This window comes from Rhodococcus sp. PvR099 (genome assembly GCF_017833315.1).
GTDB lineage: Bacteria > Actinomycetota > Actinomycetes > Mycobacteriales > Mycobacteriaceae > Rhodococcus_G > Rhodococcus_G oryzae.
In genome coordinates this window covers 3,740,288-4,196,032 of record NZ_JAFIBV010000001.1, presented here as the reverse complement: position 1 = coordinate 4,196,032, position 455,745 = coordinate 3,740,288, and the positions used below count along the sequence as shown (strand labels likewise).

Annotated in this window: 427 protein-coding genes, 3 tRNA genes, 5 pseudogenes and 2 riboswitches (2 of these 437 only partly in view); of the genes and pseudogenes, 210 read left to right on the top strand and 225 right to left on the bottom strand. The window is 68.4% G+C overall.

Features of this window, described 5'->3' with window-relative positions:
* Positions 1-400: the 5' portion of a TetR/AcrR family transcriptional regulator gene (locus JOE46_RS19310; RefSeq protein ID WP_209928138.1), read on the bottom strand. Its footprint begins 278 nt before the window's first position; the window shows 400 of its 678 coding nt (coding positions 1-400); the start codon lies at positions 398-400; the stop codon falls past the left edge of the window.
* Positions 401-491: 91 nt separating this feature from the next.
* On the opposite strand from JOE46_RS19310, the gene JOE46_RS19305 reads away from it, so the two are divergent.
* Complete coding sequence (locus tag JOE46_RS19305) at positions 492-2,066, top strand: MFS transporter (protein WP_097213532.1); 1,575 nt, start codon at positions 492-494, stop codon at positions 2,064-2,066.
* A 42-nt stretch (positions 2,067-2,108) separates the two neighbouring features.
* Here JOE46_RS19305 and JOE46_RS19300 read toward each other — a convergent pair whose 3' ends face one another.
* Complete coding sequence (locus tag JOE46_RS19300) at positions 2,109-3,374, bottom strand: Nramp family divalent metal transporter (protein ID WP_280923550.1); 1,266 nt, start codon at positions 3,372-3,374, stop codon at positions 2,109-2,111.
* Between the two features lie 179 nt (positions 3,375-3,553).
* Here JOE46_RS19300 and JOE46_RS19295 point away from each other — a divergent pair, with 179 nt between their 5' ends.
* On the top strand, positions 3,554-4,465 hold the full coding sequence (locus JOE46_RS19295; protein ID WP_097213446.1) for a diiron oxygenase: 912 nt from the start codon (positions 3,554-3,556) through the stop codon (positions 4,463-4,465).
* 69 nt (positions 4,466-4,534) lie between these two features.
* Complete coding sequence (locus tag JOE46_RS19290) at positions 4,535-6,238, top strand: FAD-dependent oxidoreductase (RefSeq protein ID WP_097213447.1); 1,704 nt, start codon at positions 4,535-4,537, stop codon at positions 6,236-6,238.
* Positions 6,239-6,262: 24 nt separating this feature from the next.
* Here JOE46_RS19290 and JOE46_RS19285 read toward each other — a convergent pair whose 3' ends face one another.
* From JOE46_RS19285 to JOE46_RS19255, 7 genes are all read right to left on the bottom strand, one after another.
* Positions 6,263-6,982, bottom strand: a complete 720-nt coding sequence (locus JOE46_RS19285) for a phosphatase PAP2 family protein (RefSeq protein ID WP_097213448.1) — start codon at positions 6,980-6,982, stop codon at positions 6,263-6,265.
* Positions 6,983-7,096: 114 nt separating this feature from the next.
* Positions 7,097-7,858, bottom strand: a complete 762-nt coding sequence (locus tag JOE46_RS19280; RefSeq protein ID WP_097213449.1) for an SDR family NAD(P)-dependent oxidoreductase — start codon at positions 7,856-7,858, stop codon at positions 7,097-7,099.
* 34 nt (positions 7,859-7,892) lie between these two features.
* Complete coding sequence (locus tag JOE46_RS19275) at positions 7,893-8,675, bottom strand: SDR family oxidoreductase (protein WP_097213450.1); 783 nt, start codon at positions 8,673-8,675, stop codon at positions 7,893-7,895.
* Between the two features lie 5 nt (positions 8,676-8,680).
* Positions 8,681-9,499: a MaoC/PaaZ C-terminal domain-containing protein gene (locus JOE46_RS19270; RefSeq protein ID WP_097213451.1), complete on the bottom strand. Its 819-nt coding sequence runs from the start codon at positions 9,497-9,499 to the stop codon at positions 8,681-8,683.
* 145 nt (positions 9,500-9,644) lie between these two features.
* Entirely contained in the window at positions 9,645-10,760 is a 1,116-nt protein-coding gene (locus JOE46_RS19265; protein ID WP_097213452.1) for an acyl-CoA dehydrogenase family protein, read from the bottom strand.
* A 13-nt stretch (positions 10,761-10,773) separates the two neighbouring features.
* On the bottom strand, positions 10,774-11,940 hold the full coding sequence (locus JOE46_RS19260; RefSeq protein WP_209928137.1) for an acyl-CoA dehydrogenase family protein: 1,167 nt from the start codon (positions 11,938-11,940) through the stop codon (positions 10,774-10,776).
* A 60-nt stretch (positions 11,941-12,000) separates the two neighbouring features.
* Entirely contained in the window at positions 12,001-13,428 is a 1,428-nt protein-coding gene (locus JOE46_RS19255) for an MFS transporter (protein WP_307861309.1), read from the bottom strand.
* A gap of 169 nt (positions 13,429-13,597) precedes the next feature.
* Between JOE46_RS19255 and JOE46_RS19250 the strand changes: the two genes are divergently transcribed.
* Positions 13,598-14,056 carry a nuclear transport factor 2 family protein gene (locus JOE46_RS19250; RefSeq protein ID WP_097213455.1) on the top strand — a complete coding sequence of 153 codons (459 nt, stop codon included), beginning with the start codon at positions 13,598-13,600 and terminating at the stop codon, positions 14,054-14,056.
* 19 nt (positions 14,057-14,075) lie between these two features.
* Here the strand turns inward: JOE46_RS19250 and JOE46_RS19245 are convergent, their stop codons facing one another.
* Both JOE46_RS19245 and JOE46_RS19240 read right to left on the bottom strand, forming a co-directional pair.
* Complete coding sequence (locus tag JOE46_RS19245; RefSeq protein WP_179800673.1) at positions 14,076-14,399, bottom strand: AzlD domain-containing protein; 324 nt, start codon at positions 14,397-14,399, stop codon at positions 14,076-14,078.
* Positions 14,396-15,073, bottom strand: coding sequence for an AzlC family ABC transporter permease (locus JOE46_RS19240; protein ID WP_097213456.1), 678 nt, complete (start codon positions 15,071-15,073; stop codon positions 14,396-14,398). The genes JOE46_RS19245 and JOE46_RS19240 overlap by 4 nt, the downstream gene beginning before the upstream one ends.
* A 66-nt stretch (positions 15,074-15,139) precedes the next feature.
* Between JOE46_RS19240 and JOE46_RS19235 the strand changes: the two genes are divergently transcribed.
* From JOE46_RS19235 to JOE46_RS19225, 3 genes are read left to right on the top strand one after another with little or no spacing between them, the layout of a single operon-like run.
* On the top strand, positions 15,140-15,700 hold the full coding sequence (locus JOE46_RS19235) for a helix-turn-helix domain-containing protein (RefSeq protein WP_097213457.1): 561 nt from the start codon (positions 15,140-15,142) through the stop codon (positions 15,698-15,700).
* 59 nt (positions 15,701-15,759) lie between these two features.
* Positions 15,760-16,167, top strand: a complete 408-nt coding sequence (locus JOE46_RS19230; RefSeq protein WP_097213458.1) for a DUF2628 domain-containing protein — start codon at positions 15,760-15,762, stop codon at positions 16,165-16,167.
* Positions 16,168-16,199: 32 nt separating this feature from the next.
* The gene (locus JOE46_RS19225) at positions 16,200-16,613 is read left to right on the top strand and encodes a DUF1992 domain-containing protein (RefSeq protein ID WP_209928135.1); all 414 of its coding nucleotides are present in this window, start codon (positions 16,200-16,202) and stop codon (positions 16,611-16,613) included.
* A gap of 32 nt (positions 16,614-16,645) precedes the next feature.
* Here JOE46_RS19225 and JOE46_RS19220 read toward each other — a convergent pair whose 3' ends face one another.
* Positions 16,646-17,527 carry an LLM class F420-dependent oxidoreductase gene (locus JOE46_RS19220; RefSeq protein WP_209928134.1) on the bottom strand — a complete coding sequence of 294 codons (882 nt, stop codon included), beginning with the start codon at positions 17,525-17,527 and terminating at the stop codon, positions 16,646-16,648.
* An 85-nt stretch (positions 17,528-17,612) separates the two neighbouring features.
* A complete protein-coding gene (locus JOE46_RS19215) occupies positions 17,613-19,244 on the bottom strand; it encodes an AMP-binding protein (RefSeq protein ID WP_209929197.1) in 1,632 nt (543 codons plus the stop codon).
* A 235-nt stretch (positions 19,245-19,479) separates the two neighbouring features.
* Between JOE46_RS19215 and JOE46_RS19210 the strand changes: the two genes are divergently transcribed.
* The gene (locus JOE46_RS19210) at positions 19,480-19,983 is read left to right on the top strand and encodes a nuclear transport factor 2 family protein (protein WP_257017706.1); all 504 of its coding nucleotides are present in this window, start codon (positions 19,480-19,482) and stop codon (positions 19,981-19,983) included.
* A gap of 21 nt (positions 19,984-20,004) precedes the next feature.
* Here the strand turns inward: JOE46_RS19210 and JOE46_RS19205 are convergent, their stop codons facing one another.
* A complete protein-coding gene (locus tag JOE46_RS19205; protein WP_097213462.1) occupies positions 20,005-20,439 on the bottom strand; it encodes a hypothetical protein in 435 nt (144 codons plus the stop codon).
* A gap of 231 nt (positions 20,440-20,670) precedes the next feature.
* Between JOE46_RS19205 and JOE46_RS19200 the strand changes: the two genes are divergently transcribed.
* Positions 20,671-23,523 (top strand): FAD-binding and (Fe-S)-binding domain-containing protein, encoded by a 2,853-nt coding sequence (locus tag JOE46_RS19200; RefSeq protein WP_209929196.1) that lies wholly within the window; start codon positions 20,671-20,673, stop codon positions 23,521-23,523.
* A 25-nt stretch (positions 23,524-23,548) separates the two neighbouring features.
* Here JOE46_RS19200 and JOE46_RS19195 read toward each other — a convergent pair whose 3' ends face one another.
* The 4 genes from JOE46_RS19195 to JOE46_RS19180 all read right to left on the bottom strand — a co-directional run bounded on the left by JOE46_RS19195 (position 23,549) and on the right by JOE46_RS19180 (position 27,127).
* Positions 23,549-24,199 (bottom strand): PaaI family thioesterase, encoded by a 651-nt coding sequence (locus tag JOE46_RS19195; RefSeq protein ID WP_209928133.1) that lies wholly within the window; start codon positions 24,197-24,199, stop codon positions 23,549-23,551.
* Positions 24,199-25,401 carry a lipid-transfer protein gene (locus JOE46_RS19190; RefSeq protein WP_097213464.1) on the bottom strand — a complete coding sequence of 401 codons (1,203 nt, stop codon included), beginning with the start codon at positions 25,399-25,401 and terminating at the stop codon, positions 24,199-24,201. Before JOE46_RS19190 ends, JOE46_RS19195 begins: the two co-directional genes overlap by 1 nt.
* Positions 25,402-25,608: 207 nt before the next feature.
* Positions 25,609-26,496, bottom strand: a complete 888-nt coding sequence (locus JOE46_RS19185; RefSeq protein WP_097213465.1) for a GNAT family N-acetyltransferase — start codon at positions 26,494-26,496, stop codon at positions 25,609-25,611.
* 13 nt (positions 26,497-26,509) lie between these two features.
* On the bottom strand, positions 26,510-27,127 hold the full coding sequence (locus tag JOE46_RS19180; RefSeq protein ID WP_097213466.1) for a TetR family transcriptional regulator: 618 nt from the start codon (positions 27,125-27,127) through the stop codon (positions 26,510-26,512).
* A 182-nt stretch (positions 27,128-27,309) separates the two neighbouring features.
* Between JOE46_RS19180 and JOE46_RS19175 the strand changes: the two genes are divergently transcribed.
* Entirely contained in the window at positions 27,310-29,253 is a 1,944-nt protein-coding gene (locus JOE46_RS19175; RefSeq protein ID WP_209928132.1) for an acetyl-CoA hydrolase/transferase C-terminal domain-containing protein, read from the top strand.
* A 99-nt stretch (positions 29,254-29,352) separates the two neighbouring features.
* On the top strand, positions 29,353-31,338 hold the full coding sequence (locus tag JOE46_RS19170; protein ID WP_209928131.1) for an acyl-CoA dehydrogenase family protein: 1,986 nt from the start codon (positions 29,353-29,355) through the stop codon (positions 31,336-31,338).
* Between the two features lie 73 nt (positions 31,339-31,411).
* On the opposite strand, the gene JOE46_RS19165 is transcribed toward JOE46_RS19170, so the two are convergent.
* The 7 genes from JOE46_RS19165 to JOE46_RS19135 all read right to left on the bottom strand — a co-directional run bounded on the left by JOE46_RS19165 (position 31,412) and on the right by JOE46_RS19135 (position 37,124).
* Positions 31,412-31,798, bottom strand: coding sequence for a VOC family protein (locus tag JOE46_RS19165; RefSeq protein ID WP_209928130.1), 387 nt, complete (start codon positions 31,796-31,798; stop codon positions 31,412-31,414).
* Positions 31,799-31,935: 137 nt separating this feature from the next.
* Positions 31,936-32,337, bottom strand: a complete 402-nt coding sequence (locus JOE46_RS19160) for a hypothetical protein (RefSeq protein WP_307861308.1) — start codon at positions 32,335-32,337, stop codon at positions 31,936-31,938.
* Positions 32,334-32,912 carry a hypothetical protein gene (locus JOE46_RS19155; RefSeq protein ID WP_209928129.1) on the bottom strand — a complete coding sequence of 193 codons (579 nt, stop codon included), beginning with the start codon at positions 32,910-32,912 and terminating at the stop codon, positions 32,334-32,336. The genes JOE46_RS19160 and JOE46_RS19155 overlap by 4 nt, the downstream gene beginning before the upstream one ends.
* A 44-nt stretch (positions 32,913-32,956) precedes the next feature.
* A complete protein-coding gene (locus JOE46_RS19150; RefSeq protein ID WP_097213469.1) occupies positions 32,957-33,688 on the bottom strand; it encodes a flavodoxin family protein in 732 nt (243 codons plus the stop codon).
* Positions 33,689-33,759: 71 nt separating this feature from the next.
* Positions 33,760-34,680 carry a biphenyl-2,3-diol 1,2-dioxygenase gene (bphC, locus tag JOE46_RS19145; protein ID WP_209928128.1) on the bottom strand — a complete coding sequence of 307 codons (921 nt, stop codon included), beginning with the start codon at positions 34,678-34,680 and terminating at the stop codon, positions 33,760-33,762.
* An 87-nt stretch (positions 34,681-34,767) separates the two neighbouring features.
* The gene (locus tag JOE46_RS19140; RefSeq protein ID WP_097213470.1) at positions 34,768-36,090 is read right to left on the bottom strand and encodes a hypothetical protein; all 1,323 of its coding nucleotides are present in this window, start codon (positions 36,088-36,090) and stop codon (positions 34,768-34,770) included.
* Positions 36,091-36,326: 236 nt separating this feature from the next.
* Entirely contained in the window at positions 36,327-37,124 is a 798-nt protein-coding gene (locus JOE46_RS19135) for an IclR family transcriptional regulator (RefSeq protein WP_209928126.1), read from the bottom strand.
* A gap of 102 nt (positions 37,125-37,226) precedes the next feature.
* Between JOE46_RS19135 and JOE46_RS19130 the strand changes: the two genes are divergently transcribed.
* On the top strand, positions 37,227-37,715 hold the full coding sequence (locus tag JOE46_RS19130; protein ID WP_097213472.1) for a nuclear transport factor 2 family protein: 489 nt from the start codon (positions 37,227-37,229) through the stop codon (positions 37,713-37,715).
* A gap of 144 nt (positions 37,716-37,859) precedes the next feature.
* On the top strand, positions 37,860-38,264 hold the full coding sequence (locus JOE46_RS19125; RefSeq protein WP_209928125.1) for a plastocyanin: 405 nt from the start codon (positions 37,860-37,862) through the stop codon (positions 38,262-38,264).
* A gap of 70 nt (positions 38,265-38,334) precedes the next feature.
* Here the strand turns inward: JOE46_RS19125 and JOE46_RS19120 are convergent, their stop codons facing one another.
* The 4 genes from JOE46_RS19120 to JOE46_RS19105 all read right to left on the bottom strand — a co-directional run bounded on the left by JOE46_RS19120 (position 38,335) and on the right by JOE46_RS19105 (position 41,625).
* Positions 38,335-39,513 carry a hydroxylase gene (locus JOE46_RS19120; protein WP_097213473.1) on the bottom strand — a complete coding sequence of 393 codons (1,179 nt, stop codon included), beginning with the start codon at positions 39,511-39,513 and terminating at the stop codon, positions 38,335-38,337.
* Positions 39,514-39,640: 127 nt separating this feature from the next.
* Positions 39,641-40,576 carry a DNA-3-methyladenine glycosylase gene (locus JOE46_RS19115; protein ID WP_097213474.1) on the bottom strand — a complete coding sequence of 312 codons (936 nt, stop codon included), beginning with the start codon at positions 40,574-40,576 and terminating at the stop codon, positions 39,641-39,643.
* 59 nt (positions 40,577-40,635) lie between these two features.
* On the bottom strand, positions 40,636-41,010 hold the full coding sequence (locus JOE46_RS19110) for a nuclear transport factor 2 family protein (RefSeq protein ID WP_097213475.1): 375 nt from the start codon (positions 41,008-41,010) through the stop codon (positions 40,636-40,638).
* A 102-nt stretch (positions 41,011-41,112) separates the two neighbouring features.
* Positions 41,113-41,625, bottom strand: coding sequence for an Lrp/AsnC family transcriptional regulator (locus JOE46_RS19105; RefSeq protein WP_077040068.1), 513 nt, complete (start codon positions 41,623-41,625; stop codon positions 41,113-41,115).
* A 162-nt stretch (positions 41,626-41,787) separates the two neighbouring features.
* Here JOE46_RS19105 and JOE46_RS19100 point away from each other — a divergent pair, with 162 nt between their 5' ends.
* The 3 genes from JOE46_RS19100 (at position 41,788) to JOE46_RS19090 (ending at position 47,922) form a co-directional block, all read left to right on the top strand.
* Positions 41,788-45,255, top strand: a complete 3,468-nt coding sequence (locus JOE46_RS19100) for an indolepyruvate ferredoxin oxidoreductase family protein (protein ID WP_209928124.1) — start codon at positions 41,788-41,790, stop codon at positions 45,253-45,255.
* Positions 45,256-45,666: 411 nt separating this feature from the next.
* Positions 45,667-46,170 carry a DinB family protein gene (locus JOE46_RS19095; RefSeq protein ID WP_209928123.1) on the top strand — a complete coding sequence of 168 codons (504 nt, stop codon included), beginning with the start codon at positions 45,667-45,669 and terminating at the stop codon, positions 46,168-46,170.
* 66 nt (positions 46,171-46,236) lie between these two features.
* On the top strand, positions 46,237-47,922 hold the full coding sequence (locus JOE46_RS19090; RefSeq protein ID WP_097213478.1) for an HNH endonuclease signature motif containing protein: 1,686 nt from the start codon (positions 46,237-46,239) through the stop codon (positions 47,920-47,922).
* A gap of 28 nt (positions 47,923-47,950) precedes the next feature.
* On the opposite strand, the gene JOE46_RS19085 is transcribed toward JOE46_RS19090, so the two are convergent.
* The 6 genes from JOE46_RS19085 to JOE46_RS19060 all read right to left on the bottom strand — a co-directional run bounded on the left by JOE46_RS19085 (position 47,951) and on the right by JOE46_RS19060 (position 53,224).
* Positions 47,951-48,184, bottom strand: a complete 234-nt coding sequence (locus JOE46_RS19085) for a PaaI family thioesterase (protein ID WP_097213479.1) — start codon at positions 48,182-48,184, stop codon at positions 47,951-47,953.
* Between the two features lie 85 nt (positions 48,185-48,269).
* Positions 48,270-49,253: an NADPH:quinone oxidoreductase family protein gene (locus JOE46_RS19080; RefSeq protein ID WP_209928121.1), complete on the bottom strand. Its 984-nt coding sequence runs from the start codon at positions 49,251-49,253 to the stop codon at positions 48,270-48,272.
* A gap of 47 nt (positions 49,254-49,300) precedes the next feature.
* Positions 49,301-50,329, bottom strand: a complete 1,029-nt coding sequence (locus JOE46_RS19075) for a phosphotransferase family protein (RefSeq protein WP_257017709.1) — start codon at positions 50,327-50,329, stop codon at positions 49,301-49,303.
* Between the two features lies 1 nt (position 50,330).
* Positions 50,331-51,557 carry an acyl-CoA dehydrogenase family protein gene (locus tag JOE46_RS19070; protein ID WP_209928120.1) on the bottom strand — a complete coding sequence of 409 codons (1,227 nt, stop codon included), beginning with the start codon at positions 51,555-51,557 and terminating at the stop codon, positions 50,331-50,333.
* A gap of 44 nt (positions 51,558-51,601) precedes the next feature.
* Positions 51,602-52,420, bottom strand: a complete 819-nt coding sequence (locus tag JOE46_RS19065) for an SDR family oxidoreductase (RefSeq protein ID WP_097213482.1) — start codon at positions 52,418-52,420, stop codon at positions 51,602-51,604.
* A 126-nt stretch (positions 52,421-52,546) separates the two neighbouring features.
* Complete coding sequence (locus JOE46_RS19060) at positions 52,547-53,224, bottom strand: TetR/AcrR family transcriptional regulator (protein WP_245221111.1); 678 nt, start codon at positions 53,222-53,224, stop codon at positions 52,547-52,549.
* A 109-nt stretch (positions 53,225-53,333) separates the two neighbouring features.
* Between JOE46_RS19060 and JOE46_RS19055 the strand changes: the two genes are divergently transcribed.
* The 3 genes from JOE46_RS19055 to JOE46_RS19045 all read left to right on the top strand — a co-directional run bounded on the left by JOE46_RS19055 (position 53,334) and on the right by JOE46_RS19045 (position 55,784).
* Complete coding sequence (locus JOE46_RS19055; RefSeq protein WP_097213484.1) at positions 53,334-53,858, top strand: MaoC family dehydratase; 525 nt, start codon at positions 53,334-53,336, stop codon at positions 53,856-53,858.
* On the top strand, positions 53,855-54,856 hold the full coding sequence (locus tag JOE46_RS19050) for an oxidoreductase (RefSeq protein ID WP_097213485.1): 1,002 nt from the start codon (positions 53,855-53,857) through the stop codon (positions 54,854-54,856). The genes JOE46_RS19055 and JOE46_RS19050 overlap by 4 nt, the downstream gene beginning before the upstream one ends.
* A gap of 64 nt (positions 54,857-54,920) precedes the next feature.
* Positions 54,921-55,784, top strand: a complete 864-nt coding sequence (locus JOE46_RS19045; protein ID WP_257017714.1) for an amidohydrolase family protein — start codon at positions 54,921-54,923, stop codon at positions 55,782-55,784.
* Here JOE46_RS19045 and JOE46_RS19040 read toward each other — a convergent pair whose 3' ends face one another.
* From JOE46_RS19040 to ald, 3 genes are all read right to left on the bottom strand, one after another.
* Positions 55,785-56,396: a ribonuclease H gene (locus JOE46_RS19040; protein WP_097213542.1), complete on the bottom strand. Its 612-nt coding sequence runs from the start codon at positions 56,394-56,396 to the stop codon at positions 55,785-55,787.
* Positions 56,397-56,476: 80 nt separating this feature from the next.
* Entirely contained in the window at positions 56,477-57,277 is an 801-nt protein-coding gene (locus JOE46_RS19035; RefSeq protein WP_097213486.1) for a crotonase/enoyl-CoA hydratase family protein, read from the bottom strand.
* Positions 57,278-57,333: 56 nt separating this feature from the next.
* Positions 57,334-58,461 carry an alanine dehydrogenase gene (gene ald, locus JOE46_RS19030; protein ID WP_097213487.1) on the bottom strand — a complete coding sequence of 376 codons (1,128 nt, stop codon included), beginning with the start codon at positions 58,459-58,461 and terminating at the stop codon, positions 57,334-57,336.
* Positions 58,462-58,582: 121 nt separating this feature from the next.
* Here ald and JOE46_RS19025 point away from each other — a divergent pair, with 121 nt between their 5' ends.
* Positions 58,583-59,098 carry an Lrp/AsnC family transcriptional regulator gene (locus JOE46_RS19025; protein WP_097213488.1) on the top strand — a complete coding sequence of 172 codons (516 nt, stop codon included), beginning with the start codon at positions 58,583-58,585 and terminating at the stop codon, positions 59,096-59,098.
* Position 59,099: 1 nt separating this feature from the next.
* Here the strand turns inward: JOE46_RS19025 and JOE46_RS19020 are convergent, their stop codons facing one another.
* On the bottom strand, positions 59,100-60,866 hold the full coding sequence (locus tag JOE46_RS19020; protein WP_097213489.1) for a cholesterol oxidase substrate-binding domain-containing protein: 1,767 nt from the start codon (positions 60,864-60,866) through the stop codon (positions 59,100-59,102).
* Between the two features lie 188 nt (positions 60,867-61,054).
* Here JOE46_RS19020 and JOE46_RS19015 point away from each other — a divergent pair, with 188 nt between their 5' ends.
* The 3 genes from JOE46_RS19015 (at position 61,055) to JOE46_RS19005 (ending at position 65,187) form a co-directional block, all read left to right on the top strand.
* Entirely contained in the window at positions 61,055-63,277 is a 2,223-nt protein-coding gene (locus JOE46_RS19015) for an MMPL family transporter (protein ID WP_097213490.1), read from the top strand.
* Between the two features lie 164 nt (positions 63,278-63,441).
* Positions 63,442-64,080, top strand: a complete 639-nt coding sequence (locus JOE46_RS19010; protein ID WP_077040051.1) for a YdcF family protein — start codon at positions 63,442-63,444, stop codon at positions 64,078-64,080.
* A 99-nt stretch (positions 64,081-64,179) separates the two neighbouring features.
* A complete protein-coding gene (locus tag JOE46_RS19005) occupies positions 64,180-65,187 on the top strand; it encodes an NAD(P)H-dependent glycerol-3-phosphate dehydrogenase (protein WP_136907685.1) in 1,008 nt (335 codons plus the stop codon).
* 46 nt (positions 65,188-65,233) lie between these two features.
* Here JOE46_RS19005 and JOE46_RS19000 read toward each other — a convergent pair whose 3' ends face one another.
* Both JOE46_RS19000 and JOE46_RS18995 read right to left on the bottom strand, forming a co-directional pair.
* Complete coding sequence (locus JOE46_RS19000) at positions 65,234-65,869, bottom strand: hypothetical protein (protein WP_209928119.1); 636 nt, start codon at positions 65,867-65,869, stop codon at positions 65,234-65,236.
* 219 nt (positions 65,870-66,088) lie between these two features.
* Positions 66,089-66,808 (bottom strand): hypothetical protein, encoded by a 720-nt coding sequence (locus tag JOE46_RS18995; protein ID WP_245221109.1) that lies wholly within the window; start codon positions 66,806-66,808, stop codon positions 66,089-66,091.
* A 325-nt stretch (positions 66,809-67,133) separates the two neighbouring features.
* On the opposite strand from JOE46_RS18995, the gene JOE46_RS18990 reads away from it, so the two are divergent.
* Positions 67,134-67,619, top strand: a complete 486-nt coding sequence (locus JOE46_RS18990) for an alpha-isopropylmalate synthase regulatory domain-containing protein (protein WP_097213493.1) — start codon at positions 67,134-67,136, stop codon at positions 67,617-67,619.
* Positions 67,620-67,623: 4 nt separating this feature from the next.
* On the opposite strand, the gene JOE46_RS18985 is transcribed toward JOE46_RS18990, so the two are convergent.
* On the bottom strand, positions 67,624-68,103 hold the full coding sequence (locus JOE46_RS18985) for a hypothetical protein (RefSeq protein WP_097213494.1): 480 nt from the start codon (positions 68,101-68,103) through the stop codon (positions 67,624-67,626).
* 83 nt (positions 68,104-68,186) lie between these two features.
* A complete protein-coding gene (locus JOE46_RS18980; RefSeq protein ID WP_209928118.1) occupies positions 68,187-69,665 on the bottom strand; it encodes a DUF4185 domain-containing protein in 1,479 nt (492 codons plus the stop codon).
* Between the two features lie 244 nt (positions 69,666-69,909).
* On the opposite strand from JOE46_RS18980, the gene JOE46_RS18975 reads away from it, so the two are divergent.
* Positions 69,910-71,244, top strand: coding sequence for an AarF/ABC1/UbiB kinase family protein (locus tag JOE46_RS18975; RefSeq protein WP_097213545.1), 1,335 nt, complete (start codon positions 69,910-69,912; stop codon positions 71,242-71,244).
* Positions 71,245-71,278: 34 nt separating this feature from the next.
* On the opposite strand, the gene JOE46_RS18970 is transcribed toward JOE46_RS18975, so the two are convergent.
* Positions 71,279-72,100, bottom strand: coding sequence for a DUF72 domain-containing protein (locus JOE46_RS18970; protein ID WP_097213495.1), 822 nt, complete (start codon positions 72,098-72,100; stop codon positions 71,279-71,281).
* 103 nt (positions 72,101-72,203) lie between these two features.
* Between JOE46_RS18970 and JOE46_RS18965 the strand changes: the two genes are divergently transcribed.
* Both JOE46_RS18965 and JOE46_RS18960 read left to right on the top strand, forming a co-directional pair.
* Positions 72,204-72,524 carry a GYD domain-containing protein gene (locus JOE46_RS18965; RefSeq protein WP_097213496.1) on the top strand — a complete coding sequence of 107 codons (321 nt, stop codon included), beginning with the start codon at positions 72,204-72,206 and terminating at the stop codon, positions 72,522-72,524.
* Positions 72,521-73,186 carry a rhomboid-like protein gene (locus JOE46_RS18960; protein WP_097213546.1) on the top strand — a complete coding sequence of 222 codons (666 nt, stop codon included), beginning with the start codon at positions 72,521-72,523 and terminating at the stop codon, positions 73,184-73,186. The genes JOE46_RS18965 and JOE46_RS18960 overlap by 4 nt, the downstream gene beginning before the upstream one ends.
* Before the next feature lie 16 nt (positions 73,187-73,202).
* Here the strand turns inward: JOE46_RS18960 and JOE46_RS18955 are convergent, their stop codons facing one another.
* A complete protein-coding gene (locus tag JOE46_RS18955; RefSeq protein WP_097213497.1) occupies positions 73,203-73,757 on the bottom strand; it encodes a TetR/AcrR family transcriptional regulator in 555 nt (184 codons plus the stop codon).
* 95 nt (positions 73,758-73,852) lie between these two features.
* Here JOE46_RS18955 and JOE46_RS18950 point away from each other — a divergent pair, with 95 nt between their 5' ends.
* From JOE46_RS18950 to JOE46_RS18940, 3 genes are read left to right on the top strand one after another with little or no spacing between them, the layout of a single operon-like run.
* A complete protein-coding gene (locus tag JOE46_RS18950; RefSeq protein ID WP_097213498.1) occupies positions 73,853-74,722 on the top strand; it encodes an alpha/beta fold hydrolase in 870 nt (289 codons plus the stop codon).
* A gap of 28 nt (positions 74,723-74,750) precedes the next feature.
* A complete protein-coding gene (locus JOE46_RS18945) occupies positions 74,751-75,248 on the top strand; it encodes an HPP family protein (RefSeq protein ID WP_097213499.1) in 498 nt (165 codons plus the stop codon).
* A 30-nt stretch (positions 75,249-75,278) separates the two neighbouring features.
* Positions 75,279-75,944, top strand: coding sequence for a cyclase family protein (locus tag JOE46_RS18940; RefSeq protein ID WP_097213500.1), 666 nt, complete (start codon positions 75,279-75,281; stop codon positions 75,942-75,944).
* Positions 75,945-75,947: 3 nt separating this feature from the next.
* Here the strand turns inward: JOE46_RS18940 and JOE46_RS18935 are convergent, their stop codons facing one another.
* Positions 75,948-78,179: a thiamine pyrophosphate-dependent enzyme gene (locus JOE46_RS18935; RefSeq protein WP_097213501.1), complete on the bottom strand. Its 2,232-nt coding sequence runs from the start codon at positions 78,177-78,179 to the stop codon at positions 75,948-75,950.
* Positions 78,180-78,229: 50 nt separating this feature from the next.
* The gene (locus JOE46_RS18930) at positions 78,230-78,631 is read right to left on the bottom strand and encodes a VOC family protein (RefSeq protein WP_136907663.1); all 402 of its coding nucleotides are present in this window, start codon (positions 78,629-78,631) and stop codon (positions 78,230-78,232) included.
* 207 nt (positions 78,632-78,838) lie between these two features.
* On the opposite strand from JOE46_RS18930, the gene JOE46_RS18925 reads away from it, so the two are divergent.
* Both JOE46_RS18925 and JOE46_RS18920 read left to right on the top strand, forming a co-directional pair.
* Positions 78,839-79,927 carry an S-(hydroxymethyl)mycothiol dehydrogenase gene (locus JOE46_RS18925; protein WP_097213547.1) on the top strand — a complete coding sequence of 363 codons (1,089 nt, stop codon included), beginning with the start codon at positions 78,839-78,841 and terminating at the stop codon, positions 79,925-79,927.
* A complete protein-coding gene (locus JOE46_RS18920) occupies positions 79,924-80,556 on the top strand; it encodes an MBL fold metallo-hydrolase (RefSeq protein ID WP_097213503.1) in 633 nt (210 codons plus the stop codon). The genes JOE46_RS18925 and JOE46_RS18920 overlap by 4 nt, the downstream gene beginning before the upstream one ends.
* A gap of 54 nt (positions 80,557-80,610) precedes the next feature.
* On the opposite strand, the gene JOE46_RS26850 is transcribed toward JOE46_RS18920, so the two are convergent.
* A complete protein-coding gene (locus tag JOE46_RS26850; protein WP_257017716.1) occupies positions 80,611-80,745 on the bottom strand; it encodes a hypothetical protein in 135 nt (44 codons plus the stop codon).
* On the opposite strand from JOE46_RS26850, the gene JOE46_RS18915 reads away from it, so the two are divergent.
* Together JOE46_RS18915 and JOE46_RS18910 are read left to right on the top strand one after the other, a co-directional pair.
* Entirely contained in the window at positions 80,738-81,652 is a 915-nt protein-coding gene (locus JOE46_RS18915; protein ID WP_097213504.1) for a phosphodiesterase, read from the top strand. The two genes, JOE46_RS26850 and JOE46_RS18915, sit on opposite strands and share 8 nt — an antisense overlap.
* A 49-nt stretch (positions 81,653-81,701) precedes the next feature.
* A complete protein-coding gene (locus tag JOE46_RS18910) occupies positions 81,702-82,826 on the top strand; it encodes a hypothetical protein (RefSeq protein ID WP_097213505.1) in 1,125 nt (374 codons plus the stop codon).
* Positions 82,827-82,849: 23 nt separating this feature from the next.
* Here JOE46_RS18910 and JOE46_RS18905 read toward each other — a convergent pair whose 3' ends face one another.
* From JOE46_RS18905 to JOE46_RS18885, 5 genes are all read right to left on the bottom strand, one after another.
* A complete protein-coding gene (locus JOE46_RS18905) occupies positions 82,850-84,343 on the bottom strand; it encodes a stealth family protein (protein ID WP_245222095.1) in 1,494 nt (497 codons plus the stop codon).
* Positions 84,344-84,544: 201 nt separating this feature from the next.
* Positions 84,545-85,348, bottom strand: a complete 804-nt coding sequence (locus JOE46_RS18900) for an SDR family oxidoreductase (RefSeq protein WP_097213507.1) — start codon at positions 85,346-85,348, stop codon at positions 84,545-84,547.
* A 207-nt stretch (positions 85,349-85,555) separates the two neighbouring features.
* Positions 85,556-87,244 carry a DEAD/DEAH box helicase family protein gene (locus tag JOE46_RS18895; protein WP_209928117.1) on the bottom strand — a complete coding sequence of 563 codons (1,689 nt, stop codon included), beginning with the start codon at positions 87,242-87,244 and terminating at the stop codon, positions 85,556-85,558.
* Between the two features lie 56 nt (positions 87,245-87,300).
* Positions 87,301-88,266, bottom strand: coding sequence for a nitronate monooxygenase family protein (locus JOE46_RS18890; RefSeq protein WP_097213509.1), 966 nt, complete (start codon positions 88,264-88,266; stop codon positions 87,301-87,303).
* Between the two features lie 46 nt (positions 88,267-88,312).
* Positions 88,313-89,872, bottom strand: coding sequence for a class I adenylate-forming enzyme family protein (locus tag JOE46_RS18885; protein WP_209928115.1), 1,560 nt, complete (start codon positions 89,870-89,872; stop codon positions 88,313-88,315).
* Positions 89,873-89,965: 93 nt separating this feature from the next.
* On the opposite strand from JOE46_RS18885, the gene JOE46_RS18880 reads away from it, so the two are divergent.
* The 7 genes from JOE46_RS18880 (at position 89,966) to JOE46_RS18850 (ending at position 98,992) form a co-directional block, all read left to right on the top strand.
* Positions 89,966-91,159 (top strand): thiolase family protein, encoded by a 1,194-nt coding sequence (locus tag JOE46_RS18880; RefSeq protein ID WP_097213511.1) that lies wholly within the window; start codon positions 89,966-89,968, stop codon positions 91,157-91,159.
* A 53-nt stretch (positions 91,160-91,212) separates the two neighbouring features.
* Positions 91,213-92,154, top strand: a complete 942-nt coding sequence (locus JOE46_RS18875) for a helix-turn-helix domain-containing protein (protein WP_097213512.1) — start codon at positions 91,213-91,215, stop codon at positions 92,152-92,154.
* 189 nt (positions 92,155-92,343) lie between these two features.
* Positions 92,344-94,005: an aldehyde dehydrogenase family protein gene (locus tag JOE46_RS18870; RefSeq protein ID WP_097213513.1), complete on the top strand. Its 1,662-nt coding sequence runs from the start codon at positions 92,344-92,346 to the stop codon at positions 94,003-94,005.
* 2 nt (positions 94,006-94,007) lie between these two features.
* Positions 94,008-95,204, top strand: a complete 1,197-nt coding sequence (locus JOE46_RS18865; RefSeq protein ID WP_209928114.1) for a thiolase family protein — start codon at positions 94,008-94,010, stop codon at positions 95,202-95,204.
* Positions 95,205-95,239: 35 nt separating this feature from the next.
* A complete protein-coding gene (locus tag JOE46_RS18860; protein WP_097213515.1) occupies positions 95,240-96,979 on the top strand; it encodes a class I adenylate-forming enzyme family protein in 1,740 nt (579 codons plus the stop codon).
* A gap of 1 nt (position 96,980) precedes the next feature.
* Complete coding sequence (locus JOE46_RS18855) at positions 96,981-97,514, top strand: PaaI family thioesterase (RefSeq protein ID WP_097213516.1); 534 nt, start codon at positions 96,981-96,983, stop codon at positions 97,512-97,514.
* The gene (locus tag JOE46_RS18850) at positions 97,511-98,992 is read left to right on the top strand and encodes a carotenoid oxygenase family protein (RefSeq protein WP_097213517.1); all 1,482 of its coding nucleotides are present in this window, start codon (positions 97,511-97,513) and stop codon (positions 98,990-98,992) included. Before JOE46_RS18855 ends, JOE46_RS18850 begins: the two co-directional genes overlap by 4 nt.
* Positions 98,993-99,064: 72 nt before the next feature.
* Here the strand turns inward: JOE46_RS18850 and JOE46_RS18845 are convergent, their stop codons facing one another.
* Positions 99,065-100,306 carry an acetyl-CoA acetyltransferase gene (locus tag JOE46_RS18845; protein ID WP_097213518.1) on the bottom strand — a complete coding sequence of 414 codons (1,242 nt, stop codon included), beginning with the start codon at positions 100,304-100,306 and terminating at the stop codon, positions 99,065-99,067.
* A gap of 251 nt (positions 100,307-100,557) precedes the next feature.
* Here JOE46_RS18845 and JOE46_RS18840 point away from each other — a divergent pair, with 251 nt between their 5' ends.
* A complete protein-coding gene (locus JOE46_RS18840) occupies positions 100,558-101,484 on the top strand; it encodes a helix-turn-helix domain-containing protein (RefSeq protein WP_097213548.1) in 927 nt (308 codons plus the stop codon).
* A gap of 30 nt (positions 101,485-101,514) precedes the next feature.
* Here the strand turns inward: JOE46_RS18840 and JOE46_RS18835 are convergent, their stop codons facing one another.
* The 4 genes from JOE46_RS18835 to pepN form a co-directional block, all read right to left on the bottom strand.
* Positions 101,515-102,885 (bottom strand): FAD-dependent oxidoreductase, encoded by a 1,371-nt coding sequence (locus JOE46_RS18835; RefSeq protein WP_097213519.1) that lies wholly within the window; start codon positions 102,883-102,885, stop codon positions 101,515-101,517.
* 180 nt (positions 102,886-103,065) lie between these two features.
* Positions 103,066-103,662 (bottom strand): DUF1109 family protein, encoded by a 597-nt coding sequence (locus tag JOE46_RS18830; protein ID WP_097213549.1) that lies wholly within the window; start codon positions 103,660-103,662, stop codon positions 103,066-103,068.
* 114 nt (positions 103,663-103,776) lie between these two features.
* The gene (locus JOE46_RS18825; protein WP_209928113.1) at positions 103,777-104,973 is read right to left on the bottom strand and encodes a winged helix DNA-binding domain-containing protein; all 1,197 of its coding nucleotides are present in this window, start codon (positions 104,971-104,973) and stop codon (positions 103,777-103,779) included.
* A gap of 28 nt (positions 104,974-105,001) precedes the next feature.
* A complete protein-coding gene (gene pepN / locus JOE46_RS18820) occupies positions 105,002-107,491 on the bottom strand; it encodes an aminopeptidase N (RefSeq protein WP_209928112.1) in 2,490 nt (829 codons plus the stop codon).
* Positions 107,492-107,594: 103 nt separating this feature from the next.
* Between pepN and JOE46_RS18815 the strand changes: the two genes are divergently transcribed.
* On the top strand, positions 107,595-108,416 hold the full coding sequence (locus JOE46_RS18815) for an acyl-CoA thioesterase II (RefSeq protein ID WP_209928110.1): 822 nt from the start codon (positions 107,595-107,597) through the stop codon (positions 108,414-108,416).
* A 47-nt stretch (positions 108,417-108,463) separates the two neighbouring features.
* Here the strand turns inward: JOE46_RS18815 and JOE46_RS18810 are convergent, their stop codons facing one another.
* Both JOE46_RS18810 and JOE46_RS18805 read right to left on the bottom strand, forming a co-directional pair.
* Positions 108,464-108,958, bottom strand: coding sequence for a hypothetical protein (locus tag JOE46_RS18810; RefSeq protein ID WP_209928109.1), 495 nt, complete (start codon positions 108,956-108,958; stop codon positions 108,464-108,466).
* On the bottom strand, positions 108,955-109,320 hold the full coding sequence (locus tag JOE46_RS18805) for a hypothetical protein (protein ID WP_209928108.1): 366 nt from the start codon (positions 109,318-109,320) through the stop codon (positions 108,955-108,957). The genes JOE46_RS18810 and JOE46_RS18805 overlap by 4 nt, the downstream gene beginning before the upstream one ends.
* A gap of 20 nt (positions 109,321-109,340) precedes the next feature.
* Between JOE46_RS18805 and JOE46_RS18800 the strand changes: the two genes are divergently transcribed.
* Both JOE46_RS18800 and JOE46_RS18795 read left to right on the top strand, forming a co-directional pair.
* The gene (locus tag JOE46_RS18800) at positions 109,341-109,934 is read left to right on the top strand and encodes a TetR/AcrR family transcriptional regulator (RefSeq protein ID WP_209928106.1); all 594 of its coding nucleotides are present in this window, start codon (positions 109,341-109,343) and stop codon (positions 109,932-109,934) included.
* Between the two features lie 47 nt (positions 109,935-109,981).
* Positions 109,982-110,656 (top strand): PaaI family thioesterase, encoded by a 675-nt coding sequence (locus JOE46_RS18795; RefSeq protein ID WP_209928105.1) that lies wholly within the window; start codon positions 109,982-109,984, stop codon positions 110,654-110,656.
* 42 nt (positions 110,657-110,698) lie between these two features.
* Here the strand turns inward: JOE46_RS18795 and JOE46_RS18790 are convergent, their stop codons facing one another.
* Entirely contained in the window at positions 110,699-111,334 is a 636-nt protein-coding gene (locus JOE46_RS18790; RefSeq protein WP_209929191.1) for an SUMF1/EgtB/PvdO family nonheme iron enzyme, read from the bottom strand.
* A gap of 110 nt (positions 111,335-111,444) precedes the next feature.
* Here JOE46_RS18790 and JOE46_RS18785 point away from each other — a divergent pair, with 110 nt between their 5' ends.
* Positions 111,445-111,795 carry a DoxX family protein gene (locus JOE46_RS18785; protein WP_209928104.1) on the top strand — a complete coding sequence of 117 codons (351 nt, stop codon included), beginning with the start codon at positions 111,445-111,447 and terminating at the stop codon, positions 111,793-111,795.
* Positions 111,796-111,847: 52 nt separating this feature from the next.
* On the opposite strand, the gene JOE46_RS18780 is transcribed toward JOE46_RS18785, so the two are convergent.
* From JOE46_RS18780 to mgtA, 4 genes are all read right to left on the bottom strand, one after another.
* Positions 111,848-112,516: an AIM24 family protein gene (locus JOE46_RS18780; protein WP_077040034.1), complete on the bottom strand. Its 669-nt coding sequence runs from the start codon at positions 112,514-112,516 to the stop codon at positions 111,848-111,850.
* Between the two features lie 170 nt (positions 112,517-112,686).
* Positions 112,687-113,364, bottom strand: coding sequence for an MspA family porin (locus JOE46_RS18775; protein WP_209928103.1), 678 nt, complete (start codon positions 113,362-113,364; stop codon positions 112,687-112,689).
* Positions 113,365-113,411: 47 nt separating this feature from the next.
* Positions 113,412-114,080, bottom strand: a complete 669-nt coding sequence (locus JOE46_RS18770) for an MspA family porin (RefSeq protein ID WP_209928102.1) — start codon at positions 114,078-114,080, stop codon at positions 113,412-113,414.
* 79 nt (positions 114,081-114,159) lie between these two features.
* Positions 114,160-116,775, bottom strand: coding sequence for a magnesium-translocating P-type ATPase (mgtA, locus tag JOE46_RS18765; RefSeq protein WP_245221108.1), 2,616 nt, complete (start codon positions 116,773-116,775; stop codon positions 114,160-114,162).
* Positions 116,776-117,205: 430 nt separating this feature from the next.
* Positions 117,206-117,379, bottom strand: a riboswitch (M-box (ykoK) riboswitch).
* Between the two features lie 245 nt (positions 117,380-117,624).
* Positions 117,625-117,798, top strand: a riboswitch (M-box (ykoK) riboswitch).
* Positions 117,799-118,101: 303 nt separating this feature from the next.
* Between mgtA and JOE46_RS18760 the strand changes: the two genes are divergently transcribed.
* The 3 genes from JOE46_RS18760 (at position 118,102) to JOE46_RS18750 (ending at position 120,895) form a co-directional block, all read left to right on the top strand.
* Entirely contained in the window at positions 118,102-118,308 is a 207-nt protein-coding gene (locus JOE46_RS18760; protein ID WP_209929273.1) for a hypothetical protein, read from the top strand.
* Positions 118,309-118,516: 208 nt separating this feature from the next.
* Positions 118,517-119,404 carry a hypothetical protein gene (locus JOE46_RS18755; RefSeq protein WP_209928099.1) on the top strand — a complete coding sequence of 296 codons (888 nt, stop codon included), beginning with the start codon at positions 118,517-118,519 and terminating at the stop codon, positions 119,402-119,404.
* A 99-nt stretch (positions 119,405-119,503) separates the two neighbouring features.
* The gene (locus tag JOE46_RS18750; RefSeq protein ID WP_245221107.1) at positions 119,504-120,895 is read left to right on the top strand and encodes an MFS transporter; all 1,392 of its coding nucleotides are present in this window, start codon (positions 119,504-119,506) and stop codon (positions 120,893-120,895) included.
* On the opposite strand, the gene JOE46_RS18745 is transcribed toward JOE46_RS18750, so the two are convergent.
* The 5 genes from JOE46_RS18745 to JOE46_RS18725 form a co-directional block, all read right to left on the bottom strand.
* Positions 120,859-121,479 carry a DUF4304 domain-containing protein gene (locus tag JOE46_RS18745; protein WP_209928098.1) on the bottom strand — a complete coding sequence of 207 codons (621 nt, stop codon included), beginning with the start codon at positions 121,477-121,479 and terminating at the stop codon, positions 120,859-120,861. The genes JOE46_RS18750 and JOE46_RS18745 overlap by 37 nt on opposite strands.
* A gap of 59 nt (positions 121,480-121,538) precedes the next feature.
* On the bottom strand, positions 121,539-123,152 hold the full coding sequence (locus tag JOE46_RS18740) for a long-chain fatty acid--CoA ligase (RefSeq protein ID WP_257017216.1): 1,614 nt from the start codon (positions 123,150-123,152) through the stop codon (positions 121,539-121,541).
* 47 nt (positions 123,153-123,199) lie between these two features.
* Positions 123,200-124,252: a 3-keto-5-aminohexanoate cleavage protein gene (locus tag JOE46_RS18735; RefSeq protein ID WP_097210893.1), complete on the bottom strand. Its 1,053-nt coding sequence runs from the start codon at positions 124,250-124,252 to the stop codon at positions 123,200-123,202.
* Between the two features lie 74 nt (positions 124,253-124,326).
* Entirely contained in the window at positions 124,327-125,154 is an 828-nt protein-coding gene (locus JOE46_RS18730) for an SDR family NAD(P)-dependent oxidoreductase (protein ID WP_209928097.1), read from the bottom strand.
* 81 nt (positions 125,155-125,235) lie between these two features.
* Complete coding sequence (locus JOE46_RS18725; protein ID WP_209928096.1) at positions 125,236-126,594, bottom strand: MFS transporter; 1,359 nt, start codon at positions 126,592-126,594, stop codon at positions 125,236-125,238.
* Between the two features lie 221 nt (positions 126,595-126,815).
* Here JOE46_RS18725 and JOE46_RS18720 point away from each other — a divergent pair, with 221 nt between their 5' ends.
* Entirely contained in the window at positions 126,816-127,835 is a 1,020-nt protein-coding gene (locus JOE46_RS18720) for an AraC family transcriptional regulator (protein ID WP_209928094.1), read from the top strand.
* 51 nt (positions 127,836-127,886) lie between these two features.
* Here JOE46_RS18720 and JOE46_RS18715 read toward each other — a convergent pair whose 3' ends face one another.
* Complete coding sequence (locus tag JOE46_RS18715) at positions 127,887-128,330, bottom strand: hypothetical protein (RefSeq protein WP_307861306.1); 444 nt, start codon at positions 128,328-128,330, stop codon at positions 127,887-127,889.
* Positions 128,331-128,444: 114 nt separating this feature from the next.
* On the opposite strand from JOE46_RS18715, the gene JOE46_RS18710 reads away from it, so the two are divergent.
* Positions 128,445-129,986 carry an FAD-dependent monooxygenase gene (locus tag JOE46_RS18710; protein WP_245221106.1) on the top strand — a complete coding sequence of 514 codons (1,542 nt, stop codon included), beginning with the start codon at positions 128,445-128,447 and terminating at the stop codon, positions 129,984-129,986.
* Between the two features lie 11 nt (positions 129,987-129,997).
* Here the strand turns inward: JOE46_RS18710 and JOE46_RS18705 are convergent, their stop codons facing one another.
* The gene (locus JOE46_RS18705) at positions 129,998-130,966 is read right to left on the bottom strand and encodes a YafY family protein (protein ID WP_209928093.1); all 969 of its coding nucleotides are present in this window, start codon (positions 130,964-130,966) and stop codon (positions 129,998-130,000) included.
* A gap of 88 nt (positions 130,967-131,054) precedes the next feature.
* Here JOE46_RS18705 and JOE46_RS18700 point away from each other — a divergent pair, with 88 nt between their 5' ends.
* On the top strand, positions 131,055-131,708 hold the full coding sequence (locus JOE46_RS18700) for a TIGR03086 family metal-binding protein (protein WP_097210887.1): 654 nt from the start codon (positions 131,055-131,057) through the stop codon (positions 131,706-131,708).
* A 94-nt stretch (positions 131,709-131,802) separates the two neighbouring features.
* Here the strand turns inward: JOE46_RS18700 and JOE46_RS18695 are convergent, their stop codons facing one another.
* Positions 131,803-131,946 carry a hypothetical protein gene (locus JOE46_RS18695; RefSeq protein WP_179800479.1) on the bottom strand — a complete coding sequence of 48 codons (144 nt, stop codon included), beginning with the start codon at positions 131,944-131,946 and terminating at the stop codon, positions 131,803-131,805.
* Positions 131,947-132,204: 258 nt separating this feature from the next.
* Between JOE46_RS18695 and helR the strand changes: the two genes are divergently transcribed.
* Entirely contained in the window at positions 132,205-134,484 is a 2,280-nt protein-coding gene (gene helR, locus JOE46_RS18690; protein ID WP_209928092.1) for an RNA polymerase recycling motor ATPase HelR, read from the top strand.
* Here helR and JOE46_RS18685 read toward each other — a convergent pair.
* Together JOE46_RS18685 and JOE46_RS18680 are read right to left on the bottom strand one after the other, a co-directional pair.
* Positions 134,419-135,639 (bottom strand): hypothetical protein, encoded by a 1,221-nt coding sequence (locus JOE46_RS18685; protein ID WP_209928091.1) that lies wholly within the window; start codon positions 135,637-135,639, stop codon positions 134,419-134,421. The genes helR and JOE46_RS18685 overlap by 66 nt on opposite strands.
* A 395-nt stretch (positions 135,640-136,034) precedes the next feature.
* The gene (locus JOE46_RS18680) at positions 136,035-136,904 is read right to left on the bottom strand and encodes a hypothetical protein (RefSeq protein ID WP_209928090.1); all 870 of its coding nucleotides are present in this window, start codon (positions 136,902-136,904) and stop codon (positions 136,035-136,037) included.
* Between the two features lie 350 nt (positions 136,905-137,254).
* Between JOE46_RS18680 and JOE46_RS18675 the strand changes: the two genes are divergently transcribed.
* The 3 genes from JOE46_RS18675 to JOE46_RS18665 all read left to right on the top strand — a co-directional run bounded on the left by JOE46_RS18675 (position 137,255) and on the right by JOE46_RS18665 (position 139,809).
* Positions 137,255-138,340, top strand: a complete 1,086-nt coding sequence (locus tag JOE46_RS18675; RefSeq protein ID WP_209928089.1) for an RICIN domain-containing protein — start codon at positions 137,255-137,257, stop codon at positions 138,338-138,340.
* 118 nt (positions 138,341-138,458) lie between these two features.
* Positions 138,459-139,397, top strand: a complete 939-nt coding sequence (locus tag JOE46_RS18670; RefSeq protein ID WP_245221105.1) for a hypothetical protein — start codon at positions 138,459-138,461, stop codon at positions 139,395-139,397.
* A 52-nt stretch (positions 139,398-139,449) separates the two neighbouring features.
* Positions 139,450-139,809, top strand: coding sequence for a hypothetical protein (locus JOE46_RS18665; protein WP_209929271.1), 360 nt, complete (start codon positions 139,450-139,452; stop codon positions 139,807-139,809).
* Positions 139,810-140,050: 241 nt separating this feature from the next.
* On the opposite strand, the gene JOE46_RS18660 is transcribed toward JOE46_RS18665, so the two are convergent.
* Both JOE46_RS18660 and JOE46_RS18655 read right to left on the bottom strand, forming a co-directional pair.
* Positions 140,051-140,530 (bottom strand): hypothetical protein, encoded by a 480-nt coding sequence (locus JOE46_RS18660; protein WP_209928088.1) that lies wholly within the window; start codon positions 140,528-140,530, stop codon positions 140,051-140,053.
* Positions 140,531-140,663: 133 nt separating this feature from the next.
* Positions 140,664-141,116, bottom strand: coding sequence for a MarR family winged helix-turn-helix transcriptional regulator (locus JOE46_RS18655; RefSeq protein ID WP_097210882.1), 453 nt, complete (start codon positions 141,114-141,116; stop codon positions 140,664-140,666).
* Positions 141,117-141,222: 106 nt separating this feature from the next.
* On the opposite strand from JOE46_RS18655, the gene JOE46_RS18650 reads away from it, so the two are divergent.
* On the top strand, positions 141,223-142,071 hold the full coding sequence (locus JOE46_RS18650; protein ID WP_209928086.1) for an alpha/beta fold hydrolase: 849 nt from the start codon (positions 141,223-141,225) through the stop codon (positions 142,069-142,071).
* Positions 142,072-142,162: 91 nt separating this feature from the next.
* Here the strand turns inward: JOE46_RS18650 and JOE46_RS18645 are convergent, their stop codons facing one another.
* The 4 genes from JOE46_RS18645 to JOE46_RS26845 all read right to left on the bottom strand — a co-directional run bounded on the left by JOE46_RS18645 (position 142,163) and on the right by JOE46_RS26845 (position 148,108).
* A complete protein-coding gene (locus tag JOE46_RS18645; protein WP_209928084.1) occupies positions 142,163-142,642 on the bottom strand; it encodes a hypothetical protein in 480 nt (159 codons plus the stop codon).
* Between the two features lie 255 nt (positions 142,643-142,897).
* Positions 142,898-145,252 (bottom strand): hypothetical protein, encoded by a 2,355-nt coding sequence (locus JOE46_RS18640; protein WP_209928083.1) that lies wholly within the window; start codon positions 145,250-145,252, stop codon positions 142,898-142,900.
* Positions 145,242-147,101, bottom strand: coding sequence for an HSP90 family protein (locus tag JOE46_RS18635; protein WP_209928082.1), 1,860 nt, complete (start codon positions 147,099-147,101; stop codon positions 145,242-145,244). The genes JOE46_RS18640 and JOE46_RS18635 overlap by 11 nt, the downstream gene beginning before the upstream one ends.
* An 878-nt stretch (positions 147,102-147,979) precedes the next feature.
* Positions 147,980-148,108, bottom strand: a complete 129-nt coding sequence (locus tag JOE46_RS26845) for a hypothetical protein (RefSeq protein ID WP_269588807.1) — start codon at positions 148,106-148,108, stop codon at positions 147,980-147,982.
* A gap of 424 nt (positions 148,109-148,532) precedes the next feature.
* Between JOE46_RS26845 and JOE46_RS18630 the strand changes: the two genes are divergently transcribed.
* The 3 genes and pseudogenes from JOE46_RS18630 to JOE46_RS18625 all read left to right on the top strand — a co-directional run.
* Positions 148,533-149,186: a hypothetical protein gene (locus tag JOE46_RS18630; protein ID WP_143548401.1), complete on the top strand. Its 654-nt coding sequence runs from the start codon at positions 148,533-148,535 to the stop codon at positions 149,184-149,186.
* Positions 149,187-149,627: 441 nt separating this feature from the next.
* A complete protein-coding gene (locus tag JOE46_RS26840; RefSeq protein WP_280923549.1) occupies positions 149,628-149,762 on the top strand; it encodes a hypothetical protein in 135 nt (44 codons plus the stop codon).
* A 57-nt stretch (positions 149,763-149,819) separates the two neighbouring features.
* Positions 149,820-149,969: pseudogene (locus JOE46_RS18625) on the top strand (zinc finger domain-containing protein); the annotation flags it as partial.
* 229 nt (positions 149,970-150,198) lie between these two features.
* Here the strand turns inward: JOE46_RS18625 and JOE46_RS18620 are convergent.
* Positions 150,199-150,708: a hypothetical protein gene (locus JOE46_RS18620; protein ID WP_097210873.1), complete on the bottom strand. Its 510-nt coding sequence runs from the start codon at positions 150,706-150,708 to the stop codon at positions 150,199-150,201.
* A gap of 381 nt (positions 150,709-151,089) precedes the next feature.
* On the opposite strand from JOE46_RS18620, the gene JOE46_RS18615 reads away from it, so the two are divergent.
* On the top strand, positions 151,090-152,079 hold the full coding sequence (locus JOE46_RS18615; RefSeq protein WP_209928081.1) for an RNA polymerase sigma factor: 990 nt from the start codon (positions 151,090-151,092) through the stop codon (positions 152,077-152,079).
* 130 nt (positions 152,080-152,209) lie between these two features.
* Here JOE46_RS18615 and JOE46_RS18610 read toward each other — a convergent pair whose 3' ends face one another.
* On the bottom strand, positions 152,210-152,530 hold the full coding sequence (locus tag JOE46_RS18610) for a hypothetical protein (RefSeq protein WP_097210871.1): 321 nt from the start codon (positions 152,528-152,530) through the stop codon (positions 152,210-152,212).
* A gap of 211 nt (positions 152,531-152,741) precedes the next feature.
* Positions 152,742-152,870, bottom strand: coding sequence for a hypothetical protein (locus JOE46_RS26835; protein WP_269588810.1), 129 nt, complete (start codon positions 152,868-152,870; stop codon positions 152,742-152,744).
* A gap of 84 nt (positions 152,871-152,954) precedes the next feature.
* Between JOE46_RS26835 and JOE46_RS18605 the strand changes: the two genes are divergently transcribed.
* Positions 152,955-153,530, top strand: a complete 576-nt coding sequence (locus JOE46_RS18605) for a dihydrofolate reductase family protein (RefSeq protein WP_209928080.1) — start codon at positions 152,955-152,957, stop codon at positions 153,528-153,530.
* On the opposite strand, the gene JOE46_RS18600 is transcribed toward JOE46_RS18605, so the two are convergent.
* Positions 153,477-154,136 (bottom strand): helix-turn-helix domain-containing protein, encoded by a 660-nt coding sequence (locus JOE46_RS18600; protein ID WP_209928078.1) that lies wholly within the window; start codon positions 154,134-154,136, stop codon positions 153,477-153,479. The genes JOE46_RS18605 and JOE46_RS18600 overlap by 54 nt on opposite strands.
* A 424-nt stretch (positions 154,137-154,560) precedes the next feature.
* Here JOE46_RS18600 and trpS point away from each other — a divergent pair, with 424 nt between their 5' ends.
* The gene (gene trpS / locus JOE46_RS18595) at positions 154,561-155,622 is read left to right on the top strand and encodes a tryptophan--tRNA ligase (protein WP_209929181.1); all 1,062 of its coding nucleotides are present in this window, start codon (positions 154,561-154,563) and stop codon (positions 155,620-155,622) included.
* 649 nt (positions 155,623-156,271) lie between these two features.
* A complete protein-coding gene (locus JOE46_RS18590) occupies positions 156,272-156,688 on the top strand; it encodes a hypothetical protein (protein ID WP_097210867.1) in 417 nt (138 codons plus the stop codon).
* Positions 156,689-156,853: 165 nt separating this feature from the next.
* On the opposite strand, the gene JOE46_RS18585 is transcribed toward JOE46_RS18590, so the two are convergent.
* The 4 genes and pseudogenes from JOE46_RS18585 to JOE46_RS26830 all read right to left on the bottom strand — a co-directional run bounded on the left by JOE46_RS18585 (position 156,854) and on the right by JOE46_RS26830 (position 158,411).
* Complete coding sequence (locus JOE46_RS18585) at positions 156,854-157,117, bottom strand: DUF6221 family protein (protein WP_097210866.1); 264 nt, start codon at positions 157,115-157,117, stop codon at positions 156,854-156,856.
* 205 nt (positions 157,118-157,322) lie between these two features.
* On the bottom strand, positions 157,323-157,910 hold the full coding sequence (locus tag JOE46_RS18580) for an SMI1/KNR4 family protein (RefSeq protein ID WP_209928077.1): 588 nt from the start codon (positions 157,908-157,910) through the stop codon (positions 157,323-157,325).
* A 159-nt stretch (positions 157,911-158,069) separates the two neighbouring features.
* Positions 158,070-158,219 (bottom strand): annotated as a pseudogene (locus JOE46_RS18575) (zinc finger domain-containing protein); the annotation flags it as partial.
* Positions 158,220-158,276: 57 nt separating this feature from the next.
* A complete protein-coding gene (locus JOE46_RS26830) occupies positions 158,277-158,411 on the bottom strand; it encodes a hypothetical protein (protein WP_257017210.1) in 135 nt (44 codons plus the stop codon).
* A 512-nt stretch (positions 158,412-158,923) separates the two neighbouring features.
* Here JOE46_RS26830 and JOE46_RS18570 point away from each other — a divergent pair.
* Entirely contained in the window at positions 158,924-159,442 is a 519-nt protein-coding gene (locus JOE46_RS18570; RefSeq protein ID WP_245221104.1) for a hypothetical protein, read from the top strand.
* A gap of 305 nt (positions 159,443-159,747) precedes the next feature.
* On the opposite strand, the gene JOE46_RS18565 is transcribed toward JOE46_RS18570, so the two are convergent.
* Positions 159,748-161,298, bottom strand: a complete 1,551-nt coding sequence (locus JOE46_RS18565) for an alpha/beta fold hydrolase (protein WP_307861305.1) — start codon at positions 161,296-161,298, stop codon at positions 159,748-159,750.
* 1,374 nt (positions 161,299-162,672) lie between these two features.
* Between JOE46_RS18565 and vanH the strand changes: the two genes are divergently transcribed.
* Genes vanH through JOE46_RS18540 form a run of 5 tightly spaced genes read left to right on the top strand, consistent with a single transcriptional unit; the run spans position 162,673 to position 167,159 of the window.
* The gene (gene vanH / locus JOE46_RS18560) at positions 162,673-163,725 is read left to right on the top strand and encodes a D-lactate dehydrogenase VanH (protein ID WP_097210862.1); all 1,053 of its coding nucleotides are present in this window, start codon (positions 162,673-162,675) and stop codon (positions 163,723-163,725) included.
* Positions 163,722-164,762 (top strand): D-alanine--(R)-lactate ligase VanO, encoded by a 1,041-nt coding sequence (gene vanO, locus JOE46_RS18555; RefSeq protein ID WP_209928075.1) that lies wholly within the window; start codon positions 163,722-163,724, stop codon positions 164,760-164,762. Before vanH ends, vanO begins: the two co-directional genes overlap by 4 nt.
* Complete coding sequence (vanX, locus tag JOE46_RS18550) at positions 164,759-165,367, top strand: D-Ala-D-Ala dipeptidase VanX (protein WP_097210860.1); 609 nt, start codon at positions 164,759-164,761, stop codon at positions 165,365-165,367. The genes vanO and vanX overlap by 4 nt, the downstream gene beginning before the upstream one ends.
* 32 nt (positions 165,368-165,399) lie before the next feature.
* On the top strand, positions 165,400-166,008 hold the full coding sequence (locus tag JOE46_RS18545; RefSeq protein ID WP_209928073.1) for a hypothetical protein: 609 nt from the start codon (positions 165,400-165,402) through the stop codon (positions 166,006-166,008).
* On the top strand, positions 166,008-167,159 hold the full coding sequence (locus JOE46_RS18540; RefSeq protein ID WP_209928072.1) for a glycosyltransferase: 1,152 nt from the start codon (positions 166,008-166,010) through the stop codon (positions 167,157-167,159). The genes JOE46_RS18545 and JOE46_RS18540 overlap by 1 nt, the downstream gene beginning before the upstream one ends.
* Here JOE46_RS18540 and vanS-O read toward each other — a convergent pair.
* Complete coding sequence (gene vanS-O, locus JOE46_RS18535; RefSeq protein WP_097210857.1) at positions 167,092-168,192, bottom strand: vancomycin resistance histidine kinase VanS-O; 1,101 nt, start codon at positions 168,190-168,192, stop codon at positions 167,092-167,094. The two genes, JOE46_RS18540 and vanS-O, sit on opposite strands and share 68 nt — an antisense overlap.
* A complete protein-coding gene (gene vanR-O / locus JOE46_RS18530) occupies positions 168,185-168,877 on the bottom strand; it encodes a vancomycin resistance response regulator transcription factor VanR-O (RefSeq protein WP_077043363.1) in 693 nt (230 codons plus the stop codon). Before vanR-O ends, vanS-O begins: the two co-directional genes overlap by 8 nt.
* A gap of 512 nt (positions 168,878-169,389) precedes the next feature.
* Between vanR-O and JOE46_RS18525 the strand changes: the two genes are divergently transcribed.
* Together JOE46_RS18525 and JOE46_RS18520 are read left to right on the top strand one after the other, a co-directional pair.
* Positions 169,390-169,698 carry a hypothetical protein gene (locus JOE46_RS18525; RefSeq protein WP_097210856.1) on the top strand — a complete coding sequence of 103 codons (309 nt, stop codon included), beginning with the start codon at positions 169,390-169,392 and terminating at the stop codon, positions 169,696-169,698.
* 273 nt (positions 169,699-169,971) lie between these two features.
* Positions 169,972-170,628, top strand: coding sequence for a hypothetical protein (locus JOE46_RS18520; protein WP_209928071.1), 657 nt, complete (start codon positions 169,972-169,974; stop codon positions 170,626-170,628).
* 324 nt (positions 170,629-170,952) lie between these two features.
* Here JOE46_RS18520 and JOE46_RS18515 read toward each other — a convergent pair whose 3' ends face one another.
* Entirely contained in the window at positions 170,953-171,312 is a 360-nt protein-coding gene (locus JOE46_RS18515; protein WP_097210854.1) for a hypothetical protein, read from the bottom strand.
* 300 nt (positions 171,313-171,612) lie between these two features.
* On the opposite strand from JOE46_RS18515, the gene JOE46_RS18510 reads away from it, so the two are divergent.
* Entirely contained in the window at positions 171,613-172,281 is a 669-nt protein-coding gene (locus JOE46_RS18510) for a polymer-forming cytoskeletal protein (RefSeq protein ID WP_209928070.1), read from the top strand.
* 1,204 nt (positions 172,282-173,485) lie between these two features.
* Here the strand turns inward: JOE46_RS18510 and JOE46_RS18505 are convergent.
* On the bottom strand, positions 173,486-174,214 hold the full coding sequence (locus tag JOE46_RS18505) for a MerR family transcriptional regulator (protein ID WP_245221102.1): 729 nt from the start codon (positions 174,212-174,214) through the stop codon (positions 173,486-173,488).
* On the opposite strand from JOE46_RS18505, the gene JOE46_RS18500 reads away from it, so the two are divergent.
* The gene (locus JOE46_RS18500) at positions 174,201-174,446 is read left to right on the top strand and encodes a hypothetical protein (RefSeq protein ID WP_209928067.1); all 246 of its coding nucleotides are present in this window, start codon (positions 174,201-174,203) and stop codon (positions 174,444-174,446) included. The genes JOE46_RS18505 and JOE46_RS18500 overlap by 14 nt on opposite strands.
* A 3-nt stretch (positions 174,447-174,449) precedes the next feature.
* Here the strand turns inward: JOE46_RS18500 and JOE46_RS18495 are convergent, their stop codons facing one another.
* Together JOE46_RS18495 and JOE46_RS18490 are read right to left on the bottom strand one after the other, a co-directional pair.
* Positions 174,450-174,938: a hypothetical protein gene (locus JOE46_RS18495; RefSeq protein ID WP_209928066.1), complete on the bottom strand. Its 489-nt coding sequence runs from the start codon at positions 174,936-174,938 to the stop codon at positions 174,450-174,452.
* A 75-nt stretch (positions 174,939-175,013) separates the two neighbouring features.
* Positions 175,014-175,514: a hypothetical protein gene (locus JOE46_RS18490; RefSeq protein ID WP_209928065.1), complete on the bottom strand. Its 501-nt coding sequence runs from the start codon at positions 175,512-175,514 to the stop codon at positions 175,014-175,016.
* 904 nt (positions 175,515-176,418) lie between these two features.
* Here JOE46_RS18490 and JOE46_RS18485 point away from each other — a divergent pair.
* From JOE46_RS18485 to JOE46_RS18470, 4 genes and pseudogenes are all read left to right on the top strand, one after another.
* Positions 176,419-176,736, top strand: coding sequence for a hypothetical protein (locus JOE46_RS18485; RefSeq protein ID WP_209928064.1), 318 nt, complete (start codon positions 176,419-176,421; stop codon positions 176,734-176,736).
* 112 nt (positions 176,737-176,848) lie between these two features.
* Positions 176,849-177,430, top strand: a pseudogene (locus JOE46_RS18480) (response regulator transcription factor); the annotation flags it as partial.
* Positions 177,426-178,355: a HAMP domain-containing sensor histidine kinase gene (locus JOE46_RS18475; RefSeq protein WP_209928063.1), complete on the top strand. Its 930-nt coding sequence runs from the start codon at positions 177,426-177,428 to the stop codon at positions 178,353-178,355. The pseudogene JOE46_RS18480 and the gene JOE46_RS18475, both read left to right, overlap by 5 nt.
* Entirely contained in the window at positions 178,243-178,563 is a 321-nt protein-coding gene (locus JOE46_RS18470) for an ATP-binding protein (RefSeq protein ID WP_209928062.1), read from the top strand. Before JOE46_RS18475 ends, JOE46_RS18470 begins: the two co-directional genes overlap by 113 nt.
* Before the next feature lie 764 nt (positions 178,564-179,327).
* Here the strand turns inward: JOE46_RS18470 and JOE46_RS18465 are convergent.
* A complete protein-coding gene (locus JOE46_RS18465; protein ID WP_209928060.1) occupies positions 179,328-179,909 on the bottom strand; it encodes a TetR/AcrR family transcriptional regulator in 582 nt (193 codons plus the stop codon).
* A gap of 81 nt (positions 179,910-179,990) precedes the next feature.
* Between JOE46_RS18465 and JOE46_RS18460 the strand changes: the two genes are divergently transcribed.
* Positions 179,991-181,412, top strand: coding sequence for an MFS transporter (locus JOE46_RS18460; protein WP_209928059.1), 1,422 nt, complete (start codon positions 179,991-179,993; stop codon positions 181,410-181,412).
* Between the two features lie 29 nt (positions 181,413-181,441).
* On the opposite strand, the gene JOE46_RS26570 is transcribed toward JOE46_RS18460, so the two are convergent.
* The 6 genes and pseudogenes from JOE46_RS26570 to JOE46_RS18430 all read right to left on the bottom strand — a co-directional run bounded on the left by JOE46_RS26570 (position 181,442) and on the right by JOE46_RS18430 (position 186,979).
* Positions 181,442-182,398 carry a PDR/VanB family oxidoreductase gene (locus JOE46_RS26570; RefSeq protein ID WP_209928058.1) on the bottom strand — a complete coding sequence of 319 codons (957 nt, stop codon included), beginning with the start codon at positions 182,396-182,398 and terminating at the stop codon, positions 181,442-181,444.
* Positions 182,391-182,609: a hypothetical protein gene (locus tag JOE46_RS27145; RefSeq protein WP_374102904.1), complete on the bottom strand. Its 219-nt coding sequence runs from the start codon at positions 182,607-182,609 to the stop codon at positions 182,391-182,393. Before JOE46_RS27145 ends, JOE46_RS26570 begins: the two co-directional genes overlap by 8 nt.
* A gap of 243 nt (positions 182,610-182,852) precedes the next feature.
* Positions 182,853-184,204: pseudogene (locus tag JOE46_RS26565) on the bottom strand (hypothetical protein).
* A 65-nt stretch (positions 184,205-184,269) separates the two neighbouring features.
* Positions 184,270-184,713 carry a cobalamin-dependent protein gene (locus tag JOE46_RS18440; RefSeq protein WP_209928054.1) on the bottom strand — a complete coding sequence of 148 codons (444 nt, stop codon included), beginning with the start codon at positions 184,711-184,713 and terminating at the stop codon, positions 184,270-184,272.
* 37 nt (positions 184,714-184,750) lie between these two features.
* Positions 184,751-185,968, bottom strand: coding sequence for a fatty acid desaturase (locus tag JOE46_RS18435; protein ID WP_209928053.1), 1,218 nt, complete (start codon positions 185,966-185,968; stop codon positions 184,751-184,753).
* 255 nt (positions 185,969-186,223) lie between these two features.
* On the bottom strand, positions 186,224-186,979 hold the full coding sequence (locus JOE46_RS18430) for a hypothetical protein (RefSeq protein ID WP_374102903.1): 756 nt from the start codon (positions 186,977-186,979) through the stop codon (positions 186,224-186,226).
* A 576-nt stretch (positions 186,980-187,555) separates the two neighbouring features.
* Between JOE46_RS18430 and JOE46_RS18425 the strand changes: the two genes are divergently transcribed.
* Both JOE46_RS18425 and JOE46_RS18420 read left to right on the top strand, forming a co-directional pair.
* The gene (locus JOE46_RS18425) at positions 187,556-189,490 is read left to right on the top strand and encodes an FAD/NAD(P)-binding domain-containing protein (RefSeq protein WP_209928051.1); all 1,935 of its coding nucleotides are present in this window, start codon (positions 187,556-187,558) and stop codon (positions 189,488-189,490) included.
* A gap of 36 nt (positions 189,491-189,526) precedes the next feature.
* Positions 189,527-189,832, top strand: coding sequence for a YciI family protein (locus tag JOE46_RS18420; protein WP_209928049.1), 306 nt, complete (start codon positions 189,527-189,529; stop codon positions 189,830-189,832).
* A gap of 545 nt (positions 189,833-190,377) precedes the next feature.
* Here the strand turns inward: JOE46_RS18420 and dnaB are convergent.
* From dnaB to rpsF, 5 genes are all read right to left on the bottom strand, one after another.
* Complete coding sequence (gene dnaB / locus JOE46_RS18415) at positions 190,378-191,766, bottom strand: replicative DNA helicase (protein WP_077043362.1); 1,389 nt, start codon at positions 191,764-191,766, stop codon at positions 190,378-190,380.
* Between the two features lie 538 nt (positions 191,767-192,304).
* Entirely contained in the window at positions 192,305-192,760 is a 456-nt protein-coding gene (gene rplI, locus JOE46_RS18410; protein ID WP_097210829.1) for a 50S ribosomal protein L9, read from the bottom strand.
* A 13-nt stretch (positions 192,761-192,773) separates the two neighbouring features.
* Positions 192,774-193,016 carry a 30S ribosomal protein S18 gene (gene rpsR, locus JOE46_RS18405; protein WP_027502095.1) on the bottom strand — a complete coding sequence of 81 codons (243 nt, stop codon included), beginning with the start codon at positions 193,014-193,016 and terminating at the stop codon, positions 192,774-192,776.
* A gap of 64 nt (positions 193,017-193,080) precedes the next feature.
* On the bottom strand, positions 193,081-193,605 hold the full coding sequence (locus JOE46_RS18400; RefSeq protein WP_097210828.1) for a single-stranded DNA-binding protein: 525 nt from the start codon (positions 193,603-193,605) through the stop codon (positions 193,081-193,083).
* 65 nt (positions 193,606-193,670) lie between these two features.
* On the bottom strand, positions 193,671-193,958 hold the full coding sequence (rpsF, locus tag JOE46_RS18395; protein ID WP_027502097.1) for a 30S ribosomal protein S6: 288 nt from the start codon (positions 193,956-193,958) through the stop codon (positions 193,671-193,673).
* 187 nt (positions 193,959-194,145) lie between these two features.
* Between rpsF and JOE46_RS18390 the strand changes: the two genes are divergently transcribed.
* Positions 194,146-195,528: a glycosyltransferase family 87 protein gene (locus JOE46_RS18390; RefSeq protein ID WP_245221100.1), complete on the top strand. Its 1,383-nt coding sequence runs from the start codon at positions 194,146-194,148 to the stop codon at positions 195,526-195,528.
* The gene (locus tag JOE46_RS18385; RefSeq protein WP_209928048.1) at positions 195,525-196,109 is read left to right on the top strand and encodes a GNAT family N-acetyltransferase; all 585 of its coding nucleotides are present in this window, start codon (positions 195,525-195,527) and stop codon (positions 196,107-196,109) included. Before JOE46_RS18390 ends, JOE46_RS18385 begins: the two co-directional genes overlap by 4 nt.
* Here the strand turns inward: JOE46_RS18385 and JOE46_RS18380 are convergent.
* The 3 genes from JOE46_RS18380 to JOE46_RS18370 form a co-directional block, all read right to left on the bottom strand.
* The gene (locus JOE46_RS18380; protein ID WP_245222074.1) at positions 196,099-197,589 is read right to left on the bottom strand and encodes a glycosyltransferase family 87 protein; all 1,491 of its coding nucleotides are present in this window, start codon (positions 197,587-197,589) and stop codon (positions 196,099-196,101) included. The two genes, JOE46_RS18385 and JOE46_RS18380, sit on opposite strands and share 11 nt — an antisense overlap.
* Before the next feature lie 174 nt (positions 197,590-197,763).
* Positions 197,764-200,373 carry a transglycosylase domain-containing protein gene (locus JOE46_RS18375; protein ID WP_245222072.1) on the bottom strand — a complete coding sequence of 870 codons (2,610 nt, stop codon included), beginning with the start codon at positions 200,371-200,373 and terminating at the stop codon, positions 197,764-197,766.
* A gap of 88 nt (positions 200,374-200,461) precedes the next feature.
* Complete coding sequence (locus JOE46_RS18370; protein WP_027502101.1) at positions 200,462-200,890, bottom strand: DUF5318 domain-containing protein; 429 nt, start codon at positions 200,888-200,890, stop codon at positions 200,462-200,464.
* 201 nt (positions 200,891-201,091) lie between these two features.
* Between JOE46_RS18370 and JOE46_RS18365 the strand changes: the two genes are divergently transcribed.
* The 4 genes from JOE46_RS18365 (at position 201,092) to JOE46_RS18350 (ending at position 204,553) form a co-directional block, all read left to right on the top strand.
* Positions 201,092-201,949, top strand: coding sequence for a DUF1707 domain-containing protein (locus tag JOE46_RS18365; RefSeq protein ID WP_143548395.1), 858 nt, complete (start codon positions 201,092-201,094; stop codon positions 201,947-201,949).
* 27 nt (positions 201,950-201,976) lie between these two features.
* Complete coding sequence (locus JOE46_RS18360) at positions 201,977-202,771, top strand: DUF1707 domain-containing protein (protein ID WP_097210825.1); 795 nt, start codon at positions 201,977-201,979, stop codon at positions 202,769-202,771.
* Between the two features lie 128 nt (positions 202,772-202,899).
* Positions 202,900-203,460, top strand: a complete 561-nt coding sequence (locus tag JOE46_RS18355; RefSeq protein ID WP_027502104.1) for a PadR family transcriptional regulator — start codon at positions 202,900-202,902, stop codon at positions 203,458-203,460.
* Positions 203,453-204,553, top strand: a complete 1,101-nt coding sequence (locus JOE46_RS18350) for an inositol-3-phosphate synthase (RefSeq protein ID WP_097210824.1) — start codon at positions 203,453-203,455, stop codon at positions 204,551-204,553. Before JOE46_RS18355 ends, JOE46_RS18350 begins: the two co-directional genes overlap by 8 nt.
* A 79-nt stretch (positions 204,554-204,632) precedes the next feature.
* On the opposite strand, the gene JOE46_RS18345 is transcribed toward JOE46_RS18350, so the two are convergent.
* The 6 genes from JOE46_RS18345 to JOE46_RS18320 form a co-directional block, all read right to left on the bottom strand.
* Positions 204,633-206,909, bottom strand: a complete 2,277-nt coding sequence (locus JOE46_RS18345) for a transglycosylase domain-containing protein (protein ID WP_209928047.1) — start codon at positions 206,907-206,909, stop codon at positions 204,633-204,635.
* Between the two features lie 86 nt (positions 206,910-206,995).
* The gene (locus JOE46_RS18340; RefSeq protein WP_097210822.1) at positions 206,996-207,190 is read right to left on the bottom strand and encodes a hypothetical protein; all 195 of its coding nucleotides are present in this window, start codon (positions 207,188-207,190) and stop codon (positions 206,996-206,998) included.
* Positions 207,191-207,200: 10 nt separating this feature from the next.
* Positions 207,201-208,001, bottom strand: coding sequence for a carbohydrate ABC transporter permease (locus tag JOE46_RS18335; RefSeq protein ID WP_209929173.1), 801 nt, complete (start codon positions 207,999-208,001; stop codon positions 207,201-207,203).
* Positions 208,002-208,153: 152 nt separating this feature from the next.
* Positions 208,154-209,239 carry a carbohydrate ABC transporter permease gene (locus tag JOE46_RS18330; RefSeq protein ID WP_097210821.1) on the bottom strand — a complete coding sequence of 362 codons (1,086 nt, stop codon included), beginning with the start codon at positions 209,237-209,239 and terminating at the stop codon, positions 208,154-208,156.
* A gap of 68 nt (positions 209,240-209,307) precedes the next feature.
* Positions 209,308-210,585 (bottom strand): ABC transporter substrate-binding protein, encoded by a 1,278-nt coding sequence (locus tag JOE46_RS18325; RefSeq protein ID WP_097210820.1) that lies wholly within the window; start codon positions 210,583-210,585, stop codon positions 209,308-209,310.
* 146 nt (positions 210,586-210,731) lie between these two features.
* The gene (locus JOE46_RS18320) at positions 210,732-211,805 is read right to left on the bottom strand and encodes an ABC transporter ATP-binding protein (protein WP_209928045.1); all 1,074 of its coding nucleotides are present in this window, start codon (positions 211,803-211,805) and stop codon (positions 210,732-210,734) included.
* Positions 211,806-211,962: 157 nt separating this feature from the next.
* On the opposite strand from JOE46_RS18320, the gene JOE46_RS18315 reads away from it, so the two are divergent.
* Positions 211,963-212,619, top strand: a complete 657-nt coding sequence (locus tag JOE46_RS18315) for a maleylpyruvate isomerase family mycothiol-dependent enzyme (RefSeq protein ID WP_245221099.1) — start codon at positions 211,963-211,965, stop codon at positions 212,617-212,619.
* Positions 212,620-212,722: 103 nt separating this feature from the next.
* Here JOE46_RS18315 and JOE46_RS18310 read toward each other — a convergent pair whose 3' ends face one another.
* Positions 212,723-213,595, bottom strand: a complete 873-nt coding sequence (locus JOE46_RS18310; protein ID WP_209928044.1) for an alpha/beta hydrolase — start codon at positions 213,593-213,595, stop codon at positions 212,723-212,725.
* Positions 213,596-213,746: 151 nt separating this feature from the next.
* On the opposite strand from JOE46_RS18310, the gene JOE46_RS18305 reads away from it, so the two are divergent.
* The 4 genes from JOE46_RS18305 (at position 213,747) to JOE46_RS18290 (ending at position 218,458) form a co-directional block, all read left to right on the top strand.
* Positions 213,747-214,958, top strand: coding sequence for a low temperature requirement protein A (locus JOE46_RS18305; protein WP_209928043.1), 1,212 nt, complete (start codon positions 213,747-213,749; stop codon positions 214,956-214,958).
* 92 nt (positions 214,959-215,050) lie between these two features.
* Positions 215,051-215,845, top strand: coding sequence for an LLM class F420-dependent oxidoreductase (locus JOE46_RS18300; protein ID WP_209928042.1), 795 nt, complete (start codon positions 215,051-215,053; stop codon positions 215,843-215,845).
* Between the two features lie 66 nt (positions 215,846-215,911).
* On the top strand, positions 215,912-217,714 hold the full coding sequence (locus tag JOE46_RS18295) for an ABC transporter substrate-binding protein/permease (RefSeq protein WP_209928040.1): 1,803 nt from the start codon (positions 215,912-215,914) through the stop codon (positions 217,712-217,714).
* A gap of 3 nt (positions 217,715-217,717) precedes the next feature.
* Complete coding sequence (locus JOE46_RS18290) at positions 217,718-218,458, top strand: amino acid ABC transporter ATP-binding protein (protein WP_209928039.1); 741 nt, start codon at positions 217,718-217,720, stop codon at positions 218,456-218,458.
* Positions 218,459-218,530: 72 nt separating this feature from the next.
* Here the strand turns inward: JOE46_RS18290 and JOE46_RS18285 are convergent, their stop codons facing one another.
* Complete coding sequence (locus tag JOE46_RS18285; protein ID WP_280923548.1) at positions 218,531-219,670, bottom strand: Rieske 2Fe-2S domain-containing protein; 1,140 nt, start codon at positions 219,668-219,670, stop codon at positions 218,531-218,533.
* Between the two features lie 203 nt (positions 219,671-219,873).
* Between JOE46_RS18285 and JOE46_RS18280 the strand changes: the two genes are divergently transcribed.
* Together JOE46_RS18280 and JOE46_RS18275 are read left to right on the top strand one after the other, a co-directional pair.
* Positions 219,874-221,955 (top strand): PhoX family phosphatase, encoded by a 2,082-nt coding sequence (locus JOE46_RS18280; RefSeq protein ID WP_209928038.1) that lies wholly within the window; start codon positions 219,874-219,876, stop codon positions 221,953-221,955.
* 168 nt (positions 221,956-222,123) lie between these two features.
* On the top strand, positions 222,124-223,236 hold the full coding sequence (locus JOE46_RS18275) for a serine hydrolase (RefSeq protein ID WP_209928037.1): 1,113 nt from the start codon (positions 222,124-222,126) through the stop codon (positions 223,234-223,236).
* 11 nt (positions 223,237-223,247) lie between these two features.
* On the opposite strand, the gene JOE46_RS18270 is transcribed toward JOE46_RS18275, so the two are convergent.
* The 4 genes from JOE46_RS18270 to JOE46_RS18255 form a co-directional block, all read right to left on the bottom strand.
* A complete protein-coding gene (locus tag JOE46_RS18270) occupies positions 223,248-224,552 on the bottom strand; it encodes a DUF2254 domain-containing protein (RefSeq protein WP_097210811.1) in 1,305 nt (434 codons plus the stop codon).
* A gap of 90 nt (positions 224,553-224,642) precedes the next feature.
* Positions 224,643-225,386 (bottom strand): glycoside hydrolase family 25 protein, encoded by a 744-nt coding sequence (locus JOE46_RS18265; RefSeq protein ID WP_245221097.1) that lies wholly within the window; start codon positions 225,384-225,386, stop codon positions 224,643-224,645.
* 74 nt (positions 225,387-225,460) lie between these two features.
* Entirely contained in the window at positions 225,461-226,336 is an 876-nt protein-coding gene (locus tag JOE46_RS18260) for a TIGR03619 family F420-dependent LLM class oxidoreductase (RefSeq protein ID WP_209928036.1), read from the bottom strand.
* A 106-nt stretch (positions 226,337-226,442) separates the two neighbouring features.
* On the bottom strand, positions 226,443-227,783 hold the full coding sequence (locus tag JOE46_RS18255; RefSeq protein WP_209928034.1) for a glycogen debranching protein: 1,341 nt from the start codon (positions 227,781-227,783) through the stop codon (positions 226,443-226,445).
* 209 nt (positions 227,784-227,992) lie between these two features.
* Between JOE46_RS18255 and JOE46_RS18250 the strand changes: the two genes are divergently transcribed.
* From JOE46_RS18250 to JOE46_RS18230, 5 genes are all read left to right on the top strand, one after another.
* Positions 227,993-229,729, top strand: a complete 1,737-nt coding sequence (locus tag JOE46_RS18250) for a fatty acyl-AMP ligase (protein ID WP_209928033.1) — start codon at positions 227,993-227,995, stop codon at positions 229,727-229,729.
* Positions 229,730-229,774: 45 nt separating this feature from the next.
* Entirely contained in the window at positions 229,775-230,062 is a 288-nt protein-coding gene (locus tag JOE46_RS18245) for an acyl carrier protein (RefSeq protein ID WP_209928032.1), read from the top strand.
* The gene (locus tag JOE46_RS18240) at positions 230,059-234,435 is read left to right on the top strand and encodes a type I polyketide synthase (RefSeq protein WP_209928031.1); all 4,377 of its coding nucleotides are present in this window, start codon (positions 230,059-230,061) and stop codon (positions 234,433-234,435) included. The genes JOE46_RS18245 and JOE46_RS18240 overlap by 4 nt, the downstream gene beginning before the upstream one ends.
* Positions 234,436-234,437: 2 nt before the next feature.
* Positions 234,438-235,217, top strand: a complete 780-nt coding sequence (locus tag JOE46_RS18235; protein WP_209928029.1) for a thioesterase II family protein — start codon at positions 234,438-234,440, stop codon at positions 235,215-235,217.
* 135 nt (positions 235,218-235,352) lie between these two features.
* Positions 235,353-236,867, top strand: coding sequence for an MDR family MFS transporter (locus JOE46_RS18230; RefSeq protein WP_209928028.1), 1,515 nt, complete (start codon positions 235,353-235,355; stop codon positions 236,865-236,867).
* Positions 236,868-236,906: 39 nt separating this feature from the next.
* Here the strand turns inward: JOE46_RS18230 and JOE46_RS18225 are convergent, their stop codons facing one another.
* Both JOE46_RS18225 and JOE46_RS18220 read right to left on the bottom strand, forming a co-directional pair.
* Positions 236,907-238,406 (bottom strand): aldehyde dehydrogenase family protein, encoded by a 1,500-nt coding sequence (locus JOE46_RS18225; RefSeq protein ID WP_209928027.1) that lies wholly within the window; start codon positions 238,404-238,406, stop codon positions 236,907-236,909.
* A gap of 34 nt (positions 238,407-238,440) precedes the next feature.
* Positions 238,441-240,078, bottom strand: coding sequence for a GMC family oxidoreductase N-terminal domain-containing protein (locus JOE46_RS18220; protein ID WP_307861302.1), 1,638 nt, complete (start codon positions 240,076-240,078; stop codon positions 238,441-238,443).
* 231 nt (positions 240,079-240,309) lie between these two features.
* On the opposite strand from JOE46_RS18220, the gene JOE46_RS18215 reads away from it, so the two are divergent.
* From JOE46_RS18215 to JOE46_RS18180, 8 genes are all read left to right on the top strand, one after another.
* On the top strand, positions 240,310-240,714 hold the full coding sequence (locus tag JOE46_RS18215; protein WP_097210918.1) for a molybdopterin-binding protein: 405 nt from the start codon (positions 240,310-240,312) through the stop codon (positions 240,712-240,714).
* Positions 240,715-240,731: 17 nt separating this feature from the next.
* Positions 240,732-241,532: a molybdate ABC transporter substrate-binding protein gene (modA, locus tag JOE46_RS18210; RefSeq protein ID WP_209929168.1), complete on the top strand. Its 801-nt coding sequence runs from the start codon at positions 240,732-240,734 to the stop codon at positions 241,530-241,532.
* A gap of 23 nt (positions 241,533-241,555) precedes the next feature.
* On the top strand, positions 241,556-242,368 hold the full coding sequence (locus tag JOE46_RS18205; protein WP_097210916.1) for an ABC transporter permease: 813 nt from the start codon (positions 241,556-241,558) through the stop codon (positions 242,366-242,368).
* The gene (locus JOE46_RS18200; RefSeq protein WP_209928026.1) at positions 242,365-243,513 is read left to right on the top strand and encodes a sulfate/molybdate ABC transporter ATP-binding protein; all 1,149 of its coding nucleotides are present in this window, start codon (positions 242,365-242,367) and stop codon (positions 243,511-243,513) included. Before JOE46_RS18205 ends, JOE46_RS18200 begins: the two co-directional genes overlap by 4 nt.
* A 39-nt stretch (positions 243,514-243,552) precedes the next feature.
* Positions 243,553-244,521 carry an ATP-binding cassette domain-containing protein gene (locus JOE46_RS18195; protein ID WP_245221096.1) on the top strand — a complete coding sequence of 323 codons (969 nt, stop codon included), beginning with the start codon at positions 243,553-243,555 and terminating at the stop codon, positions 244,519-244,521.
* A complete protein-coding gene (locus JOE46_RS18190) occupies positions 244,518-245,279 on the top strand; it encodes an ABC transporter permease (protein WP_097210800.1) in 762 nt (253 codons plus the stop codon). The genes JOE46_RS18195 and JOE46_RS18190 overlap by 4 nt, the downstream gene beginning before the upstream one ends.
* A 31-nt stretch (positions 245,280-245,310) precedes the next feature.
* Positions 245,311-245,988, top strand: a complete 678-nt coding sequence (locus tag JOE46_RS18185) for an SDR family oxidoreductase (protein WP_097210799.1) — start codon at positions 245,311-245,313, stop codon at positions 245,986-245,988.
* 117 nt (positions 245,989-246,105) lie between these two features.
* Positions 246,106-247,593, top strand: a complete 1,488-nt coding sequence (locus JOE46_RS18180) for an HNH endonuclease signature motif containing protein (protein WP_245221095.1) — start codon at positions 246,106-246,108, stop codon at positions 247,591-247,593.
* 69 nt (positions 247,594-247,662) lie between these two features.
* Here JOE46_RS18180 and JOE46_RS18175 read toward each other — a convergent pair whose 3' ends face one another.
* Together JOE46_RS18175 and JOE46_RS18170 are read right to left on the bottom strand one after the other, a co-directional pair.
* A complete protein-coding gene (locus JOE46_RS18175; RefSeq protein ID WP_097210798.1) occupies positions 247,663-248,340 on the bottom strand; it encodes a PaaI family thioesterase in 678 nt (225 codons plus the stop codon).
* 128 nt (positions 248,341-248,468) lie between these two features.
* A complete protein-coding gene (locus JOE46_RS18170; RefSeq protein ID WP_097210914.1) occupies positions 248,469-249,230 on the bottom strand; it encodes an IclR family transcriptional regulator in 762 nt (253 codons plus the stop codon).
* A 69-nt stretch (positions 249,231-249,299) separates the two neighbouring features.
* Here JOE46_RS18170 and JOE46_RS18165 point away from each other — a divergent pair, with 69 nt between their 5' ends.
* From JOE46_RS18165 to dmpG, 3 genes are read left to right on the top strand one after another with little or no spacing between them, the layout of a single operon-like run.
* Positions 249,300-250,124, top strand: coding sequence for a 2-keto-4-pentenoate hydratase (locus JOE46_RS18165; RefSeq protein ID WP_097210797.1), 825 nt, complete (start codon positions 249,300-249,302; stop codon positions 250,122-250,124).
* Entirely contained in the window at positions 250,121-251,065 is a 945-nt protein-coding gene (locus JOE46_RS18160) for an acetaldehyde dehydrogenase (acetylating) (RefSeq protein ID WP_097210796.1), read from the top strand. The genes JOE46_RS18165 and JOE46_RS18160 overlap by 4 nt, the downstream gene beginning before the upstream one ends.
* Positions 251,062-252,096: a 4-hydroxy-2-oxovalerate aldolase gene (gene dmpG, locus JOE46_RS18155; protein ID WP_077039973.1), complete on the top strand. Its 1,035-nt coding sequence runs from the start codon at positions 251,062-251,064 to the stop codon at positions 252,094-252,096. Before JOE46_RS18160 ends, dmpG begins: the two co-directional genes overlap by 4 nt.
* Positions 252,097-252,166: 70 nt before the next feature.
* Here the strand turns inward: dmpG and JOE46_RS18150 are convergent, their stop codons facing one another.
* Together JOE46_RS18150 and JOE46_RS18145 are read right to left on the bottom strand one after the other, a co-directional pair.
* On the bottom strand, positions 252,167-253,045 hold the full coding sequence (locus tag JOE46_RS18150) for an alpha/beta fold hydrolase (protein WP_097210795.1): 879 nt from the start codon (positions 253,043-253,045) through the stop codon (positions 252,167-252,169).
* A 191-nt stretch (positions 253,046-253,236) separates the two neighbouring features.
* Positions 253,237-254,757 (bottom strand): MFS transporter, encoded by a 1,521-nt coding sequence (locus JOE46_RS18145; protein ID WP_209928025.1) that lies wholly within the window; start codon positions 254,755-254,757, stop codon positions 253,237-253,239.
* Between the two features lie 426 nt (positions 254,758-255,183).
* Between JOE46_RS18145 and JOE46_RS18140 the strand changes: the two genes are divergently transcribed.
* Positions 255,184-256,032 carry an alpha/beta fold hydrolase gene (locus tag JOE46_RS18140; RefSeq protein WP_209928024.1) on the top strand — a complete coding sequence of 283 codons (849 nt, stop codon included), beginning with the start codon at positions 255,184-255,186 and terminating at the stop codon, positions 256,030-256,032.
* A gap of 85 nt (positions 256,033-256,117) precedes the next feature.
* Here the strand turns inward: JOE46_RS18140 and JOE46_RS18135 are convergent, their stop codons facing one another.
* From JOE46_RS18135 to JOE46_RS18125, 3 genes are read right to left on the bottom strand one after another with little or no spacing between them, the layout of a single operon-like run.
* On the bottom strand, positions 256,118-256,375 hold the full coding sequence (locus tag JOE46_RS18135; RefSeq protein WP_097210793.1) for a hypothetical protein: 258 nt from the start codon (positions 256,373-256,375) through the stop codon (positions 256,118-256,120).
* A 14-nt stretch (positions 256,376-256,389) separates the two neighbouring features.
* Positions 256,390-258,054 (bottom strand): FAD-binding protein, encoded by a 1,665-nt coding sequence (locus tag JOE46_RS18130; RefSeq protein WP_097210792.1) that lies wholly within the window; start codon positions 258,052-258,054, stop codon positions 256,390-256,392.
* 20 nt (positions 258,055-258,074) lie between these two features.
* Positions 258,075-258,446 (bottom strand): nuclear transport factor 2 family protein, encoded by a 372-nt coding sequence (locus tag JOE46_RS18125; RefSeq protein ID WP_077039968.1) that lies wholly within the window; start codon positions 258,444-258,446, stop codon positions 258,075-258,077.
* A gap of 183 nt (positions 258,447-258,629) precedes the next feature.
* On the opposite strand from JOE46_RS18125, the gene JOE46_RS18120 reads away from it, so the two are divergent.
* Positions 258,630-260,225 carry an AMP-binding protein gene (locus tag JOE46_RS18120; protein WP_209928022.1) on the top strand — a complete coding sequence of 532 codons (1,596 nt, stop codon included), beginning with the start codon at positions 258,630-258,632 and terminating at the stop codon, positions 260,223-260,225.
* A gap of 9 nt (positions 260,226-260,234) precedes the next feature.
* Here the strand turns inward: JOE46_RS18120 and JOE46_RS18115 are convergent, their stop codons facing one another.
* Complete coding sequence (locus JOE46_RS18115) at positions 260,235-260,732, bottom strand: flavin reductase family protein (RefSeq protein ID WP_097210790.1); 498 nt, start codon at positions 260,730-260,732, stop codon at positions 260,235-260,237.
* 250 nt (positions 260,733-260,982) lie between these two features.
* Between JOE46_RS18115 and JOE46_RS18110 the strand changes: the two genes are divergently transcribed.
* The gene (locus JOE46_RS18110; protein WP_209929166.1) at positions 260,983-261,600 is read left to right on the top strand and encodes a PadR family transcriptional regulator; all 618 of its coding nucleotides are present in this window, start codon (positions 260,983-260,985) and stop codon (positions 261,598-261,600) included.
* A gap of 4 nt (positions 261,601-261,604) precedes the next feature.
* On the opposite strand, the gene JOE46_RS18105 is transcribed toward JOE46_RS18110, so the two are convergent.
* The 6 genes from JOE46_RS18105 to JOE46_RS18080 form a co-directional block, all read right to left on the bottom strand.
* Positions 261,605-262,537, bottom strand: a complete 933-nt coding sequence (locus JOE46_RS18105; RefSeq protein ID WP_097210789.1) for an alpha/beta hydrolase — start codon at positions 262,535-262,537, stop codon at positions 261,605-261,607.
* Complete coding sequence (locus JOE46_RS18100) at positions 262,534-263,397, bottom strand: IclR family transcriptional regulator (protein WP_097210788.1); 864 nt, start codon at positions 263,395-263,397, stop codon at positions 262,534-262,536. Before JOE46_RS18100 ends, JOE46_RS18105 begins: the two co-directional genes overlap by 4 nt.
* A 235-nt stretch (positions 263,398-263,632) precedes the next feature.
* Complete coding sequence (locus JOE46_RS18095; protein ID WP_097210787.1) at positions 263,633-265,141, bottom strand: FAD-dependent oxidoreductase; 1,509 nt, start codon at positions 265,139-265,141, stop codon at positions 263,633-263,635.
* A 110-nt stretch (positions 265,142-265,251) separates the two neighbouring features.
* Positions 265,252-266,157, bottom strand: coding sequence for a biphenyl-2,3-diol 1,2-dioxygenase (gene bphC, locus JOE46_RS18090; RefSeq protein WP_209928021.1), 906 nt, complete (start codon positions 266,155-266,157; stop codon positions 265,252-265,254).
* A gap of 42 nt (positions 266,158-266,199) precedes the next feature.
* A complete protein-coding gene (locus tag JOE46_RS18085; RefSeq protein ID WP_097210785.1) occupies positions 266,200-267,381 on the bottom strand; it encodes an acyl-CoA dehydrogenase family protein in 1,182 nt (393 codons plus the stop codon).
* A gap of 48 nt (positions 267,382-267,429) precedes the next feature.
* On the bottom strand, positions 267,430-268,593 hold the full coding sequence (locus tag JOE46_RS18080; protein WP_209928020.1) for a Rieske 2Fe-2S domain-containing protein: 1,164 nt from the start codon (positions 268,591-268,593) through the stop codon (positions 267,430-267,432).
* 241 nt (positions 268,594-268,834) lie between these two features.
* Here JOE46_RS18080 and JOE46_RS26560 point away from each other — a divergent pair, with 241 nt between their 5' ends.
* Positions 268,835-269,446: a MaoC family dehydratase N-terminal domain-containing protein gene (locus tag JOE46_RS26560; RefSeq protein WP_245221094.1), complete on the top strand. Its 612-nt coding sequence runs from the start codon at positions 268,835-268,837 to the stop codon at positions 269,444-269,446.
* On the opposite strand, the gene JOE46_RS18070 is transcribed toward JOE46_RS26560, so the two are convergent.
* Both JOE46_RS18070 and JOE46_RS18065 read right to left on the bottom strand, forming a co-directional pair.
* Complete coding sequence (locus JOE46_RS18070; RefSeq protein ID WP_209928019.1) at positions 269,439-270,590, bottom strand: heparan-alpha-glucosaminide N-acetyltransferase domain-containing protein; 1,152 nt, start codon at positions 270,588-270,590, stop codon at positions 269,439-269,441. The genes JOE46_RS26560 and JOE46_RS18070 overlap by 8 nt on opposite strands.
* Positions 270,591-270,788: 198 nt before the next feature.
* Positions 270,789-271,163 carry a nuclear transport factor 2 family protein gene (locus JOE46_RS18065; protein WP_077039956.1) on the bottom strand — a complete coding sequence of 125 codons (375 nt, stop codon included), beginning with the start codon at positions 271,161-271,163 and terminating at the stop codon, positions 270,789-270,791.
* Between the two features lie 202 nt (positions 271,164-271,365).
* Between JOE46_RS18065 and JOE46_RS18060 the strand changes: the two genes are divergently transcribed.
* Complete coding sequence (locus JOE46_RS18060) at positions 271,366-272,835, top strand: lipase family protein (RefSeq protein WP_245221093.1); 1,470 nt, start codon at positions 271,366-271,368, stop codon at positions 272,833-272,835.
* A gap of 70 nt (positions 272,836-272,905) precedes the next feature.
* Here JOE46_RS18060 and leuS read toward each other — a convergent pair whose 3' ends face one another.
* Positions 272,906-275,752: a leucine--tRNA ligase gene (leuS, locus tag JOE46_RS18055; RefSeq protein WP_097210781.1), complete on the bottom strand. Its 2,847-nt coding sequence runs from the start codon at positions 275,750-275,752 to the stop codon at positions 272,906-272,908.
* Between the two features lie 129 nt (positions 275,753-275,881).
* Between leuS and JOE46_RS18050 the strand changes: the two genes are divergently transcribed.
* Genes JOE46_RS18050 through JOE46_RS18040 form a run of 3 tightly spaced genes read left to right on the top strand, consistent with a single transcriptional unit; the run spans position 275,882 to position 278,395 of the window.
* Entirely contained in the window at positions 275,882-276,361 is a 480-nt protein-coding gene (locus JOE46_RS18050) for an SdpI family protein (RefSeq protein ID WP_097210780.1), read from the top strand.
* A 38-nt stretch (positions 276,362-276,399) separates the two neighbouring features.
* Positions 276,400-277,368 (top strand): DUF1648 domain-containing protein, encoded by a 969-nt coding sequence (locus JOE46_RS18045; RefSeq protein WP_209928018.1) that lies wholly within the window; start codon positions 276,400-276,402, stop codon positions 277,366-277,368.
* Between the two features lie 28 nt (positions 277,369-277,396).
* Positions 277,397-278,395, top strand: coding sequence for a bile acid:sodium symporter family protein (locus tag JOE46_RS18040; RefSeq protein WP_097210778.1), 999 nt, complete (start codon positions 277,397-277,399; stop codon positions 278,393-278,395).
* A 19-nt stretch (positions 278,396-278,414) separates the two neighbouring features.
* Here the strand turns inward: JOE46_RS18040 and JOE46_RS18035 are convergent, their stop codons facing one another.
* Together JOE46_RS18035 and JOE46_RS18030 are read right to left on the bottom strand one after the other, a co-directional pair.
* Positions 278,415-279,020, bottom strand: a complete 606-nt coding sequence (locus tag JOE46_RS18035) for a YqgE/AlgH family protein (protein ID WP_097210777.1) — start codon at positions 279,018-279,020, stop codon at positions 278,415-278,417.
* A gap of 63 nt (positions 279,021-279,083) precedes the next feature.
* A complete protein-coding gene (locus JOE46_RS18030) occupies positions 279,084-279,788 on the bottom strand; it encodes a TetR/AcrR family transcriptional regulator (protein WP_209928016.1) in 705 nt (234 codons plus the stop codon).
* 136 nt (positions 279,789-279,924) lie between these two features.
* Between JOE46_RS18030 and JOE46_RS18025 the strand changes: the two genes are divergently transcribed.
* Positions 279,925-280,872 carry an NAD-dependent epimerase/dehydratase family protein gene (locus JOE46_RS18025; protein WP_209928014.1) on the top strand — a complete coding sequence of 316 codons (948 nt, stop codon included), beginning with the start codon at positions 279,925-279,927 and terminating at the stop codon, positions 280,870-280,872.
* 108 nt (positions 280,873-280,980) lie between these two features.
* Entirely contained in the window at positions 280,981-282,243 is a 1,263-nt protein-coding gene (locus JOE46_RS18020; protein ID WP_209929163.1) for a hypothetical protein, read from the top strand.
* 10 nt (positions 282,244-282,253) lie between these two features.
* On the opposite strand, the gene JOE46_RS18015 is transcribed toward JOE46_RS18020, so the two are convergent.
* Positions 282,254-282,817 (bottom strand): hypothetical protein, encoded by a 564-nt coding sequence (locus JOE46_RS18015; protein WP_097210773.1) that lies wholly within the window; start codon positions 282,815-282,817, stop codon positions 282,254-282,256.
* A gap of 53 nt (positions 282,818-282,870) precedes the next feature.
* Positions 282,871-283,530 carry a TetR/AcrR family transcriptional regulator gene (locus tag JOE46_RS18010; RefSeq protein ID WP_257017167.1) on the bottom strand — a complete coding sequence of 220 codons (660 nt, stop codon included), beginning with the start codon at positions 283,528-283,530 and terminating at the stop codon, positions 282,871-282,873.
* 111 nt (positions 283,531-283,641) lie between these two features.
* Here JOE46_RS18010 and JOE46_RS18005 point away from each other — a divergent pair, with 111 nt between their 5' ends.
* A complete protein-coding gene (locus JOE46_RS18005; RefSeq protein WP_209928012.1) occupies positions 283,642-284,016 on the top strand; it encodes a nitroreductase family deazaflavin-dependent oxidoreductase in 375 nt (124 codons plus the stop codon).
* 20 nt (positions 284,017-284,036) lie between these two features.
* Here the strand turns inward: JOE46_RS18005 and JOE46_RS18000 are convergent, their stop codons facing one another.
* The 3 genes from JOE46_RS18000 to JOE46_RS17990 are packed head-to-tail and all read right to left on the bottom strand — an operon-like array spanning position 284,037 to position 286,877.
* Positions 284,037-285,083: a S9 family peptidase gene (locus tag JOE46_RS18000; protein ID WP_209928009.1), complete on the bottom strand. Its 1,047-nt coding sequence runs from the start codon at positions 285,081-285,083 to the stop codon at positions 284,037-284,039.
* Positions 285,076-286,278, bottom strand: a complete 1,203-nt coding sequence (locus JOE46_RS27005) for a DUF418 domain-containing protein (protein ID WP_209928007.1) — start codon at positions 286,276-286,278, stop codon at positions 285,076-285,078. Before JOE46_RS27005 ends, JOE46_RS18000 begins: the two co-directional genes overlap by 8 nt.
* Positions 286,275-286,877, bottom strand: a complete 603-nt coding sequence (locus tag JOE46_RS17990; RefSeq protein ID WP_209928004.1) for a TetR/AcrR family transcriptional regulator — start codon at positions 286,875-286,877, stop codon at positions 286,275-286,277. The genes JOE46_RS27005 and JOE46_RS17990 overlap by 4 nt, the downstream gene beginning before the upstream one ends.
* 152 nt (positions 286,878-287,029) lie before the next feature.
* On the opposite strand from JOE46_RS17990, the gene JOE46_RS17985 reads away from it, so the two are divergent.
* Together JOE46_RS17985 and JOE46_RS17980 are read left to right on the top strand one after the other, a co-directional pair.
* A complete protein-coding gene (locus tag JOE46_RS17985; protein WP_209928003.1) occupies positions 287,030-288,529 on the top strand; it encodes a DUF4185 domain-containing protein in 1,500 nt (499 codons plus the stop codon).
* Between the two features lie 18 nt (positions 288,530-288,547).
* A complete protein-coding gene (locus tag JOE46_RS17980; RefSeq protein WP_097210767.1) occupies positions 288,548-289,270 on the top strand; it encodes a hypothetical protein in 723 nt (240 codons plus the stop codon).
* Positions 289,271-289,273: 3 nt separating this feature from the next.
* On the opposite strand, the gene JOE46_RS17975 is transcribed toward JOE46_RS17980, so the two are convergent.
* Positions 289,274-290,722, bottom strand: a complete 1,449-nt coding sequence (locus tag JOE46_RS17975) for a CCA tRNA nucleotidyltransferase (RefSeq protein WP_209928001.1) — start codon at positions 290,720-290,722, stop codon at positions 289,274-289,276.
* A 93-nt stretch (positions 290,723-290,815) separates the two neighbouring features.
* On the opposite strand from JOE46_RS17975, the gene JOE46_RS17970 reads away from it, so the two are divergent.
* The 5 genes from JOE46_RS17970 to JOE46_RS17950 all read left to right on the top strand — a co-directional run bounded on the left by JOE46_RS17970 (position 290,816) and on the right by JOE46_RS17950 (position 299,333).
* On the top strand, positions 290,816-291,373 hold the full coding sequence (locus JOE46_RS17970; RefSeq protein ID WP_097210765.1) for an NUDIX hydrolase: 558 nt from the start codon (positions 290,816-290,818) through the stop codon (positions 291,371-291,373).
* Complete coding sequence (locus JOE46_RS17965) at positions 291,370-293,760, top strand: glycoprotein (protein ID WP_209928000.1); 2,391 nt, start codon at positions 291,370-291,372, stop codon at positions 293,758-293,760. The genes JOE46_RS17970 and JOE46_RS17965 overlap by 4 nt, the downstream gene beginning before the upstream one ends.
* A gap of 206 nt (positions 293,761-293,966) precedes the next feature.
* On the top strand, positions 293,967-297,887 hold the full coding sequence (murJ, locus tag JOE46_RS17960; RefSeq protein ID WP_209927999.1) for a murein biosynthesis integral membrane protein MurJ: 3,921 nt from the start codon (positions 293,967-293,969) through the stop codon (positions 297,885-297,887).
* Positions 297,888-297,942: 55 nt separating this feature from the next.
* Positions 297,943-298,527: an RNA polymerase sigma factor SigM gene (gene sigM / locus JOE46_RS17955; protein ID WP_097210762.1), complete on the top strand. Its 585-nt coding sequence runs from the start codon at positions 297,943-297,945 to the stop codon at positions 298,525-298,527.
* A 56-nt stretch (positions 298,528-298,583) separates the two neighbouring features.
* Positions 298,584-299,333 (top strand): hypothetical protein, encoded by a 750-nt coding sequence (locus JOE46_RS17950; protein WP_209927997.1) that lies wholly within the window; start codon positions 298,584-298,586, stop codon positions 299,331-299,333.
* A 12-nt stretch (positions 299,334-299,345) separates the two neighbouring features.
* On the opposite strand, the gene JOE46_RS17945 is transcribed toward JOE46_RS17950, so the two are convergent.
* Positions 299,346-299,912, bottom strand: a complete 567-nt coding sequence (locus JOE46_RS17945) for a TetR/AcrR family transcriptional regulator (RefSeq protein ID WP_097210760.1) — start codon at positions 299,910-299,912, stop codon at positions 299,346-299,348.
* Positions 299,913-300,006: 94 nt separating this feature from the next.
* Between JOE46_RS17945 and nox the strand changes: the two genes are divergently transcribed.
* Entirely contained in the window at positions 300,007-301,212 is a 1,206-nt protein-coding gene (gene nox, locus JOE46_RS17940) for a 4,4'-dithiodibutanoate disulfide reductase (RefSeq protein WP_097210759.1), read from the top strand.
* A gap of 8 nt (positions 301,213-301,220) precedes the next feature.
* Here the strand turns inward: nox and JOE46_RS17935 are convergent, their stop codons facing one another.
* Entirely contained in the window at positions 301,221-301,511 is a 291-nt protein-coding gene (locus JOE46_RS17935; RefSeq protein WP_097210758.1) for a hypothetical protein, read from the bottom strand.
* Positions 301,512-301,791: 280 nt separating this feature from the next.
* Between JOE46_RS17935 and JOE46_RS17930 the strand changes: the two genes are divergently transcribed.
* From JOE46_RS17930 to JOE46_RS17915, 4 genes are all read left to right on the top strand, one after another.
* Positions 301,792-302,412: a TetR/AcrR family transcriptional regulator gene (locus JOE46_RS17930; protein ID WP_097210910.1), complete on the top strand. Its 621-nt coding sequence runs from the start codon at positions 301,792-301,794 to the stop codon at positions 302,410-302,412.
* 44 nt (positions 302,413-302,456) lie between these two features.
* Complete coding sequence (trxB, locus tag JOE46_RS17925) at positions 302,457-303,446, top strand: thioredoxin-disulfide reductase (protein WP_209927996.1); 990 nt, start codon at positions 302,457-302,459, stop codon at positions 303,444-303,446.
* Positions 303,447-303,513: 67 nt separating this feature from the next.
* Positions 303,514-303,837 carry a thioredoxin gene (trxA, locus tag JOE46_RS17920; protein WP_072753054.1) on the top strand — a complete coding sequence of 108 codons (324 nt, stop codon included), beginning with the start codon at positions 303,514-303,516 and terminating at the stop codon, positions 303,835-303,837.
* Between the two features lie 118 nt (positions 303,838-303,955).
* Positions 303,956-305,155 carry an N-acetylmuramoyl-L-alanine amidase gene (locus JOE46_RS17915; protein ID WP_097210756.1) on the top strand — a complete coding sequence of 400 codons (1,200 nt, stop codon included), beginning with the start codon at positions 303,956-303,958 and terminating at the stop codon, positions 305,153-305,155.
* Positions 305,156-305,188: 33 nt separating this feature from the next.
* Here JOE46_RS17915 and JOE46_RS17910 read toward each other — a convergent pair whose 3' ends face one another.
* The 4 genes from JOE46_RS17910 to rsmG form a co-directional block, all read right to left on the bottom strand.
* The gene (locus JOE46_RS17910) at positions 305,189-305,866 is read right to left on the bottom strand and encodes a hypothetical protein (protein ID WP_097210755.1); all 678 of its coding nucleotides are present in this window, start codon (positions 305,864-305,866) and stop codon (positions 305,189-305,191) included.
* 235 nt (positions 305,867-306,101) lie between these two features.
* Entirely contained in the window at positions 306,102-307,220 is a 1,119-nt protein-coding gene (locus JOE46_RS17905) for a ParB/RepB/Spo0J family partition protein (RefSeq protein WP_209927995.1), read from the bottom strand.
* Positions 307,217-308,221, bottom strand: coding sequence for a ParA family protein (locus tag JOE46_RS17900; protein ID WP_097210753.1), 1,005 nt, complete (start codon positions 308,219-308,221; stop codon positions 307,217-307,219). The genes JOE46_RS17905 and JOE46_RS17900 overlap by 4 nt, the downstream gene beginning before the upstream one ends.
* A 67-nt stretch (positions 308,222-308,288) precedes the next feature.
* On the bottom strand, positions 308,289-308,960 hold the full coding sequence (rsmG, locus tag JOE46_RS17895; protein WP_209927994.1) for a 16S rRNA (guanine(527)-N(7))-methyltransferase RsmG: 672 nt from the start codon (positions 308,958-308,960) through the stop codon (positions 308,289-308,291).
* A 2,815-nt stretch (positions 308,961-311,775) separates the two neighbouring features.
* Here rsmG and JOE46_RS17890 point away from each other — a divergent pair.
* On the top strand, positions 311,776-312,189 hold the full coding sequence (locus tag JOE46_RS17890; RefSeq protein WP_209927993.1) for a hypothetical protein: 414 nt from the start codon (positions 311,776-311,778) through the stop codon (positions 312,187-312,189).
* 107 nt (positions 312,190-312,296) lie between these two features.
* On the opposite strand, the gene JOE46_RS17885 is transcribed toward JOE46_RS17890, so the two are convergent.
* From JOE46_RS17885 to rpmH, 5 genes are read right to left on the bottom strand one after another with little or no spacing between them, the layout of a single operon-like run.
* Positions 312,297-312,878, bottom strand: coding sequence for a protein jag (locus JOE46_RS17885; protein WP_097210751.1), 582 nt, complete (start codon positions 312,876-312,878; stop codon positions 312,297-312,299).
* A 20-nt stretch (positions 312,879-312,898) separates the two neighbouring features.
* Positions 312,899-313,981 carry a membrane protein insertase YidC gene (yidC, locus tag JOE46_RS17880; protein WP_097210750.1) on the bottom strand — a complete coding sequence of 361 codons (1,083 nt, stop codon included), beginning with the start codon at positions 313,979-313,981 and terminating at the stop codon, positions 312,899-312,901.
* A 4-nt stretch (positions 313,982-313,985) separates the two neighbouring features.
* Positions 313,986-314,363 (bottom strand): membrane protein insertion efficiency factor YidD, encoded by a 378-nt coding sequence (yidD, locus tag JOE46_RS17875; protein WP_097210749.1) that lies wholly within the window; start codon positions 314,361-314,363, stop codon positions 313,986-313,988.
* Complete coding sequence (gene rnpA / locus JOE46_RS17870; protein WP_077039933.1) at positions 314,360-314,737, bottom strand: ribonuclease P protein component; 378 nt, start codon at positions 314,735-314,737, stop codon at positions 314,360-314,362. The genes yidD and rnpA overlap by 4 nt, the downstream gene beginning before the upstream one ends.
* A gap of 21 nt (positions 314,738-314,758) precedes the next feature.
* Positions 314,759-314,902 carry a 50S ribosomal protein L34 gene (rpmH, locus tag JOE46_RS17865; RefSeq protein ID WP_077043345.1) on the bottom strand — a complete coding sequence of 48 codons (144 nt, stop codon included), beginning with the start codon at positions 314,900-314,902 and terminating at the stop codon, positions 314,759-314,761.
* 593 nt (positions 314,903-315,495) lie between these two features.
* Here rpmH and dnaA point away from each other — a divergent pair.
* The 21 genes from dnaA (at position 315,496) to JOE46_RS17760 (ending at position 339,572) form a co-directional block, all read left to right on the top strand.
* Positions 315,496-317,076: a chromosomal replication initiator protein DnaA gene (dnaA, locus tag JOE46_RS17860; RefSeq protein ID WP_245221089.1), complete on the top strand. Its 1,581-nt coding sequence runs from the start codon at positions 315,496-315,498 to the stop codon at positions 317,074-317,076.
* A 746-nt stretch (positions 317,077-317,822) separates the two neighbouring features.
* On the top strand, positions 317,823-319,007 hold the full coding sequence (dnaN, locus tag JOE46_RS17855) for a DNA polymerase III subunit beta (RefSeq protein ID WP_077043344.1): 1,185 nt from the start codon (positions 317,823-317,825) through the stop codon (positions 319,005-319,007).
* A gap of 34 nt (positions 319,008-319,041) precedes the next feature.
* On the top strand, positions 319,042-319,953 hold the full coding sequence (gnd, locus tag JOE46_RS17850) for a phosphogluconate dehydrogenase (NAD(+)-dependent, decarboxylating) (protein WP_374102902.1): 912 nt from the start codon (positions 319,042-319,044) through the stop codon (positions 319,951-319,953).
* On the top strand, positions 319,954-321,144 hold the full coding sequence (gene recF, locus JOE46_RS17845) for a DNA replication/repair protein RecF (protein ID WP_209927989.1): 1,191 nt from the start codon (positions 319,954-319,956) through the stop codon (positions 321,142-321,144).
* A 37-nt stretch (positions 321,145-321,181) separates the two neighbouring features.
* Positions 321,182-321,769: a DUF721 family protein gene (locus JOE46_RS17840; protein WP_209927988.1), complete on the top strand. Its 588-nt coding sequence runs from the start codon at positions 321,182-321,184 to the stop codon at positions 321,767-321,769.
* 104 nt (positions 321,770-321,873) lie between these two features.
* Positions 321,874-322,782, top strand: a complete 909-nt coding sequence (locus JOE46_RS17835; RefSeq protein WP_209927987.1) for a metal-dependent hydrolase — start codon at positions 321,874-321,876, stop codon at positions 322,780-322,782.
* Between the two features lie 7 nt (positions 322,783-322,789).
* The gene (locus JOE46_RS17830; protein ID WP_374102901.1) at positions 322,790-323,896 is read left to right on the top strand and encodes a 2Fe-2S iron-sulfur cluster-binding protein; all 1,107 of its coding nucleotides are present in this window, start codon (positions 322,790-322,792) and stop codon (positions 323,894-323,896) included.
* Positions 323,897-323,912: 16 nt separating this feature from the next.
* Positions 323,913-324,866, top strand: coding sequence for an alpha/beta fold hydrolase (locus tag JOE46_RS17825; protein ID WP_209927985.1), 954 nt, complete (start codon positions 323,913-323,915; stop codon positions 324,864-324,866).
* A gap of 175 nt (positions 324,867-325,041) precedes the next feature.
* Positions 325,042-327,051 (top strand): DNA topoisomerase (ATP-hydrolyzing) subunit B, encoded by a 2,010-nt coding sequence (gene gyrB / locus JOE46_RS17820; protein WP_097210743.1) that lies wholly within the window; start codon positions 325,042-325,044, stop codon positions 327,049-327,051.
* 313 nt (positions 327,052-327,364) lie between these two features.
* Positions 327,365-330,232, top strand: a complete 2,868-nt coding sequence (locus JOE46_RS17815) for an ATP-binding protein (RefSeq protein ID WP_209927984.1) — start codon at positions 327,365-327,367, stop codon at positions 330,230-330,232.
* A 38-nt stretch (positions 330,233-330,270) separates the two neighbouring features.
* Positions 330,271-330,681: a roadblock/LC7 domain-containing protein gene (locus JOE46_RS17810; protein ID WP_077044018.1), complete on the top strand. Its 411-nt coding sequence runs from the start codon at positions 330,271-330,273 to the stop codon at positions 330,679-330,681.
* A 13-nt stretch (positions 330,682-330,694) separates the two neighbouring features.
* Positions 330,695-331,069, top strand: a complete 375-nt coding sequence (locus JOE46_RS17805) for a DUF742 domain-containing protein (RefSeq protein ID WP_077044017.1) — start codon at positions 330,695-330,697, stop codon at positions 331,067-331,069.
* Complete coding sequence (locus JOE46_RS17800; RefSeq protein WP_097210741.1) at positions 331,050-331,637, top strand: ATP/GTP-binding protein; 588 nt, start codon at positions 331,050-331,052, stop codon at positions 331,635-331,637. The genes JOE46_RS17805 and JOE46_RS17800 overlap by 20 nt, the downstream gene beginning before the upstream one ends.
* A 275-nt stretch (positions 331,638-331,912) precedes the next feature.
* Positions 331,913-334,426, top strand: a complete 2,514-nt coding sequence (gene gyrA / locus JOE46_RS17795) for a DNA gyrase subunit A (protein ID WP_097210740.1) — start codon at positions 331,913-331,915, stop codon at positions 334,424-334,426.
* Entirely contained in the window at positions 334,426-335,820 is a 1,395-nt protein-coding gene (locus JOE46_RS27000; RefSeq protein WP_209927983.1) for a DUF3566 domain-containing protein, read from the top strand. Before gyrA ends, JOE46_RS27000 begins: the two co-directional genes overlap by 1 nt.
* Positions 335,821-335,932: 112 nt before the next feature.
* Positions 335,933-336,006, top strand: a tRNA-Ile gene (locus JOE46_RS17785).
* A gap of 27 nt (positions 336,007-336,033) precedes the next feature.
* Positions 336,034-336,144: a DLW-39 family protein gene (locus tag JOE46_RS17780; protein ID WP_209927981.1), complete on the top strand. Its 111-nt coding sequence runs from the start codon at positions 336,034-336,036 to the stop codon at positions 336,142-336,144.
* 7 nt (positions 336,145-336,151) lie between these two features.
* Positions 336,152-336,224 (top strand) — tRNA-Ala (locus tag JOE46_RS17775).
* Between the two features lie 192 nt (positions 336,225-336,416).
* Positions 336,417-337,073 (top strand): hypothetical protein, encoded by a 657-nt coding sequence (locus JOE46_RS17770; RefSeq protein WP_209927980.1) that lies wholly within the window; start codon positions 336,417-336,419, stop codon positions 337,071-337,073.
* Positions 337,074-337,382: 309 nt separating this feature from the next.
* On the top strand, positions 337,383-338,681 hold the full coding sequence (locus JOE46_RS17765) for a lipase family protein (protein ID WP_307861301.1): 1,299 nt from the start codon (positions 337,383-337,385) through the stop codon (positions 338,679-338,681).
* Positions 338,682-338,762: 81 nt separating this feature from the next.
* Positions 338,763-339,572: a CPBP family intramembrane glutamic endopeptidase gene (locus tag JOE46_RS17760; protein WP_209927977.1), complete on the top strand. Its 810-nt coding sequence runs from the start codon at positions 338,763-338,765 to the stop codon at positions 339,570-339,572.
* Here the strand turns inward: JOE46_RS17760 and JOE46_RS17755 are convergent.
* A complete protein-coding gene (locus JOE46_RS17755) occupies positions 339,499-339,987 on the bottom strand; it encodes a hypothetical protein (RefSeq protein ID WP_143548392.1) in 489 nt (162 codons plus the stop codon). The genes JOE46_RS17760 and JOE46_RS17755 overlap by 74 nt on opposite strands.
* Positions 339,988-340,003: 16 nt before the next feature.
* Between JOE46_RS17755 and JOE46_RS17750 the strand changes: the two genes are divergently transcribed.
* Both JOE46_RS17750 and JOE46_RS17745 read left to right on the top strand, forming a co-directional pair.
* A complete protein-coding gene (locus tag JOE46_RS17750) occupies positions 340,004-340,564 on the top strand; it encodes a peptidylprolyl isomerase (RefSeq protein WP_179800473.1) in 561 nt (186 codons plus the stop codon).
* Positions 340,565-340,577: 13 nt separating this feature from the next.
* Positions 340,578-341,498 (top strand): rhomboid family intramembrane serine protease, encoded by a 921-nt coding sequence (locus JOE46_RS17745; RefSeq protein ID WP_097210734.1) that lies wholly within the window; start codon positions 340,578-340,580, stop codon positions 341,496-341,498.
* Positions 341,499-341,510: 12 nt separating this feature from the next.
* Here JOE46_RS17745 and JOE46_RS17740 read toward each other — a convergent pair whose 3' ends face one another.
* Together JOE46_RS17740 and crgA are read right to left on the bottom strand one after the other, a co-directional pair.
* Positions 341,511-341,990 carry a PH domain-containing protein gene (locus JOE46_RS17740; RefSeq protein WP_307861300.1) on the bottom strand — a complete coding sequence of 160 codons (480 nt, stop codon included), beginning with the start codon at positions 341,988-341,990 and terminating at the stop codon, positions 341,511-341,513.
* 91 nt (positions 341,991-342,081) lie between these two features.
* On the bottom strand, positions 342,082-342,345 hold the full coding sequence (gene crgA / locus JOE46_RS17735; RefSeq protein ID WP_027502149.1) for a cell division protein CrgA: 264 nt from the start codon (positions 342,343-342,345) through the stop codon (positions 342,082-342,084).
* A gap of 265 nt (positions 342,346-342,610) precedes the next feature.
* On the opposite strand from crgA, the gene JOE46_RS17730 reads away from it, so the two are divergent.
* Positions 342,611-343,309, top strand: coding sequence for a DUF881 domain-containing protein (locus JOE46_RS17730; RefSeq protein ID WP_209929158.1), 699 nt, complete (start codon positions 342,611-342,613; stop codon positions 343,307-343,309).
* Between the two features lie 83 nt (positions 343,310-343,392).
* Positions 343,393-344,052, top strand: a complete 660-nt coding sequence (locus JOE46_RS17725; protein ID WP_209927975.1) for an aminodeoxychorismate/anthranilate synthase component II — start codon at positions 343,393-343,395, stop codon at positions 344,050-344,052.
* 14 nt (positions 344,053-344,066) lie between these two features.
* On the opposite strand, the gene JOE46_RS17720 is transcribed toward JOE46_RS17725, so the two are convergent.
* Positions 344,067-344,444 (bottom strand): limonene-1,2-epoxide hydrolase family protein, encoded by a 378-nt coding sequence (locus JOE46_RS17720; protein ID WP_209929157.1) that lies wholly within the window; start codon positions 344,442-344,444, stop codon positions 344,067-344,069.
* 40 nt (positions 344,445-344,484) lie between these two features.
* Positions 344,485-345,699: a cytochrome P450 gene (locus JOE46_RS17715; protein ID WP_209927974.1), complete on the bottom strand. Its 1,215-nt coding sequence runs from the start codon at positions 345,697-345,699 to the stop codon at positions 344,485-344,487.
* A 248-nt stretch (positions 345,700-345,947) separates the two neighbouring features.
* Between JOE46_RS17715 and JOE46_RS17710 the strand changes: the two genes are divergently transcribed.
* Entirely contained in the window at positions 345,948-346,505 is a 558-nt protein-coding gene (locus JOE46_RS17710) for a TetR/AcrR family transcriptional regulator (protein WP_209927973.1), read from the top strand.
* A 92-nt stretch (positions 346,506-346,597) separates the two neighbouring features.
* Here JOE46_RS17710 and pknB read toward each other — a convergent pair whose 3' ends face one another.
* The 7 genes from pknB to JOE46_RS17675 all read right to left on the bottom strand — a co-directional run bounded on the left by pknB (position 346,598) and on the right by JOE46_RS17675 (position 356,218).
* Entirely contained in the window at positions 346,598-348,523 is a 1,926-nt protein-coding gene (pknB, locus tag JOE46_RS17705) for a Stk1 family PASTA domain-containing Ser/Thr kinase (protein ID WP_097210729.1), read from the bottom strand.
* Positions 348,520-349,881 carry a serine/threonine-protein kinase gene (locus JOE46_RS17700; RefSeq protein ID WP_097210728.1) on the bottom strand — a complete coding sequence of 454 codons (1,362 nt, stop codon included), beginning with the start codon at positions 349,879-349,881 and terminating at the stop codon, positions 348,520-348,522. Before JOE46_RS17700 ends, pknB begins: the two co-directional genes overlap by 4 nt.
* A 3-nt stretch (positions 349,882-349,884) precedes the next feature.
* Positions 349,885-351,375, bottom strand: coding sequence for a penicillin-binding protein 2 (locus tag JOE46_RS17695; RefSeq protein WP_209927972.1), 1,491 nt, complete (start codon positions 351,373-351,375; stop codon positions 349,885-349,887).
* Positions 351,372-352,826, bottom strand: coding sequence for an FtsW/RodA/SpoVE family cell cycle protein (locus tag JOE46_RS17690; RefSeq protein WP_097210726.1), 1,455 nt, complete (start codon positions 352,824-352,826; stop codon positions 351,372-351,374). Before JOE46_RS17690 ends, JOE46_RS17695 begins: the two co-directional genes overlap by 4 nt.
* Positions 352,826-354,292: a PP2C family serine/threonine-protein phosphatase gene (locus tag JOE46_RS17685; protein ID WP_097210725.1), complete on the bottom strand. Its 1,467-nt coding sequence runs from the start codon at positions 354,290-354,292 to the stop codon at positions 352,826-352,828. The genes JOE46_RS17690 and JOE46_RS17685 overlap by 1 nt, the downstream gene beginning before the upstream one ends.
* Positions 354,289-354,753: an FHA domain-containing protein gene (locus JOE46_RS17680; protein WP_077044015.1), complete on the bottom strand. Its 465-nt coding sequence runs from the start codon at positions 354,751-354,753 to the stop codon at positions 354,289-354,291. Before JOE46_RS17680 ends, JOE46_RS17685 begins: the two co-directional genes overlap by 4 nt.
* Before the next feature lie 166 nt (positions 354,754-354,919).
* Positions 354,920-356,218, bottom strand: a complete 1,299-nt coding sequence (locus JOE46_RS17675) for an FhaA domain-containing protein (RefSeq protein WP_209927970.1) — start codon at positions 356,216-356,218, stop codon at positions 354,920-354,922.
* Positions 356,219-356,380: 162 nt separating this feature from the next.
* On the opposite strand from JOE46_RS17675, the gene JOE46_RS17670 reads away from it, so the two are divergent.
* Positions 356,381-356,466, top strand: a tRNA-Leu gene (locus tag JOE46_RS17670).
* 514 nt (positions 356,467-356,980) lie between these two features.
* On the opposite strand, the gene JOE46_RS17665 is transcribed toward JOE46_RS17670, so the two are convergent.
* On the bottom strand, positions 356,981-358,033 hold the full coding sequence (locus JOE46_RS17665; protein ID WP_209927969.1) for an FAD-dependent monooxygenase: 1,053 nt from the start codon (positions 358,031-358,033) through the stop codon (positions 356,981-356,983).
* Between the two features lie 54 nt (positions 358,034-358,087).
* Here JOE46_RS17665 and JOE46_RS17660 point away from each other — a divergent pair, with 54 nt between their 5' ends.
* The 5 genes from JOE46_RS17660 to JOE46_RS17640 all read left to right on the top strand — a co-directional run bounded on the left by JOE46_RS17660 (position 358,088) and on the right by JOE46_RS17640 (position 368,806).
* The gene (locus tag JOE46_RS17660) at positions 358,088-358,660 is read left to right on the top strand and encodes a TetR/AcrR family transcriptional regulator (RefSeq protein WP_209927968.1); all 573 of its coding nucleotides are present in this window, start codon (positions 358,088-358,090) and stop codon (positions 358,658-358,660) included.
* Positions 358,661-358,946: 286 nt separating this feature from the next.
* Positions 358,947-363,548, top strand: coding sequence for a glutamate synthase large subunit (gene gltB / locus JOE46_RS17655; RefSeq protein ID WP_209927967.1), 4,602 nt, complete (start codon positions 358,947-358,949; stop codon positions 363,546-363,548).
* Complete coding sequence (locus JOE46_RS17650) at positions 363,541-364,992, top strand: glutamate synthase subunit beta (protein ID WP_097210720.1); 1,452 nt, start codon at positions 363,541-363,543, stop codon at positions 364,990-364,992. Before gltB ends, JOE46_RS17650 begins: the two co-directional genes overlap by 8 nt.
* 226 nt (positions 364,993-365,218) lie before the next feature.
* Entirely contained in the window at positions 365,219-367,000 is a 1,782-nt protein-coding gene (locus tag JOE46_RS17645; protein ID WP_307861299.1) for an Ig-like domain-containing protein, read from the top strand.
* Between the two features lie 93 nt (positions 367,001-367,093).
* On the top strand, positions 367,094-368,806 hold the full coding sequence (locus JOE46_RS17640; RefSeq protein WP_209927966.1) for an Ig-like domain-containing protein: 1,713 nt from the start codon (positions 367,094-367,096) through the stop codon (positions 368,804-368,806).
* Positions 368,807-368,882: 76 nt separating this feature from the next.
* On the opposite strand, the gene JOE46_RS17635 is transcribed toward JOE46_RS17640, so the two are convergent.
* Complete coding sequence (locus tag JOE46_RS17635) at positions 368,883-369,065, bottom strand: hypothetical protein (protein ID WP_097210717.1); 183 nt, start codon at positions 369,063-369,065, stop codon at positions 368,883-368,885.
* Positions 369,066-369,260: 195 nt separating this feature from the next.
* Between JOE46_RS17635 and JOE46_RS17630 the strand changes: the two genes are divergently transcribed.
* Positions 369,261-370,181, top strand: coding sequence for a cutinase family protein (locus tag JOE46_RS17630; protein ID WP_097210716.1), 921 nt, complete (start codon positions 369,261-369,263; stop codon positions 370,179-370,181).
* A 191-nt stretch (positions 370,182-370,372) separates the two neighbouring features.
* Positions 370,373-371,662 (top strand): CdaR family transcriptional regulator, encoded by a 1,290-nt coding sequence (locus JOE46_RS17625; RefSeq protein WP_097210715.1) that lies wholly within the window; start codon positions 370,373-370,375, stop codon positions 371,660-371,662.
* On the opposite strand, the gene JOE46_RS17620 is transcribed toward JOE46_RS17625, so the two are convergent.
* Complete coding sequence (locus tag JOE46_RS17620; RefSeq protein ID WP_257017148.1) at positions 371,659-372,744, bottom strand: alpha/beta hydrolase; 1,086 nt, start codon at positions 372,742-372,744, stop codon at positions 371,659-371,661. The genes JOE46_RS17625 and JOE46_RS17620 overlap by 4 nt on opposite strands.
* A 296-nt stretch (positions 372,745-373,040) precedes the next feature.
* Here JOE46_RS17620 and JOE46_RS17615 point away from each other — a divergent pair, with 296 nt between their 5' ends.
* Positions 373,041-373,337: a putative quinol monooxygenase gene (locus JOE46_RS17615; protein ID WP_097210714.1), complete on the top strand. Its 297-nt coding sequence runs from the start codon at positions 373,041-373,043 to the stop codon at positions 373,335-373,337.
* 22 nt (positions 373,338-373,359) lie between these two features.
* Here the strand turns inward: JOE46_RS17615 and JOE46_RS17610 are convergent, their stop codons facing one another.
* The 4 genes from JOE46_RS17610 to lysX are packed head-to-tail and all read right to left on the bottom strand — an operon-like array spanning position 373,360 to position 378,854.
* Entirely contained in the window at positions 373,360-373,974 is a 615-nt protein-coding gene (locus JOE46_RS17610) for a histidine phosphatase family protein (RefSeq protein WP_097210713.1), read from the bottom strand.
* Between the two features lie 4 nt (positions 373,975-373,978).
* The gene (locus tag JOE46_RS17605) at positions 373,979-374,797 is read right to left on the bottom strand and encodes an alpha/beta fold hydrolase (protein WP_269588872.1); all 819 of its coding nucleotides are present in this window, start codon (positions 374,795-374,797) and stop codon (positions 373,979-373,981) included.
* A complete protein-coding gene (locus JOE46_RS17600) occupies positions 374,794-375,501 on the bottom strand; it encodes a DUF998 domain-containing protein (RefSeq protein ID WP_257017145.1) in 708 nt (235 codons plus the stop codon). The genes JOE46_RS17605 and JOE46_RS17600 overlap by 4 nt, the downstream gene beginning before the upstream one ends.
* Positions 375,498-378,854 carry a bifunctional lysylphosphatidylglycerol synthetase/lysine--tRNA ligase LysX gene (gene lysX / locus JOE46_RS17595; protein WP_097210712.1) on the bottom strand — a complete coding sequence of 1,119 codons (3,357 nt, stop codon included), beginning with the start codon at positions 378,852-378,854 and terminating at the stop codon, positions 375,498-375,500. The genes JOE46_RS17600 and lysX overlap by 4 nt, the downstream gene beginning before the upstream one ends.
* Positions 378,855-378,901: 47 nt before the next feature.
* Here lysX and JOE46_RS17590 point away from each other — a divergent pair, with 47 nt between their 5' ends.
* Positions 378,902-379,120 (top strand): RNA-binding S4 domain-containing protein, encoded by a 219-nt coding sequence (locus tag JOE46_RS17590; RefSeq protein ID WP_097210711.1) that lies wholly within the window; start codon positions 378,902-378,904, stop codon positions 379,118-379,120.
* Here the strand turns inward: JOE46_RS17590 and JOE46_RS17585 are convergent.
* From JOE46_RS17585 to JOE46_RS17575, 3 genes are all read right to left on the bottom strand, one after another.
* On the bottom strand, positions 379,117-379,728 hold the full coding sequence (locus JOE46_RS17585) for a hypothetical protein (protein ID WP_143548391.1): 612 nt from the start codon (positions 379,726-379,728) through the stop codon (positions 379,117-379,119). The genes JOE46_RS17590 and JOE46_RS17585 overlap by 4 nt on opposite strands.
* A gap of 86 nt (positions 379,729-379,814) precedes the next feature.
* Complete coding sequence (locus JOE46_RS17580; protein ID WP_097210709.1) at positions 379,815-380,606, bottom strand: methyltransferase; 792 nt, start codon at positions 380,604-380,606, stop codon at positions 379,815-379,817.
* Between the two features lie 245 nt (positions 380,607-380,851).
* A complete protein-coding gene (locus tag JOE46_RS17575; RefSeq protein WP_097210708.1) occupies positions 380,852-381,259 on the bottom strand; it encodes a VOC family protein in 408 nt (135 codons plus the stop codon).
* Positions 381,260-381,354: 95 nt separating this feature from the next.
* Between JOE46_RS17575 and JOE46_RS17570 the strand changes: the two genes are divergently transcribed.
* The 3 genes and pseudogenes from JOE46_RS17570 to JOE46_RS26545 form a co-directional block, all read left to right on the top strand.
* Positions 381,355-381,945, top strand: coding sequence for a TetR/AcrR family transcriptional regulator (locus tag JOE46_RS17570; protein ID WP_097210901.1), 591 nt, complete (start codon positions 381,355-381,357; stop codon positions 381,943-381,945).
* A 261-nt stretch (positions 381,946-382,206) separates the two neighbouring features.
* A complete protein-coding gene (locus JOE46_RS17565; protein ID WP_209927964.1) occupies positions 382,207-383,634 on the top strand; it encodes an alkaline phosphatase PhoX in 1,428 nt (475 codons plus the stop codon).
* A gap of 256 nt (positions 383,635-383,890) precedes the next feature.
* Positions 383,891-384,319: pseudogene (locus tag JOE46_RS26545) on the top strand (L,D-transpeptidase); the annotation flags it as partial.
* Between the two features lie 60 nt (positions 384,320-384,379).
* On the opposite strand, the gene rraA reads toward JOE46_RS26545, so the two are convergent.
* Both rraA and JOE46_RS17550 read right to left on the bottom strand, forming a co-directional pair.
* Positions 384,380-384,859 (bottom strand): ribonuclease E activity regulator RraA, encoded by a 480-nt coding sequence (gene rraA, locus JOE46_RS17555; protein ID WP_097210705.1) that lies wholly within the window; start codon positions 384,857-384,859, stop codon positions 384,380-384,382.
* A 34-nt stretch (positions 384,860-384,893) separates the two neighbouring features.
* Positions 384,894-385,292 carry a DUF5313 family protein gene (locus tag JOE46_RS17550; RefSeq protein WP_077044011.1) on the bottom strand — a complete coding sequence of 133 codons (399 nt, stop codon included), beginning with the start codon at positions 385,290-385,292 and terminating at the stop codon, positions 384,894-384,896.
* Between the two features lie 496 nt (positions 385,293-385,788).
* On the opposite strand from JOE46_RS17550, the gene JOE46_RS17545 reads away from it, so the two are divergent.
* From JOE46_RS17545 to JOE46_RS17535, 3 genes are read left to right on the top strand one after another with little or no spacing between them, the layout of a single operon-like run.
* Complete coding sequence (locus JOE46_RS17545; protein WP_209927962.1) at positions 385,789-386,946, top strand: insoluble domain protein; 1,158 nt, start codon at positions 385,789-385,791, stop codon at positions 386,944-386,946.
* 36 nt (positions 386,947-386,982) lie between these two features.
* The gene (locus tag JOE46_RS17540; protein ID WP_209927960.1) at positions 386,983-387,729 is read left to right on the top strand and encodes a hypothetical protein; all 747 of its coding nucleotides are present in this window, start codon (positions 386,983-386,985) and stop codon (positions 387,727-387,729) included.
* 6 nt (positions 387,730-387,735) lie between these two features.
* Positions 387,736-388,017: a transposase gene (locus JOE46_RS17535; RefSeq protein ID WP_097210702.1), complete on the top strand. Its 282-nt coding sequence runs from the start codon at positions 387,736-387,738 to the stop codon at positions 388,015-388,017.
* 11 nt (positions 388,018-388,028) lie between these two features.
* Here JOE46_RS17535 and JOE46_RS17530 read toward each other — a convergent pair whose 3' ends face one another.
* From JOE46_RS17530 to JOE46_RS17500, 7 genes are all read right to left on the bottom strand, one after another.
* Entirely contained in the window at positions 388,029-389,525 is a 1,497-nt protein-coding gene (locus JOE46_RS17530) for an adenylate/guanylate cyclase domain-containing protein (RefSeq protein WP_209927959.1), read from the bottom strand.
* Positions 389,526-389,543: 18 nt separating this feature from the next.
* Positions 389,544-391,052 carry an adenylate/guanylate cyclase domain-containing protein gene (locus JOE46_RS17525; RefSeq protein WP_209927958.1) on the bottom strand — a complete coding sequence of 503 codons (1,509 nt, stop codon included), beginning with the start codon at positions 391,050-391,052 and terminating at the stop codon, positions 389,544-389,546.
* 81 nt (positions 391,053-391,133) lie between these two features.
* Entirely contained in the window at positions 391,134-392,528 is a 1,395-nt protein-coding gene (locus JOE46_RS17520; RefSeq protein ID WP_097210699.1) for a cell wall metabolism sensor histidine kinase WalK, read from the bottom strand.
* Positions 392,525-393,223: a response regulator transcription factor gene (locus JOE46_RS17515; protein ID WP_097210698.1), complete on the bottom strand. Its 699-nt coding sequence runs from the start codon at positions 393,221-393,223 to the stop codon at positions 392,525-392,527. Before JOE46_RS17515 ends, JOE46_RS17520 begins: the two co-directional genes overlap by 4 nt.
* Before the next feature lie 55 nt (positions 393,224-393,278).
* Positions 393,279-394,010, bottom strand: a complete 732-nt coding sequence (locus JOE46_RS17510) for a phosphatase PAP2 family protein (protein WP_307861298.1) — start codon at positions 394,008-394,010, stop codon at positions 393,279-393,281.
* Complete coding sequence (locus JOE46_RS17505) at positions 393,926-394,495, bottom strand: M15 family metallopeptidase (protein ID WP_209927957.1); 570 nt, start codon at positions 394,493-394,495, stop codon at positions 393,926-393,928. The genes JOE46_RS17510 and JOE46_RS17505 overlap by 85 nt, the downstream gene beginning before the upstream one ends.
* A 122-nt stretch (positions 394,496-394,617) precedes the next feature.
* On the bottom strand, positions 394,618-395,205 hold the full coding sequence (locus tag JOE46_RS17500) for a helix-turn-helix domain-containing protein (RefSeq protein WP_097210695.1): 588 nt from the start codon (positions 395,203-395,205) through the stop codon (positions 394,618-394,620).
* A 47-nt stretch (positions 395,206-395,252) separates the two neighbouring features.
* On the opposite strand from JOE46_RS17500, the gene JOE46_RS17495 reads away from it, so the two are divergent.
* From JOE46_RS17495 to JOE46_RS17475, 5 genes are all read left to right on the top strand, one after another.
* Complete coding sequence (locus tag JOE46_RS17495; RefSeq protein WP_209927956.1) at positions 395,253-396,134, top strand: trans-aconitate 2-methyltransferase; 882 nt, start codon at positions 395,253-395,255, stop codon at positions 396,132-396,134.
* Positions 396,135-396,234: 100 nt separating this feature from the next.
* Positions 396,235-397,824, top strand: coding sequence for an acyl-CoA synthetase (locus tag JOE46_RS17490; RefSeq protein ID WP_209927955.1), 1,590 nt, complete (start codon positions 396,235-396,237; stop codon positions 397,822-397,824).
* Between the two features lie 81 nt (positions 397,825-397,905).
* Positions 397,906-399,459: a succinic semialdehyde dehydrogenase gene (locus tag JOE46_RS17485; protein WP_209927953.1), complete on the top strand. Its 1,554-nt coding sequence runs from the start codon at positions 397,906-397,908 to the stop codon at positions 399,457-399,459.
* Between the two features lie 4 nt (positions 399,460-399,463).
* Positions 399,464-399,919: an SRPBCC family protein gene (locus JOE46_RS17480; RefSeq protein WP_097210691.1), complete on the top strand. Its 456-nt coding sequence runs from the start codon at positions 399,464-399,466 to the stop codon at positions 399,917-399,919.
* Between the two features lie 157 nt (positions 399,920-400,076).
* Positions 400,077-401,714 (top strand): DHA2 family efflux MFS transporter permease subunit, encoded by a 1,638-nt coding sequence (locus tag JOE46_RS17475; RefSeq protein ID WP_097210690.1) that lies wholly within the window; start codon positions 400,077-400,079, stop codon positions 401,712-401,714.
* Here the strand turns inward: JOE46_RS17475 and JOE46_RS17470 are convergent.
* From JOE46_RS17470 to JOE46_RS17445, 6 genes are read right to left on the bottom strand one after another with little or no spacing between them, the layout of a single operon-like run.
* Positions 401,711-402,070 carry an MmcQ/YjbR family DNA-binding protein gene (locus tag JOE46_RS17470; protein ID WP_097210689.1) on the bottom strand — a complete coding sequence of 120 codons (360 nt, stop codon included), beginning with the start codon at positions 402,068-402,070 and terminating at the stop codon, positions 401,711-401,713. The two genes, JOE46_RS17475 and JOE46_RS17470, sit on opposite strands and share 4 nt — an antisense overlap.
* A 38-nt stretch (positions 402,071-402,108) precedes the next feature.
* The gene (locus tag JOE46_RS17465; protein ID WP_373560234.1) at positions 402,109-403,071 is read right to left on the bottom strand and encodes a CopD family protein; all 963 of its coding nucleotides are present in this window, start codon (positions 403,069-403,071) and stop codon (positions 402,109-402,111) included.
* 5 nt (positions 403,072-403,076) lie between these two features.
* Entirely contained in the window at positions 403,077-403,607 is a 531-nt protein-coding gene (locus JOE46_RS17460; protein WP_097210688.1) for a copper resistance CopC family protein, read from the bottom strand.
* Positions 403,604-404,263 carry a YcnI family protein gene (locus JOE46_RS17455; protein WP_097210687.1) on the bottom strand — a complete coding sequence of 220 codons (660 nt, stop codon included), beginning with the start codon at positions 404,261-404,263 and terminating at the stop codon, positions 403,604-403,606. Before JOE46_RS17455 ends, JOE46_RS17460 begins: the two co-directional genes overlap by 4 nt.
* Before the next feature lie 47 nt (positions 404,264-404,310).
* Positions 404,311-404,844 carry a hypothetical protein gene (locus tag JOE46_RS17450; RefSeq protein ID WP_143548390.1) on the bottom strand — a complete coding sequence of 178 codons (534 nt, stop codon included), beginning with the start codon at positions 404,842-404,844 and terminating at the stop codon, positions 404,311-404,313.
* Between the two features lie 22 nt (positions 404,845-404,866).
* Positions 404,867-405,484 (bottom strand): DUF6474 family protein, encoded by a 618-nt coding sequence (locus JOE46_RS17445; RefSeq protein ID WP_097210685.1) that lies wholly within the window; start codon positions 405,482-405,484, stop codon positions 404,867-404,869.
* 236 nt (positions 405,485-405,720) lie between these two features.
* Here JOE46_RS17445 and JOE46_RS17440 point away from each other — a divergent pair, with 236 nt between their 5' ends.
* Positions 405,721-407,283 (top strand): TM0106 family RecB-like putative nuclease, encoded by a 1,563-nt coding sequence (locus JOE46_RS17440; RefSeq protein ID WP_209929152.1) that lies wholly within the window; start codon positions 405,721-405,723, stop codon positions 407,281-407,283.
* A gap of 70 nt (positions 407,284-407,353) precedes the next feature.
* On the opposite strand, the gene JOE46_RS17435 is transcribed toward JOE46_RS17440, so the two are convergent.
* Positions 407,354-408,121, bottom strand: coding sequence for an SDR family NAD(P)-dependent oxidoreductase (locus JOE46_RS17435; protein ID WP_077043292.1), 768 nt, complete (start codon positions 408,119-408,121; stop codon positions 407,354-407,356).
* 309 nt (positions 408,122-408,430) lie between these two features.
* Between JOE46_RS17435 and JOE46_RS17430 the strand changes: the two genes are divergently transcribed.
* Complete coding sequence (locus JOE46_RS17430; protein WP_097210684.1) at positions 408,431-409,063, top strand: hypothetical protein; 633 nt, start codon at positions 408,431-408,433, stop codon at positions 409,061-409,063.
* Positions 409,064-409,201: 138 nt separating this feature from the next.
* Here JOE46_RS17430 and JOE46_RS17425 read toward each other — a convergent pair whose 3' ends face one another.
* The gene (locus JOE46_RS17425) at positions 409,202-409,549 is read right to left on the bottom strand and encodes a TraR/DksA C4-type zinc finger protein (RefSeq protein ID WP_097210683.1); all 348 of its coding nucleotides are present in this window, start codon (positions 409,547-409,549) and stop codon (positions 409,202-409,204) included.
* Positions 409,550-409,607: 58 nt separating this feature from the next.
* Positions 409,608-410,000, bottom strand: a complete 393-nt coding sequence (locus JOE46_RS17420) for a PPOX class F420-dependent oxidoreductase (RefSeq protein ID WP_209927952.1) — start codon at positions 409,998-410,000, stop codon at positions 409,608-409,610.
* A 270-nt stretch (positions 410,001-410,270) separates the two neighbouring features.
* Between JOE46_RS17420 and JOE46_RS17415 the strand changes: the two genes are divergently transcribed.
* Together JOE46_RS17415 and JOE46_RS17410 are read left to right on the top strand one after the other, a co-directional pair.
* The gene (locus JOE46_RS17415; protein ID WP_097210681.1) at positions 410,271-410,915 is read left to right on the top strand and encodes a hypothetical protein; all 645 of its coding nucleotides are present in this window, start codon (positions 410,271-410,273) and stop codon (positions 410,913-410,915) included.
* Positions 410,916-411,069: 154 nt separating this feature from the next.
* Entirely contained in the window at positions 411,070-411,795 is a 726-nt protein-coding gene (locus JOE46_RS17410) for a hypothetical protein (protein ID WP_097210680.1), read from the top strand.
* 13 nt (positions 411,796-411,808) lie between these two features.
* Here JOE46_RS17410 and JOE46_RS17405 read toward each other — a convergent pair whose 3' ends face one another.
* The 4 genes from JOE46_RS17405 to JOE46_RS17390 form a co-directional block, all read right to left on the bottom strand.
* The gene (locus JOE46_RS17405) at positions 411,809-412,507 is read right to left on the bottom strand and encodes a TMEM165/GDT1 family protein (protein WP_097210679.1); all 699 of its coding nucleotides are present in this window, start codon (positions 412,505-412,507) and stop codon (positions 411,809-411,811) included.
* Positions 412,508-412,792: 285 nt separating this feature from the next.
* Positions 412,793-413,320: a peptidase gene (locus JOE46_RS17400; RefSeq protein WP_209927951.1), complete on the bottom strand. Its 528-nt coding sequence runs from the start codon at positions 413,318-413,320 to the stop codon at positions 412,793-412,795.
* Positions 413,321-413,435: 115 nt separating this feature from the next.
* On the bottom strand, positions 413,436-414,278 hold the full coding sequence (locus JOE46_RS17395) for an SMP-30/gluconolactonase/LRE family protein (RefSeq protein WP_097210678.1): 843 nt from the start codon (positions 414,276-414,278) through the stop codon (positions 413,436-413,438).
* An 86-nt stretch (positions 414,279-414,364) separates the two neighbouring features.
* Positions 414,365-414,988, bottom strand: coding sequence for a superoxide dismutase (locus JOE46_RS17390; RefSeq protein WP_209927950.1), 624 nt, complete (start codon positions 414,986-414,988; stop codon positions 414,365-414,367).
* 266 nt (positions 414,989-415,254) lie between these two features.
* Between JOE46_RS17390 and JOE46_RS17385 the strand changes: the two genes are divergently transcribed.
* Positions 415,255-416,391 (top strand): acyltransferase, encoded by a 1,137-nt coding sequence (locus JOE46_RS17385; protein WP_097214405.1) that lies wholly within the window; start codon positions 415,255-415,257, stop codon positions 416,389-416,391.
* Here JOE46_RS17385 and JOE46_RS17380 read toward each other — a convergent pair.
* Positions 416,313-416,783, bottom strand: a complete 471-nt coding sequence (locus tag JOE46_RS17380) for a hypothetical protein (protein WP_143548539.1) — start codon at positions 416,781-416,783, stop codon at positions 416,313-416,315. The genes JOE46_RS17385 and JOE46_RS17380 overlap by 79 nt on opposite strands.
* 125 nt (positions 416,784-416,908) lie before the next feature.
* Between JOE46_RS17380 and msrA the strand changes: the two genes are divergently transcribed.
* The gene (gene msrA, locus JOE46_RS17375) at positions 416,909-417,619 is read left to right on the top strand and encodes a peptide-methionine (S)-S-oxide reductase MsrA (RefSeq protein ID WP_097214396.1); all 711 of its coding nucleotides are present in this window, start codon (positions 416,909-416,911) and stop codon (positions 417,617-417,619) included.
* Positions 417,620-417,629: 10 nt separating this feature from the next.
* Here the strand turns inward: msrA and JOE46_RS17370 are convergent, their stop codons facing one another.
* The gene (locus JOE46_RS17370; RefSeq protein ID WP_097214404.1) at positions 417,630-418,559 is read right to left on the bottom strand and encodes an LLM class F420-dependent oxidoreductase; all 930 of its coding nucleotides are present in this window, start codon (positions 418,557-418,559) and stop codon (positions 417,630-417,632) included.
* 123 nt (positions 418,560-418,682) lie between these two features.
* Here JOE46_RS17370 and JOE46_RS17365 point away from each other — a divergent pair, with 123 nt between their 5' ends.
* The 3 genes from JOE46_RS17365 to JOE46_RS17355 are packed head-to-tail and all read left to right on the top strand — an operon-like array spanning position 418,683 to position 420,814.
* A complete protein-coding gene (locus JOE46_RS17365; RefSeq protein WP_179800726.1) occupies positions 418,683-419,027 on the top strand; it encodes a rhodanese-like domain-containing protein in 345 nt (114 codons plus the stop codon).
* Positions 419,028-420,068: a DUF4328 domain-containing protein gene (locus tag JOE46_RS17360; RefSeq protein WP_245221085.1), complete on the top strand. Its 1,041-nt coding sequence runs from the start codon at positions 419,028-419,030 to the stop codon at positions 420,066-420,068. It begins immediately after the preceding gene.
* Positions 420,065-420,814 (top strand): glycerophosphodiester phosphodiesterase, encoded by a 750-nt coding sequence (locus tag JOE46_RS17355; protein ID WP_209927949.1) that lies wholly within the window; start codon positions 420,065-420,067, stop codon positions 420,812-420,814. The genes JOE46_RS17360 and JOE46_RS17355 overlap by 4 nt, the downstream gene beginning before the upstream one ends.
* A gap of 97 nt (positions 420,815-420,911) precedes the next feature.
* On the opposite strand, the gene JOE46_RS17350 is transcribed toward JOE46_RS17355, so the two are convergent.
* Entirely contained in the window at positions 420,912-422,210 is a 1,299-nt protein-coding gene (locus JOE46_RS17350) for an MFS transporter (RefSeq protein ID WP_245221084.1), read from the bottom strand.
* A gap of 521 nt (positions 422,211-422,731) precedes the next feature.
* On the opposite strand from JOE46_RS17350, the gene JOE46_RS17345 reads away from it, so the two are divergent.
* The 12 genes from JOE46_RS17345 (at position 422,732) to JOE46_RS17290 (ending at position 432,767) form a co-directional block, all read left to right on the top strand.
* Positions 422,732-424,159, top strand: a complete 1,428-nt coding sequence (locus JOE46_RS17345) for an aromatic ring-hydroxylating dioxygenase subunit alpha (protein WP_097214392.1) — start codon at positions 422,732-422,734, stop codon at positions 424,157-424,159.
* A 2-nt stretch (positions 424,160-424,161) separates the two neighbouring features.
* Complete coding sequence (locus JOE46_RS17340; protein ID WP_097214391.1) at positions 424,162-424,749, top strand: 3-phenylpropionate/cinnamic acid dioxygenase subunit beta; 588 nt, start codon at positions 424,162-424,164, stop codon at positions 424,747-424,749.
* Positions 424,746-425,057 carry a hypothetical protein gene (locus JOE46_RS17335; protein WP_072844410.1) on the top strand — a complete coding sequence of 104 codons (312 nt, stop codon included), beginning with the start codon at positions 424,746-424,748 and terminating at the stop codon, positions 425,055-425,057. Before JOE46_RS17340 ends, JOE46_RS17335 begins: the two co-directional genes overlap by 4 nt.
* Entirely contained in the window at positions 425,054-425,836 is a 783-nt protein-coding gene (gene hcaB, locus JOE46_RS17330) for a 3-(cis-5,6-dihydroxycyclohexa-1,3-dien-1-yl)propanoate dehydrogenase (protein ID WP_209927947.1), read from the top strand. The genes JOE46_RS17335 and hcaB overlap by 4 nt, the downstream gene beginning before the upstream one ends.
* Positions 425,837-425,876: 40 nt before the next feature.
* The gene (locus JOE46_RS17325) at positions 425,877-426,074 is read left to right on the top strand and encodes a ferredoxin (protein ID WP_031940479.1); all 198 of its coding nucleotides are present in this window, start codon (positions 425,877-425,879) and stop codon (positions 426,072-426,074) included.
* A complete protein-coding gene (locus tag JOE46_RS17320; RefSeq protein ID WP_097214389.1) occupies positions 426,071-427,273 on the top strand; it encodes an NAD(P)/FAD-dependent oxidoreductase in 1,203 nt (400 codons plus the stop codon). Before JOE46_RS17325 ends, JOE46_RS17320 begins: the two co-directional genes overlap by 4 nt.
* Positions 427,270-427,995 carry a class II aldolase/adducin family protein gene (locus JOE46_RS17315; RefSeq protein ID WP_097214388.1) on the top strand — a complete coding sequence of 242 codons (726 nt, stop codon included), beginning with the start codon at positions 427,270-427,272 and terminating at the stop codon, positions 427,993-427,995. Before JOE46_RS17320 ends, JOE46_RS17315 begins: the two co-directional genes overlap by 4 nt.
* A 162-nt stretch (positions 427,996-428,157) precedes the next feature.
* On the top strand, positions 428,158-428,682 hold the full coding sequence (locus tag JOE46_RS17310) for an ATP-binding cassette domain-containing protein (protein WP_307861297.1): 525 nt from the start codon (positions 428,158-428,160) through the stop codon (positions 428,680-428,682).
* Entirely contained in the window at positions 428,682-429,254 is a 573-nt protein-coding gene (locus tag JOE46_RS17305) for an NADPH-dependent FMN reductase (RefSeq protein WP_209927945.1), read from the top strand. The genes JOE46_RS17310 and JOE46_RS17305 overlap by 1 nt, the downstream gene beginning before the upstream one ends.
* 2 nt (positions 429,255-429,256) lie before the next feature.
* Positions 429,257-430,408 carry an alpha/beta hydrolase gene (locus JOE46_RS17300; RefSeq protein WP_097214385.1) on the top strand — a complete coding sequence of 384 codons (1,152 nt, stop codon included), beginning with the start codon at positions 429,257-429,259 and terminating at the stop codon, positions 430,406-430,408.
* The gene (locus JOE46_RS17295) at positions 430,405-431,991 is read left to right on the top strand and encodes a long-chain-fatty-acid--CoA ligase (RefSeq protein WP_209927944.1); all 1,587 of its coding nucleotides are present in this window, start codon (positions 430,405-430,407) and stop codon (positions 431,989-431,991) included. Before JOE46_RS17300 ends, JOE46_RS17295 begins: the two co-directional genes overlap by 4 nt.
* On the top strand, positions 431,988-432,767 hold the full coding sequence (locus JOE46_RS17290) for an IclR family transcriptional regulator (RefSeq protein ID WP_097214383.1): 780 nt from the start codon (positions 431,988-431,990) through the stop codon (positions 432,765-432,767). The genes JOE46_RS17295 and JOE46_RS17290 overlap by 4 nt, the downstream gene beginning before the upstream one ends.
* Before the next feature lie 99 nt (positions 432,768-432,866).
* Here the strand turns inward: JOE46_RS17290 and JOE46_RS17285 are convergent, their stop codons facing one another.
* The 3 genes from JOE46_RS17285 to JOE46_RS17275 all read right to left on the bottom strand — a co-directional run bounded on the left by JOE46_RS17285 (position 432,867) and on the right by JOE46_RS17275 (position 434,413).
* The gene (locus JOE46_RS17285) at positions 432,867-433,235 is read right to left on the bottom strand and encodes a nuclear transport factor 2 family protein (protein WP_143548538.1); all 369 of its coding nucleotides are present in this window, start codon (positions 433,233-433,235) and stop codon (positions 432,867-432,869) included.
* A complete protein-coding gene (locus tag JOE46_RS17280) occupies positions 433,232-433,801 on the bottom strand; it encodes a VOC family protein (RefSeq protein ID WP_097214381.1) in 570 nt (189 codons plus the stop codon). Before JOE46_RS17280 ends, JOE46_RS17285 begins: the two co-directional genes overlap by 4 nt.
* A gap of 243 nt (positions 433,802-434,044) precedes the next feature.
* Positions 434,045-434,413, bottom strand: a complete 369-nt coding sequence (locus JOE46_RS17275; protein WP_209927942.1) for a nuclear transport factor 2 family protein — start codon at positions 434,411-434,413, stop codon at positions 434,045-434,047.
* A gap of 345 nt (positions 434,414-434,758) precedes the next feature.
* Between JOE46_RS17275 and JOE46_RS17270 the strand changes: the two genes are divergently transcribed.
* From JOE46_RS17270 to JOE46_RS17260, 3 genes are all read left to right on the top strand, one after another.
* Positions 434,759-435,610, top strand: a complete 852-nt coding sequence (locus JOE46_RS17270; RefSeq protein WP_143548537.1) for a TetR family transcriptional regulator — start codon at positions 434,759-434,761, stop codon at positions 435,608-435,610.
* A gap of 224 nt (positions 435,611-435,834) precedes the next feature.
* The gene (locus JOE46_RS17265) at positions 435,835-437,499 is read left to right on the top strand and encodes a long-chain-fatty-acid--CoA ligase (RefSeq protein ID WP_097214378.1); all 1,665 of its coding nucleotides are present in this window, start codon (positions 435,835-435,837) and stop codon (positions 437,497-437,499) included.
* Positions 437,500-437,776: 277 nt separating this feature from the next.
* Entirely contained in the window at positions 437,777-438,682 is a 906-nt protein-coding gene (locus tag JOE46_RS17260) for an aspartate/glutamate racemase family protein (protein WP_097214377.1), read from the top strand.
* 154 nt (positions 438,683-438,836) lie between these two features.
* Here the strand turns inward: JOE46_RS17260 and JOE46_RS17255 are convergent, their stop codons facing one another.
* The 6 genes from JOE46_RS17255 to JOE46_RS17230 all read right to left on the bottom strand — a co-directional run bounded on the left by JOE46_RS17255 (position 438,837) and on the right by JOE46_RS17230 (position 443,977).
* Positions 438,837-439,133 (bottom strand): putative quinol monooxygenase, encoded by a 297-nt coding sequence (locus tag JOE46_RS17255; RefSeq protein ID WP_097214376.1) that lies wholly within the window; start codon positions 439,131-439,133, stop codon positions 438,837-438,839.
* A gap of 91 nt (positions 439,134-439,224) precedes the next feature.
* Positions 439,225-440,382 (bottom strand): acyl-CoA dehydrogenase family protein, encoded by a 1,158-nt coding sequence (locus JOE46_RS17250; RefSeq protein ID WP_209927941.1) that lies wholly within the window; start codon positions 440,380-440,382, stop codon positions 439,225-439,227.
* A 69-nt stretch (positions 440,383-440,451) separates the two neighbouring features.
* Complete coding sequence (locus tag JOE46_RS17245) at positions 440,452-441,072, bottom strand: TetR/AcrR family transcriptional regulator (protein WP_097214402.1); 621 nt, start codon at positions 441,070-441,072, stop codon at positions 440,452-440,454.
* Positions 441,073-441,097: 25 nt separating this feature from the next.
* The gene (locus JOE46_RS17240; RefSeq protein WP_097214374.1) at positions 441,098-441,859 is read right to left on the bottom strand and encodes a 3-hydroxyacyl-CoA dehydrogenase; all 762 of its coding nucleotides are present in this window, start codon (positions 441,857-441,859) and stop codon (positions 441,098-441,100) included.
* 29 nt (positions 441,860-441,888) lie between these two features.
* On the bottom strand, positions 441,889-443,082 hold the full coding sequence (locus JOE46_RS17235) for an acetyl-CoA C-acyltransferase (protein WP_097214373.1): 1,194 nt from the start codon (positions 443,080-443,082) through the stop codon (positions 441,889-441,891).
* Positions 443,083-443,173: 91 nt separating this feature from the next.
* Positions 443,174-443,977 carry a crotonase/enoyl-CoA hydratase family protein gene (locus tag JOE46_RS17230; RefSeq protein ID WP_097214372.1) on the bottom strand — a complete coding sequence of 268 codons (804 nt, stop codon included), beginning with the start codon at positions 443,975-443,977 and terminating at the stop codon, positions 443,174-443,176.
* Between the two features lie 189 nt (positions 443,978-444,166).
* Here JOE46_RS17230 and JOE46_RS17225 point away from each other — a divergent pair, with 189 nt between their 5' ends.
* Entirely contained in the window at positions 444,167-444,949 is a 783-nt protein-coding gene (locus tag JOE46_RS17225) for an enoyl-CoA hydratase (RefSeq protein WP_097214371.1), read from the top strand.
* Between the two features lie 59 nt (positions 444,950-445,008).
* Here the strand turns inward: JOE46_RS17225 and JOE46_RS17220 are convergent, their stop codons facing one another.
* The gene (locus JOE46_RS17220; RefSeq protein ID WP_097214370.1) at positions 445,009-445,638 is read right to left on the bottom strand and encodes a TetR/AcrR family transcriptional regulator; all 630 of its coding nucleotides are present in this window, start codon (positions 445,636-445,638) and stop codon (positions 445,009-445,011) included.
* Positions 445,639-445,776: 138 nt separating this feature from the next.
* Here JOE46_RS17220 and JOE46_RS17215 point away from each other — a divergent pair, with 138 nt between their 5' ends.
* On the top strand, positions 445,777-446,715 hold the full coding sequence (locus tag JOE46_RS17215) for a DUF5926 family protein (protein WP_097214369.1): 939 nt from the start codon (positions 445,777-445,779) through the stop codon (positions 446,713-446,715).
* A gap of 81 nt (positions 446,716-446,796) precedes the next feature.
* On the opposite strand, the gene JOE46_RS17210 is transcribed toward JOE46_RS17215, so the two are convergent.
* The gene (locus tag JOE46_RS17210; RefSeq protein ID WP_179800725.1) at positions 446,797-447,735 is read right to left on the bottom strand and encodes an NADP-dependent oxidoreductase; all 939 of its coding nucleotides are present in this window, start codon (positions 447,733-447,735) and stop codon (positions 446,797-446,799) included.
* Positions 447,736-447,762: 27 nt separating this feature from the next.
* Entirely contained in the window at positions 447,763-448,221 is a 459-nt protein-coding gene (locus JOE46_RS17205) for a carboxymuconolactone decarboxylase family protein (protein ID WP_097214368.1), read from the bottom strand.
* Positions 448,222-448,271: 50 nt separating this feature from the next.
* Here JOE46_RS17205 and JOE46_RS17200 point away from each other — a divergent pair, with 50 nt between their 5' ends.
* On the top strand, positions 448,272-449,672 hold the full coding sequence (locus JOE46_RS17200; protein ID WP_209927940.1) for a PLP-dependent aminotransferase family protein: 1,401 nt from the start codon (positions 448,272-448,274) through the stop codon (positions 449,670-449,672).
* A gap of 70 nt (positions 449,673-449,742) precedes the next feature.
* On the opposite strand, the gene JOE46_RS17195 is transcribed toward JOE46_RS17200, so the two are convergent.
* The 5 genes from JOE46_RS17195 to JOE46_RS17175 form a co-directional block, all read right to left on the bottom strand.
* On the bottom strand, positions 449,743-450,291 hold the full coding sequence (locus JOE46_RS17195) for a ferritin (protein WP_097214366.1): 549 nt from the start codon (positions 450,289-450,291) through the stop codon (positions 449,743-449,745).
* Between the two features lie 98 nt (positions 450,292-450,389).
* On the bottom strand, positions 450,390-450,947 hold the full coding sequence (locus JOE46_RS17190; RefSeq protein ID WP_306455759.1) for a ferritin: 558 nt from the start codon (positions 450,945-450,947) through the stop codon (positions 450,390-450,392).
* A gap of 64 nt (positions 450,948-451,011) precedes the next feature.
* The gene (locus JOE46_RS17185) at positions 451,012-452,241 is read right to left on the bottom strand and encodes an LCP family protein (protein WP_307861351.1); all 1,230 of its coding nucleotides are present in this window, start codon (positions 452,239-452,241) and stop codon (positions 451,012-451,014) included.
* A gap of 286 nt (positions 452,242-452,527) precedes the next feature.
* Positions 452,528-453,337: a CPBP family intramembrane glutamic endopeptidase gene (locus JOE46_RS17180; protein ID WP_209927939.1), complete on the bottom strand. Its 810-nt coding sequence runs from the start codon at positions 453,335-453,337 to the stop codon at positions 452,528-452,530.
* 22 nt (positions 453,338-453,359) lie between these two features.
* The gene (locus tag JOE46_RS17175) at positions 453,360-454,130 is read right to left on the bottom strand and encodes a DUF2470 domain-containing protein (protein WP_209927938.1); all 771 of its coding nucleotides are present in this window, start codon (positions 454,128-454,130) and stop codon (positions 453,360-453,362) included.
* Positions 454,131-454,254: 124 nt separating this feature from the next.
* On the opposite strand from JOE46_RS17175, the gene JOE46_RS17170 reads away from it, so the two are divergent.
* Complete coding sequence (locus JOE46_RS17170; RefSeq protein ID WP_269590459.1) at positions 454,255-454,995, top strand: hypothetical protein; 741 nt, start codon at positions 454,255-454,257, stop codon at positions 454,993-454,995.
* 39 nt (positions 454,996-455,034) lie between these two features.
* Positions 455,035-455,745 carry the 5' portion of a prephenate dehydratase gene (pheA, locus tag JOE46_RS17165; RefSeq protein WP_097214362.1) on the top strand. It continues 207 nt past the right edge of the window, so the window shows 711 of its 918 coding nt (coding positions 1-711); it begins with the start codon at positions 455,035-455,037; its stop codon lies off the right edge, out of view.

Here is a 455,745-nt window from a genome sequence, read left to right as displayed (position 1 = left end):
CGCCCGCGCCCTCCCTGGCGGCACGTTCGTCGAGGCCGGGCCCCATCCCCAGCCAGCACAGCGCGGTCAGCTGCATCGGCGCGGCCTCGATCAGCCTCGCCTGGTCGGTGAGCAGTACGATGAGCTGCCCCCGGAGGTCACCGTCCTCCGGCACCGTCGCGGCCGGTGGGATCAGCCGCCCGAACGCGGCCGCGACCAGTTCGGTCCCGCTGTCGAAATGCCGGTACAGCGTCGCGCGGGCCACCCTCGCCGCCCTGGTCACCGCGTCGATGGTGACGGCCTCGGTGCCACCCTTGGCCAACAACGCGGTTGCCGCGTCGAGCAGTCGCGCCCGCGAGCGGACCTTGCGCGGGTCCTCGCGGGAATCGGTTTCGGCCGCCTCGGCGGGCTCGTCGACCATGTCACCTCCATTGACTGCGGGTATGCGGGGTTGTGGAACCGTCGGTCTTCAAACGATACTGACAGTCTTGTTTTCTCCCCCGGAGGTGCTGATGAACCGTCCGACCGAGTCCGCCGAAGCCAGGATGTCCTTACGAGAAGTATGGACGCTGACGGTGGTGTGCTCGGCGGTGGCGATGGTCATCGCCGCGGCCGCCGGACTGAACTCGGCGCTGCCCGCCCTCGCGCTGGACACCGGCGCCACCCAGAGCGAACTGACCTGGATCGTCGACGGCTACACCCTGACGCTGGCCGCGCTGCTGCTGCCCGCCGGGGCGCTCGGCGACAGGTACGGCCGTCGCGGGGTGCTGCTGGTCGGGCTGCTGATCTTCGCGGCGGCCTCCGCGCTGCCGATCTGGCTCGACTCCCCGCAATGGCTGATCGGCTCGCGGGCGATCGCAGGCATCGGCGCAGCACTGGTGATGCCCGCGACCCTGTCGCTGCTGACCGCGAGCTTCCCGCCCGAGCAGCGTTCCCGCGGCGTCGCGATCTGGGCGGGCGTCGCGGCGTCGGGGGGGATCGCCGGACTGTTGGTGTCCGGCCTGCTGCTCGAGAAATGGCAGTGGCAGTCGATCTTCGTCGGCTTCGCCGCGGCCGCGGTCGCCCTGTTCGCGATCGCCTGGACGGTGCCGTCGTCGCGGGAAGAGGACTCGCCGCAGTTCGACCTCCTCGGCGCGGTGCTCGCCGTCGCGGCCGTCGGACTGGTCGTGCTCGGCCTGCTCGAGGGTCCGGCCCGCGGCTGGCTCGACCCCCTGGTGCTGCTCGCCGTGGTCGGCGGAATGCTCGCGGCGGTCGCGTTCGCGGTCGTCGAGATGCGGCGCGCGCATCCGCTGCTCGACGTCCGACTGTTCGGCGTGCGCGGGTTCGGTGCGGGTGCGGCCTCGCTGACGCTGCAGTTCCTGGCCTCCTTCGGATTGTTCTTCCTGGTCATCCAGTACATGCAGCTCGTGCTCGGCTACAGCCCGCTGCAGGCCGGAATCGCCTTGGCCCCCATGGTCGTCCCGATGGTCGCGGTCTCCGCGATCACGCCGTGGCTGATCCCGAGGGTGGGCCAGCGCGTGCTGGCCCTGTGCGGACTGGGGCTGGCAGGGGTTGGCCTGATCCTGCTCGGCGGACTGGATATCGACGGCGGGTACGGCCAGGCGGTGGTGGCGTTGCTGATGTTCAGCACCGGCCTCGGTCTGTGCTCGGCGCCGGCCACCACCTCGATCATGGAGAACACCCCCGACGACAAGCAGGGCGTCGCGTCCGCGGTCAACGACACCGCGCGCGAGGTCGGCGCGGCGATCGGCATCGCGGTGGCGGGCAGCCTGCTCGCCGCCACCTACACCCGCGAGATCGCGCCCGCCGTCGCCGCGGTGCCGGAGGTCGCCAAGGATCCGGTCGGGGCGTCGCTCGCGTCGGCGCTCGAGGTCGCGAAACATGCAGGCCCGCAAGGCGAGCAGCTCGCCGAGTTCGCTCGCGACGCCTTCATGGCGGGGATGTCGCACTCGTCGTATGTGCTGGCCGCGGTGATGCTGGTGTCGGCCGTACTCGTCGGCATCTGGGCGCCGGGGCGCGAGCGGCCCGCCGGAACCGATGCCGAGGTAGCCGCCCCCAGCCTGGTCGCGGCGACCGAACCCGAGTGATCAAGGGGGCAGTGCTGGAACCACTTTCGGGGCGGGTGGGCGTCAGGCGCCGGTGACGGTGAGGACCAGCAGTGCGAGGTTCAGGGCGACGATGACGGCCGTGGCCGCCCAGGCCGCGACGGTGGTCCCTCGCCGGTTGAGATGCTCGCCCATCAGCCCGCGCTCGGATGTCATCCGCACCAACGGCACGAGCGCGAACGGGATGCAGAAGCTCAGCACCACCTGACTGATCACCAGCGACAGCGTCGGATCGGCGCCCATCGCGAGCACGACCAGCGCCGGGATGAGCACCAGGGTCCGGCGCAGCAGCATCGGGATCCGGAAGTGCAGCAGGCCCGACATGATCTCGGCACCCGCGGCGCAGCCGACCGAGGTGGACGCGAGGCCCGAGGCGAGCAGACCGATCGCGAAGATCACCGCGACCGCGGGGCCGAGGGCGCTGGATATGGCCGCGTGCGCTCCCGCGATCGTGTCGGTGCCCTCGATCCCGCGCAGCGCGGACGCGGCCAGCAACAGCATCGCGATGTTGACCGAGCCTGCGACGATCAGTGCGCCCACGACGTCGATCTTGGTGGCCTTGAGCAACCGGGGCAGCCTGCCCGGCTCGATGTCCCGTCCGTGCCGATCGCGCGCGAGCGCCGAGTGCAGGTAGATCGCGTGCGGCATCACGGTGGCGCCGAGCATGCTCGCCGCCAGCAGCACGGTCTCGGTGCCCTCGAAGCGCGGCACCAGCCCGGCCAGCGCCTCGCCGCCCGACACGTCGGTGAACGCCAGCCCGCTGACGAAGCCGAGCGTGATGATCGCGAGCATGCTGATCACGACGAACTCGAAGGTCCGCTGGCCGCGACTCTGGGTGGCGAGGATCGCCATCGACACGACGCCGGTGATGAGGCCGCCGAGCGGCAGCGGCACCCCGAACAGCAGGTTGAGGGCGATGGCGCCGCCGATCACCTCGGCGAGGTCGGTGGCGACCGCGGCCAGTTCGGCCTGGACCCAGAATGCCTTGCGCTGGGCAGGGCGGAGTCGGTCGCCGAGCAGCTCCGGGAGCGAGCGCCCTGTGACCAAGCCCAGTTTCGCGGAGAGGTACTGCACCAGTACGGCCATCGCGTTGGCCAGCACCAGTACCCACACCAGCAGGTAGCCGTACTTGGCGCCCGCGGTCAGGTTCGAGGCGACATTGCCCGGATCGACGTACGCGATCGCGGCGACGAATGCCGGCCCGGCCAGCGCGATGAAGCGGCCCTTGGCAGAGCCGGTGGCCCTTGGCGCGCTCTCCGGCGTCGTGACGCCGAGCTCCTCCACTGACAACGCCGTCCCCCTGTCTATCCGCGCATCCACCACTCTAGTTCGCTAGACCATATCAGGAAGTTTGGCGAGCCAAACTCTGATCTAACTGGACAGCTGTCCGGTGACAGTTGTCACACCACGGGGGTAGATGTAAAGTCGCAGTACCTGTTACCCGGTGTCACATAAATGGAGGACTGCCAATGACAACCGCGATGCCGCTGCAGCGCCCCGCGATCTCCGACCGCGAAGAGACGGCGAAGCGGTTGCTGGCGTCCTCGGCCCGCAAGTCCTACGACCCGATGATCGAGGTCGACTGGGAGGCTCCTGTACCGGACGACAAGTACGGCCTCACCCCCGAGTGGAGCACCCTCTACGGCACCGCGCTGTGGGAGGAGATGACCCTCGAGCAGCAGGTCGAGCTCACCAAGCACGAGTGCGCCAGCGTCGCAGGCGTCGGGTTGTGGTTCGAGATCCTGCTCATGCAGATGCTGCTGCGCGACGTGTACGGCCGCGACAAGCACTCCCGGCACGTCCAGTTCGCCCTCACCGAGGTCGCCGACGAATGCAGGCATTCGGTGATGTTCGGCCGCGCGGGCGAGCGGCTCGGCATGCCGAGCTACGGCCCGCACCCCGTCATCCACAAGCTGGGCCGGATCTGGGGCGGTTTCTTCAAGGGGGCCAACGCGTACGCCAGCGTGATGGCCGCCGAGGAGATCCTGGACATGATGCAGCGCGACTTCATGAAGGACGAGCGCGTGCAGCCGATCACCCGCACGGTCAGCAAGATCCATGTCCTCGAGGAGGCCCGGCACATCCGCTTCGCCCGCGAGGAGGTCGGTCGCCGCCTGCAGGGCGCGAGCCGGGCGCGGCTGGCGGTGGAGCGGGTGAACACCGCGGTCGTCGTCTACTTCGTGATGAAGTCGATGATCAACAAGGACGTCTACGCGAACGCCGGTCTCGATCCGGAGCGCGCCATCGCCGAGGCCAAGGCGAATCCGCACTACAAGGACAAGGTCCGCACGTCGGGCACCAAGCTCATGCAGTTCCTCGACAGTTCCGGCCTCGTCGGCGGCCCGTCCAAGCGCCTCTACAAGAGGGTGAACCTGCTCTGATCGCCGGTCGGGCCGCCCCCGACCGTCATCCGCCCCGCAGCCCAGCTCCCGCACCTAGGAACGACTCTCATGGCATACGTGATCACCCAGGCGTGCTGCAACGACGCCTCCTGCGTTGCGACCTGTCCGGTGAACTGCATTCACCCGACGCCGGACGAGGCGCAGTTCAGGACCACCGAGATGCTGTACATCGAGCCGGACACCTGCATCGACTGCGGGGCCTGCGTGGACGCCTGCCCGGTCGCCGCGATCTTCCCCGCGGACCAGCTGTCCCAGGCGGATGCGCGATACGCGGAGATCAACGCGAACTACTACGAAAAATACCCGCTCCAGGAGGGCTGGAGGCCCCTCAAGGCGACCGAGGCCAAGCGCGTGGACCTGGGCACCCTGCGCGTCGCCATCGTCGGTGCCGGGCCTGCCGCGTCGTATGCCGCCGAGCAACTCCTGGTGCACTCGGACGTCGAGGTCGAGGTGTTCGAGAAGCTGCCGACCCCGTGGGGGCTGATCCGCGCGGGTGTCGCGCCCGACCACCCCGGCACCAAGGTCATCACCGACGCGTTCGAGTGGACGGCGGCCAAGGACGGCTTCCAGTTCCACCTCAACGTCGAGGTGGGCAAGCACCTCAGCCACGACGAGCTGCTGGCCAACCACCATGCGGTGATCTACGCGGTGGGCGCCTCCAGCGACCGCAGACTCGACATCCCGGGCGAGGACCTGCCCGGCAGCCACGCCGCCACCGAGTTCGTGGCCTGGTACAACGGCCACCCGGACTACGCCGATCGCGAGTTCGACCTGTCCGGCGAGCGCGCGGTCATCGTCGGCAACGGCAACGTCGCGATCGACGTGGCCCGCGTGCTCACCATGGACATCGCCGAGCTCGCCACGACCGATATCGCCGATCACGCGCTGGAGGCCCTGCGCCACAGCAATATCCGCGAGGTGGTGCTGCTCGGGCGTCGCGGGCCCGCCCAGGCCGCGTATTCCACCCCCGAGTTCCTCGCCCTCGGTGAGCTCGAGAACGTCGACGTGGTGATCGACCCTGCCGAGCTCGAGCTCGACGAGCTCAGCGCCCGTCTGCTCGAGAGCGGCGAGTACGAACCGTCCGCCGAGTTCAAGGTGCAGCTCGCCCGCGAGTTCGCCGAACGCGCGAGCACCCCCGGCCGCAAGCGGATCGTCTTCCGCTATCTGGCCTCGCCGACGGCGCTGCTCGGCACCGACCGCGTCGAGGCCGTCACCGTCGCGCGCAACGAGCTGGTCGCCGGGACCGACGGTTCGCCGAGCGCCCGGCCGACCGCGGACTCCGAGACGCTGGGGGCATCCCTGGTCCTGCGCTCGATCGGCTACCGCGGGCGGCCACTCGCGGGCGTCCCGTTCGACGAGCGTCGCGGGACGATCCCCAACGACAACGGCCGGGTGCTCGAGTCCGCGGGCGGTGCGCCGGTCGACGGCGTCTACGTCACCGGCTGGATCAAGCGTGGACCGTCGGGGGTGATCGGGACCAACAAGGCCTGCGCCAAGGAGACCGTCCGCGGGCTGCTCGAGGACTTCCAGTCCGGCAGCCTCAGCAGGCCAGTCGGCAGCCGCAAGGACCTGACCAAGCTGGTTACGCAGCGCCAGCCCGCCCGGATCGACTACCGCGGCTGGCAGGCGATCGATGCCGCCGAGCGTGCAGGTGGCGCCGCATCCGGTCGGCCGCGCGTCAAGATCACCGATGTCGACGAGATGCTCGGTGTGGCCAGGGTCCGCCGCCGCCTCCCGCTGATCCGGCGCTGACCCGGAGGGGCGCGCACGCGCCCCTCAGTACCGGGGCTCGCCCGCCGGTACCCGGCCGCCGAGGCCGACCCTCCGCAACAGGTGCGCGGTCACCGGGGTCAACACGATCGCGACCGCCACCGCGATCGACGCGCCGAACACCAGACCCGCCGCCACGTCGTGCGGGTAGTGCACCCCGCTGACGACGCGCAGCATCGCGACCACGACCGCCGACGCGGCCGCGAGCACGCACAGCCATATCCGGCGCGCGGCGTAGCTCGCGAGCACCACCGCGGTCGCCAGCGCGGCGGCGATGCCCGAGTGGTTGCTCGGGAACGACCAGTCCCCCATCGGCGGACACTCGGCGAGGGCGTGCACCCCGGGGACCGCCGTGCACGGCCGCTCCTCGGTGACGACCGACTTCACCGCGAGCGTCGCGAGCGCCGACGCCGCCGCGCCCGCGCCGCCCGCGAGCCCGACCGCGAGGGTGTTGGCATCGCCGCGACCCCACCACAGCGCCGCCGCGAGCATGGCCGCGAGCGCGAACAGCAGCGCCTCCGCCGCCAGCTCGGTCAGGGTGCCCATCTCGCTCGGCCACGTGCTGGTGACGGCGTCGACCTGTCGGTACAGCGAGGTCGAGGCGCCGAACACCGGGTTGGTGGCGACCTCGGACGGGCCGAACACCGCGAGGATCCCCGCGGCGAGGATCAGGGCGGCAACGGCGAGCGGCCAGTGCCGCGGTGGGGAGGGAAGGCGATCACGCATCCGCGGGAATTTACCCAGAGAAACTGGCAGGAAACTGAGAGTGAACAACTCCGCCGCCCGTGGGTCCTTCTGGCCCCTATCCGGGCCGAAAGGACTCACGGGCGCCGAAGGCGCCTATCCCCAGCGGGACTGACCGCCGTCGAGCGGGATGGTGGCGCCGGTGAGGTAGCGGGCGTCCTCGCCTACCAGGAACACCACGGCCCGGCCGATGTCGGCCTCCGGCTCGCCGACGCGGCCGAGCGGGATGCCTGCGACGAACTCGGCGGCCTCCTCCGGGTTCTTGTTCATCCACCACTTCAGCGCGGGCGTGAGCGCATGCGGGGCAACGTTGTTCACCCGGATGCCGTCGCGGCCCCATTCGGACGCGGCGGCGCGGGTCAGCACCCGCATGCCCTCCTTGATGGAGCCGTACACGCCGTAACCGCCCGCGTCCCACCGAACCGCCGCCGAGGTCACCAGGTTGATGATCGAGCCACCGCCGCGCGCGACCATGTGCGGATGACAGGCCTGCATCAGCCGCAGCGTCGCGAGCGGTCCGGAGGCGAACGCCCGCTCGAACTCCCCGTCCTTGACGTCGAGCAGCTTGCCGGGCATGGCGTCGTTGGCGTTGTTGACCAGGATGTCGACGCCGCCGAGTTCGGTGACGGTCCTGTCCACCGCCGCCGCGATGTCGTCGCTGTCGGAGACGTCGCAGCGCACGGGGATCGCGGTGCCGCCGAACTCACGGATCGCCGCGACCGTGGTGTCGAGCTTGGATTCGGTCCGTCCGGCCACCGCGATGGCCACGCCCTCCTTGGCGAGGGCGAACGAGATGCCCTGACCGATCCCCTGACCCGCACCCGTGATCAGCGCGACCTTTCCGTCGAGAGTCCCCATGTGCAGTGCTCCGATCCTTGAGAATGCGTGTGGCTCAGCCGAGCTCGGGATGGGTTGCAATGTAGCGCGCCGGGTACTCGCCGCCACCGTGAACGGCGATGTCGGCGCCGTTCACATAGGAGGACAGCGGACCACCGAGGAACAGGCAGGCGCCTGCGATGTCCGCAGGCACCGCCATCCGGCCGATCGGCAGCGTCCGGGTGACCGCCGCTCCCCCGTCCGCGCCGTACACCGACGCGGCGGCCTCCGTGCGGATCAGCCCGGTGGTGATGTGGTTGACCCGGACCTTCGGCGCCCACTCGAGCGCCAGGGCCCTGGTCAGCACCAGCAGGCCGCCCTTGGCGGCCGAGTACGCGGCGGTGCCGGGCTGCGGGTCGTGCGCGGAGACCGAGCCGATGTTGATGATCGACCCGCCGTCCTCCTGCGCCTGCATCAGCCGGTTCGCGGCCTGCGCAACGTAGAAGGGCGCCAACAGGTTCAGCGCGACGATCTTCTCCACGAACCGGGGCGAGACCTCGGCTGCGCCCGCATCGGGCGAGCCGCCGGCATTGTTGACCAGCACGTCCAGCCGGCCCATCGCCCGATGCGCGTCCTCGACCATCGCCCGGACCGCATCCGGGTCGCGCACATCGACAGACCGGAACTCGGCCCGGCGACCGTCCGCCTCCGGTAGCGCGTCCGGTTCCGTGCGGGCGCACACCAGCACCCGCGCGCCAGCGGCCAGGAAGGTCTCGGCGACCACGCGCCCGATGCCCTTGGTCCCGCCGGTCACCAGGACGGCACGGCCGGCGAAGTCGGCGGGATTGGCGACACCCATCGCGGTCAGCCCGCGAATCGGGCGCGGGCGCCCGCGATCGCCACCGTGTCCGCGCCGACCTCGAACTCGACCGCGTCCCCGTCTCGCCAGCCCCGCACGGGCAGGACCTGCCCGGGGAACACCGGTGCGGAGAACCGCCCCGACAGCTCGACCAGGTCGGCGGGGTGCGCGCCGAGCGCGCGCGCCAGCGGCAGCGTGCTCGCGGCCAGGGTGCACAGCCCCTGCAGGATCGGACGCGGCTGGCCGATGCGCTCGGCGGCGGCCGGGTCGATGTGGATGTGGTGGAGATCGCCGGTCAGCCGGTAGAGCGCGGCCTGGTTCTCGAAGGTCGCCAGCTCCGTCGACAGATTCGGCTCGCCCTCCGGTGCCGGGGGCTTGGACGGGCCCCGCTCGCCACCGAAGCCGCCGTACCCGGGCGCGAACAGCGACCAGGTCGCCACGAAGTACTCGCACTCGACGCGCACCTCGAACACCGCCGCGGCGCCCTTGTCCCAGACCTCGCCAACGGAGGCCGTCAGGGTCAGCTCACCGCTGCGCGGCAGCGGCATGAGCACCTTCAAGTCCTGCGACCCGTGCAGCGCGGTCTTGGTGTCGAAGGCGCCGCGGGAGCCCAGCTCGTCGGGGGCCCACTGTGCAAGGGTCAGCGCGAAGGTCGGCAGCACGCGCAGCCGGTCCTCGAACACCAGGTCCAGCTCGCTCGCGGCGGCACCGACCGCGAGCGCGTAGACGATCGCGTCCCGCTCGGTGTAGCTGACGGTTCTGGTGCCCAGGTCCGCGCCGCGCCAGCGGCCCGCGTTCGAGGTGTTGGTCTCGGTGGTGCTCATCAGGCTGCTCCCAGTATCAGTCCGCTGGTCGGCACGGCTGTTCCAGCCGTCACCAGCACGTTGTCCACTCTCGTCGCACCCTACTGATGGATGTGGTGCCGGGCGACCATCGCGACCCACTGGGCGGGAACCACCCTCGCCGCGGTCATGCCCCCACCTCGATGCCCGATGCGAGAAGTGCGCCCAGACGAGCAAGGTCCGAGCTCGCGCCGCCGAGGGTGGCCGCGATCTGTTTGCCCCACAACAGGTGCCGGTGCACCGGGTAATCGGTGTCCACCCCCATGCCGCCGTGTACGTGGGTGGTCCGGTGCACCACGCGCTGACCGCCGTCGGTCGCCCACCACTTCGCGACCAGCACCGAGGTACCGGGTTCCGCGCCCGCGGCGAGCAGCACCGCCGCCTGCCACAGAGTGACCCGCATGGCCTCGAGGTCGATATAGCAGTCCGCTAGCTGGTGGCTCACGGCCTGAAAGGTCGCCAGCGGGCGCCCGAACTGCTTGCGCTCGTTGAGGTAGGCGACGGCCTGGGACACCGCGCCGGAGCCGACACCGAGCTGGATCGCGGCCAGCGCGAGCTCGGTGCGGTCCAGCAGCCAGGAGACCGCGGATCCGTCGGCCGGGCCGAGCAACTCCGCCGTGGCACCCGAGAACTCGATGTTGGCGCAGATCTCGTGGGTGGTGGACTGCGTCCGCACGACGCTCACGCCGTCGCCGGAGAGGTCGACGAGGAACAGGGCGGCGCCCGACCCGGTCGTCGCCGACACGACCGCCCGGTGCGCGAGGTGCGCCACCGGCACGGCGGCCTTCGCGCCGTCCAGACGCCACACACCGTCGGCGGACGACGCGGCGGTGGTCTCGGGGTCACCCGCGACGTAGGGCCCGAACTCCTCGAGACCGACGGTGAGGAAGGTGCTGCCCTCGGCGACGCCCGGCACGAGCGCGCTGCGCTGATCCGCGGTCCCGAACTCGGAAACAGCCAGCGCCGCAATGGCGGTCGGCCAGATCGGCACGGGCGCGACGTGGCGACCCTGCTGTTCGAGCAGGACGTACAGCTCGGCGACGCCCAGTCCCCCACCGCCGAGATCCTCGGGCAGGGCGATGCCGAGCAGTCCGGTGACCGCCAGCTCACGCCAGAGGTCGCGGTCCACGCGGTCCTCGGTGGCCTCCACCTCCTTGACCCGGTCGATGCCCGCCTTGCTCGTGAAAACCTCATCGGCGAGGGCGCGGATCGCCTCTTGCTCTTCGCTGAAGTCGAAGTCCATCAGTGCTCCTCGCTCATCTGACCCTCTTCTCCCGGACCAGGCCCAAACCGATGGTGCCGACCATGTCGCGCAGCACCTCGTTGACTCCGCCGCCGAAGGTGTTCACCACGCCCTGGCGGGAGATCTGTTCGATCTGGCCGGCCAGGATCGCGCCCGGCGACTCCGGCCGGATCCGGCCCGCGGCGCCGAGGATGCCGAGCAGGGTGCGGTACACGTCGACGTGCGTCTCGGTGCCGTACGCCTTGGTCGCCCCGGCGTCGGCGCCGGAGAGGGCGTCCCGAGCGACCGCCGAGGTCATCTTCCAGTTCAGCATCCGCATCGCCTCGAGCTTGGCGTGGGTGCGCGCGAAATCCTGCTGTACCCAGGGAATCTCGATGGTCCCGTTCGCGCGCGACCACTCCAGCACCTGGTTCCACAGCCCGTAGGTCCGGCCACCGAGGGCCGCCAGACCGATCCGTTCGTGGTTGAGCTGCGCGGTGATCAGCTGCCAGCCGCCGTTGACCTCGCCGACGACTTCCTGGTCCGTGACGCGGATACCGGTGTAGTAGGTGGAGGTGACCATGAGACCGCCCACCGTGTTGATCGGCGACCAGGAGAAGCCCGGGTCGTCGGTCGGGACGATCAGGATGGAGATGCCCCTGTGCTTGGGCGCCTCGGGATCGGTACGGCAGGCCAGCCACACGTAGTCGGCGGTGTTCGCGCCGGAGGTGAAGATCTTGTTGCCGTCGATCACCCAGCCGTCGGCGTCGCGGACCGCACGGGTCGTCAGCGAGGCGAGGTCGGTGCCGGCCTCGGGTTCGGTGTACCCGATCGCGAAGACGATGTCCCCGGCGAGGATACCGGGGAGGAACCTCTCCTTCTGCTCCTGCGTGCCGTACTTCATCAGGGTCGGGCCGACGGTGTTCACCGTGACGAACGGGAAGGGCAGACCGGCCCGCTGGACCTCGTCGAAGAACACGAACTGCTCCTCGATGGAGCGGCCCTGGCCGCCGTACTCGACCGGCCAGCCGATGCCGAGCCAGCCGTCGCGGCCGAGCAGCCTGACGATCTCGCGGAAGTACTCGCCGCCGACGCCCTGCTCACCGGCGGTGCGGCGCTTCTGCTCCGGCAGCAGCGTGGCGAAATACGCGCGCAGCTCGCGGCGCAGCTCGGTCTGCGCGGCCGACTCCCTCAGGTCCATCGATGGTCTCCCTATCTCGCGGCACTCGAGCAGGTCACGTGCGCTCGCGCCAACGGGACGCTACTGAGCGGCGCGGATCCGGTCCGGTTCAGTCTCACTCAGCGGCAGATCCTGCGGGCGGACTTCGTCGCCTGGGATGAACACCGCGACCAGCAGCGCGACAAGCGCCGCGGCCGATCCGATCCCGAACACCAGCGCGTACGCGCCCGCCGTCGGGAACTGCACGCCCGCGACCTGCATAATCGACGCCGTGGTGACCGCCGCGACGACCGCGCTGCATGCGGAGGTACCGATGGAACGCGCCAACGAGTTGAGGCTGTTCGCGGCCGCGGTCTCGGATACAGGAACGGCGCGCATGATCATCGCCGGGACCGCCCCGTAGGCGAAGGCGGCGCCGATCGCGGTCACCGCGATGCACGCGACGATCACGCCCAGCCGGTGCGGCACCAGCGCGCGCGTGAGATTGGCGACCAGCAGGATGACGGCGCCGAGCATGAACGTCGTCCGCGGCCCCCTGCGCCGTGAGATGTGCGCGGACACCGGCGAGAAGGCGATCATCATCAGGCCGCCGGGCAGCAGCGCGATCCCGCTGAGCGTCAGCGACATCCCGTATCCGTACCCCGTCGCGGCAGGCGCCTGGAAGATCTGCGCGCTCACCATGAATGAGGTGAACATGGCGAAGCCGATCAGGATCGAGGCGATGTTCGTCAGCAGCACCTGCCGTCGGGCGGAGACACGCAGGTCCACCAGCGGGCGCTTGACGCCGGTCGAGGCCAGCCGCAGCTCGTAGACGCCCCAGAGCAGGAACAATGCGGTCGACCCCGCGAACAGCCCGAGGACCACCGCGCTGGACCAGCCCCAGTTGTTGCCCTGCGTCACCGCGAGCAGCAGGCAGACCAGCGCCGCGGACAGCCCCACAGCCCCCACCAGGTCGAACCTCCCGCCGGTCCGCACCGGCGACTCGGGTACCAGCGCCCAGACGGTGACGATCTCGATGATCCCGAGCACGGCCGCGCCACCGAAGAGCCAATGCCAGCTCAGGTGCTCCGCGACCACGCCGGTCAGCGGCAGCCCGATGGCGCCGCCCGCGCCTAGGGTCGAGCTCATCAACGCGATGCCCGAGCCGACCCGATCCTCGGGCAGCTCGTCGCGCATGATGCTGATGCCAAGCGGGATGACGCCCATCGCGGTGCCCTGCAGCGCCCGGGCGACGAGCACCACCGCGAACTCGTCGGAGACCGCACCGAGGGCACTGCCCAGCACCATCACTGCCAGCGCGATCAGCAGCATCCGGCGCTTGCCGAACATGTCGCCGAGCCTGCCCAGCACGGGAGCGCAGACCGCGCCCGCGATCAGGGTCGCGGTCACCAGCCAGGCCGCGTTCGAGGCGGAGGTGTTCAGCAGCCGCGGGAACTCGGGCAGCAGCGGCATCACGATCGTCTGCATCAGCGAGACCGCGATGCCGCAGGAGGCCAGGGCGATGACCACGAGTCGGGCGGAAGTCGGCCTCCCGACAATCGGTTGTGCGGCCAACATTCCTCCAGACAGAGTTCTCGACCCCGATCATGCGCCCGCGCAGCCGGATCCCGGAGCACTTTTCCCGCTCAGCGGGCGCGGGCGCGGCCCGCACCCGCAGCAGGCGTCGCATACTCGGGGCATGAGCACTCAAAACCACGCCGACCGGCTCGATCTCGCCGATCTGGCCGGACGATACGCGTCGGCGGTGGACGGCCGTGACACCGCCGCCCTGGCCGCGCTGTTCACCACGGACGCCGAGTTCGTGCAGCCCGCCGCGCTCGTCCGGCGCGGTCAGAGCCCCACCGTCGCGGGTCCCGAGCAGATCGCCGCGACGGTGCTCGGGGCAGTCGGGCACCTGCACTCGACGCATCACGCGGTCGGGCAGCAGATGCTCTCCGTGGACGGCGACGCCGCGGACGGCCTGGTCTATTGCCAGGCGCACCACATCTACCGGGTCGAGGACGGATTCCGCGACAACAGCCTCGCCATCCGCTACCGGGACAGCTACCGGCGCGTGGACGGTCGATGGCTGGTCGCGCGCCGCGAGCTGACGGTCGACTTCGCGGAGGACCGACCGGTGACGGTGCCCGGCGCCTGACCGCCCTTCCCGGGACCGATCAGGGGACGCCGAGGAGGCGCAGTCCGGCCGCCGTGGCCGCGGCGGCGAGCACGGCCACGAGGAAGGGCGCCTTGCGCCAGGCGAGCACCCCGCCGACCAGCACGCCCAGCGGTCGTGCGATGCCGGCCGCGCCCTGGTCCTGGGTCAGCGCCGTGGTGGCGGCGACCGCGACCAGTAACACCACTGCCGCCGTGCCCATCAGCTTCTCCACCCGATCCGGCACGACCACCCGGGTCCGCAGCGCGGGGCCCGCGAATCGGAAGGCGAACGTTCCCGCCGCCAACACGAGTATCGAAATCATCAGTACCGCAGACACGTTCACCGAACCGCCACCTTTCGCACGCCGCCGGCGCAGAGCCCCACGAGCGCAAGCAACACCGGGATGCCCGCGGGCAGGAAGGGTGTCGCGGCGAGCGCCACGCCCGCGCCGACCAGTGCCGCCCGGGCGGTGGCCAGATCCCGCAGCGCCGGAATCACCAGCGCCAGTAGCACCGTGGGGAACATCGCGTCGAGCCCGAGAACGTCCGTGTCGCCGATGACGCTGCCCGCGGTCGCGCCGATCAGCGCCCCGGCGGGCCAGCAGACCAGGATCCCGATTCCGCACAGCCAGTAGGCGGCGCGCCTGCGGACCGCGTCGTCCTGACCGAGCGCGAAGACCGCGCTCTCGTCGTTGAGGACGTGGCTGCCCAGCATCCGTCGCCAGCCGCCGCCGGTCACGTCGCCGACCGCCAGGCCGAACGGCAGGTGCCGCGCGTTGACGAGCAGGCCCGCGGCGAGCGCAGCGAGCGGGCTGCCGCCTGCCGCGACGATGCCGACGAACAGGAACTCCGAGGCGCCCGCGAGGACGAGCCCCGCCATCAGCACGGGCAGCCACGGCGCGAACCCGAGACCGACCGCGATGGCGCCGTAGGACACGCCGACGATCCCGTCGGCGAGGCACACGAGGGCGATGTCTGCCCGGAGCCCGCGATCAAGTGTTCGCCATGTCGAACGCATGACTTTTATAATGAACAGGTGGCAAGTGTTCGTCAAGTCGAACAATACGACCGATACAGTGAACACATGGCACCGGAGGGGAAGGCCCCGCTGGACGCGATCGCGTCGGCGCTGCGGCAGGAACGCGAACGGGCCGGGCTCTCGCTCACCGAGGTCGCCCGGCGCGCAGGCGTGGCCAAGTCGACACTGTCCCAGCTCGAGGCGGGCACCGGCAATCCCAGCGTGGAGACGCTCTGGGCGCTGTGCACCGCGCTCGACATCCAGATCTCGCGACTGCTGGATCCGCCGCGACCGCGGGTCCAGGTGATCCGCGCCGACGAGGGCCCGGCGCTGCACTCGGATCGGGCCGACTACCAGGCGACGCTGGTCGCCTCCTGCCCGCCGAACGCGCGCCGCGACGTCTACCGGATCGCGGCCGAACCCGGTCCCGCCCGTGAGTCGCAGCCGCACCCGCCCGGTGTCATCGAGCACGTCGTGCTCAGCGCGGGCCGGGCCCTGGTGGGGGTGACCCCGGATCCCGTCGAACTCGGCCCCGGCGACTACATCGCGTACCCAGGCGATGTCGCGCACGTGTTCCAGGCACTCGAACCCGGCACCCGCGCTGTGATGATCTCCGAGCACACCTGAGCTCCACCACCCCAGCGCTCGACCGGAACCGAATCTCGTCGGCGTGCGTCCAACTGGTCATGACGCCGACTCACCTGAACCCGACCGCCCCCGCTTCCGGACTGGGCGAGAGGTGGATGTTCCGGTTCGATTTCTTCGCCCAGCACGGACTGCCCGGGTTATGGAAGAACAGCCCCGAGTGGGTCGCCGCGTTCAAGGCACTGCCCTTCGGTCGACGCATGATCCTCCAGTTCAACTGGCTGGCAGCATTTTTCGGCTTCGTCTACCTGTTCGCCAAGGGCCTGTGGCGAAAGGCCGTGGCATTCATCGCGCTCGGCGTCGCTTACGGCGTCGTCGCGACGTTCGCCGACACCCCCGTGTGGCTGGACCGGGGCGCCGCAATCGGCCTCACCGTCTTCTGCGCGACGCGGGCGAACGTGTACGTCTACGAGAAGAAGGTCCTCGGCAAGCACACCTGGTCGCTGTAGCAGGGCCTACTGGGTCGGTGCATCCTTGAGGCATGACCGAGCGCAAGCCGTGGGACGTCCCGTTCGAGTCGTGGGTCGAGCGTCAGATCCGGGTCGCCCAGGAACGCGGCGACTTCGACGACCTGCCCGGCGCGGGCAAGCCGATCCCGCACCTCGCCGACGACGACGAGCTGTGGTGGGTGAAGAACAAGCTGCGGGCCGAGGGCCTGTCCACCGAGGCACTGCTGCCGCCGTCGCTGCAGCTGCGGCGCAAGGTCGCGCGACTGCCCGAGACGGTCGCGGACCTGCCGACGGAGGCCGACGTGCGGGAGGCTGTCGCGGAACTGAACCGTCGCATCGCCGACTACCTGCGCGCCCCGAGCGCGCCGCGGGTGCCGGTGCACCGGGTGGACGCAGAGGCGGCGGTGGCCGGGTGGCGGACCGGCCGCCGCCCCCGAACCCGGTGACGGCTGCCGTCCCCGCGGCTCCGTACGACCGGTCAGGCCAGGCCCAGCCGCTTCGAGCACTCGGCCATCTCGTCGAGCACCGCCTCGAAGGTGGTCGCGTGGCGGGACGCGGACAGCAGGATCCGATCGGACCCGAGCGAGGTCGCCCAGTCGATCTTCGACCCGTCCACCCTCGTCAGCAGGTGGCCGAGCACCAGCGCGACCTCGGACGGGTCACGCCCCGCCTCGACGGCGGACGAGCGCATCAGCGCCACCGCCGCGTCGAGGTCCTCGCCGCCGAGCCCGAGCGGCTGAAAACCGTTGCCCAACCGCCCCGCTCGCCGCGCCGCCGCCTTGCTGTGGCCGCCGATGTACAGCGGCACGCCGGACGGGTGCGCCGGCTTCGGGAACGAATACGCCCGCTCGAACCGATAGTGCTCGCCCGCGTGGCCGACGCCCTCGGACCCACCGGCCCACAGCGCGCGCATCACCGCGATGGCCTCGTCGGCGACCTTCCCACGGCGGTCGAACCGGCCGCCGCAGGCCTCGATCTCCTCCCGCATCCAGCCGACGCCGAGACAGATCCGCAGGCGCCCGCCGGAGAGCCGGTCAAGGGTCGCGAGCCGCTTCGCCAGCACCACCGGGTTGTGGTTCGGCAGCACCAGCACCCCGGTCGCGAGGCCGAGTGTGGTGGTGGCCCCCGCCACGAAGGACAGCAGCTCCAGCGGGTCCGGGATGTCGCAGTCGTCGGGCAGGTGGGACTTGCCCGTCGGCGAGTACGGGTACGCGCTGTCGGTGTCCCCGATGACCACGGAATGCTCCACCGCCGAGATCTCGTCGAACCCGAGAGACTCGGCGGCCCTGGCGAACTCGAGGATCTTGTCGGGCTCTCCGGTGACACCGAGCTCGACCGGGATCACGACTCCCAGCTTCATGGAACATCCTTTCGACAGAGGCGGCTGCGCCGCCCGTGCGCGGTTGGCGAGTCCACACACTCGTCAACCACGCACAGGCAGCTGCCTATACATAGCGCTGGCGCCCATGCGAGGCGAACTCCGCCTCCAGTGCGACCTTGTCATCCTCGGACATCACCTGGTACTCCGGTTCGCCGCGTCCCTCCCAGCGGAACACCGGGTCGACACACCGCCAGAGCTCGGACTGCAGCTCGCGTTTGAGCACCTTGTTCGACCCGGTCACCGGCAGGTTCCTCGATACCCGGACGAAACGCGGGGCCGCCTTGGTGCCCAGGTCGTCCTGGGCCGCGAGGAAGGCGGCGAACTCGACCGGATCGAAGTCCGAGGTGTCGGCCACCTCGATTGCCGCCATCACCTGGTCGCCCGAGCGCGGATCCGGCACCGCGTACACCCCGGTCGCGATGACCTTCGGGTGCCTGCGCACGATCCGCTCGATCATCAGCGCCGAGGTGTTCTCGCCGTCGACGCGGATCCAGTCGCCCTTGCGCCCGGCGAAGTAGATGAACCCGGCTTCGTCCACGTAGCCGAGATCGCCTGTCCAGTACCAACCGTGCCTGATCCGGTCCGCCACGGCCTGTTCGTTCTTGTAGTACCCCTCGAACCGCTTGGCGCCGCCCTTGTCGACCATCTCCCCGATCGCCGCGTCCGGGTTCAGCACCCGGCCGTGCTCGTCGAGGCGGGCCCGCTCGCACTCCACCAGGCTGTCCGGATTCACCACCGCGATTTCCACGTGCGCCGGACGCCCGAGCGCGCCGTCGGGCGCGGCCGGGTCGAGGCGAACCGAGCCCGCGCCCTCGCTCGACCCGTAGCCCTCGAACAGTTCGGCGCCGAACCGGCGGACGAACTCCGCCCTGTCCTCCGTGGAGGCTTCCGTGCCGAAGCCGCGGACCAGCGTGTTGTCGTGGTCGTCCGGCCGCTCCGGCGTGGCCATCAGGTACGCCAGCGCCTTGCCCACGTAGGTGAAGTAGGTGGCGCCGAAGAACCGCACGTCCGGCAGGAACCTGGACGCGGAGAACTTACGCGTCAGGCAGACCGTCGCGCCGTTGGCCAGGGCAGGCGCCCAGAGAGCCATCAGGGCGTTGCCGTGGAACAGCGGCATGCAGCAGTAGTCCACGTCCTCGCGGACGTGACCGTACTTAGTGGTGTTCGCGTGCGCGAGGCGCGCGAGCCTGCCCTGGCTGCATCGCACGGCCTTGGACATGCCGGTGGTGCCGGAGGTGAACAGCAACAGGAACAGCGTCGACTCGGAGACCTCCGGATCTGCGGCGGGGTCCGCGACCCGATGCGCCGCAACGCGTTCCGCGTACGCGGGGTCGTCGACGAGGAGGAACCGGTCCTCGGTCAGCCCTAGATCGAGCCCGCGCAGCTGTGCCATGCCCGCCGCGTCGGTGACGATGAGCTGGCAGTCGACATAGCGAACCTCGGCCTCGAGCTCGGCGCCGCGCCGCGTCGGGTTGATCCCGACGATCGCGGCCCCGCTCAGCGCGGCGCCGCCGAGCCAGAAAAGGAACTCCGGGGTGTTCTCGAGCAGCACGCCGATGTGGAACGGACCGTCGACGCGCAGCGCGGCGGCCAGGGCGCCGCGGGCCGCGCTCTCGCGGACGGTCTCGTCCCAGGTCCAGTCCCGCTCGCGGGTGCGCACGCCCAGGTGCTCGTCATCGACGCGGTCCAGCAGCATCTCGGCGATCGTGGCGCGTTCCAACTCGACTCCTGTAACTGGGTGTCTTGGTGTTCACAGCTTCGGCGGCTTCGACACTAGCCACCCCGCCGCTGCTCGGCGTCCGAAGTCCCGGTCAGCGGTGCGACCACCGGTTTCCCTTCTCCCGGTGACCGGGAAGGTCATGACCCACGGACTGGCCCTGCGGTAGAACTCGTGAGCGCAAACGTGACGGGGCGACAGGAAGGGGACGGCGGTGACGGCGCTCGATGAACTCCTCGACAAACAGGCCATCTACGAGGTGGTGATGCGCTACTGCCGCGGCATCGACCGACTCGACTTCGACCTGGTACGCGGCGCCTATCACCCGGACGGCATCGATCACCACACGGGATTCGACGGCGGCGTCGAGGAGTACATCGCCTGGGTACGCCCCAAGCTGGAGCTTCTCGGCGGCACCATGCACCACATCGGGAACCACCTCGTCGAGTTGCACGGCGACCTCGCGATCAGCGAGTCATATTCCACGGCAACACATTGGGGCCACCCCACCGGGGGCGACTTCACCAGCGGCGCGCGCTATGTCGACCTGATGGAGCGCCGCGCGGGCCGGTGGGCGATCGCGGAACGCTGGGCGGTGCGCGAGTGGACCCGTTCCGACGAGGGTCGGATGATCACCCCAGAGGCCGACGGACCGCGCGGCCGTCGCGACGGCGCCGACCTGCTGGTCGAGCTGCGGTCGCGACTGACCGCGCGGTAGCGCGCTCGGGAGCCCCGTGGGTCAGCTTCCGGTCGGGGAGTCCGCGCTGCCCGAGGAGCTGCCGCTGCTGCCCGAGCCGCCGCCGACGACGACCCGCTCACCGCCGAAGGGGGTGAGGAACGTCAGGCCGTCGCCATCGGCGCAGAGCACCTCGATCCGGTACGTCCCGTCTCTGAGCGCCTGCGACCGATACGTGCCCGCGCCCGGCGTTCCGGTCAGTGAGACCGGATTGCCTTCCAACAGATCCCCCATGGGGTTCTTCACCTGAACCAAGCACATCAGCAGGCTCGGCGAGCCGACACCGGTGACGTCCACGATGACGCGCTGACCCTCGGTGTGTACGGCGGCGCTACCGGCGACCGCGGCGGAACCGAGCGCGGGGTTCGCGAGCAGGGCGATGGCGGCGAGTCCGGTGACGGCGCCGGCACGGGCGATGCTCTTACGGGATGTCCTCACTGCATGACCTTTCATATCGGTTTGTCCGGGATCTCCGACCTGGACAAACGGGGTTAGTCGAACTGCGGCTGCCATCATGCATGGGCTCTCGGGGCCACATCCGGACTTCCCGCATTTTCATCACCTGCGGTGATCCATCGAATTAATGTGCCTACCTCGATCATTCGGCGGCGAGCGCCCGACGCTGGCAGGAGCCTCTGCGGGAGCCGTAGTATCGGCAGGGTGTCGCAGATCAGCGGTACCGACGATCTGACCTCGGCGATCGCCGCGCTGCACGCGCGGGTCGCGGGCGAGGTGGACGACAGCACCCGGCGCCGGGCCGAGTACAGCACCGACGCCTCCAACTACCGTGTCGTGCCCGATGTGGTGGTGTTCCCGCGCTCCGACGAGGACGTGGCGGCGGTCCTGGAGGTCGGCCGCACCCACAACCTTCCGGTGACCGCCCGTGGGGCCGGAACCTCCGTGGCGGGCAACGCGATCGGGTCCGGATTGGTCCTCGACTTCAGCAGACACCTCGACCGCATCGTGGCGCTCGATCCTGACCTCCGGACCGCCGTCGTTCAGCCCGGCGTGGTGCTGAGCACCCTCCAGCGGGCGGCCGCGGCGCACGGGTTGCGGTTCGGCCCGGATCCGTCCACACAGGACCGCTGCACCCTCGGCGGGATGATCGGCAACAACGCCTGCGGACCCAGGGCCGTCGCCTGGGGCCGCACCGCCGACAACGTCCATGCCCTGCGGATCCTCGACGGCACCGGGGTCGAGCGGCGCCTGGCCGACGACCTCTCGGCCGCGCCCGGACTCGACCGTCTGGTGACCGACAACCTCGCGCTGATCCGCACCGAACTGGGCCGCTTCGAACGGCAGGGGTCGGGGTACGGGCTCGAGCACCTGCTCCCCGAGCGCGGGCACCACGTGGCCCGTGCCCTCGTCGGCTCCGAGGGCACCTGCGGCCTGATCCTCGATGCGACGGTGGGGCTGGTGCCGGTCCCGGCCGCCACCGCGCTCGCGGTCCTCGGCTACCCCGACATGCCTGCCGCGGCGGACGGTGCCGCCATGGTGCTGACCGGTCGCCCCCTGGCGATCGAGGGCATCGATGCCCGGTTGGTCGACGTGGTTCGCAGGCACAAGGGTGCCGGCGCGGTCCCGGACCTGCCTCGCGGCGCCGGCTGGCTGTTCGTCGAGGTCGACGGCTCGACGCCGGCCGAGGCACTGGCGAGGGCCGCCGAGATCTGTCGCGACGCGGGAGCACTGGACAGCCGCGTAGTGCCGACCGGCCCGGAATCGGCCGCGCTGTGGCGGATCCGAGCGGACGGCGTCGGTTTGGCCGGCCGCACCGTCGACGGGCAGCCCGCCTGGCCGGGCTGGGAGGACGCCGCGGTCCCCCGGCAGCGCCTCGGCGCCTACCTGCGCGATTTCGCGGAGCTGACCGGCAGGCACGGGGTGGACGGCCTGCTGTACGGGCATTTCGGCGACGGCTGCGTACACGTTCGACTCGACCTGCCCATCGCCGATGCCCCACAACGCTTCCGGGCATTCCTGGTCGATGCCGCCGCGCTGGTCGCGGGGCACGGCGGATCGCTGTCCGGCGAGCACGGCGACGGTCGTGCCCGCTCCGAACTGCTCCCGCTGATGTACACCGAGTCGGCCCTGGCCGCGTTCGCCGGCTTCAAGGCGGTCTTCGACCCGAGCAATGTCCTGAACCCGGGCGTGCTGGTGGACCCGGCGCCCGTGGACGCCGGTCTGCGGGTGGCGCAGGCGCCGCCGGTCCCCTTCGCGGGTGGCCTGTCGCTGACCGCGGACCGCGGCGACCTGAGCATGGCGGCGCACCGCTGCGTCGGCATCGGCAAGTGCCGCGCGGACACCTCGGGCGCGGGCGGCTTCATGTGCCCGTCGTACCTCGCGACCGGCGACGAGAAGGACAGCACCCGCGGCCGTGCCCGGGTACTCCAGGAGACCATCAACGGGTCACTGGTGACGGGCGGCTTCGGCTCGCCGGAACTGGAGGAATCGCTCGACCTGTGCCTGTCCTGCAAGGCGTGCGGCTCGGACTGCCCGGCCGGGGTTGACATGGCCGCCTACAAGTCCGAGGTGCTGTATCGGCGGTATCGACGGCGGCCGCGTCCGCGGACCCACTACGCGCTCGGGATGCTGCCGCGGTGGTCGCGGATCGGCGGACGGCTGCCGTCGATCGTCAATGCGGCGAGCGCAATCGGGCCGCTGCGCCGCACGGGACTGCGAGTGGCCGGACTCGACCCGCGACGCGGGGTCCCCCGCTTCGCCGACCAGACCTTCCGCCGATGGTGGCGGCGCAGGCCCGCCCCCGCGGGGCCCGGCCGCGAGGTGTTGCTGTGGATCGACACCTTCACCAATTCCTTCTCCCCCGCGGTGGGCCGTGCGGCGGTCGCCCTGCTCGAGGACGTCGGCTATCAGGTCCTGATCACGCGACGGTCGGCCTGCTGTGGACTCACATGGATCAGCACCGGTCAATTGGACGGCGCGCGAAGGCAATTGCTCGGTACCCTGGATCAGTTGCAGCCCCACCTCGAGGCTGGCCGCCCCATCATCGGCCTCGAGCCGTCCTGCACCGCGGTGCTGCGGTCCGACCTGCCCGAGCTGCTCCCGGACGATCCCCGGTCTGCCCTCGTCGCCGCGTCCACCCGCACGTTGGCCGAATTCCTGACCACCGCAACCGATGCCGACGGCAGGCCGTGGTCGCCACCTCGGCTCGACGGGGTCCGGGTCGTCGTGCAGCCACACTGCCACCAGCACGCGGTGATGGGCTTCGCCCCCGATCGGGCGCTGCTGGCGCGGGCGGGCGCCGAGGTCCGGGAGATCGCCGGGTGCTGCGGTCTGGCCGGGAACTTCGGGATGGAACGCGGCCACTACGACGTCTCGACCGCGGTGGCCGAGAACGGGATCCTGCCCGCGCTCAGGGAAGAGGGACCCGATGCCGTGCTGCTGGCGGACGGCTTCTCCTGCCGGACCCAGGCCGATCAGCTCGCCGGACGCGAGGGCGTCCACCTGGCGCAACTGCTTGAGGCGGCTGCGCCGCCCGTGAGTCCTTCTGGTCCGCCAGAGGGCTAGAAGGACTCACGGGTGGCGCGGCGGCCTACCGGGGGCGTGGCACCGCGGCGTCGATGAACAGTCCCTCCACCGAGACGCACACCTCGCCGTCCGCGGTGGTGATGCTGCCGACGGTGTTGATCTTGCGACCCTCCACGGACATCTGCTTCCCGGTGACGGTGAGCGGCTCGAACAGCGGGGTCGGGCGGTGGTACCGCACGTTCAGCTGCGCGGTCATGCCCGCCTGGCCGCCCCATGCGTTCGCGACGCCGAGCACGTGGTCCAGGATCAGCGCCGAGACGCCGCCGTGCACACACCCCGGCGGCCCCTGGTAGGGCATGGTCAGGGTGACCTCGCCCCGCACCGAGCCATCACTCAGACCCTCGAGCACGATCGGCGGCGCGATGGCGTTCTCTGGGCCGGTGACGGGGTCGTGCCGGGTCACGCCCTCGCCGTTCCACATGTCGATCAGACGTTCCGCCACGGCGGGAGCGTGCTCCTCGAGGTGATCGGCGATGCTGTTCAGCTCCTCGGCAACCCGGTCGAGGTTCGCGTTCGCGCGGTCGGTGCGCAGCATCGCGTCGACGACCCGGCGGGCCGCGGCGGTGGCCCGGTCCACCGGAGCGTCCTGCGGGGCGGAGGTGAGAACCGTTCCGTCGTCATGACTGTCGAAGGTGGGGTGGCTGCCGAGGTCCATCAGCTGAGCTCCAGGGTTCCGGCCCGGTACAGCGTGACCACGCACGCGCCGCCGAGGCCGAGGTTGTGCTGCAGACCCACACGGGCACCGTCGACCTGACGGGCGTCCGCCTTGCCGCGCAGTTGCCAGGTCAGCTCGGCACACTGCGCAAGGCCGGTGGCGCCGAGCGGGTGGCCCTTCGAGATCAGGCCGCCGGAGGGGTTGACCACCCACTGACCGCCATAGGTCGTGGCACCGGACTCGACCAGCTTGCCGCCCTCGCCCGCCTCGCACAGGCCGAGGCCCTCGTACGTGATGATCTCGTTGATCGCGAAGCAGTCGTGCAGTTCGATCACGTCCACGTCCTCGATCGTGAGCCCGGACTCGGCGAACACCTGCGCGGCTGCCGCACGCGTCATCGGGGCACCGACCACGTCGATCATCGACTGGTCGGCGAAGGCCTCCGCGGTGTCCGTGGTGAGCGCCTGCGCGACGATCTCGATCGCCTGGTCCTCGAGTCCGTGCTCGCGGACGAAGCGCTCGCTGACGACGATCGCTGCGCCCGCACCGTCCGAGGTCGGCGAGCACTGCGAGCGGGTGAGCGGCGCGTGGATCATCTTGTCGTCCAACACCTGCTGCAGCGTGTACTCGTCACGGAACTGCGCGTACGGGTTGTTCACCGAGTGCTTGTGGTTCTTCACCGCGACGGATGCGATCTGCTCGGCGGTGGTGCCGTAGCGCTCCATGTGCTCGAGCGCGGCGTTGCCGAACAGCTGCGCCGTCATGGGGCCGCGACCCCAGTCGTGCTTCGCCTTCATGACCTTCAGGTGATCGTCGAGCGTGGAGACCTTGGGCATCTCCCCGGTGCCGGAGAGGGCGGTCTTGGTCATCTTCTCGAAGCCCACTGCCAGCGCGACGTCGACGATGCCGCCCTGCACCCACTCGCGGGCCATCATCAGCGCCGACGAACCGGTGGCGCAGTTGTTGTTGACGTTGACGATCGGGATGCCGGTCAGGCCCGTCTCGTAGAGCGCGCGCTGGCCTGCGGCCGACGGCTGGAACACGTAGCCAACCGCTGCGCGCTGCACCTGGTCGTACGAGATGCCTGCGTCCGCGAGCGCGGCGCCGACCGCCTCGGACACCATGTCCGGGTACTCCCAGTCGCGGCTCTCGATCTTCTCGAACTTGGTCATGCCGACGCCGACAACGAAGGTGCGATTCATAACAGTTGCTACTTTCCGGGCTGGGGGTCTCGGGGAGACCCGGGATGCGCTCGCCGATGGTGTTCAGCTGCACATTGGTGGTATCACCCGCAACGGACACGCACTGCGAGTTCACGAACATCAGGGAGGGTTACCGGCACCCGGGGGTGGCAGGACCACTTTTTGGAATGTATTCCATTTCCTCGGGCCTGGCAACGGCATGCCCGGCTACGGCCGCGACGTACGTTCCCACCCGCGCCGGACGGTCGCCAGTCGCCGCCACCCGAGGTCCTCGAGGTACTCCATCTGCTCGACGTCCCCCCGCCCGAGAGCGATGAAGAGGTTCGCGACGCCGCCAGTTCGGAGCCAGTCCGCGACGATCCCCATGAGCGCACCCCTTGCCCCGGGATCCGGGGGCAGCTTCAGGTCTGCCAGCTCCGCCCATCCGGCGAGCCGCAACAGTGTTCCGCCCCTGGTGCAGTCGTCGATCGTCTCGACGCGACCCTGCCCCGTCCCGCCGTCGCCGAGCGTGAATCGAACCCCGCGTTCCCCCACCGATCGCCGAATCTGTTCGGACGCAGAATCATCCGACACCGGGAGGGTCTCGATCCCGCCCGCGAGGAGTATCTCGACGGCGCCCTCGGCGGGCAGGAACCCCGCGCCGAGCAGCAACTCCTCGAGGTGCGGCCAGCAGTCCGGGATTCCGAAGGTGACGGGCGTCGGAAGGTCGCCGTCAGCGAATATTCGTCGTGCGCCCCATGACTCGAACACGCGCAGCGCGGCGCCCAACAGCTCGGCTGCGGCGTCGGCCTGATTCGGCCAGCAGACCATCCAGGCGACCTCGCCCGAGCCGCGGTGGTCGGGCGCCACGTGCGGGGAATCCCGATAGCACCGCAGGTGCGCCGCGCCGACCACCCGGGAGTCGACCACGGCCACCAGGGTTTCGCGGGTCCGCACCAAGGGGTCGGTCACGCATTGACCGGGATCGGCCTCGAGCTGGGAGATCAGGGTGTCGGTCGAGATGGCCCATCCCGGCACGACGGCCGAGATGTGGGCGTTCACCACGTCGGTGACCTGCCGGCGGTCGGAGCGGCGGAACGGACGTATGTGCGGCATGCGGAGTGGTCCGCTAGTGGACGGTGCCGGTGAGGTCCGCGAGCAGCAGGTCGCACGCGATCCGCAGGTCGGATTCGATCTCGGGGATCGACGCCCGTCCGTTGAGGCTGGACTGGATCAGCCCGAACCACAGGGACACGATCAACCGGATCACCGTGGTGTCGCGGACGGAGGGGTTCGCGATGCCCGCGGCGTCGAGCAGCTGCGCGTCGAAATGCTGGTCGATCTTGGCGACGTCGGGAATCGTGGCCGCGTTGGAGGTGGCCGCGGACTGGATCATCGCCGTCGCCAGCATGGGCCTGCGCAGCAGCGCCCTGGTCGCGCGCAGCAGGATCTCGTAGACCGCGTCCGCGGGCGAGCCGGTGCCCTTCGGGCGCTTGGTCAGGCCGACGCCCATCTGGTCGATCTGGTCGACCATCACCGCGACGAACAGGTGGGTCTTCGACGGGAAGTAGCGGTAGAGGGTGCCGATGGCCACGCCTGCCGACTTGGCGACCTCGTGCATCTGGACGCGCTCGAGCTCCTTCTCGGAGGCCAGCACGGCGGCCGCGTCCAGGATGCGGCCGTACCGCGCCCGCTGTTCGACCGAACTGGGCTCGGCCGCGTCGCGCGCCTCCGCAAGCCTGGGCATGTCTCCCCGCCTTCTGTCCGCATTCCGTCCCCGCAGGATAGATCCTGACATCAAGCGCGGACCACCGTCCGGGTGACTCCGCTCAGTGGGACAAGTAGGCGGCTGCGCCGCCTGTGTGCGGTTGACGAGGGCAGGGACTCGTCAACCGCGCACAGGCGCGGAGCGCCTCCTAGGGTGTGCCCATGCCGACACGCCGGGAGCCTGTGCAGTTCGATTCGCTCGATGACGCCACGGAATGGCTGCTGACCAGCACCGACGGCCCGCTGCACGTGGCGGGTCCGCTCGGGCTCGGCAAGCCGCACCGCCTGCTGAACGCACTGTACGAGCGGGTCGAAGCCGACCCGTCGCAACGCCTGCACCTCTACACCGCGCTGTCGCTGGACCCGCCCGCCGCGGGCGAGGGCCTGCAGGCGCGCTTCCTCGGGCCATTCCTGCAGCGGCACTTCGGCGACGACTTCCCGCGGCTGGCGTACGTGCGGGCACTCAAGCGCAACGCGCTGCCTGCGCACATCGAGGTCGAGGAGTTCTACCTGCAATCGGGCGCGCTGCTGGGCTCGCCCCAGGCGCAGCAGCGCTACGCGAGCCTCAACTACACGCATGTCGCACGGGCACTCGCCGACCGCGGCGTGAACGCGGTGCTGCAGAAGGTCGCCCGCGAGCCGGGCGGGACCCGACTCTCGCTGTCCTGCAACACCGACCTGACCTTCGACACCCTCGACGAGATCGCGGCGCGCGGCCTGCCGCGGCCGGTGCTGATCGCCGAGGTGGACCCCGAACTGCCGTGGCTCGGCGGCACCGCGGCCGTCGATCCCGACTTCTTCGACGCAGTGCTGACCCCGCCGGGCCCGCACCCGAAGCTGTTCGGCCTGCCCCGCGAACCGGTCACCGACGCCGACTACGCGATCGGCTTCCACGCCAGCACCCTGGTGCTGGACGGCGGCACCCTGCAGATCGGCATCGGCGCCCTGGCCGACGCGCTGTGCCACGCGCTCGCGTTGCGGCACACCGACAATGCCACCTACCGGAGGGTGCTGCACGCCCTCGGGTCACCCCACGCGGACGACACCGCGCTGGCACCGTTCACCGACGGCCTGTACGGGTGCACCGAGATGATCAACGAGGGCTTCAAGCGACTGGTCGAGGTCGGTGTCGTCAAGCGCAGGGTGGTCGACGACGCCGAGGTGATGTCCCGCATCAACGCGGGCACCGCCACCGAGGACGACCACACGATCGTGGCGCGTGACGGCGAATTCCTCCACGGCGCTTTCTATCTCGGCTCACCGGAGTTCTACGGCTGGCTGCGCGATCTCCCGTACCCGGACCGCGACGGCATCGGCATGAAGCGCGTCAGCGAGGTCAACGAGCTGTACGGCGGCAACGAAACGCTCGAACGGCTGCAGCGCCGCCACGCGCGGTTCTTCAACACCTGCATGATGGCCACCGCGCTCGGAGCCGCCGTGTCCGACGCGCTGGACGACGGCCGGCTGGTATCGGGCGTCGGCGGCCAGTACAACTTCGTCGCGATGGCGCACGCGCTGCCGCAGGCGCACTCGGTACTGATGCTGCGCTCGACCCGAGGGGCGGGAGACAAGGCCGGCTCGAACGTGCTCTGGAACTACGGCCACACCACCGTCCCCCGGCACCTGCGCGACGTGTACGTCACCGAGTACGGGGTCGCCGACGTGCGTGGCCGCACCGACGAGGACTGCATCGCGGCGATGACCGCGATCACCGACACCCGGTTCCAGGCAGCGCTGATCGAGGCGGCCACCCGCGCAGGCAAACTGCCGCGGGACTTCGCCCTGCCCGCAGGCACCGCGGGGAACACCCCCGCGCGACTGCGATCCGCGCTGGCGTCCCTGCGCCGGGAGGGCACCCTGCCGGAGTACCCGCTCGGCAGCGACTTCACCCCCGTCGAGCAGCGCCTGGCGCGGGCCCTCGGCTGGCTCAAGGGCAGGACCGCCGACCGATCCGGACAGCTACGAACGGTGCTACGCGCATTGCCCGGCGGGGCCACGAACGACCACGAGGCGGCCGAGCGGATGTCGCTGCAGAACCCGAGCGGCCCGGGCGAGATCATCGAGTCGCGCCTGCTCGCATTGGCTTTGCGCGAGACGCGGGGTTGACCGCACTCGTGATTCTCGCCCGGTCGTAGGGTTCCCAAACCGGCGTCGCCGGAGGATACTCGCCAGTAACAACTGGCACGTCCTTCCAGGAGGCGGATCATGGTTGCACCGGCCGAGGTCACCGAGGAACAGGCGAGAGCGGTCGCCGAGGAAGCCAGGGAGAGCGGGTGGGACAAGCCCTCGTTCGCGAAGGAGCTCTTCCTCGGGCGGCTGCGGCTCGACCTCGTGCACCCCTTCCCCCAGCCGCCGCCCGCGGAGGCCGCCAAGACCGACCGGTTCCTCGCCGAGCTCGAGAAGTACTGCGCCACCCTGGACGGGGCGGTGATCGAGCGCGAATCCCGGATCCCCGACGACTACGTCAAGGGATTCGCCGAGCTCGGCTGCTTCGGCCTCAAGGTCTCCGAGGAGTACGGCGGGCTCGGTCTGTCGCAGGTCGCCTACAACCGGGCCTTGATGCTCGTCGCGACGGTGCACCCGAGCATCGCAGCGCTCCTGTCGGCGCATCAGTCCATCGGCGTGCCCGAGCCGCTCAAGCTCGCGGGCACCCCGGAGCAGAAGCGGGAGTTCCTGCCCCGCTGCGCGAAGGGCGCGGTGTCCGCGTTCCTGCTGACCGAGCCCGACGTCGGATCGGACCCGGCCCGGATGGCCTCCACCGCGACCCCGACCGAGGACGGCTCCGCCTATCTCCTCGACGGCGTGAAGCTGTGGACCACCAACGGCGTGGTCGCCGAGCTGCTCGTGGTGATGGCGCGAGTGCCCCGCAGCGAGGGGCGCCCCGGCGAGCCGGGCAGTGAGCACCGCGGCGGGATCACGGCGTTCGTGGTCGAAGCGGATTCACCCGGCATCACCGTCGAGCGACGCAACTCGTTCATGGGCCTGCGCGGGATCGAGAACGGTGTCACCCGTCTGCACCAGGTGCGGGTGCCGGCCGCGAATCTGATCGGGCGCGAGGGCGACGGGCTCAAGATCGCGCTGACCACCCTCAATGCCGGTCGGCTCGCCCTCCCAGCGATGTGCGCGGGCGCGGGCAAGTGGTCGCTGCTCATCGCGCGCAAGTGGTCCGCGGAACGGGTGCAGTGGGGCAGACAGGTCGGCAAGCACGGGGCGGTCGCCGCCAAGCTGTCGTTCATCGCCGCCACCACGTTCGCGCTGGAGGCGGTGCTGGAGCTGTCCGGACAGATGGCCGACGAGGGCCGCAACGACATCCGGATCGAGGCCGCGCTCGCCAAGCTGTGGTCGAGCGAGATGGCCTGCCTGATCGCCGACGACCTGATCCAGATCCGCGGTGGTCGTGGCTACGAGACCGCCGAGTCGCTGGCCGCGCGGGGTGAGCGGGCGGTGCCCGCCGAGCAGCAGCTTCGCGACCTGCGGATCAACCGGATCTTCGAGGGGTCCAGCGAGATCATGCGGCTGCTGGTGGCCCGCGAGGCCGTCGACGCCCACCTGGCCGCGGCGGGGGACCTCGCGGACCCCAAGGCGGACCTGCAGCACAAGGCCAAGGCTGCGCTCGGCGCCAGCGGCTTCTATGCCAAGTGGCTGCCGCACCTGGTCTCCGGCAAGGGCCAGCTCCCGACGTCGTACGGCGAATTCGGTGGGAACGCAACGCATCTGCGCTTCGTGGAGCGCAACGCACGCAAATTGGCCCGCTCCACCTTCTACGGCATGGCCCGCTGGCAGGCCGGGATGGAGAAGCACCAGGCGTTCCTCGGCCGGGTCGTGGACATCGGCGCCGAACTGTTCGCGATGTCGGCGAGCTGCGTGCGAGCCGAGATGCTGCGCGGGCAGGACCCCGGCCAGGGCGACGCCGCCTACGAGCTGGCAGACGCGTTCTGCCAGCAGTCCCGGATCCGGATCGATCGGCTGTTCGCGGCCCTGTGGGACAACAGCGACGAGGTGGACCACCGGCTCGCCGACGGCATCCTCGACGGCCGGTACACCTGGCTGGAGGCCGGGGTGCTCGACCCGAGCGAGGGCACCGGCCCCTGGATCTCGCAGTGGTCGCCGGGCGCGTCCACCGAGGAGAACGTCGCGCGCAGGTTCCTGCCGCCGACCCGAAGCGGTGGCTCTCCGACGACGAGCGGCTGAGAAGCCCGATCCTCTGGCCGGTGGCGGCCACACCCCGCGATCGGGGGTGCCGCCACCACCGTGTCAGCGGACCTTATCTGCCCGAACCATATGGCCGGGTGATGATCTCGAGAAAGTGCCCGGCAGGGTCGAGGAAGTAGGTCCCACGACCGCCGTCATTCTTGTTGATTCCCGTGGCCGATTGCCGGGGATCGGCCCAGTGCTCCATTTTCCGCTCGAGGATTCGACCGTAGATGCTGTCGAAGTCGTCCTCCGAGACCAGGAACGCGTAGTGCTGTGGGGTCACGTCGAGGTGGGGCGGTGGTTCGGCGAAGTCCAGGGTGACTCCGTTGTCGAGCTGAACCGCGAGAAAGAAGCCGGCCGGAACCGGATCCGGGAGGCCGAACAGCGTGGTGAAGAAGTACGCCGAGAGCTGCTTGTCTTTCGCGGCGACGATGGTGTGGTTGAACGAGATGGTCAAGGAAACCCCTTGCGGTCCGACGCCTCCATGCCTGACGCAGTCCGTCATCGACACGCGACGCTGTATCCAGAAATACCTCGACCGCGGCGCCCGCGCAAGTCCGCCACCGCTGCCACACCGAATGCGTGGACGGTCTGCTACAGCGAGTGTTGCTCCGGTGTAGTCGGTTTCCGCGAGATGATCGCCACCACAACCACCAACACGACGATCGCGACGGCATAGCAACCCCAGAGCATCAGAAAGGGCCGCAGCCAGCCCTCATCGATCGTCTGACCGCGATCTCCGATGCAGTAGAGCGTGAAGTCCGTCGAGGTGCCATCCCCCGAGGCGTAGGTGTCCGAGACGATGACGGCCTCAGCGGTGGGTTGTTCGCAGAACAACGGGGCGAGGTAGAGCGCCTGCCCCGGCCAGATCACCGAGGAGGTCAACGTGAGGAAGCCTGCGCCGAAGACGATCACCATTCCCCAGATCAACGCCCGCGCGACAACCGGTCGCCGCGCGCGCTCGGCGTTCACGCCGAGTTCCACGGGTTCGGTCACAGCGGATGTACCCCCGAGATCGCCCCGTCGGCATCGAACACGACAAGTGCCCGGGACCGCGGCGACTCGACCATGACCGTCGGCCGTATCGCCTCGGTTCTGTTGACCGAGATGCCGGTGACCTGGCCGTCGTCAAAGGCGGTGTCCGCAAGGGCGTCGTCGACCAGGCTCTCGACGCGGTCGAGCGCGGGAACCTCTCCGAGACTGAAGGATTGCGCGTCGAGATCGTCGTGGGCACTGACCGGTACCGGGGTCGGTTCACTCAGATATCGGCCGTCGAAGGTGAAACTGTCCAGCTGATCGGGACGCGCAGGGTTCCGTACGGTCACCTCGACCGTCTCGACCGGTCCGATGTTCACCGAGGTGACCTGCAACTCGGTGACGCCGTACTCGAGCGCGAGGGCGGCCATCGCGTCCCGGACCACGGCCGTGGTCATCCCGCCGCCGCGCGCTCGCATCGCCGCATCGAAGTCGGCCCGGTCCACGGCTCCGATACAGGCCGTGGCGCCGAAGGTCATCGCGATGGCCATAGCGGTCCACGCGGCCGATCGCCCCACCGAGGCCGCTGACGCCATGGCGAGAGGTTATCCCAGCGACACCCCCGCCGCAGCGGACGCTGTCAGCGGTAGTCGGGGTTCGCGAAGTCCGGCCGGCAACCGGCGTCCCACTCGGACCGCTGGTTCCCGTAGGCGGGGAACCCGCCGGCCTCCTTCAGCATCGCCGCCGCGTGCATCAGGTTGTAGGTCATGAAGGTGGTGTTGCGGTTGGTGAAGTCGTTCTCCGGCCCGCCAGACCCCTCGTCCAGGTAGGACGGACCCGGGCCCGCCTCGCCGATCCAGCCGGCGTCCGCCTGCGGCGGGATCACATAGCCCAGGTGCTGAAGGCTGTAGAGGATGTTCATCGCGCAGTGCTTGACGCCGTCCTCGTTGCCGGTGATCAGGCAGCCGCCGACCCGCCCGTAGAAGGCGTACTGCCCCCGGTCGTTGAGGATCGACGAGCAGCCGTACAGGCGCTCGATGACCTTCTTCATCACCGAGCTGTTGTCGCCGAGCCAGATCGGGCCCGCCAGCACCAGGATGTCCGCTGCGATGATCCGCCCGTACAGCTGCGGCCACTCGTCGCTCGGCCAGCCGTGTTCGGTCATGTCGGGGTACACGCCGGTGGCGATGTCGTGATCGACCGCGCGGATCTCGTCGACCGCGACGCCCGCGTCGCGCATCAGCCCGACGCTCCGGTCGATCAGCCCCTGAGTGTTACTGACCTCCGGCGACCGCTTCAGCGTGCAGTTGACGACGGCGGCCAGCAGGCCGTCGAACCTGGGCGCGATGCCCTGTGCCGATGGAATTGTCATCCCGGACTCCTCCGCGAGTGGCCCCCGGCAATCCACGATATGCGTCCGCCCGGCCCCCGGGGCGCCGAACGCTACGACTCGGGAGTGAACGCCGCGAGGGGCTCCGAGCCGGACCAGTCGTGACCCCAGTAGCTGTCCGCGGTGATCTCCTCCGCGGTGTAGTGGGTCTCGTCCACCAGCATGCCCTCGGTGCCGAACTCGAGGTCCCAGCCGCCGGGCGCGCGAACGTAGAAGGAGACCATCTTGTCGTTGGTGTGCCGACCGAGGGTGGACGAGATCGAGAACCCGAGCTTGCCGACCCGGTCCAGCGCCTGGCCCACCGCGTCGAGGGTGTCGACCTCCATCATCAGGTGCACCATCCCGGGGGCCTCCGACGGCGGCGCCGGACAGATCGCCAGGCTGTGGTGCCGCTGGTTGACGCCCAGGAACCGCACCCGCAGGGCCGGGCCGGGTGCGCCCGGCCCACCGAGGCGCATGGCACCGCGGGGCAGGAAGCCGAGGACCTCCGTATAGAAGTCGTAGGTCTCCTGGAAGTGCGGCGTCGGCAGCACGACGTGGCCGAGGCCCGCGGGCCCGGTCACGAACCGGCCGCCGTGCGGGGTAACCACCGGGCTGTGGTCGAGCACCGGACCGAAGAACACCTCGACGGTGGTTCCTGCCGGATCGGCAAAGGTGATCACGCGCTCCACGTCGCGCTGGTCCGCCTCCCCCTGCGACAGCTCGCGGACCTCCACGCCCGCCTTCTCCAACTCATCGTGCACGGCTCGCAGCGCGAACTGGTCACGCACCTCCCAGCCGACCGCGAGCACCTTGTCCACCTCGCCCGGCAACACCTGCAGCCGTGACCGGCGCTCGTCGATCCGCAGGTACAGCCCGTCCTCGTCGGGGCCGGAACCGACGGCCATGCCGAGGCCGTCGACCACGAGTCCGCGCCAACGATCGACGTCCTGCGTCTGCACCTTGAGATAGCCGAGCGAACGGATGTCAGACATGTTCTCCACCAATCCCTCTGCTGCGCGGGTGAGTGTGGTCTCGATCATCGTCCGATCGCCGCGATTGGGGAACACATGCTGCTGGGACTACTTGTCGGCCTCCGAGGCGATGCAGACCGAGTTCAGGACGTGGTGGTACGTCACCAGCCCATAGACGTTCGGCGCATTGATCAGAGGGAACGGCGAGGGAATCCACTCGAAGGGGTTGACGAGCGCGCCGACACCGCCGGAGGCACCGGTCCAGGCGGCAGACATCGCGTTCATGGATTCGTCGAAGACGAGTTCCATCACCTGGCTGGTCAGTGCGTACGAGAAGTAGGCGGCGGTCAGCGAATCCCCGACCGTGAGAGTGCCGAGCGGCACCAGCTTGCTGAAGTCCTTCCCGGCAAAGACATTGTGGCCCAACCCGATCAGTGCATCCGTCGCCGCGCCGCCGACCTTCGGGACCAATCCGAGGCCCATGGACAGGAACTTCTCGATCGACGAGAAGTCGTCCGGGTGCGCGGGGATGAGGCTCGCAGGCACCATCGCGTTGGCCATGATCCACTCCAGCCGCGAGCGCTGATCCTCGATCTGCGCACGACGGGCGGGATCGGCTTCGACGGAGGTCAGGTGGCTCGTGGTCCGCGACAGCACCCGAGACAGCGGCATGCCGGACACCGCCAGGCAGTCGGGACCGGCGATGTCCAGCTCGCTCGCCAGTGCCTCGACGAAGGCGGGGGCCCGGAACCCGTAGTCGAGTGCCGGGTCCGGCTCGCCTGCCCGGTCGGCGACGGCCTTGGTCGTCCAGACCACGCAGCTCGTCTCGAGCTGCTCGCGGGCCGCCTCGTAGATGGCGGTGAAGCCCTTGGTCCCCAGCTTCAGCGGGAGGCTGATGAGCGTCCCGGCGCTGACCGGCCCGACCGCGAACATCGACGGGATCATGCCGGCGACGATGTTCGCCGGGATGACGGCGGTGGTGTAGATGACGGCGTAGGCCGTCTCGATCGCCTGACCGAGGGTGAGGTTCTCGGCGCGGATGACCGCGCCTTCGCGCCCGGCCTTCACGTTCATGAGCTGCGTGACGATGTACTGGGTGATCGGATCGCCGTACTTGTTGATCCCCGCCTCGTCGTCGGTCGAGTAAACGGAAGCGGGATTCGACACGCTGAGGGTGCTGATGCCAACCGATTTGAGCCGCGCCTGCCCCTCCGCGCGGATGCCCTCGTAGTTGTCGAGGTACGGCTGGGGCAGGATCGGCTTCGACGCCTGCAGGACCGCGTCGAAGACCGCGCTCATCGTGGCCTGCTTGGATCCCACGCAGACCGGCTCGTCCTGGCGAACGGTCTCGGCGGCCTGCGCGGGCGAGGCGAGGGCGAGCTGCGAGAGCGGTCCACCGACCAGCGCCACCGCGACAACCCCCGCGGCCACCGCGGACCGAAACCCTCTATGACGTGAAACCCGGCTCATGCTCGTTCCCGACTGATCGAAGTGGAGGACTGCGGGCGATTGCGTCGGCAGCCTGCTGCCAGCGACGATGCCGCTCGGCCGGGGTAATCACACCCCTTCATGAACGATCGTTCAACTCAAGGACGGGGTGCTTCGCAACATTAACGAAGGGTTCACTCACCGGACATTCGACGCCGCCCCAAGCGATGCCGGACCCGCTAGCTCCAGCCGCGACCGAGCTCGGGGAACAGCGTTCGGGTGATCTCTCGGGCGGCCTCGGCCACCAGCGGCGCGACCCGCTCCAGCGGCGCCGTGCGCGCATCCCCACACAGCGAGAGCCCGGCCACGGGGCCATCGTGACCGCGGATGCCGACGCCGACGCAGGCCATCCCCCGCGCGGACTCGCCTCGTTCGAACGCCAGCCCCCTGCGCTGCCTGATCCGGCTGAGCTCCTGATGCAGGACCCCGAGATCCGAGATGGTCTGGTCGGTGCACCCGGTCATCCCGCTTCCGAACAGCGCATCGACCCGTTCGGGTGCGAGCCAGGCGAGCATCGCCTTCCCGCCCGCGGTGGAGTGCGCAGGCACCCGTCCGCCCACCCGGGAGGGAACGGACGAGGCGAGCGGGCCGCCGATCTTGTCGAGGTACACGGCCTCGTGCCCGTCCAGGACAGACAGGTGCACCACCATCCTGGTCTGCAGGTGCAGCTCGTGCAGCAGCGGCGCTGCCGCCTCCCGGACCTCCGCCTGCCCGCCGTCCCCGCCGCCGATCGCGAGCGCGCGGCGACCCAACCGGTACCCGAACGACGCGTGCTCCACCCAGTTCAGCTTCACCAGCGAATCGAGAATCCGATGCACCGTCGATCGGGGCAGCCGAGCCCGGCTGGCCACCTCCGCCAACGTCAACCGCGCCGACCGCCCGTCGAACGCATCGAGGATCAGGGTCATGCGTTCGATCATCGAGGGCGGCGCCTCACCGGCGTCGTTGCGCACCGCGTACTCGGTGACGACCGTCATGGGGATTCTCCTCCGGCCCTGATCGGGGGGCCGCCCGATCGCCACAACTGAAATCAATTCTGACTCTAGCAACCGACCTCCATCGTGAGGAAGGATTCATCCATGACCGATACCGAAACCCTGCTCATCGCCCTCGCCGCCCGGGTCCAGCTCCTCGAGGACCAGCTCGACCTGATGCGCATCATCAGCGCGTACGGGCCCGCGGTGGACAGCGGCGAGAGCGCGGCCGTCGCCGGGATGTGGACCGAGGACGGCGTCTACGACGTGGACACCGGTTCCCTGCGAGGACACGTCGAGATCGAGGCCATGGTGTTGTCCAAGCCTCACCAGTCCTACATCCAGGCGGGCAGCGGCCACCTGATCGGCCCGCCGCACATCGAGATCGACGGCGACATCGCGGTCGCCACCTGCCACTCACAACTGGTCCTGCACGAGCCGGAAACCGGGACCTACCGGGTCGCCCGGATCACCGCGAACCGCTGGGAGTTCGCCCGCGTCGACGGGCAGTGGAAGGTCACGCTGCGCACCAGCCGGCTCCTCGACGGGCGGGCGGAGGCGCGGGAGATCCTGGCCGCGGGCGTCAAGAACTGAAATCCGCTCTACCCTCGTGTTCGCCGGACCGGCGACCGCGGGGCCTCGCGGCGGTACCGCGGACGTGGGGTCGGGCCTAGGCTGAACCCACTCCAGCAACGTTGCTCAGTGCGTCGTCACGCGATCGACCGACGGAGGCCCGACATGCCCGGATCCACACCCCCGTTCACCCCAAGGCGGGCGGCACATCGGCGGGCTGGACTCGCCGCGCTCGCCATCGCGACCGGGCTCGCGGCCGCGTGTTCCTCCGACGGCGGATCCGAGCATCACCCGGACACCACGGCCGTCGCGCCCGACTCCGGGGCGCCGGTGATCGCCATCGAGAACTCCACCTTCACACCCCCGCCGTCGGTCCGTCCTGGCGAGGAGATCGTGGTGAGGAACGGTGCCGGACCGGAGCACTCGGTCACCTCCGACACCGAGGGCTTGTTCGACGTCCACGTCGACGGCAACGAGTCCGCCACCTTCACGGCCCCCACCACCGCAGGCGGGTACACCTTCCACTGCGTCTATCACCCCGAGATGCACAGCATCCTGATCGTCGAGTGAAGGCGCTGCGCGCCCGTGCGCGGTTGAGGAGTCCTGGGACTCGTCAACCACGCACGGGCGGCGGAGCCGCCTAGATCATCGCGCGGTGGATCCCCTGCGGCTCGCCGCCGAGCTGGGTGAGCGCCGACGAATGGAAGATCGAGCCCGGCACGTGAATCGCGTGGGCGATGCCCGCGTGCGCGTCCCGGAAGAAGCGCTGCATCGGGAACTTGTAGTGCAGGGCGCCTCCGCCCGAGCGCGCGAAGATCTCGTCCACCGCGCGCACCGCGCGCCAGGCCGCCGCGGTCTGGGTGCGACGCCCGATGGCACGCGCCTCGAAGTCGACCTCCTTGCCCGCCTCGGTCATGTCCCAGAACCGGTCGACGGTCTCGAGCAGCGCGGCGCGCGACGCGGCGATCTCGGCCGCGGCCTCGCCGATCGCGTAGAGGACGTAGGGATCCTCCTTGATCCTGGTGCCGGTGATCGCGACGCGATCCTTCTGCGCGGCGATGTGGCAGGCCAGCGCGCCCTCGGCGATGCCGACGACCGCCGAGGTGATGCCGAGCGGGAACATGCAGGAGAACGGCATGTTGTACAGCGTCTCCGTGCGGCCCGCCTTCTTCACCGCGGTGCCGTCCATCACCTCCGAGGCCAGCATCGTGCGGTAGCTCGGGATGAACGCGTCCTTGACGATCAGGTCCTTGGACCCGGTGCCGCGGAGTCCTATGACATCCCACGAGTCGGCAACGATCTGGTAGTCCGACCGCGGCAGGATCACGTGCAGCGGGACCGGCGGCATCACCGGCGCGCCGTTCTCGTCGCCGAGCAGGGCGCCGAGGAAAGCCCACTGACAGTGATCGGTGCCCGAGGAGAACGACCAGCGACCGTTGAGGACGTAGCCCCCGTCGACCGCCTTGGCGACGCCCATCGGCGCGTACGGCGACGCCACCCAGGTGTCCTGATCCGCGCCCCAGATCTCTTCCTGCACCTTCGGGTCGGCGAACGCCAGCTCCCACGGATGGACGCCGACGATGCCGGTGACCCATCCGGCGGCGCCGTCCATCGCGGCGATGCTCATGACCGTCTCGGCGAACTCGCGCGGGTGGACCTCGAGCCCACCGTGCTGCTTCGGCTGCAGCATGCGGATCGCGCCCGATTCACGCAGCCGCTTCGCGGAGGTGTCGGTGAGCCGCATGAGCCGGTCGCCCTCCACACCCTCGGCGCGGATCTCCTCCGCGAACTGCTCGATGCGTTCCTGGACCTGACCCATTGATTGCCTCCCACTGCCGTGGCGTCGGTAGCGCGCCGTCGTCAATCGAACACCATCGTGCACCCGGCCGTGCCGGTTCGGCGAGACGAAACCGCCCCATGGGAAAGAATCTCCCCGCTCCGCGAACTCAGCGCCCGCGGTGATCGGTGATCGGGGTGCGCGGCCCGAACTTGGGCTTGACCGCCTGGCCGCTCACCTGGAGCAGCCGGACCACCCGATGCCGGTGTGGCCGCACCGATTCGAGGTACTCGACCATCCCCGCGTCGTCCAGCGGGCGCCCGAGCAGCGACCACCCGACGATCGCGGACAGATGGAAGTCCCCCACCGAGAGCGCGTCGGCGTCGCCGAGGGCCCGCTGGGCGACCTCCGCCGCCGTCCACTCCCCGATCCCCTGGACCACCCGGAGCCGGGCCGCGGCGTCCGGTGCCGACATCGCTGCGGTCTCCTCCAGCCGGTTCGCCACGGCCGCCGCCGTGACGATCGCGCGGGAGCGGCGCGGATCCACCCCAGCCCGATGGAACTCCCAGGACGGGATCCGGCGCCACACCTCGGCCGGGGGCGGCACCCGCATTCCCTCCGGCGCGGGGCCAGGCGCGGGCGCGCCGTAGTGGGCGACCAGCCGCCGCCAGGACGCGCGGGCCGCGACGGTGTGCACCCGCTGTTCCAGGATCGCGGGCACCAAGGCCTCGAAGACCCGGCCGGTTCGGGGGATCCGGAGCCCGGGGAAGCGCCGATGGGCCTCGGCCACCTTGGGGTGCTCGGGCGCGAAGTCGGCGGTGTCGTCCGACTCCCCCAGCAGGCCGGCCAGGGTGGTCTCGAACTCCGCCGCACCCGGGCCCCAGGCGCGGCACGACACCGACGTCGCGCCTGCCTGGATCAGCCGATAGGTCACCGCGCCGGTCGGCATCAGCGAGGTCCGCCAGAGCGCGCCGTCGGCGGTGGTCCGGTGACAGGGGTCGTACCGGCCGCGGCCGAGCGGGGCGAGAGTGCCGGCCAGCGCCAGCGGTCGAGCGCTGACCAGCGTCGTCTCCACCACATCGGGATGCGCGGCGGGGATGGTCATCCTCTGACCATAGGTCGCCGTCAGCCGGCTGACGCGCGTGACCTCACGACCCGAGCCCGCTAGCGGGAACCGAACACCTTCTCGTACTTGACCGTGTCGCCCGCGGTCTGGATCTTGACGGCCTTCCCGTCCCTGAACGTGAGGGCATCGGCGGCGTCCCAGCTCTCCCCGCCCGCGGTCACCTGGGTCAGCACCACGACCCTCTCGTCATCGCCGAAGAAGTGCTGGGGCTTGGTCGCCAGGGCCTTCTCGGCCAATTTCATCCACAGTCCGCCGACCTCGGCCTTGCCGTGGTAGGTGCCACTGACCGCGCTGTCACCGGGCACTATCCACTCGATGTCGTCCGCGAGGGCTTCCATCGCCGCCTCAGCGTCCCCGGCCGAAAAGGCCGCGTATCCCTTCTTCGTGATCTCGATGTTCTGTTCAGCTGACATGAGACACCTCCCGTGTCCTGTCGTCCTCATATGAGACCGACAGGTCCAGTCAAACAACGGGCATCCAGCATGTACATGTCATCCACCGATTGGTCGTATCCGTCAGCCGTCGCCTCGGTACGACGCAGCCGACCGACCGTGGCCCGCCTCGCGGGTGATGTGATCGACCAGCGGCTGCGTCCGGTATTTCACCGGCGTCGTCAGCGCGAGCGTGGTGGTGGTGTGCGCGACGCCGTCGAGGCCGAGGATGCTCTCGAGCACGTGCAGCAACTCCTCGTGCGAGGGCGCCGCGATCCGGATCAGCAGGTCTTCTCGACCGGTCGTGGTGTGCACCTCCAGCACCTCCGGGACCCCGCGCAGGTCCTCGATGACGTCCTTGATGCGGCCCTGTTCCAGCTCGGCACCGACGAAGGCCTGCACCGGCAGCCCGAGGGTGGGCAGGTCGACGTCCGGGCGGTACCCGGTGACCACTCCGGTCTCCTCAAGGCGCCGCATCCGAGAGGCGATGGTGTTCCTGGCGACGCCGAGGCGGGCGGCCAGCTCCATCACCCCGGCGCGCGGATCGTCGGTGAGCAGTTTGAGCAGCGACGCGTCGAGTCGATCGATGCTGATCACAATGTCGACCTCATTCCAGTGTTGTGGGTCACAACTGATCATATCTTTCAGCTCAATTAGCGGGTGTTGACGGTCACACCACCTGGGCAAATCATTGCTACACCTGATGCCCGATTTATGCGCGCAACGTGATCCGATGCGGCGAAGAAACGGTGGACCGCGATGACTGAACTGGCCGATCGTCCCGTCACCCCGACGGCGGCGCTGCCCGCTCCCTACGACCTCGACGACCGTTACCGGTCCGGGTCGGGCCCGGTGCTGCTGACCGGCGTCCAGGCGATTGCGCGCCAGTTCGTCGAGCAGCACGTCCACGACATCCGCGCGGGCCGACGGGTCGCGACCTTCGTCTCCGGCTACCAGGGCAGCCCGCTCGGCGGCGTCGACAAGATGCTGCACGGGATGCCTCAGGTGCTCGCCGAGCACGACATCACCTTTGTGCCCGGCTTCAACGAGGAGCTCGCCGCCACCGCCGTCTGGGGCAGCCAGGCTGACCTTCCCGCTGGGCAGGCGACGCACGACGGCGTCATCGGTGTCTGGTACGGCAAGGGCCCCGGCGTCGATCGCGCGACCGATGCCCTGCGGCACGCGAACATGTACGGGGTCAACCCCAAGGGCGGCGTGCTGCTGCTCGTCGGCGACGACCCCGCCTCCAAGTCGTCCACCGTCCCCGCGGTCAGCGAACGGTCCCTCGCCGCGCTTGGGATTCCGGTGTTGTTCCCCCGCAACGCCGAAGAGATGATCACGATGGGCATGCACGGCGTCGCGCTGTCGCGCGCCTCCGGCTGCCTTGTCGCCCTCAAGGTCGTCGCGGACGTCGCGGACGGCGCCTGGACGGTCGACGGCCGGGTGTCGAACATCGACATCACCGTCCCCGAGATCGAATGGGACGGTAAGCCGTTCGTCTACAAGCAGCGCCCGATGGCGGTGCCGACGGACAGTGTCATCGCCGAGGCCGACCTGTACGGGCCCCGCTGGGAGGTGGTGCGCGCGTACGGCGAGGCCAACGATCTCGATGTGATCGAGGTCGACCCCACCGGCGCGACGATCGGCTTCGCGGCCACCGGCACCACCTTCGACTCGCTGCGCCAGGGCCTGCTCGACCTCGGCGTCGACGAGGCCGCGCTGCACCACGCCGGGATCCGGCTGCTGCGCATCGGCATGCCAACCCCGCTCGGCGCGAAGAAGGTCCGCGAGTTCGCCGCGGGACTCGAGCAGCTGATCGTGGTCGAGGACAAGACGGCCTTCATCGAGACGCAGATCCGCGAGATCCTCTACGGCAGCGAGCACACCCCGCAGATCCTCGGAAAGCGCGATGCCGCGGGCAGGCCGCTGATGCCCGTCGACGGCGAGCTGACCGCCGGTCGGCTGCTCGGCCCCCTCCGCCGGGTGCTCAAGAACCGGGTGGAACTGAAGAAGGCTCTGCCCCCGCAACTCTCGCTCGAGGTGCTCTCCGCCACCCGCACCCCCTACTTCTGCAGCGGGTGCCCACACAACCGATCCACGGCTCTGCCCGAGGGATCGATCGGCGGCGGCGGCATCGGCTGCCACACCATGGTCACCATCTCCAATCGCGAGGACAGCGCCGTCACCGGGCTGACCCAGATGGGCGGCGAGGGCAGCCAGTGGATCGGCCAGGCGCCGTTCACCGACGTCAAGCACCTGTTCCAGAACGTCGGCGACGGCACCTTCTTCCACTCCGGCCAGCTCGCCGTGCAGGCCTGCGTCGCGGCCGGGGTGAACATCACCTACAAGCTGCTCTACAACGACGTCGTCGCGATGACCGGCGCCCAGGACGCCGAGGGCGCGCTGTCCGTCGCGAAGCTCACCCACAAGCTCACCACCGAGGGCGTCAAGCGGATCATCATCTGTGCCGACGACCCCAAGCGGCACAACAAGAGACAGCTCGCCAAGGGCGTCAAGCTGTGGCACCGCGACCGCCTCGACGAGGCGCAGAAGGAGCTTCGCGAGGTCGAGGGCGTCACCGTGCTGATCTACGACCAGCATTGCGCCGCCGACGCACGCCGTCAGCGCAAGCGCGGCACCCTGCCGACCCGCAACACCCGCGTGATCATCAACGAGGCCGTCTGCGAGGGCTGCGGCGACTGCGGGACCAAGAGCAACTGCCTGTCCGTGCAGCCGGTGGACACCGAGTTCGGCCGTAAGACCCGAATCGACCAGACCTCGTGCAACACAGACTATTCCTGCCTGGACGGCGACTGCCCGTCGTTCGTCACGGTCGAGGTGGTGCCGGGCAAGAAGAAGTCCGCCCGGGTCGAGCGCCCCGTGCCGCCGCTCGTGGCCGAGCCGGATCTCGCCGAGCTGACCTCGACCCAGAACGTCTTCCTCGCCGGCATCGGCGGCACCGGCATCGTCACCGTCAACCAGGTGCTCGCCACCGCCGCCCTGCGCGCCGGCTACGAGGTGGAGTCCCTGGACCAGATCGGTCTCAGCCAGAAGGCCGGACCGGTGGTCTCGCACCTGCGATTCTCCCCGGGTGCGCTCGAGCCCTCGAACCGGCTGACGCCGGGCAGCGCCGACTGCATCGTCGCCTTCGACCTCCTCACCGCCACCGACAACAAGAACCTGGGCTACGGCAGCGCGGACACCACGGTCGCGGTCGCGTCGACCAGCCAGACCCCCACCGGCGACATGGTCTACGACAAGTCCGTCCGGTACCCGGACGAGCAGGGTTTGCTCGACCGCCTCGGCTCGGCATCCAAGTCGCTCAGTGCTTTCGATGCGTTGGCTGCCGCGCAGGAGTTGTTCGGCAACACCGCCGCCGCGAACTTCCTGCTGATCGGCGCGGCCTTCCAGAGCGGTGGCCTGCGGCTGCCCGCCGAGGCCATCGAGGAGGCCATCGGCATCAACGGCATCGCGGTCTCCGCGAACATCGACGCCTTCCGCTGGGGTCGAGTCGCGCTCGCCGATCCGGATGCGTTCGCCGCGGTCACCTCGCGGGTCGCCCGCACCCCCGCCGTCGCACCGGCACACCTGCTCGCCGACTCCACCTTCGACGGTGAGGTCCGCAGGCTCGTGGAGCTTCGCGCAGGCGAGCTGGTCGAGTTCCAGAACGCGAAGGTCGCGCGCCGGTACATCGATGCGGTGCAGTCCATCTGGACCGCAGAGCGTACGGTCACCGACCGGACGGAGTTCAGCGAGGCCGTCGCCCGCGGACTGTTCAAGTTCACCGCGTACAAGGACGAGTACGAGGTCGCACGGATGCTTGTCGATCCCGCCTTCCTCGAGGACGTCGCGTCCCAGGTCCCCGGCGGCGAGAACCTCACCTACAAGCTGCACCCGCCCGCCCTGCGGGCACTGGGCCGCAAGAAGAAGATCGGTCTCCGCCCGAAGTCGCATGTGGCACTGAAGATGCTGGCCAAGGGCAAGGTGCTCCGCGGGACCAAGCTCGACCCGTTCGGCTACGCCCACGTCCGCAAGGTCGAGCGCGAACTGCTGACGCACTACACCGCAATGGTGCTGCGGCTCGCGGACGAACTGGACTCGGCCAACTACGACAGGGCCACCACGATCGCCGCACTGCCCGACGTCGTCCGCGGCTATGAGGACGTCAAGCTCGGCAACGTGGAGCTCTACTGGGAGCAGCTGCGAGAGCTGGGAATCGAGCGGTAAACAACGGAGTTCCGCTCCAACAGAGGGCATCCGGTGGTCGACTTCCCCGACCGACCACCGGATGCCCTCTTTTGCGGTCCGGGTAGCAATCGGTGCGAACAACAACGAAGATGGTCCGAGCTGCCGATCGACATGCAGCACGGAATGAAACTCTGCGATATGCTGACCCCGGGCAGCAGCCCTCCTGACAGGCCTGAGCCACGGCGTTGACGCCGGCCCTGCCTCCTCTCCACGCTCCGCGCGCAATTCTCGCGACGAGCGGATCGATTGCCCTCCTTCTTCCCGGCCGTTTCCTGACACCGGACGCTTCGTGACTCTCCCGACACCAATCGGCGCTGCACCACCTTTGTGTCATTCAGCCCGACCGACACCCACCGCGACCTCAACCCACAACTAGATGGAGTGAAAACTATGACCACCGACCAGATTACCGACGACACCGAGCGAGCGATCATCGAGAACATGCTCGACAGCAACCGCGAAGCACTCATCGAGACCGCACGCGGCCTGTCTGACGCCGATGCCCGCCGACGACTCGTCACGTCGCTGACGACGCCGATCTCATTGATCAAGCATGCCGCTGCCGCGGAACGGATCTGGTTCCAACGGTTCTGGGCGGGACTCGAAGAATCCGAATGCGATGGATACTCGCGCCGCGACGAGGGCACCTTTGCCGTCGCCGACGACGAGTCGCTGGCAGACGTCATCGCCGAGTTCGAGCGCGCAAGCCAACGATCACGTGCAATCGTGTCCCGCTTCGACCTCGACGACACCAAGGACAATCCCCGCGAGGGAAAGGTCAGCATGCGATGGACGCTGCTCGCAATGATCCAAGAGTTCGCCAGGCACGCAGGTCACGGCGACATCCTCCGCGAACAGATCGACAAGCCCGTACTGCGTCAGCCGAACTTGTGACATTCGGCAGGATCCTTCGCCGGCAATCCCTGGATTCCGTAGGCAACCTTCGCTAGACTCGTACATATGTTCGATAGCGGGTCGGCATCGGGACTACTCGACGGCGTGCCGGATCATGAGCAACCGGCAACGCTGCAGGAACACCACGCCCACATCGCCCGCGAACAGTTCCGCGAGATCCATGCCCTCACCGCCCTCTACCTCACCCGCTGCGAGGAAGACGCCCGCCGCGGCAAGAACGAGGCCCACCATGGCGAATTCGCCCACGTCGAGATCGCCGCGATCCTGCACGTCACCGAAGGCGCCGCCGCCCGAATGATCGACCTCGGCTGCGAGCTTCGCTTGCGCCTGCACCGGGTCTCGGCCGCGTTCGCCGCGGGCACGATCGACCTCACCCAGACCCGCGCCATCGTCGACGCCCTGGCGAACGTCTCCGACGACAAACTCGACGACATCGAGAACCGACTGCTGTCCGACGGCGATCACCTGACCTCGACCAAGCTCAAGCAACGCGCACGGCGGTTGATCGCCCGATACGACCCCGACGGGGTCCACCGACGCCGCGAACGCGCCGAAGAGGATCGCGACGTCCGCACGCACGCCTCCGACGACGGCATGTCCACCTTGGAAGGACTGCTCCCCACCGTCGGTGCCCAACGCCTGTCCATGCGGCTACGCGAGATGTCGCTGCAGGTGTGCGCCGACGACCCCCGCACCCACGCCCAGCGCCGCGCCGACGCACTCATCTCCCTCACCGACGGCGCAGACCACCTGCCCTGCCACTGCCGACGCGAGCACTGCACCGCCACGAAGGTGACGGGACGACTAGGGACCGAGGACGTCACCACACGCGCACCACGGGAGAAGGCCACGATCATGGTCGGTGTCTCCGCCACCACCCTGCTCGGCCTCGACGACCTCCCGGGATACCTCCACGGCTACGGCGCCATCGACGCAGACCTCGCCCGCGACATCGCCGCCGACGGCACCTGGAAGCAGGTCCTGACGCTGGCCGACAAGGATCGCGCGCGCCTCATCGAGAATCTCCTCGATGAACTCCGTGCTGCCGCACCCGAACTGTTCGACGGCACAACAGAAACCGACGGACCATGCGTCTCCGGGCGCAGGGTCGCCACCGCCCCACACGGACCGATCCTCGGGGTCGGCAAAGCTCTCATGGCCGCAGGCATCACCCCGTCCAGCATCCGCAACCGGAGCAAGATCTCCCGCGAGGCCCGCACCTACCAACCCAGCAAACGCCTCGCCGAGATCATCCGCACCCGCGACGGCACCTGCCGCTTCCCGAACTGCACCGCCCGTGCGCAGGACTGCGACCTCGACCACACAATCCCCTTCGACCACACCAACCCGGCGAACGGCGGGCTGACCGTCGAACAAAACCTGGCCTGCCTCTGCCGAAAACACCACCGCCTCAAGACCGAGGGCTATTGGACCGTCACACAACTCGGATCCGGCCTACTCCGGTGGACCGACCCATACGGCTCCATCACCGTCACCGAACCGAACGGCCCCTTCACCGACCCGGACGACGAGCACAACCACGACCATCACGACACTGCGGACGACTTCACGCTCCGCGACCTCGCCTATAGCAACAGCGGCCGCACCGTCGAGAACGACCTCGCCTACTTACTCGACAGCCACGTGCCACCAGGCACACGGCACCCCGAACCCCGCAACCCGGCAGGACCGATCCTCGTCATCGACCTGGACGAACCACCGCCGTTCTGAACGCGAATCCCGTTGCACTACAGAGAATTCAGGCAGGTACCGCCAATATTGTTGTGCCCGTCGCGACGAGCTTGCTCGCTCCGTCGCGCTCCGCATACAACTCGGCCGTGGTGAACACCTGCCGCTTGCCTGCTTTCACCACCACAGCGCGCGCGACGAACTCGTCGCCGACGGCCGGGGACAGAAAGTTCACCGAACACTGCGCGGCGAGCACCTGCCCGACTACTGTCGCCGCCGCGAAACCACAAGCGGTGTCGATCATCCCGCGGTCTCGTTGACGCCGCGCAGCAGCGTCAACGAGTCGATCGATTCGGGGTCACCGTCGGCCATCAGTCGTTCCTTCCGATTCAGGGCTGGAACACGATCCGTCCCACGGTGGTGCCATCGCCGAGCCTGCCGATGCCGTCCGCCACCTCGGTGAGCGAGAGCCGCTCGCTGATCAGCGGCTTGATCACCCCCTCGTCGGCGAGCCGGGTCAGCTCGATGTGGCAGTCGTCGATCGCCTGCTGGTTGTACGCCTTGTACAGGCCCCAGTGCAGCCCGATGATCGAGTAGTTCTTGATCAGCGCATGATTGAGGGCCGGCTGTGGGATGGTGCCGCCCGCGAACCCGATCACGATGATCCGGCCCTCGAAGGCGATGCACTTCGTGGACTTCGTGTACGCATCGCCGCCGACCGGGTCGAACACCACGTCCGCGCCGCGGCCGCCGGTGAAGTCCTTGACCGCCGCCACGATGTCCTCGGTGTGTCGGTCGATCACCAGATCCGCCCCGAGTCGACGACAGTACTCGGCCTTGTCGGGCCCGCCGACCACACCGATCACCTTCGCGCCTGCGGCCTTCCCCAACTGCACGGCCGCACTTCCCACCCCGCCCGCGGCGGCGTGGACCAGCAGGGTCTCGCCCGGCAGCAGCTGGGTGCGGCGGTGCAGCGCGAACCAGCCCGTCTGGTAGCCGATGCTCAGCGCGGACGCCTCGGCATCATCCAGAGCGGCGGGTGCGGGGAAGGTGTTCGACTCCTCCATGACCGCCAGCTCCGCGAACCCGCCACCCGGCAGGCTCGGGTTGCCGATCACCCGGTCCCCGACCGCGAACCGGGTGACACCCTCACCCACCGCGACCACCTCACCGCACAACTCGACGCCGGGGGTGAACGGCAGCGGCGGCTTGATCTGGTACTCGCCGCGGCACAGCAGCACGTCGGGGAAGTTCGCGGGCGCAGCCAACACCCGGACCATGAGCTGGCCGGGGCCGGGCGCGAGGTCGGCGACCTCCTCGAGCCTCAGTACGTCGCGGGGTTCGCCGAGTTCGTTGACGCGCCAAGCCTTCATGATGCCTCTCCTGAGAACTACGTCGATGGATGGTGGGTGAGAATCGATCAGATCCCGGCGTCCGTCGCGACGTCGCGGGCCTTGCGGACGAGCGCTTCGATCTGTTCGGCGGTGGGTGTGCCCGCGGCCGCCCTGTTCTGCGGGTTCTCCATGGCCCGGCGCATGACACCCTCGGCGATGACGGCGATCTTCCACAGGCCCAGCACATGCCAGAACTTCAACGCCTCGGCGTCTCGGCCGGTCTCCTCCAGGTAGAGCCCGGCGAGCTCCGCTCGGGTGGGGAAACCCGTCACCGTGGATGCCGGGAAGTCGCCGATCGCGTCCTCCCCGGGCTCCGGCCAGTAGGCGAGCATGCTGCCCATGTCGGCAAGGGGCTCGCCGAGCGTGGACAGCTCCCAGTCCAGTGCCCCGATCACCTCGCCGGTCTCGTGCGAGACGATCACGTTGCGCAGGTGGAAGTCTCCGTGCACCAGCGCGACCTCGCGCTGTTCCGGGACTGCCGCGGCCAGCCGTCTGGTCAGGTCGTCGAGCTCGGGCAGTTCGCGGGTCTTGGTGACCTCCCACTGGCCGGCCCACCGCTTGAGCTGGCGCTGGGCGTACGGCTTGTGGCTGGCGAGGTCGGTCAGGCCGGTCGCCTCGAGGTCCACGGCGTGGATCTTGGCCAGGGCCCGCGGCAGCGAGACCCCGATGTCCCTGCGACGCTGCGGGGCAAGCGATTCCACGATCGGCATGGTGTCGACGACCTGGCCGTCGAGGAACTCCATCAACACCAGCGGCACCTCGGATATCGATGGGTCCTGGGCAACCCCGAAGATCCGGGGCGTGGGCACCTCGGTCTCGGCGAGCGCGGCCATGATCCGCGCCTCCCGTGCCACGTCGTGTGCCGAGGCGAGCAGGTGCCCCAGCGGCGGGCGCCGCAGGACCCACCTGCGGTCCTCGGCATCCCGGACCAGGAAGGTCAGGTTCGACTGGCCCAGCCCGATCCGGTCGAAGCGCAGCGGGGCGGTGAATCCCACCCCGAGCGAGCCGAACCACCGCGTCACCGCGGCCGGGTCGAGTCCGACGGTCTCGCCCACCTCAGGCCCCGGCGGGCCGGTGGGCCCGGTACTTGCGCAGTTCCTGCTTCGCGATGGCCCGCTTGTGCACCTCGTCGGGCCCGTCGGCGAGGCGCAGGGTCCGCAGGTGCGCGTACGCCATCGCCAGCGGGAAGTCGTCGGTGACGCCCGCCCCGCCGTGCACCTGGATGGCCCGGTCGACGATCTTCAGGGCCATCTGCGGGGCGGCGACCTTGATCGCGGCGATCTCGGTGCGCGCCTCCTTGTTGCCCACCGTGTCCATCAGGTACGCGGCCTTGAGCGTGAGCAGGCGGGTCATCTCGATCTCGATGCGCGCCTCCGCAATCCAGTCCTGGATGTTGGAGCGGTCCGCGATCGGACGGCCGAAGGTGACCCGGGACTGCGCGCGCTTGCACATCAGTTCCAGCGCCCGTTCGGCCATCCCGATCGCCCGCATGCAGTGATGGATGCGGCCGGGGCCGAGGCGGGCCTGGCTGATCGCGAAGCCCTCGCCCTCACCCTTGAGCACGTCCTTGACCGGGACCCGCACGTTCTCGAAGGTGATCTCCGCGTGGCCCTCCCGATCGTGGTAGCCGAAAACCGGCAGGTTGCGCACGACGGTGACACCGGGTGCATCGATCGGCACCACGAGCATCGACTGCTGGCGGTGGATCTCGGCCGTCGGATCGGTCTTGCCCATCACGATCAGCACCCGGCAGTTCTGGTGCATTGCGTTGGAAGCGAACCACTTACGGCCATTGAGGACGAACTCGTCGCCGTCGCGCTCCATCCGCATCTCGACGTTGGTGGCATCGGAGCTGGCGACGTCGGGCTCGGTCATCGCGAAGGCGGAGCGGATCTTCCCGTCCAGCAGCGGCTTCAGATACTTCTCGCGGTGCTCATCGCTACCGAAGATCTCGAAGACCTCCATATTGCCGGTGTCGGGTGCGTTGCAGTTGCATGCCTCGGAGGCGAGGTGACTGCGACCCATGATCTCGGCCAGCGGCGCGTACTCCAGGTTTGTCAGGCCGGCCCCGGTCCCGGGATGCGGATGGAAGAGATTCCACAGTCCCCGCTTTCGCGCCTCGACCTTCAACTCCTCGATGATCGGCGGCTGGAAGTGGGGGTCTCCCACGGCCCGCATCTGCTCCTCGTAGACGGCTTCCGCCGGGTAGATATGCGAGTCCATGAACTCGAGCAGGTCGGCCCGGATCTTCTCGGCGCGGTCCGAGACATCGAACAGGGACATGTGAACTCCTGACAGGTGGGGAGGAAGGAATCGTGGAGGGGCGATCAGGCGCCCGGCAGCAGTCCGGCCTGGAAGCGCCGCATCCCACGCAACCACCGGTCGTAGTCGGCCCCCTTGCGGCGGTACATCTCGAGCACCTCCGCGTGCGGGAGGATCAGGAAGCGCTCCTCGTCCATCGCGGCGAGCACGTCGTCGGCGACCTGCGCCGGTTCGAGCACGTCGCCCGCGGAGGTCACGGCCCGCGTCGCCGCGACGCCTCGGGCGTCCCCGGATTCCTCCCCCTCGTAGAGCAGCTTCGTGTTCACGCCCATCGGGCACAGGCAGCTGACCCGGATCCCGCGATCGCCGTAGGTCACGTTGAGCCACTCCGCGAAGCCGACCGCGGCGTGCTTGGTCACCGAGTAGGTGGCGGAACCGATCTGGGTCAGCAGGCCTGCCGCCGACGCGGTGCTGACGAAGTAGCCCCCGCCCCGTTCGAGCCACTGCGGGACCAACAACTGCGCGGCCCGGATGTGGGCCCGCAAATTGACGTCGATCGACAGGTCCCAGTCACTCTCGGTCGCCTCCAGCCCAGGCGCGCCGCTGATCCCTGCGTTCGCGAAATACAGGTCCACCGGCCCGAATTCGGACTCGGCGAGCGAGATCAGTCGCTGGATGGCGGACGTGTCGGAGACGTCCGCGCCCGAGCCGACCGCGGAACCTGGGTGCTCGGCGTTGACACTCGCGGCGACGGCGAGCGCGGCGGCCTCGTCGAGGTCCGCGACGACGACCCTCGCACCCTCGGCGGCGAGCCGTGCGGCGAGCGCGCCACCGATACCGCCCCCGCCGCCCGTCACGATGGCGACCCTCTGCGCAACCTTCACAACGATTCCTCTTCCTCGCGGTGCGACCTGATCCGAGCGTTGTCGAACTGTATAGTTGAATTCGGACTCAGATTCAACTATGCGGCCCGTTTCACCCCTTGACCAGCAGAGAAGCGTGGTGCGGCGTCAGCCGCGGGGGGCGATGCGGAGCGCGTTCACCCACAGGCGGTTGGCGGTGTCGACTATGTCATCGAGGGACGCCACCTCGCCGCCGGTCACGAAATACCCGAACGCGAGGCGGCTGATCATGCCCGAGAGCGCCGACGACGCCAGCAACGGATCGAGATCCCGGTCCGCGAGTCCGCGTTGCTGCAGATTCGCGATGCTGCGGGCGTTGCGGCGGATGAACGCGTCGGCCCGCTGCTGCCGCAGCACCCGGAACTCTGGATCGATGCTGGCGACCTGTTCGAGCAGGCCCATCAGCTTCGCGTTGCGTTTGTAGGCCTCGAAGTACGCCCGATTGCTGGCCGCGATGATCGCGGCGGGATCGTCCTCGGCCGCCACGTGCGGCATGCCAGGGTGCATCATGTCCTCTTGCGCCAGCTCGAGAACCGCGGCGAAGATCTCTTCCTTGCTCGCAAAGTAGGTGTAGAACGTCCCGGCCGAGCACTTGGCCGCCTTGGTGATGTCTATCAGGCGGGTGTCGAGGTAGCCCGAGCGCTCGAACACCCTTCTTGCGGCCGCGATCAACGCCGCCCGGGTCCGCAGCCCGCGCTCGGTGACGGGTAGCTCACGAAGCAGACCCGACCGCGCCATCGACGGTGGCGCATCGTCGCGATCATCCCCGGAAACCGATCCTGACATGCCGTATTTATACGGCAACGCGGGTCGTCGCCGTGCGTGGCCTGCTCCCCTCCGGCGGCCCATACTGAGAGGAAGGCGTGATGCCACGCGGAGCATGGGAGCGACAGACATGACGAACTCGAGCGTCGACCCGGTCCGGCCGAGCACCCTCGCCCAGCTCACCGCGCTGATCGGGACCGTGCTCGGCCCCACCGACTGGCACGAGGTGACGCAGCAGCGAATCGACGCCTTCGCCGACGCCACCGGAGACCACCAGTGGATCCACGTCGACCCCGAGCGGGCCGCCGACGGCCCCTTCGGCACCACCATCGCGCACGGGAACTACAGCCTCTCGCTCGGCCCGTTCTTCACCGGGCAGCTGATCGCCTTCGACGGCTTCGCGCACGCGCTCAACTACGGCTACAACAAGGTCAGGTTCACCGCGCCGCTACCGGTCGGGTCCCGAATTCGCATGCGCGCCACCATCACCGCGGTACACGAGATCGCCGGGGGCGCGCAGGTCCTGAACAAGCTGACCTTCGAGCGGGAGGGCGCGGCAAAACCGGTCCTGGTCGTCGAGGCGGTGGGATTCCTCGCGGAGCGCAAGGAGAAGCCTGGCCCCGTGGTGGCGGACGCCCTAGGCTCGGAACGGTGACGACGACGTTCTCGGCCTACATCGCACGCGACCAGGACGGGGAGATCACGCTCGCCCCCGGCACCCTCGACACCGGTGCGCTGCCGCCCGGCGAGGTCACCATCAAGGTGCACTTCTCGAGCGTGAACTACAAGGATGCCCTCGCCGTGACGCCGCGGGGCGGGGTGGTGCGCGAGTACCCGATCGTCCCCGGCATCGACCTCGCAGGCGAGGTCGTCGCCTCCGACGACGACTCGTTCACACCCGGCGACCTGGTCCTCGCGCACGGATACGAGATCGGTACCGGGCGTCACGGTGGATATGCCGAGTTCGCCCGGGTCCCCGCCGACTGGGTGGTCCGGCTCTCGGACCTCTCCCCCCGCGATGCGGCGACCATCGGCACCGCGGGCTTCACCGCGGCGATGAGCGTGCAGGCCGTCCTCGACCGCGGCATCACCCCGGCCGACGGGCCCGTCCTGGTCACCGGCGCAAGCGGCGGCGTCGGCACCGTGAGCGTCGACCTGCTCGCCGCTGCCGGGTTCGAGGTGGTCGCGTCGACCGGCAAGCCCACGGCCGCGGACCTGCTGTCCTCGCTCGGCGCGGCGTCCGTCATCGGTCGGCTGCCCGAGGACCCGGACGCGAAGCCCCGCCCGCTCGGCAAGGCGGAATGGGCGGCCGCAGTCGACTGCGTTGGTGGCACGACGCTCGCGCACGTGCTCAGCACCGTCCGCTACGGCGGCGTGGTCGCGGCGAGCGGGCTGACCGGCGGATCTGCACTGCCGACCACCGTGCTGCCGTTCATCCTGCGCGGCGTCTCCCTGCTGGGCATCGACTCCGTGCAGCTGCCGATCGACAAGCGCCGTGCGCTGTGGGCTCGCCTCGCGAGCGATCTGCGTCCACGGCATCTGACCTCGATCGCGCACGAGGTGCCGATCCGGGACGTCTCCCAGGTGCTGGACCGGGTACGTGCCGGGACCTACACCGGCCGTGCCGTGGTCCGGGTCGACGGCGGATTCTGAGTGCCGAACCGGGCATGACAGGGTGGGTCACGTGATCGACGAACCCGAATCCCGGCAGGCCGACATCGACGCGGTGACCGCGTTCCGCGAGCAGTGGAACCTGCCCGGAATCGTCGACGTGCACACGCATTTCATGCCCAAGAACGTGATGGACAAGGTGTGGAGGTACTTCGACTCGGCCGGACCGTTGACCGGCATGGAATGGCCCATCGCCTACCGGCACGAGGAGGACGTCCGGCTCGACCGGCTGCGCTCCTACGGGGTCAGGGCGTTCACGTCGATGATCTATCCGCACAAGCCGCACATGGCGGCGTGGCTCAACGAATGGGCGGTCGAGTTCGCGGCCCGCAACCCCGACTGTCTGCACACCTCCACCTTCTATCCCGAGCCCGGTGCCGCCGAGTACGTCACCGCGGCGCTCGAGAACGGCACCCGGGTGTTCAAGTCGCACATCCAGGTTGGCGACTACGCCCCGAACGATCCGCTGCTCGATGGCGTGTGGGGCGTCCTCGAGGACGCAGGCACCCCCATCGTGATCCACTGCGGGTCAGGGCCCGCGCCCGGACGCTTCACGGGCCCTGGACCGATCGCGGAGCTGCTGACCCGATATCCCCGGCTGCGTCTGGTCATCGCGCACATGGGCATGCCCGAGTACGCGGAGTTCCTCGAACTCGCCGAGCGCCACGACCGGGTGCTGCTCGACACCACGATGGCGTTCACCGACTTCATCAACGATGCCGCGCCGCTGCTGCCTGCCGACCTTCCGCGACTGCTCGACCTGCAGGAGCGGATCCTGTTCGGCAGCGATTTCCCGAACATCCCCTACCCGTATGCCCATGCCCTGGAGGCGGTTTCTCGGCTCGACCTGGGTGCGGCGTGGGTCAGCGCCGTGTGCCACGGCAACGGTGCGCGGCTGTTCGACCTCTGATCAGAAGAGGGTGAGCGACTCGTCCGATTCGGAGACCTCGAACAGCGTCGGCTCCTTCTCGTTCGGGACGACGGTGTGCGCCGCCACCGACTTGGCTCGCGAGACCTTCTTCGCCGGCGACACCGGCGCGGAGTGCGTCGTGGCCTTCGCCCGCGGGGCGGGCGCAGGGGCGGAAGCGACGGTGGCCGCGACGGCACGAGCGGCCTCCCCGGCCAGCTTGTCCGCCTCCTCGTTGTAGTGGTTGCCGACGTGACCGCGGACCCAACGGAAGCGCACCGGGCCGGTCCGCTCGGCGATCGCCTCGTCGATGGAGCGCACGAGGTCCAGGTTCTTCACCGGTTCGCCGGAGGCGGTACGCCAGCCCTTGCGCTTCCAACCGGACACCCACTCCGAGGCACACTTGATCGCGTACTGGGAATCGGACTCGATCAGCATCGGCTCGTCACCCGGATGGGCCCGGATGGCCTCCAAAAGCGCACGCAGCTCGGCAATTTGGTTGGTGCCCGACCGTTCGCCGCCGGAGCGGCTCGGCCCCATGTGGTTGACCCACGCCCAGCCGATCGCGCCGCCGGGGTTGCGAAGGCAGGAGCCGTCCGTGCTGACGATGATCACGTCCGACACCTTACGGTGGCCCCCCGACATTGCGAAGGGCCCGCGCCGGGTCCGCGGCGGGCACCCGGCCCCTGGCCCGGCTACGCCCCGGTGAACCGCGGCGGCCTGCGCTCGAGCATCGCGGCCACCGCTTCCTGATGATCGTGCGTGTGGTGCGCCAGCGCCTGCATCGAGGCGGACAGCTCGAGCAGGCTCTCCAGGCTCTGGTGCTGCCCCTCGCGGAGCAGCTTCTTGGTCATCCGCAGGGCCTGCGGCGGGTTCGCCGCGACCCGTTCTGCCAGCGCACGGGCGGTCGACAGCAGCTCATGCGGCTCCACCACCCGGGAGACCAGGCCCCACTCGAGGGCGGTCGCGGCGTCGATCGCGTCGCCGGTGAAGGCCATCTCGGCGGCCCGCGCCTGCCCGACCGCGCGCGGCAGGAACCAGGCACCGCCGTCGCCCGGGATGATGCCGAGCTTGACGAAGCTCTCCGCGAAGGTGGCCGTGGTCGCCGCGATCCGCATGTCGCACATGAGTGCAAGGTCACAGCCCGCCCCGATGGCCGGGCCGTTCACCGCGGCGATCACCGGCGCCTCGCAGTGATAGAGCGCCCGGGGGATCCGCTGGATGCCGTGCCGGTAGCCGCCGCGCAGTTCCACGGGTGAGCCGCCGAACATGCCCTCGCGGTCGCGCATGTGCTTGACGTTGCCCCCAGAGGAGAACGACGGCCCGGCCGCGGTCAACACCACCGCGCGCACTGTCACGTCCCGATTGACGTCCGCGATCGCCGCCTCGAAGGCCTCGATCATGTCGGGCTCGGAGATGACGTTGCGGGTCTCCGGACGGTTCAGCGTCCACGTGACGATGTCCCCGTCCCGCGCCACCACGATTGCCTCGGTCACTGCGCACTCCTTCCGGTCGCGGCCAAGGGTAGGCGGTGCGCGACCGTGCGCGTGTCCTACCCCAGGTCGGGTGTGACCCGCGCGCCGTTGGCGAAGCCGCGATAGCCGTGCGCGTCCGCCACCGCGGTGGAGAGCACCTCGCCGTCGTGGGTACTCAGCCCGGCGGCCAGCGCCCGGTCGGCGGCGGTTGCCCGGCGCCAGCCCAGTTCCGCGATCTCGAGGACGTACGGGAGGGTGGCATTGGTCAGCCCGAAGGTGGAGGTACGGGGCACCGCGCCCGGCATGTTCGCGACGCAGTAGAAGACGGAGTTGTGTACCCGGTAGGTGGGGTCGGCGTGGGTGGTCGGACGCGAGTCCTCGAAGCACCCGCCCTGGTCGATCGCGACGTCGACCAGCACCGAACCCGGCTTCATCCGGGACACCAGTTCGTTGGACACCAGCTTCGGCGCCCTCGCCCCCGGCACCAGCACCGCGCCGATCACCAGGTCCGCGCCGAGCACCGCCTGCTCCACCTCGAAGGCGTTGGACACCACGGTCCGCAGCCGTCCGTTGTACCGGTCGTCGAGCTCGCGCAGCCGCGCGACGTTCAGGTCCAGGACGGTGACATCGGCGTGCATCCCGACGGCCATCGCCGCCGCGTTCTGGCCGGCCACCCCGCCACCCAGGATCACCACGTTGGCCGGGCGCACCCCGGGCACGCCGCCCATCAGGACGCCGCGGCCGCCGGAGCTGGCCATCAGGTGGTAGGCGCCTGCCTGGGGCGCGAGCCGCCCGGCGACCTCGCTCATCGGCGCGAGCAGGGGCAGGGAACCGTCGGGGGCCTGCACGGTCTCGTAGGCGATCGCGGTCGTCTTCGCCGCGATCAGCGCGTCCGTGCACTCCCTCGAGGCCGCCAGATGCAGGTAGGTGAACAGCACCAGGTCAGGACGCAACCGCGAATACTCTTCCGCGATGGGCTCTTTCACCTTCAAGAGCAGCTCCGCGGACGCCCAGACATCGTCGGCGTCGGCCAAGATCTGCGCGCCGGCCGCGCGGTAATCGGCGTCGGCGAAGGAAGAACCGGCACCGGCCTCCTGCTCGACGAACACCTGGTGGCCGCGGGAGACGAGTTCGTGGACGCCTGCGGGTGTGATGGCGACCCGGTACTCGTGGTTCTTGACCTCGCGGGGGATTCCGATCCTCATGACACTTCCTCGGGTTTCGGGGGCGGTTCGGTGTGGGTGAGCGTGATCGACGCTGGGTCAAGTATGAATTTTCCTCGATTCCATGCACAGATTTGTGCTGATAATTCTTTAGAATCGGCACATGGTTGCGGAATCTTCGACTCAAGGCACCTCACGGGGTGCCCGCCCGAACGATGTTCGGGCGGTCAGGCTCGACGAGATCGATCACGTCCTGCTCGCCCAGCTCACCCGCGATGCCCGCACCCCGAACAACGCGCTCGCCGACCTGGCCGGGATCGCGCCCTCCACCTGCCTGGCCCGGGTGCGCGCGCTGGTCGAGAAGGGCGTCATCCGGGGCTTCCACGCCGACATCGACCCGGCGGCCCTCGGACGGGACCTCGAGGCGATGATCTCCGTCCGGCTGCGCGCCGACGCACGCCCACACATGGCGCAGTTCGCGGAACGGATGTCCGCGACGCCCGAGGTGCTCGACGTCTACTTCATCGCGGGAGCCGACGACTACCTGCTCCACGTCGCGATGCGCGACACCGGCGCGTTGCGCGACTTCGTGCTCGACCACCTGTCCGCGCGCCCGGAGGTCGCGGCGACCGAGACGATCCTGATCTTCGAGCACATCCGGCCCAGGTCGGGCCGGTAGCTCATGGCAGCAGTCTGTCCAGGAAGCCGTTGCTGAAGATCCGGTGCGGGTCATGCGCGTTGTATGCGGCGCGTGCCGTGTCCCAGTTGTCGCCGGAGGGCACCCCGTCCCGGTAGGTGTCGGGGATGACGGAGTCGATGGACGGCCCGTCGGAGTGCCCGGCCCGGTCGGTGAACGCCCAGCCCTTGGCCCATTCCGGCCGGAACGTGGCGTAGTCGCCGCTGTAGTTCTCCCTCATGAACAGTTCCATCTCGCGGAAGTACGCGGCCTGGCCCGGCGTGCCGGGCACGCCGACCACGTTCATCCAGATGGCGGTGTCCCACTCGGGGTGGTCGGGTCGGGGACGCAGCGCCGAGATGGTCGGCGCACCAGCGCTTTCCACCGTCACCTCGCCTTGGTCGTCGAGCCCACACAGTCGCACCTCGAAGGGCCCGTTGATCGGATACCGGCCTTCGGCCCGCAGTTCCTGCTGACGCCGGTGATGCCAGCCGGTGAACTCGTTGATCACCCGGGCGATGTTGGACCTGCGGGTGATCACCACACCGCCGCCCGCGTTCATCCGCAGGGTCGTCGCGCGGAGGTAGAACAGCACGTCCTTGGACCAGCCCCACAGGTCGGCGGTCCCGGTGGTGCCGAGACCGGACGCGATGGTCGCGAACTGCGCCTGCCCGAACAACGGTGTGGCGCTGCCGATCCCCCTGGTGATCAGCCCGAGTGGATCGGTGACCGCCTGTGGGAGGTTGTCCGAGTACCAGTAGTTGTAGGGCCCCGTGACCTCCCGGGACTGCGGCGGCTTGACCGGGGTTGGCGTCCACACCTTGAGCCACGGCGTCTCGGTGAAGGGGAACCAGATCGCCTCGACACGACCCGAGCGGGCCACGTAGCTCTCGAAGGTCCGGCCCGGTGACCCTGCCGGGGCGAACAGTTCGCGCCACGGGATGTCGGTGACGGACTCGCAGCGGAGCCGGTAATTGGGTCCGGCCTGCAGCGTCACCGAGGTGACGAAGGACCGGCCGAGGTGGGTGAGCAGCGGCCGGATGGCCGCGTCGGCCCTGCTGAACTCCCGCAGCTCGTACCGACCGGCAGCCTCGTCCCAGACCACCGCGGTCATCGCGGTCACCAGGTTGCTCAGCGACCCGAACGATGCCCCCGGGAGCGCGGATTCGCCGTCCGCGGGCAGCGTGGCCCCGTGCGCGTCGATCGCGAGCACCCCCGCGATGGTGAGCCCACCGATCGCGGGTGCGTTGGCCCAGCCGAGTCCGTGCGCCTGCAGCTCGGTGAGGATCGTCTCGACGGTGGCGCCCGCGCCCGCGGTGACCGTGGCACGACCCTCGGCGGCGCCGACGGCGTCGACCGCGATGGCGTTCAGTCTCGCCATGGTGTCCACCAGCAGCACCCGGTCGACGTTCTGGCCGGCCTCCAGGGTCAGCGGGCTCCACCCGTGCATGGTCCCTCGCGGCCGCAGTCGGTAGCCGTTGGCGTGTGCCCAGTTCGCGAGCCGGACCACGTCCTGCGCGTCCCGGGGCGTACAGGTCCAGACCTGGTCGAAGCGGATCTCCTGTGCCCAGTTCTCGTAGCCCTGCTGAACGAGGGCGATGCCGTCGGGGAAGTCGGGAGGTGTGGGCAGCGTCGCCCTGGCGTCGCCGAACGGGATCGCCTGCGCGGGCGTCCAGCCGAGTCCGGCGAGGGCGGCTGACCCCGCCACGGCGGTCAAGAAGCCTCTGCGCGAGACGCCCCCCGTCTGTTGATCCGAACGACCTGCGGTCATCGACTCTGTCCCCTCTCTCTGTGGTGGCGCGGTCGGCGCGCCGGAGCGAGGACCAAGTTAGAACATGTTCCCGTCACTGTGTCGGGAAACGTGAATCGGTCCGGGGAATCCCGGATCCCCCGACCCACCCCGTGGTCTACTTGAACCCGTTGGAGACCTGCGATGACGGGCATTCTCGAGGAGAACCGATGGCCGAACTCGACATCAGCGACGAGCCTTCGACGGTGACGCCCCGGAAGCCCCGGCGCGGCTGGCCGGTGTTCACCGTCATCGCGATCGCGCTCATCGCCTTCCTGGCCGGCGGCGTCGGCGGCTCATTCCAGGGCAAGCTCGCCGAGGTCCAGAAGAACGACAACGCCAGCTATCTGTCCGCCTCCGCCGAATCGACCATCGTCGCCGACGAATCCGCGAAGTTCGTCACGGTCGAGACCATCCCGGGATTCGTCGTGTTCCACCGCGACGGGCCGTTGACCGAGCAGGACAAGGAGTCGATCGCCGACGCCGCGACGGCGGTGACGCAGGTTCCTGGTGTCGACAAGACCGGCATGGCCCCGGTCCAGTACTCCGAGGACGGCACCACCGCGGCCCTGTTCGTGCCGCTGGTGGCCAAGTCCGACGGCACGCAGGTCCAGGGCGATGTCCTCGCCGAGACCGAACAGCATGTGATGGACGCGGCCCGCTCGGCCGCCGCCGCCGAACTCGAGGTGCTGCCAGCGGGCCCAGGCGGGCTACTCGTGGCGTTCATCGACGCCTTCCAGGGACTCGACGGCGCGCTGCTCGGCGCGGCCCTCCTCGTGGTGATCCTGATCCTGCTGGTCGTCTACCGCTCCCCGGTCCTCTGGATCTTCCCGCTGCTGTCCGCGATGCTGGCGCTCGGCCTCTCCTCGATGGTCATCTACTTCCTCGCCAAGCAGGACATCCTGACGCTGACCGGCCAGAGCCAAGGCATCCTGATGGTCCTCGTGCTGGGCGCTGGTACCGACTACGCGCTGCTGCTGATCGCGCGGTACCGGGAAGAACTTCACGCGTACCCCAACCGGTTCGACGCGATGATCCGGGCCTGGCGCGAATCGGCTCCCGCGATCACCGCTTCCGCGGTGACCGTCATCCTCGGACTGCTGTGCCTGACCTTCTCCGAACTGAACTCGAACAAGAGCCTCGGTCCGGTCACCGCCATCGGCATCGCCTGCACCTACCTGGTGATGATGACGTTCCTCCCCGTGGCGCTGGCGACCGCGGGCCGGTGGGTGTTCTGGCCGCGCGTGCCGCACGTCGACCACGCCGCCGATCTCACCGCGCACGGCATGTGGGGCCGGATCTCCACCGCTGTCGGCAACCGGGCCCGGCCCGCGTGGATCGGCACCACCGTGCTGTTGATCGCGCTGTGCGCCATCGGGATCGGCAGCCTACAGACGGATGGGCTCACCTCAACCGAGAACTTCACCAACAACCCCGAGGCCGCCCAGGGTCAGGCGATCTACGATGCCAAGTTCCCTCAGGGCACCGGCGCGCCGGCCGTCATCATGACCGACGCCGACGCCGCCGAGCAGGTGATCGCCGTCGCGGGCGGGGTCGAAGGTGTCGCAACGGCCCCGGGTTCGGTGTGCCTGCAGATCGACTACGCCAAGGTTGCGGGGCTGAACCTGGGCACCGGCGCCCCCGCGGCCGCGCCGACCGGCTGCCCGCCGCCACAGCTGACCGTGCAGCCGATCGACGGCCGCACCGTTGTCACCGCCACGCTCGCAGACTCCTACGACTCACCGGAGGCGTTGGAGACCATCGAGCGGCTGCGCACCGCGGTGCACGCCGTCCCCGGCGCCGACGCCCTGGTGGGCGGGAACTCCGCGGCCACCCTGGACGTGCAGACCGCCTCGGTGCACGACAGGAACCTGATCATCCCGATCGTGCTCGTGGTGATCTTCCTGGTGCTCGCCATCCTGCTCCGGGCGCTGCTCGCGCCGCTGATCCTGATCGCCACCGTGGTGCTCTCGTTCGCAGCCACACTCGGCGTGTGCGGGTTCTTCTTCACCCACGTGTTCCATTTCGCAGGCGCCGACCAGGCCTTCCCGCTGTTCGCCTTCGTATTCCTTGTCGCGCTCGGCATCGACTACAACATCTTCCTGATGACCAGGGTGCGGGAGGAGTCGCTCACCCATGGAACCCGCTCCGGGGTGCTGCGCGGGCTGGCCGTCACCGGTGGCGTGATCACCTCCGCTGGTGTGGTTCTCGCCGCGACGTTCGCGGTGCTGGGTGTGCTGCCGCTGGTGTTCCTCGCGGAGATCGGGTTCGCGGTGGCCTTCGGCGTTCTGCTCGACACCATCATCGTGCGCAGCGTCCTGGTTCCCGCCCTCTCCTATGACATCGGCAAACGAATCTGGTGGCCGTCGGCGCTGGCGAAGGCCGAGGACTGAAACGCCGAGGACGTCCTAACCGACATCTTGCGGTATCGCGTGTTTGAATGGCGGTCGGAGAGTGCAGATTTCCGAAAGCCCCAACACGGATACGGGTCCTAGTCCAGACTGAACCCCGTTCGTCACCTCCTGCGGGGGAGGAGCCGTTCGTCCAAAGGAGTGTCATGTCGTTTCGTTCGCCGTCTCTGCTCGCCCGCAGGATCCTCGCCGCCACCGCCATCGCCGCGGCGGCGGGCGCCGTCCTGCCCGCCACGGCGAATGCCGACGTGACACCGACCACGCTGGTGAACGGCGTGCTCTCGACCGTCGGCGGCTGCCAGACACCCTCTCGCGATGCGATCCTCGCCTGCACCCGGTTCGAGACCCTGACCACCCAGTTCCCGGTGGTCCTCGACCTGAATCCGTTCGGCACCAACATCGTGGCGCTCGGCGCGGGACTGTTCCCCAACGGCACGATGCGGCCGGTGCTCGAGTCCCGGATGCAGGCGACCCTGCAGGTCGCCCACCGCTACCCGCTGTCCCCGATCATCGTCAGCGGCGGCGTACCGCAGAACGGGATCACCGAGTCCCGCGCGATGCGCGACTGGCTGATCGGGCACGGCATCCCCGCATTCCGGATCACCGAGGAATACACCTCGCGCTCCACGGTCGAGAACGCGCGGAACACCAACGCGATCCTCGCTCAGCGCGGCGCCACCAGCGCCGTCGTGGTCACCTCGCCGGACCATCTGCAGCGCGCCATGGTCGACTTCCGAGTCGCAGTCGGCGGACGCATCCCGATCGCGGGCGTCGTCGCTCCCTGACCGTCAAACGAGTTTCCAGGATTCCGCACCGCGCCCTCGGCGCGGGTGGGAACCTGAATCGATGATCGCAATTGTCGATGGCGGACTGGGTGATCGGTGATGGCGCGGCCGGTACGGGTGGTGGTGCTGGGGGCCGGCTCGTGGGGAACCACTGTCGCCGGCCTCGCCGCGCGGAACACCCCGACGCTGCTGTGGGCCCGCGATCCGAACACCGCCGATGAGGTCAATTCCGAGCATCGCAATTCCCGCTACCTCGGCGACCGGGCCCTTTCGCCTGACCTGCGCGCGACCTCCGATATCGCCGAGGCCGCCAACGAGGCCGACGTCCTGGTGGTCGGGGTGCCCTCGCACGCGGTGCGCTCGACGCTGAGCGAGATCTCCAACGGGGTTCGCGCATGGGTGCCGGTGCTGTCGCTGGCCAAGGGGCTCGAGCCCGGGACCAGGCAGCGGCCCACCGAGGTGATCGCCGAGTGTCTGCCCGGTCATCCGGTCGGGCTGCTGGCCGGACCGAACATCGCAAGGGAGATCGTCGACGGCCTGGCCGCAGCCTCGGTGGTCGCGACCCAGGACGACCGGGTGGCCACCGCGCTGCAGCCGCTGTTCGCCTCGCCGGTGTTCCGCGTCTACCGCAACACCGACGTGCTCGGCTGCGAGCTCGGCGGCATCCTCAAGAACATCGTGGCGATCGCCGCGGGCATGGCCGACGGCCTCGGGGTCGGGGACAACACCCGGGCGATGGTGCTCGCCCGCGGGCTCGCCGAGATGACCCGGCTCGGCGAGGCGATGGGGGCCAACCCGCGCACGTTCGCCGGACTCACCGGCGTCGGCGACCTGATCGCGACCTGCATCAGCCCGGCCTCCCGCAACCGCCGCGTCGGCGAGGCGCTCGCCCGCGGGCTCACGATCGAGCAGACCCTCGCCGAGCTCGGTCAGGTCGCCGAGGGCGTCAAGACGGCCCCGACCGTGATGGAGCTGGCCCGCGACTACGACGTCGAGATGCCGATCGCCGCTGAGGTCGAGGCGGTGGTCGCAGGCCGCCGCACCCCCGCGGAGGCCTACCGCGGGTTGCGGCGGGTGACCCCCGGCGACGAGGACGACATGGCCTGAGCGGCAATGGCTCCGGATGGACCCATTGCCGACCGGCCGCGATCGGCTAGGAGCCGCTCGGTCCGAGCAGCCCGATCTTCACACCCATATCGGGCCATTCCTGGGCAGCCTGGCCACTGACCTCGATCGCGGTGCCGCTGTCGAAGACGTCGATGTCGAACGAGATGTCGGTGCGCACGCGGTAGGTCACCTCGAAGGTGACGGTCTTGTTGCCCGTCGCCGAGACGACCCAGCCGACATCCTCGGACACGGCGAGGCGCCCGTTGGCCTCGGCGGGGACGACACCCTCGGTCTTCATCTGGCCGTCCTGCCACGAGGTGACGGTCGCGCTCCCCGACACGTAGCTGAGGGCGAACGGGAAGATGTCGGCGATCTTGTTGATGAGCCGGTCCGGTCCGCCGGTGGCCGCGATGGTGGTCCGATAGGTGACCTGACCGGTGGTCGCGATCTTGTTGCTGCCGACGACGGCCTTGGTCACCGCGAGATTGTCGGTGGTCACAGTGGCGGAGGCGGGCAGCTCCTGACCGTTCGAGCTGGAGCCCAGATCCAGCTGAGCCGGTCCCCCCGCCGTGGAGCCGAAGTCGAACAGGCTCGGTGCGGCCGAGGCGGCGCCCGCGCCGAGGGCCAGGCCGCCGCTTGCGAGGAGGGCCGAGACAGCGACTGCGGATACGAGGCGGCTCATCGTGGGACGGGACATGCGGGATCTCCATTCGTCGGGGACAGACTCACGACACCTCGGTACCGCTGAGACCCAGGACCCGAACGTGCGTCGCGCCATCGTATGGACCGACACCCGCGTTCGCGCAGGATTTCGAAAACTCCTGTCGCACTTGATAAATCGTTAGACAAAACAAGGGGCAGTCCGGAGTATCCGGACGGCCCCTTGCTCAGGCACGTGCGACTAGCTGCCGACGACCCCGCGCAGCACATCCACGACGAAGCCCGTCGGGTTCTCGACGATCGCGGATCCCGCGGAGCCGGTGGTGCCACCCTCGCCGTCGGACGATCCGAGGCCCAGCTCCGAAGAACCGGTGGCGGCCGCCTCACCCGGGTTGAGACCACGGATGGTGGCGCTCACACCCATCGGGTTGAAGGTCTGGGTGGTCGTGAAGCCCGACACGTCGAAGGACACGCCACTGTCGGGCGCGGTGCCGATCTGCGCATTCTCCGGCACCAGGTAGGTCACCTCGAAAGTGACGGTCTTGCTGTCGGTCTGGGAGATCGCCATCCCGGTGCTGGGCACCGAGACCGTGTTGTTGTTGACGTCGACCTCGGGCGTCACGTTTTCGGTCTTCACGCCGCCGACGAGGTGCCAGGCGGTGAGCTTCGCGCTCCCGTTGACGTACTTGAAGCCGGCCGGGTGGAAGTCGGTGACCCGGTTGATGAACCGATCGGGATGGGCGGTGGTAGCGATGGTGGTCCGGTAGGTCACCTTCTGCCCCGGCGCGACCGTGCCGTCACCGACGACGCTCTTGGTCACCTTGATGTTGCTCGTGGTCTTGGTGGCCGAGTAGGGCGCCTGGGCAGCCGCAGCGGTACCCGCGCCGATCGCGAGACCACCGGCGATCAGTGCCGTGGCGGCAACCACAGACGCGATGCGACGCATCATGGGACGGGACATTGAGATCCTCCGATCGAGTGGAACAGGGGACACGAGGGGCGACGCCGAAGGGCTGTCGCCCGGGCCCGGCACAGGGCCGGTTCGCGCGTAGATACTTATATGAACAAACGTCCAACTATTTAACTACATATGGACAAGCGTTCAATTTCGCGGGGCGATTCTCTGCCACAGTTGCGTCATCGCGGTTTCGCCTCTACATTCGGACCCCATGAAGCGCATCAAGCTCGTATTCCGCCCGTAGCGGGGTCTGATTCGGACCGACCCCTCGCTGCGGGTCGTCGAGCTATCTGTTGGTCCTTCCTCTCCATCCAGGAAGACCGCTTCAATGAACTCTCTTCAGGCATTCGCCTCGCACGCCGCCACCACCCCTGCGTCTGACCCGTTCGCGCTGCGTTTCGGTCTCCCGCTCCCCCGCGCCCTGCGCACCGAGGCCGCCGGCATGAGCTGGCGCACCTTCCTCGCCACCTACTCGCCGACCGGCGGTCCGATCCGCTTCGGCCGATGGTCCGCACATGCCCTCGGCGCCGGCCGCTCCGAGTTCCGGGCCACCCTCGCCCTCGGCGACACCATCCACCAGGCAGAGGCCACCGCGGCCGGGCCGATCGCGGCGCTCACCTCGATGCTCTACGACGCAGGCCTGCCGATGGAGATCCTGTCCTTCCACCAGCTGAAGGTCGGAGGCGGCCGCACCGCGACCTTCCTGCTGTGCGAGCACGACGGGCGCAGGCATTGGGCGGCAGGCCTCGCGGACACCGCGACGGAGTCGTCCGTCGAGACGATGATCGCGGCCGCGAACATCCTGCACGGCTAGCGGTTCAGGGCATCTCCACGGTCTGCGCGCGGGCGACCTCGCCGATCGCCCGCCGGATGTAGCCCGACCCCGGCGCGTCCGCGGCCGCGAGCAGGTCCGCGATCACCAGGGTCGCGTACCGGGGCAGGTCCGCGCGGGCGAGCGGGCGCGGGTCCTCGTCTGGGTCGGTCAGTCCCAGCGCACCGGTCAGCACCACGACGAGCACCGACACGTCCAGATCGGTCACCCACGACGCGGCGGACCGGGCGCAGCGCTCGAGCACGGCCTGCACGTCGTCACCGGTCAGACCGTCGGGATGCAACTCCTCGAGCAACTCGCGCACGATCGACGCGTGCACCACGGTGACCTGCTCCTGATCGAGGGCGGCGAGCCGGGCGGATGCCTCCGCGAACGGCTCGGGTTCGGCGGTGCGGGCCGCGGCGACGGCAACGTCGGTCGCATCGGCGATCTCACGGGCGGCGGACGGCCATTCGGTGGGCCACATCGGGTGGTTCTGCTCCTTCGAATTCGTTGTGGCGGCACCATGTTCCGGTACCGCCACACTCCTGGAGTCCAGAGTGATCCGACTCAGTTCAGCTCGGCGCGCATGAGGAAGACGTTGTAGTCGGACCACGTCGAGATGGTGAAGTACAGGTCGTCACCTGTCGACCAGGGGTGGATGAAGCCACCGTACAGCTCGGGGTACTCGGTGACGCTGACCAGCGGCGCCTGCTCCGACCACTCCCCCTGCGGCGAGTCGGATTCACGCAGCACGATCGCGGTCCTGGCGGTGTCCAGATAGACCATCTGCCAGACCCGCCGGACCTCGTCGTACCGGACCGACACCTCGGCCACCGGGCCGCGCACCACCGGCGTCGCGGCCGCCTGTCCACCGACCGGCGTCCAGACCCCGTTCTGCCAGTACTGGTACGCCGACGTGTTGAGCACCTCCCCGACCGGCACCCGGGCCAGCCCCAGGTCGCCGAGCCGGGTGTTGGGGGTGCCGAACATGTAGACGTACTCGCCCTGCGGGACCATCGCACTCACCTGGAAGTTGGAGAGCCCGAATATGTTGTCCCACCGCGCATACGGATCCTTGGCCCAGGTCTGGCCGTGGTCGTCGGAGTAGGCGATGCCGCCGTGATTGGTGAACCAGGTGCCGGGGATGCTGTTCCACGTGCGGATGGACATATAGCTCATGTACTGCCGCTCACCGATCGCGAAGCCCGAGGTGGGAATGGTGGTGATCTCCACGTTGTCCAGCTTCCTGCTGCTGAGCAGCTCCGCCGCGTGACAGCGATCGTCCTGCACCATGGAGTCGAAACTCATACCGTCAGAAAGGTTCCCGTCGCTGCTGAAGGCAAGCACATTGCTGCGCCAGTCGCCGCCCTGGCCGCCAGGCGGGTGGAAGCCCCGGCCGACGGTGTCGCCGAACGCGACGGCGACCTCGCCGGGCGCGCTCTCCCACATGATGCCCAGATCGGTTCCGTTCACCTGCCAGCGCTTGTCCGTGCGGTTGATCGAGCCGGCACCCGTCAACTTCGCGACCCGGGTGACCGCGCCGACCTCTGGGATGGGGCGCGGGGCCGCGTGCGTCGCCGCCTCCGTCGGCGGGAACACCGGAACCGGCGCGACCGCCTGCTGCCCTTGATCCGGCCCGGGGACCGGAATGCCCAGGTGAAAAGGCTGGAACTTGAAACCGATCTCGGGGATCCGCAGCGCCTTCAGCAGCGTGTCCGGGCCGGCGGGCGCCTCGTCGGTCAGGTCCGGGCAGGGATCCGCACAGGGGTCCGACGGCAGCGCCTGCGCGGGAATCCGGGTCGGGGTGGTCGTCGGCGCCGGAAACGGCACCGCGGTGACCACCGGCAACGGCACCGGGATCTCGAGCTTATCCGGCAGCAGCGCCGCCGTGGTGGTCACCAGGTCGGCGGCACAGGATCCGCTGCCCTTCGCCCCCGCTCGGTCCGAACCCAGCGGAGCCGCGACGGCATCCGGTTTCTCCGCATAGACCACCGCACAGGAACCGATCACCACGGCCGCGACCAGAACGGCAAGCCTGCGTGTCAAAGGCACCTCCGCGTTGAGCTCTGCTCGGGCCCGCAGACCCGCCACCCGGGCTGACCACGTTGTGGTCGGAATCTAACATCGACGTGCGGGAACTCCGTGTCTCCCGGGCCGGGTGTCGACGGAATAGGCCGCCACCCCTACGCTGGCTGGACCCGAATCGAGGTGAACGGTGTCACAGTCCAACCATTCGAGTCCCGTCGGTCCCTACGCGTCGGGACCGCCCCCGGCCGCGCTGTCGGTCCACATGCCCGACCTCAACAAGTTCGGCCCCGCCCAGCTGTGGCGCGCCCTTGTGGTCGGGGTGGTGATCATCGCCTGCGCGGGGTACGCGGTGCTCACCAAGCCGTTCCTGCGGCGCGGCGAGACCTGGGCCGACGCCGCGTCGGAGGGTGTGGTCAACGCCTTCGAGGCGCTGGGCCCGACCTTCGTCAAACTCGGGCAGCTGATGGCTTCCTCCTCCGGGGTGTTCCCTGCCCCACTCGCCAACGCCTGCCTGCGCTGTCTCGACGACGTGCCGCCGGTGTCCGCGCAGAAGGCGAGGGAGGTCATCGAGGGCGACCTCGGCGGGCGCGTCGACGAGATCTTCGCGAGCTTCGACGACGAGCCCCTGGCCGCGGCGTCCGTCGCGCAGGTGCATGCCTGTGTACTCCACGACGGCCGCGAGGCCGTGATCAAGGTGCAGAGGCCTGGCATCTATCACCGCATGCTCGTCGACCTGCGCACCGCGTACGGCGGCGCCAAACTGCTCGAGCGACTCTTCGAGTTCTTCCGGATCGCGAACGCGACCGCCATCATCAGGGACCTGCACGCCGCCACCATGACGGAACTCAACAGCGCCGTCGAGGCCGACCGGCAGACCCGGTTTCGAGACGCCATCTGGTCATTCGGCGACAACAAGGGAGTGACGGCGCCGGAGGTGTACTGGGACTACTGCGGCCCGCACGTGATCTGCATGGAACGGCTGCACGGCGTCCCCCTCGACCGGTTCGTCCCCGACGCCGATCACGACACCACGATGCTGATCCGGCGCGGCGTCAAGGCGTGGATCGAGTCGATCACCGTCCACGGCCCTTTCCACGGCGATGTGCACGCGGGGAACCTCTGGGCGCTCGACGACGGCCGCATCGCCTTCCTCGACTTCGGCATCGTCGGCGAGCTGCCCGAGGTCTGGCGGTCGATCCTGCGGGACATGTTCTACGCCAACCTCATCGACGGCGATTTCGCACGGGTGGCGCGCGGCATCCGCGACCTCGGCTACACCGCGGACATCGAGGCAGGCGACGCCGAGATCGGCATGCAGGTGGCCGCCGTCCTGGCCCCGGTGTTCACCAATGACCTGGCCGAACTGAACCTCGGCACGCTCATCATGGCGCTGGTCCAGCTCGGCAAGCAGTGGGGAGTCGCCAGCCCGGAGGAGCTGGTCCTGTTCGGCAAGCAGCTCGGCTACTTCGAGCGGTACGCCACCAGGCTCGCCCCCGGATGGGTGATCGGCAAGGACCCCTACCTGTTCCGGAACGTCTTCCCCGAGGCGGTGGCCGAGCGGGCCGCGGCACTGGGCGTCGAGCTGCCCGAGGAATGAGCCACCGGGCCGCGAGGAACCCGTCGCCGGCCCGTCAGACCCCACCGAGGCGCCGCCGGAGCGCGATCGCGTCGAACGGTGCGCGACCGCGCGCGTCGTTGTCGAGATAGACGTACACGTCGAGCCCGTCGGCGCACCAACCCCCGATCCGCGTCGCCCATGTGTCGAGGACGTGGTCGCCGTAGCCGCTCGCATAGAGCTCGGTGTCACCGTGCAGCCGTACATACATGAAATCGCTTGTGCACCTGTCGAATATCGGGTACCGGCCCGCTGAGTCCGCGACCACCAGGGCCACCCCGTTCTGCTCGATCAGCGCTACCGCCTCCGGGTCACCGAAGCTGCTGTGGCGCGCCTCGAGGGCATGCCGGACCGGCCTCGGCGCATCGGCGACGGTGAGCACACCCCCCTCGGGCACCTTGTCGTCGTGGCGCCCGGCGAGCTCCGCTGCCGCCATCGTGGTCCGCGGCAGCGCGGCGAGGAACGGGGCGAGGCGGTCGGCGTCGAATGCGAGCGTGGGCGGAAGCTGCCACAGGATCGGGCCGAGCTTGGCGTGCAGCGCGAGCGGGCCGGACGCGAAGAAGTTGGCCAATGCGGTGTCGACGTCGCGCAGGCGCTTCATGTGCGTGATGTAGCGGCCGCCCTTGACCGCGAACACGAATCCGTCGGGCGTCGCGTCCCGCCACCGGGCGAAGGAATCGGGCGTTTGCAGCGCGTAGAAGGATCCGTTGATCTCGATCGACGCCATTCGGGACGCGGCGTACGCCAGCTCCCGCCGGTGCTCCAGGCCGGCGGGATAGAAATCGCCGCGCCAGCCGGGATACGCCCATCCGGAGATCCCGATGCGGACTTCCGCCATGAGCCGAGCGTAGATCCGTCGTCGTTTCCGCGATACCGCACCGGTCCCCGGCCGGGAGGAGGACGATGGATACGCCCCAGAAACCGAGCCGAGGGACATCATCATGCCCAAGTACCTGTGGCAGGTCGGCTACACGCACGATGGCGCACAAGGCCTACTCACCGAAGGCGGATCGCGACGCCGCGACGCGATCGTGCAGGCGGTCGAGAGCGTCGGCGGGACCGTCGAGAGCTGCCACTTCGCGTTCGGCGGCCACGACCTCTACGTCATCGGCGAGGTGCCCGACGAGGTTGCCGCGGCGGCGCTGAGCATCCGCACCGCCGCGAGCGGCGCGGCCCGCACCGTGACCGTCGCCCTGCTCACCCCCGAGCAGATCGACGACGCGGCCAAGCGCCCCGCGACCTACCGACCCCCCGGGAGCTGACCTCCGTGCCGCGTGCCGTGTGGGCCTACATCCGGCGCGCACCGGGCACGTTCATCTGGCTGGCAATCCTGCTCGCGACGACCGTGGTGAGCCGCCACCTGGCGCCGGACCTCCTGACCGACGTGCTCGGCAATCGGTCGACCAACCTGCACCACCTGGCCGAGGACCCGATACGGGTGCTGATCACCAGCGCGTTCTGGCTCGCGGGCGGCGGCTGGATCACCTACTTCGTCGTCTACAACGTCTTCCATGTGCCGGCCGAACGCTGGCTCGGCACGCTTCGGTGGCTCGTCGTCGTGGTGATCGCGCACGTCGGCGCCACCTACATCAGCGAGGGCGTCCTGTACTGGGCGATCCAGCACGGTCGCGCCCCGGAGTCCGCGGTCGATACCCTCGACTACGGAGTCAGCTATGCCCTCGCGGGCGTGGTCGCTGTACTGACGTATCGGATCGCCCCGCCATGGCGGTACGTCTACCTGGCCGGCGTGCTCGTCTTCTATGCGGTGCCGCTGCTCGGCGGCGTCACCTTCACCGACGTCGGCCACCTCACCGCCGCACTCCTCGGACTCGCTTGCTACCCCCTCGTACGGGCCCGCCAAGAGGTATGGGACCCGATCGCGACCGCGCGGGCGGTCGACCGGCGGATCCGCCGGCGAGGGTGACGCCCCCGCGTGGTCGTCAGCTCACCGCGTCCAGTAGCACGCGTGCGGCATCGCGGGCCTGCCGGGCGGGCAGCGGTGAGCGGGCGATCGCGGCGGTCGCCATCGCGCCGTTCGCGAGGATCGCGAGCTGGTCGGCCAGCGGCGCCGGTAGGCCCGCGGCGGAGACCAGCTCGCGCAGGCACTCGAGCAGTGCGGCCTTGTTCGCCTTGGCGATGTCGGCGACGGCCTGGTTCCCCCCGCCCAGCTCGCCGAAGGTGTTGATGAAGGTGCAGCCCCGGAAGTCCTCCCGCCGAAACCAGTCGTCCAGGTAGTCGAAAACGCCGAGGACCCGGTCACGGGGATCGTCGATCGGCTCCAGGAACCGGGCCAGCTCCTCCCGCACGACGAGGTCGCGCCTGCGCAGCACCGCCTCGACCAGCCGGTCCTTCGCCGGATACAGCCGGTAGAGGCGCTTGAGGGAGACCCCGGACCTCGTGCGGATCTCGTCCATCCCGACGGCCTGCACGCCGCGCTCGTTGAACAGTGCCTCGGCTGCGTCGAGCAGCTGGGTGTCAGCGGTATCCGGATCCACTCTCTCACCTCGACACTTGCGCGGAGAACCATCGTTCTCTACTGTACACGCCATGAGGGAGAACGCTCGTTCTCCCTAGAGAGTCAGGAGCCACCATGTCCAGCTTCGACACCCGCCACCGCACCGCGACCATCGACGGACTCGAGGTCTTCTATCGGGAGTCCGGCCACCCGGACAACCCGACCCTCGTTCTCCTGCACGGGTTTCCGAGCAGCTCACACATGTTCCGGAACCTGATCTCCGAACTCGCGGACGAGTTCCACGTTGTCGCGCCCGACCACATCGGCTTCGGGCGCTCCTCGATGCCCGCGGTCGACGAGTTCGACTACAGCTTCGACCGCCTCGCCGAGATCACCGATCAGCTGCTCGGCCGCCTCGGCATCGACCGCTTCGCGCTCTACATCCAGGACTACGGCGCACCGATCGGGCTGCGGATCGCCGCCAAGCACCCGGAGCGTGTCACCGCGCTGATCACTCAGAGCGGCAATGCCTACCGGGAGGGATTCACCCCGTTCTGGGACGTGCTGTTCGCGCACGCGCAGAACCGCGCGGAGCACGAGCCCGCGGTCCGCGAACTCCTCGAGCTCGACGCGACGCGATGGCAGTACACCCACGGCGTCCCCGCCGACCGGCTGGACCGGATCGCGCCCGAGACCTGGTTGACGGACCAGGCGGGCCTGGACCGGCCGGGCAACAAGGAGATTCAGCTCCAGTTGTTCTTGGACTACCAGTTCAACCTCGACGGGTACCCCGCCTTCCAGGAGTACTTCCGGACCCATCGGCCGCCCACGCTGGTCGCATGGGGCCGCGGCGACGAGATCTTCGGCCCCGCAGGCGCCGAGGCGTTCGCGACCGATCTCCCCGACGCGGAGATCCACCTGCTCGACGCGGGCCACTTCGCGCTGGAGACCCACGGACAGGAGATCGCCGAGCTGATCCGGGACTTCCTCCGTCGAAACCTCTGATCCCGCAACGCCTGCAAGAAGGAGCCCCATGTCCGTCCTCACCAACGCCTCCGCCACGATCGCCCGCCGCGGCACCACCGCCTCGGCCCTCAGCGCGGCCGCGGCGGCACTGACCATCATCGCGTCCCTGGCCACGGCCGAACACCTGCTCGGCCTCGCGGTCTTCGCGCTGCCGTTCGTGGCATCGGCAGCCCTGATCGCGCTCGCCCCCTCCGGACCGCCCGCGAGGCCGGGAGCGATCCTGCGGGCCTACCCGGCCGCTGCGGCGACGGCGCTCCCCACCACCGCGATCCTCGGACCGTCGGAGGCCGCCGTCGCGGCCTCGGTGGTCGCCGCGGTCGCGCTGATGGCCATCCTGCGCGCGCCGCACATCCCCGCGGCGCTGTGCGCGGGCAGCATCGGGCTCACCGGCCCCGGCCTGGGCTACCTCCCGCACACCCTGATACCCGCGGTGGCGATCGTGCTGGTGGCCGCCTGGGTCGCCGGGCGGCTCGTTCCTGGCTTCGAGTACCCGTTGCGCGGGTGATACTGGTCGACACACGATGGAGGTGAGGCCGTGAGCGTGGTGCGCAGGATCGTGGACCTCTCACACCCGATCGACACCGGCATGCCGGTGTACCCCGGCGACCCGGCAGCGAGGCTGACACCGCACTGCACCGTGGCCCGCGACGGCTACAACGTCCTGCGTGTGGAGATGGGATCGCAGTCCGGCACCCACGTGGACGCGCCGGTACACCTGCGGGACGGCGACACCCCGATCGACCGAATGGACCTGTCGCTCTTCGTCGGTCGCGGTGTCGTCTTCGACCTGCGCGGACTGGCCCCTCGGCAGCCGATCACCGCGGCGATGATCGCCGGGCCCGCCGAATCGGTGCGGACCGGCGACATCGCGCTCGTCCACACCGGGTGGGACCGGCACTACGGCACCGACGTCTACTACGACCACCCGTTCCTCGGCGCCGACGCCTGCGCGCTGCTGCTCGAGCGCGGGGTGCGGGCGTTCTGCCTCGACGCGCCGAGCGTCGACCCGTCCGGCGATGAGGACACGGACTATCCGGCGCACCACCTGATCGCGAAAGCGGGCGGCGTGATCGCCGAGAACCTCTGCAACCTCGAACTCGTCGACTTCCCGGACCCGCTGATCAGCATCCTGCCGCTGAAGCTGGCTGGCGGCGACGGTGCGCCGGTGCGGGCGGTCGCGATGGAGCTCGACCGGCCCTGACCATCACCGGCTGCGGCCGACCAGACCCACCGCCGCCGCCTCGATCTGCTCCTCGGAGACCAGCACCAGGCGCGCGGCCTCGCCGAGCGGGACGAAGCTGTCCTCGCTCGTGACCCGCGCGATCGCGCCCTCGAAACCCGAGTCGACGAGCGCCGCGATCACCCCCTCCGAGACACCGCCCGACCGGCGGGTCTCGTCGACCACCAGCACCCGCCCGGTGACCCGCGCCTCGCGGAGCAGGTCCGCCACGGGCAGCGGTGCCAGCCAGCGCAGGTCGAACACGCGCGCGTCGAGGCCGCGCGTGCGCAGCCGCCGGGCGACCCGCAGGCTCATCCGGAGTCCGTTGCCGAACGTCACGATGGTCAGGTCCGCTCCGTCCCCGTGGGTGCGTCCACTCCCGATCGGTACGTGCGCCGCAGCCCAACCGCCCGGCCCCTCGTACGGCGCCAGCCAGCCCTCGTCCCCGGGCTCGTGCAGGTCCCGCTCGTGGTACAGCGCGATCGGTTCGAGGAAAACGCACACCGCGCCTTCGGTTTTCGCGGCCGCGACACAGGTGCGGAGCATCGGGGCGGCGTCCTCGGGCCGGGCGGGGGAGGCCAGCACCAAGCCCGGGATGTCACGCAGCACGGCGACCGCGTCGTCGTTGTGGAAGTGACCCCCGAAGCCCTTCTGGTAGCCGTAGCCTGCGACCCGCACCACCATCGGGTTTCGGTAGCGGCCGGACGAGAAGAAGCCCAATGTCGCTGCCTCGCCCCGGATCTGATCCTCCGCGTTGTGCAGATAGGCGAGATATTGGATCTCCGGGATGGGCAGCAGCCCGGAGACACCCGCGCCGAGCGCGAGCCCGAGCACGGTCTGTTCGTCGAGCGGGGTGTCGAATACCCGAGCCGTACCCGCCCGGTTCGCGAGCCCCCTTGTGACGCCGTAGACGCCACCCTTGCGGGCAACGTCCTCACCGAAGACCATCGCCTCTTGGTACGCAGCGAGGGTGTCGAGCAGGGCACGGTTGATCGACTGCGCCAGGGTGAGACGACCCGCATACTCCGGCAGTGCACCGTCGAAAACCTGTGCTCGAGAACGTGTCTCGGCCGGTTTGTCGACCCCGGCGGACACCGAACCGGGGTCCGGTCCGCGCAGCGGCGACATCACAGCGTCCGCGGTCGTCAGCCGGGGGAGCAGGGCGACCTCGCGAGCGAGCGCCAGCACGTCGTCGCGCTTGCGCCGGTACCGGGCAAGCACCTCGGCAGGCGCAAGGGCCCCCGACTCGACGAGCAGCCGGGCGGTGCCGAGCAGCGGGTCACGGCGCTGTTCGGCGGCGATCACCGCGGGAGATCGGTAGGCCGATTCCACGTCCGAGCCCGCGTGCCCCATCAGCCGGACCGTGCGCAGGTGCAGGAACGCCGGGCGCCGGTGCTCGCGCACCCAGTGTGCGGCGCGCGTTGCCGCGTCGACGGCGGCGGCGAGGTCGCAGCCGTCCGCAGCGAAGTACTCGAGCCCCACCCGGCCCGAGTAGGCGGACTCGATCCAGCCCCCGGGGGTGGGCACGCTGACGCCGATGCCGTTGTCCTCGCACACCAACAGCAAGGGCAGCGGTAGACCCTCGTACGCACCCAGCGCCGCCGCGTTGATCGCGCCGACCGCCGTCGAGTGATTGGCGGAGGCGTCCCCGAAGCTGCACACGGCCACCGCATCCGCGGGCCAGGGCGTATCGACACCCAGCCTGCGGGCCCTGCCGATCGCGAACGCGACGCCCACCGCGCGCGGCAGGTGTGAGGCGATCGTGGAGGTCTGCGGGATCACCGCGAGGTCGTGGCGGCCGAACACCTTGTGCCGCCCGCCGGAGATCGGGTCGGCGGCGGCCGCGACCACCCCGAGCAGCACGTCCCGCAGCGGATCGCCGCCGCCCACCTGGCGCGCGCGTTCGAGGAAGAAGCCGCCGGACCGGTAGTGCAACAGCGCCGGGTCGGTCGGCCGCAGCGCGCCCGCCACCGCCGCGTTGCCCTCGTGACCCGACGAACCGATCGTGTAGAAGCCCGCGCCACCGGCCTGCAGCACGCGGGCGGCGAGATCGAGGTGTCTGCTCCCGAGCTGGGCATCGAAGAGCTCCAGGCAGCGGGCCACGGTGAGCACCGAACCCTCGCGGACGGGTTCCGTCGGGGCGGGCGAGCGCCAGGGGGTCGGGCTCGCCATCGCCCCGACGGACTCGATGAACTGCTCGTCGATCGGTTCGGCCATGCGGACCGTCCTGCCCGTGCGGGGTCTACGCGCAGTTCGACAATATCCGGTCAGCCGATGGCGGCGGGGTCCATCCACATGACCTCCCAGACGTGCCCGTCCAGGTCACGGAACGCGCGGCCGTACATGAAGCCCTGGTCCTGCGCCTCCATCCAGGCCGAGCCGCCCGCGCCGATGGCGGTGTCGACCAGCGAGTCGACCTCCTCCCGGCTGTCCGCGGAAATGCACAGCAGGGCCTCACGAGACTTCGAGGTGTCGCAGATGTCGTCGGAGATGAAGTCGCGGAACCGCGCCTCCTGCAGCAGCATCACCGTGGTCAGGTCGTTGATCACCATCGAGGCACAGTTCTCGTCGCTGAAGGTCTCGTTGAACCCGAATCCGAGTCCGTCGAAGAACTTCCGGGTCGCCTCGATGTTCTTCACTGCCAGGTTCACGAAAAGCATGCGGGACATTGTCTGCTCCTGTCATCGGTTGCGTCGCTGCGTCCTCGGCTTCCGAGGTCGTCGAACGGTTAGACCGCCGCCGATCGGAAAACTCATCGGTCCACGCAAACTATCTCCGTTGGACGCGGTCCGGGCACTGCGGACGCCGGTTGGACTACCGTCGAACCCGGCGCTCGTACCGCCATGAATCCACACGAGTTCGAAGGAGACAACGCCATGTCGCAGCAGGTTCGGGGTGTCATCGCCCGCTCCAAGGGAGCGCCGGTCGAGATCGCGACGATCATCATCCCCGACCCCGGGCCCGGTGAGGTCGTCGTCGCCGTCTCGACCTGCGGGGTCTGCCACACGGACCTCACCTACCGCGACGGGGGCATCAACGACGAGTACCCGTTCCTGCTCGGACACGAGGCGGCCGGCATCGTCGAGAGCATCGGCGCGGGTGTCGATTCGGTCGAGGTGGGCGATTTCGTGGTGCTGAACTGGCGGGCGGTCTGCGGTCAGTGCCGCGCCTGCAAGCGCGGACGCCCCCAGTACTGTTTCGACACCTTCAACGCGACGCAGAAGATGACCCTCCAGGACGGCACCGAGCTCAGTCCCGCCCTCGGCATCGGCGCGTTCGCAGACAAGACCCTGGTACACGCCGGTCAGTGCACGAAGGTGGACCCGTCCGCGGATCCCGCGGTGGTGGGTCTGCTCGGCTGCGGCGTCATGGCGGGCATGGGTGCGGCCATGAACACCGGCAACGTCGGCCGCGGCGACTCCGTCGCGGTCATCGGCTGCGGCGGCGTCGGTGACGCCGCGATCATGGGGTCCCGGCTGGCGGGCGCGGGCACGATCATCGCGATCGACCGCGACCCCCGCAAGCTCGAGTGGGCTACCGAACTCGGCGCCACCCACACGATCAACGCCGCCGAGGTCGACGACGTGGTCGAGGCCGTACAGGAACTGACCGGTGGCTTCGGCGCCGACGTGGTGGTGGACGCAGTCGGGCGGCCGGAGACCTGGAAGCAGGCGTTCTACGCGCGCGACCTGGCCGGCACGGTGGTCCTGGTCGGCGTGCCCACCCCGGACATGACGCTGGAGATGCCGCTCATCGACTTCTTCTCCCGTGGCGGGGCACTGAAGTCGTCCTGGTACGGCGACTGCCTGCCCGAGCGCGACTTCCCGATGCTCGTGGACCTGTACCAGCAGGGTCGGCTGCCGCTGGAGAAGTTCGTCACCGAGCGGATCGCGCTCGACGAGGTGGAGCAGGCCTTCGAGTCCATGCACCGCGGCGAGGTGCTGCGTTCGGTGGTCGTGCTGTGAGCGGCGCGCTGAGGGTCGACCGGGTCGTCACGTCGGGGACGTTCAGCCTCGACGGTGGCACCTGGGACGTCGACAACAACATCTGGCTGATCGGCGACGACTCCGAGGTGGTGATCGTCGACGCCGCACACACCGCGCAGCCGATCATCGATGCGGTCGCAGGCAGGCGGGTGAAGGCGATCGTGCTCACCCACGGGCACAACGACCACGTGACTGTCGCGCCGGAGCTGTCGGAACGTCTGGATGCCCCGATCCTGCTGCACCCCGCCGACGACGTGCTGTGGCGGATGACCCACCCCGAGGTCGCGCACCTGCCGCTCGAGGACGGTCAGCGTATCGCGGTGGCGGGCACGGAGATCCAGGCCATCCACACGCCCGGCCACTCTCCGGGCTCGACCTGCCTGTACCTGCCCGAGGCGGGCGAGCTGTTCAGCGGCGACACCCTGTTCTCCGGTGGACCGGGGGCGACCGGGCGCTCGTTCTCCGATTTCCCGACGATCATCGGGTCGATCCGCGACCGACTGTTCGCGCTACCGGCGGAGACCCGGGTGCACACCGGGCACGGCGACGGCACCACGATCGGCACCGAGTCGCCGCACCTGGAGGAATGGATCCGGACGGGATCCTAGCCCCGGACGGCGGGTCGGCCCGGTTCCCGGGTCCGACCCGCCGTGCCGCGAGGCTCAGGCGTCGATCTGCCACACCTTCGGCCTCCGGGCGTCCACCTGGCTAGTGTGGAGTCCGGGTAGGTGCCCCCAGCCGGGCACCTGCACGTCGGGGGCGAGCGGAAGCGAGAGACCGATCAGCACCATGCGCACGGCCGAGTATCCGCGCCCATCACACGTCCTACTCCACCTGAGCGATACCCACCTGCTCGATCGCCCCGGCGCGCTCTACGGCGGGGTCGACAGCGAGGCCCGACTACGGCAGATCTTCGCCGAGATCGAGGCGTCACAGGCGAGGCCCGATGCGCTGGTGTTCACCGGCGACCTCGCCGACAAGGGCGAACCCGGCGCCTATGCGAAGCTTCGCGCCCTCGTCGACCCCGTCGCGGACTCTCTCGGTGCGCAGGTCATCTGGGCCATGGGCAATCACGACGACCGCGCCCACTTCCGCGCCGTGCTCTTCGACGAGGATCCGCAAACCGGGCCGGTCGATCGCACCTACGATGTCGACGGCCTGCGCATCATCACCCTCGACTCGACGGTGCCCGGACACCACTACGGCGAGATCGGTGAGGCCCAACTACGTTGGCTTGCAGCCGAACTCGAGACGCCTGCACCACACGGCACCATCCTGGCGCTGCACCACCCGCCGGTTCCGTGCGTGCAGGATCTCGCGGTGCTCGTGGAGTTGCGCGACCAGACGCGGCTCGCCGAGGTACTGCGCGGCAGCGATGTGCGGGCCATCCTGGCAGGCCATCTTCACTACTCGACGACCGCGACGTTCGCCGGCATCCCCGTCTCTGTCGCCTCCGCCACCTGCTACACGCAGGATCTCACCGTGCCGCCAGGAGCCCAGCGCGGACGCGACGGCGCCCAGGGCCACAACATGGTGCACGTCTACCCAGGCACCATCGTTCATTCCGTCGTCCCGATGGGCGGCCATGACATCGTCGGCGAGTACGTCACCGCAGGGGAGACCGCGCGGCGACTCGCCTCGGCTCGGGTTCGGATCGCAGACAGCGAACTCCCGGTGGTGCCGGTGAGTGCCGACCGGGTGTAGCCGGCGCGCGACCAGCTACTTTCACGGCGACGTTCACTAGAGTCGGGGCATGGCTACCGTCTGGACAGTTCCGATCGACATCACACCGCGCTGGCTTGCCTCGCCAGAGGTCCAGACCTTTCTCGCATCCAACGACCTGGCCGACGCATCGCCGGATCCGCGGGTGCGGCTGGCGCAGTTCGCCGATGTGGCCACGGCCCTCGGGCGAAATGTGGGGCGGACGTTCACGTCGGTGCAGGCGGCATCGGCAGCGCTGTTCGATCGGATCGACGGTGACGGCCACGGTGTCCCGGTGGCCCTCAGGCTCGCGGCGCTGCGCCTGATCGTGACGACGGTTCATCAGACTCGTCCCGCCCCGAAACCACTGCCCGCGCGGGTGGCCGAACAGTTGGGCGTGTACGTGTACGCGCTGTTGGATCCACGCAACCGGTCGGTTTTCTACGTGGGGAGTGGACGCGGCAACCGCGTATTCGGCCACGTGTGGGCGGCGCTGGAGGAGACCGAGAGTCGTCAGTTGCTCGAGGGCCAGGAGACGGACCGCCCCGAGGTCACCACCGCGAGCATCAGGCGTATTCGCAGCATCTACGACGCCGGCCACGAGGTGGAGCACTACATTGTGCAGCATCAGATCACGGCCACCGACGACGATCGGGCCGCGGACGGGGTTCGCATGGCGCTCGCAGGCGTGCTCGGCCTGCTCGAGCAGGAGACCGAAACTCCCGGCCTCACCAACCTCGCAGGCGAAACTCTCGAGCTCACGGCTGCACCGGTAGATGATCTGGTGCTGCAGTATGCGGCGGAACCGGTGCCGGACCTACCCACGCCGTGCTTCCTGGTCGAGGTGAAGGGAGCGGCGAAACGGGGGGCGACTCAGGATGAGATCTACGCGATGGCACGTCAGTCGTGGGCGGCCGGGAACGCTGTTCGCGAGACCGTCAACATTCCGGTGATCGTGTTTGCGGACAACATTGTTCGGGCGGTGTACCGCGCCGAGTCGTGGGCGATGGCGCCACGCACGACCGACACCACGCTGTGGCGGTTCACTGGCGCCGCCGACCCGGAACTCGAGGCCCAGTTCGTGAAGAAGCGGGTCACGCCCGATCGCGTTGGGCTCAAGAAGTGGCCGGGGTCCGGATCGGTGTCCCACCTGACGCACGCGCGTCCGGGACGGTGAGACAGCCAAGGGTATAGAGCGCTTCAGGACTCCCAGGGTGCGGGGATGGGGAAGTAGTTCTCCAGGAACTGCGTCACCTTCGCGGTGCGCAGCTCGAGATCGATCTCGGGCGCGCTGCCGTCGTTGAGGCAGAAAAAGTCCATCGATCTTTTGGCGAGCAGCGAATCCATTTCCTTGAGACCGGATTTCATGGTGGTGTCCACGTACTTCACCCGGGCCGCGGTCTGTGCCACCGCGCGTCCGCTCATCAACGCGTAGTAGTGATACAGCGAGTTGGTGACCGAAATGTTGGAGCTCGCCCGGAAAGTACTTGCGGCCGTGGCCGCGAACTCGTCGGGGAACTCCTTCTCCATCTCGGCCATCACGCTCTTGCGCAGCGGAGTGGCCGCATGCTCGAGGTGCCGGGTGGTCATCAGACCGAAGCGCTCCTGCAGCAACCGACGGTTGACCCGCGCCGCGTTCTCGAACCCACTGCGCTCCCCGTCGTTGTGGCCCAATCCGATTCGCGTTGTCGCCTCGATGAACATGCTGACGCCGCCGGGGGAGAAGAACATCTGGGGTCCGACCGGCCGGCCGAAGAACATGTCGTCGTTGGAGTACAGGAAGTGCTCGGCAAGGCCGGGGATGTGGTGCAGCTGGCATTCCACGGCCTGCGAGTTGTGGGTGGGCAGCACCGACGTGTCGGCGAAGAACTCCTCGCTCGGCATGAATGTGACCCGGGAGTCGTTGGCCAGCCACGCGGGCCGGGCGGAATCGGTGGCCACGAAGATGCGCCGGATCCACGGCGCATACATGTGGACGGACCGCAGCGCATACTTCAACTCGTCGATCTGACGGAAGCGGGCCTCGGAGTCGTCGCCCTCCCCGACCACGTGGTTCTGCATGCGCTTGGCGCGCTGCGCCTGCCATTCCTTGGATGAGCCGTCCACCCACGAGAACACCAGGTCCACATCGAAGTTGATGTCCGACGCGTGGTCGGCAAACATGTTCTCGATGGTCGGCCACACCTTGCCGAACCGTTCGACCGTGCCCCGCACGGCCTCTTCGGGGCGCACTGTTCGTCGGGTCAGCGAGTTCTCGATGGGCAACACGATCTCGTCGTCCGATATCGACCACAGCTCGATCTGCACGCCCGTCGACGCCCCGTAGTTCAGTCCGCTCGCCAGCTCGACCCGCGGCCGGAACAACCGGAAGATGCGGGCCTTCGACGTGGTCGACAGCGTGCCGTCGGCCACAAGGACCGCCGGGCTGCGTTTGGCATCGACGGTCTTCGAGTAGAACGGGAGGTCCTCGCACGCCGCGACGAGAGCCGCGCGCAGGATCTTGCGGTCGGCCCAGTTGACGGCGATCACCGGGCGCTCGTCGTTGCCCCGCACCAGCAGGTATTCGATGCCGGCGGCGTCAAGGGTGTCGCGGATGAACAGCAGGTCCTCCACCACGGCCTCGTGTGGGGTCGTCGTGGTGATCGAGAGCGCGAAGCGGCCCTTGAACCGGACGACCTCGGGGCGATCGCGCAGCCGCGCCTCGGCTGCCGCGGACGCGTCCCGCACGGCGTCGCTCGTCTCCTGCTCCGGGGGAACGAAGTAGATGTCATTCGGGGCAGCAGAGTGTGTGATTGTGGTCCTTCCGGTGGTGACCGCGACAGGGCGGCCACCCGCCAGTCTAGTTCTCGCGGGCGCCGCCGCCGACCTGCGCCTTTTCCGGCCCTCGAGGACCGGTTAGCTCAGGTCCCACACCTTCGGCCAGTCCTTGCCGCGGGCCGCGGCATCGGTGCCACCGTCGACGAACACGACGGACCCGACGAAGTAGCTGGCCTCGGGGCCGAGCAGGAACGCCACCAGAGCGGCCACCTCCTCGGGCTTGCCGCCGCGCCCGGCGGGGATGGTGGACAGGAAATGCTCCATGCCCGCGCCGACCAGCGGGTCCTTGCGCCCCTCCTGGGTCATCGGGGTGTCGATCAGGCCGGGCGCGATCGCGTTGAGTCGGATGCCCTGCGCGATGTACTCGGCGGACTTCGTCCGGGCATAGTAGGCCAACGCGGCCTTGGTGGCCGGGTACGCCTGGATGGCGGCCCACTCCCCGAATGTCGCGGCGACAGCGTTGGCGCCCGATTCGTCGCCTGCCAGGCAGGCGTCGGCGAGATCGGTCGGCCAGTTCGGTTGGCTGGTGGTGGAGTTGGAGCTGACCAGCACCACGGACGGGTTCTTGCCCGCGGCCAACAGCGGGCGCAGGCCCTCGAGGAGTTCGATGGCGCCGAAGTAGTTGACCGCGATCAGCAGATTCGCGGGGCGGCCCGCGGCGGCGGCCAGGCCGGCGAACGGGACGTATCCGTCGATGCTGCCGTCGGCCAGCGCTGCCACCTGCGCGATCGCGTCGCGGCGCCCGTCGGCCGTGCTCAGGTCGACGTTGACGTCCGCGTTGTGCAGATCGACGCCGATGACGCGGTGGCCGTCGGATTCCAGCCGCGCCTTGGTGGCCGCGCCGATGCCGGAGGCACAGCCGGTGATGACGTAGGTCGCCATGAAATTCCCTTCGAACAGAAGATCCGATGCGATGCGGCCAGATGCCGAATCGGTCAATGGGCATGCACCGAGCGACACCCAGTTGCCGAAGATATCCCCCGAGCCGATGGCTGCGTCCAGGTTCGTCCGAATCGGAGGCTAGGTGCCGTGCCCCGACCACCGAACCGATTTGTCCCGCTGAGCGGGACCCGGATCGCGCACGTCAACTCAATCGAAGGCTCGCTCGTCGATCCAGTCGGCGTTGAACATCCGGGCGATCGACGCCAACGCACTGGTGTCGCCGTCGACACTGGCCGAGGTGACCATCAGCCGGTCGACCATCGTGGTGGCCGCGGACTCCTCGACCGTGTCGGTGGCGTAGAGCAGCGACCACGGGCAGACCTGATAGTCGCGGTGCCCGCGACCGATGGTCTGCCGGGCGGCGATGCCGGAATACCGGGGCTGGTGAAAGAACCCGATCCGCGGGGTGGCGGTGGCGCGACTCCCGTCGGCGAGGTGTTCGGCGGCGTGCAGGCTGATCGCGGAGGTCGTGTTGAACACGACCACCCTGGTCTCACCGCGCTGGAACCGCAGCCGCTCGTTCTCGGCGTCGCGGCGGCCGCCGAAGATCCGGGACACCGCGATGCCGCGATCCTCGAGCAGGTCGGCCACCGGCTCCGCGCCGGTGCTCACCATCTCCGTCGCGACCAGGCACTGGTAACCGCGTTCCACGGTCGCCGCCACCAGGTCCCCGGTGTGCGGCGCACGGATCATCCCGGCCTTCTGCCGGAACCGGATCAGCGCCGCCCGCCCGCGAGCGGTGTCGGAACCGGTTCGTGCGAGCTGCATCTCGCGCCGGTAGTCGCCCCACTCCATCTCGTACTGCCGCCGCTGCTCGAAGGTCAGGTCGACGCCGAGCCCGTCGATCGGGGCCTGGCCCCATGGCGCGTCGCGGTGCAGCATCACCGGCGGTTCGGCGGAGGTCATCGCGTCGCGCACCAGGGCGACGGCATCGGCCTGGACCCGACCGGACGCCTTCGCCTCCGCCGTCCACCCCCAGCGGCCCATGTACCGCTCCAGCGGCACCCCGAGCTCGACCAGCCGGGCGCCGAGCTCGTCCCACCGTTGCGGCGGCTCGCGGTGCACCTGCGCCAGCAGCGACGACAGGTAGCGCCACTCGCCGGGGTGGTGCCCGAGGGTCGCGGTCAGCGAGATCACGAACGGCGCCTTCTCGGGCGGGTCGAGGTGCCGGGTCACCCGACGCTGGTAGTCGGTGCGCTGCGAGTCGTGTCGGAAATTGTGCGCCTCGTCGTTGACGACGACATCGAACCGGTACCTCGGCCTGCCGTTGCGGGCGATGAGCTTCTTGAGTTGGTCGGGGGAGATGATCAGCCACCGGTATCCGCCGTCCCCGACGGCCGCGATCGACGCACGCCAGTGTGGGATGGTGATCGAAGTGGGACGGTCCACGGTGACGAGAATCGCCTCGCCACCGCGCTGTTGAGCAACTGCCTTCGCGCCGGCGATCGCGCTGAGCGTCTTGCCAAGGCCAGGGTCGTCCGAGAGGCAGAAGCCCCGGGAGTTCGCCTCGGCCGCCCGGGCGATCGCGGCGGCCCCCTCGATCTGTTCGGGTCGCAACTCCTTCCTGGCGGCCTCCGCGGACAGGCCCCTGGTGCCGTTCAGCTCGTCCTCGACCCACTGCTGGTACGAGTACGGCTTCGCCGCGTAGGGACGGAGCTCCTCGGGCAGGCTCGACCCGACGTAGGCGTGGGCTTTGATTCCGCCGTAGTACTTCGCGCCGGGGGCGTGCGCCCGGAACGGCACCTCGAGCACCCAGATACGTTCCCCCGCACCGGCGGCGGGGGAGTCGGACTTCGTCGACTGGCGGCTGGTCTTGCGGCGGGCCTTGGCGGTCACCGGTCAACCGTAGCCACAGCGTGCGACATGTCGGCGGCGCGGGCGCGGCGCGGGCCTCAACGCACCGCGGTCGCGATCAACCGACTAGACCGCTGCAACGCTTCGACGTACTCCTTTTCGATGCTCTCGACGATCGTGCTCACCGGTTCGATCGCCCGGATGGGCTGGAGCCCCTGGCCGGCAGCCCAGACGTCCTTCCATCGCTTCATCGATTCCGTACCGGCGGTGTAGTTCTTCTCCCCGGTCGGCGGCGTCAGATTGTCGGGATCGAGCCCGCAGGCGACGAGGCTGGGCTTGAGCCAGGAAGCCGGGGTGCCGGTGATCGCGGAGCTGACCACGAGGTCGTCGGGACCGTGGTCGACGACCATCTGCTTGTACCCGTCCGCGGCCATGCTCTCCGCGGCCGCCAGGAACCGGGTACCCATGTAGACCAGGTCGGCGCCTGCGGTGATCGCACCCGCGACACCGTGACCGTCGCTGATGCCGCCCCCGATGATGATCATCCCGTCGAAGAACTCGCGCACGGCAGAGGTGAACGCGAAAGGCGACAGGTGACCCGTGTGTCCGCCTGCGCCCGCCGACACGCAGGCCATGCCGTCCACGCCCGCGTCTGCGGCCTTGTGTGCGAGGCGAAGGTTCACGACGTCGGCGATCACCGTGCCGCCGTACCCCTTGACGGTGTCCATCACGGGCTTCGGGGACCCCAGGGCGGTGATGACGATCTGCGGCTTGTATTCGGCGATGAGGCGCAGGTCGTCTTCGAGGCGGGCGTTGCTGCTGTGCGTGATCACGTTTGCCGCCCACGGGGCGACGGGGACCGAGGCGGCCTCGGCCGCGCGGAGCTGATCGGTGATCGACCCCATCCACGTGTCGAGGTCCGCCGCGGTGCGGCAGTTCTGCGTCGGGAAGGAGCCGACGATGCCTGCGGTGCAGGCTGCGGTGACGAGCTCCGGGCCGGACACCAGGAACATCGGTGCCGCGACGACCGGCAGGCGCAGGGTGGACAGGAAAGAGTCGGTCATGATGTTTCCTCTATCGGGAGCTGTCGGTGTAAGTGTTTGCGTGAGTTCACGATGCGGCACGGACGAGGGCACCGAGAAGCTCGGCGGCCGCCGCCCGGTCCACCTTGCCCAGCGCGGTCAACGGAAGACGGTCGACGCAGTGCGCGGCCTTGGGGCGTTTGTAGTCGGGCAGTCGGCTGCGGCTCTCCGCCAGGACGATGTCGTCGTCGACCCCCGCGTCGGCCGCCGATGTGTACGCGGCGACGATGCGTTGCCCCCACACCTCGTCGGGCAGCCCGACGACCACGACATCGTCGACCCCGGGGATCGCGGAGATCGCCTCCTCCACCTCGCGGGGATAGACGTTGTATCCGCCGGTGATGATCATGTCCTTGCTGCGGCCGGTCAGGTGGATGTAGCCGTCTTGGTCGCGGTAACCGAGGTCGCCCGAGTAGAGCTCGCCGTCGACATGACTCTTGCCCAGATCTGTTCGCGTGCCCGCATTGTGATATCCCGGGCTGACCGCGGGGCCTGCGACCACGAGCTCGCCGACCTCCCCGTCGGGGACGGCATCACCGAGATCGCGGATGACAATGTCCGCCTCCGGGCAGGCCCGCCCCACCGATCCGAGCAGGTCGGGGTTCTCGAGTACGCCGCGCCGGTGGTCCGCCGCGGTCAGCACGGTCAGCGGCGGGATCGCCTCGACCATCCCGTAGTACTGAACGAGATTGGGCGTGATGCGGTGGTATGCCTGCCGGAGGTGCTCGACCGGCATCGGTGCGCCCGCATACGCGAGCATGCGCATGCGCCGCATCACCGACAGTCGGTCGTCGTCGAAGTCCAGCAGCCGGGCGATGACCGTGGGCACCAGCGCGGTGTGCGTCGCGGCGTGGGCCTCGACGGCGTCGATCAGACCCGCCGGACCGATGTGATCGAGCAGCACCTGGCGTCCGCCGGCCTCGAGGAACGGCAACACGAAGAGCCCGCTGGTGTGAATGACGGGGCCCGCATGCAGGAACACCGCCGGCTCGGCGCCGTCGAGGGTGCCTGCGAGCACGTGATCGCGCATCGCGCCCAGCGAAGCCAGCCGGTTCGCGTGGGTCCGTTGGGCGCCCTTCGGGACCCCGGTTGTCCCGGACGAATAGTGCAGCGCGCACAGCGAATCCAGCTCGGGCGTAGGCATCGCAGCGTGGCGTGCGGCACCCGTCGCCAACTCGTCGAGCGACGGCCCGGTCGACGTGGTCCCGTCGACGGTGATCACTGTCGGGGTGAGCGTCCGGGCGGCGAACTCGGCCGCGCCCTCGATCCGAGGGTCGACGATCAGCGCAGCCGGCGCGCAGTCGTGCACGACGCGTTCCCAATCCATCGGCCCGACACGCGGATTGAGCGCGACCCGGACGAAGCCGCCGATCGACAGCGCGAGATCGACCTCGACCGCCTCTACGACGTTGCCGAGCAGGACGACGACCCGGCCCCCCATGGCGAGCCCGAGGTCATCGAGGGCTCCGGCCAGCGCGTGCGCCCGGTCGGACAGTTCGGTGAACGTTCGAGACTTGCAGCTGTCCTCGATCGCGATCGCGGGCCCGTACCGATCGGCCGCGGTACGAAGCACGTCGGCTATCGACATGAGGCTCCTTCCATTCGCTACAGTTATTGAAGTAGACAACAGGCGGGCGAGTTTCCGCAAGGGCCGCACCCCGACCGCACAGGAGGAGTCCCCATGACCCAGAGCCTTTCCCCGTCGGACCGTCGCGCGCCGTGGGTGATCGATGCCGTCCGAACCCCGTTCGGGGCGGCCCGCGGGGCGCTCTCGCGCGTCAGGGCCGACGACCTGGCCGCCCTTCCGATCGCCGACCTGGTCCGCAGGCACCCCGCGCTCGATCCAGGCCGCATCGACGACGTCGTCTGGGGAAATTCCAACGGCGCGGGCGAGGACAACCGCAACGTGGCCCGGATGGCGCTGCTGCTGGCGGGGCTTCCGCACACGATTCCCGGGGTGTCGGTCAACCGTCTGTGTGGCTCCGGCGCCGAGGCGGTGTTGTCCGCGGTCAGGCGCGTCGCGGTCGGCGACGCCGAGATCACGATTGCGGGCGGCTCGGAGAGCATGAGCCGCGCGCCCTACGTGCTCCCGCCCGTGGACTCCGCGTTCCCCCGATCGATGGAGCTGATCCCCACCACGGTCGGGTGGCGGATGCCGAACCCCCGATTCCCCGCGGCCTGGGTCGAGACGCTCGGCAGATCGGCGGAACTGGTGGCGGAGCAGCTGGGCGTCGGCCGCCTCGAGCAGGACGAATGGGCGCTGCGGTCCCACGAACTGGCCGCCAGGGCGTGGACCGACGGCGTGCACGACGGCTTCGTCACGCCGCACCCGACCCTCGACCGCGACGAACCGATCCGCGAGACCGACGCGGCCACCCTGGCCGCCCTGCGGCCGGCCTTCTCGAGCGGCGGCAGCGTCACCGCCGGGAACTCGTCCCCGATCAGCGACGGAGCGGTCGCGGCGCTGGTCGGCACCGGAGCCGTCGCCGACGAACTCGGTGTCGAACCGCTCGGCCGGGTGCTGGCCTCGGCGGTCGTCGGCGCCGAACCCGACAAGTTCGCGCTGGCGCCCGTCGCCGCGATCGCAAAGGCCCTTGACCGCGCGGGTCTCGAGCTCGCCGACGTTCGAGTGCTCGAGCTCAACGAGGCGTTCGCCGCGATGGTCCTGTCCTGCCTGCGTGAGCTCCCTGGCATCCCGGCCGATCGCGTCAACCCCTTCGGCGGCGCCATCGCCCTCGGTCATCCGATCGGTGCGTCGGCGGCTCGGATGGTGGTCGACTGCCTGCGCCATCTCCGCCGACTCGGCGGGGGCATCGGGGTCGCGGCTGCGTGCATCGGCGTGGGACAGGGCATCGCTATTGTGTTGGAGGCCTGAACAAGCGATCTGCGGGACGCGATCGTCGCAGGCAGTACGGGAAGGTGGGTGACGTGGCCGAACCCGGCGCCGCCGCACCTCCTAGTCCGGTCGCCCAGACGATCGACCTGCTCGGCGACCGGCTGACACTTGCCATCCTGCGCGAGGTCTTCGTCGATCACGTGCGCCGCTTCAGCCAGTGGATCGACCGAACCGGCGCTCCGCCCGCCATGCTGACTGCACGACTGAACGCGCTGGTCGAGGCGGGATTGATGGAACGCAGGCCGCAGTCGAACGGCGGCGACCGCCACGACTACCTGCTGACCGAGCTCGGCCTGGCGACCTGGGAGATCCTGGCCAGTGTGTGGGCATGGCAGCGCGAATGGTCCCCGGAAGGGCTGCTGCAACCCGAGTTGGTGCACATCGACTGCGGCCACCGGGGGCCACCGGCGATGATGTGCAGGCAGTGCGACGGCGCCATCGGCGCGCGGGATGCACAGCTCGAACTGGACCGCGAATCGCTGGTCCTCGTGGCACGGGGCGGGCGAAGGCGGTCGACGCGCACTGCCCCCTCGGTGAGCCGGGCCGACCTGCAGTTCACCGAGGTCATGGAGGCGATCGGCGACCGCTGGAGCGCCATGGTCACGGGCTTGGCGCTGTCGGGGGTTCGCCGCTTCGGCGAGTTCCAGTCGATCCTGAGCATCTCGCCGACGACCCTCACCGAGCGGCTGGGACGGCTGTCCGAGGTGCAGATACTCACCCGGAGCGAACACGGCGGCGGCCGCGAGTACCTGCTGACCCCGCGCGGCAGGGGATTGTTCCCGATTTTCGCCTTCCTGTTGTCGTGGACAGAGGTCGCGCATCCCGGCGCCCTCCCGCTCGGTCCGAAGATCCGCCACCCCGAGTGTGGCTCCTGGTTGCTCCCGGCGCTGCGCTGCCGCGGCTGCGAGGCCAGGCTGGAACGCACCTCCGTGCGCTTCGAGCCGTTTCCGTTCGGCGCTCGGCTCCCGCGCTAGCCCGACGCACTCTCACCCTCGAACGGCCCGACATCGTCGACCGTTGACAACCCGCTGTGTGTCCTGGTTCACTTCAATAACAGTAGTTATATCGGTCAAAGCGGACGACCGCCCCTCGTCCGCACACCCCACCCACCCCGATGACTGACTGATCTCGCCACAAATCTGTTGACACAGGAACGAGCGCCCATGTTCTTCGAAACCCACCTCGAACTGCTGCAGGCAGCGGCAGAGGCCAACCGCACCCGCACCGCGTGGACCGGGTATGCGCCCATCACCCCGCCCGACGCCGCGCAGGCCGACGCCATCCTCGGCGCCTACGACGGTGCCACCCTGACGCTTTCGTCTCCCACAGGCTCGGTGATCACCGCCGACGAGGTCTCGCCGTACACCGCGAAGGCGCTCAACGTCAGCTACAGCGCACCCTCCGTGGACGAGGCGCTCGTGGGTGCGGCCGCCGCGGCCACCGCCCTCCGCGACGCCGACGTCGAACGCCGGATCGGTGTGTGCCTGGAGGCACTGCACCGGATCCACCAGCGCGGCCAGGAGTTCGCGGCCGTCACCTCCCACACCACCGGACAGAGCCTCAACATGGCCTGCAGCGGAAGCGGGACCAATGCACTCGACCGCGGCCTCGAGGCCGTGGCGATGGCCTGGTCGGCCATGACCCGGGTACCCGGACACGTGACGTGGCAGCAGCGATTCGGCAAGTCGGACGTGACCCTGCGGAAGCGATTCCGCGCCCGCCCGCTCGGCACCGCACTCGTCGTCGCCTGCGCCTCGTTCCCCGCCTGGAACGCCTACCCGGCGATCCTCGCGAACCTGGCGACGGGAAATCCGGTTCTCGTCAAGCCGCACCCGCGCTCGGTGCTCGCGACCGCGCTCGCGGTGGGCGTGATGCGTGAGGTGCTGACCGAGGCACAGCTGCCTGCCGACGCCGTTCAGTTGGTCGTCGACACCGTGGACGCCCCGGTCGCGGGGCAGCTGGCGACCAGCCCCGAGGTGCGGATCGTCGACTTCACCGGCAGCCCAACGTTCGGGTCGTGGCTGGAACGAAACCTCCCGAACACCCTGGTGTTCACCGAGACCGCGGGCGTCAACACCGTTGTCCTGGACTCCGTTTCCGACTTGTCAGCAGCCATGCGCACGCTCGCCGGGGGTCTCTCGCTCTTCAGTGGTCAGATGTGCACCACTCCGCAGAACATCTACATCCCGGACGCCGGTGTGCGCACGGACCAGGGTGTGATCGCACGAGACGACGTCATCACCGCACTCCTCGCGGCGATCGACGATCTGGCAGGCGCACCTCGCCGCGCCGGTGCCGTCTGCGGCGCGCTGCAGTCCGACGCGACGCTGCACTCGATCACCGCGCTCGCCGACGCGGCCGAGGCGAGCGGGACCCTGGTCCGCAGGCCGCTGCCGTACGCGCACCCGGACTACCCCCAGGCCCGGGCGGCGACCCCGCTGGTCATCCGGGTCGACCCACGCCGGGGAGACACCCTTCCCGAGGGCGAACAGTTCGGTCCGGTCGCGTTCCTCGTCGACGCCGCCGACACCGCCTCCGCGGTGGAGCACGCGACCGCGAGCGTCCGCAGTCACGGCGCTATCAGCTCGTACCTCTACTGCACCGACGACGCCATCATCGACGAGGTGGCCGACGCATACGCCGACGCCGGGGCCTCCCTCTCGGCGAACCTGGTGTCCTCGATGCCCATGCAGTTCGCGGCCGCCTACAGCGACTACCACGTCACCGGCCTCAACCCTGCCGGCAATGCGACCCTCACCGACGAGTCCTTCATCGCCGGGCGATTCCGCATCGTCCAGGATCGTCGCCAGATCGAAGGGGAGTAACCATGTCCCAGTTCACATCCGGCGTCTACATCTACGACGCGGTTCGTACCCCGAAGGCGCGGGTCCGGCGCCAGGGCGGCACGTTCGCCGACGTACCCTCACACGAACTCCTCGCCCAACTGCTGTCCGCCCTGCAGGAACGCGGACTCCCCGCCGACACGGTCGACGATGTCATCGTCGGCACCAGTACGGCTGTCGGCGACCAGGGCGGCGATGTTGCGCGTGCCGCTGTGCTCTGGGCGGGCTGGCCGGACCAGGTCGGCGCCGGGGTGGTCTCCCGACTGTGCTGCTCGGGGCTCGACGCGATCGAGTCCGCCTCGGCCAAGGTGGCCTCCGGCATCGCCGATGTCGTCGTCGCCGGCGGCGTCGAGTCGATGTCGCGGGTACCGATGCTCTCGGACAGGCCGGCCTTCGTCTCCGACGAGGAGCTCGGCGACCGCACGGGCTACGTGACCATCGGGGTCTCCGCCGACCTCACCGCAGCCGAATACGGTTTGACACGAAAGGATCTCGACGCCTACGCGGTGACCTCGCATCGCCGCGCCGCCGCGGCCCCGGCGTCCCGGTCCGTGATTCCGGTCCGCTCGGGCGCCACCACGATCCTCGAGTCGGACGAGGGACCCCGACCGGACATCAGTCTCGAGTCACTCGCCGAACTCGCCACCCTCTTCGGGGAGGATCCGTCGTGGAGCAGGGTGGCGATGCGTCTGCCCGCCGTCCGGCGTCCGGATGGCGGGCTGCACACCGCCGCCACCGCCCCGCAGATGGCGGACGGTGCGGCGATGGCGGTCTTCGGTTCCTCCGCCGCGCGCGATCGGATCGGCCGCGAACCGATCGCGGAGGTGGTTGGCGTCGCCCAGGCCGCCGTGCGCTCACCGCTGCTGACGGCATCCGTCGTCGCCTCCAGGCGTGCCCTCGAGAACGCGGGGATCACCGCCGGGCAGCTCGACGTGATCGAGGCGAACGAATCCTTTGCCGCATCCGCCCTGGTGATGACCCGCGAGCTGGGGCTCGATCCGACCAGGGTCAACCCGCTCGGCGGATCGCTCGCCACCGGCCACCCACTGGGCGCGGGTGGTGGAGCCCTCCTCGTCAACGCCCTGGATCAGCTCACCCGCATCGACGGCGAGTACGCCCTGGTCACCATCCCGGCAGCGCTCGGGCTCGGTGCCGCCGTCGTCGTTCGCCGACTCCGCTGACCCACTGCCCCCAGACCACTGCACGAAAGGACGCCATGAACGCCATCTCGGCAGGCCACACCGCCAACCGCTTACGCCCGTGCCATCCCGACAGCCGTGTCGACGACTACCTCGAACACCAGTGGTGGTCGCCGCTGACCGTGCTGGACCTCCTCGACGGCCAGGTGCGAAGCCGCGGAGACGCCCCGGCGGTGACCGATCCGACGAATCTGCCCGCGCTGTGCGGGATCGAGCCGGAGTCACTGACATGGCAGGAGTTGGACGCACGCGTCGACGACCTGGCCGCGAAGCTGCACGAGTCGGGAATCGGTCCAGGCGATGTCGTTGCCGTGCTGATGCCCAACTCCGTCGCCCTGACCGCGACCTACTTCGCCCTGTGGCGCCTCGGAGCGATCGCGGCCCCGATGCCGGCCTCGTACCGACGGTACGAACTGACGCGGATCGTCGAATCCGCTGCGGCCGTTGCGGTTGTCACCGTCAACAGCTTCGGCGACCGGTCGCCGTCCGAGGAGGCGCTCGGCCTGATCGGCGAGTTGCCCTCCCTGCGCACCGTGTTCACCTTCGGCCCGCCCGCATCGGATGGAGGACGGCCGCTGGACGCGGCCCCCGCCACCGACGGATCGCTCGATGCCGTGCGTCGCGCCTATACGGCGCTGCCCCGATCGGTGAACGACTGCATCACGATCTGCTGGACCAGCGGCACCGAGGCGGCGCCCAAGGGCGTACCCCGGTGTCACGGTGACTGGATCGCGGTCGGGCAGGCGGTTCAGGACGGACTGGAAACGGACGAGGCAACGGTCATGCTCAACCCGTTCCCGATGGTCAACATGGCCGGGTTCGCGACCTCGCTGCTGCCGTGGCTGCTCGGCGGCGGTCACGTGGTCCACCACCACCCACTGGACCTGGCCGTCTATCTCGATCAGCTCCAGCGCTACCGCGTCACCCACACGAGCATGCCGCCCGCGATTCTCACCATGCTGCTGCAGCGGGAGGACCTTCGGACCGCATACGACCTGTCCGCGCTCCGCCGGGTGGGTTCGGGTGGCGCCCCGCTGCCCCCCGGCGTGGTGCGCGACTGGCAGTACTCGCTCGGTGTCGAGGTGCTCAACTTCTTCGGCTCGAACGAGGGAGTATGCCTGCTCGGCGCTCCGTCGGACACGCCCGACCCGCTGATCCGCGCGGAGTACCTGCCGAACTACGGCGCACCGGACAGGTCGTGGGCCACCGGGGTGGCCGAGCGCACCTCGGTGCGCCTGGTGAACCTGGCGACGGGCGAGGAGGTGACTACGGTCGGCGGACGCGGCGAGCTCAGGCTGAAGGGACCGACGATCTTCGCCGGCTACCTGGAGGGAACCGCAGCATCGAGCCCGTTCGACGAGGACGGATACCTCTGCAGTGGAGACATTTTCGAGCTGTGCGGAGACAACGGCGAGTACCTCAAGTTCGTCGACCGCAGCAAGGAGATCATCATCCGCGGAGGCATGAACATCGCTCCTGCCGAGATCGAGGGGATTCTCATCGACCACCCCGCCGTCGCCGATGTGGCCATCGTCGGGTATCCCGATGACGTCCTCGGCGAGAAGTGCTGTGCGGTAGTTGTTCCCGCCAACAGTGACGGGGTCGCACTCGAGGACCTCGTGGACTTCCTGCGCGCGAAGGAGGTGGCGTCGTTCAAGCTGCCGGAACGGATCGTGACGGTCGACGAGCTTCCCAGGAACCCGATCGGAAAGCTGCAGCGGCGCGACATTCGCGGCGCGGTCGAGAAGGTCGGCTGACATGGCATCACCGGATGGCGACGGTGCACCGGTCGGCAGGCCACGCGAGACACCGACCGGGTCCGGCCGACCCATCGCCGACGAGATGACGGCGATGCTGGACGGGCGGTTCCCTGGCCTGGTCGGCATGCGCATCCTCGAGGCGTCGGCGTCGGAGGTCACCGGCGAACTGCAGGTTCGCGAGGAGCTGCTGGCACCGAACGGATATCTGCACGCGGCCACCGTCGTGGCACTGGCCGACACGGTGTGCGGTGTCGGCGCACGGCTGGCGCTGCCCGCCGAGGCATCTGGATTCACCACACTCGAACTCAAGACGAACTATCTCGGCACCGCGCGGTCCGGGACGGTCAGCGTGGACGCGACGCTCGTCCACAGTGGGCGGCGAACCCAGCTGTGGGACGCCACCGTCCGCGACGGCGCCGGGAGGGCGATCGCCCTCTTCCGCTGCACCCAGATGGTGCTGTACCCCTCAGCATCGCAACAACATTCAACTTCGCGATCAGAACACAGCAACACCGAAACGGAGCAGGCATGACTTCCACCCAGCCCCGCGCGAACGGCGACCCCATCGCCGTCGCTCGCCCGGTCGACGCCACCGACGACAATCCGTACACCCTCGGGGTGTTCGCGCCGGTCCACGACGAACTCACCCTCGACGATCTCACCGTCATCGGTGAGATCCCCAAGGACCTCAACGGTGTGTACCTCCGCAACGGCCCGAACCGGCAGTTCGAGGCACCGGGCCGCTATCACATGTTCGACGGCGACGGCATGATCCATGCCGCACATTTCGAGAACGGCAAGGTGCGGTACCGCAATCGGTACGTCCAGACCAAGGCCTTCCAGGACGAGTCCGAGGCGGGCCGTGCCCTGTGGACCGGTCTGATGGAGAACCCGCAGGACAATCCGTGGGGGAACGGACACGGCCTCGGGATCAAGGATTCCGCCAATACCGACGTCATCTACCACCGCGGCCAGGTCCTGGCGACCTGGTACCTCTGCGGAACACCCTACGCCGTGGACCCACTGTCCCTGGAAACGCTTGGTGCACAGGACTTCCTGGGCACCTTTGCCGGCGACATGATGGCCCACCCCAAGGTCGACGAGGCCACCGGCGAACTGATCTGGTTCGACTACGGCCCCGACCAGGACTTCCTCCGTTACGGCATCATCGGCGCCGACGGTCGTCAGACGCACCTCACGCAGATCGATCTGCCGGGTCCACGACTCCCGCACGACATCGGGATCACCGAGAACTACTCGATCCTCATGGACCTGCCGCTGGTGCAGGATCACGATGCGCGCCGGGCAGGCAAGTACCGGATCTTCTACGATCAGGAGCTTCCCGCTCGATTCGCGGTCATTCCCCGGCACGGCAACGGCAGCGAGGTGCGCTGGTTCGAGGTGAAGCCCTGCTACATCTACCACGTCGTGAATTCGTGGGAAGAGGGCGACGAGATCATCATGGACGTGTGCCGGGTGAAGAACCCTCAGCACCAGACGACTTTCGCTTCGCCGCTGTCCAACATGCTCGCGTACATGCGGCTCGACGCCCAGCTCTACCGGTACCGCTTCAACCTTCGCACCGGCACCACCATCGAGACCGAGCTCGACAATGCCAACATCGAATTCCCCAGCGTGGATTCGCGTGTCATGGGCCGCTCGCATCGGTACTCGTACAGCATGAGCCTCGGCAACGAGCCGACGCTGCTCTTCGACGGGCTCGTGCGGTTCGACTCACAGACTGGCATCAAGGAAGAGCACAAATTCGGTTCCGGGCGTTGGGGTTCGGAGGCACCATTCGCCCCGCGCGACGGATCGACGGGTGAGACCGACGGCTACCTGGTCTGCTTCGTCAACGACGAGGCCGAGGACAAGGGCGAGATCAACATCTTCGATGCCGAGGACGTCGCGGCGGGACCGATCGCGCGGGTGCTGCTGCCGCGCCGGGTTCCCTCCGGCTTCCATGCCACCTGGGTGCGCGCCGATCAGCTCATCGAGGCCCGCGCGTAGAAGAACGGAGGTCTCCCGGTGCGGGGCGGTCCGAGAGCCGCTCCGCCCGGGAGACCTTCGTCGTCTGCGTGGCTACGCTCCGCTTCCCCGGACCACGACCGTGGCCACCGCGGTCGTGAACGAACCACCGATGTTGACGGTGAGGGCGCGCCTGGCGTTGTCGACCTGATGGTCCCCCGCCCGGCCGGTGACCTGGCGAGCGGAATCGAGCACCATGCGGACGCCAGTGGCACCCACCGGGTGCCCCTGCGACATCAGCCCACCGCTGGGGTTCACCGGCAGCCGGCCGCCGCGCTCGATCGAACCGTCCATCACCACCTCGCCGCCCTTGCCCGGGTCCGCCAGTCCGATGTGCTCGAGCGTGACCAGCCCGTTGATGGTGAAGCAGTCGTGGATCTCGGCGACATCCAGGTCGGCGACCCCATCCAGTCCCGCGCGCCGGTACGCATCCTCGACGGCTCCGCGCAGGTGTGGGAAGAGGTAGTCTCGGTCGGCGCTCTGGGCGAGCTTGTCCGCGAGCAGCAGGGTCGCCGTACGGTGGCCGAATCCGGCGATGGTGGCCTCCTGGTCCAGGTCGGCTCCGGTCCGTTGCGCCCACGCCTGCGCAAACTTCGGCCCGGCCAGCACCACGGCTGCACCTCCGTCGGTGATGCGCCCGCAGTCGGTCTTGCGGAGCATCCCCTCCACAATCGGGTTCACCTCGCCGTTCTCGTCGAACGACCCCGCCGGGAAGTCCCAGTCCCTGGTCTGCGCAAGACCATTGCGCGATCCATTGCCGAAAGCGATCTCGGCGAAACGACCGAGATGTGCGTGGTCGAGGCCATAGCGCCGTGCGTACTCCTGTGCGATGTCGGCGAAGAGCGCGGGCCACGGGTACTTCACGCCCAGCGCCTCCCGCCCCGCCCACGCCGCGGTACCCAGGTACTCGGCGGCAGTCTGCGCGGACACGTTGCGCATCAGCTCGACCCCGACCACGAGCGCCACGTCGTACCGACCCGACTCGATATCCGCGCTCGCGGCGAGGATCGCGGTGCTCCCCGAGGCACACGCCGCCTCGTGCCGTGTGCTCGGCAGGCCGTCGAGGCCCGGGACGGCCGCAACCACCATGCCGCCGAGCTGCGCCTGGCCCGCGAAGAGCTCTCCAGCGAGGTTGCTCACGTGAATGACACCGACCTCACGGTCGTCGACTCGAGCGTCGGCCAGGGCGGCAGGCACGGTCTCGGCAAACATGTCGACCAGGCCGAGGCCCTCCTTCGACCAGTTCCTGGCGAAGTCGGTCTGAGCTCCTCCGAGCACGTAAACGGGGTTCGTCATCTTTCCTCCTTGTTGTCACATCTCAGGTTAGCCACGGCCTACCGTTACTACAAGATCCATAGTTGCTCCCACGACTGGGCTCAACAGTGAATCAACCAGCGGTACAACAGTTGGACGTAGGGAACGCGGACATACCCCTATGAAATGGGTGCTGTATGCCGATATCACTTCTCAATGAGAAGCCGAAGGTCCGGGAATGGAACCGGAGCGCCGCGGTTCCCGGCCACATGCTGTTTGCGATGATTGACGGCATGTCCCCAGTCCCGACGCACCCGGCATCGTCCGCGCTGGGGCACGCCCTGCTGATCGCGGGTGACCGATGGAATCTGCAGATCATCCGGGCGGTCTTCGACGGCGCCGAGCGCTTTTCGCAACTACGTGACGAACTGGGAATCTCGGACGCAGTCCTCTCGCATCGTCTGGGTCGCCTGATCGAGGACGGAATCCTCGATGCGCACCCGTACTCGACCGCGCCGCCGCGCAACGAGTACCGCCTCACCGACCTCGGTGACGACCTGTGGCTGGTCTTCGTCGCGTTGTGGAGTTGGGACCGCCACTGGGCACCGTGGGCACCCGACCGGCCGACCACTCACCTTCGTCACCTGCCGTGCGGGCACCTCATCACGCCGATTTTCGGGTGCGCCGCCTGCGCGGCGATCGGCGTGACCGCCCGCGACGTGCGGACCGAGGTCGACGCGCCGCTCCTCGTCGACATCGCCGACCGCCGATCTCGGCGCACTGCGAAGGGTGACGCGCCGGGGATGGACTCCACCAGCGTGCTCGCCGATCGCTGGTCGACCTTCCTGCTCGCCGCCGCACTCGAGGGCAACCGCCGGTTCGGCGACTTCCAGAACCGGCTCGGGTCGATCTCGCCGGTCACCCTGACCGACCGCCTCGCCTACTTCGTCGACAACGGAATGCTGGTCCGTACGCCGATCACGGATGGCGCACGGCGGCACGAATACCGCACCACGCCAAAAAGCCTCGACTTCTTTCCCGTGTTCGCCGCGCTCAACGCGTGGGCGGCGCGGCATCTGTCCGAAGACGGGCGATCCGGCCTGACCATCGTGCACAACGCAGGCGAGCACCTGCTCGAACCCCAGTACACGTGCAACGCCTGCAATGCCGTCTTGCGTCGGGCCGACACCGAGTTCAGGCGGGCGACCGCCGGTCACTGATGGGCCGACCGCGCGGGCAAGAGGACATCGTCAGCCCCGGATCAGCCCGTCGTGCTCGGTCACCTCGCGCGCGGCCCGTTCACCGGAGCGGACGGCCCCGTCCACCCAGCCGCACATCTGCGCCGAGCTCTCCGTGCCCGCCCAGTGGATGCGACCGCAGGGCTCGCGGAGCGCGTGGCCGAACTCCGTCAGCACCCCGGTCGGCGCGTGGCTGAGCATGGCACCGCCGGAGTATCGCTCCACGGACCAGTTCTGCTCGATGTAGTCGATCGGTGTGCCGGCCTTGTCGCCGAAACGCCCGGCGAGCTCGCCGAGGACCGACTTGCGGCGTTCGGCCTCGCCGAGGCGCCCGATCTCGCGGGCAATCGGGCCCTCGACGATGACGCACAGCACCCCTGGCGTGGCCGCGTCCGTGCAGGCGTCGATGGTGATGGTGGCGGGGGAGCCCGGTGCCGCCGACTGACCTGACAGCCCATCGGCCCGCCAGAACGGCTCCTCGTACACGACCGCGATCTTGAAGATCGCGCCGCTCGGCATCCGCTGGTGCAGGAAGGAGCGGTCGACGGGCAGCATCGGCTCGTAGAGGATCTGGCTCGCGATCGCGAGCGGCACCGCGACGATCGCCCGCCGGGCACGCACGGTCATGTTCTGGGAGCGAACGGTCACGCCGTTCCCGTCCTGCTCGATATCGCGAACAGGCTGCGCGAGATGGAGGGCGTCCCCGATCTCGGCCGCCATCGGCCGGTAGACGGCGCCCATGCCGCCGACCGGTCGCTCGTCCTCGGCCGCGTCCTTGACCCCCAGGACGAAGCTCGGACCTCCACCCGTCGCCATCTGGTACAGAACGAAGAGCAGCGAGACCTCCGAGGCTGCCGAGGTGTAGCAGCCGGCGATCGCCGTCTCGAGGAGATCGTGGGCCGGCCTTGAGTGGACGTTGTCGTCCAGCCATTTGGCCAGGCTGATCCGGTCCCACTCGGCGGCCTTCTTCGCCTCCCACGGGGCGTTGAGCGGGATCGTCTTACACATCGAACCCAGTTCCAGGAAGACCGCACCGAGATTCGCCGTCACCCACGGGCTCATCGTCAACGGAATGGTGCCCTCGTAGCGGTGCTGCTTGCCGCCGACCACCATCATGGCCTCGCCGTCGGTGTACTGCTTATAGCTCGGCACACCGAACTCGTCCATCAATGCGTAGATCCGGTCCTGACCTGGCCCTACCCAGGCACCGCCACGGTCGATCCACGACCCGTCCTCGCGCACTTCTGTGAAGGTTCGCCCGCCGACCCGGTCCCTCGCCTCGAGCAGCGCCACCGATTGGCCGCCTTGTTTGAGCCGCAGCGCCGCCGTCAGCCCCGCGAATCCCGCACCGACAACGCAATAGTCGACGTCGACGTCAGCCATGACAGCACCCTGCGTTCACCAGATCTGCGCGCACACCCCTCGCCGGGTGCACCACTCGGCTGCACTCGCGTAGCGGGGGTCGAAAACGCCTCGCATCTATGCGTACTCGCAGTGCACGTGCAGGTCAAGGGCGACGGAATGGCACCCGAAAGCCGTTGTCGCAGATATGAACCCGCGACATCACCAGGTATAGGTGAACTCGTACCAGGGGCCGCCGAGATGAGTCGAGGAGAACTCCCTGCTGTCGGATCCGTTGGGCGTCCGGTTCGGCGCGTATACCCACCCACTGGAGGCCCCGAACCCGTCGGCATCGGTGAACTGGACCTCATCCGCAGCGATCTTCCGAACGTAGCTGATCTCGAAGCCGTCGATCTCGATGTCCGCGAGCCGGGTATCGGGTTCGGCGAGTACCTGACGTGCGATGCGTTCGAACTCGGGGCGCGCCTCGTCGAACGTCGGTGGTGGCCAGGTCATCCCGACGGCGACGGCCGCGACCACTACGCTCGGCGCCGCCACGATCCACCAAGACCACCGCCGGTCCTCCCCGACGACGTACAGGCTGCGGATCGCCCAGATCAGCCCCGTCAGCGCGAGGACCAGCAGCGCCGGGACGCCGTATAGGAAGGCGTCAGCACCGGTCAGATTCCCGTAGCGGGCGGGCTGCCAGTCGTATTGGATGCAGAGCAGCACCGCAATCGGGAGAACCGTCATGGCCAGCACGATCGGGCCCGGCGGCTTGTTCCGCTGATCCCGCTCGACGTCGTCGGCTCTCGTCACCCAGTCACCGTAGCGGCCGGCGGGCTCCACGCCGGGGCACGAACCGGCGGTTCTCGGGCGACCCGCTCGGCCGATGATCCGATAACCGCCCGTTCGCGCCATCAGGGCGAACGGTCAGGCGCGCAGCTTCGCCAGTGGCGAGGGAAAGCGGGGGAGCACCTTCTCACCCTCGAGCCAGGCCGTCAGCTTCGCCGCCTCGTCGTCGAACGCGCATCGCGCCTCGGCACCGACGTCCTCGAGCAGGTGTACCACCACCTGCCCGGCCTCGTCCTGCCACCAGCCCCCGACTATCCGTCCGTCCCACCACGCCGTCGGGCCTGCGTTCCCGCTGGTGTCGAACAGCAGGTCCTTGTGCGGCCCGAGGTACCAGTCCCGGTCCCGCCAGCCCATCGTGGTGGGGTCGAGGGCGGGCAGCAGTGCCGCCCACGGTTCGACGGGATCGTCGTGTTCCTGGTCGTCGGCCATCAGGTAGCCGGTCTGGCCCTCCAGGTCGACCGCGACGACGTCCAACTCCGACAACGCCTTCCGCACGATGGACACCGTCGACCCGAGCCACCACTTGAGGTCGGCCTCGGTGCCGGGGCCGAACGCACGCAACCACGCCTCGATCAGCCAGGACGCGCCTTCCGTCTCGGTGCGGCGATCGATCGGCATGCCCAGCCAGGATTCGCTTGTCGCCCAGCGGTTCCGCGACGCCCTCCAGGGTCCGTCATTGGTCGCCCGCACGATCCGGCCCTCCGCCGACAGCACCGTCAGCACCCGGGGACCGACCGACACCTGTCCGCCCCAGCTCCGGCCCTCGCCGTAGGTCATCGAACCCTTCAACAGCGGGATCTGATCACGCAGCGACGTGTACGCCATCGGCGCGCTGCCCTCCAGCGCGTCGAGGACCGCATCCTCGGCCGCCCCGAGCCAGCCCGCCCCGTCCTCGAACAGGCCTGCCTTCTCCACCTCCCGGATCAGGCGCCGCCGCTCTGTGTCGGCGACCCGGTTACTGGCACCGGCCTGGACGAACGGCAGCGACTCGCTGGGGAACACGAACAGGGTGCGCCGCATCGCGAGGTGCTTGACCAGCGAACGCTCCTCGTACAGAGCACGTTCCAGGTCCGCCACCATCATGTCGTCGACCCTGGCCCTTGCGGAGAGGAAGATCGTCGCGGGGTCGGTGCCGTGCAGGCACACCAGGCTCGTCGCCGCCTCGGTCACGCTCTCGGCGCGGGCCTCGGGCGCGAGCCGGTGTCGGCGGGCAAGCCGGGCGCGGCGCTGCGCCTGGTCGAAGGGTGTGGCGTGATCGGTGGGCACGGGTGTCATTGTGCCCGCTCGCGGCAGGCGTGCACGGCTACCCCAACGCGGCCCGCACCCGCAGGTCCCGTGCCAGGTGGTCGCGCTGCTCGATCACCAGCCGGCACAGCGCGTTCGGTGCGTGCGGATTCGCGGCCAGCCAGGCGTCGACGGGGCCGAGTGAGTCGGCCGCAGGAAAGAGTCCCAGCACGATGCGCCGCGCGATCTCGATGCTTCGCCCTGCCCATACCTCGCCGATCGCCGCGAAGTACTCGTCGTCGTAGCGGGCGATGAGGTCGCGGCGGTCCCCGGTACGGAACCCGGCGATGACGGCGTCGAGGTGCTCGTTCGTCAATGACGTGTCACTGAGCGCGGACTCCCAGGCGCTCACCTTCACCTCCGCCTCCGGCCGCGCCGCCAGCGCCCGCAGGTGGGCGGTTCGGCCGGAGGCGGTGTCGTCGCCGCCGAGCTCGGCGTCCAGCTCCGCCGCGTCGGCGTGGCCGGTGGCGGCCAACGCGGTCCACAGCGCCCAGCGCAGGTCGGGGTCGAGCGCCAACCCGTCGGGCGCGGGCGCCCGCCCGTCGAGGATCGCCCCGATGTCGGCGGCCATGCGATCGTCGACGGCGGCCGCGGTCGCAGCCGCGCGCGCCCAGGCGAGCTGGGCGCCGGAGCCGGGCGCGGCGGATTGCATTGCGGCCCAGGTCGCCTCGAGCCAGTCACCGCGCCACCGATCCCGCTCCACGATCGGCAGGTAGTGGCCGATGACATAAGACGCATTCGACAGCACCGCGGCCAGCAGCGCCGTGTTCGACTCCGCCGGCGCGAACGCTCGGGCCATCGCGAGATAGCGGTCGGCGGCCAGTTCGCCGTCTCGGGTCGCGTTCCACAGCGCGGACCAGATCAGCCCGCGCGCGAGCGGATCGATGACGCGGTCGAGTGAACGCTCCACGGTGCCAATCGATCCGGGATCCAGGCGCACCTTCGCGTAGGTGAGGTCCCCGTCGTTCAACAGACGAAGGGGAGCGGGGTCGAGCACGATCGGCGTGCGTTCGGCGACGAGGTCCACCTCCACCCGCCCGCGACGGACCAGGTCGCCGGCATCGTCGAAGTCGTACAGCCCGACCGCGAGACGGTGCGGACGCGGGTCCGTCTGGACGATCACGTGAACGCCATCGGTCTCCTCGAGCGTCAGCGTCGACATCCCCGAGGTCTGTAGCCAGGCACGCGCCCACTCCGTGAGGTCACGACCCGACGCCGCCGACAGCTCCGCCAGGAGGTCCGCGAGGGTGGTGTTCCCGAAGGCGTGCGCGCGGAAGTAGCGGCGGGAGCCCTCGAAGAAGGCATCGCGCCCGACGTACGCGACCAACTGCTTGAGCACGCTCGCGCCCTTCGCGTACGTGATGCCGTCGAAGTTGAGCTTGGCCGCCTCCAGGTCGACGATGTCCGCGACGATCGGGTGCGTGGTGGGCAGCTGGTCCTGCGAGTACGCCCAGGCCTTGCGACGGCTCGCGAACGCGACCCATGCGTCGGTCCACTGCGTGGCCTCGGCGCTGGCGAGCGCGCCCATGTAGTCGGCGAACGACTCCTTGAGCCACAGGTCGTCCCACCACACCATCGTGACGAGGTCCCCGAACCACATGTGGGCCATCTCGTGCAGGACGGTGTTGGCTCGACCCTCGTACTGCGCGGCCGTCGCCGCGCCCCGGAAGACGTAGGCCTCGGTGAACGTCACGCAGCCGGGATTCTCCATCGCGCCGAGGTTGTATTCCGGCACGAACACCTGGTCGTACTTGCCCCACGGATAGGGGTAGCCGAAGTGCTCGGCGAAGAAGTCGAGGCCCTGCCCGGTCACCTCGAAGAGAGTGTCCGCGTCGAGGTACTGTGCGAGCGAGGCGCGGCACAGCAGACCGAGCGGAACCGTGAGATCTCCACGGCTCCAGATTGATTCGACCCGGGCATAGGGCCCGGCCACCACGGCGGTGAGGTAGGTGGAGATCGGCAGGGTGGGGGAGAACTCCACCGTCTGCCGGGAGCCGTCGTCCTCGCGGGTGGCGACCGGGCAATTGGACACCAGCTCCCACCCGACCGGGGCTGTGACGGTAAAGGTGAACGGCGCCTTCATGTCCGGCTGCTCGAAGCAGGCGAACACGCGGCGCGCGTCCGACGGCTCGTATTGGGTGTAGAGGTAGGTCTGGCCGTCGACGGGGTCGAGGAATCGGTGCAGACCCTCGCCGGAACGGCTGTACTCGCCGGTCGCCTCGACCACGACCCGGTTCGTCGCCCGCAGATCCCGGACCCGGATGCGGGCACCGTCGTACTCGACGGGGGCTGCCGTCCCGTTGACGGTCACCGACTCGACCGACTGCCCGATGAAGTCGATCCACGTCTCGGCGGTGGTGGCGTCGAACTCGAGGGTCGTGGTCGTCGGGAAGCCCGGCCGGGAGTGGTCGGGCGCGGCCAGGAGGTCGAGTTCGACGCGATAACCGTGGACGGTGACCACCGCCGATCGGGCGGCGGTTTCGGTGCGGGTCAGGTTCGCGATGGTCACGGATCGATCCTGCCAGGCGGGCCGCGCGCCAGGGCGGTACCGACGGCTTCTATGCCAAGCGTCATACTTGGGGTCGATCCGTCATCGCCTACGAGGAGCCACCGTGACCCGGACCATCGCCCCGCCGCACCCCTTCGACTCCGCCGTCGAGCTCACTCCCGCAGGCGAGGGACGTTTCAGCGGTCACACCTCCCCGGCCTACGCCAACATGGTCGGCCCGTTCGGTGGGATCACCGCCGCGACCCTGCTGCGGGCGGTGCAGCAGCACCCGGACCGGCTCGGCGACCCGCTCTCGCTGACCGTCAACTACGCCGGCCCCATCGCCGAGGGCGCATTCGAGATCTCCGCCCGGCCGGTCCGGACCAACCGCAGCACCCAGCACTGGGCCCTCGAGCTGTCCCAGGACGGGGTCGTCGCGACGACCGCGACAGCGGTGTTCGGCACCCGCCGCGAGACCTGGTCGTCCACCGAGATCGCCCGCCCGGACGTTCCTGCCGTCGATGACGTCGAGGCAGGCGCCTTCCCCGAGTTCATCGCCTGGTCCCGCAACTACGAGATGCGGTTCGTCGAGGGCGGAATTCCGACGGCCGAGGCCGCCCCGCACCCCGACACGGTCTCGACGCTCTGGGTGCGCGACACCCCCGCCCGTCCGCTCGACTTCGCGGCCCTGACCGCCCTGAGCGACGTGTTCTTCCCCCGGATCTTCCTGCGCCGCGGTCAGTTCATGCCTGCTGGCACCGTCTCGATGACCGTGTACTTCCACGCCGACGCCGAGGTGCTCGCCGAGCAGGCGGAGGACGCCCTGCTCGGTACCGCCCGCGCCCAGCAGATCCGCAGGGGCTATTTCGATCAGAGCGCGGAGCTCTGGGGACGCGACGGCACGCTGCTGGCGACGACCCATCAGCTGGTCTACTTCAAGGACTGAGGCGGCGGACGCCGGACCCGGTCCGGCGTCCCTCCGACACCCGCGCCTCACGCCAGGGTGCGCTGCTCCGCTTCGGCCAGCTCCTTCAGCGTCAGTAACTGCTTTCGCATCATGACCAGGTCGCCGAGCGCCAGCACCCGCGCGACGACCCACGGTGCACCGCAGTGCATCCGGACCACGAGGCGGGTTCCGCCTCCCTCGGGCCGGACCGCGTAGGTGACGCATATCTTGCCGGTGACAAGCGTGATGTGCCGATCGGGAACGAAGGACACCAGATCGAACTGGGACATGAAGCGTTGCCCCACTTCGAGTTCGGCCAGCTCCGGGTCGCGACGGCGCGGGCCGCGGCGGCCGAATCGGTCGAGCAGGTCGTAGCTGTAGGGCGCGACGCGCAGCTGACACAACCAGGCGTAGACCACCTGCGGTGATGCGTCGATGCTGATGGCCCGGTCCGCCTGCACCCCGCCGAAGGCCAGCTCGTCACACGGCAGGGGTTGCCCGCGCTCGACCTCGGTGGCGCCCCAGACGAGCCCGGGGATCATGCCGCGACCGCTATCTGGCGCAGCAACCGACGCACGACCACCTTGTGACCGCCGCTGCCGATCACCAGCGCCCGGTAGATCTTGCCGTGCAGGCCGGGGAACTCCGCCCACGACTGCGCCCGGACCCGAGTACGGCCGGGGCCCTCTTCGTCGAGTTCGAAGATCAGCGCGTAACGCGAGAACCAGTGCCTGCCCGACAGCGCCAACCGGGCAGGTGCTTCGGCCGATTCGAGCCGGAAGCCCCTCGGCGCGGACGGGTCGTCCGGGTCCTTGCACATGACCTCGAGCAACGCCGTCCATGCCCGATCCCGATTCGCGTCGATCGTTCTGGCATGCTGGTCGATGTAGGGCAATCGCTCCATATAGAAGGAACGTACTAGTAGTGGCACCACCCCGCAAGCACGACACCGATGCGATCCTCGACGCTGCACGCGCACTCGTGCTCGCCGACGGCCCCCGCGCGGCAGGCGTCGCGGCGATCGCCGCGGCGAGTGGCGCACCCGTCGGCACGCTGTACCACCGCTTCGGCAGTCGCAACGGCGTCCTCACCGAGGCGTGGTTGCGCGCGCTCGCCCGCTTCCAGGAGCGCGTGATGGGTGTCGCGGGCGACCAGGACCCGGTCGAGGCGGGCGTCGCGATGGCGGTGGCAGCCGTCCGGTTCGGTCGCGAGTTGCCCGACGATGCAAAGCTTCTGCTCAACCTGCGTCCGAGCGATCTGCTCGACGGCGGCCCCGATGCGGAGTTCCGCAGTCGCCTCGACCGGATGAACGCGCCGTTGTTCGAGCACCTGCGGCGCCTGGCGCGTGACCTCCTCGGCACGGACGGCGACCGGGAGATCGACGCCGTCAGCCGTGCCGTTGTCGACCTCCCGTACGCCGCGCTGCGCCGCCACGCCAACGCCGCCGAGCTGCCCCAGTGGCTCGACGCCGACCTGGCCGCGACGGCACGCACGCTGCTGACCTCGTACCGACGCTGACGCACCCGCTGGGCCGGCATTCCGCCGGCAACCGATAACGTGTTCTCATGAACGAACAGCAGGTCGGCGACTCGCTACCCGATCAAGAGCATCACGAGGGCGGGTTCCGGCCGATGTCCGAGCTGATCAACGCCCGCGAGGAACAGGGTGCCGACATCACCCGGGGTGGACCGCACTACGGCGAGTTCATCGAGCAGGTGCGCGGCCTGATGGATCGCGCGCGGCTGGCCAGCCCCTCCGACGAGCTGGCGCTGGAGACGATCGGCGCGCTCAAGCAACTCAACGACAAGCTGGACGCCGCCGTTGTGAACGAGTGGTCCGCGCCGACATGGACCAGGTTCGATCTGCCCGGTCGCGGGAACATCACCCTCCCGCCCTTCATGATCGATCACGCCGACGCGAGCGGCGTCGACGCCCGCATCACCTTCCGCACGTACCACCTCGGCGGCAACAATGCCGCGCACGGCGGGCAGGTGGCCGTCGGTTTCGACGACCTGCTCGGCATGGCCGCCGCGATGCACGCGGGGTCGGTGACCAGGACCGCGTCCCTCACCGTGGACTACCGATCCGTCACCCCGCTCGACACCGAGTTGACGGTCCGCGCCTGGGCCGAGCGCCAGGACGGTCGCAAGGTCTACGTGCGCGCCACCATGCACGACGGCGACCGGCTCTGCGCCGAGGCACACGGCCTGTTCATCGTGCTCAAGCCCGGGCAGGCCTGAGTCGATAGTTCCGTCGAGGATGCTCTCGGTGGGCCGTCGCGGCTATCCGCGAGCGACGCGAAACCCGACATCGTCGATCCGGTAGGTGGGGTGACTCCGCCGCCGGGCTGACGCCCGGCAGCTCCAGTGCTCGTCGAACCAGCCGCCTCCGCGCAGCACCCGATAGGTTCCGTACACCTCGGCGTCGTAGAGGTCCCAGCACCATTCCCAGACATTGCCCAGGGTGTCGTGCAGGCCCCACGCGTTCGGCTGCTTCCCACCCACCTCGTGCGGCGCGCCGTCGGAATTCTGTCGATACCAGGCGATCTCGTCGAGGGGTCCGTGCCGCGGACCGGTCGTCCCGGCCCGGCAGGCGCGTTCCCACTCGGCCTCGGTCGGCAGCCGGTACCCGTCGGCCCTTGTGTCCCAGGTGACGTCGTCATCGACTACGCGGTAGGTGGCGGCGAGGCCGGCCTGCTCGGACATGGTGTTGCAGAACGTGATCGCGTCCCACCACGACACGCCCTCGACCGGCAGTCGCGCACCCCGGGTCGCCCCGGGCCACTCGCCGGTCATCTCGGCGTACTCGCCCTGGGTCACGGGAGTGGCGGCGATCTCGAAGGCACCGACATCGACGCGCCAGCTGCGGCTGGTCCGCCGATCCGAGAGGGTGACGTCCCCCGCGGGGACGGCGATCATCTTCATGGCCGGTCGGCTCCTTGCAATTCGTTCATCGGGCGCTGTCACATTCTCGGCGTGGGGGCCGTCATGGAGGTGAGTCCATTCGAACCCGATGAGGAGACAATCCGATGAACACCGCCTTTGTCATCGTCACCATCCTGGCCGCAGCGTGGGTCGGCTACTCGGCCGCCGCCGTCTTCTTCCGCGCCGGATGGGTCGTGGAAGCCCTGACCGACTACGGCGTCCCCGAGTCGTGGTGGCCGTGGCTCGGCGCCGCCAAGGCCGCCGGGGCGGCGGGGCTGCTGGTCGGCCTGTTCGTGCCGGTGATCGGGGTCCTGGCCACGATCGGCCTGTTCCTCTACTTCGCGGGGGCGGTCATCGCCGTGATCCGGGCGCGCTCGCACGCCCACATCCCGTTCCCACTGCTGTACCTGGCGCCGGTGCTCGTCGCCGCTGCGCTGGGATATGCAGCCGCCTGAGCACGATCTCCCGGTCGGCACGGCGGGGCCGCGGCCGACCGGGAGGTCCGGGTCAGTGCTGCGGGATGGGGTGGCCCTCGGAGGCCTGCACGACGACGAATCCGTTGCCGGTGAGACACAACTGGTACGCCTCACCCGAACCGCGACCGATCGCGGCGGACATCTTCGCGGTCTTGCGGATGGTCGACTGCAGCCCGGTCGACCACACCACCGCGCTCTGCATGTCGACAAACGTGGGGGTGTCCACGTTCAGCACCACGGGCGTGCCGTAGACGTTGATCGCGAGCACACCGCGCCCGCTGAAGGTGGTGTTGAACAACCCACCGCTGAGCATCGACGCACCCTCGACCCGATTGATGTCCCAGCTCAGCGAGCTCTCGAAGGCGAGAACATTCGTCCCGTTGACGGTCACCGACTCGTCCTCGAGTTCCAGCAGGAAGATCTCGTCGGCGTCGCGGGCGAGGAAGACGTCGCCGCTGCCGGACACCTTCATCAGCGACATGCCCTCGCCGGTGAGTGCCTTCTTGAACAGTTTGCCGAGGCCGCCGCTGCCCTGATAGGCGAAATCGACGTCACCCTGGTAGGCGACCATCGACCCCTGGCGGGCGAGGAAGTGCCCACCCGTTCCGGCCAGGTCCACCTTGAGCATTCGGGAGTTCTGGAGCACGAAAGTCCCCGGCTCACCACTACGTTCCGCGTTCTTCATCAGGTCGCTACGCATGCTCCCGATGCTAGCCGAATACGATTCCGTCCGGGGCGGGCCAACTCGTCGCGACGACCGCCTGAACTCCAGAATCATTGGAGCACCACCTGTTTGGTTGAGCGCACGACTCCGGGGTAGAAGCTGCATCGCCTCCCACCCCGGGGTCGTGTTCGTAACCCGCCGTTCGGTCAGCCGATGCTGAAGGGCTGTCCCCAGAGGGTGACGGTGCCCTTGACGTTCTCCGTGTCGACGGTGACGTTGACGTAGGAGCGGGCCTGCGCGTAGCCGGCGCAGCCCTCGACGCCCATGGTGGAGTCGGCCCAGGTGACGCTGCCGGTGGCGCCCTCGAAGGAGTGCTCGCCGGAGTGCGACTCGCCGCCGAAGTCGTCGGCGGACTCGAGGTCGAGGATCGGGAAGCTCGCGGCCTCGCCGGGTCCGATCGAAACGGTGCCCGCGCCGCCTGCGGTGGGTTCGGCTGCGCCCGTCCACTCGGCCCCGATACCGGCGTCCGCTCCGGCCTCGCCGCCGAGGGTGAGCTGGCAGGCCACGACGTAGCCGGGCTCGATGTAACCGCCCTCGGCGCCGGAGCCGCCGGAGATCTCGACCTTCGCCGAGCCCGAGACCCACACGTTGCGGTGCAGGGGAGTCGACCCCATCGACGGCGACACCGTCGCCGACTCATCGGTCATGGTGACGGTCACCTCGGTGCCGTCCGCGAGAGTCTTGGTGATCGTGCCGCCGGGCAACGGGACGAAGGTGTCGGCATTCGCCGCACCCGCCGAGAAGAAGCCGACCGCAATCGCGGCGGCCGCGCCGACGGCGGAGATCCGCAGCCCGCGACGCAGGCCGTTCTTGCTGGAGTTCATGAATTTTCCTCTGAGGGTTCAGGTATCGAGTTCAGGCGGGGACTGGGTCAGCCGATGCTGAAGGGCTGGCCGTACAGGGTGGTCTTGGAGTAGTCGTTGCCGACGATCTCGACCACCGTGTAGGAGCGGGCCTGCGCGTAGCCGCCGCAGTTCTGGATCTCGATCTGGGTGTCCTGGTACTGCACGGCGTACTTGCCGTTCTTCTTGATGTCCTTGCCCGCGACACCGACGAACTTGACCTGGCCTGCGGACACCGGCACGGTCAGCGACCCCGAGACCGACGGTCCCGAGAGGTCGATGCCTGCGCCGATGGAGCCGCCGAGGCCGGTGATGTCGACCTGGCACCCGACGATGTAGCCGGTGCTGACACGGGAGACCCCGTGCGTGGACGAGTTGTTGGTTCCTTTCCCGTTGGTCGCACCGTTCGAGGGTCCGGCCTCGCCGTCATCCGGGGCGCCGGTGACATCGGCGGTGACCGTGCCCGAGACCCACGCGGTGCGGCCGGCACCGTTGGCGGCCAGCGACGGGGAGATCAGGGCGCTCTCCTCGGTCCGGGTGATGACCGCACCCGGACCTGCCTTCTGCCCGTCGGGCAGCGGCACGAAGGTGTCGGCATGGGCGGCACCGGTGGACATCAGTCCGATCGCGATGGCTGCGGCGGCACCGACGCCTGCCCGGTGGGCGAGACGGCGCGCACGAGAGTTGTTCGTGTTCATGAATTTCCTCTTGACGGTCCGCAGAACGGACATTGATGGGACATCGTGGGCGTCGGGTTGGCACGACGGCCGTTGCGGCTCACAGCCAGCCGCCGAAGCGGCGGATGAACCAGACCTTGACGCCCTGGGTGAGCACGCAGTACGCGGTCAGCGTCAGAATCAGCCACGGGAAGTAGGACCACGGCAGCGGAACCAGGCCCAGCGCCTGACCCCATCCGATGAACGGGAACACCAATCCGAAGACGCAGACGAGCCCGGTGGAGATCAGGACCGGCAGAGACGCCCTCGACTGGATGAACGGAATACGTCCCGTCCGGATGATGTGCACGATCAGCGTCTGCGAGATGATGGATTCGATGAACCACCCGGACTGGAACAGCGCGGCCTGCTCGGGGGTGTTCGCGGCGAAGACGAACCACATCAGCGCGAACGTGGTGATGTCGAAGATCGAACTGATGGGACCGATGAAGACCATGAACCGGGTCAGGCTGCGGGTCTCCCACTTGCGCGGCTTCTCGACGAACTCGCGGTCCACCTTGTCCCACGGGATCGTCAGCATCGCCATGTCGTAGACGAGGTTCTGCACCAGCAGCACGGCCGGGATCATCGGGATGAACGGAAGCAGTGCGCTCGCGACGAGGACCGAGAACATGTTGCCGAAGTTCGAGCTGGCGGTCATCTTGATGTACTTGAGGATGTTGCCGAAGGTGCGGCGCCCCTCGACTACGCCCCGCTCGAGCACACCGAGGTCCTTCTCGAGCAGGATGATGTCGGCGGACTCGCGGGCGATGTCGGCGGCGGTGTCCACCGAGATGCCGACGTCCGCGGTGCGCAGGGCCGGTGCGTCATTGACCCCGTCGCCGAGGAATCCGACGGTGTGTCCATTCCGCTTGAGCGCGTCCACGATCCGTGCCTTCTGAAGCGGGTTGGTCTTCGCGAAGACCGTGGTCTCTCCGACGATCGCATCGAGGCCGTCATCATCCAATCGGTCGATCTCGTCGCCGGTGATGATGGACCCGACATCGAGACCCACCTTCCCGCAGACGGTCTCGGCGACCAGCTCGTTGTCGCCGGTGACAACCTTCACCGCGGTCCCGTGGGCCCGAAGCGCTTCGATCGCGGCGGCGGCCGAGTCCTTCGGCGGGTCGAGGAACGTCAGGAAGCCGACGATCGTCATCTCGGTCTCGTCCGCCGTCGAGTAGTCGCGCATGGCACCGCCCGGGGCAGCCGGCAGACGCCGGGTGGCGAGGGCCAGGACCCGCTTGCCAAGCCCGTTCTGCTCGGCGACGAGCCGGTCGAGGGCCGAGAGCAGGCCCGGCGTCAGCTCGTGGGTTGCGCCGTTCATCTCGACCGAGGTGCACACGGAGAGCACCTCCTCGACGGCGCCCTTCATGATGATCAGGTCGGCGTCGCCGTCGTTGACGACCACAGACATCCGCCGGCGAGCGAAGTCGAACGGGATCTCGTCGACCAGGCCGTGCTCGCGGCGGATCCGCTCGACCAGGTCCGGGCCCGCGGCCTCGACGACGGCGCCATCGAGGAGATTGCGCAGCCCGGTCTGGAACACCGAATTCATCGTGGCCAGACGCAGCGTGTCGGCACTGAGCCTGCCGGCCGTGTCCAGGTGCTCCTCCAGCACGATTCGGTCCTCGGTGAGAGTTCCCGTCTTGTCCGTGCACAGCACGTCCATCGCACCGAAGTTCTGAATGGCATTGAGCTGCTTGATGATCACCTTGTGCCGCGACATGTACAGCGCGCCCTTGGCAAGGTTGGCGGTGACGATCAGCGGAAGCATCTCCGGCGTCAGCCCGACCGCGGTCGCGACACCGAACAGCAGCGCCTGGCTCCAGTCCTTGGTGAGCCCGTTGATGATGAAGACCGCAGGCACCATGATGACCATGAAGCGGATCAGCAAGAAGCTGACCTTCTTCACCCCGATGTCGAAGCTGGTCTCGGGACGGCTGGTGCCCAGCCCCTCGGTCATCGCGCCGAAGTAGGTGTCGTCCCCGGTGTGGACGACGACCGCGGTCCCCGAGCCGGACACCACCGAGGTGCCCATGAACGCGAGGTTCCCGGCCTCGAGGATCCGATCGGGTTCGAGTCCGGCCACCGGATCGCCCGTCTTCTCCGCGGACCTCGACTCGCCGGTGAGCATCGCGTGGTTGACCTGCAGATCCTTGGCGCGCACGACCCGCATGTCCGCGGGGATCATGTCGCCGGCAGCCAGCTGGACGACGTCCCCTGGCACCAACTGCTCGATGGGGATCTCGGCGGTCACCACCGTGTCGCCCATCTGGCGGGTGGTGGAGACCGTGGTGCTCACCATCGCCTTGAGCGCCTCAGAGGCCCGCCCCGACCGGTACTCCTGCCAGAACCGCAACGACACGCTGACCAGGATCATCACGCCGACCGTGCTGATCCCCATGTAGTCGGGGCCCTCTTCGGGGTCGGCCAGGTAGACCTCGGTGATGTACATGATCACGCCTATGAACAGCAGGATCAGGATGAACGGATTCTTGAAGGTGGCGAGGAATTGCACAATTGCCGGCGCAGGTCGGTCGTGGCGAACCTCGTTGCTGCCATGCCTGCGGCGCAGCGGGTCGATCTGGTCCGCTCTCAATCCCTTTGGAGTGGTGTGCAGTTCGGCATACACGCCCGGCTGACGCAGGCGGGTGATCCCGGCGAGTGCCGCCATCTGACGGTCGGGGAGAACAGCTTGACTATTTCGTTTGGCAGCATTGCCCGGACGCCTCGGTGGCGCCGAGACACTGGTTTCTGACATGACAGATCTCTCGGTCGTGCACGAACTCGCTAGTGTTCGGGCACGACGAAATAGGCTCTGCGACTATGACTGTCGCGAGCATGATCGCGGCAAGGTGCCGCGCGTGGAGGTCCGGCGATGTCCGCGACTAGCGGGCGCGATGGACACCGGCGGTGAGGAATCCGGGCGGGGCCGGATATCGACTCGGCGGTTCGTCCACGGTGGTCACCTCCCGGGTTCGGAATGCGGGCACGTCCAGGGGGACGAAGCTCCGCGATGGTGTTTCCACAGCACAGAAGGGCAGGATCGAGGTCGCGACGCGACCGCGTGTGAATACCGACACGAACGAGTCGCGCTGCCGAATTCGACACCCCCACGTACGAGTTTTGGCACTGCACGACGTGTCCCACCCCACTGCGGGAAGCCACTTTGGGTCACCCCTTAAGCCGGGGAGACCTGTCCTGACCTTGGGCGTCTCTCGACGTCGTGAGATCAGTGGCCTGTGTTCGTGCAGACGCCTCACCTAACGAGGTGCTGCGCCGACAGGCAATCATTGCGGGCGGAGGATGTCAACCTGCGTGCCACAGATCACCGCTCTGCACGACGCACCGGCGCACGCTTCAGGCGCTGTGTTGATCCAAATATTGTTGTGCAACTGTAGAATTGAACAAGCAAGAATCGAAATACATTTCGCAGCAATATTTTCCGCAATCGGAATGATCTTGGTGCACCGTCGCGCTTGCGGTTTGACATATATCGCGGGTGTCGGCACCATGGTCGGCGTAAGCACCTCGCTAGGCGAGGCTCCTGCATGAACACAGGCCACTGATCTGACGACGTCGACAGACGCCCAAGGTTAGGACAGGTATTCCCGGATTAAGGGTCTATCCCAAGTGGCTTCTCGATCGTATCGGGACACGTCATGCAGTGCCGAAGCTCTGACGAGAGGGGTGCCCGACCGGGACAGTTGTCGTCCCGGCGCCCTCCCCGTGTGCGAGTCGACGCCCGCGTGCGTCCTGTCTGCGAGGAGGTGAGGAACGCAGTGAGTATCAGCGATAGTCCGTATCCGTGTAGGACTTTCATTTCGTTCCGAACCGGCCCCGGCGCAGCATCAGCCTTCTGCGACCTGACGCCTCGGTAGCCCGATCCCGGCCTCGTCGTGAGCACTCCAGTTGCCTCGGCCGAGTTCCGGCACGGCGTCAACTCGACGGACCTGCATCGCCTCTGCCGTGGGACCGACTCCTCCGACAGGAGAAGACCGTGGCTTTTGTTATCACGCAACCTATTTCGTCGGCACGCGAGTCCGCGATGCTGCACACGATTCGACGCGCGGCAACCCGACTGTGGGGCCGGCGCAACCTGACCCCGCAGGAACGCGCAAACCTGTACGCGTCGCGAACACCGGTGGCGGTGATCACCGCCTCGATGGGCGGGCACCCGCACCCGGGCGAGGCACGTAGCTGGTGACGCCGCCGATCCCACCCGAAGGCTCCGCTCCGCCCCGATTCAGGGCGGACCGGAGTCAGCGTCAGGCGGGCTGACCTCGTCCGGCCGGCTCCGATCCGCGATCCGCGATAGCTTCCCATATGACCTGCGCCACACTTTGCCTCCTTGCGCATACCCCCGGGGGGTACTAACTTGGTCGACGGAACACCACACGACGAGAGGCCGAGACATGAGCACCAACACGCATGGCGACCACCAGGCTGCGCACGCCGATCACACTGCTCACCACCACCACGGGCATCCGGCGGCCGCGGCGCACGCCGGCCACGGCGAGGGCGACCACACCGCCCACGCACACCACACCCCGGCCGACCACCACGGTCACGGCGCGAGCGGGCCCGGAGGTCTCCAGATCACACAGGACGGATACACACTCGACCTCGCCGAGACCATCGTCGGCCGGGGCGACGTCGACTTCCGGTTCCGCGTCCTCGGCCCGGACGGCCGACCGGTCACCGATTACACCCCGATCCATGACCGTGACCTGCACCTGATCGTGGTGCAGCGCGAGCTGACCGGGTTCTGGCACGTGCACCCCGAACTCGCGGCCGACGGCACCTGGTCGGTTCGACTGAACCTGCCGGAGGCTGGGTCCTACCGCGTGTTCACCGACATCTCGCCCACGCTGCTCGGGCGGACGATCACGCTGGGCGCGGATCTCGCCGTCGCGGGCACCTATGATCCGCAACCGACCCCGAGCGAGACTCGTACCGCGGTCGTCGACGGCTACGAGGTCACCCTCGACGGGGATCTCGCTCCCGGAGACGGCGAACTGCTGACGCTCACCGTGCGCAAGGACGGCCGGCCGGTCACCGATCTGCAGCCCTACCTGGCCACCTTTGGCCACCTGGTGGTGCTCCGAGCCGGTGACCTGGCCTACATCCACGTTCACCCGAACGGCGAACCCGGCGATGGGGTCACTGCTCCCGGACCCGACATCACCTTCCACACCGCGGTACCCGGCCCCGGCACCTACCGACTCTTCCTCGATTTCAAGCACGGCGACACCGTCCGCACCGCGGCGTTCACCCTCGTGGCCACCGCCCACCAGCACTGAAGCACCATCCCCCGGAGGAGGACCCATGTGCACCTGCCGTTGTCGACGAACCCGTGACCCACCCCCGCCCATTTCAGACATTCGAAGAAAGTGTTCGCGATGCGAAAGCCGTTGATCACATCTCTGTTCACCAACCGCGACTACCTGCGACTGTTCATCGCCCAGGTGTCGGCACTGTTCGGTACGGGTTTGACCACCGTCGCACTGGGACTGCTCTCCTATGAGCTCGCCGGTGCGGACGCGGCCGCCGTGCTGGGCACCGCGCTGACAATCAAGATGTTCGTGTACGTCACGGTCGCGCCGATAGTCGCCGCCTACGCCGACCGCTTTCCCCGCCGGCTCTTCCTGGTCGAGCTCAACCTTATTCGCGCCGCGGTCGTGCTGGCACTGCCGTTCATCGACCAGATCTGGCAGATCTATGTGCTGATCGCGGTGCTGCAAACCGCCTCGGCCGCGTACACCCCCACCTACCAGGCGATCATCCCCGACATCCTGCCGGACGAGCGCGAGTACACCAGAGCGCTCTCGGCCGCACAGCTCGCCGCGACGATGGAGACCCTGCTGAGCCCGATGCTGGCCGCCGCGGTCCTGACCCTCATCAGCTTCCACTGGTTGTTCGTCGGCACCGCAATCGGATTCGCGGTATCGGCCGTCCTGGTGATCGCGACCCGCATCCCGAACGCCCGTTCCGCCACCGCGGACACCTTCCGGGACCGGATCGCGGTGGGCATGCGGATCTTCGCCGCCACGCCACGGCTACACGGTCTACTCGGCCTGAACCTGGTGGTCGCCGCCGCGGGTTCGGTGATCATGGTCAACACGGTCAACTACGTCCGCGACACGCTCGGCGGTACCCAGTCTGGAGTCGCAATGCTCCTGGCCGCCAATGGGTTCGGCACGATGCTCGTCGCGTTGTCGCTACCGCGATTCCTCGACCGCCTCGGCGCCCGGCCGGTGATGTTGACCGGTGCCGCCACCCTGATCGCGGGACTCGGAGCAGCTGTCGCCCTGTCGGTCGCCGATGCGGGCGACTGGCGCTGGGGCGCGGCGATCGCGGTGTGGGCCGTGGTCGGCGCGGGTACCGCGGCGGTGCTCACCCCGACCGGGCAGGTACTGCGGCGCTCGTCGCAACCCGCCGACCGGCCCGCGCTCTTCGCCGCCCAGTTCTCGCTGTCGCACCTGGCCTGGCTGCTCACCTACCCGATCGCAGGGTGGCTGACCGCCGCCGGTCTCACCACCACCTGGATGACGCTGGCCGTGATCGCAGGCATCGGGATCACCGTGGCCGCTCGGATGTGGCCGCGTCATGACCCGGCGGAGATCACCCACCTGCACGAGGCCGGGACCATCGACGACGCCCGGCTGGCCGACGCCGTCCGCGTGGGGGAGCGTCTCTACCGGCACACCCACGTGTACGTCATGGACGCCGAGCACAGGCGCTGGCCTACCGCTCCCTACCCTCGTTCGCGGTCGAGGATGGCCACGTCGTAGGAGTCCGCCGCTTTTCGGAACTGCTCCTCGAGGCGCGGCCAGCGGTCCTCCGCACCGAAACGGGACCGCGCTCTGATGTACTGCTCGCGCGCACCGGACTCGTCGCGGGTGGCGAGTCGATAGCGGAGGACGTCGAAGTCGATGTCAGACCCCACGGACTGGGCGATATCGTCGGGGCCGCGAAGCTGACCCATCACAGCCAACGCACTGGTGAGTGCCGCGCGGAGCTCGTCGGCGGCCGCGGGAACGTCGGTGTCGGCGTGTACGGTCACGTGCGGCCCGATCCCGGTCGCGATGCTCTCGATCCGGCGCCGGTACTGGCAGTCGACCTCGGACGGTCGCTGCTGGGGTGTCCGTCCGATGACCCGGTCGAACTCCACCGAGTAGACACCGCAGTTGACGTAGAACCGGATCGACTCGTGGCTGTTCCCCGCCGACCGCTGCAGGTTGACGACGTCGACAAGACCATCCCGCTCCCGCGTGAAAGTCAGCTTTCGCTTCCGGAACCCCTGCTCCTTCAGTAGCGGAACAGCACTCTCACCGAGAAGAGTGGCAAAGGCATGTTCAGCGGACGGTTGCTCCATTCGACCATGCTCGCAGACCCGGCGGCCGGCGGTCAGTCGACCACCGGCCGCAGACACCGTCAGAGTCCGTCGGCCGTGACAAACTGCTCGCGCAGAGTGAGCTTCTTGAACTTGCCGGTGGCCGTTCTCGGAATGGTCGAGACGAACTCGAACCGTTCGGGGAGCTGCCATCGCGCAAACTCGGTCGACAGATGCTCGCGCAGCAGCGCCGGATCCGCCGTCATACCGTCCCTGAGCACGAGCACCGCAAGGGGACGCTCGCCCCAACGCGGGTCGGGCACCGCGATCACCGCGGCCTCCGCCACCGACGGGTGCGCCATGAGATGGTTCTCGAGATCGACCGACGAGATCCACTCGCCCCCGGATTTGACCAGGTCCTTGGAGCGGTCGCAGATCCGGATGCAGCCGCGATGGTCGATGCGGACGATGTCGCCCGTGCGGAACCAGCCATCATCGGTGAAACTGTCTGCGCCCTTGCCGTTGTGGTAGCCGGCCGTCACCCACGGCCCGCGCACCTCGAGCTCACCCATGGCACGGTCATCCCACTCGATGAACCCGTCGTCCTCGCTGCGGGCTCGGATGTCGACGAACGGCATCGCGACACCCTGCCTGGCTCGGAACGCGTACTGGTCGTCTTTCTCGCTCTCGTCAAGGTCCGCGGGGAGCCGGCTGACGGTGCCCAGCGGTGCGGTCTCTGTCATTCCCCAGGCCTGGACCACCGTCAGACCGTGGCGGTCGTATCCCTCGAGCAGGCTGCGCGGCACCGCCGCCCCTCCGACGATCAGCCGGTCGAGGTGACGTAGGTCCCAGCGCTGCGGCTGCGCGTCGAGAGCGTCGAGCATCGCCATCCACACCGTCGGCACCCCCGCGGTCATGGTGACCTTCTCGTCCGCGATCAGGTCGAGCACGCTGACCGGGTCCAACTTCGACCCGGGCAGGACCAGCCGCGCGCCGAGCAGCGCGGCCGCGTACGGGAGACCCCAGGCGTTGGCGTGGAACATGGGCACGACCGGAAGCAGGGTGTCCTGCGTCGACACCCCCAACGCGTCGGGCAGTGCCGCGGTCAGCGAATGGAGCACCAGCGCCCGGTGCGAGTACACCACGCCCTTCGGGCGCCCCGTGGTGCCGGACGTGTAACACATTGCGCCGGCGCGTCGTTCGTCGAGAACCGGCCACTCCATCGACTCGGCCCCGTCGATCAGCGCCTCGTAGTCGAGCATCCCCTCCGGCGCCGACTCGCCGTGCGCGACGACGATGACGTGCTCGAAACGGTGAGCATCGCGGAAGCCTTCGAACGCATCGAGCAGCGATTCGTCGACCACGATCACCCGGTCCTGTGCGTCGCCGACGATGAACGCGAGCTCGTCGGAGTGCAGGCGCGGGTTCAGCGTGTGCACGACCGCCCCCATCGCCGGGACCGCGAAGTACAGCTCGAGGTGCTCGGCCTGGTTCCACAGCAGCGTGGCGACCCGGTCGCCGTCGCCGACGCCGAGTTCGGCCAGCGCGGTGGCGAGCCGGCGCGCCCGCCGGGCACACGCCCCGAGAGTGGTCCGGGCGATGCTGCCGTCGGGGCGGCGTGAGACGACATCCTTTCCGCTGTGGAATCGCTCGGCTCGCTCGACCACCGCGGTCAGCGAGAGCGGATAGTCATCCATGGTCAGGCCGTTGATCACGTAACACTCCTAGATGGGGGCAGAATTCGGCGAGGCGCTGTCGCTGATCAGGCGTGGTGGGTGAACCCGACCTGGCCCGGGCGGCGGTTCGGCGCGTAGCCGAGCTTGGCGAGGGTCTCGTCGGCGTCCGCATAGGTGGTGCCGATCTTGTAGATGTCGCGGGCGTCCTTGCCGGTGGCGACCTCGCGTCCGAGTTCACCGGCGATGCGGACCAACTGTTGGATCTGCTGAACCGAGGTCATCTTCTCGCCCTTGCGGCCCCAGATGGTGTCCTCGTTGCCGCAGCGGGTGTGCAGGCCCATCGCGATCGCCATCGTGTTGACAGGCAGCACGCTCCGCATGAGGGACTCCAGGGTAAGGGCCGCTCCGTCCGGGACACGCTGGATGAAGTTCATGATGTTGTACGGGTTCGGGCCCTCCATGCCGCCACCGATGCCGGTCCAGGTCACATTCAGCGGGCCGGTGTAGACCCCGCGACGGATGAGCCGCTCGACGCTCTCGAGGCCGGTGATGCCGGTCAGCGCGAACAGGGGCTGGATACCGGCGGCCTGTAGGCGGCGCAGATGCTCCTCGACCCAACCCGGGCCGGCCGGGATCGTCATCTCCCGGTACGTCTCCTGCAGCTCCGGACGCGCCAGGGATGTGCCCGCGATATCGTCCGCGGTCAACAGCTCTGCGATGTTCATCTGGCTGGTGTTGATCGCGATCGTGACCTGGTCCGGCTTGGGGTCGAGCTCGGCGAGCATGTGCCGGGTGTCATCGGAGAGCCACTTGGCCTCGGCGCCCTCACCTTCCGGAGCGAACGAGATCGAGCCGCCGACCTGCAGGACCATCTCCGGGACGGCCTCGCGCAGCCGACCGAGGAGCTCGTTGAACTTCGAGAGACGCTTGCTGCCCTTACCGTCGAGCTCACGGACGTGGATGTGCAGCACCGACGCGCCGGCCTCGTAGCAGTCGACGGCCTGCTGGACGTGCTCGTCCATGGTCAGCGGAAGGTCCTCACGGAAGTCGTTGGGCTCCCACTCGGGCCCGTACGGCGCAGCCGTGATGACCAGCTTCTCCTGGTTCTCCGGGAAGAGGGCGTCGTCGTGGAAGTGCATGTGTTGCTCCTGTCGGTGACTCTGGAAAGAGTTGGTGGGATGTGGTTTTCGATGGAACCGCGGGGCGGCGGCGGTCAGATGACGGTGCCACCATTGGGGCTGATGACCTGGCCGACGAGGTAGTGGGTTTCGCCGGCGAGGTAGACGGCGAGGGAGGCGTACTCCTCGGGAGTACCGAGTCGGCCAACGGGAACGATCTGGTAGAGGCTGCGCTTCTGCTCCTCGGTGGCCCCGTCGAGGTACTCCTGGAAGGGAGGCGTCAAGACGCCTCCGCAGGCGATGGCGTTGACGTAGATGCCTGCGCCTGCGACGTCGAGCGCAACAGTCTTGGTCAGGCTCACCACAGCGGCCTTGCTGGCGGAGTAGCCGGGACTGTGGGTGCTGGCCGCGGAGGTACCGGCGATCGATGCGATGTTGATGATGCGCCCGTAGCCCTGGGGCTCCATGAACTTCAATGCTTCACGGATGCAATAGAAGACGCCGTGCACGTTGACGCCCCACCACTTGAGCCAGTCGTCGTCGGTGAGGCTGCTGGTAATGCCGAGGGACTGGCGTTCCATCGGCGTGGTGATGTAGGCGTAGTGCTTGTTGCGACGCACCTCGTCGGCCGGGGAGTTCGGCACGCGGGCGGCGTTGTTGACGAGGATGTGGACGGTCCCGAACTGCTCGCCTGCGCGGGCGAACATCGCCGAGACCTCCTCCCGCGAGGAGACGTCGCACCGGATGGGCAGACTCTTGCGGCCGAGGGCCTCGATCTCCGCGGAGACCTCGTTCAGCCTGTCCTCCTGCACGTCGCAGAGCACCAGATCTGCGCCTTCCTGCGCCAGGGCCAGGGCAATCGACCTGCCGAGGCCCTGTGCTGCCCCGGTGACGACGGCAACCTTGTCGAGTAGCTGCTGCAACTTTCTGCTCTCCTTCAGTGGGTGGATAGACGAGCCGTCTCGACGCCCCTGGCGACGACAGGCTCCGATGAGCGTGGTGATCTAGGCCGGGGACACGAGCGCGTCTGCAGGGGCTTCCAATGTCTCGCCGGAGGTCTTCAGCGCCACCGAAGCAAGCTTGCGGAGACCGGCGGGGTAGAGCCTCACGCCGAGGACCAAGACCACGATCGACAGGACGGAGGCGAGCGGAACCCACTGCAACGCGCCGAGCAGACCCAGTCGATCGGACATCATCCCGACGACGAGCGGGCCGAGCGCCAGTCCGAAGACGTTGTTCGCGAGGGTGCCCACGCCGAAGGCCGAGGCCTGGATCGACGGGTGGCTCAGGCTGGCGACGACCGCCGTTGTGGCACCGGTGAATCCGGAGCAGAAGAATGCCCCGATTCCGATCAACGTCAGCTGCGCCGGCCCGTTGTCGAGTTGGAAGCCGATCATCAGGCACACCATCGAGATGGCGCCGTACGCGATCGCGGCACTCCACCTGCGTTCGGGTCGCCGTCGCCCGATCCGGTCGGCAGCGATACCACAGAGGACCGTTCCCGCACCGATCAAGAGCACGAAGACCGAGGCCGCCAATCCGGCATCCGCGGCCGCCATGTCGTGGTAGCGGTTGAAGTAGCTGGGAAGCCAGGCGAGCAGCACACCCGCGACGAAGAACTGCATTCCCGCACCGACATATGCACAGGTCAGAGACGCGTTGGTGAACAGACTCGAGATGGGGGCGCGTCCATTCCCTGGAGCACGTGTCCCGGGAATCTGCTGATCAGCGGCATGACGCGCCAGTCGCTGCTCGTTGACGAGGATCCGGAACAGGATGACCAGGCACAGACCGAAGGCCGCCATGATCAGGAACGCCCCTCGCCAGCCGAGCCGATCCGCGAGGATCCCGCCGAGCGCGACACCCACGACCGAGCCGAGAAACCCTGCGCCGATGACGGAGCCACTGAGCGAGGCATGCAGTCGTGGGGAGAAGACTCCCAGAATCACGGCCATGCCCACGCTCGCGTAGGCGGCCTCACCGAACCCGATCAGGAATCGTGCGCCGAACAACTGCGCGTAGTTTCCCGCCGCGGCGCACAGGATCGTGGCAGCGCTCCACATGCCGGCCATGACCACCACGCTCCTGACGCGACCCCAACGGTCGGCCAGCAGCGAAATCGGCAACGCCAACACACCGACGGTCAGGGCAACGACACTGGTCAGACCCGCGAGTTGCGAGTCCGACAGGTGCCACTCGGCCTTCAGTACCGGGAAGACCGAGCTGAGAACCTGGCGGGACATGTAGTCCGACATCATGAGGCCGAGGATCAGGGCGAAGACCACCCACGGATAGATCGTCGAGCGGTTGCCTGCGCCGGGAACCTCTCGGGACCGCGCGGACTCCTGGGGCTCCAGTTCCATGCGTGCTCCTGTTCTTGAAAGATCGCGTTGGGGCGACGCGTCTCGGATATGGCCGGTTCGGAGAGCTCGCTGCGGTCCTGAACCAGGGGTCTGCCCGCGAGAAGCGACCGTGTGGACGGATTCGACAAGTGCGGGTGACTCAGGTCACGCTATACGGATTGGGTCGACATCACTTGACCCATTGGGACACATTCTTTGGCAGTTTGGGACAGGGGAAATCGATGACGGCGCTGAAGGTGCGGAGTTCGGCTCTGACCGGGTACGTCGAGTTGACGCAGTCCCTCGGCTCGGACCCTGATCCGTTCATGCGTGCCGTCGGCATCGATCCGACGGCCTTGGCCCAGCCGAACACGTGGCTTCCCGCGGAGCGCGTTGACGAGCTGTTGGAGCGCACCGCACTGGCAACGGCCTGCCCGGCCTTCGCAGTCAGGATGGCGGACGGAAGGGGCGTGTCGATTCTCGGAGCTGTGGGTTTGGCCGCCAGGGAAGAGCCCGACGTCCGGAGTGCGATCGCGCTCATCCTGCGCCACATGCGGGTACACAACGAGGCGATTCGGATTCGGCTCGTCGAGTTGAACGGGCTTGCATCCCTTCGGATCGAGCCCGCGCCAGGGATGACACTCGGTCGCCAGTCCATCGAACTGGTCATCGCATCGTTGGCCCGGATCCTCAGCGCCTTCCTTCCGGAGGACTGGCGACCACTGTCCACGTGCTTCGTCCACGACGCACCGCCCACACTCGACGTCCATCACCGCGCGTTCGGGACGGACATCGCGTTCGAGCAAGACTTCAACGGCTTCGTGCTCTATTCGAGCGATCTGGACTCCGTCAACCCGCTGTCTGACCCGATGTTCCAGCCCTATGCACGGCAGTACCTGGATCTGCTCGCGCCACCGGAGGATGCCTCCGTCGTCGGACGGGTGCGCGACATCATCGAAGCCCTCCTCCCCGGCGGAAGCTGCACCGCGGCCCGTATTGCGCGCAGTCTCGGAATGGACAGGCGGACCCTGCATCGACACCTGTCCCAGGCGGGCGAAACCTACTCGTCCGTAGTCGATTCGGTACGCGGAGACCTCGCGCGCCGGTACATCACGCGCGGTGATAGGAACCTCACCGACATCGCAGGCGAACTCGGATTCTCGGATCTGAGCGCCTTCTCGCGCTGGTTCCGCCGACAGTTCGGCCTGAGTCCCACGGCCTGGGCTGCCAGGGAACGTGACCTCGGCCCGCGGCCGAGATAAGGACTCTCCGGCCTTGTAGAGCCCGGGTCGGCTACACGATCGGGTGCCAGGTCAGCGGGCGGCAGGCGATTCCTCCCAGGCTTCTCCGGTCCACGAGATCTCGATGGCATATTCACTGTTCACCCCGGTGGCCCAATAGTCCACGATGCCATGATGCGCTGAATCGAGTTCGATCCAGCCGATGCGGAACCCTCCTCGCAGGACACGTTGGGCTCGCCGGTCGATCTCGGCCAGCGAGGCGCAGAGGCCGCGGATTCGCGACTCGATCCAGTCCGCCGTGGGATCGACGACGGTGATCTCCAGGGTGTCCTCATCGCCGAGCGGGATCACGATCAGCAGCTCGCCGGAGCTCGGCCGAACCTCCCGTGTCGCATGATGCTCGTAGGCGCGCAACAGGTCTCGCGGTTCGTAGGGCGCATGAGCACCACCGGAGCGTCTGGGAAGAGCAAAACGGAACACCGGCCCATTTTGCCCCAACGAGGAAGAAGCGATCACTCACGGCTTTTCCCTTTTTCAAGATATAGCGCACCGGGGGGCTTGCCGCAAGACCCGGGTGATGCCGCAGAATCGCTGGCCTGAGTCAGAACTGAGGAAACGGGAGTCAACAAAATGCCAGTGACGGACACCGACGTGATCATCGTGGGCGCAGGCCCGTCCGGCCTGATGCTGGCGGGTGAGCTGCGCCTGGCCGGGGTGCGAACTCTGGTGCTGGAGCGACAGCCGCAGATTCGCGACATCCCGAAGGCCAGCGGCATCGGCGGGCGGATCCTGGACCTGCTGCGCTACCGAGGTCTGCTGGAACGGTTCGAAGCAGCCAGCAGCGACCCCGATATTGCACCCCGATTCCCCTTCGGCGGTATGTATTTGGATTTCACCGACATGGTGGATCCGCCGATGCGGGCGCTGCCGATCCCACAGATGGAGATCGAGCGACTGCTCGACGAGCACGCCCGCGAACTCGACGCGAACATCCGCCGCGGGCACGAGGTGGTCGGCGTGAGCCAGGACGCCGCCACGGTGACCGCGGACGTGCGCGGGCCGGACGGGCCGTTCCGGGTGACCGCCCGATACCTGGTCGGCTGCGACGGCGGACACAGCCGGATCCGGGACATGGCCGGTATCCCGTTCCCCGGCACCACCTATCCAGAGGTCAACAGGTTCGCTCAGGTCGCCCTGCACGATTCGGTGACCGTGCAGGGCAACGGCGATATCGATGTGCCCGGGCTGGGCAGGATCCAGGCCGGGTTCACCCGAACCGACCGCGGCGTGTTCGCCTTCGCGGCCGGCTCCGGCGTTCTGTCGCTCCAGACCACCGAAGGCGAAACCACCGAATACGACGATGACGAACCGCTGACCCTGACCGAGCTCGGCGACAGTGCCCGACGCGTGCTCGGCGCGGATCTCCCCTTGGGAGACCCGATTCGGCTGTCGCGCTATACATTCAAGGATCGGCAGGCCGAGCGGTACCGCGCCGGGCGCATCCTGCTGGCAGGCGATGCGGCCCATCTGTTTCCCGCCACCGGCACCGCGCTCAACGTCGGCATGCTCGACACGGTCAACCTCGCATGGAAGCTGGGGGCCGATATCCATGGCTGGGCACCGGCCGGACTGCTGGACACCTATCAGGACGAGCGCCATTACGCCGGCGGGCGTGCGCGGCTCCAGACCCGAGCCCAGGTGGCGCTGCGGCGCGGGCACGACGCAGCCGCCGACGCGCTTCGGCAGGTCTTCCAGGAACTGGTCGCCGACGAGCCGGCGCTGCGCCGCATGGGATCCCTCGTCGGCCACACCGACATTCGTTACCCGATGCCGGGCTCCGATCACCAAGCCATGGCCGGCACCTTCGCACCGAACCTCACCCTGCACACTGACCGGGGCATCACCAGCGTCGCCGAACTCATGCACCCCGGTCGGCCCGTCCTCCTCGACCTCGCCGACCGCCCCGACCTCCGCGAGGTCGCGCGGGACTGGGAGCACCGCATCGACATCCACACCGAAGAGACCGACGATCGACCGGCCGACGCCTTGCTGATCCGACCGGACGCCCACATCGCCTGGGCGGCCACCATCGACGAGCCCGCCGATGCCGCCGGGCCCGCGCTGCGGGAAGCGCTCTCGTCCTGGTTCGGCGAACCCAGCTCGGGTCGCTGAACCGGTTCCCGCTACGGTGCCGATTCCACCGAGGCGGCATACCGCCGGGCCAGCGTGCGCAGATGCGCGACCAGCTCCGGCGGTCCGTCGACGCGAAAGTCCATCATCAGCATGCTGAGGTAGACGGCGATGGTCTCGAGGGCGTCCGCGCCGGTCAGCAGGACGCAGGTGTCCGCGTCGACGGCCTCCACCACGCCGACGGCCGGATTGATGCGGGCGATCACCGTTTCGGCGGGCGCGAGCACGGTGACGCGGGCGTGCACCTTCCAGCCGGTGCTCGCGATGTGGCGCATGACGAACGCGACCAGGTCCTCGTCGGGCAGTGCGCGGGGCCCGAACCGGCGGCTGCCCGCGGCTGCCTGGCGCACCTGTGCGACGGGAATCGCTCGCCAGGAATGGGTTCCGATGTCGTAGGCGACCAGGTACCAGCGACGCTGCCAGTTGATCAGGCGGTACGGCTCGACTTCTACGGTGTCGCTCTCGATCTCGATGGACACCGCGGTCGTGTCGCGGATCGCCCCCGCAAGGGCGGTGAGCACCGCGGCAGGCACCGGGGCGTCCGGCTCCCGCGAACCGGTGGTCGCCGGCCCGAGTGCGGTGGCATTCCGTAGTGCTGTCACCTGACGCTGCAACCGCTTCGGCAGGATCTGTTCGAGCTTCGCCAGGGCCCGCGCGACGCTCTCGGTGATGTCCGCGATGCCGGTGGAGCCGTCCGCCGCGAGGTCGATCGCGACGGCGACCGCCACCGCCTCGTCGTCATCGAGCAGGAGCGGCGGCATCGTCGAACCGCGGCCGAGCCGGTAGCCGCCGATGGCGCCGCGTTCGGCGTGAACCGGGTAGCCGAGTTCGCGCAGTCGCTGGATGTCGTTGCGGAGGGTGCGGTCGGTGATGTCGAGCCGTTCGGCCAGCTCCCTGCCGGTGTGCGCGCGGTCCTGCAGCAGTGAGAGCAGGCGCAGGACACGCGTTGTGGTGGGCGCCACATTCACCTCCGAAATTATTAGGAACGAATCCAGCCTAATGGCCTCATAGGCTCAGGTCACGCCCAGGAAGTACGACGAAAGGTCCGCCATGAACCACATCACCAACGCCGACGCGACCGCGACCCTGCGCCCCGTGTGGCGCGACGTGCTCTCGACCTCCTACTCGGCGCTGGAAGGCGTCGTCGCAGGAGTCGGCGACCAGCAGTGGCAGCTGCCGACCCCGTGCTCGGAATGGAATGTCACGCAGGTGATCCAGCACGCCGCGGGCGACCAGCTCGCCTTCGCCCAGGCCCTCGGCGTCGGGGCCGGACCCGCCTACAACCCCTTCGACCCCTCCGGTGCCATCGACGGCTCGGCAGCGGCACTGGTGCGCGAGGCGATCGAACAGACCGGCGCCGCGTGGGCGACCGTCGCCGACGACACCGATTCCGTTCCGACCCCACTTCCGCACGGCGCGCTCGCGACCCCGGTCGCCGCCGTCATGGCCGCGCTGGACGCCGCCGTGCACGCCTGGGATATCGCGATCGCGACCGGCCAGCCGTCGCCGCTGACCGATGAACTCGCCGGATACCTCCTGACCGCGGCACGCACCGCGCATCCGGCGCCCGGCAGTGGCATCGAGGCGGAGATCGTCGAACCGCTGCGCCAGTGGGGCGCATACGCCGCGGTGCTCGAGGACGAGTCGGGCGATACCACCGTCGCCGAGCTGCTTCGCTACCTCGGGCGTGACCCGCGCGCCTGATCCGAGGCGGTGCCGGCGTGTGCCAAAGCCGGGGTCAAAAAACCGCCCCTTCCGCGATGGGAGGGGCGGCTTCGAGATCTGGTGCTGACGCGGGTCAGAAGGGCCGGCCCAGCATCGTCGCGATCAGCTGCAGCGGCATCGTGATGAACGACGCGCCGACGAAGAGCGCCGATCGCAGCGGATCACCGGCCAGGTATCCCTCGCGGATCCATTCCAAAGCATCAGTCGCCGAACCCATGCGCTTCCCTCCCTGTTTGTTTGCAATACAACAGAACTGTCGGCGGCAAAGCACGTTCCGTTACAGCACGAAACTGCTCGTGCCGCGCACACCGCGAGGCCACTTCTCGAGGGGATTTGTCCGTCCGGACGAAGAATGGAAAGGAGTCCGTACCCCTTTCCACTTTCAATGTATAGCGCACCGGGGGGCTTGCGGCAAGACCCGGGTGGTGCCGCAGAATCGCTGGCCGAAGCCAGGAACTGCGGAAATGGGGGGCACATGTCAACTCAGGGATACGAGGACGAGTTGCGCGCCGAACGGAGCCACGTGGCCGAGCTCTACGCGCGGCTCGACGCCGAGCGCGCGCGGGTGAAGGGTCGGCACAGCGCGGCGCTCCGTGGCCCGATCGACGCCGAGAACGGCGGGACACTCGTCGACCGCGATGCCGAGGTGCGCGCGCTGGCGAGGGAGGTGAATCGGCTGGAGGTCGCCGACAACGGGCTGTGTTTCGGCCGATTGGACGCCCTGTCGGGCGAACGTTCGTACATCGGCCGGGTCGGCATCTTCGACGAGGAGAACGAGTTCGAACCGCTGCTGCTCGATTGGCGGGCACCCGCGTCGCGCGCGTTCTACGTCGCCACCGCCGCCAGTCCGGAGGGCATGCGCCGGCGCCGCCAGTTCCATGCTCGTGGGCGTGAGGTCGTCGATTTCACCGACGAGGTGCTCGGCCGCCCGGATGGTGCCGCCGACGATGACAGAGGAGACTCCGCCCTGCTCGCGGCGGTCAACGCGCCGCGCGGTGAGGGGATGCGCGACATCGTGGCGACGATCCAGGCCGAGCAGGACCGGATCATCCGGCTCGACCACCCCGGGGTGCTGGTGATCGAGGGCGGCCCCGGCACCGGGAAGACCGTGGTGGCGCTACACCGCGTCGCTTACCTGCTCTACACCCAGCGGGAGCGGATGGAACGCCACGGCGTGCTCGTGGTCGGGCCGAACCCGGCCTTCCTGAACCATATCGGCCGCGTTCTCCCGTCGCTTGGCGAGTCCGACGTGGTGTTCATGACCACCGGCGATCTCGTGCCCGGTCTGCGCGTCACCGCCGAGGACGCCCCGGAGGCCGCCCGGCTCAAGGGTTCGCTGAAGATCCTGGACATCCTCGCCGCCGCGATCGCCGATCGGCAGCGACTGCCAGGGGATCCGCTGCCGGTCGATCTGTCGGACGTCACGGTGCGGATCGACGCCGAGACCGCGGAGTGGGCCAGGGAGGAGGCGCGCGCGAGTGGGCTGCCGCACAACGAGGCCCGCGCGGTGTTCGCTGACATCGTGGCCTACGTACTCACCGAACGGGCGATAGGCCGGATCGGCCGGGGCTGGCTGACCAGGAAGGACGAGCAGGCGTGGGAGGAGCTGCGGGCCGACCTGGTCGCCGAACTCGCCGACAACGACGCGTTCACCGCCGCGCTCGACGAACTCTGGCCGATCCTGACGCCGGAAACACTACTGGCACAGCTGTACACGTCACCCGAACGGCTGCGCGCGGCGGGCGCTGGCCAGACACTGCTTCGCGCCGAGGGCGATGCCTGGACGGTATCGGACGTGCCGCTGCTCGACGAACTGGTCGACCTGCTCGGCCCGGACCCGCGCGCCGAGCAGGCCGCCGCGCGGGAACGGAAGGCTGAGGCCGAGGCCGAGGCGGCGTACGCCGCCGGCGTGCTCGACCTCATGGTCGGCCGTGCAGACCACATGGACGACGACGACCATCTGTTCGCGACGGATTTGCTCTACGCCGAGGACCTTGCCGATCGATTCGTCGAACGAGACACCAGGGAGCTCGCCGAACGCGCTGCGGCGGACCGAGACTGGACGTACCGGCACGTCGTGGTCGACGAGGCCCAGGAGCTGTCTGAGATGGACTGGCGGGTGCTGATGCGGCGCTGCCCGGACCGATCCTTCACGGTGGTGGGCGATCTCGCCCAGCGCCGGTCGGCGGCTGGCGCGACCTCGTGGGACACGATGTTCGAGCCGTACGTGCCCGGCCGCTGGGTCTACCGGTCGCTGACAGTGAACTACCGCACCCCGGCAGAGATCATGACCGTCGCCGCCGCGCTGCTCGCGGAGTTCGCTCCCGGAGTCGAGGCCCCGGAATCCGTCCGAGCCTGCGGCGTCCAGCCCTGGTCCAGGCGGGTCTCGACGGGCGAACTGGCTTCTGCCATCGAAGAATTCGTTCGGGACGAAGCCGGGCGCGAAGGCACCAGCATCGTGATCGGGCCGGCGGACATGCCGGGCACGGTGGCGGCGTCGGAGACGAAGGGGCTGGAATTCGACTCCGTCCTGGTCGTGGAGCCGGAACGGATCCTCGCCGACGGCCCGCGCGGCGCGGCCGAGCTCTACGTCGCCCTCACCCGGGCGACCCAACGTCTCGGGGTGCTGCACCAGGGCCCGTTGCCGCAGGCCCTGGCCGAACTCGATGAACCCGGGACGTCCGCGCCCTCAGCTCAGGAACCCGACCTCCGACAGTTCGGTCCGGAAGCCTCCCTCACTGCCCGCCTGAGCTGAGATCCAGACGGTCAACCCGGAGTACGGCGCCGAGGCGACAAGGGCAATGGGCGTCACTCCCGATTGCAGGGTCGCTGCTCCCAGCACCGCGGTCTCTTCGAGAGCTCCGCCGACCGGGGGGAGGGTTCGTATCTCGACGCGGGCTCCCGCGGAGGGCGATGCGATCCACACCCCCCTCAGCGCGGTGTCCACGGGCAGCGCCACCGTCAGCCCGACACCGTTCTTGAATTGCGGGAACTGTTGCATGTACGTGTCCGTCGACCAGGCCGTCTCCAGGTTCCCGTCGATGGCCAGGCCGCCCGCGAGCGCGTTGTCCGGGTATTGCTGGGGCGAGTACACGGCCGCTCCGCCCGGAGCGACGGGGATCAGTGGAGGCGGCGGTGGCGGCGCGCCAACTCCGTTCGTTTCATCGGCCGAGGCGACGGCCTCGAAGGTGGGCGGATCGGCGATGGCCGTCCCGATGAGCCACCCGATCGCGCCGAGCATCGCCACGGCGACCGCTGCGATGCCGGCAAATGCGGCCAGAGCGCCCGGTCGCGTCGGGTCATCCTGCGTCGCGGGCTCTGCATCGGAGATCGGTTCGGGAACCGGAGCCTCCGGGGGGAGTGGCTGATCGACAATCCCCCGCAGCGTGTCGGTAATGGCGCCCGCGGTCACCTCCGGGCCGTCGCGCCTCGTCATGAGGCCCAAGGCGTCGGGACTCTGGACTCCCGCGGCCAACGTCTGGACCACGCGGCAGAAGCCCCGAACGTCACCGTCGCGCTCGCTGGACGCGGGCGTTCCGGGAAAGGCGACGTACGCGATGCCATCCAGGCTAACCCGCACGCGCCCGGCGTCTCCGATCGCCAGTACCGCCCCGGACTCGTGGAAACTGCGCATGGCGTCGGCAAGCTCGACGACCGCGCGGGCCACACCCAGGACCGACGTCGAGCCGGCGGACGCCTCGTCCACTGACACACTGGGTATCCACTCTGCGACCACCGCGCTGAACGAAGCCCCGTCGACCATGTCGAGAACGGAAGCGACAGCGGCAGTCCTGACCTGACCCAGCACCACCGTTCGCGCAAAGACCTCGTTGACGGACGAGCGGCCGAGTTGCGTACTGACACCATCGATGATGGTCAGCGCGACTTCGCGATCCAGGACCCGATCCATCGCATGCCAGAACTCGAAATCGGCGGTGACACCCCAACGCCGGAGTAGACGGTAACGACCGCCTCCGAGAACAGATCCCGCCGACCGGACCGCTCGACGTCGCGAATGTCCGTTCGGTGCAGGGCTTACGGCCTCAGTTGCGCGACTGCGGAGCTGACCGGCTTGCATTGCTACCCACCCCCACACAGACAGATCCCGCTCGGGCGCTCGCGAGAACGACGCGGCCCTCCATACGTACCAAGAGAAACGCTATCGGATGGCCAGGCCCACACCTGATTCGACCAAAGGTGCGCGTTTGGTCGAATACCCGTGCAGGATCTGGAGAGTCTGCCGAGCAGGCGCGATCTGGAATCTGCGCTCGCCGGGATCTTAGTGGCCCGGTAATTGGCTGGCGCTCAGACGAATCCGCCATCGAAGAACGCCAAAAGTGCCGGCGTCGGATCTGCCGCGGTGGTCGTGTTCGCCAAGCCGACAACGATCATGCCCAGCGACACCACCGCCGAGAGGACAGCGCACGACCCCAACATGCGCCTCGTTTCCCTGGCGGATGACTCCGTGCTCGCAAACCACTTCCACAACACCACGCTCAGGCCGACGAGGACGGCGGCCACCATCGCGGCGATCACGGCCATCACCGCGTGATATCGAGAAAAGTCGCTGATCATCACATCGAGGGCAGGCGGGATCCGGTCACCACCCGCACTCGGGGGGTCGGCCAGTTGCTGCCTGACCTGGCCGAGAGTATCGGCGAGCTCTCCGTCGGTTTCGCCGACCGGCAACATCGACATCAGCGAGGAGAAGGGCGCCACGGCACCCTGGACGTTGGCCATCACCACCACCAACGAGAACAGGGCGAGCATCGTGACCAGAACGCCGCCCGCCGCGAGCGCGGCACGCCTCACCGCCCCGGTGCCGCCTGAATTCGCGAACGACTTCCAGAGGAGAACACCGAGCACAACGAGCGCGACCAGCAGGATCGCAGCGATCGCACCCTTGGCCACGTGGTAGCGGACCCAGTAGTCGACAACCCCCTCCATACCGGGCGAGAAGTCCCGGTCGCCGGTGCTCCAATACGCAACGAACGTCTCTCGGACGGCGTCGAGGAGGCTGCTCTGGTCGGAGAACCCCTCGCCGGGCCCGATCGCCGCCAGGGTGCGCGGGGCGACGACGAAGGCGGCGACGAGCGCCGCGGCGAGCGCGACGAGCAGGGCGAGGACGCGACCGGAGACTCCCGCGGGTCGCGGCGGGGCGGCGTAGCGGTGCAAGAAGGCTCCTTCAGCTCGTTCGAGTGTGCGCTCGGGTGGCGTGACGCTGTCTACACCCGATCACCATTCAGCACCCGCAACGGTCCGGTCACTGGGGTTCGCCACCCATTTGGGGTGGGGGCCAGCCACACCTCCCTTGGCGTGAGAGCACCTACGCCAGTTCCGGACATCAGGCCCGCGTCATCGCAATTTCGGTACGTACCCTCTGTCCTCACCCAAGGTTGCCACCGCAAATGACGCCACGGCAGAAGTTCAACTATCAACCAAATCGATTGAGCCGCCCCGCATTTCTCGCGGAACATACATGCGGCGTTCCCGCGCGCTTCATCCGTGATCCCTAGGCTCGCCGAATGAAATTCAGCCTTCGAGCGGCAGCCGTCCTGCTCTTCTTGATAGCGAGCTATCTCAACGCGGCCCCCGCTGCGCTCGCTGCAGGAGCGTCGCCCGAACAGGTTGCCAAGGATTGCGCCGCGCCCATGCTCAAGCAGGCCGGCGACATGATCTACGAAGACCCCGAGTGCCATCTCACCTACAAGACCAGCAAGCAGGTCTGGGGCAAGGCCACCATTCCCAACAAGCTCGGCGGGAGCAACAGCCCAATGGCCTACGGCTGCACTACCAGTGGCAGCGTGGCCGTGTCCGGGACCAAGTCCTCCTCCACCAGCTTCTCCTTCGGCCTCGACCTGGGCGCGAAGAAGAAGTTCGGCGACTGGGAGGGGTCGATTGGACCCAAGCTCGGTTGGAGCTGGACCTGGAGCACCAGCGACACCCACACCCACACCGCCGTGGTCCCGCTCGGGAGCGTCGCCTGGATCACGGTGCGTGAGCCTCTGATCGAGGCGGTCATCGACATTGACGCCGATTACGACGGCAACAGGCACGAAAGCGCCAGGGGAGTAACCATTTTCGTACCGGATACCAGCCGGTCGTTCGCCTGGCAGTATGAGAGCCGTCCGATGACCGACACGGAGCAGAGGGACATCTGCGGCAAGACCCCGGCCAACAACGCCTACGGCATCTGGTCGGCCGGTTCCAGAGCTCCCTACAAGAACGAGCTGAGCGGCAAATGCCTCGCCCTCGGCGGCACGATCCCGAACGGCGGGCTCGTCGTGCAAAAGACCTGCGACGGCAAGGCCGGGCAGAAGTGGAACGCGGTCAAGGCGAGCAACGGCTATTTCACCATCCGCAACGACAACGGCTATTGCCTCACCACTCCGTACAACAACGGAACCCCGCCCGGCGCGAACACCCAGCTCATGTGGTGGGGCTGCGAGAGTCGTTGGGACTCAGGCAACCAGATGTGGTCGGTCAATCCGACAAAGGACGGAAAATACACGTTCAGCAACCAATGGACCGGCCTCTGCCTGGCCCCGCACCCGAACGATGTGACCAAGAACGGCGGCCGGGTGGTGATCCGCGCCTGCAACAAGTGGTGATCCGCACCTGCAAGTAGCCGCCCGATTACTGACGCCGGCATGAATCGTCTCGTCGGAGAAGGAGGCGGTGTAGAGTCCCTCTCTTCGTCTCCGGATGGAGTCCTCAGGAGTACGTAACGTGACGAGACATCGCGAACGGACCCATCCGGCGCACGAGCGCAGTGGTCACGGAAATGGATACCTCGACCCAGTACCCGCCGGGGAGCGCGGCATCGACGTCCCGGCAATCCTGCAGGGAAGCCGAATTCCCATCGGAGGGTATTCGACAGAAGTCGGCGGCGAGCCGATCCGGATCACGGTGGGCCGACACTGCGTCGACGACGACGGAACATTCGTTCCCGAGGCCGGAAACATAATGATCCGGTTTGGCGTCGTGGATATCGCCATGCGCCCCTGTAGCGCCGTTCGTGTCGTGCGACTCGCGGCGCCAGTGAACTTGGGCCCTGTCTACGTATACGTCCCCGAAGCCGGGGCTACGTGGTCGAGATATCTGGTTACCGCTTTCTTCTCGGGTTCGGGATCCATGCTCGAAGCTCCGCCGAATTTCGATTGGCGGAAGTACGCGAACGTATTCGGAGAATTCTCGGTATACCGAGCAGACGGTGCCCAGGACCAGCTGACGTCGATATACCGCTCGATGAACAGGAGTTTTTACCACTCGTATATGGACGGACGAGGCAGGTACTGGAAGCTGCACGTCACCCCGCCGCCCGAAAACTCAGGGCTCGGTGAGGCATTCGATGCAACGCTGGGCGCCCTGTCGCGCAGATCCGCCATCAGAAGCAACCTCAGACCCATAGCGCTCGAATGGCTACACGGCGGAATCGTCAAGTTCACCTTTCAGCGAATCCGGACACAGCGCTGCTTCTACTTGGAACTCGAGATTCCCAGCGTCAGCCAGATGAGGTTCGGCCGCTTCTTCCTGCCGGGAGACATGGTGCTCATTCGAGAGCCCGACCAGTTTGCGGCCGGACTGGTCTCAATGCTGCATGAGCGGTCGGCGGCATCACGTTCGTTGTTCGGTACTGAATGCGAGTGCGTGCAGGGGCTGGTATGAGGACAGTGGACCCGATTCATGTTGCGCCCGTGGATCCACGAGGGGAGGACGCATGGTGGCTGTGGTGACCGTAGACCTCTTCGGCTGGCTCAGTTCGGTCGACGGTCTGGCTACGACGCTGTCCGCCATCGGCCGCGACGTACTCGGTGAGGACGCCGGGTACGGCAGCATTGACCAGGAGACGGTGGCCAGACTCGAAGCAGAGTGGACCAGCGTGATCCCACACCGAATCGCGGAAACGACCAGCAAACAGTTGTGGTGGGCGCTCAACAACGACGACATCGAATCGCTGCGGAGCGCGTTGGAGCCTATCCTTGCCGCCCAGATACCGGGTCCCAGCGACGTGGAACCGCTACGGCGGGACCTTGTCGCCTGGGCGATCCACATTCACCGCTACACCGCGCGACACTGAACCCCAGGACGGCCGCAGTTACCGGACTCGTTGGCGCTGCCATGTTCGTTGCGGTGCCGGGCGTAGCCGGCGCCGCAGACGCGGCCAATCCTTGCCAGCTCGGGTGGGCCCGGGACGGGTTCAGCTCACCATGCGGACCGACCGCCCGAGCATTCCGGTTTCGACTGAAGTGGTCGTCCCCTGACGCACGTCGCCCCATAGGGGTCGGCCGCCCGGTCGACCGGCGACTTCTCTGACCAGTTCACCCTTTTGGCGTCTGCGTGGCCGTTCCGCGCTCGCCGCCGTTGCGAGCTTCGATGGCCTCGACGGACTTCCTGAGCCCCTTACCCAGGACGCGGGAGCCAACGATCCCGAGCACGCTCGCGAGCAGCCGCCCCTTGAGGTTCTTACCGTCGCGGACCACGACGACGTCCACGTCGGTCACACCCGTGGGCTCCTGCGTGAGGGTGTAGGTGTGGCCCGAGGCACCACCCCACAAGTTGGAGTCGGTCGTCGTCATCACGACACGATGGGGGTCGGTCCAGTCGTAGTGGAGTCGTTCCCAGATACCGCTCGAGCCCTCCGTGACATCGGCGTCATGAGGTCCTTCCTGATGCACCTTGAGGTAACTGTCTGCGCTTCTGCCGAAGATTTCCTCGCGACCCGGCCCGAAGTCGGTGAGGCCTGCAAGGACCTGCTCAGGCGTCGCGGTGGTCGTCTGGTGGAGATGGATCGTGGTCATGGCGCCTTCCCTGACACGTGGATGATCCGATCCGGCCCTGAGGCCGGGGTCGGTGACGCCCATCCAGAACATCACGCGCGCGAACGTCACGGAAGGGGACGGCTCGACCCGATTTGCTGGTCCTTGGAAGTGTCTAGCCCCGCAGGCGGGTGATCGCTTGCGGGGTCAGGTGCCGCGCAAGCTCTTCGAGGAGGCTGACGACCTCGGCGACCCGTTGCGGGTCGTCGGTGTCGATGGCGGTCGCGACGGCCGCGTCGATGGGGCTCGACCTGACCTCCTCCACCCTCTCGGACGGCTGGGGTGCGGCGTCGATGAGGAGGCGTCGTCGGTCGCGGGGGTCGGGCGCGGTGACGACGGCGCCCGCGTCGCGCAGCCGGGCGACCGCTGCCGAGACCGCGCTCTGGGGAAGGCCGGTGCGTTGTGCGATTTCTCCGACCGCACTACCGGGATGTGCGCGCACGTCGCTGACCACGATCAGCACGGACCGAACGCTGGTGGAGTGCGGACCGATGCCGTCGGTGGGCAGGGCCTCCTCGCCGATCTTCATCAAGGTCCTTCCCAGCAGGAACAGTTCGACTCCATCCATGCCCACAATCTACATCAGTTCTGATGTATCAATATTGATTCATCAAAACTGATGCTTTACGGTGGTTCTCGAACGGGCCGAGTCGCCCCAATCGAGAGGACCTTCGATGAACACCACCACGGCCCCGGGCCTGACGACCGGCATGCTCCGGGCTGCCGGCGCCACGCTCTACTACGAGGTGCGCGGCACCGGCCCGATGTTGTTGATCTCCCAGAGTGGCGAGGGAGACGCCGGGCGCAGCAAAGACCTGGTCGACCACCTCGTCGCCGATCACACCGTGGTGACCTACGACCGCCGCGGCCTGTCCCGCAGCACGCTGGACGACCCCGCGCAAGGGGTGAGCCTGGCCGAACACGCCGATGACGTGCACCGCCTGTTGTCCCACCTGAGCGATGAGCCGGTGCTCATGCTCGGCTGCAGCCTGGGCGCCTCCATCGGGTTCCACGTGGCTGTCGACCACCCCGGGCAGATCAGCACGCTCATCGCCCACGAGCCCGTCACGCCGCGGCTACTGCCCCCCGACCGGCGCGCCCACCACGAGCAGGAACTGGCGCACATTCAGCGGGTCCACCGCCGCGACGGACTGGCCGCCACCTTCAAGGTGGTCGCCGAGGTGCTCGGCATCGACCCCGCCAACCCCGACGCCGAGCCCGGCCTCACCCCGCAGCCCATGACACCCCAGCGGACGCGCAACTTCGACTTCTTCGTCGAGCACGACTTCACCGCTGTCATCGGCGACACCCTCGACGTCACCGCGCTCGCCGACACCCCGACCCGAATCGTTGCGGCCGTTGGGCGCACGACCCCGCGCACCGTCTTCGACAACAAGTGCGCCTTCGCGCTGGCCGACCTGGTCGGCGGCGAACTGCACGAATTCCCCGGCGGCCACAACGGCAACACCACCCACCCCCGCGCCTATGCCGCCGCCCTGCGCACCGCGTTCAACGCCCTCTAGCCGACCCGCGACATCGATATGTATCTCGGGGAGGTTCGTGATCAAGAGGGCGGAAGCACGCTCATGCGCTGCTTCTGTTCGAACCGGTCGATCAGAATCCGAGGCTGCCGGTATCGATGCTGCCGCCGCCCGAGCATCCCGGGGTCTCCGGAGTCGGCACCGGGGCGCCGTCGGGGGCTGGGTTGACCGTGACGGCCTCCGACACCGTTGTGCCGTACTGGGTGACACTGATCGTGTGGGTACCGGCCGTGGTCGGTACCCACGACAGGTAGCTGAATCCCGAGGGGGCTTGGCCCGGCAAAAAGGAGTAGACGCAGGTTCCGTTGTCGCTGAGGGTCACCCGCGACTGGGGGAGGGGGAACATCGAGCCGCCGACCCCCTCCACCGTGATGTCCACCCTCACACCCACGACGTATCCGCCGGGCGGCGGGAAGACATCCAAGGCCAGCCGGCCGTCGGGGGACGTGGCCGCCGACGCGGCCGGGACGGACATGCCGACCGCCGCGGCCACCACCATCAAACCCGATGCACCCCAACCGATCCGGCGAAGAAATGTCCTGCTCGCAGCCATCTGGATCTCCTGTTCGGGCCCCGCGTTGGGGCGTTACGCACACTAACGTTCGCAGTGTGTGAAATGAGGAGATTCCATTGGTTCCGGTTGGCCGAGATTTCCGGGGCAGCAGAGGCGATCGGATCCCGACCGCGAGGCCCTGGTGTGACGCCGTCGCGGCAGTGTGCCGATGACGCGTAGGGACTGAGCGTGCTCCGGCAGCTCACCGCCGCGGATCTGACGGGCGTGATCCAGATCCGCAGCGGCGAGATCACGTCAGCCGTCGACCCGCGCCCGCGCGGCCGCTGCGGCGTCGTGCCGGCCGAGAGCCTCGTGGGCGTCGCCCTCCATCAGCGCGACCCGGACCGCGAGCCGCGGTGCCTCGGTCACCCGCGGCGCGGCGTCGGCAAGCACCGCAAGGGCCTCCTCGTGGCGGTCGGTCGACAGCAACGCCTGCGCGACGACGATCAGTGCGCTGCCGGAGCCGACGACGTCCTCGGCTGCGGCGTAGGCGTCTGAGGCGGCGAGCCCCGTCCGTACCGCCTCCTCGAACCGGCCCAGCTGGGACAGTGCCCGAGCCGTCGAGTCCTCGATGTCCGCACGGGTCCACGGCTCGGCGTGCTCGGCCGCAGCCCGCAGGTCCTCGAGCCCGTCCTCATCGGCGAACTGGCACCGAGCCCGCCCACGTGCGTGCAGGAGGTCGGCGAGCGCGTCCGGCTGATCGGTGAGTTTCCGGGCGTCCTCGACCGCGCCGTCGAGGGCTTCGACGGCGTCCTCGTCGTCGAACTGCATCATCAGAAGCCCGAGTTCCTTGCCGACCCGTGCCGCCACCGCGTAGTCCTCGCCCGCCCGGGCCAGCTCCCGGCCCTCGGCCCACACCGCAACCGCTGCCCCCGGCTCGCCGGCATCGCGCCTCGCGTAGCCGAGCCACAGCAGGGTCAGGGCACGAGATGCGGGCTCGGTGTCCCTGGCTTTCTCGATCTCCGCCACCGTCGTGAGTTCGTCGACAGCCTCGTCGGGGCGTCCGGACCGCACGAGCGTCACGCCGAGCCGGTAGCGGTGGCCGACGGACTCGGTACCGGCCAGATCCGCCTCGCGCACGGCCAGGCGCAGTCGGCCGGCCGCCTCGTCCAGCCGGCCCAGGTCGTCGCAGATCTGGGCGCTCAGGGCAGCCAGCGGAGCGGTCACGGACCGGGCCGCGTGGGCAACGGACAGGTCGAGTGCGGCATCGACTGCGGTCAGCGCCTCCTCGAACCGGCCGCCGCCCGCCAGCAGCTGGGCCAGCAACCGCAACAGCACCGTTCGGCGTCCGGGGGCGGTCGACGGAGTCAGTTCGGACTCGAGCCAGGCGAGCGCCGCATCCCCGCCCTCGGCGCCCAGGATCGTGTCGACCTGCTCGTCCAGCGGGCCCGCCCCCGTCACCTCGTCGACGAAGGCCGTCGTCGCGGCCGGGTCCGCCGAGGCCGGAGGGGCCGGAGGGGCCGGCACAGCGTGTGTCGTGCCGATCGGCAGGTCCCAGCGTTGCCCAGCCAGAGTCCTTGCGGCGGAGACCTTCTCGCTGCGGCGCGCGGTTCCGTTGCGCTCGTCGAAACGGGTCGCGAGTTCCTCGGCGGCACGCCAGGACGCCTGTGCCAGTTCGGCGACGGTCCAGGGGCCGGTGTGCGCGCCGAAGAACCGGCGCAGTGGCTCCGCGTCGGCCCCGCGGACGTGCTCGTGGCCGATCCCGGCTCGGTCTGCGGCCGTGCACGTCACCGCGAAGGCGGTGAGGGCGTCGAGGTGCGCGACCGCGTTGAGGTTGTCGTGCGCCAGCCAGCCGATGTGCCGCTCGAGCATCTCCAGCGCGCGCTGGGCGTTCCCGGTGACCGAGAGGAAGATCAGATGCTGCCCGATCATGTCGATGTTGTCGACGTTGCGGCGCGCGAGTCGGTAGCCCCGCATGTGCATCTGCTCGGCATCGTCGAGACGACCGACCTCGAGCAGCGGCACCAGCGTGTGGGCAATCGCCCGCTCCGGTTCGTCGGCGCACCCCATGTCCTGGTCCAGCATCTCCTGGACGACGGCCAGTCCGGCCTCGAGGTCCCCGGTGGCGAGCCGGAACTGGGCCTCCTCGGAACGAACGCACGCCTCGCAGTGGCTGTAGTCGTCGCGCGGGGTCCGTCCCAGCTCCTCCAGGTAACGGGCGGCCTCCTCGATCCGGCCCGCCTCGAATGCCTGCCAGAACCGGGTCTGCACCACCCCGGACAGGCCGACGCCGGCCTGCCGGTACGCGGTCTCCATCTGTTCGATCGACTCGGCGATCGTCGCCCGCGGGAACATCGGGTTCGAGGCGAGCGCGTCGGCGATCCACTTGTGGAACCACAGCAGGTCGTGGTCGTCGACCTCGGTGGGGAAGGTGGCCGGGTCGGCGGCGTTTCGCCCGACGCACCACGCGAAAGCGGTGAGCAGGGCGTCGGTGTCGCCCGTGATGGAGGCGGACTGGATCAGTCGCATCCGCACGGCGTAGGCGGCGGCCTCGTCGCCGTTCTCCTCGGCGAGCGTGATCGCCCGCTCGATGAGTTCGCGTTCCGCCGGTCCGTAGGACGTCGAGTCGATCTCGCTGATCAGTGCGTCGAGGGTGGTCTCAGTCGGCATGGTCGTCCTTGTCGATGGTGGAGGGGGAGTGCGGTCCGGGATCGGTGACGACGCCCGCGTCGAGACCGACGGACAGGTGCACGATGTCGGTCATGGCGTCGGTCAGGGCCGAACGATCGGCCGCCCGCAGCGGCCGGTGCCCGGCGAGCAGTGCCTGGACGTAGAGGATTCGCACCGCCCGCGACAGCACCGCATCGTCGTCGACGGCGGCGAGTGTACGCACCAACCGATTTCGCCAGTTCAGGGCCAGCCGACCGGAGGCGTCGGCACCGGAGGCCGCAGCTGCATCCTCCACCCGGCCGAGGACATCGGCCCAGAATCCACCGACCGACTCGCCGGCCTGCTCGCGCCGCAGGTTCCGGAGCACCGCCTCGTCCGCGACGTACAGGGCAGGGACGGTTTCCGGCTGGAACGCCCGCACCGCGGTCGCGCAGTCGAGGTCCGCCAGGGCGGCGTCGGCACGCTCCTGCAGGCGGCGGGACGCAGCCCGCTCGGACAGCGGCGGCACGTCGAGGTGGTCGATTTCGTCTGCCACGGTGACGATCTCGACTGCGGCATCGGGCACGAACTCCGGCAGCCGGGCCGCGATCTCCGCGTCGTAGACGTAGCCGCCGTTGACGATCGGAGCGCCGGGGCGGGCGATCCCGGCCAGCTGCCGGAACTCGTCGACGGTCCGGGTGTACCGCACCGTGCCGCGGCGGGCGGCCTCGCCGAAGGTCGTCTGCCCCTCGGTGGTCTCGATCGGCAGGTGAGGGACGATGAACCGGGCCAGTTCGTCGTCGTGGAGGACGAGCGCCCGCAACGCCAGGTGGTGCACGGACAGGAACGCCGCCAGCCGGCGCGGCGACTCCGCCGCCAGACCGATGACCCAGCGGCGAACCGCGGCCCCCAGTTCGGCGCGAGTCTCCTCGAGCGCGGAGTCCTCGATCAGGGACTCGCGGGAGGCCGTCGGGTGCAGCCCGGTGGTGTCCACGACGGACCGCACGAAGAACGCCCAGTCCGGCAGGAGGTCGTCCATGCGCTCGGACAGCAGCATGCCGCCCAGGTAGACGCGGCTCGACTGCCGCTGGCCGGGGGAGAGCTGGAACGGCAGCACGAACGCGGTGCCCCGCGTGCCGGTGGACGGGACATGCAGCGGAATCGTGGCGAAGGGCTCGGCACCGACGATCTCCCGGCCGAGCTCGCGCAGCTCGGGCGACGGGACTGTCGTGCGCTCGAGGAACGGCGCCGGTCGGGTCACCGTCTCGCCGGCCACGGTCACCCGCACCGGCAGGTGCCGGCCGAACCGGTCGGCCAGCTCGTGCGCCCCCACGCGCGATACGAGTCCGGCGGAGTCCGGGCGGGGGAACAGTTCGACCCGGGTTCCGACCGGCAGTTCGTCGGCGAGCTCGGCCACCGTGAACGTGCCGTCGGCGCGCCCGACCCATTCGACGGCGGGCGCACCGGTGGCCGACCTGGACCGGACCCGGATCTCGTCGCTCACCATGAAGCAGCTGAGCAGTCCGATCCCGAACTGGCCGAGACGGTCGGTGCGGGGCAGATCGAGGATGTCGCGCTTGGAACTGCGGCCCACCGTCGCGAGCAGCTCACCCACCTCGGCCGCGGTCAGTCCGACGCCGTCGTCCTCGACCGCGAACACGGCCCCGGCCTCGTCTGCGGGCAGCACCCGGATGGTGCCGACGTGGCCGGGCTCGTGGTCGCGACGAGCCGCGATCGCATCGCACCCGTTCTGCAGGAGCTCACGGATGAAGACCTGCGGCCCGGTGTAGATGCTCGCGCTGAGAAGCTCGATGATCCCGCCGAGGTGTACCTGAAATGGACGGCTGTCGCCGTCTGCTCTAGTAGTCATCGGGGACAGAGCCTATCGAGCGAATACGACATTTCAGCCAGGGGCGATGCGGCCCCTTGTCCTCCTGCGCAATCGGCGAGTTCTGCGGCCAGTAGTCATCGCGGGGGTGCACTCGAGGTGGCCGTCGGAAGTAGTTCAGTACGTCGCCGGGAGGCGAGAGTGCCGGACTGACGACCGCGGGGCTACCGCCTGAATCCGCGCAGAGCGCCACGTGTGCGGAGCGGATACCGATGACTTCGTCCGCCCCGAGCCGTCGTCGAGCGCAAACAGATCGTCCAACACCACACCATGGCCCGCCGCGGCGGCCAGGATGGCTGCCTCGACGCCACCCTGCCACTTCGGCCTTCTCCGATATCCGTGTAGCCACAACAGGTTGAGTCGTTCGACCTCGCCAAGACCGGTCAAGACCTCGTACCGCGATCCGTCAGCCGCACACACTGAGCGGGTCCTGTCCGACTGCAGCGTGAACTCTTCATCCAGCCGTCGAGGATTCCGTACGTCCCAGAGGGTCACAGCGCCATCAGCATCGGTCGACAGCAGATCTGGCACGTGACGGAAAACCATGCTCGAGAACGGATTCCCCCTCATACTCGGCGCGCCAGCGGGCATGATCCCCCGCTGTTCCTCGCCACATCTGCGACGCCCCCTTCTTTGGGGCGACGCGCTGACAGCGCTGGTGCTCCCGGCCTTCGCGCTGAACGGAGAGTTCCTGAGCGCCATGGCCGTCGAGCCGCATGCCTGAGCCGACCGTGTCGGGGCCGCGCTGGGAGGCGACCGACTCGCAGAGCTGAGCGAGCTGAGCGCACAGGTGATCGCCGCCTCGCGCGACTACGCGGGCAGACCCCGGCCGAGTGACTCAGCGCGATCCGAACTGAGCCTCAGCGACCGAAAAGACGGCCGAAGAACCCGCCCCTACCCGACGCGAGCGGCGCCCACTCGAGGTTCCACAGCTCCTCGACCGTGATCCTGGCGAGGCGGCACACGAACTCCGTGACTACGATCTTCACAACGAGATGCACTCAATCGGTTGGGTACTCTCCTATATCTTCACGGGCAAGGAGTCGCTGAAATCGGGAAGCGACGAGGCGAGTCGGATCGTCGAGAAATGTGCTGCGACGCACGATATCTCGCATTGCCACGAGGCGGTGCGCGACATGATCGCGGATGTCGAACGCTTGGACGCGAGTCCGGCTGACTCCACTGCGTGAGCAGCGACTCTCTCCAAGGTCACCGGCCCGAGCGTCCGGCGGCACAGCGCCACTCGACCATCGATCCTCCAGCCGGAGTTGTCGCCAGCATAGGAGCGGCAAGAAGCCCGGGACGGTTCACAATTGCCCGATAGTTTTTGCGGGCCGCGGGGGTTCCTCCGTCAACGGAAAGCGATACTTCGGTAGCCAAGCGACCAACGAACATTCAGAATGGAAGCAAACAATGCACAACACCTCGCACGTGCCAGATGCGACTCGCTTGGCACGCGACGGATTTTGCGTGATGCGCAGCGAGCTCCCTGAGGACCTGCGCGCCGCCCTTATCGCGGATGCGGACCGACACACTTTCACGACGCCTCACGCTCACGTCGGTGGCGCCTTCGCTATGACCTCACTCGAACACCAGGACCGCGCGCCGAGCCGAGCGAGCGGATGGATCGGCGACGCTGCGAGCGCTGTGGGCCTGGGTCCCTTCGCTCCGAACGAGGCGAGCTACCAGCGCTACCTACCAGGCGGCAACGGGATTCCACCTCATCGCGACCAGCGTTACTACGCGTCGTACATCGCGATCGTCACCCTGCAGGGCACTGCGACGTTCGCGATCCATGCGTCCCGCAATCACAGAGATGTCATCGAGCAGTGGACCACCCACCCGGGCGAGGTGATATTCCTACGGGGTTGGCAACCCGGACAGCCTCACGACCCTCGGCCCTACCACCGTATCGACCCACCAGATGACGTGCCGCGCCTGATGTTCCAACTCCGCCACAACCTCGCCGCGAGCACTCCGCCGTCTCCGCTGCTCGCCGAGCTCACCGACACGGAAGTGCTCCAATCAGCTGAACTCGCCGCTACCCGGCCCGCTCAACGAACATGACGTCCGCCGTAGAGGTCTCGACCGCGGTCAATTCGCCGCGCAACAACACCCGAAGCTGCTACGACCCGACCGGTGACCGCACCCACCCACCGACCGAATGGCCACCGTTGCCCGTTCACGAGGAACTCATCGCGCGCAACGCCGCGACACTGTCGGCGTTCGTGATCCGTGCCCGCCGCGTCGCGGTGCCGTCATCCAGGTGCGGAACCTACAAGAGACGACGGGTGTCGAGATGCAGCGAAGATTGACGGGACGCGCCCGCTACTTTGTCGGATCTCGGGAGAGTCGGCGAAGCCCGTCAATATAGGTGTACCGCCGGATCGAAAGGTGGCGAATCCGCTACGCCATAACCCCACAACAGGCTCGTTCACGGACCGCACAGCAATGGATCCCACACCTGGCCGATTACATCGCGTCGACACGGCGAGAGACGATGCGCCTGTGAGTATCTCCGACAAGAAGACTGCCGACCGCGATGCACTCGCGGACGATGGCGAACAGAACGTAGAAAGTGCATCTCGTCCGATCCCGTACGTGCCCGAGTCGCTTTCGGACATCGATCTTCGCCATGTGTGACCACCGCTGAGAAGGCTGTGTTTAGTCGGGGGCGATGGGCAGACCCTGCGGTCATACGTCAACGGGGCATCCGGGTACTTCGAGCACTCCCTGAACGCCTACGGACGCGCCGGCAAGCCGTGCCCGCGTTGCGGCACGCCGATGGTGCGCGAGACCTTCATGAACCGCGGTTCGCACTGCTGCCCGAGGTGCCAGCGACGGCGCTGACGCTCGTGTTCAATGCCGGGAAGGATGTCGAGACTTGGCGCGTGAGCGCAGTCGCTTCTGGCTCTGTGGCTCAGGTCTACGTCAACGCGGAGTGAGCGAGCGATCGGCGTGTAGCGCGACGTGAACGTGTCCGTGGCTTGCAGGCGCTGCTGCTTGACGCCGGAGCGCCTCGGGTCGCGGTGGCGTCCCGGCGGATCTCAACCTCGAGCGGATCCGGATGAGCTGTGGGTCAGAGACGGGCAGGTCTCAGCGGCTCAATGACCTGGGCCTCGGAGCGCTCGCGCAGCTTGAGTAGCGCCTCGTCAAGGCTCGAGCCGAGCAGGTGGAGGGTGTTCATGCCGCGCGATTCCCACACCGGAAACTCCTCGTCGGCATTGCGGCTTGCGACGTCCCAGAGGAGAAGGTCGCCGTTCTCGCTCCAGCCGAAGACTTCGAGTCGCTCGGCGAGGTCCCAGCTACCGTCGGGCTCGATCATCCAGTCGAATTCCTCCTCTTCGCCGTCGCGGAACACCGTGTGGAAGTGCTCGGTGAGGTTCGCTGCACGGGCCCGCCCGTCTGCGAAACCGGGTTGCACGGGCGGGTAGATGAGCCACAGGCCGAACGTGCGGGCCCAGCCGCAGGAGCGAACAAACTCGCGGTAGCTCTGGGGGTACCCGCCGCCGTCCGGGAAACGGAACGAATCGAGTGCCTCGAAGTCGACATGCTCGAACGAGGGGGATTCAGGCGCGGGGACACTCATGACTCGATTATGGTCGGGTTGCGGGAGCCACACCCCTGGAGCCAGATGGAGTGAAGGCGGCGACCGTCAGTCCCACACCAGGAACACGACGCGTTCGTGTCCGGACACTGCAGGGATCCGGCAGTACTCCTCGCCCGACATCGGACGCCAGTTGACCGTAGACATCGCAGGTAGAGCTCAGGATCGCGTCGAACCGCGCTAGTTAAACTAGCGTCGCGTTTCGCTAAATCTTCGCTGCAAGTCGACACCAGCACCGGATCTGCTCTCAGGACGCGATCGGCCGTCCTGGTTGACGATCGTCAAACAGGACAGGCGAGTGAAGCAACCTTTCACATGCTCTCGAACGTCTACATGAATGAGGACGGTTGAAGGGAGGGTTGTATGGGTGTCGAAGATCTGGAGTCGTGGGTATCGGGACAGTTCGCTGGGGCGGCGCACCGGCTGCAGGTTCGGCTTGGTGGTTGGGCAGATGGCGAGGACGCGGTTCAGGAGGCGTTGGTCCGAGCCTGGCTGAGCACCGAGCGTGGAAGTCCCATCGGTTCGTTGGCGCCGTGGATCACGACCGTCGCACACAATGCGGGCCTGGACGAGCTGCGTCGCCGCAGAAGGGAAGAGGCTGCGCTGCGGCGTGCCGCGCTGTATGCGCAGTCGCCGGTCGTCGACGCGGATCGATTCTCGCGGTTGGACGAGGTAGCGGAGGCGGTCAAGGCGCTTCCGCCGCGACAGGCACAGGTACTCGTCTTGCACTACTACAGCGATCTGAGCGTCGCTGATATCGCTGCCCGCCTAGGGATCTCGGTGAGCACGGTGAAAAGCACCCTGCATCGAGCACGCGCGACGCTTGCGACCGTTTTGCCCCACCCCACACGAGACAGGAGCACAAGGATGAACGGCTGGACCATTGCGGGTAGCCACCCCGCCGATTACTCGTTCGACAAGACGACCGAATCTGTCGGTGGCAAAGCCATTGCTCGACTGCGGTGCACCGCTGATTCGCCACAGGGTTTCGGTACCGCGATGCAGAACATCGCCGCCGACGAGTACGTCGGGTGTCGGATCAGGTTCGCCGGCTCCCTCCGCGGCGGTGATGTTGGAGGGTGGGCGGCACTGTGGCTGCGCATCGACGGGCCCGCCGGGGTCGAGGCATTCGACAACATGCAGGACCGTGCGGTGCGCGGCTCTACCGGGTGGATGAGCGTGGAGATCGTGTTGGATGTTGTCCCGCAGGCCCGCGGCATCGCCTTCGGTGTACTGCTATCAGGTGCGGGAGCAGTCGATATTTCAGGCTTGACGTTTGAGAAGGTCGGAACCGATGTACCGACGACCGGCCCCACAATCACCGAACCAGTCAATCTCGACTTCAGCAGCTGACCACTGTCCTGATCCAGGTAGAACCGGCGATGCGGTGCGGACCTGAATCCGTCCCGCTCACTGGTCGTCAAACAGGACAGAGCAACGGCTAGATCGGCGAGGCGACCATGGAACAGGGCGAAGGTCCCAGCTAGCCGCCGAGATACCCAGTCTCAGGGTTGATCTGGCTGAGGAAGTCGCGGATTGACTCGCGATGTTCGTCAACCGTTATCGGCTCAAGTGCGGACGGGCTGCCTGCTCGATCTTGAATGCTGGGGTAGGCCACCCATTGAAAGCTTGAGAATCCGTACCCTTTGTTCGGTCCGGATACCCAGTCATAGTCACAGGCGCCTGGTTCCTCCGGGCGCAGTTTCACAGCGAAGACCTCCCCGTCGACCGTTAGGGTAAACGGCCCATCGTTTGCCGTCGGGCGCCGTGCGCCTGACGGCTCGTTGTGTTCGTCAGCATTCATGCTTCGCTCCTGTCATGCGAGTGAAATCTCTGCCCTGAACGCTCTCATTCCGAGTTGATCCGTGTTGCTCGCCGATCGTCGAACAGGCCACCTCGCGTCGGGATTGAGGCGCTATCGCGACGTGCCTGCCTGCCCGCCCGCCCGCCCGAGGAGAAGGGGGTACTGCGTGTCGGCAACGCCTTGTCTTTTCCGTTGTTCAACTGGACCAAGCTCAGTTGGGCTGCGCTCTGGAGCGGCCCCGCACGATGCCATCGTCCTCGTTCAGCTCGCCAGACATCAGTGCCCCGCGGTCCGGGGGAGCGTCGTCGATGTCGTTTTCGTCCAAGACTCCGGTCGTCATCGCTCTCTACTGTGAAATCAGCCGAGGACAACGGGTCCTCGCGGGCCGAGAAGGCCTGTTTCTTTCTGAGAGTTGGAGAATGTGATGACGCGCGAGTTGGTATGGACGGGTTTCATGTCGGTTGACGGTGTGGTGGACTCCCCGGGCGGCGAGGCGGAGGGGCACCCGAGCGGTGGGTGGGTCGCCCGTACGAATTTCGTGCCTGAGGCCTTCTCTCTGAAGGGTGAGGAACTGGAGGAGACGACGGCGCTGCTGTTCGGTCGGCGCAGCTATGAGGCGTTCGCCCCGCTCTGGGTGGAGTCCGAGGATCACGTGAGCTACAAGGACCTGCCCAAGTACGTGGTGTCGACGACGCTGGGCGACACAGCACTCGTCGAGGGGTGGGGGGACACAACCATCCTGCGTTCGGTCGAGGATGTGGCTGGCCTGAAGGAAACCCACGGCGGCGCAATTTTCATTCACGGCAGCGGCGAACTAGCGCGCGGGCTGGCCGACGCAGGTTTGATCGATCGCTACAACCTGCTGGTGTTTCCGGTGGTGCTCGGCGCTGGCAAGAACTTGTTCGGGCACATGAGTCGGCCTGAGCAGCGGCTCGAACTACGTGATTCAGCTGCCTATTCGAACGGTGTGGTCAAGGTCGTCTACGACGTCGTCCACTGATCCGCCCAGCGCGATCGCACCGCCGATGCCGCCCCTGAGTTGACCGGCTGTGCGGCCCACGAAACGACGCAGAGCGCGGGCGAGGTGTGGTTCGTCGTAGTAGCCCAACGACGCGACCACGTCGGCGACCGGCCGACCGGCCACGAGCAGTTCGCCAGCGCGTTGGGCACGTTGGATCTGCTCGACGCCACCGCGGGTGAGGCCGGTTGCGGCGCGGAACCGCCGCTCGAGGGTGCGGTTGGTGGCGAACGAGGGATTGCCGGCTAGATAAGCCGACACCAGTGGGTCTCTCGTGAGTGTCCCGTTTCGTACGAGGTGGCCGATGAACGTTTCAGCGTCGTCGGGGTGGGGGATCTCCCATCGACTGCCGTCGAGCCAGAACCGTCGAGAGGTGGTGTCGGGTAGGTCGATGCCGGAATCGACCAACGTCGAAGTCGGCGTCATCCGCAGAGAGGAGCCGACGGCGAGCTGGATGCCAGTGAACTGGGCGTTCTCGGGAACCGGAGCGGTGCTGGATCGGGTTTCGGGGCCGACGACAGCCGCGGAACGCACCCCGTCTTGCTCCCAGAACACCAGTCCCCACGTCTCGCACGCGACTGCCGTCATTTCGTTGACGTCTTCGCTGCGACTGGTCCATACCGACGATATCCACGGCGAGTCGGACGTGCGCGTCCCGTTGTGTAGCCCCACGGTGCTTACCCTACGATCAATGTGTCGCAACATCGATTTGTGTCGGTGACGAACCTTTCCGCCCCGCCAGGCCGAGATCGACGCGGCGGGCGATGTTCTCCCGCTGCGAGCATTCTCCGCCGGGAGTAGTCCGGCCCGGAAAGCCGCCACGCCAGACTCAGTCATCAAGCTCCGACAGCTGTCCTGTTTAGGGAAAGGTAAACGAGACGGTTGCTAGGGTCGACTGATGATCGAGATCCGACAGGCATGGCGGTGGCTGCTCCAGCAGCCCGTCTAACCATATCCACGGGCTGTACGCAGCCCGCGACGTCATCCGACTTGAACGAGGTTCGTACAGTCCCTGACCATCCAGGAGCCGTACGTGACTTCCCTCGCCACCACCGTCGAACGCAGCGAGCAGCTGCGCGCCGACGTCGCAGAACACCCGCATCGATACCGGATCCTCACCGGCGAACGACCCACCGGCCCACTGCATCTGGGGCACTACTTCGGGACCATCGCCGAACGGGTCCGCCTGCACAACCTCGGCGTCGACACCTTCACCATCCTCGCTGACTACCAGGTCATCACCGACCGCGACGCCATCGGCCAGGTCCAGGAGAACGTGCACAACGCTGTGCTGGACTACCTCGCCGCCGGCATCGACCCGGAGCGGGCGACGATCTTCACCCACTCCGCGGTGCCGGCGCTGAACCAATTGCTTCTGCCGTTCCTGAGCCTGGTCACCGAGGCCGAGCTGCACCGCAACCCGACCGTCAAGGCCGAGCACGCAGCGTCCGGTCGGGCACTGAGTGGCCTGTTACTCACGTACCCGGTTCACCAGGCGGCGGACATCCTGTTCTGCAAGGGGAATCTCGTGCCCGTGGGCAAGGACAACCTGCCGCACGTCGAGATGACACGGGTGATCGCCCGGCGCTTCAACGACCGCTACGACCACGTCTTCCCGGAACCGCAAGCACTGCTCACGTCCACGCCAGAAGTCCCCGGCCTCGACGGCAGAAAGATGTCCAAGAGCTACGGCAACGCGGTCACGCTGTCGATGACCTCCGACGAGACGGCGGCCGCGATTCGGCGCGCCCCGACAGACTCCGAACGACGCATCACCTTCGATCCCATCGGTCGACCGGGTGTCTCCGCGTTGTTGACCACCGCCGCACTGTGTTCCGACCGAGACGAACACGAACTCGCCGACGAGATCGGTGACGCCGGCGCCGGCGCACTCAAGAAGCTCACCACCGCCGCCGTCAACGAGTTCCTCGCTCCACACCGCCAACGCAGAACGGCCCTGGCCCAAGAACCAGGGCACATCCGCAGCGTCCTTCGGGACGGAAACCAACGCGCCGTCGAGATCGCGGAGCGAACACTCGACGAAGTTCGCACCGCGATGGGAACGACGTACTGACCCACCCTTGAGGCGGATGCCTGGGGTCCTGTTTGTCGATCGTCTTACGGGACACTGATCTCACGCGACTAGTCGGTGGCTGGGGCGGCGCAGTCGATCTAGGTGATGGTCGTGTCGGCCGGCGCGGGGTTACCGGTGCATTCGCGGCCGTCGCTTCCTTGCGGCGATCGGCGCCGAGGTTCTTGGATGCCGAGGCAGGGTCGTCGAACGGCAGCGGCAGTGGCCCGCCCGCGTGCAGGGCCGCCAATGCGGGTGCAACCCAGGGCAGGTCGGCGATGTCCCGAACTCGTACGCCTTGCTCGCGCACCATCGCGCGACCTCGCGCAGCCGAAGGTCCTCCATCTCGACGAGTGTGAGGACCGGGGCCCGGTCGTACATCGCAGGAGGGTGTCGGTCACGATCATCGTGACCGACACCCTCCGGTGCAGTGGCGTGACCTGAGCCTGTAACGCCAGCTACACCGAATCAGACAAACAGACCGTCCATTACTTTCACGGGGGTAGATCTGCATGAAGCGTTCAATGTTCGTCATATCTGGTGTACTGGCCATCGGATTGGGCACCGTCGTGGCTCCGACAGCAGCCGCCGAGTGATGAGACGGCTTCGCAGAGCACTGATTCCGGCGACCCTAGCGGCCTCAGCACTTGTCTTGTCGGCCCCCACTGCCTCCGCCCACCACCAGGAGTGGACACCCCTGCCGACGGCACACACCCTCGGCCGAGGCAACTCGATCCCGTGCAGCGGTCAGATCACCGGCACCGTGCAGACGCCACACGATCGGCCGGGAATCGCGCTGGTCACGCTGTCCTGGACGCCGTTTTTCACCAGCCCCTGCGCGATCACGGCCTACGTGAACTTCTGGAACACCGCCACCCATCAGGGCGGCACGATGCTGGCGAACCTGACCAATGAATCCAGTGGCCTCGCCACTCCCCGCGGGAACTGGAATCAGCAGATCAGCATCCCGATCGGCTCCGGCCCCGCCGGCCTGACCGTGACCACCGAGGCGTTCAGCACCGGCAGCTTCGACCCGAATCGGGTGATGACCCGGTTTGTGGTGGCCTGAGACGACGGGGGACCGCGTCCGCCCCAGCGCCGAGGCCGTTCAGAGGCGCCTCACGGCGGGCGTCGTGCGCAGCTCGAATCGCTGGAGTGGCCGGCGAATCCGCTGCATCGACCCGCATAGCGGGAAACGCTCGGTCTGACCAGGGCAAGCCAGAACCAGCACGCCCTAGTCGGCCCACCGGGGGTCGAAGTCCGGATGATCCGCGTATGTGGCCGCAAGTTGCACTAGAAGTGGCTTGCCCCCGTGGTTCTCCTCGTCAGCGCCCGGGCGAAGATCCCAGTTCGATTCTCGATACACGCGGTCGACCAGCCCCCGCTTGAACGAGACCTCCCGTAACGCGCGCGCCGACTGACTTCCCCCGTTCAACTCGGTGATCGCCGCGCGCTCATCTTCGGCGAGCCTTGCCTCGAGGAACTGGACGATGTTCATCGGTTAATTCTCCACACCGCAAGTCCGAGAATCGTCGGATGCGAACCATTCCAACGAGTGTCCTGTTTGACGATCGTCAAACAGGACACCGGATCTTGCACTCTCGCGGCGAGTCGACCGAGCCGATCGAACGGGCTTCCAGTAGGAGTGCGGTATGGCGCTCAATCCAACGCGCCCCGGAGAAGACAGCGTCATGACGTCGCTATCAGGGATAGTCCCAGCGGATCTCGCCGTCCTCAACGACTGGCACCCACCCCGCACAGTCCGTTCCTTGTTCAAGCGCCGAAGCAGTGCAGTCGAGCATGGCTTCGATCGAGTCCCACTGGAAGGCTGCACCCCCGTCCTTGTAGAACAAGATAACGCAGCCGCTGCGGTCGCCGCCACGGGTGTCGACCGCGAGGTAATCCCCGGCGCCGTCCTCTCCAATTGGGATGAAGGCAGGCAGGTAGGTCTCGACCCTAGTTCCCGCCGATTCCGCCATCAGCACGTCGGTGCCACCGAGATCGTCGGTGTTGTCCTGCGATGACCGAACCATCTCGTCGTGGAGCTCGACAGCCCAAGCAACGGAGATCGGCTGGTTGGTGGGAAGGACCCAAGGGCTTGGGGGGTTTGGATGACCGCCGTTATGCAGCGCGAACCACTCGTGTAGTTCCCCAGGCCAGGTCTGGCCCGTTGCCGCTTCGGCCGCGAGCACGGCCTGCGGGTCGGCCGGCGGAAGCAACCTCGTTGTGGTCGTCGGGGCATGCTGCTTGCACCATCGGACGATCCGGGACCAGTTTGACTCAACACTCATGCAGCCGAAGGTATCCGCGGAAGCATCGAACCTCAGCGAATCACACAGAACACGAACACTGAAGAGAACGGCTCCTTATTGCTGGCGGAAGTCCTGTAGCTCGTTCGTCAAACGGGACAGCACTTACGAGGGCTTGAGTCCCGGCACTGAACACGAGCGTCAGCGCCGTCGCTGGCACCTCGGGCAGACGTGCGAACCGCGGTTCATGAAGGCCTCCCGCACCATCGGCGTGCCACAACGCGGGCACGGCTTGCCGGCGCGCCCATAGGCGTTCAGGGAGTGCTCGAAGTACCCGGATGCCCCGTTGACGTATGACCGCAGGGTCTGCCCATCGCCCCCGACTAAACACAGCCTTCTCAGCGGTGGTCACACATGGCGAAGATCGATGTCCGAAAGCGACTCGGGCACGTACGGGATCGGACGAGATGCACTTTCTACGTTCTGTTCGCCATCGTCCGCGAGTGCATCGCGGTCGGCAGCCTTCTTGTCGGAGATACTCACAGGCGCATCGTCTCTCGCCGTGTCGACGCGATGCAATCGACCAGGAGTGGGATCCATTGCTGTGCGGTCCGTGAACGAGCCTGTTGTGGGGTCATGGCGTAGCAGATTCGCCACCTTTCGATCCGGCGGTACACCTATATTGACGGGCTTCGCCGACCCTCCCGAGATCCGACAAAGTAGCGGGCGCGTCCCGTCAATCTTCGCTGCATCTCGACAGCTGGACGAACGGCCCGCCCGGGGTCCCGCCTAACAGTCCTGCATGCAAGTCGCTGCGGTGTGCTTCCGGTGTCTCCTACGCGATGCGTCGTTCCTTCCGCAGACCTCGCAGACAAGACCGAATACCTGACTGCCGGAGTGAGTACGGGAGTCGACGGCTTCCTGCAAAGAAAATTCGATCGAGGAAGAACTCCGCACTTGTCCGGCCAATGCTCTGCGATAATCTTCGAGTGGGACAACCCGGGCACGACGGGGCGACACTGCTGGACGATGCAGGGATCGAACTTAGTCCCGGCTTGACCGACGCCGAATTCGACTCGATCGACGAACGCTTCGGATTCCGATTCAACCCGGACCACCACAGTCTCCTCGCGACAGCCCTACCGCTGGGCGACCGCTGGCCGGATTGGCGCAATGGTAGCGACCTCGAGTTAAGGACCTGGCTGGACAGCGTGGCCGAAGGGTTCATCTTCGACGCACTGAACCAAAATCCACCCTTCTGGCCTGCATCCTGGGGCGAGTTACCCTGCGCACCTGAGGATGTAGCCACGACCGTGCACCGAGAACTAGCGATGTGGCCTCGCCTCGTCCCTATCTTCGGGCACCGGTTCACCCCCGCAGCGCCCTCCCCGGCGGGATCGCCGGTGTTTTCCGCGTGGCAAACCGACATCATCTACTACGGGGCCAACCTCGTCGAGTATTTGACCAACGAACTGCCATTCGGCCAGGGACGAAAAGCGCTCTCACCTATCGTCGTGCGAGTGCCGTTCTGGTCACGGTTCGTCGAGTCGGCAAATAGCGCCGACTCGATTTGATCGGTCCACCAGGGCAATAATCGTTATCGAGATGCAGCGCAGACTAGCGGGACACGCCCCGCTACTTTGACGGATCTCGGGCGAGTCGCCGAAGTCCGTCAAAGTAGGTGCGCGGCCCGTGGGACGCGAGTTGCGCGGTGGTGACGACTTGCAGCGAGGATTGGCGAATCGCGCCGCTGGATTGACTGGTGGCCCCAGCTCGCTGCGATAGGAAGAAGGCATGACGCCGGAGTCACAGCGGCGCGCGAGAACCTCCCAGGCAGCTCGGTCCCGCCACAGGCTGTGGTGGCGGGACCGCCGCCGCGCTACAGCGGCGTGGTTATCGGTGCCTCCGGCGCCCGGGTGACCGCGGTGGTCCCGGTCAGCAGGTAGTCCGTGATTGCCGTATCGACCGTGGTGTTGCCGCCCTGGATGGCGGCGCCGTGGTCCCCGCCTTCCACGGTGACCAGGTGCGCGTCCATGTCGCGGGCATGTTGGGCTCCGCCGTCGTAGGGCGTCTGCGGGTCCCGCAATCCCTGCAGCACTAGGGGCGCCGTGGCCAAACCATGGTTGCCGATCTCCGGTAGCGCGGTCACCGGCGGCGCCCCTGCGCACCCCGGCCCCGCGCTGTAGCCGTAGCCGATGGCGTCGAACAGATCGCCGGTGACGAACGTCGAGAAGAGCCAGCCCGGGAGCCGCTCCGGGCGTGGCGCGACCGCGTTCTCGTTGCAGAGCACGACCGCCTGCATCATCTGGGTCCGGACAATCGAGTCGAGTTGGTCGGCAGTGAAGTCGCCGGACACACCCTCGGGAAGCGCCCCTGTGCCGTCCCGGATGACGCGGGCGACCATCGGCCAAGTGTTCCGGGCGGGCAGCACTTGGCGTGTGAGGGCATAGGTGCTCGACGCGGCCTGGGTGTGGGCCGAATCGCCGAGTCGTCGCAGGAACGCCTCGAACTGCACCCGGGCAGGGCCAGTCAGGTCCACACCGGCCCGGTACGCGGCGGCGACGCCTTCCAGGCCGGGTGGGACGTCCCCGATCCTGGCCGGCGGGGGCGCCAGGGTGGGATTGCCGCCCGCTTCCTCGACGATGCGGTCGGACCAGCGCTGGTACACCTTCAGCGGGGTGTCGCCGAGGCCGTAGGTCGCGTCGTTGGCCGCGATCCAGTCCATGAGGTCGTAGAAGCGCGTCTTGTACCCGTCGTTCTGGTGCCACAGGACGTCGTTCCACATCCAGTCGCGATCGACCGCCGAGTCGAGCACCATGCGTCCCGTGTGCTGCGGGAACAGGGTGGCATATGTCGAGGCGAGGATCGTGCCGTACGACAGGCCGTAGACGTCGATCACACCGACACCGAGCGCAATCCGCACCTGTTCCCAGTCACGGGCGGTGTTCTCCGTCGTGATGTGCGCGGTGGCGCCGGGCGTCGCGCCGTCGCACGCCAGCCGCGCCGCCCCACCCGCGAAGCCGACGTTCATCGCGGCGAAAAGCTCCGGGGTGACGGCGCATTCGACCGCCCCAGCATGCGCGAGACCCCGCGGCTGCACACCGATGAAGTCCCACTGCCGGCGGATCTGTTCGGGAAGCGCCTGCGCGAACATGCTGTTGGACGCGATCGCGTCGCCGCCGGGCCCACCGGGGTTGGTGAACAGCACGCCCCGCCGGGCGACCGGATCCTCGGCGCGGTGACGGGTGACGAGGACATCGATCGATCCGGCCGTCGGATTCGCATAGTCGCGCGGCACCGTCACGGTTCCACACTGGTCGGTGTCCGGATCGAGCGCGTACTCGACGGGGCACGGGCCCCAGGCCAGCTCCCCGCCGACCGGGTCGGCGGCAGCCGACGGTACTGCGACGGAAGCGAATCCGACCGTCACACCGATCGCGACGACACCGAAGCGAGCACCCCGACCAGTGCGGGACTGCGACTTCCGAATACTGTTCCCCAAGTTCAGCACATCCACGACGGTACTGCGCGCGAACGCTTTTCGGCCAATCGCTCGCCGCCGACATCGTTAGCCTATTCGCGCGATGGGCCCACGCGAACGCCACCCTGATATGGGGTCGGCGCGCGGGATCTCTCCCCCGAGCAGTGGTCTGAACTCTTTGCGATCGCCGATCAATGCGCTCCGGCCGCCGACCGGAAACGGATCGGGTACGGGCGATGACACACCCCAACGCCTCGTTCTCTGCCGAAGGGCGCTGACGGCTCGTCGACCGCTGCCAGACGCCCCGGCTGCCGCAAGTTGGCAACGGCGCCGGCGCCGGCGGTGAACGGATGACGTGATCGCTATTGCACTCCTCCCAGTCGTGAGCGGCCGGGCTTCCTACGCAGCCTCGGCTGGACAGTCGAGGTCTGTTCGGCGGGTTCCTGTTTCACCGGAATCTCCTTCAGAACCGCCAATGGACGGCGTTCAGTCATCCCTGCGCGGCAGGTTCTCCGATACCGAAGCCGTCCTCGACCCCGTACACCACCTGACGTGTGGATACCGGAACCAGGTCATTCGTAGAGCTAGGCGCAGGCCGCACTCTTGAACCGACACCACGGAGTTCGATCACCGCACACTGTCGGGCGCGCGTATGCCGACTACGCCTGACTCATTTCAGCAGTCGGCCCGCTGCCATCAAACAGTCCTTGTTACCCGTCCTGCTCGCTGATCCTGCGAGAGCACCCTATCCAGGACCCATTTCAGCGTGGTCCCATCGGCAGATCTCGCGATCGCGGGCTCTCTCGACGACGCCTCCGTCAGGCACGCCGGATGCACAACGAAAGTTAGCTCGCGATCACACCGGCGGGCCGTGCTGCGACCTGTTGAGCGGCCCGCCGGTGCGTGTTGTACAACGCCCACCAGGTGCGGCCAGGGGTTACAGCGCATGCGGATCCACACGCGAGGTCGCACCGGCCGCGAACCGGATCTACGACTTGTCACATGACGCCCGTCTCAACAATCCGTCAGATGTCCGATTTTGTCTCAAGTTTCGGTGTCCGCGGCAAATGTTGCCGCCCGCGCCGAAAGATGAGACAACGACCATGGGATACGCGGCGGTTGAGACGGTATCGATATCCCACGTTGAGACACGGTGCATAAAGTAAGGCTCAGTTACCTTCTTTTAGTGGCGCCGGCGCGGACATCTTGCCGCTGTTTCGTTCCGCGCATGCCGCTTCCGAACGCAACCCCACGGGCGGCATATCGTCCGCATATCGAAAATTGCATACACGCTGGCAACACCGCGTTGTCTTGACTTTCGGCATGTCCTACAGCGACCTGGGTTTGATCGACAGCGAAGTGATCGCGGAGCGACGCGTCCGAGCGCTCGACGATTCGTCACCCTCGGCCGTCCCGACCACTGGGGTCAGAGTTTTCGGATGCGGTCACGACGAAGCCGTTTTGTTCCGCGAGATGGGACCCCGCCTCGGGCTAACGCCAAGCATCACCGAGGAAGCGGTCAGTGAAACCAACGCTGAACTGGCGCGTGGCAACCGATGCATCAGCGTGAGCCACAAGACGCAGATCGACAACTCCACGCTGCTGGCGCTGAGCCGAGTCGGAGTGGAGTACATCTCCACCAGAAGCGTCGGGTACGACCACATCGACGTGGAATTCGCGGCGAGCATCGGCATCTCGGTCGGCAACGTCGACTACTCGCCCGACAGCGTGGGCGACTACACACTGATGTTGATGCTGATGACCGTACGCCACGCGAAATCAATTGTCCGCCGCGCCGATACGCATGATTACCGGCTGAATGAGACGCGCGGCAGGGAGCTGCGCGACTTGACCGTCGGGGTGATCGGAACAGGGCGCATCGGCACAGCAGTCATCGACCGGCTGCAGGGATTTGGCTGCCAAGTGCTGGCACATGACAGCGGGCCTCACGCCTCCGCCGACTACGTTCCGCTCGATGAACTGCTGCGGCAGAGCGACATTGTCACGCTCCACACTCCACTCACCGCGGACACACACCATCTCCTCGATCGCCAACGCATCGACCAGATGAAGCACGGCGCGTACATCGTCAACACGGGTCGCGGACCGCTGCTCGATACCGAGGCCCTCCTCTCCGCCTTGGAGAGCGGCCGGTTGGGCGGCGCGGCGCTCGATGTCGTCGAAGGAGAGGAAGGGATCTTCTACGCCGACTGCAGGAAAAAGCTCATCGAGAACAAGGCCCTGGTGCGGCTACAGCGCCTGCCGAATGTGCTGATCAGTCCGCACTCCGCCTACTACACAGACCACGCCCTGAACGACACCGTCGAAAACAGCCTCGTCAACTGCCTCAACTTTGAAAGTGGGAGAACAGCATGAGCAGATTGAAGGTCGGGGTCATCTTCGGAGGGGCTTCCGAAGAACATCCCGTCTCCATCAAGTCGGCGCGAGAGGTGGCAAGAAATCTCGACACGGAGAAGTACGAACCGTTCTGGATCGGCATCACGACCGGCGGCGAGTGGAAGCTCTGTGACGGCCCCGACGCGGATTGGGAGAATCGCAGCGCCCGTCCCGCCGTGCTGTCACCCGATCGACGTGTGCACGGCCTGCTGGTCATGGAGCAGGGGGGCTACGAAACCGTGCGCCTCGACCTCGTCTTCCCCGTACTTCACGGCAAGCTCGGCGAAGACGGCGCGATCCAAGGCCTGTTGGAGCTCGCCGGCATCCCCTACGTCGGCTGCGACATCCAGGGCTCGGCTGTGTGCATGGACAAGGCCCTGGCCTACACCGTGGCCAAGAGCGCGGGAATCGCCACGCCGACCTTTTGGGTTGTCGCGGCGAACGAGAAGGTCGACGCCGATCATCTTCGCTATCCGGTCTTCGTGAAGCCGGCCCGTTCGGGTTCATCTTTCGGCGTCAGCAAGGTCACCCGTGAAGACGAGCTGCCGAACGCGCTGAGCGCGGCGCGACAGTACGACTCGAAGGTCCTGATCGAAGAAGCCGTGGCCGGCAGCGAGATCGGCTGCGCGGTCATGGGTGAACTATTCGGCCTGATCACTGGGGAGGTAGACCGCGTCGACCTCTCGCACGGATTCTTCAGGATCCACCAGGAGGACTCACCCGAAACGGGATCGGAGAACTCGACGTTCATCGTTCCCGCCGACATCTCCGACGAATCGCGCCGGCTCGTCCAAGAGACCGCCAAGGTCATCTACCGCACCCTGGGCTGCAAGGGACTTGCCCGCGTTGACATGTTCCTCACCGACGACGGGCGGGTGGTCCTCAACGAGGTCAACACCATGCCCGGCATGACGTCGTACAGCCGGTACCCGCGGATGATGGCCGCCGCGGGGCTGCCGATCTCCGACGTGATCGACCGGCTCATCTCGATGACAATGCACGGGAAGAAGCGATGAACGACGACTTCGTCTACGTCGACGACTGGGTGCCCGGAGTCCGCTGGGATGCCAAGTACGCCACGTGGGACAACTTCACCGGCAAACCGGTAGACGGCTACCTCGCGAATCGGATCGTCGGCACCCGGGCTTTGTGCGCGGCCCTCGAGCAAGCACGCGAGAAGGCAGCTTCCCTCGGCTTCGGGTTGCTTCTCTGGGACGGCTATCGTCCTCGACGCGCCGTCGACAGCTTCCTACGCTGGTCAGAACAGCCGGAGGATGGCCAGACGAAGCAGCGGCACTATCCCAACATCGACAGACCCGAGATGCTCGAAAAGGGATACGTGGCAACCCAGTCGGGCCACAGTAGGGGCGGCGCCGTTGACCTGACGCTCTATCACCTTGCGACCGGTGAACTTGCTCCTATGGGTGGCGACCACGACCTCATGGACCCGATCTCACGTCATCGAGCGCGAGGAATCAAGCCAATCGAGTCCAAGAATCGTGAGCTTCTTCGTTCCATCATGGAGGACTGCGGATTTGATCGGTACGACTGCGAGTGGTGGCACTACACGCTGAAACGCGAACCATATCCAGATGTCTACTTCGACTTTCCGATCACGTGATGGGTCTCCATTGTGTCTCGCAGTGGGGGCGTTTGGCGACCAACGACGAGGTCGTGATGCGGCGCACACGCCCATCGGGGCTGGAGGTCTTCTTGCGACACACCGATCCATCGAAACTGTACGACTGGGCCTCCGACGGATACCCCTCGAGCGAGGAGTACCTGTTCTGGTCCCGCAAGGTCTGCGGCTTGGCGTGTCTCCAGTCCCTGCTCCACGGCTGGACTGACGTCCGACTGTCGATGGGCGAACTCCTTGCGCTGGCCGTCGAGTGGGGTTGCTATGTGGTGGAGCCTTCGGGCAAGGTCCACGGCCTGCTCTACAGGCCATTCATGGCGTGGGTCAGCACACAATTCGGATTCGACTGCCAACTGGTCGAGCACACCCCGATTCAGGTATCGGCCCGAGAGCTGCTGCCCGGGCAGGTCATGATCGCTTCGGTATCACCCGAGATTCGCGATCCCAACACCTACGAGCCGCGACGAGGAGGCCATCTTGTGCTGATCTATGCAGTCGATGATGGAGTGGTGCGGTTTCATAATCCGTCGGGCTACTCCCACAATTCAGACTCTGCATCGCTGCCCATGCATGTGTTCGAGCGGTTTCATGCCAACCGAGGAATCTTGGTCAGAGGGGCATCGTGATGCTGGCTGGCGAACCCGCACCGCGCGTCGTTGTCGCGGGCGGCCATTCGGCCGGGCACATAGAGCCCACGATGAACTTCGCCGACGCGCTGAGCCTGCTGGAGCCCACGGCCGAGATCACCGCGCTCGGCACTGTCCGTGGCCTGGACACCACGCTCATCCCTGCCCGCGGCTATTCACTCGAACTTATCCCGCCCGTGCCACTGCCGCGCAAGCTGAGCCGCGACCTGCTGCACACGCCGGGCAGACTGCGCGACTCCGTCCGGGCGACCGGAGCCGTACTCGACCGCGTGCGGGCCGAGGTCGTGGTGGGCTTCGGGGGCTACGTGGCCATGCCCGCTTATCTTGCCGCACGCCAGCGGGGAATACCGATCGTCGTCCATGAGGCGAATGCCCGGCCTGGAGTGGCGAACCGACTGGCGGCCCGGATGACGACCCACGTATTTACCGCCGCGCCCCGTGTCCACCTGGCTCACGCCAGCGCGATCGGCATCCCGCTGCGGCCGGCGATCACCAGGCTCGACCGGGCCGCGCTGCGCGAGGCGGCTCGGCAACGGTTCGGCCTGCGCCTGGACGAGCCGGTACTGATGGTCACTGGCGGTTCGCAGGGAGCTCAAGCGATCAACGCCGCCGTGGCCGGCGCTGTAACAGCGTTGCGGGCGGCCGGCGTGCAGGTGCTGCACATCACCGGGCCACAGCGCATGGTCGAGCCGCCCGACGGCGACCCCGGCGACCCGCCCTACGTCGTCGTCCCGTACGTCGATGAGATGCAGTACGCCTACGCCGCAGCCGACTTCGCGATCTGCCGCTCGGGGGCGATGACGTGCGCCGAACTCGCCGCTGTCGGCTTACCGGCCGCCTATGTGCCGCTGCCGCTGCGCGGCGGTGAGCAGCGCTTGAACGCCGAGGCGGTCGTTGCTGCCGGCGGGGCAGTGATCGTCGACGATGCCGATCTCAACGCAGGATGGATCGAAACCACTCTGATCCCGCTGCTCGCCGATACCGAGCGGAGAGCGGTGATGTCGGCTCATGCGTTGGCAGCCGGCGCACCCGACGTGGGTTCGCTGCTGGCGCGGCACGTCCTTACGGTCGTCGCTGAGCGGCGGGCAGTCGCACTGCGACGGAGAGCCCGCCGGCAGCTCGGGGGCTGAGCGTGAGGGATCCGTCGTGTGCCTGAGTGATGCTCTTGACGATCGCCAGGCCAAGGCCCACCCTCGCATCGTCCCCGCGGGTGCGAGCAGTGCCGCGCTGAAACGGCTCGGTGAGTGTCGAGACCAACTGTGGACTGAGCTTGTCGCCTGTGTTCTCGACCGTGAGCATGACGGACTCGGGGCCGATGGCGGTGCTGATCTGCACGCTGCCGTGCTCGGGGACGTTGTGGACGATCGCATTGTGCAGAAGGTTCGTAGTCAACTGCAGCAAGAGTGCGTGTGAGCCGATGACCGGCGCGATGTCCCCGGAGGTCTCGATGCTGACGCCGTGCTTCTCCGCGAACGGGAGGAGCGTCTCGGCGGCTTCTTCCGCGATGAGCGACAGATCGACGTCTTCTCGGCTGAAGGACCGTTGGTCGGTACGGCTGAGCAGGAGCAATGCCTCGGTGAGCTCGATCGCCCGTGCGTTGACAGCGCGGAGGCGTTCGTCGAGCTCGCCGCCGTCGCGGTTCGGATCGTTGCGGGCGACATCGAGAAGGGTTTGTGTGATCGCCAGCGGGGTGCGCAGCTCGTGGGAGGCGTTGGCGGCGAATCGCTGCTGCGCGGCGTCTCGTGCTTCGAGCTGTGCGAGCATGGCGTCGAAGGCATCGGCAAGTTCACGGAACTCGTCGTTGCGTCCCTCCAGTTCGATCCGGTACGACAGCGAGCCACTCCCCGCCTCCCGCGCGGCGCGCGTAATGCGCGTCAACGGGGCAAGCATTCGGCCCGCGAGAATCCAACCACCCACAAGGCCGAACACCAGCAAGAACCCGAGCGCCAAGATCGCTGCTGGGACAAACACCACGGGACCGAAGTTGCTCGGGTCGAAGACCCGGGCAAAGTCGGCCAGATCAGGGAATTGGAAATTCGTTGACCGCCCTCTCAGCAGGAAGACCCAAACCGCCGCAAGGAGCAAGACACCGGCGAGCATGAGGAACCCGGCATAACTGAGAGTGAGTTTGAGGCGAACGCCCAACCCAGGCGCTCTATCCACCGTCGCCCCCGCCTCTGGCGTCCGGTTCGGTATCGATGCGGTACCCGACCCCCGGCACCGTGGCGATCAGCCACGGTTCGCCGAGCCGCTTGCGCAACGTCGAGACCGTGATGCGCACGGCATTCGTGAACGGATCGGCGTTCTCGTCCCACGCCCGCTCCAGCAACTCCTCGGCGCTGATCACACCGCCCTCGGCAGCGACGAGAACTTCGAGCACCGCGAACTGCTTCCGGGTCAGCGCGACGTACCGGCCGTCCCGGTAGACCTCGCGACGGAACGGGTCCAGCTGCAGACCAGCGATCTCCCGCACGGGCGGCCTGCTGTGCGCGCGCCTGCGGTCGAGGGCCCGGAGACGGAGCACGAGCTCCTGCAGCTCGAACGGCTTGGTGAGGTAGTCGTCGGCACCGAGCTCGAACCCGGAGGCCTTGTCGTCCATCCGGTCCGCGGCAGTGAGCATCAGGATTGGTATGCCGCCACCGGAAGCGACGATGCGCTGGGCGATCTCGTCACCGGAGGGGCCGGGGATATCACGGTCGAGGACGGCGATGTCGTAGGCGTTGACGCCCAACAGATCCAGGGCAGTGTCCCCATCACCGGCGATGTCGGCGGCGATCGCTTCCAGGCGCAGCCCATCGCGGATGGCTTCCGCCATGAACCGCTCGTCCTCGACGACCAACACACGCATGCTCGCCATGTTAGGCGGCCGCGTATATCGCCGGCGTATCAAAAATCGCCTTCGGGCTGGCAACAGCGCATTGCCTTGATTGAGCAGTGTGGGCCAGACCGCAGCACGACCGAAGACCCGCAGGACTCCCAGACCGACCATTGTCGGCCTGGTCCTCGTCATCTTCGCTGTGACCGTCGGGATCGTCGTAGACCGGTCGGCATCGCCATCGGGGACGACTGGACCTGGTGCAGTGCGGGTCTGAGGTAGGCGGCACCAGAGATACGCGGACCGATGCCGATGGCGACATGACTGAATCTGACGGAGCCCTCCCCGACGGCGCGACAGTCTTCGATCGCCAGCACCCTGGCATAGCGAACCTCAGCCAGCACTACTCCAGGCCATGCTCGCAGCCGCGAACGACGCCGCTGACGACGGCATCCAGCTCTAGCGAGGCGCACACCTTCGCGAATGCTGGCCACTGGGCAAGCTGTGTACGAGCACGTCGCTTGAGGTTCACAGACAATCGAGAGATGAGCAGCGCGAGTCAGATCAGTGAGCAGGCCGTGGTCCTGGCGATGGACTACGGACTGTTCAGTCTCTCCGGAGGCCTCGCGGATTTCGAGGACGAACTCGAACTGCTCGCGCAGGCGCAGGCTGCGCAGCCGTGCGCTGGTGACGGCAAGGCGCTGGTGGTGCTGAGCCCGCACCAGAACAACTTCGAGATCATTCGGGATGCGTCCGTCTCGTCGGATCACAAAACCCCAGGTTCTTGTCTCAACATCTCAACATGTCCGAATTCTGTCTCAAGATTCGGTGTCTGCGGCAGTGGGTGCCGCTGACGCGGAAATCTGAGACGAGTACCTGAGATAACAATGCGGATGAGATAGAAGTCGCCCCACATGGTGAGACGAACCAGGGTTTGCAAGCCTTCACTTGCTATCTGTTGCGGGCTGACCCGTCATCACAACGAACACTCGTGAACCTGTGTCCTGTTTGACGATCGCTGAGCAGGCCGCCCGCCGCATGCCCTAGGCGTGGGACCGTCGATGCAGCCGTGGAGAGCGCCGGGCGCCGCTACGCTCGCGGACGCAGGACGGACTCAAGGGAGCTCGGTGACGAAGATCAGCAGGACAAGAGGGATCCAGGTCGACGGCGGGTGGAGTGTCGACTCCAATGCGTTCGTCGACGAGCACTACAACGCACAGGACGTGCCGTTCGATGACACCGTGCTGTTCACCGCGGTGAACAGCATCACCGGCGAGACGGTTTCCCTCTCCTATGAGAACGCAGCCATCGGCTACTCGCTCGAGCAGATTCTGCTGTCGAGATCGTTGGGCCGATGGATGTACGACGAAGACAGGAGTGTCCACACGACGATCGCAGCCGGCCACGACATCGAGGCCATCTATGGCCTGCTCCTCCGGTTCCTCAACCCACTCAACAAGGACCTGATTCCTCTCCGGCTCTCCAGTTGGACGGTTGTCGTCAACAATCTGACTGAAACAGAAGCTGCGCACCACGACGTGGAACTGGTCTTCTCGGCGACTCGTGGGAAGCTCTTCATCGACGTCACCTACACCCGGATCGAAGATCGGCCGTACTGCGTCTACATGGGGATGTCGAAGCATCCCTACACCGAACTCACCTACAAGCTCGACAAGCCGACGACGACACGGAAGGTGATCCACCTGAACGGGGTGGACGCTGTTGCCGCGTTGATCGACGATTTACTGACGGGACTCGAGCCCTTCTATGCGAGCGTCGGCTGACCATGGACGCCCCGGGCATGCCCCGGGCATGGCACTTTGACCTCCCCGGGCGCCTTGTCGCGCAGCCCCTTCCAGCTCGGATGACGAAGGCTCCGCCGGTATGCTCGCGGTACTCCGCCTCGCATACCAGTAGCGGTTCCACCCGTGCACGCCCCGGATTCGCGGCCTCAACGTGCGTCCTTGTTTGACGATCGCCGGACAGGACGGCTGACGGCACCCTGAGAGTCATAGACGACCGTGCCGGAGCTGGTGAGAGAATTCCGGCCGCGGCGCTCAGGGCGAACCGTGAAGTGCCCAACCGATTACGGTTGGGCGCTTCACGTGTCAGGACGATCCCAGCGTCCCTGGGAGCAGGCCAGGCGGGGTCGGGACCGGATTGATGGTGTGCAAGTTCTGCGAGAACGGGACCCGCATCACCTGATGGGTCTGCCGCCACGGATCGAGCTGAAAGCAGTCGAGCGGAAGCGGGCCGGTCACGGCCCCCGGGTAGGTGTAGCAGTAGATGTCGATAGTGCCGAACGGACTGAGCAGGTTCGAGTTGTTGTCCCACGACCTGCTGGGCTCCCACGGCAGCTTGAACCACCTCATGTTCAGCTCGTACCCGGGCGGCGGAACGTACGCCTCCGCCGCACTCGCCTGCGGCGCCGCTACGCCCGCGCCGAGCGCCGCGAGTCCGACGGCCACTGCGCCAGCTCGGACGAGAAATGAGCGCTTCATTCAGATCTACCCCCTGCGAAAGAAACGGACAGTCTGTATGTCCGCTGGGGCAGGCGCATCGTTACTGGCGGTGGCCGCGAGGGCGCTTGAACTCTCGGGTTCCCCTTCTACCGGCCGTCCTGTCTAACGATCGCTGAACGCGACACGGGTTCGAGAGCTGCGGAATGGAGGCCCCGGGGAGAATGTTCACCGCCAGCCTCCTCATGCCAGCGAGTCGTCTTGTGCCCCGGCTGTGCGTGGGGACTGAGACCAGAAGCGAAGGACGACATGACCGGCAAGCACTTCGAGCTGACCGACGAAACGCGAAACTACTTCGGCCACAACCTGCATCGCATCCGCGCCACACGCGACATGACACGGTACTGCGTCCGCAAGGGCGACGTCGGAGGATGGGTTGAATGCGAGCGCAATGTGTCTGGGTACGCGTGGGTGTCAGGCGACGCGAGGGTGTTTGGCGACGCGTCGGTATCTGACAACGCGGAGATCTCAGGCAACGCGGAGGTCTCGAGCAACGCGAGGGTGTCGGGCAACGCGGAGGTCTCGAGCAACGCGAGGGTGTCGGGCAACGCGGAGGTCTCCGGAGACGCGCGGGTGCACGGCGACGCGCGGGTATCCGGCCGCGCGGAGGTGCACGGCCGAGCAACTGTCACCGAGCGCCAGGACATCCTCGTCGTATATCCCATCGGCTCCCAGTCCGTCACCGCGACTCTCACCCGCACCGCCGCCGGCCACAACTTATCGGTCGGATGTTGGCATGGCGGCACCATCGACACACTCCGTGCCGAGGTAGATCGGCGCTCACAGACGTGGCCAGGAACAGCGCAAGATCATGCCCGCTGGCGCGCCGAGCACGAGGCACTGGAGGCGCTGTGCCGGGCGCGTATCGCCGGGTGGAAACGTATGGACGAAGACCCTGCTACTGACTGTCCTGTTTGACGATCAGCAAACAGAGCGGGACTCCGGTGAGCGAGCCGATCGGATACGTCAGTCAACTGCCATCAACTAGTCCTGGTTACCCGTCCTGCACGCTGATCTTGCGAGGGCTCCCTATCCAGGACCCACTTCCACTCGGTCCCAAGTTCACCACAACGTCCCAGAGCCAGACTTGGCCAACCGACCCCCCGAGAACGCCCTCACACAATCTTTCGATTTCGTGACCCTCGCGATTCGGGCGATGGCGACCGAGGCCTTGTCTCAACAATCCGGAAATGTCCGATTTCTATCTCAAGTTTCCGTGTCCGCGGCAGTGGGTGTAGGTTCCGGATCTACTTGTCCGATCGGCCTGCGGTTTACAAGATCTTCCACGGCAAATGCCCTAGAAATTCCGGCTGCCGATGTCCTATTCCGCAGGCCCTCGGGTACTGGGCATCCAAGGATCACCCTCTCGGGCACCTGAGCAGCGATCGTTGCCGTCCCTCCACCCGCATGGTTCTGGGGCGGAGGGGCGCCGGCCCTCGATGCCGAGGCACACGGTCGGTATGGGCTCCCGGACTAGGTCCCGTTGTCACGGAAGGTCACCCGCTCCCACGGGAGATACAGCACCGTGGGGAAACCGTCCCATCGATGTACACGCCGGTACCCACCACGAAGCCACCGGCGGGGGGTGTTGATGGTCATGATCGAATCCGCCGACGTGGTCGCCGCCGTGAGCCCGGCCGTGGCGGCTGCCGCCCTCAAACAGACTGTGCCCCAGCCGATTCGGCTGGCATTGCTGCTTGTGCTCATATGCTGCTCCTGTTCGCGGCCCGGGCGGTCAGAATCCGAGGCGGCCGGTACCGGCGCTGCCGCTGCCGATGCTGCCTCCGCCCTTGCACCACTGGATCTCGTCGTTCGCCGAGGTCATCAAGATCTTGCGCGAACAGGGCTACACGGTGCGCGATTCCGACGCACCCGATGACAAGTAGCCGCCTCAGACGACGGCGACAAAAGTTCGGGGGCGTGTTTGCCGATTCTGCTGAGCGCCTTGGCGTTACGGGCCGAGTGGACGCATTGCAGGACGGGAGATGATGGGTTTCCAGATGTCGACGGCCCACGCCGTCGGTTCCGGCCTGATTGCCGAGACAATGGGAGCGTCCCCTCCGCACTGGCCGCGGAGGGGACGCTGCATTCTCCGGGATACCCCGGGCTTCCGGGCCGAGGGCTACTCGCCGAGCCGCTCGTCCGCGTAGACGACCATCGCGTCCCGCTGGTACTCGGCCAGGCCCTCGGCGATCTTCTCGTAGTTCGCCTTGAACCGCTCGTCGTCCACGTACATCTGCCCCATGCACTTGTACGCGTCCCGGTTCGGGGTCCAGAAGCGGCAGATGCCCTGGTACTGCGTGTGGATCTCCGTTTGGACCGCCACGTCGACGACCGGGGTGCCGGCGGCCATGAACTCGGCCATACGGATCATCGCCGCGGTCATCTCACGCTGCATGCGCTCGACGTCCTCGGCAGTCATCGTCGCGGCGTTGCGCTGAGACTGTTCGAACTCCTCCGGCCAGCGTTCGCGGGCCTCGTCGTCGTGCTGCGTGTTGTCGAAGCCCTCGAACAGGTTCTCCGGGCGATTGATCTTGACTGTCATTTCCGTCTTCCCTTCGAGTTCGGCGATGGTGTGCGCCACGGTGTCGGCCATCCGCGCCAGGCGGTTGCGCTCTCCGAGTAGGCGGATGTGCTGCCGTTTGAGGGCGGCGAGTGTGTCCGGCTCGGAGTCGACCGCCTCGGCGATCTCGGCAAGGCCCAGGCCGAGTTCGCGCAGGACGAGGATCTGCTGCAAGCGCAGCAGTTGCTCATCCTCGTAGTAGCGGTAGCCGTTGGTGCCCACGTAGGCGGGCTCGAGCAGTCCGATGTCGTCGTAGTGCCGCAAGGTGCGGGCGGTGACGCCCGACATCCTCGCCACATCCGCGATCGACCAGCTCATGGCGCTTCCCATCTTCCGTGAGGCCGGTCCGTCCGGCCTCGTCTTCGACCGTAGAAGTTGCCGCTACGTGAAGGTCAAGCCGGAATGCGCCGAATCAACCGGGAATTCGACTCATCACCGCGTCATCCGGGAGGTGATCGCCGCCTCGCGCCGACTACCGCGGGCAGACCCCGGCCGCGTGCCTGAGCGCGATCCGCACTGAGCCTCAGCGACCGAAGAGACGGCCGAAGAACCCGCCCCTACCCGACGCGAGCGGCGCCCACTCGAGATTCCACAGCTCCTCGACCGTGATTCCGGCGAGGCGGCAGACGAACTCCAGGTGCGCGTCCTCCGGGTCGTCCTCGGTCTCGAACACCGCCTCGGCGCCGATCGGGGCGCCGAGGTCCTCGGCGACCTCGCGCTCGGCCAGCACTCGGAGGCGGGGGTCGTCGCCGAACGACTGGACCACGTAGACGTCGCTCGTGCCACCGAGGGTGACGAGCACCGTTCCCGCGGGCGGCCCGGAGAGCTGCGGAAGCTGCTGGAGATCGAGACCGGGATCCACGAGCACCACGTGCGCGCCGACCTGCGCGGCCGACGGGCCGGCCGCGGTGCTGCGGCTCGCGTCGTCGAAGTCGATGCTCGAGTCGGCGTCCACGCCGAAGGCAGAGAGGTCGGTGTTCGGCACGAAGCCCAGCATGAAGTTCATCGACATTTGCGACAGCCTAGCGACCGGGGACGGCGGATCCCCGGATCGAGTAGCCGCCGTACGCCGCCGGGTTGGCGCTCGCTACTCGCCGTCGGCCCGCCCGTCCGAGTACTGCGCGACCACGCGGTCACGCCAATCGCGGAAGTCGTCGAACTTGCCGGCGAGAGCCTGCCGCAGCTCGGCAGCGCTGTTCACCAAGTCCATGTCCTCCTGATCCGGAACGTCTCCCGGGGCATGGTTGGCGCCGGCGACGACATAGGTCGGGTTGCCCTGCGGATTGACGATGAGGAATCCCGCCGCGACGCACAGCTCATAGATGAACGTCGTCTCCTCCTCCGACAGCGAGGCGTGATCGATCCCACCGCTCAGCGGCTCCTCCTGATCGAGCGGGTCGAGGTACAGGTCGGTCCGGTGGCCGTCGAACAAGAGCGCCTGCCCGTCCGCATCGACCAGAAGCGAACCTTGGCCGTCGCTGTCCATCGCGCGCAGGCCGCGCGCCTCGAGGAAGGCGGCGACGGCATCGCGATCCGCGTCGCGCTGCTCATCTCCCTGGACGCGGACAAAGATCAGCGAGAATCCCATGCCCGGAATACTGTGCCTTCTCGCATCCCTCCGCAAGGAAGACAATGACGATCGCCTCGTTGGCTTGCCAACATAGGAAGAGTTGCAGTTCCAAGGGACAAATAGGCTGGAATCATGACAAGTGCGGGATATCTGGGTCCGGAAAAGGCCAACTAGATCCGGAAGCTACAAGCAGTGTTGCAAATGTAGGTTCCGGATCTACTTGTCCGATCGGCCTGCGACTTTCAAGAAGTTCCACGACGTTTGTCCCCGAAATTCCGGCTGCAGATGTCCTTTTCCGCAGGCCCCTCGGGAACCGGGTATCCAAGGATCACCCCGTCGGGCACCCTGGCAACGATCGCCAGCGCACCTTCACCCTGTGCTACTCCGGTTCGTGGCCCGGGCTGTCAGAATCCTGCCCAGCCTGCCGAAGTTGAAGGCGGCGAGGCTACCGCCGCTCCCGCACCCTGGCGTCTCCGGAGTCGGCACCGGGGCGTCGTGGGGGCACGGATTGATCGTGACGGTCTCCGACCCCGGCCTGTCGTTCTGGGTGACACTAATCATGTGGGTACCGGCAGTGGTCGGCGTCCACGGCCGGTAGCTGAATCCCGTGGGAGCGTTGCCCGGCCAAAAGGAGTTGAAGCAGGTTCCGTTGTCGATGAGGAGGGTCCCGGCTCGGGATCGTGCCTCACCCGCCCCCGGACCTGGTGGACCAGCGACGGGCGTGCCCGGTCGGCATCACAGGAAATGCGCTGCTGCGCACCGGGATCAAGGGTCGCTTCTTGCACCCGCAAGCGCGGAACCTGTACGGGGCACGACTCTCTAACCAACCTCTAAGACTTCGCTAAGCAACGCCGAGTTTTCCGCTCATAAGTTCGTTGATGTCGAGGCCACCAGAGCCACGACCCGAACGAGGAGATCACCCGTGCGCAAGATCATCGCCAACACCCCCACCCGTCGGCGAGCAGCCATCGTCGCCGCCGGAATCGCTGCTGCCGCCGCGATCGCTGTGCCCGGCATTGCCTGGGCCAGCGGCTCCTTCTCCGAGACCGCACCGACCTCGGTCGGCACCCCCGCCGCGGAGCCCGTCCCGGCCACGCAGTCCGACACACCGACCATCGGGGAGGCCTCGATCGCCCCCGAACTGAGCCAGGAGGAGATCGACGCGCTGGTCGCGAAGGGTGAGCTCACCGTGACGGAGGCCACGGCCACAACCCCCGCCGAGACCCGCGGCGAGGGCTAGGCAGCCCGTGGGCACGGACGGGTAGGACGGCGGCGTCACACTCGCGGTGCAGGCCTGCTGGCCGGTGCGTGCCCGCGGACGGCAGGGCCTCGCTGTACCGCGCTCGGGCACGATGGATCAGGTGACTGACAGCGCCCGCATCCTGATCGTCGACGACGACTCCAAGGTCCTCTCATCCCTGACGCGGGGGCTCCGCCTGTCCGGTTTCGAGATCGAGACCGCGCACGACTGGGCCTCCGCGCTGCGCGCTGTGGTCGCCACCGGCCCCGACGCGCTCGTGCTGGACGTGAACATGCCCGGGCTCGACGGCGTCGGTGTGGTCACCGCTCTGCGGGCGATGGGCAACGAGGTGCCGATCTGCGTGCTCAGCGCCCGCAGCTCGGTGGGCGACCGGATCGCGGGACTGGAGGCTGGCGCGGACGACTACCTGACCAAGCCGTTCGAGCTGGGCGAGCTGGTGGCGCGGCTGCGCGCGTTGCTGCGGCGGGCACCCCGCACACCGACCCCGGCAGGCATCGTCAGCGTCGGAGCCCTGGAGGTCGACCTGCCGGGGCGCCGTGCCCACGTCGGCGGACACCGAATCGACCTGACCAAACGCGAGTTCGACCTGCTCGGTGTGCTCGCCGAGAACACGGGAATCGTGCTCAGCCGGACGCAGCTGATGCGCCTGGTGTGGGGTTACGACCGCGGTGCTCCCGAGTACGACGTTCCCCGAACCGGCGGTGACCGCACCCGGCGACCACGCCGCCGAACCCGACACACTGCGAACGGAATCTGTGGACGGGACCACCGTACGTGCCCGCGACGTCCCGGTCAGCGGTGCCGCGGACACCTACGTTGCCGTCTCCGTTCCGGAGGATGCACTGACCGTGGCGATCCGGAAACAACAGTGGCAGGTCGCGGCGGCCGCGGGGGTGGCGATCGCGGTGGCGGCGGGGCTTGGCTGGCTGCTCGCCGGCCGCGCCGTGCGGCCATTGCAGCGGCTCGCTGCCGCCACGCACACCATCGGCCGCGATCCGGGCGCGCGGCGGCCGGATGTGCGGGGAGCACGGGAGGCGGAGGAGCTCTCGGATGCGATCGGGTTGATGCTCGACCGGATCGCCGTGGCACAGAAGCGGACCGAGGATGCGTTGGGGTCCGCCCGCGACTTCGCCGCGGTGTCCGCGCACGAGTTGCGCACGCCGCTCACCTCGATGCGCACCGATCTCGAGGTGCTCGCAACGATGCCACTGTCCGACGAGCAGCGCACCGAGGTCGTGCGCGACCTGCTCGTCACGCAGCGTGAGGTCGAGACGACGCTCGCGGACCTCGAGCGACTGGCCGTGGGCGAACTGTCCGACGCCGCCGACCACGAGGAATTCGACCTTGTCGAACTCGCCGATCGCTGCGTGCAAGAGTCGGCGCGCCGGCTGCCCGACGTCGACATCGAACTGTGCGGTCCGGATGTGATGGTCGTGCGCGGCATTCCGTCCGGGCTGCGACTGGTGCTCGACAACGCGATCACCAATGGCCGTCCGCCACGGCAACGCGGACCGGGTACGGATCACACTCGCCGCGAGCGGTGCTCAGGGCGTCGACATCACGGTGGACGACGACGGCACCGGCATTCCCGAGCATGAACGGGCGGCGCTGTTCGGCAGATTCGCCCGGGGGTCGACCGCGCATGCCGAGGGCTCCGGGCTCGGTCTGGCGCTGATCGCTCAACAGGCCGCACTGCACGGCGGCACCGCCGACCTGTCCGAGAGTCCGCTGGGCGGCACCCGACTGCGGCTTCGGCTTCCCCAAAACCCCGCACGCTCGGCGACAACACAAGTGCTGGACATATAGGCCCGGAAAAGGCCAACTAGCTCCGGGACCTACACGACGCAAATGTAGGTTCCGGATCCACTTGTCCGATCGGCCTGCGGTTTTCAAGATCTTCCACGGCAAACGCCCTACAAGTTCCGGCTGTAGATGTCCTATTCCACAGGCCCTCGGGTACTGGGCATCCAAGGATCACACTCTCGGGCACCTGAGCAGCGGTCGTTGCCGTTCCTCCACCCACATGGATTCTGGGGCGGTGCGGCGCCGGCACTCGATGCCGAGGCACACGTGGTCAAGTCCGGCAGCCGCTTCCCCTCGTCGTTCAGCCGCTAGGCCATGCGTCGGCTCCTCGTCGTCGAGTGCCTTCCAGTCGAGTAGAAGGGGACATCGCGGTAGCTTGCCGGTTGGTGCTGGTCCCCTGCGGCGTCACGAACAGAGTGCCCCCGGCACTCGCAGTCGCACGATCAGTGCGCGGACATCCACGCAGCCGGCCTGCCCATCAACACCTCCATCATCAGGGTGTTGCATCGACCGGTTAAATCCGCCTTCCGTTTCTGTGGGTTCATCACAGGATGTGACGGTGCGCAGCGAGTGGCCTGCGTGGTCCACAAGGGGAAACCACTGAGCCAACGGACCGCAAACTTGTTGCGGTCGCGTGGCCAATTTCTAGTTGACCGACGATATGAGGCGACCTCGAGGCCCCTACTCCGCTGCTAATCGGCGAATGCAGACCCCTTCACCGGGCGCCTGATACACCTTCCGGGACAAGGGAGATGAACCGACTAGCCTTATCGGATTCTCGTCGCCTCACGTTGGCTTACCGGCAGAAGTTGCAGTATTCCCTCGGTCGCACGACGGAACGGCTCGGCGGACTGCGCGCCACGCGCCAGGACATAGGCACCCTGACGGACTGCGAGAATCGTCGCAGCGAGCGTTTCGATGTCAAGTTCGGCGGGAAGGTCCCCGGACGAGACGCCCTCGTTCAACACGTCACGAATCTGGATTTGGATCCACTCGAACATCGTGGCGATCGGCTCACGGAGGTGTTCGTCGTTGACGACCGCCGCGTCCTGTACCAGCCGGCCGAGTCGGCAGCCACGCAGGACGTTCTCGTCCACAGTCAGGAAGGCTGCGATCTTCTCGCGTGCCGTCGCACCGCTCTCCAGGCGGCCAAGGATTTGGTCGCGGAGCTCTTCGCACATCCTGTGCTCGGCTGTCACCGCAAGGGCGGCTTTCCCTGAAAAATGGTGGTACATGCTGCCTTGTCCGGCCTCGGCAAGTTCTTGAACCGCACGGGGACTGGTGGCGGTGTACCCGCGTTCCCACAGCAGGGTTTGCATGCTCTCCACGAGGCGGTCAGCGGCGCTCATATCACGAGTGTACCTAGTAATAGGTACAGTAGTCGCGAGTTGTACCTACTAGTACAACTCCGCGACTACGGGGGAGCGACCATGGAACCGATCAACGGAACCGATGCAACACCGCATGCTTCATCGAGGACACCGCCGATGCCACACTCGAGCAGCCGACCTCGGAGCTCGCGCGCGGCGCTGATCGGGATTTGCCTGGGATTCTTCATGATTCTGCTCGACGGCAGCGCCCTCAACATCGCGCTGCCCTCGATTCGAGCGGACATCGATGGTTCGATGGCCTCCCTGCAGTGGTTAGTGAACATTTACACGATCCCGCTCGCGAGTCTGCTGCTCACCGCGGGAGTGCTCTCCGACAGGATCGGCGCACGAAGGGTCTTCATATCGTCACTGGCGGGTTTCACCGTCGCCTCACTCGTGTGTGCACTCAGTCCGAATCTTCAACTGCTGATTCTGTTCCGGTGCATTCAGGGCATCTTCGCCGCAGGTGTCCTACCAACAACCCTGGCAATCATCGCCCGCACCTACCCAGACCCGGTCGAGCGTGCCAAGGCGATCACTGTCTGGGGCGCGACGGGTGGAATCGCACTGGTGGCGGGACCGATTTGCGGTGGTCTTCTTACCGAGGCGTTGGGTTGGCGGTCAATATTCTTGATCAATGTCCCCATCGGTGTACTCGCCCTACGGCTCGCGTTCCGCCACATTATCGAGACCGACCGCAGGGATGACGACTCCTTCGACTGGCTCGGACAGTTCCTCGCGATCGGCGGCCTCAGTCTGCTCGTCGGCGGCCTGATCGAAGCCGGGGAGCGTGGATGGACCCATGCTGTAACTCTGACACTGCTACTGGCAGCCGTAACCACATTGGTAGCGTTCGTTGGGGTGGAGTCCCGTGTCGCGGCGCCCGTCCTTCCGCCCGCCATGTTCCAGCGCGCAGCATTCACCGCGTCGATTGCAAACGGGTTCGCGTTCCAGTTCGGCGCGTATGGCCTGCAATTCATGTTAGCGATCTTCCTGCAAACGCAATGGGGTCTTGATGCCCTGAGCACTGGCCTGTTCTTCGTCCCTTTTGCGGCACTGTGGACGTTCGCCACGCTTGTGCTCAACCGGATTTGGGCGGGCCGCGGGATGCGATGGCTGCTCATCGTCGGATCAGTCTTGGCCGCTGGTGGTGGCGTCCTGTGCCTGTCGATCGGCGACCAGTCCACCTGGCCGCTCCTGCTCGCCGGCACGTCCGTGGTCGGGTTGGGATGCGGTTTGTTCGGGCCCAGCTGCAATGGCGCTGCGATGGCGGCCGCCGATCCGCACTACGCCGGGCTCGCATCAGGTGTACTTAACACCTCCCGGCAGGTCGGTATGGCAATCGGCGTCGCGATGCTGGGCCTATGTCTCGTGCTTTCCGATCCTGTGGCCGGCGCTAGGGTCGGCATCCTCCTGATAGTCGTGTGCTTCGTGACGATCGCGATGCTGAGCTGGCGATACGTTCCGAGTCGAGGTCGGTGATGATCGGAGCCGCACGGCCGTCATCGCTGTCACAGACGCAGCCGAATCGTCCCCCGGCCTCGGGAGACGCACGGAGCCATCGTCGTTGTGCGTTCCTGCTCAGTGAGGCAGTGATCGCGATGATCGACGTCCGCAGGGTTGTCAACGTCAACGTCAACGACGCACGTTCCGCAGATTCCCCCCTCGCAGGCATAGTCGATTCGGATGCCCGCCTTGAGAAGGGCCTGCAAGGTGGTCTCGTCGGAGCCGACGCTGATCCTCCGTCCCGCATTCGTCAACGCAACCTCAAAGTCACTTCCCCAACTTCCCAGCCCAAGTCCTTGTTTGGCGGTAAATCCCTCCGAATGAACTCGACCGCGCCAAGCGTGCGCTGTTTGGTCGAGCGCCTCCATCATGGTGGGCGGACCGCAGTAGTACAGATGCTCGCCTGACTCCGGCTCGTTGGCCACGTCACGCACATCTGGGCGACCCTGATCGGTCGAATAATGTAGGTGAACATCGACGTTCAGCTGTTCCAGCTCGTCCAAGAAGAGGCAGTCACTGCGGGAGCGTGCGAAGTAGTGCAGCCTAGGTGTGACGATGGACGAATCGTGGTGCAGCGCATAGAGCATCGCCAGGATCGGAGTGATGCCGATGCCGCCTGCGATGAACCGGTGACGGGCCGCGGTGACGGCCAGTCCAAACTTCTCCTGCGGGTATGACAGATAGAGGTAGTCGCCTTCGGCGATGTCGTTAGTTATCCGATGCGAAACCGATCCAGGTGTGTTGCGTCCATGCACCGCGATCCGCCACTCGGATTGAGGGGGGTCGCCGCAGAGGCTGTACGGCCGCATCATGCCATCGTGCAGGCGAACGACGGTGTGTGCGCCTGCTTTGTACAGCGGAAACTGGGATCGGTGAACAGGTGCGAAGTGTAAGAACGTCACTGATGCCGTCGGGCGGTCGATCTTGGTGACCACCGATTTGATCAACAGCCGCTTACTCACTGGCGATCACGTCATCCCCAAGATTGAGTTGACCGCCAGCGAGTACCCGACAGTTGATTCCGGATCGGCCCATAAGCGGCAGCATCACGGGCAAATCGACAAGGCGCTCGAGGTACGCGCAAGGCGTGTTGCGCCGGCCCGCATATAACAGACACTCCCCGATCTTGAATTTCCGTCCGACCAGCCTGTCGAGACGGGTGCCTTCCGACACGAGGTTGACGGGTTTCCGACGGAGCGAGCTCGATTCCCGTTTCGTTCCGGATGGCCTCCAATACCTCGACCTCGATGATGGTGACCTGCCGATCAGGGTGTGGGCGACCAGAGTAGTGACCCAAGCCCGTTGCGTACCGGTCTCCGAGGATGCCGAGGCCGGCTTGCAGAGTCACCGATTCGTGCGCCGTCATTTCAGCGCTCGCGATCTCTGCTGTGAAGATCCCTATGATACTGCCGCCGATCATTTCTCAACACCGGCCTCCGGAACCGAACCAGGACCGTCGAGCATCGTGACGAAGAAGCTAATGTCAGCTTTCAATGAATTGAACAAGCTAAGTGGCGGGGACGCCACCCGACCGTCCATCGAGCCGATGAGGTCGCGATTGCGGCGGCGTGTCATCTCGGACAGGCCGAGGTGACCTGCGTTGAGATACCGGATCGCGCCGTTTGGATCGCGCCTGGGGACTACCGCGGACTTCGCATGCCGACTCGCGCTGAATGGGATGTCCAACGTGCCCTTTGCAAATGCTCCGGTCACCGCATCCATCAGATCAGATGCCGAAAAAACAGGCGACAGGAGTTCGTCCACCTCGTCAAGTATCCAATCACGCTCGTCCATGCACCGCTCGACGTCGTAGTTGACAAAGTCAAACAGAGGAGAAGTTGCCATCCGCGCCAGCCTTATGCCTGCAGCATTTGCCTCGGTATCCGGAATGCCGAACGCCTCCTGGTAGGTCTTTGTGATCAGTTTTGTCGCTCCACCGAGGCGAGCTGCAAACGCGCCGTAGAGAATAAGTGACTCCGCGCCCGACCGACTGTGAGGGAAGGCGCCCATGAACTCGTGCAGCACTGGGAACACGGCGACGTCCGCGGGTAGGTACCTGCGGGCGAGAATCGGGATCGCCTGTAGCGCAGCAACATCCTGTTCCAAGTTGCCTCCCTGCGGATAGGCCACCGAAATGCACTTGACCCCGTCCTGCGCTGCCATACGGCCTCGACGAAGCTAATAGCGAGGCTGATCGACGGTGGGACAAGCACTGCGGTCAAGGTTCCGAAGAGTTCGCGATCCACGACCACTCCGTGATCGGCAAGACGGCCGCACTTCCGATCGACCTCACGCCACGCGGAAAGGGACACATCCAGGGGAACGTCCTTGGAGTAGGGCAGGTTGTACGAGATCCCGCCACCTTCGAACGAGGTGATTCCGCTTGCTATGGCGACATCGAAGAGAATTCTGGCATCCGGTGAACCGTGCCGAATCTCAAGTGGGGCATTCGCTCCCTCGTTCAACTCGCGGCCGCGACGCCACCCATGGGTCACCAACGGATACCCGTTGAGTGACTCCGGTCGCGTGTTCAGGCACCTCAGTGCACTGTCGAATCGCTGCAGGCGAGTATGCGAATCTATAGTCAGTGACAGCACATCCGGAGCCGCCCGATTGGCAATATCGTCGAGTAGTTGCCTCATGTGCTCGTGCGATCCGACGCCGCAGCGGGGCTGGATCGCGAGGGATCGCTCCCGTGCAGCGACGGTCAGAACATCGTGGACCGAGGCCTTACCTAAAGTATTGATGTACCGGACTGAATGGTCCATCGGCGGCAGGTCAGATACAACGGATGCTGTCAGATAACCACGTGCCGCACCTCCACCCAACGCGGTCAGGACACGTTCCTCACCGAACCGGTGGCTTCCTCGCACAGCTGCGTTAGTAGACCCACGATCTGCGAGGCATCGTCGAGCACGTAATCAACGCCCAGCGCGTAGAGCCTCTCGACGGAATCTGCAGACTTGGCGCTGCCAACCGACAGATTCCCCCCAACGATCACGGGGCAGGTAATCTCACCGACCTCCTTCACTTTCGCCAGTTCGCGCAGGTCCTCGTGCGCATGTCCGTTGAGGCTGCCGATCAAGATCGCCACAGCGCGGGGGTGCTCGCGAGCGGCGGCGGCGAACTCCGCGATAGGGGTGCAGACACCCAGATTGACCACGTAGTAGCCGCATTCATCAAGTTCGTGGGCTATCAGGTGGTTTGCAACCGCGTGGGCATCGCTGGCGGCCACGCCGAGGATCACAGTTCGACGGGACGTTTTCGGTGTGAGCATGGCTTCTCCTAAACGGAAACTCAATGGGTTCTTGTGACTAGTCATCGAAAGCGGTGAAGAGTGCTCGCGAGCTGACGCGCTCGATCTGCCTGCGGTCGAACACAGTTATGTCAGCGCGGTTCAGCGAATCGAAGACATAGCTGATTGCGTTGCCCAGGCCCCATACCTCCGTATAGAGGGGCCAGCCCGGTCCTGGCGACGCACTGTCGAGTTCGCGGGCACTGATGTAGTTGAACCATGCCTTGTGCCGTGGGTGTCGATGATGAAAATCGTGACACACGGTGTCGCCTGTCAGTACGAGATATCTGGCTGGAAGATGAAGGAACATCATCCTTGTGCACCAACGAGCCCATCCGAATGCTTGGGCTGGCCAACCGGATCCGCGCGCCGGCAGAGCCTCGCCTAGAAAAATGGCGTTAGTCAGAGACGCCATCCGTTCCTTTCCTGTGATCGTTTCTGCCCCCTGCGCGGGGAACGTGTGCTTGACGCACAGCCTGAGCGTGTTTGAAATTTGGAAGAGCGGGAACAGTGGAACAAGCCATCCGACGATGAACACTGACCAGCCACCAGTAAGCGTTGCGACCAGAGCCGCACAGGTATAGACCGCAACGGCGATTGCTCGATCGATCCCGTCTGCTCCTGTCCAGAACGACCGGATCCGACTTATTCCGAAGACCGCGTGGAACCGTGGCGAGACCAACTTGCGGAGAACGCGGCGCCACATAGCCTTGCGCGACATACCCGGTTCGAGCTCAAGGCCGATTAGGAAAGCCTGGACTGTTGGATCACGAAGTGTCATGTGGTGCCGTGAGTGATGATCGCCCGTGTGCTCACTGCTGTATCGAGTGAAGTTTTGCACCAGCAGGACTGCGGCGCAGGTTCTCCCGATGACCTCGTCGAGCTTGGGCCGATTGAAGAGGTTTTTGTGCGCTGCCTGATGGAGCACCATCATGCGGACGTTCCGCATTCCGTGAAGGGTGACCGCAACTCCTGGCAGGAACAGGAGGATCCATGCGCCCCCCTCAATCAGCCCCGCGCCTGTAACGACAAGCCCGATCATCATGCTGGTACACGCTCCCACGACGTGAAAGCTCGCACTGAGACCGATGGTCGGCTGGCCGGTGTACGGCTTGCCTGTAAGAAGCGTCAAGGGAGTCTGCATCACAGCGGGGAGCCGCCGCATGCTCTCGCGTGGGTCGGCCAGCGCCGCAATGGAACTAATCTGTCCGGATGTATTGGTGGCATCGGCCTTCAATGGTCCCCCTCGTTCAGGTCGCGGGCATCGGAGGTGACGGCGGCTACGGATCGCCACGTTGGCCATGGCTACGAAGTGCCGTCAGCAGTGCATTGAGTGCGAAACCATCAGGTATCGCACTCATCCGATTGGAATTCCATACGCGGTCGACCGGCGGCATCTTGGCGCGTTCCGGGACTCTCCATCGTTCGATGGGCAGTGACAATCTATCTGGAATTGACGTGGGACTGTCAAGGAGATCTTTGGGACTGCTCGTCAGAATCGTTGAAACACGACCAAAGCCGGCGTCGAGTGTGACGGCTCTCCAAGGATCTGAACACGCATCTCTGCGCGTAGAAATCGACCGTCAACTCTCTTGAGTCGAACGGGTATAGACTGAGCTTGCATCGGCGGTAGGCGCGCAATACTGTTGGGGTACAACAGTTCTTCGCAGATTGGATCAATCATCACTGATTCGCGAAGGTCCCCACTCGTCGGCCACCAGATATCGGGCAGGCCGCGGCTGACCCACCGCAGCAGACGAAGGCTCGGCAGATCAACCAAAGCGGAGTGTAACCCGGAGGCATCGTCGAACACCATGCCAAGGATCGAGCGTCGTTGTGACCCAGCAGGCTCGAAACTGGTCACATCGATGCTCGTACCCCGAAACAATTTTCCTGAATCCCGCGACTTGACGATCCGGCCGTAGGCGTGGAGTCGTCGCACCGATTTGTCTGGGGTTTGGATCGAGAAGGACTGCCCGAGTAGGCAATCTTCCTCGGCACGGTTGGCCTCGATGAGCAGTCTGGCCGCGTCGATTGCGTCTTCCGGACCCAGCATCTGCAGAAACTCGTGGACTGCGTGGTACCGCGAAGCCCCACGTTGGATGCCGTACAAGTCAAACAGCTCATCCGTCCAGTAGGTGGCCTGGCGGTCAAGAACCCACGTCCAGGCCCCCACCTTCGGTGCGGGCGGCGGCTCTACCGACGCTGGCCCGGCCCACACAGCGACCGAGTGGACTGCGCCACCCATCCCACGAACTATGCGAGCAAGCTGTCGCTCCCGCTCGCCTCGTCGCACAGTCACAAAGTCGATGTCCATCCGAGATTCCGTTGCCCGCCGCGCAAGATTGACCGCAGAAGCAGCGAACCGAGCGGGGCGAAGGCGAGCTGCAGACCTCCCCTGGACGGCGCACAACCGGTGAGCGAGTACCAGTTCGTTGCCAGGCACTTGAGCATCGATCACTGTCCAGTCGGGCGCCCGTACGCTTTCATCGAAGTCTCGAACCCACTGTCACCAATAGTCATCACGGTTCCCCTGCCAATGTTGATTTTTGAAGCATCCCCACCGAAAATCGGCTGAACGCTATCAGGTTGAGCTAACGCAAGATGATGACGATGGTCCATCCTCCACAACATCTGCCTGATTTGTCCGGGTGTTCGATTCAAACGTTGACAACAGTCGCAATGTCCCGCAAGCTGTCGATTGCAGAGGCGCGGTTACGCGCCCCCGATGTCCTGTGGGCTGATTTTGGATCGCCCCAGTCGACCATGCACCAATCGTCAGCACTGCGCGCATCGGCGCGCAGCGGCGCCATCAGGGGGTTGCATGCACAGTGTCGAGATAGTCATCGTCGGCGCTGGTCCACGGGGGACCATCGCGCTTGAGCGGCTTTGCTCGAATGTGACTGACATTCCAGCAGATTCACCGATCACCATCCACCTCATCGACCCGTTCCCCGCCGGGGCCGGCAGGATCTGGCACACCGATCAACCCCAAGCGCTGCTGATGAACACCGTGGCATCGGACATCACCGTCTTCACCGATCCCTCCGTGAAGTGTGTGGGCCCTATTGTTCCTGGACCAAGCCACTATCAGTGGGCGAAAGGTGTTGCAACGGGCAATATTGCCGCGAGGAGGGAGGAAATCCTTCTGGAAGCGGCGCGGACCCTTCCGTGGTCGTACCCAACGCGACCGATGCAAGGTGAATACCTTCAGTGGGCAATCCGGCACATCATCGATCGCGCGCCCGACAATGTCAGCGTCGTCCTTCACCGCTGTTCGGCGGTCGCGTTCGCGCAGAAGGGCCAAAAGTACACACTTGAGCTCAGTAGCAGAAAGAGCATCAACGCCGACGCCGTGATACTCGCTGTTGGGCATTTCGACACGCAGCCCACTGCAAGGTCTGAACGCTACGCAGCCACCGCACGGCGCCTAGGGCTGACCTATGTTCCACCCGCCAACGCTTCGGAGATCGATCTCGAACAGATTCCAGCTCGCGAGCCTGTAATTCTCAACGGGATGGGTCTGAACTTCTTCGACTACGTCACCCTACTCACCGCGGGGAGGGGAGGTCGGTTCGTCAGCGATGTTTCTGACGGGCTGCGGTACATCCGATCCGGCCAAGAACCGGTATTGCTAGCTGGTTCCGGCCGAGGAGTGCCATATCTTGCGCGCGCCGAGCATGAGGAAGAGAACACCGAGCGATACCAGCCGCAGTTCATAACCGCGGAGGTCATCCGCGAGTTCAGGAGCATGGTCCGATCCGGCGGTGCTGACTTCCGTCGCGACGTCTGGCCACTTGTGCAGAAGGAGACTGCCTGGGTCTTCTACAGCACCCTATTGGTAGACGATCCGACTGCAGTACAAGAGATTTGGGCAGTTCTGTCCACACATCAATGGGGGCATCCCGAGATACGGCGAACGATCGCGCATCTCATTCCAAATCCAAAAGATCGGCTCGATTGGAATGCAATCGACCGCCCTGCATCCGGCAGGAGCTTCCCATCACGAGCGGACTACACGGACTGGGTGCACCAGAGGCTGTGTGTAGACTACGCCGCGTCCGAGGAGGGCCCAACGAGCAATGCTCTCAAGGCTGTCGGCGCGATCATGCGAGACCTGAGAGATGAGGTCCGTCAGATCATCTCGCATCGAGGACTGAACGGCGACTCCTACCGCCGAGATATCGACGATTGGTTCAGCGGCCTGAACAACCTCATCGCGTCAGGCCCCCCGCGTTCCCGAATCGCCGAACTCATTGCGCTCGAACGGGCTGGAATCGTCACATTCCTAGGACCCGAAATGACCGTCGACATCGATGACGAAGCCGGCTTCTTTCGTGCATCGTCACCGAGCGTGTGTGAGCCGGCGGTCCAAACGCGCGCATTGGTCGACGCCTTCTTGCCGAAGAACGACATCCGTGCGACCACGGATCCGCTGCTTCGCTCGATGCTTTTATCTGAGGACTGCAGGCCTCACAGCATTCCCACAATAGATAGCGACCCCTATCAGACAGGTGGAATTGATGTCGACGAGAAGCTGTTCCGGGTGATTAAAGCCGACGGCGCACCGCACAACCATGTCTACACCTACGGTCCACCCATCGAATCCGTCCAGTGGGTTACAGCGATCGGTGCGAGGCCAGGGGTCAATTCACGCACATTGCTGCAGGCCGACACGATCGCCCGATCGATTCTCACGTCGGATCTGTTGCATGCGCGGGACGCATTCACCCACGAGCCCGTTTCAGCGCCGTCCTAACACGCACCAGCAATTCAACAGAAGGACACTATCGCGATGGCAATCTTCGCCGTGACGTACAGGTACGACAGGGCTCTCGCGGACGCCCGCGCGAGCGTGCGGGCCGCCCACAACGAATGGCTTGTTCAACTGGTTGCCACAGGACAAGCCCTTTGTACCGGCCCATTCACCGACGGTAGCGGCGGGCTTTTAGTGTTCAACTCTTCGTCATTGGATGATCTCAAGCGGCTGCTGAACGATGACCCGTTTTCCCGGGATCGGCTTGTTCAATCAACCACGATCGTCGAGTGGCGACCTGTTCACGGAAGCGTTGGAGCCACCGCCTCGACGCCCGTGCGATAGCCTCGGTCTTCATTGGTAATTCGCCTGCGGCCCTGTGCTGCTCATGAAGAAGGGGGCTCCGACCTGAGATATTTCGACTTGTCTAAGGCTGTACAAACGTGTGATCGACGATCACATTTCAGGTGAGCAGTGTACGTCCTGCTATCCCCGCCTGTCCGCAGACACCTGCTGACGGCACCCTTCGAGTTGTCAGCAGGTCGGCGTTCTAGGTGTCGGTCGGATCAGCCGCTTGAGACACATCGCGAACTGCGACTCCCGAACGATCAGCTCGGTCACCCCTGAGTAACGAAAGGCAATGTGTCCGTCGGGCAAACCACCGCCTGCACCGCAGGTGTGTGGTGCCTCGAACGCCGAAGCGACCGACGGTGGCGAACGTAGCGATCGCCTAGGAGCAGCCCTTCGGGTCGACGCTCGATGCTAGAGAAGCGGAGCCCGATCTAGCCGAAACCCATTCCTATGGTGGCTAACCCGCGTCTATCAGGCTGACCGCGCGTAGCTCATCGACACGCTCACCGCTCAGACTCGCCGAGGAGCAAGCAAAAGGGCTAGCCCCGCGCCATGTCCACGAACCGCGACAGGTGCAGCTGGTGCGCGACCGTGATCGTTGCCGTGGGACCACCACGGTGCTTGCCCAGGATGATGTCGGCCTCTCCGCCGCGCGGGTCGTCCCGCTCGAAGGCGTCGGGCCGGTGCAGCAGCATGACCATGTCGGCGTCCTGCTCGAGCGAGCCGGACTCGCGGAGGTCGGACACCATGGGGCGCTTGTCGGTTCGCTGCTCGGGACCACGGTTGAGCTGACAGATCGCGACCACCGGGACCTCGAGCTCCTTGGCCAGCAGCTTGAGGCTTCGGGAGAACTCGGAGACCTCCTGCTGACGCGATTCGACCTTCTTGCCGGACGACATCAGCTGCAGGTAGTCGAGCACGATCAGCTTGATGTCGTGCTTCTGCTTGAGCCGGCGCGCCTTGGCGCGGATCTCCATCATGGTCAGGTTGGGGGAGTCGTCGATGAACAGCGGCGCCTCGCTGATCTCGCTCATCCGCCGCGCCAGCTTGGTCCAGTCCTCGTCGTTCATCTTGCCGGACTTCATGTCGGCGAGCTTGATCTTCGCCTCCGCCGACAGCAGACGCATGACGATCTCGGTCTTTCCCATCTCGAGGGAGAAGATGACGCTGGCCATGCCGTGCTTGATCGAGCAGGACCGCAGGAAGTCCATTCCGATGGTCGACTTACCGACACCGGGGCGGGCCGCGACGATGATCATCTGCCCGGGGTGCAGGCCATTGGTGACCTCGTCGAGCTCTGTGAACCCGGTGGGCACGCCGAGCGAGAGACCACCGCGGCTGGCGATGGAGTCGATCTCGTCCATCGTCGGCTGCAGCAGCTCCTCGAGCGCAACGAAGTCGTCGTTGGTGCGGCGCTCGGTGACGTCGTAGACCTCGGCCTGGGCGCGGTCCACCACCTCGGCCACGTCCTGACCCTCGGACCCGGCGTAGCCGTACTGCACGATCCGGGTGCCGGCCTCGACCAGGCGGCGCAGGATCGACTTCTCCGCGACGATCTCGGCGTAGTAGCCGGCGTTCGCGGCGGTGGGCACCGTCTGGGTGAGCGTCACCAGATACGGCGCGCCGCCCACCCGGCGCAGGTCGCCACGACGCTCCAGCTCGGCCGACACGGTCACGGGGTCGGCGGGCTCGCCGCGGGCGTACAGGTCCAGGATCGCGTCATAGACGTTCTGGTGGGCGGGCCGGTAGAAGTCGCCGGGCCGCAGCCGCTCGAGCACGTCCGCGATCGCGTCCTTGCTCAGCAGCATGCCGCCGAGCACGGACTGCTCGGCCGCCATGTCCTGTGGCGGCTGGCGCCCGAAATCCTCACGGGGCGGCTCAGCCGGCTCCGAGTAGTCCGAGTGACCCCGATCATCGACAACCGCCACGCGATAACCGTCCTCTCCCGCAAACCTCGACGCCCGGTCGGCCACGCCGTCCGGTGCGTCCACACGCAATACATACGCGCCCGGACCGACAGGTTGATCCCGACCCCCGAAATCGGGGTCCGGCACAGCCGCCGCAGGACGCGCGCGCACGACGTTAGGCATCCGGACCGGCTCGTTCAACACGGGCTGTGTACACAACTGTGGATGAATTGTGGAAACCGCAGTTGACCAGTGTTAGCGCCCTGGGGACAACCTGAGGATAACTGTGTGACTACTTCCCATCTGCGCAGGTGATCGTACCTTTTCTTATTCACACACCTGTGGATGAAAATACTTTCGGCGTGTCCCACGGGTTGGGCATCCGGGCGTGTTGCCGAAACGCGCTGACCTCGCAATATGAGTTGCATCACAGTGATCGATCACACGAACTGGACGCTTGTCTTGGGACCCCGTCACAACGCGCGGAAAGTTATCCACAACGACTCGGGGCCCCGCAGACCATAGGTCCGCGGGGCCCCGAGGGCGAACGTGGGTCGGACTAGCCGGCGACCACGTTCAGGTGGAACTTGGCAACGACGTCGGGGTGCAGGTTCACAACCACGGCGTGCTTGCCGGTCGCCTTGATGTGCGCCTTCGGCAGCTCGAGGCTGCGCTTGTCGACGACAGGGCCACCGGCGGCCTTGATGGCGCCGGCAACGTCGGCGGCGGTGACCGAGCCGAACAGCTTGCCCGTGTCGCCGGCCGTCTTGACGGTCAGCGAGACGCTCTCGAGGCCCTCGATCGCGGCCTTGATCTCCTTGGCGTGGTCGAGTCCGCGCACGGCGCGGGCTTCCTGCGCACGGCGGATGCCGTCGACCTGCTTCTCGGCGCCACGGGTGGCGACGATCGCGAGACCGCGGGGCAGCAGGTAGTTACGGCCGTAACCGTCCTTGACCTCAACGGTGTCGCCGGGCGCACCGAGGTTGTCCACGTCTGCAGTGAGGATCAGCTTCATGTCTTCCCTTTCCTTAGCGAGCCGTCGAGACGTAAGGAAGCAGAGCGACCTCACGCGAGTTCTTCACGGCAACGGCCACGTCCCGCTGGTGCTGGACGCAGTTGCCGGTGACACGGCGCGCGCGGATCTTGCCGCGGTCGCTGACGTACTTACGCAGCAGCGTCGTGTCCTTGTAGTTGATCTGCGTGTTCTTCTCTTTACAGAAGGAGCAGACCTTCTTCTTCATCACCTTGTCGCGCAACGGCGGCTTCGGCATTGTCTTTCTCCGTACTTTCAATGTTCGTTCGCATCAGATCCCGGCGCTGTCGCCAGAGCGGAGATCAGAACGGGGGTTCGTCGTTTCCACCACCGGAGCCACCGAACGAGCCGGACGACTGCGGGGCGCTGCCCCACGGGTCGTCGCCGCCGGAGTTGGCAGCCGGGCGTCCGCCGCCCGAACCGCCCGAGGAACTGAACCCTCCGCCGCCTCCGCCGCCACCGCGGTTGGCCTTGTTGACCTTGGCCGTGGCGTACTTGAGCGAGGGGCCGATCTCGTCGACCTCGAGTTCCATGACAGTGCGCTTCTCGCCCTCGCGAGTCTCGTAGGACCGCTGCTTGAGCCGTCCACTCACGATCACCCGAGAACCGCGAGTCAGGGACTCGGCAACGTTCTCTGCGGCCTCACGCCAGATGTTGCAGCGCATGAAGAGCGCCTCGCCGTCTTTCCATTCATTGGACTGACGGTCGAAGGTGCGGGGCGTCGATGCGACGGTGAAGTTCGCAACCGCGGCCCCCGCGGGGGTGAATCGAAGCTCGGGATCAGCCGTCAAGTTTCCGATGACGGTGATCACGGTGTCGCCTGCCATGTGGGTTCCTCCTGCAGTGTGTGGAATCCTGTTGCGCCGAGCCTAGGGCCAGGCGCAGACAGAAATCACTTGTTGTGGCGCAGAACCTTGGTGCGGAGCACCGACTCGTTCAGGCCGAGCTGACGATCCAGCTCGTTCACGGTGGCAGGGGTCGCGTTGATGTCGATCACCGCGTAGATGCCTTCGCTGTGCTTGGCGATCTCGTAGGCGAGACGGCGCTTACCCCAAACGTCGACCTTGTCGACACTGCCGCCGTCCTGGCGAACAACATTGAGGAACGTATCCAGCGACGGAGCGACGGTGCGCTCGTCCAGGCTGGGGTCAAGGATGACCATCAATTCGTAATGACGCATAAGACCTCATCACCTCCTATGGACTAGTGAAACGGCCACGGACTATCCGTGACAGGAGGGTCGTTGCGTCAGCAACCCATGCAGGTTACACGAGCGGCCCCTGACCTGCGAAATCGCGTCCGTCCGGGCGACGGCTACGAGGGCGGAGGAATCCCTCCCGCGGCCTGGACCACCTAGGCTGACAACCATGCGGACGCGCGCCCAGGCAGGGACACCGGCGGTGGCGGTCACCGTGACGCTGCTGTGCGGGCTCACCCTTGCCCTCGGTTATCTGAACAAGGCCAGGTGCGCGGGCGCCCCATTCGCCGAGAACGGCCGCAGCCTCGTCTTCGACCGGCTCAAGGACAGCAACTTCTGCTACTCCGACATCCAGTTCCTCTGGCTCGGCCGCGACATCGACAACCACGTCTTCCCCTACCTCACGGGCGGCATCACGCCGGACGGATTCCTGACCGGCGGCACCGTCGAGTACCCCGTGCTCAGCGGGTTGCTGATGTGGCTCGGCGGGATCGGTGCACACAACGATGCCGAGTTCCTGCTGAACTCGGCGCTGATCCTGGTGCCGTTCGGGCTCGCCACCGCGTGGATGCTCGGTCGGCTCGCGGGCTGGCCTGCGCTGCTGTGGGCGGCCGCCCCGCCACTGGTCCTCTACGCCTTCCACAACTGGGAGCTGCCGGTCGTCGCGGCCGCCACCGCGGCGATCTTCGTGGTCGTGTACTACCAGCGGATCCCGCTGCGCACCAGGGCGATCGGCGCCGCCGTCCTGCTCGCGATCGGCCTGTGCCTGAAGATCTACCCCGGCGCCTTCGTGCTGCCGCTGATGGCCTTCGTGTTCACCGGCGGGGCCGACGGCGCCGAGCTGCCCTCCTCGGTGCGGGGCCGGTTCGATCCGAAGGGTGCGCTGATGGTGGCCGCCGCTGCGGCGGGCACGGTGATCGCGATCAACCTGCCGTTCGCGCTCGCCGGCTATCCCGGCTGGCTCGCCTCGTTCACCTTCCAGTCCGATCGCCAGGCCGACATCACCACCAACTCGATCTGGTACTGGGGGGTGCGGCAGCTGTTCGGCGGCGTCGAGGGCCCGGACAGCGCCTACGCGTCCTTCGTCGGCCTGGCCTCACCGCTGCTCATCGCCGCGTCGTTCGCGCTGGCGCTCTGGCTCGGCTTGCGCCGGTATCGCCGCGAGGGCAGCTACCCCTGGATCGCGGTGAGCGCGGCGATGCTGTGCGGCTTCATGTTGCTGCACAAGGTGCATTCGCCGCAGTACACGCTGTGGCTGATCCCCTTCCTGGTGCTGCTGCGGGTGCCGTGGGCGCTGATCGGGGGCTACCTGCTCGCCGACCTGGCGATGGGGATCGGGGTGTTCCGCTACTTCTACGAGCTCGCGAGCGGATCGGACGCGTCCGTGATGGAGTTCGTCGTGCAGTTCGGCGTCTGGGGGCGCGCGGCGTTGCTGGTGGTGCTGTTCTTCGTCTTCCTCCGTGCACGCCCGCGATGGGACGCCGCGGGCGCCGATGCAGGCCCGCGGCACGGCCTCGGTCATCGGGATCCGGCCCTCACGGCGGCGTCATGACCGGACCCTGGTTCGAGCAGCCCACGCTCACCGGCGAATACGTCCGCCTCGAGCCGCTGACCCTCGCGCATGCGGAGGACCTGTACCGGGCCGCGGACGACCCGACACTGTTCCACTGGACCTGGCGCCCGATCGAAAGCGTCTCGGACGCAACCGAGTACATTTCCCACGCGCTCGACGACCCGCAGCGGCTGGCGTACGTCCAGATCGACACCGCGACCGGCGTGGTGGTCGGCACCACCTCGTACTACCAGATCGACCCGCTGCACCAGTCGCTCGCGATCGGCTACACCTGGCTCTCCCGCTCCGCCCAGGGCGGCCGGATCAACCCGGAGGCGAAGCTGCTGCTGCTGCGCCGGGCCTTCGAGGATCTCGGTGCGGTGCGAATCGAATGGCACACCGACGAGCTGAACGCCCACTCTCGCGGCGCGATCGCCAAGCTCGGCGCCGAGTTCGAGGGGCTGCTCCGCAAACACCGCCGCCGCCAGGACGGAAGTTGGCGGAACACAGCGCTTTTCTCGATGATCGACGACGACTGGCCGCTCGCCCGCGCCCAGCTCGAGGCGCGGATCAGCGAATAGCCTGCGCTTCGGACCACGCCTGCGCGCCGCGTCGGTCCCGCGGGCGCAGCCAGGACGGCAGCCACCCCGGCGGCCGGTCCGGAGCGCCGTCGAGGACACCACCGACCGGGTCGTCCACCCCGCCGCCGCGCACCAGGTCCAGCTCCGGGCGGCGGATCTGCCGGATCACCAGCACACACAGCGCGACGACCGCGACGTCCCGAACGATCACCGTCGCGGTGAACCACTGCTCGGGCAGGCCCTTGTTCTGGACGCCCAGGTAGTAGTACATCCGCGGCACCCAGACGAGGGCATCGATCGTCATCCACGCCAACAGGATTCGACGATGCGGCAGCGCGAGCACCGCCAGCGGAACCAGCCACAGCGAGTACTGCGGACTCCACACCTTGTTGGTGAGCAGGAAGGCCGCGATCACCAGGAAGCACAGCTGCGCGACGCGGGGCCTGCGGGCGGCGGTCAGGGCCAGGTACCCGATGCCGACGCAGGCGGCGGCGAACAGCACCAGCGACACCGCGTTCAGATTCGTCGGGGTCTCACCGCCGGCCAGCGGGCCGTCGAAACCGGGCCAGCCGGTGAACGAGGAGATCACGTTGTAGATCGAGTCCGGGTCGGCGCCCCGCTCGGAGTTGAGCCGAAAGAACTCCCGCCAGCCGGCCGGGAACAGCAGCGCGACGGGCAGATTCACCACCAGCCAGGCCGCGGCCGCGCCCGCAACGGCCTGCCACCACGGCCGCATCCTGCCCGCGCGCAGGCACAGCACCAGCAGCGGACCGAGCAGCAGCAGGGGGTACATCTTGGCGGCACCGCCGAGCCCGAGCAGCACGCCTGCCAGCACCGGCCGCCTGCGCGCCCAGCCGAGCAGGCCGCCCGCCGCGAAGGCCGTCGCCAGCGGGTCGAAGTTGGTGAACGCGTGCACCACCACTAGGGGGGACACCGCGACCAGCGCCGCGTCCCAGACCCGCCTGCCTGCCAGTAGCACCGTCGCCCAGACCGTGACCAGCCACGCCAGCGACAATCCCAGCGCGACCACGTTGAAGTAGAGGACCACCTGCAGCGCCCCTGGCAACCAGGAGACCGCGTCCCAGGCCTTGGCGACCTTCATCGAGCCGTATTGGTAGAGCCCCGCGAGCACCGGGTACTCCATGTACCGCACCTGCGTGGACCCGTCGCCCGCCTTCTCCTCCCACGACTTCTTGTACGGGAAGGCGCCCTCGTCGAGCCGTTCCGCGCCGTACAGCGGCACCGTGTCCGAGTAGCACAGCGCGGTGTACTGGCGGCTGCCGCTCCAGTCCAGGCCGAGCGCACCGCCGGGCCCGTTCGGGGCCTGCTGGAGGCACGCCGCCTTGGTGGACCAGCCGAGGGCGAGGAAGACGACCGCCAGCAGCAGGATCACCCGCAGCGGGGTGAGGAAGCGGGTCCGGCCGACGAGCGCGTGCCGCCCGACCGGTCCGCCGATGACGCCGCTGAGCTCGGCCACCATCGGATCGGTGCGCCCGGGCAGGTCCCGGTCCACGACTGACCGGCAGTCGTCCGCCAACGGGCCCGGCGAGGCGATGACCGCGCCGCCCGCAGGCTCCTGTGGTGGAGCATGCGGAACGACCGTCACGGTGCTGTCGTCAGGTTGCTCGGCCACCGCAGTGACGTTACCGATCGGCTATCGGTTCGGCCGGATCGGCGCTCCCTGCGGGCTGCCTCCCTGCGCGTTGGCTCCCGGGCTCAGACCGTCCTCGGCCTCGACCTCGTCCTGCGTCGGCTGGCCCGGCGACGGACCCGGATCGACCGTCGCGGGCGGTGTGGTCGGCCTCGGCGCCAGACCCGGCAGCGGGATCGTCACGCCGGGCAGGACCTCCACCTGGCGCGGGGTGATGATGACCGGAGGCAGCGTCAGCCCCGGTGCCGGCGTCGGGCTCGGCGTGACGGCCGTGGTCTTCGGCGGCACGTACGGCGCGGTGTACGCGGGCACGCCTGCCTGACCGGCGATCGCCTCGGGCTTCGGGAAGGTCTCGACGTCGGTGCCCTTCAGCGCGCCGTCCATCGTGGCCTTCCAGATGTCGGACGGTAGCCCCGAGCCGTACATCAGTCCGCCGTAGCTGTTCTGCAGCGGCAGGCCCTGCTCGGTGCCCACCCACACGGCGGTGGCCAGCGACGGGGTGTAGCCGACCATCCAGGCGTCCTTGTTCTGGCCGGTGTCGCCGAGCTGCGCGGTGCCGGTCTTCGCGGCGGACGGACGCCCGCCTGCCAGGCCGTGGTTGCGGGAGTAACCCGCGATCGGCTGCATGGCGGACGTCACGTTGTCGGCGACCGCCGGCTTGAGCCGGGCCTCGCCTGCCGGCGCGGGCCCGCGATCGAGCAGCACCGTGCCGTCGCCGGTGACGACCTTCTGCACGAAGTGCGGCGCGCGGTAGACGCCGGAGGCGGCCAGGGTCGCATACGCGGATGCCATGTCGATCACACGAGACTGGTACTGGCCCAGCACGATTCCGTACTCGGAGGACCCGTTCGGCTCCTGCAGGGTGATGCCCTTGACGTCGGGGATCTCCTCGGGGATACCGGCCTTGTGCGCGATGTCCGCGATCTTCTCCGGGCCGTTCTCGATGGACATCATCTGCCGGTAGAAGCTGGTGTTCAGCGACCGCTTGAGCGCCTCGGCGATGGTGCAGGTGCCGCAGGACTCGCCCTCGACGTTGGTGATGGTGATGCCGCCGATCGTCAGCGGCCCGCTGTCGTACATCTTCGACAGCGGGATGCCCTGATCGAGGGCCGCCGCGAGCCCGAACACCTTGAACGACGAACCGGTCTGCAGCCCGGACTGGGCGAAGTCGAAGCCGGCGCCGTCGGCGCCGCCGTAGTAGGCCTTCACCCCGCCGGTCTTCGGGTCGACCGAGACGACCGCGGTGCGCAGCTCGGGCTTCTCGCCCTCCATGTTGTTGTTGACCGCGTCGACCGCCGCCTGCTGGGCCTGCTGGTCGATGGTCGTGGTGATCTGCAGTCCCTCGGTGTTGAGGACCTGCTCGTTGATGCCGTTCGCGGCGAGTTCCTTGATCACCTGGCTACGGATCAGGCCGTCAGGACCCTTCGCCGAGACGCCGTTGTCGACCTCGGACTGCGAGATCGTGTGCGGGTACTTGGCGCCCGCCCGCTCGCCCGCGCTGAGGGTGTTCGCACTGACCATGCCGTCCAGGACGTAGCCCCACCGGCTCTCGGCGCCGGTCGGGTTCGTCTCGGGGTCGAGCAGCGACGGCAGCTGGATGCTCGCCGCGAGCACGGCGCCCTCCTCGACCGTGAGCTCCTCGACCGGCTTGTTGAAGTAGGCCTTCGATGCCGCCGCGATGCCGTACGCGCCGCGGCCGAAGTAGATGGTGTTCAGGTAGGCGACAAGGATGTCGTCCTTGGACCACTGCCGGGCCATCTTCGAGGAGATGACGAGCTCGCGCATCTTGCGGGTGAGAGCGCGCTCGTCACCGACCAGCGCGTTCTTCACATACTGCTGGGTGATCGTCGAGCCACCGCCCGCGTCTTCCCTGCCGAGGACATTGTCGCGCGCGGCCCGGGCGAAGCCGGAGACGGAGAACCCGGGATTGGTGTAGAAGTCCCGATCCTCGGCCGAGAGCACGGCGTTGCGCACGTGCGGCGGGATCTGGTCGATGGTGACGTCGGTGCGGTTGCCCTCCGGCGGGACGATCGTGCTGATCACGGAGGTGCCGTCACTGTTGTAGATCGTGGCGACCTGGTTCGTCTTGATGTCGCCGGGCTTGGGCACGTCGGCGCCCGTGTAGGCGACCATGAACGTCAGCAGCGGCACCACCAGTCCGATGGCGACGAGGCTGATCACGGTGCGGCGGATGATCTTCCAGCGCTTCGAACTGCCCTTCTTCGGCGGCTTCGGCGGCTGACCGCCCGACGAGCCACCCCTGCCCTTCGGCGGCGGGCCCGCCGGGGGACGACCGCCTGGTCCGTTACCGCTACCCGACGCGGTGCGGGGCGCGGCGGGCCGCTGCGCCGGGGGGCGCTGGGCCGGCGGCCGCTGCGCCGCGGGGCGGGGCGCCTGGCCACGTGCGGCGTAGTTGACCTGCCCCTGGTTCGGCGGCGGATATCCGGGGGCCTGGTTGGGGCGCGGCGGCGCGCCCTGCGGATACCCGGGCGCCTGGTTGGGCCGGGCCTGCGGGTATCCGGGTTGAGCGTTGGGCTGTGAGTACCCCGGCGGTCGGCCCCCCGGTGGCGGGCCACTCGGCCGCGGCTGTCCGGCGGGTCGACCACCCTGCATGTTGTCGTAGGGGGAACTCACGTAGGAATCTCCAGTGCTCACGTAGACACGGCTGTGTCAGTTACATCGTTCGGCGGGTAGGTGGTGCTCACTCACTCGCAATGCGGCGACTCGGCGCACGCGCACCCGAGGGTCGGCGAGCCCGTTTCGGGGCGGGGGCCGCTCCGAGCACGTACGACTGCACCAGGTGGTTCCAACTGCAGGTGCGGCACACCTCGACCACGTGCACGGAGAACTCCTCCTGGGTCGTCGCCAGCCGAACCAGCTCCTCCGACGTACGTGCCGAACCCGAGATCGGGCCCAGCCTGTCGCCGAACACCCACGAGACGAGGGTGAGCTGTTCTTTCCTGCAGATCGGACAGGTCGCGTCGGAGCCCCTGCCGTGGAACTTCGCCGCGCGCAGCAGGTAGGGACCGGCATCGCACACCTCGGCGACACCCGTCCGGCCGGAGTAGACCTCGGCCAGCAGGGATCGCCGCTGTAGCGCGTAGTCCACCACCTGCCGCTGCAATCGCACGTGACCAGAGTACGTGGGCAATCGTGCGAGGTCTCGGGTTGGCGGCGGCGCGAGCTGCGACACGCCGGGCCGACACCCGCGGCGCACCCCGCCCGACCAGTGGCTGCGCGCTGCCCGTGCCGGATCGCGAATCGGCACTGTCGATCGCGCCACTACCCGGCTGCCTGACCCCCGCGCACCGCTTCTCCTATCATTTCGACCGTGGCCAGCCGCAATACGACCCGAGCGCGGGACATCGACCGCTCGAACACCTGCACGCTGCTCGACGCCGGGTACGGCGAGGGCCAGCTCGACTTCGACGAGCACAAGTCGCGCACGGCAGCGGCCATGTCCGCCAGAACTCTCAGAGAGCTGGAGTCGCTGGTCACCGACCTGCAGCTGCCGACGGCCCTGACCGACACGCTCAGCGCGGCGGACCGGCCCGCGCCGCCGCGCCGTGGGGCGCTGGTGGCAGGCATCGCCGTGGTGGTCGCCGCAGCGGTCGCGCTGATCCTGATCAACCAGGACGGCCCCGATCCCGCGCCCGCGACGGCCGCCCCGCCGGTCGCGCCGCTGGCACCGATTCCCCCCGCAGCGCCCGCGCCCGACAAGTACGCCGACGTCGCACCGAGGGTCATCGCGCCGATCGACACCCTCACGGCGGCCGGCATCGAGGAGTTCATCCGTAAATATCGGGAGAGATTCGGTGACACCCTCGTCTACGACGCGAACTTCCGCAGCGACTACGTCAGCATCACGCGGATGATGCCCGACCAACCCGACCGCGAGCAGGACTACACCTTCCGCGGCGGTTTCGACCCCGACAGCGTGTCGAGCCACACCAGCGACGATCCGCCGTTCGACCTGGCGAGCGTCGACCTCGACGCCCTGGCCGGCCACCTCCTCGGCGCCGCCCAGTCGGTGCGGGTCCCGGGCGGGGCGATCAACTACATCGGGATGCAGTTCGAACAGGGCGACCCGACGGTGTCCATCTACGTGGACAACGAGGAGACCGGCGCGAGCGGCTACCTGGAGCTGAGTCCCACGGGGGAGGTAACCCGCGTGTCCACGCCCAGCTGATCGGCGGCGCGCTCCTATGCTCGGCGGGTGCCGAGCAACTCCTCGCTGCGCATGCGCGCCCGCGACACCGACCGCGTCGACGTGTGCGGGCTCCTCGACTCCGCCCACGACGACGGCCAGCTCTCCGACTTCGAGCACCGCGACCGCACCAAGGCGGCGATGGCCGCCCGGACCCTCGCCGAGCTCGACGCGCTGGTGTCGGACCTGCAGATCCCCGACAAGCTGAAGGGGTCGCTGCCCCTCCCGCCGACCGGCCCCGGCCTCGGCCTGCACCTCCGCCCGCGCCTCGCCATCGCCATCGGGGCCGTGGCGGCGCTCGGCGCCGTCGTCTTCTTCGCGATCGGCGGCGGTGACGGCGACGCGGACGCTCCCGACCGCCCCGAGAACGTGCTGTCCGCTCCGGGGCTCGCCCAGATGATCGACGAGCTGCGCGCCGGATACGGCGACGCGGTGGTCGACGAGGCGACGATCTATCCCGAGTACGCGCGGATTCAGCGCGCCCAGCCGGGGGCGCCCGGCATGTCCCAGGACATCGACTATCGGGACGGACTCCAGGAGCCCGATTCCCGCACCGGTCGGGACCCCAAGACGATCCCGGTCGATCTGGCCCGGCTCGACATTCCGGCCGTGGTCGGGCTGCTGCTCGGCGCCCCGCAGACGCTGGGCGTGGCAACACCGGATTCGATCCACATGTCCGTCGAGAACGGGGACCAGGGCCCCGAGGTGTCGATGTACCTGTCCGACGGGCGGATGGGCACGTCCGGACACATAACCGCGGGGTTCGACGGGGAGGTCTTCTCGATCTACCCCGCGACGGACTAGCCCGGCCCGGAGCGTACGTCTAGCCGTGACGCCTTGTCACACAAACGCGCCTTGTCGTAGGCTCCTATATATCGGCGCGATATAGTTTGCTGTCGCATCAATCGATAGGTGACTCAGGAGGTGCAGTAATGCTCGAACTCGCGATTCTCGGGCTGCTCCTCGAATCACCCATGCACGGATACGAGCTGCGCAAGCGGCTGACCGGCCTATTGGGCGCGTTCCGCGCCTTTTCCTACGGTTCGCTCTACCCGACACTGCGCCGCATGCAGACCGACGGGTTGATCGCCGAGGACGCCGGGCCGACGGGTGCCTCCATGCGACGTGCCCGCCGCGTATACGAGCTGACCCCTGCCGGCAGGCAGCGGTTCGCCGAACTGGTCGCCGACACCGGTCCGCAGAACTACACGGACGACGGTTTCGGCGTTCACCTCGCCTTCTTCAGCCGCACCCCCGCCGAGGCGCGGATGCGGATCCTCGAGGGAAGGCGACGTCAGGTCGAGGAGCGCCGCGAGGGGCTCCGTGAGGCCGTCGGGCGGACCACCGGTTCCCTCGACCGCTACACCCGGCAGCTGCATCAGCTCGGTCTCGAATCGAGCGAGCGCGAGGTGCGCTGGCTCAACGAGCTGATCGTGGCCGAACAAACATCGACAGCAGTACCCAAGAAAGAAGGAGAACCCGACCATGGGTGAGAACAGCACCTCGGTGCGCGTGGCCATTGTGGGCGTGGGGAACTGTGCCTCGTCCTTGGTCCAGGGAGTCCACTACTACAAGGACGCCGACGAGACGGCCACCGTGCCGGGCCTGATGCATGTGAAGTTCGGTCAGTACCACGTCCGCGACGTCGAGTTCGTCGCCGCGTTCGACGTGGACGCCAAGAAGGTCGGCTTCGACCTCTCCGAGGCGATCCTCGCCAGCGAGAACAACACCATCAAGATCGCCGACGTGCCGCCGAGCAACGTCACCGTGCAGCGGGGCCCGACCCTCGACGGCATCGGCAAGTACTACGCACAGACCATCGAGGTCTCCGACCTCGAGCCGGTCGACGTCGTCGCGGCCCTCAAAGCGGCCAAGGTCGACGTCGTCGTGTCCTACCTCCCGGTGGGCTCCGAGGATGCCGACAAGTTCTACGCCCAGTGCGCGATCGACGCGGGCGCCGCGTTCGTCAACGCCCTGCCCGTGTTCATCGCCTCCGACCCGGAGTGGGCCGCCAAGTTCAAGGACGCCGGCATCCCGATCGTCGGCGACGACATCAAGAGCCAGGTCGGCGCCACCATCACCCACCGCGTGATGGCGAAGCTGTTCGAGGACCGCGGTGTCGTGCTGGACCGTACCTACCAGCTCAACGTCGGCGGCAACATGGACTTCAAGAACATGCTCGAGCGCGAGCGTCTGGAGTCCAAGAAGGTCTCCAAGACCCAGGCCGTGACGTCGAACCTGACCGGTGCACTCGCCGGCAAGGTCCACGACCGCAACGTCCACATCGGCCCCTCGGACTACGTCGAGTGGCTCGACGACCGCAAGTGGGCGTACGTCCGCCTCGAGGGTCGCGCCTTCGGTGACGCCCCGCTGAACCTGGAGTACAAGCTCGAGGTCTGGGACTCGCCGAACTCGGCAGGCATCATCATCGACGCCGTCCGCGCCGCCAAGATCGCGCTCGACCGCGGCATCGGCGGACCGGTCTACCCGGCGTCGGCGTACCTGATGAAGAGCCCGCCGGTCCAGATGGCCGACGACAAGGCCCGCGCCGAGCTCGAGGCGTTCATCATCGGAGCGGACGACTAAACACCGCAGCCATCCAAAGGCCCCCCGAACGAATTCCGTTCGGGGGGCCTTTGCGCACCCGCGCGCCCGTGCGAAGCGCCTACCCCGGCAGCGGGATGACGATGCCCGGCAGGATCTCCACATTCCGCGGCGGGGGCGGCGGCGGAAGCGGCGCGGGCGGCACGAATACCGGCGGGGCCGGGGCCTCGACCGGGGGTGCGCCATCCGGGACAGCCGGGGCCGCCGGGGCCTGCGGCAGCGGCGCCTCCTGTCCCGAGCCACCCGTGTTGGTGCGGGAACCATCACCGGTGCCGCCACCCGAGTACGCGGGCACACCCGACTGGCCACCGATGGGCTGCGGCCACGGGAAGGACTCGAAGTCGGTGCCCTCCAGCGCGCCGTCCATCGTGCCCTTCCAGATGTCCGAGGGCAGCCCGGACCCGTAAATCGATCCGCCCCACTGGTTCACGATCGCCTGCGACTGCTCGGTACCGATCCAGACCGCGGTGGACAGCGACGGCGTGTAGCCGACCATCCACGCGTCCTTGTTCATCCCGGTGTCACCGAACTGCGCGGTCCCGGTCTTGGCGGCCGACGGCCTTCCTCCGTACAGGGCGTGCCCGTTCGAGTAGACCGCGATCGGGAGCATCGCCTGGGTGACATTGTCGGCCACCGCGGCATCGAGCCGCCGTTCCCCCTGCGGCGCAGGACGATCCAGCAGTACGGCGCCGTCCGCGGTCACCACCCGCTGCACAAAGTAGGGCTGATGGTAGATCCCGGATGCGGCAAGCGTCGCGTACGCGGACGCCATGTCGATCGGACGGGACTGGTACTGCCCCAACACGATTCCGTTCTCCGGCGGGCCGCCGTTCTGGGTCAGGCTCTCGCCCTCGACGCCGGGGATCTGCTTCGGGATGCCGGCCTCGTGCGCGACGTCGGCGATCTTCTGCGAGCCGTTCTCCATCGACAGCGTGAGCCGGTAGAAGCTGGTGTTCAGCGACTGCTTGAGCGCCTGCGCGATGGTGCAGGTCCCGCAGCCGTCGCCGCCCACGTTCGTGATCTCCACCTGACCGACAGTGAGCGGGGCACTGTTGAACATCGTCTGCAGGCCCTTTCCCTCCTTGAGCAGGGCGGCCAGCCCGAACACCTTGAACGCGGACCCGGTCTGCAGCGGCGACTGCGCGAAATCGAAACCGGCACCGTCGGATCCGCCGTAGTAGGCGCGGACCGCACCGCTGCGCGGATCGATGGACACCACCGCCGCGCGCAGCTCCTGGGGCTCGCCCGCCATCGTCTCGCGCACCGACTCCAGCGCCGCGTCCTGCGCCTTCGGGTCGATGGTGGTGGTGATCTGCAGCCCCTCGGTGTTCAGCTGCTGCTCGCTGATCCCGGCCGCGGCCAGCTCGCCGAGCACCTGCGCCCGGATCAGCCCCTCCGGTCCGCGCGCCGCGTTCGCATCCACCAGCTGACTCGCCGGCACCACCGCCGGGAACAGCGCGGCGGACCGCGCCTCCTTCGACAGCTGGCCCTGGCTGACCATGCCGTCGAGCACGTACCGCCAGCGGGACTCGAGCCTGGCGCGGTTGGTCTCGGGGTCGAGGCTGGACGGGCTCTGGATGACGGAGGCGAGCACGGCGCCTTCCTCGACCGTGAGCTCCTCGACCGGCTTGTTGAAGTAGGCCTTCGACGCGGCCGCGATGCCGTACGCGCCGCGACCGAAGTAGATGGTGTTCAGGTAGGCGGCGAGGATGTCGTCCTTGGACCACTGCCGGGCCATCTTCGAGGAGATGACCAGCTCACGCATCTTGCGGACGACGTTCCGGTCCGCGCCGACGAGGGTGTTCTTGACGTACTGCTGGGTGATCGTCGAGCCGCCGCCCGCGCTGGCCTTGCCGAGGATGTTGTCGCGTGCTGCCCGGGCGAAGCCGGAGACGGAGAAACCGGGATTGGTGTAGAAATCCCGATCCTCGGCGGACAGGACCGCCTGCCGGACGTGCTCGGGGATCTGCGCGAGCTCCACATCGGTGCGGTTGCCCTCCGGCGGCACGACCTTCGTGATCGTCGAACCGTCGGTGGCGAAGATCGTCGCCACCTGGTTGGTACGCATGTCCGAGGGATGCGGCACCTCGGCCTGCCAGTAGCCGACAGCGAACACCGCGGCAGGCACGACCACCAGCAGCGTGACGAGCCCGGCCGCGATCCACAGGAACAGGCGGCGCCTGCTCCGCTTCGGGGGAGTGGGAGTGGGCTCATCACCCGGCGGGTCGCCACCACCCGGTTCTTCGGGCGGCGGCGGGGTCGTCGGGGCATTGCTGGCGGGCGAGCTCACATGCAGGATTCCTGTCTGGGAGACCGAGTCTTCCCTGCATCCTGACATTCGTAAACAGGCGTGGCCATCGACGCGCCACAATTCCGCCGCGCCGAACTGGACGGGCCACCAGATTCACCCGCGACGGATGAGGGTCAGCGCACCCGTCGCCACACCGCGACGGCCAGCCCGAGCAACACCGCACAGCCGGCCAGCACCAGCGACTCGGTGACACCAGCCTCGCCGCGCACGATCCCGGCCACCGCCGCGATGAACGCCATGACCGTGAAGAACCCGAGGATCCCGATCAGCATCTCGACCTGCTGGCGACGCCGCGCCCGGTTCTTCACGAGCCGCGGCTCACGACTTGACGCCGCCCGCGGTCAGACCCGACACGATGCGGCGCTGGAAGATCAGCACCATGATCACGAGCGGGACCGTCACCAGGGTGCCCGCCGCCATCACCGCGGTGTACGGCTGAGAGAAGGAGTCCGGGCCCTCGAACCGGGCGATCGCCACCGTCACCGGCTCGGTCGCGCGGGTGGAGAGCATGTTCGCCAGCATGTACTCGTTCCACGTCGCGATGAAGGCGAGGATCGCGGTGGTGAACAACGCAGGCGCCGCCAGCGGCAGGATCACCTTCCGGAAGGCCTGCCCCCGCGAGGCGCCGTCGACCCGGGCCGCCTCCTCGAGCTCCCACGGCAGGTCGCCAAGGAAGGAGGTCAACGTGTAGATGGTCAGCGGCAGCACGAACGAGATGTTCGGGATGATCAGCGCCTGGTAGTGACCGATCCAGCCGATGTCACCGAAGAGCTGGAACAGCGGCGTCACCAGCGCGACGCCGGGGAACATCGAGGCCGCCAGGATGATGCCGGTCACGACGTACTTGCCGCGGAACTCGATCCGCGCCAGCGCGTACGCGGTGAAGATGCCGAGCATCATCGCCACCGCGGTGGTCGCGGCGCCGATGATGAGGCTGTTGACGATGGCACCGAGGAAGTCGTTGCCCTTGTCGGTGGCCAGCGCGTCCCGGAAGTTGTCGAGCGTGACGTAGGTCGGCCACGGGGTGGTGTCGAAGGTGTGGTCGACGTCCCGGAACGCGGTGATGACCATCCAGTAGAACGGGGCCAGCCCCCAGATCAGGATGATGGCCGCACCCATGTAGGTGCGCACGCTCGGCCAGGGGGACCGCCTGCGGCGCTCGATCGGCGCGGCCTGTTCGGGGCCCCGCCCGATGGGCGACTTCGCAAGCGCGTCGCCGCGACCGAAGGGCGACTTCGCCAGCTCGTCGCTGCGGTGCCGTCCCGCCATCACTACTTGTCTCCCTTGCGCTGTTCGTCCTGCGTGCGCACCGCGTTGGCGCCGAGGAACTTCACCATGATGAAGGCCACCGCGAAGATCATCAGGAACACCAGCGTCGACAGCGCGGACGCACTGTTGAAGTTGCCGTTGCGGATGTCCGCGACCACCAGGATCGACATCGTGGTGGTCGGGGTGGCGCCGCTGTCGCCGTTGAGGATCGCGGGCAGGTCGTACATGCGCAGCACGTCGAGGGTGCGGAACAGGACCGCCACCATCAGCGCGGGCTTGACCAGCGGCAGCGTGATCTGGGTGAACCGCTGCCAGGCGCTGGCGCCGTCCACCTTGGCGGCCTCGTAGACGTCCTGGGGGATCATCTGCAGACCGGCCAGGATGAGCAGCGCCATGAACGGCGTGGTCTTCCAGACGTCGGCGACGATCACCGCGAACCGAGATGCCCACGGATCCGTCGTCCACGCGATGTCGGTCCCGAGGATCTTGTTGGCGATGCCGTTCTCCGCGAAGATGAAGAACCACAGCTTGGCGGTGACCGCCGTCGGGATGGCCCACGGGATCAGCACCGCGGCCCGCAGCAGCGAACGGCCGAAGAAGGTGCGGCCCATGATCGTCGCCATCCACAGGCCCAGCAGGACCTCGATGGTCACGGTGACGGCCGCGAAGAAGAAGGTGATCCCGACGGACGGCCAGAAGTCCGCGCCCAGGGTGCCGGGCGGGCAGGACCCCATCCCGGAACCACAGTTCTGGGTCAGCCACATCAGGTAGTGGTCGAAGCCGGCGAAGCCGCCCTTGGTGAACGTGCCGGTCACCGGGTCGAGGCCCTTGTCGGCCTGGAACGAGAGCCAGATGGCCCGCAGGACCGGGTACAGGATGACGATCGCCAGGATCACCATCGTCGGCGCGATCAGCCACACCGCCCGCAGGTCTCTCTTGCGCGGTGGTGGTGCTATGTCGTCGTGACCCGGATACCCGCTGTCGGGTACCTCGCGCCCGGAGGCGCTGACGTCGCGGCCGGAGTCGGTGAGGACTCCGGCCGCGGCGCGAGCCTCGTCTGCCTGCCGTGGCCCAGCAGAGTCAGCCATCGTTGGTGTACCTGGTTCTCTTCGTGTTCGAACTGCCAGGGCCCGAGCCGGGCCCTGGCCTTACTGACTTACTTGGACGCGGCCGAGATCGCCGCGGACATGTCCGCGGTCGCCTGGTCGACGCTCATCTTGCCGGTGATGGCGGCGTACGCGTTGTCCTGGATCGCCTTGGTGACGGCGTTGTAGAACGGCGTGACGGGTCGCGGCACGGCGTTCTCCAGCGCGGACTTGAGCGCGGGCAGGTACGGGTACTTGGCGATCAGCGCGGCGTCGTCGTACACGGACGCGAGCACCGGCGGGAACGACGCGTCCGCGAAGGACTGCTGGTTCTCCGGGTTCTGCACGAACGCGACGAAGTCGCGTGCGGTCTGCTTGCTCTTCGAGTTCACGTTGATGCCGTTGTTGTAGCCGCCAAGGGTGGACGCGCCGGGGCCGGTGGGGCCGACGATCGGCGCGACCGCGACGTTGCCCTTGACCTTGGAGCTGTCCTTCTCGGCGTTCGTGTACATGTACGGCCAGTTGTAGGCGTACATGGACTCGCCACCGACGAACGCGAGGTTGGTCTCCTCCTCGGTGAAGCCGGTGGAGCGCTTGGCGATCTGGCCCTTCGCGTAGGCGTCGACGAGCGACTGCAGGCCTGCCTTGGCCTGCGGCGACTCGACCTCGGGGGTCTGGCCGTCGGGGCCGACGACCGAGCCGCCCCACGAGTTGATCGCCTGCGTGGTGTTCACGGTCAGGCCCTCGTACTGCTTGAGCTGGGTGACCAGGCAGTCAACGGACTTGGCGGTGGCCGTGGCGCAGCTGTCCGTGAGCGCCTGCCAGTTCGCCGGCGCCGTGGGCATCAGGTCCGTGCGGTAGTAGAGCAGCTGCGCGTTGGTGTTCTGCGGGGCCGCGAACAGCTTGTCGCGGTAGGTCGCGCTGGCGACGGTCGCGGGCAGCAGACCGGACGTCTCGATCGCCAGGTCACCCTCGAGCGGCTGCAGCCAGCCGTTGGCGGCGAATTCGGCGGTCCAGGTGACATCGAGCGCCATCACGTCGTAGTCGGAGTTGCCGGCCTGCAGCGACTGGACCAGCTTGTCGCGCTGGTCGTCGGCCTCGCCGGGGAGTTCCTTGAGCTCGACCTTCTCGTCCGGGTGCGCGGCGTTCCAGCTCGCGATGACCGGGGTGAGCTTGTCCGTGTCGTTCTTGCCCATCGCGAACGAGATCGGACCACGGCCGCCGGTGTTCTCAGCCGAGGCATCGCCGGAGCCCGAGCCGCTGTCGCTCGAACAACCGGTGATCGCGAGCAGCGATGCGGCGGTTGCCGCGACCGCCGCACGGCGGACCGCCTTCGTATTCAGAACCATGGAGTATCTCCCCGGTAGTCGGTGGATCGGATCGGTCGGTTCGGCGCAGCACGAAACGCGCGACGCCGATGCCCGTGTCGTTGCCTACTGTGGCACGGAACACCGCCGAACCGAGACATTACGTCGAACCTGAATCGGTCAGGAATCTAGTCGAGCCTGCGGCCGTCCGCAGCGGAGAACAAGTGCAGCTCGGAGGGGTCGACGTGCAGCCGGACCTGCTGGCCCTTCTGCGGCGGGTTGCGCCAGTCGGCGCGGGCGACGACCTCGTGCGGGGCGCCTGCGAGGGTGGTCCGGCCGTAGATGTAGGCGTCCGAGCCGAGCTCCTCGACCACGTCCACCTCCATCGGGATGCCCCGGTCGGAGAACTCCAGGTGCTCGGGGCGGATGCCGAGCACCACCTCCGGCTCGTGCGCAAGGGCGAGGGCGCCGCGCGGTACAGGGATCACGGTCTCGCCGAACAGCACGCCGCCGTCCGTGACGGGCAGGGTGAACAGGTTCATCGAGGGCGAGCCCATGAAGCCGGCCACGAACATGTTGGCCGGCCGGGAGTAGAGCTCGCGCGGCGAGGCGCACTGCTGCAGCAGCCCGTCCTTGAGCACCGCGACCCGATCGCCCATCGTCATCGCCTCGACCTGATCGTGGGTGACGTAGACGGTGGTGGTGCCGAGCCGGCGCTGCAGCTGCGCGATCTGGGTGCGGGTCTGCACGCGCAGCTTCGCGTCAAGGTTGGAGAGCGGCTCGTCCATGAGGAACACCTGCGGCTGGCGCACGATCGCGCGGCCCATCGCGACGCGCTGCCGCTGGCCGCCGGAGAGCGCCTTCGGCTTGCGGTCGAGGTACTGCGAGAGGTCGAGGAGCTTCGCGGTCTCCTCCACCCGCTGGCGGATCTCCGCCTTCGGGGTGCCCGCCAGCTTCAGCGCGAAGCCCATGTTCTCGGCGACCGACATGTGCGGGTACAGCGCGTAGTTCTGGAACACCATCGCGATGTCCCGGTCCTTCGGCTCGGTGCCGGTGACGTCCTTGTTGCCGATCAGGATGCGGCCGGAGTCGACCTCCTCCAGCCCCGCGAGCATGCGCAGCGAGGTGGACTTGCCGCAGCCGGACGGGCCGACCAGGACGAGGAACTCGCCGTCCTCGATGTGCAGGTTCAGCTTGTCCACGGCCGGCGTGGTGGAGCCGGGGAACACGCAGCTGGTGGAGTCGTAGGTGACTGTCGCCATGGGTGTCGATCGATCCCTTCACCGGCAGGAACGTGCCGGACGATCCGAGTTGAGGGTGGTGTGCGGCCAGTATCGCAGAGCGCGCCGATGAGTTCCGCCGTCGAGGCTGGTCTACCTGTTCACACGCCCGATGGGCCCGATGGCAGGAGATTGTGCGATGACCGGTGGCGACCTGACGCAGGAGCAGATCCGCCCGATGATCGCGGCGGAGCGGACGGAGCTGGCGGACCTGCTGGCGGGGCTGCCCGAGGCGGCCTGGGACTCCCCGACGCTCTGCGAGGGCTGGCGGGTCCGCGAGGTCGTCTCGCACATGACCATGGCGTACCGGTATTCGATGCTGCGGGTGGTGTTCGGGATCGCCAAGGCGGGCGGCAACTTCAACCGGATGGCCGACCGGGCGGCAAGGAGGGACGCGGCGGAGCTGACCTCGGGGCAACTCGTGGCCTCGCTCCGCGACAACGTGGACCATCCATGGAAGCCGCCGGGTGGCGGCTACGAGGGCGCGTTGTCGCACGACGTGATCCACGGCCTCGACATCACCACCGCGCTGGGGCTCGACCGCACGGTGCCCGCCGACCGTCTGCGCGTCGTCCTGGGCAGCCTGTCGACCAAGAACCTGAAGTACTTCGGCACCGACCTGCGCGGTGTCGAGCTGCGGGCAACCGACCTGGACTTCGCCATCGGGTCGGGAACGCCCGTCACCGGACACGCGCAGGACATCCTCCTCGCCCTCTGCGGACGGAGGCTTCCACACGATCGGCTGCGGGGCGAGCAGGCACCGCGGTTCACACAGCGGTTCAACGGGAAGGACTGATCATGACCGATGACTCCGAGCAGATCCGAAGCCTGATCGAACGCTGGGCGGTCGCGGTACACGAGGGGGACCTCGGCGCCTGATCCGCGCGCTGACCCGTGCGTCAGAGGTGTTCCGAGAAGAAGGCGGTGAGCTCGTCGACGGCCAGGTTCACGAATTCCGGGATGTCATAGAGGTCGATGTGGTTCGTGGTCGGCAGCCAGACGATCTTCTTCGGATCACCGGCCCTGTCGTACACCGCCTGAGCACCCTCGGGACTGCAGAACTCATCGGTGGTGCCGTGCACCACGAGCAGCGGGGTTGGGGAGATCAGGTCGGCGGCGGCGAGGGTGTCGACCGTCATCGTCTGATACCCCGACGCGACGGTGACGGAGTTCTCCCAGTGGGGACTGTAGGAGCGTTCCGTGCCGTAGTACTCGAACGGCTCCGCACCCGCCATCGCCGCCGGCCCGCCGTCATCGGTCACCGCCTTCTGATAGACCGGCTGTCCGTCCTCGGTCCATGCGTGATCCCATATGTCCCGCAACGCTTCTCGGTAGGCACCGCCGCGACGGGCGAAGCTGCCCGGGGCACCGGGGTACGCGCCCGCCACGCAGGCCAGCGCGGCCACCCGGGGATCCTGGGCGGCGGCCTTGAGTGCGTACCCGCCACCCAGGCACACGCCCGTCAGGCCGATCCGTCCGAATCCCAGTGCGCCCAGGTGGCCGACGGCCGCGCGCAGGTCGGTCAGCTTGCCCGCGGCGTCCTCGTGCCTGCGGATCACACCACCGGACTCGCCGTAGTTCCGATGGTCGAAGACCAGCGTGGCGAATCCGGCGCGCGCGAGGGCGTCGGCGTACGTGCCGACGACCTGTTCCTTCACCCCGGTGAACGGGCCGGTGAATGTCACCGCCCTGGTCGCCCCGGCCGGGCGGCGCAGGATTCCCACCAGGCCGGTGCCGTCCTCCGCGCGAAACTCGACACGCTCCGTGTTCACTGTGACCTCCCCGTCGGTTGCGGACACGATCGCCCGCCCGTGCTGATCCCGACACAGTAGGCGTCCGTCGACAAATCGGAGAGCCGTTGCCGCCCAGGATGAGTGGCACCTAAACTTCGTCGCCGTACCAGTCGGCGATGGGGGAGACCGCGTGGACCAGCCAGCACTCGACGGCGCCGATTCGGTGGCCGACGCTCCGACCGAACCTCCACCCGAGCAGCGGGTCGCGTGGGCCGAGCTGTTCTTCGACCTGATCTGGGTCTTCGCGGTCACCCAGATCGCCACCGCCCTGGCAGGCGCGCACGACATCGGCGAGGCGGCTCGCCTGATGCTGCTGTTCATGCCGCTGTGGTGGGGGTGGGTCGGCGCGACGCTGCTGGCGAACCGGGCGGGCGACCTCGTGGATCGGGCGCTGGGCCGGGTGGCGCTCTTCAGCGTCGCCGGCTGTGGGCTCCTGATGTCGGTGGCCGTCGGAGGGGCGTTCGGCGACCGCGCCCTTGTCTTCGCCGCCGGCTATGTCGTGCTCCGACTCCTGTTGTGGGCCTTCTCCTGCCGACTTCCCGGCGGGTCCGCCCGACTCCGGTTGGAGCCCTTCGCCGTGGCCGCCTTCGTTGCCGCGCCGCTGTTCCTGCTCGGCGCCTTCCTCGACGGACCATGGCGGATCGCTGCGTGGACCGCGGCCGCCCTGATCGAACTGATCGCCCCGCGGGTGCTGCCCGCGGGCATGAACCACGTCCGCATCGAGACCGCGCACCTGCCGGAGCGGTTCGGGCTGTTCCTGATCATCGCGCTGGGCGAGACGGTGGTCGCGGTCGGCGGCCAGGCCGCCGGGATCGACCTCGACGGGCCCACCTACGCCGCCTTCGCGCTCGCGTTCCTCATCATCGTCCTGCTGTGGTGGACGTACTTCCACTACGGCGCCCCCGCCGTGCGCCACAGCCTGGAGCACAGTCCCGAGCAGGCTCGCATCGTCACCGATGTCTTCAGCTACGCCCACCTCATCTACGTCACCGCGATCATCATGATCGCCGTTGGCCTGAAGAAACTGCTCGCCTATCCGCTGTCCGTGCCGCACTCGTTCCCCGAGCTGCTGCTCGCCCCCGGCGTGGCGCTGTACCTGTTCGGGTTCTGCTACGCCCGGTGGCGGATGTTCGGGGCGGCCACCCTGCAGCGGTCCGCCGCGGCCCTCGCCTGCTGCGCGATCGCGGTGGCGGCGCCGCTGCTGCCTGCCATCGCCACCGCCGCGCTGGTCCTCGCGGTCCTGCTCGCGCTGAACGGATACGAGGCCTGGATCGTCACCACCCACCGGCCGCTCCCGCTCCTTCGCCTGCCACGGATCGCGCGGCGCGAAACGCAGCTCTGACGCGCTGCGCCTGAACGGTCGCGGAGGACTGCGGGGTCGGGCCCTTCGGACTACCGTGGGATCCGGCCTTCCTCGACGAGTCAGGAGTGCAGATGACCCACGGATTTCGCATCGGCGTCCAGCTCCAGCCGCAACACGCCCCCGACTACGGCCTGATCCGCGACGCGGTACTGCGGTCAGAGGACGCGGGCGTCGACATCGTCTTCACCTGGGACCACTTCTATCCGCTCTACGGCGACCCCGACGGCGCCCACTTCGAGTGCTGGACGATGCTCGCCGCCTTCGCGGAGCAGACCGAGCGGGTGGAGATCGGCGCGCTGGTCAGCGGCGGCGGCTACCGGAACCCGGACCTGCTCGCGGACATGGCCCGCACGGTCGACCACATCAGCGGCGGGCGGCTCATCCTCGGCATCGGGGCGGGCTGGTTCGAGAAGGACTACGACGAGTACGGCTACGAGTTCGGCACCGCGGGGCACCGATTGAAGCTGCTCGGCGAGACCCTGTCGCGGATCTCGGCACGGCTGGACAGGCTCAACCCGGCCCCCACCCGGCACATCCCGGTCCTCATCGGCGGCGGCGGCGAACGCAAGACGCTGCGCCTGGTCGCCGAGTACGCCGACGTGTGGCACAGCTTCGCCGACCTCGACGCGTTGCGGCACAAGTCGCAGGTGCTGGCCGAGCACTGCGCGGCCGTCGGCCGCGAACCCGCGCGGATCGAGCGGTCGGTCGCCTGGCCCGGCCCGGAGGCCGCGCAGGATTTCCTCGACGCGGGCGTCACCCTGTTCACCGTCGGTACCGGTGGACCCGACTACGACCTGTCCACGGTCATGGAGGCGCTGCGCTGGCGCGCCGACCGGCTGCCCGAGCCGATCGAGGGCCTGGCCTGAGCAGCCCCCTTCACCGAACAGAAAGGTTCCCGGGTCCCTGACCCCGGCGCCGCTAGGCTCCTCAGCATGGTTCGTCCACATGTCGTGAAGAGTCGGGTGCTCATCGCCCTGCTGGCGCTGCTCGCGTTGACGCTGACCGGGTGCGGTGGTGGCGACGATTCGGCCACCTCGGCCACCGACCTGTGCGCCCCGCCCGGCGTCGGCAGCGCCTCGGCCGCACCCACCAACCTGGACGCCGCCGCCGCGACTGCCACGGAGGATCGGTACACCACACCGACCACCAAGCCGCTCGACCAGATCGACACCGGCGCGCTCGGCCTGGCCACCCCCGGCAAGCTCAGCGTCGGCACCCTGTCCGACGCGCCGCCGAGCATCTGCGTCGACTCCTCCGGAAGCTTCACCGGCTACGACAACGAGCTGCTCAAGGCCGTCGCCGCCAAGCTCGGCCTGCAGATCGAGTTCTCCGGCACCGAGTTCGCCGGGCTGCTCTCCCAGGTCGCGACGAACCGATTCGACGTCGGGTCGTCCTCGATCACCACCACCGACGAGCGGCGCAAGACCGTCGGTTTCACCAATGGCTACGACTTCGGCTACTTCTCACTGGTGGTGCCGAACGGCAGCGCCATCCACGGGTTCTCCGACCTGAACGCCGGCACCCGGATCGGGGTCGTGCAGGGCACCGTCCAGGACGACTACGTCGTGAACACGCTTGGGCTCGACCCGGTGAAGTTCCCCGACTACAACACCGCGTACGCGAACCTCAAGACCGGCCAGATCGACGCGTGGGTGGCCCCGTCCCAGCAGGCGGAGGGCGCGATCAAGCCCGGCGACCCCACCTCGATCGTGCAGAACACCTTCAGCCTCAACAACTTCGTCGGCTGGGCCGTCAACAAGGACAACCAGCCCCTGATCGACGCGCTCAACTCCGGGCTGGACGCGGTGATCGCCGACGGCACCTGGGCGTCGCTGTACTCGGACTGGGTGCCCCGTGAGCTGCCCGAGGGCTGGAAGCCGGGCAGCAAGGCGGCGCCGGAGCCGGAGCTGCCTGACTTCGCCGCGCTGGCCAAGCCGGAGACACCGGGATCCGAGCAGTCGCAGACCGCCCAGCAGTCGACGCTCGCCCAGCTCGGCGCCACCTTCTTCGACTGGGATCTGTACCGCCAGGCCATCCCGGACCTGCTCAAGACCGGCCTGCCCAACACGGTGATCCTCGCCGTCACCTCGGGTGTGATCGGCACCGTGGCTGGCATGCTGCTCGCGGTCGCGGGCATCTCGCGCACCCGCTGGCTGCGCTGGCCGGCGCGGGTGTACACCGACGTCTTCCGCGGGCTGCCCGCGGTGGTGATCATCCTGATCATCGGCCTTGGCGTCGGACCGGTGGTCAAGGGCCTGACCGGCAACAACCCGTACTGGCTCGGCGCCGCCGCGCTGGCCCTGCTGGCAGCCGCCTATATCGGCGAGATCTTCCGCTCCGGCATCCAGAGCGTGGAGCCGGGGCAGCTGGAGGCGGCCCGCGCGATCGGCTTCAGCTACCGCCGGGCGATGACCCTGGTGGTGATCCCGCAGGGCGTCCGCCGGGTGCTGCCCGCGCTGATGAACCAGTTCATCTCGCTGATCAAGGACTCCTCGCTGATCTACTTTCTCGGCCTGCTGGCGACCCAGCGGGAACTCTTCGCCGTCGGGCGCGACCTCAACGCGCAGACCGGGAACCTGTCGCCGCTGGTGGCCGCCGGCCTGTTCTACCTGGCGCTGACGATCCCGCTCACCCACCTGGTCAACTACATCGACCGGCGCCTGCGGACCGGCAGGGCCGACACCTCCGGCACACTCGACCCGCTCGAACAAGCCATCGTCGTGGAAAGGGGATAGCCCATGACCACCGCGACCAATTCGGTCTCGCTGACCGGCACCGACCTGCACTTGTCCTTCGGCACGAACAAGGTGTTGCGCGGCGTCGACATCCACGTCGACGCAGGCAAGACCACCTCGGTCATCGGCCCGTCCGGCTCCGGCAAGTCGACGCTGCTGCGGGTGCTCAACCGTCTGCACGAACCCGAACAGGGCGACATCCTGCTCGACGGCCGGTCGGTGCTCGGCGACAACCCGGACACCCTGCGCCAGCGGATCGGCATGGTGTTCCAGCACTTCAACCTGTTCCCGCACCGCACCGTGCTCGACAACATCGCCCTCGGACCCCGGAAGCTGCGGGGGCTGTCGAAGGAGCAGGCGCGCGCGGTCGCCCTCGAACAGCTCGAACTGGTGGGGCTGGCGGAGAAGGCACAGTCCCGGCCGGGCAACCTGTCCGGCGGCCAGCAGCAGCGGGTCGCGATCGCCCGGGCTCTGGCGATGAAGCCGGAGATCATGTTCTTCGACGAGGCCACCTCCGCGCTGGACCCGGAGCTCGTCAAGGGCGTGCTGGCGCTGATGACGGACCTGGCGGCCGGCGGCATGTCGATGGTCGTCGTCACGCACGAGATGGGTTTCGCCCGTTCGGTTTCCGACACCGTGCTGTTCATGGACCGCGGGGTCGTGGTGGAGACCGGCAAACCGGAGGCGCTCTTCGACGACCCGCAGACCGAGCGCCTGCAGGCCTTCCTCTCCCAGGTGCTGTAGCAGCGGCGTCGCCGCCTGTGCGCGATTGTCACCCCCGTCGGGGCACCGATCGCGCACAGTGCGGCGCGGCCCCTAGACCCTGGCGGCCCGGTTCGCGGCCATCTCCTCGTCCCAGTGCTTCCCTGACCGGGTGGTGTCGATCTCGAACTCGAACCGGGTGACCATGTCCTGGGTGATGTCCTCGACGTCGACGTAGAACTGGCTGTACCAACGCCGCAGCTGGTAGACCGGGCCGTCCTCCTCGCACAGCAGCGGGTTGTCGATCTTCGCCTTGTTCTTCCAGATCACGATGTCCTGCTCGAAGGTCGCCATCGTGCCGTCCCCGAAGCCCTCGGCCATCTCGTCGGCCTGCTCGGCGGACATCCCGGCCATCTTCTTGACCATGATCCCGTACTGCAGCACAAAGGAATTCGACGTCACCGGGTAGTGGCAGTTGATCAGCACGGCCTCGAGCGGCTCGTGCGCACCGATGTCGGCGTGGAACCTGTCGATCATGTACGACGGGCCGTGATAGGACGCATCGGACTGGGTGATGCTGTCCTCACCGAAATCGACGTCCACGTTCACGTCGGTACGCGGGGTGAAGCTCATGTACTGCGAGGCGACATGGCCCTCGAAGACGTTCTTGAACGAACGCGGCACATTGAAGTGCACGTAGAAGAAGTGCGCCATGTCCACGACGTTGTCCACGAGCTCACGGCAATGCGAGCCCTCGATCAGCACCGAATTCCAGGTCCAACCGGTCCACTCGTCGCTGCCGACCCCGTCGATCGCGGGGATCGTCACGTCGGCAGGCGGCGGGTTGCCCTGCGGGTCGTGCCACACGAACAGTTGCGCATTGCGCTCGAGCGCGAGCCAGCCTCGGGTACGGGCGAGCGGCGGGACGCGGCGGGCGTAGGGGACGCCGGTGCACTTGCCGTCACCGCCCCAGCGCCAGTCGTGGAACGGGCAGGCGATCGAGTCACCCTTGACCGAGCCCTGACTCAGGTCCCCGCCCATGTGCCTGCAGTAGGCGTCGAGCACCTTGAGCTCCCCCGCGCTGTCCGCGAAGACGACCAGCTTGGTGCCGAAGACCTCGACCGAGTGCGGCTTCCCGTCGCGGAAGTCCCGAGCCAGGCCCAGGCAGTGCCACCCGCGGGCGAACCTTGTGGGGGCCGCGACGGCCTCGATTTCGCGGACATCTCCGCGGTTGGTGGTGGAGTTCAGCGTCATTGATGTTCCTCCAGGCTCGAGTTCGCTTCGATCCGAACGATGCTCGGCGCCCCACGCCACCGCGACAAGGTCGTTTCCCGGTGGGCGGCAAAGACACTGGACTTAGGGTCGCCTCATTGTCCGGTCGTTCACTTTGCCTTTCCTTTGCCCTCGCTTAAGACTTCTACGGTCTCCCGAGTTGAACCTTCGATCAGGAGAACCACGTGAAGCTGAAGCCCCTCGCGCTGTTTGTCAATCACGACGGCAAATCGTCGCGGGCATCGATCACCTGCCAGTACAAGTGCGGCAATGCCTGCTCGCACGAGGTGCCCAACACCTCCGGCGGTGAGTACTTCGGCGACATCGTGCGCGCGGCGATGTCGCGGCGCGGGCTGCTCAAGTCCGGCGCCGTCGCGGTGCTCGCGGTCGGTGCGGGCGGCGCGTTGGTCGCGTGTTCCGATGACTCCGGCAGCGGCTCGGCCGGGGGCTCCACGACGGCGGCGGCGGGCGGCGGCGAGGCCCCGGGCGGCACCGCGTTCACCGCAGTCGCACCGAACACCGAGGACGCCGTCGTGGTGCCCGAGGGCTACGAGCAGGCCGTCGTGATCCGCTGGGGCGACCCGGTGCTGCCCGGCGCGCCCGCTTTCGACTTCGCCAACCAGACGCCGCAGGCGCAGGAGATGCAGTTCGGCTTCAACAACGACTTCGCCGGCCTGCTCCCCGTGGAGGGCCAGCCGAACACCTATCTGCTGGTGGTCAACCACGAGTACACCACCGAGCCCTTCATGTTCACCGGCTACGACCCCGCGAACCCCACCCTCCAGCAGTTCCAGACCGCGATCGCCGCGCACGGCCTTTCCGTCGTCCAGGTCAAGGGCGAGTCCGGAACAGGCAGGCTCACACCGGAATTCGGTCCGAACAACCGCCGTATCACCGCGAACTCGGAGTTCCTGGTGACCGGGCCCGCCGCGGGCAGCGACCTCCTCAAGACCACCGCCGACCCCACCGGCACCCGGGTGACCGGGACGCTCAACAACTGCTCCGGTGGCGTCACCCCATGGGGCACGGTGCTCTCCGGCGAGGAGAACTTCAACCAGTACTTCGCCAACGCCGATCAGGTCACCGACCCGACCGTCGCGGCCAGGCTGAAGCGGTACGGCATCGAGGGCGGGGCGAGCGAGCGGAAGTGGGAGCGCTTCGATCCCCGCTTCGACCTCGTGCAGGAGCCGAACGAGGCGAACCGCTTCGGTTACGTCGTCGAGGTGAACCCGTGGGATCCGGCGTCCACCCCGATCAAGCACACCGCGATGGGCCGCTTCAAGCACGAGGCCGCGACCATCTACGTGACCGACGACGGCACTGTGGTCGCCTACAGCGGCGACGACGAGCGGTTCGACTACATGTACAAGTTCGTGTCCGCGCGAAAGATGATGCCCGGCAACGGCCAATCCAGCATGCGGCACAACCTGACCATCCTCGACGCAGGCACGCTGTACGTCGCCAAGCTGACCGGCGACGAGCCGGACCAGATCGACGGCTCCGGCAAGCTGCCGTCCTCCGGGCGCTTCGCAGGCAAGGGCGAGTGGATTCCGCTGCTGCGCACCGGCGAGGACGGCAAGGCCGAGTCCCTGGTAGACGGGATGAGCGCGGAGGAGGTCGCGGTGTTCACCCGGATCGCCGGCGACAAGGTGGGCGCCACGAAGATGGACCGCCCAGAGGACTTCGAGCCCAACCCGAAGACCGGCAAGGTGTACGTCGCGCTGACCAACAACACCAAGCGCGGCGAGGAGGGCAAGCCCGCCGCCGACGAGCCGAACCCCCGCAACAACAACAAGAACGGGCAGGTCCTCGAGATCGAGGACGAGCACGCAGGCACCGGTTTCACGTGGAACCTGCTGCTGGTCTGCGGCGATCCCGCGGCAGCCGACACCTACTTCGGTGGGTTCGACAAGACGCAGGTCAGCCCGATCTCCTGCCCCGACAACCTGGCGTTCGACCCGCACGGCAACCTGTGGATCTCCACCGATGGCAACGCGCTGAAGTCGAACGACGGCCTGTTCAGCGTGGTACTCGACGGCGACCGGCGCGGCGAGACCAAGCAGTTCCTCACCGTCCCGAAGGGCGGCGAGACCTGCGGACCGATCATCGGCGAGTCCCGCGTCGTGGTCTGCGTGCAGCACCCGGGTGAGCTCGACGGCGCCAGCGCCGACAAGCCGGCCTCGCACTGGCCGGACGGCGGCGACAGCCAGCCCCGGCCGTCGGTCGTCGCGGCCTGGAAGTCGGGCGGCGGGCGGGTCGGCGTCTGACCCTCGCGAACCCTGGGCGCCCTCCGGTTCTCCGGAGGGCGCCCTTTCGTGTCCGAGGTGGGGCAGGCTGTACCTCAGATCCGGTAGTCAGGGGGATCGTCGCACCCGTCGCGCGTCAATAGCGTCGGTGCCGAGAGTTATCGGGCGACAATCGAGGAGAACCCCACCATGAGAAGCAGACTCGTAGCCTCCGGGCTCGCCGTCGCGGTCACCGCCCTGCTCGTCGGCGCGACGCCCGCGCTCGCGCAGCCGCAGGCACCCGCCACCGCCACCGGCGCGGCGGTGCAGCAGGCGATGGACCGCATCCTCGCGAACGGTGCGGTCGGTGTACAGGTCCGGACGACGTGGGACGGACGGACCACGACCGCCACCGCCGGTTCGAGTGTGCTCGGCACGCCATGGGCGGTTCCCGACGACGGCCGGTTCCGGATCGGCAGCGTGACCAAGACGTTCGTCGCCACCGTGCTGCTGCAGCTGGTGGAAGACGAACGGGTCGAGCTGGACGCGCCGGTGGCCCGGTACCTGCCCGGCCTGTTGCCCGACGGCGACACCATCACCGTCCGGATGCTGTTGCAGCACACCAGCGGGCTGTACAACTACACCGATTCCCTCCCGCTGGACGACGGCGAGTTCCTCGGCATCCGGTTCCGGCCCTACACCCCGAACGAGCTGGTGGACCTGGCGACGAGCAAGCCTCTGAACTTCGCGCCCGGAACCGACTGGGCCTACTCCAACACCAATTACATCGTGCTTGGCATGCTGATCGAGAAGGTGACCGGACGATCCTGGGACACCGAGGTCGCCGCTCGGATCACCACACCGCTCGGGATGCTCGCGACCAGCGCCCCGCACGGCAGCGTGTTCATCCCCGGACCGCACGCCCGCGGCTACCACCCCGTCGCGGGGGTGCCGGTGGACACCACCGAACTCGACCCGAGCTGGGGCGGCGCCGCGGGCGAGATGATCTCCACCACCTCCGACCTGGACCTCTTCCTGACCGCACTGGCCGACGGGCGTCTCCTGCGGCCCGCCCAGCTCGCCGAGCTGACCTCCGCCCGGTCGATCACCGACGGGCACGGCTACGGGCTGGGCGCCCAGTCCAGGAACACCCCGTGCGGGGTGACGGCATGGGGTCACAGCGGCGGCATCCCCGGCTACACCACCCTCGCCTTCACCACCCTCGACGGCAGCAGGCGGATGGAGGCGTCGGTGACCAATGGTCTCGGCCCCGACTCCGAGGACGCCGTCTACGGGATCGTGGACGCGGCCATCTGCGGCTGACCCGCCCTCGGTCAGCGGGCGCGCTCCAGCCGATCCCGGAGCTCGCCCGCGGCCGCGGTGACGGCGGTCAGGTCCGCCGGTTGCACGATCTCGCGGGTGGCGTCCGCCTCGAGCAGCCCGAGCTGAAACCCGATCGCGGTGAGGCGACCGTCATCGGTGGTGGCCGCCGCGCTGTCCCGCAACAGCCGGATCAGCGCGAGCGCGACGGTGGGCTCGCGCGCGCCGTAGCGCCGGATCTGGGCGCAGGCCAGATCGAGATAGTCGGCGAAGGTGTAGGCGGGGACCGTGACCGTGCGGCCTCCCGGGCCGGCCGGCAATACGAGCGACCCGAGGTCCCGACGGGAGAGCGAGGACATGATCGCGGTGAGGTGATCCAGTGCCTGGACCGCCGTGTACGGGTCGTTGATGGCGGGGGACAACGCCTTCGAGGCGACGTCGACGAGCTGACGCATGCCGAGCGCGGCGTCCTGCTCGAGTGTCCGCTCGAACCCGATCCGCACGGACTGCTCGACCGCGCGGCCGACCCCCACCGCGTCGAAATCGCGGCCGGCCTCGCTCCACACCCAGGCCAGCGGGGTGGATCCGGCGGCGATGTGGTCCCCGACGCGGGGCGCGATCTTGATGGTCACCCCGTGCCGTGCTGCGTGCCCGACCAGCTCGTCCGGGTGCACCGCCTGCACGTAGCCGGTGCGGCTCGAGGGCACCACCGTCGCCGACGGCGGCGGGTCAGGGAGCGCCGACGGCGCCGTGGTGCCCGGCAGCCCGTGCCGCACCACCTCGCGCGTGTTCCGCTCCACCGTGCGCATGACCTCGTCGATCTGCAGCGAATGGGTCAGGTGGTGGATCTCGTAGACCAGCGCGCCCAGGCTGAGGAACAGCAGCACCATCGCCCAGCTCACCGCGAACCGCGGATAGTCCGCGGTCCGGCTGCCCGCGGACACGCCAACCGTGTAGAGCCCGGCGATGCTGTACGCGAAGGTCGCGACGAAGACGCTGAGCACCACCTGATTCGGGCGGTCACGCAGGAAGTTGCGCAGGATCCGCGGCGAGAACTGGGTGGACGAGAGCTGCAGCGCCACCACAGTGAGCCCGAGGGTCAGCGCGATGACGGTGATCATCGTGCCCGCCGTGCCGATGAGCAGCGTGCGGGCGTCATCGGGGGTGCCCTGGAACGCCAACCGGTGCATCCAGGTGCCGGGGCGGGTGTTCACGGACGACAGGATCGACCCGAGGGCCAGCGCCAGCACCACGGCTATGGCGGGTAGCACCCACAGCGCGCCGCGGAGATACTCCCAGGCTGCCTCGCGCCTGCGCACCCCCGAAGCGTACGCCCGCCGATCGCGCTGCGCGGATGGCCGATCCGTGACCTCGGGAGCCGAACGGCGAGCTCAGAACGGAACGGGACCTCAGGAACCGAACGGGTTGGCGGAGCTGCCGAAGTCGCCGAGGCCGCCGCCGTAGATGTTGAGGTCCACGTTGCCGTTCACGCCGGGGATCCGGCCCGTGCTGGTGTACTGCCAGAACGTCCAGTGCCGCCAGCCGCCGGGCAGCGGGCCGGGCTCGTCCCTGCCGTTGTAGTCGGCGATCCAGAGCGGGTAGTTGGAGAACTCCGTGGTGTTCGCCATCGCGGTGCGCCAGAAGTTCGGGTACGTGTAGATGATCGGCTGCTTGCCGGTGAGCGCCTGGACGGAGTTGAGGTAGCGGCGCGTCCAGTCGATCACCGCGGCGGGCGGCAGGCCCTTGGCGTCCTCGATGTCGAGCACCGGCGGCAGTCCGTCGCCCCCGATCACCGGGAACGACGTCGATGCGAAGAACGCGGCCTGCGCCTCGGGCGACTCCCGGACGTCGGCGTAGTGGTAGGCGCCGCGGGACATCCCGGCCGCGCGCATGCCGATCCCGTCCTGCACGAAGAACGGGTTGACGTACCAGAGTCCCTCGGTGGCCTTGACCATCGCGAACTCGTGGCCGGAGGCGCGCACGGCGAACCAGTCGATGCCCGAGCCGCCTGGGTGTTGCCACGAAGCGACGTCGGGACCGTTGTACGGTTCGGCGGTCGCGGTGCCAGGCACGGCGAAGGCGAGGGCACCGGCCATCAGCACCGGGACCAGGCGGGTGACGGCTCGGACACGCTTACGACTCGACGGCGTCATCGCCCGAGACTAAACCGATATTTCGGACACGACCACGAAACCGAGGATGAACTTTTGGCGTCGGCCCGCCCGCGTCACCCGCAGTTCGACATCACGGTCTCGGCATAGTGCGTCAGGGCTGCGACCTTCTGGCCCAGCGGCTCCGTGTCCTGCGCGACGCTGTAGGGGTCGCGGAAGCCGACGATCACGTCGGTCACGCCCTTGTCCTCGAGTCGCCTGATCCCGTCGACCGTGTAGGCCTGTGGCGAGATCACGTGGATCTCGAACGGGCTGTTCTCCGTGCCCTCCTCCCGGCGCATCCGCTGCAGCTTCGCGAGCAGGACGTCGAGTTCCTCGTCGCCGCCGCCCGCATGCATCCACCCGTCGCCCCGGACCACCGCGCGCCGGAGCGCGGCGTCACTGTGCCCGCCGACGAGGATCGGGATGGGCTCGCTCGGTACCGGGCTCAGCTTGATCGCGGGCAGGTCGAAGATCTCGCCGTGGTACTCGAAGTAGTCACCGCTCACCAGACCGCGAAGGATGTCGATCGCCTCGTTGGTCCGCTTGCCGCGCCGCTCCCACGGCACGCCCAGCACCTCGAAGTCGTCCGGCCACGGGCTCAGACCGATTCCGAGGCTCAGCCGGTTGTCGATCATGTAGGCCACCGAGGTGGCCTGCTTTGCGACGAGGACCGGGGGACGGATCGGCAGCTTCAGCACGAAGGTGGTGAAGCGCAGCGTGGTCGTCGCCATCCCGAGCGCGGTGGCGAGGACGAACGCCTCGACGAACGCCTTGTTCTCGAGGAACTCCCTGCTTCCGTCGGGCGTGTAGGGATAGACCGAATCGGATTCCTTCGGATAGCAGAGGCTGTCCGCGATCGACATCCCGTGATAGCCGGCCTCCTCCGCCGCCTGCGCGAGCGGCACATAGAAAGCCGGGTCGGTCATGGCCTCGGCATAGGTGAATCGCACAGCCCTGCTCCTTCGGTCCGGTGTGGTCTACGTCATACCTGACCCGACGCACCCGGGGTACCGAATCCCGACCTCCCGCCCAGCGAGACGAAATCGGCGGGTGGGTTCAGCCGAGCCAGTCCAACACCGCGGCCGCGGTCCAGGACTGCTGCATGCTGCCCAGCGGTGCACCGGTGAACGGCTCGTAGTACTCGGCGAAGCTGCCGTCGGCGGCCTGTCGCAGGCCCTCCGCCCGCAGGTGTCGGGCCCGCTCGGCCCACCCGCGACGGGCGAACGCCCAGGAGAACAGCCAGGTCATCACCGGCCACACCGGGCCGCGCCAGTACTCGCGCGGCCGGAAGTCGCCCGAGACCGGCGAGGTCGACGGCGGCACCGCGTACCGAAGATCCGGATGACCGCAGAACCGCGGTCCCTCGAAGATCCGCACCAGCGCGCGCTCGGCGTCGCGGTCCAGCCCGCCGCACAGCAGCGGGGCGAACATCGCGAGCGTCTCGGTGGGGATCCAGCGCCCCGACCGCAGGTCGAAGTCGCGGGCGGCGCCCGAACGCGGGTCCGTGGTGGCGATGGTGCCCCGCTGGAACTTCTCCGCCCAGTACCGCAGGTCCCGGACATCGGACTTCGGCGCCGAATGCTCCTCGCCGATGGTGGCGAGAACGTCGCAGGCGAGCGAGAAGACGGCGCTGACGAACACGTCCTCGACGGCGAAGCTCATCGTGGACGCCAGCTCGGCGTCGTCGTAGCGCGCCAACTTCATCTCCTCGAGCAGCCACAGGTAGCGGTCGTACTCGGCGTTCGAGGGCCGCTGCGTGGGGTCGGAGATGATCGCGGTGTCCTCGCGCAGATAAGGCGGCACCGCTCCCGGAATGACGTTCGCGTACGCGGCATCCCAGCGTGGCGAGTTGTCCATGCCGGACTCCCAGCCGTGGTACAGGCTGATTCGTCCGTTGTCCTTCGGGTCACGGGCGGTCGCGAGCCACCGGTGCCAGCGCACCAGGTCGCCCCAGCGCCGGTCGAGGAACTCCTCGGCCACCGCCCGGGTGCTGCGACCGTGCCTGCGGGAGTGGTCGAGGATGCGCTGGACCGCGATCGCGTGCACCGGCGGCTGTGTGATGCCCGAGGTCTGCGGGACGACGGGGGCCGTCGCCGCCAGATCCCCGCAGGCCCAGCGCGCGGGTCCGGGGAAGTACCCGTCGACGCCGTTCGCGAACACGATGTGCGGGATCATTCCGTTGCCCCACTGCGCGGACAGCAGCGTGTCCAGCTCGACGACGGCCCGCTCCACGCTCAGCGGCGCCAGTCCGACCGCGACGAACGCCGCGTCCCAGCTCCACATGTGCGGGTACAACCGCGGCGCCGCGCTGGTCATGGTGCCCAGGTCGTTGCCGCGCAGCAGGTACGCGGCCCGGGCCGCGAGCTGCGTCGGGATGAATCCGGGATCGGCGGCCATCGTCCTAGTTTGCGTCCGCCGCGCCGATTGCGCCCGTCGGGGTGACGTCTCGGGCCTTCCTTGGTGAGAAATGCCCACACCCGGGGTCCGTCGCACCACCCCAAGGGTCCGTAGTCACCGGGGCCGCGGCCAACAAGTGTTGAGGACGTTCCCAGCGCACCCCGAACTCGTCATTCGACAGCATCGTGCACCCCGAGGAAAGAGCCCCCGTGTATCCCGATTTCGTTTCACACGTCCGCGCCCAGGCCGACGTTCACGGCGACACCCGCTTCTACGCCTACCACCGCGAGGTCGGGCTCGAGCTGGTCGAGGAGGTTCTCAGCTTTCGCGAGATCGACCGCAGGGCCAGGGCAACGGCCGCTTGGCTGTCGCAGCGTCCGGAGGCCGACCGACCGGTCCTGCTGCTGTACCTGGACAGCATCGACTTCCTGCCCGCCTTCCTCGGCTGCCTGTACGCGGGAGTCATCGCCGTGCCCGCCCCGCTGCCGCACGACCAGCAGAGCACACAGCGGGTCGCCGGGATGCTCGACGACGCCGACATCGGCCTCGTCCTCACCACCTCCGCCTACGCGGAGCTCCTGACCGCGTGGATCGCCGACAACGGGCGCGCCGAGACGGTGTCCTGCGTGTACACCGACGCCGACGACCTGGGCGACGCCGAATCATGGCGGATGCCCGACCTCGACGGAGACACGGTGGCCTTCCTGCAGTACACGTCCGGTTCGACGAGCGAACCCAAGGGCGTCATGGTGACCCACGGCAACCTGCTGCACAACGAGGCGACCATCGCGGCGACGGTCGGCTTCGACGACGCGGCGACCGGGGTCAGCTGGCTTCCGCACTTCCACGACATGGGCCTGATCTCGATGCTGCTGCCCCTCTACGCCGGGGGTGACCTCGTGTTCATGTCCCCGTTGGCCTTCCTCAAGCGGCCGGTCCGCTGGCTGGAGATGATCGACCGCTACCGCGCCGAGTTCACCCTCGCACCGAACTTCGCCTACGAGCTGGTCGCCCGGCGCGCGACCGACGAGCAGTTGGCCGGGCTCGACCTGTCCTCGCTCCGGGTTGCCCTCAACGGTGCGGAGCCGATCCGGTCCCGCACCCTCGACGCCGTGATCGAGCGGCTCGGGACCGCTGCATTCCCGCCGAACGCGTTCGTCACCGCGTACGGCATGGCCGAGCTGACGCTGCTCGCCACCGCGAGCCGGGTCGGCGACCCGCCGGTCCGCATCGACGTCGACGCGGCGGCCCTGGAACGCAACGTGGCCGTACTGACCACCGACGACACCGGCGTCCGGCTGGTCAGCAGCGGACCCCCGCGGGATCTCGACATCCGCATCGTGGACCCAAACACCGGAATAGCGCTGCCGGACAACCGAGTCGGCGAGATCTGGGTTCGGGGAGCGAGCGTCACCGCCGGTTACTGGAACCGCCCGGACGAGACCGAGGCCAGGTTCGGCGCCGAGCTGGCGGGGGAGGGGGCGTACCTGCGCACCGGGGACCTCGGCCTGCGCCACCAGTGCCACATCTTCGTCACCGGCCGGATGAAGGATCTCCTGATCATCAACGGGCGCAACCTCTATCCCCAGGACATCGAAGAGGTCGTCCGTGACGTTCATCCCGCTCTCGCCGGGACCGCCGGGGTGGCTCTCTCGATCGACGCCGGTCAGCAGGAGCGACTGCTGGTGATCCAGGAGGTTCGGACCGCGCTGCTCGACGGCGCCTCCCTGGCCGAGGTCACCTCGCTGATCAAGGTCGCGGTGTCCCGACATTTCGACGTACCCGCCCCCGATGTTGTCCTGGTCGATCGTCGGGGTGTGCACCGCACGACCAGCGGCAAGGTTCAGCGCCGCTCCATGCGCACGTCGTTCCTGGAGAACCGGATCCACCCGCTGCTCCACGAAGACATCGCCACAACCGTGCAACGGCTGCGCGGCTCCGCGTAAACGCGGTCCGCTGCCACTCACCCCGGAACCACGAGGAGTACCCCCATGTCCAACACAATCTCCACCCCCACCGCCGCCGCTCTCGCGCCGATCACGCGCTGGCTCGTCGAACGGGTCGCCGGCTACCTCGACGTCCCCGCCCGGGACATCGATCCGACGACGCCTCTCGCCGAGATCGGGATCGATTCGGTATCCGCACTGAGCCTGTGCGGCGACGTCGAGGAGAGGTGGCGGATCCCGGCGGATGCCACCCTGGTCTTCGACTACCCCACGATCGCGGAGATCGCCGGATACCTCGCGGACGAGCTCGCGCCGAAAGCGGCGGCATCATGACCGACATCGCGATCGTCGGACTCGACTGCCGGTTCCCGCAGGCCCCGAACCCGGAAGCGTTGTGGGCGTTGCTGATGGACGGTGCGGACGGCATCACCGAGATCCCCGCGCAACGGTGGCGCGCCGACGACTTCTATGACCCGGAGGGCGGCCCCGGCAGCGTCAACAACCGGAGCGGCGGCTTCCTGAGCGACGCCGACGCCTTCGACCCCGAGTTCTTCGGCATCCCCCCGCGCGAGGCCGAGGCGATGGATCCACAGCAGCGACTGCTGCTGCAGGCCGCCTGGCACGCGTTCGAGGACGCCACGCTCGATCCGCGCGCCCAGGCAGGCTCGAACACCGGCGTCTACGTCGGGGTGATGGCGAACGAATGGGCGAACCTGCACCTGAGCGACTACGCGAAGATCACACCCCAACTCGGTTCCGGAAACGGATATTTCATGACCGCGAACCGGATCTCCTACCAGCTGGACCTGCGAGGCCCGAGCATGGCGGTCGACACCGCCTGCTCGTCCTCGCTGGTCGCCGTCCACATGGCCTGCGCGGCCCTCCGGGCGGGCGAGTGCGATCAGGCCCTCGCGGGGGGTGTCAACATCATCCTCACGCCCACCCTCAACGTCTTCTACGCCCAGGCCGGGCTCTCCGCGCCCGACGGGCGCTGCAAACCGTTCAGCGAGAATGCCGATGGCATCGGCCGCGGCGAGGGTGTTGCCGTAATCGCGCTGCGCCGCCTGGATGACGCTCAGCGCGAAGGACTTCCGATCTATGCGGTGATCAAGGGCAGCGCGGTCAACTCCGACGGCCGCAGCAACGGGATCACCGCGCCGAACCGCTGGGCGCAGCAGCAGGTCGTCGGCGAGGCGTACCGGCGCGCGGGTGTGCACCCCGAGCAGGTCGCCTTCGTCGAGGCCCACGGCACGGGGACCGTGCTCGGCGACATGATCGAGGCCAAGGCACTCGGCCATCTGCATGCGGTGCCGCGGCCGAAGCCCTGCGCGATCGGCTCCATCAAGGGCAACCTCGGCCACACCGAGGGCGCCGCCGGCGTCGCCGGACTGATCAAGGCGGCACTGAGCCTGCACCACCGCATGGTTCCACCCAGTCGATTTGCCGCACAGGAGAATTCACGCCTTCGCCTGGCCGACCACGGCCTCGACCTGCTCACCGAGGCGCTGCCCCTACCCGAAGGCGCGGTCTACGGCGGCGTGAGCAGCTTCGGCATGGGCGGCACCAACGCACACCTGCTACTGGGGAGCGCACCCGAACGCGCACCGGCCTCCGAAGGCCCCGGCGGTGGAGTGCTCACCGTCTCCTCGTCGAGCCGGGACGGTTTGCGGCGAAACGTAACCCGGATGGCCGATGATCTCGCCGGACTACCCGAGGGACGGCTGGCCCAGATGTGCTGGTCCAGCAACAAGGTCAAGTCGTCCGGGCGCCATCGCCTGGCCCTGCCGGTGCGGGACCGCGACCAGGCGGTCTCGGACCTACGCGGGTTGGTCACCGACGACGACCGGTTCGCCGCCGCGGCGGGCCTGGCCGGGGGAGTGAGCACCGGGTGGCTGTTCACCGGCCAGGGATCGCAGTACCGGGGCATCTCCGTTGCGCTGCACGCGGAGTCCGGGAGCTACCGGCGCGCGCTCGCCGAGGTGGACGAGCGGATGGCGACGCACCTGGGCCGGTCGATCCGAGACCTGATGCTGGGCGGAGAGGACCTCGACCGGACCGAGCACGCACAGCCGGCCATCTTCGCGGTGCAGTACGCGCTGGCACGGACACTCACCGAGTCCGGCGTCGAACCGTCGTGGGTCATCGGCCACAGCATCGGCGAGTACGCGGCCGCGACGCTCGCCGGGGTGTTCGGCCTCGACGATGCCTGCCGGCTGGTCGTCGCGCGGGGACGGCTCATTCAGCAGCTCCCCGCCGGCGGCGCCATGCTCGCCGTCCGCGCCGCCGCGGCGGAGGTCGCCGACCTCCTCGTGGACGAGCCCACGGCGGCGGTGGCCGCCGTCAACGGCCCACGCGAGCTGGTGCTCTCGGGCGCCGCCGAGACCCTCGCGCGGATCGCCGAGGAACTCACCGCCCGCTCCGTATCCGTCCGGACGCTGCCCGTCTCCCATGCCTTCCATTCCCCGCTGATGGAGCCGATGGTGGCCGCGTTCGCCGCCGTCGCCGCGGACTGCACCTTCGAGCCGCCCCGCATCCCGGTCTACTCGACCCTGCGTGGGGGCCTCCTCGGCCTCGGCGATCCGATGGACGCCGACTACTGGACCGAGCACATCCGCGGGACGGTCCGGTTCGGCGATGCGTTGGCGGCCGGGCTGGAAGACGGCCCCACCCACCTGATCGAGCTCGGGCCGAGGCGCGTACTCGCACCGATGGTCGCCCGCGCCAATCCCGAACTCACCTGCCTCGTTCCCTGCCCGGGTCCGGCGGCGACGGGGCGCGAGCTCACGGAGGTCGTCGCGGCCCTGTACCGGGACGGCCACAACCCGCAGTGGGATGCCCTGTACGAACCGGCGCAGCGGGTCCGTATGGCGCTCGGCGGCTACGACTTCGACACCACCCACCGCTACTGGACGCACGGCGCCTCCACGCCGTCGACGAAAACGACGGCACCGGAACAAGAGTCACCCGACGATGCCCCCATACCCGCACACACCGAGGACACCACCATGGACAACCTGATCTCCCTCTTCCGTGAGCAGACCGCACTGCTCGCCGCCGCCCAGTCCGGCCCGGCCGCAGCGGGCGCCGGGTCCGACTCCGTGACCGCCGCGGCGGCGGGCCGGCCGCAGGCGACCGCCGGGTCCCCGGCACGGGAGGTCACCGCCGACACCGTCGCCGCCTCGGTCCGCGCCGAGATCGCCCGGATCGCAGGCTATTCCGCGGACACGCTGCGGTCCTCCCAGACGATGTCCGGTGAGCTCGGGTTCGACTCGATCATGGTGGCCGACCTGGTGTCCGGGCTTGCTCGCAGGTTCCCCGAACTCGCCGCCGAGCCCGCCTGGTTCTCGCCGACCAGCACAGTCGGCGACCTGGTGGCCCTGGTGTCCACGCAGCTCGGCGCGGCGCCCGCCCCGACGGCGCCGGACAAGGCCACCGATACCGGGTCCGCATGTCGCGCCGTCCCACCGATCGCAGTGACTGACGAGATCGCGACCGAGGCCTATCTCATCGAGCAGTTCCCCGAGGTCAGGGAGATCGCCGAGCGATTGACTCTCGGCGAGGCCACCGGCCTGTCCAACCCGTACTTCCTGGTCAACGACGGGATCACCAGGGACACCTCGATCATCGACGGGCAGGAGGTCCTCAACTTCTCCAGCTACAACTACCTCGGCATGTCCGGCCACCCACGCGTCGTCTCCGCGGTGCAGGACGCGGTCGCCCGTTACGGCAGCTCCTGCTCGGCCAGCCGGCTGATCTCCGGTGAGAAGCCCCTGCACGGGCAACTCGAGGCGGAGCTCGCCGGGCTGCTCGGCACGGAGGACGCCATCGCGCTCGTCAGCGGCCACGCCACCAACGTGACCGTGATCGGTCACCTCGTCGGCGAGGGCGACCTCGTCATCCACGACAGCCTGGCCCACGACAGCATTCTGCAGGGCTGCAAGCTTTCCGGCGCCACCCGAAGGTCGTTCCCGCACAACGATCACGCTGCCCTCGACGCCATCCTCACCGAGATCCGGTCGCGGTTCCGCCGGGTGCTGATCCTCATCGAGGGCGTGTACAGCCAGGACGGTGACATCCCGGATCTGCCCGCCGTGATCGCGGTCAAGCGCAAGCATCACGCCCTGCTGATGATCGACGAGGCACACAGCATCGGGGTGCTGGGTGCCACCGGCGGCGGCATCGGCGAGCACTTCGCCGTCGACCGTTCCGACGTCGAGCTGTGGTCCGGCACGATGTCGAAGGCCCTGGCGGGGTGCGGGGGTTACGTGGCTGGCAGCCGCGCGTTGATCCAGTACCTCAAATACACCACCCCCGGGTTCATCTACAGCGTCGGCATGACACCGTCGAACGCCGCCGCCTCGCTGGCCGCCCTGCGGCAGATGCGCACCGAGCCAGAGCTTTTCGAGCACCTTCACCGGCACTCCCGGCTCTTCCTGACCCAGGCCGTCGAGGCCGGGCTCGACACCGGTGACAGCTGCGACACCCCGATCATCCCCTGCATCGTGGGCGATTCGATCAAGACACTGAAGCTGTCCAACGCGCTGCTCGCCCGGGGGATCAACGTCAACCCGATCCTCTACCCGGCGGTGCCGGAGGATCAGGCCCGGCTGCGCTTCTTCGTGACGTCCTGCCACACCGAGGATCAGATCCGCTACACCGTGAAGACCACGGCCGAGGAGCTCGCCCTGCTGGAAGAGGGGCACTGATCATGGAGACCGCACCCCTGACGCCCTATCTCGAGGACGGGGTCGGATCCGACACGGCGCTGCGGATGTTCTGCTTCCATCACGCGGGCGGCGAATCGTCGATGTACCGGGCGTGGCATCGCGCCCTCGGCCCGCACGTCACCGTCGTGCCCGTACACCTGCCGGGACGGGGCAGGCGGGCGGAACACGAACGGTTCGTCGACCTCGACCTGCTGCTGGACGATCTCGAACACCGTCTCGCCGAACACCTCTCGAGCCCCCACGTGTTCTTCGGACACAGCATGGGCGCACTCGTCGCGTACCGGCTGGCGCGGCGCCGCGATGCGGGCGGCCGCCGGCTGCCCGAGGCGCTGCTGCTCTCGGCGTACGCGGCCCCGCACCTCCCTGCACCGCTGCCGCCGATCGACCACCTGGACGACGCCCTGCTCGCTCGGTTCCTCACCGCCATCGGCGGGCTGCCGGCCGAGATCCTCGGCTGGCCCGCCTGGCTGGACGCGGCGCTACCGGTGATCCGGGACGACGTCCGGATGTGCGCGGATCACCGGGATCCCGGCGAGGCGCCGCTGGCCTGCCCGATGCACCTGTTCGGGGCCGATGCGGATCCACTGGTCGGCGAGCTCGACCTCCGTGCCTGGAGCCGGCACACCACCCACCCGACCGACCCGCAGATCCTCGAGGGCGATCACTTCTACCTCGACGAATCACCCGACGAGCTGTTCCGCCTGATGCGGCCGCTGGTCCGCGGCTACGCGCGCGCCGCCTCCGCCGACCGCGAGGAGTGATCGGATCATGGTCACGAATCACGCACGGAAATCGAGTGGCAGGCTGCGTGACGGACCAGTAAGTTCGATAACCACCCCACCCTGTTCCGTCGGCCGACGGGGTGACCCCAGTTCCCACCACCCGAAAGGTCCACCGTGACCGAGTCCACCCGTCTCGAGACCGATGGCGTCGTCGTCGGCGACCGAATCGAACGGCGCCACCTCCAGGTGATCGGTGTCCTGTTGGTAGCCACCTTCGTGGTGATCCTCAACGAGACGGTGATGACCATCGCCATCCCGGTCCTGCAGGTCGAACTGGGCGTACCTCCGAGCGTGGGGCAGTGGCTCACGACCGCGTTCATGCTCACGATGGCGGTGATCATCCCTCTCACCGGCTATCTCATCCAGCGCATCCCCACCCGTACCCTGTTCACGCTCGCCATGTCGCTGTTCACGGCGGGAACTCTCATCGCGTTCGCCGCACCCGGCTTCGGTGTGCTGCTGATCGCCCGCATCGTGCAGGCATCGGGTACGGCCATCATGCTGCCACTGCTGATGACGACGATCATGACACTCGTACCGGTCGCGCGCCGGGGGGCGATGATGGGAAACATCTCCATCGTGATCGCGGTTGCGCCTGCCCTCGGCCCCACCGTGTCGGGATTCATCCTCGACCACTTCGGGTGGCGCTGGATCTTCGGATTCGTGGCCCCGTTCGCGTTGGCGACGCTGGTCATCGGCGCACGATTCGTCGTGTCGGTGTCCGCGACATCAAAGGCACGCATCGACCTCTTGTCGGTCCCACTCGCGGTACTCGGATTCGGTGGACTCGTGTACGGCCTGGTGAGCATCGGTGAATCGGCGCAGGGATCCTCGACGACCCCGGTGTGGTTGCCGTTCCTCATCGGTGCGGCCGCGATGTTCGGCTTCATCGCACGACAGTCCAGGCTGCAACGCGAGGATCGCGCCCTGCTGGACCTGCGCGTGTTCGGATACCGCCAGTTCACCATCTCCGTTGTCGCGATGCTGGTCGGCATGGGAACGATGATGGGCACCTTCATCATCGTCCCGTACTTCGCGCAGTCGGTGATTCACCTCGACCCGTTCGAAACGGGTCTCATCACCCTCCCCGGCGGCCTGCTCATGGGTCTCGCCGGGCCGATCGTGGGCCGCATCTACGACCGGCGGGGTCCACTCGTCCTGGTCATCCCCGGATCGATCCTCGTCAGCATCGGTGTGTGGATGCTGACGGCGGTGAGCACTTCGACCTCGCTGTGGTGGCTGCTGTTGTCGAACATGGCGCTGTGCCTTGGTCTGTCGGCGACGTTCACACCGCTGATGACATCGGGATTGGGATCGGTGGCCCCGCACCTCTACGCGCACGGTTCGGCCGTTGTCGGCACGTTCCAGCAGGTTGCCGGTGCCGCGGGCACGGCATTGTTCGTCACGGTGATGACGGTGGTTTCCTCGCGATCCGTTGACCCTGCCGATTCACCCGAGGCCATCGTCGAGGGTGTGCGGGCGGTCTTTCTCCTCGCCGGGATCCTGTCGTTCGTACTGATCGCGGTGTGCCTCTTCGTTCGCAAGCCGGCGGACTCGGTGGAACCGGCGGACGGCGCGGTAGACCACCCAGCCACCGCACCTGTGGACGTACCTGCTCAGCGCCCATGAAGGGGGTAACCCTTCAGGGGGCGCGAACGGCGGTTCATGTCACCCGCGTCCGTGCCTCAGCGACACGATGGTGGCGAGGATCTTGTCGGTCTTGGCCGTGCGGGTGAAGCTGGTCAGCGCCATCAGCGCGGGCATCCGCCTGCGGGCGACGGCCTTCGAGTAGGTGAACTCCTTGAGCCCGTCCGGGCCGTGGATGCGACCGAAGCCGGACTGGCCGACCCCACCGAACGGCAGCGAGGGGATCGCCGCAAACGCGATCACCGAGTTCACCGCCGTCATCCCCGACCGGATCCGGCGGGCGAGCTCGGTGCCGCGGCGCTTGCTGAACACCGCCGACCCCAGTCCGTAACGCGAGGCGTTGGTGAGCTCGATCGCCTCGTCCATGTCGCGAACCCTCGCGACCGTCAGCGTCGGGCCGAAGGTCTCCTCGGTCACCGCGATCGAGTCCTCGGGGACATCGACGAGGATGGTCGGCTGGACCAGGCTGTCTCCCACCGAGTCCGGGCCTCCGACCACCGCGCGGCCGCCCCGCTTGATGGCGTCGAGCACGTGGCTGCGCACCACCGCGGACTGGGTCGGCATGGTCATAGGGCCGATCTTCGCCTCGGGCTCGGTGCCCGCACGCACGCCATCGGCGAGCGCGACGAGCTTGGCCAGGAACGGCTCGTACACCCGCTCGTGCACGTACACCCGCTCGGTCCCGACGCAGGTCTGCCCCGCGTTCGACATCCCGCTCCACAGCGCCGCGTCGGCGGCGGCGTCGAGGTCCGCGTCGGCGTCCACCAGCAGCGCGTCCTTGCCGCCCGCCTCGATGACCACCGGCGTGAGGGTGTCCGCGCAGGCGGCCATCACCTTCTTCCCGGTGGCGGTCGATCCGGTGAAGGCGAGCTTGTCGACGCCGGAGCGGCACAGCGCCTCCCCGGTCGGCCCGAGACCGGTGACCAGCTGCAGCACCGGCTGATCCGGAACCACCTGCGCGAAGGTGTCGACGAGCCAGGCCCCGACACCGGGGGTGAACTCGCTGGGCTTGAAGACCACCGCGTTACCCGCCGCGAGCGCGTAGGCGATCGAGCCCATCGGCGTGAACGCGGGATAGTTCCACGGCCCGATCACGCCGACCACCCCGAGCGGGAGGTACTCCACGCTCGCGGAGTGGTCGATCATCTCAAGGCCCGACGGAACACGCTTGCGCCCCAGCACCTTCGGTGCGTTCTTGGCCGCCCATGCGAGATGGCCGATCGCCATCACGGCCTCCAGCTGGGCATCGGAATGCGGCTTGCCGGTCTCGGCGTGCATCACCTCGGCCAGCTGGGCGATCCGGCGGGTGAGCACCCCGGCCCACGCGTCCAGGTGGGTCCGGCGCTCCGCGAAGCTCAGCCCGGACCACCACTTCGCCGCGGCCCGCGCGCGCTCGACCGTGGCGGCGACCGCCTCCGCGTCCTGCACGGGGTAGGTGCCGACGACCTCACCCGTCCCGGGGTTCAGCGAGTCGAAGGTGGCGCCCGCATCGGTCGTGGGGTCGGTCTCGAGCGTGGTCATGTGATGTCCTCGAATCTGGTTGTGGGAGAGATGGTCATCGCGGTGCCGGTGTGTCGATCACCGTCTTGCCGAGGATCAGGTCCGCGGCCCTCTCGGCGATCATGATCGTGGGGGCGTTGGTGTTTCCGCGGGGCACGGTCGGCATCACGGAGGCATCGACCACCCGCAGCCCCTCGACCCCGTGGACGCGCAGCTGCGAATCCACCACGGAATCCTCGCCGTCGCCCATCGCGCAGGTGCCAACGGGGTGGTAGAGGGTCTGGCACCAGGCGCGGATGTGATCGACGAGATCGCCGTCGCTGTCCATCCGGATCGGCAGACTCGGCCCGTCGAGAAACGCCGCGATGGCGGACTCACCGGCGATGTCGACGGCGCGCCTGCAGCCGGCCAGCATCGCATCCATGTCGACCTGCTCCTCAAAGTACGCGGGATCCATCTCGGGCCGCCACAGCGGGTTCGCCGAACGTAGCCGCAGCCGGCCGCGGCTCGCGACGTCGACCAGGGTGACCCCGGCCGTGAACCTCTTGCCCACCGGTTCCCGGAGTCCGTTGTCGTAGAAGCCCGAGGCGGCCACCAGGATCTGCAGGTCCGGCGCCGGGAGACCGTCGCGGCTGGCGAAGAAGGCACCGCCCTCGCCGACGTTGGACGCCAGCGGTCCGCGCCCGGTGGCCTGCCACTGCGCGAGCCGCAGCGGGGTGGAGAAGTCGGCCAGATCGGTGGTGTTCCTGGTGTCCCACAGCATCGGGGTGACCGGGTGGTCCTGCAGGTTCTCACCGACCCCCGCCAGGTTCACCGCCACGTCGATGCCCAGTTCACGCAGGTGGTCGGCGGGGCCGATACCGGAGAGCATCAGCAGCTGCGGGCTGTTGACGGCTCCGCCGCTCAGGATCACCTCGACGGACGCATGGGCGGTGCCCTCGACACCGCCACGCAGGTAGCGGACGCCGACCGCGCGGTCCCCGCGCAGCAGCACTCGCGTGGTGTGGGCGCCGGTACGCACGGTGAGGTTCGGCCGCCCGAGCGCCGGCCTGAGGTAGCCGTCGGCGGTGGACCAGCGCCTGCCCTTGTGGCAGGTGACCTGGTACCGGCCCGCCCCCTCCTGCTCGGCGCCGTTGAAGTCCTCGGTCGGCTTGATCCCCGCCGACACCGCGGCGGCGACCCAGGCGTCGGTCAACTCGTGCGTGTAGCGGCGGTCCTCCACGCGCTGCGGGCCGTCGGTGCCGTGATACGGACCCGAGAGGCTCGAATTGTGTTCCGCGCGAATAAAATACGGCAGCACATCCTGGTACCCCCAGCCCTGCGCTCCGTGCTCGTCTCGCCAGCCGTCGTAGTCGGCACGGTTGCCCCGGATGTAGATCATCGCGTTCATCGACGAGCAGCCACCCAGCGCCTTCATCCGCGGCCAATACGCGCGGCGCTCGTCCAGGTGCTTCTGCGGGGTGGTCTCGTAGTTCCAGTCCCATTTGGTCTTGAACAGGGTCGGGAAGGCCGCCGGGATCTTGATCTCGTCGGCGTCGTCCTCGCTGCCTGCCTCGAGCAGCAGCACGGAGACGCTCGGGTCCTCCGTCAGGCGGGCCGCCAGCACGCATCCGGCGCTACCCGCCCCGACGATGACGTAGTTGAACACGTCTTGTTTCAAGCCAGCCTGCTCCGACGCGGTTTCTCCAGCCACGGGTGCTCCTCGACCTCGGTCGTGCCGCCGCGGCGCGACGGATGTCTCACCGCACCGTCCAGTCTAGGAATACCGGAGCCGACACCACAGCCTTTGAAGAATCCGGGATGCTCCCCGCTCAGCAACTGAAGCGAGGGATACGCAAACACGGATGATCTAGGGCTGCATTTCCGCATTCACAGATCTAGAGTGAGTTTGAGGACGCAGATAAGAACATAGACGGGAATGCTCATGTCATCGATACGGATCAAGGACGCGGCCGCGCTGCTCGGGGTCAGCGATGACACCGTTCGTCGCTGGATCGACGGCGGCAGCCTCGCCGCAACCAAGGACGAGTCGGGGCGCAAGGTCGTCGACGGCAAGGCCCTCGCCGATTTCGCCCGCGAGCACGCAACGCCCCCGCCGGACCCGCTCGGGGTGGGCAGCTCCGCCCGCAACCGCCTGGTCGGCCTGGTCACCAAGGTGACCGCCGACAAGGTGATGGCCGAGGTGCAGATGCAATGCGGCCCCTTCACCGTCGTCTCGCTGATGAGCAGCGAATCCGCGGCCGAACTCGGGCTCGAGCCCGGGAAGGTCGCCGTGGCGGTGGTCAAGGCGACCACCGTGATCGTCGAAACTCCAGGAGGAATGTCGTGACCCGCAGTTCCCGCGCGATGCGCATCGGCCCCACGGCCGCCGCGCTCGCGGCCCTGGCCGCCGCCACCCTCGTCGCCGGCTGCTCCAGCTCGGACTCCACGCCGGCCGGGGACACCACCACGTCCGCGGCGGCCTCCCCGGTCACCGGCGACATCACCGTCTTCGCCGCGGCCTCGCTGAAGAAGACGTTCACCGAGCTCGGCGAGAAGTTCGAGGCCGAGCACCCCGGCACCAACGTCGAGTTCAGCTTCGCCGGCTCGTCCGACCTGGTCGCCCAGCTCTCCCAGGGCGCGCCCGCGGACGTGTTCGCCTCCGCCGACACCAAGAACATGACCAAGGCCGTCGACGCCGGGCTCACCGCCGCCGCCCCGGTGAACTTCGCGACCAATACGCTCACCATCGTGACCCCACCCGGCAACCCGAGGCACATCGCCACCTTCGCCGACCTCGCGAACCCCGGCAACCAGGTGGTCGTGTGCGCGCCGCAGGTGCCGTGCGGGGCGGCGACCCAGAAGATCGAAGAGGCAACCGGCACCGACATCACGCCGGTCAGCGAGGAGGCCTCGGTCACCGACGTGCTCGGGAAGGTCACTTCCGGCCAGGCGGACGCCGGGCTGGTCTACGTCACCGACGCCGCGGGCGCGGGCGCCGCCATCACCACGGTCCCGTTTCCCGAGTCGTCGGGCGCCGTGAACACCTACCCGATCGCCGAGCTCAAGAGCTCCGAGAACAGCCCCGTCGCAGCAGAGTTCGTCGAACTCGTCACCGGGCCCACCGGCCGCCAGGTGCTCGCCGGGGCGGGATTCGCCGCACCGTGACGCCCCTCGGGGTGCTCCGCACCGTGACCCGCTCCCGGGGACCCGGGGGCGAGGTCGCGGTGGGACTGCCCCGATGGGTGTACCTCCCGGCCCTGCTGGGCGCATGCTTCGTGATCCTGCCGCTGGTGGCAATGCTGCTGGAGATCGACTGGGCCCACTTCGTGCCGCTCGTCACCTCCGAATCATCCAGGGCCGCACTGCTGCTGAGCATGAAGACCGCAACCGCGAGCACGGTCCTGTGCGTGCTCGTCGGGGTCCCGATGGCGCTCGTGCTGGCCCGCAGCAGCTTTCCCGGCCAGTCGGTGCTGCGATCGCTTGTGCTGCTGCCGCTCGTGCTGCCCCCCGTCGTCGGCGGCATCGCGCTGCTCTACACCTTCGGCCGCCAGGGCCTGCTCGGGCATCAGCTCGAGGCGTTCGGGATCCGGATCGCGTTCACCACCACCGCGGTGGTCCTCGCGCAGACCTTCGTCGCGCTGCCGTTTCTCGTCGTCAGCCTCGAGGGCGCGCTGCGCACGGCCGGCAGGCGCTACGAGACCGTGGCCGCCACCCTCGGCGCCCGGCCCACCACCGTGTTGCGCCGGGTCACCCTCCCGCTCGTGCTGCCCGGACTGATCTCCGGCGCCGTGCTGGCCTTCGCGCGCTCTCTCGGAGAGTTCGGCGCCACCCTCACCTTCGCGGGCTCGCTGCAGGGTGTCACCCGGACCCTGCCCCTGGAGATCTACCTGCAGCGCGAGACCGATCCGGAGGCCGCGGTGGCACTGTCGCTGCTGCTCGTCCTTGTCGCCGCGCTGATCGTGATCGGCACCAGCAGGCGCCGGTCCGGCGGTGTGCTGTGAACCGGGCCGCCGAGACCACGGCCCGGGCGACGGGCCGCGACGGGCTCCGGGTCCATGCCCACCTCGATCATCGCGACGTCGACCTCGACCTGGACCTCGAGCCCGGGCAGGTGCTCGCCGTCCTCGGCCCGAACGGGGCAGGCAAATCGACGCTGCTCTCGCTGATCGCCGGGCTGGTCCGGCCCGACCGGGGACGCGTCGAACTCGAGGGACGGGTGCTCACCGACACGGCGTCGGGGGAGTTCGTACCGGCCCACGCGCGCGGCGTGGCGATGCTGTCGCAGCAGGCGTTGCTGTTCCCGCACCTGAGCGTCGCCGAGAACGTCGCGTTCGCGCCGCGCAGCCGGGGCGAAACCCGTTCCGCGGCACGCGGGATCGCCGACCGCTGGCTGCACGAGGTGGAGGCGGACGAGCTCGCGAGCAGGCGGCCGACGCAGCTGTCCGGCGGCCAGGCCCAGCGCGTCGCGATCGCCCGCGCCCTCGCCGCCGACCCGCGACTGCTGCTGCTGGACGAACCCATGTCGGCCCTCGATGTCGGCTCGGCTCCTGCGGTGCGCCGACTGCTGCGCCGGATCCTGCGGGAGGAGCGGCGCACCGCCGTGCTCGTCACCCACGACCTGCTCGACGCCCTCGCGCTCGCCGACCGCGTGATCGTCCTCGAGTCCGGGCGGATCGTCGAACGGGGGAGCGTGCGCGAGGTGCTGACCTCTCCGCGCAGCGCCTTCGCCGCCCGGATGGCGGGGGTCAACCTGGTGTCCGGGACGATCGAGGAGCAGGGAATTCTCCGGACATCCTGGGGCACAACGCTGTCCGGGATCGGCGAGGCCGCAGTCGGGTCCGATGCCGTCGCCCTGTTCCGGCCGGGCGCGGTCGCCGTGCACCTCGAGCCGCCACCACACGCCAGCCCCCGCAACGTGATCGCGGTGACCATCGCGGAGCTGGACGTGCACGGGGCCACAGTCCGGGTCAGGGGAGTGGACCACCCGGACGGCAGCACCGGACCCGCCGCCGATGTCACGGCGGCCGCGGTCGCCGACCTCGACCTCGCCCCGGGGCAGCACGTCTACTTCGTCGTCAAGACGCAGGAGATGGAGCTGCATCCGGCGCTGGCCCCGACCGCGCCCGCGCGCCCGACGGACAACTAATCGGTCGCGGATGTCGGTGGGTCTGCTTATCGTGAGCCCATGAGCATCCCAGCCATGATCAGCGTCTCGGGGCTCGCGCGCACGTTCACGACCAAGACCGGACCCGTCGAGGCCGTCAAGGGCATCGACTTCCAGGTGTACGAGGGCGAGATCCTCGGACTGCTCGGTCCCAACGGTGCGGGCAAGACGACCACGTTGCGCATGATCAGCACCCTCATCAACCCGACCGCGGGCGAGGCCACGGTCTCCGGCGCGGACCTGCGCCGGGACCCACGCGGGGTCCGCTCCCGGATCGGCTACGTCGCGCAGGGCGGGTCGACCAACGAGGAGGAACTGGTCCTCGACGAACTGATCCTGCAGGCCAGGCTGTTCGGGCTGAGCAAGGCGGCCGCCGTCGCGAACGCCGAGGCGCTGCTCGCCGCCCTCGACCTGGACGGCCTCGGCGGCCGAAAGTGCAAGCAGCTCTCTGGCGGTCAACGGCGACGGGTGGACATCGCGCTCGGACTCGTGCACCAGCCGAACCTCATCTATCTCGACGAGCCGACCACCGGACTGGACCCGCAGAGCCGCGCCAACCTGTGGGACCACATCCGCTCGCTTCGCGATCGCGGCACCACCATCGTGCTCACCACGCACTATCTCGACGAGGCCGACGCCCTCTGCGACCGCATCCTGGTGATGGACCACGGGGAGATCGTCGCGGAGGGAACCCCGGACGAGCTCAAGCGGCGCATCTCGGGCGACGTGATCAGCCTCGAGATCGCACCCGAGCTGGCCGCGCGCGCGATTGCGGTCGCCGACGACGCCCTCGACCTGCGCTCGCAGCTGACCGAGGGCCACCACGTGCACCTGACCGTCGAGCACGGCGACGCGGCGGTCATCCCGCTGTTGCACGCGCTGCAGGGCGCAGGCATCGTCCCCGGCTCGCTGACCGTGAAACGACCGAGCCTCGACGACGTGTTCCTGACCGTGACCGGACGATCCCTTCGGGACGGAGACCGAGCATGAGCTTCCTCAACGAGACCGGCCTGATCTTCTGGGCGCATCTGCGCGCGAACCTGCGCAACCCGCTGTGGGTCCTGATCGGGCTGACCCAGCCGATCCTCTATCTGGTGCTGTTCGGCCCGCTGCTCGAGGGCGTCGCCGGCTCGATGGGCGCGGGCACCGACCCCTGGCTGGTGTTCACGCCAGGACTGATCATGCAGATCGGACTGTTCGGCTCGATGTTCGCCGGCTTCGCGATGGTCTACGAGCTGCGCGCCGGGATCATCGAACGCCAGCGGGTCACCCCGGCCAGCCGCGGGGCACTGCTGCTCGGCCGGGTACTCAAGGACATGGTGGTGCTCATGGTCCAGGCCACCATCCTGACCCTGGTCGCGGTGGTCCTCTTCGACCTGCGGCCCAACCCGCTCGGCTTCGTACTGACGCTGATCCTGGTCGCCATCATCGCGGCCGGGATGTCCTCCGCCTCGTACGCGCTCGCCCTGGCCACGCGGTCCGAGGATTCGCTGGCCTCCGTACTGAACATGGTTTCGGTTCCGCTGCTGCTGCTCTCGGGAATCCTGCTGCCGATGACCCTCGGCCCCGGGTGGCTGCAGACGCTGGCGCGGCTCAACCCGCTCTCGCACACCGTCGACGCCGCCCGCGCCCTGTTCCGCGGCGACTTCGGGTCCTCCGACGTCTACATCGGGACCCTCGTCACCGTCAGCCTCGCGCTGGTGCTGGGCCTGATCGGGGCCCGCACCTTCGCCAAGGAGAACGCGTAGGCGCCCCGACGGTTCGGCTAGCCTCGAATCCATGCGTCCGACTGCACTGATCACCGGGGCGAGCCGCGGGCTCGGCGCCGCCATCGCCCGCGAGCTCGCGCCCACCCACGACCTGCTGCTCGGCGCGCGCCGCCCCGAGTCCCTGCAGCCGATACTCGCGGAGCTGCCTGGTGCCGTCGGCTGGCCGGCAGATCTCACCGACCACGCCGCGGTCGCCGCCGCGGTCGCGGGAATCGAACGCCTCGATGTCCTGGTGCACAACGCGGGGGTAGTCGAGCTCGGCCCGGTAGCCGAGATCCCCGCCGAGGTGTGGCGCCGGACGTTCGAGGCGAACGTGGTGGCCGTCGCGGAGCTGACCCGGCTGCTGCTGCCAGCACTGCGCGCGGCGAACGGTCATGTGGTGCTGATCAATTCGGGTGCCGGGATCCGTGCCAACGCCGGCTGGGGCGCTTACGCGGCCAGCAAGTTCGCCCTGCGCGCGTTCGGCGACACGCTGCGGCTGGAGGAGCCCGCCCTGCGGGTGACCTCGATCCACCCGGGACGGATCGACACCGACATGCAGCGCGACATCATCACGACCGAGGGCGGCGAGTACGACCCGGACCAGTTCCTCAAGGCAGGCACGGTCGCGGGCGCGGTTCGGGCCGCGATCGAGACGCCACGCGACGGACACCCGACCGAGGTCATCCTGCGCCCGATCGCACGGTAGTCCGTCCTCCCGGACGCCGCGGCGGCTCCGGTGTCGCTTCACCGGTGGCAGCTCGGACCGATTCGCGCGTTGTATCGACGACGCATCCGTGTCGGACCCCCTCGCTAGAATTAGCACATGCGTTCGAGCGCGTGCTGTGGGGGATCCGATCAGGTCGCAGAGCACCTGTCGGGACTGGCCGCTGCGGTCGACGGACTGTGCGCCGATGATCTCACCGGACTGCCGGACTCCGACATCCTGGGAGCGCTACGTGGGATGGAGGCCACGCTGCGCACGGCCGCCGCGATCGGGCACCGCCTGATCGTCGAATCAGTCGAGCGTGGACTCCCAGGAAAGAACGGCTGCGCGTCGGTCAACAAGCTCCTGATCGAAGTGCTGCGGATCTCCGCGGGGGACGCGAGCCGGAGGGTGACCGCCGCGAGGAAGCTCGGCACCTGGCGCACCCTGTCGGGCGAGGAGCTACCGGCGACCCTCCCGGCGACCGCCGCCGCACAACGCGACGGCGACATCGGCGCCGAGCATGCCGCGGCAGTGCGCGAGGTGGTCCACAAGATTCCCGGCGCCACCCCCACCCCTGAGGTCGAGACCGCCGAGCGGGTACTGGCGGAGTTGGCCCGGCGCGGTACGCCCGAGGACGTGGCGAGAGCAGGCCAACGACTACTGGCCTACCTGAACCCGGACGGCAAGCTCACCGACGACAAGGATCGGGCCCGCCGCCGGGGGCTCCGACTCGGGCGCCAGGACTCCGACCTCATGACGCCCGTGTCCGGGTGGCTGGATCCGGAGACCAGGGCACTGTTGGATCCGGTACTGGCCAAACTCGCCCGACCGGGGATGAACAATCCCGACGACCCCCAATCACCCTGTGGAGACGCAGAATCCGCGAGCATCGATCGGAACGAGCTCGGTAGGGCAGCCGCCCGAGATACCCGCACCGCCGCACAACGGAATCACGACGCCCTCAAGCAGGTCCTGCGCGGGCTACTGGGGTCCGGAGGGCTGGGCACCCACCGCGGGCCGCCCGTGACCGCGATCATCACGATCCGCGTCGATCACCTGGAGCACGCCACCGGCGTCGTCACCACGGCCTCCGGAGGCGCGGTCCCGATCAAGGACGCACTCAGGATGGCCGAACGCTCCCACCCTGTGCTGGCGCTGTTCGATCACAACGGCCGACCGCTCCACCTGGGGCGTGTCAAACGGCTCGCCTCCGCCGATCAACGCCTTGCGTTGATCGCCTCCGAGGGCGGTTGCACCCGGCCCGGCTGCGACGCCCCCGCCACCATGACGGCAGTTCATCACGTCCACGACTGGCGCAAGGGCGGCAACACCGACATCGATGAGCTGACGTTGGGCTGCGACGCCTGCCACGCCCTCATCCACGACGGGCCAGGCGGCCGGCAGACCGGCATCGCCCCCGAGGGCACCGCCTTCGCCGGCCGTGCCCCAATGGACCCCACCCCCGCGCATCGACCCGCTGCAGCGGCCGCGGGTCAACCACCGCCACCATCCCGGGGAACTCCTCGACCGCGCCAGTCGAACAGCGATGGAACACAACGAAACCCACGTCCGACGACGTGGCCGGGTGAGCGGAACGCCACATAGCGACGACAGAACAGGTGATGACGACGAGCCGTGACAGAGTGCGGAGGAGTAGGGGCGGACGCCCGGCGATCAGACCGGATCGGACACCGTGGCGCTGTTCCTGTCCCGAACCCAGCGCGGCAGGATGAAGACCCCCTCCGCCTCCACGCAGACACCGTCCGGCCCGGCGAGATGCCCGACGACGATGGTCTTGACGCCCTCGAGGCGATCGATGCGCGCCTCGGCATGCAACGCGCCGAGCGGGGTGGGGCGGCGGTAACGCAGAGTCAGCGTCCCGGTCATGCCGGGCGCACCGCCCGCCTCAGCGGCCGCACCGAGCACCTGATCGAGCACCAGAGCGGACACACCACCGTGCGTGAGGCCGGCGGGACCCTCGTAGGCCGACCCCAGGTGGAAGTCGGTCGACGCGCGCCCGTCGGGGTCGCAGTCGATGACCAACGGCGGCGCGATCGCGTTGCGCAGCCCGGCCGCGGCATTGCCCCAGGCCCGCTTCTGACCCGAGGCGCCCCAGCGCACGCCGTACGGTCCGGGGATCATCCGCTTCCGCAGCAACTGCTTGGCGGACTCGATGTGCTCCATCGCTGCGCGCACCTCCGGGTCGTCGACCTCGGTCAGCAGCGCGATCTCGATCAGCTCTCGGACGCTGTCGGTCAGCGGCCCGTACAGGTCGGCCTGCTGCGCGATCTCGTCGTCGGACAGTCCGTCGGCGACATAGAGCTGTTGTTGGTGAGCGATCGAGTCAGTCACAGTGCCTCACTAGTGCGGGAAGTCGACACCGGGCACGAGGGCAACGGTCCTGGTGCACGGAGCGTCATGCGTGCGATGTGCACTCTACATACGACCGAGGGTGCGTCCCCGGACGCCGTCGGCCGGTCCTACCGGAGGCGCTCGCGCCGCGCCAACGTGCTCCCCAGCCCCGCGGCCGCCGCACGCACGGCCCCGACCTGGCTCTCCGGCCGAAACCGCCCGGTCGGGCCGGTGACGCTGATGGCGGCGAGGGGCTCCTCGCCCTGCCCGAGTACCGGCGCGGCGACACAGGTGAGGCCGAGGGCGGATTCCTCGTGTTCGAAGGCCACGCCCGTCTCCACGATCCTCGTCAGCTGACGGCGCAGCAGTCCCGGCGCCACCACCGTGTGCGCGGTACGCCGGGCCATGGGCGACGAGAGCACCTCCCGCTGGATGTCCGGACCCGCATGCGCAAGGAGTGCCTTGCCTATCGCGGTGCAGTGCAACGGATTTCGTCCTCCGGTTCGCGACGGCGACTTCGCCTGGCGGTGACCGCCGATCTTCGCGATGTAGACGACGTCGTGACCCTCCCGGACGCCGAGATGGACGGTCTCGTGGGTTCGCTCGTACAGGTCCTGCAGAAAGGGCATCGCGACCTCGAGCAGGCTGCGTTCGACCGAAGCCCGCATCCCGAGTTCGAAGAGCCCGCCGCTGAGGCGGTAGCCGCCATCGACGCGGTCGAGCAGTCGGTTCGCGACCAGATCACCGGCGAGTCGATGCACGGTCGCCTTGTGCAGCCCGGTGCGTCGGACCAGGTCGGCGAGGGTGAGCACCTGGTCCTCGGCCCGGAAGGCGCGCAGGATCGTCACCGCCTTGCCGAGCACGGTATCGAGGTCCGCGGCGCCCGTCATCATTCGAGCGTATCGCTGAGTGAGACGAAGGGCTGGTTCGGCCGCACGGATCCCGTAACAGTAGGGGCCATGAGCCAGCCCACGAACTCCATCGCGGCGAGCGAGTCCGACATCGCCACCGCCGCGGAACGCCTCGCGTCCGCCACCGCGGCCGGTGTGCCCTGCTCGCCGGTGCGGGATCTGATCGGCGCCGACGACCTCGCCGCCGCCTACGCCGTCCAGCAGCGCGTCAACGACCTCCGGCAGCAGGCCGGCGCCACAGTCGTGGGCCGCAAGATCGGCCTGACCTCGGTCGCCGTCCAGCAGCAGCTCGGCGTCGACCAGCCCGACCTCGGCGTCCTGTTCGACACCATGGCGTACGCCAATGGCGCCGACATCCCGATGAGCCTGCTGATCCAGCCGAAGATCGAGGGCGAGGTCGCATTCGTGCTCGGCGCCGACCTGGCCGACGGCCCGCTGGACGCCGCCCAGGTCCGCGGCGCGATCGAGTACGCCGTCGCCGCACTGGAGATCTGCGACAGCCGCATCGAGAACTGGGATATCCGCTTCGGCGATACCGTCGCCGACAACGCATCGTCCGGTGTCTACGTCCTCGGATCCGAGCAGCGCACGCTCGACGAGATCAATCCGGTGGACGTCGTCATGTCGATGGCCGTCGACGGCCAGGAGGTCTCCTCCGGAAACGGCGCCGCCTGCCTCGGCGACCCGATCGAGGCCGTGGTGTGGCTCGCCCGCGCGGCGCGCGACCTCGGCCAGCCGCTGCTCGCCGGTCAGGTCATCCTGTCCGGCGCCCTCGGCCCGATGGCGACCGTCGCCGCCGGCAATACCGTCACCGTCACCGTGTCCGGTCTCGGCACCGTGACCGCCAGTTTCGTGGGAGAGAAGGAAGCATGAGCAAAGTCAAGGTTGCGATCATCGGATCGGGCAACATCGGCACCGATCTGATGATCAAGGTGCTCAACCATTCGGAGCACCTGGAAATGGGCGCGATGGTCGGTATCGACCCCGCCTCCGACGGTCTGGCACGGGCGGCGAAGCTCGGCGTGCCGATCACCGCTGAGGGCGTCGAGGGCCTCGTCGCGCTGCCGAACTTCGACGAGATCGAGATCGTCTTCGATGCCACGTCGGCGAAGGCGCACGTCGCAAACGACGCGCGTCTGGCCCCGCTCGGCAAGCGCATGATCGACCTCACCCCGGCCGCCATCGGGCCGTATGTGATCCCAGCGGTCAACGGCGACGACCACCTCGACGCGCCGAACGTGAACATGGTGACGTGTGGTGGCCAGGCCACCATCCCGATGGTCGCGGCCGTCTCACGGGTGGTCCCGGTGGCGTACGCCGAGATCGTCGCGTCGATCGCGTCGAAGTCGGCGGGCCCCGGTACCCGCGCCAACATCGACGAGTTCACCGAGACCACGTCCGCGGCGATCGTGTCGGTCGGCGGCGCCAAGCGCGGCAAGGCCATCATCATCCTCAACCCCGCCGAGCCGCCGCTCATCATGCGCGACACGGTCTTCTGCCTCGTCGACGCGCCGGACCCGGCCACCCACGACGAGATCCGCCAGTCGATCGAGAAGATGGTCGGCGACGTCTCGGCCTACGTCCCCGGATACCGCCTCAAGCAGCAGGTTCAGATCACCGAGATCCCCGCCGACCAGCCGGTCGAGACCCTGGTCGTCGACGGCAACCGCCCGACCCACCAGGTGTCGATCTTCCTCGAGGTCGAGGGCGCCGGACACTACCTGCCCGCCTACGCCGGCAACCTCGACATCATGACCTCCGCCGGACAGCAGATCGCGGAGCGGATCGCACAGAAGAAGGAAGCCACCCGATGAGCAACCCCACCATCTTCGTCCAGGACGTCACCCTCCGGGACGGCATGCACGCGGTGCGCCACCGGATCTCGCCGGAGGACGTCAAGCGCATCGTGTCGGCCCTCGACGCCGCCGGCGTCGACGCCATCGAGGTCGCCCACGGTGACGGTCTCGCCGGCGGGTCCGTGAACTACGGTCCCGGCTCGCACACCGACTGGGAGTGGATCGAGGCCGCGGCGGAGTCCATCCAGAACGCCCGCCTGACCACACTGCTGCTGCCCGGAGTCGGCACCATCGAGGAGCTCAAGCACGCCTACAAGCTGGGCGTGCGGTCGGTGCGCATCGCGACACACTGCACCGAGGCCGACGTCTCCGCCCAGCACATCGAGACCGCCCGCGAAATCGGCATGGACGTCTCCGGCTTCCTGATGATGAGCCACATGGCTCCCGCCGAGGAGCTCGCCAAGCAGGCCAAGCTGATGGAATCGTATGGCGCGCACTGCGTCTACGTCACCGACTCGGGTGGACGCCTGACCATGGGTGGGGTCCGCGACCGGGTCCGCGCCTACCGCGAGGTCCTCAACGAGGGGACCGAGATCGGCATCCACGCCCACGAGAACCTCTCGCTGTCGGTGGCGAACAGCGTCGTCGCCGTCGAGGAGGGTGTGTACCGCGTCGACGCGTCACTCGCCGGGCACGGTGCGGGCGCGGGTAACTGCCCGATCGAGCCGTTCATCGCGGTCGCCGACCTGTACGAGTGGAAGCACGGCTGCGATGTGTTCGCCCTGCAGGACGCCGCCGACGACATCGTCCGTCCGCTGCAGGACCGGCCGGTCCGGGTGGACCGCGAGACCCTCACCCTCGGCTACGCCGGTGTGTACTCGAGCTTCCTGCGGCACGCGGAGACGGCCTCGGCCCGCTACGGCATCGACGTCCGCACCCTGCTGCTCGAGGCCGGCAAGCGCAAGCTGGTCGGCGGACAGGAGGACATGCTCGTCGACATCGCTCTGAACCTGGTTGCGGAGCGCGAGGGCAAGGGCGCCAGCGCCTGACCTCAGGTACGACGAGGGGGCTGTGACCGAAAGGTCACAGCCCCCTTGTTGTTCCCAGGCGACGGTGGCGTCAGGGCCTGCCCGCCGCGTCCTTGCGCAGCAGGAAGGCGAGGACGGCGGACTCGAACGCCTCCTTCTGCTCGATCATCGCCCAGTGCCCACAGTTGGGGAACACGTGCAGCTCGGCGTTGGGGATGGTGCGCATCGGGATCAGCGCCATGTCCAGCGGGCTGACCCGGTCGTCGCGACCCCACGTCAGCAGCGTGGGCGCCTTCACCTTGTGCATCATCGCCCACGGCGGCGGCGCATCCGAGGCCTCCATCATCTTCACCATCTGCGCAAATGCTGCCTTGCCGTACATCCGGCGGGCGCTGTCGAGGGTCTCCGGATCGGTGGCCTGGGTCCAGCGCTCCTCGATGAGTTCCTCGGTCACCATCGCCGGGTCGTAGACCATCGAGTGCAGCCACTGGATGAGGCGCTCGCGGGTCGGCGCCTCGGTGAACTCCTGGAGCAGCTTGATGCCCTCGCCCGGGCCTGGGCTGAAGATGTTCTTGCCGATGCCGCCGATGGTCACGAGCCGGCGCACCTTGTCGGGGTGGTTGATCGCGTAGCTGATGCCGACGCCGCCGCCCATCGAGTTGCCGATGATGTCGACGCTGTCGAGACCGAGCGCGTCGACGAACACCTCAACCGACTGCAGCGCGGTGACCATCGGGTGGCCGCCGAAGTCGTCGCTGACGCCGAAGCCCGGGAATTCCAGTACGAGACAACGGAAATGCTCGGCGAAGAACCCGAGGTTGCCCCGGTAGTTACGCCACCCGGTGACGCCGGGGCCCGACCCGTGCAGCAGCAACAGTGGGGGACCGTCGCCCGCCTCGTGATAGCGCAGGACGCCCGCGTCGGTGGTGACCTCCCGCAGGGTGCCCTCGTAGCTCAGGTCCGATGTCATCGCCTACCTCCGTCTCAAGATGCGGTGTCTCAGCCCGCCGATTACCCGCCACGCTGCCACCGCCGCGGCCCCACTCCCAGGTGCCGTTCCGGTCAGTGGGCAACCCGAGCCCGGACATGGGTGAAGGGCACCCCCATCCGGTCAAACCGGACGGGGTGCCCTTCACCTGGCGAGGTGTCGCCTGCGGGCGACTAGTCGACCGTGGCCATCGCGGGCTCGCCCGCGGCCGCGGAGGTGGGCACCGCCACCTGCTCGATGCGGCGCGGCAGCAGCAGACCCGCGACCAGGCCCGCCATCGCGGCGGCCGCCGCGATGAGGAAGGCGATCTGGAAGCCCTTGTCGGTGTAGAACGCCATGCCCTGCGTCATCTCCAGGGGGATCGGCGCGATGTGCGAGTTGTTCATGACGGTGAACGCGATCACCGGCAGCGCGGCCGGGAACACGCTCTGGAACACGCCGACGATGCTCGCGGTGGACGCCTGCAGCTGCGGCGGGACCGCCTCGATCAGCAGGTTCGGGATCGATGCGTAGCCCATGCCCATGCCGAGACCGACCAGGCCCGCGAACACGATCAGCGTGCCCTTGGAGTCGTGCGAGAAGGCGGTCAGGGAGCAACCGATGGCGGCCGAGACCATGCCGATGGCCAGCAGCGGACGCGGCTTGACGTGGCGACCGACCAGCACGCCGACGATCAGGCCGCCGACCACGGTCATGGCGCCGATCGGAGCCTGGAAGATCGCGAAGCCCTCGGCGTCGACACCGAACCCGTAGCCGAGACCCATGATCGCCGGCGTCATGACCATCATCGGCAGCAGCATCGTGTACAGGCCGCTGACGCCGTAGATGAACCCGGCCGCGGTGGCGGTCAGGATGACCGGACGGCGACGCAGCACCTTGAGGTCGATCAGCGGCTCCTTCATGGTGGCCGCGGAGACGAGCCACGCCACGACCAGCGCGATGCCACCGAACAGGTAGGCCAGGGTCGAGCCTGACTTCCAGCCCCAGGTCGGGCCGAAGCTGATCGCGATGAGGATGCCGGCGATACCGCCACCGAGCAGCAGGGCGCCGAGGAAGTCCAGGCGCGAGCGCAGCCGCACCGTGGACTCGTCCGTGCTCACGAAGATCATCCCGCCCAGGATCACCAGGCCGATCACGAAGAACCAGAAGATGCTGCGGAAGCCGTGGTTGTCGATCAGCCAGCCGGTGATGAACGGGGCGGGGATGGCGATCAGGCCCATGCCGCTGGTCGCGATGCTCACCGCGAGCGCGATCGTCTTGGCCGGGAACACGTCACGGATCAGCGAGTAGCTCAGGAACAGGCAGGGCACCAGCAGGCCGGACAGCGCGCGTCCGACGATGAGCACGGCGTAGCTCCCCGCGATCGCCGAGACGAACGACCCAAGCGCGGCGATCGCGATGCACGCCAGCAGCAGCTTGCGCTTGCCGTACATGTCGGCGAGCTTGCCGATCAGGGGCGCGGTCATCGCGCCGACGAGCAGGAACGACGTGAGCAGCCACGCGCCCTGGGTGGTCTGGTAGTGCCCGGCGATCGCCGGGATCGCCATCGAGATCATCATGTAGCTGATCGCGAGCATCTCGAGCACGAGCACGATCGAGGCCAGGGAGAAGATCAGCCGCGGCGTCCACCGCTGCGGGAGTGCGTCCTGAACCTGCGGCGGGACAGATCCGCCGGGTTGAGCTGGAGCGACCATCATCGGGTCCTTTCGGGTGTTCCGCGAACTCGGTGTCGGAGACCGACGAGGATTCGAGCCGGGCATGTGGTGGGTGTTCACATTCACCAGGTGCTTGCCGACTGAATGTGTAATCGACATCACAGTTTGCGATGCCCTTCCAGCACCATCCGTTGTTCCGCCCAGCGGGAGATCCGAGCGGTTTGCGCGTCGATTCGGACCGAAATGCAGAGGTAAATAGGCAAATCGGGCGTGTAGCACTGTCCGGCGCCGCCCGCCACGAGACGATCGCCACGAGCCCTCACCACGGGGCTGGGCAGCCTAGGGCAGCTGCACCCGCGACCGCGTCCGTATCTCCCGATGAGCGGTACGAGATCGCCGCGCACGCCACGCGCGCTGGCTACCTTGGAGCCGAAGAATGTGATGTCGACCACCAGAAGGAGTTCCATGACGGCCACCCTTGATTTCGAGAGCACCAGCAGGACCATCACCGGCGAGTACGAGCTGCACTATCACGAGGCGGGTACCGGGCCGGTGCTGCTGATGCTGCACGGCTCCGGCCCCGGGGTGAGCGGCTGGTCGAATTTCGCGGGGAACCTCCCCGTGTTCGCCGAGCACCACCGCACGATCGTCCTGGACATGCCCGGCTTCGGACGCAGCCCGGCGCTGGAGTGGAACGACGTGTACCCGCGGGTGGCCGCCGACGCGATCCGCTTCTTCCTCGACGAGCTCGGCATCGAGAGCGTCGACATCGTCGGAAACTCCATGGGCGGCAACGTCGGTACGGAATTCGCCCTGGCCCACCCGGAGCGGGTGCGCCGGATGGTGCTGATGGGCCCCGGCGGGCTCGCGGTCAACAGTTTCGCGCCGCCGGTGAGCGAGGGCTCACGCCGGCTGTTCGAGTTCCTGGCGAACCCGACGCGCGAGGGCATGGTCGCGTGGGTGGACACGATGGTGGGCAACCCCGCGGTGGTCACCGACGAACTGATCGATCAGCGGCTGGCGAACGCCCTTGCGCCGGGCGCGATCGCCAACACCTTCAAGATCTTTCAGACGTTCTCCGACCCGCGGTTCGCGGACCGACCGCAGCTGTGGGCCAGGGCGTCCCAGGTGCAGCAGGAGACGCTGCTCGTCTGGGGCCGGGACGACCGGATGCTGCCCTACGAGGGCAGCCTGTTCCCGTTCCGGCAGATGCCGAACGCGGAACTGCACGTGTTCTCGCGCTGCGGGCACTGGGCACAGATCGAGCGCAAGGCGGACTTCGAGCGCCTCACCCTGGAGTTCCTCGGGCGTTAGGCCCCAGAAACGACCGTGACCCAATGTCACACTCGTTCGGCCGAACTGAACGAATGTGACATTGGGTCAACGGGTCTGGCTCGGATCAGTCCAGGCGACCGGGAACCGGATAGCTGCGGAGCGCGTCGGTCTCGAGCACACCCTTCATCGCGGCCTCCTCGATCGAGTCACGCAACGCGGTGCAGGTGGGGATCCACTTGCTGTCCATGCCGAGCGCGGCCTGCCGCGCAAACTCGGGGCAGGACTCCTCCGCGTCCGCCAGCCACTGGATGCTGGTGTGGGTGGGGCTGTACTTCTCCACCAACACCCGGTTCCCACAGCTGGTGCAGCTCAGTTCCTGCATGGTCGCCTCGTCTCCTAGTTGACCCCGGCGGCGTGCCGCGCGCCGATGTAGCCGAACACCATTGCCGGACCGATGGTCGCGCCTGCACCGGCGTAGTCGTTGCCCATCACCGCGGCCGAGGTGTTGCCGGTGGCGTAGAGGCCCGCGATGGGCTCGCCATCGGCACGAAGCACCTGCGCCTTCTCGTTGTAGACCAGCCCGCCCTTGGTGCCGAGGTCCCCGGCCCGGGTACGCAGCGCGTAGTAGGGCCCCTGGTCCAGCACGTCCAGCGTGGGCTGCGCCAGGGTCGGGTCGCCGTAGTAGTTGTCGTAGGCGCTGGCGCCCCGGTTGAAGTCCTCGTCCCGGCCTGCCCTGGCGAATCCGTTGTACCGCTTGACGGTGTCGGCGAGCGCCGCCACCGGGACATCGATCTTCGCCGCGAGCTCTTCGACGGTCTCGGCGGTCTGGATCAGACCGCTCTCCAGCCAGGCCTTCGGGAACTTCTGGCCGGGCATGATGCCACCGATCGGGTAGCGGCCCTTGGCCTTGTGGTCGAAGACGAACCAGGTGGGCTCGTGTCCGCCCGCGAGCTGATCGTGCACGAACGTCACATACGGCGACGCCTCGTTCGTGAAGCGCTTGCCGTGCTGGTCGACGATGATCGAACGCGGGATCGAGCGCTCCGAGACCAGCACCTGGTTGATGCCGTCGGGGCGACTGAAGGACGGCATCCACCACGCATCGTCCATGAGATCCAAAGCGGCGCCCAGCTTCTCGCCCGCGATGATGCCGTCACCGGTGTTCTCCACAGCGGCGGCGCTGAAGTTGTCCTTGCCGCCCTCGCGCAGGTAGCGCTTGCGCATCTCCTCGTTGTACTCGAAGCCGCCACTGGCCAGCAGCACGCCGCGGCGGGCGCGGATCCGCACCTGCTTGCCGTTGCGCTCGGCGACCACACCCGTGACGGCGCCGGACTCGTCGGTGACAAGGGACTGCAGCGCGGTGTTCAGCCACAGCGGGACACCGGCATCCTTGAGCGCCAGCCGCAGCCGGGCGATGAGCGCGCGGCCGAGGGTGTCCATGTGCCGGCGCAGGACGATGGCCTTGACGGCACGCAGACCGGTGAGCAGCGCGGTCCACTTGGCCTTCCAGGTCCGCGTCACCATGTTGAGCTGCACGAAGTCCTTCGAGGTGATGAACAGCCCAGGGGGAGTCGCCAGCGCGGCCGGACGCAGCAGGTCCTCGTCCTCGCCGAGCTCCTTGAGGTTCACCGGGAGCGGCTCGATCGTGCGGCCGTTGGGGCGGCCACCCGGCTGCTCGGGGTGATAGTCGGAGTAGCCGGTGCACCACTGGAACCGCATGTGCGGGCTCGAGGTCTCCAGGAACTCGAGGGTGCGAGGGCCCTCGTCGATGAACGCGTCGAGGTTCTTCGAGGGCACCCGGTCCCCGACGACGGCGTCGAGGTAGGTGCGCACGTCCGCGCGCGAGTCGCCGAGTCCCTCACGGACGAGCAGCGGGTTGTTGGGGACCCAGATGCCGCCGCCGGACAGTGCGGTCGTGCCGCCGTACACGGCGGCCTTCTCGATCACGAGGGTGTCCAGGCCCCGGTCGGCCGCGGAGAGGGCACCGGTGAGGCCGCCGCAACCGCTGCCGACCACGACGAAATCGACCTCATGGTCCCAGGATTGTTCGCTTGCAGACATAGTTCTCTCTCTGGTGATACTCAGCCGAAGCTGATGTCGTCCTGCGACCAGAACGCGCGCATGCTGGTGATCCGCGCCTGGTCGTCGAAGGTCATGACGTCGATCGGTTCGATCGTGATGGTCTGCTCGCCGGTGTCGGTGACCACCCGGAACGCGAAGGCGGCCGAGTTGCCCGCGACCCGGATGGAGAGCAGTTCGGTCTTGTTCTGCACCGCGTCCAGCGCGCTGTAGAACTTCTCGATGGCCTCGCGGCCGACCAGCGGCTCGGTGCCGACCGGATCCTCGAGGGTGGCGTCGTCCGCGTACAGGGCGGCGACGTCGGCCGACGTTCCGCCCCCCACCGCGTCGAGGTACTTCGACACCGTCGAACGGATGTCGTCTGCTGAGGCCATGATCTCTCCCGGGCATATGGGTACGGTCTGTACGTGTGACGGTAGCCACAACGGCCCGCACGTGCCCCCCGGCCTTCCCGCCCAGCGGGAGACCGCCGACCAGCGGAACAGAGGTGCCCCGATGTCCGGTACGGTCCCTCGGTTATGACCGTCGGCGACATTTCCCCCGACACGATATGGGCTGTGCTGAGCGAGTCCGCGCGGCGCCACCCCGAACGCGAGGCCGTCGTGGACGGACGGGAGCGGCTCACCTACGAACAGCTCGCGGCGGCCGCCTCCCGCGCGGGGATGGCGATGTCCGCCAGCGGGATCCGGCACGGCGACCGCATCGCCCTGTGGGCGCCGAACTCCGCGCGATGGGCGGTGGTCGCCCTCGGCGCCCATTCCATCGGCGCGGTGGTGGTGCCCGTCAACACCAGGGCTCGCGGCACCGAGGCCGCGCATCAGCTGCGCACGACCCGGAGCCGGGTGCTCTTCGTTGACGACGGGTTCCTCGGCACCGGTTACGCCGCGATGCTCCGGGCGGCCGCAGGAGAATCCGGACCCGGCCGGCCGGTGCTCGGTCTCCCGGATCTGGAGCGGATCGTCGATTTCCACCGTGAGCCGGACCTGCACATCGCGAGCTGGGCGCAGTTCCTCGGGTGCGCGGCGAAGCCACGCACCGTCGACCTGCGGGCGCACCACCGGCCGGGACCGCCCGGGCCCGACGACCTCGCCTACGTCATGTCGACGTCCGGCTCGACCGGTCCGGCCAAGGGCGTGATGCTCCGGCACGGACAACTGGTTCGCGTGTACCGGGCCCTGTCCGGGCGGCTGGGGATCGGCAGCGGCGACCGGATCCTGGGGGTGACCCCGCTGTCGCATTCGTTCGGTCTCAACGCCGGCCTGCTGGCGGCGCTGGCCGCGGGCGGCTGCTACGTCGCCGTGGACGTGTTCGACCCGGCGGCCGCGCTGACCCGGATCGCGACCGAACGGATCACGGTGTTGTCCGGGCCGCCGACGCTGTTCACCGATCTGATCGCCGCCTCGCCCGCGGAGCGAGACCCGCGGGCGCACACCCCGCGGCTCGCGGTCACCGGCGCGGCGACGGTGGCGGCCCCGCTGCTCGACCACATCCGCCGGGTGCTGGGCATCCCCCTGATCGTCACCGGCTATGGACTCACCGAGGCCAGCGGCACCGTGACCGCGAGACACCCCGAACCACAGACCGTCTCACTCGCCGCACCGCCGCTACCGGGGGTGGAGCTGCGCGTTGTCGACGCCGAGGGGAACGCCGTCGCGGACGGCACCTCGGGCGAGGTCCTGGTCCGCGGATACAACGTGATGTCGGGCTACTTCGAGAACGAGCCGGCCACCGCGAGAACTCTCGACGGCGACGGCTGGCTGCACACCGGCGACGTGGGGGTGCTCGAGAACGGGGAGCTGCGGATCGTCGACCGGATCGGCGAGATGTTCATCGTCGGCGGCTTCAACGTGTACCCCTCCGAGGTGGAGCAGGTGTTGAGCCGGCACCCGGCGGTCGGCGAGGTCGCGGTCGTCGGGGTGCCCGACGAGCGCATGGGGGAGCGCGGGATCGCGTATGCGGTCCCGCGCCCCGGGCACAGTGTGACCGGACGGCAGCTGATCGAGCACTGTCGCGATGCGCTCGCCGGCTACAAGGTGCCATCCGAGGTGATCCTGCTCAGCGAGATGCCGCGGATCGCCGCGGGCAAGCCATCCCGGCGAGCGCTGCGCGAGCTGGCCCTGCAGCGGCGCGCGGAGCACCGCGGCACCGCCTGAGGCGCGTGGCTACTCCGAGAACCCGCCGAACCCGCCCTTGAAGAACAGCAGGGGCCTGCCTTCGGCATCCGCGGTCAGGTCGGTGATCCGGGCGAGCACGATGGTGTGGTCGCCCGCGTCGTGCTCGAGTTCGACCGTGGCCTCGATCCTCGCGAGCGCGCCGCCGAGCGCCGGGGCGCCGTTGCCCGCCGGGCTCCAGTCGACCTGGGCGAACTTGTCGCCGCCGCTCACCGCGAAGGTCGAGCAGACGTCCTTCTGATCGTGGGCGAGGATGTTGATGCACAGCGAACCGGCCTCCCGCAGCAACGGCCAGCTGGTGGAGGTCTTCGCGGGGCAGAACGAGATGTACGGCGGATCCAGCGACACCGACACCACCGACTGGCAGGCGAACCCGAGGGGCCGGTCGCCGTCGTGGGCGGCGATCACCGCGACGCCGGTGCAGAAGTGCCCCATCACCTTTCTCAGTGTGGCGGCGTCGGGAGCCGAGAGAGCGTCCTGCTCTGACATCCCCCGTCGCTCCGCTCGCCTCGACGCGACGGCTGTGATCTCTGCACTCATTGCGGTTCCTCCTGATGAAACGGGCAACAACCAGGATCGCCACACCCTGTGCGCGGCACCATCCAGGTTCCCGGTCAGTGGTAGCTTGCCTTGTCCAGGTCATCTGTCCAGTTGTTAGGCTCCCCAGGTGGCACCGACCGAACCGGCCTCCGAGTCCGACCTACCCAATCTGCCCGCGACCAGCTGGGCCGTACTCGGCATGCTCGCGTTCGACGAGGAGCTGTCCGGCTACGAGCTCAAGAAGTGGGCCGACTGGAGCATCAAGTTCTTCTACTGGAGCCCGTCGTTCAGCCAGGTCTACACGGAGCTGAAGAAGCTCGAGAAGCACGGTTTCGTGACCTCCCGGGTGCAGCACGACAACGGCGTCCGCGGCCGCCGCCTCTACAAGATCACCGAGGCGGGCACCGCCGCGGTCGGGCGCTGGTCCAACGAGGCGCCGATCGATCCGCCCATTCTCAAACACGGTGTGATGCTTCGCATCTGGCTCGGGCACCTGAACAAACCGGAACGGCTCAAGGAGATCCTCCGCGAGCACATCGAGTACGTGTCGAAGATGGAACGGCGCGCCGCGGCCGATGCCTCCGGCGCGGACAAGGAACCGGCATGGGCGTACTCGCAGATCGTGCTGCGGTGGGCCGAGCGGTACTACGCCGCCGAGCGCGATCTGGCCGAGCAGCTGATCGCCGACATCGACAAGGCCGACGCCGTCCTCGCACAGGTCAAGGACGGCGACGACGCCGGCTTCCCGAAGCCGACCCCCGGCGCCTGGCGCCAGGTGGAGGTCGAGACCGAGTCGGAGAGCCCCGACCTCGAGTGAGCCCCTAGCGGGCCGGGTCGAGGATTTCCCTCATGTCCGCCCACGCCTGCTTCTGCGCTGTGCGCGCAAGGGCCAGCATGCCCATCGTCATGAACCCGTGAATCGCCCCGTCGTATCGACGATGATTGACCCGAACACCCTCGGCGGCAAGGGCATCCGCAAAGGCGTCACCCTCCGAGCGGAGCGGGTCACAGCCCGCGGTCACCACCACGGCCGGCGGCAGGCCGGCGAGCTCCGCGCGTAGGGGAGAGGCATGCGGGTGATCCCGGTCCTCGACCGCGACGTACTGGTCCCAGTACCACTGCATCGCGGCACGGGTGTTGAAATGCCCGGTCGCGAACTCCCGGTAGGAATCGGTCTCGAAGTCCGCGGCGATCACCGGGTACAGCAGCAGCTGCGCCGCGAGGGCCGGGCCGCCACGCTCACGGGCGATGAGCGCGGTCACCGCGGCCAGGTTGCCACCGGCGCTGTCCCCGGCGACCACGATGCGGCCGGCGTCGCCACCGAGTTCCGCCGCGTGGTCGGCCGCCCACGCCACCACGGCGTAGACGTCCTCGGCGGCGGCGGGCCACCGCGTCTCCGGGGCCAGCCGGTAGTCGACCGAGATCACGATCGCCCCGACGCCGTTGGCCATCGCCCGACAGATCCCGTCGTGGGTGTCCAGGTCGCAGAAGACGAACCCGCCGCCGTGCGCGAACACCACGATCGGGGCCTCTGCACCCGAGGTGGCCACGGGCCGGTAGATCCGGACCGGCAGGTCAGAGCCGGGACCGGGGAGCACACGTTCGGCGACCTCGGCGACCGGCTCCGGCTGATCCGGCACCACCAGCCTGGCCCGGATCGCGGCGCGCGCCTGCGCGCCGGTCATCGTCTCGACCTTCGGGAAGCCGGCATTCAGCGCGTCGAGGATCGCTGCCACCTCGGCGTCGACGCTCATGCGTACTGCAGATCCGTCGGGGCCGCCGCGGGGCGGGCGCGGTGGGCCGACGGCCCTCCGAGGATGGGGCGCGGCTGCTGCTGCAGAGTCGGCTGGACCCGGACCGGGCCGCCCTCGATGTTGCGCCAGATTCCCAGCGCGGTCATCCGCACGGGTGCGGCCAGCCGGTGGTCGAGCTTCATCTGCGAGACCGGCCCGCAGATCGAGACGGCCGCGACCGCCTCGCCGATGTTCCCGATCGGGGCCGCCACGCAGCCGAACCCGGGCAGCGACTCCTCGCGCTCGTAGGCGATGCCCTGCTCGCGCACCTTGGCCAGCTCGGCGCGGAGCTGGGCCCCCGTGGAGATGGAGTACTTGGTCTTGCGGCTGAGGAGGTCGCCGTCGAGAGCCGCGAGCTGGGCCTCGCCCGCGAACCCGAGGATCGCCTTGCCCACCCCGGTGCAGTGCGCGGGGTAGCGGCCGCCGACGCGGGTCGGGATGGCTGCGGCCATCCGGCCACCGATCTTCTCGAGGTACACCACGTCGGGCCCGTCGAGGATCGCCAGGTGGACGACGTGGCCGGTCACCCGGTGCAGCTCGTGCAGGAAGGGCAGCGCGGCCCGGTGCATCCGATCCTGGTGCACCGCGAGGGAGCCGAGCTCGACCAGGCGCATGCCCAGCTCGTAGTCGCGACCCTGCCTGCGCAGCCAGCGGAGGTGGACGAGCCGCTCGAGCATCCTGTGCGCCGAGGAGCGCGGCAGCCCTGTGCGCCGAACCACCTGAGCGAGCGTCAGCCGGCCCGGTCCGTCGAAGGCATCCAGAACGAGCGAGACGCGATCGAGTACGGCGCTCGGGGTGCTGGCGTCGACCAAAGTTGTCATGGGGTCCTCCGGGAGTGCTGCGGCAGGGGGCGCCGGGTTGGTGCGACGATCGGCTGGGGGTCCGACCGGGGTGTTTCGATTAGGAATATGACTATTGATAGCACGAGCTTGTGTCGGCTGTCACACACGACCGAGTGGTTCGTTTTCTGTCATGGGACGGCAAAGGGCCCCGGGTCGATTGACTCGACCCGGGGCCCTTTGCTGTTGACCAGCGGTTATCGTCCGTTCAGTGGGATCAGCCCTTGGCGGCGGACCGGCCCGCACGGCGGCCGAAAAAGCTGCCGTCGCCGAGCGACGCACCGCTGGCATACCCGCCCGCGGACACCCCCGCGGTGCACCGGCCGGCGCCGAACAGGCCGGGAATCGGCGCACCCGAGACGTGCAGAACCTCGGAGTCGACGCTGGTGCGCAGCCCGCCGAGGGTGAACCCGCCGGTGAACCCGCGCAGGTCGATCGCCGCGACCGGCGACCCGATCTGCTTGACCCATTCCGGCTTCTTGCCGAGCACCGGGTCCTCACCATTCGCAGCGTGCCGGTTGTAGACCTCGACGGTGGACTGCAGGGTCCCCGTGGGCAGCCCCATCTCCGCCTCGAGTTCTTCGACCGTCTCGCAGACCCACGTCGGCTGATGCCGCAGGAACGGGGTGGCGGTGGGGGTGGTCAACGCCTCCTCGTACGCGGCCTCGTCGATCACCAGGAACGCCTGGTTCTGGTTCTCGATCAGGGTCGCCTGCCCGACCCGGCCGGGGTAGGTGTCCTCGTTGATGAAGCGCTGCCCCCGGCCGTTGACCAGGATGCCGCGGATGAACAGCTGCGGGTCGCAGAAGAACGCGACCTCGGTGGCGTCCATGTGCGCCAGGTCCGCGCCGAGCGCCTGCGCCATCAGGATCGCGCGGCCGTCGTGCTCCTCGATCGAGGCGGCGGGACGGCCGACCAGCCGGGGCGCGTACGCCTCGACCATCCGGTCGTTGTAGGCGAAACTGCCGGTTGCGAGCACGACGCCGCGGCGGGCCCGGATGGCGATCTCCTTCCCGTACTGCGTCGCCACCACGCCCACCACCCGGCCCATCCCCTCGGGCGAAGCCTCGGGGCCATCGGTGCTGTCGTCGGTGACCAGCGCCTGCACGCGGATGTCGTAGACCGAGCGCACGCCGAGCTCGGCCGCGGTGTCGGTGAGCGGCTTCATCAACATGTAGCCGCCACCGCGCTCGCCGCCGGACTGCTTGTCCGCCATCTGCGGCACGTGCCCGCGCGGGGCAGGCGGGATGGTCGCGGCGAACGGCGCGGCGTTCTCGCCACCGGTGTACTGCAGACCGTCGTCGCCCGGCGGCTCCCAGCCCGGCTCACCCCAGAAGCTCGCCTTGAACGGCACGCCGCACTCGACCAGCCAGCCGTAGTGGTCCACGCTGCCCTGGCAATACGCGTCGATCTTCTCCGCGTCCACGCCGGGGCCGAGCGCCGCCGTCATGAAGGCCTTCATGCTCTCGACGGAATCATCGAAGCCACAGGCCTTTTGGAGCGGGGTGCCGCCGCCCAGGTAGATGAACCCGCCTGCCATCGCGGCCGCGCCACCCCATCCGCCGGTGCGCTCGAGCACCAGCACGTCGGCGCCTTCCTGGGCCGCGGCCACGGCCGCGGACGCGCCGGCAACGCCGAACCCCGCCACCACCACATCGGCCTCGTGGTCCCACTGTTCGATCTCGTCGGCCGACCTCGGATGGACGGTCACGGTGTTGCTCGTCATTGCGGTCCTCTCGATCTGGGTCTGGATACACCCCGCGCGCGGACCCGCTGCCTGTGCTCTGGTGAAGCACACGAACGGTGGGACCGCGCGCGAAGTGAGGGGGGGTGTGACTACATAGCCGCCAGGGGCTCGCTGCCGGACCAGTCGTGGCCCCAGTAGCTGTCGGCGGTGATCTCTTCCGAGGAGTAGTACTTCTCGTCGACCCGCATGCCCTCGGTTCCGAACTCGATGTCCCAGCCTCCGGGAGCGCGAACGTAGAACGAGACCATCTTGTCGTTGGTGTGCCTGCCCAGGGTCGAGGAGACCGAGAAGCCGTCCTTGACGACGCGGTCGAGCGCCTGACCGACCGCGTCGAGGGTGTCGACCTCGACCATGATGTGCACCAGGCCGGGGGCACCGCCGTGCGGGGCGGGGCACAGCGCCAGGCTGTGGTGGCGCTCGTTGACGCCCATGAAGCGCACCCGCATCGGGCCGAACTCCGGCGGAGCCGGGATGCGGAAGGCGCCGCGAGGCAGGAACCCGAGCACCTCGGTGTAGAAGGCGAACGCACCGTTGATGTCCATCACCGGCAGCACCACGTGGCCGAGACCCTGTGCGCCGGTGACGAACTTGGCACCGAACGGGGTGACGACCGGGCTGTGGTCGAGGACCGCGCCGTGGAAGATCTCGAGGGTGGCACCGGTCGGATCCTGGAAGGTGATGACCTCCTCGACCCGGCGGGCGTCGGCCTCCTCCAGCGCGAGAGGCTTGACCGCGATACCCGCGGCCTCGACGGCCTCCTGCACGCGGACCAGGGCGGCGTGGTCGCGCACCTCCCAGCCGATGGTGACGACCTCGTCGGTGTCACCCGGCACGATGACGATGCGCGCGGCGCGCTCGTCCATCCGCAGGTAGATGGCGTTCTCGTCCGGACCGGAGCCCTCGGCGAAGCCGAGCACCTCGAACGCGAACTTGCGCCAGCGCTCCATGTCGTTGGTCTGGACCTTGATGTAGCCCAAGCCCTTGATGTCAGTCATGTGTTGTCCTTCTTCTGTTTTCAGTGCTTGTGCGGGACCGGATCAGATCATCGACTTGAGGTTGTCGGCCGGGTCGAGACCGAGCGAGCTCACCGCGGAAGCGTGGTAGACGGTGCTGGGCACGTGGATGGCGTGGGCCAGGCCGGCGTGCGCGTCACGCCAGTATCGCTGCAGCGGCTTGTCCATGCGCAGCGCGTTGCCGCCGGAGCGGGCGAAGATCTGGTCGACGGCGCCGACGGCGCGCCAGGCGGCACGAACCTGGGTGCGACGACCGGCCGCGCGATCCGCGAAGGAGACCTCCTTGCCGGATTCGACGATCTCCCACATCTTGTCGACGTTCGCCAGCAGTTCCTGGCGGGCGGCGTTGATGTCCGCGGCGGCTTCGCCGATCGCGAAGAGCACGTACGGGTCGTCCTTGACCGCGGTGCCCTGCGCCCCGACCCGGTCACGCTGGTAGTCCAGGTGCGCGGCCAGGGCGCCCTCGGCGATACCGATGACGGCGGAGGAGATGCCGAGCGGGAACATGTTGGACCAGGGCATCTTGTAGAGGGTCTCGGTCATCCCGGCGTTCTTCTGCGCGGTCCCGTTGATCACCTCGTCGCCGTCCATCACCCGGTAGGAGGGCACGAAGGCATCCCGGACGATGATGTCCTTGGAGCCGGTTCCCTTGAGGCCCACGACGTTCCAGGAATCCTCGACGATCTCGTAATCCTTGCGCGGCAGGATCATGTGCAGCATCCGCGGCGGCAGCGCCATGTTGCCGTCCTTGTCGCCTTCCATGGCGCCGAGGAAGATCCAGTCACAGTGATCGGTGCCGGAGGAGAACTGCCAGCGGCCGTTGAAGATGTAGCCGCCGTCGACCGGCTTGGCGATGCCGGTGGGCGCGTACGGCGATGCCACCCAGGTGTCGTGGTCCTGGCCCCAGATCTCTTCCTGGACCTTCGGGTCCGCGAAGGCCAGCTGCCAGGGGTGCACGCCGACGATGCCGCACACCCAGCCGGTGGCCGGATCGAGCGAGGCCGCCTTCATCACGGTCTCGGAGAACTCGCGGGGATGCGCCTCGAAGCCGCCGTACTGCTTGGGCTGCAGCAGCTTGATCGGGCCTGCCGCCTTGAGCTTCTTCGCCGTGTCGTCGGGCAGGCGGCCGATCCGCTCGGCCTCCGTTGCCTGGTCGCGAATCTGATCCGCGATCTCGATGAGGTTGTCGATGGCCTTGTTGGTCATGGTGATGTTCCTTCTTGTCTAGCTGTGAGGCTGGAAGTCGGTGGTGGTTCAGGCGTTGGTCTGGAGCGGGACGACGCCGTTGGCGATGTTCTCGGCGACCTCCGCCTCCCAGCTCTTCACGGCCCGATCGGTGTCGATCTCGAATTCGAAGCGCTTGGTCATGTCCTCGGTGATGTCCTCGACATCCACATAGAACTGCTTGTACCAACGGCGCAGCTGGTACACGGGGCCGTCCTCCTCGGACAGCAGCGGGTTGTCGATGGGCGCCTTGTTCTTCCAGATCTCGACGTCCTGCTCGAAGCCCATCTCGACGCCCTCGGCGAACTGCTTGGCCATGCCCTCGGCCGCCTCGTCCGACATGCCCTGCGGCTTCTTGACCATTGCGCCGTACTGCAGCACGAAGGAGTTCTCGTCGACCGGGTAGTGGCAGTTGACGAGGACCGTCTCGATCGTCATGCCCTTGGCATCGCTCCAGAGCCAGTCGATCATGTAGGACGGACCGAAGTACGACGCGTCCGAACGCAGGGTGGAGTTCGGATCGTCGTAGCTGGTGCCGACCGAGATGTCGTGCCGCGGGGTGGAGCGCATGTACTGGGTGGCGACGTGGCCCTCGAAGACGTTCTTGAAGAACCGCGGGAACGAGTAGTGCACGTAGAAGAAGTGCGCCATGTCCACGACGTTGTCGACGATCTCGCGGCAGTGCGAGCCCTCGATCAGCATGGAGTTCCAGGTCAAGGCGGTCCACTCGTCGGAGCCGAAGCCCTCGATCTCGGGGATGGTCACCTCATCGGTGGGCTTGCTGCCCTGCGGGTCGTGCCACACGTACAGCTGGCCGTTGCGCTCGAGCGTCGGCCAGGAGCGGGTGCGCGCGAGCGGGGGAACGCGGCGGGCGTAGGGGATGTCGGTGCACTTGCCGTTGCCGCCCCAGCGCCAGTCGTGGAACGGGCAGGCGATCGAGTCACCCTTGACGGTGCCCTGGGCGAGATTGCCGCCCATGTGCCGGCAGAACGCGTCGAGCACGTTGATCTTGCCGTCCGACTCCGACTGGAACACCACCAGCGAGGTGCCGAATGCCTTGACCTCGTGCGGCTTTCCGTCCTGGAATGACTTCAGCAGGCCAAGGCAGTGCCACCCGCGGGCAAACCGGGTAGGGGCCGCCGCCGCCTCGATCATCCTGACCTCGTCGGCTTCGGACTTGGATTGCAGCGCCATTGCCACCTCTTCTCTCACTCTCGAGACAAACGCGCTCGAGAAACGCACTGATGTGATGCGCCTCATACTTCGGGGCGACGGCATGCGAGTTCATGGGGCCTTCCCGCTGACCGGGACGATTTCGCCCCCGCCCAGCAAGCCGGTGCCCGGGGTCTCCCGATCAGCGGGAAGGGGATGCCGTCGAACCCTCGCGCGGACCTAACGTCGCGGTATCCGAACTGATCGAAGGAGGTGCGGATCGATGATCACCACAACCGCAGCGAGCCCGGTGGGGGCGCCGTTCACCGGCATCACCGTCGACCTGGAGCGCGGCAAGATCCTCGAGTTCGCGGAGGCCATCCGCTCCACCCACGGCGCGTACCGCGACGCCGAGCGCCCGGTGGTGCCGCCGACCTACCTCTGCTCCGAAGGGTTCGTGCCGGGGTCGGCCAGGCCGGATCAGCAGGCCATGCCCGCCGAGCAGGACTGCCGGTTCTTCGGCCCCCCGCCGCGGGCGGGCGATCGGCTCAACGTGCACTCCCGCGGCAACGAGTCCGAGCAGCTGACCGAGTTCCGCGACGCCGAGGGCAGGCTGATCGCCGACTCCTGGTCGCACGGCTCGGCGACCGATGCCGTCGCCTCCGGCCTGCTGGCCAACTTCGCCACCGACTGGCTGGGCCCGGAGTCGGTGCGGCGGTTCCGGACCCGGTTCCTGGAGCGGGTGTCGGCCGCGGACACCCTGGCCTGTTCCGGCGAGGTGCTGCAGGAGTACGTCCAGGACGGCGAGCCGCGGGTGGACGTGGTGCTCACCGCGACCCGGCCCGGCGGCGCGGTCGCCGCCAAGGCCTGGGCGACGTTCGCGCGCGCTAGCTGACCGCGGGCCGGGAGCCGAGCCGGGCGGCGCCCGCCCCGATCTTGTTCAGAGCCCATTCGAGCGGACCCCGCCCGAGGTAGCGCCGCCACAGCGTCGCGAAGACCAGGGGCACCGCCACGAACCAGAGCAGGGTCGCCCAGGACTGGGTGAACGACTCGATGCGCAGCAGGAGCGCCAGGGCCACGATGTGCCCGGCGTAGATCGTCAGCGGCATCGAACCGAGCGCGGCCAGCGGCGCCAGGATTCGCGGGGCGACCCTCGCCGCGAGCAGGCACAGGCCGAGAACGGCGACGGCGACGCCGCCGGATCCCACGACCTCGAACGCGGTCCCGCTGTGCGGGGTGCTGGTGAGCATCCACTGCCAGGGATCGGTGCCGACGGTGCCGAAGCTCCCCATCCGGAGCAGGTCCGCGAGCAGCTGGGCACCCTCGCCCGGCATCATCTCGTCCAGGTGGGCCACCAGCGCGTCCTTGCCGCCGAACAGGTTCAGCGCCACCCAGGACCCGCCGAGCCCGAGCACGGCCAGCGCCGAGCCGAGCCCGACAAGGACGAGGCCCGCCCGCTCACGCCGCAGGCCCCAGCGGCCGATGGCCATGCCCGCGAGCAGGAACGGCACCCAGGTGAGCACCGGGTAGGTGCCCTGCAGCAGGATCACCGAACCGAGGTGCTGGATCCCGTCCACCGAGGTGAGCATGTCGAATCGCGCGGTCTCCCCGAAGGTGTCGGGCACCGCCACGTGCGAACGGATGGCGAACGAGAGCAGCGGGCCCGCGACGGCGGCCACGGCCGCGGCGGCGGCCAGCCACTGCCAGCTCAGCCGCAGCAGCGGCAGCGCGATCAGGAACAGGACCGCGTACGTCGCGAGGATGACCATCGCCGGCGAACCGAGCTGGGTGAGGACGAGGCCGAGGACGAAGAGGGCGAGAGCCCGCGCGGCGATGGACCTGCGCGCCGCGGCCAGCCCTGGCCCCGCGGGCGGGCGGGTGCCGCCGGTGGTGAGGGCCAGCGACACCCCGGCGAGGACCGCGAAGAGAATGGCGGATCGGCCGCTGAGCGCGAAGAAGGCGAACTCGCCGATCTGTTCGGCGCTGGCGGTGTGCACGGCGATCATCCCGAGCACGGCGAGGCCCCGCGCGACGTCCACGCCCACTATGCGCGTAAGTGAGCGGGGAGTCGGCGGGGCCTCGGCCTGGGACAAGATCTGGGTCATCACACGCTTTCGGTCGCCTGGTGATTCTGTTGCGATCCGAACGTATTGCGGCGACGGCCAGCTGTCGTCAGGCCTGGAGCTGATCCCGGGTCCGACCTGAGTATGACCCGCAGGCCGAACCCGGGCGAGCGGTCAGCTGGCGACCATGTCCTCCGGACCCCAGATCGCCTTCATGGTGGTGATCTTGGCGTCGTCGTCGAAGGTCATCACATCGATGACGGAGATCTCGACCTTCTGATCACCCATGATGGTGGTGAGGGTGAAATTGAAGGCGGCCGTGCCCGCCGCGATCTTGACGACGCCGAGCTCGGCGGTCTGCTCGAGCGGCTCGATGATGCCGTAGAACTCGCGCAGCGACTCCTCGGTGGTCCGCGGGTCGGTGCCGACCGGATCCTCGACGGTGGCGCCGGGCGCGTACAGCGCCAGGACGTCGTCCACGGTGCCGCCCGCCACCGACTTCACGTAGCTCTCGATGGTGTTCAGGATGTCTTCGCGTGATGCCGCCATGCCGGTACCCCTTCATTGTTAGAACCTGTTCTAGTTGCGAGGGTACCGGCGATGCCGACGGGATTCCATGGAACGAGGAGCCGGCATCGATCCGTCTCCGCGTCCGGTTCGTCCGTATTCGGTGGACCGCAGCTCACGATGTGATAACCGTGGTCTCCGAAAGCCGTTCGGGCCGCGGCAATCCGGTGTTACGGTGCCGCGCATGCCTATCCAGCACGGGGGTTTCTGGGTACGAATGGGTGTGGCCGCCTTGGCGGTCAGCGTCGCGATCGGGGGTGGCACGTCGGTCGGCACCGCCGTCGCCCAATCCTCCGGCAGCGCCGGAGGTGAGGGCTCGATCGGCACCGGGTCCCTGACCGACGGCACCGCCTCGGACGGCACGCCCTTGAACGGGACGACGCTGATCACCGGATCTCTCGGAACCGGCTCCGCCGCCGGATCACCGCTGGGGTCCGCGATTCCGGGCGTGGTCGGCTCGGTGATCCCGGGGCCCGATCTCGATCCCCCGCCCCTCGAGACGCTGCGCGCCGAAATGCTGCCCAAACCGATCGGGGATCCGTTCTTCGACGTGTACCCGCCCGGCCTCCCCGGCATGACCAACGGCCAGGTCATCGAGACCCGCGATGTGACGCCTGCCGCCCGAGCGCTCCTGCGCGGGCCGGTGCGGGAGGTGCGCCAGATCAAGGTGAAGAGCACCGACTCGGCAGGCGCGCCGTCGTTCGCGACCGCGACTCTCGTCGTACCCGCAACCCCCTGGCCCGGCCCGGGACCGCGGCCGGTCCTGGTCAACAACGTGCCGATCAACGGGCTCGGGCGGAGCTGCACCCCGGGCCACACCCTCGGAAACGGGATCACACCGACGGAGAACTTCCTCGAGCTGCTCCGGCCCGTCACCACGAAGGCCGAGGAACGCGGCTACGCGGTGCTCATCCCCGATCACGAGGGCCCCCGGATGGCGTACGCCGAACCCTTCGTCGCCGGGCACGCGATCCTCGACACCATCCGCGGCATGCGCACCGTGTTCCCCGCCGAGTTCGGCAGCAGCAAGCTCGCCATGATGGGCTACTCCGGCGGTTCGATCGCGACGCACGGCGCGGTCAAGCTGATCGACTCCTATGCCCCCGAACTGGCAGGCGACATCGTCGGCGCCGCGATGGGCGGGATACCGGCGGACTTCGAGATGCTCGGACGCACCATGAACGGCAACCTCGCCGGGGGGCTGTTCCTCGCGGCGCTGTTCGGGATCACGAGGGAGAACCCCGAGATCCTCCCGCTGATCAACACTCTCGGTCAGCGGCTGAGCATCACGTCCATCAAGGACCAGTGCGCGAACACCCTCGCGCTGGCCGGCGTCCTCGGGATACCGGCCGAAGCACTCGCGAATGTGAAGCAAGCACTGGATTCACCTGTCGCACATGACATCTACACGAAGATGAAGATGGCGGACCGTAAGTCCGGCACGCCGCTGTACATCTACAGCGGCGGGCAGGAGTTCTGGATCCCGGCGCTCGGCTCCCGCAACCTGTACGACGAGCAGTGCGGCTACGGCGTGCGCGCGCTGTACCGGCAGGTGCCCGGGGAACACATCCTCGGCGAACTCACCGGGAACTCCGGGGCATTCGACTGGGTCGACGCCCGGCTGCGCGGGGAACCGGCACCGACCGAGTGCTGAAGGCGGCTTCGCCACCTGTGCGCGGTTAGCGGGTCCCTGGACCCGCTAACCGCGCACGGGCGCGGAGCGCCTACTTGACGATGTTGACCATCTTGCCCGGCACCACGATCACCTTGCGGGGCGCGTTGCCCTCCAGGAGGGCGACGATCTTCTCGTCGGCCAGGGCCGCGGCCTCGATGGACTTCGGGTCGGCGTCGGCGGCCACGGTGAGCCGGCTGCGCAGCTTGCCGTTGACCTGGATCGGGTACTCGACGGTGTCGTCGACCAGCCACTTGTCCTCGGCCAGCGGGAACGGACCGTGCGCAAGCGAGGTCTCGTGCCCGAGCCGGGACCACAGCTCCTCGGCGAGGTGCGGGGCCAGCGGGCCGAGCATGAGCACCAGCGGCTCGACCGCCGACCGCGGCGCCCCGTTCGGGTACTCCTTGGTCAGGTGGTTGTTCAGCTCGATCAGCTTGGCCGCCGCGGTGTTGTCGCGCAGCGCGGCGTAGTCCGCGTTGACGCCGTCGATCGTCTTGTTCAGCGCGCGCAGGGTGTCGTCGGTCGGCACCTCGTCGGTGACCCGCAGCTCACCGGTCTCCTCGTCGACGACCGTGCGCCAGACGCGCTGCAGGAACCGGTGCGACCCGACAACGTCCTTGGTCGCCCACGGCCGTGAGGTGTCCAGCGGCCCCATCGACATCTCGTACACGCGCAGGGTGTCGGCGCCGTACTCCTCGCAGATCTCGTCCGGCGCAACGGAATTCTTCAGGGACTTGCCCATCTTGCCGTGCTCGCGGTGGACCGGCTCGTCGCCGTGGAAGTACTCACCGTCGCGCTCGGTGACCTCCTCCGCGGGCACGTAGACGCCCCGCGAGTCGGTGTAGGCGTAGGCCTGGATGTAGCCCTGGTTGTACAGCCGGCGGTACGGCTCGCTCGAGCTCACGTAGCCGAGGTCGAAGAGGACCTTGTGCCAGAACCGCGAGTACAGCAGGTGCAGCACCGCGTGCTCGACGCCGCCGACGTACAGGTCGACGCCACCCGGGTCGTTCGGGCCGTGCAGCTCGGGACGCGGACCCATCCAGTACTGCTCGTTCTCCTTGGCGCAGAACTCGTCGTTGTTGGTCGGGTCGATGTAGCGCAGCTGGTACCAGGAGCTGCCCGCCCACTGCGGCATCACGTTGGTGTCGCGGTGGTAGCTCTGCAGTCCGTCGCCGAGATCGAGCTCGACGTTCACCCAGTCGGTGGCCTTCGCCAGCGGCGGGGACGGCTCGGAGTTCTCGTCGTTCGGGTCGAAGGAGACCGGCGCGTAGTCCTCGACCTCCGGGAGTTCCACCGGCAGCATCGATTCCGGCAGCGGGTGCGCGACGCCGTCCGCACCGTAGACGATCGGGAAGGGCTCGCCCCAGTACCGCTGACGGGCGAACAGCCAGTCCCGCAGCTTGTACTGGATGGTGCCCTTGCCGGTGCCGTCCGCCTCCAGGCGCGCGGTGATGGCGGCTTTGGCCGCCGCGACGTCGAGGCCGTCCAGGTAGTCCGAGTTCACCAGCGGACCGTCGCCCGTGTAGGCGGCCTCGGTGATGTCGCCGCCTGCGATGACCTCGACGATGTCGAGGCCGAAGGTGGTCGCGAACTCCCAGTCGCGCTGGTCGTGCCCGGGCACCGCCATGATCGCGCCGGTGCCGTACCCGGTGAGCACGTAATCCGCGATGAAGATCGGAAGCCGGTGCCCGTTCACGGGATTCACCGCATACTCGCCGAGGAAGACGCCGGTCTTCTCCTTGTTCTCCTGCCGCTCCAGGTCTGTCTTCGCGGCGATGGAGGCGCGGTAGGCGGCGACGGCCTCGGCCGGGGTGGCCGCGCCGCCGGTCCAGCGGGGGTCCACGTCGTCCGCGTACGAGCCCGAGGCCAGCCGATCGACCAGCTCGTGTTCGGGGGCGAGGGTGACGTAAGTGGCACCGAACAGGGTGTCGGGACGGGTGGTGAAGACCTCGATCGCGACGTCGTCGACCGCCGGGTCGACCCCGAACCGGACCTGGGCACCGTGCGAGCGCCCGATCCAGTTGCGCTGCATGGCCTTGACCTTGTCCGGCCAGTCCAGGAACTCGAGGTCGTCGACGAGGCGGTCCGAGTACGCGGTGATCCGCATCATCCACTGCTGCAGATGCTTACGGAACACCGGAAAATTGCCGCGGTCGCTGCGACCGTCGGAGGTGACCTCCTCGTTGGCCAGCACGGTGCCGAGCCCGGGGCACCAGTTGACCATCGAATCCGACCGGTAGACAAGGCGATACGAGTCGATCACCGTGCGGCGCTCACCCGCGTCGAGCGCGGTCCAGGACCGGCCGTCCGGGGCGGTGCGCGCACCGGACTCGAACTCCGCCTCCAGCTCCGCGATGGGGCGGGCCCGCTTGAGGTCGATGTCATACCAGGCGTTGAAGATCTGCAGGAAGATCCACTGCGTCCAGTGGTAGAAGTCCACATCGGTGGTGGCCAGCGAGCGCCGCTCGTCGTGGCCGAGCCCGAGCCGGCGCAGCTGCCGCTTCATGTTCTCGATGTTCGACTCGGTGGTGGTGCGCGGGTGGGTGCCCGTCTGCACCGCGTACTGCTCGGCGGGCAGGCCGAAGGCGTCGTAGCCGAGGGTGTGCAGCACGTTGTGCCCGTGCATGCGGTGGAAGCGCGCGAACACGTCGGTCGCGATGTAGCCGAGCGGGTGCCCGACGTGCAGGCCCGAGCCGGACGGGTACGGGAACATGTCCTGGACGAAGAGCTTGTCCGCGGGCAGCTCCCCGGCGAGATCGCCGACCGGGTTCGGCGCGTTGAAGGTGCCGCGCTCACTCCACAGCTCCTGCCACCGCCGCTCGATCCGACCCGCGAGCTCCGCGGTGTATCGGTGCTGAGGGGTGGCGTCGTCCGCTGGCTGCTGCACTGGCTCGGTCACGTGTTTCGCTATCTACTCTGCGCTGAGCTCGGCGTCTCGGCGCTGGTTCTCGGGCATGGATTACCGTCGACCAGCCTAAGGTGTCACCCGAATAGTCCCGGTCATCGGTCCCCGCCGTACCCTGGACCCGTGGTCATCGTCGCAACCGTGCTGTTCGTAGTCGCCCTCGCCGTCGGCGTGGTGGCGGTCGCCGGGATCGCCGGCCGGCTGCCGCGCAACCGCTGGGCCGGGGTCACCACCCCCGAGGCCCTCGCCAGCGACGACGCCTTCCGCCTCGCCAACCGCATCGCCGCGCCCACCATGGCCGCGGCCGCGTTGTTGCTGGTCATCGGCGGTATCGGCGCCCTCGCCTTCGGCACGGCCGGCGGACTTCTCGCCGTCGCCGTCGCCGTGGTCGCGGCCCTGGTCACCGCCGGGTACGGCGGATCCATGGGAGCCCGCGCAGCCGCCGCGGCCGCCCCTGCCGGTGGCTGCGGCCACGACTGCGGTTGCGGCAGCCCCGCCGAGCCGGAGTCCGCCGACCACGCTGCCGACGCCGCGGCCGCCGCGGACTGCGGCATGGACTCCTGCGGATCGTGCGCCCTCAAGGGCGCCTGCCTGCCCAGCTGAAGGGGTCCGCGCGCGAGCACCTGGTTGAATCGGCGCCCATGAGCAATTCCCGGACCTTCGATCCGGCCGGCGTCCTGTTCGGCATCGGTGTGCCCGCGCTCGCGGCCGCCGGAGGCCTGACGCTCACCAGGCTCTGGTCCGCACGCCTGCCCGAGACCATCGCCACGCACTGGTCCGGGACCGGCCCCGACGGCTTCAGCACGCCCGGGTCGCTGGCCGCGACCATGGTGATCGTGATCCTCCTCGTCGGATGCGGCGCCAGCGCGATCGCCGCCCTCGCGGGAGCGATGCTGATGATGCGCCGCGCGATGCTGATCGTCGGCCTGACCGTGGTCGGCCTGCTGTTCACCCTGTGGATCGCGCTGCTCGCCGCGCAACTGGATCTCGCTACAGCCGTGAACGTGACGCTGCCGATGTCGTGGATCGGGCTCGGGATCGTGGCAGGCGCCGCCGTCGGCATCCTCGGGGCCTCGTCCCTGCGCGACTATCGCGAACGATCCTCGGCGACCATGCCGCCGGACCCCCGGCTGCCCCGCGGGCCGGTGAACCTGCCGATCACCCAGCGGCTCGGGCTCGGGCCCATGACCACGGCGGTGCTGCTCGGGGTCGGCGCGGCGATCACCGCCGGGCTCTGCGCGCGGGCGGGCTCGTGGTGGCCGCTGGCGGTCTTCGTGCCGGTCTCGGTGCTGATGGTCGGGCTGCTGCGCTTCCGCGTCACCCTCGACGAGACGGGGCTGTGGGTGCGCAACCTGGGCATGACCGCGGTCGGGTACGGGATCGAGGAGCTGGTCGGGGCCCACGTCGAGGAGGTGAACCCGTCCAGGGATTTCGGCGGATGGGGTCTGCGCCTGAAGGGCCGCGGCAACTACGGGGTGGTCACCACGACCGGGCCCGCGGTCGTCTTCACCGCCGCGAACGGGCAGCGGCTGACGGTCACCACGCCACGGGCAGAGGAGATGGCAAGCGCGCTGAACGCCCTCGCGGACCGGCGGCTGGCCGACCGCTGACATTCGGCCCCGGATTACCGTTACCGATGTGAAGTTCTTGAGCAGGTTCTACATCGACGGGTTCATCCTGTCGATCATCGCGGTGGCCGTCGTGGCCAGCATCTTCCCCGCATCCGGTGGCGGGCAGACGGCACTTGACTGGGCCACCAAGATCGCGATCGCGCTGCTGTTCCTGCTCTACGGCGCCCGGCTGCATCCGCGCGAGGCGCTCGAGGGGCTCAAGCACTGGCGCCTGCACTCGGTGGTGCTGGCGTCGACCTACCTGCTGTTCCCGCTGATCGGGCTCGCGCTGCGCGTGCTGGCACCCACGGTCCTCACCGACGAGTTGTACACCGGCGTGCTCTACATGTGCCTGGTGCCCTCGACGGTCCAGTCGTCCATCGCGTTCACCTCGATCGCGCGCGGCAACGTCGCGGGGGCGGTCGTCAGCGCGTCGTTCTCGAATCTCATCGGGGTGTTCATCACGCCGCTGCTGGTGATCTTGCTGATGAACACCACCGGCGAGGCGACCGTCGACGCGTCCTCGATCGTCGACATCGTGCTGCAGCTGCTGCTGCCGTTCGTCATCGGTCAGCTGATCCGGCCGTGGGTGACCGGCTGGCTGCAGCGGCATGCCGCACCGACCAAGATCGTCGACCGCGGCTCGATCCTGCTGGTGGTGTACTCGGCGTTCAGCGCGGGCATGAACGAGCACGCATGGAGCGGGCTCTCCGCCTGGCGGGTGCTGGCGCTGGTCGCGGTCTGCTGCGCGATCCTCGCGACGGTGCTCGGGGTGACGGCCTTCGCCGGGCGCGCGCTCGGGTTCTCGCTGCCGGACCGGATCGTGATCCTCTTCTGTGGCTCCAAGAAGTCGCTCGCGACCGGGCTGCCGATGGCCTCGGTGCTCTTCGCCGGGCAGCCGGTCGGCCTGATCGTGTTGCCATTGATGATCTTCCATCAGATCCAGCTGATCGTCTGCGCCGCGCTGGCGCAGCGGTTCGCCCGCCGCCAGGACCCGGAACCGGCGGGCGCTGCGCCCGGCCGGTGAACCGAGCGGGCCGGGCTGGTCAGTTCCGGTCGACGTCGATCGGGTGGGTCGCGAGCAGCGCGAGGGGGAGCGGCTGGCGGCGCAGGACGTGCGCCCAGAGATCGATCCGCGGCGGGCCGATCACATCGGACGGCAGCGCGGACAGCACTGTCCAGTCGTCGCGCTGCAACTCCGAGTCCAGCTGCCCCATGGTCCAGCCCGAGTACCCCGCGAAGACCCGCACGCCCTCGATCAGCGGGCCGACGGCGTCCGGATCGGAATCGAGGTCGACCATGACCACCCGGCCGTCCACCCGGCGCACCCCGGACACCCCGTCGATGTTCGCGCCGGTACGCAGCGTGGCCAGGCACAGCGCCGAGTCCCGCTTCACCGGGCCGCCGATGAACAGCGCCCGCGGATTGGCGCACAGCTCGGTCCACTGGGGCAGCACCGCCTGCACCGCGGTCTCACTCGGCCGGTTGATCACCACACCCAGGCTGCCCGCGTCGTTGTGCTCGATGACGTAGACCACGGTGCGGCGGAAGGCCGGCTCGGTGAGCTCGGTCGAGGAGATCAGCAGGCTGCCCGGGCGCACGATCGGTTCGGTCGGCGCCATCCGGTCCTCGGGTTCTTCTGCGTGGTCCACCGGACAATCATCGCACCGGCGGACGACACGCGTGCCGGGTAACGCGCCGCCCGGCCGGCCGCCTCACTCCGGCGGGGCGAGCCCGACCATCTCGTCCAGCACCGACAGATGGTGCTCGAACAGCGCCCGCGGGTCCGCGAAGGTGTCCACCCCGTACTGACCGAACACCTCGAAGTTCACCGCGCCGAACAGCGAGGACCAGGCCAGGACCCCGCGCGCCAGTGCCTCCTCGGACAGGTCAAGACCCAGCTCCGCCCGGATCGCCCGCAGGTTCGCACGCAGCGACTCACCCATCGGAATTGTCTGTGGGACAACGAGTTCACCGGATCGGTTGGCGTCGTCGAAGATTCGGACCAGCACGCCGACGACGCGGGTGCCCGGCCCGGTGGTGCGTTCGGCCGGGGCCCGGTAACCAGGCACGGGACTACCGAACAGCAGCCCGTAGCACGCCGGCTCCGCCAGCGCCCAGTCCCGGACCGCATGCCCGACGGCGTGCAACCGGGCACGCGGATCTCCTGCGGGCACGGCGGCCACCGCCGCGTCCACCGCGTCACCCAACTCGGTGTATCCCTCCACGACGAGCAGGGTGAGCAGTTCGTCGCGACTGCCCACGTACCGGTACACGGCCGAGGAGACCACCCCGAGGTCCCTGGCGACCGCGCGTAGCGACAGCGCCGCCGCCCCGTCCCTGGCCAGGTGCTCCCGGCCGATCCGGGTGATGTCGGCCAGGGTCTGCTCGCGTGCGCGTTCGCGCGGGGTACCGGTCACCGCCCCAGCCTGACCGGTTTCGTGAGCACTGTCAACAAAAGAGAGCAGTGCTCTTGACATTCTCTCGAAGCCGGCGCACTGTTGTTTCGAGAGCAGTGCTCTCGAATATCCGAAACCACACCAAGGAGTGATTGCGATGTCGACAGTGCAGGTAGTGACCGGCGCGGGACCCGTCGGATGGACGGTCGCCGACCAGTTGGCGGCACAGGGACACCGGGTCCGCGTGCTGACCAGGTCCGGTTCCGGACCCGAGCGCCCCAACGTGGAGCGGCTCCGCGTCGACGTCTCCGTGCCTGGCGCGCTCGACGCCGCTCTCGAGGGCGCCGCGGCGGTGTTCCACTGCACCCACGGCTCGGCGTACTCGGCCGAGGCCTGGCGTCGCGAGCTGCCCTCCACAGAGCGGGCCGTGCTCGCCGCCGCCGGCCGGGCAGGGGCAGTCGTGGTGTTCCCGGAGAGCCTGTACTCCTACGGGCATGTCGACGGTCCCATCACCGAGGACACCCCGCGCGAGGCCCGTGACGGCAAGCTGGGCATCCGCACCGAACTGCTGCGCCAGCGCGAGGCCTCGGACACCGCCACCGTCAGCGTGGCCGCCTCCGACTTCTTCGGGCCGCGGGTGCTGATGGCGCATGCGGGCGAACGAATGGTGCCGATCATTCTGTCGGGCAAGACCGTTCGCGTCATGGGTGGCCTCGACACCCCACACTCGTTCACCTACGTGCCGGACCTCGCGGCGGCCATGATCGCCGCGGCCGCCGACCCCTCGCTGTGGAACTCGGTCCTGCACGCGCCGACCGGCCCCGCGATCACCCAGCGCGCGATGGTGCACGCCTACGCCTCGGCGGCGGGCGTGCCTGACCCGAAGACCGGCGTGCTGCCCGGCTGGCTGCTCCGTGGCGCCGGACTCGTTCACCGCGACAGCCGCGAACTGGCGGAGATGCTGTACCAGTTCGAGCGACCGTTCCTGCTGGACTCCGGCCGCAGCGAGCGACTGCTGGGGCTGGCGCCGACCCCACTGGCCGATGCGGCCGCCGCCACCGTCGCGTGGTGGCGCACACGGGAGCTCGCGCCGGCGCCGCGATAGGGTCAGCTGGTGGTGAACTCGACGCCGGGAAGCGCGACGCCGGGGGAGTCGACGCCACCCGATCCGACCCCGACCGACCCGACGCTCGAGCACGGCGGCCTGCGCTCCATGCTGCGCCGGTCACCCGGACTCGGCCGACTCACCACCGTCCGCTTCGCGAGCCAGTTCGGCGACGGGCTCTTCCAGGCCGCGCTCGGCGGCGCCATCCTGTTCAACCCCGAACGGGAGACCGATCCCATCGCGATCGCCGCGGGGTTCGCGGTCCTGCTGCTGCCCTACTCGCTGGTCGGCCCCTTCGCCGGCGCCCTGCTCGACCGATGGGACCGGCGCGCCGTCCTGATGTGGGCGAACCTGCTGCGCGGCGGCCTGATCCTGGCGGCCGCGGCCGTGCTCCTGACCGACGGACCTCAGACCCCGTTGCTGCTGCTCGCGCTCGCCGCGGTCGGGGTCAGCCGCTTCGTGCTGGCGGGGGTCTCGGCGTCACTGCCGAACGTGGTGCGCCAATCCTGGCTGGTGTCAACGAATTCCGTGCTGGCGACCGCGGGGGCCGGGGTGTCCGCCGCGGGGGCCGGGACGGCGGTCGCGCTCCTCGGAGTGCTAGGCGAGGGGGATCGGGGCTCCGGCCTCACGGTCGCCATCGCCTCCGTCGGTTCCGCGATCGGCGCCCTCGCCGCGGTCGGCTTCGCCGCGCACCGCCTCGGACCGACCGGCGACCTCGCCGATGCGGGTCCGACCGGCCTCGACGCCGTCCGGGCGGTGCTGGCAGGCCTGCGCACCGGGGCCACCGCCGTGTGGGGCGCCCCCGGCGTCACCACCGCGATGATCGGAATCGGCGTGCACCGCATCGTGTTCGGGATCAACACGCTGATCATGGTGCTGATCCTCCGGGATCCCTCGTATGCGGGCGCGCTGCCGGGCGGGTTCGCCGGATTCGGGGTCGCGGTCGGCGCCGCGGCGGCGGGCATGCTGCTCGCCGCGGCCGTCACCCCGTTTCTCATCCCACGCATCGGCAGGTCCCCGACTGTCGTGGGCGCGCTGGTGTTCGCGACCGCCGTGCAACTGGGGGTGATCTCCGGGCTCACCCAGCCGATGCTGCTGGTCGGCGCGTTCCTACTCGGCCTCGCCGGGCAGACGATCAAGCTCACCGGGGACGCGGCGATGCAGATCGACATCGACGACGCCCGGCGCGGGCAGGTGTTCGCGTTGCAGGACACCGTGTTCAACATGGCGTTCATCGGCGCGCTGGCCGCCGCGGCGACGGTGGTCGCCCCCGACGGGCACTCACCGGGACTCGTCTTCGCCGGGGCCGCGGTGTACGGGCTCGGCCTGGCGGGGGTTGCGGCGAACTCGCTGCGTCGGGCGCCACGCTGAGCGCCCGCGATCAACCGGAACCGCGGACGACTGTGTCCAGCCGGCCGTCGCCGTCAGTATCGGACAGCGTCACGTCCGCCGCCCCGTCGAACCGCTCGTCGACCTCGATCGCGGCGTAGGGGCCGCCCGGGCCCGACCGGAGCAGGGTGACGTCGACCAGCGAGTCCCCGTCGGTGTCGATCACCGCGATGTCGGGGGCACCGTCGAGGTCGAGGTCGACCTCCACCGGCAGCGCGTCCTCGCCGCCCGGCACTCTACGGTCCACGCCCCCGGGGTCCGTCCAGCGCAGCTCGTGCCCGGCCTCGGCGGGAGGCGGCGGGACCTCGAGGTCCCAGACCCCGGTACCCGAGGCGTCCTCGAAGTACCGACCCTCGTCACCCACGTCCAGCACCGAACGATCCGCGCCCCCGTCCCCGTCGCTGTCCCACATCGCGTCGTCGAGCAGACCGTCGCCGTCGAAGTCGAGGCTCACCGCGTCCGCGGCCCCGATGCCGCCGAGGTCCAGGTCCGCCTCGGACACCCAGTCCCGCGGCGCGCCCTCGCCGGTGCCGAACGAGTACTCCACCAGTCCCATACGTGTTGGACGCGCGAGCGGCGACGCCGGTTCCGACCGCGACTTCCTGCGCGCTACCTCCTGGCCTCGAGCGCGTCCAGGATGAGGTCCAGGCCGTAGCCGAACTCGCTCGTGTGGTCGTAGCCCGGCTGCAGGGCGTGGTCGACGATCATCTCGGTGAGGTACGGCAACTCGGCCGCAGGGAGCTGCTCGAGGATGCTGCCCGCCACTTCCTCGACATCGCCCGGCGTCGTCACCGGCAGGTTCGCCTCTTGGAGGACGAACCCGCCGATATAGCTGTCGACCAGCGAGACGGCGTGCGCGGCCATCGGCAGCGTGAATCCGGCCTCCCGGAGGACGCCGAGGACTGCGTCGTGATGGCGTAGCGTCGCCGGACCCGGGTTGCGACGGGAGTCCATGAGGCCGAGGGCCCAACTGTGCTGTGACAGGACAGTGCGCGCGGAGGAAGCGCGGACCCGGATCGCGTCGCGCCAGTCGTCGCACCGGGCATCGGGTAGTGCGATCGCCGCGAACACCGCGTCGACCACACCGTCGAGGATCGCGTCCTTGTTCGGCACATGGTGGTAGAGCGACATCGCCTCCACTCCGAGTTCCTGCGCCACCCGGCGCATCGTGATCGCCTCCACGCCACCACGATCCGCGACCCGGATCGCGGCCTCCAACACGAGATCTCGGCTGAGTGGTTGCCGTGGCGGCTGCGGTGATGGTGACACGAGGGCTCAACTCCAGGGTGCGGAAATGTTGACAAGCTTACAGGCGTAAGTCAGCCTTACATCTGTAAGGACTCCCGCCGGGAATCAACCGAACGAGGGAAGGAGAACCCGATGCCGATGCCGAGGTGGTGGGGGCACATCAACAAGCGGGTGTTCAACCCTCGCGCGATCGCGGGCGGGAAGTGGCCGGTGCTGACCCACGTGGGTCGCACCTCCGGCGCCACCTACCGCACACCGCTCGACGCCTTTCCCGTCGACGGCGGCTACCTGTTCGTTCTGGTGTACGGATGGCGCTCGGACTGGGTGCAGAACGTCCTGGCGGCCGACGGTGCGCGGCTCCGAGTCGATGGGCGGGAGGTCGATCTCGCCGCGCCACGCCTGGTCGAGGAGGCCGAGGCGTTCCAGGCCCTCTCGGACGACGTGGCCCGCCCACCGAGGCTGCTCCGCATCAGCGAGTTCCTCCGCATGGACCTGGTCGGGGACTGACGAGAGGTGGGAGCGGTGGGTCATGGCAGGCCGGCGAGGAAGTCGCGCTGGGCGTCGAGATATCCGGGCACGAAGACCTGGCGCGGCGCGAACGTGCCGACCAGGACTCCCCACAGCTCCGATTCCTCGACGCCGGACCGGGCGAGGGTGTGCGCGGCGCCGGGAAAACGCGCCGTGGTGAGCCGGGCGCCGAGCAGACGCTCGTAGGCGCGCTTGGTGTCGCCGACGTCGACGTTGCGGTCATCCTCGCCGAGGACGAGCAGCACCGGGATGTCCCTGCGCCCGAGTTCCCCGAGCGCGGCCGTCGCGTCGGCGGTGTGGTTGCGCAGGACGAAGCCCCAGCGGTCGCGGTCCATGGGCTCGTCGTCGGCCGACGCCTCGAGATACTCCTCGTAGGGGGCGCCCCGATTCAGGAGGGCGCGGACCGCGTCGCTCTCGGCGATCGCGGCCCGACGTTCGGCTTCGCCGGCACCGGTGGCATCGAGTTCGGCCAGCAGGTTGTACCGGCCCTGGTCGAGCCAGTTGACCGCCGGTGAAACCGCGATGACGAAGGACACCTCCGGCCGGTCGACGGCGACCTCGGGCAGGACCCAGCCGCCTTGACTCGCTCCCCAGAGCCCGATACGCCGCGGGTCGATCTCGGGGCGATCGAGCGCCCAGTCGATCATCGCCCCGGCCTCGACGGCACGGTCGTGGAGGGACTGTTCGAGCCAATTGCCTTGGGAGCCGCCGACTCCGGGCTTGCTCATGGACAGCGACGCGTAGCCGGCCTCGGCCAGGGCCTCCCAGATGGGCCGATAGAACCCCTCGCTGGTCGCCTCCACCGGCCCGTCCCCGTGCACGAAGACGACGAGTCCGACCGGCCCCTCCGCATCGCGGGGGAGGGCGAGGACGCCGCGGAGCGCGCCCGCGGCGGTCGAGATCGTGACCCGCTCCTCGCGGAGCGCGTAGCTGTTGCCCGCGACGACCGCCAACCCGCCGATCAGGACGAGGGCCAGGAGCGCCGCGAGGCCGCCAACGCCGCGGCGACGCCGTCGGCGGCGGGGCGACGGCGACGCGCTAGCCACGACGCCGCCAGGGCGGGATGCCCGCGATGGTGATCGCGCGCAGCGCCCACTCCGCCGGACCGTACCTGTGCCCGCGCAGCCACCAGCGGCTGAGGACGAGCTGGGTCGCGAAGATCGCCGGCACGGCCGTCAGGACCGCAAGCGGTGGCATCCGGTCGATCAGGCCGAACCCGTAGCCGGTGAACAGCACGCCCAGCACCAGCGACTGGAGCAGGTAGTTGGTGAGCGCGATCGTGCCCATCGGGGCCAGTGCCGACTCGATCCGCCTGCCCGGGGCGGTACGGAACAGCATCACCCCTGCCACGACGTAGGACGCGGTGAGCATCGGCGCCGTCAGCTGCCCGAGCCCGAACGCGAAGGTCTCCACGCCGCCGCCGGGCGCGTAGGCCGCGGCCAGCGCGTAGGCGAGCGCGCCGATCAGCCCGACCGGCAACCCGAAGACCAGGATCCGCCGCATCAGCGGCCGAAAGCGGTCCGGGTCCGCGAACGCCTGCACCCGGCCGGCGGCGAATCCGAAGAAGAACATGGCCATCGCGCTCGGTGCCTGCAGGGCCACCAGAGCCGAGATGGTCTCCGGCAGGTGCCCGGAATGGAAGCCGAGGGTCGCGGCCGCGTCACCGCCGAAGGCCGTCAGCTTGACCGCCGCATCCGATGCGGCGACGCCCTCGCCCCCGCCTTCCGCGAGCGTCAGCAGCCCGAGGAGCATCCACACCACGCCCACCGCCGCCACCAGTCCGACGCCGATCTGCACGGCACGGCGGGGCGATATGTGCCTGCACGCCAACAGGATCAGGCCGAGAATCGCGTAGGTGGACAGGATCTCGCCGTAGTAGAGGACGGCCCCGTGTACGAGGCCGATGGCGAGCAGCCCGCTCTGCCTGCGCAGCATCCGCGGGAGGAAGGCCGTTCCTGCCCGCTCGGCGGCCGCCATCTGCAGCGTGAAGCTGTAACCGAACAGGAACGAGAACAGCAGGTAGAACTTGGTCTCGAAGAGCAGCGAGACCGTGAACCGGACGACGTGATCGAGCCCGGAATCGAACGCCGGGTTCGATTCCGGCGAGGCGTAGTAGGGATCGGCGAAGGCCCAGATGTTGACTGCAAGGATGCCGAACAGCGCGAACCCGCGCAGCGCATCGACATTGCGGAGCCGGTCGGGAGCGACCGGTACGGAAACGGTGCCGGTGCGCACGCTCACTCGGGACCGCCCACGAGGAGTTGGGTGACGATCCGGCGCAGGATCGGGGCCTGGGCCGAGGGATCGAAATCCGGGTCGGCGGCCACGCGGGCGAACATGCCGTCGACGAGCGCGGCCAGCCAGGTCGCGGCGTGCTCCGGGGTGAGATCGGTGGACAGCTGACCGGCATCCCCGGCCCGTTCCACCAGCGTCGCCAGCCCGCACCGGAAGGTGAGGTCGTTCGCCTTGAACCGGGCCGCGACCTCCTCGTCGCGATGCGCGACGGCCGAGATCTCCAGCGCGAGACCGGAGTACACCGGATCGCCCGCGAGCCCGCAGATCTCGTCGAGGAGCGAAAGCAGCGCGGCCATGGGGTCACCGGCTTGCGCGAGATCGGTCATCGCCTCGCTTGTCTGCTCGCCGTCGCGTTCGACGAGGGCGAGCAGCACATCGTGCTTGGTGGGGAAGTAGTGGAAGAGATTGCCCGAACTCATGCCCGCGCCCGAACAGATGTCCGCCGTCCTGGTGGCGCTGTAGCCGCGCTCGGCGAAACACCGCGCCGCGGCGTCCATCAGGGCGGTCCGCTTGGCCGCCCTGGCGGCAACGTCGACTGTGCGCATCTGTCCTCCTGGTACTCGGAGTGGCCAATAATACATTGAGTGGTCACTTAATCAATCCCTCGGCGAGTCGTTGGCCACTGCTAAATTCATCTCAACGATCGCGGTGGCCGGTCCGGAGGCGGTGGGCGATCGGGAAGGCCTAAGGGGGCTTCGTGATCCGTCGCCTGAGCGCACCACTGCTCGTGCTCACCCTCGCCGCCTCCGGCTCGGTGCTCGCCCCGGCGACCGCGACGGGGGCGCCCGCGCCCACCAACGCCTGCGGGGAGACCGGTTTCGACCCGTCCGCCAAGGACGAGTCCGCCGAGCCGCCCGGCATCGACATCGAGGTGCCCTGGCCCCAGATAGTCCCGGTCCCTGTGCCCGACCCGCCGCAGGACCTGACCCGCATCCCACAGGCCCCGCTGCCCGCGGACCCGTGCGCCGATCCGTGCCCGGACATCACCGACAGCGCGCCCGAGCAGCCCGGACCCGGTCCCGCGGGCTCGTCCGAGTCCGGTTCCTCCTCCTCGGGTTCGGGCTCGTGGGGATCGTCGATACCGCGGTTCTCCATCGCCCCCGACCCCGAACCGATCCCCATCCCGATCCCCGGGCCCGGCCTGCCGCCGCCTCCGCCGCCGGTCCCGCGGTTCCCACCATGGGAGCCGGGACCGGTCGGCACCCCCGCCGCGGCACCGACGGTCGACGAGGTGACCCTGGTGGCCCAGCTGACCGGCCCCGGTTCGATCAACCGCACCGACAAGCGGTGGCAGGTCAACGGCACCGACCTCGGCATCATGTGGGAGAGCAGGCCGGGCGAGGTGGCCATCGCGTTCGGCGACACCTTCGGCCGGGGTTGGGCACCACCGGGCGCGAACGGCCAGGACTGGCGCTCGAATGTGTTGGGGCACAGCACCGACCGCGACCTCTCCGACGGCCTGACCCTCGACTCCATGGTGCAGGACAGTGCATGCCACGCCGCCGAACTGCTCGGCAGCCGCAAGGTCAAGAATTGGGAGACCACGACCATCCCGACCTCCGGCTTCGCGATCGGCGACCGGCAGTACATGAGCTACATGTCGGTCCGGCGCTGGAGCATGGTCCCCGGCAGGTGGTACACGAACCACGGCGGCATCGCCTACTCGGACGACGGCGGCCAGACCTGGACCAAGGACCCGTATGCCAAGTGGGAGAACATCTTCGGGATGAACCAATTCCAGGTCACGAGCATGGTCCCTGCCGGTGACCACGTCTACATGTTCGGCACCCCGAACGGGCGGCTCGGCACCATCGCCCTCGCCCGGGTCGCCACCGACGACGTGCTCGACAAGTCGGCCTACCAATACTGGGTCGACGGGACCTGGACCCCGATCGGCGAGCATTCGCCCACACCCATCCTCGACGGTGTGGCCTCGGAGGTGTCGGTGCGCTACGACGGGTCCCGCGACCTGTGGCAGATGAGCTACCTGGACGCACCGGCCGAGACCATCGTGCTGCGCCAGGCGAACAGCCCGCAGGGCGCGTGGTCGGCGGGAGTCCCGCTGGTGAGCAGCGCCGACTACCCGGACCTGTACGGCGGCTTCCTGCATCCGTGGTCCACCGCCGACGATGTGTACTTCACCATGTCGGAGTGGGACAGCTACAACGTCTATCTGATGCACGCGAGGCTGCGCTGAGGCCTATCGTTGCCTGTCATGGGCACGGGATGGTCGTTGTCGTCGATCACCACCTCCTGGGTCGACCCGGTGGCGACCCTCGGCGCGGGCACGATGACGGCGCTGGTCCCCGACAGTGTGATGACCGCGCTCAGCCTCGGCATCGCGCGGCGGTACGTCGGGCGGGAGGTCACCGTCACCCTGCAGGGCGTGCCGGTCACGGCCCGGCTGGGTTCGTTTCGCGTGCGACGTCAGGGCGCGCATTTCGAGTCACGGGCCCGGCTCACGGGCATCGACTGGGGCGGGCATGCGTTGGAGGAGGTGACGGCGGTCGCCAACGGGGTTCGGCTCGTGCCGGGCGCACCGACCCGGGTCCGGACCGCACAGATCGATCTGGAGGGCCGCGTCGCGCTGTCGGCGCTGTTGGCGCAGGTCAATCTCCAGAGCAACCTCGACTGGATCCTGTTCGCCGAGGAATCCGGACTGATCCGCGCCGAGCACCGGCACCGCCGACTGACCGCCCTCGTCGACGCCTCGATCGCCGACGACGTGCTGCGCATCGAGGTGATCCGGGCCCGCTGGCGGGGGGTCCCGGTGCCGGGGCGCTACCTGCCCGCGCCGGTCATCCCGTTGCCGCCACTGCCCAACGACGCCCGCAACGTCCGCGCCACCCGCGACGGCCACGTCGTCCGCTTCACCCTCGAGATCCCGATGCTGAGCAGCTCGTTCGATCTGACTCAGCTGCTCCGGCTGATCGGATAGCGGTTACTGCTGCTGTGCCCACCACGCGAGCAGCTCGGCCTCGGCCTCTTCCGGACTGAGCGGGCCGCGGTCCAGGCGCAGTTCCTTCAGGAAGGTCCATGCCTTGCCGACCTCGGGCCCGGCGGGGATGCCGAGCAGCTTCATGATCGCGTTGCCGTCCAGGTCGGGCCGGACCCGGCCCAGGTCCTCCTGCTCGGCGATCCGAGCGATCCGCTGCTCGAGGTCGTCGTAGGTGGCCTGCAGCTTCGCCGCGCGACGCTTGTTCCTGGTGGTGCAGTCCGCGCGGACGAGCTTGTGCAGGCGCGGCAGCAGTTCGCCTGCGTCGGTGACGTAGCGGCGGACAGCGGAATCGGTCCACTGCCCCTCGCCGTAGCCGTGGAAACGCAGGTGCAGGAACACCAGCTGGCCGACATCGTCGATCATCTGCTTGGAGTACTTGAGCGCGCGCATCCGCTTGCGCACCATCTTGGCCCCGACCACCTCGTGGTGGTGGAAGCTGACCCCGCCCGCAGGCTCGTTGCGTTTGGTGTCCGGCTTGCCGATGTCGTGCAGCAGCGCGGCCCAGCGCAGCACCAGGTCCGGGTCGCCGTCCTCGAGGTCGATCGCCTGCTGCAGCACGGTGAGCGAATGCTGATAGACGTCCTTGTGCTGGTGGTGCTCGTCGATCTCCAGCTTCATCTTCGGGATCTCGGGGATGACCCGGGCTGCCAGTCCGGTCTCGCACATCACGTTGATGCCGTCGATCGCGAACTCGCCGAGGATCAGTTTGTCGAGTTCGGCACGCACCCGCTCGGCCGTGATCCGGTCGATCTGTCCGGCCATCTCCACGATCGCCTGATGCACCCGGGGCGCAAGGGCGAAGCCGAGCTGCGAGACGAACCGGGCGGCCCGCAGCATGCGGAGGGGGTCGTCGTTGAACGAGATCTCCGGCGCGGCGGGGGTGTCGAGCACGCCGTCGAGCAGTGCGTCCATGCCGCCGAGCGGATCGGTGAATTCCTGCGATCCGTCCGCGCCGATACGGACGGCCATCGCGTTGACCGTGAAGTCGCGGCGGACCAGGTCCTCCTCGAGGCTGGTGCCGTACACGACCTCCGGGTTCCTGGTGACCCCGTCGTAGGCATCGGTGCGGAAGGTGGTGATCTCGATCTGCTGATCACCCTTGGCGGCGCTGATCGTCCCGAACGCGATGCCGGTGTCCCACTGGTTGTCGGCCCAGCCCTTGAGGATTGCCTGCACCTGCTCCGGCCGCGCGTCGGTGGTGAAGTCCAGATCGGTGCCCAGTCTGCCGAGCACCGCGTCCCGCACGCTGCCGCCAACCAGGTACAGCTCGTGCCCGGCGGCGGCGAACCGCGCACCCAAGGGGGTCAGCACGTCCGCGAGGCCCCGCAGGGTCACGGAGGCATCCTTGAGGAGTCGGGCACGTCGATCGGCGTCGGGAGTAGGGGAAACCACGAGTACGCAGCTTACCGACGCGCGGGGGACGGCTTGCCGCTCGGCCGGTGTGGGATTCGGGGCAGGTCCCGCTGGGCAACTAGTATTGATTGGGTGTCTGCTGCCGAACGCGCGAATCGCAGTCGCCGCAACCCGCGGCGACGAAGTGGGCACGGCGACCGCTCGAACACGCGCATGCGTACGGTCCGCGAAACGTCGGCGGGCGGACTCGTGGTCGACGGCCTCGACGGCCCCCGCGACGAGCAGTGCGCCGCGCTGATCGGTCGGACCGACCGGCGGGGACGGCTGCTCTGGTCACTGCCCAAGGGGCACATCGAGCAGGGCGAGACCGCCGAGCAGACGGCGATGCGTGAGGTGGCGGAGGAGACCGGGATCCAGGGCACGGTGCTCGCCGAACTGGGCAGCATCGACTACTGGTTCGTGACCGAGGGCAGGCGCGTCCACAAGACCGTGCACCACTATCTGCTCCGGTTCCAGGGCGGCGAGCTCTCCGACGCCGACGTCGAGGTGACCGAGGTGGCGTGGGTTCCGTTGGCCGAGTTGGAGTCCCGTCTCGCCTACGCCGACGAACGCCGGCTCGCGGGAGTCGCGGGGGAGCTGATCGACCAGATGGCGTCCGCCACCGGCGAAGCGTCCCGAGAGAACGGATGAGGGCCACCCTGCGTCGCTTTGCCGTGACGACCCTGTCCGCCTTGGCGTTGGCCGCCGCCCCGATGGGTGCCGCGGTTGCCGCCGCCGCACCCACACACGGACCCGACAGCGGCGCTGAGTCCGCTGCCACCGAACCCGCGTCCTCAGGGGTGCGGTCGAACACCGACGAGCGCGAGTTCGTGAGCCTGACGATCGACAAGGTGACCCCGACGGCCGTCACCACCTCCAGCGAACCGTTAGTCACGGTCACCGGTTCGGTCAGCAACGTCGGCGATCGTCCCGTCCACGACGTGAAGGTGCGGCTCCAGGCCGCACCGGCCGTCTCGGAGTCCGCGCAGCTCAGGTCCATGCTCACGGCCGACCAGGAGGCCTACGACACGGTCGGGGAGTTCACCACCGTCACCGAGAAGCTGCAGGTGGGGCAGTCCAGCCGGTTCACCCTTGCGATGCCGCTGCGGTCGGCCTCCTCGGTGTCGCTCGGCATCACAGAGCCCGGGGTGTACCCCCTGCTGGTCAACGTCAACGGCACACCCGAGTACGGCGGCCAGGCCCGGCTCGACGACGCCCGATTCCTGCTGCCGGTGCTCGGGCTCCCGCGCGACCCCAGCATCCGCGGCGCCGATCGCCCCGACGCGGCGGCGGTCCCGCCGAGCATCACCGACCCCGTGGCCATCACCCTGATGTGGCCGTTCGCCGACAAGCCCCGGCTCGCGTCCGGCATCCCGGGATCCTCGGACGAGAAGGTCCGACTCGTCGACGACGACCTGGCGGACTCGCTGGCGGACGGAGGGCGGCTCGAGCAGTTGCTCGCCGCCGCCGAGTTCGCCACAGGGGACAGCGTCGACCGCGACCACAAGCTCGCCGACAGCATGTGCCTGGCCGTCGACCCGGATCTGCTGATCACCGTGAGCAACATGACCAGGGGATACCTGGTGGTCGACGATCCCTCGGATCCGAACGGCCCCGCACACGAGGGGACCGGACAGACCCCGGCCACCGAGTGGCTCGAACGGTTGAGATCGCTGTCTTCCCGACTGTGCACGACCGCAGTGCCGTTCGCGCAGGTCGATCTCGCGGCGTTGCAGAAGACCGACGACCCGACGCTGGTGGAGCGAGCCCTGTCGGCACCGGCGGGGATCGTCGACGGCATATTGGGGATCACCTCGCGCCGTGGCCTGACCTGGCCGGACTCGGGTGTGCTCAACCCCGAGGCGGCGGGTCTCCGGGGGCTCGGTCCGACCGCGCTGCTGGCCGACAACGCGGTGGCCGAGGAGACCACGCGGTCGACGGTGCCGTTGGCCGGGACAACCGCCGATCGACCGCTGTCCGCGGCGCTGTTCGATGTGCCCGCGGCCACCGCCCTCGCCGCCGTCGGTGCCACCCCGCAGACACCCACGTACACCCCGGCGGATGTTCGATACGACCTGTCCGACGACTCGCGGACCGCCCGACTCCAGGACGCACTCGGCGCGATCGCCTGGCCGGCACTGACGCCGCCGCCGAACGCCACCCCGAACGCGGACCACGGCCTACTCGTGGTGCCGCCGCAGAACTGGTCTGTGAACGGTGACGAGGCGCGCACCGTCCTCTCGACGGTGTCGACCCTGATGCGTTCGGGGCTGGCCAACCCGCGCCCGCTCGCCGACCTGCTCGATCGACCGACCGCACAGTCGCCGGTCGACCTCGACTATCCGGCGCAGGCCGCCAAGGACGGCGCGCCCGAGCGGGTGCAGACCGGAGCCGCCGCGGTGGCCCCCGAGATCAATGCGCTCACCGAGACGCTGGTGAACGATCCACAGTCGGCGCTGACCCCGCGCGGCTACACCGCGCCGCTGAGCGAGGACCTGCTGCGGGCGCTGAGCACGTCCGGGAGACGCGACCGGGACCGCGGCGCCGCGACGGCCGCCGCCGAGACCCGGGTCAGCGACGTCGAGAAGGCGCTGACCGAGATCTACGCGTCGGTGACGGTGCTTCCCCCCGGCGGCGCCTACACCCTCGCCTCGGAGCAGAGTCCGCTGCTGTTGGTCGCGCGCAACGACCTGCCGGTGGGGATCAACGTGCGGCTGCAGATCTCGGCGCCGCCGGAGATGACGGTCACCGACATCGGCGATCAGCAGCTGCCGCCGCGCGGCAGCCGGACGCTGCAGGTGCCGGCGACCGTCGAGAACGTCGGCAAGCTGGTGGTCGATGTCGCGCTGACCACCACGAACGGCCGTGAACTGGGCGAGCCGACCTCGGTGTCGATCCGGACGAACGCGTACGGCAAGGCGCTGGCGATCATCACCGCCTGCGCGGGCGCACTACTGTTGCTACTTGCGGGACGGCGCCTGTGGCACCGATTCCGGGGTCAGCCAGACCCAGCGGATGAAGGGTACGAAGCTCGATGACGGGGAGCACGCGTCGCCCACCGGGCACGGGAGCGGACCCAAGCGGGCGACCCCAGAATCCGGGCGCGGAGCCCGCGCAGCGACCCCAGAATCCGGCCCCTCAGCAACCCGAACCGGCGCCGCCCGCCCCGTGGGAGCGGGCCAACCCGGCACCGCACGGACCCGCCGAACCGCGGCCGGTACCGCCGCCTGACCAGGCCGGACGCATGCCGCCGCCCCCCGGACCGCCCCGGCCGCAGCCGCCGGGCCAGCCGCGCCCGTTCCGCCCCGCCCAGCCTCAGACCTACCGACCGCAGCCCGCGCCGCCGCGGGCCGCCCCGCAGCGCTACCTGCCGCCGCCCCCGCATCAGCGCGGGGGACCGCCCACACAGCCCGTGGCCGGCCCGGCCGTCAACAGGCCTGCGGCTCCAGCGCCGGATCCGGCGCCGACTCCCGAGCAGGAGCCGCAGGAGCAGAGCTCGGCCTCGAACTCGAACTCCCGTCTTCTCGCGTCCACCGGCTCCATCGCGGTGGCCACCCTGGTCAGCCGGATCACCGGCTTCCTCAAGCAGGTGTTGCTGCTGACCGTGCTCGGCGCCGCGACCGCCAGCTCGTTCACCGTGGCCAGCCAGCTGCCGACCATGATCTCGGAACTGGTCCTCGGCGCGGTGCTGACCGCGATCGTGGTGCCGGTCCTGGTGCGTGCCGAGAAGGAGGACGACGACGGCGGCGCGGCCTTCGTGCGCAGGCTGTTCACCATCACCTGCCTGATCCTCGGCGTCGCCTCGGTGATCGCGGTCGTCGCTGCACCGCTGCTGACCCGGATCTTCCTCCCGGAGGACGGCAAGGTCGATGCCGAACTGTCCACCTCGTTCGCCTACCTGCTGCTGCCCGCGATCCTCTTCTACGGACTGTCGGCCCTGTTGACCGCGCTGCTCAACACGAGGGGCGTGTTCAAGCCCGGCGCGTGGGCGCCGGTGCTCAACAACCTCGTTGTGCTGTGCGTGCTCGCGGTCTTCTGGCTGGTCACCCGCGGTTCCGACGAGATGACCACCGGGCGCGTGCTGTTGCTCGGGCTGGGCGTGACGCTCGGCGTGGTGACCCAGGCCGCGACCCTGCTGCCCGCCATCCGGCGCGAGGGCATCAGCCTGAAGCCGCTGTGGGGGATCGACGCCAGGCTGAAGATGTTCGCCGGGATGGGCGTCGCCATCGTCCTGTACGTCCTGATCAGCCAGATCGGCTTCAGCATCGGCACCCGGATCGCCGCAGCGGCGGACGCGGCTGGCCCGGTGATCTACCAGCAGGCCTGGCTGTTGCTGCAGCTGCCGTACGGCATCCTCGGCGTGACGGTGCTCACCGCGATCATGCCGCGGCTCAGTCGCAATGCGGCCGCGGAGGACACCCCGGCGGTCGTCGACGACCTGTCCGTCTCGACCCGGTTGACGATGGTGTCGCTGGTGCCGGTGGTGGTGTTCCTCACCTTCGCGGGCCCGCAGGTCGGCCATGCCCTGTTCGGCTACGGCAACTTCGGTGAGGCCGACGCCGAGCGGCTCGGACACGCCGTGAGCTGGTCCGCGTTCACCCTGATCCCGTACGCCCTCGTCCTCATCCACCTGCGGGTGTTCTACGCCCGCGAGCAGGCCTGGACACCGACCTGGATCATCCTCGGCATCACCGGGGTGAAGGTCGGGCTCTCGATGCTGGCGCCAGTGGTGGCCACCAGCGACGAGCAGGTCGTCAGCCTGCTCGGCGTCGCGAACGGCCTCGGCTTCACCGTTGGCGCGCTGATCGGCGGATACCTGCTCCGGCGGAGCCTCGGTAACCTGCGGATGGCGAACGTCGGCAAGACCGCGTTCCTGGTCGTCGTCGCCTCGGTGGCGGGCGGGATCACGATGCTGACGGCCGAGGAGCTGCTGCGACTCGACCGCCTCGGCGACCGGTTCGGCGGGCCGGGTGCCTTCGTCCAGGTCGGTATCGGCGCGGTCATCATGCTCGGACTGACATTCGGGCTGCTGCGTATCGCCCGGGTGCCCGAGGTGGTCGCGGGCACGGTGGCGGTGGGGCGTGTGGTGAACAGACTTCTCGGTCGGTCGGCGCCGGAATCGCGCGTCGATACGCCGAAGGTCGTGCCACTCTATGAGGCAGAGACGGAGTTGATCCCCGTCATCGATGGTGCTCAGATACCCCTCAGCGGCGGGATTGCACTCCCGTACGCTGATCCACGGCGGTCTGGGGACCAGTTCTCAACAGGAGAGATTTCGGGACTAATGCGCGAAGGAGTGAGGGTGAGCGACGAGAACGTTGCCGACGGCCAGTCCGGCGTGTCCGCTGTTAAGGCGTCCGTGCCCGAATCGGCCCCGCGGAAGATCGAGGCAACGGACGACGGGCCCACCACGGTGACCCCGGACGGCGATGGGGCCAAGGCTGCCGCCAAGGCCGACAAGCCGGCGGTGGAGCGCCCCGAGCGCGACCTGACCGTCGACACCGGTGTCATCCCGATCGGTTCGCCGACACTGCCCCCGCTGCGGGTGGGCGGCGACTCCACCGGGACGGCCAAGCCCACGCGTGGCCCCAAGCTGATCCCCGGTGCCTCGGTGGCGGGCGGGCGCTACCGCCTCCTCGCCCCGCACGGCGGTGCCCGCGGACTCAAGTTCTGGCAGGCCCACGACATCAAGCTCGATCGCGAGGTCGCACTGACCTTCGTCGACGCCGACCAGCGCGCGAGTTCCTCGACGTCCGAGTCGGAGGGACCGCAGGCGGTCCTGTCGCGCACCCTGCGGCTCGGTCGGATCAACTCGCCCGGCCTCGCCCGGGTCCTGGACGTGGTCCGCGGCAGCTCGGGCGGCATCGTCGTCGCGGAGTGGACGCCCGGACGGTCGCTGCGGGAGATGGCCGAGACCGAACCGTCTCCGATCGGCGCGGCCAGGGCGATCCGTGCGCTCGCCTCGGCGGCGGAGGCAGCCCATCGCGGCGGCGGATCGCTGTCGATCGACCATCCGGACCGGATCCGGATCTCCGCGGGTGGCGACGCTGTGCTCGCCTTCCCCGCCACCCTGGCCGACGCCGATCCCAGCTCGGACGTGCGCGGACTCGGCGCCATGCTGTACGCGTTGATCACCGCACGGTGGCCGCTCGGCGAGCCGGCACCGGCGCCCGAGTCCGGTAGCCCGGCGGCGGCCCCTCAGACGGGCACCGACCCCCGCACGCCGCACGCGGCAGGCACCGTGGGCGGGATGAGGCTGGCTGACCGCGGCGACGACGGACTGCCGGTCGAGCCGCGACGCCTCCGGCCCGAGGTTCCGTTCGAGATCTCCGCCGTCGCCGTCCGCGCCCTCGAGCAGGGCGGCGGGATCCGCACGGCCGCGACCGTCCAGCACGTGCTGGACCAGGCGTCCGTGGTGGACCAGAAGACCGACCTCATGCCCGCACTGCGACTCGGCCAGCGCCCCGCTGGGGCGACCAGCCGCGCCCTTCTCGATCCCGAGGAGGCCGAGGCGAAGCGGGCCAAGGACAACAAGATGATCATCGCGCTGTCCGCGCTCGGTGTCCTCACCGTCGTCGTGTTGGCCCTGGTCGGCTGGTGGCTGGCCAACTTCCTGGCGGGCGGCGGCTCCAGCGAACCGCTGACGGACCAGAACTTCGGCCTCACGACCGCCCCGTCCGAGGCCTCCGTGTCGGCGACCGCCGAACCCGGGCCCGTCCCCGCGGGGGCATCGGTGGTGCCCGCGGGCGCCGCCGTGTACTCGCCGCAGGGCTCACCGGACAACCCGGCAACGGCGAAGCAGGCGATCGACGGCAACCCGGCCACCGCGTGGACCACTGACGGCTACTTCGACCAGTTCCCCACCTTCAAGAACGGTGTCGGCCTGATGATCGACCTGGCCGAGCCGAGCGCGCTGCGCGAGGTCTCGATCAACTCGCCGAGCGCGGGCACCTCCGTCGAGATCCGCACCGCCGCAACGGCGAACCCCACCCTCGACCAGACCCAGGTGATCGGTGCGGCGGTCCTCGGGAAGGGCGTCACCACGATTCCGGTGACCGCCGAGGGCAAGACCGGCAAGGTCCTGGTGTGGATCACCAAGCTGGCGAGCGAGGGCGGAAAGAACCAGTCCTCGCTCGCGGAGATCGGCTTCACGAAGGCCCCCTGAACGTCGCTTCAGCCCTCGGAGTGACTCCAGACCTTACGGTCGGTTAGCATTTCTCGTGCGAATCTATAGGGGGGTCGCCGGGGCTGGCATGTCTGATGCCGAGCTCCTGGCAGCGCACGCGTCGGGGGACGCACGCGCGTTTGCGGAGTTGTTGAGCAGACATCAGGACCATTTGTGGCAGACGGCGAAGCGGACCAGCTACACGCCGGAAGACGCGGCTGACGCGCTCCAAGAGGCGTTGCTGTCCGCCCACCGGACGGCGGCGTCGTTCCGGGCGGATGCCGCCGTGCGCAGCTGGCTGCACCGGATCGTGGTGAATGCGTGTCTCGATCGGATCCGCCGCAACCGGGCCCGACCGACCGTGCCACTGGAGGACGACCACCAGGAGCCGGCGCGACCCCGCGACCCGATGGACGACTGCGAGACCGCGATGGCCATCGACGCCGCCCTGTTCACCCTGTCGCCCGAGCAGCGGGCCGCCGTGGTGGCGGTCGACCTGGAGGGGTATTCGGTCACGGAGGCGGCGGCACTACTCGGGGTTCCGGAGGGCACCGTCAAGAGCCGCTGCGCCCGGGCCCGGCTGAAGCTGGCCCAGCAGTTGAAATATTTGCAGAATGAGCGGAACCAAATCCATCCTTGAGGGGTCTAATCATAATGACGTGCCCGTAAGACTCGAGGACTCAGCAGGGAGGTGACATGGTCGGTCAGGGTGATGAAGCGCTCCTGCAGCCCCCTTTCGACCCCGAACTGATCGCCGACCTGCACGCAGGGCTGTTCGACCCCCCGTTCGAGGCACGCCTCGGCGCCGCGGTGGAGAGCGACCCGCAGGCCCGACAAGTCCTCGCCGCCCTCGATTCGGTCAGCACCCGGCTCGCCGAGCTCCGTGCGGACAACACCCCCGCACCCCCGGCGCCCCCGGAGGTGCTCGACCGAATTCACGCGGCGTTGGCAGCCGAGGGCGCCCCGGCCCTGGTGGACACGGTCCCCGTGGTGGCCCTCGCCGAGCACCCCCGACGCAGGCGAGCGTGGATCCCCGCCGCCGCGGCCGCGGCGATCCTGCTGCTGGCAGGGGGCATCGCCCTCGGTACGGGGGTGTTCGACGAAGATCCCGAAGCACCGGCACCGACCATGGCCCAGCCGTTCCTGCCCCGCACCGACGAGCCGGATCTGGGTGCGGATCTGACGCCCGGCGCCGCCCTCATCATGATGGGACGGTCCTCGCTCGGCCCGTTGTCCGGCCCCGACGCGCTCGCCGGTTGTCTGCGCGCCAACGGCGTCGATCCGGCCACCCCGTTGCTCGGGTCCGGCCCGGTGCGGATCCGGGGGATCCGCGGCATCCTGATGTTGTTCGCGGGTCCGCGACCGCCTCAGATCACCGCACTGGTGGTCGGTGCCGAGTGCACGGAATCGCGCCCGGAAACCTTGGCGCGCAGCGACATCGGCTGACGGCCCGCGCAGTCACCCCTGCTCGCCCCGCGCGACCGGCAGCAGGATCTGCAACACCCGCTCCCGCATCTCGGGGGTGTCCTCCTCGACGGCGATCAGCGACAGGAACAGCGCCGCACCTGCCCCGAGGACCAGGAGGGCGCGCGCATCCAGCAGGTCATCCGGACCGGAGGACTCGGCGTACAGCGCGCTGCTCGGACCGCTGAAGCCCCGCCACAGCGTGTTACGCAGATCCTCCTGATCGCGCAACGTGGCGAGCAGTCCCGGCACCGCCTCCCGCACCTCGGGCCTGCGGAACAGCTCCGAACTCCCGGTCACCACCCATCTGATCCATCCCTCCCGATCGGCCCCCGCGAACGGGGTCAGGTCCGGGGTCACGCCCAGTACCGCGTCGAGCACGAGTTGCGCTTTCGAGTCCCATCGACGGTCGATCGCCGCCCGGCTCACCCCGGCCCTCGCGGCGATCGCGCGCATGCTGAGCTGGTCGAATCCGACGTCGACCAGCAGCTCGCGAGCGGCCGCGAGCACCTCAGCATCGATCTGTGGGTCCCGCGGCCGACCCGATCCGGTTTTAGTCATTGCCCCGAATTCTCTTCCATGTCCGGCCTCGGGGCTATACCGTGTCCTATTACGAGGCCGGTGGCATCGTAATTCCGCGACGCAAGGATCCGACATGACCTCCCCGAACGAGACGCCAGCCGCGACGCGCGTCTTCGAGCCCGCCCGGCTCGGCCCGCTCACCCTGCGCAACCGGATCATCAAGGCCGCCACCTTCGAGGGTGTGATGCCACGCGGGGCCGTCTCGGACGAGCTCATCGAGTTCCACCGAGCGGTGGCCGCTGGGGGAGCGGCGCTCACCACGGTGGCGTACTGCGCGGTGTCCGAGGGCGGCCGAGTCCACCGCAACACCCTGGTCCTCGACGAGTCGAGTCTGGCGGGCCTGACCCGGCTCACCGACGCCGTGCACGCCGAGGGGGCGCTGGCCGCCGCCCAGATCGGCCACGCCGGCCTCGTCGCCAACACGCTGTCGAACAAGCGACCCACCCTCGCTCCCTCGACCCGGATCAGCGCTCCCGCAATGGGTCTGGTGCGCGGCGCGACGCCGGACCAGCTGGCGGAGGTGACCGCGGACTTCGAGCGATCGGCGAGGGTCGCGGTCGAGGCCGGGTTCGACGCCATCGAGGTGCACCTCGGTCACAACTACCTGCTGAGCTCCTTCATGAGCCCCAACCTGAACAAGCGCAAGGACGGCTACGGAGGCAGCGTCGCGAACCGGGCCAGGTTCCCCCGCGAGGTGCTCGAACGGGTCCGGGCCGCGGCGGGGGACAAGGTCGCAGTGACCGCGAAGTTCAACATGTCCGACGGGGTGCCGAAGGGACTGTGGCTCGACCAGAGCATGCAGATCGCAAAGCTGCTCGAATCCGACGGGCACCTCGACGCGTTGCAGCTGACCGGCGGAAGCTCCCTCCTCAACGGCATGTATTTCTTCCGTGGTGAGGTTCCGATGGCGGAATTCGTTGCGTCGCAACCGAAGCTGGTCGGTCTCGGACTCAAGGTGTACGGGCCGCACCTGTTCCCGACCTACCCGTTCGAGGAGGCCTTCTTCCTCCCGTTCGCCCGGCAGTTCCGAGAGATCCTGTCGATGCCGTTGATCCTGCTCGGGGGCATCAATCGGATGGACACCATCGTCGGCGCCCTCGACGAGGGGTTCGAGTTCGTCGCGATGGCACGGGCGCTGTTACGAGAACCCGATCTGGTCAACAGGTTTCGCGACGAGACCGCGACCGAGGGCCATTGCATCCACTGCAACAAGTGCATGCCGACCATCTACACGGGCACCCGCTGCGTGGTGCGCGAAGCGCAACAGCTGATCGGTTGAGCGGGCCGTCAGGCCTTGACGATCTTGCAACCGTTGGAGTTGGCGGACTCGACGATCCACTTCGCACTCGCCGGATCGCTGTCGGCCATGGCGTTCGCCCGGTCGGCCTGCAGGTTGCAGTAGGCCTGATCGCCGGGGTTGTCGGGGGGATTGCTCACGTACCGAGTGGCGGCCCCCGGCTCGTGCTCGGTGGTGGTCGGGGCGGGCGTCGACGGGGCCTGGGCGGTGCCGGACGCAGCCGCCCCCGCCCCGCCGCTGCCTGCGACGGTGAGAACGATCGCGGCGATGGAGACGAGCAATGCGCGAGCTGCGGTGTGGAAAGGAATGACGGACCTCCGGTGACCCTGCGAGCGGGCTTCACGATCAGGATGCCCCCGAAACGGGCCTCCTGTACAGAGATCACAGGGTGGAAATCGACGCGACGACGGCGGAGAGACGCGGGCACGGAGGCGACGGCGAGAGGCCGGGTCGCCGGTCGACGCATGCCTCCGGAGCGGCACGATTACGATGTCCGGCGTAGATCGTGACCGGCTGATGTACGGCCCGCAGCAGCGGACGCACAGGGCGAAGGGAGACCCGTTGCCCCGGATCACCGCGCCCACCGTCGCCGAACACCGCGAGGCCCAGGAGCGCGCGCTGCTCGACGCCGCCCGGGAGGTGCTCGCCGAGGGGGCCACCGAGATCCCCGGGTTTGCCGAGGTCGCGGCCAGGGCCGGGCTGGCCCGCTCGAGCATGTACCAGTACTTCCGGTCCCGTCAGCACCTGCTCACCGCGCTGATCGAGGACGCCTTCCCGCGCTGGTCGGAGAGGGTGGAGGCCGCGATGGCCGAGGCGGGTGCCCCGGACCGGCGGGTGCTCGCCTATGTGCGCGCGAACCTCGATCTGGTCGCGGACGGCGAACACGCCATCGCCGCCGCCATCGCCTCGATCGCGCCCCGTGATGTGATCGCGGAGTCCAGCGCCACGATGCACCGGCAGCTGATCGCCCCGCTGGCCGCCGCCCTCGCCGAACTGGGTGCGCAGGACCCGGCCGCCATGGCGGACCTGATCAACGCGGTGGTGCACGCCGCGACCCGTCAGCTGGAGAAGGGTGCCGACGCGGAGGCCGTCCGCCGGCGCACGGAGGAACTGATCGCACCGTACGTCGAGCGTGCCGCCGCCCGCGGCATACCCACGAACAGCGGGAACAACACCCCTTAGGCTGTTGTTGACGCACATAACGTCCACTACCTCGGAAGGCCCGCATGACTACTCCGACCTCCGTCCGCGACCTCATCATCGTCGGCTCCGGACCCGCCGGATACACGGCAGGCGTCTACGCCGCTCGAGCGGAGCTCGAACCCCTTCTCTTCGAGGGCACCCAGTTCGGTGGCGCCCTGATGACCACCACCGAGGTGGAGAACTTCCCGGGCTTCCGCGAGGGCATCATGGGCCCGGACCTGATGGACGAGATGCGTGAGCAGGCCAAGCGCTTCGGCGCGGACATCCGCACCGAGGACGTCGACGAGATCGACCTGGCCGGTCCGGTCAAGAAGGTCGTCGCAAACGGCGAGACCTACTACGCACACGCTGTCGTGCTCGCGATGGGCGCCGCGGCCCGCTACCTCGGCATCGAGGGGGAGGAGCGGCTGCTCGGCCGCGGCGTCAGCGCCTGCGCGACCTGCGACGGCTTCTTCTTCAAGGACCAGGACATCGCGGTCGTCGGCGGCGGCGACTCCGCGATGGAGGAGGCCACCTTCCTGACCCGGTTCGCCCGCTCGGTCACCCTGGTGCACCGCCGCGAGGAGTTCCGCGCCTCCCGCATCATGCTCGAGCGCGCCAAGGCCAACGAGAAGATCCGGTTCGTCACCAACGCGGAGCCTATCGAGGTCGTCGGCGAGAACAGCGTCACCGGTCTCGTCGTCCGCGACACCGTCACCAGCGAACAGTCGACGCTGCCCGTGACCGGCCTGTTCGTCGCGATCGGTCACGACCCCCGCAGCGAGCTGGTCAAGGGCCAGGTCGACATCGACGACGAGGGTTACGTCCGCGTGCAGTCGCCGACCACCGCGACCTCGCTCGAGGGTGTCTTCGCGGCGGGCGACCTGGTCGACCACACCTACCGCCAGGCCATCACCGCGGCGGGCACCGGTGCCTCCGCGGCGATCGACGCCGAGCGCTGGCTCGCCGAGCGCGGCGACATCACCGCGAACACCCTCGAGGCAGCCGGCGCGCCGGTCGCCGTCGACGCGTGATGTCCCGAGTAGCCCGCGAGGCCTGATTCGCCCGCGTACCCCGACCAGCCACCCGAGGAGACAGACCATGTCCAACACGATCACCATCACCGACGACTCCTTCAAGCAGGACGTCCTCGACTCCGAGAAGCCGGTCCTCGTCGACTTCTGGGCGACCTGGTGCGGCCCCTGCAAGATGGTCGCCCCCGTCCTCGAGGAGATCGCGGGCGAGCACGGCGACAAGCTCACCGTCGCCAAGCTCGACATCGACGCGAACCCGGCCGCCGCGCGCGACTTCCAGGTCATGTCGATCCCCACGATGATCCTGTTCCAGGGCGGCAAGCCGGTGAAGCAGATCGTCGGAGCCAAGGGCAAGGCCGCCCTGCTCAAGGACCTGTCCGACGTCCTGTAGGTCACATCGCAGCCCCCGAGATTGACTGTTTCTCGGGGGCTTCTGCGACAATCGATCGACACGTGCGACGCGCGGCGCCTTGGTGCGCCGTCAGGAACTGACGAAAGGGCCGGGAAGAATGCATCGACTCCGTCACGGCGACCACGGTCCCGCCGTTGCCGAGGTTCGAGGCACCCTTTCCACGCTCGGCTTCCTGCACAACGGGGTGTCGATCACCTCGCGTGAGGCGATCAACGGTTCGCAGTGGATCGCGCCCGATGCGGTGTTCGACCACCACCTCGACAGCGCCGTGCGGGCCTTCCAGCAGCAGCGAGGCCTGCTGGTCGACGGAGTGGTCGGCACCGCGACCTACCGGTCGCTCAAGGAGGCCTCGTACCGGCTCGGCGCCCGCACGCTGATCTACCAGCTGTCCGCGCCGCTGTACGGCGACGACGTGGCGGCGCTACAGACCAAGCTGCAGGACCTCGGCTTCTACCCGGGGCGCGTCGACGGCTACTTCGGACCGCAGACCCACGAGGGTCTGTCCTCGTTCCAGCGTGAGATCGGCATCGCCTCCGACGGCATCTGCGGCCCGCAGACGCTGCGGTCGCTCGATCTGCTCGGCACCCGGGTGACGGGCGGCTCGCCGCACGCCATCACCGAGGAGGAGCTGGTCCGCCGCTCCGGCCCGCAGCTCAGCGGCAAGCGCATCGTGATCGACCCCGACCTCGGCGGCGGCGAGACCGGCATCGTGCTCGACTCGGCGTTCGGTCCGATCACCGAGTCCGACATCCTCTGGGACCTGGCCAGCCGGCTCGAGGGCCGGATGGCGGCGACCGGCATGGAGACATTCCTGTCCCGCCCGCACGATCAGAACCCGTCGCCCGCGCAGCGCGCCGAGACGTCCAACACGTTCGAGGCGGACCTGATGATCTCGCTGCGGTGCTCGGCCAGCACCAGCCCGCACGCGAATGGCGTGGCCAGCTTCCACTTCGGGAACTCGCACGGTGCCACCTCCCGGATCGGACAGGTTCTCTCCAGCTTCATCCAGCGCGAGATCGTGGCCCGGACCTCGCTGCAGGACTGCCGGACCCACGGCCGCACCTGGGATCTGTTGCGGCTCACCAACATGCCGACCGTGCAGGTCGACATCGGTTATCTCACAAACGAATCCGATGTCAGCGTGCTCGCCAATCCGCGCAACCGCGACATCATCGCCGAGTCCATCCTGATCGCAGTGAAGCGCCTCTACCTGCTCGGGCAGGACGATCAGCCCACCGGCACATTCACCTTCGCCGAACTGCTGGCCGAGGAGCTCTCGAAGGCCGACCAGGCCTAGGGAGCCCGCCGTCGCCGTACGTGAGCGACGCGGTCAGAGAACCCCGACGGTCGACTTCTGTTCGATGTCGGTCATGGTCAGCGTCGCCACCGCGAGCAGCCGTTCCAATGCCGACTCCACGTCGGCCTTCCACCCGTGATCCCGGTCCAGTTCCAGCCGCATCCGCGGGTAGCGATGATGCGCGGCAACCACTTCGAATCCCATGTCGGCGAGGAACTCGGCATCGATCATGCAATCGGCAGGGGTGCATTCCTGGCCGCGCCGTCCGGCCACCGGATCGTCCTGCACATCGCGGATCCCGAATGCCTCCAGGGCACGCACGCCACGACGAACCAGATCGCCCACCACGGCCTGGATGAGACTCGGGCCCACCCCATCCAGCTCCGCGGCCGGTTCGAGCCTCATCGTCGTCAGCAGGACCGCATCCGGGCTGACGGGGGAGGTGGGGAAGAGCTTGGCGCGCGGCACCACACCGGGCGGCGAGTAGAGCGCGCAGCCGGCCGGGGTGCCGTTGAGGGTAGCGACCTGACCGCAGGATCCCCACTCCAGCATGACCATCGACAGCCAGGCTTCCTTCTCGAACTCGGGATCGGAGAAGTCGCGGGAGCTGCGGACGGCGGCCGGGTCCATCTCCCAGAAGACGCACCGCCGAGAATGACGGGGGAGTAGATCGAAACCGTCGAGGGTGAGCGGGCTGATGCGCATCGACACCCTGACTCCGCCTCCAAAACACCTACTGCGGAGGCTGTGAGTCCCCGCGTGACACGTTCTCTGTCATCCAGGATAGGCGATCCGCGTCCGGCCGGCGTCCTTCACTGGATGAGATCCGAAAGCTACTTGCACGCAATGGATTTCGAGGGACCCGGAGTCAGACACCCGCGGCCCGGCGACCGTACTGTCACAGTGACGTATCGACCGCGGGTGGTCTGTACCCGGAGAATCCGACCTATCCGGGCGACTGGGACTCCATCATCTCGACGATCCGCTGGAGATCCTCCACCGAGCCGAATTCGACGACGATCTTGCCCTTCCGCTTGCCCAGGCTCACCGTCACGCGGGTGTCGAAAGAGGAGGAGAGCCGTTCCGCGACGTCCTGGAGACCGGGCATCTGAATCGGCTTGCGCTTGGCGGCGGGTGCCGGCAGCGGCTCGCCGTCCCGGTTCGCGAGCGTGACGGCCTCCTCGGTGGCGCGCACCGACAGGCCCTCCGCCACGATCCGGGCGGCCAGCTGTTCCTGCGCTTCGGGACCCGCCTCGAGCGATAGCAGCGCCCGGGCGTGGCCGGCCGAGAGCACCCCGGCGGCGACGCGGCGCTGCACGGGGATCGGCAGCTTCAGGAGCCGGATCATGTTCGTCACCACCGGTCGAGAGCGACCGATCCGGGTGGCCAGCTCGTCGTGGGTGACGTTGAACTCCTCGAGGAGCTGCTGGTAGGCGGCGGCCTCTTCGAGCGGGTTCAGCTGCACCCGGTGGATATTCTCCAGCAGCGCGTCGCGAAGCATCGACCCGTCGTTCGTCTCCCGCACGATGGCGGGAATCCGCTCGAGCCCGGCCTCCTGGCTGGCTCGCCACCGGCGTTCGCCCATGACGAGCTGGTAGCGGTCGGCGGCGACACGGCGGACCACGATGGGCTGCATCAGGCCGAACTCGCGGATCGAGTGGACGAGTTCGCCAAGGGCTTCCTCGTCGAAGACGTGGCGGGGCTGCTTGGGGTTCGGCTCGATCTGGGCCGCGTCGATCTCGCGGTACACGGCACCGACGGGGGAGAGGTCGGGTCCGTCCGCCACCTCCGCGCCGTCGACCGGCGTGACCGCGGCAGCGGTGGACGACGCCGCGGTGGTGGGCGGCTCCGACTTTTCCTGCTTCGCGGGAGCCTCCTGCTTCGCCGGCGCATCGGGGGTCTCCGGGGTCTCGACGACCGGCGCCGGCTTCACCGCGATCGGTGCGGTCGCATTGCCGATGATGACGTCGGCGGCGGCGCTACCGAGGCGCGGTCCCGCCTCAGGACCGGTGGGAATCAGCGCGGCGAGGCCCCGCCCGAGTCCGCCCTTGCTTCTCTGGCTCACTGCTGCTCCTGCGAGTTGGTCGTTGCGGTCCGGGCTGCGAGTTCCCGCCCGGCGTCGAGATAGCTCATTGCACCCCGCGAACCCGGGTCGTAGTCGAGGACGGTCATCCCGAATCCGGGCGCCTCCGACACCTTCACGCTGCGTGGGATGACGGCGCGCAGGACCCTGTCGCCAAAGTGTCTGCGCACCTCCTCGGCGACCTGATCCGCGAGCTTGGTCCGACCGTCGTACATGGTCAGCAGCACGGTCGACACGTGCAGATCGGGATTCAGGTGGGACTGCACCAGCTCGATGTTGCGGAGCAGCTGACCGACACCCTCGAGTGCGTAGTACTCGCACTGGATGGGGATCAGGACTTCGTTCGCAGCCACGAGGGCGTTGACCGTCAGCAACCCGAGCGAGGGCGGGCAATCGATCAGGATGAAGTCGGCATCGATCGCGGCGAGCGCCTTCTCGGAGAGCGCATTCTTCAGCCGACCCTCCCGCGCGACCATGGAGACCAGTTCGATCTCGGCGCCCGCGAGGTCGATCGTCGCGGGGATGCAGAACAGGCCCTCGTGGTGCGGGCTCTGCTGGATGGCCTCGGCCGCGGTGACCTCACCGATCAGCAGCTCATAGCTGGACGGGGTGCCCGAGTGGTGCGGTACGCCGAGCGCGGTGCTGGCGTTGCCCTGCGGGTCGAGGTCGACGACGAGAACCCGCAGCCCCTGCACGGCCAGAGCCGACGCCAGGTTCACCGCCGACGTGGTCTTACCGACCCCGCCCTTCTGATTGGCGATGGTGAGCATCCGGCGGGTCTTCGGCCGGGGGAGTGTCACAGTGTGCGGGTGCAGAACCTGGCTGGCCCGTTGTGCTGCGGCACCGATCGGGGTGTCCATCGGGGAGATGCCGGCGTACGCGGCGGCGGGGGCCGAGTACGGGTTCTCTGTGTTGTCGGTGGTGGAACTCGAGGCGTCGTGATCTGTTTCACGTGAAACAGTTGATTCGGGTCCACCCGACATAGATTGCTCCTTCACTGGACTTGCCTGTTGGATCGTCGCATTCGCACACGAGCGCACGGTGACTCTGTCATCGGCGATGAGATCGCCGGGAGACACGCTCCGCCCGAACCACAGTGGTCGGAGTGGGAAGAAGGTCGACACCGCACTCGACGATCTCTAGCTTGCCAGCACCCATGCGGGTTAGGGAAGCGCGATCCCGGGAAATCTCCTCGGCCGCACTGGAACCCTTCATGGCGAGCATCCGACCACCCTCGTGAATCAACGGAATCGACCACCGCGCAAGCTTCTCCAGGGGTGCGACCGCGCGCGAGGTGACGACATCGGCACCCCCGACCTCCTTGATCACGCCCGGCTGCTCCGCACGACCGCGCACGACGAGGATGTCCAGCCCGACCGATTCGGCGAACTCGGCGAGATAGACCGATCGTCGCAGGAGGGGCTCGACGAGGGTGATCCGGAGATCGGGGCGCGCGATCGCCAAGGGGATGCCGGGAAGCCCGGCACCGCTCCCGACGTCCACCACCGACTCACCCTCCTCGATCACCTCGCCGATCACCGCGCAGTTGAGAAGGTGCCGCTCCCATAGCCGGGGGACCTCCCGAGGACCGATCAGACCGCGCTCCACGCCATCGGTGGCGAGCGAAAGATGGTACTTCTCGGCGAGTTCGAGGCGGTCTCCGAAGATCGTGCGAGCGGCGTCAGGCAGGTCCTCGGACTCGATGTGTTCCACGTGAAACATCCTCCCGTGACGCCCGCGATTCCCCAAACCCTGACGATGTGATTCTGCACCGCATCGGACGCAAAGGCCGGTTTACGCGCCGCCGAAAGGAGAGAGTGCGCGACTCGGGTCCGTCCGGATGCCAGTCCGTACCGAATGGCGTTCGGGCGACGGATCCAGGGCGCCCCGGATCCGGGACCGCCCGACGGGCACACGACAAACCCGGGTGCGAGTCGTGGGCAAGACACCGACGATCGACCCTGCCCGGAGACCGGGGGAGGGGAGGGGTCACCGGGCTCGCTCCCAGCCGATCCCGCACCAGAGAGGAGAGGGAGGTGTCGAGCACAGGCCATCGGCTCGGACGCCGTGATCGAACCATCGCAGTACGGGTGGAGGGCACACAGTTCTCCTCCCGGCATTGTGTCCGGCGGGCGGTTGCCGGGTGTGGGGGAGTGGGGCGCTTCGCATCCTCCGTTCCACTCCGCTGGACGGTTCGAATGTTTCACGTGAATCCGGAGATCGTCTGGACCGAGCACCTGTCACACGCACTCCCTGAGCGATCGCCCCGATGCCTCTGGTCCGCCCGAGTCGCGGTGACGCCCATCCGGTCTCTCGCCCCACACATCGCCCTCTCTGCGGGGAGTGTTCCGACCTTCGGCGGATTCACGTGAAACAACCGAGTACCGGTGCCCCGACACCCGACACGGACAGCAGCGCCACGGCGTCCCTGAACGCCCGGATCATCCGGGTGAACAATGCACCTCGAGGCAGGCTTCGACTTCGAGGCTGCGAAGCGGGTCGTGATTCATCTTTGGGCCGCCGGTACATCGGCCTCGGATTTGGCCGTCCAATCCACGACCTGCGGGGTAGATATGCGCGATCCATCCGGTTGCCCGGCAGCAGCACCCGACACGATCTGCCAGGGAGAGCAGCCGCCTCGGGCGCGTAGGACCGGCTGGGACGAATCCGGGTGTCCTGAACCCGGTTACGCACGCAACCGAACGGCGGAGGTCGGTCGGCCGTGCCCGGATTCACGTGAAACATCGGATCGACCACATCGGGACGGTCGCCAGGACTCCGCTCGCTTCGGGTCGGGCGAACGTCACCGCTGCTCCCGATTCTCGATCGTCCCGATCCACACTGCTCGAGAAGATCTCTCACGATGAAGACCGGGCCAGTCGCTCGCCCTCGCGCGCGAGCTTCTCGAGCTGGCTCTGCGCCTGCCCCGGCACGACGAGCGCGGTCCCATGCGGAATGCCCGCCGCCCCGGCATCGCCGGGTTCCGTCGACGACGAGCACGAGTCGGCGCCCGGTTCCCATGCGCAGCCGCAGCAACTCGACGATCGGCGGTCGCACTCGTGCGAACGGATCGCCCGTCGGTCGCCGCGGGGCGCGACTCGTTCGTAGTCCGAATCGGGGCGGCGGGATTCACGTGAAACATCCGCCGCGCGTCTAGCGCGGGATCCGCGACATCCCGGCGCCCTACGCCCGCGGGGTGTTCGTCCAGCACTACGACACCACCGCCGAACGGCCACCCCGGTGGGCAGGCGCGGTTGGGGGACCTGTCTCGGTTCGTCGCGCGGCGTCACCACATCAGGCCTGGATCCGCGATCGGCGCCCGCCTCCCGCACCATCCAACCCGCGGGTTCGATCTCGATGTTTCACGTGAACCCGACCAGTCGAGATCTCCGCGGGACCGACGTCTCATCCGATGCGCGGTCGCCCGGACACCGCCGTGCCGGGAACGAGCGCGCCGGCGGGCGAATTCGATCCACGCCGCGACGTCGCCTCGTGGGGCGGCTCCCTCGCGACCACGGAATGGCGCCGAATTCCCGGTGCCCGCCTTCCGACCGAGACCGACGAGCGCTCTGCCGCCCCGAGTCGTGTGAACCTAGCCCTGCGGCCGGACGCACTCCGAACCTCCGGAAGGGACGGGCGACACTCCCATCCTGACCAGTCCCGGACACAGGATGGGATCGCTGGACGGCTCCCATCGGGCGCGACCGATCGGCACAGCCGTAGCCGCGGCGGGGGAGGGGAGTGCTTCCCACGGCCGGCGGCGGCACGCGTCCCCGTCGATCCCGGGGCCGCGGGACGCCGACCGAGAGGACTGGACCGCTCTCCGGCGGTCCCGACACCGGCGGGTCCGTGGAGCCAGGCCCAGCCTCCCGGCGGGGGAGGGGAGGGGTCCGGTGCCGAACCGGTGAGCGGCGCTGCGGTAGAGAACCCTATCGGGCGCCCCGCCAACCGTTTCACGTGAAACGGTCGGCGGGGCGGCCGCGGTACACGGCGCCCTCGATACGCGGAAACGAACGCCGGCGGCGGTTCTCATGACCACGCACCCGATCCGCGGCACGCCCTGGACCACGGGGAACGCAATCCACCAACAGATTGATCCACCGAGTGTGGATAACTTGCGAAACCTCGTACACGTGGGGTCGGCAAGGCCGAATGACCAGACGTTCGTCAGCCCGGATCGAGGGGCGAAGGGTGCACCGGCCCGCCCCGCAGTACACCGGCACCACCTCACCGCAGGGACCCTCGCCGAGGATCGGATCCAGCACCGAACGCGTCCGGGATGCCCGGCAGGGGAGAAGCGGCGAACCGGTACCGCGTGACCAGATTCGTCAGTGTGACGAAAGGGCCGTGGTGGCCAAGACCTCAAGTGGGAACCCAAAAATCGACCGCGCGAGCCGCACCATTGCCCACCTCCGGCCGGTCGACGACAGGCGCGCACGCGAGGCGCGACGATGGTGTCAGGTAAAGCTTGACAAGCAATTCCATCGATGTCAGGATTTACCTGACATCAGAAACTACTCGGGAAGGCGGAACTAGGATGAGTGATCTCATCGACAGGGCGGTCACGGCAGACGTCGGGGGCGCCTCCGAGGCGGTGGTCGCAGCCGGCGTCCTGGAGGCCGGTCGCCAGGCCGACCTCATCGTGGGGACCGGTCCTCTTCCCGGATCCGATGAGTGGTTGGCGGAGGAGGGGACCGACATCCCCGCCGAGAGGCAACTCGCGTGGCAACTCGTCTGTCTCCGCATCCAACTGGGCGCCGGGATCGATTCGGTCGAGACGGTCATGAGCCTGCGGCGCTGCGGGGCAACATGGGCCACCATCGGGCGCGCGACGGGGATGACGCGACAGTCTGCCCATGAGCGGTGGGGGAGGCAGGTCGCCGCGATTCTCGATCCCTACGGCGCCGGTATGCCGCCCGCGGTCCCGGATGATGATCCGGTGGCACCCTAAGGAATTCGGGCGCTCAGCCCGCTCCTGGAGGCCGGAAAACGACGGTGGGCCCCCACTCGGAAGCGGGGGCCCACCAACTTCAGGCCGCATCCATCGATGCGGACCGATCAATCCTTGAGAACGACCACGCGGCGCGAGGGCTCGGCGCCCTCGCTCTCGCTGGAGACGCCGTCGATCTTGGCGATGGCGTCGTGCACGATCTTGCGCTCGAACGGGGTCATCGGCGTCAGCGACTCCGGCTCGCCCGACTCCAGCACCCGCTTCGCCGCAGCGGCGCCGATCTCGCTGAGCTCGGTCCGACGGCCCGCACGCCAGCCCGCGATGTCGAGCATCAGCCGGCTGCGCTCGCCGGTCACCTGCTGCACAGCCAGACGGGTCAGTTCCTGCAGGGCGTCGAGGACCTCACCCTTGCGCCCCACCAGCTTCGACAGGTCGTCACCGCCGTCGATGCTGACCATCGCGCGATCACCCTCGACATCGAGATCGATGTCGCCATCGAAGTCGAGGACATCGAGCAGCTGCTCGAGGTAATCGCCCGCGATCTCGCCCTCCTCGATCAGCTCGTCCTCGGCATCGACTGCCTCGGACTCCACGACCTCGGGCTCCACGACCTCGCGCTCGGTCTCGACCACCACGTCCGACACGACCTCGTCTACCCCGTCCTGTCCGATTTCCGGATCATTCGCCATCGTCGTCTACTTTCCTTGAATCAGCGCTTGCGCTTGGGCTTGGTGGTCTTGCCGCGATTTCCTTGCGGGCGCGCCCCCGGCTTCGGGGCCTGGCCGGGGGCCGCGGTGGTACCGCTGCCCGCGTCGGCCTCGTCTGCCGGCTCGGTGTCGGGGGAGGACTCGGCCACGGACGCGGACTTACGCTTCTTCGCCTGGTCCGGTCGTGCACCGGGCTTCGGTGCGTTGTCGGCGCGACGTTCGAGCGCTGCCTTCTTCTTCTCCTCTTCCTCCGCATCGATGCGACGGAAGACCAGGTGCTGCTGTGCATAGGTCCAGATGTTGTTGGCCACCCAGTACAGCAGGATGGCGATCATCAGGAACGGACCACCGACGAGCACGCCGAGCGGGAAGACCCACAGCGCAAGCTTGTTCATGATCGCGGACTGCGGGTTGGCCGCGGCGGCCTCGCTCTGCCGGGCAACCGAGGCACGCGAGTTGAAGTGCGTGGCGATGGACGCGATCACCATCAGCGGGATCGCGACGGCCGCGATGTTGAGCACGGTCGGGACGGTGCCGTACTGACCGAACGTCTCGAGCTGTGCCTGGGGCGTGGTGATCGCCACCGAGATCGGCGCGCCGAACAGTCGGGCCTCGAGGAACGACTGGACGTCTGCGGGGCTGAAGAAGTAGTTCGCGGTGTTGGCGTTGTCCTCGACCGACATACCGAGCTGGCCGTAGCCGGTGCCGGTGCGGTTGAACGAACGGAGCACGTGGAACAGGCCGATGAACACGGGGGCCTGCAGCAGTACCGGAAGGCAACCCATGATCGGGTTGAAGCCGTGTTCCTTCTGCAGTTTCTGCATCTCCAGCGCCATCCGCTGGCGATCCTTGGAGTACTTCTTCTGCAGCGCCTTGATCTGGGGCTGCAACTCCTGCATCTGGCGGGTGGTGCGCACCTGCTTGACGAAGGGCTTGTACAGGATGGCACGCAGCGTGAACACGAGGAACATGACGGACAGCGCCCACGTGATGCCGCTGTTCGGCCCCAGGAACGGGATCGCGCCGAACACCTTGTGCCAGACCCACAGGATCCCGGACACCGGATAGTAGATGAAGTCGAGCACGGCTCTATGTACTCCTCTGTTCGTCCACTTCGATCAGACAGTGGGGTTGCTTGCCAGTATCTCTACCGGATCGCGCGGCTCCGACGGTCGCAAGGGTTTCCTCACGACGGGGCCTGCGCGGCGGAACAGGATCCCAGCCTCCAGGGTGCCAGGGCGCGCATTTGAGAAGGCGCACCGTGGTCAGTCCGAGGCCGATCACGACTCCGCGCTCACGCAGGGCGTCGACCGCGTACTCGCTGCAGGTGGGGGTGAACCGGCAGGTTGGCAGGCGCAGGGGCGACACATAGCTGCGATACAGCTCGATGACGAAGATGAGTGTTCGCGCGGGGGCACGCCGCACCGCCGTCCACCAGGACGGGGGGCCACCAGAAGCTTCGGTCATACCGAATTACCCACGCTGACAAGAAGGTTGAGTTTACGAAGACCGGACCTCAACTGCCGGTCCAGGTCCGCGGAGGACGCGGTCGCGGCGCCGGGAAGCGCACGGATCACCACGTTGACACCCTCGGGCATCTCGTGCACGAGGCCCGCACAGATATGACGAAGCCGGCGTGCGACTCGATGTCGAATCACCGCCGGCCCGACAGCCTTGCTTACCACCAGTCCGAATCGCGGACCCGGGTCACTCACCAGTGCGTCAGCATTCGCCCCGGCGAGAGCGTGGACAACCACATCTCGCCGGGCCGCCCGCTGACCTCGCCGAACGGTGGACGCGAAGTCCGCCTTCCGACGCAACCGGTGCGGCTCAGGTAGCACCCCGAGCTCCCGAAGTCTGGATCAGGCGGTGAGGGTAGCGCGGCCCTTTTGGCGACGCGCAGAAACGATGGCGCGCCCGGCACGGGTACGCATACGGAGACGGAAGCCGTGAACACGCGCGCGGCGTCGGTTGTTCGGCTGGAACGTCCGCTTGCCCTTGGCCACGGTGAACACTCCTCATAGATAATCGGCGCCGTTCGACGCCATCTGTAACTGAAAATTGGTGGTCCCCGGCGACGAAATCCCGGCGGATGTCCAGCAGACCGAGATGGCCAGCAGGCAACCGCCACCTCGACTTCGGGTGACTGTACGAGGGTACGCAGCGCCGGACGCAAGGTCAAACCCGGACGCCCAGGGACACGCCACGCCCCCGAGGATGCTTGTGTTCGACCGCCGAGTGTGCCGTCACCCCGCCCACCCGAACCGCAACCACGACGGCCCGGGCCCTGTAAGCCAACTAACACCCGCGAATCCGCGAATCGGCCCGGACGCCGCCCCTCGGCCGGACGACAGGATCGCCCGACTGCCGCCATCGTCGCAGGTGAGGTACGTGCAGTTCAAGATCAACCGCGCGAGGGGCAGCCTCTACTCACAGCCCTGTGCTTTATCCACATCTGTGGATAATTGTGTGGAATTACAGATCAGGTGGCATATTCGTAACTCTGTGCGGGGAAGTTATCCCCAGGGTGGGAGAGCTCGGCCAACATCGTGATGAGCCCTGTGCGTCTCCCTCCCACACGATGTGGGGAGGGACGAAGTTGACCGAGGAAGCAATCACCCTGGAACAGGTCTGGGTGGATGTGCTCACCGAGTTGACGTCGGATGAACCCCCCGAAGGCGGGCCACAGCTGACCAAGGCGCAGAAGGCCATGCTGGCGCTGGTGCGCCCGCTGACCCTGGCGCAGGGATTCGCGTTGCTCTCGGTCCCGTCGTCGTTCGTCCAGGAGGCGATCGAGCGGGACCTGCGCGAACCGATCCTGCAAGCACTCAACCGGCATATCGTTGCGGGCGTCGAGGGGCTCGGTGTCCGCATCGCGCCGCCGTCCGCCGACCCTGTCGAATCGGTTCAGGCCGTGCCCGCGTCCCCGGCGCCACCGGTCGCCGAGGAGGTGTCGGGCGAGGACTCCACCCCGAGCGTGCCGACGTTCCGCCGCCGGCGCATGAGCGCGGCCGAGTCCGACCAGTCCGAGTCCGAGACGCTGGACTACGAGGAATTCGACGAGGACCGCGAGGCCATCGCCAGTGTGAACGAATCGTGGCCGTCGTACTTCACCAAGCCGCCCGCCGACGCCCCCGCCGCCTCCGGCGGGAACAGCCTCAACGCGAAGTACACCTTCGACACCTTCGTCATCGGCGCATCGAACAGATTCGCCCACGCCGCCGCGGTCGCCATCGCCGAGGCGCCCGCCCGTGCCTACAACCCGCTGTTCGTCTGGGGCGCCTCGGGTCTTGGAAAGACCCACCTGCTGCACGCCGCCGGTCACTACGCGCAGCGACTGTTCCCCGGGATGCGGGTCAAGTACGTCTCCACCGAGGAATTCACCAACGACTTCATCAACAGCCTCCGCGACGACCGTAAGGTCGCCTTCAAGCGCCGGTACCGCGAGACCGATGTGCTGCTCGTCGATGACATCCAATTCATCGAGGGCAAGGAGGGTATCCAGGAGGAGTTCTTCCACACCTTCAACACCCTCCACAACGCGAACAAGCAGATCGTTGTGTCCTCGGACCGCCCGCCGAAGCAGCTGGCGACCCTGGAAGACCGGCTCCGGACCCGGTTCGAGTGGGGCCTGATCACCGATGTCCAGCCGCCCGAGCTCGAGACGCGCATCGCGATCCTCAGCAAGAAGGCGCGGATGGATCGCCTCGACGTGCCGCACGACGTCCTCGAGCTGATCGCCAGCCGGATCGAGCGCAACATCCGCGAACTCGAGGGCGCGCTCATCCGCGTCACCGCGTTCGCGTCGCTGAACCGGCAGCCGCTCGACCTGACCCTGGCCGAGGTGGTCCTGCGTGACCTGATGCCGGATTCGACGAGTCTCGAGATCAACGCGGCGACCATCATGGCGGTGACCGCCGAGTACTTCACCATCAGCATCGAGGACCTGTGCGGTCCCGGCAAGGCCCGCCCGCTCGCCCAGGCCCGGCAGATCGCCATGTACCTGTGCCGCGAACTGACCGACCTCTCGCTGCCCAAGATCGGTCAGACGTTCGGCCGCGATCACACCACGGTGATGTACGCGGACAAGAAGATCCGCAAGGAGATGACCGAACGGCGGAAGGTATACGACCAGGTCCAGGAGCTGACGGCCCGGGTCAAGCAGCGTTCCAAGCGCTGACGCTCCCCCCTGAGGTGATCCCGCCACGTGCGGAAACCGGACTACCCGCACGGCGCCCGCAGGTAGTCCGGCCGCGGAACAGGTAGTGCACTACGCGTGCGCCGCGCCCCCACGATGACGACCATCGTTATAGGTGGGGCGTGCGCCGCAGGGGGTCGCACGCCCCACACCTCTATCCGCCGGATCCGTGTCACCTGGGCAACTCCGTGTCGTCACCGGAATGACAGCCCTCCACCGAAACGGTCATTCACCCGCCGCGGCGCGTTCGACCGTTCCCGTCGCCTGTCCGCGGACCCGCCGAGCCCCGCGACTCGCCGTCTTTTGTGATCTTCATGAAAAGTACTCACACCTGTGGACAAACATGTGGACAACCCCGTGAACCTGTGGATGAATCGGGGTCGAGTCGTGAACAACAAAATCTCATCCACAGCAGACCCCGATCTGTCCACGTTTCGTACCTGGACTGATCCCCACGGCGCCACACCGGCGGACCAGCGGATTACAGGCTTCGTCCACAGAATCCACAGTGCCTATTACTACTGCTGATCTCTACTTGTAATTCGCTCTTTGAAAACAGGTCCTGTGGACCACGGCTGCTCACACCCGACCGAACCGGCCGGCTGACCCCGCTTCCGGCGTGGCTTTCGGCTTTCAACTTCGCCGCGAAGGGCATACGGTGTGCTTCTGCCGTGTCACACTGCTGGCATCCGCAGATGTCCATGCCTACGGAGAGGATCAGCCGAGCGATGGAGCTTGGAAGTATGAAGTTTCGTGTCGCTCGGGAGGATTTCGCGGATTCCGTCGCGTGGGTGGCCCGCAGCCTCCCGTCCAGGCCTCCGGTACCTGTTCTCGGTGGTGTGTTGATCGCAGCCGATGACCAGGGTCTGACGATCTCCGGCTTCGACTACGAGGTTTCCGCGCAGGTACGGATCTCCGCAGAGGTCTCCGTTCCAGGAAAATCCCTGGTCTCCGGAAAGCTGCTCGCAGACATCACCCGCTCGCTGCCTGCGAAGCCGGTCGATGTCACCGTCGACGGCACCCGAGTTCTCATTTCCTGTGGCAGCGCCAAGTTCTCGCTGCCCACGATGCCGGTCGAGGACTACCCCCAGCTGCCGGAACTGCCACAGCAGACCGGATCGTTGCCGGTCGATGTCTTCTCCGAAGCCATCAGCCAGGTCGCGATCGCCGCGGGCAAGGACGACACCCTGCCCATGCTGACCGGTATCCGGGTCGAGATCGAGGGCACCAACGTGGTGCTCGCGGCGACCGACAGGTTCCGTCTCGCGGTACGGCAGATCGAGTGGACCCCGGCAAACCCCGACACCTCCGCGGCCGTGCTGATCCCGGCGAAAACCCTCTCCGAGTCCGCGAAAACCCTTGGTGGAGTCTCGAGTTCGCCGGTTGAGCTGGCATTTGGCGTGGGTTCCTCGGTCGGATCCGAAGGTCTGCTCGGCATTGTCGGCGAGGGCAGGCGCACCACCACCCGCCTGCTCGACGCCGAGTTCCCGAAGTTCCGCCAGCTGCTGCCGACGGAACACACCGCCATCGCCACGGTCGAGGTGACGCCGCTGGTCGAGGCGATCAAACGTGTGTCCCTCGTCGCCGAGCGTGGTGCCCAGGTCCGGATGCAGTTCTCCGCGGACGGGTTGCTGCTCGCCGCCGGTGGCGATGACGCAGGCCGCGCCGAGGAGGCACTCGAGGCGCAGTTCCTGGGCGAACCCCTCACCATCGCCTTCAACCCCGGATACCTGATCGACGGCCTCGGTTCGCTGCACACCGAGCGGGTCTCGTTCGGGTTCACCACCCCCAGCAGGCCCGCCGTGCTGCGACCGGCCCCCGAAGAGGAGCCGGTGCCGGGTGAATCCGGCACGTTCGCTGCGCCCGAAACCGATTACACCTACCTGCTGATGCCCGTCCGCCTGCCCGGCTGATCCGGGAAGGCCGCCGTAGCAGCACCGACCGCGAGTGAAGGGACGCCGAACAATGCAGCTGGGACTGGTCGGTCTGGGCAAGATGGGTTTCAACATGCGCGATCGGCTGCGCGCGCATCGTCACGAGGTGATCGGTTACGACCCGCGTCCCGAGGTGACAGACGTCGAGTCGTTGGCCACACTGGCCGGCGCGCTGCAGACACCAAGGGTGGTCTGGGTGATGGTCCCCTCCGGCACGGTGACCCGCGAGACCATCACCGCGCTGGCCACCGTCCTCGACGCGGGCGACCTGGTGATCGACGGCGGCAATTCCCGCTTCACCGAAGACAAGATCCATGCCGACCTGCTGGCAGAACACGGCATCGGGTACCTCGATTGTGGTGTGTCCGGTGGCATTTGGGGTTTGGAGAACGGATACGGCCTGATGGTCGGCGGCTCGGACGAGGACGTCGCCCGGGTGATGCCGATCTTCGATGCCCTCCGGCCCGAGGGTGAGCGGGCGGATGGATTCGTCCACGCCGGCCCGGTCGGCGCCGGGCATTACTCGAAGATGATCCACAACGGCATCGAGTACGGCCTGATGCACGCCTATGCCGAGGGCTTCGAACTGCTCGAGGCCGAAGACCTGGTCACCGACGTCCACGGCGTCCTGCGGGCCTGGACCAAGGGCACCGTCGTCCGTTCCTGGTTGCTCGATCTCCTGGTCAAGGCACTGGACGAAGACCCCAATTTTGCCGAAATCTCTGGCTACACAGAGGATTCCGGCGAAGGTCGCTGGACCGTCGAGGAAGCGATCAACCATGCCGTGCCGGCCCCGGTGATCTCCGCGGCGCTCTTCGCCCGGTTCGCCTCGCGGCAGTCGGACTCGCCCGCGATGAAGGCCGTCTCGGCACTGCGCAACCAGTTCGGTGGTCACGCGGTACAGCGGGTGTCGGAATCCGGATAGGTGTTCGTTCGTAAGTTCACGCTCCGGGATTTCCGTTCCTGGGACGCCATCGCGCTGGAACCCGGACCAGGGGTGACCCTGTTCGTCGGGCCGAACGGGCACGGCAAGACCAACCTGCTCGAGGCACTCGGCTACCTGTCCTCGCTGTCCTCGCACCGCGTCTCCACCGATGCTCCGCTCATCCGGGCGGGCGCGACCCAGGCCCAGATCGGTGCGGCGGTCGTCAACGACGGCCGCGAGCTGGTGATCGACCTCGAGATCAACGACGGCCGGGCCAACCGCGCGCGGATGAACGGATCGCCGGTGCGCCGGCCGCGCGAGATCCTCGGCGTCCTGCGGAGCGTGCTGTTCGCGCCCGAGGACCTGTCCATGGTGCGGGGGGACCCGGGGGATCGGCGCCGCTATCTCGACGAACTGCTCTGCTCCCGGTTGCCGCGGATGGCCGCGGTCAAGGCGGACTACGAGAAGGTGCTGCGGCAGCGATCCGCCCTGCTCAAGACCGCGGGCGGCGCGCTGCGGCGCGGTACCCGATCGACCGATGGTGCGAGTGCCCTTGCCACCCTTGATGTTTGGGACGGTCACCTCGCGGCGCACGGGGCGGAACTGCTGGCAGGCCGGCTGCGGTTGGTCGCCGAGTTGGGCCCGCACGTCGCGAGCTCCTATCGCGGCATCGCCCCGGAGTCCCGGCCGGCCGCGATCCGGTACCGGAGCAGCCTCGGCGATTCGATGCCGCCCGAGCTCGTCGATCCGGACCACCCCTGGATCAGGGACGACGTCGAGTTGCTCGAGGCGAGCTTTCTCAACGAGCTGGCCGTGTCGAGGCAGCGCGAGATCGATCGGGGGGTGTGCCTGGTCGGACCGCACCGCGACGACCTCGAGCTCCATCTCGGTGATCAGCCGGCCAAGGGCTTCGCCAGCCACGGCGAGTCCTGGTCGTTCGCCCTCTCGCTGCGGCTCGCGGCGTTCGCGTTGTTGCGCGCCGACGGCGCCGATCCGGTGCTGATGCTCGACGATGTCTTCGCCGAGCTCGACCGCACCCGGCGGACCGCGCTTGCCGCGGTGGCTGCGGACGCGGAGCAGGTTCTCATCACCGCGGCCGTCGCAGAGGATGTGCCCGCGGAACTGGATGCGCGACGGTTCGGCATCGAGGCGGTCAGCACCGCGGCCGGGAGGATCTCACGACTCGTGTGAGCCCCTATCATCGACGGACGAACGGAGGCGAGCGCGGATGACAGACGAGTCGAGCCCGACCGGGGGTCCGGTGCCGGAACCGGGACAGCCCGCGAGCACCGAACTGGTGCCCGAGCTGCGCGGAATCGACCTCGCCCGGCGGGCGCTGGAAGAGGCGCGCGCGGCCGCGAAGGCGAGCGGGAAGTCCGTCGGGCAGGGCAGGTCGTCGCCGAAGCCGCGGCTGCGAGCGGGCACCGGTCGACGGGGCTGGTCGGGCGCGGGACCGGACGGACGGGATCCGCAGCCGTTCGGGGCGTTGACGGGGTTGGTCGCGAAGAACAGGGGCTGGTCGCCGCGAGTGGCCGAGGGCACGGTCCTCGGCCGTTGGCCGCAGGTCGTCGGCGAGGACATCTCGGCGCATGCCGAACCGGTCGCGCTGCGTGAGGGCGTGCTGAGCATTTCCGCCGAGTCGACGGCCTGGGCCACCCAGCTGCGGATGATGCAGTCCCAGATCCTGGCGAAGATCGCCGCTGCGGTCGGTGACGGGATCGTGACGAGCCTGCGGATCACCGGGCCGAGCGCTCCGAGCTGGCGCAAGGGGGATCGGCACATCAAGGGCCGCGGGCCGCGGGACACATACGGCTGATCAACCCCTAGATGTACATATAACTCCGTGTTACGGTTACTTCGCCATACAGTGAATGACCCGTGTCACAGGCAGCCCGGGATCGGGTGCCGGAGGAGATTCCGATGTCCATCGAGAGCGTGCACGTCACCGCCGTCACCGAGCCGGATCACATCCTTTTGCAGGCCCGTGATGTGGAATTCGACTGGTCTGACCTGCCGATGCACTGGATCCCGGGGGATCCGTTCACCACCCATGTCTTCAACGTGTTGCACCTGCTGCTTCCCGCGGGGGAGGACTGGTTCGTCGAGACGTTCAAGGAAGCGCTGCCGCTGATCGAGGACGAGAAGTTGCGGGACGACGTCGCCGGCTTCATCGGCCAGGAGGCCATGCACTCGCAGTCGCACGCGGGCGTCCTCGAGCACCTCAAGAAGCAGGGCCTCGATCCCACCCCCTTCACGTCCCAGATGGAATGGGTGTTCTTCCGGCTGCTCGGACCGCGGCCGTTCACTGCCCGGCGCAAGGAGAACTACCTGATCGAGCGCCTCGCCCTGATCGCGGCGATCGAACACATCACCGCCTTCCTCGGCGACTGGGTGCTCAACGCCAAGGGCCTGGACCGGGCGCACCCGCACCCGACCATGCTCGACCTGCTGCGCTGGCACGGATCGGAGGAGGTCGAGCACCGCAGCGTCGCCTACGACCTGATGCGCTACTTCGACAAGCGCGAATCCCGTCGTCTGCGCACCCAGCTCGTGGCCAGCCCGGCGATCGTGTACCTCTGGGTTCGGGGCACCCGGTTCCTGATGGCGAACGATCCCGAGCTCGCCCAGTGGGCGCCGCACCGGCGCAAGCCGCACCTCTCCGATTACCTGGCCGCGGGCAGGCGAGGTGTCCTGCCCGGCCCGAGGGAGCTCGCCGTGCGGATGGGGCGCTACTTCAGCCGCTCGTACCACCCGTCGCAGGAGGGATCCACCGCGCAGGCCGTCGCCTACCTCGCCTCCTCGCCCGCCGCCCAGGCCGCGGCCAAGTAGCGCCGAGATGACGACGATGAGCGCGGAACGGGCACGCAACATCGAGGGCAGGCCGCGAGACCTGCGCGGACGTGACCGCAACGACCGGGTGATGACGGCCCTCGGCTCGTTCGTGGACAGGTACCTCGGTGTGGTGGCCCGCTTCGACTACAAGCCGGAGCACGCCGGCCACAACCCGGACACCGCGATGACCCTGGTGGTGTCCGACCGGACCATCGTGGCCCAGGACGAGAACGTCGCGGCGCTGACCTTCGCCGCACCGGACGGCACCGAGCTGCCGGCGTGGCAGCCCGGCTGCCACCTGGATTTCCACCTGCCGTCGGGGCGTCGCAGGCAGTACTCGCTCTGCGGAGACCCGGCGGACCGGACCCACTACCGCATCGCAGTGCGCTCCATTCCGGACGGTGGTGGCGGCTCGATCGAGATGCACGGACTGCAGCCGGGCACCACGGTGACCGTCCGCGGCCCCCGCAACGGGTTCCCGTTCGTCGGTGCGGGGAAGGCGCTGTTCATCGCGGGCGGCATCGGCATCACGCCGATCCTGGCCATGGTGCGGGCCGCCCGCGAGATCGGGATGGACTGGCAGTTCGTCTACTCCGGCCGTTCGCGGGAGTCGATGCCCTTCCTGGATGAGATCGAATCATGGGATCCGACAAGGGTTTTCGTACGACCGGATGACGAGTACGGGATCCCGACAGAAGAGGATCTGCTGGGTCGCGCGGTCGCGGGAGGGGCCGTCTACTGTTGCGGCCCGACCCCCATGCTCGAGACCGTGCGCAGGGCGTTCATGGACAGCGCTGCGACCTCGCTGCACTTCGAGAGGTTCGGTGCGCCACCGGTTTTGGACGGATCCGAGTTCGAGGTCCAGCTCGCGAGGACGGGCGAGGTACTCACCGTGCCCGCCGACGAATCCGCCCTGTCGGTGATCAAGGAGCGGCTGCCCGGCGTCGGGTACTCGTGCCAGCAGGGATTCTGCGGCACCTGCAAGGTCCGGGTCATCTCGGGCGAACCGGACCATCGCGAGACCCGTCTGACCGACGAGGAGCGCGAGGATTCGATGCTGATCTGCGTGTCCCGATCGACCGGGTCCGAGCGCCTGGTCCTCGATCTCTGACGGTAAGGACTACCCAATGACCAACAGTGCCAACGATTCTCACCCGATCAGGCCGGCGGTTGCCCGCACCGTCCGCAGCGGATCGGTCGAGCTGGCGGTATTCGAGCAGGGCAATCCGGCCGGACCGACGCTTGTGCTGGTGCACGGCTGGCCGGACACCCACCAGCTCTGGGAGCACGTGGTGCCGCAGCTGACGGACCGGTTCCGGGTGGTCAGCTACGACACCCGCGGCTCGGGCCGGTCCACGGTGCCGACCGCGGTCGCGGACTACCGGCTGGAATTCCTGGCACAGGACCTGTTCGCGGTGCTCGATGCCGTCAGCCCCGATCGGCCCGTGCACCTGCTGGCCCATGACTGGGGATCGGTGGAGAGCTGGCAGGCGGTGTGCGAGCCGGGCGCCGAGCGCCGGATCGCGTCGTACACCTCCGTCTCGGGGCCCAACCTCGACCACCTGGGGACCTGGCTGCGTGCCGGGTTCACCAACCCGACCCCGCGAGGGGTCTACAAGCGCCTGACCCAGGCCGTCGCCTCGGCCTACACGGTGTTGTTCCAGACGCCGGGGCTCGGACCGCTGCCGTTCCGTCTCGGCATGTGGCGGATCTGGCCGGCCTTCCTGCGGTTCTTCGATGGCCTGGACCCGGCGCTCGTGCACCCCGCTCCGACCCTGCGCTCGGACATGATCACCGGACTCAAGCGGTACCGGGCCAACATCCGGCCCAAGCTGCGACACCCGGCGGAGCGGCGCACCGCCGTTCCGGTCCAGCTGATCCTGAGCACGCGCGACCGCGCGGTGCGTCCCGTCGGCTACGAGGACATCGATCGGTGGGTGCCGGACCTGCGGCGCCGCGAGATCCCGGCCGGTCACTGGTCCCCGATCTCCCACGCGGCCGACCTCGCCCGGCTGAGCGTGGAGTTCATCGACGCTGTCAGCGACCGGGACAGCGAGGACGGTACCGCCGCCAACTCCTGATCGCGCCACCCAGCTTCCGACCTACCGGAGAGGTCGAAAATGCGCCCACGGGGACGTCAGGGGTGTCATTGGCGGCCCCGACCACGCACGTGACAGTAAGATGGGCCGGGAACCCCGCGGCCGACGCTCGACAGGCCGCGACCGCCTTGGAGACGAGAAGGAGTGCAACCCGCCCGTGGCTGCCCAGAAATCAGACAAGAGCACTCCCAACCAGGACTACGGCGCCTCCTCCATCACCGTTCTCGAGGGGCTCGAGGCGGTGCGCAAGCGCCCAGGCATGTACATCGGTTCCACCGGTGAGCGGGGCCTGCACCACCTGATCTGGGAGGTCGTCGACAACTCGGTCGACGAGGCGATGGCGGGCTACGCCACCTCCGTCGGGGTCACGCTCCTGGCGGACGGCGGCATCCAGGTCGTCGACGACGGCCGTGGCATCCCGGTCGCCATGCACGCCTCCGGTGTCCCCACCGTCGAGGTCGTCATGACCCAGCTGCACGCAGGCGGCAAGTTCGACTCCGACTCGTACGCGGTCTCCGGCGGCCTGCACGGCGTCGGTATCTCGGTGGTGAACGCGCTGTCGACCAAGGTCGAGCTCACCATCGCGCGCGACGGTCACGAGTGGTCGCAGACCTACTCGATGGCGGTGCCAGGCGAGCTGGTCCAGGGTGAGGCCACCTCGCGGACCGGCACCACCACCCGGTTCTGGGCGGATCCGGACATCTTCGAGACCACCACCTACAGCGCGGAGACCGTCGCCCGACGGCTCCAGGAGATGGCCTTCCTCAACAAGGGCCTGACCATCACCCTCACCGACGAGCGGATCACCGACGAGGAGGTCGCCGCCGAGGTCGAGTACGAGACGGGCGAGACCAAGACGCCCGAGGTGCAGTCGGTGCGTACCCGCACCTACCACTACCCCGGCGGTCTCGAGGACTACGTGCGGCACATCAACCGCACCAAGCAGTCGATCCACAACTCGGTGGTCGGGTTCACCGCGAAGGGCACAGGGCACGAGCTCGAGGTCGCGATGCAGTGGAACTCCGGCTATTCGGAGTCCGTGCACACCTTCGCCAACACCATCAACACCCATGAGGGCGGCACTCACGAAGAGGGTTTCCGCGCCGCGCTGACCGCGACGGTGAACAAGTACGCCAAGGAGAAGAAGCTCGTCAAGGAGAAGGACCAGGCGCTCTCCGGCGACGACATCCGCGAGGGTCTGGCGGCGATCATCTCGGTGAAGGTCAGCGAGCCGCAGTTCGAGGGGCAGACCAAGACCAAGCTCGGCAACACCGAGGTCAAGTCGTTCGTGCAGAAGGCGTGCAATGAGCACCTCTCGCACTGGCTCGAGTCCAACCCTGCGGACGCCAAGACGATCGTGAACAAGGCCGTCTCCTCGTCGCAGGCCCGGTTGGCGGCCCGCAAGGCCCGCGAGCTGGTTCGCCGCAAGAGTGCGACCGACCTCGGCGGTCTGCCCGGCAAGCTGGCCGACTGCCGGTCCAATGACCCGAGCAAGTCCGAGATCTACATCGTGGAGGGCGACTCCGCAGGCGGCTCGGCCAAGTCCGGCCGCGACTCGATGTACCAGGCGATCCTCCCGCTGCGCGGCAAGATCATCAACGTCGAGAAGGCCCGTATCGACCGCGTCCTCAAGAACAACGAGGTCCAGTCGATCATCACGGCGTTCGGCACCGGCATCCACGACGAGTTCGACATCGCGAAGCTGCGGTACCACAAGATCGTGCTGATGGCCGACGCCGACGTCGACGGCCAGCACATCTCGACGCTGCTGATGACGCTGCTGTTCCGCTTCATGCGGCCGCTCATCGAGCACGGCCACGTCTACCTCGCGCAGCCGCCGCTGTACAAGCTGAAGTGGCAGCGGTCCGAGCCGGAATTCGCGTACTCCGACCGTGAGCGCGACGGCCTGCTCGAGGCCGGCATGCAGTCGGGCAAGAAGATCAACAAGGACGACGGCATCCAGCGCTACAAGGGCCTCGGCGAGATGAACGCCAAGGAACTGTGGGAGACCACGATGGACCCGAGCGTCCGGGTGCTCCGTCTCGTGACGCTCGACGACGCAGCCGCCGCCGACGAGTTGTTCAGCGTCCTGATGGGCGAGGACGTCGAGGCCCGGCGCAGCTTCATCACCCGAAATGCGAAGGATGTCCGCTTCCTCGACGTCTGATTTCATCCCATCGGCCGGGTCATGCATAGTGATGTGAGTCACAACGCATGACCCGGCTGATTTGGTTGTGGTGCCAGTGGTGTCAGTGATGCCGGTTACGCCGCAATTTTCTCGGCTTCAACTACCTGTATAACGAAACGATAACTTCTTGGGAACATTCAAATGTCGACGTGTAACGCTTGGGCATCTACACTTCTGTACCGCCTAGGCGTCTGTCTCGACTCGTACCCCGGCGAACTCGCTTTCCGCGATCGGGCGTACGGCACGAATGCAGGCCGTCGTGCCGGACCTGGGAGGAAAGTGAGTTTGCAACATGAACACTGAGACGCCGCCGCCGAACAGGCTGTGGAACCTCGAGGGATGGCGCCTGCGCTGGAAGGTCACCGCGGTCGTCGCGATCCCGGTCACCGTCGCCATGGTGCTCGGTGCCCTCCGAGTACAGGAAGAGCTCAGCGCCGCCGCCCACTTCAGCGAGGCGGCGGACCAGACCTCCATCGTCGCGCCGCTGCTGGCCATGGACACCGCATTCGGTCTGTACGTCGGCGGTGCCATTTCGCGCACGGGATCCCCGTCCGACGCCGAACAGGTCACCGAGATGATGGCCGCGATGCGCGAGACTGCGGCGAACCCCGACCTGGACCCCGCCGTGGTGGCCAACGTGGAACGGTTGATCGACGAGACCGAGGCGCTCCGTGGGCAGATCGCGAACATGGGCGTCGAGGAGGTCGCGGCCCGCACCGTCGCGATCCAGGACGACGCGGCCAAGACCGTCTCGGATGTCATCTCCCCCATCGGTGACGACACGATCCTCAAAGAGGGGAACCGGCTCGTCGACGCCTGGGCCGCGCAGCGCCGCCTCTTCGGGCAGACGATGGCGATCCTCGCGCTCGTCGAGAACCCGAAGGCCCCCAATACCGCGCTGATCTCGGCCAACGGTTCCGAGTTGGCCCTCATCGACGTCCTGGCCCGCTACTTTCCAGAGGACGACCCGACCCTGACCACGCTGCGTCAGGCGGTCAAGGACCGCACCGACATGGTGTCCGCCGCGCCCTCCGGTCAGCCGCCCCTGTTCGAGCTGCGCGATTCGATGATCGCCAGCCAGCAGATCTACACCAACCTGATCAAGAACTCGACGAGCTCGATCACCAACAAGGTCGCCGCGAAGGCGAGCGAGACCCGTTCCGCGGCGATGCGCGACGCCGCCGTGGTGCTCGCAACGCTGCTCGCGACGATCGCGCTCGGCCTGTTGGTTGCCCGATCGCTGATCCGCCCGATCCGCCGACTCCGGCGCGGGGCGCTCCAGGTGGCGAACGAGGACCTTCCGAAGGCGATCGAGCAGATCAAGGTCGGCGACGTCACGGCGGTGACCGAATTCGAACCGATTCCGGTGCACACCAACGAGGAGATCGGACAGCTCGCGCGTGCCGTCGACGACATGCACGGTCAGGCGCTCAAGCTCGCCGGCGAGCAGGCACACCTGCGCCTGCAGATCGGCGACATGTTCGAGACCCTCGCCCGACGCAGCAAGTCGCTCGTCGACCAGCAGCTCGGACTGATCGAGAACCTGGAGTTCGAGGAGAAGGACCCCAAGCGGCTGGAGAGCCTGTTCCGGCTCGATCACCTCGCCGCCCGCATGCGCAGGAACGGCGAGAACCTGCTGATCCTCTCGGGCACCAGGACCCGTCGCGGCCATTCCGCTCCGGTTCAGGTCGGTGACGTCGTGCGCGCCGCGATGTCCGAGGTCGAGGACTACCAGCGGGTCGAGGTGAAGGCCACGCCGCAGGGCGCGATCAGCGGCACCGTCGCCATCGACGTCGTGCACCTGCTCGCCGAGCTGCTGGACAACTCGCTGCGGGCGTCCCCGCCGGACAGCAAGGTGACCTTCAACTTCGCGCGTGCCGTCGACGGCGGGCTCCTGCTCGAGATCACCGACCGCGGAATCGGCATCCCCGCGGCGGAGATGGCGGCCATCAACGACCGCCTCGCCTCGGGTGGCGAGGTGAGCCCCGAGACGGCCCGCCACATGGGTCTGTTCGTGGCCAGCCGGCTCGCGGACCACCACGGCCTGACGGTGCGGATGCGACCGACCTTCGACACCGCCCGCAATCAGGGCGTGACGGTCAGTGTGCACGTCCCGCACAGCGCACTCGTCTCGCCGATGTCGATGGGGATGACGGGTCCACAGAGCGCGGTCGATTCCGACGGTTACCCCGTCACCGGGGAGCAGCCCGCCGTTGCGGAACCTGCCGTCCCTGTCACAGTCACCGTGGGTCCGGGACCGCTGACCACTGGTCCGATCGGGCTGCCGCAGCGCACTCCGGCCGAGCCGAGCGGGCTGCCGCAGCGCACTCCGGCTGAGCCGAGCGGTCTGCCCCAGCGCACTCCGGCCGAGCCGAACGGACTGCCGCGGCGTACCCCGGCGATGCTGGGGGTTCTGGCGCAGCGCGCCTCGGCCGCACAGGAGGATCTGGCTCAGAGCAGCCCGTCCGCACCGAGTACATCCGCTACATCCGCACCGAGCCCGTCGCCGCAGCCGAGCCCGCTGGCCCCGACCGCCGGTCTGCCGCAGCGCACCCCCGGCGCGAGCGGTCTGCCGCAGCGCACTCCCGGTGCGACGACCGGTCTGCCCCCGCTCAATCCGGAGGTGAGCGCTCCGGCCCCGGCAGCCGCGCCCACCCCGGTCGTCGAATCGGCGCCGGCCGCACCGGCCACGATGGCGGAGGGGATGGAGCCCGCGGGCACCACGCAGCACCGCTACCGCGTCAACTCGCAGAAGACCGCGTCGTTCTTCCAGCCGCGCGCGAATGTCGAGCCGTTGCGCCCGATCCTGCACCCGCAGGAGACGACGCCGATCTTCAGTGGCATGGTCTCGACCGGCATCGTCTCGGACTGGTTGGCGACGCCGACGCCGGGGGAGGGGAGCAAGAACTGGACCTCGGCCGCGGACGAGGGCTGGAACGCCGCACAGCGCGCCAGCGCCCCTCGCGTGGAGGCTCACACCGAGTCCGGACTCCCGCAGCGGCAGCCGGGACACCAGTTGGTTCCGGGTGGAGTCAACGGGGCTGACAAGATCACTGCCAAGCTGCGCGACCCGGACGCCATCCGCGAGAAGCTCAGCCGCCACCAAAAGGGCATCCGCGACGGTCGTGCCGCCAGCCATGCCGAACGCAACAGCATCTAAGGAGACAGATGAACATGGATCAGGGATCCGCGCTCAACATGGATCAGGGATCCGCGGGCGGCTACTCGCTCGATTGGTTGGTTTCGAACTTCGCGCGTGAGGTGCCGGGCGTCTCGCACGCGGTGCTGGTGTCGGCGGACGGCCTGCTCATGGCCGGCAGTGCGCACCTGCCGCTGGACCGCGCCGAGCAGCTCGCGGCGGTCACGTCGGGGCTGGCGAGCCTGTCGGCCGGGGTCTCCCGGCTGTTCGAGGGCGGCGGCGTCCTCCAGTCCGTCGTCGAGATGCAGCACGGGTACCTGCTGCTGATGAGCGTCGGTGACGGCTCACACCTCGCCACGCTGACCTCGTCGGGTTGCGACATCGGCCAGGTCGGTTACGAGATGGCACTCCTGGTCGATCGCGTCGGCGCCTCGGTGCAGGCGACGCCGCGAGCCGGTATCGGGACCTGATTCCGAGGTGGCCATGGACGAGCAGCACAACGCAGAGACGGGGACCGGGCCCAGCCTGGTCCGGCCGTACTCCCTCACATCAGGGCGCACGAAACCCGCGGTGGAGCTGGCGCTGGAGGCGCTGATCCAGGTTCTGCCCGATCCGGAGAACCGGAACTGGGAGCTGGGCGACATCGAGGCGACCATCGTGGTGTTGTGCGCGCAATCGCCCTCCCTCGCGGAGATCGCCGCCCGGGTTGGCGTCCCCATCGGGGTCGCGCGAGTGCTGGTGGCGGACCTCGTCGAGGCCGGCCACCTGCGAATCCTGGCCACTCTGCAAGAAGACGCGAGCGACAGCGAGCGTCGGGAACTCATCGAAAGGGTCCTCGGTGGACTTCGCCAAATCTAGCGCCCAGCAGAATCGGGTCACCTCGACAAAGATCGTGATCGCCGGTGGATTCGGCGTGGGCAAGACAACCCTGGTCGGGGCCGTCTCCGAGATCGTGCCGCTCCGGACCGAGGCGCTGGTGACGAACGCCTCCGATGGCGTCGACAACCTCACCGGGGTCCCGCAGAAGGCCACCACGACCGTCGCGATGGACTTCGGCCGCATCAGCCTGGCCGACGACCTGGTCCTGTACCTGTTCGGGACGCCGGGACAGCACCGATTCTGGTTCATGTGGGACGACCTGATCCGCGGCGCCATCGGCGCGATCGTGCTGATCGACACCCGCAGGCTCGACGAGAGCTTCGCCGCCGTCGATTTCTTCGAGGCCCGCAAGCTGCCGTTCCTGGTGGCAGTCAACGAGTTCGACGATGCGCCGCGCTACCCGCTCGAGGACATCCGGCAGGCTCTCGCGGTGTCGGCCGACGTGCCGATCATGTCCATCGACGCCCGCGATCGGGAGTCGGCCAAGGGCGGATTGGTCGCGATCACCGAGTACGCCCTGCGTCGGCTCGGTCAGCCGGTCGGGTAACACTCTTCACGCCAGTTTCGGTGCCGCGATGCGCGGCGCCAACCCCGGCCTCCCGTCCTCGACGGGGGGCCGGTTCCGACTTCGGTGACCCGGCGATCGGCCGATCGACCTGCGGACTCGAGTGCCGTCGCGGTGTGTTCGCCGTGGTAACTGCCGACAATCCGCGAGTGATGCCGGGTCTAGCTGACCTGCACCTATAGACTCGGGTGGTTGCGCGACATCCTGCGAGGCGGCCAGTCCGCGAGGAGACGCGAAGCCGAGTAGAAGAGGAGCTCATGACCGACACCACGTTGCCGCCTGAGGGGACGGGGCACGACCGCATCGAGCCCGTCGACATTCAGCAAGAGATGCAGAGCAGCTACATCGACTACGCGATGAGCGTGATCGTGGGCCGTGCTCTGCCGGACGTGCGCGACGGCCTCAAGCCCGTGCACCGCCGCGTGCTCTATGCGATGTACGACAACGGGTACCGCCCGGACCGCGGCTACGTGAAATCCGCGCGACCGGTCGCCGACACGATGGGTAACTACCACCCGCACGGCGACACCTCGATCTACGACACCCTGGTCCGTATGGCCCAGCCGTGGTCGCTGCGTTACCCGCTCGTCGACGGCCAGGGCAACTTCGGCTCCCGTGGCAACGACGGCGCGGCCGCGATGCGTTACACCGAGTGCAGGCTCACGCCGCTCGCGATGGAGATGCTCCGCGAAATCGACCACGACACCGTCGATTTCGCGCCGAACTACGACGGCAAGACGCAAGAGCCGACGGTTCTCCCCAGCCGTATCCCCAACCTGTTGATCAATGGTTCCGGCGGCATCGCCGTCGGCATGGCCACCAACATCCCGCCGCACAACCTGCGCGAGGTCGCGGAGGCCATCTACTGGGCGCTCGAGAACTACGAGGCCGACGAGGAAGCCACCCTGGCGGCGGTGATGGAGCGGATCAAGGGACCTGACTTCCCGACCGCGGGCCTGATCGTCGGCGGCCAGGGCATCAGCGACGCGTACCACACCGGCCGCGGCTCGGTCCGGATGCGCGGCGTGGTGGAGATCGAGGAGGACGCCAAGGGGCGCACCACGATCGTGATCACCGAGCTGCCCTACCAGGTGAACCCGGACAACCTGATCACCTCGATCGCCGAGCAGGTGCGGGACGCGAAGATCGCAGGCATCTCCGACATCCACGACGAGTCCTCGGACCGCGTCGGCATGCGGATCGTCGTCACCGTCAAGCGTGACGCGGTGGCAAAGGTGGTGCTGAACAACCTCTACAAGCACACCCAGCTGCAGACCAGCTTCGGCTGCAACATGCTCTCCATCGTCGACGGGGTGCCGCGCACCCTGCGGCTGGATCAGATGATCCGTCTGTACACCACGCACCAGCTCGAAGTGATCGTCCGGCGCACCAAGTACCTGCTGCGCAAGGCCGAGGAGCGGGCCCACATCCTGCGCGGCCTGGTCAAGGCCCTCGATGCGCTCGACGAGGTCATCGCGCTCATCCGGGCTTCGCAGACCGTCGACATCGCCAGGGCCGGGCTGATCGAGCTGCTCACCGTCGACGACATCCAGGCCGATGCCATCCTCGCGATGCAGCTGCGCCGCCTCGCGGCCCTCGAGCGTCAGAAGATCATCGACGAACTCGCCGAGATCGAGCGCGAGATCGCGGACTACCAGGACATCCTGGCCAAGCCGGAGCGTCAGCGCGCGATCGTGCGCGACGAGCTCAAGGAGATCGTCGACAAGTACGGCGACGACCGGCGCACCCGCATCATCGCGGCCGACGGCGACGTCAACGACGAGGACCTGATCGCCCGCGAGGACGTGGTGGTCACCATCACCGAGACCGGGTACGCCAAGCGCACCAAGACCGATCTCTACCGGTCGCAGAAGCGCGGCGGCAAGGGCGTCCAGGGCGCCGGGCTCAAGCAGGACGACATCGTCAAGCACTTCTTCGTCAGCTCGACCCACGACTGGATCCTGTTCTTCACCACGAAGGGCCGGGTGTACCGGGCGAAGGCCTACGAGCTCCCCGAGGCCAGCCGCACCGCACGCGGCCAGCACGTCGCGAACCTGCTGGCCTTCCAGCCGGACGAGCGGATCGCCCAGATCATCCAGATCAAGACCTACGAGGACGCGCCGTACCTGGTGCTCGCCACCCGCAACGGCCTGGTCAAGAAGTCGAAGCTGACCGACTTCGATTCCAACCGCAGCGGCGGCATCGTCGCGGTGAACCTGCGCGGCGAGGACGAGCTGGTCGGCGCGGTGCTCGCCTCCTCGGAGGACGATCTGCTGCTGGTGTCGGCGCAGGGTCAGTCGATCCGCTTCTCCGCCACCGACGAGGCGCTGCGGCCGATGGGCCGCGCCACCTCCGGCGTGCAGGGCATGCGCTTCAACGGCGACGACGAACTGCTCTCGCTGAACGTCGTGCGTGACGGCACCTACCTCCTGGTCGCGACCTCGGGTGGGTACTCGAAGCGCACCGCGATGGAGGACTACCCGGTCCAGGGCCGCGGCGGCAAGGGCGTGCTGACGATTCAGTACGACAAGCGTCGTGGCACCCTGGTCGGAGCGCTCATCGTCGACGACGACGACGAGCTCTACGCCATCACCTCCGGCGGGGGAGTGATCCGCACCGCGGCCAAGCAGGTGCGGAAGGCCGGCCGACAGACCAAGGGCGTGCGGTTGATGAATCTCGGGGACGGTGACACCCTGCTCGCGATCGCGCGCAACGCCGATGAACCCGATGAGTCCGACACCGCCGCGAGTGACGGATCGAAGGAGTCTTAGTGAGCACTCCCAACCAGCCCGGCAGCGACCGGCAGGGGTCACCTGCCGGTCCGGGCGCTCAGCCGCAGGCAGGTAAGCCGGAGGGGACGAACGGGACTCCGTCACCGGCGCCCTCGACCCCGGCGCCTGCCAAGCCCGACGCGCAGGCGCCCGCCAAGACCGACGCTCCGGCGGCGGCGACGTCGGCACCAGGACAGCCTGCCGCCCCCGCGCAGCAGGCCCCCGCCACGGCTCCCGGCCAGGACCGTCCGGCCCCGCCCGCACAGGGCACGGGCCAGACACCGCCGCGCCCGCAGGGGCAGGCGCCGCAGGGGCAGCAGCCGACCGGACCGTCCCGTCCGGCGCAGGCTCCGCCGTCCGGCACGACACCGGCGACGCCCGCGCAGGGATCGCGGCCCGCAGGTGCTCCGCCGCAGGGCGGCGCCGCACCGGCCGCCCCGCAGGGTGGCCGGCCGACCCAGGCTCCGACCCAGGCGCCCGGCCAGCGTCCGCAGCAGAACGGCGGCCAGGCCAACGGCGCGGGCACGCGTCCGGGTGCTCCGGCCGGCGCGCCGGGTACGCGTCCGGCGTCGCCCCCCGGCGGCGCCGCAACGCGTCCGGGTGCCCCCGCGGGTGCACCGGGTACGCGTCCGGCATCGCCCACGAGCGGTTCGGGTGCGCGCCCCGCGACGCCCGCGGGTGGTCCGGCGACGCGTCCGGGTGCTCCGGCGGGCGCACCCGCCACGCGTCCGGTCTCGACCCCGAGCGGCCAGGGCACTAGTCCCGGTGCTCCTGCGGCCGGTAAGCCCGCGGCGGGAGCTCCGTCGGGTGCCGACGCGGCGAAGACGGCGCGCAAGGAGGCCGCCAAGGCCAAGTCAGCGGTGATCGACGGCCCCACCCGGCACATCGACCGCTCCGATCTGGCGAAGGACCTGCCGGACCTGTCCGCGGTCAAGCATCCGCTGCCCGGCGACGCCCCCGCGGCGGCAGCAGGCGCGGGCCCCAAGACGGGTGCGCAGCCCGCGCTCGTTGCGGTGCCGATCGATGCGGTCGCGGGCGACCCGTTGCGCGCGACCATCCAGGTACGCAAGGTCGACCCCTGGTCGACGCTCAAGGTGTCCCTGGTGATCTCGGTGGCGCTGTTCTTCGTGTGGATGTTCGCCGTCGGATTCCTGTACGTCGTGCTCGACGGCATGGGTGTCTGGGATCGCCTGAACAACGCCTTCACCGACATCGTCTCGGAGACGGGCGACGAGGGCCTTGTCAGCGCGGGACAGGTGTTCGGCTACGCCGCGCTGATCGGTGCCATCAACGTGGTGCTCTTCACCGCCCTCGCGACGATCGGATCGTTCATCTACAACCTCTGCACGGACCTTGTCGGTGGGGTCGAAGTGACCCTCGCCGACCGCGACTGACCAGGGGTTTCGGTTCCCCGCCGGGCCGGTTTTGGTCGCGGCCGGTCGGTGGGGTAATCTCATGCCTCGGTTCAGGGAGACAAGTTCGATGCGTCTCCCGGACCGAGGTTAAGGGCCTATAGCTCAGGCGGTTAGAGCGCTTCCCTGATAAGGAAGAGGTCGGAGGTTCAAGTCCTCCTAGGCCCACTCCCCGTGCCGACGAAGGGTTCGAGCATGAAGGTACTGCTTCTCGCGGCAGCCGTTGTGACCGTTCTCTTCGGGTTGACGAAGCTGCGGTCGCAGCGCCGCAGCCAGGATGTATGGCACGAGGTCACCAGCCGCTAGCGCGGACGGGGCCTTAGCTCAGTTGGTAGAGCGCTGCCTTTGCAAGGCAGATGTCAGGAGTTCGAATCTCCTAGGCTCCACAGCAGCAACACAATCGGACACAGCGTCACATCAACACCCCTCACTCTCCGGTGGGGGGTGTTTTTTGCTGACAGGGGCGAAGGCCACGAGCGGATCGCATGCCGGGGCAAGTTCATCGAATTGTGTTCGAGATCACATGCGCTCGACTACTGTTCGGCTGGGGGAAATCGCAACCGAACCCGGGAGCCGACATGAAACTCAGGAAGATTGTCGCCACTGCACTGTTCGTGACGGCCGCGATGGGCGCCGGGGCGGTCACCGCGCACGCCGACCCAGCCGCGCTGGTCGGTGCTCAGATGCAAGGCAGGGATCAGGGCGTCGGATACACCACGGGACTCACGCCGGGCGGGAACTCGGTCGTCACGTTGCTCGACGCGGGCGTGTTCCGGGTCTCCGGCGACGGGACCGGGGTCAGCGTGCTCCGGGGCGACGGATCGTCCATCGGCACGATTCCCCTCGCGTACCGGGTGAACGGTGAGACGCACGCGATCGCGCCCGCGATCGGTGACGGCGGCCGGAGCCTGACATTGACGCCGACACTGCTTCCCTCTGCCGTCCAACCGGTCGCCTGGGACAACCCCGCGGACCAACAGCGCCTGATGGGGGAGATCCAGAAGGCTCAGATGGGCGGGATCGTCGGGCAGACCGTCGGCGGGATCATCGGGCTCCTCGTCGGCTGCGTGGTGGGCGTGCTCGCCGGCTGCTTCCCCGGATCGATCATCGGCTCGCTCATCGGCGGTGTGATCGGGCTGGACATGGTCGGCGGGGAACCGTTGCGGGCGGCGTTCTTCAACTTCGTCGGGCCGCTTCCGACCCTGCCGGGGATGCCGGCACCCGCGGCGCCCTGATTTGCGCCCGCACAGCAACACACGACAAACACACAGCCCGCGATCAGCTCCTGGTCGCGGGCTGTGCGCTGTGCATCGCCGAGTGTGCAGGTGTCGGCGTAAATGCCGAGAGGGGCGGACGGTAGCTGCACACTCGGCGACCGGTGCCGTGCCTGTGCAATTGTGAACAAACCTGTGCAGCAATTGGTTTCGGTGCCGCGCGGTCGCATGTCCGAGAGCCCGAATCGGCCCGACCGTCGCGCGAAAAGTATGTGTTACCGTGCGTACGGCTTCGTGTTCGGAGTCAACGAACACGGGGCGGAGTCGACGGTGGACAAGAGTGTGCGCGCAATCGGGTGGCGGGGTGCGGTCGTGGCGGCCGCCCTGTCGGTGGTCGTGGCCGCGATCGCGGCGCCCGCCGCCGCCGCGGCGCCCGCGGACTTCTACACGCCGCCTGCCGATCTGACGGCGAGCGCACCCGGCGACCTGATCCGCAGCGAGCCGTCCGAACTCGCGCTCCGGGTGCCGGGAACAGACGGAGCGTTCCCCGCCGACGGACGGCGCATCATGTACCGCAGCACCGACGCGAACGGCGCGGCCAACGCGGTCACCGGCACCTACCTCGAGCCGCAGCGGCAGTGGGAGGGCCCCGGACCCCGGCCCCTGGTCAGCCTCGCGGTCGGCACCCACGGCCAGGGCGACCAGTGCGCCCCCTCCAAGCTGCTGAACCAGCTCCTGACCTACCAGGCACCGATCGGCCTGATGACCGAGTACGAGGTGCTCGGTATCAACGCGCTGCTGCTGCAGGGGATCGCCGTCGTCGTCACCGACTACGACGGCCTGGGCACGCCGGGCATGCACACCTACGTCAACCGCGCGGCCGAGGCGCACGCGGTGCTGGACGCGGCCCGTGCCGCCAAGAACCTGCCCGGCACCTCGATCACCCCGGCAGGCCCGGTCGGATTCTGGGGGTACTCGCAGGGTGGCGGCGCCGCGGCGGCCGCGTCCGAGCTCGCCGCCGACTACGCGCCGGAACTGCAGGTGAAGGGCACCTACGCCGGGGCGCCCCCCGCGGACCTCGCCGCGACCCTGGCGCAGATCGACGGTTCCTTCCTCACCGGCGCGATCGGCTACGCGATCAACGGTCTGGCCCAGGCCTACCCCGAGTCCCGGCCGCTCATCGAGGCGGAGCTCAACGAGAAGGGCAAGGCGATGCTGGCGGAGACGCGGAACTACTGCGTCATCGAGACCGGTGCGCGCTTCGCCTTCCAGAAGACCAACGAGTACACCCGCGGCGGCGAATCGCTCTCCGTGGTGCTCGACCGGCTGCCGTTGGCGAAGGAACTGCTGGAGCGACAGCGGATCGGCACGAGGACGCCGACCGGGCCGGTGCTGATCCAGTCCGGCAACCACGACGACGTGGTGCCCTTCGGCCAGGCCGAACAGCTGGCCGGGGCCTGGTGCGGTCGCGGCGCGACGGTGCAGTTCACCGAGAACCCGCTCCCGAGCGTCCTGCCTGGCTCCGTGATCAACCACGCTGCGCCGCTTGTCCTCGGACTGCCCGAGGCACTGACCTACATGGTCGACCGGTTCCACGATCGACCGGCACCGAGCACCTGTTCATCCTGACGCCTCCTGGCCCTCCGGTAGCAGGGGCCACCGATACCGTGGGGTGATGTGCTGCCGTCGGCGAGCCGCGATGCTCGTGGCATGACGACCCACGCAGCCCCGCCCCGCAGGTGGGCGCCGACGACGGTGTACGTGCTGGTGGCGTTTCTCGCGGGCGGCGTCCTCGTGGCGCTCCAGGCAGTGACCGGCCCCGACCCGGACCTGCTCGAACTGGTGCAGTTCGCACCCGCGATCGCGGTCGCGGCGGTCCTGCTGGTGTGGCGGGGCAGATGGCGGCCGCCGCTCGCGGTGAGCCTGTGGCGGCCCGACCCGGCCATCCTCGCGGCCGCGAGCGGCTCGGTTGTGATCATCCTGGCGCTGCCGGCGGCGGTGCTCGTGTCCCTCGGCGCAGGCCCCGATTTCTCGGCCGTCCGCGCCGGCGCGGCGCCGCTGGGCCTGCTGGTCCTTGCGCAGTGCGTCGGGGCATACGGGGAGGAACTCGGCTGGCGGGGGTTCCTGCAGCCCTACCTGCGCACGAGGCACTCCGTGCTGATCACCGGCGTGCTCGTCGGGACCGTCTGGGGGGTGTGGCACGTGCAGGTGTTCGCGGCGGGCGCCGCCTATGCGGCGGCCTTCCTGTCGGCGACGATCGCGATGTCCGTCCTGCTCGCGGTGCTCCTCGACAACGGGCGTCAGGGCAGCCTGTTGATCGCCACCGTGTTCCACGCGGCCGTCAATCTCGGCCTGCTGGCGTTCGGCGACGCCGGCGGCCGTGAGCCCATGCTGTGGTCGTCGATGGCCGTCGCCGCGGCGGGCTGTGCCGCGGCGACAGCGGCGCTCAGGAGTTCTCGAAATCCTGCAGGCTCGGCGGAGCGGGGGCGACAGGCGGCACCTCGCGCCGACGCTCCTTGAGGTACACGGCGCCCGCCGCCACGGCGGCACCGAGACCGACGACGAGCAGCGCACGCCTGCCGCGCCTGCGGCCGCGACCCTTGACCTGCTCGGCGGCCACGGCCGCCACGGCCTGCTCGTCCACCAGCGCGAGGGCGGGGACGGCCTTCGGCCGGGACGACAGTGCCTTCCTGGCCAGGGTGTAGCCCTGACGGCCGAGATAGAGGCTCAACGCTCCGGTGCCCTTGGCCACCACTCCGGTGCCCTTCGCGACACCTCCCGTTCCCCTGGCGAACCCGAGCGCCGCGAGCTGCGCGAGCCTCAATGCGCTACTGAGCGTGGTGGATTCGGGGGCGGGGGGTACCACCTCGAGGGTGGGCGCCTGCTCGGCCGGGGCGGGGACAGAAACCGGGGTGGACTTCGTCGCGCGAGTCATCTGTCCACTGTCGCACATGTTCCGTACGGCGGAATGGCACCATGGTGGAGTGACCTCACCGAATCAGACCGCAACCGCAACGCTGCACACCAACCGCGGCGACATCAAGATCGCCCTGTTCGGCAACCACGCGCCGAAGACCGTCGCGAACTTCGTCGGACTCGCCGACGGCACCCAGAACTACAGCACCGAGAACGCCTCGGGCGGCAAGACCGGACCGTTCTACGACGGCGCCGTCTTCCACCGCGTCATCGACGGCTTCATGATCCAGGGCGGCGACCCGACCGGCACCGGCCGTGGCGGCCCCGGCTACCAGTTCGGCGACGAGTTCCACCCGGAGCTGCAGTTCGACAAGCCCTACCTGCTGGCCATGGCGAACGCAGGCCCGGGCACCAACGGCTCGCAGTTCTTCATCACCACCGGCAAGACCCCGCACCTCAACCGCAAGCACACCATCTTCGGTGAGGTCGTGGACGAGGAGTCGAAGAAGGTCGTCGACGCCATCTCCGGAACCTCGGTGGACCGCACGGACCGCCCGCTGGAGGCGGTCGTCATCAACAGCATCACCATCTCCTGATCGGTACCGCGAGATGACCAACCCCGGTTGGGGTGGCGTTGCCGGTGACGGCACCCCGCCCCAACCGCGGTGCGTCCGGCACCCGGACCGGCCCACCGCGCTCTCCTGCACCCGCTGCGGCCGTCCCGCGTGCGTCGAGTGCCTGCGACCGGCCGCCGTCGGCCAGCACTGCGTCGACTGCATCGCCGCCGACGCCAAGACCACCCGCTCGGCCCGCACCGTCGCCGGTGCGCAGCTCCGGACCGGCCTGCCGACCCCGATCGTCACCTACGTCCTGATCGGGCTCAACGTCCTGATCTACGCGATCACGGTGCTCCAGTCCGGCAACGTGGCGAACAACCACCTCGGCTCGCCGCTGTTCACCAGCTGGGCGCTCTGGCCGCCCGCGGTCGCCGACGGCGACCTGGTTCGTGTCGTCGGCAGCGGCTTCCTGCACTTCGGTGCCGTCCACCTGCTGGTCAACATGTTCGCGCTCTGGGTGATCGGCCGCGACACCGAGATCATCCTCGGGCGCTCCCGCTACGTCGCGGTGTACCTCGTCTCGATCCTCGGTGGCTCGGCAGCCGTGATGGCCTTCCAGGTGAACGCCGTCACCGCGGGCGCCTCGGGTGCGGTCTTCGGACTGATGGGCGCGCAGGCGGTGATCCTTCTGCGGCTCAAGCGCAGCCCCGGCCCGGTCCTGGCGATCATCGCCCTCAACGTGATCATCAGCGTGACGATCCCGGGGATCTCGCTGTGGGGGCACCTCGGCGGGCTCGTCGCGGGCGCCGCCGCCACCGCGGCGCTGATGTTCGCCCCCGGCAGCCTCGGCACCCCCGCGGAGCGCCAGAAGGCGCGCACGCTCGGCTGGGGCGGCCTCGCCGCCGTCACCGTCGTCTCGGTCGGCGTCATCGCGCTGCGGATGGCGCAGCTGCGGTCCGAACTCGGGATGTAGTCGCCTCGCCGGCTACGGGCGCGGCCGCTCCGGCGGCACCAGCCCGCGGCCGGCGAGCGCCTCGAAGACATCGGTGGGATCGGTACCGAGGTCCCAGCGACCGAAGATCATCAGCTTGTCGTCGTCGACACCGGGCGGGCGCACGTCGATCTCCAGCATCGGCACCCGACGGCCCAGCCGCGGATAGCGCACGATCCGGACCCGGCTCAGCTCCGACGCCGGGTACTCGTGGCGTCCGGTCAGCCGCTGCACCGCGATCCCCCTCGCGCCGTCGAGCACGGCGAGCCGCGGCCGCTGGCGCAGCCCCAGTGCGGTGATCACCAGTAGCCCGAGAGCGCCGAGGCCGATCAGCACCCGTCCCGCCGGATCCGACGCCACCGCCGCGGCGGCGAGGAGCATGGCCACCCCGCCGACACCGGTCGCGATCAGCGCACCGGTGGGTGTGGACCATGCGAACTCGGGGTTGTGCACAGGGTTTTCGGGGTTGTGCACAGGCTCTCCACAGTTATCCACAGGGTTTATCCACATTGGGGATGAATGACAACGATGTAATTGACGCGGTCAGAATGGGGATATCCCCAGCTCAGCGCCATCTCATCGTCATGATGAGGCCGACAACCATGAATCCGAAGCCGATCAGGAAGTTGTAGGCCCCCAGGTCGTTCATCCAGGTGATCTGGTCCGCGGCCAGGTAGTAGACGATCAGCCACGCGAGTCCGAGCAGCATGAAGCCGAGCATCACCGACACGTAGAGCGTGCTGGATGGGCCGACCTTGACCTTCACGGGCGTGCGGTTCGCGGGATTGATCGTGTAGTCGGTCTTCTTGCGGACCTTCGACTTGGGCATGACGTCCTCGTTGGTTCAGTGTGGATCGTGCGATTGCGTCGGCGTCGGCGTCGACGCCCACCAGGTAGATTCGAGATTACCGGTGGTGAGTACACGCTAGCCGAGCACAGACGTGCCCGGGCAGGGTCTGCTGGCTGGACCTGCGAGCGGACAGGGGAGGAGGCGGGCGGCTGTGACCGAACCCGATCCGACCGCACCCGATCCGACCGTATCCCACCGGCCCGCGGCGCACGCGGCGCCGCGGCGCAGGCAACTCTTCTGGAAGATCTGCGTCCCGGTGGTCTGCGTGGTCACCGGGTTGCTGTTGGCGACCACCCGCGCGGTCTCGGAGGGCAACGAGCTGCGGCGCGGAGACACTACGAGGCTCTCCGACCTCGTGCGCAGCGCGCAGGCGGACGTGGATGACGCGGCGGGGGTGCGCGACGGGTTGGCCGCGCAGCTGGCCGCCCTCCAGGACGAGGCGGCCGGTTCCGACTCCGATGTCGCAGGCGTCCTCGAGCAGAGCCGGGCGCTGGAGGCCGCGGCGGGCCTGGCTGCGGTCACCGGACCCGGCGTTCGGGTGACCCTCACCGACGCGCCCCGCGACTCCGACGGGAAGTTCCCCGCCGGAGCCTCGCCCGACGATCTCGTCGTGCACCAGCAGGATGTGCAGAGCGTGCTGAACGCGCTATGGGCTGGCGGGGCGGTCGCGGTCGGGATGCAGGACCAGCGCATCGTCAACACCTCGGCGCCGCGTTGTATCGGCAACACGCTGCTGCTGCACGGGCGGACCTACAGCCCGCCGTATCAGATGACGGCGATCGGCGACCCGGCCCGGATCGAGGCCGCGCTCGCCGCCGAGCCCGGCGTGCGCACCTTCAAGCAGTACGCGGTCCGCTACGGGCTTGGGTACACCCAGGAGGCGTCGGAGACGTTCACCGTGCCGGCCTACACCGGTCAGCTGCGGACCAAGTTCGCGAACTAGGCCGCCGCGCCGCTCGTGCGTGATCCGTACCCCAGGTGGGGTGCAGATCGCGCACGGGCGACGAAGCCGCATATCCTGCTGGAATGCGCATCCTGGTCGTCGACAACTACGACAGCTTCGTGTTCAACCTGGTGCAGTACCTCGGCCAGCTCGGCACCAAGGCCACTGTCTGGCGCAACGACGACCCGGAGCTGGCCGACCGCGACGCCGTCGCGGCGCAGTTCGACGGGGTGCTGCTGAGCCCGGGACCGGGCACGCCGCAGCGGGCGGGCGCGAGCATGGACCTGGTCGCGGCGTGCGCGGCGGCCCGCACCCCGCTGCTCGGGGTGTGCCTCGGCCACCAGTCCATCGGCGCAGCGTTCGGCGCCACCGTCGACCGGGCACCGGAACTGCTGCACGGCAAGACCAGCCAGGTCGGTCATGACGGCACCGGGGTGCTGGCCGGGCTGCCCGACCCGTTCACCGCCACCCGCTACCACTCGCTGACGGTGCTGCCGGAGACGATGCCGGACGAGCTGATCGCCACCGCGCACACCGACACCGGGATCGTGATGGCGATGCGGCACCGGGAGCTGCCGATCCACGGCGTCCAGTTCCATCCGGAGTCGGTGCTCACCCAGGGCGGCCACCGGATGCTGGCGAACTGGCTAGAGGTGTGCGGGCAGCGGCCGCCGGAGGCGCTCGTCTCGACGCTCGAGGCCGAGGTCGCCCAGGCGCTGGGGTCCGCGCTCACCCACAACTGAGCCGTGCGCCGAGCTCAGTCGGCATGCCCGGACATGAGCTCCGTGATCGGGGCGAGGTCGAAATAGTCTCGCCACGAAGTGATTTCGCCCGCCTCGATCTCGAAGACACCCATCACGGGCAATTCCACGTGCTTGTCCCCGAGGGTGAACCGGTCGGTGCGTTCGTTGAGGACGACGGTCCCGTTCGACGCCTGGTGGTGGATGGTGAACTCGATTCCTCCGAATGCCGAAATGAAGCCGTCCAGGAAGTCGGCGATGGCCGCGCGTCCGAACAGTGGTTCCATCGGAATGTTGTGGTAAACAGCGTCTTCGCTGAAATATCCAGCGATCGACGCCGCGTCACCCGCCCTCCATTCCGCGCAGAAGGCCGTGACGAGGTCGCTCGGAGAGATGTTCATTCGATGTCCTGTCGGGATCGTGTCGGGCTGTCGGTCAGCTGATCTGGAGCGGCACCCGGAGGTGGCGCCGCACGAAGATGCTCGGCACCCAGCTCGCCTCGTCGGCGATGGAGATCCGGGTGCTGCGTTCGAGGAGCGGGGTGACGGCGGCGAGGGCCTCCATCCGCGCGAGCGCCGACCCGATGCAGAAATGGGCACCCTTGCCGAAGGCGAGATGGGAGCGGATGCCCGGGCGGTCGAGGACGACCTCGTCGGGACGCTCGAACCGGGCGGGATCGCGGTTCGCCGACCCCCACAGCAGGAGGGCGTGACTGCCCGCGGGTAGCGCGACCCCGCCCAGCGTGGTGTCCGCGACGACGTGCCGGTGGTGCGCCCGGAACGGGGATTCCAGCCGGAGCGCCTCGTCGAGGAAGGGGTCGATCAGGGAGGGATCGTCGCGGAGTGCGCGCTGGACGTCGGGGTGGGTGGCGAGCAGCCGTGCCGAACTGGCGATCAGCCCGGCCGTCGACTCGCCGCCCGCGCCGACCAACTGGACGAGGATCAGCACCGCGACGTCGTCGGTCAGGTCACCGGTCGCGCAGGCGCGCGCCAGCACACCCATGAGGTCGTCCTTCGGATCGTCCTTGGCCCGGACGAAGTGGGTGTGCAGGTAGCCGGCGAGCTCGACCGACGAGGTGACGAGCTGCCCGAGCCGGTCCGCGGTGACCACTCCGCCGAGCAGTTCCGTGCTGTCGTACGCCCAGGTCAGGAGCTGCGGGACGTCGCTCTCGGGCAGGCCGACGAGATGGGCGATGAGGGCGAGGGGCAGCTTGTCGGCCATGTCGGTCGCGTAGTCGATCCGGTCGTCCCGCACGCCCTCGGCCCACAGCTGGTCGACCAGGAGATCGACCGTCGGGCCCAGCGCGCGGATCCTCTTGCCGAGCGTCTGCAGAACCAGCTTGCGGTGGTGGGCGTGCGTCGGGTCGTCGGCGGTCGCGAGCACGTGCACCGCCCGGCCGCCGCCGTCCATGTCGAAGGTCACCGGCGGCCCGTCGGCCGGCTGAACGAGGACCCCGGTCAGATTGGAGGAGAAGTCGTCGACGCGTGCCGCCGCCTCGGTGACCAGAACCCAGGTGGAGACGAGATAGAAGTCGGTTCCCGGGACCCGGTGGACGGGTGAGTTCTCTCGGAGTGTGCGGTACAGCCCGTTCGGGTCGTCGAGATTCGCCGGATCGAAGAGGTCGATCCCCTCGAGTGGCAACGCGGTCATCGAATCTCCCACCGTTAGTAGAACCTGTTTCAGCGCCACCACCGTTCACCTGCCGACGGTGGCCTGTCAAGGGCTCGAAAAAGTTGAGATCAGGCATCGTGACCTGCTCAAACAGGAAATCTCACGCCGTGGAGAAGGTGACGGCCCCACGCTGCTCACGACGTTGCATCTCCGCCTCCGCTATAGACTGAGAGACACAATTTCGTCTCACCGTGAGACTTCGGTGAGACGCCGCCAGGAGGTGTTCCGTGCGTGAATCGGATACGGCCAAGGACTGGCTGGCAGGCGGGAACCGGCGCGCGATCGGGGTTGAGCGGATCCATGCCGCAGCGGCCGAGCTGTTCCTCGAGCGGGGGATCGACCAGGTCAGCGTCGAGGATGTCGCGGCAAGGGCCGGGTGTTCACGAGCGACGCTGTACCGCCACGTCGGCGGCAAGTCCGCTCTGGTCGGGGGCGTCGTCTCCGCGGCGGCCGCGGCGGTGGCCCAGCGGGTCGCGGCCGAGGTGGAACGGTTGAGCGGTTCCCGCCGGATCGTCGAGGCGATCCTGATCTCCGTCGCGGCCGTGCGCGCGGATGCCGCGCTGTCACAGTGGCTGACGAACTCCCGCACCGGCCGCGGCGACGATTACCTCGCGTCATCGCCGGAACTCGGCCGGGTCGCCACGGCGTTGACGGGCATCGCGCCCGATGCGGAGGCGGCGCAGTGGATCGTGCGGGTGGTCATCTCGCTGCTCACGGTGCCGGCGGGAGACCCGGCGGCGGAACGCCGGATCGTCGAACGGTTCGTCGAACCGGCCTTTCGGTAGCCGCGGCGTCCGGGATGCCGCGCCTACGCGTGAGGGGCATCTTCGTGCGGTCGAACCGCACGAAGATGCCCCTCAACGGAACGGGCTACCGGCTACCGGGGAATACCGAGCTGACCGATCCCGACCGAGATGGTCGAGGTCTTGGAGATCTCCGAGCCCGCCGGCTGCGCCTGCGTGACCACCTTGCCGACCTGATCGGTCTCCAGGGTGGCCTCGGGATGCTGGACGAGCTGGCTCGAGGATCCGGTCCAACCCGCGCGCCGCAGTGAGTCCAGCGCCTGCGACACGCTCTGGTTGTTCAGGTTGGGCATTGTGACCATGTTGCCGTTCGACACCCGGATCTTGACGGTGGCGCCCTTGGCCGCCGCGCTGCCGCCGGTCGGGTCGGTGGAGACGACCTCGCCCTTGGGCTTGCCGGAGTCGATGTTCTCGACCTGGACCTTGAAGCCCGCGCCCTCGATGTTCGGTTGCGCGACGTCGAGGGTCTGGCCGACGACGTTCGGGATCCGGATCTGTTCCGGTCCGCTGCCGAGGGTGATCTTCACGGCGCCGTCCAGCGCGACATTCGACCCGGCTTCCGGCTTCTGCGCGACCACCTTGTCCAGCTGGTCTTGCGTCGACGCGGCGGTGCTCACCGTCGAGTCCAACTGCAGGCCGATCGTGTTCAGCGCCTGCGCCGCCTGCGCCTGTGTCATGCCGGTCAGCGTCGGGACCTCCACCTCCTGCGGACCGGTTGACACGTCGAGAGTCACCGTGGTGCCTTCGTCGGCCCTGGTTCCCGCGACGGGGATGCTGGCGATGACGTTGCCCGAGGCCACGTTATCGCTCGGCTTCGGCTGGCTCTGCACCCGGAAACCGAGATCCTGCAGTGCGTTCTGGGCGTCCTGCGCGGACTGGTTGGCGACGTTCGGGACCGTGACCTGCGCGGCCTTCGAGCCGGGGCCGAGCGACCACAGGAACGCGCCGACGATGCCGATCACGGCCAGGGCCGCCAGCGACAGCAGCACCGCGCGCACCGCCTTACGGCTGCGCGGCTGGCCGTCCTCCGGCGCAGGCGCGGCCGCCTGCGCCACCGGCGGGGGCGAGACGGGGGCCGCGCCGTACCGGTTCTGTGCGTCCACCGCGCCGAGGATCGTGGTGCGGTCCTCGTCGTTCATCACCATCGGTGCGCCCGGACGCTGACCGCCGAGCACCCGCACCAGATCGGAGCGCATGTCGGCGGCGCTCTGGTACCGGTTGGCCGGGTTCTTGCTCATCGCCTTGAGGATCACCGAGTCGAGCTCGCGCGGCACGTTCGGATTCACGCTCGAGGGCAGGGCCGGGTCCTCCCGGACATGCTGGTAGGCGACGGCCACCGGGGAATCGCCCTTGAACGGCGGCTCGCCGGTGAGGATCTCGAACAGCACGCAGCCGAGCGAGTACACGTCCGAGCGGGCGTCGACCTGCTCGCCGCGCGCCTGCTCGGGCGAGAGGTACTGCGCCGTGCCGATCACCGCGGATGTCTGCGTCATCGGGCTGGAGGCATCGGAGATCGCGCGGGCGATGCCGAAATCCATCACCTTCACCGCGCCCGCGCGGTTGATCATGATGTTCGCCGGCTTGATGTCGCGGTGCACGATCCCGTTGCGATGGCTGAAATCGAGCGCCGCACACACGTCGGCGATGACCTCCATCGCGCGCCGGGCCTGCATGGGGCCCTCGGTGCGGACGATGTCGCGCAGCGTGTCGCCGTCGACGTACTCCATCACGATGTACGGCAGCGGACCGCCGTCGGTCTCGGCCTCGCCGGTGTCGTAGACGGCCACGATGGCCGGATGGTTCAGTGCCGCCGCGTTCTGCGCCTCGCGGCGGAAACGGAGGTAGAACGTGGGGTCGCGGGCGAGATCGGCGCGCAGCACCTTGATCGCTACATCCCGGCTCAGGCGCATGTCGCGGGCGAGGTGCACCTCGGACATGCCACCGAAGCCGAGGATCTCGCCCAGCTCGTAGCGGGAGGAGAGCTTGCGGGGTGTGGTCATGGCTGTCCTTGCGGGGCCGGTTCGAGGACGTCCGGCGTGGTCGTGGCGGTGGTCGTGCGGGGCGCTGTCGTGGTGGTGGTGGTCGGTTCCGTCGTGGTGGTCGTCGGCTCCGTGGTGGTCGTAGTTTCCTCGGTGGTGGTGGTGGTCGGTTCCGTCGTGGTGGTCGTCGGTTCCTCGGTCGTGGTCGTCCGCTCCGTGGTGGTGGTCACGGGCGGGCGGGTGGTTGTGGTGACCACGGGCCGCGTCGTCGTCACCGGCGGCGGCGTCGGATTGCTCGGCGCTCCGTCACCGCCGGACAGGAGAATCCACACGGAGATCAGCAGGGCCGCGAGCAGCAGGCCGCCGCCGCCCCACGCGAGGATCTTCTGTCCCTTGGTCATGCCCGTCGCCACCGCCGGCACCGACCCGGAATCGGGGCCAGCATATTCGCGCTGGGACGTCGGCAACATCTGGGTCCCGACGATGGGCGGCACCGCCCCCGTCATGGGCCGCGGCGGCAGGCCCGCCCCTGGCAGCGGCGGCCGCGCGCCGGACCTGACCACGGCGACCGCGTCGGCGAATTCGCCGCCGCTGCCGTACCGCGCGGCCGGGTCCTTGGCCATTGTGATGTCGATCAGCTCGCGCACGTTCGGCGGCAGATCCGCAGGCAGCGGGCTCGGCACCTCCTGAACGTGCTTCATCGCCACCGTCAGTGCGCCGTCGCCGACGAACGGCCGGCGGCCGGAGAGGGCCTCGTAGCCGACGACGCCAAGCGAGTACACGTCGCTGGCAGGCGAGGCGTCCTGTCCGAGGGCCTGTTCGGGCGCGATGTACTGGGCGGTGCCCATCACCATGCCGGTCCGGGTCACCGGGGAGGCCTCGACGGCCTTCGCGATGCCGAAGTCGGTGATCTTCACCTGGCCGGCGGGGGTGATCAGGATGTTGCCGGGTTTGACGTCGCGGTGCACCACGCCCGCCTCGTGCGCCACCTGAAGGGCGCGGCCGGTCTGCTCGAGCATGTCGAGCGCGTGCGGCAGCGCCAGCCGGCCGACACGCCCCAGCACCGCGTTCAGCGGCTCTCCGTTGACCAACTCCATCACCAGGTACGCGGTGGACTGGCCGACGCTGTCGAGGGTCTCGCCGTAGTCGTAGATCCCCGCGATGCCGGGGTGGTTGAGCTGGGCGGTGGTGCGGGCCTCCGTGCGGAAGCGCTCCAGGAACTCGGGGTCCGCAGAGTACTCCGACTTGAGGACCTTGACCGCGACCCGGCGGTGCAGGCGGTTGTCGACGCCCTCCCAGACCTGGCCCATGCCGCCGGTGGCGATCAGCCGCTGCAGCCGGTACCGGTTCGCGATCACCGCGCCGTTGTTCAGACTCATCACTCAGCCCCCCTGCCGCAGTCCGGCTTCGATGACGGCCCGCCCGATCGGTGCCGCGACCGAGCCTCCGGTCGCGGCCAGGGCGCGGTCGCCGCCGTTCTCCACGAGCACGGCGATCGCGATCTCCGGGTTCGCCGCCGGGGCGAACCCGATGTACCAGGCGTGCGGTGGGGTGTTGCGGGGATCGCTGCCGTGCTCGGCGGTTCCGGTCTTGGAGGCGATCTGGACGCCGGGGATCTTGTTGCCGCCGCCGGTGTTGTTCTCCGAGCCGATCATCAGGTCGGTGAGCGTCGCGGCCACCTGTGGGGACACCGCCTGACCCAGCGACTCGGGGTGCGTCGTCGCCAGGTTCGACAGGTCGGGACTCTGCAGCTGGGCCACCACGTGCGGCTGCATCCGGACGCCGCCGTTCGCGACGGTCGCGGCGATCACGGCGTTCTCCAGCGGGGTCAGCGCGACGTCGCGCTGACCGATGCTGGACTGCCCGAGCGCGGCGTCGTCGGGGATCGATCCGACGGTGCCGTCCGCGACCGGCATCGGGATGCCGGGCGAATCGGGCTGGATGCCGAATCCGGCGGCCTCGTCCTTGAGGGCGTCGGCGCCGGTCCGGATGCCCAGCTCGACGAACGCCGTGTTGCAGGACCTGGCGAAGGCCTCCCGCAGCGTGGCGGTCGGACCGCCGCCGCAGGTGCTGCCGTTGTAGTTCTCCAGCGTGGTGTTGGTGCCGGGCAGCGTGATGTTCGGCGCCGCGGTCAGCTGCTCCTCCGGGTTTGCCCCGTTGCTCAGCGCGGCGGCGGTGACCACCACCTTGAACGTCGAGCCGGGCGGATAAGTCTGCGAGATGGCCCGGTTGAGCAGCGGCTTGTCCTCGTCCTCGTTCAGCGCCTCCCAGGCCTCGGTGCTGACCGCGCCGTCGTGGCTGGCCAGCAGGTTCGGGTCGTAGCTGGGCGTGCTCACCATCGCCAGCACCTCGCCGGTGCTGGGCCGGATCGCGACAACGGAGCCGGTGTAGCCCTTGGCGGTCAGCTGGTCGTACGCCACCTGCTGGACGACCGGGTCGAGAGTGGTGACCACGTTGCCGCCGCGCGGGTCGCGGCCGGAGACCAGGTCGAAGAACCGTCGCCCGAACAGTCTGTTGTCGGAGCCGTTGAGCACCTGGTCCTCGGTGCGTTCGAGTCCGGTGCTGCCGTAGAGCATCGAGTAGAAGCCGGTGACCGGCGCGTTCGCGAACGGGCTCGACGGTGCCGCCGGGTTCGGCGGATACGTGCGCAGGTACTTGTACCGGTCGTCGGTGGGGACCGACGCGGCCAGCACCTGACCGCCCGCCGAGATCTGTCCGCGCTGACGCGAGTACTCGTCGAGCAGGACCCGGGAGTTCCGCGGGTCGGTGCGCAGGTCGTCGGCCTTGATGACCTGCACGTACGTGGCGTTGGCCAGGAGTGCCACCACCATGACCATGACCGCCATCGCGACGCGGCGCAGGGGCGTGTTCATGGGCGCCTCAGCATTTCGGTCGGTGCGTCCGCGATGGGGGCGGGTCCCTTCTTCGTGGGCTTCGGTGGGGTCCGCGCGGAGTCGGAGATCTTGATGAGCAGCGCCAGCAGCAGGTAGTTCGCCAGCAGCGAGGAGCCGCCGTACGACATGTACGGGGTGGTCAGGCCGGTCAGCGGGATCAGCTTGGTCACACCGCCGACGACCACGAAGACCTGGATCGCCACGGTGAACGAGAGCCCGGCGGCGAGCAGCTTGCCGAAGCTGTCACGCACCGCCAGCGCGGTCCGCAGCCCGCGGATGACGAAGATCAGGAACAGCATCAGCACGGCGGCCAGGCCGATCAGCCCGAGCTCCTCGCCGATCGTGGCGACGATGAAGTCGGTCTTCGCGAACGGGACCTGGGACGGCCGCCCGCTGCCGAGGCCGGTTCCGGCGAGCCCGCCGGTTGCGAGCCCGAAAAGTGACTGCGAGATCTGATACCCGGTGTTGTTGTAGTCGCCGAGCGGGTCGAGCCAGGTGTTCACCCGGACCCGGACGTGGCCGAAGAGCTGATAGGCGAACACGAACCCGAGCGCGAGCAGCCCGCCGCCGATCAGCAGCCAGCCGACCCGTTCGGTGGCGATGTAGAGCATCACCAGCACGGTGCCGAACAGCAGCAGCGAGGTGCCCAGGTCCTTTTCGAGCACCAGCACGCCGATGGAGACGATCCAGGCGACGAGGATCGGCCCGAGGTCACGGGCGCGCGGCAGGTCCATGCCGAAGAAATGCCTGCCCGCCGTGGTGAACAGCTCGCGCTTGGACACCAGGACGGAGGCGAAGAAGATGATCAGCAGGATCTTGGCGAATTCTCCGGGCTGAATGCTGAAGAACGGCAACTTGATCCAGATCTTCGCGCCGTTCACCTCGGACATCGACGACGGCAGCACCGCGGGGAGTGCGAGCAGCACCAGGCCGGCAAGGCCCAGGGTGTAGCTGTAGCGCGCCAGCAGTCGGTAGTCCTCGAGGAACACCAGCACCGCGATGAAGCCGGCGATCGCGAGCGCGGTCCACAGCACCTGCTGATTGGCGTCGGGGGAGGGGATCTCCCACCCGAAGGAGGCCGCGGTCGCGGCGTCGGCGAGGTCGAGCCGGTGGATGAGCACCAGTCCGAGACCGTTGAGCAGCGCGACGATCGGCAGCAGCAAGGGGTCGGCGTGCGGCGCGAACCTGCGCACCGCGAGGTGGGCGATGACGAACAGGACCGCATAGGCGAGCGCGTACTTGGCCAGGTCGAGGGTGATCTTCTGCTCCTGGCTCGCCTCGACCAGGATCAGCGACAGGGTGGTGATCGCGATGGCGCAGCAGATCAGCACCAGTTCGACGTTGCGTCGGTTCGATTGCACGGGTGCGGGCGCGAACCCTCCGGCCGGACTCGGGAAGGAGGGCCCCGACGGTGCCGCGGAGACAGACATCAGCGGCCGGTCCTGCAGTTCTGCCCGGGCACCTGTGCCTGAGCCAGCTCGGAGGGGCTGAGCGGCGGCGCCGCGGTGGTGGTGGGCGTCGGCGGCGCCGCGGACGGCGGCGGTTGGGTGGGCGGCGAGGCCGGGATGGTCGGCGCGGCGGGGGCACCGGTCGCCGGGGGAGCTGGGGGCGCGGGGGGCGCGGCGGTGACGCTCTGGCACACCGGGAGCAGGTCGGCGGTGGCGAGACGGCTCATCTGACGCTTGGCGTCGTCGAGGCTCCCGGACGGCAGGCCGGCGCGCACCTGTTCACGCGCGGAGGGCTGCAGGTCGTCCACCATCAGCAGGGTGCAGTTCGTCGGCTCCGCGTCCGGGGTCACCAGGCTCAGCGAGCCGCTGTTGGTGATGCACCCGACGAGGTTCGCCTCCTGCAGCGAGTACCCGAACACGGAACCGGGGACGCCGCGCAGCACGGTCACCCGGCTGTCATCCGCACCCACGTAGTAGTTGCTGCGGATCAGGCTGCGCCCGACAACGAGTCCCACGACCACGACGGCGATCAGCCCCAGTCCCAACAGGATCCAGGTCAGTCGTCGCTTCGGCTTCGCGGCCTCGGTGTCGACCGGGCCGGTCACCCGGCGCGGGGTCGCCCGCGGCGGGCGCATGGCGGCGGCCCGTCCGGCGGCGGTGTCCGGCGGCGGGGAGTCGTCCTCGTCCTCGTGGGAGGCGGCGCCCGCCACGATGGGGTGGCTCTGGCCGTAGTCGAGGTCGATGACGTCGGCGACCACCACCGTGACGTTGTCCGGTCCGCCGCTGCGCAGCGCCAGTTCGATCAGCCGGTCGGCGGACTCGCCGTGCTCCCCCTCGCCGAGCACCTCCGAGATGGTCTCGTCGCTGACGACATCGGAGAGTCCGTCGGAGCACAACAGGTACCGGTCGCCCGCGCGGGCCTCCCGGACCGTGAGCGTCGGCTCGATCTCGTTGCCGGTCAGCGCCCGCATGATCAGCGAACGCTGCGGGTGGGTGTGCGCCTGCTCGGCGGTGATCCGTCCCTCGTCGACGAGGGACTGGACGAAGGTGTCGTCGCGGGTGATCTGGGTGAGCACGCCCTCGCGCAGCAGGTATGCACGCGAGTCGCCGATGTGCACCAGGCCGAGCTTGGTGCCCGCGAACAGGATCGCGGTCAGGGTGGTGCCCATGCCGTCGAGTTCGGGCTCCTCCTCGACCTGATCGGCGATGGCGGCGTTGCCCGCGCGGGTGGCGGCCTCGAGCTTGCCCAGCAGGTCCTCGCCGGGTTCGTCGTCGTCGAGATGCGCGAGGGCCGCGATCATCAGCTGGGAGGCGACCTCGCCCGCGGCGTGGCCGCCCATGCCGTCGGCGAGCGCGAGCAGCCGGGCGCCCGCGTACACGGAATCTTCGTTGTTCGAGCGCACCAGGCCGCGGTCGCTGCGGGCCGCGTAACGGAGGACGAGGGTCACGGGCGCAGCTCGATCACGGTCTTGCCCACGCGAACCGGGGTGCCGAGGGGCACCCGCACCGCGGTGGTCACCTTCGCGCGGTCCAGATAGGTGCCGTTGGTCGATCCGAGATCCTCCACGTACCAGTCGGTTCCGCGCTGGGACAGCCGGGCGTGCCGGGTGGAGGCGTAGTCGTCGGTGAGCACGAGGGTGGAATCGTCGGCTCGGCCGATCAGGACGGGCTGCGCGCCGAGCGTGATGCGGGTGCCCGCCAGCGCGCCCTGCGTGACGATGAGGAACTTGGCCACCTTCGGCTTGCCGAACGAGGGCAGCACCGAGGCGCTCCGCGAATACCGGGGCGGGACACGCACACCCGAGGCTGCGTAGACGTCACTGCGCAGGGCACGGAGCACGCCCCAGACGAACAGCCACAGCAACAGCAGGAAGCCCGCCCTGGTCAACTGCAGGATGAGTCCCTGCACGGCGGTCCACCTCCTCATTCGTGGCGATCGGGTGGTCCCGAACTCCGGCATTTTATAGGCAGCATCCTATGGCGATGCGGCCTGTGTCGATCGCTATATGGGTGCGCAACCACCATACGGAATCCGAAGAGGCTTCCGCTGGTTCGGCTGTTACCGCCGTGGCGGATCAGAGGATACGGACCAGGATCTCGGAGTTGCCCGCGCGGATCACATCACCGTCGGCGAGCTGCCAATCCTGAACCGGGGCGCCGTTCACGGTGGTGCCGTTGGTCGAGCCGAGATCCGAGAGCATCGCGACCTGGCCGTCCCAGCGGATCTCGATGTGGCGACGCGAGACTCCGGTGTCGGGCAGCCGGAACTGTGCCTCCTGACCGCGGCCGATCACGTTGCGGCCCTCGCGGAGCTGGAAGTTGCGGCCGCTGCCGTCCTCGAGCTGCAGGGTGACCGTGAAGGTGCGGTCGGCATCGAAGCCCGAGTACGCGCCCGCGCCCGCGCCCGCGCCGTACTGCTGCTGGTCGTAGGCCGGGTAGTCCTGGCCGTACGCGCCCTGCTGGTAGTCGTAGCTCTGCGGGGCCTGCTGGGCCGGGTAGCCGGAGCCCTGCTGCTGCGGCGGGTACCCGGGGGACTGCGGCGGGTAGGCCGGCGCGCCCTGCTGGTAGCCGCCCTGCGGCGCGTAGGGATCGTTGGCGGGCTGGGCGTACGGGTCGTTGCCGCCCTGCTGCGCGTAGGGATCGCCTGCGCCCTGCGCGTAGGGATCGTTCGCCGGCTGGGCGTACGGGTCGTTGCCGCCCTGCGCGTACGGATCCTGGTAGCCGCCGCCGTAGGGGCGCTCGTAGCCGTTGCGCGGCTGCTCGCTCGCGTAGCCGTTGTTGCGCGGCTGCTCGCTGGGGTAGCTGTTGCCGTTGGCGTACCCGTTCGAGGCGTATGCCGGCTGGTATTCGGGCCGGCCCTCGTTGTCCGCGGGCTCGCGGTTGGCGTCGTAGCCTGAGTTCTGCGTCATGGGGCCAGCTCCTGGGTTCGGATGAGCGGAGGGTCGAGGTAGCGGGACTGCGTGCACTTCCGGGCCTGGGCTACGAGCCGGTGGCCGCCCCGCGTCGGGGTCCACCGTCCCGCTGGTCCGGAACTGGCCCGTGTGCAACGCCGGGCTCGGTTCGAACCGCACGGTGATGGGGCCATAGGTCTGCCATCCCTGGTCGCGGATGAAGCCCTCAAGGTGTCGGGCGAAGGCCTTGACTGTCAAGTCCCGGTCCGTCGCCAGTTCGTCGTGATCGGATTCGTTGACGGTGATCACGTACATGTTGGGGGCCAGCAGGTGTCCGCCATCGAGGTGCTGAACCCGGTCAGTGGCCTCCTGCTGGAGTGCGGATTCCACCTCTTGGGGCATGACGCCGCCTCCGAAGACCCGGGCAAAGGCATCCCCGACGGCGCCCTGCAGCTTGCGCTCGAATCGCTGGACGATCCCCATCGTGGCTCCTCTCCGGTCCCGGTGGCGTGTCGCGGCCTCGATGCCGCCACTGCATGATATCTACCTTTGCCCGATGCCGGTGTGGGTGATCGCTTCCTTCGCAGGTCGAAGGGGCGAATCGTCATTCCCGACCGCCACGTGTTAATGTTTCCGGCGTCGCTCGGGCGAGTGGCGGAATGGCAGACGCGCTGGCTTCAGGTGCCAGTGTCCTTCGGGACGTGGGGGTTCAAGTCCCCCTTCGCCCACCATGAGCAGTTCGATGAACTGCGACGAACGAGGCCACGAACTCGAAAGAGTTCGTGGCCTCGTTTTTTTGGTTGATTTGGCCCATATGTCTCTCAAGAGGCCGTGGCCGAACTCATCGCGTCAGATGGGGCGTTCAACACCCGCCCGATGCGAGCTGCGCCCGATGCCGCTGCACCCCGCTACGGGGCTCCCGCGAGGCGTAGTCCTTTGACTCATCGGCCAGTTGGGCTGCGACCCGGCTCTTGCCGACGTCGGAAGCTCCGCCGATCGGCAGTGTGTCCCAACGGTGTTCCCGTCACGGGGCGAACGTATCGCGTGGGCTCCACGTCGGCCGCGGGGGTGTTCTCCTGCGATGTCGCCGATGCTCCGACTCCGGTGATCGACACGAAAGCTCGTGACGTCTCTCACAATCCAGCGAGTCACGATCCGGTCACGCTATGGTTACGTCAACACTGACCGCAGCTGACTTGATCGCTGCGGTCAGTCGTCATTTCGGGGTCCTTTCGCGGTCCCGCGTCATCCGAGCCTGGTCGCCAGGCCGATCGCGACATCCCGCAGCGGCGTCAGTCGGGTGGTGGTCGCCATCTTCCCCATGGTCCTCGAGGCGCGTACCAGCGCACGGGTGGGCCGCCGACGGCGCCGGTCGTAACGACGCAGGGCCTCGGACACGTCCGCGCTCTCGGTCAACGCCCTGCCGAGGGCCACCGCGTCGACCATCGCCTCGCAGGCTCCGCGGCCCAGGTTCGGTGCCATCGCGTGTGCCGCGTCGCCGATCAGGGCCACGTTGCCCCGTACGTACGACGGCAGCGCCGGGCTCTCGTAGAGGTCGTGGTGTAGCAGCGTGGCGGGGTCGAGCCGGTCGAGGATCGCCCGGACCTCGGGGTGCCAGCTGCCGAACCGCTCGCGCAGGAAGGCGGCGCCGCCGTAGGAGTTGTCTGGTCGTTCCGCAGGCTCCACTCCCGCGATGTCCGGTTTCATGCGGACCGCGGCGAAGAAGTTCGTCAGGCCACCGTCGCGCGGGCTGATCCCGAAGAGCGCGCCGTCGCCCCAGGTCTCGGCGGAGTTGTCGGCGGTGCCGGACACCCAGCCCCGCCAGGCGGCCATCCCGAGCGGGCGGGGGCGGTAGCGCTCGCCGAACACCGCGTCCCGGATCCGGCTGTTGATGCCGTCCGCGGCGATCACGACGTCAGCCCCGTCGCCGGTTCGGTCGCCGGTCGTGTCGTAGCGCAGCACTCCCGGCGCCAGCGGCGCGGCCAGGGTGCTCAGCAGCGCGGGCCGCGACAGCAGGGTGGTGGACCCGCCCCGCACCGTGATGCGGGCGATCGCGGTGCCGTCCGGGCGCAGCAGTGCGCCGGACGACTGCGGTACGCCGAGCTCTCGGACCCGGTCGCCGAGTCCGATCGCGTCCAGGGCGGTGAGCGCCTGCGGCCACAGGCCGAGCGCGGTGCCGGTGTCGGGCAGCGCATCGGCGCGTTCGTGCACCCGAACCTCCCATCCGGCCCGGATCAGGTAGTTCGCGGCGGTGAGGCCGCCGATGCCGCCGCCGACGACGGTTGCTGTTCGCCTCATATCCGACACGGTACTACGGATGTAGTGACAATACTACTGTTGTAGTGTCGCAGCATGTCCGGTAAGCGCGAGCGCGTCCTCGACGCCGCCATCGAGGTGCTCGGCACCCGCGGCCTCCGTGGGATCACGCACCGGGCCGTGGACGAGGTCGCCGGCATCCCGCAGGGCTCCACCTCGAACTACTTCCGGACCAGGGAATCGCTGCTGGAGGCGGTCATGCTCCGGCTCGTCGAGCGCGATCGTGAGGACTGGAGTGCGCTCGCGGCGGCGCCCCAGCCGGTCTCGGTGGATGAGTTCGTCGCCGGGATGACCGCGTTCGTCCGGTCGGCGACCGGACCGGACCGGGTTCGGACCGCCGCTCGGTACGCGCTGGTCGTCGCCGCGGTGGCGGAGCCGGCGCTGGCCACCCCGCTCGGCCGGGCCAGGGGCGAACTCCTCTCCTGGGCGACCGGCCTGCTCGCGGGGCTCGGAGCGGTCGAGCCGGAGCGGGTGTGCCGAATCCTGGCTGACTACGTGGACGGGATGATCCTGCATCAGTTGTCAACGCCCGCATCACAATTCGATCCCGCGAGCGAGATCGAGGCGGTCATGCGCGCCCTGCTCGGGGTAGATTCCGACGGCCCATGAGCGCCGGGATTCCCGACCTATGCACTGGTCAGGCGGCCAAAAAGGCTAACCTAAGTTGGCGCTCAACGGGGGTGCTGAATTATCGTGTTCGGAACATGCTGGACACACAACCGTCCAGATAGTCACTCAGCCACGTCGGCGGAGGCGGGGACACATCCCGATCACCGTCTGCCGCCGCAGCTGAATGGGCGCGCCGGCCCAGTGTTGCGTCGGCGCTTTGTATTGCCACGTGATGGCCATCAGCGTTGCTGGTCGTCTGTGCATCTGACGCACACGAAGGCTAGGTATGAAGCAATTTCCAGGCCACAGGTCTCCCGGACCCCAGGGCCTCTATGACCCCGCGAACGAGCACGACGCCTGTGGTGTCGCGTTCGTCGTCGACATGCACGGGCGACGCAGCCGCGACATCGTCGAGAAGGCCATCACCGCGCTGGTGAACCTCGAACACCGTGGTGCTGCCGGTTCCGAGCCGAACACTGGCGACGGCGCGGGCATCATGCTGCAGGTCCCGGACTCGTTCCTGCGCGCGGTCGTCGACTTCGACCTGCCCGCCGAGGGTGCCTACGCGACCGGTATCGGGTTCCTCCCGCAGGACGCCGCGGCCGCCGACGAGGCCGCCGCGGGCGTCGAGAAGATCGCCGCGGAGGAGGGCCTGACGGTCCTCGGCTGGCGCGAGGTCCCCACCGATGACTCCTCGCTTGGTGCGATGGCGCGCGACGCGATGCCCACGTTCCGGCAGGTCTTCGTCGTGGCGGCCGACGCGTCGATCACCGGCATGGCCCTGGAGCGGCGCGCCTACGTGGTCCGCAAGCGCGTCGAGCACGAGCTCGGCGACGGCGGGGCGGGTGCGGACGGCCCTGGCCGCGAGTCGGTGTACTTCCCGAGCCTGTCCGGCCAGACCATCGTCTACAAGGGCATGCTCACCACGCCGCAGCTCAAGAGCTTCTACCTGGACCTCCAGGACGAGCGGATGGAGTCTGCGCTGGGCCTCGTGCACTCGCGCTTCTCCACCAACACCTTCCCGTCGTGGCCGCTGGCGCACCCGTTCCGGCGCGTCGCGCACAACGGTGAGATCAACACCGTCACCGGCAACGAGAACTGGATGCGCGCTCGCGAGTCGCTCATCGAGTCCGACGTGTTCGGTGCAGGCGCGCTCGAGAAGATCTTCCCGATCTGCACCCCGGGTGCCAGCGACACCGCGCGCTTCGACGAGGTGCTCGAGATGCTGCACCTCGGTGGCCGCAGCCTCCCGCACTCCGTGCTGATGATGATCCCCGAGGCGTGGGAGCGGCACGAGAGCATGGACCCGGCCCGCCGGGCGTTCTACGAGTACCACTCCACGCTGATGGAGCCCTGGGACGGACCCGCCTCGGTGTGCTTCACCGACGGCACCGTCATCGGCGCCGTGCTCGACCGCAACGGTCTGCGCCCGAGCCGCATCTGGGTGACCGACGACGGACTGGTCGTGATGGCCTCCGAGGTCGGTGTCCTCGACATCGATCCCGCCAAGGTGATCAAGAAGGTCCGTCTGCAGCCGGGCCGGATGTTCCTGGTCGACACCGCGCAGGGCCGGATCATCAGCGACGACGAGATCAAGTCGGAGCTGGCGGCCCAGCACCCCTACCAGGAGTGGCTCGACGCCGGGTTGGTCCACATGGCCGATCTGCCCGAGCGCGACCACGTGCACATGAACCACGAGCGGGTGCTGATCCGTCAGCAGATGTTCGGGTACACCAACGAGGAACTGAACGTCCTCATCGCGCCGATGGCCAAGACCGGCGGTGAGGCGCTCGGTTCGATGGGCACCGACACCCCGATCGCGGTCCTGTCGGCCCGCCCGCGCCTGCTGTTCGACTACTTCTCGCAGCTGTTCGCACAGGTGACCAACCCGCCCCTGGACGCGATCCGCGAAGAGGTCGTCACCAGCCTCGGCGGCAGCATGGGACCGGAGGGCGACCTGCTCCACCCGGGCCCGGCGTCCTGCCGCCTGCTGGCGCTGCCGCAGCCGATCCTGAACAACGACGACCTCGCCAAGCTGGTCCACGTCAACGACGACGGTGACTTCCCCGGCCTGCGTTCGGTTGTCGTGCCCGGCCTGTACCGGGTCGCCGACGGCGGCAAGGGCCTGAGCAAGGCGCTCGACGACATCCGCTTCCAGGTGTCCGAGGCGATCGCGGGCGGGGCCCGGATCATCGTGCTCTCCGACCGGAACTCGAACGAGACGTTCGCCCCGATCCCGTCGCTGCTGTTGACCTCGGCCGTGCACCACCACCTGGTCCGGGAGCGCTCGCGCACCAAGGTGGGACTGGTCATCGAGACCGGTGACGCCCGCGAGGTGCACCACATGGCCACGCTCGTCGGCTTCGGCGCCGCGGCCATCAACCCGTACATGGCCTTCGAGACGATCGAGGACATGATCGAGGGCGGCGACCTCACCGGCATCGCCTTCGAGGACGCGGTCAAGAACTACATCAAGGCCGCAGGCAAGGGCGTGCTGAAGGTGATGTCCAAGATGGGCATCTCCACGCTCGCCTCCTACACGGGCGCGCAGCTGTTCCAGGTGATCGGCCTGTCGCAGGAGCTGGTGGACGAGTACTTCACCGGGCTGAACTCCAGCCTCGGCGGTATCGGCCTCGACGAGCTCGCAGCGGACATCTCCATCCGGCACGCGGCCGCGTACCTGAACCGTCCCGAGGAGCGCGCGCACCGCGAGCTCGAGGTGGGCGGCGAGTACCAGTGGCGCCGCGAGGGCGAGTACCACCTGTTCAACCCGGACACGGTGTTCAAGCTCCAGCACGCCACCAGGACCGGCCAGTACTCGATCTTCAAGGAGTACACCAAGCTCGTCGACGACCAGTCGGAGCGCCTGGCCTCGCTGCGTGGCCTGTTCAAGTTCAAGAGCGGTGTGCGCCAGCCGATCTCGATCGACGAGGTGGAGCCCGCCTCCGAGATCGTCAAGCGCTTCTCGACCGGTGCGATGAGCTACGGCTCCATCTCCGCCGAGGCGCACGAGACGCTGGCCATCGCGATGAACCGTCTCGGCGGTCGCTCCAACTCGGGTGAGGGCGGAGAGCATCCGTCGCGCTTCGAGGTGGAGGCGAACGGCGACTGGCGCCGGTCCGCGATCAAGCAGGTCGCGTCCGGCCGGTTCGGTGTGACCGCGCACTACCTCAGCAACTGCACGGACATCCAGATCAAGATGGCGCAGGGTGCCAAGCCCGGCGAGGGTGGCCAGCTGCCGCCGCACAAGGTGTACCCGTGGGTCGCCGAGGTGCGCGGGTCCACCCCGGGCGTCGGCCTCATCTCGCCGCCGCCGCACCACGACATCTACTCGATCGAGGATCTCGCACAGCTGATCCACGACCTGAAGAACGCGAACCCCGCAGCTCGTATCCACGTCAAGCTGGTCTCCGAGATCGGTGTCGGCACCGTCGCCGCGGGTGTCTCCAAGGCGCACGCCGACGTGGTGCTGATCTCCGGTCACGACGGTGGCACCGGCGCCACCCCGCTGACCTCGGTCAAGCACGCGGGCGCGCCGTGGGAGCTCGGCCTGGCCGAGACCCAGCAGACGCTGCTGCTCAACGGTCTTCGCGACCGGATCGTGGTGCAGGTCGACGGCCAGCTCAAGACGGGCCGCGACGTGATCATCGCCACGCTGCTCGGCGGCGAGGAGTTCGGATTCGCCACCGCGCCGCTGGTGGTCTCCGGCTGCATCATGATGCGCGTGTGCCACCTCGACACCTGCCCGGTGGGCGTCGCGACCCAGAACCCGGTGCTGCGCAAGCGTTTCGCGGGCAAGCCCGAGTTCGTGGAGAACTTCTTCATGTTCATCGCGGAGGAGGTGCGTGAGCTCCTCGCGGAGCTCGGCTTCCGCACCATCAACGAGGCGGTCGGCCAGGTCGACGCGCTGGACACCACCGAGGCGCTCGAGCACTGGAAGGCATCCAAGCTCGACCTGTCGCCGATCCTGGCGAAGACCGAGTCGTCCTTCATGGATCAGGACCTGTACTGCACCGGTTCGCAGGACCACGGGCTCGAGAAGGCGCTGGATCAGCAGTTGATCGCACAGAGTCGTGCGGCCATCGACAGCGGTCAGGCGGTGAAGTTCGAGTCGAAGATCACCAACGTCAACCGGACGGTCGGCACCATGCTCGGCCACGAGGTGACCAAGGCGTACGGCGGTGCGGGCCTGCCCGAGGACACCATCGACATCACCTTCACCGGATCCGCGGGCAACAGCTTCGGCGCCTTCGTCCCGAAGGGCATGACGCTGCGCCTGCACGGCGACGCCAACGACTTCGTCGGCAAGGGACTGTCTGGTGGACGCATCGTGGTGCGCCCGCCGCTGCAGGCCGCCGACGGGTTCGTCGCCGAGGAGAACATCATCGCGGGCAACGTGATCCTGTTCGGCGCCACCGGCGGCGAGGCCCTGATCCGCGGCATCGCGGGTGAGCGTTTCGCGGTCAGGAACTCCGGCGCGACAGCGGTGGTCGAGGGCGTGGGCGACCACGCCTGCGAGTACATGACCGGTGGACGGGTGGTCGTGCTCGGCGCGACCGGACGCAACTTCGGTGCCGGCATGTCCGGCGGTGTGGCGTTCGTCTACAACCCGGAGAAGTCCTTCGAGAAGGACCTCAACACGGAACTGGTCGATCTCGAGGACCTCGAGCACGAGGACTTCGGCTGGTTGAAGGGTGCCATCGAACGGCACCGGGACGAGACCGGGTCCGAGGTTGCCGCGCGCATCCTCTCGGACTGGTCTCAGCAGGTGAATCACTTCGTGAAGGTGATGCCGCGCGACTACAAGAAGGTGCTCGTGGCGATCGACACCGCGAAGAAGAACGGAACTGACGTGGACGAGGCAATCATGGAGGCAGCTCGTGGGTGATCCAAGCGGCTTCCTCAAGCACACCTCGCGCGAGCTGCCGGTCCGGCGGCCGGTGCCGCTGCGACTGATGGACTGGAAGGAGGTGTACGAGGACTTCGATTCGAAGACCCTCCGCACCCAGGCCAGCCGATGCATGGACTGCGGTATCCCGTTCTGCCACAACGGTTGCCCGCTCGGGAATCTGATTCCCGAGTGGAACGACCTGGTGCACAAGGATCGCTGGCGCGACAGCATCGACCGTCTGCACGCGACCAACAACTTCCCGGAGTTCACCGGTCGGTTGTGCCCGGCGCCCTGCGAGGCGTCCTGTGTGCTCGGCATCAACCAGGATCCGGTCACCATCAAGCAGGTCGAGGTCGAGATCATCGACCGCGCCTTCGACGAGGGCTGGGTCAAGCCGGTGCGGCCGTCCAGCCTGACCGGTAAGAAGATCGCGATCGTCGGTTCCGGGCCTGCCGGCCTGGCCGCGGCGCAGCAGCTCACCAGGGCCGGTCACACCGTGACCGTGTTCGAGCGGGCCGACCGCATCGGTGGTCTGCTCCGCTACGGCATCCCCGAGTTCAAGATGGAGAAGCGCCACATCGACCGGCGCCTGGTCCAGATGGAGTCCGAGGGCACCATCTTCCGCCCGGGAGTCAATGTCGGCGTGGACATCTCGGCGGATCAGCTGCGCGCGGACTTCGACGCCGTCGTGCTGGCCGGTGGCGCCACCGAGGCGCGCGACCTGCCGATCCCCGGTCGCGAGCTGGACGGCATCCATCAGGCGATGGAGTTCCTGCCGATCGCCAACCGCGTGCAACTCGGCGATGCGGACGCACCGTCGATCACCGCGGAGGGCAAGAAGGTCGTCATCATCGGTGGCGGCGACACCGGCGCCGACTGCCTTGGCACCTCGCTGCGCCAGGGCGCGGAGCTGGTGCACCAGTTCGAGATCATGCCGCGTCCGCCGGAGGCCCGCGCGGACTCCACCCCGTGGCCGACGTACCCGCTCATGTACCGGGTCTCCTCGGCACACGAGGAGGGCGGCGAGCGGGTGTTCGCGGTGAACACCGAGCAGTTCTCCGGAGTGGACGGCAAGGTCACCGGCCTCAGGGCGCACGAGGTCAAGATGGTCGGCGGCCGCTTCGAGAAGCAGGAGGGCACCGACTTCGAGCTCGAGGCCGACCTGGTGCTGCTGGCGATGGGCTTCGTCGGACCGGAGAAGCCGGGCCTGCTGACCGACCTGGGCGTCGACCTGAACGAGCGCGGAAACGTGACCCGTTCCGGCGAGTGGGCGACCAGCGTGGACGGCGTGTTCGTGGCCGGCGACATGGGTCGCGGCCAGTCGCTCATCGTGTGGGCCATCGCGGAGGGTCGCGCCTGCGCGGCCGCCGTCGACAAGTTCCTCGAGGGCGAGACCGCGCTGCCGTCGCCGATCGTTCCCACGGCGGCACCGCAGCGATGATCACGGGCCGGTAACGGCCGGCAACTGAACGGCGAACCCGCCGTCCCGACAGCTCGGGGCGGCGGGTTCGCTGCGTAACGGGGTGATTTCCCGGTCTGTCGGTCATATGGACGAATGTTCAGAAAAGCGGGCACGTATCCATTTTGTGACGGTTAGGCTTCCGGCGATTCTGTGATGTGAGTCACGCCACTGCAACCCACTTCGGTGGGCCGCTCAGGAGGTAACCGTGCTCTTGTCCATGACCCGTCGCTTTGCGACACCGATCGTCGCGGCAACCGCCGCGATGGGACTGCTGCTCGGCGGCGCCGTCACCGCCGCCGCCGCCGATCCGCCGCCGCCGGCCTCGTCGGGCGACCAGTCGGCCGACAACCTGCGATGGAACCTCGGCCTGACCGCCGTGAACGGGACCGCGGTCGACCCCGCCACCCCGGGTGTCAACATCGTCCACCCGGGCGACACCGTGACCTACACCGCCAAGATCTGGAAGACCGCAGGCATCGGCCGGTACATGACCGCGATCCGGCAGATCCAGCCCGCCGGCTTCCAGTACCTCTCGCACACGGTGAGCAAGCAGTCGAACGTCACCAGCGAGGGCGCCGCGGGCGTCAAGGCGACGTGCACCGGGGGCGGTTGCAACTCGGTGCCGATCCTGGGCACCAAGGGTTATCTCGACAACGTGAACTTCGACGTCACCTACAAGATCCCCACGACCCAGCCCTTCGGTGACTACAACGCCGGCTTCGTGTTCGACGTCTATGCGTTCAGCACGCAGTCGGGCGCCAACCCGGCAGGCGCGTGGGTGCGTGTCGTCGACCCCTCCGTCAACACCACCGCGGACCTGCAGGTCCCGGCCACTGCCAAGACCGGCACCCCGGTCGACCTCACCGCGAATGTCGGACCCGCCAACGCGGTCGGTACGGTGCAGTTCAAGGACGGTGCCGCGAACATCGGCGGCCCGGTCGGCGTGGCCAACGGCAACGCCACCCTCTCGCACACCTTCGATTCCGTTGGCGCGCACAATATCTCCGCGGTGTTCACCGGGGGACCGGGCTTCCATGACTCGACCTCCGGGGTGAAGACGGTCGACGTCACCGCCGACACCTCGACCGCGATCCAGGTGGCGGCCACCGCGCTGGTCGGCGACGACGTCCAGGTCACCGCGACGGTCACCCCCGCGACCGCGGTCGGCACCGTGCAGTTCAAGGACGGCGCGACCAACGTCGGCGAACCGGTCCCCGTGGTCAACGGCACGGCCTCGATCACCCGCAAGTTCGACGAGGCGGGCACCCACAGCTTCGTCGGTGTCTTCACCGGCACCGCCGGATTCACCGACTCGGTGTCTCCGCCGGCCGAGCTGATCGTCAAGGACGCCGACTGGGGCACCACCACCACCGTGCTCGAGCCGGTCACCGCGGTCGTCGGAACCTCGGTGAACCTGTCGGCCACCGTGCACCCGATCCCGAGCGGCGGCACCGTCAAGTTCCTCGTCAACGGCACGGAGGTTGGCACCGCTCCGGTTGGCACCGGTGACGGCGTCGCGATCCTGCCGCACACCTTCGGCGCCGCCGGCACCGCCAACGTGGTCGCCGAGTTCACCGGCACCACCGGCTTCACCGGATCCACCTCGCCCGGGTTCACCGTCACCGTGACCGAGCCCGACACCCGTGAGGCCACCACGACGGCCCTCGCGGTCACCGGCAACGCGGCTGTCGGACAGGCCATGCAGTTCAAGGCGACCGTCGCGCCCGCGGGTGCCAACGGCACCGTGCAGTTCAAGGTCGGTACCACCCCGATCGGTGGCCCGGTGGCCGTCGTCAACGGCGTGGCCACCATGTCGCACACCTTCGCGGAGGAGGGCACCTACGGCGTCACCGCCACCTTCATCGGGGGCGCCGGGTTCAAGGACTCGGTCTCCGGTCCGTCCGTGGTGAACGTCGCGGCCGCGGGGACCCCCGGCGGCACGGGCAGCCTCGACACCGGATCGCTGTCCAGCCTCTTCGGTAGCTAGTCGACCCACCCCCATGGCCGGCCCCGGGGCGCGACGCGTGCGCGCCCCGGGCCCGGGTGGGGATCCAGACTTTCCCCTATCTCAGGAGAATTCATGCAGAACAAAAGAATTCGGCGGATAGCGACTCCGATTACCGCGGCGGCCGTCGTCGGGATCACCGTGTTCGGTGGCATGCCTGCCCAGGCCGCCCCGATCACCACCAACTTCACCGCCGCCTGCCTCGCGACCCCGTCGGCCGTCGCCGGACCGCAGGTGCAGGCGCAGCCCTCCTCGGTGACGATCGATGCTCCCGCGACGGTGAATGCCGGCCAGGAGTACGAGGTCACCGTCGCGCCCCCGCCGATCACCTACCCCAACTCGGTGTCGGGGGCGAGCGTGCAAAACGTCTCGCGGATCAAGATCGACATCGACGTGCCACAGAACGCGGAGTTCCTCGGTGCAGACATCGTGCCGGGAACCAGCTCAGGGCTCAGCGGCGTCGCACCTAATGTGTTGCGGGTCAACGAGAGCGGCACGGTCGACCCGAACGGGACCGTCATCCGGCTCTCGGGCAACAATGCCACCATCGGAAACGGTCCCAACTCCAGCAAGAACTCCGAGGGCGGCATCGTCGCGCCCGCGGCGAGCGGCGCGAACACCACCTTCCAACTGCCGAAGGTCAAGGCTCGGCTGCGGGCGGGTGCGTCCGGGAACGTCCAGATCAAGCTGCGCACCGGCGGTGACGCGGGGGCGTGGGCCAACGACAAGAACTTCCTGACGTTCCTGCCGAAGGCGAGCCTGATCATCACCGCATGGGCCCCGACCCAGTGCTCTCCACGTGACGGTGAGAGCGCGCCCCTCAACGGGGGTGCAGGCCCGCTGGCCACGACCAGCATCACCGAGGCGGACAAGGCCACCACCACCACCCTCGCAGGCCCGGGCAGCGCCAAGAACGGCACCCCGGTCACCCTGACCGCCAACGTCACACCCGCAGCGAACGGCGGCACGGTGCAGTTCAAGGACGGTGACGCCCCGATCGGTGACCCGATCGCGCTGGCGGGCAGCAACGCGGCCTTGACGACGACGTTCACCACCGACGGCGACCACCCGATCACCGCGGTCTATTCCGGCGCGACCGGATTCGTGGGATCCACCTCGGCGGTCAAGATCGTCAAGGTCACCACCGACGCACCGCCGGAAACGGCGACCACCACCACGGTCGAGGCCCCGGCCAACGCCAAGGTCGGCCAGGACGTGAACCTCACCGCGCGGGTCACCCCCGAGGGCACCGGCGGCACGGTGAACTTCATCGTCGACGGCGGGGCTCCGGTGACCGGCATGGTCGGCACCGACGGCATCGCCGTGGCGCCGTACACGTTCACCACGACCGGAACCCACAGGGTGGTCGCGAAGTTCAGCGGCGCGCAGGGTTTTGCGCCGTCGACCTCGCTCGCCTTCCCGGTGAGCGTCACGACGCCCGCACCCGCGGACGTGGAGACCACCACCACGCTCGCGGCACCCGGCACCGTGGAGAAGAACGTCCCGGTGACGCTGAGGGCGACGGTCGACCCGGGCAACGCCAAGGGCAAGGTGCAGTTCAAGATCGGCACCGCGCTGATCGGTGGCCCCGTGGACGTTGTCGACGGTGTCGCGACGCTACCCACCACGTTCCACAACTCCGGCACCTACAACGTCACAGCGGAGTTCACCGGTGACGCCGGGTTCACCAGTTCCGCCTCGGCTCCGCAGACGCTGACGGTGCCCGGTGCCACCGGTCCGGGTAACGGCGGCGGACTCGGCAGCCTGGAGAGCATCTTCGGCTCCTGATCGAGGCCGAGCGCTCGGGGTGCGTCGCCGGCTCACGGCCGGCGGCGCACCCGCCGCTCGCGGCGGGGAGGTCTCGCTACACCCCTGCGGTGAGCGCGACGGTCAGTGGGACGACCGTCAGGCAGCAGATCGCGGCCGCGAAGAGGGCGATGACCAGCCCCCGATTCCAGCGGCCGCGGGCGCCGCTGGCCGCCGTCACGAACAGGACGAACCCGACGCAGACGGAGGCGATCGTCACGAGTACGGCGGCATCGACCATGGTTCGATTCTGCCTCGCTTCGGGGGTGGGCCCGCGTGCACCCCGGGGGTATCGCGCGGAGGGTGATCTCGGCGCGCGCAGACCCCGGGGTCTGCGGTAGCGTCTGGTTCATCGTCTGTGCATCTTTTTGATACCTCCCGCGGGCAGTATGGGCTGGCCGGACCGGGAATCGGAAGGAAAGAGGGGGCTCGCACAATGCGCCTGAAGAAGTCCATCGCAGTGCTGTCCACATTCGCTGCTGCCACCGTGGGTACGGTGCTCTCCGGCACGGCCGCGCACGCCGATCCGGCCGGAGGCAATTGCCCGAGCATGTATGTGGTGGCCGTCCCGGGTACCTGGGAGACGTCAACGCAGCCGGACAAGCGTCCCGGCCCCGGCATGCTCGCCGCCGTGACGAACGCGCTTCCCGCGTCGAAGATCCGGTCCGACTACGTCACCTACGCCGCGACCGCGTTCCCGTGGGAGACGGAGGTGTACGGGGCGTCGAAGAAGCAGGCCACCGACAACGCGCGCGGGATGCTGGAGGCGATGCAGAAGGCCTGCGCCAATACGCGTTTCGGCATCATCGGCTACAGCCAGGGCGCGGACGCCGCGGGCGATCTGGCCGCGGAGATCGGCACCGGCACCAGCACCATCCGCCCCGAGAAGGTGGCGGCCGTCGGGCTGCTCTCCGACCCCCGCCGCGCGGACAGCGACGTGCTGATCGGCCCGGCCGTGCCGGGCATCGGCTCGGGCGGCCCGCGAATCGGCGGGTTCGGCTGGCTGAGCGATCGCACGGTGACCTTCTGCGCACCCGGGGACCTGTACTGCGCGACCGAGCGCACCGACTTCGTCACCCGGCTGGCCGGCTTCCTCGCACAGAACTCGGATCCGGGCTCCTCGGATTCCCCGCGCTACGGCGACGAGGCGACGATGATCTGGAACGACCTGCTCGGCGCGGGCGGCATCCCGACGCTGCAGAACCAGCTCACCGATGAGGCGAACGTGGGCCGTCGGAAGCAGCTCGAACGGTTCTACGGGTCGGGAGCGCACCAGGACTACCAGGGGTACGCGGTCGACAAAGCGGGGAACACCCCGACCACCTGGTTGGCGGGCTGGCTGCGCGACCGCGCCTGATCGACAGGGGCTCGCCCCGCCGATCACCTCGTTGTGATCATGCGATGAACCCGCTGCTCATCGCGTGATCGACCGGTCCCCGGGGCAGGGGCAACACCGGATTTCTGGTCAAGTGGGGCCAGGGTCCGGCACAATGCCCTGCGACACGGCGGACAGCCCCGCCACGTTGTCGGGCGTGAGGGAGCAGCGGCATGCGATCGTCAGGTGAAGTGGCCTTGGGTGCGCGGGAGCTCGTGGTCGCGCTCGCCTCGGCGATGGAGGCGCAGAGCGAGGAACTCGCGGCGCGGGTGATCGATCGGCTGACCTCCGAGATCGAGGAGGCCAGGGATCCGCTGATCGCCACCATGCAGGTCGCCACCACCGTGGAGTCGCTGGCTTCGATCCGCCAGATCCTGCAGCATCGGATCGAGGCGGGACGCACCGACGCGCCCGCGACGGCGATCGAGTACGCGCGGCAGCTCGCGCAACGCGGGGTCTCGCTCGCCGCGATGGAGCGGGCCAACCGCCTGTCCACGGACACCGTGATGCGGTGGTGCCTCGAGCAGATGGAACTGCTCAGCGACGACGCTGCGGTGGTCGCGCAGGCCGCGCTGCTGATCATGACCGACACGGCCGGCTACGGCGATCGGGTGGCGCACCAGCTCGCGGCCGCCTACGAGACCGAGCGCGCGCTGTGGCTGCGTCGCAGCAGCATCTCCCGTGAGGCCTGCATCGGACAGCTCCTGACGGGCCGGGCCACGGACCTGGCCGCCGCCGAACTGACCCTCGGATATCGGCTGGCCCAGCGGCATCTGGCGCTGGCGGTGTGGACCGAGCGGGCCGAATCCAGGGACGGCGGGACGAGTTTTCTCGAGCGGTCGGTCGGTGCCCTCGCGGAACGGCTCGGCTGCAACGGCCCACCGCTGGTCCTGCCGCGCGCCGACAACGAGGTGTGGGCCTGGTTGGCCGTCGGGCCGTCGGTCGACCTGTCTGGGATCGGGCCGATCGTGGCCGGCTGGGAGCACCCGGTCACGCTCGCGGTCGGGGTGCCTGCCGACGGGGTGGCCGGATTCCGTCGCACCCACGAGCAGGCGATGTCGGCGCAGCTGGTGGCGCAGAACTCGGCGCGTCGGGGCCCGCTGGTCGTCTCGAGCGCGGACGTCGGCGCGATCGCGTTGATGTGCGCGGACATGCCGGCCGCCGTGAGGTGGGTGCGCGATATCCTCGGTCCGCTGGCCGTGGACGATGCCGCAAGCTATCGGCTGCGGCAGACGATCCGCGTGTTCCTGGCCAACGGCGCCAGCTACACCGCGACCGCGGAACAGCTGAACATGCACAAGAACTCGGTGGTGTACCGGCTCCGCAAGGCGGAGGATCAGCTCGGGCACAAGCTCCGCGACGGCCACCTCGACCTCGAAATCGCTCTGGCGCTGTGTCATTGGCTCGGCGCGGCCGTGCTCGAGGCGGGACCGGATTCGGCCGCCTCGAGCACGGGCGGCTAGCGGACCAGGCTCAGCGGTTCCCGCGTCGCCGTCTTGACGAAGTAGGCGATCTCGTCGATCGCGCGCTGCGCCTCCGGCACCACGTCGGCGGCCGCCTGGAACACGTGCACCTGCCTGCGCCACACCTGGAGCTCGCAGGGCACGCCCGCCTCGGCGAGCCGGTCGGCCATCAGTTCGGAATCGGGCAGCAACAGTTCGTGCGACCCGACCTGGATCAGCACCGGCGGCAGTCCCCGCAGGTCGCTGTCGACCGGGCACAGCCGCGAACGGTCGCGGAGCGACCCGGACCGGCTGTCGGCCCGGTCGGAGATGCGGGCGAGCTCGTCGAGTGCGTGGCTCGGGAGCATGGCGTCGCGGCCCGCGTTGGGGTGCTCGGTCTTGCGGGCCGGATCCATCTCGGTGAGGGGCGAGAGCGCCACGATGCCTGCCGGGCCGGGCAGGCCCTGCTCACGGAGGGCCAGCGGGATCATGAAGGACAGGTAGCCGCCGGCCGAGTCGCCCGCGATGACGATCTGATCGGGCCGGTAGCCCTTGGCGAGGAGCCAGCGGTAGCCGTTGACCCCGTCGTCGACCGCTTCGCCGATGCTGTGCGTCGGGAGCATTCGGTAGTCGACCATCAGGACCGGCGCCTGTGCGGCGGAGGAGATCCGCGAAACGAGGCGCTGGTGGGTGCCGACCCCGCAGAACATGAATCCGCCGCCGTGCAGGTAGAGGACGACGCGATCGCTGTCGGCGCCGTCCGCCTCGACCCACTGCGCGCTGCAGTTGTCGAGCAGGATGGTGTGGCTGCGGGTGCCCTCGATCGGCGGATGCATCAGGGCGCCCATGTCGTCGAGGAACTTCAACGGCCAGGGCAGCGCCGACGCCTTCGCCCACATCGAGATGACCGGGCGCACCGTCATCCGCAGTGCCTGGGCCAGCACACGCGACTGCATGCTGGTGCCGTGGATCTCCTGGCGATCAACCGTGGTCGGGAGGTGGCCCGGCTGCGGCGCGACCGCGCCGTCGACGAAGCGGGCCCGCACCGAACCGAACTCGCGGTCGCCGGCATTGACAAACTCCACAACTTCACTGCTGGTCACGTAGACATCCTTGGGGCTTCGCAGGGAACGCGATCGTCATCGGTGCGCGCGGCGCGGGGGCCGCCTGCGCGGTCAAAATGTGATGGCGGTCACTGACATTTCAAGGACACTAGGGCGGATCGCCCGCCCTGCCACCGGGCGCACCGCACGAGAAATCCGACCGCTTCTGTACTGAGCGTCCAGTTTTTGCGTACAAGCGTCCAGTTCGGGGTTCGGATAAGCCCTCGGGGGGCCTCCGCGGGCAAGTAGCGTGACCGGAAACGGCCGCACGGGGTGGCCTGAGAGAAGGGGAGACGATGTCGGATCTGAAGGTGGTGGCCACCATCGCTGCGAAGCCCGGTTCGGAAGAGATCGTGCGGGACGGTCTGTCCACCCTCGCCGCCGCCAGTCGTGGCGAGGCCGGTTGCCTCGGCTACGAGCTGTACGAATCGTCGGCCGCCCCCGGCACCTTCGTCACGGTCGAGGTGTGGACCGACCAGGAGGCACTGCAGGCGCACATGGCGACGCCGCACCTGCAGGCCGCGTTGGGCACGTTCGGCGCCCACCTGGCGGGTGCGCCGCAGATCCACCCGCTGACCCCGATCGAGGTCTGAGTCCGGTATCCGGACCGGGTCGTTACGGGCGGTGCCGGATCAGCAGGTCCCGCACATGGCCGGTCTCGTTCACCGAGGCCACCCGGGCATTGCCGTTGCGGGACACCAGGACACGGGTGATCGACGCGTAGTCGATCGGGAAGGTCAGCGGGCGGTCGAGGCCGAGCAGGCCCTGCAGGTACACGTTGATGACGCCGCCGTGCGCGAACACGGCCACGGTGTCCTCGTGGTCGGCCCCCGCGACCACCCGGTCCAGGCCCTCGTGGACCCGGGACCGGAACTCCCGCTCGTCGACGAAGTCGGGGAGGTGCCCGGCCAGGATGCGCGCATAGGCCTCCGGCGCGATCGTCTTGGCCTCGTGGATGGGCACGTAGTGCGCATGGCCGTGGTCGTACTCGGCCAGCCCGGCATCGGCGGCCACGGTCAGCCCGCGGGCCGCCGCGACCGGCGCCGCCGTCTCGAGGGCGCGCCGCTGCGGGCTGCTGACGATCGCCGAGATCGGGTACGGGTCGAGGGCGGCGGCCAGCCGCCCGGCCTGTGCGTGACCCTCCGCTGTGAGGCCCGGGTCCGCGCCGTCGGCGGACTCGGCCGAGAGGATTCGTTCGGGCAGCGCATGACGGATCAGCAGCAATTGCACCCGGTCAGACTGTCATGCTCGCGATCAGCGCCGCGACCGAGGCCGGACGGTCCGCCATCATGTTGTGCCGGGCGGGACGCAGCGATTCGAACCCGGCGCCGAGCCGGTCGGCGAGCCGCCGCTGCGCCCGGACCCAGCGCCGCGACCGGCCGGAGTCGGCGGCCACGACCAGGGTCGCGGGGAGGGGGCCGAGCGGGCGGAGCCGCTCGAGCTCCGCGCCCAGGTCCGGGTACGCCGCGTTCTCGATCAGGGTCGATCGCAGGTAGTCGGGGTCGGTGAAGGTCAGTCGGATCCACTCGACCGCTTCCGCGTCGGGAGCGCCGTGGGTGACCAGGCGCACCCACGGCCCGGCCAGGCGCTGGAGCCCGCACGCCGAGGCGCCCCGAGCGAGGACGGTCGAGACGCCGAGCCGCCATCGGCGGGGGAGCGCGAGGGGGTGGCGCGCGGCGATGCTGGTGTCGAGCAGCACCAGGGCCGAGGCCCGCCCGGGGTTCGTCCGCGCGAATCCCTCGGCGTACCAACCGCCCATCGAGTGGCCCACCACCGTCACGGGCCCGCGCACCCCGACCGCGTCGAGCACCGCACCGATCCGGTCGGCCTCCCCGCGGACCGTCGGCGGCTCGTCGGAGGCGGGGCTGAGTCCGAAGCCGGGCCGGTCGAACCGCACCACGGTGCAGGCGCGGGTGAGCAGGGCCGCGACCCCGTCCCAGTCGAACCAGTTGCCCGCGAGCCCACCGACGAGGACCACCGGCGGGCCGGACCCCTCCACCATCACGTGCAGGGATCGGCCGCCGACCTCGACGAGGGTTCCGGGTGGTTTCACGTGGAACCCCGTCGGCCTTCCTGCGCGGTGAGCAGTGCGGCGAACACGATCCAGGCGGTGACCGAGATCAGCTGCAGTCGCTGTGCGTAGCCGAGGAGCCAGACCTCGTCGCCCCGCCCGTCCATGTCGACGGCGAAGAGGGTCCAGACGGTGCCAACCGAATAGAGGGCGACGACGCCAAGGCCGAACCAACGCAGCGGGTGCGGCAATCCGTAGCGGTAGGCGGCGAGGATGAAGGCGAACACCGACACGGCCGCGGCGGTCGCGGCGGCCGAGCTGGTCACGGCGTGCAGCGACCGGACGGCGTGCAGCAGGCCGGCCTCCTCGCGACCGGCGCACTCGCTGCTGCCGTGGGCGGAACAGGCCAGCGGCATCCGGGAGTCGAGGAACGTGCTGACCGCGAACACCGCCAGACCGATCCAGCCGATCGTGGTCAGCAGCCGGCGCGGGCGCAGCGCCAGGCCGAATCCCGCGGCGGTGGCGAGCACGATGCCGGTGAGCAGGTCCCCGGTGCGGAAGAGGAATCCGTACGGCTGATCCAGCGCGGCCAGTTCGCTGACGTACGCCCGGCTCGGGTCCAGGCCCGTCGGCAGCACCCACTCCAGCATCCAGGACGAGTACAGCACCGCCCCCAGCACCAGCAGGCCGATCAGGATCCGGCGGATCCAATTCTGGGTGTCGGGCGCGGTGTCGGTGTCGGTCACTGGCGCGGCTTGGCCAGGGGGAACGCCAGTGATTCCCGGATGCTGCCGCCGGTGATGAGCATGACGATCCGGTCCACACCCATCCCGATCCCGCCGGTGGGCGGCATCGCGTGCTCGAGGGCCTGCAGGAAGTCCTCGTCCAGCTCCATCGCCTCCTCGTCGCCGCCAGCCGCCAGCAGCGACTGCTCGGTGAGCCGCCTGCGCTGGTCGACCGGATCGGTGAGCTCGCTGTAGGCGGTGCCGAGTTCGACACCCCAGGCCACCAGGTCCCACTTCGCGGCGACTCCGGGGATGGTGGGGTGCGGCCGGGTCAGCGGCGACATCGAGGTGGGGAAGTTGGTGTAGAAGGTTGGGAACTCGGTCTGGTCCTCCACCAGGTGTTCGTACATCTCCTGCGCGACCGCGCCTGCGTCCCAGTCGGACTGGTGCGGGATCCCGTTCTCGTCGCACAGCCGCCGCAGTTCCTCGATGGGGGTCTCCGGGGTCACCTCGACGCCCAGCTTCTCGGCGACCGCGCCGTGCATGGTCTTGACCGGCCAGTCGCCGGAGATGTCGACCTCGACCGGTGTGCCGTCGGGCCCGGGGCGCAGGATGATCTCCCGGCCGTGTGCGGCCACCGCCGCCGCCTGGATCAGCTCCCGGCACAGCACCATCATCCGCTCGTAGTCGCTGTGTGCCTCGTACGCCTCCAGGATCGTGAACTCCGGGTTGTGCTTGAAGTCCACCCCCTCGTTGCGGAACACCCGGCCGATCTCGAAGACCCGCTCCATGCCCGCTACGCACAGCCGCTTGAGGTAGAGCTCCGGCGCGATGCGCAGGTACAGGTCCAGGTTGTAGGCGTTGATGTGGGTGATGAACGGCGCCGCGTTCGCGCCGCCGTGCACCTGCTGCAGGATCGGGGTCTCGACCTCCATGAAGGCGCGCGAGGTGAGCGAATCCCGCAGCGACTTCACCACCGCGCTGCGGGCGGTGAGCAGGTCGCGGGCCTCGGCATTGATGGCGAGGTCCAGGTAGCGCTGACGCACCCGGGTCTCGGGGTCGGACAAGCCCTTCCACTTGTCCGGCAGCGGGTGCAGGCACTTGCCGTTCATCCGCCACTCGGCGGCGAGCACGGACAGCTCGCCCTTGCGGCTGCGGCCTATGGTGCCGCTCACCTCGATGAGGTCGCCGAGGTCGAAGTCGGCGGTGAACTCGTCGAGCCGGTCGCCGACGGTGGTGCGGTCGAACAGCACCTGGAGGTCGCCGGACCAGTCGCGGACTTCGGCGAACGCGACACCGCCGTAGGCGCGGATCCGCATGAGCCGCCCGGCGATCCGGACCCGGGTGCCCTCCGGTGACGAGGCTGCCGCGGCGACGGTGTGGGTGGGCGGGTATGCCACCGGGTACGGATCGATGCCATGGGCGGCCATCCGGTCCAGCTTGTCCATCCGCACCCGGACCTGTTCCGGGCGACGGGGTCCGACGGTCTCGGTGGCGAGCGCGGCGACGTCGTCGGGCGCACTGCCGTCCGAGTGCAGCAACCCCGCCGCCGCCACGGACTGCGGCACCGCGATGCGGGTGCCGGTGTGCTTGCTGATGTCGCGGCGCCGCCACCGCGGCAGCGTGACGAAGCCCTCCGCCACCGCGGACGCCATGCCGACCTTGGGCAGCACCCGGCTGTCGGAGAAGCACAGGTAGCGCGGGGCCCAATCCGGTTGGTACTTCACGTTGGACCGGTACAGCGCCTCGAGCTGCCACCACTTGGAGAAGAACACCAGGATCGATCGCCACACCCGCAGCACCGGACCGGCGCCGATCCGGGCGCCCTCCTCGAAGACCGACCGGAACACCGCGAAGTTCAGTGACACCTTGTTTACGCCGAACCGGTCCGCGCCGGTGGCGAGCTCGGTCACCATCAGCTCCACGACGCCGTTGGGCGCCTTCGGGTTCCGGCGCATCAGATCGAGCGACACCCCGGTCAGGCCCCACGGCACCAGCGAGAGAATGCCGAGGACCTCGCCGTCGGACGTGCCGTCTCCGTCCGGGTCCGTCTCGCCGATGGCCTCGACCAGCAGGCAGTCGCCGTCGGCGATGTCGCCGAGCCTGCCGAGGGCCATCGAGAACCCGCGCTCGGTCTCGGTGTCGCGCCAGGAGTCCGCCCTGGCGATGACCTTCGCCATCTCCTCGGGCGGGATGTCGCGATGACGTCGGATGCGAACGGTGACGCCCTGCTTGCGAACCCGATTGACCGCCTGCCGGACCTGACGCATCTCGCGGCCGCCCAAGTTGAACTCGCGGGTGTGCAGGATCGCCTCGTCACCGAGCTGGAGGACGGTCAACCCCGCGCGCGCGTAGGCGGTGGCGCCGAGCTCGCTTGCCCCCATCACCGCAGGGGTCCACCCGTAATTGGAGGCCAGGTCCAGCCACGCGTCCACCGCGTGTGGCCAGGCCTCCTCGTCGCCGATCGGGTCGCCGCTGGCCAGGCAGACGCCGAGCTCGACCCGGTAGGTGACTGCCGCCTTGCCGCTTGGCGCGAAGATCACCGCCTTGTCGCGGCGGGTCGCGAAGTAGCCGAGCGAATCGTCGGCGCCAGAGCGGGCGAGCAGTCCGCGCAGCGCCGACTCGTCGTCGCCGGTCAGGGCGTTGTCCGATCGCTGTGATCGGAACAGGGTGACCACCGCGGCCAGCAACGCGAGGGCACCGAGCAGCCCGAGGATGGTGCTGACGAAACCGTGTGTGCGCCCGTCGAACTGCTCGTTTTCCAAGACGACGCCGCCGAAGACCCGGTTGAGCGACCAGAGCAGCCGCTGATCAGACGGCAGGGTGCCAGGGAACAGCTCGACCAGGGCCCAGCCGAGCAGGGTGCCGATGGCGAGGCCGAGGAGCAGCACCCCGAGAGCCTTCCAGCCCGCGCCGCGCCTGACCCGCGTGTAGAACTCCTTGCGCGCGGCGATGAGCACGCCGATCACCGCGAGGTGGACGACGAGGGCCAGCGCTGCGTTCATGTTCCGCTCGACGATCACCTGGGCGAGATTGGTGAGGGCGATGAGGATCAGATAGACGGTGAGCAACCACCACGCGATGCGCTTGCGGCTGGCGAGCGCCGCCGCGAGCAGCGCCAGCACCAGGGCCCAGACGATACTGGTGTCCGGTGCGTCGAAGTAGTAATTGTTGACGTACTCGCGCGGCGTCCGGACGAGGTACCGCAGCACGGGCGAGATGCTCCACAGGAAGACCAGGGTCGCGTAGACGCCGATCACCAGGCCGGCGATGTGCGGCACCTCTCGGAAGTGCCCCGTGGTCGGTCTGCCCAGCCGCCGGGGTGCAGGATGAGCGGACTCGAGCGACGTTTCGGTCGTGGTGGTCGGCGTCATCTACCCAGTGTGAAGGGTTCTCCGTCGGTGTGGGGGATGATGAGCGAGTGCCTGCGCCCCAAGATGTACCGATCCGCGACGAGTCGATCCGCCTCGGCCAGTTCCTCAAACTGGCGAACCTGATCGAATCAGGCGCCGATGCCAAGTCCGTCATCGCCGACGGTCTGGTCAGCGTGAACGGCGAGGAAGAGGTCCGACGTGGCCGCCAGCTGCACGAGGGCGACGTGGTGGAGATCGGTGGGATCAGCGTGCGGGTCTCGCGCTAGGGGGTCGTTTGAGCGACCGCGCCCTCGAAGTCGGGGTGTGGATTCGACACGATGAGAGCGGATCCGTCCATGGCGACGCGGCCGTGCGCGAGTTTGTCGGTCTGAGGAAGCGTGAACAGGCCTGCGAAGAACACGGCAACTGAGCTGAAGAAGACGATCGTCATCAGCGCGTCCTCGCCTCGACCTCTGAGCGCGAAAAGCGTGCAGAACAGAAGCACGCCGGCCACGATCGCCAGCAGAGAGCATCCGAAGCGCTTCCGTCGATGAAGCAGGCATTCATCGCAGAACGGCCACTCATCCCAGAGGAACAGTGACTGCGCACGGATGCGGTTCCACTCGACAATTTGCCAAAAGGCGATGAAGCAAGTGATGCGCTTCCATCGGGGATAGCCCGGTCCCGTGAACGGCAGTACCGGCACTGATGAAAAATGCGTACTGCGGTGTTCTGCCGTGATCTGTCCGTGTGCAACGCACACGTTCGGCGCGGGATGGATCAACTCGTAGTTCCGTGCGCGCAGGATTCCTTTCGCTGCTGTCGGCATCTGGAACTCGTCGTCGGTCTGTGGACGGATCGGAAGACGAATCTCCGGACGCGGGGCGGCTCGCACTGGCCAATGATGACGCACGCCTTGGCCGAGAGTGCAGTTGTCGGCGTCCCACTCGGGCGATGTCCCGACAACTGCACGCTCGGCGGTCAGACCACCATCGGGACGAGGGCCTTGCGGTCTGTGGGGTAGTCCTCGAACTTCTCGCGGTACCACTTGTGGGTCGCGATGGCACGGGGGATCAGGTTGCCCGCGGTGATCAGGAAGATGACGACGCCGGCAAGCGACCAGGTCAGCAGGGCGAACCCGGCCCAGGCGATGAGCTCGCCGAGGTACGCCGGGCTGGTGACGAACCGGAACCCGCCGCCGTACGGGATCTTGTACTCGGTCGCGCCGGGGTTCTGCTTGTCCCGGAGATTGCGCACGATCGACTCGGACGACACCAGCAGCGCGAATCCGCCCAGGTAGATCACCACGCCGATCAGGAAGCGGGGATCGGTCAGCCACTCGGTTCCGTACTGGTTCAGGTAGTCGTGGCTGAAGAAGGCGCCGTTGAGGTAGCCGTGCATGCAGGTCACCAGCATGCCCATGCCGATGACGGAGACATTGAAGGTGCTGCGCTTGCCTGGGACCTGCCGGATCGACAGCGGGAAGAACCAGCCGCGGTTCGCGTAGTGCAGCAGCCAGATCCCGGCGAGCACCAGCGAGGTGGGCTCGAACCGGTTCGGGCCGGTCAGGAAGAAGATCGCGAACACCACCGTCGCGGGGATCTCCATCAGCCACCAGCCCAGCTTCGGGTTGAGGTTGAACCCGAGGTTGGTCGAGCTGAATCGACCGTATGAACTCTGGGCGAAGAAGCCGCCGACGATGACGAACGCCGCGAAGGCGAACGCGATCGTCAGGACGGTGTCGTAGACCGTGTTCCCGGTGTACCAGTGCATCGAGATCCTTCATCGTGCGAGCGGCCTGCTCGGCCACGTTCCAGGTGGCGACGCCGGACCGGCGACGCTCAAACTGGAACACGTTCTACCACGTCTGGATTCTGTCCGCGGCGCTATCGCGCGATCGGTGCACTTGCGACAGGCCCTGGCAATGGCACGGTTTGGCCCCGAAGATGCGGCGGGGCGCCCGAATGGACGGCACGCCCCGCTCGGCATCGTCCATGAAAATTGAACGCGGACCGGTCCTACTCGACGTACTGCTGCTCGAACTCGGCGGTGGGCGGGGTCGGCGTGATGACGTCGATCAGGACGCCGTCGGGACCGGCGATGATGAAATGCCGTTGCCCGAAGTCCTCCGTCCGGATGTCGAGCACCGCGCGGCGACCCCCGAGCGTCACGAGCCGCTCGTACTCGGCGTCCACATCGTCGACCTCGAAATTGAGGATCAGGCCATGCGCGCGCGATCGGTGCCCGTCGGGGATGGTCTCGTGGGTGTGGTCGAGGATCGCGAGTTCGAGGTCGGGTTCGCGTCGAAGGCTTACGTACCAATCGGATTCGAACGTCGCCTCGAAGTCGAACCAGCGGCGGAAGAAGTCCGCCGACTCGCCGACGGCGTCCGTGCAGATCACCGGATAGAAGCTCGTCGTGGCCATGTAGCTCTCCGTTCAAGATAGATACGTACACAATGTATGTGTCTGAACATACGCATACACTGCGTACGTATCAATGGGTCATCGAAGGGGTGGGCTTGAGTCCGTCGAAGAAGGAACAGACCGCTACGACAACGCGAGCCCTGCTCGCGGTGGCCGTCGAGATGTTCGCCGACCGTGGGTTCAGCGCGGTTGGACTCGATGACGTCGCAAAGCAATCCGGCCTCACCCGGGGTGCGGTATACCACCACTTCGGCAGCAAGGCCGGGCTGTTCGATGCCGTCGTGGACCAGGTGCAGCGAGAGGTCGCCGAGCGGGTGAGTCACGCCGCGGCCGGGGCGGGGAACCTGTGGGACGCCCTCGTGGAGGGCTGCCACGAGTTCGTTCGCGCCGGGTCGGATCCCAGGATCCATCGGATCATGTTGATCGACGCGCCAGCTGTGCTCGGATGGCAGCGCTGGCGCGAACTCGACGCGGCCAACTCGGGTCGCCTGCTGCAGGAGGTGCTCGACGAGTTGCAGACGGAGGGCACGATCGGTCCGGGTCTCGCCGCGCCGGCCGCGCACCTGCTGTCCGGTGCGATGAACGAGGCGGTGCTCTGGGTGGCACAGTCGGAGACCCCCGATCGGGACCGGGACTCGGCCTTGGCGACGCTCGACCGTCTGCTGGGCTCCCTGCGTCAGCGCTGACCTCGCCGAGTGTGCACCTGCCGCACGTCCCACTCGGCCGATGCCCCGACAACTGCACACTCGGCGCGGTCGGTAGCTCCGTGTGGGCGTGTCCGAATTGTCCGCGAATCCTTGGATTTTCGCCTCGCGTGACGTGGACGTGAACCCGCGGCGTCAGTAATTCCCTCCCGGTTCACGGGGAGGACACGAAGCATGCACGAAGTACGTCCATGCGCTGAATAGCGTCCGGTCATCGTTTGTTCATCGATGAAGGGATCGGACGTGACCACCTCACCACTCAACCGCAGGGCGTTCCTCGGACGCACCGCGCTCACCGGGCTCGGCGTCGCACTCGCTGGAAGCGTCGACACCCTGTTCCGGCCTCAGCTCGCGGCCGCGGTGCCGGGGAAGGCGGCCGGGTACGGTCCGCTCGTTCCCGACCCCAACAAGATCCTGTCGCTGCCCGCGGGGTTCTCCTACACGGTCGTCTCGCGCTCGGGTGAGACCCTGCTCGACGACGGTTCGCCGGTCCCGAGCGACCCCGATGCGAACGGCGTGTTCGCGAACGGCAACGGTGCCAGCATCGTGACCAACCACGAGGTCGGCAGCAACGAGCCCTTCGGTGTCCCGGTGGTCGCCGGCCTCACCTACGACCCGGGTGCGCGCGGCGGCACCACCACCGCCACGGTCGGCCCGAACGGCGCGCGCCAGGGCCAGTACGTCAGCGTCGCAGGAACCGTGAACAACTGTGCGGGTGGCATCACCCCGTGGGGCACCTGGCTCACCTGCGAGGAAACCGAGGCCCGCGCCGGTTCGAACGGCTTCACCCTCGCCCACGGATACGTCTTCGAGGTCGACCCGGCCGGCCAGGCCGCGAACGTCGGCAAGAGCCCGATTCCACTGAAGTTCCTCGGCCGGTACGCGCACGAGGCGGTCGCCGTCGACCCGGCGACGAGTGCCATCTACCTCACCGAGGACGCATCCAGCCCCAACGGCCTGTACTACCGGTGGACGCCGCCGCAGGGGTTCGTCGGCGGCCGCGGCGCGCTGCACGCCCTCGCCCAGTCGCCCGGCGGGGACACCGCGGGCAGCCTGCAGGCGATGAAGTGCCTCTCCGGCGGCACCCACGTGCCGGACCTGTCGCAGGCCACCGTGCCGGGCGTCCGTTACAGCGTGCAGTGGGTCGACGTCCCCGACCGCGACGCGAAAGCCACCTCGGTGCGCAAGCAGTTCACGAACGACCAGGTCACCCGCAGCCGCAAGCTGGAGGGCCAGTGGTGGGGCGATGGCGGGGTCTACTTCGTCGCCAGCTTCGCCCGCATCAGCGACGGCAGCGCGGTCGAACACGACGGCCAGGTCTGGTTCTACGACCCCGCCACCGAGACCGTCGAGCTGAAGACCCTGTTCGGCGTGAACCCGGACCCGTCCGTCGACACCGGCAACTACGACGGCCCCGACAACATCACCGTGTCCCCGCACGGCGGCATGATCCTCGCCGAGGACGGCGAGGGCATCAGCCACCTGATCGGCGTGACGGAGGACGGGCAGCCGTTCCAGATCGCCCGTAACGAGCTGAACGACAGCGAGTTCTGCGGTCCGGCGTTCAGCGCCGACGGGAAGACCCTGTACGCGAACATCCAGACGCCAGGAATCGTCCTTGCGATCACCGGGCCCTGGCGTCGCAAGACGGGCCTCCCGTTCGGCTCGTAACCGTGTGATGGGTGACCGTGGCGAGGATCAGGGGGAGCTGGAGACCCCACGACCCCGTCGCGGTCACCCGCCCGTGACGGGGGTCCGGGCACTGTTGCAACGAGTCCCGCGGTGCCACACTGGATGGGTCGGTCACGTCTTCTCGAAGGGCGGCGCGGCGATGAGGACAACACCACAGCGCAGAAGGTCTCGATACCCGGTTCGGATCATCGTCGCGGCGGTCGTGATGCTGTTGCTGCACATGGGATTCGGCGGCGTCACCGCATCGGCCGCCCAGATGGTGCGGACGCAGGGCGGCGCGGTGTCCGCGGTCGCGAACGTCTCCACCCACCAATTCACGGTCAGCATCGGGGATCAGGTGGTCCGAACGATGCCGGCGTCGATGGGCAAGCCGGGTCACGAGACCCCGCTGGGCACCTTCGAAGTGCTCGAGAAGGACCGGTACCTGGTGATGGACTCGTCGACGTACGGGGTCCCGGTCGATTCCCCGGAGGGATACCGGATCGACACCGAGTTCGCGGTCCGGCTCACCTGGGGCGGGATCTTCGTGCATTCCGCGCCGTGGTCGGTCGATTCGCAGGGCTACGAGAACGTCAGCCACGGCTGCATCAACCTCAGCCCGGAGAACGCGCAGTGGTTCTACGAGAACGTGCAGGTCGGGGACACGGTCGTCATCGTCGACTGAACGCGAACGGCCCGGGCGGACCATCGTCGCACCCGGGCCGAACACGCTGATCTGTGGTGGTCAGTCCTCCGCGCGGACGACGACGCCGTCGTCGTCGCTGTAGACCATCTCGCCCGGGTTGAAGGTGACGCCGCCGAAGGTGACCGGCACGTTCTTCTCGCCGGAGCCGGTCTGGGTGCTCTTGCGCGGGTTGGTGCCGAGGGCCTTGATGCCGATCTCGAGGGTGCGCAGGATCGCCGAGTCGCGGACCGCGCCGTTGACGATCACGCCCGCCCAGCCGTTGGCGACGCCCTTGCCGCCGATGATGTCGCCGACCAGCGCGGTGTGCACGCTCGCGTCGCCGTCGACCACGAGCACGCCGCCGTTGCCGGGCTCGCCGAGGGTCTGCTTCACCAGCAGGTTGTCCTGGAAGCACTTGATGGTGGTGATGCGGCCGGAAAAGACTGCGCGACCGCCGATTTGGATGAACTGAGTGTCACAGCTGCGGATGTCGGGGCCGATCTCGTCGGCCAGATCTGCGGTGGCTACCTGCTCAGTCATCTGTTCTTCCCTTCGTCTGTTGAACGCATCCACCCTAGTTCGCCGCGGGCCCTCCGCGGCCGTGGCGCTGCTCATAGTCGTCGCGGGTGCTGTCCGCCCGCCGCTGCGCCTTCTCGTTGAGCAGTTCCGGGTCCAGGCCGTGGGCGAGCAGCCGGTGCCTGCGGTAGATGTTCATCAGCGCGATCGCGAAATACAGCACCGGGAACAGCAACAGCGCCATCATCGCCAGCGGGATCCATCGCTCGCCGGGGATGAGCAGGTAGAACGCCAGGAACAGCGGGATCAGCGGCAGTGTGAAACGCAGCACGTAGCGCACCGAGGCGCCGGGGCCCACCAGGTCGTTGCGGACCCAGTCCTGCATGGAGTCGGGCAGGGTGCGGCCGAACAGGTAGCCGAGGTACTGCGTGAAGGAGGGTTTGCGCTGGTCGGGCATGGTCATAGGGTAAGGCACCCCTGGCCGGACCCGAGCGCCCGCTTGGTGGCGGAAGGTCCGGTGACGCCTGCCCCGAAACCGCCGGCTCGGGGCGAGGTCGCGGGGACCGCAACTTGCAGACCGACCGGTACGTGTCCTAAATTTCTGGTTTGCTCCCATCCGGGGGTACCGGTGGCTTGTTGTGGCGGCCCCGGAGGCAACACCGCAGCGAGACCGGCTCCGATCAGGGGCAGGCAATGTATTCCGGGGGGAATATGTATTTCGGGGGAATAGTCCCGCGCTCTGCGCCGGACCAGGTCATCTGTCGAGTCCCGCGCCGTTCGGCGCAGACCCGTCGTGCTCTCGACCGACACGGTTCTTCTCCACTTCGCTGACCCAGCAACCACGCCATCCATCCGCGGCTGTGCCGCGCGGCCCACTGCGGCCTCGGATCGCGTCGGCACCGTCACGACCTCACGTGGTGGTGCCACCACCACGAAACATCGAAGGAGAACCCATGAACCACCACAGAGGCGCCCGTCATCGCGCGCGCACCGAGCGCGCGACGGTGGTGGGTGTGATCCCGCTGGCGATCGCGATCACCTGTGCGGGACCGGCTTTCGCCCAGCCCGGCGTGATGGTGCCAGACGCCGAGCAGCCCGGCGTGGTGGCGGAATCCGCCCCCGAGCCCGCGCCCGAGGTCGAGCCCGTCGAGGAGCCGAAGACCTACTGGATCGCTCCTCCGGTCGAGTACGCCGAGTTGCCGACCCGGCCGGTGCCCACCTACGACTACACCGAGTATTCCGAGCCCGTCGAACCGGTTCAGTTCCAGGAACTGCACCTGCCCGTCGCGGTCGAGGTGGTGGCCCCCATCGAGGCGCCCAAGGAGCGACTGCGTGTCGGTGACTTCGTCTCCGACCAGCCGAACTGGCTCTCCGACGAGTACCTGAACCGGACGAACAACACCTCCGCGGTGATCGAGGCGCAGGTCAACACGTTCTGGAAGTCGATCGGTGTGGACGCCGAGCGCAGTGACCGCATCGCCGCGGCCACCGTCGGTGGGGCGGCGGCCGGCGCCGTCACCGGCGCGATGACCGCCGGTGTCCCGTTCGCTGTCGGTGGCGCACTCATCGGCGGCACCATCGGCGGGAACATCGGCGTGGGCATCGGCAACGCCTTCATTCCGGGATTGGGCTGGGTCGCAGCAGCCCCCATCGGAACCGCCGCCGGAGCCGCCATCGGCGCTGCCGCGGCCGGAATCCCGGCGGCAGCGGTGGGCGCGGTCGTGGGTGGCGTGGCGGGCGGTGCAGCGGGTACCGCCTTCGGCGCCGGCGACAGCCTCGGCACCCCGACCGAGTTCGTCCTCCCGAACGTCACCGAGCCCGACGCCGCGGCCCTCACGCTGCAGGCAGGCGAGGAGTACGCCAGGCTCGCCATGGAGCAGCCCGCCGCGGCCACCGCCGTCGTCGATGCGGTCGTTGCGGCCCCGCAGCTCGCGGAGCAGGTCACCGACCAGGCGATCGCGGCCCGCGAGGCCACCCTCGCCCAGCCGGGCGGCGAGCAGGTCATCGCCGGACTCGACGCCGCCGCGGTGGAGCTGAATCACGCGTTCGGCCCCGTCGCGGGCATGGTCGGCGAGGCGTTGGCCGCGGGCCGGGACGGCCTGGCCGTCTAGGGTCGCCAGCGCACCGGCAACAGGAGGTCCGACATCGTGGGCACACGACAACCGCCGCCGGGCGGCAGATTCGGCGAATCGTCGTCCGATCAGCGTCGCCCGCCCCCGTGGGTCCCGATCGCCGGCCCGAAACCGGACACCTCCGACCCCGGCGCACCCGGTGCCTGGTTCGACAAACCGCAGGACGGTGCGCCGCCGGTCATCGACACCGGATGGGTGCCGCCGCAGTCCCAGCCGGGGTGGCTGCGACGGCACCGGTTCGACGTGGCGCTGGCCGCCGCCGTCGCGGTGGTCGTCGCGGGCGGGGCGGCGACCGCGCTGCTGCTGGCCGACCGGGGATCGTCGGACGGCACGGTCTCGCCCGCCACCTCGCCCGCCGCGGCCCAGTCCGACGAGGCCGACGAGGCGACGTGGTGCGACGGATTCGCCGACGGCGAGGTGGTCTCGGCCGACTCGTCGGACCGCGGCGCTGCGGCGATCGCGGGATTCGAGGACGCTTACTACGTGGCCCGCGACGGGGTCCGGGCCCGCAGCTATGTCGCGCCCAACGCGCTCGTCGCCTCCGCGGAGCAGATCGGGCAGGGAATCTCCCAGATCCCTTTCGGCACAACGCATTGCCTGCTCGTGAAACGGATCGGCGAGGGTCGGTACGCGGTCGACGTGTTCGACCGGCGTCCCGACAACAGTGCGAATCACTACCGCCACACCTTCACCACCGCGGCGGATCCGGGGTCGCCGACCGGGGTCGCCATCACGTCCATCACGCTTCGAGAGGGGAGGTGACCCGGCATGAGCCGCGGCTACACGGATTCGACTCGCACCTGGGCGATCCACACCTACAAGCAGACCCGCGACCAGTACCGGTCGCGGCTGGAATGTTGCGCCGCCATCGCCGCGGACGTCGGCGCGCACACGAACACCGTGGTGCGCTGGGTCAATGACGAGCTGGGCCGTCCGCGAGTCGTGTCGGAGGAGGATCTCCCGCAGCGGGTCCGGGACCTCGAGAGTGAGGTCCGCAGGCTCAGGCAGGCGAATCGCGAACTGAGCGAGCGCATTTCGCTGGGTGTCTGATCCACATCCGCTCACTGCCGGGTGCGGCGCCGCTGCCGGGCGTTCGCCATGCCGACCGCGGCGCGCAGGATGTGCGGGGCGCGGCGGGCCGTTTGCAACACGGCCCGGTCGATCATGTTGAGGCTCAGTTGTTTTCGGGGTTCGGCGGACGGCTCGCTCTCGCCCTCGGTGGTGGCCAGTGCATACAGCCGCCATCGGCCGGGGACACCCTTGAGCTCGTGGTCACCACGGTCCACGAAGGAGAGCCCGGACCCGACCACCAGGTCCCGGACGGTCCGCGAGACCAGCACCTCGCCCGGCCCTGCGGCGGCTCCGATCCGGGCTCCGACGTGCACGGTCATCCCGGTCACGTCCGCCCCGATTCCCTCGATCTCGCCGGTGTGTACGCCCGCGCGCACCGTCAGCCCCAGCTCCTCGGCCTGGCGGCACACGATCCGGGCACATCGGACCGCGGCGGCCGGGCCGTCGAACACGCTGAGCGTGCCGTCGCCCGCGACGTTCACGAGCCGGCCGCCTGCCAGCTCCACCTCGTTGCGGACCTGCCGCTCGTGCGTGGCCCGGAGGTCGCGGTAGGGGCCGTCGCCGATCCGGGCCAGCATCTCGGTGGACCCGGCGATGTCCGTGAACAGGACCGAGGCGAGGTGGCGGTCGGCGTCGACCGGCCGATGGACCCCGGTCGCGACCTCCTCGATGTGGTCGATGATCGGTATCCAGGCCTCGCCGAGTGACGAACCGGGTGCCGCGGCCGCCAACGTGTGCAGCGTGGCGTGCGGGATCGAGTCGGTGACGTAGCGGGAGACCGCCTCGGGCATCGAACTCGCCTCCGCATGGAGCACCCGCGTCGTGCACTGGACGGAGGGCAGGGCGTCGGAGCAGTCGATCCGCAGCAGCCACTCGAGGTGCGCGCGGGCGGTCGCGGGCGGCGCGGAGCAGCGCTCGAGCAGCGCCAGCAGCCTGCGATTGAACGGTGAGTCCTGGCTGGGGTCCCACATGGACATGATCTGGCCGGAGCCCCAGTTGTCGTAGACGGCCCGCCAGCCCTCGACGTAGCGGGCCAGGGCATCGGGGTCCCAGCCGTGCGGGATGTCCGGGCCGTCGCGGAGCATGCCCTCGATGAACGGTTGCTGCAGCACCAGGCCGGTCACCCGCTCGGGCGCACGGGCGGCCACCAGCACGAGGGGCCCGCAGGTGCTGCCGATACCGACCAGGGCGGCCCGTTGCATGCCGACCGCGTCCATCACCGCGAGCACGTCGTCGGCCTGCTGCTCGAGGGTGGGGACGTGGTCGACCGGGTCGGACAGTCCGAGGCCGTGGCGCTGGAAATAGACGGTGCGCGAGAAGGTCGCCGTCCGCTCGAATAGGTAGTGGATGTGCGGGTCGGTCCACATCAGGTCCGGGTGCAGGCCGATCTCGAGGAACAGCGCCACGTCGGCCCCGCGCTCACCCACGACCTGATAAGCCAGCGCGTGACCGTCGCGCTCGACGTACCTGGTACCCGGGGGGTCCATGAATCCAGGCTAGTCGCGTCAGTCGGGCCGACGGGACAGTCGGCGCTGCCGTGCGTTGGCCATCCCGGCCGCGGCCCGCAGGACGTTCGGGGCGCGGCGGGCCATTCTGAGCACCGCCCGATCGAGCAAGGTGAGACCCAGGGTCTTTCGCGACGCCGTCGAGGGCTCGCACTCGGCCGGGGCGTCGGTGGCGGCGAGCGCGAACAGCCGCCATCGGCCGGGGACGCCCTTGAGTTCGCGCGTTCCGTGGTCGACGAACGAGAGGCCGGAGCCGACCACCTGGTCCCGCACCGCCCGCGAGACCAGCACCTCGCCCGGCCCGGCAGCGGCCCCGATACGGGCGCCGATGTGCACGGTGATGCCGGTCAGTTCCGTTCCGATCCCCTCGATCTCTCCGGTGTGCACGCCCGCGCGCACCCCCAGCCCCAGGTCCTCGGCTTGGCGGCAGACGAGGCGCGCGCACCGGACCGCCGCGGCGGGGCCGTCGAACACGCTGAGCGTGCCGTCGCCCGCGACGTTTACGAGCCGGCCGCCTGCCAGCTCGACCTCGTTGCGGATCTGCCGCTCGTGCGTGGCGCGCAGGTCCCGGTAGGGGGCGTCGCCGATCCGGGCAAGCGTCTCGGTGGACCCTGCGATGTCGGTGAACATCACCGAGGCGAGATAGCGCTCGGCGTCCACGGTCCGATGGACCCCGGTCGCGACCTCCTCGATGTGATCGAGCACCTCTATCCAGGCCTGGCCCATCGAGGTGCCGGGCGGAAGCGGAGGCAGCACGTGCAGCGTGCCGTGCGGAATCGCCCCCGCGATGTGCTGCGAGGCCGCCAACGGGACCGCGCTCCGGGCGGAGTGGAGTACGCGCGTCTCGCATTGGATGGAGGCGAGCACATCGAAATAGTCGATCCGGAACAACCATTCGAGGTGCGCGCGGGCGGTGGCGGGGGTCGCCGAGCAGCGTTCGAGCAGCGCCATCAGTCGCCGATTGAACGGCGAGTCCTGCGTCGGGTCCCACATCGCGATGACCCCGCCGGAGCCCCAGTTGTCGTAGACCGTCCGCCACCCGTCGACGAAGCGGTCCCGTGCCTCGACGGTCCAACCCCGGGGCAGCTCCGCGCCCTCGCGGAGCGCGCCCTCGACGAACGGCTGCTGGAACACCAACCCGGTCACCCGCTCCGGGGTGCGGGCCGCGATCAACGCGAGGGCGCCGCAGGTGCTGCCGATGCCCACGAGGGTGGCGCGTTGCATACCGACCGCGTCCATCACCGCGAGCACGTCGTCGGCCTGCTGCTCGAGGGTGGGGACGTGGTCGACCGGGTCGGACAGTCCGAAGCCGCGGCGCTGGAAATACACCATCCGGCTGAAGGTCGCGGCGCGCTCGAAGACGTAGTGGATGTGCGGGTCGGTCCACATCAGGTCCGGGTGCAGGCCGATCTCGAGGAACAGGACCACATCGGCGCCGCCCTCGCCCACGACCTGGTAGGCAAGCGCGTGACCGTCGCGCTCGACGTACCTGGTACCCGGTGGGTCCATGGGTCCAGGCTAGTCGCCGGATCAACCCTGTCGGGAGGACCACTGTTGCCGCGACTGGAGGCGGGGGAAGAGTGGGGGCGGTCAGCGACCGGGCAGGCGAACGGTGAACACCGTCCGTCCATCCACCTGGTCGACGCCGATGCTGCCGCCGTGCAAGTGCACGTTCTCGACGGCGAGGGAGAGCCCGAGTCCGCTACCCTCGCTGCGTCCGCGCGCGGTGTCGACCTTGTAGAACCGGCGAAAGATCGCCTGCCTGTCTTCCGGTGAGATGCCGGGGCCATGGTCGACGACGGTGATGACGGCGTAGCCGGGTTCCGCGCTCAATTCGACGCGCACGGGGGGCGCTCCGTGACGCAGCGCATTGGCGACGAGGTTGGCGACCACTATGTCGATCCGGCGCGAATCCACTCTGGCGCTGATGCTTTCGGGCGTAAGCAGTTCGACGGTTTCGGTCCAGCCGCGGCTCTCCAAGGTGCGCTCGGTCAGTTCGACGAGATCGACGTCGTCGAGGACGAGATGCGCCTGCTGTGAATCGTGGCGCGACATCTCGATGAGATCCTCGACGAGCCGAGTGAGCTTGCCGATCTCACTGCTCACGATGCGCGCGGCGGCACCGGCGTCCGGCGGAAGATTGGGGATCTCCTCCCGGAGTATTTCGCTGACCGGAACCAGTGCCGCCAGCGGCGTTCGAAGCTCGTGGGAGACGTCGGCGACGAACCGCCTCGACTGCTCTTCCGATTCTTCGAGGCCCCTGATAACCGCTTCGTTGCGCGCCACCATGTTGTTGAACGTCGTTGTCACCTGGGCGAGTTCGGTCACCCCGTCTTCGGGGAGCCGGACGCTCAACTCGCCGTCGGCGGCGCGGGCCGCGGCTTCGTCCAGACGCCTCAGCGGACGTACCAGTGTCGACGCGATCCAGAGTCCGAGCAGACCGCTCACCAACACACCCGCCGTGAGGGTGATGCCGACGACTCGGAGCAGGTCGTCGAACTTGTCCTGTACTCCCACCAGTGGCCGGATGGCGGCGGCCTTGACCAGTGTCTGGTCGTCGTTGCCATCCCCTGCGGTCACGTCCATGACGTACACGGACATGCCCACCAGGATGCGCTCTGAGTCGAGCCGCTCGAAGCGGATCAGCCCGGTGCTGTTCAAGCCGTCGTCGAAGCCCGATGTGATCGTCGCCGGATCGACGGATCCTTGACGGACGACTTCACCGTTGGCGATCAGTGTCATGTCGGATGGGAAGACCGGTGCGAGGCCGGCAGGTGTCAGTCCGTCCACCGGCGTGCCGTTGACGGACTGTAGTTCGTCGCGGAACTGTGCAGTTGCCACATCCTGAGCATTGAAATAGATCCACGACCGCGCCATGAGCGACACCACGCCCGCTGTTCCTCCGGCGATGATCACGACGATGGCGATGAACACCAGCACCAGCCGTGTCCGCAGGCCGTCGATCCGCAGCCAGGCCGGTCTCATCGAGCTGAGCTGGGGTTGAAGCGATAGCCGAAGCCGCGCACCGTTTCGATGACGGTCGGCTCGGCGGGGTCGTCCTCGATCTTTCCGCGGAGTCGTTGCACCGCCGCGTCGACGAGTCGGGAGTCACCCAGGTACTCCTGGTCCCAGGCCGCCGACAACAACTGCCGTCGGCTGAGGACCTGTCCGGGATTCTCGGTCAGAGCGAGGATCAGACGCAGCTCGGTCGGAGTCAGGGCCAGCACGGTTCCGGCTTTGCGGACCTGCAGTGACGACCGATCGACCTCCAGGTTGCCGAACGTTTCGGCGACCCGGACGGCCTCTGCCCGCGGCGTTGCGGGCGTCGACCGCCTGACGACGGCTTTGATGCGTGCGTCGAGGACTCGCGGGCTGGCAGGTTTGACGACGTAGTCGTCGGCGCCGGCTTCCAGACCGGCAACGGTGTCGATGTCGTCGGATCGAGCGGTCAGGATGATGATCGGAATCGAACTGCGGGTGCGGATGCGTCGACAGATCTCGTATCCGTCGGCGCCCGGGAGCCCGAGGTCGAGCAGGACGAGGTCCGCGGTGGTGAGGATGTCGTCGAAGTCGCAGTTGCCGTCCGGGCGATGGCTGACGTCGTGCCCGAGTCGGTTCAGTCCCAACGTGATTGCTTCGGCCACGGCTGGATCATCTTCTATGAAGAGGATGCTCACCATGATGATCCGGGTCTTCTGCGGTCGGAGGAATCTCGGTCAGCCAAGGGTACAGGTGTCACACTCCCGAGAGTCGTTCGTTGCCGGGGTCGGCCAGTATCGAGTGCCGCGCTGCGGCGGTGCTCAACGGAAATGCGGAAACGGCGAGGGTGTAGCAGCCGACGAGGAGTAGCGCGCCGATCACGTCACTCGGACGGTGCCACTGCCTTACGACCACCGAGATCGCAGTACCGATTGTGAGCAGGGCGCCGTTGATGGCGACGACGGCCCGCCACCGGTTGGGGGTGACGAGGACGATTGCGCAAGCAAGGGCAGTGATGGCCGTGAGCGTGCCGCTGGGAAAGGAATTGTGCATGACGAGACCGTTCAGGTCCGGTCGATCCAGCGACTGTTTGAGAACCCAGGCCGTCGTGATGGGGCCGAGTGTCACGACGACGACTCGCAGTGTCAGTGCAATCGGGTTGTTGCGCAACGTGATCATGAGTACCACGAGCACCCCTCCCACTATCAGGATCGGGGTGACGAGGCCGACGAACTCGGCAGAGAACACCCCGAGGTCTTCGGAGAACGCGGCCGCGTCCACCATGAGTTGTTGATCGACTATCTGGCCTCCGCCCGTGTTGACGGCCAATCCGAATCCGATGACTCCGAGGATCAAGAGTGCCAGTGCGGCAACCAGTCTCGCCGGTTTGATATGTGTCATGGTCAGCGTTCCGATCGCCCGTCCGAAGCATTGTTCAGTTGTGGTGGGCATTGCCCTCCCGGGGTGGTTGCCAATTCGAAGTGCCACATCTCGTTGGCGTATGTCTGGCACAGGCCGTAGTCGCCACCGTGCCGGATGAGCCAGTCGTCTGCGTTCGTCGGTCCGATGTCGACTGCCTGTCCGCTGACGTGCTTGGAGCGACTCGGGGAGTGCACCCACTTGGCGGCTTCGCTCGCGCTGCCGTACTCGACCACGGCCTCGTCGAACAGGCGCTGCTGGTATGCGGCGGACCGCCAACCTGACGTGACGTGCATTTTCACCCCGGATGCCTGTGCATCGGCGGCCGCGGCCTGCAGCGCCACGAGAAGCGCGGGGTCGAGACGGGCCAATGCGGGGACATGCTTGTCGTCGAGACGGATGCCGTCCTCGATCTCGCCACCGCCGGGTCCCGAATCGGGCTGAGTGGCAAGGTAGTTACCGCGTTTGGGCTTTGCGGAATCGGTGAACGAGCATGCACCGAGCGTGAGCGCTCCGAGCGCGACGAGGCAGATGATTCTGCGGTGGATCGGCATGCAGTCGAGACTGCTCGGTCAGTGTCACCGTGAAGTGGTCGTTGTTCGTCGACGGTGCCACGGTCTGCAACAGCTCTGTAACAGGACGGAACGGGGCTGGTGAGAAGCCGGGTGATTCGGGGTCAGGCGGGACCGCCGTCCTGGCCGTGCAGGTGGGCCCGCTCCCCGTCGCGGTCGAAGATGGTGAGGATCTCCACGGGTCCCTCGTGAGCCCCGATGGCGTGCGGGACCATGGTGGAGAACTCGGCCGCCTCGCCGGCCTGGACCAGCAGTGTTCGCTCGCCCAGGTGCAGCCGGGCGGTGCCGGACAGGACGGTGAACCAGTCGCGACCGGGGTGCACCCCCAGCTGCTCCGCCGTGGTCGGGCGCTCGGGGGTGATGCGCATCTTCGCCACGGTCACACCCGGCAGGGCCCGGTCGCGGGAGAGCAGCCAGGTCGTCACTCCCCGCGTGTGCTCGGGCTGCGGACGGATCACCACGTCCTCGTCGTCGGCCGATTCGACCAGCTGGTCGAGGGTGGTGCCGAGGGCCCGGGCGATGGGGACCAGCTGATCGAGGGCGATCCTGCGGTGCCCGGTCTCGATGCGGCTCAGGGTGGAGGGGCTCAGAAAGCAGCGCGCCGCGAGGGCGTCCAGCGACCAGCCCCTGGCCAGGCGGAGGCCGCGGATGCGCTGCCGGATCATCGCGTCCATGGTGACTTCTTGCGTCATAAGCAAGATGGTATGCCTTATGCGCAGGATGTGCTTAGGGTGGAGGCATGACGCAGCACTCCCACCAGCACGGACATGGACACGACCATCACCACGGACACGGTCACGGGCACCATGACGAGGCGGGTCTGGCGGACATGCTCGACCTCGACGCGGAGGTGCTCGGCGCGTATCTCGACGAGGTGACGGAATGGGCACAGTGGCACGCGCCCGAGGCGCCGCGCGCTGTCGTCGACCTCGGTGCGGGAACGGGCACCGGCAGCCTGGCGCTCGCGCGGCGGTTCGGGACATCGCAGCTGATCGCGGTCGACAAGTCGGCGGTGATGCTCGATCGTGTCCAGGCATCCGCCCGCGCGGCAGGCGTGGTCGATCGGTTGCGCGTCGCCAGGGCCGACCTGGACGACGGCTGGCCCGCGGTCGGCTCCGCGGACGTCGCCTGGGCGGCCTCGTCGCTGCACGAGGTCGCCGACCCGGACCGGGTGCTGCGCGGGGTGCACGAGGGGCTGAACCCATGCGGGCTGCTGGTGGTCCTCGAAATGGACGGGCTGCCACGGTTTCTGCCCGACGACATCGGCGTCGGCCGCCCCGGCCTGGAGTCGCGGTGCCACGAGCTCCTGGCCAAGGCGAACTGGAACACCTACCCGGACTGGCGGCCGCACCTGGAGCGGGCCGGATTCGATGTCCTCGAGCAGCGCAGTTTCACCGTGGACGCGAGCACCGTCGGCGCGGATCCGATGCCGGAGCGCGCGGGGCGGTACGCACACACCTTCCTGAGTCGTGTCCGCGCCGCCCTCGACGGCCAGTTGGCCGCCGACGACCTCGACACCCTCGACCACCTCCTCGCCGCGGACCACCCCGCATCGGTCCTGCGCCGCGGCGACCTGACCGTCCGGGGCAGCCGAACCGCCTGGGCGGCCCGCCGACCCTGAGATCCCGGGGGACGAGATGCGGACACGAATTCGGCTCGGTGAGCACAGCATTCGTGTTAGCTGGTCGCGAACCATTTCACCTGAAGCAAGGATTTCGGTCGTGCCGCTCAATATTGCCGATCTGTACGAGGCGGTCGCGGACGCGATCCCCGACCGCGTGCCGTTGATCTTCGGATCGCCGGATCCCGCGGGGACCGGTCCGGGGAGGGCCGAGCGTCGCAGCTATGCGGAGCTCGAGCGCCGGGCGAATCGGCTCGCCCACCATCTGCAGTCGGTCGGGGTGCAGCCGGGCCAGCACGTCGGCATCCACATGCGTAACAGCATCGAGTACGTCGAGGGCCTGCTCGCCTGCCTGAAGATCCGGGCGGTGCCGGTCAACGTCAACTTCCGGTACACCGACGCGGAGCTGGTCTACCTCTACAACAACTCCGAGATCGTCGCCCTCATCGTCGAGGAGGAGTACATCCCCACCGCGACCGCCGCCCTGTCGCGCTGCCCAGGAGTCGGGCACGTGCTGACCGTCGGCGCCGACTACGAGGCCGCGCTGGCGGCGCAGTCGCCGGATCGGGACTTCCCGCCGCGCAGCCAGGACGACCACTTCATCATCTACACCGGCGGCACCACGGGCATGCCCAAGGGCGTGGTCTGGCGGCACGAGGACTTCTTCTACGCCGCGCTGTCCGGTGCGAACCTGAGCGGCCCGCCTCGCACCAGCGTGGCGGAGGTGGTCGAGGCCGCGGTGGCGAACACGAATCCCGCCGTGCTGATGCTCATTCCGCCGCTGATGCACGGGGCGGCGGTCTACTCGCTGCTGACCGCCTTCCTGATGGGGGCGCCGCGGGTGATCGCGCGCAGCTTCGACCCCGTCGAGGTGCTGCGGCTGATCGAGGCCGAGAAGATCACCGGCGTCACCGTGGTCGGCGACGCCATCGCCCGGCCGATCGCGGACGCCATGACGGCGCACGCGGGGGAGTACGACCTGTCCTCCCTCAAGCTGATCGGTTCCGGCGGTGCCCTGTTCTCGCCGCAGCTCAAGGACCGGCTGCGCGAGCTGGTGCCGGGTTTGGTCATCAAGGATGCCTTCGGCGCCTCCGAATCCGGGAACGACGGGGTCGTCGAGTTCGGCGACGACGGCACCAAGCGGATCAGGGCCAACCCGAACATGCTGCTCGTCGACGAGCGGGGCCTGGCCATCGTGCCGGGCTCGGACGAGCTGGGCTACATCGCGCGCCGCGGCCACGTCCCGGTCGCGTACTTCGGCGACGAGGAGAAGACGGCCGCGACGTTCCCGGTGGTGGACGGGGTGCGGATGGCCATCCTCGGCGACATGGGGCGGATGGAGGCGGACGGCACCATCGTGCTGCTCGGCCGCGGCTCGATGTGCATCAACTCCGGCGGCGAGAAGGTGTTCCCCGAGGAGGTGGAGCAGGCCCTCAAGACGCACCCGGCGGTGCTCGACGCCCTCGTCGCCGGGGTACCCGACGCCCGGTTCGGCGAGCGGGTCGCGGCGGTGGTGCAGCTGCGCGAGGGCGATCACGGCATCGACACCGCCGAGATCGCCGAGCACTGCCGCGAGCACGTCGCGGGCTACAAGATCCCGCGGTCGATCGTGGTGGTGCCGTCGATCGTGCGGTCGCCGAGCGGCAAGGCGGACTACCGCTGGGCCAAGGAGATGGTCGCGCAGGGCTGAGTCGCACTCCCCTGTGACGCCGGCCACGGAACAGGTAAGTTGTGTGTAACCGCAAGAACTACTCACCAGTAGGGGTACGAAATGCCTGCTCCGTCCGCCGCGACCTTCGCGCGGCTCGCCGACCTCATCGCCATCCCGGACGCGGCGAGCCGCCCGACCCGCCCCATCGTCGAGGCCTTCACCGGTCGCGAGCTGACCACCGTCCCGGTCGGCACCGCGGAGGACGCGGTCGCCGCGATCGAGCGCGCCCGGGTGGCCCAGCGGGGGTGGGGCAAGCGTTCAGCCGACGACCGGGCCCGCGTCTTCCACCGCTACCGCGAGCTGGTGCTGGAGAACCGTGACGCGCTGCTCGACATGGCGCAGGCGGAGACCGGCAAGTCCAGGGCCGCCGCCCTGGAAGAGGTGCTCGACATCGCCATGACCTCGCGGTACTACGCCCGCGTCGCACCGAAGCTGCTCAAGCCGAAGCGGGTCCAGGGCATGCTGCCGGGCCTCACCAAGACCGTGGTGCACCACCACGCGAAGGGCGTCGTCGGTGTCATCTCGCCGTGGAACTACCCGATGACCCTCGCGGTGTCCGACGCGATCGCCGCCCTGATGGCGGGCAACGCGGTGGTCATCAAGCCGGACAGCCAGACCCCCTACTGCGCGCTCGCCTGCGTCGATCTGATGTACCAGGCCGGACTGCCGCGCGAGGTGTTCGCCGTGGTCCCCGGCCCCGGATCCGTGGTGGGCACCGCGATCGTCGAGAACACCGACTACCTGATGTTCACCGGCTCCACCGCCACCGGCCAGCTGCTCGCCGAGCAGGCAGGCCGACGGCTGATCGGCTTCTCCGCCGAGCTCGGTGGCAAGAACCCGATGATCGTCACCAAGGGCGCCAACCTGCGCGAGGTCGCCGATGCGGCGGTCCGCGCCTGCTACTCGAACTCCGGCCAGCTGTGCATCTCCATCGAGCGGATCTACGTGGAGCAGCCGGTCGCCGACGAGTTCACCAAGCTCTTCGGTGAGCGCGTCAGGAACATGACCCTCGGGGCCGGCTACGAGTTCGGCATCGAGATGGGCAGCCTCGTCTCCGAGGCGCAGGTCAAGACCGTCTCCGGGCACGTCGACGACGCCGTGGTCAAGGGCGCCACCGTGGTCGCGGGCGGCAAGGCGCGCCCCGACCTGGGCCCGCTGTTCTACGAGCCGACGGTGCTCACCGGCGTCACCGACGAGATGGAGTGCGCCCGCAACGAGACCTTCGGTCCGCTGGTGTCGATCTACCCGGTCGCCGACGTGAACGAGGCGATCCGGCAGGCCAACGACACCGAGTACGGCCTCAACGCCAGCGTCTGGGCGGGCAGCAAGGCCGAGGGCGAGGCCATCGCGGCCCAGGTCCGCGCGGGCACCGTCAACGTCGACGAGGGGTACGCGCCCGCCTGGGGCAGCACCGCGGCGCCGATGGGAGGCATGGGTGTGTCCGGTGTCGGCCGCAGGCACGGTCCCGACGGTTTGCTCAAGTACACCGAGTCGCAGACCATCGCGACGACGCGTGTGCTGAATCTCGGTGGGCCCCGCGGACTTCCGCCGAAGGTCTGGGCAAAGGTGCTGGCGCCGTTCATCAAGGTGCTGCAGTACGTCCCCGGACGCTGACCGGATGGATCACGCGAGCGTTCTGATCGAGGCCGCGCCGTCGGCGGTGTGGGATGTGGTCACCGACATCGCCGGCATGGGCCGGTTCAGCCCGGAGAACACCGGCGGGCGGTGGACCGGCGGCGAGCCGGTGACCGCCGGTGCGACCTTCACGGGCAGCAACCGGCACGGCCCCGTGCGGTGGACCACCCATTGCACGGTGGTCGATGTCGTTCCGGGGGAGCGGTTCTCGTTCGAGGCGGACGAGCCGAAGGCGCGCTGGAGCTACCTGCTCGAGCCGTCCGGCATCGGTACCCGGCTCACCGAGACCCGGGAGATCTACGGGACGCCCGCGCTGTGGGTGCGGATCGTGCAGCGCTCGAAGGTGCTCGGTCGGAACCGGGACACACTGATGCGGGACGGCATGCAGACCACGCTGGAGCGGATGAAGGCGCACCTGGAGGCGCACCAGGAGGTCTAGGGCACTGCCCGGAGCCGGCTCGGCGCCGCGGCGAATCCATCGAAAGTATGAAGCTCGGCGCGCCCCCGGCATTTCGCGGCGACACGGGTCGGTGACGATGGTGGAATCGTGGCGGCGCTGTTCGGCGCCGGCTTGTCACGTGGAAGGGGCACCCCCTATGACCGCCGAGTCGACTGACTTGGAGCCGAGAGCCGATCGGCGCGCCTGGATCGGGCTCGGGGTGCTCGCCGCGGGGCTGTCCATGATCGTGGTGGACGGCACCATCGTCGGTGTCGCACTGCCGGTGATCATCACCGACCTCGACCTCGACCTGACCGACGCCCAGTGGGTCAACAGTGTCTACTCGGTGGTGTTCGCCGCGCTGCTGCTCACCGCCGGGCGGCTCGGCGACCGGCTCGGCCGCCGCCGCATGTTCATCCTCGGCGTGCTGGTGTTCCTGCTGGGCAGCGTGTTCGCCGCGCTCGCCACCAGCGCGACCTCGCTCATCATCGCCCGCGTCATCCAGGGCGTCGGCGGAGCCTTCGTGCTCCCGACGACCCTCTCGAGCGTGAACGCGACCTTCCGCGGCAAGGACCGGATCGTCGCGTTCGCCGTGTGGGGAGCGGTGATCTCGGGCATGGCGGCGGTCGGCCCGCTGCTCGGCGGCTGGCTCACCACCTACTTCACCTGGCCGTGGATCTTCATCGTGAACGTCCCGATCGGCATCGCGGTGATCATCGGTGCCCTGTACGCGGTGCGGGAGACCAAGGCCACCATCACCGAGCCGGGCCTGGACGTGGACGGGCTGCTGCTCAGCGCGATCGGCTTCGGCGGCGTCATCTTCGCCCTGATCGAGGGGCAGAGCCTCGGCTGGTGGAAGCCGATCGCTCCGTTCAGCGTGTTCGGGCTCGAATGGCCCGCGGACGCGCCGGTGTCGGTGGTCCCGGTCGTCGGCGCGATCGGCCTGGCCAGCCTCGTGCTGTTCGTGTTCTGGGAGCGGCACCGGGCCCGCGGTAGCCACCGGTCCGCGATCCTCGACCTGACCCTGTTCTCGGTCCCGACGTTCAGCTGGGGCAACCTGACCGCGCTGACCGTGGCGATCGGCGAGTTCGGCCTGCTGCTGGTGCTGCCGCTGTTCCTGGTGAACGCGCTCGGCCTGACCACGATGGGCGCGGGTCTGGTGCTGGCCGCGATGGCGCTGGGCGCCTTCGCCTCCGGCGCCGCGGCCCGGCACGTCGCCGCCGCGTTCGGTGCGCCGAAGACCGTGATCCTGGGATTGGCGCTCGAGGCCGTCGGCGTGGCTGTGGTGGCGTTCGCGCTGTCCTCCACGGTGTCGCCGTGGCTGCTCGCCGTGCTGCTGGCGATCTACGGCGCGGGCCTCGGGCTGGCGTCGGCGCAGCTGACCGGGACGGTGCTCGCCGACATCCCGGCGGAGAAGTCGGGCCAGGGCTCGGCGACGCAGAGCACCGTGCGTCAGCTCGGCGCCGCGCTCGGGTCCGCGGTGCTGGGCGCGGTGCTCTCGATCTCGTTGGCGCAGAACCTCTCCGACAGCCTCGAACCGGTCACGTCGGTGCCACCGCCGGTGCAGGAACAGCTGGTCACCGCGACCAGGGACTCCGCGGGCGGCACCATCTCCGGGATCCGCGAGCAGGGCGAGGAGGGCAAGCTCGGCCCGTCCGGGCCCGAGGTGACCGCGGCGCTGTCGGAGGGCTTCGGCGACGCGACCCGCACCGCGCTGTTCGTGGCGTCCGGGTTCCTGGCGCTCGGCCTGGTCAGCGCGACCGCACTGAACGCGCGATCCCGCAAGGAGACCTAGCCGGCCGCTCGGTCGCGGTCGTAGGCGGCGACCACCCGCTTCGGGGCGGTCAGCCGCCACGCCTCCTCGACGAGCTCGGCCAGCTCCTGCGGATCCACCCGGTCGAGGACGACGTCGATCCAGCCCCAGCGCCCGAAAAACGGGGCCACCAGGAAGGTCTCGGGGTCCTGTGCGAGCAGCGCGGCCTGGTCGTCGCGGGTGGCCTTGAGGCATGCGGTGGGCGCGCCGTATCCGACCATCGCGAACATCTTCTTGCGCACCCGGAAGGTCGGCTGGTTGCCCCAGCTGTCGACCACGATCTCCTCCGCCTCGGGAAGGGCCAGCATCAGGGCGCGTACATCCTGCTCGGAGGGCATGAGGCAGTTATAGCGCCGCCCGCCGACACCCGCACCGTTCATGCGGTGGTGGCGAGGGCGGCGGCCAGGCCGAAGGCGACGGCCATCGCCAGAGCCTCCAGCACCGCGCGCCGCAGCGAGTCCTCCGCCTGCATGCGGTGCGCACCCGCCGCGGGCACCCAGGTCCGGCGCCACCACCAGCCGAGCGCGCCGAGCGCGAGCAGCGCCGCGGTCTTGGCCAGCACGATCCGCCCGTAGCCGGTGTCGACGAGCGCGCCAACGCCGCCGAGCTTGACCGCGGCGTCGATCACGCCGGTCACCGTCAACACCGCGACGCAGCGCCAGGCGAGCTCCGAGTAGCGCGGCAGCAGGGCGGCCCAGGCGCCCCTGGCCCGCAGCAGCAGTGCCATCGCGACCAACGGTCCCAGCCACAGCGCGGCGGCGAGCGCGTGCGCGGCGCCGAGCAGCGAACCGAGGGTCTGCGCCGACATGTGCCCGGTGACGGGACGGGACGCGAGCGCGACCGCGGCGAGCACCGCGACGGAGGTGATCGGCCAGTCGGCGCCCCGCCGGAACGCCAGCGCCGCGATCACCGCGATCGCGGTGGTGCAGGCCACGGTGGCGCCGCCGATCTGGCCCGCGTTGACGTCACCGAGAAACCGGCCGAACGTGGTCGAGGAGAGCGCGCCTGCCCCGGTCTCGGTCGTCTCCGCCGCCGCGGCGACCACCAGGGCGACCTCGGCCAGGGTCCAGGCCCCTGCCAGCGCCGCGATCGGCCGCCACAGTTGGCCGCGCGCGATCACCGGTCGCGGCTCGGATCGCTGCAGCCACTCGAGTGTCGTCAGGCCGAGCACCGTCGACCCGAGGAGGACGGCGAGCACCCGGATCAGGCTCGACGGATCGGGGCCGGCTGGGCGGGCCAGCAGCCAGGCCACCCCGACCCCAGCCAGGCCGGCGGGCGCGGCGAACAGCAGCCATCGTGGCGAGATCTGCCACCGCCGCCGCGCGCCCGCCGAGGCCACCGAGGTCAGCTCTTGCCGCTGGGACGGCGCAGCGCGAACGCCAGCCCGCCGCCGAACACCAGCACGCCCGCGACGATGAACGGCCACATCGGCAGCCCGTCCGAATCGCCGCCCTCGGCGCCGGCCTTGTCGCCGCCCGGCTTCGCGCCGGGGGTGCCCGAGCCCTGCTCGGTGAGGGTGAAGGTGCGGGTCCCGCTGACGGGGTGGCCGTCGGCGGAGGTCACCCGGTAGGCGATCGTGTAGTCCCCGGTGGGGCCGAGCTCGCCGACCGGGACGCTGACCGAGGGGCCCTGCACGGTTGGCTCACCCTTCGACCACAGGTTGCCGTCCGGGCCGACCACGGTGAGGGTGGCGAAGCTGGGCTGCATCGGTTCGTTGAACGTGATGATGGCCTGCTCCGGGCCCACCGCGACGGACGAGCCGTCCGCGGGGTTCGAACTGGTCACGACCGCGTGGGCCCCGGCGACGCCCGCGCCGAGCAGCGCGGCCACCGCCGCGAACATCGTCACGGCCAGGACGCGGACCCGGGTACTCATGAGCGCCGTCCGCGGACGGTCGCGCCGACGCCGAGCGCGGCGCCGAGGGCGCCGAGCACCAGGCCGATGCCGCCGAGCCAACGGGCGGTGGTGTCCACGCCGTCGTCGGAGGTCGCGGACGAGGCGGTCGAGGCGCCGTGGTGGCCGTCCCCGGACTCCGAGGCGGGGGCCAGCGAGAGGGCGGGCGCCGGCTTGTCGGGCTCGCTGCCGTCGGCGCCGGGCTGCTGATCCCAGTTCACGACCTGGCCGTCGCTGTAGGTCTGCGTGGCGGCGAAGGACACCTCGTCCTGCTCGGGCAGCGGTCCCGTGGACAGCAGGAACTGCTGGAACTGGCCGGGTCCGACGCTGACGCCGGGATCAGCGGTCCAGGTGACCGAGGTGGCCTCGCCGGAGGCGGCGTCCTTGGTGACCTGCGACGTCCAGCCCGGCATCGGCTCGGTGCGCGCGGATGCCAGGTTGGGCAGCGCCACCGTCAGCTTGGTGGTGCCCGCGGTCTCCGACTCGGTGGGCACCTTGAAGGTCAGAACGGTGTAGCCGCCCTGCTCGGCGTCGGGGGCGCTGACGGAGACGTGCGCGGAGGCGAGTCCGGTGCCGAGCAGCAGGACGCCGCCGGTGGCGCCGACCGTGAGGAGGGCGCGGGAAATGAGGGTGGTCATGGGGTTCTTTCTCGAGAGGGGAGGGCGGGCTCGGGTCACCGAGTCCGCTATGCGGGCACCGCCGCGGGCGGTCCCCGTCTCGAGATGCAGAAGTGCAGCAGCGTCGCCGTCGCGATCGGGTCCGTCGACGCGGTGCGGAGTGCGAAGGTCGTGCGCGGCAGCGGATTCCACCGACGCAGGACGGACCGCAACACCCGGGTGATCGGGCCGTACACGGCCTCCGCGGCCAGGATCAGCGCGGCGCACAGCGCCGTCGCGACGGCGTGGGCGGCGAGCATCGTGAGCCCGCGGGGGGAGAGCTCGGGGCCGTGGAACTGGTGCGCGGTGAGGGCGGTCGACAGCGCGAGGTGTCCGACGAGCTGCCCGGCCGCCAGCGCACCGAGCAGCGCGACCCGGCCGCCGCGCAGGCTGCCGGTGAGCGCGCCGACGGCGGCGCAGCACAGCACCAGCAGCGTCAGGGCCGAGGAGTCCGGGTAGCCGCCGCCCGCGACCCCGTGGCCTGCCACGGCGAGCGCCGCGGTGAGCGCCCCGACCGCCGCGCCGCGCATGCGGGCGGTGTGGTCGGGGCGGGGGGTCGGCATCTTGGGAGCGGTCGCGCCCGGGTCAGCGGACGCCGAGGCGGGCGAGCAGGTCGGCCTCGACGCCGTCGAGTTCCGCCGAGATCGCGTGGTGGGCGGCCCTGCGGCGCTGGACCGGCATCTGCTCGGAGGCCCGGACGGCAGTGCTGAGCTCGGCCAGGCGGCCGAGGACGGCGTTGGTGAACCGGGTGGTCTCGGGGTCGGGGTACTGGGCGGCGATGGTGTTCGCGGACCGCTCGGCGCCTGCGATCCGGGCGCTGAGGTGGGCGCCGTGCCCGGTGTAGGTGCCCAGCTCCTCGGGGGCGATGCCCATCTTGTTGGCGCGCTGCTGGTCGAGCTGCGCGCGCAGCATGGTGGCGCCGCGGTAGACGAGGGGGGCGAGCACCGGCGTCAGCAGCCGGGCGATGCCCAGGTACTTGCGGATCTGGCCGACGCTGAGCTTGCCGCGGGTGGCGGCCTTCTCCTGCGCCTTCAGCGTCGCGAGCTGAGCCTTCTCGACCTTCTTCGCGGACTTGGCCTCGGTGCGCATCTTCTTGCGGTCGTTGCGGGCGCCGAGCTTCGCCTCGACCTTCGCCTTGTGCTTGAGGGCCTTCGCCTCGGCACGCCGGGTCGCGCGTGTCTTACGTTTCCTGAACAAACCCATGCGTAAGGCCCCTCATTCTTGGCGCTCGAGCGTCGGCACACCTCGTCCCCGACAGCCTATCCGCACCGCTCAGGGTGGCGGCGGCGAGTCCGGCAGCGCTGGTTCTTGCCGCTGCGCAGGCGGGCGCGGTGCGGGTTGTCGGTGCGACGGACCATAATCTCGTCATCGTGAACTCTTCGCAGGACCTCCGGGATCCGCACCAGGACGCCGAGCCGGGCCGCAACGGCACTCGGTCGGTGCTCATCGATCCCAGGACGCTGACCACGTGCCGGCACCGGGTCCACCTCGACTCGGCCTATCCCGAGCTGATCGCGTCGGCGCCGGAGGACATCGGCGTCCAGCAGCGCCGGGAATCGGCCCAGGCACACCGGGAGGACATGCTCCGGCGGTTGATGGCGCCCGGCGGCCACACCTGGGTGCTGATCGATCAGTCCGTCCCGACGCGCGAGCGGGCGGCGGCGACCCTGCGGGCCTGCGCCGAGGGCGCGGACCGGATCTGGGGCGCGGTGTTGCCGCTCGAGTTCGACACCGGCAGGCGCGGGCGAGCGGAGCTGTTGATCCGGGACGCCGACCGTGGGGGATACATCCCGGCCATCGTGGTGAACCACAAGGTCACCGATCCGGGCAGCGGCGCGGTCACCTCAGGGCTGGACGACTGGGCCCCGAGCGTGGACCCGGACCGGAAGGTGCGCGCCCAGCTCCGCGATCAGCTCCGGCTGGCGCACCTGCAGCGAATGCTGCAGGCGCAGGGCATGGCGAGCCCGTCGATGCTCGGCGGCGTCATCGGGTACGGCGGCGAGCGCTTCCTCGTGCACGACCTCGCCGCGGTGATGGACGTGTACGACGAGCGGTTCGCCGACCGGCTGGCCGTCGCGCGCGGCGAACGCTTCACCTCGCCGTCGCAGATCGGCGAGTGCCGGTCCTGCCCCTGGTGGTCGCGGTGCAAGGAGAACCTGACGGCCGCGCGGGACGTCAGCCTGGTCGCGACGGGCTCGCGGGCCGAGGCGCTGCGCGCGGCCGGGGTCTACACCATCGACGACCTGGCGGCCTGGGACGGACCGGCGCCGGAGGAGTGGCAGGGCAACGGGTTCGAGGACGTGGTGGTGATCGCGAAGGCCTGGCTGGGCCAGGTCCCGCTGGTGCGGCGCAGGCCCGAGGTCACGGTGCGCCGGGCCGACGTCGAGGTCGACGTGGACATGGAGAGCTACCAGGAGCACGGCGCCTACCTGTGGGGCACGCTGCTCACCGCGGACGGCGTCACCCAGCCGTACCGGCCGTTCGTCACCTGGGACCCGTTGCCGACCCGGGACGAGGGCAGGTCGTTCGCGGAGTTCTGGGGCTGGCTGATGGGGGTCAGGGAGGAGACCCTCGCGGCGGGCAAGACCTTCGCTGCCTACTGCTATTCCCGTGCGGCGGAAGACAAGTGGCTGCTCGACTCGGCGAGCCGGTTCGCCGGGATGCCGGGGATCCCAACGGTCGCGCAGATCCGCGCCTTCATCGACAGCCCGGACTGGGTGGACGTCTACCAGGCGGTGAGCGACCAGTTCATCTGCCCGAACGGTAAGGGGCTCAAGAAGATTGCGCCCGTCGCCGGGTTCAACTGGCGGGACGCGGACGCCGGCGGCGAGGCGTCGATGAGCTGGTATCGGGAGGCGGTCGGCTACGACCACGAGCCGGATCTCGAACAGCGGGAGCGGTTGTTCGTCTACAACGAGGACGACGTGCAGGCGACGCGGGTGTTGCGGGAGTGGATGACCGACCGCGCCGATCTTGAGGTCCCGCTGGCCTCGGAGCTGTAGGCGCCTGCGGCGCCCGTGCGCGGTTGACGAGTCCTGGGACCCGTCAACCACGCACGGGCAGCGGAGCTGCCTAGCGCGGCGCCATCCGGAGCGCGCCGTCCATCCGGATCGTCTCGCCGTTGAGGTAGTCGTGCTCGACGATCATCTGCGCGAGCTGCGCGTACTCGGAGGGGTTGCCCAGGCGGGACGGGAACGGCACGCCTGCCTCGAGGCCCTTGCGGTACTCGTCGGTGACGCCCGCGAGCATCGGGGTGTCGATGATGCCGGGGGCGATGGTGTTGACGCGGATGCCGAACTGCGCGAGGTCGCGGGCGGCCGGGACGGTCATGCCCTGCACGCCACCCTTGGACGCGGAGTACGCGATCTGGCCGATCTGGCCCTCGAACGCGGCGACCGAGGCGGTGTTGATGACGACGCCGCGCTGGCCGGACTCGTCGACGGTGTCGGTCTTGGCGATCGCGTCGGCGGCCAGGCGCATCACGTTGAACGTGCCGAGCAGGTTGACGGTGATGACCGTGCGGAACAGCTCCAGGTCGTGCGGGCCGTTCTTGGACAGGATGCGGCCGGCCCAGCCGACGCCCGCGCAGTTCACGACGGTGCGCAGCGGCACGCCGGAGGCGACGATCTGCTCGACGGCGGCCTGGACCTCGTCGCCGCTGGTGACGTCGGTCGGGATGAGGGTGACGCCGGCGGGGACGCTGTCGCCCGCGCGCTCGATGGACTGGGCCAGGTCCAGCCCGAAGACGGTGGCGCCCGCGTCGGCGAAGCGCTTGGCGGTCGCAGCGCCGAGGCCGGAGGCAGCTCCGGTGACCAGTGCCGCGGTTCCCTGGATTTCCACAGTCGATCCTCTTTTCTGGCGGCCACCGTTGGCCGACCGGTAGTGACCTGAACGATAGCGCCCCGGTCGTGAGTCTGGTTAACGACGGTTCACCGAGTGGAGCGGTATCGCTGGGTGTCGAGTCCTGTTTAACGCTTTGACCTGCGGGAAAATTGTCACCCGATTCGGCCGCCAAGCCTGACAAACCGCCCTACTCCGACGCGGTCGGGGCGTTCAGCACGTGAGGCGCACCCATCACTCATCGAATGGAGTTCTTCAGTGCGAACAAGCTCGAAGCGGTCGACGAGTCCGATCCGGCGGGGTGCGTCGTTGCTCGCCGCTTTCGCGGTCGTTGCCGGAGGGCTGACCACGGGCGTCGGTACGGCAGCGGCCGTCGGGTCCGCCGACCTCGGGGGGACGCCGACGGGACTCGGCTCAGTTGGTCTGCCCCTCTGCGGGCCAGGCTTCGCGGGGGTCGCCGAGAAGCAGGTCGGGGATGTCACAGTGCGCCAAGGGGTCGACACGCCCGGAGAACCCGGATCCGGGTATCTCACCAGCAGTTTCTTCCGAGTCGCGAGCGATGAGACCAGGTACATCCAGCGTTACACCGACTACCCGCCCTCGGCCGCCTACAAGCTCAGATCGATCCGGATCGAGTACCGGGACGGGGGTACGGGCGAACTCGTGACGGAGAATCATCCCCCGACGTCCGTCGATGCGCAGACCGGAGCGGTGACGGTCACGGGGAACTGGACTGTCAGAGGGGGCGGGTACACCCCGAACAACACATACTTCTATTTCGAGTACGACGTTCCGTGGACGGTAGAGGCCGGCTCGATCCAGGAGGGTGGCGTCGGGTTCACCGCCAGTGGCCTCCCTCCTCAGGACTGGCCGGTGATGGACGGACTTGGCTTCAAGGCGAAGGAGTTGTGCTACCGCCCGCCCTATACCGGCAATATGTGAGGCGGTGGGCACCCGAATTTTCGGATGTCGCGACGGGCACCGGCACGAGGGTCGTCGACCCGCTCTCGTACGTGTTCGGCCCGTCGCCCGTGTCCTGACGGTCGGCCGTCCGGATTAGCCCGAGTGGACGTCGCCGTGTCACGCGCAGTCGATGCAGCGCCGGGCCGCGGGGAGGGCATCCAGTCGCTCCGGGTTGATTGCGCGACCGCACTTTTCGCAGACCCCGTAGCTGCCGTCGCCGACCCGGCGCAGGGCGGCTTCGAGGTCCTCGAGTTCCTGCCGAGCGTCGCCGATGAGCGAGGTGACCTGTGCGCGCTCGAACGCGATCGTCGAGCCCTCCGGATCGTGCTCGTCATCGTTCGTGGTCAGCTCGGAGCCGTCCAGGATGTCGGCCAGACGCGCGGTCAGCGACTCGATCCGATGCACGGTCGCGGCCTGCTCCGCCGCGATCCGGACGCGGGCGGTGGCAGCGGCGGATTTGGTCATCTCCGATACAACACCACAGCGCAGCCGATGCTTCCGTTTGGCGCCGACCTGGATTCGGTCACGGCGCGTGGAAGTCCGTCAATTCGTAGTGGAGCGTGGGGGTGCGCATGACCTTGTGTGCCGCCCGCACCATGACTCGCTGCAGGATCGGGAAGCGGCGGTCGATGGCCCGGCCGGCGGCGTCGGCCTCGGTGCCGGTGAGCAGGTGCGCGGTCGCATCCGCCTCCTCGCCGGTCGGCTTGCCCGACCAGATGCAGGGCCACATCCGGACCTCGGGGAAGTTCCGCAGCCGCTTGTTCTTCGAGGCCCTGCCGGGTGTTCGGAAATACGTGTGGGACCCGTCCACCGCGATGTTCACGGGGGTATCGACCCAGCTGCCGTCCCGTTTGCGGGTCTGCAGCAACACCACCTTGGCGGCCGCGATCGGTTCCGGGGGAATCTGTTCGGTCATGTCACCCTCCGTCTGGGTGCCTGCGAGACCCTTCCAGTATCCGTCGAATCTCGCTCTTTCGGCGGCGGGTTGCGTTGATGCGGCGGCGGGAACGTCGGCGACAGTGTTTAACGCTTTGACCTGGGGAAAAGTAACCGTTCGATTCTGCCGCAGCGCGCCGTTCCGCCCCTTACCCTTGGCGAGTTCTTGGGGGGCGGGCGGTGGGCCGGTCTCCCAACACTGAAGGAGACATGGTCGATGGTTGGACACCTGGTGCGTAGGGGTGGGTCGGTGCTCGCGGCGCTGGCCGTCGTCGTGGGCGGTGCGGCGATGGGTACGGGCGTCGCGGGGGGTGCGGCTGGCGGAGGGTTTGGAAGCACTGGAGTGCCCTGCGTCGGGCTCACATCACCGCTGTGCGACGGGATCTTCTCGGACGGCGCCACGGCCGGCAACATCGGGCTCTCCTACTGGGGGCCCGCCGAGGCCGAAGTCGATAGTGAGGTCGCGTTTACCTCCAGGTTCTTGGCCCGGGACGCCATGCCGGACCTGGCAGTGACGAGCGTTACCCACCATGCTCCGCGAGGTTTCGAATTCGTAGGGGCCGAAGTGCAGTCCCGCCGGGGCGCCGTGTATCCGGACCCTGATACGTACACGGAGTTGGACGCGACCGTGGTGGTGGACCCCGTCACGGGGGATGTGACGGTCGCGGCCCCCGCTGGTGGCTGGGCGATCCCGAGGAGTCAAGAAAGCTCCGGTAGCTGGCGCACCGGCCAGGTCGACGTCAGATTGCGCTACCAGGTGACAAAGTCGCATCTCGATGGCACCAGCGGTGTCACGTTCACCGGCACCGGCGTCCCGGCTTCGGAGGGGTGGCTGGCCACGGGTGCCACCCGAGTCACGCCGGGCATCGGTGGTTTCAATAGTTCGGGAAACTGATTGCGCCCGTCTCCTTTTCGAGTGCCCATCATGCCGGCCTCCTGACCTGGTCGCCGTGAATCATCTACGACGCCGAGTCTCGTGCCTGAATCCAACCGCGTACAGCGGCGGGCCATCGACGGCAGCGGCTCTGTAAACCGAAGGAAACTGTTCAATGGTCGGAAATCTGGTGCGTAAGGGTGGGTCGGTGCTCGCGGCGCTGACCGTTGTCGCGAGCGGCATCACGATGGGTGTGGGAACTGCGGCCGGGCAGTCGTGGTGGGAGGATGAGGTACTGCAAAATCTGTTGCCTCCATGCACCATCGAGTCGATGCCGTCGGGGGGGCCGTGCTACGAAAGAGCCTTCACGGACGAGGGGATGGCTGGCGACCTTCATATGAGTTATGCCGGTCCCAAGGACGTCAAATCGGGTGACGTTGTGTCCTTCTATGCGAGCAGCAGCGCAGGGGAGGGCGGATACCAACCGGCCGTGCCGGACGTCGAAGTTTCGAGCGTCACCCACCACCCTCCGAGAGGCTTCGAATTCATGGACGCCACGGTTTTCGCCCGGAAACCCGGCTGGTATCCGGAGGGATCCACGCATTGGGCACTGGACTCGACCGTTGCGGTAGATCCCGTCACCGGGAATGTCACCGTCACCCCGCCTGCCGGGGGCTGGGCTGTCCCTAAGTCCCGCGAGTACCACCCCAATCCCGACACGACGTTGTTCCTCTCCGGTGATGTCACGGTCCATTTGCGTTATCGCGCGAGCGGGTACGGCCTCGACAACCCAAGCGGGGTCACGGTCACCGGCACCGGAGTCCCGGCGTCGGAGGGCTGGTTGGCGACAGGGAATACCCGGGTCACCCCGATGGGTGGTACAGGGAGCACCGGGTCCTGACCGCTGGTCGCGCCTACCGGTCGAGGGGTTCGCTCGTCTCCTCGACCGGTACGGCCGCCCGCGCCCGCGCGTACCGGACGCCGCCCACCACGGCCGCGACCGCGAGGATCACGCCGCCTGCGATCGGCCCCGCCGCGGACCCGGGGAACAGGCCCTGGAGCAGCAGCATCACGCCGAACACGAAGAACAGGGTCGCGGCCGCGAGCTGGATGAACCGCTCCGGCAGGTGCTTGCCCAGCACGGCGCCGACGATGATCGCGAGGGCATCGGCCGCGACCATGCCGACCGTCGAGCCGATCCACACGCCGACCCAGTCGTTGTCCGCGGCCAGGGTGATGGTGGCGAGCATCGTCTTGTCGCCGAGCTCGGCCAGGAAGAACGCCGAGGCGACCGCGAGGAACGCCGAGGTGCCGACCCGAGCGGCCTTGTTCTGCTCGTCGTCGCTGAGGCTGTCGCCGCGCAGGGTCCACAAGGCGAAGATCAGGAAGGCGATGCCACCGACGGTGCTGATCAGGTTCGTGGGGATGGCCACGCCCAGGTAGTGGCCGACGCCGACGGAGACCAGGTGCACCACGGTGGTGGCGACGGTGATGCCGCCGATCACAACCCACCACTTGTAGCGCAGGGCAAACGTCATCGCCATGAGCTGGGATTTGTCGCCGAGTTCGGCGACGAAGATGACGCCGAAGCTGAGCAGCAGCGCGGCAAGCATGCGAACCTCCTCCGTTATCTGGTTTCGGAGGATGTTGGGAACCGGTCCTCCGGCCGCCGACGTGTGGACGTCGACAGCCGAAGGTCTCGCCCACCGGTGCCTGTCGCCTGAACGGCGACGCCGGTTCGGGCAGCCGGGCGCATCGCATTTCGCGATGCTGACCAGTATGTCGACTGCTCGATTGGGGGCTACTCCCCTTCGCTAGGCGTAAGACTACCCGAGGTTCACGAGATCGCAAAGCGCACAACAAGTTTGGGAGACCGAACTTTGTTCTTTCGGTATGCGTCAGGAGGCCAGCAGCATGGCCAAAACGGCGGTGTCGGGGTCGGAGTTGGGATCGAGGCTCATCCGGCTGACCAGGGACGTGACGGTCCCGTCGGCGTCCGCCTCCACCCAGGCTGCCCGGTGGTCAAGGCCGAGGTGCGGCACGCCCGGCAGCAACAGGCAGCCCGAGGCGGCGCCCACACACTCCGGCAACGACGGCATGGTCTCCGACGGCGGGTGCAGCACCAGTAGGGCAGGAGGCTGATGCTCCGCGAAACATCCTGGTGTGACGGCGGATTCGCCGAGCACCGGGCCCTCCGCGACCACGAGCCCGACGGTGCCGGGTTCCGGGTCGTCGGGGAGGTCCTCGTGAGCGCCGAAAACCGTTGAGGTGGGAAGTAACCCGGGTACGCCGGCGACCCGGACGGCGAACACCAGTAGCTGGGCCCACTCCTTGGTGGTGTCGGGCCACCGGCCGGAGATGATGAACCCGCGCAGCGCCCCGGCGGCATGGAAGGGCGAGACGCCGATGTGTCCGTGCTGGTTCACATTCGTCCCCTTCCGCACGACGGCGACCCGGGAGCGCACCCGGGACACCTCCAGGATGCGCCGAACTCGGCTGGCAGACAAGCGGGATGGAGTGCCAGCCCGACCGCGGGACGCGCTACTCCCGTGCGGCGGGAACCCGCACCCGGACCCGCCGCACGGCGCCGGCGCGGTCCCGTTCTGCTTCCTCTGGAACCCACGTCTCGGCGGTGCAGACGAACAGGTCGCGACCGTCGGGCCCGCCCAGCGCGAGCGAGTACGGGTGGGGCGCGGACAGGCGGTCGGTGATGGCGCCCTCGGCGTCGACGCGGAAGATCTCGTCCCCGAACGGGGAGGCGACCCAGACGCCGTCCTCGGCGTCGATCGCGAGGCCGTCGGGGTGCACCGAGGCGTCGAACTCGGCGATCACCCGTCGTTGCTCGAGCCCGCCGTCGGGCTCGATGGTGAAGCCGGTCAGCCGGCCGGGGGTGGATCGGCTCTCGGCGACGATGAGGGTGCTGCCGTCGGAGGTCACGACCATGCCGCCTGCCAGCACCATCGCGGTCGCGACGTCGTGGACGGTGCCGTCGGGTTCGACCATCGCAAGGTCGGCGGGCCGCGGCGGCCGCGGGGGATCGCTGCCGTCGCCGACGTTGCCGACATAGGCGCGTCCGAACCGGTCGACGCACATCTCGTTCAGGTACCAGGTGGCGATGCCGGAGAGGTCGGCATGCACGACCAGGGTGCCGTCCGGTTCCCGGCGCAGCACGAGCAGGTCGCGGGTGGAGGCGATGAGGAGCCGACCGTCGGGGAGAAAGCCCAGGCCCGCGGGTCGGCCGGGCACCTCGGCCACGGTGTTGAGCGCGCCCGTCAGCGGGTCGTACGCCAACACCTCACCGGCGTGCGTGTCCGAGAACCACAGGTGCCGGTCGTGCCAGCGTGCCCCATCGGGAAAGGTCAGACCCTCGACGAGGGTGTCCATCCCTCAACGATACGACCGTTTGCCGGAAACGACTCCGCCGCGCCCGGAGGTCGGGCGCGGCGGAGTGGGTCGTGCGGCGGAGCTGCTTAGACGATGAGGCCTGCGGTCTGGGTGCGGGCGCGGTCGAAGCGTGCGGCGACGTCGTTCCAGTTGACGATGTTCCAGAAGGCGTTGACGTAGTCGCCCTTGACGTTCTGGTAGTCGAGGTAGAAGGCGTGCTCCCACATGTCGAGCATGAGCAGGGGGGTGAGGCCGATGGAGATGTTGCCCTGCTGGTCGTAGAGCTGGACGATGATCAGTCGCTGGCCGATGGAGTCCCAGGCGAGGATGGACCAGCCGGAGCCCTGGATGGCGTTGGCGTTGGCGTTGAAGTGGGTGCGGAAGGCGTCGAAGCCGCCGAACTGGTCGTCGATGGCTGCGGCGAGTTCGCCTTCGGGCTTGTCGCCGCCGTCGGGGCTGAGGTTGTTCCAGAAGACGGTGTGGTTGGTGTGGCCGCCGAGGTGGAAGGCGAGGTTCTTCTCGTGCAGGTTGACGACGGGGGCGACGGCGTCGGCGGCGCGGAGTTCGGCGAGCTTGTCGAGGGCGGTGTTGGCGCCTGCGACGTAGGCGGCGTGGTGCTTGTCGTGGTGCAGCTCCATGATCTTGCCGGAGATGTGCGGCTCGAGGGCGGCGTAGTCGTAGGGCAGTTCAGGCAGCGAGTAGACAGACACGAGGGTCCCTTCCTTACGGGCGCGCACGCCCGGCGTGTACCAAGTTCGATTTTGGGTCGATCCTTCTCGGGCATAACCCAATCTCATTCGTACACCGTCCGCAAGATTTGCGACCAAGCGGGCGCGGATGCGAGTGACGCGTCCAGGGGTGGTCGCCGGACGCCCCGATTTCCGGCACCGGTTCGTCCGGTCGGTGAACAAAACCTTAATATTGGGTGGTGCTCCGACTGCAACACGTTTCCGTGCGCGCGTCATCGCCGCCTCGGATCGAGTTCGGCGGAGCCAATCTCCTTCGCGCGATCGCGGTGCTCGCCGTCATCTATTCGCACATCTCGTACTACCTGATCGACGACCTCGGCTCCGGCTGGTGGCTGATCGACGGCGTCTACACGGTGCTGGTGGCCGGTGGCGGACTCAACCAGCACCTTTCCTTCCTCGGTGTTGCGATCTTCATGATGCTCACGGGGCTGATGCTCACCGCGTCGGCCACCCGGCACACCCCTGGGCGGTTCCTCTTCAACCGGGTCGGCCGGCTGCTTCCCGCGCTGTGGGTGGCGCTCCTGATCGCGATCGTCCTGGTGCGCCTTGGCATCAATGGGATGTTCAGCGGCCAGGACGGGATCTCGAACTCCGAGGCGGCGCTCAGCTTCGTGCTCGGCGGGTTCTTCCTCACGCCGGAGGTCGCGGTGCTCGGGGTGACCTGGACCCTGGTCGTGCAGGTGCTCTTCTACCTGTACTGCGTCGCCGCCCGGCCGCTGCTGAGGACGATCCCGATCGCGGTACCCCTCGCGGGGGCGGCCCTGTGCAGCGCGGTCCTGCTCTACAACCTGTACGTGCCGCAGCCGTACGCAGTGCCGATGCTGTCCAAGGTCGCCGCGACCCTGCCAGCGGTGTTCATGGGCCAGATCATCTACCTGGGCTGGGCGCGGCTGGCGAACTGGCGCTGGATCATCGTGGCGACCATGGCGCAGGCCGAGGTGGTGCGCCTGGCCACCGACAGTCACGTCTACTGGGCGGGGGACCGCTACCTGTGGACGATGGTCGTGGTCACCTGCGCGGTGCTGGCCCTGGTGCGGTACGACGGCTACCTCGGTCGGCTCAGTGTCGTGCGCTGGACCGCGACCCGCAGCTACGCGATCTACCTGCTGCACACGCTGATCCTGTACCGGGTGTACGAGAACACCGTCGGCCACCTGGGCCGGACGGGAGCGGTGCTCGCCTTCCTGCTGGTGACGGCCGGGGCGGCGGAGCTGCTGTACCGGTTCGTGGAGGTGCCCTCGAGCCGATGGATCGGCGCGCAGTCACACCGCTTCGGGCGGTCCGATCAGAGCACGACGAACGCGACGGCGCCGGCGACCACGAGGACCAGCACACCGATCAGCACCGCGAGCGCGACCGACTGAGAGCCGGGCGCGGACTGTTGGTCGTGCCCGGCGGCGGGTTCCGGCGCGAGCCACGGCGGGCTGACCGGTGGCGCGCCGAACTCGGTGTCGGCCGACGGGGTCGCGGACTGGCTTGAGATCGCGGGCGCGGTCGGTGCCGGGATCACGGGCTCGGCAGGCGTCTGGGGAGCGGCCTCGGGTTCGGCGAGCCTCGGGGCAGCCACGGTCGGTGGCGTCGCGGGCTCGGCAGGAATCGGGGCCACGGTCGGCTCCGCGACGACAACCGGCGGCTCGGGGCGAGGACCCTCGGGTCGCTGCCGCGCGGGTTTCGGAGCAGGCCGCGCGGCGCCCCACTTGAACGGCGGCGGGAACGGCGATCCCTGCGCATCGCCCTCGGGTTCCTGAGGTGACATCTACGCCTCCTGCGACGACGGTCGGCCCCCCAACTGCACCGGCGAGCTTACCGAGGCGCGCGGCCTCCGAGCCCGCGCAACGACGATGGAACCGCCGCGGCTGCGGCCGCGCGTAGCATCGGATCATGTCCTGGTACGACGACATCCTCGGCCGCACGGCGGCGAAAACAGCGATCGTGAGCGCCGACGAGGCGCTGCCCGGCCGGACCCAGCCGCTGCGGGTTCCCGACGCCCACTACGTCAACGGACACCCGCTGACCCCGCCGTTCCCGGAGGGAATGCAGACCGCGGTCGTCGGCATGGGCTGCTTCTGGGGCGCCGAGAAGGAGTTCTGGCAGCTCGACGGTGTGTACAGCACCGCGGCCGGATACGCGGGCGGGTTCACCCTCAACCCCACGTACGAGGAGGTCTGCTCGGGCCGGACCGGGCACACCGAGGTGGTGCTCGTGGTCTTCGATCCGGCGGTCATCGGCTACGCGAGCGTGCTGCAGCAGTTCTGGGAGAACCACGACCCCACGCAGGGCCTGCGGCAGGGCAACGACCACGGCTCCCAGTACCGCTCGGCGATCTACACCACCGACGACGCGCAGCAGTCGATCGCGCACGCCACCGCGGAGACGTTTGCGGTCCGGTTGGCCGACGCCGGGTACGGGGCGATCACCACCGAGATCGCCCCGCTCCGCGAGTTCTACTACGCCGAGGACTATCACCAGCAGTACCTCGCCAAGAACCCCGGCGGTTACTGCCCGGTGCATGCCACCGGCGTCAGCTGCCCGGTCGGCCTGCTGAAGCAGGACGAGGTGCCCGCGCAGAAGGACATCCAGCCGCCGAGCTGACGCGTCGCCCTCAGCCGAGCTGCGGCATGACCTCCTTCGCGACCAACTCCAGGTGGTCGAGGTCATCGAGGTCGAGGGTCTGCAGATAGATGCGGCTCGCCCCGAGCTCGCCGTACCGGCCGATCTTGTCGACGAGTTCGGCGGGTGAACCGGCCGCTCCGTTCTCCCGCAGTTCGGCGACCTCCCGACCGATGCGCGCGGCGCGGGCGGCGAGCTCGCTCTCGGTGCGGCCGCAGCAGAGCACCAGCGCATTGGAGTAGGCGAGCTCGGCGGGGTCGCGGTCGATCGTGCGGCAGGCCTGGCGCACCCGTTCGAACTGGGTGGCGGTGCCCTCGAGGGAGACGAACGGCAGGTTGAACTCGTCGGCGTAGCGGGCCGTCAGTTCGGGGGTACGGCGCTTGCCCATGCCGCCCATGATGATCGGGGGCCCGGCGTGGTGGAACGGCTTCGGCAGCGCGGGCGAATCCTCGATGCGGTGGTGCGCGCCGTCGAACGAGAAGGATTCACCGACCGGGGTCTCCCACATGCCGGTGATCACCGCCAGCGATTCCTCGAGCCGGTCGAAACGCTCCTTCAGCGACGGGAAGGGGATGCCGTAGGCGAGGTGTTCCTCCTCGTACCAGCCTGCGCCGATGCCGAATTCCACCCGGCCCTCGCTCATCGCGTCCACCTGGGCCACGCTGATCGCCAGCGGCCCCGGGTAGCGGAACGTCGCGGAGGTGACCAGCGTGCCGAGCCGGATCGTGGACGTCTCGCGGGCGAGGCCTGCAAGGGTGATCCAGGCGTCGGTGGGGCCGGGCAACCCGTCGGAGTTCATCGCCAGGTAGTGGTCGGATCGGAAGAAGGCGCCGTAGCCGAGGTCCTCGGCGGCCTGCGCGACGCGCAGCAACTGCCCGTAGGTGGCGCCCTGCTGCGGTTCGGTGAAGATTCTCAGCTCCATGCGTGCCAGCCTGCCGTATCCGGCGCGGGCGCGCATGCCCCACAACGCGGCCGCCCCGCGCGCAGGGGGAATCGTTCCCGCCTCCACCGACGAGTCGCCGCCGAACGTGACAGTATCGATGGCGTGAGCTTTGGTGATGTGCCCTCGGTGCCCGCGGCGGAGGTACCGGCCGAGCTGTCCGACTCGGTGATCCTGCTGGACGTGCGCGAGGACGAGGAGTGGGCGGACGGGCATGCGCCCGGTGCCCTGCACATCCCGATGGTCGACGTGCCCGCGCGGATGGCCGAGATCGACATGGACGCCGAGGTGTACGTGGTGTGCCGGTCCGGCGGCCGGTCGATGCGGGTGGTCGAATACCTCAACCAGGTCGGGTTCGATGCGGTGAACGTCGTCGACGGGATGGTGGCCTGGCAGAAATGTGGCCGGCCGTTGACCGCCGACGGCGGGCGGTCGGCAAAGATCTACTAGATGAGCACCGTTCAGGTCTGTGCGCGCTGCGCCGCCCGATGGCCGGTTGTCGGGGGCCCGGCGCAGTGGTGCCCGCGGTGCCACGGCGTGCTGCTCTCGCCGACGGATCCGGCGCGCCCGGAACCGCCGAACCTGCGCAACTTCCGATGGGTCGCCCGACGGCCAGGGGCGGCCACGAGCCGGGTCCGCCCGGCCCGGACCTCGGCCCAACCGGGCCCGCCGTCCTACCGCGAGATCCCCCGATGGGGCCTGCGCGACGTGCCCCCCGCTCCCGACCGGGAACCGGTGGCCGGGCGTCGTGAGCAGCTCGCCGAGCTGGCTCCCGCGCTGCTCAGCGCGGCGGCGGCGCTGTTCGCGCTGGCCGCACTCGCCGAACTGTTCCGCTACGGGCTGCTGCTGCGCAACCGGAGCACCCTGATCGGGCCGGGGCTGCTCGCGGTGTCCGACGGGCTGGTCTCCGCGGCGGGTCTGCTCGCCCCGATCGTCGCCGTGTGCGCCGCCGTGGCCACTGTCGCCTGGCTGGTTGGGGCCCGGCGCCGCGCCTTCGCCCGCAGCGGACACGTCGACCCGCGCCGCCCGTCGACGCTCGCCCTCGGCTGCCTGGTCCCGGTGGTGAACCTGGCGATGCCGGGGGTTTTCCTGACCGAGCTGGACGAGCCGGACCCGCAGACACGCACGCTGTTCCGGGTGTGGTGGGTCACCTGGGCGTGTGGCGGCGTGCTGTTCGTGGTGAATCTGTGGTGGCGCACGCTCGACTCGCTGCAGGCGCAGGCCGACGGGGTGCTGCTCGCGGCGGTCACCGATCTGGTCGCGGTCGCGGTCGCGGTGCTGACGCTGTTGGTCATCCACCGCGTCGAGGGTCTGAGCCCGACGGGGAAGCAGCGCGAGCTGACCCGCTGGCTCGTCGCGGTACCCGAGTCGGCCACGTCCGCCGGGACTGCCGAGCCCGCCGGTACTGCCGAGCCCGCCGGGATTGCCGAGCCGGCCGGGAACGCCGGGCCCGCCCGGACCCCGGAGCGCGTGGAAGCGGGGGCGCCGTGACCCCCGAGCCCCGCGTCGTCGCGCACCGCGGCGCATCCGCCGCCCTGCCCGAACACACCCTCGCCGCGTACGAGCTGGCCCTCGACCAGGGCGCCGACGGGCTGGAATGCGACGTTCGGCTGACCCGCGACGGGCACCTGGTGTGCGTTCACGACCGGCGCGTCGACCGCACGTCCACGGGCACCGGGCTGGTCAGCGAGATGACGCTCAGGCACCTCAACGAGCTCGAGTTCGGTGCCAACGGGGAGCCGGTGCTCACCCTCGCCCAGCTGATCACGCTGGTTCTCGATCACACCAGCCGCCCGACCAAGCTCTTCATCGAGACCAAGCACCCGGTCCGCTTCGGCGGGCTGGTGGAGAGCAAGGTGCTCGCGGAGCTGTCCCGGTTCGGGCTGTCCGCACCTGCGTCCGCGGACCACTCCCGCGCCGTCATCATGTCGTTCTCGGCGGCCGCGGTCTGGCGGATCCGTCGGTCGGCGCCGCTGCTGCCCACGGTGCTGCTCGGGGAGTCGTCGCGATACCTGGGCGGCGGCGCGGCGACCACCGTTGGCGCCACCGCGGTCGGCCCGTCCATCAAGTCGCTGCGCGAGCACCCCGAGATCGTGAACCGGGCGGCCGCGGCGGGCAGGGCCACGTACTGCTGGACGGTCGACGACTTCGAGGACGTGCAGCTGTGCCGGGAGCTCGGTGTCGGCTGGATCGCCACCAACCATCCGGGCCGGACCAAGGAGTGGCTGGCGCGCTGAGGCCGCAGCCGCGTGTCGGTCGAGGATTCCTCGTGCCTCCTCGACCGACACGGCGTTGAAGCAATCACCGGCTTCCGCAGCCCGGTGGCCGTGATGATCAGCCCCGGATGGCGCGGCGGTCGCGGTCCGGATCCGCAAGGATCAGGACCCCGATGGCGGCGATGGCGGCGAGGACGCCGATTGCCTGGAACGCCGAGCTGTATCCGGCGGCCGGGGTGGCGGCATGGTCAACGATGACGCCAGTGGCATAGGGCGCAATGAGGCCACCGACAGCCATCGTTGCGAGGAACACGCCCATGGTGCCGGCTGTCTGCTGGGGTGGGCACAGTTCGGAGATGGCGGCGTTGAGAAGCGGGAAGGCCATGCTCACGGACGCATAGCCGATCGAAAGGGCTATGACCGTCACGATGGGCACGTCGAAGAGGGGCAGAGCCGCCAGGATGGAACCGCCGACGAGTACTCCGACGCACGGAACGGTGATCCGTGAGATTCGGGACCGCCCCCCCGCTGCCATCGACCGGTCGGTCAACGTGCTCGAGACGATCATCAAGACGAGGGCGACGACGGATGGAATCGCGAACATGGACCCAGCCTGCATTGCGCTGTAGCCGAGACCCTTCTCGAAATACGAAGGGAGCCAGGTCAGCACGACGGTAGTCAATGCGTAGACAAAGATGGTCAGCACGGAGCAACTCAGGAACGTGCGGGTCAGGAAGATCTTTCGCCACGGAACGCTCGGCTCCGCATTCTCGTCGTCGCGGTGCGACTTCGACGTCTTCCCTGTGTAGGGGCCTTCCTGCCATCCGATCAGCCAGCAGACCGACCATGCAAGGCCGAGGAAGGTCAACGTGATGACAGCTGTTCGCCAGCCGTAGCTGACGGTGAGATAGGTGAGGACCGGTGCGAGCAGGATCTTCGCGACGGACCCTGATCCCATGAGGAACGCTCCTGGCAGCCCGCGCTTGGCAGGTGGATGCCAGGAGTAGGCAGCTGTGTGCATGAGAGCGGAACTCGGGCCCTCGGCGAGGCCCAGGAGCATACGCCCCGCGATGAGGGTGACCAGGCTGGCTGCGACCACCAGAGGCAGCAACACCACCGACCACACCGCGGCGAGGATCAGCAGTGCCCAGCGCAACGTCAGGTACTTGTTCAACGGTCCCGCGAGGAACCCCCCGATCGTGAACGTCAGGAAGAAGAGTGAGCCGACCATGCCGATCTGGGTGGAACTCAGACCCAGTTCTCGTGCCAGCGGCTGGGCGATGATGCCCAAGATGGCCTTGTCGGCGAAGTTCACGACGTAGAGGAATACGACGAGTCCAGTCATGCTCCAGGCGCGTCGCCGGTTGTCGGCTCGGGCTTGGGCAACTATCGGATCTACAAGCTGTTCAGCGGTCATTCGGTCATTCCTTCGGGCTAACGTCTGGACCCTCGTGGGCTGAAGTTCTTGGATTCGGGTGCGTCGACCAATGCAGTTCTGGCGCGCCTCAACTGTGTCGCAGAACACGTTTCTGCTCACTAGAGGAGATTTATAGCAGAGTGGATGCAGGCCGACAACACTCGACGCTCGCAAAACCGGACCTGGCCATCTGTCGAGCGGATTTCTCGATCGGCGATCGCCGATCGAGCAGATCGCTTGCGCGTTAACGGGTCTCGAGGCGGAAGCCTCAGATTTCGCCCCGGTTTCGCGCGTTCACCCTCCAGTGCTGCCATCTGCCGGATGGGGCCTCGGGGGGCGTTGGATGTCAGTGCTGCGTAGGTGGTCGTCGACAGAGCTCGCGGCCGACGGCAGCTGCGGGCCCGCGCTCGAGTCCTACCGGATCCACGGTGCTAGCCGACCGAAAGTAGTTGACTCAATCGGTGCCGCGGTGCAGAATCAATTTCTGTAAACCAGAAACTTTCTCTCTGAAGTGAGGTCCCATGCGCGACGCGGCCGACGTCCTCGCCAACGTCCGGCGGGGCATGCTCCCCGCCCACATCTACAACGACGCCGAGGTCTTCGAGGCGGAGAAGGAGCGCTTGTTCAGCCGGGCGTGGATGTTCGTCGCCCACGAGTCGGAGCTGCCGCAGGTCGGCGACTACGTCGTACGCCGCGTCATGGACAACTCGTTCATCGTCAGCCGTGACCAAGCCGGCGAGATCCACGCGATGTTCAACATGTGCCTGCACCGCGGCATGCAGGTGTGCCGCGCCGAACAGGGCAACGCCTCCCACTTCCGCTGCCCGTACCACGGCTGGTCCTACAAGAACGACGGCCGCATCGTCGGCATGCCGTTCCACAAGGAGGCATACGGCGGCGAGGAGGGCTTCGCGCGCAAGGGACAGCGACTGCTGCCGGCACCCAGCCTGGGCATCTACAACGGGCTGATCTTCGTGTCGATGGATCCGGACGCCGAGCCACTCGAGGACTTCCTCGGCGACTTCAAGTTCTACCTCGACTACTACACCAAGCAGAGCGCCAGCGGCGTCGAGATCCGTGGACCGCAGCGCTGGCGGGTCAAGGCCAACTGGAAGATCGGCGCCGAGAACTTCGCCGGCGACATGTACCACACCCCGCAGACGCACACGAGCGTCGTCGAGATCGGCCTGTTCCGCGAGCCGAAGGCGGAGAAGCGCAAGGACGGCAACACGTACTGGGCCGGCAAGGGCGGCGGCACCACGTACAAGCTGCCCCCGGGAACCTTCGAAGAGAAGATGAACTACGTCGGCTACCCCGACGAAATGGTCGAGCGAATGAAGGAGCAGTGGTCCCAGGAGCAGATCGACGTCATCGGACGCGACGGCTTCATGATCTCGGCTGCCTCGGTCTTCCCGAACATCAGCCTGGTCCACAACTGGCCGAAGGTCGCCGAGGGCGACGACGTCCTGCCCTTCATCTCGATCCGCCAGTGGCAGCCGATCAGCGCCGACGAGACCGAGGTCCTGTCCTGGTTCGTCGTCGACAAGGAGGCCCCGGAGGAGTTCAAGAAGCTCTCCTACAAGGCCTACCTGATGTGCTTCGGCTCCAGCGGCATGTTCGAGCAGGACGACGTCGAGAACTGGGTCTCGCTGACCAACACCGCCGGTGGGTCGATGGCCCGCCGACTGCTGCTCAACGGCCGCATGGGCATGCTGCACGACGACAGCCCCGTGGTGCAGCCCCTGACCGAGGACGAGTTCTGTGGTCCGGGCGTCGCGCATGTCGGCTACGGCGAGTACAACCAGCGGCACCTGCTCAACGAGTGGGCCGACTACCTGGAGAAGCCGGCGCCCGTGCCGGCCAACATCCACGTCGGCGCGCCGCAGGTCGACGGCGAGTGCAGCAGCGAGACCGCGGCGCAGTGCAGCAGCGAGAAGGCGGAGGCGTAGCCATGAGCACTTACATCCCCATCGATTCCGCCAGCTCCCCGCTGGGCCAGGCCGCGTCGACGACGACGGCCGTGGGCGCCTCGCTGGCGTTCGACGACCAGCGGCACCTGACGGCGCACCGCTGGCTGGTGGACGAGTCCTACCTCCTGGACCAGCAGGACTACGACGCCTGGCTCGACACCCTCGCCGAGGACATCCACTACTTCATGCCCATCCGCGTCACCACCGCGCTGGGCACCGGCTATGACACGGCCAAGGACATGGCGCACTTCGACGAGGACAAGTACTCGCTGAGCCGCCGCGTCGCGCGTTTCGACACCGGCCACGCCTGGGCCGAGGACCCCCCCTCGCGCCTGCGTCACCACCTGTCCAACGTCCGCACCTTCGCGACCGAGAACGAGAACGAGCTCGTCGTGGAGTCGGCAGTCCTGTTGTTCCGCAGTCGCGGTGACGTGCTGGAGCCCTCGCTGCTCTCGGTCGGTCGCGTCGACCTGCTGCGTCTCGAGGACGGCGCGTGGCGTCTGGCCCGTCGGCACATCGCCGCCGACGAGTCCGTGCTGCGCATGCAGAACCTGGCGGTGTTCCTGTGAAGCTCTCCTGGGAGGGCGAGGCGGAGGACGCCGCGGCGGCGGCCCGGGCAAACTCGCGGCTCGGTGTCCTGCAGGACCAGCGCGACGGCGAGACCATCGTCATCGCGAACGAGTTCTCGGACATGCGGATCTCGAAGGTGCACACCCGCAACGGCGTGCGGCTGCTCATCGAGTCGCCGAAGTCCGGTCAGTGGATCACCCTGGACGCGCTCGAGCTGGAGGCACTGACCTGGCAGAACGAGACGACGCTCTCGGCCATGGTCGGCAAGCCGTTCCAGTCGCTCATCGCCACCGAGGACGCCTCGTGACCGGCTGGCTCGACGGCAAGCGCGCACTGATCGTCGGGGCCGGCTCGGGCATCGGGCGTGGCGTGGTCGACGCCTTCCTCGCGGAGGGTGCCAGCGTCGGTGTGCTCGAGCTCGACGCGGCCAAATGTGAGGCCCTCGCGGCCGAGCACCCCGAGGTCGAGGTCGTGCAGGGCGACGCCACCAAGGCGGCGGCCAACAATGCCGCGGTGTCGGCGGTCGTGGACCGCTTCGGCGGGCTGGACGTCCTGGTCAACTGCGTGGGCATCTTCGACTTCTACCGCAAGCTCGAGAGCATCGACGCCGACATGCTGGACCAGGCGTTCGACGAGATGTTCGCCGTCAACGTCAAGTCGCACCTGCACAGCGTGAAGGCAGCCATACCCGCGCTGCGCGAGTCGGGCGGCTCCATCGTGCTCACGGAGTCGACCTCGGCGTACTACCCGGGTCGCGGCGGCACGCTCTATGTCTCGTCGAAGTTCGCGGTGCGCGGGCTGGTCACCACCCTTGCGTACGAGCTGGCGCCGGACATCCGCGTCAACGGGGTCGCCCCCGGCGGCACCCTGGGGACCGATCTGAGCGGGCTCTCGACGCTGGGCCTGACCGACAACCGGCTTGACGGGCCGGACCGGGCGAAGGAACTCGCGGGCCGCAACCCGCTTGGCGTCGCGCTCGACGGCCTCGACCACGCCTGGAGCTACGTATTCCTCGCCTCCGAACGGGCGCGCGGCATCTCCGGCCGCGTCGTCCACTCGGACGGCGGTATGGGCATCAAAGTCTGAGCGCCGTGTTCCGCGCGACCTACTGAAGGAAGGATTCCAAATGGCAATTCTCAAGGCGAACCTCGAATTGTGCCAGGGCTACGCGAACTGCGTGGTCGCGGCTGACGACGTCTACGACATGGACGACGACGGCCTCGTGGTGCTGCTCAAGACCCGCGTGGACGAGTCCGACCGGCAGCGGGTCGAGACCGCGGCGAAGAGCTGCCCGGCCAACGCCCTCTGGCTGGAGGACGAGTGAGCGGCGGAGTTCTCATCGTCGGCGGCTCGGTCGGCGGCATCCGCGCGGCCCGCGCGCTGCGCAATGAGGGCTATGCCGGGGCCGTGACGGTCGTCGAGGCCGAGTCGAATCTGCCGTACGACAAGCCGCCGCTGTCCAAGGCCCCGCTCGACGGCGACGCACACGTTCCGCTGCTCACCGCGGAGGAGGCGCGCGAGCTCGACATCGAGCTCGTATTGGGCAGGGCCGCAGTCGAGTTGCGTCCGCAGGACAGGCAGGTCGTGCTGGGCGACGGGGTTGTTCTCGACTACGAGGAGCTGGTCATCGCGACCGGCGCGGCCGCCCGGCCGGCGCCGTGGTCGGGCCCCGGCGTGCACGTGCTGCGCACCATCGCGGACGCCCGCGCGCTGCGGGAGAGCCTGCTGGGCGCGAGTCACCTGCTGGTCGTCGGCGCGGGTTTCATCGGCGCGGAGGTCGCCTCCCTCGCCCGTAAACAGGGCATCGAGGTCACGATCGTCGACCCGGCGCCCACCCCCATGGCGCGAGTGATGGGAGATGAACTGGGCCAGCGCTTCTCGCAGCTGCACCGTACGCACGGGGTGGACACGCGCTTCGGTGCCACGGTCGATACCCTCGAGCATGTGGAGGGCGGCATCAGGGCCGAGCTCTCCGACGGGTCGAGCGTCCTTGTGGACGCCGTCGTCGTCGGTATCGGCGCGGTACTGAACACACGCTGGCTGGAGTCCTCGGGCCTGGCGCTGGAGGACGGCGTGGAGTGCGACGAGTTCGGCCGTGTGGCCGGCGCCGAGCACATCTTCGCCGTCGGCGACATCGCCCGGTGGTACCAGCCGCGACAGGAGAAGGCGGCCCGCGTCGAGCACTGGACCAACGCGGTAGAGCAGGCGAACTGCGTGGCGCGCAACATCTTCGCGCCCGATGCCCCCGTCCCGCACGACCCGGTGGCCTACGTCTGGAGCGACCAGTACGACTGGAAGATCCAGCTGTTCGGCACCCGCGACATCACGGGCACCCCGGTCGTCGTGGAGCAGGCGGAGCCCTTCCGGCTTGCCGCGATCTGGCAGGACGCGGATGGGCGGGCCAGCGGCGGGTTGACCGTGAACTGGCCCAAGGCCTCGGTCCAGCTGCGGCGCACCATCGCCGCCGGCGGCCCGGCCGACCAGGTCCATGCACAGATCGCCGGCACGGCGGTGCGGGCATGAGGCCCGGGGAACTCGACGAGCTCCGGGCGCTGGTCGCCGAGGGCTGCCGGGTGCTCGCCGCCCGGCAGCTGGCCCCGGGGATCTTGGGGCACATCAGCTTCCGAATCGACGAGTCGCGGATGCTGATCCGCTGTCGGGGGCCGCAGGAGCGCGGGCTGCTGCACACCACCCCCGAGGACATCCGCCTGGTGGGGTTCACCGGTGAGCCGGGTGCTGCCGGTGAACTGGACGGCGGCTACACCGTGCCGTACGAGTTGCCGCTGCACAGCCGGATTCTCATGCGCCGTCCGGATGTCACCTCTGTGGTTCACGCGCACCCGCACAATGTCGTAGCCGCCGATCTCGCGGGGCTGCCCATCCTGCCCATTGTCGGGGCCTACGACATCCCGGGAGCGGTGCTGGCACACGGTGGAGTGCCCGTATTCCCCAGGGCCGCTTTGATTCACAACCCTGCCCTTGGCGACGATGTGGCCGATTCCCTGGGCGATCGGCCGGTGGTGCTCATGCGCGGCCATGGCCTCACGTCCACCGGCGCGTCGGTGCAGGAGGCGGTGCTTCGCGCCATCTCTGTCGACGTGATCGCCTCGCTGTCATTGTCCATCGTCTCGGCGGGCGGCACGCTGGTGCCGATCGGTGCCGAGGATCTGGCGGACTTGCCGAACCTGGGTGCCGGTCTCAATGTGGGCGCCGCTTGGCGCCACGAGGTGTCCCGGCTCGACTAGCGCCTCGGGTGGCGCGCCGTTGGCCCGTTCGGGATCGCACCGGCAATTTCCTTATCGGCGCTGCCGCCGAATTCAGTTCAGCTTCGTTGCTGGTCTGGTCTGCCTGCCCACGGCCCGAACAGGCGCTAGCAGAAGAAATATCCTCTGCACAAGGAAACTTCAATGTATCAGCGCAGGTTGAGCAACTGCTTCTTATGCTTATCGATCGCTAGTGAAGTCCTTGACTCGGCGGCCTGTATGGCTGTTCAATGCTCGAGACCGCCGGTTCGATGTGGGTCAGGCCACAACCTGAAGGGACGTACCGAAGATGCTGAGGAAAGCTGTTCCAGTCCTCGCAATCGCCTCGATGCTCGCGTTGACCGCTTGCCCTTCGGATCGCTGCCGCACGGCACGCAGAAGCGCATCGAGTTGGCGCGAGCGCTGGCGATGGAACCGCGGCTGATCATGCTCGATGAGCCCGTCGCAGGTATGAGCCACGACGAGACCGCCGAGATGACCGAGACCATCGTGCAGGTGAACCGGGACCTCGACGTCGCCGTCCTGCTCGTCGAGCACGACATGAAGATGGTCATGGGCATCTCGAACCGCGTCTGTGTCCTCAACTTCGGTCTTAGAATCGCCCTCGGCAGGCCCGCCGAGGTCATCCGCGACGAGGCAGTCGTCGCGGCTTATCTGGGAGCTGCATGATGAAAGACGGAAAATTTGTAATCTGCGCGATTGCGGGAAGCCTCCGCGCAGAATCGTGGAACCGCAAGCTCCTCGAGGCGACCGCGGCAATGGCGCCAGAAGATGTCGACGTGCGGATCACGAGGCTGCTGGGCGAGATCCCGATGCTCAATGAAGACGATTTCGGCAAGGAGGCAGAGAGTGTCCACGCACTACGTGCCGAGGTCGAGGCCGCTGATGCTCTGCTCATCGCGACACCGGAATACAACGGTGGCGTCCCCGGTGTTCTGAAGAACGCGCTCGACTGGCTCTCGCTTCCGCTCGGACGCTCGGTACTCGAGCGCAAGCCGGTGGCGATCATGGGCGCGACGCCCGGCCGCCTCGGCACCGCGCGCAGCCAGTTCGAACTGCGTCACACCTTCGTCTTCTCGCGGTCCCCGGTGCTGCCGGGCCCCGAAATTCTCCTCAGCTTTGCGCCCAATCACTTTGACGAGCAAGGCAAGTTGACGGATCCCATCGTCCTCGAACGGGTCGATTTGATGCTCACGCATTTGAAGAAGTACGCAAGTCTCAATGAATACGAGGTTGTCTGACCATGACCGGCGCCACCACCAGCCCGACCGTCCACAAGGAATTTGTCAGCAGCGAGTCCCCGGGCGCGAAGCGCGCGGGGGCCGGCGGCTACCCGTGCCAGGGGCTCTACTACACGCCCGCCGGCAAGAAGCCGCGGATCGCGATGATCGCCACGCACTACCAGATCGACTTCTCGGAGCACTACATCGCCGAGTTCATGGCTGCGCGTGGTATTGGTTTCCTGGGCTGGAACACCCGCTACCGCGGCTACGAGGAGCTCTTCAATCTCGACCAGGCACTGGTCGACATCGGTGTGGGCATCCGCTGGTTGAAGGAACATGCAGGTGTGGATCAGGTTATCCTGCTTGGCAATTCCGGCGGCGGGTCGCTGATGGCGGCCTACCAGGCGCAAGCTGTCGAGTCGTGCATCCGTCCCGCCCGCGATATGGAACCCGCGTTGGGTATCGACGAGCTCATCCCCGGTGACGCCTACATCTCCCTCGCCGCGCACGGCGGCCGGCCCGATGTGCTGACCTCGTGGCTGGACGCGGCCGTCGTCGACGAGAACGACCCGACGCTGACCGACCCCGAACTCGACCTGTTCAACCCCGAGAACGGCCCGCCCTACTCCGAGGAGTTCATCGAGCGCTACCGCGCCGCGCAGGTCGCTCGCAACCACCGGATCACCGCGTGGGCCCGGGAAGAGCTTGCCCGGATCACCGCCGCCGGCTACTTCGACCGGCACTTCGGTGTTCCGCGTACCTGGGCGGACCCCCGCATGGTCGACGCGACGCTGGAGCCGAGCAGTCGGCCTGCGGGCGAGTGCTACCGCGGCCTGACTGCCGTGGCGAATCGCGGCGACCGCGGCATCGGTGCCGGGAGCACGCTGCGGAACTGGCTGCACATGTGGAGTCTCGAAGAATCCCAGTGTCGCGCGGAAATGCACATGGAGAAGATCACCGTGCCCGCGTTTGTCATCAACCCCGAGGGCGACACGGGGGTGTTCCCCAGCGATGCGGACGCGCTGTACAACGCCATCGCCAGCACCGACAAGCAGCGCAGGGACCTGCCGGGCGATCACTACTTCGTCGAGCCGGCCGGCGCCCGCGAGAAGGTCGCCGAGGTCATGTGCGACTGGATCGCCGAGCGCTTCCCCAGGGCGCACTGGGAATGAGCACCGAGAACGACGAGCTGGGGCTCGCACGCAAGCAGCACTGGGTCAACCAGGTTGCACGGCACGCCTTCGAGCGTGGCGACCTCCCGGCCATTGTGTTCGGCGACTGCCGGATCACCTGGGCGGAGCTCCAGCAGCGAGTGGTTGCCGTCTCTGCCGCCCTCGCCGAGCGCGGCGTTGGCCGCGGCGACCGCGTTGCGCTGCTGATGGGTAACCAGGCCGAGTACATCGAGATCATCATCGCCGCCAACCGGATCGGTGCTTTTGCCGTGCCGATCAACTTCCGGCTGAGCGTCGGCGAGGTGGCGTTCACCCTCGACAACAGCGGGTCTGTCGTCCTCTTCGTGGACAAGCAGGCGAGCGCCTCCGGAATCGCCGCGGCCGCGGAGGCCGAGGGCCAGGTCCTGGTCTTCCAGGTCGGTGAGGGAATCGACGAGAGTGCCGGCGGCGCAACGCCGTACGACGTCCTCGTCGCCCACCCCGGTTCGGGCGCCCCGATCGCCGTGACCGAGGAGTCGGAGCCTGCGCTGCTCATGTACACCTCCGGCACCACCGGACGCCCCAAGGGTGCTGTGCTCACGCATCGCAACCTGGCTGCGCAGGCGGCCACGAACGTGATGGCGTTCCGCTTCGAAATGCACGACGAGGTCAGCCTCTGCGCCGCGCCGCTGTTCCACATCGGCACCCTCGGCCTGGTGGCGCCGGCGATCCTGATGGGCGCCACGATGGTCATCCTGCCGAGCGTCTCCTTCGACGCGGGCGCCCTCCTCGACGTCGCGGAGCGTGAGCGGGTCACTTCGACATTTCTCGTGCCCACCCAGTGGCAGGCGGTCTGTGACGAGCAGGAGCGGATGCCCCGTGATCTGTCCCGGCTCCGTGTCAGCTCATGGGGCGCGGCGCCGGCAAGCGACACGTTGCTCCGCAGGATGGACGAGGTGTTGCCGGGTGCGTCGAGCCTCGCCCTCTTCGGGCAGACCGAGATGTCCCCGGTCACATGCGTGCTCGAGGCAAAGGACTCGCGCCGCAAGCTCGGCTCCGTCGGCCGCCCGGCTCCCGGTGTCTGGGCCCGCATCGTCGACCCCGACATGGTGGATGTTCAACCCGGCGAGGTCGGCGAGATCGTCTACCGCGGCCAGGGGCTCATGTCCGGGTACTGGAACAACCCGGAGGCGACGGCGCGGGCCTTCGCCGGCGGCTGGTTCCACTCCGGTGACCTGGTGCGGGTGGACGACGAGGGCTTCATCTATGTCGTGGACCGCGCGAAGGACATGATCATCTCCGGCGGGGAGAACATCTACTGCGCCGAGGTCGAGAACGCGCTGGCCGGCCACCCCGACATCGCCGAGGTCGCCGTGATCGGTAGGGCGCACGCGACTTGGGGCGAGACCCCGGTCGCGGTGGTCGCGCTGAAGCCGGGCGCGGCGGATCTGACCATCGAGGAGTTGCGAACCTGGGCCGGGGACAGGTTGGCTCGTTACAAGCTGCCGACTGACCTCGTGGTGGTCGATTCGCTGCCACGAAACGCCTCGGGCAAGGTCACCAAGAACGTGTTGCGCATCCCTGCCGCTACCCTACCTGCGTGACTGCAAAGGAAGATGCACCTCCGAATCGTCCGCAGTACCCGATCGAGTCCGTCGACAACGCGCTTCGGATCCTGTTGCTGCTCGGCGATCGTCGCAGCATCCGGCTGACCGAGGTGAGCGAGTATCTCTCGGTGGCCTCGTCGACTGCGCACCGGCTACTGGCGATGCTGCAGTACCGCGGTTTCGTTCGTCAGGTCGAGGGCTCGCGGGCTTACGAGCCGGGCCCGGCCCTGACGACGATTGCGTTCGCGGTCCTGCGCCAGACCGACGTTCGGGCGCGGGTGCATCCGGTGCTCGAGCGGCTCTCGGCCAGCCTGGGTGAGACGGTTCATCTGGCCCGGCTCGACGGGAACACGGTGACCTTCGTGGACTCGGTCGAGAGTGCTCGGGCGGTGCGCGTCGGGTCCCGCATGGGCATGACCATGCCTGCGCACTGCACGTCGTCGGGCAAGGCGCTGCTCGCCACGCTGGAAGACAGTGGGGTGCGCGAGCTCTACCCCAAGGAGAAGTTGACGGGTCTGACCACACACTCGATCACCAAGCGGTCGGTTCTGCTGCGCCAGCTCGCGGAGGTCCGCGTGGCCGGGTTCGCCACGAGCGACGAGGAGTCCGAGGACGAAGTTGCGTCGGTGTCGGTCTCGCTCGGGGAGTACGGCGGGGCGCGCTATTCGTTGAACGTCTCCACGCCCAAGAGTCGGATGTCCGACGTGACCCGCGAGGAGATCGCCGCCGCACTGGCCCAGGCGGTGGACGAGGTCGCCGCGTTCTTCCTGTGATCTCGGAATAGCGCGAATCTACCTGCGCGGCAAGGGCAAGGCATGAAAAAGCCCCGTCGATCGAATCGATCGGCGGGGCTTCCTCGATCGCGTCTCTATTCAGGCAAAGACCTTGCGAAGTTCGCCGGCGTCCAGGTATTCCTCGATGCGGCGGACCTTGCCGCCGTCGACGAACACCCGGAAGATGGTGGGGACGTTGACGGTCTTGTCCCCGATGGTCGCCCGGATGACGTGCTGGCGCACAAAGCCGTCCTCGATGGCGGTACAGCGGGCTTCGTCGTAGCCGAAGTCGTCGTAGCGAGTGGGGATGCCCGAGAGGATGCGGAGGTTGTCCTCACGGGACTGCTCGGCGTTGTCCCAGTTGTGCCAGATCTTCACGTCCGCGTGATAGATCTCGTCGAGGACGGCGATATCGCCTCGACTGAGGGCGGTGAACATCTTGTCTGCGAGCTCGAGCATTTCGCTCACCCGGCCGCTCCAATGGGGGCGCCGAGGCCGCCGTCCGCGGTCCGGGGCGCGTGTGCGACGTCGTCCTCGCGTAGCTCGCGGGTCCACGCCGCGAACTCGAGCAGGATGCCGTCCGGGTCGAAGAAGTAGATCGACCGCACGAAGGTGGAGTCGCTGTCCTCGAAGCTGATCCCGCGCTCGGACTTGTCGTGGTTGAGCATCGGTCCGGTCTGCACACCCTTGGCCTCGAGCTTGGCCTTGTACTCGTCGAACTTGTCGAGCGGGATCTTGAACGAGACATGGTTCATCGAGCCGTGTGCCGACGCGATCTCCTTGCCGATACCGGGGATGGCCGCGGGCGCCGCGATGCCGGGGGCGTGCGGGGCGGCGTCGGCGAACCAGAAGAACGCGATGAACTGGCCGCCTCCCATGTCGAAGAAGAAGTGCTGGCCGCCACCGGGCAGGGAGAGCGTCATCGACAGCTTCATGCCCAGGACGTTGGTGTAGAAGTCGACGGTGCGCTCCATGTCCTGGCACACCAGCGCTAGGTGGCACACGCCACCTAGTTCGAATTCCGTGTTTGTCATGTCACATTCTCCTCGCTGCGTGTCGGCCGTCTCGCCGGGCTCTCGGCTCGACGGTAGGTCCGAGTGTTCGGCTAGTCAAGATCTATCGACCGCTAAGTTGTGAACGGTCGGTGAGTAGTGGTGACCGGAGCCCGGTGTCACCAGGCAAAACCGGATTAATGGGAGGCCGACTGAAGGCCGGGTGGTGGCGGAACGACCTGGTGGATGCGCCACGTCCCACCGGGGCCGTCGGTGCGGGTCGGGTCAGCTGAACACGGTGCTGAGCTGGCCGCGGTCGAAGTACTCCTCGATGCGGTGGATCTTGCCGCTCTCGACGTACACGCGCAGGACCGCGGGGACGTTCACGGTCTTCTTCCCGACCGTGGCCTTGATGACGTGCTGACGGAGGAAGCCGTCCTCGAGGGCGGTGTGGCGGATGTCCTCGTAGCCGAAGGCGTCATAGCGGCCGGAGATTCCAGCGAGGGTCGCGAGGTTGTCCTCGCGGGACTGGTCGAGGTTGTCGAAGTTGTGCCAGACGGTCACGTCGTCGCCGTAGAAGCCGGCCACCGCGTCGATGTCGCCGTTCGAGACGGCATTGAAGAACTGGTCCGCGAACTCGAGGATGTCGCTCACTGGAGTACTCCTGACTGGGCGCCGTCGCCGGCGCTGAGCTTGTTTACGGGGGAATGAGAGATGTTGGTATTGCGCAACTTGCGGGTCCGGGCTGCGCACTCGAGCGGGATGTCGCCCGAGTTGACGAGGTGGATCGACGGCGCGCAGTGGTCCCGCTTCTGGGTTCTGTGGCTGCCGGCTCGCACTCGCCTCGTGCTGTGACGCGCATCGCTCGGACGTCTCACGGAGACCGTATTGCCGTCTGTTTGGTTCGTCAAGACCTAACGATCGCTAAGTTTCGAACGAAGAGGTGTTCGTGCTGGTGGCGAGAGGGTGCCGGTTCGGTCGCGGGATACCGTGGTGGTCATGGAGCGGGTGGGACGAATCGGTGGGGAAGGCCTGGGCGCGAGGATGCGCGCAGCGCGTATCGAGCGCGAGGTCGGGCTCCGGCAGCTGGCTCAGGTGGTCGGCATGAGCCCGTCATCGTTGAGTGAGTTCGAGAACGGGAAGAGCCTGCCGGGTCATGAGCGCTTGCAGGCGCTCTCGGCCGCGCTCGAGGTACCGCTGGATCTGCGTCCGCCCGAGCCCGCGGGGCCACGGTTCGACGACTGGCGAGACTTCGAGCCGCTTGACCTCCCTCCGGTCTTTCGGACGGCGCTGGAGGTCTTTGTGGAGGTCGGCTACCACGCTGCCACCGTCAGGATGATCGCCGACCGGTGCGGCTTGTCGATGGCAGGCGTCTATTACCACGTGGAGAGCAAGGATGTGATGCTCACTGAATTGCTGCAAGGCGCGATGGCCGAGCTCATAAGTCGATGTGTGGCCGCAGACGCCGAAGCGGATTCACCCGATCAACGGTTGGCGAACCTCGTCGAGTGCGTGATCCTTTTCCATACACACCGTCAGGCCTCGGCGGTGCTCGCGTCCACTGAGTTACGGTCGCTCGACGAGCCCGGCCGATCGCTACATCTCCAGGCGCGAACGCAGGTCCGGGGCATTGTGCAGGCAGCCGTGGAGGCCTGCCGTGCTGCGGGGCGGGTCGGAACCGTGCCGGCGACGTCGACGGCCACAGCGATCGTCACGATGTGTGTTGCCGTGGCCGATTGGTACCGGCCGGGGATCGGTCAGTCGCCGCACGAGATCGCACGGGAGTACACGGACCTCGCGCTGGCAATGGTTGGTGCCGGCTCGACCGATATCTCGGGTTCGCGGGACTGACGACTCAACGCGCGGCGATCTGCTGGATCGACGCTGAAGTGCTCTACGCAGTGCCTTTGCCGACGGCTGCAGCTTTTGTGCCTCAAGCCTTGACTTGCGTTATCGGCCCGTGCAACTCTGAAACAGAGAGATGTTCTGCTTTGCAGAACGATGCGGTGCCTGGGTGATCAGTCCCGCGGAGAAGCTGTCGCCAGTAGAACTGGCCGGATCCGAGGAGCGCGCAGTTGACCGCGATTGTCAAGGGGCACCCGTCGACGAATGACGACTCGTATCAGCTCAACACGACCACGCTGATCCGTCATTCGGCCCGCAACTACCCTGAGCGCGAGATCGTCTATCGCACCGGCGACGGGGGATGGGGCCGCTACACCTATGCCGACGCGTACGCGCGCATCAAGCGGATTGCCAACGCTCTGACCGACCTGGGCGTGAAACCCGGTGACGTGGTGGGGATCCTGGACTGGAACAGTAAGCGGCACTTCGAACTCTACTGGGCCATCCCCGGCACCGGAGCGGTGATGCTGCAGATGAACCTGCGCCTGGCGCCCGAGGACGTGGGGTATGTCGCCACCCACGGTGGCGCGTCTGTCGTCCTGGTGGACGAGAGCCTGCTGAGCGTCGCAGAATCGGTGGCGCCATTTGCGCCGGAGGTCACCTGGGTGGTGATGTCCGACAAGCCCCTCTCGGAGATCGCCACCACGTTGCCGAACGTCCGTCATCTCGAGGACCTGGTGGCGAAGGCGTCCCCGGAGATCGACTGGCCGATGATCGACGAGAGTTCCGCGTACAGCGCCTGCTACACGACCGGCACCACCGGCCGGCCGAAGGGCGTGTACTACTCGCATCGAGCGATCTACCTGCACACCCTGACGCAGGCCTCGTCCTACGGGATGAGCGCCGCCGACGCGGTCATGCTGATCACGCCGATGTTCCACAGTCAGTCCTGGGGTCTTCCGCAGTCTGCCGTCTACGTCGCGGCCAAGATCGTTCTGCCCGGCCGCTATTCGGCAGAGGACACAGACTTGTTGGCGGACGTGATGATCGCCGAGAACGTGACGGTCGCGAACGGCGCCCCGGCGATCTTCCAGCCGATGCTCGACTACATCGAGACGCTCGACGTCAAACCGGACTTCAGTCGCACCCGACTGCTGTCCGGCGCCACCGAGCCCGCACTCTCGCTCATGCGTGGGTTCCACGACCTGACCGGCGCCGATTTCATCCATGCGTACGGGGCTACCGAGACTGCGCCGATGGCTTTCGTCAACTACGGCCGCAAGGTCACCTTGCAGGGCAAGGTGACGGAAGACGAGTGGTGGAGCATCAAGCGCTATCAGGGTCTTCCCGCGGGCGGTGTCGATGTGCGGATCGTAGATTCGGAGGGCAACGACTTGCCGCACGACGGCAACAGCAAGGGTGAGGTCCTGCTGCGGGGGCCGTGGATCACCGCGCGGTACCACAAGCTCGATGACGACGCCGACAGGTTCCTCGACGGTTACTGGCGAAGTGGCGATATCGGGACCATCGATCAGAACGGCTACCTCAAGCTCGCGGACCGGCTGAAGGATGTCATCAAGAGTGGCGGCGAATGGATTTCGTCGATCGATATGGAAAACGCGATCATTGCCCATCCTCGGGTGGCCGAGGCGGCGGTGATCGGTGTCGAGCATCCGAAATGGCAGGAACGGCCCGTCGTGATCATGGTGACCACGGACGGAGCGGAAGTCGAGCTCGCGGAGGTCCACGCGCTGCTCGAAGGCGCCTTTGCCAAGTGGCAGCTTCCTGACACGGTCGTGTATGTCGACAAGCTTCCTCGCACGAGCGTCGGGAAGCTCGACAAGAAGGTCATGCGCGTGGAGCACGGTGATATCTATCGAGCCACTCGGCGATGATCGACAGACAGGGCGCTGTGTGAGCGACTGACGTGCAGCGCACGCGAAAATTGTTTCCTCGCTGAAGAATTCAGACCACCGCGGAAGGTTGTCGGCCGAGAGTGCGTAGGCCGACGACCTTCCGCTCTTGTATGGAGCTGCCTGTCGTCGCCACGGGCTGAATCTACGAGTCTGATTCTGGTAGAGGGAAATTCGAACCTCATAGCTCGGCTCCTGCCCTCGATCGGCGTCCAGATTCCTCTTCTCAGAAGAACCGGTTTCTGATACCGTCCACGGAGTGACGGCGCTCACCTTCGCAATCGAGGAGAGTCAATTGACCAAGCGGATCGCATACTTGGACCTGAAGGGCGGCGCGCAGCGGGAGGGGACTCGGATTCCCGAGCACCTGATCACGCCCGGCTTCGCCATCGACGTGGTGGATACCGTGATTCGGGTTACCCCCGTCGATGCAACCGACCTGCTTCTCGCCGATCTGACGTACGCGGAAGCGGCCATCCGAGCCGACCGCGACGGGTATGCCGGGGTCCTGATCGGCGGGGTGCCGGACTACGGTCTCGCGGCCGCGCGTGCGGCTGTGGACATTCCGGTGATCGGTAGCGGTCAGGCCAGCCTGCTGGCGGCGGCAGCGCTTGGCGGCCGGTTCAGCATCGTCACGATCTGGCCGGAGACGATGAGCTTCGTCTACGAGCGACTCCTCCGTGAGAACCCGGTGGGGCAGCAGTGCATTTCGGTGCGCTACGTCTCGACTCCGGACGAGCAGGGCACGCTGGCCGACGAGGACAACTTCCTCACCCAGATGAGGTCCGGGCGCGAGCATATGATCGAGCGCATCCTCGCCGAGATCGAGCATGCGGTGCAGGACGGCGCCGAGTCGGTCATTCTCGGCTGCAACTGCATGAGCCCGGTCGCCGATGTGCTCATGTCGCGCGCGAGCGTCCCGATCGTGGACCCGACCACCGCCGGATATCGGCAGCTCGAATCGATGGTCGCGCTTGGCTTGCAGCCGGCACGCGATCATCGCGTGCCCAAGTCGGATCGCCATCACGTCCTGGCGGAGATGATGAAGGCGGCAGAACTCGCGTTTGGCGATGACCAGGAAGATTGCCCTGTCTGTGTGCTGAATGACGACGGAACCGCTTCCTGCGAACTGCCGGCGCGCGAGCCCGCCGAGACACAGGTGTGACCGACACATGCACGCTGAGTGCACACTCGAAACAGTAGCGACCTGCTGACATAAACGGTCTCCCGCAACCCGGGATCGCCGCAGGAGCGGAGCGTGCCGGCCGGAGAACAGCCGGCCGGCACGCGTGCATCGGCGAGTGATCGGCGTTGGGGGATTACATGAGCGAGTCGACGGTTCCCGTGGCGAGCGAGGGTCGACCGGCGAGCAGCGGACCGAGATCGGTGATGGCTCCCTCGCCGGCTCGGAACTCGCGGTACGCGGCGTCGTGTGCGGCCGACTCCCAGGTCTCGACGAAACGCCAGATGTTGGGTTCCTTGACGTCGATGATCGACTTCACATCGACGCAGCCGGGAAATCCCCGAGTCTCCTTCAGCACTCGCGTCATCACCTCCCGCGCGGTGTCAAGGGACTCCGGCTTGAAGGTCAATTCCAGAACTGCGATCACTTCCATGTCAACTCCTCGGTGTTGAGGCCAATGATGTTGTCTGCGATCCGCAGACAGTTCGGTCCGACGGCCCTCGGGCCTTCGAACCCCGTTCGTGTCAACGGAACTCGGAGGCGATGGCCCGCCCGATGATCTCCTTCATGATCTCGGTGGTGCCGCCGTAGATCGTCTGGATGCGGGTGTCGACGTAAGCGCGGCCGATCGGGTACTCCATCATGAACCCGTAGCCGCCGTGCAGCTGCACTCCGAGGTCCACCACCCGCTTCTGCAGCTCGGTGGCCCACCACTTCGCCTTGGACGCGTCGACGGCGGTCAGGTCACCTGCGTTCAGGGCGATCACGCAGCGGTCGATGTGCGACTCGGTGACCTCGATCTCGGTGAGCATCTCGGCGAGCACGAACCTCGAGTTCTGCAGGTCGCCGATCGGCCTGCCGAACGCCTTGCGCTCGAACGCGTAGCTCTTGGTCCATTCGTAGGCAGCCCTGGCGGCGGTGATGGCGCCGACGGCGATCCCGATCCGCTCCAGCGGCAGGTTCTCCATCAGGTGGATGAAGCCGCGGCCCTCTGTGCCGAGCACGTTCTCCGCGGGCACCCTGACGTTCTCGAAGACGAGCTCGGCGGTGTCCTGTGCGGCGAGGCCCACCTTGTGTAGCTTGCGTCCGCGGCTGAAGCCGGGGGTGTCGCGTTCGACGACGATCAGCGAGAAGCCCTTACTGCTCGCGTTCGGGTCGGTGCGGCACACGACGATCACCAGGTCGGAGTGAATGCCGTTGGTGATGAAGGTCTTCTGGCCGTTGATCACCCACTCGTCGCCGTCCCGGACCGCAGTGGTCTTGACGCCCTGCAGGTCGGAACCGGCGCCCGGCTCGGTCATCGCGATGGCGCCGATCAGCTCACCTGCGGCCATCCGCGGCAGCCAGCGCTCCTTCTGGGCCGGGGTACCCAGGTGCAGGATGTAGGGGATCGTGATGTCGTCCTGCAGGGAGAGGGTGGACCCGAACGATGTGGTGCCGGTGCGGGCGATCTCCTCGGAAACGACGTGCCGGAACCGGTAGTCGGTGACACCCGACCCGCCGAACTCCTCGGGGACGCCCAGGCCGATGATGCCGGACCTGCCGGCGGCGACATACGACGCGCGGTCGATCAACCGGTCTTCCTCCCACTGCAGGTAGCGGGGTTCGACCTCGCGGGCAAGGAACTCGCGGACGGTGCCGCGGTAGTCCTCGTGGTCGGATTCGAAGTGCTTGCGCTGCATTGTCTTGTTCCTTGCTGGATCAGGCGTTGACGGTGTGGGCTCCCGGTCGCTGCCGAGCGTTACGGGTGGTCAGGAAGCGGCGGGATGGCCGACGACGCGCAGGGCGATGGCGGTGTAGCGGTCGGCGACAGCGTCGGGGGTCAACGGACCGTCGATCTGGAACCAGCGGGCGATCGACTGACCCATACCGAGGAGCGCTCGCACGGTCTCCGGGATGTCGTCGACGACGAAGACCTTCCGGTCGACGCCGTCCGTCACCAGGTCGAGGGCCATGAGCTCGAGCCTCTTGCGAGTCGCCGCGTAGTTGCGGCGGTTCTCCGGCGAGACGTGCCGCAGCTCGGAGTCGAGCGCGGACTGTCGGGCGCGGTGCGTCATGTTCAGCACCACCGCGTCGAAGAAGTAGGCGAAGCGCAGGACCGGATCGTCACCGCCGTCATCGACCGCGGCGGCGCAGCGGTCGATCAGGTCGCGGACCGCGGTGTCGAGCAACGCCACGAGAACCGCTTCCTTGTTCTCGTGGTGGTAATACAGGGCGGGCACCGTGACCCCGACCCGCCGGGCCAGGTCACGGACCGTGGTGCCGTGGAAGCCGTTCTCGTGGAAGGCATCCAGGGCGTGGTCGAGGATGGGGCCGAGCTGCATCGGCTCGAATTCCCGCCAGTGGGTGATGGTTTCGGGCGGTGCGGACATCGGCCCCTCCTCGATCACGTGTGGGTCAGCGCGGTGCCATGCGGATGGCGCCGTCGAGACGGATGGTCTCGCCGTTGAGCATCGGGTTCGAGACGATGTGTGCGGCGAGGGCGCCGTACTCCGACGGATCGCCGAGGCGGGACGGGTGCGGCACCTGCTGGCCGAGCGAGGCCTGTGCGGCTTCCGGCAGCGAGCCGAGCAGCGGGGTCTTGAACAGGCCGGGTGCGATGGTGACGACGCGGATCAGCAGCGACGCGAGGTCACGGGCGATCGGCAGGGTCATGCCGACGACGCCGCCCTTCGAGGCCGAGTACGCGGCCTGGCCGATCTGGCCGTCGAACGCGGCGACGGAGGCGGTGTTGATGATGACGCCGCGCTCGCCGTCGATGGGCTCGGTCTTCGAGATGCGCTCGGCGGCCAGGCGAAGCACGTTGAAGGTGCCGACGAGGTTGACGTTGATGATCTTGGTGAAGCCGTCGAGCGGGAAGGCGCCCTGCTTGCCGACGGTCTTGACGGCGTTGCCGATGCCGGCGCAGTTCACCAGGACTCGCAGGGTGCCGAGGGACTCGGCCAGGTCGAGGGCGGCGGTCACGGCGGCCTCGTCGGTGACGTCCGCCGCGGCGAAGCGCACCCGGTCACCGAGTTCCTTGGCGACGACCTCGCCGTTCGAGCTGGGGAGGTCGACGATGACGACCTGGGCGCCGTCGGCGAGCAGGGCCTTGGCGGTGGCCAGGCCGAGTCCGGAGGCGCCGCCGGTGACGAGGGCGACGCTGTCATTGACGATCATGTGGTGTTCCTTTCGGGAAGTGTTGTGTCTCAGAGTCGTTCGATGATGGTGGCGTTGGCCATGCCGGCGCCCTCGCACATGGTCTGCAGGCCGTAGCGACCGCCGGTGGCCTCGAGGTGGTTGAGCAGGGTGGTCATCAGTCGGGTGCCCGAGGACCCGAGTGCATGACCGAGGGCGATGGCGCCACCGAGGGGGTTGAGCTTGGCGGGGTCGGCGCCGAACTCGTGGGCCCAGGCCAACGGCACCGGCGCGAAGGCCTCGTTGACCTCGTAGGCGTCGATGTCGTCGATGCTCAGGCCCGCCTTGGCCAGGACCTTGTGGGTGGCCGGGATGGGTGCGGTGAGCATGAGCATCGGGTCGTCGCCGACCACGGAGAACGAGTGGAACCGGGCGCGCGGGGTGAGCCCCAGCTTGGCGGCCATCTCCTCACTCATGATCAGCACGGCGGAGGCGCCATCGGTGAAGGGGGAGGAGTTGCCAGGGGTGATCTGCCACGGGGCGTCGGGGAATCGTGCCGCGAACTCGTCGGTGCGGAACGACGGACGCAGTCCGGCCAGGCCCTCCGCGGTGGTGGTGGTGCGGACCGTCTCGTCGACGGTGTGTGTGACCGTCTCACCGGCGGCGTTGGTGACGGTGATCGGCACGATCTCCCTGTCGAACGCGCCCGCGGCGATCGCGGCGGCCGCGCGCTGGTGCGACTGCGCGGAGAAGGCGTCGAGGGTCTCGCGGTCGAGCTTCCACTTCGCGGAGATCAGTTCGGCGGAGATGCCCTGGTGGATCAGGCCTTCCGGGTAGCGGGTGGCGATGCCGGCGCCGCCGGTGTCCTGGCCCATGGCGGACGTGCCCATGGGGATACGGCTCATCGACTCGACGCCGCAGGCGATCACGATGTCGTAGGCGCCCGCGATGACGCCCTGGGCGCCGAAGTGCGCGGCCTGCTGGCTCGACCCGCACTGGCGGTCGATGGTCGTGGCGGGCACGGACTCCGGGAAGCCTGCGGCGAGCAGCGCAGTGCGGCTGATGTTGAGGGCCTGTTCGCCGACCTGCTGGACGCAGCCGCCGATGACGTCGTCGACCTGGGCTGGGTCGAGGCCGTTGCGGTCGACGATCGTCCGCAGCACGTGGGAGAGCAGTTCGACGGGATGGGTCCCGGACAGGGCGCCGCCGGGCTTGCCTCGTCCGGATGCGAGGCGGATGGCGTCGACGATGACAGCGTTGGTCATGAGGGGAACCTTTCGGGGGAGGGAGGAAGGTGGTGCGACCCGGCGCTCCGGAGGCAGGGGCTCAGCGGAGCGCCGGGCCGAGATCGGGGGGTCAGCGGCCCTGCCAGACCGGCTGTCGCTTCTCGGTGAAGGCCTTCGTGCCTTCCTGCGCGTCGGCGCTGGCGAAGACGACCTTCAGGGCCTCGGCGTTCAGGTCCCACACGTCCTGTCCCCAGTCCGAATCGGACGCCGTCCAGTGGATCATCGCCTTGGATTCGCGCACGGAGAGCGGCGCGTTGGCGGCGATCTTCTCGGCGAGTTCGAGGGCGACCTCGAGTGCGGTCCCCGCCGGGGCGACGCGGTTGACCAGGCCGAGCTCCTTGCCCTGTGCGGCGCTGATCGGTTCACCGGTCAACGCGAGCTCGAGGGCGATCTTCTTCGGGATCTGCTGCTGCAGGCGGACGACGCCGCCCGCCGCGGCAAAAAGGCCGCGCTTGACCTCGGGCAGGCCGAGCTGGGCGTTCTCGTCCACGACCGCGAGGTCACTTGCGAGGACGAGTTCGGTGCCGCCGCCGAGGGCGAATCCGTTGACCGCAGCGATGGTCGGCTTGCTCACCCAGTGCTGGGTGTAGCCGGCGAAGCCCCATTCCGGATGGCCGTCGGCGTCGAGGGACTGGCCGGAGCCGAGTGCCTTCAGGTCGGCACCCGCGCAGAATGCCCGTCCGGAACCTGTGATCACGACGACCCGTACCTCGTCGTCTGCTTGGGCCTGCTGGAGCAGGCTGCCGATCGCCGTCGCCAGGGCCGCGTTGATCGCGTTCATCGCCCGGGGTCGGTTCAGCGTGATGAGCGCGACGTTGCCGCGGCGCTCGTACAGCGCGACGGGCTCGGGCGCGGTGGTCGACTCCTCGGCCATGGGCTGCTCCTCGGGGATCTTCTGCGAAACTGATTTACTGAACGCTCGCTAAGACAACTATCACGCGGACGGGGAGGTGGTCAACGGGCCCGGTTAGCTAGCGACCGTTAAATGGGTCTGGTACTGATGAAACGGCTGCGGCAAGTGGCGTGCACCTTCCGACCCCAGACTTCCCGAGAAGGACAGTTCATGAGCACCGAAACCGACGACGTCCTCGTCGACCTGACCGACGGCGTCCTGCGCATCACCATGAACCGGCCCGCCCGGATGAACGCCGTCACCGTCGAGACCCTCGATGCGGCGGCCGCCGCCCTGGACGAGCACGCCGGTGATCGCAAGGTTCGTGCCGTCGTGCTCACCGGTGCAGGCCGGGCGTTCTGCACCGGTGCCGACCTGTCCACCGTCGGCGACCTGTCCGCGCCGCCCGACCCGTCCACCATCGATGCCGCCAACCGGCTCGTCGCCGCTCTGCGCGCGTTCCCTCGCCCGGTCGTGGCGGCCGTCAACGGCCCGGCCGCAGGGGTGGGGGTCTCGCTCGCACTCGGCGCCGACCTGACCGTCGCCGCTGAGTCCAGCTACCTGCTGCTGGCGTTCACCAAGATCGGCCTGATGCCCGACGGCGGTGCGACCGCGCTGGTCGCCGCGTCCGTCGGCCGGGCCCGCGCCATGCGGATGGCGTTGCTCGCCGAGCGACTACCCGCCGTGGACGCGCTCGACGCGGGTCTGATCGCGCGGGTGTTCCCGGACGCGACGTTCGCAGACGACGTCGAGGCGCTCGTCCGGGGGCTCGTCGACGGGCCGTCGGACGCGTTCGCGGCCACCAAGACCGCGATCAACGACGCGACCCTCGGGCAGCTCGACCCGGCGTTCGCCCGGGAACGGACCGGCCAGCTCGAGCTGCTCGCGGCCGCCGACTTCGCCGAGGGCGTCGACGCGTTCCTGGGCAAACGGTCGGCGGTCTTCGGTCGCTGACGCAGCCAGGAGTCCCTCCGGTCCGCAGAGGGCCGGCTGGACACGCGGGGCGGAGCCCTCTAATGCGCCCCAACGGTTTTCAACGCGATCGCGGCGTACTTCTTCGCGACCTCTTCGGGAGACAGCGTGCCCTCCGCGTGGTACCAGCGGGGGATGGACTGGCACATGCCGAGCAGTGCGCGCGTGGTCTCCGCGGGATCGTCGACATCGAAATCCCCATGGGCCGTGCCGTCCTGCACGATCCGGAGCACGACCTCCTCGATGCCCTTACGGACCGCGCGGTAACGCTGCCGGTTCTCTGTGCTCAGGTACCGCACTTCGCCCTCGAGCGCCGCGAGGCGAGCGCGGGTTGTCATGCGCAGCACGATCGCCTCGATCACATTGGCCAGCCGCCGCACCGGGTCGTCGCCACCGTCGGTGTCCGCGGCGTGCGCGCGGGCCAGAACGTCGCTGGTGGACAGCTCGAGCAGGGCGATCAGCAGCCCTTCCTTGCTGTTGTGGTGGTAATACAGCGCCGGCACCGTCACACCCACCCGGCGCGCCACCTCGCGCACCGTGGTGCCGTGATAGCCGAGCTCGTGGAATGCGTCGAGCGAGGCCGACAGGATCGGCGTCAGCTCCAATTCCTGGAGCCGCCGCCAGTCCGAGTCGGACTCGTCGGAAGCCGCGGAGCCGGGGGGATTCGCCATTGCCTGCCACATCTGTCGATCGCAAATCGGTCGGATCGAGAGTACCGGGGTGGTGAGCGCATTCCGCACCACTGGACCTGTCTACGGCCGGACTGAGGAGTGGCTCGCCCAGTGGCCGCGACGTGTAGGTTTCCGGACGTGGGTAAGAGCAAAAGAAACAGTGGTCCGAAGCCCGGCAGCAACCGCGCGGCGAAGCTCGCCGAGCGCCGCGCCGCCCAGGAGAGCGCCGCGGCCGCCGCGGTGCCGCGCCCGTTCGAGGGGCTGGCAGCCGAGTGCGATCTCGTCGCGATGCGCGAGTTCGTCCCGTCCGCGACGGCGACGCTGCCGCTGACCGGCGGCGAGCGCACGGTCGTGGCAGCGACGGTGCTGCCCGGCGCGGTGGCGGGCCTCGTCCGCGACGAAACCACCGCGACATCTGGCGGCACCGCCGCCGCCGCAACAGGCTTCGTCGGCCTGCAGGTGCCCGGCCAGTCCGCCGATCTCTCGGCCGATCTGGCCGCCGCCGTCAACTGGGCCGCAGGCGCGGAGCCGGGGCAGTCCCTCGCCGCGACCGACGCCCAGCCGGGCGGACCGCGCCTCGGTGACGTGATCGAGGCGGGCACGCTGCTCGAGATCAGCGTGTACCAGGACTTCAACTGGTGGATCCCGGAGGGCGTCACGCCCGCCCCGGAGGTCGCCGCCACCGTCGAGCAGGCCAACTCGGTGATCATGCCGTCCGCTCGCCTCGACGGCGAGGGCATCGTCGCCGCGTGGTGGGTCGACGCGGGGGAGAAGGCGCACCTGCGCTGGGTGCGGCCCGAGGACGAGGACCAGCTGATGCTGGCCCTGGCCCGCGTGCATGCGGCCGGTGGACTGCACCTCGGCGAGGGATCGCGGTACGCCGGTTCGTTCCGGACCCACGGGCTGCTGGTGCCGGTGTTCGATCTCGACCCCGAGCGGCACGCCCAGGAGTGGGCGCCCGCGACGGCCGAGCTCGGAGTGCGGCTGGCCGACGCGCTGGCCGTCGACGCGCCCCTCACCTCCGACGAGCTGCGCTCGCGCGACGGTCTGCGCGCCCGCCAGGTCACCCTCCGCTGATCAGACGCGGCTGCGCCGCCCGTGAGCGCTTACCGAGTCCCTGGACTCCATGAGCACGCACGGGCGGCGCAGCCGCATTGGTCAGACGTCGAGGACGACCTTGCCGGGGATGCCCCGTCGCTTGGCGAGAAATGCGGTCCGTGCCTCGGCGAGCGGATAGGCGGCGCCGACGTGGGGGCGTAGTACGCCCCGCTCCGCCAGCCGCGCGAGTTCCCGGAGCTCCTGCCTGTCGGGCTCGACGATGAAGAAGACCGCACGACCGTCGACCGGCGTGACCGGGGGCGGCGCCGTGATCGACACCAGGGTGCCGCCGGGCCGCACGAGCGCGGCCGAGCGAGCCAGGACCTCCCCGCCGATCGTGTCGAACACCAGATCCACCGGACCGAACCGGGTCTCGTCGAGGCCACCGGAGTCGAGCGTCACGTAGTCGTCCGCACCGTGACCGCGGGCCGCCTCCTCGCCCGCCGCCCGGCCGGTCGCGATGACCCGAGCCCCCGAGGCATGAGCGAGCTGGACCACCAGCGAGCCGGTGCCGCCCGCGCCCCCGTGTACCACGACCGTCCGCCCGGACGCGTCGCCGTAGGTCAGTCCGCCGTGCCTGAAGAGTCCCTGCCAGGCGGTGAGGCCCGCCAGGGGGAGGGCGGCGGCCTCCCGGAACCCGATCGACTCCGGAATCGCGGCCAGGTTGCGGGCCTCCACGGCCACGAACTCGGCGGCGGCGCCGTCGCGATGCCAGTCGGTCAGACCGAACACCCGGTCGCCGACCTCGAAACCGGTGGTGCCGTAGGGGATCTCGCTGACGACACCGGCGACCTCGTGGGCCGGGATGCTCGGGGTCCGGTCACCGCCTGCCCGGTCCGTCCAGGTCCCCGGCCAGTCGAGTTCGTCCGGGACGAAGGAGGCGGCGCGCACCCGGACGATCACGTCGCCGGTGGCGGCCTGCGGGTACGGCGCCTCCTCGAGCACCAGGGCATTCGGGTTGTCCGCTCCGCGGTTCTCCTGGATCCGAACAGCTTTCACTTCTCGATTCCTCTCAGGGGCGCGCGCTCAGCGGATCGGTGGGACGCGGCGGGTGCTGACCGCGATCCGGTTCCACGCGTTGATGGTGAAGATGACGGCGATCAGCTGGGACAGCTCCCGCTCCTCGAACTGCTCGGCGGCCCGCGCGTACACCTCGTCCGGAACGAAGCCGTCGGTCAGCACGGTGACCGCCTCGGTGAGGGCAAGGGCGGCGCGCTCGCGCTCGGTGTACAGGCCCGGCACCTCCTCCCAGGCATTGAGCAGGTAGAGCTTCTGCTCGCTGATGCCGACCTTGCGGGCGTCCTGGGTGTGCATGTCCAGGCACCAGGCGCAGTGGTTGATCTGTGAGGCACGGGTGAGCACGAGCTCGACGAGGACCGGCTCGAGGCCCTTCTTGGCAGCGGCGTCGAGGGCGATCATCGCCTGGTAGACCTCGGGGGACTGCTTGAAGATGTTGACCCGCTGTGCTGTCTCGGTTGTCGTCATGGGAATGACTCTAGGCGGGTAATGGACCGAATGAGTGGTTCAATTCGGAGGTGGAATCATGGGCCAATTCTGGATTGGATCTACACCTCGACCTCCGCGGTCGCGGAGGTCTGCGCTCGTCGTTGATGGCCACCCTCCGGGAGGACATCCGCTCCGGGCGGTTGGCGCCGGGTGCACTGCTACCGCCCTCGCGCACGCTGGCCGCGGATCTCGGCATCGCGCGGAACACCGTCGCGGACGCGTACGCCGAGCTGGTCGCGGAGGGCTGGCTGACCGCCCGCCGGGGCTCGGGTACCCGGGTGGCCCCGAGGGCCGCGCCCGCGGCCGACCTTCGGACGCCGCGGCCGGCCCCGCCTGTCCGGCCCGCGCACAACCTGATGCCGGGTTCCCCGGACGCGGCCTCGTTTCCGAGGACCGCGTGGCTGGCCTCGACGCGGCGCGCCCTGACGGCGGCGCCGAGCGACGCGTTCGGCCCTGGCGATCCGAGGGGACGGCCGGAGCTGCGAAACGCCCTGGCGGACTACCTGGCCCGCGCCCGCGGCGTGCGCGCGGACCCGGACCGCATCGTCGTCTGCGCGGGCACCGCGCACGCTCTGACCCTGCTCGCCCCACTGCTGGGTGGGGCCGTCGCGGTCGAGGGCCATGGCCTGCACGTGCACCGGGAGCTGCTCGGCTCGGCGGGGGTGCGCACGGTGCCGCTGTCCGTCGACTCGGACGGCGCGCGGGTCGACGAGCTCGTGCGGTCGGGGGCGGCCGCCGCGCTGCTCACGCCCGCCCACCAGTTCCCGATCGGTGGTCCGCTACATCCGGAACGCCGTGCGGCGGCGGTTGATTGGGCGAGCCGGTCGGGAGGGCTGATCCTCGAGGACGACTACGACGGCGAGTTCCGATACGACCGACAGCCGGTCGGGGCGATGCAGGACTTGGATCCCGAGCGGGTGGTGTACCTGGGCTCGGTGAGCAAGAGTCTCTCGCCCGCGCTGCGCCTCGGCTGGATGGCGCTGCCCGACCGCCTCGTCGACCCCGTGCTGGAGGTCAAGGGAATCTGGGAGCGGTGGGTCAGCGTGCCCGATCAGCTGACGCTCGCGGACTTCGTCGACTCCGGTCGATACGACCGCCAGATCCGGCTGATGCGCGGCCGCTATCACCGGCGCCGCGACCAGTTGGTGGCCACCCTCGCGGATCGGGCTCCTGCAGTTCGGGTCACGGGCATCGCGGCGGGTCTGCACGCGGTGCTGGAGTTGCCGCCGGGCACCGAGACGCGGGCCCTGTCGGCCGCTGCCGCGGAAGGCCTTGCGGTGGGCGCACTGTCGACCTTCCGGCACCCGGATGCGCGCGACGCCCCGCGGGACGGACTGGTGGTCGGGTACGGGGCCCCCGCCGAGCACGCCTTCGCCGGGGCGCTGGAGGCGCTGTGCCGGGCGCTGGTCGTCTCCGCCCGGATCCACTGAAACGCGAAGCGGCCGAGGGTGTGTGCTGCACACACCCTCGGCCGCGATGCCGCGTCCGGCTCGACCGGGTCTAGATCGACCCACCCGCGGCCGGCGGCGCACCCGAGGTGTCGCCCACGCTGTTCATCTCGCGGGCGACGAAGTCCTCGAGGTGGAAGAGGTTGTCGCCTGCCCGATCGGCGATGGCGAGCAGGGTGGTCATGGAGGCGACCTCCTCGACCTGCTCCTTGAGGAACCACTGCATGAACTGCTCGCCGAGGTAATCGCCCTCCTCGCGGGCGGTGCTCGCGAGCTGGATGATCTGCTCGGTGACCACCTGCTCCTGCTTGAGGGCCAGCGCGATCGGTTCGCGGGTGTTCTCGAAATAGGACTTCGACGCGTCGACGCCACTCAGTTCCACGGTCATGTCCCGATCCAGGAAGTACTGGACGATCATCATCGCGTGGTTGCGTTCCTCGACGGCCTGCGAATAGAAATGCTTGGCCAGCTGGGGGAGATCCGCGTTGTCGAAAAAGACCGCCGTCGCGATGTACTGATGCGAGGCGTTGAACTCGTTGCGAATCTGATCGTGCAGGAGCGCATGGAATTTGGTCCGTTGAGTGTCTGCGGAATCGCTCATGCGGCGAAACAATATCGCTGGTCAGGCTGCATGTCATCCAAGTCGAACCTTATTGAGGGGAGTATTCCCTAATTGAGTGAAACCTAATTGAGCCGAGCCTAAATGGCGCCGCCGGCCGGTTTCGGAGCGCCTGAATCGGCCGCCACCGGCGACTTCATCTCCCGCGCGACGAAATCCTCGATGGCGAACAGGTTCTCGCCAGCCCGATCGACGATGGTGAGGAGGGTGGTCATGGAGGCGACCTCCTCGACCTGCTCCTTGAGGAACCACTGCATGAACTGCTCGCCGAGGTAGTCGCCGGTGTCGCGGGCGGTGCGGGCGAGCTTGGTGATCTGGTCGGTGACCTGCCGCTCCTGCTCGAGCGCCAATTCGACGGGCGCGCGCACCGAGTCGAATTCGGTGACCACGGCGTCGATCCCGGGGATCGTGACCTCCAGGTCGTTGTCGATGAGGTACTGGATCATCATCATCGCGTGGTTGCGTTCTTCGTCGGCCTGCCCGTAGAAGCGCGCCGCCAGCTGCGGGAGGTCGTACCCGTCGAAGAACACCGCGACCGCGATGTACTGCTGCGAGGCGGTGAACTCGTTGCGCACCTGTTCGCTGAGGAGGTCGTGGAACTCGCTGCGCTGCCGGGAGTTGGTCATGGTCGTGAAGATTACCGGCGCTGGCGCCGGAGTTGGTGAGCTCGCTCAGTGCCGGGTGGCCGTCGGGCGCGGGCCGTCAGCCCGTCGTCAACAGCTCGGGGGGAATGGGTCGATCCTCGGCGAGGGCCTCGAAGAACGACGAGGCGCGCTCGCGGTCCCACAACAGAACGTCGCCGACGTCGAGGACCTCGAAGCCGCCCACTGGCACGGTGGTGGTGACCAGGTCGCTGCGCATCGCCCATCCCAGGCCCGCCAGGTTCCACAGGTGGTCGCCCTCGTCGACCTGGATGGTGTCGGCCGTCTTGGTGACGAGCGGCCACAGCCGGAACGGGTTGATCAGGGTGCCGATGCTCGTCGACTGCGCGAGCAGCGCGGACATGAAGGCCCGCTGGTTGTTCATCCGGTCCAGGTCCGCCATCGGGGTGGCTCTGGTGCGCACGAAGCCGAGCGCCTGCGCCCCGTTCAGGTCCTGGCAGCCCGGCTGCAGGTTGATGCCCGCGAGCGGATCGTCGATCGGGTACGGCACACACAGGTTGACGCCGCCGATCGCGTCGACGATGCCGGCGAACCCGCCGAACCCGATCTCCGCGTAGTGGTCCATCCGCAGGCCCGTTGCCTCCTCGACGGTCTGCACCAGCATCTGGGGACCGCCGATCGCGAAGGCCGCGTTGACCTTGTTCTTGCCCTCGCCCGGGATGCTCACGTAGGAGTCGCGGGGGATGGACACCATCGTCGCGGCGCCGCTCTTGGGGATGTGCACCACCATGATGGTGTCGGTTCGGCCGTTTCCGGTGTCGCCACCGGTCGCCAGCGCGGCCTCCTCCTCGGGTGTCATCCCGGCACGGCTGTCCGATCCGACCAGCAGCCAGTTGGTTCCAGGGGTGTCCCCGATCCGGCCGGGGTAGTCGGCGAGCGCATCGACCCGGTTCAGCCCGCGATCCAGGTAGACGACCGAGCCGCCGACGAGGACCAGCAGTGCCGCAAGGACGAGCCCGATTCGGCGGCCCCAGTTCGCCTTCCGGCGGGTCTTCGCAGGCCGGGGTGGCTGCGGGGGAGGCGCCGCCGGACCGGTTCGGCGGGGCGGCTGGACCGGAGGGCCGACGCGGTCGGCCTGCCTGCGGTACGGGTCGGCGTACGGCTCCGGTTTCTGGGGCGGTGCGTATGGCGACCCACCCTGGGGGCGGTGGGCCCTGGTCGGCTCGGTCGCGCCCGGGCGGACACCGTGTTGCGGCGACGGCTCGGGAGCCTGCGACCAGGCACGCGCGCCCTGCGTCGGCTCGGCGCGGCGACCGTCGCGGCGGATCACCTGGGTGCCCTCGGGGCCGGGGGGTATCGGCCTGCCCTGGCCCTGGGGCGGCGGCACCCGCCGCGGGGGCATCGGCTGACCCTGCCGCGGCTGCGGCGGTAGCGGGCGACCCTGCTGCGGGGGCATCGGACGGCCCTGTTGCGGCGGGACCGGACGGCCCTGCTGTGGGGGGACCGGACGGCCCTGCTGGGGCTGCGGTCCGCGCGGCGGCGCGCCGCGGCCCACCCGCGGATCGCGGGGGTCGCGGTACTGGGGATCCTCGCCGTTCACGGCTCGACTCTACTGGTCACGGCAGCCAGGAGACGTGGCCACGCAGGGCGGTGTACCCGACGAAGGCGACCGCGTCGATCAGCCAGTGCGCGACGATCAGCGGCCATAGCCGGTTGGTCCGCTGCCAGTATCGGCCGAGGACGAGGCCCATCGCGATGTTGCCGATGCCGCCGCCGAGGCCCTGATAGAGGTGGTAGCTGCCGCGCAGCAGTGAGGAGGCCAGCAGCGACGAGTTCTCGCTCCAGCCGAGCCTGCGCAGTCGCGAGATCAGGTACGCGACGACCAGCACCTCCTCGGCGCCGGAGTTCGCGAGCGCCCACAGCAGCAGTGCGGGCAGCCGCCACCAGTGCTCCTCGATGGTGCTGGGCAGCACGGTCAGGTTCGCGCCGATGGAATTGGCGATCAGGTAGAGAGCGAGTCCGGGCAGTCCGATCAGCGCGGCCAGCCCGACGCCCGGCAGCAGGTCGGCGCGGGCTCGCGGCCGGCCGAGCCCGATCTTCGCGGGGCCGAGGCCGCTGCGCCAGAGCAGGTACAGGCCCAGCGCGGCCCAGGCGCAGAGCCTGACGATGCCGAGCAGCTGGCGGCCGAGGTCGATCCAGCCGTGCTCGGATCGGGAGGCGTTCAGTGCGACCGTCTGGTCGGCGAGTCCGCCGGGCGCGAGCGCGTCCTCGATGAGCGAGAGGATGCCGGACAGTCCGCTGAGCCCGAAGGTGACCAGCAGCACGATGGTGATCTCGAGCCACAGTGCGCGACGGCCCGCGGCGTCGAGCGGCGGTTCGGTCTGCGGGGGCGGGGTAGGCCGGAGCCAGGCGTCGAACCGGGTCACACCGGTGAGGGTATGCCGCGCGTCAGCGTTGGGCGCGCAGGCCGTTCACGAACGGGCAGCCCACGAGCAGGCGCAGGGCGCGGCTCAGCTCGGACACGTCGTCCACCGGCTGGGCGAAGGCCATCCGCACGTCGCTGTCGCCCTTCTCGCCCTCGACCCGCAGCCGGATGCCGTAGCGGTCGATGCCGAGCGGGCGGACGCGGCCGGTCCGCAGCGCTCGCGGCAATCGGCCGGCGAGCTGGTCGACGAGTTCGCCGTGGTCGGACTCCAGATGTTCGAGCCAGGGGCCCTCGACCTCCCAGAACGGGTCGGGACGGGCGGCGAGCAGCGCGTCCACCGGGACCGGCTCCGCGCCGTGCGAATCCGCCACGACCGCCGAGTCCAGGATCAGGCGCAACAGGGTGGTGGTGTGCCCGACGTCGAGCAATGCGGGGTCCGGGCGCTCGTCGGCGACGGCGGCCGCCAGCGCGCGGGAGGCCTCGGCTGGCACCGGGTGCAGGGCGCCGCGCAGCCAGACCAGCGACCGCACCGGTTCCCGCAGGGAGAGCGGGGTCAGGTCGGTGAGCTCGAGCACCGCAGGCAGCCCGGCTCGCCCCGCCTGCCAGGTCAGTGCGGTGGCCACCGAGTCGGTGCGGACGGTGAGAACGACGTCGCCGCAGGTCCGCAGGTGGTGCACGGAGACCTCGACGGGATCGCTGCCGTCGATGGCCAGCACCGCCTGCTGGGCTCGGGCGCAGGCGCTGCGGACCCGCTCCGCGGTCGACGGACCCTGGGTGGTGGTGGCAGCAGTCATGTGGCGCTCGCTTCGTTCGGTCCGGGTCACGGAGATGCCGATCACAGTAGGTTAGCCATGCCTAAGTTACGGCAGGACCCGATGGCCCGCAAGATCTCCGTCCGCGGCGACTACGGTTGGGGCCGTGTCCACCCTGCTCACCCTTCATCCGCCGACGCCGAACGATCGGCAGCCGCCCTTCACGGGCCTGCTCTCGCAGCGATGCCCGGACGCGCCCGCGGTGTCGCGCAGGCGCCTCGGAGCGATCTTCGGTCCCCCGGTGCTGGCGGCGAGCGCGCTCGGTTCGGGCTCGGGCTCGGACGATTCGGTCGTCGTGTCGCTCGACGTCGCGCCCGACACCCTCGCGTCGGACGGGCCCGCGGTCGCGCGCTTCGACATCGACTGCAGCCTGGAACAGCTCGACGACGCCATCGAGTTGACGCAACCCGGGGAGTCGAACCCGCACCCGCTGTCGGCGCCGCTGGCGGTGTTCGTCGCCCCCGCCGACGACGCGGAGGCCGGCTGGGCGGCCGAGGTCGCCACCCGGATCGCCGATGCGGGGGCGCACCCCGGGCTGCGCGCGGGTGCGAGCCCCGACGAGGTGGCCGACTTCCTGGCGGTCCTCGCGCACTCCCACGCGGGCTTCGTGGCCAGGGCGACCTCCGGGGCGGAGGCGCTGGCGATCCTCGCGGCCACGGTCGCGGCCCTGCGCGGCGACGACGTCCGGGCCGCGTTCGTCGCCCCCGACCCGACCCGGGTTGCCGGGCTGAACCAGGACGCCGCCGAGGCGCTTCGCACGGTGCTGCTGAGCATCGAGGTCGACGACGCCGAGGAGGCGGAGCGTCACCTCGCGGCACACGGGATCACCGCCACCGCTGCGCCCTGAACTCCGGCTCGTATCGCGGCAGGTGAGTAACCTTGTCGTGTGCCTCGTATCGCCTACTTCGGACCGTCCGGAACGTTTACCGAGATGGCCCTCGCCCAGATGGAATCGGGTGGGGCCTTCGACGGTCCGGTGGAGCGAGTGTCCGCACTCAGCCCGCCTGCCGCGCTCGCGCTGGTCCGGGAGGGCCGCGTCGACGGTGCTGTCGTCCCGATCGAGAGCTCGGTCGAGGGGCCGGTGCCGCCGACCCTCGACGCGCTGGCGTCCGACGAGCGGCTGCAGATCGTCGCGGAAACCGAACTGGACGTGAGTTTTACGATCCTCGGGCGCGCCGGGACCACCCTCGACCAGGTGCGCACCATCCGCGCATATCCGGTCGCGGGCGCGCAGGTGCGCATGTGGATCGAGCGCAAGCTCCCGGATGCCGTCATCGAGTCCGCGTCCTCCAACGCGGGCGCAGCGGAGGATGTCGCGGCGGGGATCGCCGATGCCGCGGTGTCCACGGCGCTGGCAGGCGAACGACTCGGGCTCAGCGTTCTCGCCGATTCGGTGGCCGACTTCGACGGCGCGCGAACGCGTTTCGTCCTGGTGACGCGCCCGGCTCAGGTCCCCGCGGCCACCGGCGCGGACCGCACCGCGGTGGTCCTGCAGCTCAACAACGAACCCGGCTCCCTCGTGAGTGCGATGGCGGAGTTCTCCACTCGGGGAATCGATCTCACCAGGATCGAATCCCGTCCGACCCGCATCGAGTTC

Bases quoted from the DNA above. Each gene is read 5' to 3' on its own strand.
- JOE46_RS19305 (WP_097213532.1), top strand. From the start codon at position 492: ATGAACCGTCCGACCGAGTCCGCCGAAGCCAGGATGTCCTTACGAGAA.
- JOE46_RS19295 (WP_097213446.1), top strand. From the start codon at position 3,554: ATGACAACCGCGATGCCGCTGCAGCGCCCCGCGATCTCCGACCGCGAA.
- JOE46_RS19290 (WP_097213447.1), top strand. From the start codon at position 4,535: ATGGCATACGTGATCACCCAGGCGTGCTGCAACGACGCCTCCTGCGTT.
- JOE46_RS19285 (WP_097213448.1), bottom strand. From the start codon at position 6,982: ATGCGTGATCGCCTTCCCTCCCCACCGCGGCACTGGCCGCTCGCCGTT.
- JOE46_RS19280 (WP_097213449.1), bottom strand. From the start codon at position 7,858: ATGGGGACTCTCGACGGAAAGGTCGCGCTGATCACGGGTGCGGGTCAG.
- JOE46_RS19275 (WP_097213450.1), bottom strand. From the start codon at position 8,675: ATGGGTGTCGCCAATCCCGCCGACTTCGCCGGCCGTGCCGTCCTGGTG.
- JOE46_RS19270 (WP_097213451.1), bottom strand. From the start codon at position 9,499: ATGAGCACCACCGAGACCAACACCTCGAACGCGGGCCGCTGGCGCGGC.
- JOE46_RS19265 (WP_097213452.1), bottom strand. From the start codon at position 10,760: ATGGACTTCGACTTCAGCGAAGAGCAAGAGGCGATCCGCGCCCTCGCC.
- JOE46_RS19260 (WP_209928137.1), bottom strand. From the start codon at position 11,940: ATGGACCTGAGGGAGTCGGCCGCGCAGACCGAGCTGCGCCGCGAGCTG.
- JOE46_RS19250 (WP_097213455.1), top strand. From the start codon at position 13,598: ATGAGCACTCAAAACCACGCCGACCGGCTCGATCTCGCCGATCTGGCC.
- JOE46_RS19240 (WP_097213456.1), bottom strand. From the start codon at position 15,073: ATGCGTTCGACATGGCGAACACTTGATCGCGGGCTCCGGGCAGACATC.
- JOE46_RS19235 (WP_097213457.1), top strand. From the start codon at position 15,140: ATGGCACCGGAGGGGAAGGCCCCGCTGGACGCGATCGCGTCGGCGCTG.
- JOE46_RS19230 (WP_097213458.1), top strand. From the start codon at position 15,760: ATGACGCCGACTCACCTGAACCCGACCGCCCCCGCTTCCGGACTGGGC.
- JOE46_RS19225 (WP_209928135.1), top strand. From the start codon at position 16,200: ATGACCGAGCGCAAGCCGTGGGACGTCCCGTTCGAGTCGTGGGTCGAG.
- JOE46_RS19220 (WP_209928134.1), bottom strand. From the start codon at position 17,527: ATGAAGCTGGGAGTCGTGATCCCGGTCGAGCTCGGTGTCACCGGAGAG.
- JOE46_RS19215 (WP_209929197.1), bottom strand. From the start codon at position 19,244: ATGCTGCTGGACCGCGTCGATGACGAGCACCTGGGCGTGCGCACCCGC.
- JOE46_RS19195 (WP_209928133.1), bottom strand. From the start codon at position 24,199: ATGGACCTCGGCAGCCACCCCACCTTCGACAGTCATGACGACGGAACG.
- JOE46_RS19190 (WP_097213464.1), bottom strand. From the start codon at position 25,401: ATGAATCGCACCTTCGTTGTCGGCGTCGGCATGACCAAGTTCGAGAAG.
- JOE46_RS19185 (WP_097213465.1), bottom strand. From the start codon at position 26,496: ATGCCGCACATACGTCCGTTCCGCCGCTCCGACCGCCGGCAGGTCACC.
- JOE46_RS19180 (WP_097213466.1), bottom strand. From the start codon at position 27,127: ATGCCCAGGCTTGCGGAGGCGCGCGACGCGGCCGAGCCCAGTTCGGTC.
- JOE46_RS19175 (WP_209928132.1), top strand. From the start codon at position 27,310: ATGCCGACACGCCGGGAGCCTGTGCAGTTCGATTCGCTCGATGACGCC.
- JOE46_RS19170 (WP_209928131.1), top strand. From the start codon at position 29,353: ATGGTTGCACCGGCCGAGGTCACCGAGGAACAGGCGAGAGCGGTCGCC.
- JOE46_RS19155 (WP_209928129.1), bottom strand. From the start codon at position 32,912: ATGGCGTCAGCGGCCTCGGTGGGGCGATCGGCCGCGTGGACCGCTATG.
- JOE46_RS19150 (WP_097213469.1), bottom strand. From the start codon at position 33,688: ATGACAATTCCATCGGCACAGGGCATCGCGCCCAGGTTCGACGGCCTG.
- bphC (WP_209928128.1), bottom strand. From the start codon at position 34,680: ATGTCTGACATCCGTTCGCTCGGCTATCTCAAGGTGCAGACGCAGGAC.
- JOE46_RS19135 (WP_209928126.1), bottom strand. From the start codon at position 37,124: ATGACGGTCGTCACCGAGTACGCGGTGCGCAACGACGCCGGTGAGGCG.
- JOE46_RS19130 (WP_097213472.1), top strand. From the start codon at position 37,227: ATGACCGATACCGAAACCCTGCTCATCGCCCTCGCCGCCCGGGTCCAG.
- JOE46_RS19125 (WP_209928125.1), top strand. From the start codon at position 37,860: ATGCCCGGATCCACACCCCCGTTCACCCCAAGGCGGGCGGCACATCGG.
- JOE46_RS19120 (WP_097213473.1), bottom strand. From the start codon at position 39,513: ATGGGTCAGGTCCAGGAACGCATCGAGCAGTTCGCGGAGGAGATCCGC.
- JOE46_RS19115 (WP_097213474.1), bottom strand. From the start codon at position 40,576: ATGACCATCCCCGCCGCGCATCCCGATGTGGTGGAGACGACGCTGGTC.
- JOE46_RS19110 (WP_097213475.1), bottom strand. From the start codon at position 41,010: ATGTCAGCTGAACAGAACATCGAGATCACGAAGAAGGGATACGCGGCC.
- JOE46_RS19100 (WP_209928124.1), top strand. From the start codon at position 41,788: ATGACTGAACTGGCCGATCGTCCCGTCACCCCGACGGCGGCGCTGCCC.
- JOE46_RS19095 (WP_209928123.1), top strand. From the start codon at position 45,667: ATGACCACCGACCAGATTACCGACGACACCGAGCGAGCGATCATCGAG.
- JOE46_RS19090 (WP_097213478.1), top strand. From the start codon at position 46,237: ATGTTCGATAGCGGGTCGGCATCGGGACTACTCGACGGCGTGCCGGAT.
- JOE46_RS19085 (WP_097213479.1), bottom strand. From the start codon at position 48,184: ATGATCGACACCGCTTGTGGTTTCGCGGCGGCGACAGTAGTCGGGCAG.
- JOE46_RS19080 (WP_209928121.1), bottom strand. From the start codon at position 49,253: ATGAAGGCTTGGCGCGTCAACGAACTCGGCGAACCCCGCGACGTACTG.
- JOE46_RS19070 (WP_209928120.1), bottom strand. From the start codon at position 51,557: ATGTCCCTGTTCGATGTCTCGGACCGCGCCGAGAAGATCCGGGCCGAC.
- JOE46_RS19060 (WP_245221111.1), bottom strand. From the start codon at position 53,224: ATGTCAGGATCGGTTTCCGGGGATGATCGCGACGATGCGCCACCGTCG.
- JOE46_RS19055 (WP_097213484.1), top strand. From the start codon at position 53,334: ATGACGAACTCGAGCGTCGACCCGGTCCGGCCGAGCACCCTCGCCCAG.
- ald (WP_097213487.1), bottom strand. From the start codon at position 58,461: ATGAGGATCGGAATCCCCCGCGAGGTCAAGAACCACGAGTACCGGGTC.
- JOE46_RS19025 (WP_097213488.1), top strand. From the start codon at position 58,583: ATGGTTGCGGAATCTTCGACTCAAGGCACCTCACGGGGTGCCCGCCCG.
- JOE46_RS19020 (WP_097213489.1), bottom strand. From the start codon at position 60,866: ATGACCGCAGGTCGTTCGGATCAACAGACGGGGGGCGTCTCGCGCAGA.
- JOE46_RS19015 (WP_097213490.1), top strand. From the start codon at position 61,055: ATGGCCGAACTCGACATCAGCGACGAGCCTTCGACGGTGACGCCCCGG.
- JOE46_RS19010 (WP_077040051.1), top strand. From the start codon at position 63,442: ATGTCGTTTCGTTCGCCGTCTCTGCTCGCCCGCAGGATCCTCGCCGCC.
- JOE46_RS19005 (WP_136907685.1), top strand. From the start codon at position 64,180: ATGGCGCGGCCGGTACGGGTGGTGGTGCTGGGGGCCGGCTCGTGGGGA.
- JOE46_RS19000 (WP_209928119.1), bottom strand. From the start codon at position 65,869: ATGAGCCGCCTCGTATCCGCAGTCGCTGTCTCGGCCCTCCTCGCAAGC.
- JOE46_RS18995 (WP_245221109.1), bottom strand. From the start codon at position 66,808: ATGTCCCGTCCCATGATGCGTCGCATCGCGTCTGTGGTTGCCGCCACG.
- JOE46_RS18990 (WP_097213493.1), top strand. From the start codon at position 67,134: ATGAACTCTCTTCAGGCATTCGCCTCGCACGCCGCCACCACCCCTGCG.
- JOE46_RS18985 (WP_097213494.1), bottom strand. From the start codon at position 68,103: ATGTGGCCCACCGAATGGCCGTCCGCCGCCCGTGAGATCGCCGATGCG.
- JOE46_RS18975 (WP_097213545.1), top strand. From the start codon at position 69,910: ATGCCCGACCTCAACAAGTTCGGCCCCGCCCAGCTGTGGCGCGCCCTT.
- JOE46_RS18970 (WP_097213495.1), bottom strand. From the start codon at position 72,100: ATGGCGGAAGTCCGCATCGGGATCTCCGGATGGGCGTATCCCGGCTGG.
- JOE46_RS18965 (WP_097213496.1), top strand. From the start codon at position 72,204: ATGCCCAAGTACCTGTGGCAGGTCGGCTACACGCACGATGGCGCACAA.
- JOE46_RS18950 (WP_097213498.1), top strand. From the start codon at position 73,853: ATGTCCAGCTTCGACACCCGCCACCGCACCGCGACCATCGACGGACTC.
- JOE46_RS18945 (WP_097213499.1), top strand. From the start codon at position 74,751: ATGTCCGTCCTCACCAACGCCTCCGCCACGATCGCCCGCCGCGGCACC.
- JOE46_RS18935 (WP_097213501.1), bottom strand. From the start codon at position 78,179: ATGGCCGAACCGATCGACGAGCAGTTCATCGAGTCCGTCGGGGCGATG.
- JOE46_RS18930 (WP_136907663.1), bottom strand. From the start codon at position 78,631: ATGTCCCGCATGCTTTTCGTGAACCTGGCAGTGAAGAACATCGAGGCG.
- JOE46_RS18925 (WP_097213547.1), top strand. From the start codon at position 78,839: ATGTCGCAGCAGGTTCGGGGTGTCATCGCCCGCTCCAAGGGAGCGCCG.
- JOE46_RS18915 (WP_097213504.1), top strand. From the start codon at position 80,738: ATGCGCACGGCCGAGTATCCGCGCCCATCACACGTCCTACTCCACCTG.
- JOE46_RS18910 (WP_097213505.1), top strand. From the start codon at position 81,702: ATGGCTACCGTCTGGACAGTTCCGATCGACATCACACCGCGCTGGCTT.
- JOE46_RS18900 (WP_097213507.1), bottom strand. From the start codon at position 85,348: ATGGCGACCTACGTCATCACCGGCTGTGCCTCCGGCATCGGCGCGGCC.
- JOE46_RS18890 (WP_097213509.1), bottom strand. From the start codon at position 88,266: ATGACCGACTCTTTCCTGTCCACCCTGCGCCTGCCGGTCGTCGCGGCA.
- JOE46_RS18885 (WP_209928115.1), bottom strand. From the start codon at position 89,872: ATGTCGATAGCCGACGTGCTTCGTACCGCGGCCGATCGGTACGGGCCC.
- JOE46_RS18880 (WP_097213511.1), top strand. From the start codon at position 89,966: ATGACCCAGAGCCTTTCCCCGTCGGACCGTCGCGCGCCGTGGGTGATC.
- JOE46_RS18870 (WP_097213513.1), top strand. From the start codon at position 92,344: ATGTTCTTCGAAACCCACCTCGAACTGCTGCAGGCAGCGGCAGAGGCC.
- JOE46_RS18865 (WP_209928114.1), top strand. From the start codon at position 94,008: ATGTCCCAGTTCACATCCGGCGTCTACATCTACGACGCGGTTCGTACC.
- JOE46_RS18860 (WP_097213515.1), top strand. From the start codon at position 95,240: ATGAACGCCATCTCGGCAGGCCACACCGCCAACCGCTTACGCCCGTGC.
- JOE46_RS18855 (WP_097213516.1), top strand. From the start codon at position 96,981: ATGGCATCACCGGATGGCGACGGTGCACCGGTCGGCAGGCCACGCGAG.
- JOE46_RS18850 (WP_097213517.1), top strand. From the start codon at position 97,511: ATGACTTCCACCCAGCCCCGCGCGAACGGCGACCCCATCGCCGTCGCT.
- JOE46_RS18845 (WP_097213518.1), bottom strand. From the start codon at position 100,306: ATGACGAACCCCGTTTACGTGCTCGGAGGAGCTCAGACCGACTTCGCC.
- JOE46_RS18840 (WP_097213548.1), top strand. From the start codon at position 100,558: ATGTCCCCAGTCCCGACGCACCCGGCATCGTCCGCGCTGGGGCACGCC.
- JOE46_RS18835 (WP_097213519.1), bottom strand. From the start codon at position 102,885: ATGGCTGACGTCGACGTCGACTATTGCGTTGTCGGTGCGGGATTCGCG.
- JOE46_RS18825 (WP_209928113.1), bottom strand. From the start codon at position 104,973: ATGACACCCGTGCCCACCGATCACGCCACACCCTTCGACCAGGCGCAG.
- JOE46_RS18810 (WP_209928109.1), bottom strand. From the start codon at position 108,958: ATGATCCCCGGGCTCGTCTGGGGCGCCACCGAGGTCGAGCGCGGGCAA.
- JOE46_RS18805 (WP_209928108.1), bottom strand. From the start codon at position 109,320: ATGGAGCGATTGCCCTACATCGACCAGCATGCCAGAACGATCGACGCG.
- JOE46_RS18795 (WP_209928105.1), top strand. From the start codon at position 109,982: ATGAACGAACAGCAGGTCGGCGACTCGCTACCCGATCAAGAGCATCAC.
- JOE46_RS18790 (WP_209929191.1), bottom strand. From the start codon at position 111,334: ATGATCGCCGTCCCCGCGGGGGACGTCACCCTCTCGGATCGGCGGACC.
- JOE46_RS18785 (WP_209928104.1), top strand. From the start codon at position 111,445: ATGAACACCGCCTTTGTCATCGTCACCATCCTGGCCGCAGCGTGGGTC.
- JOE46_RS18780 (WP_077040034.1), bottom strand. From the start codon at position 112,516: ATGCGTAGCGACCTGATGAAGAACGCGGAACGTAGTGGTGAGCCGGGG.
- JOE46_RS18775 (WP_209928103.1), bottom strand. From the start codon at position 113,364: ATGAACTCCAGCAAGAACGGCCTGCGTCGCGGGCTGCGGATCTCCGCC.
- JOE46_RS18770 (WP_209928102.1), bottom strand. From the start codon at position 114,080: ATGAACACGAACAACTCTCGTGCGCGCCGTCTCGCCCACCGGGCAGGC.
- mgtA (WP_245221108.1), bottom strand. From the start codon at position 116,775: ATGGCGGCACTCGCCGGGATCACCCGCCTGCGTCAGCCGGGCGTGTAT.
- JOE46_RS18755 (WP_209928099.1), top strand. From the start codon at position 118,517: ATGAGCACCAACACGCATGGCGACCACCAGGCTGCGCACGCCGATCAC.
- JOE46_RS18750 (WP_245221107.1), top strand. From the start codon at position 119,504: ATGCGAAAGCCGTTGATCACATCTCTGTTCACCAACCGCGACTACCTG.
- JOE46_RS18745 (WP_209928098.1), bottom strand. From the start codon at position 121,479: ATGGAGCAACCGTCCGCTGAACATGCCTTTGCCACTCTTCTCGGTGAG.
- JOE46_RS18735 (WP_097210893.1), bottom strand. From the start codon at position 124,252: ATGCACTTCCACGACGACGCCCTCTTCCCGGAGAACCAGGAGAAGCTG.
- JOE46_RS18725 (WP_209928096.1), bottom strand. From the start codon at position 126,594: ATGGAACTGGAGCCCCAGGAGTCCGCGCGGTCCCGAGAGGTTCCCGGC.
- JOE46_RS18720 (WP_209928094.1), top strand. From the start codon at position 126,816: ATGACGGCGCTGAAGGTGCGGAGTTCGGCTCTGACCGGGTACGTCGAG.
- JOE46_RS18710 (WP_245221106.1), top strand. From the start codon at position 128,445: ATGCCAGTGACGGACACCGACGTGATCATCGTGGGCGCAGGCCCGTCC.
- JOE46_RS18700 (WP_097210887.1), top strand. From the start codon at position 131,055: ATGAACCACATCACCAACGCCGACGCGACCGCGACCCTGCGCCCCGTG.
- JOE46_RS18695 (WP_179800479.1), bottom strand. From the start codon at position 131,946: ATGGGTTCGGCGACTGATGCTTTGGAATGGATCCGCGAGGGATACCTG.
- helR (WP_209928092.1), top strand. From the start codon at position 132,205: ATGTCAACTCAGGGATACGAGGACGAGTTGCGCGCCGAACGGAGCCAC.
- JOE46_RS18685 (WP_209928091.1), bottom strand. From the start codon at position 135,639: ATGGATCGGGTCCTGGATCGCGAAGTCGCGCTGACCATCATCGATGGT.
- JOE46_RS18675 (WP_209928089.1), top strand. From the start codon at position 137,255: ATGAAATTCAGCCTTCGAGCGGCAGCCGTCCTGCTCTTCTTGATAGCG.
- JOE46_RS18665 (WP_209929271.1), top strand. From the start codon at position 139,450: ATGGTGGCTGTGGTGACCGTAGACCTCTTCGGCTGGCTCAGTTCGGTC.
- JOE46_RS18660 (WP_209928088.1), bottom strand. From the start codon at position 140,530: ATGACCACGATCCATCTCCACCAGACGACCACCGCGACGCCTGAGCAG.
- JOE46_RS18655 (WP_097210882.1), bottom strand. From the start codon at position 141,116: ATGGATGGAGTCGAACTGTTCCTGCTGGGAAGGACCTTGATGAAGATC.
- JOE46_RS18650 (WP_209928086.1), top strand. From the start codon at position 141,223: ATGAACACCACCACGGCCCCGGGCCTGACGACCGGCATGCTCCGGGCT.
- JOE46_RS18645 (WP_209928084.1), bottom strand. From the start codon at position 142,642: ATGGCTGCGAGCAGGACATTTCTTCGCCGGATCGGTTGGGGTGCATCG.
- JOE46_RS18640 (WP_209928083.1), bottom strand. From the start codon at position 145,252: ATGCCGACTGAGACCACCCTCGACGCACTGATCAGCGAGATCGACTCG.
- JOE46_RS18635 (WP_209928082.1), bottom strand. From the start codon at position 147,101: ATGACTACTAGAGCAGACGGCGACAGCCGTCCATTTCAGGTACACCTC.
- JOE46_RS18630 (WP_143548401.1), top strand. From the start codon at position 148,533: ATGCACAACACCTCGCACGTGCCAGATGCGACTCGCTTGGCACGCGAC.
- JOE46_RS18620 (WP_097210873.1), bottom strand. From the start codon at position 150,708: ATGAGTGTCCCCGCGCCTGAATCCCCCTCGTTCGAGCATGTCGACTTC.
- JOE46_RS18615 (WP_209928081.1), top strand. From the start codon at position 151,090: ATGGGTGTCGAAGATCTGGAGTCGTGGGTATCGGGACAGTTCGCTGGG.
- JOE46_RS18610 (WP_097210871.1), bottom strand. From the start codon at position 152,530: ATGAATGCTGACGAACACAACGAGCCGTCAGGCGCACGGCGCCCGACG.
- JOE46_RS26835 (WP_269588810.1), bottom strand. From the start codon at position 152,870: ATGACGACCGGAGTCTTGGACGAAAACGACATCGACGACGCTCCCCCG.
- JOE46_RS18605 (WP_209928080.1), top strand. From the start codon at position 152,955: ATGACGCGCGAGTTGGTATGGACGGGTTTCATGTCGGTTGACGGTGTG.
- JOE46_RS18600 (WP_209928078.1), bottom strand. From the start codon at position 154,136: ATGACGGCAGTCGCGTGCGAGACGTGGGGACTGGTGTTCTGGGAGCAA.
- JOE46_RS18585 (WP_097210866.1), bottom strand. From the start codon at position 157,117: ATGAACATCGTCCAGTTCCTCGAGGCAAGGCTCGCCGAAGATGAGCGC.
- JOE46_RS18580 (WP_209928077.1), bottom strand. From the start codon at position 157,910: ATGAGTGTTGAGTCAAACTGGTCCCGGATCGTCCGATGGTGCAAGCAG.
- vanH (WP_097210862.1), top strand. From the start codon at position 162,673: ATGTCCTACAGCGACCTGGGTTTGATCGACAGCGAAGTGATCGCGGAG.
- vanO (WP_209928075.1), top strand. From the start codon at position 163,722: ATGAGCAGATTGAAGGTCGGGGTCATCTTCGGAGGGGCTTCCGAAGAA.
- vanX (WP_097210860.1), top strand. From the start codon at position 164,759: ATGAACGACGACTTCGTCTACGTCGACGACTGGGTGCCCGGAGTCCGC.
- JOE46_RS18540 (WP_209928072.1), top strand. From the start codon at position 166,008: ATGCTGGCTGGCGAACCCGCACCGCGCGTCGTTGTCGCGGGCGGCCAT.
- vanR-O (WP_077043363.1), bottom strand. From the start codon at position 168,877: ATGCGTGTGTTGGTCGTCGAGGACGAGCGGTTCATGGCGGAAGCCATC.
- JOE46_RS18525 (WP_097210856.1), top strand. From the start codon at position 169,390: ATGAGCAGCGCGAGTCAGATCAGTGAGCAGGCCGTGGTCCTGGCGATG.
- JOE46_RS18510 (WP_209928070.1), top strand. From the start codon at position 171,613: ATGACCGGCAAGCACTTCGAGCTGACCGACGAAACGCGAAACTACTTC.
- JOE46_RS18505 (WP_245221102.1), bottom strand. From the start codon at position 174,214: ATGTCGGGCGTCACCGCCCGCACCTTGCGGCACTACGACGACATCGGA.
- JOE46_RS18495 (WP_209928066.1), bottom strand. From the start codon at position 174,938: ATGTCGATGAACTTCATGCTGGGCTTCGTGCCGAACACCGACCTCTCT.
- JOE46_RS18490 (WP_209928065.1), bottom strand. From the start codon at position 175,514: ATGGGATTCTCGCTGATCTTTGTCCGCGTCCAGGGAGATGAGCAGCGC.
- JOE46_RS18470 (WP_209928062.1), top strand. From the start codon at position 178,243: ATGGCCGTCCGCCACGGCAACGCGGACCGGGTACGGATCACACTCGCC.
- JOE46_RS18465 (WP_209928060.1), bottom strand. From the start codon at position 179,909: ATGAGCGCCGCTGACCGCCTCGTGGAGAGCATGCAAACCCTGCTGTGG.
- JOE46_RS18460 (WP_209928059.1), top strand. From the start codon at position 179,991: ATGGAACCGATCAACGGAACCGATGCAACACCGCATGCTTCATCGAGG.
- JOE46_RS18440 (WP_209928054.1), bottom strand. From the start codon at position 184,713: ATGCTCACACCGAAAACGTCCCGTCGAACTGTGATCCTCGGCGTGGCC.
- JOE46_RS18430 (WP_374102903.1), bottom strand. From the start codon at position 186,979: ATGGGTGGCGCAGTCCACTCGGTCGCTGTGTGGGCCGGGCCAGCGTCG.
- JOE46_RS18425 (WP_209928051.1), top strand. From the start codon at position 187,556: ATGCACAGTGTCGAGATAGTCATCGTCGGCGCTGGTCCACGGGGGACC.
- JOE46_RS18420 (WP_209928049.1), top strand. From the start codon at position 189,527: ATGGCAATCTTCGCCGTGACGTACAGGTACGACAGGGCTCTCGCGGAC.
- rplI (WP_097210829.1), bottom strand. From the start codon at position 192,760: ATGAAGCTGATCCTCACTGCAGACGTGGACAACCTCGGTGCGCCCGGC.
- rpsR (WP_027502095.1), bottom strand. From the start codon at position 193,016: ATGCCGAAGCCGCCGTTGCGCGACAAGGTGATGAAGAAGAAGGTCTGC.
- JOE46_RS18400 (WP_097210828.1), bottom strand. From the start codon at position 193,605: ATGGCAGGCGACACCGTGATCACCGTCATCGGAAACTTGACGGCTGAT.
- rpsF (WP_027502097.1), bottom strand. From the start codon at position 193,958: ATGCGTCATTACGAATTGATGGTCATCCTTGACCCCAGCCTGGACGAG.
- JOE46_RS18390 (WP_245221100.1), top strand. From the start codon at position 194,146: ATGCGGACGCGCGCCCAGGCAGGGACACCGGCGGTGGCGGTCACCGTG.
- JOE46_RS18385 (WP_209928048.1), top strand. From the start codon at position 195,525: ATGACCGGACCCTGGTTCGAGCAGCCCACGCTCACCGGCGAATACGTC.
- JOE46_RS18380 (WP_245222074.1), bottom strand. From the start codon at position 197,589: ATGGTGGCCGAGCTCAGCGGCGTCATCGGCGGACCGGTCGGGCGGCAC.
- JOE46_RS18375 (WP_245222072.1), bottom strand. From the start codon at position 200,373: ATGCAGGGTGGTCGACCCGCCGGACAGCCGCGGCCGAGTGGCCCGCCA.
- JOE46_RS18355 (WP_027502104.1), top strand. From the start codon at position 202,900: ATGCTCGAACTCGCGATTCTCGGGCTGCTCCTCGAATCACCCATGCAC.
- JOE46_RS18350 (WP_097210824.1), top strand. From the start codon at position 203,453: ATGGGTGAGAACAGCACCTCGGTGCGCGTGGCCATTGTGGGCGTGGGG.
- JOE46_RS18345 (WP_209928047.1), bottom strand. From the start codon at position 206,909: ATGTCAGGATGCAGGGAAGACTCGGTCTCCCAGACAGGAATCCTGCAT.
- JOE46_RS18335 (WP_209929173.1), bottom strand. From the start codon at position 208,001: ATGGGTGCGGCCATCATCCTGATCTGGGGGCTGGCCCCGTTCTACTGG.
- JOE46_RS18330 (WP_097210821.1), bottom strand. From the start codon at position 209,239: ATGGCTGACTCTGCTGGGCCACGGCAGGCAGACGAGGCTCGCGCCGCG.
- JOE46_RS18325 (WP_097210820.1), bottom strand. From the start codon at position 210,585: ATGGTTCTGAATACGAAGGCGGTCCGCCGTGCGGCGGTCGCGGCAACC.
- JOE46_RS18320 (WP_209928045.1), bottom strand. From the start codon at position 211,805: ATGGCGACAGTCACCTACGACTCCACCAGCTGCGTGTTCCCCGGCTCC.
- JOE46_RS18315 (WP_245221099.1), top strand. From the start codon at position 211,963: ATGACCGGTGGCGACCTGACGCAGGAGCAGATCCGCCCGATGATCGCG.
- JOE46_RS18300 (WP_209928042.1), top strand. From the start codon at position 215,051: ATGACCCACGGATTTCGCATCGGCGTCCAGCTCCAGCCGCAACACGCC.
- JOE46_RS18295 (WP_209928040.1), top strand. From the start codon at position 215,912: ATGGTTCGTCCACATGTCGTGAAGAGTCGGGTGCTCATCGCCCTGCTG.
- JOE46_RS18290 (WP_209928039.1), top strand. From the start codon at position 217,718: ATGACCACCGCGACCAATTCGGTCTCGCTGACCGGCACCGACCTGCAC.
- JOE46_RS18285 (WP_280923548.1), bottom strand. From the start codon at position 219,670: ATGACGCTGAACTCCACCACCAACCGCGGAGATGTCCGCGAAATCGAG.
- JOE46_RS18275 (WP_209928037.1), top strand. From the start codon at position 222,124: ATGAGAAGCAGACTCGTAGCCTCCGGGCTCGCCGTCGCGGTCACCGCC.
- JOE46_RS18265 (WP_245221097.1), bottom strand. From the start codon at position 225,386: ATGACGCCGTCGAGTCGTAAGCGTGTCCGAGCCGTCACCCGCCTGGTC.
- JOE46_RS18255 (WP_209928034.1), bottom strand. From the start codon at position 227,783: ATGGCCGCCGATCCCGGATTCATCCCGACGCAGCTCGCGGCCCGGGCC.
- JOE46_RS18245 (WP_209928032.1), top strand. From the start codon at position 229,775: ATGTCCAACACAATCTCCACCCCCACCGCCGCCGCTCTCGCGCCGATC.
- JOE46_RS18240 (WP_209928031.1), top strand. From the start codon at position 230,059: ATGACCGACATCGCGATCGTCGGACTCGACTGCCGGTTCCCGCAGGCC.
- JOE46_RS18235 (WP_209928029.1), top strand. From the start codon at position 234,438: ATGGAGACCGCACCCCTGACGCCCTATCTCGAGGACGGGGTCGGATCC.
- JOE46_RS18225 (WP_209928027.1), bottom strand. From the start codon at position 238,406: ATGACCACGCTCGAGACCGACCCCACGACCGATGCGGGCGCCACCTTC.
- JOE46_RS18215 (WP_097210918.1), top strand. From the start codon at position 240,310: ATGTCATCGATACGGATCAAGGACGCGGCCGCGCTGCTCGGGGTCAGC.
- modA (WP_209929168.1), top strand. From the start codon at position 240,732: ATGCGCATCGGCCCCACGGCCGCCGCGCTCGCGGCCCTGGCCGCCGCC.
- JOE46_RS18195 (WP_245221096.1), top strand. From the start codon at position 243,553: ATGAGCATCCCAGCCATGATCAGCGTCTCGGGGCTCGCGCGCACGTTC.
- JOE46_RS18190 (WP_097210800.1), top strand. From the start codon at position 244,518: ATGAGCTTCCTCAACGAGACCGGCCTGATCTTCTGGGCGCATCTGCGC.
- JOE46_RS18185 (WP_097210799.1), top strand. From the start codon at position 245,311: ATGCGTCCGACTGCACTGATCACCGGGGCGAGCCGCGGGCTCGGCGCC.
- JOE46_RS18180 (WP_245221095.1), top strand. From the start codon at position 246,106: ATGCGTTCGAGCGCGTGCTGTGGGGGATCCGATCAGGTCGCAGAGCAC.
- JOE46_RS18170 (WP_097210914.1), bottom strand. From the start codon at position 249,230: ATGACGGGCGCCGCGGACCTCGATACCGTGCTCGGCAAGGCGGTGACG.
- JOE46_RS18165 (WP_097210797.1), top strand. From the start codon at position 249,300: ATGAGCCAGCCCACGAACTCCATCGCGGCGAGCGAGTCCGACATCGCC.
- JOE46_RS18160 (WP_097210796.1), top strand. From the start codon at position 250,121: ATGAGCAAAGTCAAGGTTGCGATCATCGGATCGGGCAACATCGGCACC.
- dmpG (WP_077039973.1), top strand. From the start codon at position 251,062: ATGAGCAACCCCACCATCTTCGTCCAGGACGTCACCCTCCGGGACGGC.
- JOE46_RS18150 (WP_097210795.1), bottom strand. From the start codon at position 253,045: ATGACATCGGACCTGAGCTACGAGGGCACCCTGCGGGAGGTCACCACC.
- JOE46_RS18145 (WP_209928025.1), bottom strand. From the start codon at position 254,757: ATGGTCGCTCCAGCTCAACCCGGCGGATCTGTCCCGCCGCAGGTTCAG.
- JOE46_RS18140 (WP_209928024.1), top strand. From the start codon at position 255,184: ATGACGGCCACCCTTGATTTCGAGAGCACCAGCAGGACCATCACCGGC.
- JOE46_RS18135 (WP_097210793.1), bottom strand. From the start codon at position 256,375: ATGCAGGAACTGAGCTGCACCAGCTGTGGGAACCGGGTGTTGGTGGAG.
- JOE46_RS18130 (WP_097210792.1), bottom strand. From the start codon at position 258,054: ATGTCTGCAAGCGAACAATCCTGGGACCATGAGGTCGATTTCGTCGTG.
- JOE46_RS18125 (WP_077039968.1), bottom strand. From the start codon at position 258,446: ATGGCCTCAGCAGACGACATCCGTTCGACGGTGTCGAAGTACCTCGAC.
- JOE46_RS18115 (WP_097210790.1), bottom strand. From the start codon at position 260,732: ATGTCAGAGCAGGACGCTCTCTCGGCTCCCGACGCCGCCACACTGAGA.
- JOE46_RS18110 (WP_209929166.1), top strand. From the start codon at position 260,983: ATGCTCGCGTTCGACGAGGAGCTGTCCGGCTACGAGCTCAAGAAGTGG.
- JOE46_RS18105 (WP_097210789.1), bottom strand. From the start codon at position 262,537: ATGAGCGTCGACGCCGAGGTGGCAGCGATCCTCGACGCGCTGAATGCC.
- JOE46_RS18100 (WP_097210788.1), bottom strand. From the start codon at position 263,397: ATGACAACTTTGGTCGACGCCAGCACCCCGAGCGCCGTACTCGATCGC.
- JOE46_RS18095 (WP_097210787.1), bottom strand. From the start codon at position 265,141: ATGACGAGCAACACCGTGACCGTCCATCCGAGGTCGGCCGACGAGATC.
- bphC (WP_209928021.1), bottom strand. From the start codon at position 266,157: ATGACTGACATCAAGGGCTTGGGCTACATCAAGGTCCAGACCAACGAC.
- JOE46_RS18085 (WP_097210785.1), bottom strand. From the start codon at position 267,381: ATGACCAACAAGGCCATCGACAACCTCATCGAGATCGCGGATCAGATT.
- JOE46_RS18080 (WP_209928020.1), bottom strand. From the start codon at position 268,593: ATGGCGCTGCAATCCAAGTCCGAAGCCGACGAGGTCAGGATGATCGAG.
- JOE46_RS26560 (WP_245221094.1), top strand. From the start codon at position 268,835: ATGATCACCACAACCGCAGCGAGCCCGGTGGGGGCGCCGTTCACCGGC.
- JOE46_RS18065 (WP_077039956.1), bottom strand. From the start codon at position 271,163: ATGGCGGCATCACGCGAAGACATCCTGAACACCATCGAGAGCTACGTG.
- JOE46_RS18060 (WP_245221093.1), top strand. From the start codon at position 271,366: ATGCCTATCCAGCACGGGGGTTTCTGGGTACGAATGGGTGTGGCCGCC.
- JOE46_RS18045 (WP_209928018.1), top strand. From the start codon at position 276,400: ATGAGCAATTCCCGGACCTTCGATCCGGCCGGCGTCCTGTTCGGCATC.
- JOE46_RS18025 (WP_209928014.1), top strand. From the start codon at position 279,925: ATGTCGACAGTGCAGGTAGTGACCGGCGCGGGACCCGTCGGATGGACG.
- JOE46_RS18020 (WP_209929163.1), top strand. From the start codon at position 280,981: ATGCTGCGCCGGTCACCCGGACTCGGCCGACTCACCACCGTCCGCTTC.
- JOE46_RS18015 (WP_097210773.1), bottom strand. From the start codon at position 282,817: ATGGGACTGGTGGAGTACTCGTTCGGCACCGGCGAGGGCGCGCCGCGG.
- JOE46_RS18005 (WP_209928012.1), top strand. From the start codon at position 283,642: ATGCCGATGCCGAGGTGGTGGGGGCACATCAACAAGCGGGTGTTCAAC.
- JOE46_RS17990 (WP_209928004.1), bottom strand. From the start codon at position 286,877: ATGCGCACAGTCGACGTTGCCGCCAGGGCGGCCAAGCGGACCGCCCTG.
- JOE46_RS17980 (WP_097210767.1), top strand. From the start codon at position 288,548: ATGGGCACGGGATGGTCGTTGTCGTCGATCACCACCTCCTGGGTCGAC.
- JOE46_RS17965 (WP_209928000.1), top strand. From the start codon at position 291,370: ATGAGGGCCACCCTGCGTCGCTTTGCCGTGACGACCCTGTCCGCCTTG.
- murJ (WP_209927999.1), top strand. From the start codon at position 293,967: ATGCCGCCGCCCCCCGGACCGCCCCGGCCGCAGCCGCCGGGCCAGCCG.
- JOE46_RS17950 (WP_209927997.1), top strand. From the start codon at position 298,584: ATGGTCGGTCAGGGTGATGAAGCGCTCCTGCAGCCCCCTTTCGACCCC.
- JOE46_RS17945 (WP_097210760.1), bottom strand. From the start codon at position 299,912: ATGACTAAAACCGGATCGGGTCGGCCGCGGGACCCACAGATCGATGCT.
- nox (WP_097210759.1), top strand. From the start codon at position 300,007: ATGACCTCCCCGAACGAGACGCCAGCCGCGACGCGCGTCTTCGAGCCC.
- trxB (WP_209927996.1), top strand. From the start codon at position 302,457: ATGACTACTCCGACCTCCGTCCGCGACCTCATCATCGTCGGCTCCGGA.
- trxA (WP_072753054.1), top strand. From the start codon at position 303,514: ATGTCCAACACGATCACCATCACCGACGACTCCTTCAAGCAGGACGTC.
- JOE46_RS17915 (WP_097210756.1), top strand. From the start codon at position 303,956: ATGCATCGACTCCGTCACGGCGACCACGGTCCCGCCGTTGCCGAGGTT.
- JOE46_RS17900 (WP_097210753.1), bottom strand. From the start codon at position 308,221: ATGTCGGGTGGACCCGAATCAACTGTTTCACGTGAAACAGATCACGAC.
- rsmG (WP_209927994.1), bottom strand. From the start codon at position 308,960: ATGTTTCACGTGGAACACATCGAGTCCGAGGACCTGCCTGACGCCGCT.
- JOE46_RS17890 (WP_209927993.1), top strand. From the start codon at position 311,776: ATGAGTGATCTCATCGACAGGGCGGTCACGGCAGACGTCGGGGGCGCC.
- JOE46_RS17885 (WP_097210751.1), bottom strand. From the start codon at position 312,878: ATGGCGAATGATCCGGAAATCGGACAGGACGGGGTAGACGAGGTCGTG.
- yidD (WP_097210749.1), bottom strand. From the start codon at position 314,363: ATGACCGAAGCTTCTGGTGGCCCCCCGTCCTGGTGGACGGCGGTGCGG.
- dnaN (WP_077043344.1), top strand. From the start codon at position 317,823: ATGGAGCTTGGAAGTATGAAGTTTCGTGTCGCTCGGGAGGATTTCGCG.
- JOE46_RS17840 (WP_209927988.1), top strand. From the start codon at position 321,182: ATGACAGACGAGTCGAGCCCGACCGGGGGTCCGGTGCCGGAACCGGGA.
- JOE46_RS17835 (WP_209927987.1), top strand. From the start codon at position 321,874: ATGTCCATCGAGAGCGTGCACGTCACCGCCGTCACCGAGCCGGATCAC.
- JOE46_RS17830 (WP_374102901.1), top strand. From the start codon at position 322,790: ATGACGACGATGAGCGCGGAACGGGCACGCAACATCGAGGGCAGGCCG.
- JOE46_RS17825 (WP_209927985.1), top strand. From the start codon at position 323,913: ATGACCAACAGTGCCAACGATTCTCACCCGATCAGGCCGGCGGTTGCC.
- JOE46_RS17815 (WP_209927984.1), top strand. From the start codon at position 327,365: ATGAACACTGAGACGCCGCCGCCGAACAGGCTGTGGAACCTCGAGGGA.
- JOE46_RS17810 (WP_077044018.1), top strand. From the start codon at position 330,271: ATGGATCAGGGATCCGCGGGCGGCTACTCGCTCGATTGGTTGGTTTCG.
- JOE46_RS17805 (WP_077044017.1), top strand. From the start codon at position 330,695: ATGGACGAGCAGCACAACGCAGAGACGGGGACCGGGCCCAGCCTGGTC.
- gyrA (WP_097210740.1), top strand. From the start codon at position 331,913: ATGACCGACACCACGTTGCCGCCTGAGGGGACGGGGCACGACCGCATC.
- JOE46_RS17780 (WP_209927981.1), top strand. From the start codon at position 336,034: ATGAAGGTACTGCTTCTCGCGGCAGCCGTTGTGACCGTTCTCTTCGGG.
- JOE46_RS17770 (WP_209927980.1), top strand. From the start codon at position 336,417: ATGAAACTCAGGAAGATTGTCGCCACTGCACTGTTCGTGACGGCCGCG.
- JOE46_RS17760 (WP_209927977.1), top strand. From the start codon at position 338,763: ATGACGACCCACGCAGCCCCGCCCCGCAGGTGGGCGCCGACGACGGTG.
- JOE46_RS17755 (WP_143548392.1), bottom strand. From the start codon at position 339,987: ATGACTCGCGCGACGAAGTCCACCCCGGTTTCTGTCCCCGCCCCGGCC.
- JOE46_RS17750 (WP_179800473.1), top strand. From the start codon at position 340,004: ATGTTCCGTACGGCGGAATGGCACCATGGTGGAGTGACCTCACCGAAT.
- JOE46_RS17745 (WP_097210734.1), top strand. From the start codon at position 340,578: ATGACCAACCCCGGTTGGGGTGGCGTTGCCGGTGACGGCACCCCGCCC.
- crgA (WP_027502149.1), bottom strand. From the start codon at position 342,345: ATGCCCAAGTCGAAGGTCCGCAAGAAGACCGACTACACGATCAATCCC.
- JOE46_RS17725 (WP_209927975.1), top strand. From the start codon at position 343,393: ATGCGCATCCTGGTCGTCGACAACTACGACAGCTTCGTGTTCAACCTG.
- JOE46_RS17715 (WP_209927974.1), bottom strand. From the start codon at position 345,699: ATGACCGCGTTGCCACTCGAGGGGATCGACCTCTTCGATCCGGCGAAT.
- pknB (WP_097210729.1), bottom strand. From the start codon at position 348,523: ATGACCACACCCCGCAAGCTCTCCTCCCGCTACGAGCTGGGCGAGATC.
- JOE46_RS17700 (WP_097210728.1), bottom strand. From the start codon at position 349,881: ATGAGTCTGAACAACGGCGCGGTGATCGCGAACCGGTACCGGCTGCAG.
- JOE46_RS17695 (WP_209927972.1), bottom strand. From the start codon at position 351,375: ATGAACACGCCCCTGCGCCGCGTCGCGATGGCGGTCATGGTCATGGTG.
- JOE46_RS17690 (WP_097210726.1), bottom strand. From the start codon at position 352,826: ATGTCTGTCTCCGCGGCACCGTCGGGGCCCTCCTTCCCGAGTCCGGCC.
- JOE46_RS17675 (WP_209927970.1), bottom strand. From the start codon at position 356,218: ATGGGGATCGTCCAGCGATTCGAGCGCAAGCTGCAGGGCGCCGTCGGG.
- JOE46_RS17665 (WP_209927969.1), bottom strand. From the start codon at position 358,033: ATGAGGCGAACAGCAACCGTCGTCGGCGGCGGCATCGGCGGCCTCACC.
- JOE46_RS17660 (WP_209927968.1), top strand. From the start codon at position 358,088: ATGTCCGGTAAGCGCGAGCGCGTCCTCGACGCCGCCATCGAGGTGCTC.
- gltB (WP_209927967.1), top strand. From the start codon at position 358,947: ATGAAGCAATTTCCAGGCCACAGGTCTCCCGGACCCCAGGGCCTCTAT.
- JOE46_RS17640 (WP_209927966.1), top strand. From the start codon at position 367,094: ATGCAGAACAAAAGAATTCGGCGGATAGCGACTCCGATTACCGCGGCG.
- JOE46_RS17635 (WP_097210717.1), bottom strand. From the start codon at position 369,065: ATGGTCGATGCCGCCGTACTCGTGACGATCGCCTCCGTCTGCGTCGGG.
- JOE46_RS17630 (WP_097210716.1), top strand. From the start codon at position 369,261: ATGCGCCTGAAGAAGTCCATCGCAGTGCTGTCCACATTCGCTGCTGCC.
- JOE46_RS17625 (WP_097210715.1), top strand. From the start codon at position 370,373: ATGCGATCGTCAGGTGAAGTGGCCTTGGGTGCGCGGGAGCTCGTGGTC.
- JOE46_RS17615 (WP_097210714.1), top strand. From the start codon at position 373,041: ATGTCGGATCTGAAGGTGGTGGCCACCATCGCTGCGAAGCCCGGTTCG.
- lysX (WP_097210712.1), bottom strand. From the start codon at position 378,854: ATGACGCCGACCACCACGACCGAAACGTCGCTCGAGTCCGCTCATCCT.
- JOE46_RS17580 (WP_097210709.1), bottom strand. From the start codon at position 380,606: ATGCACTGGTACACCGGGAACACGGTCTACGACACCGTCCTGACGATC.
- JOE46_RS17575 (WP_097210708.1), bottom strand. From the start codon at position 381,259: ATGGCCACGACGAGCTTCTATCCGGTGATCTGCACGGACGCCGTCGGC.
- rraA (WP_097210705.1), bottom strand. From the start codon at position 384,859: ATGACTGAGCAGGTAGCCACCGCAGATCTGGCCGACGAGATCGGCCCC.
- JOE46_RS17550 (WP_077044011.1), bottom strand. From the start codon at position 385,292: ATGCCCGACCAGCGCAAACCCTCCTTCACGCAGTACCTCGGCTACCTG.
- JOE46_RS17545 (WP_209927962.1), top strand. From the start codon at position 385,789: ATGAACCACCACAGAGGCGCCCGTCATCGCGCGCGCACCGAGCGCGCG.
- JOE46_RS17535 (WP_097210702.1), top strand. From the start codon at position 387,736: ATGAGCCGCGGCTACACGGATTCGACTCGCACCTGGGCGATCCACACC.
- JOE46_RS17530 (WP_209927959.1), bottom strand. From the start codon at position 389,525: ATGGACCCCCCGGGTACCAGGTACGTCGAGCGCGACGGTCACGCGCTG.
- JOE46_RS17525 (WP_209927958.1), bottom strand. From the start codon at position 391,052: ATGGACCCACCGGGTACCAGGTACGTCGAGCGCGACGGTCACGCGCTT.
- JOE46_RS17520 (WP_097210699.1), bottom strand. From the start codon at position 392,528: ATGAGACCGGCCTGGCTGCGGATCGACGGCCTGCGGACACGGCTGGTG.
- JOE46_RS17515 (WP_097210698.1), bottom strand. From the start codon at position 393,223: ATGGTGAGCATCCTCTTCATAGAAGATGATCCAGCCGTGGCCGAAGCA.
- JOE46_RS17505 (WP_209927957.1), bottom strand. From the start codon at position 394,495: ATGCCGATCCACCGCAGAATCATCTGCCTCGTCGCGCTCGGAGCGCTC.
- JOE46_RS17500 (WP_097210695.1), bottom strand. From the start codon at position 395,205: ATGACGCAAGAAGTCACCATGGACGCGATGATCCGGCAGCGCATCCGC.
- JOE46_RS17495 (WP_209927956.1), top strand. From the start codon at position 395,253: ATGACGCAGCACTCCCACCAGCACGGACATGGACACGACCATCACCAC.
- JOE46_RS17485 (WP_209927953.1), top strand. From the start codon at position 397,906: ATGCCTGCTCCGTCCGCCGCGACCTTCGCGCGGCTCGCCGACCTCATC.
- JOE46_RS17480 (WP_097210691.1), top strand. From the start codon at position 399,464: ATGGATCACGCGAGCGTTCTGATCGAGGCCGCGCCGTCGGCGGTGTGG.
- JOE46_RS17475 (WP_097210690.1), top strand. From the start codon at position 400,077: ATGACCGCCGAGTCGACTGACTTGGAGCCGAGAGCCGATCGGCGCGCC.
- JOE46_RS17470 (WP_097210689.1), bottom strand. From the start codon at position 402,070: ATGCCCTCCGAGCAGGATGTACGCGCCCTGATGCTGGCCCTTCCCGAG.
- JOE46_RS17460 (WP_097210688.1), bottom strand. From the start codon at position 403,607: ATGAGTACCCGGGTCCGCGTCCTGGCCGTGACGATGTTCGCGGCGGTG.
- JOE46_RS17455 (WP_097210687.1), bottom strand. From the start codon at position 404,263: ATGACCACCCTCATTTCCCGCGCCCTCCTCACGGTCGGCGCCACCGGC.
- JOE46_RS17450 (WP_143548390.1), bottom strand. From the start codon at position 404,844: ATGCCGACCCCCCGCCCCGACCACACCGCCCGCATGCGCGGCGCGGCG.
- JOE46_RS17445 (WP_097210685.1), bottom strand. From the start codon at position 405,484: ATGGGTTTGTTCAGGAAACGTAAGACACGCGCGACCCGGCGTGCCGAG.
- JOE46_RS17425 (WP_097210683.1), bottom strand. From the start codon at position 409,549: ATGACCAAATCCGCCGCTGCCACCGCCCGCGTCCGGATCGCGGCGGAG.
- JOE46_RS17420 (WP_209927952.1), bottom strand. From the start codon at position 410,000: ATGACCGAACAGATTCCCCCGGAACCGATCGCGGCCGCCAAGGTGGTG.
- JOE46_RS17410 (WP_097210680.1), top strand. From the start codon at position 411,070: ATGGTCGGAAATCTGGTGCGTAAGGGTGGGTCGGTGCTCGCGGCGCTG.
- JOE46_RS17405 (WP_097210679.1), bottom strand. From the start codon at position 412,507: ATGCTTGCCGCGCTGCTGCTCAGCTTCGGCGTCATCTTCGTCGCCGAA.
- JOE46_RS17395 (WP_097210678.1), bottom strand. From the start codon at position 414,278: ATGGACACCCTCGTCGAGGGTCTGACCTTTCCCGATGGGGCACGCTGG.
- JOE46_RS17380 (WP_143548539.1), bottom strand. From the start codon at position 416,783: ATGTCACCTCAGGAACCCGAGGGCGATGCGCAGGGATCGCCGTTCCCG.
- msrA (WP_097214396.1), top strand. From the start codon at position 416,909: ATGTCCTGGTACGACGACATCCTCGGCCGCACGGCGGCGAAAACAGCG.
- JOE46_RS17370 (WP_097214404.1), bottom strand. From the start codon at position 418,559: ATGGAGCTGAGAATCTTCACCGAACCGCAGCAGGGCGCCACCTACGGG.
- JOE46_RS17360 (WP_245221085.1), top strand. From the start codon at position 419,028: ATGAGCACCGTTCAGGTCTGTGCGCGCTGCGCCGCCCGATGGCCGGTT.
- JOE46_RS17350 (WP_245221084.1), bottom strand. From the start codon at position 422,210: ATGACCGCTGAACAGCTTGTAGATCCGATAGTTGCCCAAGCCCGAGCC.
- JOE46_RS17345 (WP_097214392.1), top strand. From the start codon at position 422,732: ATGCGCGACGCGGCCGACGTCCTCGCCAACGTCCGGCGGGGCATGCTC.
- JOE46_RS17340 (WP_097214391.1), top strand. From the start codon at position 424,162: ATGAGCACTTACATCCCCATCGATTCCGCCAGCTCCCCGCTGGGCCAG.
- JOE46_RS17325 (WP_031940479.1), top strand. From the start codon at position 425,877: ATGGCAATTCTCAAGGCGAACCTCGAATTGTGCCAGGGCTACGCGAAC.
- JOE46_RS17315 (WP_097214388.1), top strand. From the start codon at position 427,270: ATGAGGCCCGGGGAACTCGACGAGCTCCGGGCGCTGGTCGCCGAGGGC.
- JOE46_RS17310 (WP_307861297.1), top strand. From the start codon at position 428,158: ATGTATCAGCGCAGGTTGAGCAACTGCTTCTTATGCTTATCGATCGCT.
- JOE46_RS17305 (WP_209927945.1), top strand. From the start codon at position 428,682: ATGAAAGACGGAAAATTTGTAATCTGCGCGATTGCGGGAAGCCTCCGC.
- JOE46_RS17300 (WP_097214385.1), top strand. From the start codon at position 429,257: ATGACCGGCGCCACCACCAGCCCGACCGTCCACAAGGAATTTGTCAGC.
- JOE46_RS17295 (WP_209927944.1), top strand. From the start codon at position 430,405: ATGAGCACCGAGAACGACGAGCTGGGGCTCGCACGCAAGCAGCACTGG.
- JOE46_RS17280 (WP_097214381.1), bottom strand. From the start codon at position 433,801: ATGACAAACACGGAATTCGAACTAGGTGGCGTGTGCCACCTAGCGCTG.
- JOE46_RS17270 (WP_143548537.1), top strand. From the start codon at position 434,759: ATGGAGCGGGTGGGACGAATCGGTGGGGAAGGCCTGGGCGCGAGGATG.
- JOE46_RS17255 (WP_097214376.1), bottom strand. From the start codon at position 439,133: ATGGAAGTGATCGCAGTTCTGGAATTGACCTTCAAGCCGGAGTCCCTT.
- JOE46_RS17250 (WP_209927941.1), bottom strand. From the start codon at position 440,382: ATGCAGCGCAAGCACTTCGAATCCGACCACGAGGACTACCGCGGCACC.
- JOE46_RS17245 (WP_097214402.1), bottom strand. From the start codon at position 441,072: ATGTCCGCACCGCCCGAAACCATCACCCACTGGCGGGAATTCGAGCCG.
- JOE46_RS17240 (WP_097214374.1), bottom strand. From the start codon at position 441,859: ATGATCGTCAATGACAGCGTCGCCCTCGTCACCGGCGGCGCCTCCGGA.
- JOE46_RS17235 (WP_097214373.1), bottom strand. From the start codon at position 443,082: ATGACCAACGCTGTCATCGTCGACGCCATCCGCCTCGCATCCGGACGA.
- JOE46_RS17230 (WP_097214372.1), bottom strand. From the start codon at position 443,977: ATGGCCGAGGAGTCGACCACCGCGCCCGAGCCCGTCGCGCTGTACGAG.
- JOE46_RS17225 (WP_097214371.1), top strand. From the start codon at position 444,167: ATGAGCACCGAAACCGACGACGTCCTCGTCGACCTGACCGACGGCGTC.
- JOE46_RS17220 (WP_097214370.1), bottom strand. From the start codon at position 445,638: ATGGCGAATCCCCCCGGCTCCGCGGCTTCCGACGAGTCCGACTCGGAC.
- JOE46_RS17205 (WP_097214368.1), bottom strand. From the start codon at position 448,221: ATGACGACAACCGAGACAGCACAGCGGGTCAACATCTTCAAGCAGTCC.
- JOE46_RS17195 (WP_097214366.1), bottom strand. From the start codon at position 450,291: ATGAGCGATTCCGCAGACACTCAACGGACCAAATTCCATGCGCTCCTG.
- JOE46_RS17175 (WP_209927938.1), bottom strand. From the start codon at position 454,130: ATGACTGCTGCCACCACCACCCAGGGTCCGTCGACCGCGGAGCGGGTC.